The sequence below is a fragment of the Nonlabens ulvanivorans genome, assembly GCF_032922765.1.
GTDB lineage: Bacteria > Bacteroidota > Bacteroidia > Flavobacteriales > Flavobacteriaceae > Nonlabens > Nonlabens ulvanivorans.
Genome location: NZ_CP136694.1, coordinates 634,388 through 1,095,760 on the forward strand (window position 1 = coordinate 634,388; position 461,373 = coordinate 1,095,760).

General features: G+C 34.6%; 424 protein-coding genes and 1 tRNA gene (2 of these 425 only partly in view). 172 read left to right on the forward strand and 253 right to left on the reverse strand.

Annotated elements, in window-relative coordinates; all coding sequences use genetic code 11:
- Positions 1-337, forward strand: partial view of a hypothetical protein gene (locus R1T42_RS02910; protein WP_317291231.1) — the 3' portion only. 182 nt of this gene lie to the left of the window's left edge; only the last 337 of its 519 coding nucleotides appear in the window; the start codon falls outside the window, past its left edge; it ends in the stop codon at positions 335-337.
- 4 nt (positions 338-341) lie between these two features.
- On the opposite strand, the gene R1T42_RS02915 is transcribed toward R1T42_RS02910, so the two are convergent.
- Positions 342-1,403: a DUF3810 domain-containing protein gene (locus R1T42_RS02915; protein WP_317291232.1), complete on the reverse strand. Its 1,062-nt coding sequence runs from the start codon at positions 1,401-1,403 to the stop codon at positions 342-344.
- Between the two features lie 135 nt (positions 1,404-1,538).
- Here R1T42_RS02915 and R1T42_RS02920 point away from each other — a divergent pair, with 135 nt between their 5' ends.
- On the forward strand, positions 1,539-2,708 hold the full coding sequence (locus R1T42_RS02920) for a GlmU family protein (protein ID WP_317291233.1): 1,170 nt from the start codon (positions 1,539-1,541) through the stop codon (positions 2,706-2,708).
- Here the strand turns inward: R1T42_RS02920 and R1T42_RS02925 are convergent.
- Positions 2,705-3,109, reverse strand: a complete 405-nt coding sequence (locus tag R1T42_RS02925; protein WP_317291234.1) for a lipocalin family protein — start codon at positions 3,107-3,109, stop codon at positions 2,705-2,707. The genes R1T42_RS02920 and R1T42_RS02925 overlap by 4 nt on opposite strands.
- A gap of 98 nt (positions 3,110-3,207) precedes the next feature.
- Between R1T42_RS02925 and R1T42_RS02930 the strand changes: the two genes are divergently transcribed.
- Positions 3,208-5,589 (forward strand): zinc-dependent metalloprotease, encoded by a 2,382-nt coding sequence (locus R1T42_RS02930; protein ID WP_317291235.1) that lies wholly within the window; start codon positions 3,208-3,210, stop codon positions 5,587-5,589.
- 29 nt (positions 5,590-5,618) lie between these two features.
- On the opposite strand, the gene R1T42_RS02935 is transcribed toward R1T42_RS02930, so the two are convergent.
- Genes R1T42_RS02935 through R1T42_RS02945 form a run of 3 tightly spaced genes read right to left on the reverse strand, consistent with a single transcriptional unit; the run spans position 5,619 to position 8,588 of the window.
- Positions 5,619-6,134 (reverse strand): hypothetical protein, encoded by a 516-nt coding sequence (locus R1T42_RS02935; protein WP_317291236.1) that lies wholly within the window; start codon positions 6,132-6,134, stop codon positions 5,619-5,621.
- Between the two features lie 4 nt (positions 6,135-6,138).
- Positions 6,139-7,734, reverse strand: coding sequence for an ABC transporter substrate-binding protein (locus R1T42_RS02940; protein WP_317291237.1), 1,596 nt, complete (start codon positions 7,732-7,734; stop codon positions 6,139-6,141).
- A gap of 32 nt (positions 7,735-7,766) precedes the next feature.
- Entirely contained in the window at positions 7,767-8,588 is an 822-nt protein-coding gene (locus R1T42_RS02945) for a UDP-2,3-diacylglucosamine diphosphatase (RefSeq protein ID WP_317291238.1), read from the reverse strand.
- Positions 8,589-8,761: 173 nt separating this feature from the next.
- Here R1T42_RS02945 and mtaB point away from each other — a divergent pair, with 173 nt between their 5' ends.
- The 3 genes from mtaB (at position 8,762) to R1T42_RS02960 (ending at position 11,211) form a co-directional block, all read left to right on the forward strand.
- Positions 8,762-10,081: a tRNA (N(6)-L-threonylcarbamoyladenosine(37)-C(2))-methylthiotransferase MtaB gene (gene mtaB / locus R1T42_RS02950; RefSeq protein ID WP_036580723.1), complete on the forward strand. Its 1,320-nt coding sequence runs from the start codon at positions 8,762-8,764 to the stop codon at positions 10,079-10,081.
- A 90-nt stretch (positions 10,082-10,171) separates the two neighbouring features.
- Positions 10,172-10,510 carry a PadR family transcriptional regulator gene (locus R1T42_RS02955; protein WP_042272165.1) on the forward strand — a complete coding sequence of 113 codons (339 nt, stop codon included), beginning with the start codon at positions 10,172-10,174 and terminating at the stop codon, positions 10,508-10,510.
- Positions 10,507-11,211 (forward strand): hypothetical protein, encoded by a 705-nt coding sequence (locus R1T42_RS02960; protein ID WP_317291239.1) that lies wholly within the window; start codon positions 10,507-10,509, stop codon positions 11,209-11,211. Before R1T42_RS02955 ends, R1T42_RS02960 begins: the two co-directional genes overlap by 4 nt.
- A gap of 77 nt (positions 11,212-11,288) precedes the next feature.
- On the opposite strand, the gene R1T42_RS02965 is transcribed toward R1T42_RS02960, so the two are convergent.
- The 3 genes from R1T42_RS02965 to R1T42_RS02975 form a co-directional block, all read right to left on the reverse strand.
- Positions 11,289-12,074 (reverse strand): chorismate synthase, encoded by a 786-nt coding sequence (locus tag R1T42_RS02965; protein WP_317291240.1) that lies wholly within the window; start codon positions 12,072-12,074, stop codon positions 11,289-11,291.
- Between the two features lie 3 nt (positions 12,075-12,077).
- Positions 12,078-12,536 (reverse strand): TonB C-terminal domain-containing protein, encoded by a 459-nt coding sequence (locus R1T42_RS02970; protein WP_317291241.1) that lies wholly within the window; start codon positions 12,534-12,536, stop codon positions 12,078-12,080.
- Positions 12,537-12,653: 117 nt separating this feature from the next.
- Positions 12,654-13,433: a hypothetical protein gene (locus R1T42_RS02975; RefSeq protein WP_317291242.1), complete on the reverse strand. Its 780-nt coding sequence runs from the start codon at positions 13,431-13,433 to the stop codon at positions 12,654-12,656.
- 51 nt (positions 13,434-13,484) lie between these two features.
- On the opposite strand from R1T42_RS02975, the gene aroC reads away from it, so the two are divergent.
- From aroC to R1T42_RS03015, 8 genes are all read left to right on the forward strand, one after another.
- Positions 13,485-14,549: a chorismate synthase gene (gene aroC, locus R1T42_RS02980; RefSeq protein WP_317291243.1), complete on the forward strand. Its 1,065-nt coding sequence runs from the start codon at positions 13,485-13,487 to the stop codon at positions 14,547-14,549.
- Between the two features lie 31 nt (positions 14,550-14,580).
- Positions 14,581-16,032 (forward strand): dicarboxylate/amino acid:cation symporter, encoded by a 1,452-nt coding sequence (locus R1T42_RS02985; RefSeq protein WP_317291244.1) that lies wholly within the window; start codon positions 14,581-14,583, stop codon positions 16,030-16,032.
- A 103-nt stretch (positions 16,033-16,135) separates the two neighbouring features.
- Entirely contained in the window at positions 16,136-18,070 is a 1,935-nt protein-coding gene (locus R1T42_RS02990; RefSeq protein ID WP_317291245.1) for a Calx-beta domain-containing protein, read from the forward strand.
- A 4-nt stretch (positions 18,071-18,074) separates the two neighbouring features.
- The gene (locus R1T42_RS02995) at positions 18,075-18,953 is read left to right on the forward strand and encodes a hypothetical protein (RefSeq protein WP_317291246.1); all 879 of its coding nucleotides are present in this window, start codon (positions 18,075-18,077) and stop codon (positions 18,951-18,953) included.
- A gap of 119 nt (positions 18,954-19,072) precedes the next feature.
- On the forward strand, positions 19,073-20,104 hold the full coding sequence (gene gshB / locus R1T42_RS03000) for a glutathione synthase (RefSeq protein ID WP_317291247.1): 1,032 nt from the start codon (positions 19,073-19,075) through the stop codon (positions 20,102-20,104).
- Between the two features lie 16 nt (positions 20,105-20,120).
- Positions 20,121-20,933, forward strand: coding sequence for an N-formylglutamate amidohydrolase (locus R1T42_RS03005; RefSeq protein WP_317291248.1), 813 nt, complete (start codon positions 20,121-20,123; stop codon positions 20,931-20,933).
- Positions 20,908-22,089, forward strand: a complete 1,182-nt coding sequence (locus R1T42_RS03010) for a flavohemoglobin expression-modulating QEGLA motif protein (RefSeq protein ID WP_317291249.1) — start codon at positions 20,908-20,910, stop codon at positions 22,087-22,089. Before R1T42_RS03005 ends, R1T42_RS03010 begins: the two co-directional genes overlap by 26 nt.
- Positions 22,089-23,441: a hypothetical protein gene (locus R1T42_RS03015; RefSeq protein ID WP_317291250.1), complete on the forward strand. Its 1,353-nt coding sequence runs from the start codon at positions 22,089-22,091 to the stop codon at positions 23,439-23,441. The genes R1T42_RS03010 and R1T42_RS03015 overlap by 1 nt, the downstream gene beginning before the upstream one ends.
- Here the strand turns inward: R1T42_RS03015 and R1T42_RS03020 are convergent.
- The 3 genes from R1T42_RS03020 to R1T42_RS03030 all read right to left on the reverse strand — a co-directional run bounded on the left by R1T42_RS03020 (position 23,438) and on the right by R1T42_RS03030 (position 28,853).
- Positions 23,438-24,229 carry a DUF3050 domain-containing protein gene (locus tag R1T42_RS03020; RefSeq protein WP_317291251.1) on the reverse strand — a complete coding sequence of 264 codons (792 nt, stop codon included), beginning with the start codon at positions 24,227-24,229 and terminating at the stop codon, positions 23,438-23,440. The two genes, R1T42_RS03015 and R1T42_RS03020, sit on opposite strands and share 4 nt — an antisense overlap.
- Before the next feature lie 98 nt (positions 24,230-24,327).
- Positions 24,328-24,984: a putative signal transducing protein gene (locus R1T42_RS03025; protein ID WP_042248897.1), complete on the reverse strand. Its 657-nt coding sequence runs from the start codon at positions 24,982-24,984 to the stop codon at positions 24,328-24,330.
- Between the two features lie 107 nt (positions 24,985-25,091).
- A complete protein-coding gene (locus tag R1T42_RS03030) occupies positions 25,092-28,853 on the reverse strand; it encodes a tetratricopeptide repeat protein (RefSeq protein WP_317291252.1) in 3,762 nt (1,253 codons plus the stop codon).
- A gap of 142 nt (positions 28,854-28,995) precedes the next feature.
- On the opposite strand from R1T42_RS03030, the gene R1T42_RS03035 reads away from it, so the two are divergent.
- Positions 28,996-29,595, forward strand: coding sequence for a PhnA domain-containing protein (locus tag R1T42_RS03035; RefSeq protein WP_036580684.1), 600 nt, complete (start codon positions 28,996-28,998; stop codon positions 29,593-29,595).
- Positions 29,596-29,643: 48 nt separating this feature from the next.
- On the opposite strand, the gene gldG is transcribed toward R1T42_RS03035, so the two are convergent.
- The 4 genes from gldG to R1T42_RS03055 are packed head-to-tail and all read right to left on the reverse strand — an operon-like array spanning position 29,644 to position 33,174.
- Positions 29,644-31,326 carry a gliding motility-associated ABC transporter substrate-binding protein GldG gene (gldG, locus tag R1T42_RS03040; protein WP_317291253.1) on the reverse strand — a complete coding sequence of 561 codons (1,683 nt, stop codon included), beginning with the start codon at positions 31,324-31,326 and terminating at the stop codon, positions 29,644-29,646.
- Between the two features lie 2 nt (positions 31,327-31,328).
- The gene (gene gldF, locus R1T42_RS03045; RefSeq protein ID WP_317291254.1) at positions 31,329-32,054 is read right to left on the reverse strand and encodes a gliding motility-associated ABC transporter permease subunit GldF; all 726 of its coding nucleotides are present in this window, start codon (positions 32,052-32,054) and stop codon (positions 31,329-31,331) included.
- Positions 32,051-32,347 carry a putative quinol monooxygenase gene (locus tag R1T42_RS03050; protein WP_036580676.1) on the reverse strand — a complete coding sequence of 99 codons (297 nt, stop codon included), beginning with the start codon at positions 32,345-32,347 and terminating at the stop codon, positions 32,051-32,053. The genes gldF and R1T42_RS03050 overlap by 4 nt, the downstream gene beginning before the upstream one ends.
- Positions 32,344-33,174 (reverse strand): SAM hydrolase/SAM-dependent halogenase family protein, encoded by an 831-nt coding sequence (locus tag R1T42_RS03055; RefSeq protein ID WP_317291255.1) that lies wholly within the window; start codon positions 33,172-33,174, stop codon positions 32,344-32,346. The genes R1T42_RS03050 and R1T42_RS03055 overlap by 4 nt, the downstream gene beginning before the upstream one ends.
- Before the next feature lie 160 nt (positions 33,175-33,334).
- On the opposite strand from R1T42_RS03055, the gene R1T42_RS03060 reads away from it, so the two are divergent.
- Positions 33,335-34,288, forward strand: coding sequence for a PhoH family protein (locus R1T42_RS03060; RefSeq protein ID WP_036580670.1), 954 nt, complete (start codon positions 33,335-33,337; stop codon positions 34,286-34,288).
- Between the two features lie 145 nt (positions 34,289-34,433).
- Positions 34,434-35,399, forward strand: coding sequence for a phosphoribosylaminoimidazolesuccinocarboxamide synthase (locus R1T42_RS03065; protein ID WP_317291256.1), 966 nt, complete (start codon positions 34,434-34,436; stop codon positions 35,397-35,399).
- A 50-nt stretch (positions 35,400-35,449) separates the two neighbouring features.
- On the opposite strand, the gene R1T42_RS03070 is transcribed toward R1T42_RS03065, so the two are convergent.
- Together R1T42_RS03070 and R1T42_RS03075 are read right to left on the reverse strand one after the other, a co-directional pair.
- On the reverse strand, positions 35,450-36,184 hold the full coding sequence (locus R1T42_RS03070; protein WP_317291257.1) for a flavodoxin family protein: 735 nt from the start codon (positions 36,182-36,184) through the stop codon (positions 35,450-35,452).
- 176 nt (positions 36,185-36,360) lie between these two features.
- The gene (locus R1T42_RS03075; RefSeq protein WP_317291258.1) at positions 36,361-37,338 is read right to left on the reverse strand and encodes a YitT family protein; all 978 of its coding nucleotides are present in this window, start codon (positions 37,336-37,338) and stop codon (positions 36,361-36,363) included.
- 366 nt (positions 37,339-37,704) lie between these two features.
- Here R1T42_RS03075 and R1T42_RS03080 point away from each other — a divergent pair, with 366 nt between their 5' ends.
- Positions 37,705-38,748, forward strand: coding sequence for a flavin-containing monooxygenase (locus R1T42_RS03080; RefSeq protein ID WP_317291259.1), 1,044 nt, complete (start codon positions 37,705-37,707; stop codon positions 38,746-38,748).
- Positions 38,749-38,826: 78 nt separating this feature from the next.
- Here the strand turns inward: R1T42_RS03080 and R1T42_RS03085 are convergent, their stop codons facing one another.
- From R1T42_RS03085 to R1T42_RS03105, 5 genes are all read right to left on the reverse strand, one after another.
- Positions 38,827-40,671: a PLP-dependent aminotransferase family protein gene (locus R1T42_RS03085; protein WP_317291260.1), complete on the reverse strand. Its 1,845-nt coding sequence runs from the start codon at positions 40,669-40,671 to the stop codon at positions 38,827-38,829.
- A gap of 127 nt (positions 40,672-40,798) precedes the next feature.
- Positions 40,799-41,494 carry a ZIP family metal transporter gene (locus R1T42_RS03090; protein ID WP_317291261.1) on the reverse strand — a complete coding sequence of 232 codons (696 nt, stop codon included), beginning with the start codon at positions 41,492-41,494 and terminating at the stop codon, positions 40,799-40,801.
- A gap of 226 nt (positions 41,495-41,720) precedes the next feature.
- Positions 41,721-42,464 (reverse strand): hypothetical protein, encoded by a 744-nt coding sequence (locus tag R1T42_RS03095; RefSeq protein ID WP_317291262.1) that lies wholly within the window; start codon positions 42,462-42,464, stop codon positions 41,721-41,723.
- 76 nt (positions 42,465-42,540) lie between these two features.
- On the reverse strand, positions 42,541-42,975 hold the full coding sequence (locus R1T42_RS03100; protein WP_317291263.1) for a cupin domain-containing protein: 435 nt from the start codon (positions 42,973-42,975) through the stop codon (positions 42,541-42,543).
- A gap of 88 nt (positions 42,976-43,063) precedes the next feature.
- Complete coding sequence (locus tag R1T42_RS03105) at positions 43,064-44,794, reverse strand: sodium:solute symporter family protein (protein WP_317291264.1); 1,731 nt, start codon at positions 44,792-44,794, stop codon at positions 43,064-43,066.
- Between the two features lie 116 nt (positions 44,795-44,910).
- Here R1T42_RS03105 and pfkA point away from each other — a divergent pair, with 116 nt between their 5' ends.
- From pfkA to R1T42_RS03120, 3 genes are all read left to right on the forward strand, one after another.
- Positions 44,911-45,897: a 6-phosphofructokinase gene (gene pfkA / locus R1T42_RS03110; RefSeq protein ID WP_317291853.1), complete on the forward strand. Its 987-nt coding sequence runs from the start codon at positions 44,911-44,913 to the stop codon at positions 45,895-45,897.
- Positions 45,898-45,967: 70 nt separating this feature from the next.
- The gene (gene gap, locus R1T42_RS03115) at positions 45,968-46,972 is read left to right on the forward strand and encodes a type I glyceraldehyde-3-phosphate dehydrogenase (RefSeq protein ID WP_036580647.1); all 1,005 of its coding nucleotides are present in this window, start codon (positions 45,968-45,970) and stop codon (positions 46,970-46,972) included.
- A gap of 82 nt (positions 46,973-47,054) precedes the next feature.
- The gene (locus R1T42_RS03120; protein ID WP_317291265.1) at positions 47,055-47,912 is read left to right on the forward strand and encodes a BadF/BadG/BcrA/BcrD ATPase family protein; all 858 of its coding nucleotides are present in this window, start codon (positions 47,055-47,057) and stop codon (positions 47,910-47,912) included.
- Here the strand turns inward: R1T42_RS03120 and R1T42_RS03125 are convergent.
- The 10 genes from R1T42_RS03125 to R1T42_RS03170 form a co-directional block, all read right to left on the reverse strand.
- On the reverse strand, positions 47,909-48,409 hold the full coding sequence (locus tag R1T42_RS03125) for a CIA30 family protein (RefSeq protein WP_317291266.1): 501 nt from the start codon (positions 48,407-48,409) through the stop codon (positions 47,909-47,911). The genes R1T42_RS03120 and R1T42_RS03125 overlap by 4 nt on opposite strands.
- A gap of 115 nt (positions 48,410-48,524) precedes the next feature.
- Positions 48,525-49,247, reverse strand: a complete 723-nt coding sequence (locus R1T42_RS03130; protein ID WP_317291267.1) for a hypothetical protein — start codon at positions 49,245-49,247, stop codon at positions 48,525-48,527.
- A gap of 85 nt (positions 49,248-49,332) precedes the next feature.
- Entirely contained in the window at positions 49,333-51,393 is a 2,061-nt protein-coding gene (locus R1T42_RS03135; protein ID WP_317291268.1) for a DUF349 domain-containing protein, read from the reverse strand.
- A gap of 63 nt (positions 51,394-51,456) precedes the next feature.
- Entirely contained in the window at positions 51,457-52,248 is a 792-nt protein-coding gene (locus R1T42_RS03140; RefSeq protein ID WP_317291269.1) for a shikimate dehydrogenase family protein, read from the reverse strand.
- Positions 52,223-53,242, reverse strand: coding sequence for a DUF368 domain-containing protein (locus tag R1T42_RS03145; RefSeq protein ID WP_036580634.1), 1,020 nt, complete (start codon positions 53,240-53,242; stop codon positions 52,223-52,225). Before R1T42_RS03145 ends, R1T42_RS03140 begins: the two co-directional genes overlap by 26 nt.
- Positions 53,242-54,195: a DUF368 domain-containing protein gene (locus tag R1T42_RS03150; protein ID WP_036581992.1), complete on the reverse strand. Its 954-nt coding sequence runs from the start codon at positions 54,193-54,195 to the stop codon at positions 53,242-53,244. Before R1T42_RS03150 ends, R1T42_RS03145 begins: the two co-directional genes overlap by 1 nt.
- A 53-nt stretch (positions 54,196-54,248) precedes the next feature.
- Positions 54,249-55,520 carry an adenylosuccinate synthase gene (locus R1T42_RS03155; protein ID WP_317291270.1) on the reverse strand — a complete coding sequence of 424 codons (1,272 nt, stop codon included), beginning with the start codon at positions 55,518-55,520 and terminating at the stop codon, positions 54,249-54,251.
- Positions 55,520-55,987 (reverse strand): Fur family transcriptional regulator, encoded by a 468-nt coding sequence (locus R1T42_RS03160; protein ID WP_036580631.1) that lies wholly within the window; start codon positions 55,985-55,987, stop codon positions 55,520-55,522. Before R1T42_RS03160 ends, R1T42_RS03155 begins: the two co-directional genes overlap by 1 nt.
- A gap of 5 nt (positions 55,988-55,992) precedes the next feature.
- Complete coding sequence (locus R1T42_RS03165) at positions 55,993-58,194, reverse strand: RelA/SpoT family protein (RefSeq protein ID WP_036580629.1); 2,202 nt, start codon at positions 58,192-58,194, stop codon at positions 55,993-55,995.
- Between the two features lie 114 nt (positions 58,195-58,308).
- Positions 58,309-59,034 carry a phosphodiester glycosidase family protein gene (locus R1T42_RS03170; RefSeq protein ID WP_317291271.1) on the reverse strand — a complete coding sequence of 242 codons (726 nt, stop codon included), beginning with the start codon at positions 59,032-59,034 and terminating at the stop codon, positions 58,309-58,311.
- A gap of 147 nt (positions 59,035-59,181) precedes the next feature.
- Between R1T42_RS03170 and R1T42_RS03175 the strand changes: the two genes are divergently transcribed.
- Positions 59,182-61,620: a zinc-dependent metalloprotease gene (locus R1T42_RS03175; RefSeq protein ID WP_317291272.1), complete on the forward strand. Its 2,439-nt coding sequence runs from the start codon at positions 59,182-59,184 to the stop codon at positions 61,618-61,620.
- A gap of 78 nt (positions 61,621-61,698) precedes the next feature.
- Here R1T42_RS03175 and R1T42_RS03180 read toward each other — a convergent pair whose 3' ends face one another.
- Positions 61,699-63,006: an MFS transporter gene (locus R1T42_RS03180; protein WP_317291854.1), complete on the reverse strand. Its 1,308-nt coding sequence runs from the start codon at positions 63,004-63,006 to the stop codon at positions 61,699-61,701.
- A 76-nt stretch (positions 63,007-63,082) separates the two neighbouring features.
- Positions 63,083-63,643: a DUF3244 domain-containing protein gene (locus tag R1T42_RS03185; RefSeq protein ID WP_317291273.1), complete on the reverse strand. Its 561-nt coding sequence runs from the start codon at positions 63,641-63,643 to the stop codon at positions 63,083-63,085.
- Positions 63,644-63,836: 193 nt separating this feature from the next.
- Between R1T42_RS03185 and R1T42_RS03190 the strand changes: the two genes are divergently transcribed.
- Both R1T42_RS03190 and R1T42_RS03195 read left to right on the forward strand, forming a co-directional pair.
- Positions 63,837-64,706, forward strand: a complete 870-nt coding sequence (locus tag R1T42_RS03190) for a helix-turn-helix domain-containing protein (RefSeq protein WP_042292188.1) — start codon at positions 63,837-63,839, stop codon at positions 64,704-64,706.
- Positions 64,707-64,880: 174 nt separating this feature from the next.
- Positions 64,881-66,257, forward strand: coding sequence for an NAD-dependent succinate-semialdehyde dehydrogenase (locus tag R1T42_RS03195; protein ID WP_317291274.1), 1,377 nt, complete (start codon positions 64,881-64,883; stop codon positions 66,255-66,257).
- Between the two features lie 258 nt (positions 66,258-66,515).
- Here R1T42_RS03195 and R1T42_RS03200 read toward each other — a convergent pair whose 3' ends face one another.
- The 7 genes from R1T42_RS03200 to R1T42_RS03230 form a co-directional block, all read right to left on the reverse strand.
- The gene (locus tag R1T42_RS03200) at positions 66,516-67,529 is read right to left on the reverse strand and encodes an NAD-dependent epimerase/dehydratase family protein (protein WP_317291275.1); all 1,014 of its coding nucleotides are present in this window, start codon (positions 67,527-67,529) and stop codon (positions 66,516-66,518) included.
- A 60-nt stretch (positions 67,530-67,589) separates the two neighbouring features.
- Positions 67,590-68,159 (reverse strand): Crp/Fnr family transcriptional regulator, encoded by a 570-nt coding sequence (locus R1T42_RS03205; protein ID WP_317291276.1) that lies wholly within the window; start codon positions 68,157-68,159, stop codon positions 67,590-67,592.
- Between the two features lie 278 nt (positions 68,160-68,437).
- Positions 68,438-69,445 (reverse strand): energy transducer TonB, encoded by a 1,008-nt coding sequence (locus R1T42_RS03210; RefSeq protein ID WP_317291277.1) that lies wholly within the window; start codon positions 69,443-69,445, stop codon positions 68,438-68,440.
- A 396-nt stretch (positions 69,446-69,841) separates the two neighbouring features.
- Positions 69,842-70,438 (reverse strand): hypothetical protein, encoded by a 597-nt coding sequence (locus R1T42_RS03215; RefSeq protein ID WP_042270549.1) that lies wholly within the window; start codon positions 70,436-70,438, stop codon positions 69,842-69,844.
- A 186-nt stretch (positions 70,439-70,624) separates the two neighbouring features.
- On the reverse strand, positions 70,625-74,266 hold the full coding sequence (gene purL / locus R1T42_RS03220; protein WP_317291278.1) for a phosphoribosylformylglycinamidine synthase: 3,642 nt from the start codon (positions 74,264-74,266) through the stop codon (positions 70,625-70,627).
- 232 nt (positions 74,267-74,498) lie between these two features.
- On the reverse strand, positions 74,499-76,517 hold the full coding sequence (locus R1T42_RS03225; protein WP_317291279.1) for an endonuclease: 2,019 nt from the start codon (positions 76,515-76,517) through the stop codon (positions 74,499-74,501).
- A gap of 52 nt (positions 76,518-76,569) precedes the next feature.
- Positions 76,570-77,778, reverse strand: coding sequence for an RsmB/NOP family class I SAM-dependent RNA methyltransferase (locus tag R1T42_RS03230; protein ID WP_317291280.1), 1,209 nt, complete (start codon positions 77,776-77,778; stop codon positions 76,570-76,572).
- A 141-nt stretch (positions 77,779-77,919) separates the two neighbouring features.
- Here R1T42_RS03230 and R1T42_RS03235 point away from each other — a divergent pair, with 141 nt between their 5' ends.
- Positions 77,920-78,996 (forward strand): WD40/YVTN/BNR-like repeat-containing protein, encoded by a 1,077-nt coding sequence (locus R1T42_RS03235; RefSeq protein ID WP_317291281.1) that lies wholly within the window; start codon positions 77,920-77,922, stop codon positions 78,994-78,996.
- A 277-nt stretch (positions 78,997-79,273) separates the two neighbouring features.
- Here R1T42_RS03235 and R1T42_RS03240 read toward each other — a convergent pair whose 3' ends face one another.
- The 8 genes from R1T42_RS03240 to R1T42_RS03275 form a co-directional block, all read right to left on the reverse strand.
- On the reverse strand, positions 79,274-80,707 hold the full coding sequence (locus R1T42_RS03240; RefSeq protein WP_317291282.1) for a DUF6794 domain-containing protein: 1,434 nt from the start codon (positions 80,705-80,707) through the stop codon (positions 79,274-79,276).
- Between the two features lie 70 nt (positions 80,708-80,777).
- Positions 80,778-82,973: a B12-binding domain-containing radical SAM protein gene (locus R1T42_RS03245; RefSeq protein WP_317291283.1), complete on the reverse strand. Its 2,196-nt coding sequence runs from the start codon at positions 82,971-82,973 to the stop codon at positions 80,778-80,780.
- 58 nt (positions 82,974-83,031) lie between these two features.
- Positions 83,032-83,982: a tRNA dihydrouridine synthase gene (locus R1T42_RS03250; RefSeq protein WP_317291284.1), complete on the reverse strand. Its 951-nt coding sequence runs from the start codon at positions 83,980-83,982 to the stop codon at positions 83,032-83,034.
- 339 nt (positions 83,983-84,321) lie between these two features.
- Positions 84,322-86,007, reverse strand: a complete 1,686-nt coding sequence (locus tag R1T42_RS03255; RefSeq protein WP_317291285.1) for an RluA family pseudouridine synthase — start codon at positions 86,005-86,007, stop codon at positions 84,322-84,324.
- Between the two features lie 87 nt (positions 86,008-86,094).
- The gene (locus tag R1T42_RS03260) at positions 86,095-87,915 is read right to left on the reverse strand and encodes an ABC transporter ATP-binding protein (protein WP_317291286.1); all 1,821 of its coding nucleotides are present in this window, start codon (positions 87,913-87,915) and stop codon (positions 86,095-86,097) included.
- Between the two features lie 3 nt (positions 87,916-87,918).
- Complete coding sequence (locus R1T42_RS03265; protein WP_317291287.1) at positions 87,919-89,631, reverse strand: phospho-sugar mutase; 1,713 nt, start codon at positions 89,629-89,631, stop codon at positions 87,919-87,921.
- A 145-nt stretch (positions 89,632-89,776) separates the two neighbouring features.
- Positions 89,777-90,727: a glycosyltransferase family 2 protein gene (locus R1T42_RS03270; RefSeq protein WP_036580582.1), complete on the reverse strand. Its 951-nt coding sequence runs from the start codon at positions 90,725-90,727 to the stop codon at positions 89,777-89,779.
- Between the two features lie 27 nt (positions 90,728-90,754).
- The gene (locus R1T42_RS03275) at positions 90,755-91,252 is read right to left on the reverse strand and encodes a DUF4199 domain-containing protein (protein WP_160165383.1); all 498 of its coding nucleotides are present in this window, start codon (positions 91,250-91,252) and stop codon (positions 90,755-90,757) included.
- 145 nt (positions 91,253-91,397) lie between these two features.
- On the opposite strand from R1T42_RS03275, the gene R1T42_RS03280 reads away from it, so the two are divergent.
- Positions 91,398-91,649: a type B 50S ribosomal protein L31 gene (locus R1T42_RS03280; protein ID WP_036580578.1), complete on the forward strand. Its 252-nt coding sequence runs from the start codon at positions 91,398-91,400 to the stop codon at positions 91,647-91,649.
- A 260-nt stretch (positions 91,650-91,909) separates the two neighbouring features.
- Positions 91,910-92,986, forward strand: coding sequence for a methyltransferase (locus tag R1T42_RS03285; protein WP_317291288.1), 1,077 nt, complete (start codon positions 91,910-91,912; stop codon positions 92,984-92,986).
- A 133-nt stretch (positions 92,987-93,119) separates the two neighbouring features.
- Here R1T42_RS03285 and ald read toward each other — a convergent pair whose 3' ends face one another.
- From ald to lysA, 22 genes are all read right to left on the reverse strand, one after another.
- Positions 93,120-94,214, reverse strand: a complete 1,095-nt coding sequence (gene ald, locus R1T42_RS03290; protein WP_036580572.1) for an alanine dehydrogenase — start codon at positions 94,212-94,214, stop codon at positions 93,120-93,122.
- Between the two features lie 489 nt (positions 94,215-94,703).
- Complete coding sequence (locus R1T42_RS03295) at positions 94,704-96,704, reverse strand: ATP-binding protein (protein WP_317291289.1); 2,001 nt, start codon at positions 96,702-96,704, stop codon at positions 94,704-94,706.
- A gap of 195 nt (positions 96,705-96,899) precedes the next feature.
- Positions 96,900-98,192, reverse strand: coding sequence for a hypothetical protein (locus R1T42_RS03300; protein WP_317291290.1), 1,293 nt, complete (start codon positions 98,190-98,192; stop codon positions 96,900-96,902).
- Positions 98,193-98,725: 533 nt separating this feature from the next.
- Positions 98,726-99,511 carry a hypothetical protein gene (locus tag R1T42_RS03305; RefSeq protein ID WP_317291291.1) on the reverse strand — a complete coding sequence of 262 codons (786 nt, stop codon included), beginning with the start codon at positions 99,509-99,511 and terminating at the stop codon, positions 98,726-98,728.
- A 219-nt stretch (positions 99,512-99,730) separates the two neighbouring features.
- A complete protein-coding gene (locus R1T42_RS03310; protein WP_317291292.1) occupies positions 99,731-100,162 on the reverse strand; it encodes a hypothetical protein in 432 nt (143 codons plus the stop codon).
- Positions 100,163-100,659: 497 nt separating this feature from the next.
- Positions 100,660-101,013: a hypothetical protein gene (locus R1T42_RS03315; RefSeq protein WP_317291293.1), complete on the reverse strand. Its 354-nt coding sequence runs from the start codon at positions 101,011-101,013 to the stop codon at positions 100,660-100,662.
- Between the two features lie 142 nt (positions 101,014-101,155).
- Positions 101,156-101,572, reverse strand: a complete 417-nt coding sequence (locus R1T42_RS03320) for a DUF4288 domain-containing protein (RefSeq protein ID WP_317291294.1) — start codon at positions 101,570-101,572, stop codon at positions 101,156-101,158.
- Positions 101,572-102,123, reverse strand: coding sequence for a hypothetical protein (locus tag R1T42_RS03325; RefSeq protein ID WP_317291295.1), 552 nt, complete (start codon positions 102,121-102,123; stop codon positions 101,572-101,574). The genes R1T42_RS03320 and R1T42_RS03325 overlap by 1 nt, the downstream gene beginning before the upstream one ends.
- 225 nt (positions 102,124-102,348) lie before the next feature.
- Entirely contained in the window at positions 102,349-103,167 is an 819-nt protein-coding gene (locus tag R1T42_RS03330; protein WP_317291296.1) for a hypothetical protein, read from the reverse strand.
- Complete coding sequence (locus tag R1T42_RS03335) at positions 103,164-103,655, reverse strand: glycine-rich domain-containing protein (protein WP_317291297.1); 492 nt, start codon at positions 103,653-103,655, stop codon at positions 103,164-103,166. Before R1T42_RS03335 ends, R1T42_RS03330 begins: the two co-directional genes overlap by 4 nt.
- A gap of 152 nt (positions 103,656-103,807) precedes the next feature.
- Positions 103,808-104,197, reverse strand: coding sequence for a hypothetical protein (locus R1T42_RS03340; protein ID WP_317291298.1), 390 nt, complete (start codon positions 104,195-104,197; stop codon positions 103,808-103,810).
- Entirely contained in the window at positions 104,190-104,417 is a 228-nt protein-coding gene (locus R1T42_RS03345) for a DUF7660 family protein (protein ID WP_317291299.1), read from the reverse strand. The genes R1T42_RS03340 and R1T42_RS03345 overlap by 8 nt, the downstream gene beginning before the upstream one ends.
- Positions 104,418-104,632: 215 nt before the next feature.
- Positions 104,633-104,980: a hypothetical protein gene (locus R1T42_RS03350; RefSeq protein WP_317291300.1), complete on the reverse strand. Its 348-nt coding sequence runs from the start codon at positions 104,978-104,980 to the stop codon at positions 104,633-104,635.
- A 13-nt stretch (positions 104,981-104,993) separates the two neighbouring features.
- Positions 104,994-105,581, reverse strand: a complete 588-nt coding sequence (locus tag R1T42_RS03355; RefSeq protein WP_317291301.1) for a hypothetical protein — start codon at positions 105,579-105,581, stop codon at positions 104,994-104,996.
- Between the two features lie 570 nt (positions 105,582-106,151).
- Positions 106,152-106,496, reverse strand: coding sequence for a hypothetical protein (locus R1T42_RS03360; RefSeq protein WP_317291302.1), 345 nt, complete (start codon positions 106,494-106,496; stop codon positions 106,152-106,154).
- Entirely contained in the window at positions 106,493-106,792 is a 300-nt protein-coding gene (locus R1T42_RS03365; protein ID WP_185099606.1) for a hypothetical protein, read from the reverse strand. Before R1T42_RS03365 ends, R1T42_RS03360 begins: the two co-directional genes overlap by 4 nt.
- Positions 106,793-107,327: 535 nt before the next feature.
- Entirely contained in the window at positions 107,328-107,849 is a 522-nt protein-coding gene (locus tag R1T42_RS03370; RefSeq protein ID WP_317291303.1) for a hypothetical protein, read from the reverse strand.
- A gap of 184 nt (positions 107,850-108,033) precedes the next feature.
- Positions 108,034-108,618, reverse strand: a complete 585-nt coding sequence (locus tag R1T42_RS03375) for a CHAP domain-containing protein (protein WP_317291304.1) — start codon at positions 108,616-108,618, stop codon at positions 108,034-108,036.
- Between the two features lie 615 nt (positions 108,619-109,233).
- Positions 109,234-110,886, reverse strand: coding sequence for an ATP-dependent nuclease (locus tag R1T42_RS03380; RefSeq protein WP_317291305.1), 1,653 nt, complete (start codon positions 110,884-110,886; stop codon positions 109,234-109,236).
- Between the two features lie 157 nt (positions 110,887-111,043).
- Positions 111,044-111,667, reverse strand: a complete 624-nt coding sequence (locus tag R1T42_RS03385) for a hypothetical protein (protein WP_317291306.1) — start codon at positions 111,665-111,667, stop codon at positions 111,044-111,046.
- Positions 111,668-112,261: 594 nt separating this feature from the next.
- Entirely contained in the window at positions 112,262-112,960 is a 699-nt protein-coding gene (locus tag R1T42_RS03390; protein WP_317291307.1) for a YARHG domain-containing protein, read from the reverse strand.
- Between the two features lie 789 nt (positions 112,961-113,749).
- The gene (gene lysA, locus R1T42_RS03395; protein WP_317291308.1) at positions 113,750-114,973 is read right to left on the reverse strand and encodes a diaminopimelate decarboxylase; all 1,224 of its coding nucleotides are present in this window, start codon (positions 114,971-114,973) and stop codon (positions 113,750-113,752) included.
- Between the two features lie 402 nt (positions 114,974-115,375).
- On the opposite strand from lysA, the gene sucC reads away from it, so the two are divergent.
- A complete protein-coding gene (sucC, locus tag R1T42_RS03400; protein ID WP_317291309.1) occupies positions 115,376-116,569 on the forward strand; it encodes an ADP-forming succinate--CoA ligase subunit beta in 1,194 nt (397 codons plus the stop codon).
- A 131-nt stretch (positions 116,570-116,700) separates the two neighbouring features.
- Positions 116,701-117,477: a T9SS type A sorting domain-containing protein gene (locus R1T42_RS03405; RefSeq protein ID WP_317291310.1), complete on the forward strand. Its 777-nt coding sequence runs from the start codon at positions 116,701-116,703 to the stop codon at positions 117,475-117,477.
- Between the two features lie 60 nt (positions 117,478-117,537).
- Here the strand turns inward: R1T42_RS03405 and R1T42_RS03410 are convergent, their stop codons facing one another.
- Both R1T42_RS03410 and aroB read right to left on the reverse strand, forming a co-directional pair.
- Positions 117,538-117,855, reverse strand: a complete 318-nt coding sequence (locus tag R1T42_RS03410; protein ID WP_317291311.1) for a hypothetical protein — start codon at positions 117,853-117,855, stop codon at positions 117,538-117,540.
- A gap of 71 nt (positions 117,856-117,926) precedes the next feature.
- Positions 117,927-118,994 carry a 3-dehydroquinate synthase gene (gene aroB / locus R1T42_RS03415; protein ID WP_317291312.1) on the reverse strand — a complete coding sequence of 356 codons (1,068 nt, stop codon included), beginning with the start codon at positions 118,992-118,994 and terminating at the stop codon, positions 117,927-117,929.
- A gap of 86 nt (positions 118,995-119,080) precedes the next feature.
- On the opposite strand from aroB, the gene R1T42_RS03420 reads away from it, so the two are divergent.
- Complete coding sequence (locus R1T42_RS03420) at positions 119,081-120,247, forward strand: proline dehydrogenase family protein (protein ID WP_317291313.1); 1,167 nt, start codon at positions 119,081-119,083, stop codon at positions 120,245-120,247.
- Here R1T42_RS03420 and R1T42_RS03425 read toward each other — a convergent pair.
- The 6 genes from R1T42_RS03425 to porX all read right to left on the reverse strand — a co-directional run bounded on the left by R1T42_RS03425 (position 120,244) and on the right by porX (position 124,751).
- Positions 120,244-120,624, reverse strand: a complete 381-nt coding sequence (locus R1T42_RS03425) for a hypothetical protein (RefSeq protein ID WP_036578995.1) — start codon at positions 120,622-120,624, stop codon at positions 120,244-120,246. The two genes, R1T42_RS03420 and R1T42_RS03425, sit on opposite strands and share 4 nt — an antisense overlap.
- A 9-nt stretch (positions 120,625-120,633) precedes the next feature.
- Entirely contained in the window at positions 120,634-121,833 is a 1,200-nt protein-coding gene (locus R1T42_RS03430) for an alanine dehydrogenase (protein ID WP_036578996.1), read from the reverse strand.
- A gap of 32 nt (positions 121,834-121,865) precedes the next feature.
- Positions 121,866-122,342 carry a hypothetical protein gene (locus R1T42_RS03435; protein WP_317291314.1) on the reverse strand — a complete coding sequence of 159 codons (477 nt, stop codon included), beginning with the start codon at positions 122,340-122,342 and terminating at the stop codon, positions 121,866-121,868.
- A 120-nt stretch (positions 122,343-122,462) separates the two neighbouring features.
- Positions 122,463-122,627 carry a hypothetical protein gene (locus tag R1T42_RS03440; RefSeq protein ID WP_317291315.1) on the reverse strand — a complete coding sequence of 55 codons (165 nt, stop codon included), beginning with the start codon at positions 122,625-122,627 and terminating at the stop codon, positions 122,463-122,465.
- 171 nt (positions 122,628-122,798) lie between these two features.
- Complete coding sequence (tsaE, locus tag R1T42_RS03445; RefSeq protein WP_317291316.1) at positions 122,799-123,200, reverse strand: tRNA (adenosine(37)-N6)-threonylcarbamoyltransferase complex ATPase subunit type 1 TsaE; 402 nt, start codon at positions 123,198-123,200, stop codon at positions 122,799-122,801.
- The gene (gene porX / locus R1T42_RS03450; protein ID WP_317291317.1) at positions 123,201-124,751 is read right to left on the reverse strand and encodes a T9SS response regulator signal transducer PorX; all 1,551 of its coding nucleotides are present in this window, start codon (positions 124,749-124,751) and stop codon (positions 123,201-123,203) included.
- 33 nt (positions 124,752-124,784) lie between these two features.
- Between porX and R1T42_RS03455 the strand changes: the two genes are divergently transcribed.
- The 11 genes from R1T42_RS03455 (at position 124,785) to R1T42_RS03505 (ending at position 135,806) form a co-directional block, all read left to right on the forward strand.
- The gene (locus R1T42_RS03455) at positions 124,785-126,011 is read left to right on the forward strand and encodes an HD domain-containing protein (RefSeq protein ID WP_317291318.1); all 1,227 of its coding nucleotides are present in this window, start codon (positions 124,785-124,787) and stop codon (positions 126,009-126,011) included.
- A 23-nt stretch (positions 126,012-126,034) separates the two neighbouring features.
- Positions 126,035-127,054 (forward strand): UDP-3-O-(3-hydroxymyristoyl)glucosamine N-acyltransferase, encoded by a 1,020-nt coding sequence (lpxD, locus tag R1T42_RS03460; RefSeq protein ID WP_317291319.1) that lies wholly within the window; start codon positions 126,035-126,037, stop codon positions 127,052-127,054.
- Positions 127,055-128,455 carry a bifunctional UDP-3-O-[3-hydroxymyristoyl] N-acetylglucosamine deacetylase/3-hydroxyacyl-ACP dehydratase gene (locus R1T42_RS03465; protein WP_036579001.1) on the forward strand — a complete coding sequence of 467 codons (1,401 nt, stop codon included), beginning with the start codon at positions 127,055-127,057 and terminating at the stop codon, positions 128,453-128,455. It begins immediately after the preceding gene.
- Positions 128,455-129,240 (forward strand): acyl-ACP--UDP-N-acetylglucosamine O-acyltransferase, encoded by a 786-nt coding sequence (gene lpxA / locus R1T42_RS03470; protein WP_036579003.1) that lies wholly within the window; start codon positions 128,455-128,457, stop codon positions 129,238-129,240. Before R1T42_RS03465 ends, lpxA begins: the two co-directional genes overlap by 1 nt.
- Before the next feature lie 6 nt (positions 129,241-129,246).
- Entirely contained in the window at positions 129,247-129,810 is a 564-nt protein-coding gene (efp, locus tag R1T42_RS03475; RefSeq protein ID WP_006794937.1) for an elongation factor P, read from the forward strand.
- Between the two features lie 3 nt (positions 129,811-129,813).
- Positions 129,814-130,740: a UDP-3-O-(3-hydroxymyristoyl)glucosamine N-acyltransferase gene (locus R1T42_RS03480; protein ID WP_317291320.1), complete on the forward strand. Its 927-nt coding sequence runs from the start codon at positions 129,814-129,816 to the stop codon at positions 130,738-130,740.
- Positions 130,741-131,115 (forward strand): nuclear transport factor 2 family protein, encoded by a 375-nt coding sequence (locus tag R1T42_RS03485; RefSeq protein ID WP_042249003.1) that lies wholly within the window; start codon positions 130,741-130,743, stop codon positions 131,113-131,115. It abuts the gene before it with no gap.
- Positions 131,116-131,146: 31 nt separating this feature from the next.
- The gene (gene sucD, locus R1T42_RS03490; RefSeq protein WP_036579009.1) at positions 131,147-132,019 is read left to right on the forward strand and encodes a succinate--CoA ligase subunit alpha; all 873 of its coding nucleotides are present in this window, start codon (positions 131,147-131,149) and stop codon (positions 132,017-132,019) included.
- 69 nt (positions 132,020-132,088) lie between these two features.
- On the forward strand, positions 132,089-132,835 hold the full coding sequence (gene fabG, locus R1T42_RS03495) for a 3-oxoacyl-[acyl-carrier-protein] reductase (RefSeq protein ID WP_036579010.1): 747 nt from the start codon (positions 132,089-132,091) through the stop codon (positions 132,833-132,835).
- A gap of 16 nt (positions 132,836-132,851) precedes the next feature.
- The gene (locus tag R1T42_RS03500) at positions 132,852-134,873 is read left to right on the forward strand and encodes a vWA domain-containing protein (protein WP_317291321.1); all 2,022 of its coding nucleotides are present in this window, start codon (positions 132,852-132,854) and stop codon (positions 134,871-134,873) included.
- A 117-nt stretch (positions 134,874-134,990) separates the two neighbouring features.
- Positions 134,991-135,806, forward strand: coding sequence for a prohibitin family protein (locus R1T42_RS03505; RefSeq protein ID WP_317291322.1), 816 nt, complete (start codon positions 134,991-134,993; stop codon positions 135,804-135,806).
- A gap of 68 nt (positions 135,807-135,874) precedes the next feature.
- Here the strand turns inward: R1T42_RS03505 and R1T42_RS03510 are convergent, their stop codons facing one another.
- Genes R1T42_RS03510 through R1T42_RS03525 form a run of 4 tightly spaced genes read right to left on the reverse strand, consistent with a single transcriptional unit; the run spans position 135,875 to position 140,191 of the window.
- A complete protein-coding gene (locus tag R1T42_RS03510; RefSeq protein ID WP_317291323.1) occupies positions 135,875-136,426 on the reverse strand; it encodes a hypothetical protein in 552 nt (183 codons plus the stop codon).
- A 4-nt stretch (positions 136,427-136,430) separates the two neighbouring features.
- A complete protein-coding gene (locus R1T42_RS03515) occupies positions 136,431-137,558 on the reverse strand; it encodes an OmpA family protein (RefSeq protein WP_317291324.1) in 1,128 nt (375 codons plus the stop codon).
- Between the two features lie 60 nt (positions 137,559-137,618).
- A complete protein-coding gene (locus tag R1T42_RS03520) occupies positions 137,619-138,029 on the reverse strand; it encodes a thiol-disulfide oxidoreductase DCC family protein (protein ID WP_317291325.1) in 411 nt (136 codons plus the stop codon).
- A complete protein-coding gene (locus R1T42_RS03525) occupies positions 138,029-140,191 on the reverse strand; it encodes an endonuclease MutS2 (protein WP_317291326.1) in 2,163 nt (720 codons plus the stop codon). Before R1T42_RS03525 ends, R1T42_RS03520 begins: the two co-directional genes overlap by 1 nt.
- Positions 140,192-140,359: 168 nt before the next feature.
- Here R1T42_RS03525 and ung point away from each other — a divergent pair, with 168 nt between their 5' ends.
- Positions 140,360-141,025: a uracil-DNA glycosylase gene (gene ung / locus R1T42_RS03530; RefSeq protein ID WP_317291327.1), complete on the forward strand. Its 666-nt coding sequence runs from the start codon at positions 140,360-140,362 to the stop codon at positions 141,023-141,025.
- Positions 141,026-141,039: 14 nt separating this feature from the next.
- Here ung and R1T42_RS03535 read toward each other — a convergent pair whose 3' ends face one another.
- Positions 141,040-141,912 carry a substrate-binding domain-containing protein gene (locus tag R1T42_RS03535; RefSeq protein WP_317291328.1) on the reverse strand — a complete coding sequence of 291 codons (873 nt, stop codon included), beginning with the start codon at positions 141,910-141,912 and terminating at the stop codon, positions 141,040-141,042.
- Between the two features lie 183 nt (positions 141,913-142,095).
- On the opposite strand from R1T42_RS03535, the gene R1T42_RS03540 reads away from it, so the two are divergent.
- The gene (locus R1T42_RS03540; RefSeq protein WP_042296840.1) at positions 142,096-142,461 is read left to right on the forward strand and encodes a hypothetical protein; all 366 of its coding nucleotides are present in this window, start codon (positions 142,096-142,098) and stop codon (positions 142,459-142,461) included.
- A 21-nt stretch (positions 142,462-142,482) separates the two neighbouring features.
- On the opposite strand, the gene ppk1 is transcribed toward R1T42_RS03540, so the two are convergent.
- From ppk1 to R1T42_RS03560, 4 genes are read right to left on the reverse strand one after another with little or no spacing between them, the layout of a single operon-like run.
- The gene (gene ppk1 / locus R1T42_RS03545; protein ID WP_317291329.1) at positions 142,483-144,534 is read right to left on the reverse strand and encodes a polyphosphate kinase 1; all 2,052 of its coding nucleotides are present in this window, start codon (positions 144,532-144,534) and stop codon (positions 142,483-142,485) included.
- A gap of 46 nt (positions 144,535-144,580) precedes the next feature.
- Entirely contained in the window at positions 144,581-145,450 is an 870-nt protein-coding gene (locus tag R1T42_RS03550; RefSeq protein ID WP_317291330.1) for a nucleoside phosphorylase, read from the reverse strand.
- Between the two features lie 2 nt (positions 145,451-145,452).
- A complete protein-coding gene (locus R1T42_RS03555) occupies positions 145,453-145,848 on the reverse strand; it encodes a Rid family detoxifying hydrolase (protein WP_317291331.1) in 396 nt (131 codons plus the stop codon).
- Positions 145,849-145,886: 38 nt separating this feature from the next.
- Positions 145,887-148,610 carry a putative LPS assembly protein LptD gene (locus R1T42_RS03560; protein ID WP_317291332.1) on the reverse strand — a complete coding sequence of 908 codons (2,724 nt, stop codon included), beginning with the start codon at positions 148,608-148,610 and terminating at the stop codon, positions 145,887-145,889.
- Positions 148,611-148,762: 152 nt separating this feature from the next.
- Between R1T42_RS03560 and R1T42_RS03565 the strand changes: the two genes are divergently transcribed.
- The 11 genes from R1T42_RS03565 to R1T42_RS03615 all read left to right on the forward strand — a co-directional run bounded on the left by R1T42_RS03565 (position 148,763) and on the right by R1T42_RS03615 (position 159,518).
- Positions 148,763-149,866 (forward strand): N-acetylmuramoyl-L-alanine amidase, encoded by a 1,104-nt coding sequence (locus tag R1T42_RS03565; RefSeq protein WP_317291333.1) that lies wholly within the window; start codon positions 148,763-148,765, stop codon positions 149,864-149,866.
- A gap of 74 nt (positions 149,867-149,940) precedes the next feature.
- Positions 149,941-150,894 (forward strand): MlaD family protein, encoded by a 954-nt coding sequence (locus tag R1T42_RS03570; RefSeq protein WP_042249033.1) that lies wholly within the window; start codon positions 149,941-149,943, stop codon positions 150,892-150,894.
- Between the two features lie 9 nt (positions 150,895-150,903).
- Positions 150,904-152,247 carry a (Fe-S)-binding protein gene (locus R1T42_RS03575; protein WP_317291334.1) on the forward strand — a complete coding sequence of 448 codons (1,344 nt, stop codon included), beginning with the start codon at positions 150,904-150,906 and terminating at the stop codon, positions 152,245-152,247.
- Between the two features lies 1 nt (position 152,248).
- Positions 152,249-152,677 (forward strand): LNS2 domain-containing protein, encoded by a 429-nt coding sequence (locus R1T42_RS03580; RefSeq protein ID WP_042271600.1) that lies wholly within the window; start codon positions 152,249-152,251, stop codon positions 152,675-152,677.
- A 57-nt stretch (positions 152,678-152,734) separates the two neighbouring features.
- Entirely contained in the window at positions 152,735-153,526 is a 792-nt protein-coding gene (locus R1T42_RS03585; RefSeq protein ID WP_036579033.1) for a (Fe-S)-binding protein, read from the forward strand.
- A gap of 1 nt (position 153,527) precedes the next feature.
- Positions 153,528-153,737, forward strand: coding sequence for a hypothetical protein (locus tag R1T42_RS03590; RefSeq protein WP_036579034.1), 210 nt, complete (start codon positions 153,528-153,530; stop codon positions 153,735-153,737).
- Between the two features lie 6 nt (positions 153,738-153,743).
- Positions 153,744-154,370 (forward strand): hypothetical protein, encoded by a 627-nt coding sequence (locus R1T42_RS03595; protein ID WP_152565643.1) that lies wholly within the window; start codon positions 153,744-153,746, stop codon positions 154,368-154,370.
- Between the two features lie 2 nt (positions 154,371-154,372).
- The gene (locus R1T42_RS03600) at positions 154,373-154,855 is read left to right on the forward strand and encodes a hypothetical protein (RefSeq protein WP_036579039.1); all 483 of its coding nucleotides are present in this window, start codon (positions 154,373-154,375) and stop codon (positions 154,853-154,855) included.
- A 126-nt stretch (positions 154,856-154,981) separates the two neighbouring features.
- Entirely contained in the window at positions 154,982-157,918 is a 2,937-nt protein-coding gene (locus R1T42_RS03605) for a glycoside hydrolase family 3 N-terminal domain-containing protein (protein WP_317291335.1), read from the forward strand.
- 30 nt (positions 157,919-157,948) lie between these two features.
- Positions 157,949-159,088 carry an N-acetyl-alpha-D-glucosaminyl L-malate synthase BshA gene (gene bshA / locus R1T42_RS03610; protein ID WP_317291336.1) on the forward strand — a complete coding sequence of 380 codons (1,140 nt, stop codon included), beginning with the start codon at positions 157,949-157,951 and terminating at the stop codon, positions 159,086-159,088.
- A 34-nt stretch (positions 159,089-159,122) separates the two neighbouring features.
- Positions 159,123-159,518, forward strand: a complete 396-nt coding sequence (locus R1T42_RS03615; RefSeq protein WP_317291337.1) for a protease complex subunit PrcB family protein — start codon at positions 159,123-159,125, stop codon at positions 159,516-159,518.
- Positions 159,519-159,553: 35 nt separating this feature from the next.
- Here the strand turns inward: R1T42_RS03615 and R1T42_RS03620 are convergent, their stop codons facing one another.
- The 3 genes from R1T42_RS03620 to prfB form a co-directional block, all read right to left on the reverse strand.
- Entirely contained in the window at positions 159,554-160,051 is a 498-nt protein-coding gene (locus R1T42_RS03620) for a hypothetical protein (protein ID WP_036579044.1), read from the reverse strand.
- 92 nt (positions 160,052-160,143) lie between these two features.
- Complete coding sequence (locus R1T42_RS03625) at positions 160,144-162,588, reverse strand: TonB-dependent receptor domain-containing protein (RefSeq protein ID WP_317291338.1); 2,445 nt, start codon at positions 162,586-162,588, stop codon at positions 160,144-160,146.
- 141 nt (positions 162,589-162,729) lie between these two features.
- On the reverse strand, positions 162,730-163,836 hold the full coding sequence (gene prfB, locus R1T42_RS03630) for a peptide chain release factor 2 (protein ID WP_317291339.1): 1,107 nt from the start codon (positions 163,834-163,836) through the stop codon (positions 162,730-162,732).
- Between the two features lie 150 nt (positions 163,837-163,986).
- Here prfB and R1T42_RS03635 point away from each other — a divergent pair, with 150 nt between their 5' ends.
- Positions 163,987-164,997, forward strand: a complete 1,011-nt coding sequence (locus R1T42_RS03635) for a threonine aldolase family protein (protein ID WP_317291340.1) — start codon at positions 163,987-163,989, stop codon at positions 164,995-164,997.
- 161 nt (positions 164,998-165,158) lie between these two features.
- Positions 165,159-166,265 (forward strand): OmpA family protein, encoded by a 1,107-nt coding sequence (locus R1T42_RS03640; RefSeq protein WP_317291341.1) that lies wholly within the window; start codon positions 165,159-165,161, stop codon positions 166,263-166,265.
- 128 nt (positions 166,266-166,393) lie between these two features.
- Here R1T42_RS03640 and R1T42_RS03645 read toward each other — a convergent pair whose 3' ends face one another.
- Positions 166,394-166,717, reverse strand: a complete 324-nt coding sequence (locus tag R1T42_RS03645; protein WP_317291342.1) for a YbaB/EbfC family nucleoid-associated protein — start codon at positions 166,715-166,717, stop codon at positions 166,394-166,396.
- Between the two features lie 104 nt (positions 166,718-166,821).
- On the opposite strand from R1T42_RS03645, the gene R1T42_RS03650 reads away from it, so the two are divergent.
- The 3 genes from R1T42_RS03650 to R1T42_RS03660 all read left to right on the forward strand — a co-directional run bounded on the left by R1T42_RS03650 (position 166,822) and on the right by R1T42_RS03660 (position 171,450).
- Complete coding sequence (locus tag R1T42_RS03650; protein ID WP_317291343.1) at positions 166,822-168,879, forward strand: S9 family peptidase; 2,058 nt, start codon at positions 166,822-166,824, stop codon at positions 168,877-168,879.
- A 67-nt stretch (positions 168,880-168,946) separates the two neighbouring features.
- On the forward strand, positions 168,947-169,987 hold the full coding sequence (locus R1T42_RS03655; RefSeq protein WP_042249059.1) for a PLP-dependent cysteine synthase family protein: 1,041 nt from the start codon (positions 168,947-168,949) through the stop codon (positions 169,985-169,987).
- A gap of 206 nt (positions 169,988-170,193) precedes the next feature.
- Positions 170,194-171,450: an aminotransferase class I/II-fold pyridoxal phosphate-dependent enzyme gene (locus R1T42_RS03660; RefSeq protein ID WP_036579059.1), complete on the forward strand. Its 1,257-nt coding sequence runs from the start codon at positions 170,194-170,196 to the stop codon at positions 171,448-171,450.
- Positions 171,451-171,624: 174 nt separating this feature from the next.
- Here R1T42_RS03660 and R1T42_RS03665 read toward each other — a convergent pair whose 3' ends face one another.
- The 3 genes from R1T42_RS03665 to uvrA form a co-directional block, all read right to left on the reverse strand.
- A complete protein-coding gene (locus R1T42_RS03665) occupies positions 171,625-172,203 on the reverse strand; it encodes a hypothetical protein (protein WP_317291344.1) in 579 nt (192 codons plus the stop codon).
- A gap of 490 nt (positions 172,204-172,693) precedes the next feature.
- A complete protein-coding gene (corA, locus tag R1T42_RS03670) occupies positions 172,694-173,761 on the reverse strand; it encodes a magnesium/cobalt transporter CorA (protein ID WP_317291345.1) in 1,068 nt (355 codons plus the stop codon).
- A gap of 139 nt (positions 173,762-173,900) precedes the next feature.
- On the reverse strand, positions 173,901-176,705 hold the full coding sequence (uvrA, locus tag R1T42_RS03675; protein WP_317291346.1) for an excinuclease ABC subunit UvrA: 2,805 nt from the start codon (positions 176,703-176,705) through the stop codon (positions 173,901-173,903).
- Positions 176,706-176,911: 206 nt separating this feature from the next.
- On the opposite strand from uvrA, the gene R1T42_RS03680 reads away from it, so the two are divergent.
- Complete coding sequence (locus R1T42_RS03680) at positions 176,912-177,502, forward strand: RNA polymerase sigma factor (RefSeq protein WP_036579066.1); 591 nt, start codon at positions 176,912-176,914, stop codon at positions 177,500-177,502.
- A 364-nt stretch (positions 177,503-177,866) separates the two neighbouring features.
- Here the strand turns inward: R1T42_RS03680 and R1T42_RS03685 are convergent, their stop codons facing one another.
- Complete coding sequence (locus R1T42_RS03685) at positions 177,867-178,526, reverse strand: endonuclease III domain-containing protein (RefSeq protein ID WP_036579069.1); 660 nt, start codon at positions 178,524-178,526, stop codon at positions 177,867-177,869.
- 34 nt (positions 178,527-178,560) lie between these two features.
- Here R1T42_RS03685 and bcp point away from each other — a divergent pair, with 34 nt between their 5' ends.
- A complete protein-coding gene (gene bcp / locus R1T42_RS03690) occupies positions 178,561-179,010 on the forward strand; it encodes a thioredoxin-dependent thiol peroxidase (RefSeq protein WP_036579071.1) in 450 nt (149 codons plus the stop codon).
- A 76-nt stretch (positions 179,011-179,086) separates the two neighbouring features.
- Here bcp and R1T42_RS03695 read toward each other — a convergent pair whose 3' ends face one another.
- Entirely contained in the window at positions 179,087-180,541 is a 1,455-nt protein-coding gene (locus tag R1T42_RS03695; protein ID WP_317291347.1) for a nucleotidyl transferase family protein, read from the reverse strand.
- 88 nt (positions 180,542-180,629) lie between these two features.
- Between R1T42_RS03695 and R1T42_RS03700 the strand changes: the two genes are divergently transcribed.
- Together R1T42_RS03700 and R1T42_RS03705 are read left to right on the forward strand one after the other, a co-directional pair.
- Positions 180,630-181,391, forward strand: coding sequence for an MBL fold metallo-hydrolase (locus R1T42_RS03700; protein ID WP_317291348.1), 762 nt, complete (start codon positions 180,630-180,632; stop codon positions 181,389-181,391).
- 1 nt (position 181,392) lies between these two features.
- Positions 181,393-181,893 carry a hypothetical protein gene (locus tag R1T42_RS03705; protein ID WP_317291349.1) on the forward strand — a complete coding sequence of 167 codons (501 nt, stop codon included), beginning with the start codon at positions 181,393-181,395 and terminating at the stop codon, positions 181,891-181,893.
- On the opposite strand, the gene R1T42_RS03710 is transcribed toward R1T42_RS03705, so the two are convergent.
- The 8 genes from R1T42_RS03710 to R1T42_RS03745 are packed head-to-tail and all read right to left on the reverse strand — an operon-like array spanning position 181,894 to position 191,278.
- Positions 181,894-182,565 (reverse strand): alpha/beta hydrolase, encoded by a 672-nt coding sequence (locus R1T42_RS03710; RefSeq protein WP_317291350.1) that lies wholly within the window; start codon positions 182,563-182,565, stop codon positions 181,894-181,896.
- Positions 182,565-182,921 carry a hypothetical protein gene (locus R1T42_RS03715; RefSeq protein WP_036579080.1) on the reverse strand — a complete coding sequence of 119 codons (357 nt, stop codon included), beginning with the start codon at positions 182,919-182,921 and terminating at the stop codon, positions 182,565-182,567. The genes R1T42_RS03710 and R1T42_RS03715 overlap by 1 nt, the downstream gene beginning before the upstream one ends.
- Positions 182,914-184,164: a dihydroorotase gene (locus R1T42_RS03720; protein WP_317291351.1), complete on the reverse strand. Its 1,251-nt coding sequence runs from the start codon at positions 184,162-184,164 to the stop codon at positions 182,914-182,916. Before R1T42_RS03720 ends, R1T42_RS03715 begins: the two co-directional genes overlap by 8 nt.
- Positions 184,161-186,065, reverse strand: a complete 1,905-nt coding sequence (locus R1T42_RS03725) for a BatA domain-containing protein (protein WP_317291352.1) — start codon at positions 186,063-186,065, stop codon at positions 184,161-184,163. The genes R1T42_RS03720 and R1T42_RS03725 overlap by 4 nt, the downstream gene beginning before the upstream one ends.
- 50 nt (positions 186,066-186,115) lie before the next feature.
- Positions 186,116-187,312 carry a sensor histidine kinase gene (locus R1T42_RS03730; RefSeq protein ID WP_317291353.1) on the reverse strand — a complete coding sequence of 399 codons (1,197 nt, stop codon included), beginning with the start codon at positions 187,310-187,312 and terminating at the stop codon, positions 186,116-186,118.
- A gap of 59 nt (positions 187,313-187,371) precedes the next feature.
- A complete protein-coding gene (locus R1T42_RS03735) occupies positions 187,372-188,139 on the reverse strand; it encodes a TIGR02757 family protein (protein ID WP_317291354.1) in 768 nt (255 codons plus the stop codon).
- Positions 188,132-188,800 carry an ABC transporter ATP-binding protein gene (locus R1T42_RS03740; protein ID WP_317291355.1) on the reverse strand — a complete coding sequence of 223 codons (669 nt, stop codon included), beginning with the start codon at positions 188,798-188,800 and terminating at the stop codon, positions 188,132-188,134. Before R1T42_RS03740 ends, R1T42_RS03735 begins: the two co-directional genes overlap by 8 nt.
- A gap of 21 nt (positions 188,801-188,821) precedes the next feature.
- Positions 188,822-191,278, reverse strand: a complete 2,457-nt coding sequence (locus R1T42_RS03745; RefSeq protein ID WP_317291356.1) for a DUF5916 domain-containing protein — start codon at positions 191,276-191,278, stop codon at positions 188,822-188,824.
- Between the two features lie 111 nt (positions 191,279-191,389).
- On the opposite strand from R1T42_RS03745, the gene msrA reads away from it, so the two are divergent.
- On the forward strand, positions 191,390-191,917 hold the full coding sequence (gene msrA, locus R1T42_RS03750; protein WP_317291357.1) for a peptide-methionine (S)-S-oxide reductase MsrA: 528 nt from the start codon (positions 191,390-191,392) through the stop codon (positions 191,915-191,917).
- Here the strand turns inward: msrA and R1T42_RS03755 are convergent, their stop codons facing one another.
- Together R1T42_RS03755 and folE are read right to left on the reverse strand one after the other, a co-directional pair.
- Complete coding sequence (locus tag R1T42_RS03755) at positions 191,918-192,214, reverse strand: hypothetical protein (RefSeq protein WP_317291358.1); 297 nt, start codon at positions 192,212-192,214, stop codon at positions 191,918-191,920. It abuts the gene before it with no gap.
- 53 nt (positions 192,215-192,267) lie between these two features.
- Positions 192,268-192,864: a GTP cyclohydrolase I FolE gene (folE, locus tag R1T42_RS03760; RefSeq protein ID WP_042290437.1), complete on the reverse strand. Its 597-nt coding sequence runs from the start codon at positions 192,862-192,864 to the stop codon at positions 192,268-192,270.
- Positions 192,865-193,107: 243 nt separating this feature from the next.
- Between folE and R1T42_RS03765 the strand changes: the two genes are divergently transcribed.
- Positions 193,108-193,181: transfer RNA gene (locus R1T42_RS03765), tRNA-Arg, on the forward strand.
- A 176-nt stretch (positions 193,182-193,357) separates the two neighbouring features.
- Here R1T42_RS03765 and R1T42_RS03770 read toward each other — a convergent pair.
- From R1T42_RS03770 to R1T42_RS03825, 12 genes are all read right to left on the reverse strand, one after another.
- The gene (locus R1T42_RS03770; RefSeq protein WP_317291359.1) at positions 193,358-193,735 is read right to left on the reverse strand and encodes a nuclear transport factor 2 family protein; all 378 of its coding nucleotides are present in this window, start codon (positions 193,733-193,735) and stop codon (positions 193,358-193,360) included.
- A 4-nt stretch (positions 193,736-193,739) separates the two neighbouring features.
- Entirely contained in the window at positions 193,740-194,243 is a 504-nt protein-coding gene (locus tag R1T42_RS03775; protein WP_317291360.1) for a DUF6787 family protein, read from the reverse strand.
- Positions 194,244-194,257: 14 nt separating this feature from the next.
- Positions 194,258-194,665, reverse strand: a complete 408-nt coding sequence (locus R1T42_RS03780; RefSeq protein ID WP_052405146.1) for a DUF6146 family protein — start codon at positions 194,663-194,665, stop codon at positions 194,258-194,260.
- 95 nt (positions 194,666-194,760) lie between these two features.
- The gene (locus R1T42_RS03785) at positions 194,761-195,399 is read right to left on the reverse strand and encodes a DUF937 domain-containing protein (RefSeq protein WP_317291361.1); all 639 of its coding nucleotides are present in this window, start codon (positions 195,397-195,399) and stop codon (positions 194,761-194,763) included.
- Positions 195,400-195,548: 149 nt separating this feature from the next.
- Entirely contained in the window at positions 195,549-196,055 is a 507-nt protein-coding gene (locus tag R1T42_RS03790) for a MepB family protein (protein ID WP_317291362.1), read from the reverse strand.
- 27 nt (positions 196,056-196,082) lie between these two features.
- Complete coding sequence (locus R1T42_RS03795) at positions 196,083-196,514, reverse strand: hypothetical protein (protein ID WP_317291363.1); 432 nt, start codon at positions 196,512-196,514, stop codon at positions 196,083-196,085.
- Positions 196,511-197,074 (reverse strand): hypothetical protein, encoded by a 564-nt coding sequence (locus R1T42_RS03800; protein WP_317291364.1) that lies wholly within the window; start codon positions 197,072-197,074, stop codon positions 196,511-196,513. Before R1T42_RS03800 ends, R1T42_RS03795 begins: the two co-directional genes overlap by 4 nt.
- Before the next feature lie 291 nt (positions 197,075-197,365).
- The gene (locus R1T42_RS03805; RefSeq protein WP_152556326.1) at positions 197,366-197,554 is read right to left on the reverse strand and encodes a hypothetical protein; all 189 of its coding nucleotides are present in this window, start codon (positions 197,552-197,554) and stop codon (positions 197,366-197,368) included.
- A 5-nt stretch (positions 197,555-197,559) separates the two neighbouring features.
- Positions 197,560-198,618: a nucleoid-associated protein gene (locus R1T42_RS03810; protein WP_036579104.1), complete on the reverse strand. Its 1,059-nt coding sequence runs from the start codon at positions 198,616-198,618 to the stop codon at positions 197,560-197,562.
- A gap of 6 nt (positions 198,619-198,624) precedes the next feature.
- Positions 198,625-199,161, reverse strand: a complete 537-nt coding sequence (locus tag R1T42_RS03815; RefSeq protein WP_036579106.1) for an IS1096 element passenger TnpR family protein — start codon at positions 199,159-199,161, stop codon at positions 198,625-198,627.
- A 147-nt stretch (positions 199,162-199,308) separates the two neighbouring features.
- Positions 199,309-200,358 (reverse strand): COX15/CtaA family protein, encoded by a 1,050-nt coding sequence (locus R1T42_RS03820; protein WP_317291365.1) that lies wholly within the window; start codon positions 200,356-200,358, stop codon positions 199,309-199,311.
- Positions 200,359-200,453: 95 nt separating this feature from the next.
- The gene (locus R1T42_RS03825; RefSeq protein WP_235183303.1) at positions 200,454-201,080 is read right to left on the reverse strand and encodes a tRNA-(ms[2]io[6]A)-hydroxylase; all 627 of its coding nucleotides are present in this window, start codon (positions 201,078-201,080) and stop codon (positions 200,454-200,456) included.
- Positions 201,081-201,184: 104 nt separating this feature from the next.
- Between R1T42_RS03825 and R1T42_RS03830 the strand changes: the two genes are divergently transcribed.
- Positions 201,185-201,547: a nuclear transport factor 2 family protein gene (locus R1T42_RS03830; protein WP_036579110.1), complete on the forward strand. Its 363-nt coding sequence runs from the start codon at positions 201,185-201,187 to the stop codon at positions 201,545-201,547.
- A gap of 20 nt (positions 201,548-201,567) precedes the next feature.
- Here R1T42_RS03830 and R1T42_RS03835 read toward each other — a convergent pair whose 3' ends face one another.
- Positions 201,568-201,993, reverse strand: coding sequence for a MarR family winged helix-turn-helix transcriptional regulator (locus R1T42_RS03835; RefSeq protein ID WP_036579111.1), 426 nt, complete (start codon positions 201,991-201,993; stop codon positions 201,568-201,570).
- Between the two features lie 187 nt (positions 201,994-202,180).
- Here R1T42_RS03835 and R1T42_RS03840 point away from each other — a divergent pair, with 187 nt between their 5' ends.
- Positions 202,181-202,756, forward strand: a complete 576-nt coding sequence (locus R1T42_RS03840) for a porin family protein (RefSeq protein ID WP_317291366.1) — start codon at positions 202,181-202,183, stop codon at positions 202,754-202,756.
- 116 nt (positions 202,757-202,872) lie between these two features.
- Here the strand turns inward: R1T42_RS03840 and R1T42_RS03845 are convergent, their stop codons facing one another.
- The gene (locus R1T42_RS03845) at positions 202,873-203,775 is read right to left on the reverse strand and encodes an aldo/keto reductase (protein WP_317291367.1); all 903 of its coding nucleotides are present in this window, start codon (positions 203,773-203,775) and stop codon (positions 202,873-202,875) included.
- Positions 203,776-203,926: 151 nt separating this feature from the next.
- On the opposite strand from R1T42_RS03845, the gene R1T42_RS03850 reads away from it, so the two are divergent.
- Both R1T42_RS03850 and R1T42_RS03855 read left to right on the forward strand, forming a co-directional pair.
- On the forward strand, positions 203,927-204,571 hold the full coding sequence (locus tag R1T42_RS03850) for an SDR family oxidoreductase (protein WP_317291368.1): 645 nt from the start codon (positions 203,927-203,929) through the stop codon (positions 204,569-204,571).
- 171 nt (positions 204,572-204,742) lie between these two features.
- On the forward strand, positions 204,743-207,289 hold the full coding sequence (locus tag R1T42_RS03855) for a phosphoenolpyruvate carboxylase (protein WP_317291369.1): 2,547 nt from the start codon (positions 204,743-204,745) through the stop codon (positions 207,287-207,289).
- Positions 207,290-207,501: 212 nt separating this feature from the next.
- Here the strand turns inward: R1T42_RS03855 and R1T42_RS03860 are convergent, their stop codons facing one another.
- From R1T42_RS03860 to R1T42_RS03885, 6 genes are all read right to left on the reverse strand, one after another.
- On the reverse strand, positions 207,502-208,248 hold the full coding sequence (locus R1T42_RS03860; RefSeq protein WP_036579119.1) for a YqjF family protein: 747 nt from the start codon (positions 208,246-208,248) through the stop codon (positions 207,502-207,504).
- Positions 208,249-208,284: 36 nt separating this feature from the next.
- On the reverse strand, positions 208,285-208,818 hold the full coding sequence (locus R1T42_RS03865) for a hypothetical protein (protein WP_317291370.1): 534 nt from the start codon (positions 208,816-208,818) through the stop codon (positions 208,285-208,287).
- A gap of 471 nt (positions 208,819-209,289) precedes the next feature.
- Entirely contained in the window at positions 209,290-210,297 is a 1,008-nt protein-coding gene (locus R1T42_RS03870) for a hypothetical protein (protein ID WP_042294369.1), read from the reverse strand.
- A gap of 201 nt (positions 210,298-210,498) precedes the next feature.
- Entirely contained in the window at positions 210,499-211,206 is a 708-nt protein-coding gene (locus R1T42_RS03875; protein ID WP_317291371.1) for a hypothetical protein, read from the reverse strand.
- A gap of 574 nt (positions 211,207-211,780) precedes the next feature.
- Positions 211,781-212,215 (reverse strand): hypothetical protein, encoded by a 435-nt coding sequence (locus R1T42_RS03880; protein ID WP_317291372.1) that lies wholly within the window; start codon positions 212,213-212,215, stop codon positions 211,781-211,783.
- A 563-nt stretch (positions 212,216-212,778) separates the two neighbouring features.
- Positions 212,779-213,306 (reverse strand): hypothetical protein, encoded by a 528-nt coding sequence (locus R1T42_RS03885; RefSeq protein ID WP_317291373.1) that lies wholly within the window; start codon positions 213,304-213,306, stop codon positions 212,779-212,781.
- A 758-nt stretch (positions 213,307-214,064) separates the two neighbouring features.
- Here R1T42_RS03885 and R1T42_RS03890 point away from each other — a divergent pair.
- Positions 214,065-215,033, forward strand: coding sequence for an IS110 family RNA-guided transposase (locus R1T42_RS03890; protein ID WP_317291374.1), 969 nt, complete (start codon positions 214,065-214,067; stop codon positions 215,031-215,033).
- Between the two features lie 298 nt (positions 215,034-215,331).
- On the opposite strand, the gene R1T42_RS03895 is transcribed toward R1T42_RS03890, so the two are convergent.
- The 10 genes from R1T42_RS03895 to R1T42_RS03940 form a co-directional block, all read right to left on the reverse strand.
- Complete coding sequence (locus R1T42_RS03895) at positions 215,332-216,027, reverse strand: hypothetical protein (RefSeq protein WP_317291375.1); 696 nt, start codon at positions 216,025-216,027, stop codon at positions 215,332-215,334.
- Between the two features lie 602 nt (positions 216,028-216,629).
- Entirely contained in the window at positions 216,630-217,298 is a 669-nt protein-coding gene (locus tag R1T42_RS03900; protein ID WP_317291376.1) for a hypothetical protein, read from the reverse strand.
- A gap of 544 nt (positions 217,299-217,842) precedes the next feature.
- Positions 217,843-218,700 carry an AbiJ-NTD4 domain-containing protein gene (locus R1T42_RS03905; RefSeq protein ID WP_317291377.1) on the reverse strand — a complete coding sequence of 286 codons (858 nt, stop codon included), beginning with the start codon at positions 218,698-218,700 and terminating at the stop codon, positions 217,843-217,845.
- Between the two features lie 219 nt (positions 218,701-218,919).
- On the reverse strand, positions 218,920-219,459 hold the full coding sequence (locus tag R1T42_RS03910; protein ID WP_317291378.1) for a hypothetical protein: 540 nt from the start codon (positions 219,457-219,459) through the stop codon (positions 218,920-218,922).
- A gap of 169 nt (positions 219,460-219,628) precedes the next feature.
- Positions 219,629-219,823, reverse strand: a complete 195-nt coding sequence (locus R1T42_RS03915) for a hypothetical protein (protein WP_317291379.1) — start codon at positions 219,821-219,823, stop codon at positions 219,629-219,631.
- 8 nt (positions 219,824-219,831) lie between these two features.
- A complete protein-coding gene (locus tag R1T42_RS03920; protein ID WP_317291380.1) occupies positions 219,832-220,359 on the reverse strand; it encodes a hypothetical protein in 528 nt (175 codons plus the stop codon).
- 1,393 nt (positions 220,360-221,752) lie between these two features.
- Positions 221,753-222,409 carry a hypothetical protein gene (locus tag R1T42_RS03925; protein WP_317291381.1) on the reverse strand — a complete coding sequence of 219 codons (657 nt, stop codon included), beginning with the start codon at positions 222,407-222,409 and terminating at the stop codon, positions 221,753-221,755.
- 235 nt (positions 222,410-222,644) lie between these two features.
- On the reverse strand, positions 222,645-223,892 hold the full coding sequence (locus R1T42_RS03930) for a GTP pyrophosphokinase (RefSeq protein ID WP_317291382.1): 1,248 nt from the start codon (positions 223,890-223,892) through the stop codon (positions 222,645-222,647).
- Between the two features lie 169 nt (positions 223,893-224,061).
- Positions 224,062-224,757, reverse strand: a complete 696-nt coding sequence (locus R1T42_RS03935) for a hypothetical protein (RefSeq protein ID WP_317291383.1) — start codon at positions 224,755-224,757, stop codon at positions 224,062-224,064.
- A 225-nt stretch (positions 224,758-224,982) separates the two neighbouring features.
- The gene (locus R1T42_RS03940) at positions 224,983-225,708 is read right to left on the reverse strand and encodes an HNH endonuclease (RefSeq protein WP_317291384.1); all 726 of its coding nucleotides are present in this window, start codon (positions 225,706-225,708) and stop codon (positions 224,983-224,985) included.
- 176 nt (positions 225,709-225,884) lie between these two features.
- On the opposite strand from R1T42_RS03940, the gene R1T42_RS03945 reads away from it, so the two are divergent.
- Complete coding sequence (locus tag R1T42_RS03945; RefSeq protein ID WP_317291385.1) at positions 225,885-226,103, forward strand: hypothetical protein; 219 nt, start codon at positions 225,885-225,887, stop codon at positions 226,101-226,103.
- A gap of 123 nt (positions 226,104-226,226) precedes the next feature.
- Complete coding sequence (locus tag R1T42_RS03950) at positions 226,227-227,057, forward strand: tyrosine-type recombinase/integrase (RefSeq protein WP_317291386.1); 831 nt, start codon at positions 226,227-226,229, stop codon at positions 227,055-227,057.
- Between the two features lie 277 nt (positions 227,058-227,334).
- On the opposite strand, the gene R1T42_RS03955 is transcribed toward R1T42_RS03950, so the two are convergent.
- The 5 genes from R1T42_RS03955 to R1T42_RS03975 form a co-directional block, all read right to left on the reverse strand.
- Positions 227,335-228,288 (reverse strand): Fic family protein, encoded by a 954-nt coding sequence (locus R1T42_RS03955; protein ID WP_317291387.1) that lies wholly within the window; start codon positions 228,286-228,288, stop codon positions 227,335-227,337.
- A gap of 310 nt (positions 228,289-228,598) precedes the next feature.
- A complete protein-coding gene (locus R1T42_RS03960; protein ID WP_006795033.1) occupies positions 228,599-229,324 on the reverse strand; it encodes a head GIN domain-containing protein in 726 nt (241 codons plus the stop codon).
- A 161-nt stretch (positions 229,325-229,485) separates the two neighbouring features.
- Positions 229,486-230,574: a hypothetical protein gene (locus R1T42_RS03965; RefSeq protein WP_317291388.1), complete on the reverse strand. Its 1,089-nt coding sequence runs from the start codon at positions 230,572-230,574 to the stop codon at positions 229,486-229,488.
- Positions 230,558-231,136: a hypothetical protein gene (locus tag R1T42_RS03970; protein WP_317291389.1), complete on the reverse strand. Its 579-nt coding sequence runs from the start codon at positions 231,134-231,136 to the stop codon at positions 230,558-230,560. The genes R1T42_RS03965 and R1T42_RS03970 overlap by 17 nt, the downstream gene beginning before the upstream one ends.
- Complete coding sequence (locus tag R1T42_RS03975; protein ID WP_317291390.1) at positions 231,129-231,722, reverse strand: RNA polymerase sigma factor; 594 nt, start codon at positions 231,720-231,722, stop codon at positions 231,129-231,131. The genes R1T42_RS03970 and R1T42_RS03975 overlap by 8 nt, the downstream gene beginning before the upstream one ends.
- Before the next feature lie 239 nt (positions 231,723-231,961).
- On the opposite strand from R1T42_RS03975, the gene lon reads away from it, so the two are divergent.
- Entirely contained in the window at positions 231,962-234,418 is a 2,457-nt protein-coding gene (gene lon, locus R1T42_RS03980) for an endopeptidase La (protein ID WP_317291391.1), read from the forward strand.
- 190 nt (positions 234,419-234,608) lie between these two features.
- Here the strand turns inward: lon and R1T42_RS03985 are convergent, their stop codons facing one another.
- Positions 234,609-235,397, reverse strand: a complete 789-nt coding sequence (locus R1T42_RS03985; RefSeq protein ID WP_317291392.1) for a hypothetical protein — start codon at positions 235,395-235,397, stop codon at positions 234,609-234,611.
- A 153-nt stretch (positions 235,398-235,550) separates the two neighbouring features.
- Between R1T42_RS03985 and porQ the strand changes: the two genes are divergently transcribed.
- A complete protein-coding gene (gene porQ / locus R1T42_RS03990; RefSeq protein WP_317291393.1) occupies positions 235,551-236,582 on the forward strand; it encodes a type IX secretion system protein PorQ in 1,032 nt (343 codons plus the stop codon).
- Positions 236,582-237,271: a (d)CMP kinase gene (gene cmk, locus R1T42_RS03995; protein ID WP_317291394.1), complete on the forward strand. Its 690-nt coding sequence runs from the start codon at positions 236,582-236,584 to the stop codon at positions 237,269-237,271. Before porQ ends, cmk begins: the two co-directional genes overlap by 1 nt.
- A gap of 136 nt (positions 237,272-237,407) precedes the next feature.
- Here cmk and R1T42_RS04000 read toward each other — a convergent pair whose 3' ends face one another.
- Together R1T42_RS04000 and R1T42_RS04005 are read right to left on the reverse strand one after the other, a co-directional pair.
- Positions 237,408-237,923: a hypothetical protein gene (locus tag R1T42_RS04000; RefSeq protein WP_317291395.1), complete on the reverse strand. Its 516-nt coding sequence runs from the start codon at positions 237,921-237,923 to the stop codon at positions 237,408-237,410.
- Positions 237,924-237,926: 3 nt separating this feature from the next.
- Positions 237,927-238,385: a DUF1801 domain-containing protein gene (locus R1T42_RS04005; RefSeq protein ID WP_317291396.1), complete on the reverse strand. Its 459-nt coding sequence runs from the start codon at positions 238,383-238,385 to the stop codon at positions 237,927-237,929.
- 499 nt (positions 238,386-238,884) lie between these two features.
- On the opposite strand from R1T42_RS04005, the gene rpsA reads away from it, so the two are divergent.
- The 5 genes from rpsA (at position 238,885) to R1T42_RS04030 (ending at position 243,654) form a co-directional block, all read left to right on the forward strand.
- Positions 238,885-240,744 carry a 30S ribosomal protein S1 gene (gene rpsA, locus R1T42_RS04010; protein ID WP_006795042.1) on the forward strand — a complete coding sequence of 620 codons (1,860 nt, stop codon included), beginning with the start codon at positions 238,885-238,887 and terminating at the stop codon, positions 240,742-240,744.
- Positions 240,745-240,913: 169 nt separating this feature from the next.
- On the forward strand, positions 240,914-241,459 hold the full coding sequence (gene pyrR / locus R1T42_RS04015; RefSeq protein WP_006795043.1) for a bifunctional pyr operon transcriptional regulator/uracil phosphoribosyltransferase PyrR: 546 nt from the start codon (positions 240,914-240,916) through the stop codon (positions 241,457-241,459).
- The gene (locus R1T42_RS04020; RefSeq protein ID WP_006795044.1) at positions 241,459-242,394 is read left to right on the forward strand and encodes an aspartate carbamoyltransferase catalytic subunit; all 936 of its coding nucleotides are present in this window, start codon (positions 241,459-241,461) and stop codon (positions 242,392-242,394) included. The genes pyrR and R1T42_RS04020 overlap by 1 nt, the downstream gene beginning before the upstream one ends.
- Positions 242,387-242,719 (forward strand): hypothetical protein, encoded by a 333-nt coding sequence (locus tag R1T42_RS04025; RefSeq protein WP_042294381.1) that lies wholly within the window; start codon positions 242,387-242,389, stop codon positions 242,717-242,719. Before R1T42_RS04020 ends, R1T42_RS04025 begins: the two co-directional genes overlap by 8 nt.
- A 29-nt stretch (positions 242,720-242,748) precedes the next feature.
- A complete protein-coding gene (locus R1T42_RS04030) occupies positions 242,749-243,654 on the forward strand; it encodes a ribonuclease Z (RefSeq protein WP_317291397.1) in 906 nt (301 codons plus the stop codon).
- A 179-nt stretch (positions 243,655-243,833) separates the two neighbouring features.
- Here the strand turns inward: R1T42_RS04030 and R1T42_RS04035 are convergent, their stop codons facing one another.
- Positions 243,834-244,349 (reverse strand): tetratricopeptide repeat protein, encoded by a 516-nt coding sequence (locus R1T42_RS04035; RefSeq protein WP_006795047.1) that lies wholly within the window; start codon positions 244,347-244,349, stop codon positions 243,834-243,836.
- Between the two features lie 243 nt (positions 244,350-244,592).
- Here R1T42_RS04035 and rpmH point away from each other — a divergent pair, with 243 nt between their 5' ends.
- The 4 genes from rpmH (at position 244,593) to R1T42_RS04055 (ending at position 249,861) form a co-directional block, all read left to right on the forward strand.
- Positions 244,593-244,757 (forward strand): 50S ribosomal protein L34, encoded by a 165-nt coding sequence (gene rpmH, locus R1T42_RS04040; protein ID WP_042249657.1) that lies wholly within the window; start codon positions 244,593-244,595, stop codon positions 244,755-244,757.
- Positions 244,758-244,953: 196 nt separating this feature from the next.
- Positions 244,954-247,806 (forward strand): carbamoyl-phosphate synthase large subunit, encoded by a 2,853-nt coding sequence (carB, locus tag R1T42_RS04045; protein WP_036578944.1) that lies wholly within the window; start codon positions 244,954-244,956, stop codon positions 247,804-247,806.
- 78 nt (positions 247,807-247,884) lie between these two features.
- The gene (locus tag R1T42_RS04050) at positions 247,885-248,241 is read left to right on the forward strand and encodes a hypothetical protein (protein ID WP_317291398.1); all 357 of its coding nucleotides are present in this window, start codon (positions 247,885-247,887) and stop codon (positions 248,239-248,241) included.
- 93 nt (positions 248,242-248,334) lie between these two features.
- Positions 248,335-249,861, forward strand: a complete 1,527-nt coding sequence (locus tag R1T42_RS04055) for a serine hydrolase (RefSeq protein ID WP_317291399.1) — start codon at positions 248,335-248,337, stop codon at positions 249,859-249,861.
- Positions 249,862-249,934: 73 nt separating this feature from the next.
- On the opposite strand, the gene R1T42_RS04060 is transcribed toward R1T42_RS04055, so the two are convergent.
- Both R1T42_RS04060 and R1T42_RS04065 read right to left on the reverse strand, forming a co-directional pair.
- On the reverse strand, positions 249,935-250,492 hold the full coding sequence (locus R1T42_RS04060; RefSeq protein ID WP_317291400.1) for a YceI family protein: 558 nt from the start codon (positions 250,490-250,492) through the stop codon (positions 249,935-249,937).
- 1 nt (position 250,493) lies between these two features.
- Entirely contained in the window at positions 250,494-250,850 is a 357-nt protein-coding gene (locus R1T42_RS04065; protein ID WP_235183301.1) for a hypothetical protein, read from the reverse strand.
- Between the two features lie 75 nt (positions 250,851-250,925).
- Between R1T42_RS04065 and R1T42_RS04070 the strand changes: the two genes are divergently transcribed.
- From R1T42_RS04070 to R1T42_RS04080, 3 genes are read left to right on the forward strand one after another with little or no spacing between them, the layout of a single operon-like run.
- A complete protein-coding gene (locus R1T42_RS04070; protein WP_042249664.1) occupies positions 250,926-251,303 on the forward strand; it encodes a tetratricopeptide repeat protein in 378 nt (125 codons plus the stop codon).
- Between the two features lie 11 nt (positions 251,304-251,314).
- Positions 251,315-252,085: a choice-of-anchor V domain-containing protein gene (locus tag R1T42_RS04075; protein WP_317291401.1), complete on the forward strand. Its 771-nt coding sequence runs from the start codon at positions 251,315-251,317 to the stop codon at positions 252,083-252,085.
- A 57-nt stretch (positions 252,086-252,142) separates the two neighbouring features.
- Positions 252,143-252,985, forward strand: coding sequence for a DUF5777 family beta-barrel protein (locus tag R1T42_RS04080; RefSeq protein ID WP_042297303.1), 843 nt, complete (start codon positions 252,143-252,145; stop codon positions 252,983-252,985).
- A gap of 93 nt (positions 252,986-253,078) precedes the next feature.
- Here R1T42_RS04080 and R1T42_RS04085 read toward each other — a convergent pair whose 3' ends face one another.
- Positions 253,079-253,729, reverse strand: a complete 651-nt coding sequence (locus R1T42_RS04085; RefSeq protein ID WP_317291402.1) for a hypothetical protein — start codon at positions 253,727-253,729, stop codon at positions 253,079-253,081.
- Between the two features lie 100 nt (positions 253,730-253,829).
- Here R1T42_RS04085 and R1T42_RS04090 point away from each other — a divergent pair, with 100 nt between their 5' ends.
- Positions 253,830-255,167 carry an aspartate kinase gene (locus tag R1T42_RS04090; RefSeq protein ID WP_317291403.1) on the forward strand — a complete coding sequence of 446 codons (1,338 nt, stop codon included), beginning with the start codon at positions 253,830-253,832 and terminating at the stop codon, positions 255,165-255,167.
- 49 nt (positions 255,168-255,216) lie between these two features.
- Here the strand turns inward: R1T42_RS04090 and R1T42_RS04095 are convergent, their stop codons facing one another.
- The 6 genes from R1T42_RS04095 to R1T42_RS04120 all read right to left on the reverse strand — a co-directional run bounded on the left by R1T42_RS04095 (position 255,217) and on the right by R1T42_RS04120 (position 259,799).
- The gene (locus R1T42_RS04095; protein ID WP_036578930.1) at positions 255,217-255,762 is read right to left on the reverse strand and encodes an acyl-CoA thioesterase; all 546 of its coding nucleotides are present in this window, start codon (positions 255,760-255,762) and stop codon (positions 255,217-255,219) included.
- A gap of 51 nt (positions 255,763-255,813) precedes the next feature.
- The gene (locus R1T42_RS04100) at positions 255,814-256,179 is read right to left on the reverse strand and encodes a hypothetical protein (protein WP_036578928.1); all 366 of its coding nucleotides are present in this window, start codon (positions 256,177-256,179) and stop codon (positions 255,814-255,816) included.
- Positions 256,176-256,883, reverse strand: a complete 708-nt coding sequence (locus tag R1T42_RS04105) for a DUF3307 domain-containing protein (protein WP_042297306.1) — start codon at positions 256,881-256,883, stop codon at positions 256,176-256,178. Before R1T42_RS04105 ends, R1T42_RS04100 begins: the two co-directional genes overlap by 4 nt.
- Positions 256,867-257,487 (reverse strand): MarR family transcriptional regulator, encoded by a 621-nt coding sequence (locus tag R1T42_RS04110; protein ID WP_317291404.1) that lies wholly within the window; start codon positions 257,485-257,487, stop codon positions 256,867-256,869. The genes R1T42_RS04105 and R1T42_RS04110 overlap by 17 nt, the downstream gene beginning before the upstream one ends.
- A gap of 126 nt (positions 257,488-257,613) precedes the next feature.
- Positions 257,614-259,071 (reverse strand): DNA recombination protein RmuC, encoded by a 1,458-nt coding sequence (gene rmuC, locus R1T42_RS04115; RefSeq protein WP_317291405.1) that lies wholly within the window; start codon positions 259,069-259,071, stop codon positions 257,614-257,616.
- A gap of 128 nt (positions 259,072-259,199) precedes the next feature.
- Positions 259,200-259,799: a nitroreductase family protein gene (locus R1T42_RS04120; protein WP_042272534.1), complete on the reverse strand. Its 600-nt coding sequence runs from the start codon at positions 259,797-259,799 to the stop codon at positions 259,200-259,202.
- Positions 259,800-259,902: 103 nt separating this feature from the next.
- Here R1T42_RS04120 and R1T42_RS04125 point away from each other — a divergent pair, with 103 nt between their 5' ends.
- A complete protein-coding gene (locus R1T42_RS04125) occupies positions 259,903-260,241 on the forward strand; it encodes a winged helix-turn-helix transcriptional regulator (RefSeq protein ID WP_317291406.1) in 339 nt (112 codons plus the stop codon).
- Positions 260,242-260,264: 23 nt separating this feature from the next.
- On the opposite strand, the gene R1T42_RS04130 is transcribed toward R1T42_RS04125, so the two are convergent.
- From R1T42_RS04130 to R1T42_RS04155, 6 genes are all read right to left on the reverse strand, one after another.
- A complete protein-coding gene (locus R1T42_RS04130) occupies positions 260,265-260,753 on the reverse strand; it encodes an AAA family ATPase (RefSeq protein WP_317291407.1) in 489 nt (162 codons plus the stop codon).
- A complete protein-coding gene (locus tag R1T42_RS04135) occupies positions 260,753-261,259 on the reverse strand; it encodes a TlpA family protein disulfide reductase (RefSeq protein WP_317291408.1) in 507 nt (168 codons plus the stop codon). Before R1T42_RS04135 ends, R1T42_RS04130 begins: the two co-directional genes overlap by 1 nt.
- 103 nt (positions 261,260-261,362) lie before the next feature.
- Positions 261,363-261,629: a hypothetical protein gene (locus tag R1T42_RS04140; RefSeq protein ID WP_317291409.1), complete on the reverse strand. Its 267-nt coding sequence runs from the start codon at positions 261,627-261,629 to the stop codon at positions 261,363-261,365.
- Positions 261,626-262,207 (reverse strand): hypothetical protein, encoded by a 582-nt coding sequence (locus tag R1T42_RS04145; RefSeq protein WP_317291410.1) that lies wholly within the window; start codon positions 262,205-262,207, stop codon positions 261,626-261,628. The genes R1T42_RS04140 and R1T42_RS04145 overlap by 4 nt, the downstream gene beginning before the upstream one ends.
- Positions 262,208-262,267: 60 nt before the next feature.
- A complete protein-coding gene (locus tag R1T42_RS04150) occupies positions 262,268-262,804 on the reverse strand; it encodes a tubby C-terminal domain-like protein (protein WP_317291411.1) in 537 nt (178 codons plus the stop codon).
- A 277-nt stretch (positions 262,805-263,081) separates the two neighbouring features.
- Complete coding sequence (locus R1T42_RS04155; protein ID WP_006795068.1) at positions 263,082-263,945, reverse strand: sigma-70 family RNA polymerase sigma factor; 864 nt, start codon at positions 263,943-263,945, stop codon at positions 263,082-263,084.
- Between the two features lie 365 nt (positions 263,946-264,310).
- On the opposite strand from R1T42_RS04155, the gene R1T42_RS04160 reads away from it, so the two are divergent.
- Positions 264,311-264,961 (forward strand): DUF2490 domain-containing protein, encoded by a 651-nt coding sequence (locus R1T42_RS04160; RefSeq protein ID WP_317291412.1) that lies wholly within the window; start codon positions 264,311-264,313, stop codon positions 264,959-264,961.
- Here R1T42_RS04160 and R1T42_RS04165 read toward each other — a convergent pair.
- Positions 264,958-265,374 carry a hypothetical protein gene (locus R1T42_RS04165; RefSeq protein ID WP_317291413.1) on the reverse strand — a complete coding sequence of 139 codons (417 nt, stop codon included), beginning with the start codon at positions 265,372-265,374 and terminating at the stop codon, positions 264,958-264,960. The two genes, R1T42_RS04160 and R1T42_RS04165, sit on opposite strands and share 4 nt — an antisense overlap.
- A gap of 209 nt (positions 265,375-265,583) precedes the next feature.
- Here R1T42_RS04165 and R1T42_RS04170 point away from each other — a divergent pair, with 209 nt between their 5' ends.
- The 3 genes from R1T42_RS04170 to R1T42_RS04180 all read left to right on the forward strand — a co-directional run bounded on the left by R1T42_RS04170 (position 265,584) and on the right by R1T42_RS04180 (position 269,153).
- Entirely contained in the window at positions 265,584-267,029 is a 1,446-nt protein-coding gene (locus R1T42_RS04170; protein WP_317291414.1) for an L-serine ammonia-lyase, read from the forward strand.
- Between the two features lie 95 nt (positions 267,030-267,124).
- Positions 267,125-267,631, forward strand: coding sequence for a PH domain-containing protein (locus R1T42_RS04175; RefSeq protein ID WP_317291415.1), 507 nt, complete (start codon positions 267,125-267,127; stop codon positions 267,629-267,631).
- A 154-nt stretch (positions 267,632-267,785) separates the two neighbouring features.
- Entirely contained in the window at positions 267,786-269,153 is a 1,368-nt protein-coding gene (locus R1T42_RS04180; RefSeq protein ID WP_317291416.1) for a PH domain-containing protein, read from the forward strand.
- Between the two features lie 3 nt (positions 269,154-269,156).
- Here R1T42_RS04180 and R1T42_RS04185 read toward each other — a convergent pair whose 3' ends face one another.
- Positions 269,157-269,648 carry a nuclear transport factor 2 family protein gene (locus R1T42_RS04185; RefSeq protein ID WP_317291417.1) on the reverse strand — a complete coding sequence of 164 codons (492 nt, stop codon included), beginning with the start codon at positions 269,646-269,648 and terminating at the stop codon, positions 269,157-269,159.
- A gap of 58 nt (positions 269,649-269,706) precedes the next feature.
- Here R1T42_RS04185 and panB point away from each other — a divergent pair, with 58 nt between their 5' ends.
- The gene (gene panB, locus R1T42_RS04190; RefSeq protein ID WP_042296876.1) at positions 269,707-270,525 is read left to right on the forward strand and encodes a 3-methyl-2-oxobutanoate hydroxymethyltransferase; all 819 of its coding nucleotides are present in this window, start codon (positions 269,707-269,709) and stop codon (positions 270,523-270,525) included.
- Here panB and R1T42_RS04195 read toward each other — a convergent pair.
- Both R1T42_RS04195 and R1T42_RS04200 read right to left on the reverse strand, forming a co-directional pair.
- Entirely contained in the window at positions 270,522-271,793 is a 1,272-nt protein-coding gene (locus R1T42_RS04195; protein WP_317291418.1) for a DUF2254 domain-containing protein, read from the reverse strand. The two genes, panB and R1T42_RS04195, sit on opposite strands and share 4 nt — an antisense overlap.
- Before the next feature lie 66 nt (positions 271,794-271,859).
- On the reverse strand, positions 271,860-272,627 hold the full coding sequence (locus R1T42_RS04200) for an alpha/beta hydrolase (protein WP_317291419.1): 768 nt from the start codon (positions 272,625-272,627) through the stop codon (positions 271,860-271,862).
- An 80-nt stretch (positions 272,628-272,707) separates the two neighbouring features.
- Between R1T42_RS04200 and R1T42_RS04205 the strand changes: the two genes are divergently transcribed.
- Positions 272,708-273,118 (forward strand): hypothetical protein, encoded by a 411-nt coding sequence (locus R1T42_RS04205; protein ID WP_317291420.1) that lies wholly within the window; start codon positions 272,708-272,710, stop codon positions 273,116-273,118.
- A 110-nt stretch (positions 273,119-273,228) separates the two neighbouring features.
- On the forward strand, positions 273,229-273,660 hold the full coding sequence (locus R1T42_RS04210; protein ID WP_317291421.1) for an Hsp20/alpha crystallin family protein: 432 nt from the start codon (positions 273,229-273,231) through the stop codon (positions 273,658-273,660).
- Between the two features lie 132 nt (positions 273,661-273,792).
- Here R1T42_RS04210 and R1T42_RS04215 read toward each other — a convergent pair whose 3' ends face one another.
- From R1T42_RS04215 to clpB, 10 genes are all read right to left on the reverse strand, one after another.
- Positions 273,793-275,031 carry an autotransporter outer membrane beta-barrel domain-containing protein gene (locus tag R1T42_RS04215; RefSeq protein WP_317291422.1) on the reverse strand — a complete coding sequence of 413 codons (1,239 nt, stop codon included), beginning with the start codon at positions 275,029-275,031 and terminating at the stop codon, positions 273,793-273,795.
- Between the two features lie 179 nt (positions 275,032-275,210).
- Positions 275,211-277,211, reverse strand: coding sequence for an excinuclease ABC subunit UvrB (gene uvrB, locus R1T42_RS04220; protein ID WP_317291423.1), 2,001 nt, complete (start codon positions 277,209-277,211; stop codon positions 275,211-275,213).
- A 56-nt stretch (positions 277,212-277,267) separates the two neighbouring features.
- A complete protein-coding gene (locus R1T42_RS04225; RefSeq protein ID WP_317291424.1) occupies positions 277,268-280,231 on the reverse strand; it encodes a T9SS type B sorting domain-containing protein in 2,964 nt (987 codons plus the stop codon).
- Positions 280,232-280,351: 120 nt separating this feature from the next.
- Entirely contained in the window at positions 280,352-284,491 is a 4,140-nt protein-coding gene (locus R1T42_RS04230) for a T9SS type B sorting domain-containing protein (RefSeq protein ID WP_317291425.1), read from the reverse strand.
- A 192-nt stretch (positions 284,492-284,683) separates the two neighbouring features.
- Positions 284,684-285,400 carry an SAM-dependent methyltransferase gene (locus R1T42_RS04235; protein ID WP_036578894.1) on the reverse strand — a complete coding sequence of 239 codons (717 nt, stop codon included), beginning with the start codon at positions 285,398-285,400 and terminating at the stop codon, positions 284,684-284,686.
- A 39-nt stretch (positions 285,401-285,439) separates the two neighbouring features.
- Positions 285,440-286,801 carry an exonuclease domain-containing protein gene (locus R1T42_RS04240; protein WP_317291426.1) on the reverse strand — a complete coding sequence of 454 codons (1,362 nt, stop codon included), beginning with the start codon at positions 286,799-286,801 and terminating at the stop codon, positions 285,440-285,442.
- A 74-nt stretch (positions 286,802-286,875) separates the two neighbouring features.
- Positions 286,876-288,657: an AMP-dependent synthetase/ligase gene (locus R1T42_RS04245; RefSeq protein WP_317291427.1), complete on the reverse strand. Its 1,782-nt coding sequence runs from the start codon at positions 288,655-288,657 to the stop codon at positions 286,876-286,878.
- Between the two features lie 75 nt (positions 288,658-288,732).
- The gene (locus R1T42_RS04250) at positions 288,733-289,881 is read right to left on the reverse strand and encodes a gliding motility-associated C-terminal domain-containing protein (RefSeq protein ID WP_317291428.1); all 1,149 of its coding nucleotides are present in this window, start codon (positions 289,879-289,881) and stop codon (positions 288,733-288,735) included.
- A gap of 3 nt (positions 289,882-289,884) precedes the next feature.
- Positions 289,885-301,800 carry a beta strand repeat-containing protein gene (locus tag R1T42_RS04255; protein WP_317291429.1) on the reverse strand — a complete coding sequence of 3,972 codons (11,916 nt, stop codon included), beginning with the start codon at positions 301,798-301,800 and terminating at the stop codon, positions 289,885-289,887.
- 292 nt (positions 301,801-302,092) lie between these two features.
- A complete protein-coding gene (clpB, locus tag R1T42_RS04260; RefSeq protein ID WP_317291855.1) occupies positions 302,093-304,699 on the reverse strand; it encodes an ATP-dependent chaperone ClpB in 2,607 nt (868 codons plus the stop codon).
- A 212-nt stretch (positions 304,700-304,911) separates the two neighbouring features.
- Here clpB and ytxJ point away from each other — a divergent pair, with 212 nt between their 5' ends.
- Genes ytxJ through R1T42_RS04275 form a run of 3 tightly spaced genes read left to right on the forward strand, consistent with a single transcriptional unit; the run spans position 304,912 to position 307,536 of the window.
- Positions 304,912-305,322: a bacillithiol system redox-active protein YtxJ gene (gene ytxJ / locus R1T42_RS04265; RefSeq protein WP_042288706.1), complete on the forward strand. Its 411-nt coding sequence runs from the start codon at positions 304,912-304,914 to the stop codon at positions 305,320-305,322.
- A gap of 1 nt (position 305,323) precedes the next feature.
- Positions 305,324-306,148, forward strand: a complete 825-nt coding sequence (locus R1T42_RS04270; RefSeq protein WP_042288709.1) for a M48 family metallopeptidase — start codon at positions 305,324-305,326, stop codon at positions 306,146-306,148.
- A 50-nt stretch (positions 306,149-306,198) separates the two neighbouring features.
- Positions 306,199-307,536, forward strand: a complete 1,338-nt coding sequence (locus R1T42_RS04275; protein ID WP_317291430.1) for an MFS transporter — start codon at positions 306,199-306,201, stop codon at positions 307,534-307,536.
- A gap of 15 nt (positions 307,537-307,551) precedes the next feature.
- Here R1T42_RS04275 and R1T42_RS04280 read toward each other — a convergent pair whose 3' ends face one another.
- From R1T42_RS04280 to R1T42_RS04300, 5 genes are all read right to left on the reverse strand, one after another.
- Positions 307,552-308,076, reverse strand: coding sequence for a DUF421 domain-containing protein (locus R1T42_RS04280; RefSeq protein WP_317291431.1), 525 nt, complete (start codon positions 308,074-308,076; stop codon positions 307,552-307,554).
- A 175-nt stretch (positions 308,077-308,251) separates the two neighbouring features.
- Positions 308,252-308,788, reverse strand: coding sequence for a hypothetical protein (locus R1T42_RS04285; protein WP_317291432.1), 537 nt, complete (start codon positions 308,786-308,788; stop codon positions 308,252-308,254).
- Positions 308,789-309,364: 576 nt separating this feature from the next.
- On the reverse strand, positions 309,365-309,748 hold the full coding sequence (locus R1T42_RS04290; protein ID WP_317291433.1) for a VOC family protein: 384 nt from the start codon (positions 309,746-309,748) through the stop codon (positions 309,365-309,367).
- A gap of 38 nt (positions 309,749-309,786) precedes the next feature.
- Positions 309,787-311,004, reverse strand: a complete 1,218-nt coding sequence (locus R1T42_RS04295; protein ID WP_317291434.1) for a YHYH protein — start codon at positions 311,002-311,004, stop codon at positions 309,787-309,789.
- Positions 311,005-311,135: 131 nt separating this feature from the next.
- Positions 311,136-312,245 (reverse strand): M42 family metallopeptidase, encoded by a 1,110-nt coding sequence (locus R1T42_RS04300; RefSeq protein WP_317291435.1) that lies wholly within the window; start codon positions 312,243-312,245, stop codon positions 311,136-311,138.
- Positions 312,246-312,344: 99 nt separating this feature from the next.
- On the opposite strand from R1T42_RS04300, the gene R1T42_RS04305 reads away from it, so the two are divergent.
- Complete coding sequence (locus R1T42_RS04305; protein ID WP_317291436.1) at positions 312,345-313,172, forward strand: DUF4294 domain-containing protein; 828 nt, start codon at positions 312,345-312,347, stop codon at positions 313,170-313,172.
- 17 nt (positions 313,173-313,189) lie between these two features.
- Here the strand turns inward: R1T42_RS04305 and R1T42_RS04310 are convergent, their stop codons facing one another.
- From R1T42_RS04310 to R1T42_RS04325, 4 genes are read right to left on the reverse strand one after another with little or no spacing between them, the layout of a single operon-like run.
- Positions 313,190-313,564: a DoxX family protein gene (locus R1T42_RS04310; RefSeq protein ID WP_317291437.1), complete on the reverse strand. Its 375-nt coding sequence runs from the start codon at positions 313,562-313,564 to the stop codon at positions 313,190-313,192.
- Positions 313,561-313,944 carry an alkyl hydroperoxide reductase gene (locus R1T42_RS04315; RefSeq protein ID WP_317291438.1) on the reverse strand — a complete coding sequence of 128 codons (384 nt, stop codon included), beginning with the start codon at positions 313,942-313,944 and terminating at the stop codon, positions 313,561-313,563. The genes R1T42_RS04310 and R1T42_RS04315 overlap by 4 nt, the downstream gene beginning before the upstream one ends.
- Positions 313,945-313,995: 51 nt before the next feature.
- Positions 313,996-315,117, reverse strand: coding sequence for a GNAT family N-acetyltransferase (locus tag R1T42_RS04320; protein ID WP_317291439.1), 1,122 nt, complete (start codon positions 315,115-315,117; stop codon positions 313,996-313,998).
- A gap of 9 nt (positions 315,118-315,126) precedes the next feature.
- On the reverse strand, positions 315,127-316,095 hold the full coding sequence (locus R1T42_RS04325; RefSeq protein ID WP_317291440.1) for a transporter: 969 nt from the start codon (positions 316,093-316,095) through the stop codon (positions 315,127-315,129).
- A gap of 86 nt (positions 316,096-316,181) precedes the next feature.
- Between R1T42_RS04325 and R1T42_RS04330 the strand changes: the two genes are divergently transcribed.
- Genes R1T42_RS04330 through R1T42_RS04345 form a run of 4 tightly spaced genes read left to right on the forward strand, consistent with a single transcriptional unit; the run spans position 316,182 to position 321,685 of the window.
- Positions 316,182-316,448 (forward strand): DUF4834 family protein, encoded by a 267-nt coding sequence (locus R1T42_RS04330; RefSeq protein ID WP_036579276.1) that lies wholly within the window; start codon positions 316,182-316,184, stop codon positions 316,446-316,448.
- Between the two features lie 30 nt (positions 316,449-316,478).
- On the forward strand, positions 316,479-318,947 hold the full coding sequence (locus R1T42_RS04335) for a YfhO family protein (RefSeq protein WP_317291441.1): 2,469 nt from the start codon (positions 316,479-316,481) through the stop codon (positions 318,945-318,947).
- Positions 318,948-320,243, forward strand: a complete 1,296-nt coding sequence (locus R1T42_RS04340) for a glycosyltransferase family protein (protein WP_317291442.1) — start codon at positions 318,948-318,950, stop codon at positions 320,241-320,243.
- Positions 320,234-321,685 carry an oligosaccharide flippase family protein gene (locus tag R1T42_RS04345; RefSeq protein WP_317291443.1) on the forward strand — a complete coding sequence of 484 codons (1,452 nt, stop codon included), beginning with the start codon at positions 320,234-320,236 and terminating at the stop codon, positions 321,683-321,685. Before R1T42_RS04340 ends, R1T42_RS04345 begins: the two co-directional genes overlap by 10 nt.
- A gap of 55 nt (positions 321,686-321,740) precedes the next feature.
- Here R1T42_RS04345 and R1T42_RS04350 read toward each other — a convergent pair whose 3' ends face one another.
- Both R1T42_RS04350 and R1T42_RS04355 read right to left on the reverse strand, forming a co-directional pair.
- Positions 321,741-322,997, reverse strand: coding sequence for a hypothetical protein (locus R1T42_RS04350; RefSeq protein ID WP_317291444.1), 1,257 nt, complete (start codon positions 322,995-322,997; stop codon positions 321,741-321,743).
- Between the two features lie 179 nt (positions 322,998-323,176).
- Positions 323,177-323,881: a LytR/AlgR family response regulator transcription factor gene (locus R1T42_RS04355; protein ID WP_036579265.1), complete on the reverse strand. Its 705-nt coding sequence runs from the start codon at positions 323,879-323,881 to the stop codon at positions 323,177-323,179.
- Positions 323,882-324,085: 204 nt separating this feature from the next.
- Here R1T42_RS04355 and rpsF point away from each other — a divergent pair, with 204 nt between their 5' ends.
- The 4 genes from rpsF (at position 324,086) to R1T42_RS04375 (ending at position 325,757) form a co-directional block, all read left to right on the forward strand.
- On the forward strand, positions 324,086-324,430 hold the full coding sequence (rpsF, locus tag R1T42_RS04360; protein ID WP_036579261.1) for a 30S ribosomal protein S6: 345 nt from the start codon (positions 324,086-324,088) through the stop codon (positions 324,428-324,430).
- A gap of 3 nt (positions 324,431-324,433) precedes the next feature.
- A complete protein-coding gene (gene rpsR, locus R1T42_RS04365) occupies positions 324,434-324,730 on the forward strand; it encodes a 30S ribosomal protein S18 (RefSeq protein WP_036579259.1) in 297 nt (98 codons plus the stop codon).
- 15 nt (positions 324,731-324,745) lie between these two features.
- The gene (rplI, locus tag R1T42_RS04370) at positions 324,746-325,198 is read left to right on the forward strand and encodes a 50S ribosomal protein L9 (protein ID WP_036579256.1); all 453 of its coding nucleotides are present in this window, start codon (positions 324,746-324,748) and stop codon (positions 325,196-325,198) included.
- A 64-nt stretch (positions 325,199-325,262) separates the two neighbouring features.
- On the forward strand, positions 325,263-325,757 hold the full coding sequence (locus R1T42_RS04375) for a DUF6495 family protein (protein WP_036579254.1): 495 nt from the start codon (positions 325,263-325,265) through the stop codon (positions 325,755-325,757).
- Here R1T42_RS04375 and R1T42_RS04380 read toward each other — a convergent pair.
- Together R1T42_RS04380 and R1T42_RS04385 are read right to left on the reverse strand one after the other, a co-directional pair.
- Positions 325,754-326,284, reverse strand: coding sequence for a methylated-DNA--[protein]-cysteine S-methyltransferase (locus tag R1T42_RS04380; protein ID WP_317291445.1), 531 nt, complete (start codon positions 326,282-326,284; stop codon positions 325,754-325,756). The genes R1T42_RS04375 and R1T42_RS04380 overlap by 4 nt on opposite strands.
- Positions 326,277-327,518, reverse strand: coding sequence for an ABC transporter permease (locus R1T42_RS04385; protein ID WP_042272409.1), 1,242 nt, complete (start codon positions 327,516-327,518; stop codon positions 326,277-326,279). The genes R1T42_RS04380 and R1T42_RS04385 overlap by 8 nt, the downstream gene beginning before the upstream one ends.
- 125 nt (positions 327,519-327,643) lie before the next feature.
- Between R1T42_RS04385 and hisS the strand changes: the two genes are divergently transcribed.
- On the forward strand, positions 327,644-329,014 hold the full coding sequence (hisS, locus tag R1T42_RS04390) for a histidine--tRNA ligase (protein ID WP_317291856.1): 1,371 nt from the start codon (positions 327,644-327,646) through the stop codon (positions 329,012-329,014).
- A gap of 69 nt (positions 329,015-329,083) precedes the next feature.
- Here the strand turns inward: hisS and R1T42_RS04395 are convergent, their stop codons facing one another.
- The 3 genes from R1T42_RS04395 to R1T42_RS04405 all read right to left on the reverse strand — a co-directional run bounded on the left by R1T42_RS04395 (position 329,084) and on the right by R1T42_RS04405 (position 331,913).
- On the reverse strand, positions 329,084-330,241 hold the full coding sequence (locus tag R1T42_RS04395; protein WP_317291446.1) for a peptidylprolyl isomerase: 1,158 nt from the start codon (positions 330,239-330,241) through the stop codon (positions 329,084-329,086).
- A 117-nt stretch (positions 330,242-330,358) separates the two neighbouring features.
- Positions 330,359-330,919, reverse strand: coding sequence for a gliding motility-associated peptidyl-prolyl isomerase GldI (gene gldI / locus R1T42_RS04400; RefSeq protein ID WP_317291447.1), 561 nt, complete (start codon positions 330,917-330,919; stop codon positions 330,359-330,361).
- Positions 330,888-331,913, reverse strand: a complete 1,026-nt coding sequence (locus tag R1T42_RS04405) for a DHH family phosphoesterase (protein WP_317291448.1) — start codon at positions 331,911-331,913, stop codon at positions 330,888-330,890. Before R1T42_RS04405 ends, gldI begins: the two co-directional genes overlap by 32 nt.
- A 158-nt stretch (positions 331,914-332,071) precedes the next feature.
- Here R1T42_RS04405 and R1T42_RS04410 point away from each other — a divergent pair, with 158 nt between their 5' ends.
- Positions 332,072-332,491, forward strand: coding sequence for a nucleoside-diphosphate kinase (locus tag R1T42_RS04410; RefSeq protein ID WP_036579237.1), 420 nt, complete (start codon positions 332,072-332,074; stop codon positions 332,489-332,491).
- Positions 332,492-332,579: 88 nt separating this feature from the next.
- On the opposite strand, the gene R1T42_RS04415 is transcribed toward R1T42_RS04410, so the two are convergent.
- From R1T42_RS04415 to R1T42_RS04450, 8 genes are all read right to left on the reverse strand, one after another.
- Positions 332,580-333,422 (reverse strand): DUF6503 family protein, encoded by an 843-nt coding sequence (locus tag R1T42_RS04415; protein ID WP_317291449.1) that lies wholly within the window; start codon positions 333,420-333,422, stop codon positions 332,580-332,582.
- A 27-nt stretch (positions 333,423-333,449) separates the two neighbouring features.
- Positions 333,450-333,854 (reverse strand): DoxX family membrane protein, encoded by a 405-nt coding sequence (locus R1T42_RS04420; RefSeq protein ID WP_042272398.1) that lies wholly within the window; start codon positions 333,852-333,854, stop codon positions 333,450-333,452.
- Between the two features lie 20 nt (positions 333,855-333,874).
- Complete coding sequence (locus tag R1T42_RS04425; RefSeq protein ID WP_317291450.1) at positions 333,875-334,609, reverse strand: SDR family oxidoreductase; 735 nt, start codon at positions 334,607-334,609, stop codon at positions 333,875-333,877.
- Between the two features lie 123 nt (positions 334,610-334,732).
- Positions 334,733-334,945 carry a hypothetical protein gene (locus R1T42_RS04430; protein WP_317291451.1) on the reverse strand — a complete coding sequence of 71 codons (213 nt, stop codon included), beginning with the start codon at positions 334,943-334,945 and terminating at the stop codon, positions 334,733-334,735.
- 1 nt (position 334,946) lies between these two features.
- Positions 334,947-335,528, reverse strand: a complete 582-nt coding sequence (locus tag R1T42_RS04435) for a Maf family nucleotide pyrophosphatase (RefSeq protein ID WP_317291452.1) — start codon at positions 335,526-335,528, stop codon at positions 334,947-334,949.
- A 2-nt stretch (positions 335,529-335,530) separates the two neighbouring features.
- Positions 335,531-336,442 carry a geranylgeranylglycerol-phosphate geranylgeranyltransferase gene (locus R1T42_RS04440; RefSeq protein WP_317291453.1) on the reverse strand — a complete coding sequence of 304 codons (912 nt, stop codon included), beginning with the start codon at positions 336,440-336,442 and terminating at the stop codon, positions 335,531-335,533.
- Between the two features lie 33 nt (positions 336,443-336,475).
- Positions 336,476-337,009 carry a KdsC family phosphatase gene (locus tag R1T42_RS04445; protein ID WP_317291454.1) on the reverse strand — a complete coding sequence of 178 codons (534 nt, stop codon included), beginning with the start codon at positions 337,007-337,009 and terminating at the stop codon, positions 336,476-336,478.
- Positions 336,999-337,796 (reverse strand): Rossmann-like and DUF2520 domain-containing protein, encoded by a 798-nt coding sequence (locus R1T42_RS04450; RefSeq protein WP_317291455.1) that lies wholly within the window; start codon positions 337,794-337,796, stop codon positions 336,999-337,001. Before R1T42_RS04450 ends, R1T42_RS04445 begins: the two co-directional genes overlap by 11 nt.
- A gap of 86 nt (positions 337,797-337,882) precedes the next feature.
- Between R1T42_RS04450 and ccsA the strand changes: the two genes are divergently transcribed.
- The gene (ccsA, locus tag R1T42_RS04455) at positions 337,883-341,155 is read left to right on the forward strand and encodes a cytochrome c biogenesis protein CcsA (RefSeq protein ID WP_317291456.1); all 3,273 of its coding nucleotides are present in this window, start codon (positions 337,883-337,885) and stop codon (positions 341,153-341,155) included.
- A gap of 62 nt (positions 341,156-341,217) precedes the next feature.
- Here the strand turns inward: ccsA and R1T42_RS04460 are convergent, their stop codons facing one another.
- The 5 genes from R1T42_RS04460 to R1T42_RS04480 all read right to left on the reverse strand — a co-directional run bounded on the left by R1T42_RS04460 (position 341,218) and on the right by R1T42_RS04480 (position 346,711).
- Entirely contained in the window at positions 341,218-341,715 is a 498-nt protein-coding gene (locus tag R1T42_RS04460; protein WP_036579216.1) for a YehS family protein, read from the reverse strand.
- Positions 341,716-341,841: 126 nt separating this feature from the next.
- Entirely contained in the window at positions 341,842-343,305 is a 1,464-nt protein-coding gene (locus tag R1T42_RS04465; RefSeq protein ID WP_317291457.1) for a hypothetical protein, read from the reverse strand.
- Between the two features lie 79 nt (positions 343,306-343,384).
- A complete protein-coding gene (locus tag R1T42_RS04470) occupies positions 343,385-344,344 on the reverse strand; it encodes a D-2-hydroxyacid dehydrogenase (RefSeq protein WP_042249185.1) in 960 nt (319 codons plus the stop codon).
- A gap of 139 nt (positions 344,345-344,483) precedes the next feature.
- The gene (serC, locus tag R1T42_RS04475; RefSeq protein WP_317291458.1) at positions 344,484-345,542 is read right to left on the reverse strand and encodes a 3-phosphoserine/phosphohydroxythreonine transaminase; all 1,059 of its coding nucleotides are present in this window, start codon (positions 345,540-345,542) and stop codon (positions 344,484-344,486) included.
- A gap of 71 nt (positions 345,543-345,613) precedes the next feature.
- A complete protein-coding gene (locus R1T42_RS04480; protein ID WP_036579208.1) occupies positions 345,614-346,711 on the reverse strand; it encodes an autophagy-related protein 101 in 1,098 nt (365 codons plus the stop codon).
- Between the two features lie 37 nt (positions 346,712-346,748).
- Here R1T42_RS04480 and R1T42_RS04485 point away from each other — a divergent pair, with 37 nt between their 5' ends.
- The 4 genes from R1T42_RS04485 to R1T42_RS04500 all read left to right on the forward strand — a co-directional run bounded on the left by R1T42_RS04485 (position 346,749) and on the right by R1T42_RS04500 (position 349,629).
- Positions 346,749-347,099 carry a 4Fe-4S binding protein gene (locus R1T42_RS04485; RefSeq protein ID WP_036579206.1) on the forward strand — a complete coding sequence of 117 codons (351 nt, stop codon included), beginning with the start codon at positions 346,749-346,751 and terminating at the stop codon, positions 347,097-347,099.
- A gap of 116 nt (positions 347,100-347,215) precedes the next feature.
- Positions 347,216-347,911 (forward strand): hypothetical protein, encoded by a 696-nt coding sequence (locus R1T42_RS04490; protein WP_317291459.1) that lies wholly within the window; start codon positions 347,216-347,218, stop codon positions 347,909-347,911.
- A complete protein-coding gene (locus R1T42_RS04495) occupies positions 347,880-348,662 on the forward strand; it encodes a hypothetical protein (protein WP_317291460.1) in 783 nt (260 codons plus the stop codon). Before R1T42_RS04490 ends, R1T42_RS04495 begins: the two co-directional genes overlap by 32 nt.
- Positions 348,663-348,915: 253 nt before the next feature.
- Complete coding sequence (locus R1T42_RS04500) at positions 348,916-349,629, forward strand: DUF6503 family protein (RefSeq protein ID WP_317291461.1); 714 nt, start codon at positions 348,916-348,918, stop codon at positions 349,627-349,629.
- A gap of 163 nt (positions 349,630-349,792) precedes the next feature.
- Here the strand turns inward: R1T42_RS04500 and R1T42_RS04505 are convergent, their stop codons facing one another.
- The 7 genes from R1T42_RS04505 to R1T42_RS04535 form a co-directional block, all read right to left on the reverse strand.
- Positions 349,793-350,305: a hypothetical protein gene (locus R1T42_RS04505; protein WP_317291462.1), complete on the reverse strand. Its 513-nt coding sequence runs from the start codon at positions 350,303-350,305 to the stop codon at positions 349,793-349,795.
- A complete protein-coding gene (scpA, locus tag R1T42_RS04510; protein WP_317291463.1) occupies positions 350,298-352,424 on the reverse strand; it encodes a methylmalonyl-CoA mutase in 2,127 nt (708 codons plus the stop codon). Before scpA ends, R1T42_RS04505 begins: the two co-directional genes overlap by 8 nt.
- The gene (locus R1T42_RS04515) at positions 352,424-353,806 is read right to left on the reverse strand and encodes a methylmalonyl-CoA mutase subunit beta (RefSeq protein WP_317291464.1); all 1,383 of its coding nucleotides are present in this window, start codon (positions 353,804-353,806) and stop codon (positions 352,424-352,426) included. The genes scpA and R1T42_RS04515 overlap by 1 nt, the downstream gene beginning before the upstream one ends.
- Positions 353,799-354,134 carry an FtsB family cell division protein gene (locus tag R1T42_RS04520; protein ID WP_317291465.1) on the reverse strand — a complete coding sequence of 112 codons (336 nt, stop codon included), beginning with the start codon at positions 354,132-354,134 and terminating at the stop codon, positions 353,799-353,801. Before R1T42_RS04520 ends, R1T42_RS04515 begins: the two co-directional genes overlap by 8 nt.
- A 10-nt stretch (positions 354,135-354,144) precedes the next feature.
- Complete coding sequence (gene udk, locus R1T42_RS04525; protein WP_006795138.1) at positions 354,145-354,762, reverse strand: uridine kinase; 618 nt, start codon at positions 354,760-354,762, stop codon at positions 354,145-354,147.
- A 166-nt stretch (positions 354,763-354,928) separates the two neighbouring features.
- Positions 354,929-356,164 (reverse strand): M48 family metallopeptidase, encoded by a 1,236-nt coding sequence (locus tag R1T42_RS04530; RefSeq protein WP_317291466.1) that lies wholly within the window; start codon positions 356,162-356,164, stop codon positions 354,929-354,931.
- 43 nt (positions 356,165-356,207) lie between these two features.
- Positions 356,208-357,023: a TrmH family RNA methyltransferase gene (locus R1T42_RS04535; RefSeq protein ID WP_317291467.1), complete on the reverse strand. Its 816-nt coding sequence runs from the start codon at positions 357,021-357,023 to the stop codon at positions 356,208-356,210.
- Positions 357,024-357,195: 172 nt separating this feature from the next.
- On the opposite strand from R1T42_RS04535, the gene R1T42_RS04540 reads away from it, so the two are divergent.
- The gene (locus R1T42_RS04540) at positions 357,196-357,594 is read left to right on the forward strand and encodes an acyl-CoA thioesterase (protein ID WP_036579187.1); all 399 of its coding nucleotides are present in this window, start codon (positions 357,196-357,198) and stop codon (positions 357,592-357,594) included.
- On the opposite strand, the gene R1T42_RS04545 is transcribed toward R1T42_RS04540, so the two are convergent.
- Entirely contained in the window at positions 357,591-357,881 is a 291-nt protein-coding gene (locus R1T42_RS04545) for a DUF3817 domain-containing protein (protein WP_042249214.1), read from the reverse strand. The two genes, R1T42_RS04540 and R1T42_RS04545, sit on opposite strands and share 4 nt — an antisense overlap.
- A gap of 148 nt (positions 357,882-358,029) precedes the next feature.
- On the opposite strand from R1T42_RS04545, the gene R1T42_RS04550 reads away from it, so the two are divergent.
- On the forward strand, positions 358,030-359,274 hold the full coding sequence (locus tag R1T42_RS04550) for an FAD-dependent oxidoreductase (RefSeq protein ID WP_317291468.1): 1,245 nt from the start codon (positions 358,030-358,032) through the stop codon (positions 359,272-359,274).
- Here the strand turns inward: R1T42_RS04550 and R1T42_RS04555 are convergent, their stop codons facing one another.
- Genes R1T42_RS04555 through R1T42_RS04565 form a run of 3 tightly spaced genes read right to left on the reverse strand, consistent with a single transcriptional unit; the run spans position 359,275 to position 361,275 of the window.
- Positions 359,275-359,832, reverse strand: a complete 558-nt coding sequence (locus R1T42_RS04555) for a hypothetical protein (protein WP_317291469.1) — start codon at positions 359,830-359,832, stop codon at positions 359,275-359,277. It abuts the gene before it with no gap.
- A complete protein-coding gene (locus tag R1T42_RS04560) occupies positions 359,810-360,364 on the reverse strand; it encodes a mechanosensitive ion channel domain-containing protein (protein ID WP_036579183.1) in 555 nt (184 codons plus the stop codon). The genes R1T42_RS04555 and R1T42_RS04560 overlap by 23 nt, the downstream gene beginning before the upstream one ends.
- Positions 360,361-361,275, reverse strand: coding sequence for a septum formation inhibitor Maf (locus R1T42_RS04565; protein ID WP_202963629.1), 915 nt, complete (start codon positions 361,273-361,275; stop codon positions 360,361-360,363). The genes R1T42_RS04560 and R1T42_RS04565 overlap by 4 nt, the downstream gene beginning before the upstream one ends.
- A 152-nt stretch (positions 361,276-361,427) precedes the next feature.
- On the opposite strand from R1T42_RS04565, the gene R1T42_RS04570 reads away from it, so the two are divergent.
- The 7 genes from R1T42_RS04570 to R1T42_RS04600 all read left to right on the forward strand — a co-directional run bounded on the left by R1T42_RS04570 (position 361,428) and on the right by R1T42_RS04600 (position 368,133).
- Entirely contained in the window at positions 361,428-362,471 is a 1,044-nt protein-coding gene (locus R1T42_RS04570) for an NAD(P)-dependent alcohol dehydrogenase (protein WP_317291470.1), read from the forward strand.
- Positions 362,472-362,589: 118 nt separating this feature from the next.
- The gene (gene lpxD, locus R1T42_RS04575) at positions 362,590-363,579 is read left to right on the forward strand and encodes a UDP-3-O-(3-hydroxymyristoyl)glucosamine N-acyltransferase (protein WP_317291471.1); all 990 of its coding nucleotides are present in this window, start codon (positions 362,590-362,592) and stop codon (positions 363,577-363,579) included.
- 28 nt (positions 363,580-363,607) lie between these two features.
- Positions 363,608-364,636 carry a hypothetical protein gene (locus R1T42_RS04580; RefSeq protein WP_051788595.1) on the forward strand — a complete coding sequence of 343 codons (1,029 nt, stop codon included), beginning with the start codon at positions 363,608-363,610 and terminating at the stop codon, positions 364,634-364,636.
- A gap of 62 nt (positions 364,637-364,698) precedes the next feature.
- Entirely contained in the window at positions 364,699-365,154 is a 456-nt protein-coding gene (locus tag R1T42_RS04585; RefSeq protein ID WP_036579175.1) for a KTSC domain-containing protein, read from the forward strand.
- Positions 365,155-365,190: 36 nt separating this feature from the next.
- Positions 365,191-366,738, forward strand: a complete 1,548-nt coding sequence (locus tag R1T42_RS04590) for an SDR family oxidoreductase (protein WP_317291472.1) — start codon at positions 365,191-365,193, stop codon at positions 366,736-366,738.
- Positions 366,738-367,625, forward strand: coding sequence for an EamA family transporter (locus R1T42_RS04595; protein WP_317291473.1), 888 nt, complete (start codon positions 366,738-366,740; stop codon positions 367,623-367,625). The genes R1T42_RS04590 and R1T42_RS04595 overlap by 1 nt, the downstream gene beginning before the upstream one ends.
- Before the next feature lie 82 nt (positions 367,626-367,707).
- Positions 367,708-368,133 (forward strand): PepSY-like domain-containing protein, encoded by a 426-nt coding sequence (locus R1T42_RS04600; RefSeq protein ID WP_317291474.1) that lies wholly within the window; start codon positions 367,708-367,710, stop codon positions 368,131-368,133.
- A 49-nt stretch (positions 368,134-368,182) separates the two neighbouring features.
- Here R1T42_RS04600 and R1T42_RS04605 read toward each other — a convergent pair whose 3' ends face one another.
- On the reverse strand, positions 368,183-369,367 hold the full coding sequence (locus R1T42_RS04605) for a GAF domain-containing sensor histidine kinase (protein WP_317291475.1): 1,185 nt from the start codon (positions 369,365-369,367) through the stop codon (positions 368,183-368,185).
- A gap of 304 nt (positions 369,368-369,671) precedes the next feature.
- Here R1T42_RS04605 and R1T42_RS04610 point away from each other — a divergent pair, with 304 nt between their 5' ends.
- The 7 genes from R1T42_RS04610 to R1T42_RS04640 all read left to right on the forward strand — a co-directional run bounded on the left by R1T42_RS04610 (position 369,672) and on the right by R1T42_RS04640 (position 375,551).
- Positions 369,672-370,676 carry a glycosyltransferase family 9 protein gene (locus tag R1T42_RS04610; RefSeq protein WP_317291476.1) on the forward strand — a complete coding sequence of 335 codons (1,005 nt, stop codon included), beginning with the start codon at positions 369,672-369,674 and terminating at the stop codon, positions 370,674-370,676.
- An 18-nt stretch (positions 370,677-370,694) separates the two neighbouring features.
- Positions 370,695-371,210: a membrane protein gene (locus R1T42_RS04615; RefSeq protein WP_036579166.1), complete on the forward strand. Its 516-nt coding sequence runs from the start codon at positions 370,695-370,697 to the stop codon at positions 371,208-371,210.
- Positions 371,211-371,244: 34 nt separating this feature from the next.
- Positions 371,245-372,348 carry an MBL fold metallo-hydrolase gene (locus R1T42_RS04620; protein ID WP_317291477.1) on the forward strand — a complete coding sequence of 368 codons (1,104 nt, stop codon included), beginning with the start codon at positions 371,245-371,247 and terminating at the stop codon, positions 372,346-372,348.
- Between the two features lie 154 nt (positions 372,349-372,502).
- Positions 372,503-373,813, forward strand: a complete 1,311-nt coding sequence (locus R1T42_RS04625) for a DEAD/DEAH box helicase (RefSeq protein WP_317291478.1) — start codon at positions 372,503-372,505, stop codon at positions 373,811-373,813.
- A gap of 170 nt (positions 373,814-373,983) precedes the next feature.
- Entirely contained in the window at positions 373,984-374,175 is a 192-nt protein-coding gene (locus tag R1T42_RS04630; protein WP_036579162.1) for a cold-shock protein, read from the forward strand.
- A gap of 179 nt (positions 374,176-374,354) precedes the next feature.
- Entirely contained in the window at positions 374,355-374,546 is a 192-nt protein-coding gene (locus R1T42_RS04635; RefSeq protein ID WP_042288823.1) for a cold-shock protein, read from the forward strand.
- A gap of 177 nt (positions 374,547-374,723) precedes the next feature.
- Positions 374,724-375,551 (forward strand): heat-shock protein Hsp90, encoded by an 828-nt coding sequence (locus R1T42_RS04640; protein WP_317291479.1) that lies wholly within the window; start codon positions 374,724-374,726, stop codon positions 375,549-375,551.
- A 57-nt stretch (positions 375,552-375,608) separates the two neighbouring features.
- Here R1T42_RS04640 and R1T42_RS04645 read toward each other — a convergent pair whose 3' ends face one another.
- Complete coding sequence (locus tag R1T42_RS04645) at positions 375,609-375,914, reverse strand: hypothetical protein (RefSeq protein WP_042272322.1); 306 nt, start codon at positions 375,912-375,914, stop codon at positions 375,609-375,611.
- A 201-nt stretch (positions 375,915-376,115) separates the two neighbouring features.
- On the opposite strand from R1T42_RS04645, the gene R1T42_RS04650 reads away from it, so the two are divergent.
- Positions 376,116-376,367: a hypothetical protein gene (locus R1T42_RS04650; RefSeq protein ID WP_317291480.1), complete on the forward strand. Its 252-nt coding sequence runs from the start codon at positions 376,116-376,118 to the stop codon at positions 376,365-376,367.
- Positions 376,368-376,465: 98 nt separating this feature from the next.
- The gene (locus tag R1T42_RS04655; protein ID WP_036579155.1) at positions 376,466-376,828 is read left to right on the forward strand and encodes a DoxX family protein; all 363 of its coding nucleotides are present in this window, start codon (positions 376,466-376,468) and stop codon (positions 376,826-376,828) included.
- Between the two features lie 3 nt (positions 376,829-376,831).
- Here the strand turns inward: R1T42_RS04655 and R1T42_RS04660 are convergent, their stop codons facing one another.
- The 9 genes from R1T42_RS04660 to R1T42_RS04700 form a co-directional block, all read right to left on the reverse strand.
- Positions 376,832-377,179 carry a DoxX family protein gene (locus R1T42_RS04660; protein WP_042296360.1) on the reverse strand — a complete coding sequence of 116 codons (348 nt, stop codon included), beginning with the start codon at positions 377,177-377,179 and terminating at the stop codon, positions 376,832-376,834.
- Between the two features lie 258 nt (positions 377,180-377,437).
- A complete protein-coding gene (locus tag R1T42_RS04665) occupies positions 377,438-378,166 on the reverse strand; it encodes an acyl-CoA desaturase (RefSeq protein WP_036579152.1) in 729 nt (242 codons plus the stop codon).
- Between the two features lie 55 nt (positions 378,167-378,221).
- Positions 378,222-378,791: a Crp/Fnr family transcriptional regulator gene (locus tag R1T42_RS04670; protein ID WP_036579319.1), complete on the reverse strand. Its 570-nt coding sequence runs from the start codon at positions 378,789-378,791 to the stop codon at positions 378,222-378,224.
- Positions 378,792-378,967: 176 nt separating this feature from the next.
- Complete coding sequence (locus R1T42_RS04675; protein WP_317291481.1) at positions 378,968-379,267, reverse strand: hypothetical protein; 300 nt, start codon at positions 379,265-379,267, stop codon at positions 378,968-378,970.
- 219 nt (positions 379,268-379,486) lie between these two features.
- On the reverse strand, positions 379,487-380,737 hold the full coding sequence (locus R1T42_RS04680) for a mechanosensitive ion channel family protein (RefSeq protein ID WP_317291482.1): 1,251 nt from the start codon (positions 380,735-380,737) through the stop codon (positions 379,487-379,489).
- Between the two features lie 239 nt (positions 380,738-380,976).
- On the reverse strand, positions 380,977-381,543 hold the full coding sequence (locus R1T42_RS04685) for a DUF4494 domain-containing protein (RefSeq protein WP_036579147.1): 567 nt from the start codon (positions 381,541-381,543) through the stop codon (positions 380,977-380,979).
- Positions 381,544-381,741: 198 nt separating this feature from the next.
- Complete coding sequence (locus R1T42_RS04690) at positions 381,742-382,179, reverse strand: TlpA family protein disulfide reductase (protein ID WP_317291483.1); 438 nt, start codon at positions 382,177-382,179, stop codon at positions 381,742-381,744.
- A gap of 155 nt (positions 382,180-382,334) precedes the next feature.
- Positions 382,335-382,970: a thiamine phosphate synthase gene (locus R1T42_RS04695; protein WP_317291484.1), complete on the reverse strand. Its 636-nt coding sequence runs from the start codon at positions 382,968-382,970 to the stop codon at positions 382,335-382,337.
- 94 nt (positions 382,971-383,064) lie between these two features.
- The gene (locus R1T42_RS04700; RefSeq protein ID WP_317291485.1) at positions 383,065-383,679 is read right to left on the reverse strand and encodes a hypothetical protein; all 615 of its coding nucleotides are present in this window, start codon (positions 383,677-383,679) and stop codon (positions 383,065-383,067) included.
- A gap of 512 nt (positions 383,680-384,191) precedes the next feature.
- Between R1T42_RS04700 and dcm the strand changes: the two genes are divergently transcribed.
- The 4 genes from dcm to R1T42_RS04720 all read left to right on the forward strand — a co-directional run bounded on the left by dcm (position 384,192) and on the right by R1T42_RS04720 (position 388,150).
- Entirely contained in the window at positions 384,192-385,481 is a 1,290-nt protein-coding gene (dcm, locus tag R1T42_RS04705; protein ID WP_317291486.1) for a DNA (cytosine-5-)-methyltransferase, read from the forward strand.
- A gap of 70 nt (positions 385,482-385,551) precedes the next feature.
- Entirely contained in the window at positions 385,552-386,904 is a 1,353-nt protein-coding gene (locus R1T42_RS04710; protein WP_317291487.1) for a MutH/Sau3AI family endonuclease, read from the forward strand.
- A gap of 6 nt (positions 386,905-386,910) precedes the next feature.
- Positions 386,911-387,765, forward strand: coding sequence for a dCTP deaminase domain-containing protein (locus R1T42_RS04715; protein ID WP_317291488.1), 855 nt, complete (start codon positions 386,911-386,913; stop codon positions 387,763-387,765).
- 1 nt (position 387,766) lies between these two features.
- On the forward strand, positions 387,767-388,150 hold the full coding sequence (locus tag R1T42_RS04720) for a cytidine deaminase family protein (RefSeq protein ID WP_317291489.1): 384 nt from the start codon (positions 387,767-387,769) through the stop codon (positions 388,148-388,150).
- Between the two features lie 634 nt (positions 388,151-388,784).
- Here the strand turns inward: R1T42_RS04720 and R1T42_RS04725 are convergent.
- On the reverse strand, positions 388,785-389,351 hold the full coding sequence (locus tag R1T42_RS04725; protein WP_317291490.1) for a DUF4251 domain-containing protein: 567 nt from the start codon (positions 389,349-389,351) through the stop codon (positions 388,785-388,787).
- A gap of 321 nt (positions 389,352-389,672) precedes the next feature.
- On the opposite strand from R1T42_RS04725, the gene R1T42_RS04730 reads away from it, so the two are divergent.
- From R1T42_RS04730 to R1T42_RS04740, 3 genes are read left to right on the forward strand one after another with little or no spacing between them, the layout of a single operon-like run.
- Positions 389,673-395,417 (forward strand): gliding motility-associated C-terminal domain-containing protein, encoded by a 5,745-nt coding sequence (locus R1T42_RS04730; RefSeq protein WP_317291491.1) that lies wholly within the window; start codon positions 389,673-389,675, stop codon positions 395,415-395,417.
- Between the two features lie 20 nt (positions 395,418-395,437).
- Positions 395,438-396,388 carry a PorP/SprF family type IX secretion system membrane protein gene (locus tag R1T42_RS04735; RefSeq protein ID WP_317291492.1) on the forward strand — a complete coding sequence of 317 codons (951 nt, stop codon included), beginning with the start codon at positions 395,438-395,440 and terminating at the stop codon, positions 396,386-396,388.
- Between the two features lie 20 nt (positions 396,389-396,408).
- The gene (locus R1T42_RS04740) at positions 396,409-398,292 is read left to right on the forward strand and encodes an OmpA family protein (RefSeq protein WP_317291493.1); all 1,884 of its coding nucleotides are present in this window, start codon (positions 396,409-396,411) and stop codon (positions 398,290-398,292) included.
- Between the two features lie 120 nt (positions 398,293-398,412).
- Here R1T42_RS04740 and R1T42_RS04745 read toward each other — a convergent pair whose 3' ends face one another.
- Positions 398,413-400,281 (reverse strand): T9SS type B sorting domain-containing protein, encoded by a 1,869-nt coding sequence (locus R1T42_RS04745; RefSeq protein WP_317291494.1) that lies wholly within the window; start codon positions 400,279-400,281, stop codon positions 398,413-398,415.
- Between the two features lie 216 nt (positions 400,282-400,497).
- On the opposite strand from R1T42_RS04745, the gene R1T42_RS04750 reads away from it, so the two are divergent.
- The 4 genes from R1T42_RS04750 to R1T42_RS04765 all read left to right on the forward strand — a co-directional run bounded on the left by R1T42_RS04750 (position 400,498) and on the right by R1T42_RS04765 (position 402,651).
- Positions 400,498-400,803: an HPF/RaiA family ribosome-associated protein gene (locus R1T42_RS04750; RefSeq protein WP_036585168.1), complete on the forward strand. Its 306-nt coding sequence runs from the start codon at positions 400,498-400,500 to the stop codon at positions 400,801-400,803.
- Positions 400,804-400,807: 4 nt separating this feature from the next.
- The gene (locus R1T42_RS04755; protein ID WP_317291495.1) at positions 400,808-401,233 is read left to right on the forward strand and encodes an ArsC/Spx/MgsR family protein; all 426 of its coding nucleotides are present in this window, start codon (positions 400,808-400,810) and stop codon (positions 401,231-401,233) included.
- 81 nt (positions 401,234-401,314) lie between these two features.
- Complete coding sequence (locus R1T42_RS04760; protein WP_317291496.1) at positions 401,315-402,253, forward strand: TerC family protein; 939 nt, start codon at positions 401,315-401,317, stop codon at positions 402,251-402,253.
- A gap of 104 nt (positions 402,254-402,357) precedes the next feature.
- The gene (locus R1T42_RS04765; RefSeq protein WP_042249722.1) at positions 402,358-402,651 is read left to right on the forward strand and encodes a hypothetical protein; all 294 of its coding nucleotides are present in this window, start codon (positions 402,358-402,360) and stop codon (positions 402,649-402,651) included.
- 48 nt (positions 402,652-402,699) lie between these two features.
- On the opposite strand, the gene R1T42_RS04770 is transcribed toward R1T42_RS04765, so the two are convergent.
- The 10 genes from R1T42_RS04770 to R1T42_RS04815 form a co-directional block, all read right to left on the reverse strand.
- Positions 402,700-403,311 carry a nitroreductase family protein gene (locus R1T42_RS04770; RefSeq protein WP_317291497.1) on the reverse strand — a complete coding sequence of 204 codons (612 nt, stop codon included), beginning with the start codon at positions 403,309-403,311 and terminating at the stop codon, positions 402,700-402,702.
- A 110-nt stretch (positions 403,312-403,421) separates the two neighbouring features.
- Positions 403,422-403,673 (reverse strand): acyl carrier protein, encoded by a 252-nt coding sequence (locus tag R1T42_RS04775; RefSeq protein WP_317291498.1) that lies wholly within the window; start codon positions 403,671-403,673, stop codon positions 403,422-403,424.
- A 20-nt stretch (positions 403,674-403,693) separates the two neighbouring features.
- Complete coding sequence (locus tag R1T42_RS04780) at positions 403,694-404,992, reverse strand: beta-ketoacyl-[acyl-carrier-protein] synthase family protein (protein ID WP_317291499.1); 1,299 nt, start codon at positions 404,990-404,992, stop codon at positions 403,694-403,696.
- A complete protein-coding gene (locus tag R1T42_RS04785; protein ID WP_042271957.1) occupies positions 404,992-405,447 on the reverse strand; it encodes a 3-hydroxyacyl-ACP dehydratase FabZ family protein in 456 nt (151 codons plus the stop codon). The genes R1T42_RS04780 and R1T42_RS04785 overlap by 1 nt, the downstream gene beginning before the upstream one ends.
- A 50-nt stretch (positions 405,448-405,497) precedes the next feature.
- Positions 405,498-406,280, reverse strand: a complete 783-nt coding sequence (locus R1T42_RS04790) for an SDR family oxidoreductase (protein ID WP_317291500.1) — start codon at positions 406,278-406,280, stop codon at positions 405,498-405,500.
- Positions 406,274-407,326, reverse strand: coding sequence for a type III polyketide synthase (locus R1T42_RS04795; RefSeq protein ID WP_317291501.1), 1,053 nt, complete (start codon positions 407,324-407,326; stop codon positions 406,274-406,276). Before R1T42_RS04795 ends, R1T42_RS04790 begins: the two co-directional genes overlap by 7 nt.
- Positions 407,310-408,026 (reverse strand): methyltransferase domain-containing protein, encoded by a 717-nt coding sequence (locus R1T42_RS04800; protein ID WP_317291502.1) that lies wholly within the window; start codon positions 408,024-408,026, stop codon positions 407,310-407,312. Before R1T42_RS04800 ends, R1T42_RS04795 begins: the two co-directional genes overlap by 17 nt.
- Complete coding sequence (locus R1T42_RS04805; RefSeq protein WP_317291503.1) at positions 408,023-409,138, reverse strand: NAD(P)/FAD-dependent oxidoreductase; 1,116 nt, start codon at positions 409,136-409,138, stop codon at positions 408,023-408,025. Before R1T42_RS04805 ends, R1T42_RS04800 begins: the two co-directional genes overlap by 4 nt.
- 45 nt (positions 409,139-409,183) lie before the next feature.
- The gene (locus R1T42_RS04810; protein ID WP_317291504.1) at positions 409,184-409,414 is read right to left on the reverse strand and encodes a hypothetical protein; all 231 of its coding nucleotides are present in this window, start codon (positions 409,412-409,414) and stop codon (positions 409,184-409,186) included.
- 59 nt (positions 409,415-409,473) lie between these two features.
- Positions 409,474-411,474 carry an alpha-ketoacid dehydrogenase subunit alpha/beta gene (locus tag R1T42_RS04815; protein ID WP_317291857.1) on the reverse strand — a complete coding sequence of 667 codons (2,001 nt, stop codon included), beginning with the start codon at positions 411,472-411,474 and terminating at the stop codon, positions 409,474-409,476.
- A 107-nt stretch (positions 411,475-411,581) separates the two neighbouring features.
- On the opposite strand from R1T42_RS04815, the gene R1T42_RS04820 reads away from it, so the two are divergent.
- From R1T42_RS04820 to R1T42_RS04830, 3 genes are all read left to right on the forward strand, one after another.
- Complete coding sequence (locus R1T42_RS04820) at positions 411,582-412,532, forward strand: isopenicillin N synthase family dioxygenase (RefSeq protein ID WP_317291505.1); 951 nt, start codon at positions 411,582-411,584, stop codon at positions 412,530-412,532.
- A gap of 32 nt (positions 412,533-412,564) precedes the next feature.
- On the forward strand, positions 412,565-412,888 hold the full coding sequence (locus R1T42_RS04825) for a translation initiation factor (protein ID WP_042271948.1): 324 nt from the start codon (positions 412,565-412,567) through the stop codon (positions 412,886-412,888).
- Positions 412,889-413,063: 175 nt separating this feature from the next.
- On the forward strand, positions 413,064-415,973 hold the full coding sequence (locus R1T42_RS04830) for a M16 family metallopeptidase (protein WP_317291506.1): 2,910 nt from the start codon (positions 413,064-413,066) through the stop codon (positions 415,971-415,973).
- Between the two features lie 125 nt (positions 415,974-416,098).
- Here the strand turns inward: R1T42_RS04830 and R1T42_RS04835 are convergent, their stop codons facing one another.
- Complete coding sequence (locus R1T42_RS04835) at positions 416,099-416,281, reverse strand: hypothetical protein (protein WP_036585142.1); 183 nt, start codon at positions 416,279-416,281, stop codon at positions 416,099-416,101.
- Between the two features lie 200 nt (positions 416,282-416,481).
- Between R1T42_RS04835 and fumC the strand changes: the two genes are divergently transcribed.
- From fumC to R1T42_RS04855, 4 genes are all read left to right on the forward strand, one after another.
- Positions 416,482-417,876, forward strand: coding sequence for a class II fumarate hydratase (gene fumC / locus R1T42_RS04840; RefSeq protein WP_317291507.1), 1,395 nt, complete (start codon positions 416,482-416,484; stop codon positions 417,874-417,876).
- Positions 417,877-418,062: 186 nt separating this feature from the next.
- Positions 418,063-418,569 carry a DUF3124 domain-containing protein gene (locus R1T42_RS04845; protein ID WP_042272002.1) on the forward strand — a complete coding sequence of 169 codons (507 nt, stop codon included), beginning with the start codon at positions 418,063-418,065 and terminating at the stop codon, positions 418,567-418,569.
- Position 418,570: 1 nt separating this feature from the next.
- Complete coding sequence (locus R1T42_RS04850) at positions 418,571-419,176, forward strand: MarC family protein (RefSeq protein ID WP_317291508.1); 606 nt, start codon at positions 418,571-418,573, stop codon at positions 419,174-419,176.
- On the forward strand, positions 419,176-419,484 hold the full coding sequence (locus R1T42_RS04855) for a DUF6122 family protein (protein WP_317291509.1): 309 nt from the start codon (positions 419,176-419,178) through the stop codon (positions 419,482-419,484). Before R1T42_RS04850 ends, R1T42_RS04855 begins: the two co-directional genes overlap by 1 nt.
- 28 nt (positions 419,485-419,512) lie before the next feature.
- Here R1T42_RS04855 and R1T42_RS04860 read toward each other — a convergent pair whose 3' ends face one another.
- Complete coding sequence (locus R1T42_RS04860; protein ID WP_317291510.1) at positions 419,513-420,748, reverse strand: glycosyltransferase; 1,236 nt, start codon at positions 420,746-420,748, stop codon at positions 419,513-419,515.
- 257 nt (positions 420,749-421,005) lie between these two features.
- Here R1T42_RS04860 and R1T42_RS04865 point away from each other — a divergent pair, with 257 nt between their 5' ends.
- The 10 genes from R1T42_RS04865 (at position 421,006) to R1T42_RS04910 (ending at position 428,760) form a co-directional block, all read left to right on the forward strand.
- Positions 421,006-421,776, forward strand: coding sequence for a ParA family protein (locus R1T42_RS04865; protein ID WP_036585133.1), 771 nt, complete (start codon positions 421,006-421,008; stop codon positions 421,774-421,776).
- 2 nt (positions 421,777-421,778) lie between these two features.
- A complete protein-coding gene (locus R1T42_RS04870) occupies positions 421,779-422,678 on the forward strand; it encodes a ParB/RepB/Spo0J family partition protein (protein WP_317291511.1) in 900 nt (299 codons plus the stop codon).
- Positions 422,671-423,258: a DUF5683 domain-containing protein gene (locus R1T42_RS04875; RefSeq protein ID WP_317291512.1), complete on the forward strand. Its 588-nt coding sequence runs from the start codon at positions 422,671-422,673 to the stop codon at positions 423,256-423,258. Before R1T42_RS04870 ends, R1T42_RS04875 begins: the two co-directional genes overlap by 8 nt.
- Position 423,259: 1 nt before the next feature.
- Entirely contained in the window at positions 423,260-423,964 is a 705-nt protein-coding gene (dapB, locus tag R1T42_RS04880) for a 4-hydroxy-tetrahydrodipicolinate reductase (RefSeq protein ID WP_317291513.1), read from the forward strand.
- A gap of 33 nt (positions 423,965-423,997) precedes the next feature.
- Positions 423,998-425,578 (forward strand): signal peptidase I, encoded by a 1,581-nt coding sequence (gene lepB, locus R1T42_RS04885; RefSeq protein ID WP_317291514.1) that lies wholly within the window; start codon positions 423,998-424,000, stop codon positions 425,576-425,578.
- A 3-nt stretch (positions 425,579-425,581) separates the two neighbouring features.
- Positions 425,582-426,199, forward strand: coding sequence for a WbqC family protein (locus tag R1T42_RS04890; protein WP_317291515.1), 618 nt, complete (start codon positions 425,582-425,584; stop codon positions 426,197-426,199).
- Positions 426,200-426,203: 4 nt separating this feature from the next.
- Positions 426,204-427,067: a DUF1853 family protein gene (locus R1T42_RS04895; RefSeq protein WP_317291516.1), complete on the forward strand. Its 864-nt coding sequence runs from the start codon at positions 426,204-426,206 to the stop codon at positions 427,065-427,067.
- A 130-nt stretch (positions 427,068-427,197) separates the two neighbouring features.
- On the forward strand, positions 427,198-427,326 hold the full coding sequence (locus tag R1T42_RS04900) for a hypothetical protein (RefSeq protein WP_262496716.1): 129 nt from the start codon (positions 427,198-427,200) through the stop codon (positions 427,324-427,326).
- Complete coding sequence (locus R1T42_RS04905) at positions 427,326-427,817, forward strand: Dps family protein (RefSeq protein WP_317291517.1); 492 nt, start codon at positions 427,326-427,328, stop codon at positions 427,815-427,817. Before R1T42_RS04900 ends, R1T42_RS04905 begins: the two co-directional genes overlap by 1 nt.
- Positions 427,818-427,890: 73 nt before the next feature.
- The gene (locus R1T42_RS04910) at positions 427,891-428,760 is read left to right on the forward strand and encodes a hypothetical protein (protein ID WP_317291518.1); all 870 of its coding nucleotides are present in this window, start codon (positions 427,891-427,893) and stop codon (positions 428,758-428,760) included.
- 1 nt (position 428,761) lies between these two features.
- On the opposite strand, the gene R1T42_RS04915 is transcribed toward R1T42_RS04910, so the two are convergent.
- The gene (locus R1T42_RS04915; protein ID WP_317291519.1) at positions 428,762-428,932 is read right to left on the reverse strand and encodes a hypothetical protein; all 171 of its coding nucleotides are present in this window, start codon (positions 428,930-428,932) and stop codon (positions 428,762-428,764) included.
- Positions 428,933-428,997: 65 nt separating this feature from the next.
- Positions 428,998-432,714: a metallophosphoesterase gene (locus R1T42_RS04920; RefSeq protein ID WP_317291520.1), complete on the reverse strand. Its 3,717-nt coding sequence runs from the start codon at positions 432,712-432,714 to the stop codon at positions 428,998-429,000.
- Between the two features lie 43 nt (positions 432,715-432,757).
- Here R1T42_RS04920 and R1T42_RS04925 point away from each other — a divergent pair, with 43 nt between their 5' ends.
- Positions 432,758-433,975: a Pycsar system effector family protein gene (locus R1T42_RS04925; protein WP_317291521.1), complete on the forward strand. Its 1,218-nt coding sequence runs from the start codon at positions 432,758-432,760 to the stop codon at positions 433,973-433,975.
- On the opposite strand, the gene R1T42_RS04930 is transcribed toward R1T42_RS04925, so the two are convergent.
- Positions 433,941-436,313 (reverse strand): GAF domain-containing protein, encoded by a 2,373-nt coding sequence (locus R1T42_RS04930; RefSeq protein WP_317291522.1) that lies wholly within the window; start codon positions 436,311-436,313, stop codon positions 433,941-433,943. The genes R1T42_RS04925 and R1T42_RS04930 overlap by 35 nt on opposite strands.
- A 111-nt stretch (positions 436,314-436,424) precedes the next feature.
- Between R1T42_RS04930 and R1T42_RS04935 the strand changes: the two genes are divergently transcribed.
- Positions 436,425-437,546, forward strand: a complete 1,122-nt coding sequence (locus tag R1T42_RS04935) for a TlpA disulfide reductase family protein (RefSeq protein WP_317291523.1) — start codon at positions 436,425-436,427, stop codon at positions 437,544-437,546.
- On the opposite strand, the gene R1T42_RS04940 is transcribed toward R1T42_RS04935, so the two are convergent.
- Positions 437,541-438,179, reverse strand: a complete 639-nt coding sequence (locus R1T42_RS04940; protein WP_036585114.1) for a rhomboid family intramembrane serine protease — start codon at positions 438,177-438,179, stop codon at positions 437,541-437,543. The two genes, R1T42_RS04935 and R1T42_RS04940, sit on opposite strands and share 6 nt — an antisense overlap.
- Positions 438,180-438,229: 50 nt before the next feature.
- Between R1T42_RS04940 and R1T42_RS04945 the strand changes: the two genes are divergently transcribed.
- Positions 438,230-439,144, forward strand: a complete 915-nt coding sequence (locus R1T42_RS04945) for a lysophospholipid acyltransferase family protein (RefSeq protein WP_042296403.1) — start codon at positions 438,230-438,232, stop codon at positions 439,142-439,144.
- Here the strand turns inward: R1T42_RS04945 and glmM are convergent.
- Positions 439,104-440,498 carry a phosphoglucosamine mutase gene (glmM, locus tag R1T42_RS04950; RefSeq protein ID WP_317291524.1) on the reverse strand — a complete coding sequence of 465 codons (1,395 nt, stop codon included), beginning with the start codon at positions 440,496-440,498 and terminating at the stop codon, positions 439,104-439,106. The two genes, R1T42_RS04945 and glmM, sit on opposite strands and share 41 nt — an antisense overlap.
- A gap of 63 nt (positions 440,499-440,561) precedes the next feature.
- Between glmM and R1T42_RS04955 the strand changes: the two genes are divergently transcribed.
- Positions 440,562-441,155 (forward strand): acyl carrier protein phosphodiesterase, encoded by a 594-nt coding sequence (locus R1T42_RS04955; RefSeq protein WP_042271907.1) that lies wholly within the window; start codon positions 440,562-440,564, stop codon positions 441,153-441,155.
- Positions 441,156-441,229: 74 nt separating this feature from the next.
- Here R1T42_RS04955 and R1T42_RS04960 read toward each other — a convergent pair whose 3' ends face one another.
- From R1T42_RS04960 to R1T42_RS04990, 7 genes are all read right to left on the reverse strand, one after another.
- On the reverse strand, positions 441,230-445,450 hold the full coding sequence (locus tag R1T42_RS04960) for a PQQ-dependent sugar dehydrogenase (RefSeq protein ID WP_317291525.1): 4,221 nt from the start codon (positions 445,448-445,450) through the stop codon (positions 441,230-441,232).
- A gap of 38 nt (positions 445,451-445,488) precedes the next feature.
- Positions 445,489-451,164, reverse strand: a complete 5,676-nt coding sequence (locus tag R1T42_RS04965) for a GEVED domain-containing protein (protein ID WP_317291526.1) — start codon at positions 451,162-451,164, stop codon at positions 445,489-445,491.
- A gap of 258 nt (positions 451,165-451,422) precedes the next feature.
- Positions 451,423-451,800, reverse strand: a complete 378-nt coding sequence (locus R1T42_RS04970) for a LysM peptidoglycan-binding domain-containing protein (RefSeq protein WP_317291527.1) — start codon at positions 451,798-451,800, stop codon at positions 451,423-451,425.
- A gap of 142 nt (positions 451,801-451,942) precedes the next feature.
- The gene (locus R1T42_RS04975) at positions 451,943-452,686 is read right to left on the reverse strand and encodes a YebC/PmpR family DNA-binding transcriptional regulator (RefSeq protein WP_036585106.1); all 744 of its coding nucleotides are present in this window, start codon (positions 452,684-452,686) and stop codon (positions 451,943-451,945) included.
- A gap of 76 nt (positions 452,687-452,762) precedes the next feature.
- Positions 452,763-453,695, reverse strand: coding sequence for a hypothetical protein (locus tag R1T42_RS04980; protein ID WP_317291528.1), 933 nt, complete (start codon positions 453,693-453,695; stop codon positions 452,763-452,765).
- Between the two features lie 57 nt (positions 453,696-453,752).
- Complete coding sequence (locus R1T42_RS04985; protein WP_036585102.1) at positions 453,753-454,040, reverse strand: 4a-hydroxytetrahydrobiopterin dehydratase; 288 nt, start codon at positions 454,038-454,040, stop codon at positions 453,753-453,755.
- A 6-nt stretch (positions 454,041-454,046) separates the two neighbouring features.
- On the reverse strand, positions 454,047-454,232 hold the full coding sequence (locus R1T42_RS04990; protein ID WP_036585100.1) for a CsbD family protein: 186 nt from the start codon (positions 454,230-454,232) through the stop codon (positions 454,047-454,049).
- Positions 454,233-454,351: 119 nt separating this feature from the next.
- Here R1T42_RS04990 and R1T42_RS04995 point away from each other — a divergent pair, with 119 nt between their 5' ends.
- The 7 genes from R1T42_RS04995 to R1T42_RS05025 all read left to right on the forward strand — a co-directional run bounded on the left by R1T42_RS04995 (position 454,352) and on the right by R1T42_RS05025 (position 460,950).
- Positions 454,352-455,110, forward strand: coding sequence for an autotransporter outer membrane beta-barrel domain-containing protein (locus R1T42_RS04995; RefSeq protein ID WP_317291529.1), 759 nt, complete (start codon positions 454,352-454,354; stop codon positions 455,108-455,110).
- 132 nt (positions 455,111-455,242) lie between these two features.
- Entirely contained in the window at positions 455,243-455,761 is a 519-nt protein-coding gene (locus tag R1T42_RS05000; protein ID WP_317291530.1) for an SRPBCC family protein, read from the forward strand.
- Between the two features lies 1 nt (position 455,762).
- Positions 455,763-456,458 carry an SDR family NAD(P)-dependent oxidoreductase gene (locus R1T42_RS05005; protein ID WP_317291531.1) on the forward strand — a complete coding sequence of 232 codons (696 nt, stop codon included), beginning with the start codon at positions 455,763-455,765 and terminating at the stop codon, positions 456,456-456,458.
- A gap of 82 nt (positions 456,459-456,540) precedes the next feature.
- Positions 456,541-457,863 (forward strand): cryptochrome/photolyase family protein, encoded by a 1,323-nt coding sequence (locus R1T42_RS05010; protein WP_317291532.1) that lies wholly within the window; start codon positions 456,541-456,543, stop codon positions 457,861-457,863.
- A 57-nt stretch (positions 457,864-457,920) separates the two neighbouring features.
- Positions 457,921-459,408, forward strand: a complete 1,488-nt coding sequence (locus R1T42_RS05015) for a cryptochrome/deoxyribodipyrimidine photo-lyase family protein (RefSeq protein WP_317291533.1) — start codon at positions 457,921-457,923, stop codon at positions 459,406-459,408.
- A 71-nt stretch (positions 459,409-459,479) separates the two neighbouring features.
- Entirely contained in the window at positions 459,480-460,034 is a 555-nt protein-coding gene (locus R1T42_RS05020; RefSeq protein WP_317291534.1) for a hypothetical protein, read from the forward strand.
- Between the two features lie 34 nt (positions 460,035-460,068).
- The gene (locus R1T42_RS05025) at positions 460,069-460,950 is read left to right on the forward strand and encodes a DUF808 domain-containing protein (RefSeq protein WP_317291535.1); all 882 of its coding nucleotides are present in this window, start codon (positions 460,069-460,071) and stop codon (positions 460,948-460,950) included.
- A 9-nt stretch (positions 460,951-460,959) separates the two neighbouring features.
- On the opposite strand, the gene priA is transcribed toward R1T42_RS05025, so the two are convergent.
- Positions 460,960-461,373: the 3' end of a replication restart helicase PriA gene (priA, locus tag R1T42_RS05030; RefSeq protein WP_317291536.1), read on the reverse strand. The gene runs 2,037 nt beyond the window's last position; only the last 414 of its 2,451 coding nucleotides appear in the window; its start codon lies off the right edge, out of view; the stop codon is at positions 460,960-460,962.

The following is a 461,373-nucleotide window of genomic DNA, read 5'->3' on the forward strand; positions in this document are numbered from 1 at the left end:
AAGTATCACAGGTGGAAAGGTAAAGTTTGAAGAAGGGTATTATAATTATTACATTACATTCCCTAAAAAGACTCCAGCAGTAGCCAAAGATTTAGATGAAAAAAGATTGAAAGTATATTTTGAATCTGGTGAGGATAAATACTTGGTGTTTGGAAAATACGACGATGGAAAATATGGACTTTACGGTATTAGTGAAGATGATGGGTTCTATGTAAATTTTGAAGGCAAAAGATTTAAAGTAATTGAAGGTAAATGGGCAGAACTTATAATTAAAAAGAACATCAAGATTGATGTAGAGTCCGATAAGAGAAAAGTGAAAGGAGTAAAAGTAGGATAAACGCCTAGCCATTCACGAGCAACGATACGACATAGCTATAGGTTTTCATCCCATCGGGTTGATTGTTAGCTTTTAAATACTGATTGTAAGTAGCTTGTGATACTTGTTCAATAACATTATCATCATATGGCGCCCAGAAGACTCTCAGTTCTTGATAGTTTTTTAAAATACCTGGCCTTAGATGATTTTTTATTTTTTCAAAAGCTTCAGGGTCTTTAGTATATAAATCGTTTAATAAATACTTCAACCCAAAAATGCTTGCGCTATACTGGAAATGTAAATCTTCGTGATTCAGACCAGCTTGAATGGCTACATAGTTAGCCTCATTTTCTTTTGCAAATCCCAATTGATGAGACATCTCATGCAAAATTAACACAGGTGTTTTGTAACAATTGATCCATGCATTAGTTTGAGCTTCTCCAGTAATAGGATTCAGGTATCCGCTATATCCCATATGGGTTAACGGCATGGTGAGTAAGGATTTTTTAATGCTATTTGGTTTTAATTTTTGTTTCAATTGCGGTTGTGGTAACTTTTCAAATCCGCTGGGTGCGATTTTGAATAGTTCTTTTTGTGATCGATTAAAAACTACCAGCAAACTATCGACAGGTTGTAAGGATTCATGTAACTCGTTAGAAAAGTCAGCATATCTGGTAACTGTTTTCTTAAGTTGATCAACGGTATATTCTCGTTCAATGTTTAGTGTCACATTCAGCGGTTGTCGATAATAATTAAATCCCCATAAAACTTGAAAAGTGAATAAGATGATGTTTAATGAAAATAGGAGTTGGGTATAACGCTTCCGCGAAAGCGTAATTAAATCCATCTTACTGATCCATAACCATCTTAATATCATTACAATTCCTGCGATGTACATCAGGTCACCAAAGGATATTGGAATCCAACCTAATCCGATGCGCATGGCTTTAGAGATATATGGATATATCCCATTACTGTAATATTTTTCAATAAATGATGGGAAATTTCTAAGATTATAATACGTCAGTATTTGTAGAGCCAGAAGGCCTATCGCTATTACTACATGACGTTTTCTAGTTCCGAGCATGGTGCTAAGATACTTTTTAAACTTAAAACTAAATTTAAATCAAAACTTAAAATACTTAGTAACCCTACAACCTAAAAACCCAGTACCTAAACAAACCAAAATCTCTACCTTTGCACTCGCAAAACTTTTCGTCCCATGAACTACATTCTAGCCGACTTTAATAAACATAAAGCTCTTTTACCTTTTACATATACAAGACCGACCAGCGCCATACGTTGCGGAATTTTAACTTTAAAAGAGAAATGGGAGCAAAGGCTAAATGCTAATGTTAGTCATCTGACAGAAGATTATCTACAGACTAAATATCCACTGACTGATACTAATGATAACGTCGTTATTGCGGGAAATATCTTTGCGACAGATGAATTATGTGAAGCAATAAACGCACTGAAATTAGGACAAAAACTAATGTATAACGATACCATTGTAGCTTATCGTGCTGCAGCGGTACATACACCAACTATCGAGTTAACGCAAGTACTTTTTGAAGGTGATTGTGATGGGATTGATCATACCTGGGATATTTTCTCAAAAAATGGAAAAGCATTAGAAGCAGATTTTGAGCTGATTACAAAAGGAAGAACAAGCCAGCCTATACCAGATAATGTACAAGTCATTCATCCAGAGCGTGTATTTATAGAAGAAGGCGCCGTATTAAATTTTGCATTTCTTAATGCAAGTAGCGGTTCTATCTATATTGGTAAAAATGCTGAGGTGATGGAAGGTAGTATTATACGTGGTGGATTTGCATTATTAGAGCACAGTGCGACTAAATTAGGAACTAAAATTTATGGACCTACAACCGTTGGACCTCATTCTAAAGTTGGCGGCGAGTTAAATAACTCAGTCATCTTTGGGTATAGTAATAAAGGTCACGAAGGATTCTTAGGAAACAGTGTATTAGGCGAGTGGTGCAATATAGGTGCAGACTCTAACACGAGTAATCTTAAAAACAACTATGCTGAGGTAAAACTATGGGATTATGAAACCGGTCGTTTTGCCAAAACTGGTTTGCAGTTTTGTGGTCTTATGTTAGGCGATCATTCAAAATGTGGAATCAATACCATGTTTAATACAGGTACTGTAGTAGGCGTGAGCGCTAACATCTATGGCGCAGGATATCCTCGCAATTTTATCCCATCTTTCAATTGGGGTGGACCTCAAGGTAATATGACTTATAAGACTAACAAAGCTTATGAAGTCGCAGACGTGGTGATGAAACGTCGTGGTCTTACTCTAGAACAGGTAGATATTGATATTTTGGATGCAGTATTTGAGAAAACTGCCGCTTATAGAAAAGACTAGTTAATCTTTCTATATCTAGACTGGCAAGCCTCTATGCAAAAATAGCTGATATCCATAGTAAGATTATCGATGGTGTAGGAGATAGGCAAGTTAGTAGTGCCGCAATTAGCGTTAATTGTTTTGTCAGTAGTGTTATAAGTACCGTTAGTATTTGTACTGGTCGTTATGGACATATCGCAAACGTCTCCATTTGATGTAAATGTACCATCTGCATTAAAGGTTATAGTTTTGTTACTACTAACCGATTGAAAACTACCACTTCCATCGCCAGGATCAGACAGATTTGCCGTTAATTGCCAGGTTCCCACGATGTCACTCGTTAAAACATTTCCAGGATCGTCGCTAGAGTCGCAACTGATCAAGAGAATTATTCCTATTAGGGTGAAAAGTAATTGTTTCATGGTCTTTTATATTAAGATGCTACTATTCAAAAATAGTTGCTTTTAACTAGCAAAATACTCAAATCTCTTTTCTTAACTTACGGCTTTAATTCAAGAGCATGAAAAGAATTCTATTTATAAGTACTTTAGTTTTGTTTTATTCCGCTTTCGCGAAAGCGCAATCACAATCATCCAAACAAGAATTTAAAGGCTACTATAACTTTACTTACTCAGAAGATAAAGGTAAGATACTTCTAGAAGTCAAAGATTTAGATAAGGAGTTTCTATATGTTTATTCATTAAGTACTGGTCTAGGATCTAATGACATAGGTCTCGATAGAGGTAAGTTGGGTGATGGAGTTGTTGTTAAATGGGTGAAAAGTGGTCATAAATTACTACTCATGCAGCCCAACCTTAAATACAGAGCGAGTAGTGATAATGATAATGAGCGTGCTTCTATCAATCAAGCATTTGCACAGTCGGTTTTATACGGTTTTGAAATAAAATCACAGAAAGATGGTGTTTATACGATTGATATAACGTCGTTTTTAATGCAGGATACTTTTGGTGTAGCCGCAACACTCAAACGAAACAAAGAAGGTTCTTATAAAGTAGATAAATCTCGCAGCGCTTTGTGGATGGAAAACACAAAATCTTTCCCTGAAAATAGTGAATTTGAAGCTATGCTCACTTTTACAGGAATACCGACTGGTCGTAACCTAAGAAGCGTCGCACCAGATGCCAAAGCCATTACGGTTATACAACATCACAGTTTTGTAAAATTACCAGATGCTGGGTATGAGCCTCGAGTTTTTCATCCGCGTAGTGGATCTTTTTATGTGAGTTATATGGATTATAGTACACCAGTTTATGAACCTATTCAAAAGCGTTTTATAACCAGACATCGATTAGAGAAGAAAAATCCTGATGCGGCTATTAGTGAAGCCGTAGAGCCTATTATTTATTATCTAGATCCTGGTACACCAGAACCAGTGCGTAGTGCCTTATTAGATGGAGCTGGCTGGTGGAACACCGCTTTTGAAAGTGCAGGATATAAAAATGCATTTCAAGTAAAAATGTTACCCGATGGAGCAGATCCTATGGATTTGAGATTTAATGTCATTCAATGGGTACATCGCAGTACACGTGGATGGAGTTATGGCGCGAGTATCACAGATCCACGAACTGGCGAAATTATCAAAGGCCATGTAAGTCTAGGAAGTTTGCGTATCAGACAAGATTTTATGATCGCTCAAGGTTTACTTAAAGAGCCTTTTAAAGAAAATGATGAGAACCACGATGCTATGATGGAACTAGCACTAGCACGTATCAGGCAATTAGGAGCTCATGAGGTAGGTCACACACTAGGATTTGCCCATAATTTTGCAGCTAGTACTAGTGATAGAGCTAGTGTAATGGATTATCCACATCCTAGATTAGAATTAGTTGATGGAGAAATAAGTCTTGATGATGCTTATGATGCAGGAATGGGCGCTTGGGATGATTTAACGGTTCAATATTCTTATGGAAACCCAGATAAGACTCAATCTGAAGAGCAATATTTAAAAGGTGTTATTGATAACGCTACTGCTCAAAATTTAAGATTTATATCAGATAGTGATTCTAGAGCTGCTGGTGGCGCACATGCTCAGGCACATTTATGGGATAATGGAAGTCAACCTGGAGCAGAACTAGAGCGTATGCTAGAAATACGTCAAGTAGCGATGAATCAATTTAGTATTGATAACATCAGAACAGATGAGCCGTTAAGTGTTCTGGAAGATGTTTTTGTGCCCGTTTATTATGGCCATCGTTATCAGGTAGAAGCAACCGCAAAATGGATAGGTGGAATGGAATACAACTATGCAACAAAAGGTGACGTCGTAGAAATGAGATATCTTTCAAAACAAGAACAAATGAGTGCTTTAAAAGCTCTTTTAAAAACTCTTGAGGTAGACCAATTAATGATACCGACTGATTTACTAGAATTATTTCCGCCTCGTGCTTATGGTTACTACCGTGGTAGAGAAAGTTTTAAAAGTGAAGTAGGCGTGGCATTTGACCCATTGCATGCTGCAGCGAGTAGTGCAGACATGACTTTGAGTTTCTTACTACATCCACAGCGTGTGAATCGAGTGGTTCAAATTAAAGCTATAGAGCAAGATAATCTAGGACTAGAAGAGTTATTAGAAAACATAACCGAAGTAGTTTTTGAAAGTAAAACTGATTCAAATTATCAAAAAACCATTCAGCAGCGCGTTCAAGAACGACTGGTCATGCAATTAATAAACGCTCATGCTAACTCACGAACAAATGTAGCCGCTAAAGGTTTGATCAGAAATCAATTGTTAACCATCGACAAGAAACTTAAAAGACTTAAAAATGCCACGGCTCTAGAATTACGTTCTCAAATCGAGCAGTATTTTAAAGATCCAACTAAGTTTAAAGTGGTGAATTTACCTAGTTTACCGGATGGTAGTCCTATAGGTTGTGGTGAGTAGAGATTAAGATATTTTGTGTTATTTACAATTTATAAATCATGAGTTAAAACAATTTCAGGATTTTGGGCATTTAAAAACATTTTACTTCTTCCAAAAAGTCCAATTTTACCTTCTGTTTCAAACACATTGGCTTGACCACGAGAGTTTATTAGTACTTCATCCTTACAAAGGCCTTTCATATAATTATCCTCAATGTATTTAGAGTATCGCTCAAGTTCTTCACTAAATATTATTGTAAATGCTGGTTGAGAATATTCAACTACATAATTACCATCATCCATTTTTTTAGGGTTAAAATCTGGATGTGCCAAATAAATATCTTCTAAAATTTTTAAGGCAACAACTTCAATATCAGTCACCTTATCTGGAAAAGTAACAACAGTCCCAAATTGAAAAATTGCGAATTGCCTTTTGTTATCTGTATAGTAAATAGCTTTTTCTAATATTAACTCATAGTTGATTGGGAAATCGGGTTTCCAAGAAGGCTTAGGTGGGAAATCTTTAGGGTTATTTTTTCTGCCAAATATTTTATCAAAAATCTTCATTCTATTATACATTACTCTTCCTTACCCTACTCAAATCCAACATATTCACGGCGTTACTTTCTAAACCACTGACTTTCTTGCTGATAAAACGTACACTTTCATCATAGTAAAGAGGAACGATAGGAGCTTCACTAATAATTATAGAATCCATTTTTATATAGAGTTCTTTACGATCTGTAGCGCTAGGCAAGGTGAGTGCTTGCTCGTAGAGCTGGTCGTAAGTTTCATTTTTAAAATGTGTATAGTTAGGTCCATTAGGGGAAAAGTTTTTAGAATATCCTAGCGACAAATAATTCTCTGCATCGGGATAATCGGCAATCCAGCTCGAGCGGAAGATATCTAGGTTTCCAGCGCTACGGGCTTGGCGTAATGTAGATGGTGGCATGACTTCTACAATCGTTTTCATACCTATTTTTTCAAGTTCTTTCTGAATGAATTCACACAGATCTAGATAATTAGCACCAGTGGTAATCGTAATTTCGGGATTAATGTCACCAGTTTCGGTAATGTATTGTTGTACTAATCGTTGTGCCTCATGGATATCATATTTATAACCTTTTACCACGCCACCAGCTGGTAATCCGGCAGGAATGAGTCCGCTGGTTGCAGGAATACCTATATTGTTGCGCAAGTACTTGATCATTTTCTCTCTGTCAAATCCTTTATTAATCGCCTGTCTAAGCAGTTTGCTTTGCAGTTCTGGAGTGTCGCTGTCTAGGTATAAGCCTAGATATTCTGTGTTTAGAAATGGAGCTTTTACCAAATTTGTTGTGGAAACGTATTTAGCTTTTAAGTCTCCAGTTGTGGTCAGCAATTCATCTTTATAACTAGGATCTATGGCGTTTATAAAATCCAGATTTCCTTGAGCATATTCTAGGAATTCACTTTGTTTATCGCTTTTAAAAGTGATGGAGACCGCTTCTAGGTAAGGTAATGCTTTGCCATTGCTGTCTTTTTCGTGATAGTTGTTATTCTTGCGCAGTACCATTTTTACGTTTTCTTCCCATCGTTTTAAATAGAAAGGTCCAGTTCCTACAGGATTTGAACGGTATTCATTACCGTATTTTTCTACAGCTTCTGGTAGTACCACACTGCAAAACTTCATGGTTAGTAATCCTAAAAAGGCTGGGAATGGTTTTTTTAAAGTAATTCTTAATTGATGCTCATCAATCGTATTTATTGCAGCAACATTAGACATAACCCAAGCACCAGGAGATGCTACCGCTGGATCTGTTAATCGTTCTAGGGAATATTTAAAATCCTGTGCGGTTACTTTTCTCGCTTTCGCGAAAGCGTCAAAGTCTTGAAAATAAATATCCTCTCTAAGTTGAAAAGTATACACCAGTCCATCTTCACTAATGTACCATTCACTAGCAAGGTCGGGAACTACCTCGAGGTTTTTATCCAGTTTTACTAAACCATTATAAATTAAATTGCAAGCCCATATATTGCGCTGATCTTTTGCAAATGCAGGATCTAGTGTAGTGATGTTTGCATGTTCATTATATCTAAAAACTGTTGTTTCATCAATAGTAATACTAGTATCACTGCAATTGATGAATAGGAACGACAGTAATAGAAAACAGCAATTTTTAATCATGCTGTAAATATACTTTAACTCTTATTTTTTAATCAATTTTGAGTTACTAAATGAATGAGCGATGCGGCGTCTGGGATATGTAGACTTTCTTCTTCAGAATTTTTGGAATGTTCTTCTGGCTGGCAAGTGATGATATTCCACTGGTTATCTTGATATTCTAACGCGGTTAAATTTTCTACCCAATCACCACTATTAAGGTATAATGTGCTTCCTTTTGTATTAGTGATGACTCGTTTTTGAGGTTGATGTATGTGACCACAAATAACAGCGTCGTAACCATTTTCAATAGCTAAATCTGTAGCTGTTTCTTCAAAATTAGTGATGAATTTAACAGCACCTTTTACTGATTTTTTAATCTTTTTAGATAGTGAATATCTGTCTTTGCCCATTTTAAGTAAAAACCAATTGATCATTTGATTGATTAAAATCAGTAGGTCATAGCCCCAACCACCTAATTTTGCAAGCCACTTACTGTGTTGAATGGATGCGTCAAAAACATCGCCATGAAACACCCATATTTTTTGATGATTCAATTCAAGTACTAGTTTATCCACTAAGGTTATATTCCCTAAAATGGTAGGCGAGAACTTGCGTAACATCTCGTCATGATTACCAGTGATATAAGTGACTATAGTTCCTTTACTGGCCATGTTTATAATGGTTTTTAAAACCTTTAAATGCGACTGTGGGAAATATCTTTTTCTAAACTGCCAGATGTCAATGATATCACCATTTAGGATTAATTGCTCTGGTTTAATGGATTTTAAGTAAGCGTTAAGCTCTCTTGCATGACAACCATAGGTGCCTAGATGGACATCTGATATGACAACTATTTTAACGGGTCTTTTTTTCAAGGCTACTCTGTTTGTTCAAAGAAATTATTTCCTTAGCGATTCTGTATTAACCTAAGATTAAATGATAGTTAGCATTTAAAGATTAATTTATCGCAACAACTCAATAAGGCTAAGAGTATTAACAGATACCTAACGAATACTTCTTATCTTTGCCGGCCTATTTAATTACCTCTATGTCTACAGAAATCGCTACAAAATCTGTTGCTTTTTATACGCTAGGTTGTAAACTCAACTTTAGTGAAACCAGTACTATTGCTCGTAGTTTTGAGCAAGAAGGATTTGAGCGCGTTGATTTTGAAAAACGTGCAGATATTTATGTAATCAATACCTGTAGTGTTACAGAAAATGCAGATAAGCGTTTTAAATCTATCGTTAAGAAAGCACAACAAGTTAATGAAGATGCTTTTACTATTGCTGTAGGTTGCTATGCACAGTTAAAGCCAGAAGAATTAGCAGCTGTAGATGGTGTAGATCTCGTTCTAGGAGCTACAGAAAAATTTAAAATTACAGATTATCTTAATCAGCTCAGTAAAGAAGAGCCTACTCAGGTTCATTCTTGTGAGATTGATGAGGCAGACTTTTATGTAGGGTCTTATTCTATAGGCGATCGTACTCGTGCTTTTCTAAAAGTACAAGATGGTTGTGATTATAAATGTACTTATTGTACTATTCCATTAGCTCGTGGTATATCAAGAAGTGATACACTAGAAAACGTGATGGAAAATGCTCGGTTAATATCTGAGCAAGGTATTAAAGAAATCGTGCTTACCGGAGTGAACATAGGAGATTATGGTAAAGGCGAGTTTGGGAATAAAAGACATGAGCACACTTTTCTAGATCTGGTTCACGCACTTGACACAGTCAACGGAATCGAGCGATTGCGTATTTCTTCAATAGAACCTAATCTTTTAAAGAACGAAACCATAGAATTTGTGTCTGGAGCAAATGCTTTTGTACCACACTTTCATATACCGCTTCAAGCTGGTAATAACGAGTTGTTGGGTAAGATGAAACGTCGTTATAATCGCGAACTTTATGTAGATCGAGTTACTAAAATTAAAGAAGTCATGCCAGATTGCTGTATAGGTGTGGACGTAATTGTAGGTTTCCCTGGCGAGACAGATGATCATTTTCTAGATACCTATAACTTCTTAAGTAATTTGAATATTTCTTATTTACACGTCTTTACTTATTCTGAGCGTGATAACACTGAAGCTGCTACTATGGAAGGTGTTGTGCCTAAAAAAGTACGTGCAAAGCGTTCAAAGATGTTGCGTGGACTATCTGTAAAGAAACGTCGTGCGTTTTATGAAAGCCAGTTAGGTAAGACTAAAACGGTTCTTTGGGAAGCAGAGAATAAAGAAGGATTTATTCAAGGGTTTACAGAAAACTATGTAAAGGTAAAAACTTACTGGAACCCAGAATTAGTGAATGAACTTCAAACAGTAACGCTAGATGTTATTGATGAAGATGGACTGGTGAGAATCGTTTAGAATCTTTATGACGCTTTCGCGGAAGCGTAAAATCACAGATTTATTTGTTTACTTAAGAATCTTATGTATATTTACATAAGAACTTTAGGTATGTCTACATCACAATTGTATCGAGGAAGTCTCACCACCATAATTCTCAAGTTACTCGAGGAAAATGGAGAAATGTACGGTTATGAAATCACTCAACGAGTTAAAGAATTAACGCAAGGTGATTTAGAAATTAAAGAAGGAGCGCTGTATCCATCATTACATAAAATGGAAGCGGCAGGACATCTTACCGTTACTGCAAAGAAAGTAGATAATCGAGTACGCAAGTATTATGATATCACACCAGCAGGAAAAGAAGAGACCGTTAACAGGCTTGCAGAACTAGATGAGTTTCTAGCAAACATGCAACGTATTATTAATCCTAAACTAAGTTTTGAATGAAATTAAACGACTCTCAAATAGAAGACTTATATGCTTTTACTAGAAAGCACTATGTTGAGTATTATGATTTACAAACAGAGCTTGTGGATCATCTTGCAAATGCAATCGAAGACCAATGGGAATTAAAACCTCATTTATCCTTTGAAGATGCGTTACAAATCGAATTTAAGAAATTTGGTGTGTTTGGGTTTATGGAAGTCGTCGAAGAACGACAAAAAGTGCTATCCAAAAAATATTCTAAGTTGATTTGGAAACATCTAAAGGAGTATTTTAAGTTGCCCAAAATCATTCTACTTATAAGTTTGACCGTTGGGTTATACTACCTTATAGAACTGGCTATTGTGGACAGATCTGTATTAACAATTCTACTTGCATTATCCTTGATAGCTTATGTTGTAGATGCCATAATTCATATTAAAATAAATAAGGCCAAAAAGAATAGAGGTGAAAAGAAATGGATGTTTGAGGAGATTATACGTCAGTATGGTAGTGGATTGTGGTTGTTTTTTGTTCCTATACAAGGAATTAATATTTTGAACTTAAGTGGTGTCGATTTTGTAGAAAAGAGTCCTGTATTTATTGCGGTCTTCAGTTTTGTTTTTGTTTTATTGCTAATGACTTGCTATATCATACAATTTGAAATTCCTAAAAAGGCAGAGCAGTACCTAGAAGAAACTTATCCAGAGTACAAACTTGTATAATAAAGACTATTGTTAAAGCATAAAAAAAGTCCTTTTCATTTTTGAAAAGGACTTTTATATATGATAATAAGTTGAACTTAGTTAACTGTATAAATTGTTAAGTCTTGAGTGGTTAAAACACTTGCACTTTGTGGTACAGGTAGATTAACACCTAATGAAGAAAAATCTTCAAGCATATAGTCTAATTGATTATCAGACTTTACTAGTCCTACATCTTGTGCCCAGTAATTATCTACTACCATGACATCTTGAGCGGCTAATAAAGTAATCGTCTGTGAAATAGGACCTATAGCAATATCAGTAGTGATGTTTACATTAATAATAAGTTGTGAATGTAGTAAATCTGTAAACGTTCCTGCAGGAACTGCAATACTAGATTGATCTGCTAGTTGAACTGTAGAAACTTCATAATTAATATCTAAATCATACCCATCTACCGTTTCTGTAAACGTACCAGAAGTTGTGTAAAGCTCTTCATTATTATTAGCGTTTTGATCATATAATATACCATCTACGATATCAATAGAGAAATCACCAACACCTTGAAAATCAAAACCGATAGTTCCGTTACCGATTAATTGCCCATTTACAGCAGTTAATTCACCACTTGAAAGTACACCAGTCATTAATCCAGCAGAAACTGCAGGATTTGCAGTTAATGTATAATTTGAACCTGAAACAGAACTTACCGTCAGTTCATCACTAGAACTATTAGATCCAGTAGCAACATCATAAGTCCATGAATTATTTACTGTAAGAGGTAAGTAACTAAAGTTGTCATTACTACGACTGGAATCATCACTTTCTGTACAAGAGAGGATAGATAGACTAGCAATGCACGATAAAATAATTTTCTTTAACATCTTTTAGTTATTTTGTGTTTGTGAAGGAGCTACAAGAGTATTAGATGTTTTCTTTTTAGCTGGCTCAACATAAAGAGGTAATGTATAAGTTACTGCCTTAGATTCACCTTTCATAGTTCCTGGAGTCACTTTAGGTAATAAAGAAAAAATCCTTATAACTTCTTCTTTAATATCATTATTAAGAGCTTTAACTTTTACATCCGTAAAATCTCCATCTGCAGTAATTGTAAATTGAACAACGACTTGTTGTTTACTCGATAAACTAGAAGTAATTTTACTGTTAAAATTCTTAGTGATTTCTTCTTGTAATTTAGCTTGGAAACATTTTTTGTCGCCATTGTCGCAACCAGGATAAGTAGGTGCTTTTTCAATTACTGCATAAGATACATCTTTAGCCTCTTGGACTTGAGCTGTAAGAGCTACACTTGAGAACACAGCTATAAAGAATATTAAATTTTTCATGTTATATATTTATGGTATAAAGATATCATTTTTTGAAGGCAATCTTATAGCATCAAGCTTAAGCTTGATGCTATAAGATAAAAAGGTGCAATTTTTCGTTGAAAAACTACTTTTGTATTAATCAACAGTAAATCGTATAGGAATAGTATAAGATACAACTACTTTTTCTCCATTTGTGTATCCAGGTGTTACCTGTGGTAACTGCGCCATAACTCGATGAGCTTCTAGATTTAAAAACTTATTTTTACCAGTAGCCTTAATCTTACTAATATGTCCAGTAGTGTCAATTTCATAATTAACATATGATCTTATAAATCCAGTATTAGAAGTCACTTGGGCAATATCCACATCTATAGTACGTACGATATGTTTTGCAACACCGCGAGACATACATTTGTTCCATGTTTCTTGTGGTAAAGTTTCGCAACCAGGAAACATAGGAGGAACTTCAATTACCTTAATTGCATTTTTAAATTCAGTAGAGTCTTTTAACCGATTTATTTCTTTTAGTAAAGGTGCTTTCTTCTCATTATTAATTAACATTAATTGTCGCGCTTTATTCTTTTCACTAGCACTAGCATCAGTAGCATTAATAATACTTTGATAAATGATGTTTGCTTCTTCCTTTTCACCAGTTACTTGCAATATCATTGCTTTGTAACGCTGTGGAGTATAGTCACCATTATTGAGTTGTAATGCCGTCATATGGTCAATGTTTAGGATGGCGCTAGAGTACTTTTCTCTTCCTATTAATTCTTTGGCATTTTGAAATCGATCACGATATTCTTGATCATCAGATTTTTCTGAATTCTTACCGTTTTGACTCATTCCAGATTTTTGAGAGCCACAAGCGATTGATAATATAATCAGAGCGGTTAGCAGTATCGTTTTTTTCATTGTATGAATTTGAATTCAAAGTTATGAATATGTCTGACTATATTTGCGCATATGGCAGGAAATACATTTGGTACTTTATTTAAACTTACTACTTATGGTGAGTCACACGGTATCGCAATAGGAGGAATTATAGATGGCTGTCCAGCTGGTTTAACACTAGATATGGAAGCTATTCAACGAGATTTGGATAGACGTAAACCAGGTCAAAGCAAAATTGTAACTCAGCGCAAAGAATCTGATACCGTACAGTTTATGTCTGGTATCTTTGAAGGTGTAACCACAGGTACACCTATAGGTTTTCAAATAGTTAATGAGAATCAAAAATCTAAAGATTACTCACATATTAAGGATACGTATAGACCTAGTCATGCAGATAAAGTGTATGATGATAAATACGGTGTGCGCGATTATCGTGGAGGTGGACGCAGTAGTGCTCGAGAAACTGCTAGTAGAGTAGTGGCTGGTGCTATAGCAAAACAGTTATTGAACTCTTTTAAAATTAATGCTTTTACCAGTAGCGTTGGTGATTTATTTATTGATAAACCATACCAAGACCTTGATTTTAATGAGATTGAAAATAATGCAGTGAGATGTCCTGATTCCGCTTTCGCGAAAGCGTTTGAAGAAAAAATAATGCAAGTAAGAAAGGCAGGAGATACCATAGGAGGAACCATTACTTGTGTGATTCAAAACGTTCCCAGTGGTCTAGGAGAACCTGTGTTTGACAAACTCCATGCAGATCTCGCTAAAGCGATGTTATCTATCAATGCGGTAAAAGGATTTGAATACGGCAGTGGATTTTGTGGTGCTAAAATGAAAGGAAGTGATCATAATGATTTATATAACGAAGATGGTACGACTAAGACTAATTTAAGTGGTGGAATACAAGGTGGTATTTCTAATGGTATGGATATCTATTTTAGGGTAGCTTTTAAACCAGTAGCCACTTTAATTCAAAATCAAGAAACAATAAATAGTGCTGGCGAGAAAGTGATAATGCAAGGTAAAGGTAGACACGATCCTTGTGTGGTGCCACGAGCTGTACCTATCGTTGAAGCGATGGCCGCACTGGTTATGGCAGACCATTTTTTAAGAGCAAGAACTACAAGATTATAAAATATTATATTCGAACAGAATAAAACAATACATGAAAAAACTAGCACTACACTGGCAAATCTTAATAGGAATGATTCTGGGAATCGGTTTTGGGGTTTTAATGACTCAAATGGATTGGGGACAAGAAGAAGTTCTAGTTAAGACCATAAAGGAAACCACTACTATAGTTCATAAAGAAATTAATGGACAGTTAGTAGCTGTAAATCAGGTCACTCCAGAGAAGAAGGTGTTTATTACTCAAGCGAGACATTTCATAGGTCGCTGGATTGAGCCTTTTGGAACCATATTTGTCAATTTGTTGAAACTGATTGCGGTACCATTAATTCTTGCTTCTTTAATAAAAGGAATCTCTGATTTAAAGGATATTGCCAAGTTCCGTAATATGGGATTGCGTACGATAGTAATATATATATGTACAACCGTTATCGCAATTTCAGTAGGCCTAGGATTAGTCAATCTATTTGCACCTGGTGATGGTATCTCTAAAGAAACCATAACAAAACTAAGCTCTACCTATGAAGGTAATTCTAATATAGCAGGTAAACTAGCAACTGCTGCTCAGACTAAAGACTCTGGTCCTTTACAAGCGCTAGTAGATATGGTGCCTAGTAATGCAGTCGCAGCAATGTCTAATAATAGTTTAATGTTACAAGTCATTTTCTTTGCGATATTCTTAGGGATATCAATGCTGTTAATAGGAGAGAAGAAGGCAGAGCCTCTAAAAAACTTTTTTGATAGTTTAAATGATGTTGTCTTAAAAATGGTTGATTTGATCATGCTTTTTGCTCCATTTGCAGTATTTGCATTACTAGCAAATGTAGTTGTTAGTGCAGATGATCCAGAGGTCTTGCTAGCACTTTTATTTTATGCACTTACTGTAGTAGCTGGGTTGCTTATTATGATTGTAATTTACTGTTTGATATTTGCTCTATATGTAAAAAAATCACCTTTTTGGTTTCTACAAAAAATTGCTCCAGCTCAATTACTAGCTTTTTCAACTAGTTCTAGTGCTGCAACGTTACCAGTTACCATGGAACGTGTAGAAGAACATATGGGTGTAGAGAAAGAAGTATCCAGTTTTGTATTACCAGTTGGTGCTACTATCAACATGGATGGTACCAGTTTATACCAAGCTGTAGCAGCTGTTTTCGTTTGTCAGGCTTTAGATATAGATTTAAGCTTCAGTGCTCAATTGACTATTATTTTAACAGCGTTATTAGCTTCAATAGGTAGTGCAGCAGTTCCTGGTGCAGGAATGGTGATGCTTGTAATTGTACTGGAGTCTATTGATTTTCCTAGTGAATTATTACCAGTTGCTCTTGCCTTAATATTTGCGGTAGATAGACCTTTAGATATGTTGCGAACTACAGTTAATGTGACTGGAGATGCGACTGTAGCCTCTATTGTTGCAAAATCTCTTGGGAAATTCGGTAAACCACATGTAGAGAATTGGGATGATAACCTAGACGATGTGACTTCTTAACGTTATGTTAATAAAAATTTAGGTATTTCACCGATTTGTTAAAGCCTAAATAACACTGAAGTGAAACTAAATAGGTACTTTTAAAATACTAAAGCACCTATTTATGAAAGTTTTACGTATATTCCTATTGTGCTTATTTGCATTTAATTACGCCTATTCGCAGATAGGTATAGGTACGGAAACACCTGATCCTGCAGCAATATTAGATGTGCGTTCTGAAATCAGCCCAGGAGTTTACGGTGGATTAAAATTACCTACACTTACATTAGCACAAAGAGCAACTATTACAGCACCAATACCAGATGGTTTAATGATTTACCTGAGCGATGGGAACAATCGTTGTTTGCAGGTTTATGATGGCACACGTAGTCAATGGATGGATTGGTATTGTATGAATGAATTGCCAGAGGCATCACTTGTAGATTTTACGGGTACTTTAGAAGTAGATGAAACCTTAACCAGTAGCTATACATACACCGATGGTGAGAATGATACAGAATCTGGAACTTCTTATCAATGGTATCGTGCAGACGATGCAACTGGAACTAATGTTATGGCTATTTCAGGAGCAACCGCAGCTACTTATTTAACCACTACCGCAGATGGTAATTTTTATGTTGCAGTAGGAGTAACTCCTAGAGCAAGTAGTGGAGCTAGTCCAGGTATTGAAGTTTTAAGTCCTTATAGAGAAATAGAATTCAAACAGACAGAAATAGAGTTTGCTATAGCTTCTAGTACTATTCCAGAAGATGATGTGAGGACAATCAATATAAATGTTCTCAATCCTAGTCCGACGGTTGCCACAACTGTTGAAGTGAATATAAATGCTGCAAGTACCGTCGGTGTCTTAGGTACAGATTATGACATCGATAATAACAGTGTAGCGGTCACTGCTTTTCCTTTCACCATAACCATTCCTGCAGGAGCAACAACTGCTAGTTTTGATGTATACGCTTATGCAGATGATAATAATGCTGTAGATGAAATATTGCAATTAGATTTACAAAGCCCTAGTGGTGGAATTAACCCAATTATAGGTACGGTAGGTTCGCATTCAGTAACTTTTATAGATGATGATAGCGCTACTGAAATTGCCTTTGATTCTATAACCTATTCAGAAGTTGAAAACGGATTAGTAGGTTCTATCGATATCAATATCATTAATCCTTCTACTTTAACAGCCACCACGGTTGAGGTAGCTCTTAATGCATCATCTACAGCAACTAATGGAGTTGATTATGACACGGATGCCATAGGAACAGCACTAACTTTTCCTATCACGGTAACATTTCCTGCTAATACCAGTGCTTCACAACAAATAGATTTCTTTATTACAAATGATCTCATTTCTGAAGGTAACGAAACAATCATACTTGATTTACAAAATATTTCTGGTGGAATAAGTGCCGTTATAGGCACAAACGCATCTACTACATTTACTATAGTGGATGACGAGGTACCATTGAGTCCTGTATTGTTAGGTATTCAAGATTTTGAAATAACAGCAGCGTCACCTACATTGAATTATACGGTTAATACACCTGGTACATTCAGAACTACCAATGGGACTAGTCCTAATACTCCTACATATATTGATGCTAGAAGTTATGGTGTTATTAATGGAGATACAGACTTAGATTTTGGTCCTGTTGATAGTTCGGGATATACAGATGCAACGTTAACTTTTAGGTTAGCAGCATTTTCACTCAATTCTACTGGTAATGGATTAGATGCAGGCGATTATGTCGATATATATATTAGTGACGATAATGGGGCAACTTATTCTTATGAATTAGAAATAACGGGTAGTGGAAATAGACGTTACGATTTCTCTGCAACAGGTTCTTACAGTCTTGTATATGATGGTAATAATGCAGCAACAAGTGTGACAACACCAAATGGTTCAATGGGTTATTCTACCATTGAAATAACAGGACTGCCATCTACAGCAAATTTAGTTGTAGGCATAGTTTTATTCAATGATAATGCTAACGAGTTATGGGTAATCGATAATGTAGAAATCTATGGAAATCCATAATATCATGAAATATTTAATTCTACTCTTTCTTATACTACCTATGATGTCCGCTGCACAAGTTGGTATTAATACTGATTTACCTAATGCAGCATCTGCTCTAGATATTTATGGTCAAAATACAGTAGGATATGGTGGACTGTCGATACCTCTTGTGACAGAATCTCAGAGAGGTCTAATTACAACTACACCTCAATCTGAAGGAACCATCGTTTTTGTGTCTTATACCAGCGGCGTTAGATGTCTTGAGGTTTATGATGGTTTACAAGACGTCTGGCAAAAAATAAACTGTCTTAACTTAGATCCTATTATATTATACTCAGAGGATTTTGAAAGTTATTCTTCTGGTACTGGAATAAATGGTTCTGGAGATTCAGGAGATTATCCTGCGTCAGTTTCTAAATGGACTTTAAATGATATATACGGCTCACTAGCATCGTCAGATTATGTAGAGACACAATCAGGTGTATTAGAAATTAACGATACCAATGGTCCAATAGAATTAGATACGCAGTCTATTGATATAAGTGGTTATAGTAATATATCGTTTAGTATAGATTTAAGCGGTACAGGGCCGCTAGAATATAATCCATCACTACACACTACAGATGATACCAATACGTTAAATGACTACATGGATGTATCATATTCTATAGATGGTGGTGCATTTGTAACCATTACAGATTTCAATGGTAACGGAACAACAGATCATACATTAATTCCATATTACGTTAGTGGTGGCGCAGGAAGTGCTCCTTATTTCCCAGATGATACCATAACTCAAACAGGATTAAGTGGTTCCACTTTAGTGATTAGAGTTAAATTTCAAAACTGGTCTGGAGATGAATTTTTCTATGTTGACAATATTATCGTTACCGGTAATTAAGCTCTAGGTTTTTTTAAGCTTAGATACTGCTGTTAAAAAAGCCTTATTATTCTATTGCTACTCTGGTTACTATCAGATTTTCTTCTTAGTTTTAAACACTACCAACTAAAAATTAAAACATGAATATTTGTTTCATTATGTATCCGTGGGACGAGATACAACCAGAACACGATTCTACACTAGCAATAATTCATGAATGTGTAAAGCGTGGCCATAAAGTAGCCGTTGCCACACCTGCTAATCTTACCATTAGAGACAGTATTGCATATGCTTTTTCTAGTGTTATTAAGAAGATGGATAAGGTGCCTGCACAATTTAAGTCTTTTTATAAGCAAGTAGAGCTTAAAGAAAAGATGTTACCTCTCGCAGGCTTTGATATTATAATGATGAGAGCAAATCCACCGTTAGATCCGATAGCCTTAAACTTTTTAGACTCTGTTAAGGATGACGTGTTTATTGTTAACGATATAGAAGGACTACGAGAAGCAAATAACAAATTATATACTGCTTGCTTTGAAGATCCTAATAATGAGATTATTCCAGCAACACATGTTTCAAAAAACAAAGAGTACCTAAAAAGTGTTATAAAAGACAATCCTAAAGAACGTATGATCATGAAACCACTAAATGGTTTCGGTGGTAGTGGCGTTATTATGATTGAGAAAAATGCAATGCATAATGTGAACTCTTTGCTAGATTTTTATATAGATAATAAAGATGGCACCACTAATTATGTCATTCTTCAAGATTATATAGAAGGAGCAGATCAAGGAGATACACGTATTTTATTACTTAATGGAAAGCCTATAGGAGCTGTTAAGCGTGTGCCTGGAGATGAAGATCATCGCTCAAACATTAGCGCTGGTGGTACTTTTCAACGACATCAATTGACTAAAGCAGAAAAGAATCTATGTAATAAAATAGGCCGTAAACTTGTAAAGGATGGACTTTATTTTGTTGGTATAGATGTTATTAACGGTATGTTAGTAGAGGTAAATGTAATGTCACCAGGTGGTATTACCTATATTAATAAAGTTTCTAAAGTAAAACTTCAATGTAAAGTTGTAGACTTTTTTGAAGAAGTAGTTGGAGAAAAAATACTTGCTTCAGAGAGAAGAGATAAATTAAAAAGCTCTATACGCAATGCTTAAATTAAGTATCACTGAAATGCTCATGAAAATCGAGCGCGAAGAACGATTTCATGCTGTTGCTAGTGATTATTCTTTTTCTATCAAAATAGATAAGTATGTGCCTTTTGTATGTGCTGCAGTACATGATGGACATCACTTTCAAAAACAGTTGTGGGACGATTGTTTACATACAGAGCATGACCGATGGTATGAGGAAGATCCTTGCACTGGCGAGATGATTTCTGGGTTGCCTATTACGCTTATTGCTCATGATTCTAGGTTTGAATATGATTTAAATAGAGATCCATTAGAAGCCATTTATGAGACAGCTTGGGGCAAAGAGTTATGGAGAAAACCGCTTTCGCGAAAGCATAAAGATCAAGCTATATTAAGGCATAATAATTTTTATAGAGTGGTACTGTCTTTGATAATAAAACTAGAAGAAATGTTTGGGTCTACCGTATTTTATGATGTACACTCCTATAACTGGAAAAGATGGGATCGTAAAGTGCCTGTGTTCAACATAGGAACTAAAAATATAGATCAAGACCGGTTTGTACATGATATACAGCAGTGGAAGGAAATATTAGATAAAATAGAATTACCCATTGAGCAAGAGGTTAGTTGTGGTATCAATGATGTTTTTCAAGGCAATGGATATTTTTTAAAATACGTTACGTCTAACTCATTGAATACTTTGGTCCTAGCTACAGAGATATCTAAAGTATATTGTGATGAAGAAACAGGAGTGATATATCCAGATGTGGTTCACGCCGTAAAAGATCAATTTAAGTATTATATACAAGCGCACGCGCATAGATTTTATGAAAGACATGAACGTATCGTTTAAGGAAGAAAAGCTTAATCAAGCTGCCATCTATGATATAGATGCTAACGTTCATAGATTAGTACGTAATATAGAGCTGCTGGCCTATATTAATCCCTTAAATATCGCTCAAGAGCGTAAGAACTTCTTTAAAGAAAAATTCAATTACCAACCTGATTTTAAGTATCGTAAGGTAAAATTTAAACCTTATAAACTTCATAGACTATTCTTCTCTCAACGATTAGAACGTATTGAAAATGATCAAATTCAAAGTTTGTATAAAGATATTATATACACATATAGTGGTCTTGTACAATGTATTGAGACGATTAAAGAGCCTGGAAACAAATTTTATTTTAATAGTCTAAGATTCTTTGGAACGCCTACAGAAAAGATGGTAGATAATGCAAAGTTTATCTTGCATCATCAGGTGCCTGTTTCTGAAAAGGCCTTATTTGAAAAAACGTTATCTACTGAGGATGCGATTGAATATTTTAAGAACTTCCGAGACCAATACGGATTTGATTTTTCCATAAAAACTAGTACAGCGATGAGCGCTGCTGCTATGGTTTCTAACAACGAGCAAAGCTTATATCTCAAGAAAAATCAAAAATTTTCGCATCACGATCTTGAATTATTAGGTCATCATGAAATAGGAGTACACCTTGTCACAACATTTAATGCACTGGAACAACCACTGAAAGTGTTTAGTAACGGTTTTCCTAATAATGTAGAGACTCAAGAAGGGCTTGCGGTCATGTCAGAATATTTAAGTGGTAATCTTACCATGACTCGATTACATGAACTAGCATATCGAGTGATTGCAGTAGATTCTCTTACCAAAGGTTACTCTTTTGCAGATACTTTTGACCTTATACATAATCAATATAAGTTACATAAAGAAAAAGCTTTTAATATCACCTTACGCGTGCATCGTGGTGGTGGTTTTACTAAAGATGCCTTATACTTATCGGGTCTTAAGAAAATATATGATCTGTACAAAGATGGAAACTCACTAGATCATTTGATGATGGGAAAATGCTCACTAGAGTATGCTCCAGTAGTTAATGAGTTGTTGAATCAAGGACTAGCCATACCATCAAAATATAAGTCCCTTTCCCTGCAATTAGAGTCTGTCATTGATCCAACCATTGATTTTATTTTAAAAAATCTTAAATAATGAGATATCTCATACTGCTTTTTACATGTTTTTTCTTTTTAATAGCTCAATCTCAAAAGAAAGTTCCTGTAAACTTAACCTTTGAGTATACAGATACACTTACTGTTAACGAATTTGTCTGGGTAGGGCAACCAGGATTAGATTATGGTATCTCTCTAGAAGCTATGGAAAATGGCTATTTACCCTATGAAGGTTTTCAATATTTAAACTGGCTGAATCATAAAGTCCAGTTACATCTAGAAGAGGAAGATACTTTTACTATTGTATTAGGTCAGGATTTTGATGAGTATAGTTTCTATTATGCTGGTGAGGTAGGAGCTATTAAAAACAATTATATTTTAGATAGAGTTCGATTATTACAAGAATTAGAAACAGATGCTTCTTTTCAAAAGTCAGATAGAATACAGGCAAAGTTGTTATTAGAACAGAAGAAGGACAGTATGCTATCCATAGCAGGATCCTTAGGGCTTACAGATTCTTTTATAAAGGATGAAAAGAAATATTGGAAGTATTATATCAATTACCACTACGTTTTTCATGATGTACTACGTAATGAAGACTTAGATTTTACTTCACTAGACATATCTGATTTTCCTGAAATGGATTATGACAATCAAGAAGATCATTTTAATTATAGAGATTATTTAAAATTAAGCCTCGCTTACCATTTTCTAAAAATTAATTCGCTGCAGGATTATGATAGTATGAAAGATGCAGTAAAAGATATTGATTCACGGGTTCTTAAATTTAGTTTAATACCTATTTGGGCTGATCAGATTTATAAAAGAAATTCTCTTAGCGAGAATTACATGCGGTTAGTTAACAGGTTTTCTAATTCACCTTCTCATTACCGATCTGTAAAAGATATCTATAATAAAAGAAATAGGTTAACGCTGGGAGATCCCTTTCCTTTTCCTGAAACGACTGATTTTTATGATAAACCCATTGAGCTAGAGAAGGCTAAAGGTAAGCCAGCTTATATACTAATATATGCGCCAGAAGATGAGTATATTGATAACAACTTCCTAAAGTGGAATCAATTTTATTTACAACATCGAAATGAAGATGCCCGTTTTATTACTATCGGTCTAGGTACTGATCGAGTTAAGGCAGTTTTTAAAGATGTTTTTTTAAATTCTCAAATTGCAGGATCTCATTTAAGCACCAGTCCCAGAGAAGCTAGAAATATTTTAGAAAATCTAAGTATAGGTTATGTGCCTACCGTTATAAAGATAGATGAAAGCGGTAATATTATAGATTTTAATGTAAATGCTAACTTAAAAAAACTAAACCCTTTTCAAAGTCGTCCCATTATTTTAAGATGGCGATCTGAACTAGGAAAAAGCTTTTAGTGACTAAATGCTACTTGTGTTTTATTTAGTTTTATCTGATCGTTAATCGCATCCCATAACAGTATTCTTTTTTCTAATGCGAGCTTTGCCACAGTTAAGGTTTCTTCCCATTTAGACTTATCTGTACCGCATAATTCCTTTATCATTAATAATGATAAAGGGCCATGTTCATCACCATCTAATTCGATATGTCTTTCTAGGTAATAGCGTAGTTTATTAAATTTATTATTATTTGCATCGGCACTTTTAAGGATTTCAATAAACATATCAGGTATAACATCTTCTCTTCCAAAAGTGAAAGCAGATGCAATTAAGTGCACTTTACCAGTGTTAATAATGTCAAACGTAAATTTTACAAATTCAAATACTTTATCATCGATTTTAGCCATTTTTAAGGATGATTCTATAGATGTACCAGATTGAATAGAATCTATAAACTCTTTAATCGCGGTAGTATCTGCACCAACCTGTTTCATCGCATCTAGATACATCTCAAAATGACTTTTAGCCTCACCTAGTTCATTAATATCACTTTCTTCACCATGTACTATCTCATTAATAAATCGTGCTAGAGTAGGGTTGTGAGTAGGTGTCCAAGGCGTAGAAACATTGGTAAGTTGAACCTGTAATGATTTCAATAATGACATAAAATCCCAAACAGCAAATACATGATTCTCCATAAAAGCTCTAACATCATCCATATCAGACAGATGGTTATAGAGTTGATGTTGTTGCAGTTGATTTCTCAACTCAGAAATTTCGTTTTCGATATGTTGTATATAGTTCATTTGATCACATTGAATAATTACAAGAAAGTAGTTGTAAAAGGTGGTAGCAACTTACGTCTCGAATTATTGAAAAGTTTTAAACTTTCCTTAAAAGTGATTTAGAAATAACTCAACATTTTCATGATAAGAACTATGGGCGCTATAATGACACCTATATAGAAGATTCTCTTACCGTGTTTTTTATCTTTTAAAGAGTAGGAATCAACTTTTTGACCATTGGGCAAAGTCTTCTTTGATGTCCATAAAAAATAACCGATGATTAGACCTAAAAAGCCACCTAGAATAGAAAAAATATAACCGGCAATAATCCATGCCTGTTGATTATCGTCAGGTTTTGCTAGTTCTTCTAATCGTTGTTTTTTTAAAGAAATGAGTAACTCTTTGTCTATAGATTTCCCACGTTCTTTCAATAACTTTTGAGCTAGTGTGTAATCTAGACTGCTCCATTCGTCAGATTTTAAGAGAACGTCATATAATTCTTCATCTGTGAAACTAAATAAATAATAATCTTTATCTATTTCATCGAGCACAGCGTTTGAATGTTGTTCTAGAATATCTTCAGCCTTTTCAAAATCGGCCTCATTGATACGCAATTCTATTTTATGTTGTAGGGTACTGCCTGAAAATGTGACATCAACAGGTGGTACATTGTCATCGATTACGACGTCTATATCGTTGTTTTCTAATAATTCCTTTATTTCTAGTGCTAGTTCTAAAGTTGGAAATCTTCTAAATATGGAGTATTCTTCTTGCATTGGTTAGGTTGTTTTTAAGATACGCTTTCGCGAAAACGTAATTCTAAAAATAAAAAAAGAGGTTATGAATTCATAACCTCTTTTGTAATTAATAATTTATTGGACTATTACTTATAAGCGAGATATTGCTCTCTAGTTTCAATTACAGATTTTACAAAGTTTTTAAAGTCTGCATATTCAGAAGCTTTAATTACCTCTAAACTAGGTTTAGAAACAATTTTTACTTCTATTTTATTAGGTGCTAGTTCTTTATAAGTTATCGTATAGCTATGTTGCTTATAGCTCAATGATTTATTCTCTGGTACTTCAATAAACTTTTTACCTTCTTCTAATTCTATGGTAATAGACTCTGTATATGATGATGTGTCTTCATAATCACGATATAAAATGTCATGTTTACGTTCATCCTCAGCAATAATACTTTGTGTGTATGGAACAGAGAATAGTGGTAGTTGGAAAGTCTTCATCTGTCCTATAGATCCAGGCTTAGAGAGTAGATTGAGTTCTGTCTCTACTTCAATACCATCTGATTCGTGATCATATGTTGCACTAACGATCTTTTCTACATCAAATGTTGCTGTAGAGCGATTTTCTAAGAAAGACTTTAGATTATCTTTTTTCAACTCTTCGTTTTCCTCGTCTGCTAGACTACGTAAGTATGATGAAGTACTTGCTTTAAGGTTAGTCGTTAATTTTGCTTTAAAAGCATCTTCTTTAACGGTTATATAAGCCGTAGTGTTGTATTGACTAGGTGCTGTCGCAGCATCTTGAAGAATGAATAAATCATTAGTCATTTTGTCATTTTTATCATATGGTATTTCAAGTCCAATAGCATGATTTAATGATCCAGGAACAGATTTATACGGTAGGTACTTATCTGTAAGTTCTAAAAATTGTTCTTTTCCATCAATTTTAGTTTTAACGATACAGTGGTTAAAATCTCTAGATGGTAATTTTAAAGCGTTTTCTCCATAATCTGAAGTAAGTATTAAAACAAGGTTAGCGTCTAGATCACTCATAGATGCTAACGTTACGAATAGAGTAGAGAAGTCTTTACAATCACCTAGTTTAGACTTGATTGTTTTAGACGGTTTTTGAGGTACATAGCCACTTTGCTTAAAGCTTACATAACTATATGTGAACTCATCTGTAATGTAATCATAAATAGCTTTTGCTTTTTCGTCATCTGATTTACCATCATGTCCATTAGGGAAAATGGTGTTATATGCGGCTGTAACTTCATCTTCAATTTCTATCTGACTGCGTACTAGATCTGAATACCATTCTGAAATATCTTTCCAGTCTTTTAAAGTACTGATGTGGATGTGCTCTGTCTGGTCTACTAGGTTTTTCATATAGTCCTCTGCTAGAGTAATAGCTGCTACATCTTTAACGCTCCACTCATAAGTTTGCATTCCATCAGTCTTATATTTTTTAACTGGTATTTCACCATTAACAACTTCGTGATATAAAGGTCTATCACTTTCAGTAATAACTCTTAGGTGATACTGCTTTATAGGATGATAGCCTTTCACATTATACACGTTATCATAATCTTTATAGAATCTACCGTAAGTGTAATATTCTGTTTCATAGTCTAAGTAAACAACATCGCCTATTTCTAGGTTGTTAAAGACCATACTAGATCCACTACGTTCTGCTGGTTCTATGCTTTTATCTTTCTTTACAATTTCTGACTTTGTGATCATATAATTACCACCTAGACCAAGATTGTATTCTTTAATAGACTCAATTCCATTAAGTGTTGTTACCTCATAGATCATGGTACCATGATAACGTACACCACCACGACTATATAGCATCAGGTTGTTTTCTTCAAGTATGATGTTAAGACCATAATTGTTCTCCATACCACTATCACGGTTCTTTTCAATGTACTTGTAATGATCTTTTGTTTTAATCTTTTCCATAGGATCTGTAATTCCTTTCAGATCATAAACTTTGCGTCGTAAGGATAAATCAGATAAACTGCGGTCTAATTTTTCTTCGTACCACTTAATAGCTTCTTTTTTATTTTCTAGCTTTAAGTAGGTATCACCCATTAATGAGCGTAGTCTTAAGGCATCTGGATAGTTTTTCAATCCTTTATTGATCAACTTTAAAGACTCATCATATTTCTTATTTTCATTATACACATAAACCATTCTTTGTAAATAGTTATTGTAGAAATCATATCTCAATAGGTTGGTTTTCATGATATCTTCCCATTCTTGCTTACGATTCTCTCTACTATAAATCCCAGCAAGATTGTTTATGATATACCAAGAGTGATATTTTTTGTGAGCGTCAGTTAAGATTTGTTCATATCTCTTTTCATCATTAAGAATCGAGTTATAAAAACCAGCATAAGTGGCAAGGCCTTTAATCGTGGTTCTTTCATCTTTAACAAGCCTGTCCAGAATCTTTTCAGCTTCTTTTTCTTCTTCATTACGTAAAGCGATGAATAAATCACACATTTCATCAATGGTATTCAAGTTAGTTGCACCTTGAATAGCACTCATTTTCTTTCTGAATTCTTGTTGATCCAGATTCATCAGTTTATCCGTATCTGAAAATTCTAAAATTAAGGATTGATAATAATCTGGGTCATTCTTCATTAAATTTTCCATTACTTTAAGTGCCTCGTCTCCTTGATCACTTTCAGTATATGCATTCATTAACATGGTATTCAATAAAGAACTCTGTGGATTTTTCTTTAATTGTTCTTTTACTAAATTAATAGTTTCTTTATATCTAGCATTATGCTGTAAACTGTGGTATAAACCATAAAAGCTTAAGAAGTCATTAGGATTACTTTTCAGTTTATTTCTGAAAAAGGCCTCCATAGGATGTTCTAAAGTTTTAGCATTAACGCTTGCTGTAGATCCTTTTTTATAAGATTTATTATTAAGATCATTACCTAATTCAAGTAGGTTTCCATTAATATCCATAAACCTTGCGATGTAATAAGGAGTACCACTAGAAGCAGATTTTATAAGAAGTCTATTTGAACCTGCATTTAAGGTTACCTCAATCTGATGGGCATCGATTTCAGTACGTACATCTTCTTTATCTTCAAGAATCTCAACACCATTTAGAAAAACCTTAATAATACCACCACGTCCTAATTGTAATACAGCTCTTTGCTCTTTATCAGATTGAATAAACGTTTGAGCATAATTAATTTTATTTCCATACTCGTCATGATTGATAAAATCTTTATAAGGACTCAATGGATTGTCTGGTGCAACATACCAATTCACAATTCCGTTACCATTAGTGTCAAAACCATTTGCAGCAGTAGCTTCATTTTCTGGTGCATAAGTAATGTTTAATCCACTATCATTTAAGTTTTCAAAAGGACCTACTAGTTCCCAGTTTTCTATGTTCTTGATAGAAGCAACAAGTTGTTTTTGTTTATCAAAATCTCTTGAGACCTCTGCATGAATGCTTTGCATATATGAATAAGCATCTCTAAGACTAGCATTTTGCAGTTGTGGAGTTTTAATTTCCTGTAATCTTCTTAGTTCTAAAGGAGCAAACCCTTGAGATTCGTAATCTGAGAATAAAAAAGTCTCATGCCACGAGGCAAATAAATAAGGTTCAAAATCTGCTTTACTAAGCAAGCCTTCTAAGTAGTTATAACCATTTGCAATCTCTCCGTTTTCTTTTAGGACAATTTGTTTTAAATAGTAATTCTCTACGTTACTTTGATCTAGTTTTTCAACTAGTTTAAGGGCATCAGCACGCTCGTTGTTGAGCAATAGCTTTATTACCTTTTCTGATTTTTGAGCACTTAATTGAATTGAAAACCCTAATAGAAAGACAATCATTAAGGATTTAAGCACAGTCATGTTCTTTTTCTGCATTTGTTATCGGTTAGTTGTTATTTAAGTCGCCTACAATATAGTTCATATTCTCATTTCTCAAAAGTGGTATGAAAGAAGATTTTTACAAAATGTTATTTAAAGCGTTTAGGTTTTTTACCTTTACCGTTCTTAAAAAATAAACATGTCAGACTTACTGAAACAATTAGAAGATCGATCTGGAAACGCTTGTGAACTTTGCTCGTCAACAGATACCCTAGAACAAAAAGTGGAACTTGCTGTTTATGAGGTGCCTGAGTCGCCTAAGAATGTGAAAGATATTTCGATATTAGCTTGTAAAGTCTGTCGTGAACAATTAGAGGATCACAGTAAGATCGATGTAAATCACTGGCGAGCACTTAATGATTCTATGTGGAGTACAATACCGGCAGTACAAGTGGTTGTTTATAGAATGTTAGATCAATTGAAGGCAGAAGGCTGGCCTCAAGATTTACTAGATATGATGTATTTAGAGGATGATACTAGAAACTGGGCAGAGGAAGGAATACAACGTGGTCCACAGATTATTCATAGAGATGTTAATGGTAATATTTTGAAAAGAGGTGATAGTGTTGTGATTATTAAAGATCTTGATGTAAAGGGATCAAGTCTTATCGCAAAACGTGGCACTGCTGTGCGCAATATCTCTTTAGTTCACGATAATGCAGATCAAATTGAAGGCCGTGTAGGTCCTACACAAGTAGTGCTGTTAACCCAATATGTAAAGAAAACATCTGGAGAATAATTAAGATGTGTTTTATATTAAAATATTCATTTTAAACCTGTTGAGATTCTAAGCAGAATACTTTTTCCTTCTTAAATAATTAAATACTAAACCGAATATTACTACTGTAATTAGTGGTAATAAAACATTAATTAATTGCCATTTTGTACGTTCATCATAACTCTTTTTGAGGTTTAGAAAAGGGACAGTTATATTCTTACTACGCAATTGTATTAATCCGGTATCGTCTAATAGGTAATTAACGGTATTCATTAAAAACTCTTTATTACCGTAAAGCGCTCCTGTACGCATATCATATCCTAGCTCTTGAGCTTTTCCACTGTCGATTTGATTTTTCAAAACGTCACCATCTGCAATTAAAACGATAGCACTTTCTTTACCTTCATCTATTGAATTAGTCATTTCAAAAGGCTTTACTCTATTTTTATAGGCACTAGTAAAACTACCTTCGGCAAGAACGGCCAGAGGCTTTTCACCGACTTTGGTTGCTAGTGGATCTATCGGTTGATCTAGTTCTGCTAGAGATATAGCGGCAGGTAATATTTTAATTTGAGTATCAGGTGATGTACTTAATAGTACTGTCTTTTTGATACTATTTTTAAGAGTATCAATGGTACCGGTATATTCAAATTTTACTTCTTCTAGATTTTTAGTAATAGGGTTATCGCTATCAGATTTTGAAATAGGGTAGTATGGCCAGTCAAAGGCTTCATATTGTGTATTACGACCTTGTCCAGTGGCTAGTGCAAGACCGCCAGCACGTTCATCTTTTACGATTCCGTTATTGAGTCTTAATCCATATTTAAAAAGTAAGTTGTCTAGATTTAAATCTCGTGGCATTCCATAACCTATAGATTGTGGATTTGCAAGGCTATCATTTTCAAATATAATCGGATCTGCGGCTAGTAACATTTTTCCACCATCCATGATGTATTGGTCGATGATGTAATTCTTAGTCTCACTGAAAGCAACGGTAGGTTTAGGCTCAATGATTAAATCAAATTTATTGAGTTGATTTAAAACATCTACAGGAGTCACACTATCATTATCCTTTACAAATTCAATTCCAAAAGGTGCAACCCGATAATATTGCTGTAAGGTTTTAATAAAATCTCTAATCTGTAAATCACTCAACTCACCACTATCTCTTAAAACAGCAATTGTTTTAGATTTTTCATTAATAACTTTACTCATTCCATCGGCAAACTGATATTCCAGCTGTTGTATAGATGAGTTTACTCGTTCTTCCATCGTGGCACGAGCAACTGTTTTTAATAAAGGCACCGCAGTAGTTTTACCATTATAAACCATTATAGCCCATGGAAACACAACAACTTTTGTGCTTTTTCCTCCTTCCATAATTGTAGCCATGGCTGGTTTAATGCCATATTGAGCTAGACGCATCGTTATTTGCTCTACTGCTTCTGTGCTTTCATCCTCTGTAGGATTAACAAAATTGAATTTTATATTCTTATTAACTGCAGCATACTCTTCCAGTAATTGCTGTGTCTCTGACTGTAGTTTACGGAATTCTGGTGGTAACTCACCATCTAGAAATACATCTATAAGCATGGTGCTTTCCACACTTTCTGCCAGTTGTGTTGCCACAGGTGAAAGTGTATAACGTTGGTCTTTGGTTAGGTCAAAACGTTCGTACCATTTACTAGCGCCATAATTTATAAGAACTAGCGCAGCAACAATAACCATAAGGGAAATAACAATCTTTTTCATTCTTATTGCTTCTGGGTGATTATTTTAAGACTCAATTCGCTTAAAGCGAAAAACAATACAGCAATGCTCAAGAAGTAAATGACATCTCTAGTATCTATAACGCCTCGTGCCATACTCTCGTAATGATATTTTAAGCCTAGAAAAGCCAGTCCATCATTTTCAATAACCGTAGAGAAACCTTCAAAACCAAAATACATTATAAAGCACAAAACGGCCGAGAGCAAAAAGGCTATAATTTGATTGGAAGTAATAGAAGAACAAAATACACCTATTGCGACATAACATAAAACTAATAGCATTACACCAGCATAGCTACCGATGGTACTTCCTATATCTAGATTATTTTCCGTTTCTCCTAACTGTGCTATGGTAAATACATATAACAAAGTAGGCAGCAAGGCGATAACGATAAGAGTGACACCAGCGAGGTATTTTCCAGCTATAATGCTTCTAAATGATATAGGTCGAGTAAAAATCATTTCTAGGGTTCCTAGATTGCGTTCGATAGTAAAACTGCGCATAGTAACTGCTGGAATAAGAAAAATAAATAACCATGGTATCAGTAAAAAGAAAGGCGATAAGTCTGCAAATCCATAATTAAGGATGTTAAACTCGCCATCAAATACAAAAAGGAAAAGACTGGTTACAAGTAAAAAAATAGCAATAACTAGGTAACCCGTTATGCTAGAAAAATAGCTTCTTAATTCTTTTAAATAAATTGCTTTCATAAAAGACTATGTATCTTATTTAAAGAGTTGGCTGATGGTTTTTGATCAAAAAGTGCTTTAGTAGCTGGCCATACCTCACTGAATAACGCAGAATGTCGATAATTATTAAGTGCCTCTTCATTTTCCCAATAGCTATAGGTATAAAAGCTGCATGAATCTTCTTTATCTTGATAAAGTTCTAGTAAACTACAACCATCTTGGTCGCGTATTTGCTCTTTATGAGTGTCGAACAATTTCTCAAAAGCAGCGACAGCGTCTGGTCTAAAATGCATTCTTACGATACGTACTATCATGTCTCGTTAAATTTTATGTTGATAGGAGTGTTGTCTTTAAGTCCAAAAAGACTACTGGCACTACCTATGGTAATCGGGTTAGATTTATAAGTTGCAATTTCTATATAACCAGAACTATTAAAAATCACTATAGCTCTACCATCGATATCACGTTTATAATCTTCTTTACTAAAATCTATGAAGCCAGAATAATGGTCATAGATTTTATAATGTTTCTCACTGCGTGCAGTAAGTGTAAACTCTCGTCCCTTTCCTGTGGATTTAAACAGATCTCTGGTAATATTTGTTACTGCATTACCATAGTTATCGATATAGATAACCTGACCATTAATAGAATTATTAGCAACGGCTGGTTGCATGCCAGATATATTTTTTAATCTTTCAATAGGTTTCCCAATTACTTCTAAGGTACCACCACGAGCTATATGACAAGCAGTTTGTACAAAAGCATCCATCACCGTAAAGTTTGAAGTAATACGATCGTGGATGTTAATTTCAACAATTTTATCTGCGTTAAATTTTGCTGTGAGTAAACACATAATTCCATTATCTGCACAGACAAAGTAATGACCATCCATATAAACTGCTACATGCTTATTATTTGGTGTATGCTCAGCATCTACACCTATGATATGAATTGTCCCTTTCGGAAAAGTGTAGTAAGCGTTTTTAATGATGTATGCCGCTTCGGCAATATGAAATGGAGTAACGAGATGCGAAATATCAACAATATTAATATCTAGCAATTCATTAAAGATAGCTCCTTTAACCGCGCCTACATAGGGATCTTTTAATCCAAAATCTGTGGTCAATGTTATTATAGGCATAAAGGTGCTGGAAAGTTGTTAATTAAATAAGGATTAAATTTTTGTTACAATTGCTATTTTCCTGATTCAATTCTTTAAATTGTTACAAGTTTTGCAAGTGTTACATGCTCTAGCAAAATTATAAAATAATAAACGCAATCATTCATATAATTATACGCTTTTGAACGAACTTATCATTGACCTTTCAGAATCTAATCCTAGAGAGTTTTTTGGGGTTAGAAATAAAAATCTAGCTTTCTTAAAAAAGCACTTTCCTAAACTTAAAATAGTTGCGCGTGGCAGCACGATGAAAGTTTTTGGTGATGAAGAACAATTACAAGAATTTGATAAACGTATTCAGATGATGCTAGAGCATTACGGAAAGTATAATACGATGGATGAAAATATTATGGAACGAGTACTAACTAGCAATAGTAGAGAGGACTATGATAACGCAAAAGGCAGTGGTGATACTCTAGTACATGGCGTAAGTGGAAAGATAATTAAGGCCAAAACTCCTAATCAACGCAAACTAGTAGAACTTACTAAGAAGAATGATATGGTTTTTGCCATCGGACCTGCAGGAACAGGTAAGACATACATGGGTGTAGCAATGGCTGTAAGAGCACTTAAAGAGAAACAGGTTAAACGCATTATTATGACTAGACCGGCTGTAGAAGCTGGTGAGAATTTAGGTTTCCTACCAGGTGACCTTAAAGAAAAACTAGATCCATACATGCAGCCTATTTATGATGCCTTGCGAGATATGATTCCAGCCGAGAAGCTTTCTACTTATATAGAGAAAGGAATTATTCAAATTGCGCCGCTCGCTTTTATGAGAGGTAGAACGCTAGATGGTGCTTTTGTGATTCTTGATGAAGCTCAAAACACGACACATGCACAGATGAAAATGTTCCTAACACGTATGGGGAAAGATGCAAAATTTTTCATTACTGGCGATCCTGGACAAATTGATTTACCGCGACGTGTTATTTCTGGACTTAAGGAGGCTTTATTAATCCTTAAAGATGTTGATGGAGTAGGTATGATGTACCTAGACGATAACGATGTGGTGCGTCATAGACTTGTAAAAAAGGTTATTGCCGCTTATAAGGATATTGAGAATAGAAATTAGTTGTATTTATTTGCTTTCGCGAAAGCGTAAGCATCAACATTATATATTTTTCATATCTAGTCAATAACTTATTAAAAATATCCTGCTATTTTTCTCTAAAATTTAAGAAGAATATTTGAAATTTGTAATTCACAGCACAAGCATTATGAATTTACCAAATACTATTACAGATATAGATTTTAATTTCCCTAACCAGACTCATGTCTATAAAGGTAAAGTACGCCAGGTGTATAGCGTTAATGATGACCTATTGATCATGGTAGCTAGTGATAGGTTAAGTGCTTTTGACGTAGTAATGCCTAGAGGTATTCCTTATAAAGGTCAGATTCTTAATCAGATAGCTACACAAATGATGCAGGCTACTGAAGACATTGTTCCTAACTGGTTACTTGCAACTCCAGATCCCAATGTTGCTATAGGTTACCAGTGCGAACCATTTAAAGTAGAAATGGTAATACGTGGTTATATGAGTGGCCACGCTGCAAGAGAATACAAAGCTGGACGTAGAATGATTTGTGGAGTTGCCATGCCAGAAGGTTTAAAGGAAAACGATCCATTTCCAGAGCCTATTATTACTCCTGCTACTAAAGCAGAAATGGGTGATCATGATGAAGATATATCAAGAGAAGACATCATATCTCGTGGTATTGTAAGTGAGCACGATTATGAAATTTTAGAGAAATATACCCGTGATTTATATAAACGTGGTAGTCAACTTGCTAAAAAAAGAGGTTTAATTCTAGTCGATACTAAGTATGAATTTGGTAAAACTAAAGATGGAAAAATTGTTTTAATTGATGAGATCCATACTCCAGACTCTTCTAGATACTTTTATGCTGATGGTTATCAAGAACGTCAAGATAAGAACGAGCCTCAAAAACAATTGAGTAAAGAATTTGTGCGTCAGTGGTTAATATCTCACAATTTTCAAGGACTAGAAGGTCAAACATTACCTGTAATGGATGATGCTTATATTGAGTCTGTAAGTGAGCGCTATATAGAATTATATGAAAAAATCACCGGTAAAGAATTTGAAAAATCAGATACCAGTGATATTAAAAACCGTATTGAATCTAATGTTCAAGACTGGTTTGAAGCAAATTTCATGTAGAACAGCGATTATAGATTATTGAATTTTAAAGTCATTTTTAAATCACTCATTTATCTATACTCTGGGTTTTCAAATTCCCATCGCTTGCCGTCATCCCATTGAGCTCTAGAGTTTCCATAATTAGGATATCCTCCATTTGCTTTGAGCATTGCGGCTAGATGTAAAAGATTGTAAGTCATAAATGTAGTATTTCGGTTAGTAAAATCACTTTTAAAACCTACTGGTGGATTGATTTTTTCTCCTTGCCATTCTGTATCGCCATAACTAGGTCCAGGACCTACTTCACCTATCCATCCACAATCTGCTTGCGGTGGAATAGAGTAGCCTACATGTTGTAAAGAATAGAGTATTCCCATTGCACAATGTTTAACGCCATCTTCATTACCAGTGACCATACAGCCTCCTACTTTACCATAGAATTTATACTGTCCTTTATCATTAGTCTGACCACTCATTGCATATAATCGTTCGATAAGCTTTTGTGCTTCAGAGGATTTTTCTCCTAGCCATATAGGTGTTCCTACAATCAATATATCTGCGTCTATTATTTTTTTAAATATTGAAGGCCATTCATCCTTATCCCAGCCATGTTCTGTCATATCTGGATAAACGCCACTAGCAACATCGTGGTCGATTAACCTGATGGTTTCTACTTTTACATTTTCCTTTCTCATTATTTCTTGAGAAACATCAATTAAAGAGTCAGTATGACTATGTTGAGGAGATTTCTTTAAAGTACAGTTGACGTATACAACACTTAAGTTGCTGAAATCATGTTTTTCCATAAAACTATTTTGTGATTTAAATTTTGAACTGTTAAGCGGTAAACGCTTAAGTTATTAATAATCATTGATATATAGTCCTAATAAAAACTCAAAATATAAAATTTATTTTTATTACATGTCAGAATAATAGGGTTATAGAGATTAAAAAAAGCTATGTAGGATAAGTATTTATAGACTTAACTCTTCAATGGGCGCTTTTTTATCATGCCTCCTTTGATATCTTTAATACTGTTCATGATGATAAAAGCATTAGGTTCAATCTTTTCAATTTCAGTGTTAAGCTTGTTTAGTTCTAGACGCGTAATGACGGTATATATGATGTCCATATCTTTAGAGACACCGTTTTTTGCATATCCACCTTGTCCTTTATAGATAGTGACTCCACGACCTAGTTTGCCTATTAACATCTCCTTAATGCGATTGCTTTGTGAAGAAATAATAGTGACACCTATATACTCTTCAATTCCTTCAATTACAAAGTCTAATGTTTTAGAGGCAGCTATGTATGTGATCATTGAGTATAGGGCAATTTCTATGGATAGAAAATAAGCAGCTACAGAAAAGATGATAATATTAATAAGGATAATTATGTCACCTATGGTAGTAGAAAATTTTCTACTCAAAAAAATGGCCAGTATTTCTGTTCCATCAATGACGGCACCACCACGTATGGATAATCCAATTCCTGATCCTAAAAAGAAACCACCAAAAATAGCAACCAATAAATCATCATCAGTAACATTAGGAAAAGGAACAACGGCAACACATAAAGCTAGACCTATTATAGCTAGAGCTGTTTTAACGGCAAAGCGTTTTCCCATGATCTTATAACCCAACACTACAAAGGGTAAATTGACACCTATGATTAGAATATACAATGGGATACCAGTCACGGCTGCCACTAATAACGATATTCCAGTAGCGCCACCGTCTATAAAGTCATTGGTAAGTAAAAACCCTTTAAAACCAAACGAAGCTGAAAAAATCCCAATAACAATAAGAATAAAATTTTTAAAATTACGCTTTAAAGAGATCACAAAATCATGATACTTTTTAGCGAGTCTATATTCAGAAGGTTTCCCTTTTGGATACTTCTTTTTATCTCTGAACTTTTTTGTAGACTGAACAATAAGGTTTGCTAAAAATGGATTCATTCTTTTGTGAAAATTAAATATTAGTTAGAAAATGTCATCTTTAAAAGAACTTAAGGTGCTCGTTTCTTAAAGTTCAACATAATTTAAAGATATCAATTAGAACCTAATAAGCTAAAGCTATATTGCTAATTAAATTATAATATTACTGTCTTTCAGGAGTGTGTAATACTTACGTAATCAGTTGTTTATGTATTTAGTCTGGCAGTGAAGTTGTAGCTTTTGTAAAAGCTTGTTAGTTGTTTGTAATCTAAGCAATCATATTCATGAATTTAAAAGGTTATACATGATGAATATGGATAAAGTTCTTGAAATTAATGAACATTTTATAAGTGCTTACTTTTGCATCGAATTATAAAGAGTAACTCGATGTTGGATTATTTAGTAATTGGTGGCGCACAAGCAGGTTTGTCCATGGCATACCATTTACAAGAACAGGATAAAAAAATTTTAATAGTAGATGGAGAAGAAGAAATAGGTGCTTCTTGGTTAAATAGATGGGACTCACTCAAATTATTCACACCTACAGAATACAATCATTTGCCAGGATTAAAATTTAAAGCTCCTAAAAATCATTATCCTACAAAATTTGAAGTAGCAAATTATTTTAAATCTTATGTCAAAAAATTTGATATACCAGTACAGTTAAACACCTTAATTACGTCTGTCCGCAAAAACAAGAAGACTTTTATAATAGAGCATAAAGATGGAATTATTGAAGCTAAAAATGTCGTAATAGCTACGGGACCTTTTCATATTCCTTACACACCGCCATGTCATACTAAAGCCTCTCAAGAAATACTTCAAATTCATAGTAATTATTATAAAAATGCAGACCAGTTGCAAGAAGGAGATGCTCTAGTTGTAGGTGGTGGAGATTCCGGATATCAGATTCTGAATGAGATTTCAAAAGATTCTTCTAGAACGGTTTACTTTTCTGGTGATACTACTGTTAAGTCCTTACCACAACAGTTTTTAGGTAAAACATTATGGTGGTGGTTTACGGTGACTGGTTTTTTAAAATATAATAAGTATAGCTGGATAGGGAAGAAGATTAACTCATCTACACAACCAGTGATAGGTACAGATGTAAAAGAGATACTTTCTAGACAAAACGTAATACCGGTAGGAAGAACAAAAGATGCATCAGGTCAAAAGATGTTCTTTGAAAATAAGAAAGTGTCAACGATTAAGAATATAATTTGGGCAACAGGTTACCGGCCTAATTTTTCTTGGATAGAAGGACTAGAACTTGATGCTGATAACTACCCTAAAAATTACCGAGGTATTAGTAACATTAAAGGTTTATACTTCATGGGGTTACCATGGATGTATACTCGAGGATCTGCTACATTAGGTGGTGTATCTAAAGATGCTCATTTTCTAGCAAACCATATACATTCTAATAAGTAGTTATGTTTGAATAGTAAATAAAAATGCCGCTAAACCATAAATTTAGCGGCATTTTTAAAATTATGATATTCTTGAACTTTAGATACTATCTACAAATTCTTTAAAAACTTTTTTATGTAAATCTAGATCTAGATCTGGCGATAGAGAAGCTCGCACTATGTAATCCTTATCTCCTTCTTTAGTCGTTCCTTGTGTAGATGTGGCAGGTATGGTCCAGTAACAACCTTTCAATTGTCCATAACTCACGCAAAATTTACTCTCGTTAGGGATTTCAGTGATCATTAGATTGATGAGCTTAAGGTTTAAAGCTCTCTTATAGGTTTCTTTCTCTGATTCTGTCCTACCTTTTGTAGGTAGATCTAGAGAGAATACAGATGGAGTAAATCCTTGTTCTGCAAGTTCTTCAGATACAAAATTTATTTTTGCATTAGGCAACGATTCTTGAACAAATGTCACAAACTCACGAGTGTTTTTATAAGCATCTTTGATACGTTGATTCATTGATGGTAATTGTGCTGCAAGAATTTCGTATTGTAAAGCAGTAGCTTCATTATCGCACAATGTTAAGTGCAAATCTATCTTATCAATTAAAGCACTAGTCTTATTATTACCTACACAGTATCCCGCAGTACACTTTCCACCACTTGGGAATTTAGAACCGCTAGCATAAGAAATAGTTCTTACCGTAGATAACATCTTACCATCACCTAAAAAGTGTACATTAGGACAAAAGGTTTGGTCTAATATAAATACTGGATCTATTGCTATAGTTCCATCAGGCGTTTTGCGCTCTTTACTTAAAGCTTCTTTTAAAGCCACTAGATCAGGAACCTCAACTCTTGGGTTTGTTGGTATTTCAGCAATAATATATGGGACAGCATCTTGAGTAGCGATTTGATTTAAAACAATATCGACACTTTGTACCATATCATTATCACCATCTACCGGTAAATCAACAACTTCTACATTATTTAAGCAAGCAGCAACACGTCTAGCTTGATCATTAGTTCCGCCATAACAATTAGGTGGTACGATAAATTTAATAGCTTTACCAGGATGGTTTACTTGTGCATCGTGTATAAGTCCCATCATTATAGCATATTGTATAGATAAACCACTAGATGCGACTAAAGGCGTTAACTCTGTGCCTGTAATTTCTTTGATAGAGTTGAGTACACTTGTTTTATCTGTACTTAAATTGTTTTTTTCTAAAACGATAGGCTTTTGGTCTACTAGAGATTTTAAGGCCACTAGTGAATTAGATGGCGTCATCGCAATAGTTTCTCTTCTACGCACATGCTGTATGTCAAAAATAAAGGTTTTGTCTAGAGAGCTATTAATGACTAGAATACTACCTAAATCACCATGTAAACTAATGGAGAAGTCAATATTTGAATTTAAATCTACTGTATTTATTTCATCGTGTTCAGCTATAAAAATCGTACTACCGTTAAATGATGCTACATCAGATGGAGCGTTTACCTTTTGCAATTGAAAATGATATCCATAAACCTCTTTTAAAAGTTCTGAATTTAAAATGGCAGGTAGCTCACCAGTGTAATTAATTTGGGTATCTCTATCTTCCAATAAATTTTTTCTCAACACAGCAAGAACAGGAATTGTCTTTGATGAAAAGCTAATAACATTTTCTGCATCTAGCCCATGTAGATGAGCAATTCCCCATTCTAACACACTAGACAGTGGATGACCTAACCTTATGTAGTCATAGGCTGTGGGCAATACAGCTAGAGCTCCAGTACTAGCATTATTTTTACTATAAAGAGTTTCTAACTGGTCTAGGAATTGAGTTTTTGCAAGCTTTTCATTATAAATATCCAGTCTATGTGTCGTAAGACCTAACCAATCTGCAGGATGATTTTTAATGATATCTTCTATATAATTGAGAACTTTATTGTCTTTCATAAGTATTAAAATAATGATACAAAAATATAGATTAATTAAGGGTCTAAGGCAGGTTTAACAAGATGTTTAATATCCTATGTTCTAGCTTTATAAAACTTATGTAAAACCTTGATGATTATTTATCATATCATTCACCTAACGAATTCAAAAACAATGCTAGAATTAGTCCTGTAGTAGTGGTAATTCCAGTCCAATACTTATCTTTTTTAAATGATTTAGGAAACACTTCTAGGGCTAGTGATGCTACTACTGCGCCACCGGCAAAACTCTTGATGTAATTCAAGTATTCTTGCTTAACATCAGATAGTAAAAAATGTCCCACTAATGCCGCCATAGCAAGTATTGCTGCTGTAGCTATCCATAATAAAAGTACTTTCTTTTTAGAATGTTTTTCAGCCATTTCCTTAGCGCCGCCAGCTGCTTCGGGTAAATTAGATAATAAAATTGAACCCGATAAAGCTGCTACAGATAATGGACCAGCACCTATTAAAGCAACACCTAATGCAAGATTCTCAGGGATACCATCTAAAGTGATAGCAGCTAGTAAACCACCACCACTGTTATTACCCCATTTTTTCTTAACTAGATAATCTAAGGCTGTAAAGGTGGTAGCTCCTATAAAAACAACCGCAAGAGTGATGTAAACTGAATTGTTTTCTAAAGCTGGATTAATAAGTTCTAGTAAGGCAGACACTAATAAAGCTCCGCCAGCAAGAGCTACTAGAAATCCTTCTGTTTTTTTAGATAGGCTACCATAAATACCCCATAATGCTCCAGCAATCAACGCCGCCGAAACCACAAATACCACAATACTAGTCGTCATATTTTATCTAATTTAGATTTTATGTGAGTTTGATTTATTCGCTTTCGCGAAAGCGAGTATCACATTTATTATCGACCATAAATACTTGAACTATGGATATGAAAACATATTGATGACTATAGAAACAAGTTTTATCTTTTAAAAATACTTAATTTAAAAAGCCCAAAGAAACATCTTGAGAGCCTTTGAGCTTTGAGGAAAGAAAATGCTTTTATTTATACTATTTCTACTCTAAACCTGCATTAAACCAATAGTCGATACGTGTAGGCTCTTTTTGGGATGATGGTCTCTCACCACGATTACCTCTACCGCCACCAGATCCACCACGGCCACCGCCACGTTGATTGCCTCCTCGCATACTGACACCAGTATCTGATGGACTTTCACGATCTTTATTTTTTTCTGGCATGTTTGTAAAAATACCTATGGTAAACTTTGATAAATCAAGTTTATCATCTTGAGTAATTCTATTCTTAGGGATTTTTATTGAATATTCAAGAGTATCTTGTTCTTCTCCGGTCATTTGATAGCCCAATGAGATGTCAAAAGCGTTTAAATCTTTATGGAATTCTTGTTGATCGCCATAGAAAGCATATTCTGCTTCACCTGGAATATTGGCAATGATTTCTTGATAATCGATAGATGGCGCCTCGTCAGTGTTAGTTTGCGGTCTAGAAGATCTATTAGGGCGTTGTGGTGTGTTGTGGTATGGATACCTAACAAAAACGTTTCGCTCTTTATTACCAGTTTCATCAAAGTAAACGGTAAGTCCATGTCTAAGAATAGAGAGCGTGGTTTCTTTATGTGTAGTACTTATGTTTAAAAATATATAATTAGAATCCTGATCTATTGTATAATTGATATGATGATCTGTGATACGTGTAGCGTCTGTAGGTTCTTGTATCATTGCTAGCGCACTATTAGTGGTAAATGCCGCAATACATAACCATAAGAATCCTTTAAATCTCATAACTGTCCTTTTAAGTTGGCCATAAGACTACTGGAACTTAAAAAAGTTTAAAGAATAAAAACAACGTAAATACTAATTAGTCATTATAGATGTCAAATGATACGGCTACAGATTGCATTAAATCTTCATTTTCAAAATCTTGATCAGACATTTTAGAAAGTCGTTCTAGATACTTGTCAAACTGTCCATTTTTAAAAGTAGTAAGCATCTTGCCACCATTGTTACAACGAGCAGCATGACAGATGTTGACAGGTACGGTTATCGTGTCTCCTTTCTCAAGTATAATAGTTTGATCATCAAAAATTAACTCGACCTCACCTTCTAAGATATAAAAGACTTCGGTCATTAATTTGTGATGATGTCTCGGTAAATAAAAACCTGGTTTTAAAGTATCCTCAACAATACATAATTCTCCATTAGTTTGATCTGAGGATAGTTTTACAAAGCAGTGATCTTGTGAGTAGTTATAGTTTTGGCCTTCGCCGTTTCTTATGGTTTCTACCTTATTCATATCTTTAATTGATTTTAATTCCACCATTTCGCGCAAGCGTGTAAAGGATCATATTGATACTATAAAACCTAAGCAATGTCCTTAACCTCTAAAATAACTTTTTTCTTAAGGCGATTAACCCTAACACACATATGATAAATAGTCCCATAAGACTAGTACCCATGGCGACATCTCCATAGAGAAATTTGCCTATTGAGAATAAGAGACTATAGACACCGATGATTCCCATAAAAAAGCCTAATATTTTTATTGGAAAATTATGGAACTTTGATTCTTTACCAAAGATGACGTGATTAAAATGATCTAAAGTCTCTGCCTGTGTAGGTCTGGTAGCAAATGTGGCGATAAGCCATGCAGTGGTGGTTATTACAACATTAAAACAGATCTTTTCATATCCTGCCCAGTTTGCAAATAATTGCGTGTCTAAACGGCTGTCTGCAAAAAAGATCATGGCGATGATTAGCGAGCTAGCCATAGCCGTAATCTCACTCCATGGATTTATACGATGCCAGAACCATCGTAATATAAAGAGTAAACCAGATCCAGCACCTATTTGTATGACTAGGTCAAAAGCATCTTTAGCCTGTTCTAAAACTAGGGATAGTAAACCAGCACAAGCCATCATAATAACGATAGAAACTCTACCAACTATAATTTTTTGTTTTTCGCTAGCGTCCTTTTTTACAAACCGCGCATAGAAATCGTTCACCACATAACTAGAACCCCAATTTAAATGAGTGGATATCGTACTCATAAAGGCTGCTATTAAACTGGTAATGACTAGACCTAATAATCCCGCTGGTAAAAAGGTGAGCATCGCTGGATAACTCAAGTCATCTTTTACAAACTTAGGATCTAGATTAGGAAATGCTGTTGCCAGTGATTCTAAATTAGGATATATAATAAGAGAAGCCAGACCTATTATAATCCATGGCCATGGGCGTAGTGCATAGTGTGCTAGATTGAAAAACAATACCGCCCATGTAGCATTTTTCTCATCCTTTGCAGCAAGCATGCGTTGTGCCACATAGCCACCACCACCAGGCTCTGCACCAGGATACCAGGTACTCCACCATTGAACTGCAAGAGGTATTAGAAAGATGCCCATCATCAACTCTGTATTAGAAAAGTCAGGCAATAGGTTGATCTTACTCGCTACATTAGGATGCGTGATGAGGTTTTGCATTCCATTGATCTCAGGTAAGTCTAGAATGTACATAGTAGCCCATATAGATCCTACCATGGCTATTATAAATTGAATAAAGTCTGTAATTAAAACACCTTTTAGTCCACCTAGTAAAGAATAAAGAACGGTAACTATGGATGCAATCCACAGTGTCTCACCAGCTGTAAAGTTAAACATAACATTACCTATTTTAATAGCTGCTAGGCACACAGTAGCCATAATAATGATATTGAATATAACACCTAGATAGATCGCTCTAAAACCTCTTAAAAACGCAGCGCTTTTACCTTGATATCTTAATTCATAGAATTCTAAATCTGTAGTTACTCCACTACGTCGCCACAATCGAGCATAGAAAAAGACAGTTAGCATACCAGTAAGTAGAAAAGCCCACCATTCCCAATTTCCTGCAACACCAGTGTCTCGCACAATTCCTGCGACTAGATTAGGCGTGTCTGCCGCAAAAGTTGTTGCGACCATAGAAACTCCTAAAAGCCACCACGGCATATTGCGCCCTGATAAGTAAAATGAAGAAGCATTCTTAGAACTTTTCTTTGAGACAGCAATTCCTACAAAAAGGGAGACCAAAAAGAACGATATGATGATTAGGAAGTCAATGAGTTCTAGTGCCATAGGTAAAAGTTATTAACGATAACGTTTGAATTATTAGAATTGGTTAAATATAGAATAAAACATGAGTTTCATTAAGGATTCTTTGCTAGATTAGCATGGATTATATGAAAAACGCAATGAATCAAACGATTAAGAAAATAGGTGTAATGACCTCTGGAGGCGATTCTCCAGGGATGAATGCTGCTTTAAGATCTGTAGTACGTACCTGTGCATTTCATGGTGTAGAGTGTTTAGGTATTTATCGTGGTTATCAAGGACTGATAGAAGGAGACTTTAAAGAAATGACGGCACGTAGTGTCAATAACATTATTAATAAAGGAGGAACGATTCTTAAAAGCGCACGCTCACAAGAATTTCGCACGGTAGAAGGAAGGAAGAAAGCATATGAGCATGTAAAGGCATCAGGTATGGATGCTCTTGTAGTCATAGGTGGTGATGGTAGTTTTACCGGTGGAATGGTTTTTAATGAAGAATTTAATTTTCCTGTAATGGGAATACCAGGTACTATAGATAATGATATTTATGGGACCAGTTCAACGCTAGGTTTTGATACAGCATTAAATACAGTAGTAGAATGTATCGATAAGATTAGAGATACCGCTAGTTCACATAATAGATTATTCTTTGTAGAAGTTATGGGACGCGATGTAGGGCATATAGCTCTTAATGCTGGAGTAGGTGCTGGAGCAGAAGAAATCTTAATCCCTGAAGAAGATATGGGAAAAGATCGTCTGGTAGAGAGCTTAAAGCGTAGTCGTGAATCTGGTAAATCTTCTAGTATCGTTGTCGTAGCAGAAGGTGATAAAACCGGCGATAATGTATTTGAACTAAAAGATTATGTAGAGACGAACATGCCAGAGTATGAGGTGCGTGTATCTGTGCTGGGTCACATGCAACGCGGTGGATCACCATCATGTTGGGATCGTGTTCTTGCGAGTCGCATGGGTGTTAAAGCTGTTGAAAGCCTTCTAGAAGGTAAGACTAATTACATGGTCGGTATTAATAATAATAAGATAGAGTTATGTCCATTGGATATGGCTGTTAAAGGAAAAACTGAAATTGACACAGAGCTTTTAAGAGTATCTGATATCATGACGGTTTAATAGAATTTTTTAAATACGCTTTCGCGAAAGCTTGCAAACAACAATTAACAAGAACTAACAATTAAATAATATGAGTAAAAAACTGAAATTAGCAATCAATGGATTTGGTCGCATAGGTCGTATCGTATTTAGAGCAACTCTAGAACGTGCCAACGTAGAAGTAGTAGCTATAAATGATTTAGTAGATGTGGAGCAATTAGCATATTTATTAGAATACGATTCTGTACATGGACGTTATGGTGGATCTATCGAAATCAAAGATGGAAACTTAATCATCGATGGTGTACAGGTACGTGTCACTGCAGAGCGTGACCCAAAGAACTTAAAATGGGATGAAGTAGGAGTAGACGTTGTTGCAGACTGTACAGGGATTTTCACTGATTTAGATAGTGCTCAAGCACATATCGATGCAGGAGCAAAGAAAGTTGTAATATCTGCACCATCTAAAACAGCGCCTATGTTTGTTATGGGTGTGAATGACAATGAATTAACAGCAGATCATAAAATTGTATCTAACGCTTCATGTACTACAAACTGTCTAGCGCCTATGGCAAAGATTCTTGATGATAACTTTGGTATAGCAGAGGCTTTAATGACTACGGTACATGCTGCAACGGCAACACAAGCAACTGTGGATGGTCCTAGCAAGAAGAACTATCGTTTAGGTCGTAGTGCCATGAATAATATTATACCTGCAACTACTGGTGCTGCTGTAGCAGTAACTAAGGTAATTCCATCGTTAAAAGGTAAATTAACGGGTATGGCTTTCCGTGTGCCGACTGTTGATGTATCTGTAGTGGATTTAACGGTTAAGTTAAGTAAAGAGACTTCTCTAGAAGAAATTAACAAAGCGTTTAAAGATGCGTCTACAGGAGCTATGGCTGGTGTAGTAGGATATACTGATGAAGCTGTTGTATCTCAGGATTTTGTAAGTGATGCTAGAACTAGTATCTATGATGCAGGTGCTGCTATTGAATTGAACTCCACATTCTTTAAATTAGTAAGCTGGTATGATAACGAGTTTGGATATTCAAATAAGTTAGTTGACCTAGCAGAGAAAGTACACTCGCTATAATTTTAAAAAGGCTATTGATTCTACATCGATAGCCTTCTTTTTTCTATCCAGCTCAAGGATAGACTTTATTAAATAACTTTTTATGATTTTAATTACAGATAGTGGCTCTACTAAGTGCGACTGGATTGCACTTGATAATAATGGAGAGCAATTGTTTAAAGTAAAAACTGGTGGTATGAATCCTGCGATTCTTACTATCGAAGAATTACCATTGCGCATTCTAGAAAGTGAAGAATTAGTAGCTCACAAAGATCAAGTAGAGCAACTATTTTTCTATGGTGCTGGTTGTGGTACTGAAATGCCTAGACTAGCTCTGGAAAATTTATTGAAAAACTATTTTTCAAACGCGCAAGTAACTGTTAAGGAAGACACAGCTGCAGCAGTATATGCCGCAGTAGGTGATGAGCCCGGTATCGTTTGTATACTAGGAACTGGTTCTAACTGTTGTTTCAGTGACGGTGATACTATTGAGCAACGTGTAGTTTCTCTAGGATATACACTTATGGATGAAGCTAGTGGTAACTGGTATGGAAAGAATCTATTGAGAGATTATGGGTTTAGAAATATGCCATCAGATTTAATGAAAAAATTTGAAGAGGCTTACAATTTGGATCCCGATTACTTAAAATTTCATCTATATAAGCAACCTAATCCTAATGCTTTTCTTGCTCATCATGCAGAGTTTATTTTTCAAAACCTTGAAGAACGTTACATTAAAAAGTTGCTAAGAAAGGGATTGCGTAAATTTTCACGTAATATGATTTTACAATTTAGAGAAGAAATAAAATCATACGAAGTACACTTTGTAGGTAGTATTGCTCACTTTGCCCAAGCTAGAATAAAGCAAGTCGCGGCAGAATTTGGCTATGAGGTTGGTAATATTGTTCGTAGACCGATAGAAGGTCTTGTCGATTACCATAGAAATAAATTGAAAGCCTAAATAAATTTGATGTAATCTATTTGTAATTCAAACGGACCTTCTTTTTTATCTAATAATATTATTCCCAATCGCAAGACATCGTCTAGTTGTGATTGGGATATTTTTTTTCCAGTTTGTTGACCTACCTTATATTCTTTAAATTCAGTTAGTGGTAATTGAACGGTTATCCATTCATTATTATTACTAGAAAATTGATGTTTGTAATTAGGATTCCACCAAGAGCGATATGCGTCTAATTGAAAATAAAAGGTGCGTCCAGTACTTTTAAACTTAATTTCAACGGCTTTATAATCTTTAAGATTATAATTCCCGTAGGGACTGCGATAACTGGCAAATCCTCCATTATTTTTTAACGATGTGGTACCCGAGAATAAAACGTAATTATCATAGGAAACAGCAGTACTTTGTGATAAACCACCCATGACACCATCGTTTACAATAACCCAATCCATAGTATTCCCATCTTTACCAAAATTGATAATATCTGAAGTATACATGCTGCTTATGGGGATTAATAATAAAATGAGAAGACGTATCATAATAGATAAGTCGGTTGATGAGGTAAAGCTTTCTGATGATTAGAAATATTTAACTTATCGCGTTCTTCAATAGCTATTGCCTTTGTATAAATTGTTGAATTTCTTTTCCATCTGTGAAATAATAATGCACAACGGTATGGTTAAGGTCTTCTATTTGAAATAAGAACGTTAATTCTTTTATTTTTCTGAAATCTATATCATTAATCGTCCATTGTGGATAGCCATTTATTTGTTGTGTTATCTTTTTATCACAAAGAATTTTTTTAGCCCTTTTGTATAGTGTCCAAGGATGATTAGGCGCCAGTTTAACTATTAATTTATGAATTTCAGGATAACGATGAATAATTTCTTCCCAGATAGGAAGAGAATTGATGTTAGACTGCTTATAGCGTTGATCAGAAACCAGATTTAGATCAGTAGGTGATAATTCCTCTAATTCATGCCATTGATTTTTTTTGAAATAGAAGTATTGCAGATTGGTATGATCTTTTTTTAAGCCATCTTCATGTTGAAATATTACAACCTTAAATTCATTTGAAGAAATAGTGCCTTGATAATGTAAAGGTTTATCTTTTTTATTGGTAGGCCATATGCTGCCCGCGGGCAATTGTGGTAATTTATCATTTTCTACGACTGATTGCTCAATTATCATAGCAGGTAATAAGATAGGTCTCAAAGCTTCGACTATTGTATTGATGGTCGTTTGAGATAGGTGTACCTCTGGATCGCGACTATCCATTAAGGATCCATAGTCACCTGATGGTGTTTCAAAAAGACGTTTTAAAAATTTAAACATAAACAACTAGTTTAGTGAACAACAAAAATAAAAAAGCACCAGAATAGACTGGTGCTTTAAAGTTATGGTAATAAAAAGAATTGAACTATTCTGTAGCCTCTGAAGATTCATCATCTGTTGATGCTTCTTCCTCTGCTTTTTTCATCTGACGTTCTAGAATATTAAGTTGCTTTTGCTTCTCTTTTATTAAGTCTAATTCTTTATCTAAAGCCGCAGTGTTCTTTTTCAATTGTATTACAAAAGGGTTTTTATCATCCTTAGTATTGATAAACTGCATGTTGTTCTCTAGCTGCCTTTTTTCATCCTGAATCTCATCACGACGTTTTCTCAAGTAAAAACGTTCGTTAGTAAAATCACGAGCATCTCCAGATTCTAAACTAGAAAGTTTAGATTGATATTTAAGCATTTCTGCATCTACAGCGCTCATTCCAGCTGCTTTTAATTTAGCCTGTAATAGTTTGTCAAACTTATCTTGGATATGACGTTTTGAATAAGGAACGCGACCTATTGCTGCCCAATCTGCCATGTGTTTTTCAACATCAGCTTTCATAGCCTCTTGATCATCTTGTGGCAACATTTCTTTTAACGCATCATAGACTTTCATCTTTGCTTCAAAGTTTGCTGCTTCCTCAGCGTTTTCTTCTTTCTTTTGTGCATTTTTCTTATCAAAGAAGCCATTACAAGCTGCCTGGAAACGCTTCCATATTTTATCACTTACCTTTCTAGGTACATGACCGATCTCTTTCCATTCGCTCTGAATACGCTTCATCACAGGTAAAGAACCGTTAAAATCATCACCAGCCAGATGTTGCTCTGCAATCTCAATAAGTTTCATTTTCTTATCCAGATTATCTTGTTGATCTTTTTTAAGATCTTTATAGAACGCGTTTTTGGCATGGTTAAACTCACGTCCGACAACTCTGAACTGTTCCCATAAGTGGTTGTTTAAAGCCTTTGTAGCTGGTCCAGTTTGTGTAAATAATTCTTTAAGGGCATTAACTTCCTCTAAACGATCTTGCCATCCTTTATGATTCTTTGCTCCAGCTGCAGTTATCTTCTTGATTTCAGCGATTATATTTTGTTTAATCGTCTGGTTTTTCTCGGCTAGTTTATCACGTTCTTCATAATAAGCTTGTCTCTTATCATGTATCACTTTAGTAGCTGCGCTAAATTTATCCCAGATAGGATCTCTATGTTCTTTGGCAACTGGTCCAGCATCTTCTTTCCACATGCGATGTAACTCTTGTAATTCACGCAATGCTTTATGGATGTCTGGTTCATTACCCAGCTCTTCGGCACGAGTAATAATTTTATTATGAAAATCTAAATTGCGTTCAAAATCTTTATCACGTAATTCTTTACTAAGGTCTATATAGTCATAGAAGTTTTGAGTGTGCAGGCGGTAATCATTCCATACAATGTTATAAGCATCATGAGGTATTTTACCAGTATCTTTCCACGCTTGCTGTAAAGCATTAAACTTTTTAAAAGTAGTCCCTATATTTTCTTCTTCATCAATTAAGTTCTTAATAGACTCAATGATGTTTTTTCTCTTTTCAAGATTGTCTTCTTGTTCCTTGCGCTGCTGGCGTTGAAACTCACCTCGTTGCTTGCGATATAAGCTATGTAAATCGTTAAATTCTTTACTTATAGGATTATCGTATTCAAATTCTGGTGCAGGTGCTTCTTCTGTAGCAGGATTTGCTTTTACGAATTCTTCACGAGCTTCTTTTTCAGCATCTTGATCTTTTGATTCAAAAGCTTTTTTAATATCGTCTACGTGAGTTTTAATCGTGTTGATAGGAAAGTCCTGTATCAATTGTCTTAGAGATGCTACTAGAGCTGGCATTTCTAATGTATTATAGTCTGTATCAGGTAAAGTTTGAGCATCTACATCTTCAGCATGATCATCACTTTCGTCATCATTATCACTAGAGCTTTCTTCTTCTTTTACAGCGACAACAGGTGTTTCTGTAGTTTCTTCACCAGTAACAATCTCTTGAGGTGTAACTTTGGTTTCCTCTACAGCAGTTGAAGGTTCTGTATTCATGTCCTTTTCTGGCATGTCTTGTGTGTTCTGGTCAGTGTTATTCACGTTTTCTAAATTTCCGTCTGCATCGTTGTGCAGGTTGTCATTCGTATCCATATAATAGATTTAAAGGAGTGCAAGATAAAGAGAATCACTAGATATGGCAATCATTCTACAGGATTAGTCATTCCACAATTCCCAAGACTTCTCTGCTTGGTGAACCAGCATCTGGTAACCATTAGTTACTCGAGCACCTTTTACCTTTCCCATTTTCATGAACATAGTGTTACTAGGATTGTAGACGAGATCATATAAAATATAATTTTTGTTCAAATGGTCGTATGGTAAATTAGGCTTGTCTTCCACATCGGGAAATGTTCCAACAGGCGTAGAGTTTATAATTAGTGAGATAATTTTAAGAACATCACCATCGATCTTTTCATAGGGAATACTATACTCACCTTGTGGATTGCGAGAGACAAATAAATGCGGAACTTTAAGAGCATCTAATGTATAAGAAATCGCCTTTGATGCACCACCTGTGCCTAGGATTAAAGCATTTTGTGTAATAGGTAAAAACGGTTCTAGACTTTTTGCAAATCCATAGACATCAGTATTATGGCCTATCCATTTATTATCTTCTATTACAACGGTATTTACAGCGCCTATAGCTTGAGCTTCAGGTGTCAGTTGATCGCAGATTTTAAGCATCGACTCCTTGTATGGAATTGTGACATTAAGTCCGCGTATAATCTCGTTTTTACCGTTGGTGGTTTTAGTGATAGGGTTGTAGGTCACGCTTTCGCGAAAGCGTAATAAATCAGCCTCAGTTGCAATCTCAAAATTGCGGTATTCATGATCTTCTAATCCCAGTTTCTCAAATTTTTCTGTAAAATAAGCTTTTGAAAAACTGTAGTCCAATCTCTGGCCTATAAGGCCAAAAACGCTATGCGGGATTTGCTTGTTGTCCATATTTATCAATAAGATATACGATTAAGAAACCAGCAAATATAAGCCCTATTGCTAACCATGTATGTAATGCTGTTAAGTCTGGCCAGTAACGACTGTAATTTTCTAATATAGGATTTCCACTCGCGTCTGTCATATAATTTCCAGCGATGTCTGTGGTATAAATTTCTTTTTTCCATGGCCATACCACGCCTAAAGATCCCGTTATAAAACCAATAATCATCGCATTAGTCTCGTTGCGATAATGTTTAAAGGTCCAGCCTAATAGGTGTGATAAGCTAATAAGCCCTACAAAAGATCCTAATAGAAAAACGCCTAATATGGCTAGTAAATCCATGTGAATGGGATCATTCCACCACGAGAAATCCCATTGAACAACAGCGACCATGGTATCAAAGAAAGCATTTATACTATCTACTAATAGTAATACATAATTGCCTAACAGGATAAGTATAAAGCTGCCACTCAGACCTGGTAAGGTCATCCCTGAAATACTTACCATACCACAGAAAAAGACAAAGAATAAGTTAGTATTATCTGTTGCGGGATCTAGTAATGAGGTTCCAACACCTATGGCGGTACCTATGGCTAGAATCATAATATTCTTGCGTGTCCAGGCATCGTAACCTCTCGAAATGTAATATACAGAGCCTAAAATCATCCCGAAAAATGCAGACCAGACCAGTATGGGATAATTCTTAATAAGTACATCAAATCCTTTACTTACGGTAAAGTAGCTGAGGACTTCTCCTAGAATAATTAAAGATAAAAAACGACCGTTAATATATTCATAGAACGTTTTAAACCTACCGTTAAATAATAGTTTAAGTGCCTTAAGGTTGAGTTTTTGAAAAGAATATATGAACTCTTCATAAAATCCAGCTACATATGCCACAACGCCACCGCTTACGCCAGGAACCTTATTTGCGGTTCCCATAGCTATACCTTTTAAAACTAAGTAGAATTTATCGCTGAAACTGCGGGTAGGTTGTCGCACTAGTCGGTTTTTTTATGAGCTACTTTTTCTAATATAAGTATAAGCAAAAATCCTATAACCATTAGTATTGCAGCATATAAAATAAGAGCGTCACCAGAAAAATTTTGTGGTAAAATACTTTTTTCTAGAAATGGAACTTCCTCGCCGTGTGAATTGATTCTAGTTTTCAGAATCATTTTCCATGGCCATAATTTATTGAGAGAACCTATCATAAATCCTGTAAGCAATGCCAGAGTTAAGTTTTTATGATTTTCAAACAGCCAGGTCAGCGCTCTAGAAAATAGTTTAATCCCTAAGATTGCGCCTATCGCTACCATTAATAAGTTAGTAAAGTAATCCCATGCAACACTCCAATTGCCGGCAAGTATTGCTTCTGTAAATCCTGTGATAGAACTTAAAACCGTTTCATAACTACCCAGTAGGAGTAATAAAAAAGCACCGGAAACTCCTGGCAGAATCATAGCAATAATGGCGATAAAGCCAGAAAATAATAAATACCACCAGCTTTCTGGAGACGCAACAGGCTCAGCAACGGTGATCCAGTAGGATAGGGCAGCACCTATTACCATTATGGTAATGGCTGTGACATTCCAATGAGTAATTTGTTTTGCTATATATAAAATACTAGCAAGTACTAATCCAAAGAAAAAGGACCAAACTAGAATAGGATGTGCTCCTAATAAATAAGTAATTAACTTAGATAAACTTAAAATACTGATTGCGATTCCAGTAATCAATGATAGTAAGAAACCTAGGTTATAATTTTTAAAAGTAGCAGCTATACCTATTTTAAAAAATGATTTTAAAACACCTATATCTAATCCATCAATAGTTTTTATGAGTTCTTCATAAATACCAGTGATAAAAGCGATAGTACCACCAGAAACACCTGGCACAACATCTGCTGCACCCATAAGGATTCCTTTAATTGCTGTAGCGATATATTTTTTCAAAGCTTGATTTTTTAATGGTATCAAAAAAAAGCCTCAAAGAGGCTTTTTAAAAATTATCTATGGATAGTTTGTGTTCTATCTGGACCTACACTTACCACTTTGATGGGAATTTCTAATTCTTTTTCAAGGAAGTCGATGTATTTATTTAATTCTGCAGGGAATTGAGAAGGATCAGTCATTTTCGTTAAATCCTCTTTCCAACAAGGAAATTCAGTATAGATAGGAGTTACATTTTCGGCCTCGATATTATATGGTAAATGATGGATGGTTTCTCCTTTATATTCATAACCAGTACAAACCTGTAAACTATCAAATCCAGACAGTACATCGCCTTTCATCATCATTAATTGTGTAACGCCATTGATCTGACAAGTGTACTTAAGAGCAATAAGGTCTAGCCATCCACAACGACGTGGTCTACCTGTAACGGCACCAAATTCATGACCTACTTTAGCCATTTCGGCACCTACCTCATCAAACAACTCAGTAGGGAATGGTCCACTACCTACACGAGTAGTGTAAGCTTTAAAAATCCCATAAACTTCACCTATTTGGTTAGGTGCAACACCTAGTCCAGTACAGGCACCAGCAGCTGTGGTATTAGAAGAAGTTACAAATGGATATGTACCAAAGTCAATATCTAACAAAGAACCTTGAGCACCTTCTGCAAGTATTGTTTTTCCATTGCGTTGTGCGTTTTGGAAATATTCTTCTGAGTCGATGAATGTTAATTCTTTTAATCGCTCTACTGCTGTAAAGAATTCCTTCTCTAACTCGGCAAGGTCGTATTGAATTTGAACATCATGAAAACCTATTAATGCTTCATGCTTATTTGCTAGATTACGATACTTTTCCTTCCAGTTATCCTGTTCTAGATCACCTATACGCAAACCATTACGGCCTGTTTTATCCATATAAGTAGGTCCTATACCTTTAAGAGTCGAGCCTATTTTTGCTTTACCTTTAGATGTTTCAGATGCAGCGTCTAGTAAACGATGTGTCGGTAAAATGATATGAGCTTTTCTTGAAATGATCAATTTACTCTTATAATCTATTTTAAATTGTTCTAGTCCATCTAGTTCTTGAACAAAAACTACAGGATCGATAACAACTCCATTACCTATAACATTGATAGCTTTGTCATGAAAAATCCCAGAAGGAATTGTTCTTAAAACATGTTTAATACCATCAAATTCTAGAGTGTGTCCTGCGTTAGGTCCACCTTGAAATCTCGCGATGATATCATAGTCTGCAGTTAATACATCTACTATTTTTCCTTTTCCCTCATCGCCCCATTGAAGGCCGAGCAATAAATCTACTGCCATTAGTCTTGTTTTTCAGTTGTGTTTTTAAGGCCGTAAAAATATAAAGAATGATTGGTAATTGTAACATTAAAAATCTCTTCAATAGTCTTTTTTATTGACTCTATTCTCGGGTCACAAAATTCGATAACTTCACCGGTATCTGTAAGGATTACATGATCATGTTGTTTATCAAAAAATGACTTTTCATAATGTGATTGATTTTGACCAAATTGATGTCTTCTTACCAGACCGCTGGCTAATAATAATTCTATAGTATTATAAAGCGTGGCGCGACTTACACGATAGTTTTGATTCTTCATTTTTATGTATAATGACTCCACATCAAAATGGTCTTCACTAGCATAAATTTCATTCAAAATGGCATAACGTTCAGGTGTCTTGCGATGCTTATTATCGGTAAGAAATTGAGTGAATACATTCTTCACTATTTCCTGTTCGTTCTCTAGACTGTTAATAATTTTACTCATATTTTTTATACTCTCGTGACTTTATCAATCCCGTTAAGCTTATTTAAATTTTCCATTAATCTTATGAGCATATTTTTATGGGGAACCACTACAGTGATTTCTCCTTTAAAAATACCATCATTACTTGTAAAACTAATGTTTCTAATATTTACATGCATGTTCTCAGAAATAACTCTGGTCACTTCTTGAACTAATCCCATGCGATCAATTCCTGTGAGTATTACGTCTGCACGATACTCTTGTTGACTAGAATCGATCCATTTTGCGCTCATAATACGATATGCAAATTTACTTTGCATACTAATAGCATTAGGACAATTATTTTTATGAACCTTAATTCCGTCTGTGACAGTTATGAATCCAAAGACAGAATCGCCTGGTAATGGATTACAACACTTTGAAAAAGAGTAATCTAGTTTTTGTTGATCTTTCCCAAAAACTAACTGGTCATAATTTTCTGTAACCTCTTCTTTATGAATATCAGGATTCTCCTTAGGCTTTCTTATTTTATTTTTGATAAAAGAATACAATGCATTACTGCGACTGTTAGCATATTCTTTAATCATCTTATTATCTATGGTACCTAAACCTACACGATAAAATAAATCATGACTCGTTTTTAACTTAAAGAAGTTAACCATTTGATTAATAGACTTCTCGTCTAATGGAATCTTTAGTGATCGCAATTTTCTATTAAGAACTGCTTTACCTTCTAGAGCGATGTCTTTTTGATCATCCTTTAGAGCAGATTTAATTTTTTGCCTCGCTCGAGCAGTAGTGGCATAATCCAGCCAGTTTTTAGTCGGTTTTTGATTCTCTGATGTAATAATATCGACTTGATCACCACTATTTAATTCATGTGATAATGGTACTAATTTACCATTTACTCTCGCACCACGAGTTTTAAGTCCGACCTCTGTATGTATACTAAAAGCAAAATCTAATGGTGTAGCACCTTTAGGTAAAGATTTTAATTCACCCTTTGGAGTAAAAACAAAAATCTCTTTGCTATATAAATTAAGTTTAAATTCTTCTACAAAATCAATCGCACTAGAATCTGCATTTTCTAGAGCGTCTTGCAATCTATTCAACCAGACATCTAATCCATCTTCTTGATTACCTTGTTTATATTTATAATGCGCGGCATACCCTTTTTCGGCAATTTCGTGCATACGTTCACTACGTATTTGTACCTCAACCCAGCGTCCATCTGGTCCCATCACTGTAATGTGTAATGCTTCATAACCAGTAGACTTAGGACTACTGATCCAGTCTCGCAATCGCACAGGATTAGGCCTAAAATGATCTGTCACTATAGAATAAATCTTCCAGGCGAGAAACTTCTCATTTGCTCTATCGCTACGGAAAACAATACGCACAGCAAATTTATCATAGACTTCATCAAAAGATACGTTTTGCTTTAACATCTTGCGACGTATAGAGAAAACAGATTTAGGTCTACCTTTAATGGTATATTCTAGTCCTTCCTTTTCTAAAGAGTCGTCTATAATAGCAGCAAAGTCTTCAATAAACTGATCTTGCTCTTCTTTTGATTCCTTTATAGATTTCTGTATGTCATTAAAAACATCAGGTTCTGTATATTTTAATCCTAGATCTTCTAGTTCTGTCTTAATATTATAAAGTCCTAATCTGTGAGCGATAGGAGCATAGATATACAAGGTTTCACTTGCAATTTTCACCTGTTTATAATCAGGCATACTGTCCATAGTTTGCATATTGTGCAAGCGGTCAGCTATTTTAATAATAATAACCCTAATGTCTTCATTAAGAGTTAGTAACATTTTACGGAAATTCTCTGCTTGTTGAGAGATGTCTGCATCTTTTTTAAGGTGTGCAATCTTTGTTAGGCCATCTACTATTTTTGCGATGGTAATACCGAATAGTCTTTCAATATCATCTAGCGTGTACTCTGTATCTTCCACCACATCGTGTAAAAGGGCAGCGGCTATTGCACTGGCGTCTAGACCTATTTGTTTTGCCACAATTTTTGCCACTGCAATAGGATGAAAAATATAAGCTTCTCCAGATTTGCGACGTTGTGGTGCATGCGCTTCAACAGCAATGTCAAAAGCCTTTCTAATCAGCTTTTTATCTTCGTCTGTAAGCGTTTGATAACTTATTTTAAGTAAGTCTTTATAGCCTTGCGCGATGCGTTTATTCTCTTCTAGAATTTCTAGTTCTGTCATATAGTAAAGTTACACTTCTCTTTTTAAAAGACAATGGTTTTAAGAGCAGATTGTTAGGTTTTTTGACGCTTTCGCGAAAGCGTAACCGAAATACTTTTCATTACTTTAAAAACATTAATTTTTCACACCTATCATTACCCCAAATCTTCCATCCATTTGCTCAATACCGTTTGCAGGATCATAAATACGAGATACAAAGCCATCCAGATATAAGGCATTATTACAGCCATGCTGTAAGTAAAAAGTAGCTAAATCATAGAAGTTTATCTTTTCTCGAGAAATGACTAGCAATAAACGTCCATCTGGTAAAATGCCCACGGCATTGCGTATATGAACGTTCTTAGAACCTTTATTAAAAGCGGGATGAATCATTCCATCTATAACTAGCATGGGACCAGATTGTGTCGCATATTTAATATTACTCAAGGCGGTAAGATCTTGTGTTGATGTCACCTTTGCTGTTCCGTCTTTAGTTAGGTAAAAAATGCCATTGGGCTGCAAGTAGAAATTCCCAAATCCAGTAGTGGTAGTATCTATTTGTTTATGAATAATTCCATTTTCTATATAAAGGCCTTGCGGTGAGTGGTCTTTAAGATACATCCCAGCATTCATGGCATAGATAAGGCTATCTCCATTCTGGTCGAGATGATTTTTAAGATTATTAAAGGTTTCAATCTTTTCCCCTTTATTATTTAACCAGTATAACTCTAGATTTTGTTTATTAAGGTCAATCACCTTGATATGAAAACGCTCATCTTCTATCGTTAAATCTTGAGCATTATGGCAAGAAGAGATGAAAAGTGTAGGTAATAATATGAAAAAGAAGTGTCTATAATTCATAGATGATAGATTTGAGTTTTAAAGGTATGAGATTGTAATAACAGATTTTTGAATTTGTTAATGTTTGTTAACGTTTTCATAGCATTTATGATAAGAACAGTAAGATGATATATTTTGTAGTCCTAAATTTTACTTTATCATAATCACATGAAAAAATCAGGCTTATTCTTAGCAATGATGTTCCTTTTTGCGTTCTCTACATCTTGTAAGACAGCACAAAAGGCAGTTGCTGCAAAAACTGAATCAGAAAAAACCAGCAAGAAAAAACCAAAATTCAAATCCTACAGCAAGGTCATTACTACTGATGCGATAACCGATGATGGATTGTTTAAAACACATCAAGTAGAAGACGATTTTTTCTATGAGATCCCTAACGACATGCTTGAAAAAGATATGTTATGGGTGACACGTATCGCGCAAATACCATCTAATCTAGGTGGTGGATATATGAATGCAGGTAGTAAAACAAATCAACAAGTAGTTGCATGGGAACGTTTTCAAAATAAAATCTTACTTAAGGTAAAGTCCTATAGTGAGGTAGCATTGGATTCTACAGCAGCGATAGGAAATTCTGTAAAGGTTAACAATTATGAGCCTATCATGTATGCGTTTGATATAGAAACTTTCAGTGCAGATTCTACTGCCGTAGTGATTAATGTGACTAAATTTTTAAGTACTGATGTTCCTTCCATAAGTGGATTAAGTTCTCGATTAAGAAAGCAGTATAAGGTGAGAAGCTTAGATAAGAATCGCAGCTTTATCAATTCTGTAAAGTCATTTCCAGAGAATATAGAAGTAAAACAAGATTTTACTTTTACAGCGTCAGAGCCACCATCTAACAGTTCTGTAGGTTCTATAAGTATGCAGGTAAATCAGTCGATGATTCTGTTACCAGAAGTCCCTATGCAACCTAGATTATTTGATCCTAGAGTAGGATTTTTTACGGTAGATCAAATTGACTATTCTAGTAAAGCGTTAAAAGCAGATGAGAAAACCTATATACGTCGATGGAGATTAGAGCCTAAAGATCCAGAAGCTTATGCGAGAGGAGAATTAGTAGAACCTATAAAGCCGATTATCTATTATCTAGATCCAGGTACACCAGAAAACCTAAAAGAATATATAAAGCAAGGTATTGAGGACTGGCAAAAGCCTTTTGAAACCGCAGGATTTAAAAATGCGATAATCGCGAGAGATGCGCCTACACCAGAGGAAGATCCAGAGTTTAGCCCAGAAGATATTAGATACTCTGTAGTGAGATATGTAGCTAGTACAACACGTAACGCCGTAGGACCATCTGTAAGTGATCCGCGTAGTGGAGAGATTATTGAAAGTGATATCATCTGGTATCACAATCACTTAAGATCTTATAGAAACAGATATCTATTAGAAACTGGAGCAGCTAATCCTAGTGCTCGTACTTTAGATACTGATACAGAAGAAATGGGTGAAATGATGCGCCAGGTAATCGCTCATGAAGTAGGACACGCATTAGGTTTTCCTCACAATATGGCTGCTAGTTATGCATATGATGTAGAGGATTATAGAAACGGCGCCTTTACTCAAGAAAACGGTATCGCGGCTAGTTTAATGGATTATGCTCGTTATAACTATATCGCACAACCTGGTGATGAGAATATCAGGTTTGTACGTCAGATGGGACCTTATGATCATTATGCAACTAATTGGGGTTATCGTGTGATTCCTGATGCTGCATCTCCAGAAGATGAAGTGGCTACTTTAAATAGTTGGATCATGGAAAAAGCTGGTGATCCTACATATAAGTTTGGTCGTCAGAGCAGCCGTTTTGATCCACAATCTCAAACAGAAGCGATAGGTAACGATCCTATTAAAGCGAGTACTTATGGAATGAAAAACTTGAAATACGTAGCGCAAAATTTACCTTCATGGACGTCTAATCAAACAGATAATTATGACGATTTACAAGAATTGTATGGTGAGTTACTAGGCGTGTATTCTAGATATGCTGGTCATGTAGTGACTAATGTCGGTGGCGTTAATGAAGATCTTAAAAAACCATCACAGTCTGGAACTGTTTATAGTACGGTAGATAAAAAGACCCAAAAAGAATCTGTTCAATGGGTTGTAGATAATGTCTTTGATACACCTAGCTGGCTAGTTGATAAAAATATCGTTCAAAATATAGCGCCTCAAGGTTACTTTGAAAGGTTAAGATCGATACAAGCTCGTCAATTAAATAGTTTATTGAGCTTTGATCGCATCGGTAGATTAATTAATTCTGAAACTGTAGATACTAATTATTACACGGCACTAGAAATGCTTCAAGATGTTAGAAAAGGAATCTTTTCAAAATCTACTACAGATATCTATAAGAGAAATCTACAAAGAGTTTATATCGATCGACTAGCTTACCTTATGACAGAAAACTCTACTCGTAGTTCTTATAATATCCCACAAAGTGATGTAAGAGCATTAGTAAGAGGTGAGTTAAACACCTTACAATCTACCCTACGCAGTAAGAGAAATTCAGCTTCTAATCAGGTCAATAAATACCATTATGAAGATTTGTTAGCTCGAGTTGATTTAATATTGAATCCTAGATAAAGAAAGTTGATTTCATATTTCAAAAAGCAGTCTGAGAAGGCTGCTTTTTTTGTTTACGCTTTCGCGAAAGCGGAATCATTACAGATTTTGCGGTAGTTGCTTAGTATTTAAACGATGAAAAAGATATGAGGCTATTAATCCTACTAAAGCAAATATAGCAAGCATTAGAAACACCTTTTGAAAACCTAGTGCGCCAGGTGAATCGTCTAATAGTATTCCCATTGCCGGACCCATAAATATATCTGGCGTATAGCCTACTAATGATATAAGTCCTACCGCAGTACCGGTAACGGCCATAGGTATTTTCCCTTCTTGTATGGCAGAGAAGTACAGCGTTCTAAAAGCATATACTCCTGTGGCAACTGTTATTATTGTAAAACCAAAAAGAATCGTGGTATGAGCCTCTATAAAGCCTAATGCAAATATTAACGCTCCTATGATGGTAATTGCAAAGCTGATGATCATCATTAATGAAGATCGAGTTTTGTCTGCTAGCAGTCCTATGATGATACCTATGATGATACGTATGCCCAGTAAATTACTACCTATAGCGGCAGCATCTGTTTCATTATATCCCATGACTTCATTAGCATATTGAGAATAAATATCTGTGATTTTATAACCAGTATAAGCACATAGTATAATAATCATCAATAACCAAACTGATGGTAATTGAAGTACTTTAAGATAATTGTTGAAGACCTGACGGGTAGATATTATTCTTGGACTACTAGTTTGCTGATTGGGATTATCTTTTAATACGATGATCAATAGTACGCCTATTAAAGTGATGATGATAGAACAAATAAGAACGACGTATCGATATGCTTCTTTACGTTCTAGTAAGCTAGAAACTTCGATCTCATTTACTAATAGTATTGAAAAAATAAGAATACCTAACCATCCAAAGGCAAACGAAACTAAACCACGACCACCATCCAGTAGTCCAAAGGCGATACCTTGTCGGTGTTGTCCACCCCAAACTCTGGTCGCTTTAATCATTGCTGCCCAGAAGAGGAAAATAGTCGTAAAACCCCAGTAACCATAAAGAATGCTTAGTCCTAAATATGACGGATATGTAGACATGTATATTCCACCTAACGCGGTTAGAAATAAAGAGAAAGCCATTAAGTAGCGTGGTTGAAACTTATCTGCCAGGCTACCGCCCAATAGGTATGAGATAAAAGCCACGATGCCATAAACTGAAAAACAAGCTCCTAATTCTAAATTACTAAGTTCAAATAGGTCTAGTACCGTAGGTCTAAAGATGCGAGCTAGTACAAAGGGTAGAATAAAATTAGCTTCTCCAGCAAGAATGAGGAGAATGATATTGAATGATTTTTGTCTTTTACTTAAAATGCTATTACGATTTGAAGTAAATGTAATAAATAGATATCACAGAATATAGGCCATAAAAAAAGGCTGCCTATTAAAGCAGCCCTTTCATAAATTATGAAACGATTTAAATCGTGATAGACTTGTAAAAGGTCTTCCCAGCAGATTTCATTACAATGAAGTATTCACCTTTTTTATCAGAAGATAATTGGTAAATTCTATTCAACACCGCAGCGTCTGATATCTCATCTTCATGGATTAAACTATCATTATAGTAAATCTGTACATCTAATACTTCATCGCTAGAAGCTAATTGTGATATTAGAATTTGATTATCTTTTTGCACTGCAATAGGCTTATAGAACACATTCTCTGTTGAGAAAGTTACAATACCATTGTTAACATTAAATTGTTGACTTAATACCTGGCTGTCTTTATCTAGCTCAATTCTATAAGTTCCATTTTCTAGAGAGGTTAAATCAAACTGCTGTTTATAATTACCGTTTAATTGTATCGTCTCGCTATAAAGAGTTGCCTCTGTCGCATCTTTAATAGTCAGTAAATGACCTTTCTTCACATTGTTAAACTGTACAGTAGTTACATTTGTTTCAGGTACAGTGTTTGTCAATTTCGTCGCATAGCTTGTTAACGTCGTTAACATAAGGGCTATAATTAATAAATTTTTCATTGTTTTCATCTTTTTATATTTTAATGATGATTTACATGACAAATTTAAAGTGCTATGCACGCTTAGAAAACAACAGATTTGACTATGTTGTATGCTATATTAACTCTTTAAACCAAACTATAACGTTTTCGTATTAAAATAACATATAATTAAGAAATTTAGCCCGACCTTTGAGATGTTAAATAGAAGTCATATGTTACTTAAAAAGCCCACTTTAAAGAAAGTTAATCCAGATTTTGGGAATTCTATTTTTGTTCAAAAAAGTACAACAGAACGTAGTGAACTAAAACCTTTCTGGCATTTTCATCCCGAGATTGAATTAGTATACGTTAATGAAGGTCAAGGAAAACGCCATATAGGAAACCACATGTCCTATTATAATGACAGTCAATTGTTATTGATAGGTTCTATGTTACCACATATAGGATATACAGACAGACCTAACCATGGATCTGAATTACTCGTGCAGTTCTTGCCTAATTTTTTAGGCGATGGCTTTTTTAATGTTCCAGAGATGGAACCGATTAAGCACCTATTTGAAAGAGCAAAGAACGGTTTGCTTTTTAAACAACAAACTCAAGAGCAGTTAGGAGAACAAATCCATAAGTTACACGAGTTGAAAGGATTTGCTAGAACATTATTATTGCTAGATATATTAAATGAACTGGCCATTACTGATGATTATGAAATCTTAAATGCAGAGAGTTTTACGTTTGAGACTGAATTGCAAGACAATTCTAAAACCGAAATCATTTATAAGTACATCAATCAAAATTTTCAAAACCACATACCATTAGAGGAAATTGCTAGTCAGGTGAGTATGACCGTGCCGGCTTTTTGTCGCTATTTTAAAAAGACATCTGGTAAAACGTTTACTAAAATTGTAAATGAGTATAGGGTAGTGCATGCTACAAAGTTATTGTCAGAGACACAACTTAGTATAACAGATATCTGTTTTGATTGTGGATTTAACAACTTCTCACACTTCAATAAAATATTTAAAGAGTTCACTGGTAAAAGTGCTAGTAAATATCGACAAGAGCTCAAGCAAATACTTCAATAACATGTGATATCGATTTTAGTGATTCTATATTTAAATGATTTTAATTTTAACGATTAATAGGTTCAGTTGTTAATAGACCTATAATAGCTCGTTAATTTATCGCTCTTATAGTGACTATTCTCATTTATTTAACGGGAAAGCTTATCGTGCAGCTCTATATTTAAATAAAAAACAATGAGCGATAAAATCACAACCATAAACCCAGCAACCGGAAAAGATATCAAGTCATATGACTTAATGACTGAAGAGCAAACCTTGCAAGCTGTAGAGAATTGCCATAAAGCTTTTAAAAACTGGAAAGCGACACCTATTGAAGAAAGAGGTAAGATTATAAAGAAAATAGGAGAAAAGTTTAAGGAACATCAAGAAGAGTTTGCGCAATTGATGACAGAAGAAATGGGGAAACTCTTTAAACATGGTAAGCAAGAATTAGATCTGTGTGCCGGTATTTGTGAATATACTGCTGCAACTGGAGCAAAAGAATTGGCAAATGAAGAAAAGGAGTTGCAAAATGGCGGAAAAGGAATTGTCTCTTATGACCCGATAGGTGTCATTTATGGTATACAACCATGGAATTACCCAGCATATCAAGTCGTTCGATATTCGATTGTAAACCTGATGGCCGGTAATGGTATTTTATTAAAGCATGCTGGAAACGTAACGGGTAGTGCCTTAAAACTAAAAGAGATTTATGAAGAAGCTGGATTACCTAAAGATCTATTCACGGTATTGATTATCGATCATGATGTCAGTGAGAAAGTAATAGAGCACGATTTAGTACGTGGTGTCACTTTTACAGGTAGTTCAAGTGGTGGAAGCAAGATCGGTGAGCAAGCAGGTAAAAATATTAAAAAGACCGTACTAGAACTAGGTAGTAATGATGCTTATATCGTCCTTGAAGATGCAGATATTGAACTAGCTGTAAAAACTTGTACACGTGGTCGTATCTATAATAATGGTGAGACCTGTATCGCTGCAAAAAGATTTATAGTTGTCGATGCTGTTTATGAAGAATTCAAAAAAGGCTTTGTAGAGCGCATGAGTAATATCAAACATGGAGATCCTATGGATGAAAATTCACAATTAGGACCTATGGCTAGAAAAGACTTGAGAGAAAAAATTCATAATCAAGTTAAAGAAAGTATAGAAAATGGTGCTGAGGTATTGTGTGGTGGAGAAATACCAGATGGTGATGGTTATTATTATCCATCTACCGTATTAGGCAATGTAACGCCAGGACAACCGGCTTATGATGACGAGCTATTTGGACCAGTTGCGTCTTTAATAAAAGCAAAGGATCAAGATGATGCCATGCGTATTGCAAATGACAGTCGTTTTGGACTAGGTGGCGGAATCTTCTCTAAAGATGAAAATAAAGCCGTTGAATTAGCACAAAATCATTTTGATACAGGAATGGTATTCATCAACTCCTTTGGTCTAGCTCAGGTAGATATGCCATTTGGTGGAGTAAAAGATTCTGGTTTTGGTAGAGAACATGGCGGCTTTGGTATTAAAGAATTTGTAAACGTAAAAGGAATCAGTATTTTATAATATTGATATAACATCAGATATAGAAAAAACCACTGTGAGAGCAGTGGTTTTTTTGTTTTATTTATTTCGCTTTCGCGAAAGCGTAATCACAGTTACTTCTTTGCAGTGACTTAGTAAAGTGCTAGCATAACAACAATGCTGAGGTCTTAAAATTCACGTAAAGAAAGACGAAGCAATCAACCTATCTATACTAGAAACCCAGAATAGTAATGGTTGTTATTAAGGAAGATATAGCGTTGTTTTTAACTCATTTGTTTGCTATAGTCTGTTTTCTTTTTTCCAATCGGTTTTTAAATACTTCAAAGCATCTTCCAAAGCTTTTCTTGATGATTTTGGGTTGTAACCTAATTCTTTTCTAGATTTACTAATATCATAATCTTGATTTAAACCATAAAACATATCTAAATAATGTCTCTGTAATAAAGGTTCTTTACCTGAAAGTTTACTGCTAAATTCCATTAAACCAGCAACAGAGTACAATAAACATTTTGGTACTTTTTTAGGCATTTTTAATTTTAATTCAGGATATAATTCCGATGCTATTTTCACTGTTTCTTGTAACGTAGTGTGTTGCTCGTTTGATAAGATATAGCGTTCTCTATTTCTACCTTTTTGCATTGCTTGATAAGCACCAAAAGCAACGTCTTTTACATCCACCCAATTTAATGTCATGTTTGTATCCACAGGAATCTCTCCATTTAAAGCTTGGAGTACTAAATTATTACTATAACTTAATTTATGAGCTTCACTTCCTATCATAGCAGAAGGCAAAATTACAACGGTTCTGATTCCGTATTTTTCACTCAATTCTAATGCTAGTTTATCTGAATCATTTTTAGAGTTGTAATACCAGTTTCTTCTGTCTTTGTTATATCCATTGTCCACATTTGCTGGTAATTTTGTAAAATCTAAGCTAGCTACTGAACTTACATAAACAATGTTTTTAACACCACATTCTTTTGCCATATCAAACACGTTTTGTGTTCCTTGCATGTTGTTGTCATAAATTTCCTCTTTTGGGTTTTTAGCCCACATACTGAAGTTTGCGGCAACTGCATATAAGTTGGTAACTCCTTGAAATGCTTTTTTAAGTGATGTCCTATCCATAAGATCTGCCTGTACCACTTCACAGTCTAAACCTTTAAAAGGGTCAGTGTTATTGATGTTTCTTACAGTAGTTCTTACTTTTTGGTTGTTGGAAAGTAAAAGTCTAATTAGGTTGTTTCCTAAATGTCCATTACCACCAGTTACTAATGAAATTTCTTCGCTCATAATCTTAAATTTTGTTTGAGCAAATTTCAATACCTCTTATCAGATTAAAAATAACATTTGTTAGAAAGTGATTTGTTTTCTGATCCGACTTAAAGATTGTGGTTCCATTCCTAGAAAAGAAGCGATATTATCAATAGATACATTCAAAGCTAATTTTGGATACTGATTTACAAATTTTAGATAACGTTCTTTACCAGTTAAGGTTTGAAAATCTTTAACACGTTCTAATTTGCAACTTAAATGTTCGTTGGTTACTTCTTTGACAAAGATTGCCCAAAAATTTGTTTCCTTTTGTAAAATGTCGAAATCAAGCTTCGATATTTTTATAACTCTGGACTCTGTGATTGTTTCATAATAATCTAATGATGGTGTTTCTGTCATAAAACTATCTAAAGAAGTGAAAAAATCTTGTTCTGCTACAAGATGCTGCACAACTAGCTTTCCATCAATATTTTGATATCCTTTTACAATTCCGGTGTCTAAGAAATAAATATACCGTTCCACTTTTCCTGCCTCTAATAGATTAGTTTTAGCTGAGACTTCTTCTGAAACAAAATATTTTTTGATTAGATCAATATCTTTTTGAGTTAAAAGAACTCTGGATTGTATGTAATTAATTAGATTTTCCATTTTGTTTTGTAATGGTATTTAACGGCAATATCACTAGATGAGTGAGTCGTTTTAGCCGGTACACGTAGACCTTTTGGGTAGTTCTTTTAAGAAGTAAAGTTACAGAAATTACCATACATATAAGTAGCGCTATAATTTCAAATTTATCGATACTAGAAAATTAAAAAAAGCTCTAAAATCAATGAATTAATCTTAAAGCCTAGGGTAATAATATCTAAAATTATAAAAGGAAAGAACAGTTTTTCACTTCAGTTTTTAGTTAGTATTTATCATTATTATTAGTTGCTAACTCTTGTCGGAATCTTAAACGTTATATTTTCAAATTCACCATTTATAGTTCCAGGACTCCATTTTGGCATTTTGTTAAATACATCTAAGTATGCTTTATCAAATTCTGGATGTAAGCTTTGAATTATTTTCGGATTAATAACATTTCCCTCTTTATCGATTGTTATTTCGGCAATTATAACACCACTTACACCTGATATATCAGGATAGTCAAAATATTTTTGAATAAATCTCATAATATTATTATTCCCACCAGGAAATTGTGGTTGAGAATTACCTAAACCGTCATTTATGATTTTGCCAGCATTGAATGTTACACTTTCGATTAGTTCACCATTTGTATTATACGCTTTCCATTCACCATTTTGTAATCCGTTTTTGTAATTCCCTTTAACTTTGATTTTACCATTAGGATGATAAAATTCCCAAACACCAACCCTAACGTTTTCACCAGTATTTTCAATCCATTTTGTCTCACCTTTGTAAATTAATTCATTAGATATAAAATTATAATGTTTCCAAACTCCACTACGTATAGGGAAATCGTAACTTACTTTATTATTATAATTTATATCTAGATATTTAGAATTTTGCAATTCAGTTGCATCTATATATTTTGATCCAATAAAGGTTTCTCCGATGGCTATAGATTTTATTTCATTTTGATTGTCATCATCATATATATATAATTTAGACTTTTGGAACGTGTGTATATTATCATCGTCTAAATAATTAACCGTTAATTGCAATCTTCCACTCAAGTCATAATATTTCCATTCTCCAGCGCGGTCACTATATTTATTATATCTACCTTCTTGGGCTAATTTTCCATTATTATGGAATTGTTTAAACATTCCATTTTTGAATATTTTATTTCTTACATCATATGATTGAAATAATGTTCCGTCTTTGTAAAATATTTTCACATCTTGGGAGTAGCAATTAAGACTCAAAAAAAGCAAGAAGTTTATAGCAGTAATTTTAATTATGTTTTTCATTATCTTTTTTCCTATTAGTTACTAACGTTATTGTAAATAGGTAGTTACATATTTAAGCATGTAATTTAATAAATAAAAACGAATCTAAAATCTATAAGGATCACCTAAGTAGTCTATAACCAATGGATTAATTACAACACCTTAATCCTTTTCTCAAAAAGTTCACATACCAACTAGAAAGAATTAAAGTAAGCATTCATCTATTGCTATAGCTTTATTGGCTTATCCATATATAGAAATACAGGTTTCTATTTTACTTTAATTAATTATAAAAAAGCAAATAAAAAAAGGCTCTTGAATCAATGATTAGATTCTATGAGCCTAGGGTAAGATTGTATCAAATTGGCGAAGTGGTAGTAATAGTTTCACCTCAGTTTTTTGAGGGGTCTATAGTTTTTATATAATCGTCAATTTTTTTTCTTTGACTATTTCGTAAGCGATCGTCATAGAATCTATTCCTTCATTCCATGTTGGAAATTGATTGTTAAAATGTTTTACCATATTAATAAACCTTCTTCCTTGATGTAATTTATTTGTTTCGTCTTTATTTAAGTTTTTGAATTTAGTCAATTTATTAATCACTTCATTTAAGTTTTCTCTCGGTTCAATCAGGTTATGATTGTTAGCGTGCATTCTGAGGCTTATTTCAAACAATGCGGCAATTCCGTATATCGAATCCGGAATATCAGTATCAGTTATTTTTCCGTACTCTTTGTAGCAATCTATATAAAATTTTTGGAGAGATGGATTAGCATTAAATAATCCCAAAAAATCAAAGTCATTATTTCTTGCGATGTTGTCGGATATAATTTTCCCTTTATTATAAACTACTGAATGAGGTATTTCTCCTTTTACAGAATTGATAAATTCAAAATAATTTCCGTGTCTAATCATTTTAAATTCAGGGTTAAACTTGTCAATTTTCACGTTAGATTTTAAGACTTTCAGCATATAACCAACTGCAGTGGCAAAGGGTATAATTAATTCTTTCATTCTGATTGGATTCGAAAATTACAAGTCATTAACTAATAATAAGGTCTCTATGCTTGTTCTTTGTTGTTCATTCATAAATGTTCGCTAACTTTTTATATCAAATTAGATATACTCTTTATCTAAAAGGATAAACGGATAAGCCCTTACTTAAAAGCGACTTAACCGTTTCTCAAAAAGTATAAAAGACTACTTGCGTTCTAACCAAACACGAGCATTTACAAATGCTTCTAGCCATGGCGTTACTTCGTCATTCTTGCGGTCTGTAGGGTAGTGCGCCCAGTTCCATGAGAATGTAGATCGTTCTAGGTGTGGCATCATCACTAGGTGACGTCCATCTTCACTATTCAACATCGCAGCGTTATAGTCAGATCCATTAGGGTTTGCAGGATAACTGTCATAACCATAAGTCGCTGGGATTTGATAAGCACTGCGGTCTTTAGGTAAATGGAATTTTCCTTCTCCGTGTGCTGCCCATATTCCTAGTTTGCTGCCGGCAAGTGACTCAAGCATAATAGAATTGTTTTTGGCAATTTCTACACTAGTGAAATTACACTCAAACTTACCACTCGCGTTGTGCAACATCTTCGGCTTTTCGTCATAATCTGGATTAATTAATCCTAGCTCTACAAAGAGTTGGCAACCGTTACAAACACCTATACTCATGGTGTCTGGTCTTGCAAAGAAATTCTTTAAAGCTGTATTCGCTTTCTCATTGTATAAGAAGGCACCAGCCCAACCTTTGGCACTTCCCAATACATCACTGTTTGAGAATCCACCTACTGCGGCTATAAACTGTACATCTTCTAGTGTCTCACGTCCAGCAATTAAGTCGGTCATGTGTACATCGATTACTTCAAATCCTGCGAGGTACATGGCGCGTGCCATTTCTCTTTCAGAATTACTTCCTTTTTCACGTATTACCGCTGCTTTGATGCGTTTTTGAGGCAATTCAGGCAGTTTTCCTGTAAAATGCGCTGGAAAATTGAATTCTAGTGGTTGCTCTACATAGTTCACCGCACGCTCATCGGCCATGCCGTTAAACGATTGTTGTTGATCTAGTAGTCGTGAGGTTTCATACCACACATCACGCATGTCATCTACATCAATGATATGATCGTTAATGTCTAGTACAGCCTCATCAATCGCGTGACCTATTTTATAGAACGGTACTTCGGCTTTTAATAGCTCGCTTTCCACACTTTCATCGGTTACTTGTATTACGATCCCTGCGTTTTCTGCAAAAAGGACTTTTACCATATCATGGCCTACACCGCTCAGGTCCAGATCCATTCCTACACCTAGTGATGGGAAACACATCTCTAGTAATGTGGTGATCAATCCACCACTAGCAACATCGTGTCCTGCGAGCACTTTGCCTTGTTTTATTAAATTTTGTATTGCGGTAAACGCTTTCGCGAAAGCGTCACTATTCACAATCGTCGGGCATTCATCACCTATTGTGTTGCGCGTTTGTGCAAAACTAGATCCACCTAATTTGTGGTCATCGCCACTCATGTTGATGTAGTAAATAGGTGCGTTTTCATCACGTTGTAGTACAGGCTCAACGACTTTAGAAATATCATCACAAGACCCAACGGTACTGATAATCACCGTTCCTGGAGCAAGCACATCCATATCTGGATATTTTTGCTTCATAGAAAGACTGTCTTTACCAGTAGGAATGTTGATTCCTAGTTCAATGGCAAAATCACTAACGGCTTTTACAGCGCTGTATAAACGGGCATCTTCACCAGGATTGTTACATGGCCACATCCAGTTAGCACTTAGACTCACGCCTTTAAGGCCTTTTTCTAATGGTGCAAATACCAGATTGGTAAGCGACTCTGCAATGGCATTGCGAGAACCTGCAGCTGGATCGATTAATGCGGCAACTGGTGCGTGACCTATGGTGGTCGCCACTCCATTTTTACCATTATAATCCATCGCCATAACACCGACGTTATTTAATGGTAGTTGTAGTTCTCCACAAGTTTGTTGTTTGGCCACACGACCAGTCACACAGCGATCTACTTTATTAGTCAACCAGTCTTTACAGGCAACCGCTTCTAGTTGTAAAACCTGATAGAGGTAAAGGTTAAAGTCTTTACCTTCATAAGTTACCGGTGCATACGTACGTTTGATGGTTTTATCATCCATAATGGTTTTAGGACTAGACCCGAACATGTCTTCTAGCGCCAGATCCATAGGACTGCGACCATCTTTTTCACTAAAGGTGAATTTATTATCTCCTGTAACTTTACCTACTTTATATAATGGTGCACGCTCGCGAGCAGCAATTTCTTCTAGTACAGGTGTGTCTTTTGTATCCATCACTAATCCCATACGTTCTTGAGACTCGTTACCGATTAACTCTTTGCGAGATAGTGTAGGATCACCTACCGGTAAGGCATCTACATCGATGACACCACCAGTTTCTTCTACCAGTTCTGACAGACAGTTTAAGTGTCCACCAGCACCATGATCGTGAATCGATTTTATAGGATTGTTATCACTTTCTACCAGTCCACGTATCGCGTTTGCAGCACGTTTTTGCATTTCTGGATTAGAACGTTGTACGGCATTTAATTCTAGACCTGAGTCTAGTGCGCCAGTGTCTGCACTACTTACGGCAGCACCACCCATTCCTATTCTATAATTATCTCCACCCATAACGATGATGTCATCGCCTGCGTCTGGAGTTTTCTTTAAGGCTTGTTCTTTCTTTCCATAACCTATACCACCAGCTTGCATGATGACCTTATCAAAACCTAAGTTTTGATCACCTTCTTGATGTTCAAATGTCAATACAGAACCTGTGATTAACGGTTGGCCAAATTTGTTACCAAAATCACTAGCACCATTAGATGCTTTGATTAAGATATCCATAGGTGTTTGATATAACCACTTGCGTGCTTCAAAACCGTTTTCCCATGGTCGTTCTTCATTTAATCTCGAGTAACTGGTCATATAAACCGCTGTTCCTGCAAGTGGTAAAGAACCTTGTCCACCAGCAAGACGATCACGTATTTCTCCACCAGAACCGGTTGCAGCACCATTGAAAGGCTCTACAGTAGTAGGGAAGTTGTGTGTTTCTGCTTTTAATGATATTACCGAATCAAAAAGACTGGTCTGATACACGTCTGGTTTATTTGCTGTTTTAGGAGCAAACTGTTCTGCCTGTGGTCCTTCTACAAAGGCTACGTTATCAGAGTAAGCACTCACGATACCATTAGGCCAGCGTTTTGAAGTCTCTTTAATCAATTTGAATAGGGAAGTAGGCATCTCTTCTCCATCAATAATAAAAGTACCATTGAAGATTTTATGACGACAGTGTTCACTATTTACTTGAGAGAAGCCAAAAACTTCACTGTCTGTAAGCTTACGGTCTAGTTTTTCAGAAAGCTGGATCAGATAATCGATCTCATCATCGCTTAGCGACAATCCTTCTTGCATGTTATAAGCAGCGATATCGTCTATCTCTAAAACACCATCTGCAGTTACATTAATATCAAATTGTGACTGGTTAAGACCGTCAAATTTTTGCAATAACATTTTATCATACGGTGAGCTTTCCTCACAAGTATGGAATTGTTCTATTCTTAGAATTCCTTTAATTTCCATGTTTTGGGTGATTTCTACAGCATTTGTAGACCATGGAGTAATGGTGGTTGCACGTGGTCCCGTAAAGAATCCCGATAATGCATCGGCTTCTAGTTTTGGAGCATCGGCAAAAAGCCATTGTAATTTTTGATCATCCTCTGCAGAGATCGGTGCTTGGGTTTGTACTGCGTAAACTGACTTGGACGGATTTCCGTAAAAATGAATCATTATGAGCGCTTTTATGGGCTTTTGCAAAGATACTTTTTTAGGACTTTATTTTTAGGGTTTCCGCTTTCGCGAAAGCGGAATTATTAACGACTTGTTTACAATACAGTAATCTGTTTTATTTAAATATCTTTGACCGCTATGAGGCTACTGAAACTGTGCAATATTTTTGGTTTATCAATAAAAAAAGAGCCTTGAAAAAAGGCTCTTTTTTTATGAGGTATGTGAATTGCAATTACCTTACGATAACTTTAAAGGTTTTGCTTTGTCCTTGAGACATTACGTTCACAAAATAGATACCTGTATGATTGATAATTAAACCATCGTTATTGGAATAATTGCTTTTAATTCTTCTTCCTGAAACGTCATAAACGGTTACATCTTCTATCAACTCATCATTATTAAAACGAAAGACACCAGATGATGGATTAGGATATATAGTTAAGTTGATGAATGTATTATCGTCAATACTAGCAGTACTTCCATAGGTGTGAGTACCTAAATCGCTAGAAGTATCTTGTGTGAAAACATCCCATTCGCCTACTTTATCAAATACGGTATTAGGACCAGTCACACTAGCTTTGCGCACTAAAGTTTGGTCTTTTTCAGAGTCGGCGCTGCTATTAGGATCTCCAACTACATCTAGTAATACTCCAGCTCTAAACAATCCTACGGCATCGTTACCATTAAAGTTCATAGGAGCGCTACTTACAGCTTCATCAGATTGAGCTATAATGTTAGAGTCACTAGCTTGGCTATTTGTTACAACATAAACATCTTGATCAGCCAGTGTGCCCATTAATGCTCTAGGACTAGCCCAGCTACCACTACCATTAGTGCTTATTTGCAAGGTGTAATTAGATAAATCTACAGACGCACCTGTAAAGTTTGCGATTTCAATAGCTTTATTGTTACCACTACCTTCTATATATTCTGATATGAACAAGTCACCAGCAACACCAGAACCACCATTAGGGTAGGTCACGATGGTAAAATCATCTGGTAGATTATCACCGTCAGAATCGTTATTCGTAAAGTTATTAGGATCATCACTAGCTACATTCAAAGTACCATTAGTGCCCGTGGCGTTATAATCTGCGGCAAGTAATAATTGATTAGTGATACAACCACAGCTATTGGTAGCATCTGCAGCCGTTAAAATATAGGTAAATGTACCAAATGGATTACTTAAGGACTGTCCAGCAGCAAGACTAGCCACCTGATTACCAGGATTAAATGTTCCTAGCGGCGACGTAGCTCTTAAATTATAAAGTGTTGTTGTACCAATGTTTGCGATATCATAAGTATACTGAATTTCATCACCAGCATCAACAATAGAATTTCCATTGATGTCCACATAAGTACCAGATAGAGTAGGGAATAAAGTTCCGCTACCAGAACCACCAGTTCCACTCCATATCATTGCTACATATTGTGGATTATCTATATAAGGATTTCTATTACCTTGAAAATTATAAATCTCATTATTACGTTCCACCTCACGTGGACTAACAGGATCTTGTGCGTGCCAGATCAACATTTGATCGATAAACCATTGTTCGTACCAGCGATTTTGTGACCCATCACGCGGATCATAGTTCGAGGCATTAGGATTATCCCATGAAGAATCATTGTAGTTATCTTCATAACGAGTGGCAAAGTATAACATCATACGAGCCACATCGCCTTTAAATTCATCAATAGGTTCAAAAACTCGATCGGTATAACCTGGTGATATGGAATTTCCCCATTTACTACCGTTGGCATAAGTAGTTTGAGCTGTTCCTACTTCTCCAAAAGGGTAATTAGCACGTCCATTATTTACAAACCCGTCTGTAGGAATCACATGGTGCGCATCATGACGTGGAGTAGGATTTGCAGAGCTATTAAAAAATCCTTGCGGAAAAATATGTTCTCTGTTATAACATAATCCTTCTTGTGTAATACTAACACCGCTACAGTCCTGTGTCAATCCAAAGTTATAAGAATCTGCACCTGCAGGATTTTCGGAATAAATATCTAGAATGGTATTGGTTTGCGTTCCGTTATCATAGTAATCGTCATTATCTGATGTTGCATATAAAGTATATAGTGCATCATAACTTTGAGGATTATGACCGGCAGTGATAATATTTTTTAATTCTGTCTTAAGCGGATAACCGGTTAACCCATTTGCAGTGTTATAATAGCCAGTAGGAATCTGTCCTAAAGCCGTAAAACTTATAAATAGGATAAAGAAAACAAAGTTTTTCATATCATAGGGATTATAGTAGCGTTGTGACGATACTTTATAATTGTCGTAATTATTATTTTTTCTTCATCAATGCCATGTAGAAACCGTCAAAGCCATCTCTATGAGCTAGTAATGATTGCTCTTCTACTAATTCAAACGTTGCACCAGCTTCAGATTTTAAAAATTCTTGAACTTGATTTTCATTTTCTGATGCAAGAATAGAACAAGTGGCATATACCATCATACCATCTGGCTTAACCACTGTACTGTATCGTTGTAAGATGTCTTGTTGTGTTGCTCTTATCTCATCTATAAACTCAGGTTGTAATTTCCATTTTGCATCCGGATTACGACGTAAAACACCGAGACCACTACATGGTGCGTCGATAAGCAAACGATCCATTTTACCGGCTAGTTTCTTAATGACTTTAGTAGAATCTATCAGACGAGTTTCTATATTATGTGCACCTGCACGACGTGCGCGACGCTTCAGCTCGTTTAATTTGCTTTTGTAAATATCTGTCGCAATGATCTGGCCTTTATTTTCCATTAATGCTGCGAGATGCAATGCTTTCCCACCAGCACCAGCACAGGCATCCATGACGCGCATTCCAGGTTCTACTTGTAAAAATGGGGCGATAGTTTGTGATCCAGCATCTTGCACTTCAAAAAGTCCATCTTTAAAAGCCTGCGTCATAAAAACGTTTGCTCTTTCCTTAAGGATTAACGCTTCTGGAAAGCGGTCTTGCTGACTTACAGCAATTTCTTCAGACTGAAGTTTTTCTTTAAGCTCTGCTGGCGTTGTCCTTAAGCTATTAGCTCTTAAGACCACATCGGCCTGTTTATTTAATGCACTAGCTTCTTTTTCCCAGATACCACCCAATTCTTTAAGGGCTAGCTCATCCATCCAGTCTGGTAAAGACTCTCTGAAAACACGATTTTTACTTAACTCATCAAATCGACCTTTAATACGTCGTTCAGGAGTATTGTAATATTCTTCCCATGCAGGCACAGCATGACCTTTAAGAACAATCCATACGGCAGTCATGCGCCATAGGTCGACAGGTTTAAAAGGTTCGTGTACATTGGCAATCTCTGCATACAACCTTTTATATCTTACGATATCATAGGTGGTTTCTGCAATAAAACCTCTGTCACGAGAACCCCAACGAGTATCACGTTTTAATATTTTTTGAATCGCTTGATCTGCATATTTACCATCGTTAAAAATGTTATGCAATGCGTCTACGGTAGCCTGAACTAAATTATGATGAAATCTCATTTTGCAAAAATACGTTTATTGCTGCTCATCTTTAAAAAATGAGAGCTCCTTTTTTAGTAGATGGAGCTGTTTTGGGATACGCTTTCGCGAAAGCGTGTAATTAAATCGTCAAATCTTTAAAAAGGTCATTATTTTTGTAACATGAAAAAAATAATTTATATCCTTGCTGCTATAGCGGTATTATCGTGTAAAGAGTCTGAAAATAAGGCTCTTGAAAAAGAGGTGGTTCAAGTTGTAGCTCAAGATGCTACTATTGAGATCACACCAATATTAACTGATTCTATAAGTGTTAGAGCGCTAGATTATGGTAATGGAAATTACTGGTATGCAGGTAGTAAAGGTAGTTATGGTAGTATCGATGTGACTACTGGATCACCTACACGTGGGCTTATTAAACTTAATGAAGATGAGGATGTTGAGTTTAGATCTATAGCGACTACTTCTAATTACACTTATATATTAACGGCTGGTAATCCTGCGCTTATTTATAAAATAGCGCACAAGGATGGCGCTGTAGAACATGTTTATACAGAAGTAGAAGAACGTGTCTTTTATGATTCTATGAAATTTTGGAACGATGATGAAGGAATTGCAATGGGTGATCCCATGGGTGGATGTTTCTCTATTATCAAAACTTATGATGGTGGTAAAACATGGGGGAAACTTCAATGTACAGAATTACCAGATTTTGTTCCAGGTGAGGCGGCGTTTGCGGCGAGTAATTCCAATATTAAAATCTTAGGTGATCAGGTGTGGTTAGTGACCGGTGGTGCGATGGCACGCGTTATTTATAGCGATAATAGAGGTTCTAACTGGCAAATATTTAATACTCCTATTATTGCTGGTGGAGAAATGACTGGAATTTATGCTGTAGATTTTTATGATAAGGATCTAGGTGTTATCATAGGTGGCGATTGGAATAAGAAAAAAGATAATAAGTATAACAAAGCAATAACTCGCAATGGAGGTAAATCATGGAATCTCCTTTCTAATGATGCAGGACCAGGATATTGCAGTGATATCATCTTTATTCCAGATACCAATGGCCAGGAATTACTTGCAGTAGGTTCTCCAGGGATATGGTGGAGTGGTAATCAAGGTAAGGATTGGAAACAATTATCTGATAAAGGATTTTATACGGTTAAAATGATAGATTCGATGAACGGCTATCTTGCAGGTAATAATCGTATCTCAAGTTTTAAAATCGATAGAAAGTAAGGATGAAAGTCGTTAATCTATGTTAAATTGCAGAGTATTAATCGATGAAATGCATTTTTGTTATTTTAATAACACGCTGTGAGTCAGTGAACTAGATTTTCATCGATATTTTTATCGTTAAAAAACATGGTTTAAATACAGAATACTTAAACACAGCTGTATATTTGACACGGTTTAAGTAAATAAGCAAAGTCTTTGAAATACAAACGTTGTTTATTAAAATAAAGCGGTGGAGATCGCTTAGAAAGAGAGGAGGAGTCCTCTCTTTTTTTTTGCTCTAAATTCTAGGATGGGTTCTTTCCCAGTTTCTTGCGACCTGAGATTCGTTTTTTAAGTATTTGATATATTGTGCTACGATAATAGCTGAGATCTTTTTAGGATCGAATAAATTACGTTCATTGAAGTAAGTCTGTAATCTAGATCCATCAATGATTCCCCAATTGGTTCTGATCCATATACCCAATCCGCCTGTGTCAGAATTATACTTATCAGGTTGATTTTCTAGAGATACAAGAATTTTGCGTTCTTTTTCAGGCATGATTTTATCTAATTGAAGAAAAGATTCTTCTAGAGATCTAGGAATGAAAAAGCCGTTGATAGTGTCTAATCGTTCTCTTCTTATTCTTTCTTGTTTTAAAGCTTTATCATGAGCTATCTTTTCATCTCGAGCCACATTATCGTTAGGATTGCGATAACTCATTGCATAATAATTGAAGTACTGCTTAGGTAATACATTATCAATAGTGGCTGGATCAAAATTGATGTCATCTATGTATTTTACAAGATCTTCCTTGTTAAATTTTGCGTCTATATTCAAAGAAGTGAGTTCCAAAAAGCCAAAACGAGTCATGTATCCAGACATGGAAATGTTATAGAGTTGAAACTCTTTTGCCGCGTTTTTATCATTTTTAGAAACAGACTTTAAATTGTATCTTTTTTCTAAAAGGCGATTTAATGTTTCACCAGATTTTTTTTCAGTGAATTGATCGATGGTCATTCTTGTTTTAGGCACATTAAGAATGACTGTTTTTGGAATAGGAAAGTCTTTAATAAAGGGAAAGAGTTTCTCAAAATCTACATTCTTTTCTAATACTAAATCATCTGTATGGAATACACTTATCTTTTTCTGACCACTAACGGTATAAATGATGTTGTCTTTGATAACAAGCATTTTGTTATGAAGCCATTCTTCACCTTCATCCATACTGCGCAAGACTTTTTTATAGTCTGCTTTACCATAATCGCTTCTCTTGTAGTCTATAACAGCATCATAGTTATTATATAATACCGTACAATCATTTTCTTTGCTACTACAGGCTGCATATTGATCTGTGGTAAAACTACCGAAGAGTAAACCTTCTTTATAAACTACCACATTGTCAAATTCTTTCTCGGGTCTATATTTTTTGTTGTGGTAATAAACAACAATTTTCCCATCATTAGACAGCACGATACGTGTACTGTTGTCTAATAACATGTCAAAAGATCTCGGTATTTGATACATCAATTGATCACCATCATACACATAGGAAACACCATCTATATTTCCAGGTGTATTATCAAATGCAATAGATTTTATTTTATAAGAACCGTTTTCAGAAAAGGTCTCAGATACTGGTATGCTATTGAGTCCATCTTGCGCGGTAGCTATTGATGTCCCTAACAACAACAGCATAAGTACGATGTACTTATAATTAAATGCTCTTTTCATGTTCACAAAGTAAGCATAAAACTACTTTGATGTCAATATTTTATAGGGTCAAAACTTTGAAGTGAGTGTTTTATAAGATTAAAAACCCATTTGCTTTAAGTTCTTCCATAGGTTCTGAAAACCAAAACGTTTCAAATTGTTCCCATTGAGACTCATAACTGTTCTTCATACTACCATAAGTCGTTATTGCGCTGGCTTCTGGTGTAGACTTCTCTAATTGCTCTATCAACCAATCAGCCTTAGATTCTTCTAGCTCAATTTCAAACCAATCAGTTGCTTGGTGAAATTGAAGTTTTAAAGAGCTGATTTCTTTACCCTTTTTATGAATTGTAGAAGTAGCAACAAGTGGAGCATGACCCAGCCATACCATTTTATGATTAGATTTAGGAGCTTTATAGGTCTCTTGATTTAGGCAGTCTTCTATATAATGAGGATCAATTTGACTTTGAGGAACTTTAAAGTCAAACCAGTCTTGTAAATCAAGCTCAAAACCTATTCCGTGCATATAATTGAATAAAGATTTCTTCAATCCATAACTAAACTGCTCGTGATCTACTCCAGTAGGATCATCAAACTGTACATCATTATTTGCAAATGATATAGGATTCAACTTCGGTGTAATACCAAATTCCTCAGGATTCAGACCTACAGGACTATGTGCTGTAAGCGCAAATTGATGCCAGAATCCACTTTGTATTATTCCTAATTCAAATAGTTGTCGCACCATTTCCAGACTGTCCACGGTTTCTTGAACCGTTTGAGTAGGATAACCGTACATTAAGTAAGCGTGTACCATGATACCAGACTCGGTTAAGTTTCTGGTGACTTGGGCTACTTGAGCAACGGTAACTCCTTTGTCAATTAATTTCAGTAAACGATCTGATGCTACTTCTAGTCCACCAGAAACGGCTATACATCCACTCGCTTTTAGTAAGTGACATAAATCTTGAGTAAAGTTCTTTTCAAACCTGATATTGGTCCACCACGTGACGGATAGTTTTCTTTTTAAAATCTCTAGTGCTACAGCGCGCATTAATGCTGGTGGCGCCGCCTCATCTACAAAATGAAAACCGCTTTCTCCAGTTTGAGCAATGAGCTCTTGCATACGGTCTACTAAAATACCGGCAGCAACTGGTTCATAGAGCTTGATATAATCTAGTGAGACATCACAAAAAGTACATTTTCCCCAATAGCAGCCATGAGCCATAGTCAGTTTATTCCAGCGTCCATGGCTCCATAAACTATGCATAGGATTTGCAATTTCTATGACAGATATATACTCATCCAGTAGTAAATCACTATAATCTGGTGTGCCAACTTGACTTTGTTTGTAATCGCTAGCCGTGCTGTTGTTTTTATAAACCACCTTATTGTTTTCTAAAATAAAGGTGCGTTTAAAAACGCGTTGTTTTTCACAATTTAAAACATCGTTTACTATTAATTCTAATGGCAATTCTCCATCATCGAGTGCGATGTAATCTATGAAATCAAACACGCGCACATCAGTAACAGAGCGCAATTCGGTATTAGCAAATCCACCGCCAAAAGCAATTTTAATCTTCGGATAATGCTTCTTGATAAACTGACCACATCTCAGAGAACTATATAAATTACCAGGAAATGGTACGGATAAACAAACCAGTTTTGGTTGTACTTCTTGAATTCTTTTTTCTAGAATATCTAAAGTGATTTGATCAATTGGAGTAAGGTCGCTCTCGAGATGTTCATAGATCTCGTCAAAGCTATTGGCACTCATTCCTAAACGTTCTGCATAGCGGCTGAAACCAAAATTTTCATCCACACATTCTTTGATGAAATCTGATAGGTCTTCTAAATATAAAGTAGCGAGATGCTTGGCTTTATCCTGCATTCCCATATTCCCAAAAGCCCATTCCATATCATCCAGTTGCTCAAATCGAGATGCTCTGGGTAGGTAGTTATGGGTGCAAATTTGTCTTGCAAGTGTTTCATTATGACCTTGTAAAAAGGAAATTACAGGTTCCAGAACTTGTAAATACTGATCTTGTAAGGTATAAATACGCTGGCTATTTTGAGATGTAATACGTCCATTATCAAATGCTTTTTCAAACATGGACTCCATACCATTTTTAGAAAATAACCCTAGAATTACTTCTATACCTAAATCCATCTGGAATGCACTCACCTCTTTGGTATTCAAGAAACCTTTGATATAAGCCGTCGCTGGATACGGTGTATTCAGTTGGGTAAATGGCGGCGTTATCAGTAGTAAATCTCTTTGTTCCATAAAGCAGGTTACAAAAGTAAGTTTTTATGATTTCGCTTTCGCGAAAGCGTGAAACAAACTATCTATTTACCGTTTTTAAATTATCATTCACCGCCTGATTATAAGCTCTAGGATTATTAGCTTTTTTAATCGCCTTAAAAGCTTTTTGCGGATTAGGAAATGTCTGCGACCAGTATTCCCAGAATCCTTGCATTTTCATTTTGATAGGTGTAGGACCTTGTAGAAAAGCATCATACTCCTGATAAATGGTATCGTGAAATTCACGGAAGATTTCCCAGCGATTCTCTGGATAAATCTCTGTATCTGCTTTAATCATACTGGGTAAAAAAGGATCTGCTATGAGACCGCGACCGAGCATCCAGTGGTCAATGGTAGGGAATTGTTCCTGCATTTTTCTAAAACCGGCAACCGTAGTGATGTCCCCATTATAATAAAGCTTGGTTTTAGAAGTATCCAGACAACGCTGGAAAGATTCTAAATCTACGCCACCTTTATATAATTGCTTACCTATGCGCGCATGAATGGCTATACTTTTAATAGGATATTTTTCTAGTATAGGGAATGTATCCAGTATCTCTGTAGGTTCTAGATAGCCCATTCTCATTTTCATAGAAACAATCACATCAGTCTCGGCATGCACTCGATCTAGTATTTCATCTATTTTAGATGGTTCACAAATCAAACCACTTCCCATACCTTTTTTAGTCACCATAGGATAAGGGCAACCTAGATTCCAGTTGAGTTCTTTGTAACCTAATGACCTGATGTACTTCACAGCGGTAATAAAATCGTCAGCACTATTAGTCATTACTTGCGGTATCAAATCTGGAACATGGTTGTTCTCTAATTGTAGATCACGCTGGTATTTGCTGCTTATCTCAGGTTTATTATTAAACCTAATGTATGGTGCATAAAAGGTATCGATACCACCAAAATATTTATGAACCGCATTCCTAAAACGGAATTCTGTAAAGCCTTGCAGTGGCGATGAGAGTAGGGTAAAAGACATGAGGTAATTTGATAGTCAAATTTAGTATACTTAAAAGACTTCATGCTATCAATTTTTCAATCATTTTAGATTATAGAAAGTTTATTGATTTTGACTTCATTTTCATTTTTTGCTTGATCAAAAAACGAAACAAAAAAATCAAGGCTTAAGAACCTAAAACTAAAAATTTTGTTAGCTGCGGCGCAAAAAGAAGGTTAGTCGATATCAACTACCATAGCGCTGAAAAATAGATTTATCTCATTACATTTCATTTCATTTCAAATGATTTTTGCTGAACCCTACGCTTCACTTCATTTTTTACGTATTATGTTCTTAGGCCGTTAAGAACAATCTGATTAATTAAAAAGGAGCTGGTGCTTTAAAAGAAACCGCTTTATGCGTTATAGGATGAATGAATTTAATAAACTCGGCATGTAAATGTAATCGATTCGTTGCCGTTCCATAAAGATCATCGCCCACAATAGGTGCATTTAATCCACTAGCATGTGCCGCGTGAACTCTCAATTGGTGCGTGCGACCAGTAATCGGGTAGAAGTGAACCAGTGTTTCTTTTTCTCTACGTTCTAACACTTGATATTTAGTTCGAGCAGATTTACCGTATTCATAACATACCAGTTGAGTAGGTCTGTTATCTAGATCTACGCGCAATGGTAATTCAATCATTCCTTCGTTATTCTCTAAAACTCCACTGAGTAATGCAACATATCTTTTTGAAATCGTACGATTGATAAACTGTTCTTGAATAAAGTGATAGTATTCTAGATTCTTAGTAGCTACTAAAATTCCAGATGTAGACATATCTAATCTATGAACTAGAATCGGTCCAGTCGCATCTGGATATAACTCCTTAAGCCTACTATAAACACAGTCTTTTATGGTTTTCCCAGGAACTGATAAAAACTCTTCTGGCTTGTTCACAATGATGATGGCCTCATCTTCATAGATCACTTCCATCGTTTTATTTAATCCTGGATTGATCAGTAGTGGATTGTCCTCTACATCTAGTCCTTGCAACATGTGTCCTAATATGGGTTCACATTTACTACGGCAAGCAGGATAAAATTGTTTGTGCTTTCTGATTTGCGATTTAGACGATTTTCCCCACCAGAATTCGGCTAGAGCAATGGGTTTTAATGCTTTTGCAAAAGCGTATTGCAATAACTTAGGAGCAGCACAATCACCAGTAGAAGCAGGTGGAGCACCTAGATTTAACTCATTAAAAATCTCTAAAACATTTTTGCGCTCTCCATTTGCATTTAGAAGGTCATACTGTTTAAAAATCCAATCTTGTAAATCTAGGGATTGTTGCCTGCGTTGTGTGGTGAGCGCTTCCATTTGCGATTGATATTGATCAACGATAACTTGAAATGGTTGCTGTTTTTCTAATAAATAAATCTCGTATTCACGATAGAGAAACTTCTGATTGAGATGTTGCTGGTGTTGTAAAGCTTGAAGCTGTTTAAGTTCTTGCTCGTCTAGAGTTTTAGAGCTTTGTCTAAGTTGTGCTTTAAGTTCTCGAGATTGCAGCTTATGTTTTTTGCGTTGCGTTTCCAGTAAAATTAACGCATCTTCTTTGAGTTTTTGAAGATGATTTAACGCGGCAATGTATTCTGGAGTTTGCTCTAGAGTGGTAACTTGAAGGCTCAGTTTTGTAAATTCTTTAAACTGTCCATCACAATAATTTTTATCAAAATCCTCAACATAAGCAGCTGGTACAAAGGGATCAATATCCATGGTTCCATCGATCTGACCACTAAAAGCAGATAGATATCCTAGTTCACCTTTCTCGTTTTGTACCACTAGCACACCAAACATTTTTCCTGCGGCTTCTCCAGCGCCTGTTTTCTCATTCCAAAAGTTATGCTGCCAGTTTTGCGGTTGTTCTAAATATTCTTGCAATTCTCGGGTTGCTATTAAGGACAATTCATGTGGATCATAGAAAATCGGAAACGTAAACTTCTCTGGAATAGAAATTCCAGAAATGTCTGTTTTAAAAGGAGTAAAGCAATTTTCTAATGAAGGCATTAAAGCTAGTTATTATTTAAAAACCTCACAGGTTTTCAATACCAGTGAGGTTATATGTTTATAATCAGGTATTAGTGTCTAAAAATTTTACAAACTCTGCATGCCTACTAGCCCGTTATACAAGCCTTTCATTTCAATCAACTCGGCATGTGTTCCTTGCTCTGCAATTTCACCTTTATTCATAACTACAATGTTGTCGGCATTTTGAATGGTAGAAAGTCTGTGCGCAATCACAATAGAGGTTCTGTTTTTCATTACTTTTTCAAGAGCATCTTGCACCAAACGTTCACTTTCTGTATCCAGTGCGCTTGTCGCTTCATCAAGTACTAGGATAGGAGCGTTTTTAAGCACTGCTCTAGCGATTGAAAGTCTTTGCTTTTGTCCACCACTTAGTTTTCCACCACTATCGCCTATGTTAGTATGGATCCCATCAGGAAGGTCTTTTACAAATTCCCAAGCGTTTGCAATTTTAAGAGCGTTAATGATTTCTTCATCACTAGCGTTTTTATTGGCTAGAGCAACGTTAACAGCAATCGTATCATTAAATAAGATAGAATCTTGTGTTACCAGTGCCATTTGATCACGTAAGCTTTTAAGACTTAAATCCTTTATATCGTGACCATCCATAGAAATGGTACCGTCTTGCACGTCATAGAATCGAGTAAGTAGATTTGCGATAGTACTTTTACCAGAACCACTTTGACCTACTAAGGCAACACTCTTTCCTTTGGGTATATGAAGAGAGAAGTTCTTTAATACGTTTTCGTCTTCATAAGCAAAGGTGACATTATTGATGTTAATGCCTTGCTTAAAACGATCAATAATTATTGGGTTAGTTGGGTCAACGATGGTGTTTTCAGTATGTAAAATTTGAAGAACACGTTCTGCTGCAGCGTTACCTTTTTTTACACCATAACTAGCTTTAGAAAGTGCTTTTGCTGGTGTAAGAATGGCATATGCTAATCCCATAAAAGTAATAAAGGTAGATCCAGCGATAGTGCCATCTACTAAAACCATGCGTCCACCAAACCATAATAAAACACCTATGACGGCAATACCTAAAACTTCACTTACTGGGCTGGCAAAACTTTTACGTTTATCAAGACTGTTGGTAAACCTACGGAATCTGCTTGTGGTTTTCTCAAAGCTATCTTGCATGCGTTCTTCTGCATTAAAACCTTTAATGACTTTAAGTCCACCTAGAGTTTCTTCTAGTTGAGAAAGAACAGCACCTTGTTCCTTTTGTACACGTTCTGATTTACTTTTTAATCGTTTACCTATAAGCGATATGATATAACCGCTAATGGGAATAAACACTAATACAAATAAAGTCAGTTTAACGCTAAACATCAACATAGCGGCAAGTGCAAAAATAATATTGAGCGGTTCTTTAACGATTAACTCCAGTATGGATAGAAAACTACTTTGAATCTCAATCACATCTGTGGTGGCGCGAGAAATCACATCACCTTTACGTTTTTCAGAAAAATAAGAAACAGGAAGATTTACTATTTTCTTATATAAATCATCACGTAAATCCTTCATAATTCCAGTCCTGAAAAATGTCAAGAAATACATTCCTAAATAACCAAATACATTCTTTAAAAAGAACAAACTGATTACTAAGACAATCATTAAGATTAACGCTTGTTCTTGATCATTTTTTGCAACTTCAGATACGTAGTAATTGACATAGCCTTCTACAAACTCTTTTGTTTTTGTAAAATCAGTCCAGACAGGTTTGTTATAAACTTCTTCAGTTTCTTGAAATAGCACCTGTAATACAGGCATTAGGGAAACAAATGATAACGTACTAAAAAATGCAAAGAGTACATTACTTATGATATTGAGTACCGCCCATTTTTTATAAGGCTTTGCATACCCAAGAATCTCATTGAAATAATTCATTAATTAAATATCAAAATCGGCTAGAATGCCGTTAATTTTTTTGTTAAGTTGTTCTTGTACTGCAGGATAATTAGCAACATCATCTAGCGGTGCTTTCACACTGATATAGAACTTAATTTTAGGTTCAGTTCCACTAGGTCTCGCTGCAATCTTTGAGCCATCTGCTAGATAAAAGATTAAAACGTTAGATTTAGGAACTTCTAGTGTTTCTGTTTTATTTAAATCCTTGTTTACTCTAGTACTCGCAGCATAGTCTTCTACAATAATGACATCTTGTCCAGCAATTTGTTTTGGTGTGTTTTCTCGCAGGTCGATCATCATTTGTTTGATTTCTTGAGCACCCGAGATTCCTTTTTTAACTAGAGACACGAGTCTTTCTTGATAACAGCCGTGTTTTACGTAAAGTTTTAATAGTTCTTGATAGGTTGTGGATGAGTTCGCTTTCGCGTAAGCGTACATCTCACAAGCTAACAATGCCGCAGTCACCGCATCTTTATCACGTACAAAGTCACCAACCATGTAGCCAAAACTTTCTTCACCACCACCGATAAAGTCTTGTTGTGGATGGTCTTTAATCATCTTTGCGATCCACTTAAATCCGGTCAATCCTTCTTTGCATTCCACCTGATAAGCCATCGCTAGATCATGCATCATAGGTGTTGATACAATGGTAGAGCCTATGAATGGTTGCGTCGCGTTTTTTAAATCTGATTGTTGTAAAAGAAAGTCTGTCATGGCAATCATGGTTTGATTACCATTAAGCAATACCATTTTACCATCATTATCTCGTACAGCAACACCTAGACGATCACTGTCTGGATCTGTACCTATGACGATGTCTGCATGGATTTTATCTGCCAGTTCTACAGCCATTTTAAGAGCTTCTGGTTCTTCTGGATTAGGAGATGCTACCGTTGGGAAATTACCATCAGGAATCGCTTGTTCTTTAACGACGTGCAAGTCTGTAAAACCAGCTCTTTTTAAGGTCTCTGGAATTAATGTAATACTCGTACCGTGTAAACTCGTAAAAATTATTTTTAATCGAGAGCGATCTACATCGCCAGCAATTTTACCAGCCTTAATACTGTCCACGATGAATGCATTATCATCCTCAGGCGTTAATAATTCAATGAGATCTGGATTACCATTAAAATTAATATCTTCAAAATGGAGAGAAGCGATAAGGTCTAGTATTGCTTTATCTTGTGGTGGTACTAACTGTCCGCCATCTTGCCAGTATACTTTGTAACCATTATACTCTGGCGGATTATGACTGGCAGTAAGCACAATACCAGCATGGCAATCTTTGGCTTTTACGGTATAGGATAGTAATGGAGTAGGGCGCAGGTCTTCAAAGAGGTAAACATGTATACCATTTGCGCTAAAAACGTCTGCCACTACTTGTGCTAGTTCTTTAGAATTATGACGACAATCAAAGGCGATAGCTACTTTAATTTGTTCATCTTTAAAGGTGTCTTTTAAATATTGAGAAAGACCTTGTGTGTTTTTACCTAAAGTATATTTATTGATACGATTAGTCCCAACACCCATAATACCACGCATACCACCAGTTCCAAATTCTAAATCTTTATAGAAAGATTCTTGAAAATCTGCGTTATTTGCGCTTATTAAAGCAAGGGTTTTTGTAATTGTATCGGTATCAAATGGCGCTTGTGTCCATGATTGAGCATTTTTAAGAATAGCTTCTTTATCCATTTTTATGACGTATGAATGAAGTACAAAGATAACAGAAAATAGTAGGTCGTAGGCAGGTCTGATTTGTGTGTACCGCAATACCGTGCAGTCCAATTTATCTGTTCTTGAAAAGTGTAGGTAACTTAATGGAGTTACTTCCTAAATTTTAAACTTCTTTTTCAATGCGGTAACGGTTCACTTGGTTCCCATTTCTAAGAATTAATTCTCCTAGAAAACCAGCAATAAAGAATAAAACGCCCAATAGCATAGTGGTGAGTGCAATAAAGAACCACGGATTATCGGTTACTAATCCATAAGGAATATCATTGGCCATTTTATAAAGTTTTGAAAACCCTACATAACCAGCGGTTATAAAACCTAGCATAAACATAATAACACCTAGTGCGCCGAAAAGGTGCATAGGTCGTTTACCGTATTTTGATATAAAAGCAATGGTAATCAAATCCAAAAACCCATTAATGAAACGTTCATAACCAAATTTAGTCGTTCCATATTTTCTAGCTTGATGGATCACTTCTTTTTGAGCGATGTCGCTAAAACCAGCATTTTTGGCCAGCACAGGTATATAGCGATGCATCTCGCCATGAACATCTATATTTTTAATAACCGTTGCTTTATATGCTTTTAAACCACAGTTAAAATCATTTAATTGTACGCCGCTGGTTTTACGTGCTGCCCAGTTGAATAGTTTACTAGGTAAATTTTTTGCAATAACGCTATCATACCTTTTTTTCTTCCAGCCGCTTACTAGGTCATGATGTTGATCAGCAATCATGTGGTATAATTCCGGAATCTCATCTGGACTGTCTTGCAAGTCTGCATCCATAGTAATTACGACTTCGCCTTGTGCCTTATGAAAACCGGCATGCAAGGCTTGTGATTTCCCATAATTACTCAAAAACTTTATGGTATGTGTGGTTTCATGCTTACGCGAAAGCGTATCCAAAACATCCCAACTGCCATCTGTACTACCATCATCTATAAAAATGATCTCATAGCTGATGTCCATGGTCTCCATAACGCGTAGGATCCAAGCGTGTAATTCTGGAAGAGATTCTTCCTCATTTAACAGCGGTATGACAATGGATAAATTCATGCAAGATATTCTATATAAATATGACAACTAAGCCTGTTGTGGCGCTTCTTTTCTGAAAATTAAAGCTGATAAGATTCCAAAAATAGTGTAAAACAATAGTTTAGAAATAAAGCCAGTAAAGTAGCTGCCTAGACTATAAACAGGTTTTTTAAAAACATCTTGATTTGCGAGAGCATTTTCATTTTTCTGAGCAAACTCTTCCGTAGCTTTTTCGGCTATGGCTTGTGCACCTGGATCTATTTGTACATAAATAAGGTAGTTTGCGATAAAATCTACCAGAAAAATAACAAGCATACACAAGAAAAAAGCGAGGACACCTTGCTTTAAGGATAGATAACTGTTGAGGCTGGACTTGCTCCACCATTGTGCGGCAATTCCAAAGGGAATAGGTAATATCATCATGGCAATACCTAAGCCTACACTGCTAAATGCTTGAATTTGCCATATATAAATGACTAAAGCTAGATTTGCCACCGCACCGATAAGGCCTACTATGAAAGCGTTTTTCTTTACTATTTGATCCAAAATGTTCTTTTTTTTAAGAAATACAAATATAATGGTTTGCATTACGCCCGAAAGCTATAAATTGCACAGATATATTTAAGCAATCTATTTGTAGATTTAATTATAATGATTAAATTTGCAGCCGCAAAAGAATAAGATTAAGATCATGCAAAAAGGAATTCACCCAGAAGATTATAGACTAGTAGCTTTTAAAGACATGTCTAACGAACAAATATTTTTAACTAAATCGACAGCTCCTACTAAGGAAACGATTGAGTTTGAAGGTAACGAGTATCCACTTATTAAATTGGAAATCTCTCGTACTTCTCATCCTTTTTATACTGGTGAGACTAAACTTTTAGATACGGCTGGTCGTATTGACAAGTTCAAAACTAAATATGCAAAATTCAAGAAGTAATCTTCTTAGAATTTTAACGATATTAAAAAGCTTCGCCTTGTGCGAGGCTTTTTTTGTTTTTTAAAAAGTACCTTTACTTTATAATTATTTATTCATTAATACAATCCTATTGTAGTGCCACATACGGTCACGATAGTCTAATGAACTCTAGCAAACACTTAATGCCTGATTGCTGGTAAGTAACTATACTTACAGTGTTATATAATCACGCGCTTTGCTCTTCTCATTAATTTGCAACTCGTTCTTCACAACGCAAATTGATGAATACAGAAATCAATGCCCATAAGCCTGCACCATTTGTAACAGGTAAACGATTAGAGGTTTTTAATCTTTCTACAGAAATTAAGAAAACCATTCAAGCGCTAGAAGCTGGTAAACCAGTTCTTATTGCAGATTATTATAGCAATGGAGTTCTACTACTTAAAGAACTACAGCAGTATCTTAAAAGTAAGATGCCCCATAAAACATTTCAAGAACAACGTGAGTATCGTGCTGCTTATCACAAGCTGTCTAACCTCATACTTCTAGAAATCATCAATTATAAAATCGATGTAAAAAAAGCACCTGCTATAGGCTGGCTTGAAAAACTGTATACCGGTAACACTAATTTTTTACTTACGTTTCCACAAGTTCAAGGATTAAATAGTTCCTGGCAGTGGTATCAAAATGGAATATCGGTACCTACCTTAAGAAATAAGATACATCCTTACTATGGTGTTTATTTCCCGACTAGATTTGATCATTTAACCGTTTTTGATAACTGGTTAAAGCGCTATAAAGGTTCTAAAAAAACAGCTATTGACGTAGGTGTTGGTAGTGGTGCGCTTTCATTTCAGTTAGTAGGTCATGGTTTTCAGAAAGTATATGGGACAGATATCAATCCTAATGCTATTATAGGTCTTACAGAATTTATGGGCGATACAAAGCTTTCTAGAAAGATAGAGCTGGATCATGCACCATTATTTGGTAAATGGGATAAACAGACAGAATTAATAGTATTTAATCCACCGTGGTTACCCATTTCTTCAGAAAACGATAGGACCGATAAGGCGATGTATTACCCAGAAGAGTTATTCTCAGAATTTTTTGCTGCTGCAAAAGAACGACTGGCTGTAGAAGGAAAACTACTAATCTTATTTTCTAACCTTGCACAAATAACTGATGTCACTAATGATCATCCTATTGAAAGCGAGATCGCACATCACGACAGGTTTCAATTAGAACGATGTTATAAAAAAAGGGTTAAAGCTGCTTCAGATAAAACTACTAGAGAACAAAACTGGCGTGCTAGTGAAGAAGTAGAACTATGGGTTTTGGTTCATAAAAACAGTGATTAATACATCTGTATCCACTTATAGCGGTAACAGTAATTTCTGATTTTGATCTCTATGATATCATTTAGTTATCATGGATTTTTTAATCACGCTTTCGCGAAAGCGTGATATTTATCATCTTATAGAACGCAAAACACTATTTTGATGACCAACCAAAGGCCTCATTTATCTCGTTGTAGACCACTTTACCAGATATGATATTAAGTCCTTTTTCTAGGCTTGGATTCTGACTGCAAGCTTTTTCCCAACCATGACGAGCTAGTTGAAGCGCATAAGGTAAGGTCACATTAGTAAGTGCCACGGTAGAAGTATAAGGTACTGCACCAGGCATATTTGCAACGGTATAATGTACGACGTCATCGATGATGTAAATAGGATCTTCATGTGTGGTAGGTCTAGTAGTTTCAACACAACCACCTTGATCAACAGCGACATCTACAATCACAGTACCTGGACGCATTTCTTTAAGCATATCGCGTGTGATAAGGTTAGGAGCTTTGGCACCTTTTAAAAGTACACCACCTATAATTAGGTCGTGCGTCTTGATATGTTTCCTGATGTTGAATTCATTAGAGAATTCTGTCACGACGTGCGGTGGCATTACATCATTTACATAGCGCAATCGTTTCATATTAATATCCATGATGGTGACGTGTGCGCCAAGACCTGCGGCCATTTTTGCGGCCTGAATTCCTACCACGCCAGCTCCTAGAACTAAAACCTTACCAGGAGCAACACCTGGAACACCACCTAATAGAACGCCTCTTCCTTTTACGGGCTTTTCTAAATATTTTGCGCCTTGCTGTATGGCGAGTCTACCAGCTACCTCAGACATAGGTGTTAGTAGTGGTAAGGTGCCTTCTTGATCTTCTACGGTTTCATAAGCGATGCAAATGGCTTTGGCTTTTATCATAGCGGCCGTAAGAGGCTCGCTAGAAGCAAAGTGAAAATAGGTAAACAGCACTTGTCCTTCTCTCACTAGATCATATTCTAGCTCGATAGGTTCTTTTACTTTTACGATTAATTCTGCTATGGTATATACTTCTTCAATGGTGTTAACTATGATCGCACCGGCTTTTTTATAGTCGTTGTCAAAAAAGCCGCTTCCTTCACCAGCGGTGGATTGCACATAAACGGTGTGGTTGTTTTTTACCATTTCATAAACTCCGGCAGGTGTCATACTTACTCTACTTTCGTTATTTTTAATCTCTTTTGGGATTCCAACAATCATTTTTAAGCCATTTATATTAAAAAACCGAAGTTGTGACTTTTTATTGACTTATAAAAGTATAAATCATTAATTATATAGGGTATACTGATTTAAAAGTGTATTTTTAAATATTTGATCCCTATTTTTTATGGGGTATATTGATTTTAATTAAGATTAAGTCTATAGTGAATTATTCGTTTTTAGTTAGTTTTTCTAAACGAATTAGACAATTCATTGAGTGAAGTTTATCCTAATTATATGAAATCAAAAATTCAAATATATTTTGATAGAATTGGTCAGTTTCTGAAATCATGTATTGCTATTGCAAAATAGGGCAGACGATATGATGAAATACAGATTTTCATCTAGCCTCGATAAATCAAGAAAAAGAACTTAAAAAAAGGCTTATAAAAATCAATTTATTGATTTTTATAAGCCCTGAATAATAATGTCTTAAATTAACGAAGAAAAGAGGTGTTTGTTACCTCAGTTCTTTGTTGCCCACAGTTTTTATTCCAATTGTAATTTTTTAAAGAATATTCTATTTCGTAATGTAGCATCTTTTAATAATTTCCTAAAACTAATAATTTCAATATACATTTTGTAACCTCTATGAAATCCAAAATATCCTTCTTTGTCAGGACTTTCGGTTAATTGATTGTGTAAAGCAAATTCTTTTATTTTGGGTGTAATATCTGCAATTACATAACCATAAATTGGTGTGCAATCATTTACTTTAATTTGTTCAACACCATTAGGCATTTCATACTTTCCAGAACGGATTTTATTTAAATATCTTCCTATTTGTAGAATTGGGTCGTCTTTTTCTCTGTAATTAGTTCTTTTTGGTCTTTTAAATTCAAATATGGTTAATGGATTACTAAATTCATTGTCTCCATTTCTGAAAGATTTTTTTTGGTCAAAAACAACTAAATCTGGCTCGTCAAGTGCTTTATTTGCTTTCTTTGAAGATATTTTTTCGTCAGATGAAATAAATTCAGAAAAAACCAACCTTTCATCAAGTAGCCAAAGATTATGTTCTTCATATGTTGTGTTTTCTGAATTTCTCCTCATTGGGTAGATGATGTTATGGATTTCTTCTTCTAAAAATCCATCTCCATTTTCATTTCTTTTTAGTAATTCCCCAAACGCTTCTAAAATACATTTACGATTATAAACGTAATGAGCTAAATCGCTTTTTCCTATTTCAGAAATCTCAGAAATCATTTCATTTAGATTTCCATTTTTTAAGTTTTCTGGGTCTTCAAAGAATTCATTAAATCTACTTCTTGTATTAATTTCTTTTTTATGCTTGACTTTGTGAAGTTCCATTTCTATTTCATTATCAGATAGATTATATCCGATTTTTGAAAAGTCTAAATCATTAACATATGATTTATGCCAAGGTGCATTTTCAGTAACGTATTTTTTTATTTTATCAACTTTTTTTTCTGACCTTGTTGAAATGTCGTTATTAAATATCTCTTTTGTTTGAAGTGCTGATTCTCTCTCAATATCTGCTTGTGAAAAAGGATAATATACTTCTCCTTTTTCTTTGCCAAAATCAAATGTTTCTCTTTCTAAAGAAACGTTTTTGTCAAGATATTCCCCAAGTATATATGTTTTAATAATGTAATTTTTACGACTTTGAGTTGAAGGATTTATATCATAAAAATCATCTTCAAATTCTGGAACATATTTGTGTAAATTGGTTTCTGTAACTTCTCTATTGTGTCCAGTTAGGCTAATTTTACTTTTTTGATTACCAGCGTAATATATTTTAAATACTTTACCAGTAAAATGTTCAGTTACATTTTTATCTGTAGTTAGTTTAAAAGCAAAATTTTCTATCTCTTGTATTTCATTTTTTCCAGTTATGTAATCGTTCAGAATTATTGAATGACTATCATCTGCTTCTTTTACAATAATTGTTGGACAGCTAAAAGAATCGTTAATAAAATAAACTAGAAGTTTTTCAAGTAATTTCCTTGAAATAGTTTCTATATACTTGTCGAAAGAATGAGTTTCAATAAGATTATTTAAATTTAGTACGGAATAAGTATCAATTGCTTGAGTCTCTTCAATTGTTTCATCTACAATTATTTCAAATTGTCTACCAAACCTAAACTCTCTTGATTTTAAATCACCATTTTCATTCCTAAAAACGCTAGAAACATTTACATCTCCAAAGTACTTTACAAACATAAATCGTCCAAAACCTTTTCCTCCAATCTCTTTTTTATGTTGACTATAAAATGTGTCAAAAGAATCTCTGTTTTTTTGATTAAATCCTGTTCCATTATCTCTAATAGAAATTGATTTAATATTCGGTATTTGGTTTTCAAATTCAAGAACTTTTTCTCGGTGTAAAATAATTTCTATTTTTCCGTTATTCTCGTCTTTATTTGAAATTGATTGAATGGAATTAACAATAGATTCAATAACTGGTGTATACACATTAGATTTACTTTTAATGTTGTCAATTGTACCTTGTATGTTAATTCTACTCATATTCTCTTAAATTGTGGGCAACGTTAAGTATAAGAAACGTGGGGCAGGTGATAAGCACTATCGTTTCGGTTTATTACTTAGCTAAATATAAATATTTTGCTTTTATCTTTTCTACTATAAACGCCAAATTTTATATTTAGCGGACTTTATTATAACTCACAGACTTTTCGGTTTAGCACAAATGCCCTATGTTTTTTATACAGTGTTAGGCACAGTTTTTATTTTCTTCAAGTAACCTTTTGCAACTGATAATCTTTTTCTATCGATAGTTGTTTTGAAGACTCTTTCAATATCTTTTATCTGTTTATCAATTGTTGGTGAATTTTCAAGCAAAGACCATAAATTCACTACACCTTTGAATTTATTTAAAATGCGTTTTTCTTTAATCTTATCCCAAGCTAAAAACCCTGCTTTTCCAGCAACCTTGCCAAGATTTAAATCTTTGAAAATATCATCTGCTGATTGAGTGTCAATCAAATTATCAACAGAATTTTCATAATTTGATTCTTTAGCGACATCTAAAAATCTAAACATAAGTCTAGTTGATTCATCACTATATTTTTTCACTAATACGGACCAAAACTTTTTATACTCTTTAACTGCGTCAATTTGCTCTTTTATTGTACTTGCGTCATTTAAAGTTTTCTCAAATTTTTCACAGCAATTTCTGAAGTCAGTAAAGTCCTCTCTTATTTCGTTAAGAACTTCTGGTATTCGTTCAATAGATTTTGTTTTGGAGAGTACTATGCTTACTAATGGCGGAATTGCTTGTAGTTCAGTACCGAAATGATTTTCAGCATCTTGAATTTTTTGACCTTGCAGCTCACTTAATTTGGAATATATCTCCTTTGAAATCGCTTTTTTGCCTAACTCTTTTAATTGCTCTTGATAAGTAAATACTGGCAATGCAGCTTGAACATTATGGTTTGTAATTGTATTGAAAAATGATTTAACGATTTCTAATGGCTGATTTGTTGTTTCTCCAATTAACACCTGACTTTTACTCCCAAATTCAGGTTGGTCTTTTCCAGCAAACCCTAAAGAGTAAGTTTTAACGCTGGCAATTGGCTTAGTAAAATCAGATAATATAAAGTTGCTTTTAATTCTTTCAGAATCTCTTTGTCTAAAGGTTTCTATTGCTTTTTGAGCAGTTTCGGCATCATTTTTTTCAACCTTATCTACATACACGCATTGTGTGATATTATTACCAAATCCGCCTACAGCAGATATGTTATTTGATTTAGACAACATATCTAAAATTGGTCTTCCATTCGGAAAGAGCACTTTTTTAGTGATTTCAATATGCTCTAATTCTCGCTGAGTTAAGATAAAATGACTTGAAAGTAAATATGATTCAACAAACGCATTGAAATTGAATATAAACTCAATAGTTGGTTTCCCATAGCCACCAATTACATAATCTAATTCATCTAATAGGTTAGAAGAAACTATGCAACTGTTATGTTCTATTGTAAGTTCGTTGTTCATTTTTTTTAATTGTGCCTAATGGCAAAGGTATAAGGTGAGTGAGGCGTTTTAGCCGGTACGCGTAGACCTTTTGGTTGTTGGTTAATGGTTGTGAAGTTACTGATTTTTGGAATAATCACAGCCTAGCTATAAGCCTTTAAAACGTCTCAATCGCCATTATACAACGTTCTTGTTTGTTTCCTAGCGGCTGGCGTGAATTGGGTAAGTACAAGCTGACTATTGCTCAAGAGGTTTTACAGCTTTGCCATTATTGTCTCCGACGAGCACAGCGAGAGGAAGACAGTTGAGTAGGTTGGGAGACTTGTGATTTATAATTACTAAAGCTGGTTGATCTTTTGCAGCGTTATTACAGCATGATAGTTTCTAATCCCAATAGCGTAATTATAAATTACAAAAGCGAAAACCTACGGCCGCAGGCAATGGACTAGAACGGTCTCGGCTATGAGTAGTTGCGTGTTTTAGCGATTAAATTTACAATTACACACCAAACTGAAAATCCGCGAGGATTTTCAGAAGTAGGTGAGAACAAGCAATTACTTATAGCCATTGTTAGCTACAGTCTTTATCTCATTCAAGTTCAAAGTACTTATTTTATAGCCACCATAAACTTGTTCATTAATCGTTTTATTTATTATTATTTTCGACAATGAATCTCTTTTCAATCGAGCAGTTTCGATTGTAGTAGATTCTAAAGTTGATATAATCTGATTTTTGGTTTTTAAATGAATGTAATTTATTGCTTTCTCTTCATTTCCAAATCGTTTAGCAGTTGTTAAAACAAGAGAATCAATTAAAGATAGATTTATGCTATATCTAACTTCAGCCATTTCTCCATCTTGAAATACTATTGAAATTGGTTGTGCAATATTTTTCTCCTGCAAACTATTCTCAGTCTTTGGATTAAGATAATTTTTAATGTAAATCATAGCTATACCTGCAATAATTATAATTAATACTCCAATGACAATTCGTTTAACTATTGACTCTGGTTTATTTGTATTGCCTTCAGGGTTGTTTTCGTTACTTTGATTATTATTGTTAACATTTATATTTTTTGCATTGTAGGTTTGTTCTAACTTTTGATTTTTATCCGTTTTGTTTTGAGCAAGCCACTCGTCAAAACCACCAAGTTCAACCGCTTCATAACCACTTTGAGTTAACCTCCAAGAATATTTTCCTTGTCGTTCAATTAAGCCAAAAGCCCTTAACTTATCTTTTGCTTTAAATATTTTTTTTGGAGAATCTTTAGAAAGAGAAATCCATCGATTTTTATCGATGTCTCTTAGTAATTCGTTCATATCTTTAGTTAATTCACTCATCTTCATTCAGATTGTAGCTAACGGATTTGTGTATGGAACGTAGCGTGTAAAAAGACACTAACTTTTCGGATTAACACAGAGCCGAATTTTTATATTTTGTTTTTAATTTTTCTCTATTTAAAAGCCAAATTAAAAATTTGGCGGTCTTTGCAGATAAGCAAAAACCCTTCGATCTAGCCTTTATTAGCTATGTTTTATACACCGTGTTGTAGCTCGTTTTTATTCTTTTATTTTAGTTTCACCTTTCCAAAAGCAAGCTATATCAAAATCTTTATATGGATTTTTACCACTCTTATTGATACACCATTGCCAGTCTACAATGTCGGTATCGGTCAACACTTTTAATTCCGAACCATTCTTGAAATCAATTGTCAAGTTTTTCATTTCATCCAAATCAATACGAGTTATCGCCTTTCTTAGATTAGCTGCTATAATTGTCGATTTAGAAACATCTTCTTTATCAACGCTAAAATTGAATTCATTATAGTTTTCCTTAAGAAATTCTGTTATTTTTCTTTCTTCTTTGAATTCAATAGTATGTGCTGAAAGCCAATAGTCTCCAATAAGCAAATCCCAAGTATCTCCAACACTAAATCGTGAGATAAATTGACCTAAGAGTTTATTGTTCAATATTTCTATTTCGTTTTCCATCTAATGAGCTACAATGGCAAAGGTATAAAGCGAGTGAGGCGTTTTAGCCGGTACGCGTAGACCTTTTGGTTGTTGGTTATTAGTTGTGAAGTTACAGAATTTTGGAATAATCACCGCCTCGCTATAAGCCTTTAAAACGTCTCAATCGCCATTATACAACGTTCTTGTTTGTTTCCTAGCGGCTGGCGTGTATTGGGTAAGTACAAGCTGACTATTGCTCAAGAGGTTTTACAGCTTTGCCATTCTAGTCCATTGAGTAGGTTGGGAGACTTGTGATTTATAATTACTAAAGCTGGTTGATCTTTTGCAGCGTTATTGCAGTTCTATAGTTTCTAATCCCAAGAGCGTAATTATAAATTACAAAAGCGAAAACCTACGGCCGCAGGCAATGGACTAGAACGTGTTTGTGTATGATTTCGTTGCGTGGTTAAGTAACGCCAAAGCAATTAATTATACACGTTGTTAGGCACTGGTTTTATTTCGATTAATTTTTTTATTCAGAGATAATCTGGTAAATCATTCCACTTATCAAGCATTTTGGCATAGAATCGAGCAGAATGGGTTGTTTCGTAATTCAGTCCGAGATTTCCAACTTCCAAATCTCCAAACATAGAAACTATCATTTCAATTTGGTCAGAGTTTAAGTCAATCAGATAAAAGTCAGTTTCCGCACTATTCGGCTTTTCGTGCAATTCAGGTTTTTGAATTTTGTTTTCCGATATTATTCGGTCAATTTCAGATTCAAGTTCCGTCAACTTATTAATTCCGAGTTGCTTTTTAGTTTCTTTTAGCGTTCCAAAATCAAGTACGTTTCCTTCTTTCGTTATTCTATTATATTCTTCTGTTCGCATTTTTGGTCAACTTGTGCCTAACGTGTTTGTGTATGATTTCGTTGCGTGTTTTAAGCACTAAAGTTAGCAAACAAATCACAGATAGAAAGTCCGCGAGGACTTTCGTAAGTAGGCTATAACTAGCAATGAATTATACACATTGTTAGCTACAGTTATTTTTAGTTTGCTGTTTAGGTTTTATTGATTTCATAAGCTCTTTCTTTTTGTAAGGCATTCTCATTGTTCTTCGATTACTAATAAACCCGTAATCATTCCACATCAATTCTGCACCATCTTCAATGTCTTCGTAAATCGGCAACAATTCTCCAATTCCAACAAAAATCCATTCCATTTCTATTTTGTCAGAATTCGTGAATTTATATTCTGCTTCTTTTCCAAGCTTCACAGCTTTATCAAATGCTTTTTCTGGTGAATCGGCTTTAATTAAATGATGATTTCCCCAAGTTGTAACTCTTCGCAAATCTTGCTTTTCATTTCGTTCAACAGGTTCACATTTTTCAATAATTTCGACTATGTACCAATTCCCATTTTTATTTGAAATTTTTTCTGCGTTTTCCATTATTCTCTTAAATATTTAGAAAATACATTTGCATAACGGTCGTCAAAACTCAATTTTGTTATATCCTCAAAATTGTGCTTTGTGTTTTTCTTATCCAAAATACCTTGAGCATTAAAATATCTTATCGAAATGGATTTTTTATTAATTCGCTTTAACTGTCCAATGCAAAAAAAGTTTTGTTTAGGATGTTCGCATTCTGATATAATTGTCAATTCAGTTGCTTTAATATCTTTCACGATTGAATTCCAATCCGTTAAATCAACTTTATATTTAGCTTTAATTTGACTTATTAATCCTTCTTCTTTTAATATCCGATGGATTGTTTTGTCGTTCTTATTATATCTAACGTGTTTGATTGTTTGAATCGGAATAACTTGATAGCCTAAAACTCTGAATTCGTCTGTTTCTTGAAGTAATATAAAATCAGGCGACTTATCGAGAATAAATCCAGTAGAGATTCCCTCAAAACTACCTTTTTTCCTTGTCAGCCTAACGTATAGTTTTTCAGAACAATGTTTGTTTAATTTTTCTATTACTTTCTCTTTTTTCAAGGTTCTGTTTTAATTGTGGCTAACGGTCGAGTATATGAAAAGTAGCGCTGAAAAAGCAGGCAAACCATTCGGTTATACTCAAGCCGAATTTTTTAATTTTGTTATTTATCTTTTCTCGTTTTAAATATACCAAATTTAAAAATTTGGCGACTCGGCAAATACACACAGACCTTTCGATTAAGCACTTTTTGCCCTATTTTTTTTATACATTGTTGGCACCAGTTTTTATCCGCATCCACCACAACCTCCGCATCCGCCACAGCCTCCACAACCTCCATCTGAACCACAACCGCTATCGCCTGAAGAATCATCAAATCCATTTACAGATTCTATAATCGGCATAAAGTCTGAATCATTTATAGCCATCAAATCAAATTGATTTTTCGTTGTATTATAATAGTATAAACTTGAATAACCATAATCTACCCAAATAGAGTCTGAATTTTCTTTTCTGAAATTTAATTTCTTTTTTTCAATTTGCTCGAAAATTTCGATTGGTATTTTAGGGATTAGTACAATGTTTCCATTAAGTGCAAGTAGCGTTTCTACAATTTTCGTATTCTTTTTAGTTGTATTTGTTTTAATTCGTCTTAATTCCCTTTTTATTTCTTTTTGAATTTTGATTCCATTTTCTGAAATCACTTTAATACCAAGTAGTTTCTGAATAAAATTTGATTTGAAATATTGTTTCATCCGTTTATCAGAATAGACGTATTTCAATTTATATTCTTCACTGCTCTTAACTTTTTCAAAAGCTGTTTTTAGCAGATTTGAGAGTTTTATTTTTAGTTCATTATCTCTTGTAAATACAGAAAGAAATATAGACTCGTGTTTGAGCGATTCATAACTAGAAAATGCTTTTCCAGTAATAATAGTTGGATTTTTCTTTTCTTTGTTTTTGGCTTTAGGGTCGACTTCTATTTTAAGAACTTCTTTTAGAATTAAATCAAAAAAAGTAACTCTTGCTAGCTTATCAACTTTCACTTCTGGATTGTCAATCAGCAAGATTTCGGCTGGTGATAAATTAGTTAATTCTTTAATCATACTTTTCGCAATTTTGGAATTACCCAATTTCTGTGAAGATTAACTCTTTTGAAATTCAACTCTCCAAATCTTACTTTCGAAGAAGGCCATATGTCTGCTGGCGGTTGTTTTTTAAAAATATTTGAATACAATTCTTTTGTTTTAGAATACCAATCTCCAAACTTCGCTTTTTCATTTTTTCCACCTTTCGTTGGTCCGTGATGAATTTCCCTAGATAATGTGTGTCGACAAAACTCTGTCCAATATGACCTAGTATAAAGAAGGTGTAAATGCCAAACTTGGTCAACTTGGTCAGAAGGTGTTAGCGGATGATCGGAAATGCAAATTAGAAAAATGAACTTTTTATATTCATTAATAACTCGAACACTATATTCATATTTCCATCCATTTTCTCTACATAACCTGTCAGTAAAAGTAAATGTAGATTCAAAATCATCCAATTGGAATTCTTCTATTTTATTCCATAATGTTTTTTGTTCTACTGTCATTTTTCAAATTGGTGCCAACGGTTTAGGCTATGAGTAGTTGCGTGTTTTAGCACTTAACTTTGCAAGTACACACCAAACTGAAAATCCGCGAGGATTTTCAGAAGTAGGCGAGAACAAGCAATTACTTATAGCCATTGTTGTGCGTTCGTTTTTTATTCTTTATTAAACATATTTTCATACTCTTTTACGTGGTGAGGAAATTCCTCTTCGTAAAATGGATATGGAATTCCGAATATTGATATTTCATATTCTTCATTATCCATTCCTGTTATTTGATTTCCAACTCCTTTAATTTCAATTCCATTGTCGCTCGTGATTTTGAGTTTTGGAATACTCATTGTAGAAATCATTTTGTCTTCTGGATAATCAGAGGCGATTTCGATTTGATTATTCAAACAGTATTCTTTGAAGAATTCGTAAGGCGATTCGATTCCATTAAATTCAATAAGTCCAAATACAACTCCCATAGACGCATCAGCTTTTTCCAATTCAGAAGTTCCGATTAGAGTTCCGTTCAAAGTTATGTTGTATAATTTACTCATAAATTGAAGCACCTTTTAAGATATGACTGAAATTTTCCCAAGTCGGATTATCCGCATTTATTTTCATTCTCATATTGTCATAGAAACCTTGAATATCTTCCGTATAAGCAATCATACTTTCTAAAAAATCAGAAAGATTGACGTTTTCCCAATTTTCTTTGTTTTGGTCAAAATCAGTTTTAAACTCCTTTAAAAACTCAATAAATTTTATTCTTGTCATTGTTTTTTGGGTTTGTCTTAAATGACGCACAACGTCTCTGTATATGGCTCGTAGCGTGCAAATTATGAAATTATTTTCGGATGAAGCACGAGCCGAATTTTTTAATTTTCTTATTACTTTTTTTTCTCAATAAGCCAAATTAAAAAATTTGGCGGACTGGTAAATATGCCTTAATTTCGATTAAGCAACTGATTAGCTATGAGCTATATACGTTGTTACCCAACGTTTTTTATTCCGATTTTGTTTTCAATCCAATCGTGAAAGTAAATCACAATTCCAATTACGAAATGAAAACCAATTAATACTTGACCTAATAATTCTGCTGAACCTTTTGAATACAATCCAAAAAGTCCAGAAACAATATGATATGCAGTTAACAAAAATAAGCCTGTATTAGATTTAGCACTCAAAATCCAAAAGATTAAGATTAGTTGAACAGCCAATCGTATAATTTGAGAAGGTAGCCTTTCTCCACCAACTTTATTATAAACCAAAATCATTAATATCAACTCAACATTTATAGTCAGAATTATTGCTAAAATTAAAACAGGTCTTTCTTTCATTTGTTAAATGCTATTATTTCCAAATTTGCCACCACTTTTTTTGAACTATACTTTCTTTAAATTCATTTTGCTCGTTTGTTCCTCTAAAATACCTATTAATAAATTCTTTATACGACTTTTCACTTTCATAGTCAGGATTTGTTTTTAAACTATAAAGAGTATTCAATAATTCAGTTTTCTTTTTAGAATCGTCTTTTTCCACAAATTCAATAACTTCATCAATTTTATGGCTCATATATAGCATTGACCTATCTAAAGTCGCACCAACATCCATATTTTTGGCCTCAAATTTTGCAGTATAAATTCGATAAACATCTCCTAAATTACCAAGATTGTACAAATAGAAACTTAATTGATATAAATTATCGTGTCTTCGTGTTTCTAATTCGCATTTTAACTCCTCGTCAAATAATAATCGGATAAGTTCAATGTCAGCATTTGAGAAATCAATCAGTAAGGCATCAACAATTTCAGTCCGCAATTCAAGGTTTTCATCAGCAATTCCTAAATCCGAACTTTTATTAAATCCGAAATGTTCGGTTAAGGTAGTTGCTGAAAATCCATTTACTCGACTTTTTTCTATTATTTCGCTGGCTGTCATCAAATGTTGGGTAATGGCAAAGGTATAAGGCGAGTTAGGCGTTTTAGCCGGTACGCGTAGACCTTTTGTATGTTGGTTATTGGTTGGTGAAGTTACTGAATTTATGAATAATCACAGCCTCGCTATAAGCCTTTAAAACGTCTCAATCGCCATTATACAACGTTCTTGTTTGTTTCCTAGCGGCTGGCGTGTATTGGGTGAGTACAAGCTGACTCTTGCTCAAGAGGTTTTACAGCTTTGCCATTATTGTCTCCGACGAGCGCAGCGAGAGGAAGACAGTTGAGTAGGTTGGGAGACTTGTGATTTATAATTACTAAAGCTGGTTGATCTTTTGCAGCGTTATTGCAGCATGATAGTTTCTAATCCCAAGAGAGTAATTATAAATTACAAAAGCGAAAACCTACGGCCGCAGGCAATGGACTAGAACGTGTTTGTATATGGTTTGTTGCGTGGTTTAGCACGTAATTTAGCAAATAAAAACCGAATAGAAAATCCGCGAGGATTTTCGTAAGTAGGCTAGAACTAGCAATAAATTATATACGGTGTTACCACACGTTTTTATTATTCATTTCAGAAAATCAGTCTTTCGATTTGACTTCTGATTGAGAAAAGAAAAATCAAAATCAAAAGTGTAATTAAATTTGTCTTGAAATTCACGTATTCCTGTTTTCTATATTCTTTTAATATTCTATAAACTAAAAATCCGCCAACAAGTATAATCGGTAGATAGTTTAAAATTAAATCAACATACCATAATTCCGAAATCCGACTTGCAGTTGCTCCTTCTCCATAAATTCCCCAAAAAGCAAATATCTCAATCAAAATCAGAAGTAACAGAATTCCGAAAAATAGAACTGACCTAATTCCGATTCCGATAAAATTGGTTTTAATTTTTAAAAATTCAGACATATTCATCCAGAAAAAGTTTCAGTTGTTAAATTCAAACAGATGATTGCAGAAATTATATGAATTCCGATTAAGTAAAATTTCCATTTCGGTTTTTTAGTCAGAATTAGAGCGTAGATTGGAATTTGAATAATAGCAATTATTGTCGGTAAGATTCCAATTCCGTTTTTTGTCAAAATAGCAATTAACATTGTAAATGGATAAACAACTTTCGCTGGTAAATAAGTTCCGTGTCCTCCACCCATCGCAAATACTACAATGACTAATAAAATAAATGTTATTAAAATGGTAGTTCCAATTTTCATTTCAAATGTGTGGCAATGGCAAAGGTATAAGGCGAGTGAGGCGTTTTAGCCGGTACGCGTAGACCATTTGTTTGTTGGTTATTGTTTGTGAAGTTACAGATTTTATGAATAATCACAGCCTCGCTATAAGCCTTTAAAACGTCTCAATCGCCATTATACAACGTTCTTGTTTGTTTCCTAGCGGCTGGCGAGTATTGTGTAAGTACAAGCTGACTATTGCTCAAGAGGTTTTACAGCTTTGCCATTCTAGTCCATTGAGTAGGTTGGGAGACTTGTGATTTATAATTACTAAAGCTGGTTGATCTTTTGCAGCGTTATTGCAGTTCAATAGTTTCTAATCCCAAGTGAGTAATTATAAATTACAAAAGCGAAAACCTACGGCCGCAGGCAATGGACTAGAACGGTTTTGTGTATGATTTCGTTGCGTGGTTTAAGCACTAAAGTTAGCAAATAAATCACAGATAGAAAGTCCGCGAGGACTTTCGTAAGTAGGCTATAACTAGCAATAAATTTTATACGGTGTTAGCTGTAGGTTTTACCAATCAGGAGTATCACTTAGTAAAATGTCTATATTTTCACCAATTAACGTGTCTTGGGTCATTCCAGCTTTTTTAAATTCAATTAGTTTATAGTTATCAATTTTATATTTTTTAATCACTCGAAATCGTGCTGTATTAAAATTCCCAGTTGGTGTTTCTAATTTTAAGATTCCTTTTTCAACAATATAATATCCAATATGACTTGCTTTGTTTAAATTTCTTATCTCTAACTCCTCTTTTTTCCCATGGAAAATTGCGTATTGACCATTTGGGAACAATCTTAAAAATTCATGGTAAAACCAATTAATAGATTTGTCTTCATAATAGTTATAGTAGACTTTTTTTATGTCTATTTGATTCAGCATTTGAGTATCGAATTTAGTCTGATACTTCTTTTTAACTAACTCTTTCCGTCCATAATTATTTATTAAAACATACTTTTCATATCCATTAATCATTTCAAATAATCCGCAAGAATTCAATGTAAAAAAAAGTCCAATTAAAATAATTTTCTTCATTAGATTGTTGAATTGAAGTGGTTTGAGTTTCTACTTACAGGTAACGTTGTTGTGTATGATTTCGTTGCGTGTTTCAGCAACTAATTTAGCAAATAAATCACAGATAGAAAGTCCGTGAGGACTTTCGTAAGTAGGCTAGAACTAGCAATGAATTATACACGGTGTTGTAAATAGTACTTTTCCGCTATTTTCTTAACCAACCTAAAATTCGGTCATTATTTATTTTCCATTTTCCGTTTTCATTTATCAAGTTATATTTTTCTCTTGAATTTCCAAAAGGTCCTGGGTTTTGTTGAATAATCTCAACTTCGTTTTCGGTTACTTTAGAAACAATTGAAACGTGTCCATATTTATTCAGCGTTGTGGCAGAATAAATGACTAAATCATTTACTTTCGGTTTGGATTTACTTGAATTCTTATACTGCTTTAAATTCCGCTGTTTGTTTATTTGTCCGTCCTTAATTTGTGAGTTGAAAAAGTCTTTTGCGTGTCCATAACTGTCAGGCATTTTATGATTCAGTTCTTCGTAATAATATCGTTTTACGAATTCCACGCATTGATATTTCAGTCCAAGATTATAACCATCTTTCGATAAAGCTCTTCCGTCCACATTTCCAACTCCTCCATTATAATAAACTGCAACTCCGTTCAGGCTATCAATTTTTTGTCCGACTTCATAATTCGGATTCAGATTGATTTTTTTAGAAATGAAAAACCCAATAACAAGTAAAATCAGAATACCAAGTAAGAGTAAAAGTTGTTTTTTCAATTCGTTCGTGATGTTTTTGGGTATTATTTACAATGGCAAAGGTATAAGGCGAGTGAGGCGTTTTAGCCGGTACGCTTTGACCTTTTGGTTGTTGGTTATTGGTTGTGAAGTTACAGATTTTTGGAATAATCACAGCCTCGCTATAAGCCTTTAAAACGTCTCAATCGCCATTATACAACGTTCTTGTTTGTTTCCTAGCGGCTGGCGTTTATTGTGTAAGTACAAGACGCCAATTGCTCAAGAGGTTTTACAGCTTTGCCATTCTAGTCCATTGAGTAGGTTGGGAGACTTGTGATTTATAATTACTAAAGCTGGTTGATCTTTTGCAGCGTTATTGCAGTTCAATAGTTTCTAATCCCAAGAGAGTAATTATAAATTACAAAAGCGAAAACCTACGGCCGCAGGCAATGGACTAGAACGGTTCGTATAAACAACGTAGGGCAGGTGATAAGCACTAGCGTTTGGGTTTATAACTTAGCTAAATATAAAACTTTTGCTTTTAATATTCACCTAAATGCCAAATTTTATATTTGGCGGACTTTGTTAATATTCGCAGACCTTTCGGTTTAGCACAAATGCCCTATGTTTTTTATACATTGTTACCTGCTGGCTTTTTTAGTATGACAATTCCCAACATTTTTCAAGAGCTTGAAAACAAATACCTAATTCATTTTCAAATTGTGCTTGTGATATATTAAGACCAACGTGTTTTGCTAATTTCTTCTTTTTTGAACCTGTTATTATTTTTTTTCCATTTTCATTTACAGCATCAAGTTCTTCTTGTGTTTTTCTCCAGTTTCCATATACAGGACATTCTTGATTTGGATATGATTGTTCAAGGTCTCTTCCTACTAATTGAAAAAATTGTCCGTTTTGATTTAGTGACTTATAGTTTTGGTGAAATTGATTTACTCCTCCTATTGTTTGTTCACTTGGTTCATCTATTAAAATAATAGTTTTTGCACCATAGATACTTGAGTTTAATGGAATAAAAGCTTTTTCAATTGCATTAATTGTTCTTTCGACTTGGTCAATATCTCCATTAGCTTTAATTATTTGAATCCTAGGTTTGTTTGAGTAAAATCTCTTAATGACCCTTGTTAATAATTCAAACTCTGATTGTCCCTCTACAATCATAAAGTTTTTGGGTAAAAGCAAATCGCTAGGACTACCTCCTAAAAGTTCAAATACAACATATGGTTTATCTAAATCAGTAGTTAATTCAAACTCTGTTTGACCTTCTAGCTTTTCTACTTTTAAAATTGATTGATTTTCAAAGTTATCTGCAACAAAAACTGAGGAATGTGTATTTATAAAAACTTGGTCATTGTTATTTGACAATGTATGTAACACATCCTTTAGTTTTCTTTGTGCTGTAGGATGTAAATGAAGTTCAGCTTCGTCAATAAAGAATAAAAAAGATTTACCTAAATCATCATTAGATTTTCTAAAATCTGCATAAGCTTGGATTATGGCTAGCATTAATGCTCTTTGCATTCCATCTCCTTTTTCTTCCGCTGTTGTTTCAACACCATCATCTATGGTTGTTTCGAAATTTTTGAGTAAGTCATCAAAAACAGGAGCAGTAACTTCGAATTTTACTTTTGTACAATCAGGAAATTGTTTTTCTAAATAGACTTGGACTTTGTTTCCAACATTATCAAATTCTGTTTTTATTTCTGATGTATCATCTTCAAATAATTCTCTAAATTTAGTTTGAAATTCCTGATACTGAACATTTTCTTGTAAGATTGCAGAAAGAACACCTGATAACATAATTCCCATTGGTGTAGTTTTTCCATATTTAGCTACTGCATCATAATATTGTTTAGTTGTAACATATTCAAATTTAGGTAAGAAGTCATTTAAAGCTTTGTCAAAACCTGTCCCTGGATTAACTTCTTCACCGTTTACTACAAATTTTCTTTTTTTAGCATCAATTGAGCTTCTAGAAACAACTACTGTATCATTTTCGGATAATGCATTTAATATCTTAGTTTTATTAGCTTGATTTTGCATATTTTCAGCACCTTGTTGAGCTCCTGAAAATTCTAATTCAACAAAAATTTCATTTGTAGATTGTCTTTTATATTTTAATTCAGTAATGTTTTGTCCTCTTCCTAATCCATTATAGAAAAATTGAATTGCCTCAAAAAAATTAGTCTTTCCACAATTATTCTGTCCAACAGCAATATTAAAATCTGAGGTGTTAAATTCAGTATTCTTTATTGAACGAAAGTTTTCAATTTTAATTCTGGTTATTTTCATTTGTTTTTTTGCTTGCAGGTAACGTGTTTGTGTATGAATAGTTGCGGTTTTGTGTGCGAGGAATTTCCGAAGGAAATTCAGACGTAACAAAAATGCAACAACCTTTGTTTTAGCCTAAAATAAGCAATTTTTTATACACGTTGTTACCTGTAGTTATTTATTCAAATTCTCTTTTCAGTAACTCAATCAGTTCGTTAGATTCCGCAATATTTTTTTCAAATAAACGCAGAGCTTCTCTTACTTTTGGATATTCATCTACAAATTCAATTCCGTCAACTTCTTTCAAATTAAAACTGTCCATTATTTTCAGAAATGACTCTTGGTCAACTCCCCAAAATTTAATGTATTTAGATTCGGGAACAAATATTTCAATCAGTTCAGATTCCGAGTGAAAAATCATTCCAAAATCAATAAACGTGTCTGATGTGATTTCCGTTTTGTATTTATTCAGAAATTCAAGAGTATTAGTTTTTTCAGAGTATTTTCCGTAATTCGGTTCAGAATCCACGTGATTAAAAATCAATGAAATTTCATTTGGTAATTCGTTACTCAATTCAAGTATTAAATTCCAAAGTTTTGAATTGTCAATATTGATTTCCGCATAAAAATTGAAGGCTAAATTTGAGTGTTCAGGATTATCATCTTTCGGCAAAATTTTATAGCCTTCCACAATTTTTGCAGTTTTCCGTAATTCAAGTCTTTCCTTAACTGAAGAGTTCATAGGTACTTCATCCATTTCTGGTGGACGAAGTGTTTTAGGAAGTTCTAAAGTTGGTTTCATAATTACAGGTAATGGCAAAGGTATAAGGCGAGTGAGGCGTTTTAGCCGGTACGCTTTGTCCTTTTGGTTGTTGATTAATGGTTGTGAAGTTACTGATTTTTGGAATAATCACAGCCTCGCTATAAGCCTTTAAAACGTCTCAATCGCCATTATACAACGTTCTTGTTTGTTTCCTAGCGGCTGGCGTGTATTGTGTAAGTACAAGACGCCAATTGCTCAAGAGGTTTTACAGCTTTGCCATTCTAGTCCATTGAGTAGGTTGGGAGACTTGTGATTTATAATTACTAAAGCTGGTTGATCTTTTGCAGCGTTATTGCAGTTCTATAGTTTCTAATCCCAAGAGTGTAATTATAAATTACAAAAGCGAAAACCTACGGCCGCAGGCAATGGACTAGAACGTTAAGTATAAGAAACGTAGGGCAGGTGATAAGCACTATCGTTTCGGTTTATTACTTAGCTAAATATAAATATTTTGCTTTTATTTTTTCTTCTATAAATGCCATATTTTATATTTAGCGGACTTTGTTAATAAGCACAGAACTTTCGGTTTAGCACAAAAGCCCTATGTTTTTTATACCGTGTTGTAAGCCGTTTTTATTCAATTTTTTTAATCAGTTCGATATTATACAGTTCAATTTCTGTCAAATACTGTTCAACCTTTTCGTGTTGAGCTCTATACCATTCTTGCTTTCTAAAATACTTGTCCATTTCTCCTCCTTTTTTAAAAGTATAACCATACCGAGCAAAAATTTCATTTCGCATTAATTTTAAATCTTCCGAACTCATTTGTTTTAACTCTTCTGGATTTAATTTTCTAGAAGATGCTTCAATAAATTTTCCATAATAGATGTTCTCAAATTTGAGTTGCGTTCTTGTTCCAATTTCAAATTCACTATTCTCAATCCAACTCGTCCAAGGATTGTCAATTCTAAGTCCTTTTACTAAATCACCAGATTCCGTTTTATATCTTATGAATTGTCCAGAATGTTGGTCACTCGTGAACTTTCCTTTTTTATCTATCAATATGTTCATTAATGTTATGTAATTACTTTTCCAAATTCCAGTATTTTCTTCCCAATATCCATTTTGAACTTGTCCAATGATACAGTCTCCTGAGAAAAATAAATGAAAATCAGATTCACTTTCACTTTCCCCAAAATGATATGTTCCAGCATATTCAATTTCAAATTTTGGAATCCAATTTGTTAAATCAGATTCATTAATTTCTTGTCCGCCCCAATATTGAGCAAAAGTGAAATTTGAAGTAAATAATAACATTATTAATATTCTCATATGTTTTTCTCAAATGGCTTACAATGGCAAAGGTATAAGGCGAGTGAGGCGTTTTAGCCGGTACGCGTAGACCATTTGTTTGTTGGTTATTGTTTGTGAAGTTACAGATTTTATGAATAATCACAGCCTCGCTATAAGCCTTTAAAACGTCTCAATCGCCATTATACAACGTTCTTGTTTGTTTCCTAGCGGCTGGCGAGTATTGTGTAAGTACAAGCTGACTATTGCTCAAGAGGTTTTACAGCTTTGCCATTCTAGTCCATTGAGTAGGTTGGGAGACTTGTGATTTATAATTACTAAAGCTGGTTGATCTTTTGCAGCGTTATTGCAGTTCAATAGTTTCTAATCCCAAGTGAGTAATTATAAATTACAAAAGCGAAAACCTACGGCCGCAGGCAATGGACTAGAACGTTAGTAAATACAAACCTAAGCAAAATCTTACAACATTATGGTACTCTATGTGACTTAAAGCAAACCTTTTAGCAGTGTCGATCATAACTCAAAAAAGGTAGTAAATGCAAACCTTTTCGTTTTAAACGTTTAATATCGGCTTTTTCAACACTCTAAAATTTCACGGTTCGTTTTGGTATAAAGTCATAAGTTGATTAGTGCAATAGGATGATGCTTTTTACACTTTCGCGCAAGCGGTATTAAAAAATATAATGTAGTGAGATGCTGCAGTGTGTGCGTAGATTTATTTTCTATAGCTCATTTTTATCGCATAAAAAAAAGCCCAACCTTGCGGTTGGACTTCTCTATGATATAACTGCAATGGCAATATTCCCGATTTTAAACCAGTTCTTCTAGTGCTAGTTCTACAGGTACCTGATGTTTTAAAATGTCTTCCATGGTCTCGCGTTCTCTTATTAAATGCGCTTCGCCGTTGTACCACAGCACCTCTGCCGGACGGTATCTACTGTTATAGTTACTGGTCATAGAGTAGCAGTAGGCACCAGCGTTTGCAAATGCGAGTATGTCGCCTTCTGTGATCTCGCTGATCTGGCGGTTTTGTGCAAAGGTATCGGTCTCACAGATATAACCTACCACGCTGTAAAAACGATTGCGACCAGTCTCATTAGAGATATTTTTAATGCCGTGGTACGATCCATATAACATAGGACGTATCAGGTGATTAAATCCACTATCGATACCTGCAAAAACGGTAGACGTGGTTTGTTTTACGACATTCACTTGGGCAAGAAAATATCCTGCCTCGCTTACTAGAAACTTTCCAGGTTCAAAGGCTAGTGTAATATCACGTCCATAATCTTTACAAAATTTATTGAAACGCTCGCTTAACTGCTCACCTAGATCCTCGATGTCTGTAGAAACGTCTCCTTCTTTATAAGGTACTTTAAATCCACTACCAAAATCGATAAACTCCAGGTCCTTAAACTTTGCTGCGGTCTCAAACAGGATTTCTGTCGCATATAAGAACACGCCTATGTCTAGAATGTCACTACCAGTATGCATGTGCACACCGTTAACGGTCATGTTAGTATTTTCTACAATGCGCAGTAAATGCGGTATCTGGTGAATAGAGATCCCAAATTTTGAATCGATGTGTCCTACAGATATGTTTGCATTACCACCAGCCATAACGTGTGGATTAATACGCACACATACCGGTATGGTAGGATGCTTAGAGCCAAATTGTTCAAGGATCGATAAATTATCAATATTGATTTGCACGCCCATGGCAGCGACTTGTTCAATCTCTTCTAGCGACACACCATTAGGCGTGTAAATGATCTTGTGCGGCTCTACACCAGCAGCAAGACCCAACTGTACTTCTTGTAGACTCACGGTATCGAGTCCAGCGCCTAACTGTTTAAACAGCTTCAAGATGGATAAGTTTGATAATGCTTTAACGGCATAATGTATTCTCAGTGATTTCGCTTGCGCGAAAGCCGAGGTCAAACGTTCATACTGCGACACGATACGATGCGCGTCGTACACATAGACAGGACTACCGTGTTCCTGTGCAATGTTCAATAAATCTTGTGATTGCATGCTTAAAAATTAAGCCTACAAAATTACTAGGTTAGGACTAATAATTATTAAATAAATGATAAATCTTTCTTATGAGCTGCTATAATGATGGCTCAATCGGTTTATGGGCAGCATTCATGGATAGAAATAGTGATAGCAATAACCTTTCTATATTATAGAAAAGGCATGCCTGTAATGCAGCGATAGTTATCTGGCTGTGGCTTATAAACACAACGGTTGTTATAGAATGATGTTCATAAGTTCAATTCTGATTCTATAGAAGTGGGAACTATAAATTCATCACTTCAAGTCTTAATTTTTGGCTTACTCATAACCTGTTCTTAAAAAATATATTTTTATTTCAAATTCAAGGTTCACTTTCTTATTTTTGCTGTACTTAAAATTGAACCTTAAAGAACATTTATGAATCTTCACGAATATCAAGGAAAAGAAATATTAGCTAGTTATGGTGTAACTATACAGCGAGGTAAAATAGCAACTACTGCTGCAGAAGCTGTAGCGGCTGCAAAAGAATTAACTGAAGAAACTGGTACTGGATGGCATGTTATAAAAGCCCAAGTACACGCCGGTGGACGTGGTAAAGGTGGTGGAGTAAAACTTGCCAAAAATCTTGAACAAGTTGAAGAAATAGCTGGACAGATCATAGGTATGGACCTAGTAACACCACAGACTAGTGCTGAGGGAAAACGTGTTCACCAAGTTCTAGTGGCCGAGGATGTATATGAGCCAGGTGAAGTAGAGGTAGAAGAATTCTACATGTCTGTACTTCTAGACCGTGCACAAGGAAAAAACATGATCATGTATTCTACAGAAGGTGGAATGGATATCGAGACTGTTGCCGAGGAGACTCCGCATTTAATCTTTACAGAGACGATAGACGCATCACATGGTCTTCAAGGATTTCAAGCAAGACGTATCGCGTTTAACTTAGGTTTAAGCGGTAAGGCATTTAAAGAAATGACAAAGTTTGTTGCTGCTTTATACAATGCATATGTAGGATCTGATTCTGCTTTATTTGAAATCAATCCAGTATTAAAAGCTAGTGATAACCGTATCATCGCAGTAGATTGTAAAATCACACTAGATGAAAACGCATTATTCCGTCACAAAGATCTTGAAGCAATGAGAGATACTCGTGAGGAAAACGCTACTGAGGTAGAAGCAAAAGCGGTAGGATTAAACTATGTAGATCTAGATGGTAATGTAGGTTGTATGGTAAACGGTGCAGGACTTGCTATGGCAACGATGGACCTTATCAAGCAAGCTGGTGGAGAACCTGCTAACTTCCTAGATGTAGGTGGTACTGCAGATGCAAAACGTGTTGAAGAAGCTTTTAAAATTATCCTTAAAGATAAAGGCGTGAAAGCAATTCTTGTAAACATCTTTGGTGGTATCGTACGTTGTGATCGTGTAGCACAAGGTATTATAGATGCTAAGAAAAGTATGGGTGATGCGATGAATGTACCATTGATTGTAAGACTACAAGGAACTAATGCAGAGATTGCAAAGGATCTTATCGATAACTCTGGAATGGATGTTCAAAGTGCTACAGAATTTCAAGAAGCTGCAGATAAAGTACAAGCGGTAATCGCTTAATACTGATCTAGAGAATAAATTCTCGATTAAATATATAAAACCACGTTGAAGTTTATCAACGTGGTTTTTTTATGTGTTGAAAGTTTCTATATCAAATCAGTTCATTAAATTTGAGTATAAACCATCTCATTATGAAACACTTATACTCTTTTTTAATTGTAACCTTGTTTACTATAACCGCACAAGCTCAATATATCGAGTTTGATTTTGATAACGCGACCATTAATGGGAATACGGTGACACAAGATGTAACTGTCAATGGGATAGGTTATCGTTTAACAGCGGTACATGGCTCTAATAGTACAGCAGCGTTATTTGATGATGGAACAGGTGATCTGTCTTTAAGAGGTACCGGTGGCTCTAGACCAGAACAAAACTGGACTATATCGTTAATTAAAGCTGGATCAGCAGAGAATTTTGATTTTGTAAGTGTGGACTATTTTAATAATAGTGGTTCATCACATACCTTTATTGTAGGTGATAGTAATAATAATGCCATATCTGCACAGACTAACATTCCGCCTAGCGATGTAGGAACGATACTAGTAGCCACACCAGCAAATGCGACTAACTTACCATCGTGTTTGATATTTGGTTTGACATTTTTTGCGACTACAGACACTTATTTTGATAACTTACGTATCAGACCGGTTTCTTTATTATCTAATGAAGATGAAACACTAGAAAGTGTGCGGTATTTTCAAAACAGTCAACAAAACTTAGTTTTATCACATCGCGAGTTAGAAGGAGCAACGATAGAAATTATGAATCTTAACGGACAGCTGTTAACCAGTACAATGGCAGATGCGATGGATTATGTAGTGGATGTTGCAAATCTAGCGAGTGGATTATATATCGCACGAGTTACCTTAGGCCATCAAGTAGAAACGATTAAGTTCATGAAATAATAATCTAGCATTACAAAAAAAAGCCTCTTTTAAAGAGGCTTTTTTTATTTGACATTATCGTTAATCTTCAGTAGCGTTTTCAGACACTTCATCTTTAGGTTGTTCTAGATCCATATCTGGTAAAGCATCTGGATCATTCATTTCCTTCTCGTCATAGTCGTCTTCATCAAAGGCTTCCATTTGCATCGACAGGCGTTTAGATATTTTAACCAGATACTTAGTATCTTCTGTTTTTACCTCTACAGCTTCAATTAATTCATTCTTATGGTTTTTAAATGATATGATATCATCATCGCCATAACCATCTGGATATCTTTCTACTAGAAGAGATAACACATCTGGTGTAAGTTTCTTATAATCTACAATTACATTTTTCATAATAACATTAAGAGATAAACTAAAGTATATAAAAAACTGAAATCACCGAATGGGTTTGTGTAAACTGTAGATTATTTTTTTAGCTCTTGAAAAGCTGTTATAATGTCTTCATTAGCAACGACTTGATTGGTCACAAAAGAGCCTATGCTTTCTAGTAAGACAAATTTAATCTCGCCATTAGTATTCTTTTTATCGTATTTCATAAGATCAATCATCTCCATCACTTCATCATCAGTAAACGAAAATGTGAAATTTAAAGAAGTGTACCAGTCTTTAATCTCTTGGTAAGCATCCATAGATAAACTAGCATATTGAACACTTAAGAAAGATTCAACCACTATCCCAGCAGCAATAGCCTCACCGTGTAGAACCGCTTCTCGTTCCTCATGATCCATTAAAAAAGATTCTATAGCGTGACCTGCGGTATGTCCATAGTTAAGAGCCTTGCGTGCTCCTTTCTCAAATGGGTCCATGGTAACAATATCACTTTTAATAATCGCACTTTGATAGATTAGGGAATTAAAGGTTTCATTTAAATAGTCAGTAACCTTAAGCATGTCTTTCCAGTACACACGATCACTAATTAAACCATGTTTAAACATTTCAATACTACCATTAACTAAATGTTGCTGTGGTAATGTTTTTAAAAATGCAGGATCTATAATGGTCATGATAGGTGGATTGATCACACCTATTTGATTTTTAAGATGGCCTAGGTCTACACCATTTTTACCACCTATAGCAGCATCTACCATACCTAATAAACTAGTAGGAATGTGTATAAACGGGATACCTCTTTTAATAGTAGAAGCTACAAAACCACCTAGATCAGTAATCACGCCACCACCTAGATTAATCATTAAGCTGTTGCGGTCGCATCCCAGTTCAACTAGTGCACTCCATACACCAGCACAGGTATCGATATTTTTGAATTCCTCGCCATGATCGATTTCTATCACTTCTATAATTGCCGTTGTTTCAATCTTTGGCATTAAGTAAGGATAGCAGTTTTCCATCGTCTTATCGTCTACAAGAATAAAAATAGTAGATGGTTGGTTTTCTCTGATCCATTGGTTGATTGCCTCAAAGCCTTGGTTTTCAAAGTAAATGGTAAAGTCTTTAATAGTAATAGGGTTCATGTTTTGTAAGCTTTCGCGGAAGCGTTAAAAGTACAATCTATGTAGCTATTATTTAACTCCTTTGCTACTATATTTGCGACATGAATATGGGAAATCCTTTTAACAACACAGAGATTGCTTTTTCATTAAAGAGTAATCGCGAGCTGCGCAAAGCTCATTTTCTATTTAAGATGATGGGTTACCCATCATTGATCAATTTTGGGTCTGCTGTGATGATGAAATCGTTGCAGTGGAGACTGCCAGTTAAAGGGTTGATTAAACACACCGTTTTTGAACATTTTTGCGGTGGTACCACAGAAGAAGAGTGCAAGTCTGTAGTGGATAGTATGTATTTAAAAGGTGTGAGTAGTATCCTAGATTACTCTGTAGAAGGAAAAGAAGATGAGGCAGATTTTAATGTTGTGGTGGATAAGAAATTGAAACTTATTAAACATGCTGCACATTCTGATGCCTTATCATTTGAAGTAGTTAAACCTACTGGTATTGGTAGATTTTATATCTGGCAAAAAGTTACCGAGAAAAAAGAACTGACTGCTGCAGAACAAGCAGAATGGCAACGTATTAAAGATAGAGTATTGCTACTATCGCAAACGGCATATGATAATGATATCGCTTTACTCTTTGATGGTGAAGAAAGCTGGATGCAGGATGCGGCAGATGAATTGATACGTGACATGATGTTACAATTCAATAAAGAAAAAGCCATTATTTATAACACATTGCAATGTTATAGACATGACAGACTGGATTACATTAAAGAGCTTTATAATGACGCTATAGAAAATAACTTTATAGTAGGAGTAAAGATTGTGCGCGGTGCATATATGGAAAAAGAGCGCGCTCGTGCTGAAGAGATGAATTATGAGTCACCTATCTGTGCTAATAAAATGGCGACGGATGAGATGTTTAATAGTGCCATGTATTTTATTCTAGATCATCTAGACGTCATTAAGTTATGTATAGGAACGCATAATGAGTCTAGTACATTACACGCAATGGAAATTCTTACAAAGAAAGGTATTGCTGCAAATAATAAAGATGTATGGTTTGGGCAGCTATATGGTATGAGTGATAATCTTACTTTTAACCTAGCGCAAATGAATTATAATACGTTTAAGATTTTGCCCTTTGGTCCTATAAGAGATGTGATGCCTTATTTAATACGTAGAGCTCAAGAAAACACCTCTGTCGCTGGACAAACTGGACGTGAATTGATATTGATCAGGCAGGAAATGAAAAGGCGTGGTCTTTAATCGTTATCGTTATAAATGATTTTTTCTACCGTTGCATAGCGTTCACAATTCTTTACCCATAAAGTAGTATTAGCTAATTCTTCACGACCAGAAATGTGATAAAACTTACATGGTGTTGCGTCTCGATCTGATTTTGAAAAATTGACATCTCCATACTTTAAAATCAGTTGAATACTTAAGGTATCGATATCATTTTGAGCTAGATTTTCTCTTAATTCTGGAGAAAGTCTAATGGATTTCTTACCGATGTCTGCAAGTACTCTAGATTCTGGAAACCAGGTACATTGTGTTCTTTTACCAGTAAGAAAGAAAACTAAAAATATTAAACCTATGGAAACACCACCTAGGTAAAAACTCAATCGTTGAATAAATTTCATTGCTGCTCTTTAAAAGATGAGCAAATTTACGTCGCTATAAGGTAAGTTATACCATGATCCAACAGATTTGTTTGTGATGATACCATGATACATATAGATACCACACTTAAGACCTTTATCCATTCTTATAGCATGTTCAATTCCGCCATCTTCAGCAATGTTTAATAGATAAGGCGTAAAAATGTTACTTAAAGAAATAGATGCGGTTTTTGAGTAACGCGACGGTATGTTAGGAACACAATAGTGAGTAACTCCATATTTTTCAAAAGTAGGTTTGTCATGCGTAGTGACTTCACTCGTTTCAAAACAACCACCCATATCGATACTTATGTCCATAATTACAGATCCTTGCTTCATATTTTCTACCATCGTTTTAGTCACTACTACAGGAGCTCTATTGCTTCCAGATAAAGCACCTACCACAACATCACATCTTCTTAATGCTTTAAGTAGATATTTGGGTTGTAGGGTAGAGGTATATAACTGCTGACTTACCTTATCTTGAAGGTTGCGCAATTTTGTAATAGAGTTGTCAAAGACTTTCACATTTGCACCTAATCCTAAGGCCGTACGAGCCGCAAATTCACCTACAACTCCAGCACCCATAATGACAACATCGACAGGTGGAACGCCAGTGATGTTACCAAACAATTGTCCGGTACGATTTGCGCCACTGCTTAATAATTCACTTGCAATAAGAATGGAAGCAATTCCTGAAATTTCGCTTAATGCGCTGACTGCAGGATAATTACCACTGTCATCTTGAATGAATTCAAAAGCAAGTGCGGTTACTTTTTTTGCAGCTAATTTTTCAAAATAAATTTTGTTCCTTGTTTTTATCTGTAGTGCAGATATTAAAACGCTTTGTGGTTTAATAAGCTCTATCTCTTCTAATGATGGTGGAGCAACTTTTAATATAGTAGGACAAGAGAATACTTTACTGCGGTCGGAAGTAAGTTCTGCTCCAGCCTCATTATATTGTGAGTCTGTAAAGTTAGATCCGTTTCCAGCTCCTTTCTCCATTAAGATACGATGGCCATGTGCTGTAAGTGCAGCCACAGCATCTGGAGTTAAAACAATACGTTTTTCTTGATGTTGTGTTTCTTTAGGAATCCCTAAAAGTAATTCTTGCTTAGAGCGTTGTATCTCTAGGCGTTCCTCTTGTGGTAAGAGTTGATCTTTAGTAAATGGAGATAATTGTTGACTCATAAGAACTAGTATAATCCCTAAAATTAGTCAATTTAACTGAAGAATCGATCACTAGGTTTTTTAATACCATCTTCAATTTCAGAGATGTCTATTCCGTGAATTTTATCAAATACTTTAATTCGAGCTAGATAACTAGCAGAAAGCGACCCGATAACTACTGGAATAATAAAATAGATTTCATTATGATCTATATATTCGACATCGGGAAGAAAAACAGACACGAGTTGAAAGAAGTACATCGAGAAAGGAATGATAATGACATGATACCACCAATGTTTACAGGTTAAAAACCAGATAAAAAACAATAAAGCGGGAACAAGTTTAAGGGTGATCAACCATGTTGTGATATAAGCATCACCACCTAAGCTTTCGTTGACGGATTTTAAGAAACTGATTTCCCATAGGCTTTCCGGGACGGCTTCATAGCTGTAAAATAAATATGGAATAACTGCAAGTATGACGGCAACTACAGTACCATATATTAAGGTACTCGAACTATTGTTTGGCATATTTTATTTTAAACTAATCCCTAATAAAAAAAATCTCCGTGTACACGAAGATTTTTTAAAGATAACAAAAAAAAATCTTCACTTGCATGAAGATTTTTAAAAGATATGCAAAAGAATTATTTACAATAATCCATTTGCCTTAGCTACTGCTAATTTCTTAGCAAGAGTTTTCTTTTCAACTTTCTTCGATGTTGGCGCTTGTGGCGCAAATTGTACTGCAGCTCCTGCTATCGATACACTGAATATCGCTAACAAAGCCATCGCTTTGAGGGACTTGTTGTTCATAATAATTTGGTTTAAGTAAATAAGTGATACTAATTTATAGTGTTTATTCCTGTAAACCAATAAAAAAATAAAGAAAAAGATTAAGGAATTCGATAATCGGACAAAACGTCAGTTATGTTAAAATGATTAAGAATGTATTTAACAACTGTTAAAATTACATTTATTTAGCAATTATGGAAGTACTACTTTTCTTTGATTAACACTTAAATTCTCAATCGTTATTGTTGTAAAGCTCTCTAAATAAGGTGTTAACAGTTCTGGCCATTCTACAAATAAATAAGCTTCAGAATCAAGATATTCTTCTATTCCGATGTTTAAAAGCTCTTCTTTATCTTGTATTCTATAAAGATCAAAGTGATAAATGGTTACTTTATCGGATTTATACTCGTTAACTATAGAAAAAGTAGGAGAAGAGGTTACTTCATTTATTCCCAATTGTTTACACATCGCATTTATAAGCGTTGTTTTGCCAGCACCCATAGGTGCATTGAATAAAATCACCTTCTCCGTGGTATGTGCTAATATTTGACACGCTACTTGTTCAATATCGTCTATATGATATGTAATATTCATCTATCTAGGATTAAAAACAGCAAATGGTATGAGCATTTCTTCTAGGGAAACACCTCCATGTTGATAGGTGTTTCTGTAATAGCTTACATAATGGTTGTAGTTATTAGGATAAGCAAAAAATAAATCTCCTTTTGCAAATATGAAGCTACTGCTCATATTGATTTTAGGTAGTTTTATAGTGCTTGGGTCTTTGGCCGCTAAAACATCTTTATCTTCATAACTTAAACTACGACCTGTTTTGTATCTTAAATTAAGGCTAGTATCTCTATCGCCTACAACTTTACTAGGGTTGGTCACGTTAATGGTTCCGTGATCAGTGGTTAATATTAATTTGAAACCTAAATCTTGTGCTCGTTGAATAATCTCTAATAAAGGAGAATTTTTAAACCAGCTCAACGTTAATGAACGATAGGATTTATCATTACTCGCCAGATCTTTGATGACCTTCATTTCAGTTTTGGAATGAGAAAGCATATCCACAAAATTGTAAACGACAACGGTTAAATCATTATCCTTTTGAGATTTAAAATTTTCTGCAAGTTTTTTTCCTTGTTGTTCACTTGTTATTTTATGATATTGATGTGTTAATCCTAAGCCCAATCTTTTAAGTTGTACAGTAAGAAAAGCATCTTCATGCATATTTTTTCCTCCTTCATCTGTGTCATTTAACCATAAGTCAGGATGCCTTTTAGCCATATCTTCTGGCATCAGACCAGAGAACAATGCATTTCTAGCATACTGTGTTGCTGTTGGCAGAATAGAGCAGTACGTTTCTTCGGTTTCTTTTTTATAATGACCATTTATAATGTTTTCAAACACTTTAAATTGGTCATAACGCAAATTGTCTACAACCACTAATAGAACAGGTTTGTCTTTCTTTAAATGTGGTGCAATCCTTTTTTTAAACAAATTATGAGACATAATAGGTGCCTCGTCATCGTCGTCAAACCACTCAGGATAGTTGCGATCTATAAATTTGCAAAACTGATTATTGGCTTCATTTTTTTGAGTCGTTAAAATTTCAAGCATTCCGCTATCATCTATATCTTCTAGCTCTAATTCCCAATAAATCAACTTTTGATATAATTGAACCCATTCTTCATATGAATTAATCATCGATAAGTCCATAGAGATTTTTCTAAATTCTCTTTGATAGTCAGAAGTAGTTTTATTAGATACTAATCTCGAGTGATCTAGATTCTTTTTTAAAGAAAGTAAAATCTGATTAGGGTTCACAGGTTTAATTAAGTAATCAGCGATTTTAGAACCTATCGCTTCTTCCATAATATACTCTTCTTCACTCTTAGTAATCATGATTACAGGTAGTTGAGCCTGTTTTTCTTTAATTTCATGTAATGTTTCTAGACCCGTAAGGCCAGGCATATTTTCATCTAGTAATACGATATCATAATTGACTTCTTCAATGGCTTCTAATGCTTCAGTACCACTTACTCGAGTATCGATACTGTACCCTTTATTTTCTAAAAATATAATGTGTGGCTTTAATAAATCCACTTCATCATCTACCCAAAGGATTTTTATGTCTGTCATATCAGTATCTTTGTAATTAAATCGCTGTTCCTTTTGAATCAACAGAACAAACTTAAAATATTAAACGATCCCATTTATGGTTTTATTACCATTCCTAATGAGGACTTATTTACAATAATAGAACATCCTTTTTTTCAAAGGTTGCGTCGCATCACTCAAATGGGATTGAGCTACCTGGTTTATCCAGGTGCACATCACACTCGATTTCATCATGCATTAGGTTGCTTGCACTTAATGCAAAAAGCTGTCCAAGTGCTTCGTTCTAAAGATGTTGAAATATCTATAGAAGAAGAAGATGCTCTTTATAAGGCAATATTATTACATGATATTGGACATGGTCCATTCTCACATGCTATGGAACACAGCTTTGTAAATAATGTTAGTCACGAAGATATTTCTATCCTTTTTATGGAGGCTCTTAATAAAGAGTTTAACGGTAGTTTAACGCTAGCCATTAAAATATTTAAGGGAGAATATCATCGTCCCTTTATGATGCAGCTTATATCTAGCCAGCTTGACATGGATCGATTAGACTATTTAAAGAGAGATAGTTTTTACACCGGTGTCGCAGAAGGTAATATTAATAGTCAGCGTTTAATTGCGATGCTTAATGTAAAAGAAGATGAATTAGTTGTTGAACAAAAAGGGATATATTCTGTCGAGCATTTTTTAAGCAGTCGTAGATTGATGTACTGGCAGGTCTACCTTCATAAAACAGGAATAGGAGCAGAGCATTTATTACAATCCGTTTTTGTACGTATTAAAGAGTTGATTAAATCTGGTGAAACAATGGAAATCCCAGCAGATTTATTCTTTTTTCTTAAAAATGAGATCTCTTTAAGTGATTTTGATCTCGATACTTTAAGTAGATTCTCAAGATTAGATGATACCGACTTGATAAGCACCTTGAAATTTGGTTCTCAACACAACGATTTTGTGCTTAAAGAATTATGTCAAATGATTCTTAACCGACAATTGCTTAAAATCAAGTTTACAAAACAGCCTGTTACCGCTTCAAAACTTGATAAGAAAATCAAAACTTTAAAGACCGTATATGACCTTTCTGACCACGAGGCAAGATATTTTGTATTCTCAGGTGCTGTTCATAATCTCGCTTACGCGAAAGCAAAACCTATAAAAATCCTTTTCAAAAATGGGAAATTAGTAGAGCTCATAAAGGCTGGCGAGGAAGCAAGCTTTAAAGCACTCACTAAACAAGTGACTAAATATTACTATTGCTATCCTAAGATTCAGGATTAACTAAAATTACTATTTTTGCGATAATGAAATTTACCGTACAACAAATTGCAGATATACTAGAAGGAACTATTGTAGGTGACTCTGAAACACAAGTTTCTAAGCTCTCTAAAATAGAAGAAGGTGAGGCTGGTAGTATCAGCTTTTTATCAAATACTAAGTATACTCCATTTATATATACCACAAAGGCAAGCGCAGTCATCGTAAACGCTGATTTTGTTCCAGATCAAAGTGTATCTACAACGTTAATTCAAGTAGAAGACTCTTATAGCGCCTTTACTAAATTGCTTGAATACTATCAAATGATCAAGCTTAATAAAAGTGGCATAGAACAACCTAGTTTTATACATGAATCAGTGATTAAAGGCGACGGTTTTTATCTAGCCGCATTTGCATATGTTTCTCAAAATGTCAAACTAGGTGATAACGTGAAAATATTTTCACAAGTTCATATTTCAGATAATGTTACCATAGGAGATAACTGTGTCATACATGCTGGCGCAAAAATTATGTCGGACACGATAATAGGTAATAATGTAACTATTCATGCAGGAGCTGTTGTAGGAGCAGATGGGTTTGGTTTTTCACCTAATCCGGATGGGACGTATAATAAAATCCCTCAAACAGGTATCGTTATTATAGAAGACAATGTAGACATAGGAGCGTTAACCACTATAGATAGAGCAACCTTGGGTGCTACCATTATTAAAAAAGGAGCTAAACTTGATAATCAGATACAAATCGGGCATAATGTAGAAATAGGTGAAAACACCGTTATTGCTGCTCAAACAGGTGTTGCTGGTTCATCAAAAGTAGGCAGAAACTGTCGTATAGGTGGTCAAGTAGGTATCGCAGGACATATAACTATAGGTGATAATGTTGGAATACAAGCACAAAGTGGTGTAGGTAAAAACATTAAAAATGATATGGTGATACAAGGTTCTCCAGCATTTGATTATGGTGATTGGAGCCGATCTTATGTATATTTCAAAAATTTAAAAAAGCTAGACAGCAGGATTGCTGATCTTGAGAAAAAGAATTTATAGATGACAACTACAGATTTTAAACAAACGACTATATCTAAAGATATTTCCTTAACAGGTGTAGGATTGCACACAGGAAATAATGTTACTTTAGTCTTTAAACCGGCACCAGCAAATCATGGCTATAAATTTCAGCGTGTTGATTTAGAAGGTCAACCAGTAATTGAAGCAGATGCTAACTATGTAACAGATACCAAACGCGGTACCACGTTAGATAAAAATGGTGTTCACATTAATACTTGTGAGCATGTCCTAGCAGCCCTAGTAGGTTTAGAAATAGATAATTGTCTTATTGAAATAGATAATAGTGAACCACCTATCATGGATGGGTCATCAAAATTCTTTATCGAGGCTTTAGAGAAAGCAGGTATTGATGATTTAGATGCAAATCGTAAAGAATATGTCGTTAAAGACGTTATATCTTATCGTGATGAAGAGACTGGTAGTGAAATTATTCTTATGCCTTCAGACTCTTACCAAGTAACAACGATGGTAGATTTTGGAACTAAGGTTTTAGGAACTCAAAATGCTACCTTAGAAAAATTATCTGACTTTAAATCGGAAATATCAGATTCTAGAACTTTTAGTTTCTTACATGAAATTGAAATGTTATTAGAACATGGGTTAATAAAAGGTGGAGATTTAAATAACGCTATAGTTTATGTAGATAAAGAGTTGTCTACTAAAACGATGGAAAACCTTAAGAAGGCTTTTAATAAAGATAATGTCTCTGTAAAGCCTAATGGGATTCTAGATAATCTAACATTACACTATCCTAATGAAGCTGCACGTCACAAATTATTAGATGTAATAGGTGATCTAGCCTTAGTCGGCACTAGAATCAGAGGTAAAGTTATTGCAAATAAGCCTGGGCACTATGTAAATACTCAATTTGCAAAAAAACTATCTAAACTTATCAAGTTAGAAGCTCGTAATAATGTGCCTAAAGTAGATTTTAATAAAGAGCCTTTAATGGATGTGGTGAAAATTATGGAAGTTCTACCGCACAGGCCACCATTTCTTTTAATTGATAAGATTTTTGAACTATCAGATAGTCATGTCATAGGGTTAAAAAATGTGACGATGAATGAGCAGTTCTTCAATGGTCACTTTCCAGGTGCTCCTGTGATGCCTGGTGTTCTTATCGTAGAAGCAATGGCGCAAACTGGTGGTATACTAGTATTAAGTACGGTACCAGATCCAGAAAATTATTTAACATTCTTCATGAAGATGGATAATGTAAAGTTCAAGCGTAAAGTTTCTCCAGGAGACACGCTTATATTTAAATGTGATTTAATAACTCCTATTAGAAGAGGTATATGTCACATGCAAGCTTATGCTTATGCAAACGGTGTACTATGTGCCGAGGCTGAGTTAATGGCACAAATCTCAAAAGTAAAATAATGAATCAACCATTAGCATACGTACATCCAGGAGCAAAAATAGCCAAGAATGTAGTTATAGAACCCTTTACAACAATTCACAATGACGTCATTATAGGTGAAGGGACATGGATAGGATCAAATGTTACTATCATGGAAGGTGCTCGTATCGGTAAGAACGTAAGTATTTTTCCAGGAGCGGTAATAAGCGCCATTCCACAAGATAAAAAGTTTGAGGATGAAGACACAACCACAGTAATAGGTGATAACACAACGATTAGAGAATGTGTAACTATCAATCGAGGAACGTCTGATCGAATGAAAACCGTAATCGGTAAGAATTGCTGGATTATGGCTTACTGTCATATCGCACACGATTGTGTAGTTGGAGACAACTGTATTTTTTCAAATAACAGTACTCTTGCAGGACACATAACCGTAGGAGATCACGTTGTACTAGCTGGTATGGCTGCTGTTCAACAATTCTGTCAGATAGGTAGTCATGCGTTTGTAACTGGTGGATCATTGGTAAGAAAAGATGTGCCACCATTTGTAAAAGCAGGACGTGAACCATTAAGTTATGTAGGTATCAATTCTGTAGGTTTAAGAAGAAGAGGTTTTGAATTAGAGAAAATCAGAGAAATTCAAGATATTTACCGCATTCTTTATCAAAAAAATTATAACGTATCTCAAGCTGTTCAAATAATAGAAGCAGAAATGAGTGCGACTAATGAAAGAGATGAAATAATAGAATTTATAAAAAACTCAAAGCGAGGTATCATGAGAGGATACGTAGCTAGTAATTAATAAGATATGGCAAGTACAAGCGACATTAGAAAAGGATTGTGTATCAGATACAATCACGATATTTATAAAATAGTTGAATTTTTACACGTTAAACCAGGTAAAGGTCCAGCATTTGTAAGAACAAAATTAAAAAGTGTTACTAATGGTAAAGTGATTGATAATACTTTTTCTGCAGGACATAAAATTGAAGATATTAGAGTAGAAACTCAATCATTTCAATTTTTATATCAAGATCCTGAAGGTTATCATTTCATGAATACCGATACTTATGAGCAAATTCAATTACAAGAATCAGTATTAGATGCTCCAGGTCTATTAAAAGAAGGTGAAGTAGTAAAAATTCAAATTAATACTGAAGATGATTCTCCACTTTCTGTAGATATGCCACAATATGTAGTTTTAGAAGTTACAGCAACAGAACCTGGTCTTAAAGGGAACACGGCTACAAACGCTACTAAGCCAGCAACAGTAGAAACAGGTGCAGAGGTTAATGTACCTCTTTTCATCAATGAAGGAGATAAAATACGTATTGATACAGATAAAGGCGCTTATCACGAGCGCATGAAGTAATACATGAAGTTCTCACAAACACATCGTTTAAAGGATATCGCGGCACTCATAGATTGTGAGTATGTAGGTGATGATCAATTTCCGGTTACTGGTATGAATGAGATTCATGTAGTGACACCAGGAGATATTGTGTTTGTGGACCATCCCAAATATTATGATAAGGCCTTGCAAAGTGATGCGACTATTGTTTTAATTAATAAAAAAGTAGAAGCACCTTCTGGTAAAGCTCTTTTAATATCAGATGATCCTTTCAGAGACTTTAATAAACTAACACAACAATTTGCTCCTTTTCACGCTTTCGCGGAAGCGAATACCAAAGCGCCTATAGTAGGTGAAGGATCCATAATACAACCGAATGTCTTTTTAGGTAATGATGTTGTCATCGGAACAAATTGTGTCATACACAGTAATGTTTCAATTAATGATCGATGTATCGTTGGTGATAATGTCACTATTCATTCTGGAACTGTGTTAGGGGCAGACGCTTTCTACTACAAACGTAGACCAGAAGGTTATGATAAATTACTAAGTAATGGACGCGTTGTCATTGATAACGATGTAGAGATTGGTAGTTTATGTACGATTGATCGTGGTGTGAGTGGTGATACAACAATAGGTAGCGGTAGTAAATTAGATAATCAAGTCCATATAGGACATGACACAGTAATTGGTCAACATGTTCTTATCGCTAGTCAAACTGGTATTTCAGGTTGTGTAATCATTGAAGATGAGGTGAAGATTTGGGGTCAAGTAGGGATACGCAGTGATATACGATTAGGAAAAGGATGTGAAATAATGGCACAAAGTGGTGTCTCAAAAGATGTTAAACCAGGTGATGTATTATTCGGTTCACCAGCTTCAAATGCTAAAGAAAAGTTTAGAGAGCTGGCAGCTATAAGAATGTTACCTAACTTTATCAAAAATAAATAAATGTCAGCAGCAGCTAAAAAAATTATAAGATCATTCTTAGAATCAGATATGTTTATCAATCCTGATCTATTTAAAGATTTCATACATCCAGATTTTAGAACACACTGGCATGCTAGTTCTGGTTATAGAGAATACGATTATAATGAATATTATAGACTGACTGAGTCAACAGCGTCGTCATATGAAAGTATGAGAACAGAAATCACGCACATGATCAGTGAAAAAGATGAAGTAGCAGCACGATTTACTGTGTTTGTAAAAACCGTAGAAAATCCTCGAGAAGAAATTCCTATAGGGTATTTTATTTCTATCTTTAAAGTCTCAGAAAATAAAATCATAGAGATTCATCAAACGAGTCACCCAAGCGAAAAGTAAAAAAAATAAAACTCAACTTAAATATATATAAATGAGCGTTTTAGTAAACAAAGATTCTAATATTATAGTACAAGGTTTCACTGGTAGTGAAGGAACATTCCACGCTGGCCAGATGATTGAATATGGTACAAACGTAGTAGGTGGAGTAACACCAGGTAAAGGTGGACAGACTCACTTAGATAAGCCTGTTTTCAACACTGTTTCTGAAGCGGTTGAGAAAGTTGGAGCAAACGTAACTATCATTTTTGTGCCACCAGCATTTGCTGCAGATGCAATTATGGAAGCTGCAGACGCAGGAATTGAAGTAATTATCACAATTACTGAAGGGATTCCAGTAGCTGATATGGTAAAGGCTGCAGACTATATTAAAGATAAAAACTGTCGATTAGTAGGTCCTAACTGTCCAGGTGTTATCACTCCAGGAGAAGCAAAAGTAGGTATCATGCCAGGTTTTGTATTCAAAAAAGGAAAAGTAGGTATTGTTTCAAAATCAGGAACACTTACTTATGAAGCATCTGACCAAGTTGTAAAACAAGGTTATGGAATATCAACAGCTATCGGAATAGGTGGAGATCCTATCATAGGAACTACAACAAAAGAAGCTGTAGAATTATTTATGAACGATCCAGAAACTGAAGCTATCGTTATGATAGGAGAGATAGGTGGACAATTAGAGGCTGATGCAGCACAATGGATTAAGGCAACTGGTAATAAGAAACCGGTCATAGGCTTTATAGCAGGAGAAACTGCTCCAGCTGGTCGTACTATGGGGCACGCAGGTGCTATTGTAGGTGGATCTGAAGATACTGCACAAGCTAAAAAAGCGATCATGAGAGAATGTGGAATTCACGTTGTAGATTCTCCAGCAGAAATAGGTAAAAAAGTAGCTGAAGTAATAGGCTAATTTTTAAATCATATGGTCTAGACTTTTCTTTTATGAAGAGAAGTCTAGACTTTTTTAATTGAACCAACTATGAAATTACTTGAAGGTAAAACGGCTCTTATTACAGGAGCTAGTAGAGGTATAGGTAAAGGAATTGCACAAGTCTATGCACAGCACGGAGCAAATGTTGCATTTACATACAGCAGCTCTGAAGCACCTGCCTTAGAATTAGAAAAAGAACTCATCGCACTAGGCGTTAAAGCCAAAGCTTATAAAAGTAATGCTGCTAGTTTTCAAGAATCACAAGACCTAGTTGTACAGGTTGTTGAAGATTTTGGGACTGTTGATATATTAATCAATAATGCAGGTATTACAAAGGATAATCTTTTAATGCGTATTAGTGAAGAAGACTTTGATCAGGTAATAGAAGTGAATCTAAAGTCTGTGTTTAATATGACTAAAGCTGTTCAACGTACGATGTTGAAAAAACGCTCAGGTAGTATTATAAACATGAGTAGTGTCGTAGGTGTGAAAGGTAATGCTGGACAGACTAACTATGCCGCTAGTAAAGCAGGAATCATAGGTTTCTCAAAATCTGTAGCGTTAGAACTAGGATCTAGAAATATTAGATGTAACTCTATTGCTCCAGGATTTATTGAGACAGAAATGACTGGTAAATTAAATGAAGATGTCGTTCAAGGATGGAGAGATGCTATTCCATTAAAACGTGGTGGCTCTCCAGTAGATGTTGCAAATGCATGTGTATTTTTAGGTAGTGATCTTTCAACTTATGTGACTGGTCAGACTCTTAACGTGGATGGTGGTATGCTTACCTAGTAAATAGATTGATTATATGACTATATTTTGGATTATTCTTGCGGCTATTGTTGCAGCCCTTGTAGCCTTATTCCAGTATGGTTATATATTTTCTAATAAAAAAAATAGTAAAAGAAAACCGTGGTTTGCCTTATTAAGGTTTCTCACGGTTTTTACTATTTTAATACTTTTTTTAGACCTTAAGTTTGATAAAACAACTTATCAAACTATTAAACCATTATTATTATTAGAACTTGATAATTCTAGTTCTATAGTCCAATTAAAAGCTGATGAAGAATTAAAAGCAGATTACAATTCTTTAATCAATCATCCATCTATAAAGGAAAATTTTGAAGTTCAAGAATTTTTATTTTCTGATGTTATCAAACCATTAGATAGTTTAAAATTCGCTGGTGTTGAAACTAATATCTTTAACGCTATTGAACAGCCACAAAAATTATTCAAGGATCGTAATAAAGCCATTATAGTCCTTACCGACGGTAATCAAACTAGTGGTAATAGTTATAGCTATGCTTCTATTGATGCAAAATCTGCTGTTTTCCCTGTGATTTATGGGGATACTATAAATTATCCTGATCTTAAGATCACTCAGCTCAATGTTAATCGGTACTCTTATTTAAATAATGAATTTCCTGTAGAAATTTTTACAACTTATAGTGGATCAGAGGCCATCACTACTCAGTTTAAAATAACGAGTGGAAATACGACTTTGCATCAAGAACAAATACGTTTCTCTAAAGACAACCCTTCTCAGATTGTTAACCTTAATCTAACGAGTAAAAAAGTAGGTACCCAATCTTTAAGGGCATCGCTCACACCACTAACTTTAGAAAAAAACATAAGCAATAATAATCGCAATTTTGCTGTAGAAGTAATTGATCAACAGACTAAAGTATTGATTTTAAGTAATGTCATACATCCAGATATTGCAGCCCTCAAAAAAGCGATAGCTTCAAACCAGCAGCGTGACGTTAGTATTCAAAATACAGACGATAATCCAGACCTCAATGATTATAACATGGTTATTTTCTACAGTCCTGATAACGCTTTCGCGAAAGCGTATAACCAAGCCAAACAGCTTAATAAGAATACATGGACTATTACAGGACCTAGTACGGATTATGAATTTTTAAATAGTCAGATGACCGCTTATAGTATTGAAGTGGATGAAGAAGTCGATGAGGTACAACCTATTTTAAATACATCGTACACAACATTTAATTTAGAAGACTACAGTTATGACGATTATCCGCCGGTACAAGTTCCCTTTGGAGCAGTAAAGATGAATACAGCGCCTGATGTTTTAATTTACAAATCTATAGGTGATGTAGAGACACAACAGCCGTTGTGGTTTACTTATGAAGAAAATGAGACAAGACACGCAGTGTTTCTTGCTGAAGGATTCTGGAGATGGCGAGCACAAAGCTATCTGGACGAAAAAGATTTTAAAAATTGGGATGAGTTAGTAGGTAGTCAGATACAATACCTTGCTTCAAATAAAAGGCGTAATCGATTAGAATTTGATTACAAGACTTTTTATTATCAAAACCAAAAAATCATTATTAATGCTCAATACTTAGATAAGAATTATGAGTTTGAAGATAATGGTATACTCAATATAACATTAATTCATAAAAAATCTAACAATCGTACGGTAAGACCTTTTATTTTAGATGGGAATAGCTATACAGTGGATTTAAGTGGATTAGAAGCTGGTGATTATAAATTCACCGTTAAGGTAGAAAATGATCAATTGAGTCAAAGCGGTGCGTTAAGTATTTTAGAATTTGACGTAGAAAAACAATTTATCAGTGCACATGATCAAGGAATGAAACAATTAGTGGGCATTGATGGAGTTTATTATCAAGGTCAGATAGATGAAGTTATTACTCAATTATTAAAAAATCCTCTTTTAAAACCTGTGGAACGTTCTAGTACGAGCTATGCTAGTTTAGTAGATTGGCAGTATTTACTAGGTTTCATTCTTTTGTTATTAGGTCTAGAATGGTTCTTAAGAAAATACAGTGGTCTTATATAAAAAGGTATTAAACACCTACAATTTTAGATTTTAGTTCTACAGCTTTTTAACTAGACATTGCCATCAATTCATTTGTTGTGTTGTATTTTAACACCTCAAAACTAAATTTAGATTATAATGGAAAAATTACCCAAGGCAGGATTAGTTGCCATCATAGCAGTTGTTTTATTAATCATTGTTATTCTTAAAAGTTCTGTGGTAATAGGAGCAGGACAAGCAGGTGTTTTATTTAAGACTTTAGGAAATGGTGTAGATCTTGAAAATACATATGGAGAAGGTTTTCACATCATCGCTCCGTGGAATGATATGATTATATACCCAACTAGACAACAATCAGTTTCTGATCAAATGCAAGTGCTTTCAGTTAATGGATTAGAAGTTAAGGTTGATGCAACGGTATGGTACATGCCAGAATATGACAAGTTACCTTTCTTACATCAAGAAAAAGGTATTGATTATAAATCTCAGATTCTTGCACCAGCGATAAGTGCTGCAGCACGTAGTGTAGTAGGTCGTTATACTCCTGAGCAATTATATTCTAGTAAAAGAGATGTCATCCAACAAGAAATTCTTGAAGAAGTGCAAAAAGAACTTGCTACCCAATACATCATTGTAAATAGAGTCCTAGTAAAGGATGTTACTTTGCCTATTAAAATTAAAGAAGCTATCGAGCGTAAGTTAAAGCAAGAGCAAGAATCATTAGAATATGAATTCCGTTTAACTAAGGCAACTAAGGAAGCAGAACGTCAAAAAATTGATGCCGAAGGTAAAGCGGTTGCAAACCGTATTTTAAGTGCCTCACTTACAGATAAGATTTTAACTGAAAAAGGTATAGAGGCAACATTGATGCTTTCTCAATCTCCTAATTCAAAAGTTATCGTAATAGGTGGTAGCGAAAGCGGTGGTTTACCTATTATACTGGGAAATCAATAAGTAAATAAGCAAGTAAAATTAAAAAAGCGCAAATCCTACGATATTTTATGACTTTTAAAGTTTGAGAATTATTTCTCTTTATTTTTAAGTTTTAATAGTGCAGCAGCTTGACCTTTCCAATCATCTCTATGTATACGTCCTGGAAAAAACTCAATAAGCATGGTTATTGCTTCGGTATCCTGATCGCGTAGTTTTGAGAGTTGTTCATAACTGTTTATCCCTATACTTTTAAGTTTTTCTTCTACGAAAGGACCGATTCCAACAATCTTTTGGAAATCATCGGGACGTGAAGGATTGCCTTTACCTATGAATTCTAGGTCTAGAACACTTTCAACAATCTCAGTTTTAGCATCATCAGACAATTTACCAGTTCGATCTCTAGTCTTCATAGCACGCACTTGACCAGGTTCACTTAAATCTGATATTTCGACACGTTTTTCTACACGGTCTAACTTGCGTTCTACTTCTCGCACTTGTGCAACAACCTGTTTAACTTTGTCATTAACAACTTGTTTTTCATCCTTTTGATTACCAAAAAGATATCCAATTAAAAAAGCACCTAGTAACATCAAAAAGAGAACTAAGTATATACCCCATTGGGAATTTAAAAATGACTCCATATCTCTATTTTACGATAACTACTATACTGCGATTATTGCCAGTGGCACCAGAAGATTCTTCTCCTTTTGATATAGAAACAATACGATTAGACACAATTCCATTTTGTATCATTAGACGTCTTGCTGTGTTAACATTATCCTTTCCTATGTTAAAGTTGTCTGTTGCATTACCTACAGTATCCGTATATGCATATACATAAACTTTTTTACTAGGGTTTTCACTTAGATAGTTCTCTATATCTTTTATATAAGCTGTAAAAGCTCTATTACCATAAAAGAAATCACCTTGATATCCTTTAGTAAATCTCTGATAAGCATATGGTCCTGATCCTGCGGTAACAGATCGTTTTGCTGCCGTTACTATAGTAGATTTTGTAGAATTACTGATTGAAGAATTCTCATTTATGTTTAATACTTGAATATCTATTCCACCTTGTGCAATTCCTGATTTAAATGGAATATCTTTTATGGCACTTTTAAGTGTAATTTGATTGTCGTTCACACCTATGTTAGTTAATAGTCTCTTTACATATTGTGCTCTTCTCATTCCCATATCTGCATCTTCTGTAGATGAGGCATAACCATTGATTATAATTTGAGCTTTAGGATTAGTATTGATAATTTCCTTCAATTCATTACCATATGCTCTACAAGGATATGGTATTTTGACTTTAGGGTTGTTTTTATAAATAGTGGTAAAGGTGGTACAATTAGTTAATTGATTTCCATGTTGATCGGTGATTATAAAAGTATTGGCTTCATAAACTGTTGTTTCTTTATTGTTTAAAGCCATGTTTGATTCATCATTCAAATCATGCTGTACCGTATCTGTATCTATAATATTGTTATCGATTGGGATAAGAGAATCTTCACTGGTCAAAATAGAATTAGTCAAGGCTTTTGCAGCAGCTATTGAATCTAATTGTTGATCTAGGGTAGTATTGGTTGAAGGAGTGGAATCGATTTCAATTGCGATTAATTCATCGATAATCGGTTCTTCTTCAATAATATTATTGTCTACTAAGTTCGTATCATCAACAGATAGTCGACCTATAAAAAAATAGCCGAAAACAGCTAAGCATAAGCCTGCGTAGACTATAAAGGCTAATGTGCCTGTAAAAAAGTTCTTCACTAAATTAAATTTAACGCTAAATATAAGAAACCTAGACCTTTGATAAACAAATGATTCATTCTACTTATGTAGGAATTTATCACGTAACTCTTCCGTAGGGATCATACAGCTCTCTTGCTTTCCAAACCATTTATATCTATTTGTGGCTATATAATCATATATCGCATTAGAGATAAACTTTGGAATTATGATTAAAATATAAAGTAGAGGCCACAATCCACTCAATTTCTGAGCAATGCGCAAGGCAGCACTTGCTTTAACATAAGCACGTTCACCACGTATTAAAACTATACTATCAACCTCTTCAGGATTGATATTATGTTTTTTTAAATATAGGACACCTATATCGCTTTCTAAAGCAGCAAACCTGAAATGATTTTTACGGTCTCTTTTAATAATAAAAGTTACGGCGCCATTGCATAAGTTGCAAACACCATCAAAGAGAATCACATCATTTTGCTTATTCTTCATTATACCTTTTCTAATTGTTCTACAGAAACAATGGTAGTAAACATGCCATAATTAACTGTAGCCTTTCCTTTTTCAATCTGATCTATTGTTCCTACAGATTTTGAGTCCATTAAGCGTACGCGATCATTCTTTTTAAGTATTACCTTAGGTTTAGGGGCAACAACAGGCTTTGGGTTTTTCTTTTTCTGTTCCCTGATTTTAGCAACCTTTTGGATAACCTCATTTTCTAGTTGCTTCTTTTTACCTTGTTCTTGCTTGTGCTTTTTTGCCTCAGTTTTTTTAGGTGCTGGCTGGCGTTTTACGTTTTCAGTGATGACCATCTTCATAAGCTCATCAACTAATAATTTTTTCTTTTTGTTATTTGAAAAATCCTTAGCCAGTCCATCAAATTTCTTCCCTAACTGTATATAGCGTTGATAGCTATCATACATTTCTTGAAAGTCCAGTAATTTTTGCTGCACACGATCTTGAGTATCGTCTAACTTATTAACTTTTTGAGTGGCTTTAATCTCACGTTCCCTTAGAGCCTCGTTGTTTTTACGCAAATTAGAGCGCTCTTTTTGTAATGCAGCGATAGATTTATCAAATCTTATTTTGCCACGCTCTACTTTCTTTTTTGCTTTATTGATAAGCGAGTAGGGTATACCATTCTTTTGCGCTACTTCAAATGTAAATGAACTACCAGCTTCCCCTAGTTGTAATTTATAAATAGGCTCTAGTGATTGCGCATCAAAAAGCATATTTGCATTAGTCATCTCTGGCAATTCGTTTGCCAGCATCTTTAAATTCGTATAATGTGTGGTGATGATACCAAAACTTTTACGGCTATAGAGTTCTTCTAGCATACTTTCTGCCAGTGCGCCACCTAGTTCTGGATCTGATCCTGTACCAAATTCGTCAATAAGAAACAGCGTTTTATCATCGGCCTTTTTAAGAAAACCTCGCATATTTTTCAAACGATAGCTATAAGTACTCAAGTGATTATCGATACTTTGATTATCACCTATATCAGTAAGAACATGCTTAAATATGCTCATTCTACTTTTCTCATGAACTGGAATTAAAAATCCAGTTTGTATCATCAATTGTAATAAACCTATTGTTTTAAGAGTAATTGATTTTCCACCAGCATTAGGTCCTGATATCACAATGATGCGATTGTCTGCTTTAAGACCTATGGTTTGTGGATAGGTTTTTTCATTTCGCGCTCTATTAGATACTAGCAATAACGGGTGATAAGCATCAACTAATTCTAGTTCTCGATGTTCTACCATAATAGGTAAAAGAGCATCGATGGATTGCGCATATCGAGACTTTGCCGCGATAATGTCTGTGTGCGTTAAATAATCTCTGTAAATCTTAAATTCTTCCAGAAACGGACGTAAAGTCTCTGTTAGAGCTTTAAGAATACGGTGGATTTCTTCTGCCTCTTCAACTTCTAGTTCAGCAAGCTTTCGCGAAAGCGTTAACACACGTTCTGGTTCGATATAAGAAATGCTTCCCGTTTTAGAACTTCCCATTACCTTACCTTTTACTTTACGGCGGTACATGGCTTTAACTGCTAAAACGCGACGGTTTTCAATCACCGTTTCACGGATTTCATCAAGATAATCCATTTGAGAGTAATGACTGAGTGCTGCGCCAAAGCTACCATTGAGCTGGCCTTTAACACTATTCATTTCTCTTCTTAAGTTTTTAAGATCTGGTGATGCGTCATCTTTAACCTCACCAAAACGATCTAGAACAGCGTCTACTGCTTGTGGGACATATTCATTCTTTTCTATCTTCTCCAGTCTAGAAAATAGTTTAGGAAATAAAAGCTGCTGCTTTTTAAAGAAGGTAAGGTGTTCATTTACAGTACGTGGCAGTACTGCTAGTTTACGAATACTGTCTTTTTCTAACGTCGAATTTTCTATACCTAGTAATTGCAATTCCTTCTCTATAGGGTCAAACCCATGATTAGGTATGCGGTACTCACTAGCATACGATTGTAAATACTCATTTGTATGTTGTAAAGAGTCTTTAACCGCATTGCGATAGGTAAGTGGCTCAAGTAAAAGCATGTTTTTCTTACCATCTGTTGTGGTACAAAAAGAAGATGCCTGATCCAACACTACGTTGAATTCTAAATCTTGAATGGTTTTATTGGAAATTTTACTCATAATTGTTATACAAAAATACACTAGCACAGTGTAGTAGTCGCAGGTTTTAGAATTAATTATAAGTAAGTTTTATAATTATAACTTAAGGATCTATTTTGATCTGCGATTTACAAATTGTTTTGTGATGTATGCCTTTATTACAACAGCTATTTTTTTAAATTTGAAACTATGGAAGTATCAATAGAAAGCAGCTGGCAAAAAGTACTACAAGATGAATTTAATAGTGATTACTTTAAAGAATTATCTGAGTTTGTAAAAGCAGAGTATTCAAATCAAATCGTTTATCCACCAGCTAGTAAAATCTTTGCGTCTTTTGATGCGGCACCTTTAGATCAAGTTAAAGTGGTCATCATAGGTCAGGATCCTTATCATGGTGACGGACAGGCAAACGGTTTGTGTTTTTCAGTTACTGATGGAATCGCACATCCTCCATCACTAAAGAATATTTTTAAAGAGATAGAATCTGATCTTTCCTTACCTATTCCTGAAAGCGGAAATCTAGAACGATGGGCAAAACAAGGTGTACTATTATTAAACGCAGTTCTTACAGTACGACAATCTGATGCTGGATCTCATGCAAAAAAAGGTTGGGAACGTTTTACAGATGCCGTTATTAAAACTATTTCTCAAGAAAGAGAAGATGTTATATTTCTTCTTTGGGGTGGATTTGCAAAAGGAAAAGCAAAGCTTATCGATAAGAAAAAACATCACATCCTTACTAGCGGTCATCCATCACCATTAAGTGCAAATCGTGGATACTGGTTTGGGAATAAACATTTTTCTCAGGTGAATGAGATACTCCTAAAAATGGGTAAAGAGGCTATACAATGGTAAATGAAGTCATTTAATTATTCTTCTTCATCCGTTTTGGGAATATCATAGATCAGCTCATCTAAAGCGACTTTTCTATCGATAATACCTACAGCACTAAATTCCTCATTAATTTTATCGACTGTAGAGTTCCATAATTGGTCATCACTAAATTCTGTGCGTAACAACCATTGTTGTACATCACCAACCTGTAAATCATAATGCGATGCTATCGTGCGGTCTATGGAAGGTATTTGCTTAAAATCTGCTGTATAACGATTTATGATTTCTAGCATTTTTCCTAGGGCTTCTTCTTTTTCTGAAATACAATCTTGCGTTGCAGCAATAACAAAACTAGGCCATGGTGTAGCGATGGTCTCTAACCTTTTAAATATACCTTGATCGACTATAGGTTGTGTCATGTAACGTTCCCATAAGAAAAGTTGTGCTTTGTTTTGAGAGAGAGCATCAACAGCACCATCTAATGTGTTTACTAATTCAAAGCTTAGGTCTTCAATATCCCAACCATGTCTTTTGGCCAATAAATAGCTCATCAAATGAGAACCACTGCCATATCTACTAATTGCAAACTTACCGTCTTCTAGTTGTTGTGTCTTTTCGGCTTCAATAGTTCCTGGTGCATGAACGCCCCATAATAGAGGAGATGCTACATACACTTGTAAAATACGAGTTGGGTTTCCTGCAATAATATCTTTAACAATTCCGTCTGTAAGAATACACGCTACATCCAGTTCTTGAGTGCGCAGTAATTTACTCATGCGTCCAGTACCTTCTGGAACATCTTGCCACTGTAAATCAATTCCTTCTTTTTCAAAGGCACCATCTTCTATAGCAAAATGCCATGGTAGATTAAAATGCTCTGGTACGCCGCCTATCTTTATTGTAGTCATAATGAGTAAAAGTCTAACAAAGATAGATTACTTCATCCTAATGTTTACTTAATAATTTGTTGGTACTTGTATTAAATAATCACATAATGTGAATAAATAGGTTCCTTGTTCTGTTCGTGTTTCGGTAAGTATGGTATGTTTGTTGAAGGTAATTACTTATAAATACTTTGAAAAATTAATCTTATGAAATCAATATTTATACTACTGACCATATGTTTTATCACTATTTCATGCACACCAGACGATAATTTTGAAACCTTAAGTGGAGAAGTTAATGTCACATTAAATATAGATGAGGAGTTTAAAACCTTACTTAATGGAGCTGCTTACCATGAGATATATGAAATTACACGACAAGCAAATATTTATAATACGAGTGAAATAACACTTGATAATAGTACAGGAACAGACCTATATTTTTATACGTTTAAACCAGCGATGTCGTATGAAGGATCACAGTCGGTGATTATCGTAACAAAGGAATTATCAGAAAACTCATCCAACGTGAGAAGAGTTTTAACGACCACCTATAATTTTACGATCCGATAACCATCAGCTTGTCGATCCTATCTAATGATGTTTTTTTAAAAGATAAGAGTATATTTCAAATTGTGATCTAATCTCTTTTTCTTGATTATGAACCATTGTATTATCCTCATTTATAGTATGAACACGCGCTTTTACGTTGTCTGATAATTGAATGTTTAAAATATCGTCTAGTTCATTAAAGATATCTTCATCATAAATAGGTGTCAGAACTTCAATTCTTCTATCTAGGTTGCGCGTCATCCAGTCTGCACTACCTGTATACATAACTGGAGCTCCATTGTTATGAAATTTATAAATACGACCATGTTCTAAAAATTGGTCTACAATACTGGTCATGTATATGTGTTCGCTTATTTTATTTAGACCTGGGATAAGTCTGGAAAATCCTCTAACAATCAACCTTATAGGTACGCCAGATTGACTTGCTTTATAGAGTAGTTTGATCATCTTCTCATCTTCAAGCTGATTCATTTTTGCGGTGATACCACACGGTTTTCTTGCAATGGCAGCATCTATTTCATTTCTTATAAGTTCTTCAAAGGTAGAGCGAGTGGTAAAAGGTGATATCAATAGATTTTTTGCTCTAGGAATAATCATATCTCCTTGTAGCACTTTAAAAACTCTATGTAACTCTTTGGTAATTTTATTGTGAGCTGTAAATAGTCCATGATCACAGTAAAACTTTGAAGTCTGTGCATTAAAATTACCAGTACCTATATATGCATATCGTTGTACTTTACCCTTCTCTTCTCGCAGGATTAGTAACACCTTACTATGTACCTTGATTTTAGGATAACTATAAATGACGTGAGCACCTTTTTCTTCAAAGATGCGTCCCCATTTAATATTGTTCTCTTCGTCAAATCTAGCTTTAGCCTCAATAAAAACAGTTAGTTTTTTACCATTTTCTAGTGCCAGAAGTAGAGCATCTGTTAAAGCAGAATGATCTGCAACACGATATAAGGATATCTTAATTTCTAAAACATCTTGATCTGTTGCAGCCTGGTTGATTAAATTTTGCACATAGTCAAAGGACATATATGGAAAATGTACTAGTTGATCTTTTTCTTTAATAACTTTAAAATAATCCTTAGTTCCATGTAAAGACCTATGCTCAATAGGATCCAGTTTTTTAGCTTTCAAGGATTTGTTATTTGTTAAATCCGGAAACTTAATGAAATCATCAAAGTTGTGATAATTACCACCGGCAACCATGTCTATTTTTCCTAAACCAAGACTTTTCCTTAAGTTTTTACGAACTTCTTTAGGAAGAGTACTGTCATATAGTAACCTAGTAGGTTGACCATTTAATCGCTGACTTAACGACTCATAAATTTGATCTGCTAGTGTTTGATCTACATCCACCTCTTGTTCTAGATACAACTCTGCATCGCGTGATAATTTAATTGCATAAGCTCTTAAAACATCTTGTTTTTGAAACAATGTTTGTAACTGAGATTTTACAATATCATCTATAAAAGCAATCACATGCGTGCCGTCTTTTACCTTTAATGGGATAAATCTTTTTAACTTATCTGACGGTATATTTACGATGCCATAGTGATGTTCTGACATAAAAGTGACTAGAAAATACAGCTCGCTATTTTCAAGAAACACGCCTGAATCGGTAGTAGCTTTAATCGTTATTGGTTCTATTAACTCTTCTATGTGGTCTTTAAAATAACTCTGTGCTTCTTCATTATAATTCTCTATGAGCTCTTCATAAGATAGCAATTGAATACCATTTTCCTTTAATTCAGGTACAATAGACTCATAAAAGATAGCGCCCAATTCTTCTTGCTGTTCATTTACTTTTAATAATATTTCTTTGAGAATTTTATTGGGTCTTAGGGCAAGCTTCTTTCGCAGTTTCTTTTTTACCTTTTTAATCTGGCGCAACTGAGAAACACGCACTCTAAAAAACTCATCAAGATTTGAAGAAAATATACTGATAAATTTTAATCGCTCGTATAGTGGATTTGAAGAATCTTTTGCTTCTTGAAGTACACGGTCGTTAAAGCTTAACCAGTTAAGGTCTCTATGTCTTATGGGATATTTAGTTTGTTTTTTCACATTTGAAAAATACAAACTCTGTTAAAGGATTTGCGTAAAAGCCTTGTTAATTATCAACGATTTGTTGTAAGGTAAATGTTATCAATTTTTCAACGATTGACTTAGGATTTTTAGAGAACTCTCCAGTCGCTCTATTAGCTAATATGGCATTTAAAGAAACGGCACGATGTCCTAACAGACTAGACATAGCATAGATTCCCGCAGTTTCCATCTCGAGATTTGTTAATTTTTCTCCATCATAGTTAAATGATTCAATACTCGAATTTAAATGAAGATGAGCTGGTTTTAATCGCAACTGTCTACTTTGCGGACCATAAAATCCTACGTTAGTAATTGTATTTCCTATTAATACTTCATCGCTTTTAAAAATTTCAGCAAGTTGTAGGTCGCAATTCACAGTATAAGGTCTTGCTGCTAGTTCTGATAGATGTAATTGTTCTGCCACCGCTTTCGCGAAAGCGGAATCACCACCATCATTGTCATACCAGTGAAATAAAGTATCAAAACCAATTCCTCGCTGTGATAATAGGAAAGAATCCACTGGAATATCAGATTGTACAGCTCCAGAAGTTCCAACTCGAATAATATCTAATTGTGTCAATTGTGATTTAATGGTGCGTGTTTCAAAATCAATATTAACTAACGCGTCTAGTTCATTAAGCACAATATCTATGTTATCAGTACCAATACCAGTGGATACGACACTAATACGTTTACCTTTTAAAGTACCCGTGTGCGTGTGAAACTCGCGTTTCCCTATACGGTGCTCAATGGTGTCAAAGTGCTTTGAAACTTCACCTACACGATCAGGATCACCTACCGTTATAATGGTGTGTGCTAGTTGATGTGGCTGTAAGTTGAGATGATAGATGCTTCCATCATCGTTTAATATAAGTTCTGATGCTTCTAGAGACATAATTAAAAAGTCATTGCGATTACTGAAATCTCTACGTTAACGTACTTAGGTAAATGGGCCACTTCTACGGTTTCTCTGGCAGGTGCAGTAGCTTCATTAAAATAACTGCCGTATACTTCATTAACTACCGCAAAATTGCTCATATCACTCAAAAAAATGGATGTCTTTATCACATTTTCAAAGGTCATATCAACTTGTTTTAATAAACTTTCTAGGTGTTTCATCACTAGATGAGTTTCTTCTTTAAGGTCATCTATTTTTAATTCTCCAGTTGCTGGGTCGATAGCAATCTGTCCACTAGTATATAAAGTTTTTTGATGTGGTGTGTCTACGAGTACAGCTTGATTATAAGGTCCTATAGGGCTAGGAACAAGGTCTGTGTATATGATTTTTTTCATTAGATAAATATAGTTAAAAATAGGAGTAGAGGCGCGTTCTAGAACTGCGGATCTGGTTGCTTACGTTGATCCCACTTAATGTCACTTAATGCACCAGATTTAATACCGATAAAGAAGAACCAGCTGTTTTGCGGTCCTATAGGAGTCCAGTTAAAACTTAATCTCCAGCTTTCTAGATCACGATTAAATCGTAAGGTAGTGAAAGAAACTCCTTTATTTGCAAAATCATAACCTGTGTTACCACCGACACTCCATCGTGGAGATAATTCGACATCACCTGATACCATTAAGGATTGATTATTGATTTCATTTTGTCTTTGCGCATTATTATAAGTCATAGTATAGGCAAAGTTTAAATTCCATGGAATTTTAAAACGATATCTAGTCTTGTCTATATCAACGTTTTCTTTTTCAGGTTCTCGTTGATCATATGTAGTACCGTCGGCATAGTCTATGGATGCTCCAAAGAGATCATCTTCACGACCACCATTTTGTAAATTTCTATTTTGTAAAGGATCGTCTGGTTTGTCATCCTTTTTATCGGTCTGTTTTTCAAAGTCCGTATTACTCAATCTAAAATTAAATCGAGCACCGGCACGCGTTAAACGGAATAAACTACCACCATTATTGATGTTGAATCGATCGATGCGTTGATTTGTATTATCTAATGCATATGGATCTAAATTTGCATCCAGATTTAAATCTATATTTTTATAAATAGGGATAACACCTCTCAATTGTAAAGGATTCCAGTTTAAAGAATCTCCTGCGAGATTGTAGGATGTGTTAACGTTAAATGATTTGATTAAAGATATCTTTTTGAGTTCGGTTTTAGTAGAATCTCTGTCTCTTACCTTTGCCTCAAGTGTATTTTGAAGACCTATACCTAAACTACTAGAATATACCCTACCAGGCGCATTATAAAGCGTACCTTCAAAACGACTATAAAAACGTTCTTCTTCAGACACTTCTAGCCCTTGCTCATCCAATAATCGATCATAATACTGTTCAAAACTAGGATTTGCACTATAGGTTACACTAGGCCTCATCACGTGTCTTATGGCCTGTATCTTAGACTCTTTATCAGTCGATTTCCAGTTACCATAAACTGTAGTTCCTATACTAGCACCATAGTTATAAGTGCGATATGCGTCAAAACCGTTTACCGTATCACGCACTGTATTAAACCCACCAGATCCGTTGTCTTCGAGAAACTGTCTATAGGTTTCAAAAACCCATGATTCATCATAACTCGCATTTAAACCAACAGAGAAGTAATTTGCTATTTTAAAATTTGTAGAAATAGGAATCGTGTGACGTAAACCACTTATGGCACCATCAAACATTTTACTGGTTAAAAAATCATCATCAGTAGTAGCAATACGATTTTCTCCTCTCAAATTGTATTGAAGGTTAATGTTATGCATTAACCCTTTTTTTGCACCTTCCTTAGGTGCAAATGGGAAAACTCTAGACACACTAGCCTGTAAAGTTGGTAAGGTCAGGTTGACCACATCTGTATTGGTGTTCTGGTTATGAGAAACCGTGGTGGTAACGTTTACTTGAGGTTCACCAGGAAAAGTTTTTGAATATGAAATAGAGGAACTCAAGTTGTTTACCAGTGTGGCACTTTGATTAACTTGATTAAATGATTGTCTAAAAAATTGACTACTTCCTAGGTTTACACTAGCGCTGAAACGGCTATTAGGATTACTTTTTGCGTCCTGACTGTGTTGCCAGTTGATGTTATAACGATTGGTTTGCTGGAAGTCAGAAAAGCCTCGTTCACTTTGAATTTGATTTTCATATAAAAAACGGAAACTACCATTAAATGCATACCGTTTTCTATAGCTACTCTCGATTCTAGAACCCCAACTACCATTTGTAAAATAATCACCTAATACAGTAAGGTCAACATAATCATTGATGGCAAAATAATATCCACCATTTTGTAAAAAGTATCCTTGATTATTGTTGTTACCAAAAGAAGGAATAATTACACCACTTTTACGATCTGTAGTCATCGGGAAATATGCAAAAGGTAACCCTATAGGTGTTGGAACATCTGCTATATACATATTAACCAGTCCAGTAACGATCTTCTCTCCTGGAACAAATTTTATTTTACGGGCAAGAAAGTAATAATCAGGATTATTCGGGTCCTTAGAAGTCGTGAAAATGGCTCTTTTCATATAGTAAACAGAGTCATTCACTCGCTTTGTTACTTCGGCTTTAACATTAAACTCGCCTTGTGCCGTAATAGAGTTATAAGTAAGAGCCTTGCGTGTGTCTTTATTAAAGATAATAGAGTCTGGTTTAACGACATTTTGTCCTTGAGTAAATATCGGTTTTTGAACATAAACACCTGCTGTGTCAATTACACCGTAGGCAAAAATATCACCGGTATTCATATTCATAATAATCTTACCAGCCTCTAGAGTAATGTCACCGTATATAATTTTTGCCTCATTATAGAGCGTGATGGTATTGTTAATACGGTCAATTTCTTTATAATCTGTTGCACTAGAGATAAGCTTGTGCTCTAGGATAGGTTTACGCTTAGTAGAATCTTTAGGTTTATTAAGTTGTAAAGTGTCTGAATCTATTTCTATAGTTTCTGCAACAGGTTGTTGTGGTTTTTTATCCTCATTCTCAACCGGTTTTTCAGCAGGAATTGGGGTACTGTTATTAGGCAGCTCTTGAGCATGACAGATCAGGCTCGCTGTTAAAAAAACTATTGATAAAATAATGTACCTCTTCAAATAATGCAATCTTCAGTAAACTATATTCGTTAATAGAAATGGTCTGGTTTTTGAAACCTCAAAACTACGTATAATTTTTATGCGTTTTATTGTAATTACGCTTTCGCGAAAGCGTAATTATCAAAAGCACCTTAACACCTATGAACACTATAATGAAAACGTATATACTTTTAATTATTGCATTAATCACTTTTCCTGTTGTAATTCAGGCAAATACGCCTTTAGATTCTACCATTGTAAGTAGTAAAAAGTTCACTATAGTACTAGATGCTGGTCATGGTGGAAATGATCCAGGAAAGAAAGTAGGAAGCGTAAATGAAAAGGATATCGCTCTCAAAGTGGTTAAGAAAATAGGCGCTTTACTAAATAAAAACCCTGATATTAAAGTTGTTTATACACGTACTACAGATAAGTTTTTAGAATTACATGAACGTGCATCTATTGCAAATAAGGCAAAAGCCGATCTTTTTGTATCTGTACATTGTAATGCTGCTGCAAATAAAAGTGCCAAAGGAAACGAAACATGGGTGCTAGGCCTACATCGCAGTGATGATAATCTAGAAGTAGTTCAAAGAGAGAACTCTGTAATTCTATTAGAAGATAATTATGAAGAGAAGTATGCAGGATTTGATCCTAATGACCCTTCGTCATTTGCAGCAAGCCTTTTGACACAAGAAGATTTTTTAGATAATAGTATAGAAATGGCTGCGAATGTGCAGACCAAATTTGAAGAAGCTTTAAAAAGAAAAAATCGTGGTGTAAAACAAGCTGGATTTGCGGTGTTACGATTATCCTACATGCCTAGTGTTTTAATCGAAACTGGGTTTATAACAAATACAGAAGAGCGTAATTTCTTAAATAGTAATACGGGACAAGATAAAGTAGCACAGTCTATTTTTAAGGCTATTCTTAATTATCAAAAAAATAGGGATATCAATAACTTTGAGGTAGAACCTGTTGATATTGAAGAAGGTAACGGGTCTCAAATTATTGCTCCTAAGGAAAGCGTTGAAAAGGCATCTATCGTTTACATGGTTCAAATTGCTGCAAGTTCTAATGAAGTAGCTGCAAAATCTTATAATTTTAAAAAGCTTCCTGAAATCTCTAGAGAGAAATTAGGCGGTATTTATCGATATTTCACCGGTAAATTAAGCAATCTTGAAGCTGCAGTCGAGCTTAAAAAACGCGCCAATAATGCAGGATATGATGGCGCTTTTATAGTCGTTGTAGAGAATGGTGTGACTAGACGTTTATAATGTATTGCTAAATATGTTGAGAATAGGCTACAAAATAGGTAGCTTTATTTAAATTTGTCAAAAACACCGTATCTGTGAAATTATCCAAAGAAGTTAAAGTAGGTATTCTTACCGTAGTAGCGATAGCGCTGTTTATTTTTGGTTACTCGTATTTGAAAGGTAGTAATCTTTTAGAGGATAATAGAGTCTATTATGCTGTCTACGATAATGTTGAAGGACTTACTAAGTCTGCTCCTGTAACTATTAATGGTTTAAGAGTAGGTAATATAGACGATATTAAATTTTTAGATGATAGTGGTAGGCTTATTGTAAAATTTCATGTGAATGGAGAATTCTCTTTTTCATCTGAAAGTACAGCTAGTGTTTACAGTACTAGTCTTATAGGAGGGAAAGCTCTGGCTATCGTTCCTAATTTTGAATCTACCGCCATTGCCGCAAAATCTGGAGACACCTTAAAGTCTAAACTAGATAAAGGTTTACAAGGTGAAGTAATGGATCAATTTATTCCTTTAAAAGATAAGATTGAACATATGGTAGTAAGTGCAGATAGTGTGCTAGTTGCGGTTAATAAAACTCTTAATCCTGATGCTAGAGCTGCGATTACTTCCTCATTAGAAGAGCTTAATAAGACACTTGTAGAATTTAAGGCTTTATCTCGCAATGCAAATACATTGTTAGCAGATAATAAAGAAAGTCTAGGGAGAACTATTAAGAACCTAGATGTCACAACAGAGAATTTTGCTAAAATATCTGATACTCTTGCACAAGTAGAAATAGCTGGTACAGTAAAACAGTTAGAGGAAACGATAGGTAAATTTAATACTGTACTTGATAAAGTAAGTAATGGAGAAGGCTCGTTAGGGAAGTTAATGACCGACGACAAACTTTATACAAATTTGGAAAGAGCAACAGAACAAGCAGCAGACTTGTTGCAGGATATGAAGCTTAATCCTAAACGTTATGTCCATTTCTCTGTCTTTGGAAAGAGACCAGGACCATACGAAGAACCAGAAGACCCAACTAAATAATTTTTATACATGGAATACATTCCACAAATCATTTTTGCCCTTTTATTAATCGCTGGTGTAGGTTACTTTACAAGTAACATTCGCAAGATGATACGCAATATCAAGCTAGGTAGAGAAGTTGATCGCTCAGATAACAAAAAAGAACGATGGGCCCAAATGGCACGTATCGCTTTAGGGCAATCCAAAATGGTACGCAGGCCTATTGCTGGTTTCTTACATGTTGTTGTATATGTAGGTTTTGTGATTATCAATATAGAAGTCCTAGAAATTATTATTGATGGGCTTTTCGGTACACACCGCATATTTGCACCTTACCTAGGTGGTGTTTATGATTTTCTGATCGGTACGTTTGAAATACTAGCTTTATTAGTATTAGTAACTGTTGTCGTTTTTTGGATAAGAAGAAATGCAATGAACATCAAACGATTCACTATGGGTGAGTTAAAAGGATGGCCTAAAAATGATGCCAACTACATTCTATATTTTGAAGTTGTATTAATGAGTTTATTTTTAATAATGAACGCAACAGATTTTATCCTTCAAACTAGAGGCGTGGAAGGTTATGCTCATGCAGGTGAGATATTTGGATCGTTTCCAGTTTCTCAATTTGTAGCAGTGTTTTTTGAAAATATGGCTGATACTACTCTTATCATTATAGAAAGAGCGGCATGGTGGATTCACATCGTTGGAATTCTTATTTTCTTAAACTATTTATATTGGTCTAAGCATTTACACATCATGCTTGCTTTCCCTAATGTTTATTTTGCAAAATTAACTCCTAAAGGACAGTTTACAAATATGGAAGCTGTGACTGCCGAGGTGAAACTGATGATGGATCCAGATGCTGATCCATTTGCTGCACCAGATCCTGCTGCGATGGATGAAGATCCAGCCTCATTAGGAGCTAGCGATATTTTTGACCTTGATCAAGTCCAGCTATTAAACTCATACACTTGTACAGAATGTGGTCGTTGTACCTCAGAATGTCCGGCAAATATTACTGGTAAAAAATTAAGTCCACGTGCCATAATGATGAAGACACGTGATCGACTAGAGGAAGTAGGATCTGTTATTAATAAAGAAGGTGAATGGAAAGATGATGGGAAAAAGCTATTAAATGATCATATCACAACAGAAGAGTTATGGGCATGTACTACATGTAATGCTTGTGTTGAAGCTTGTCCTATTGGTATTGATCCATTAAGTATCATCATGGATATGAGAAGATATCTAGTACTAGAAAATAGTGCCGCACCTACAGATTTAAATAATGCTTTAACAAATATTGAAAACAACGGTGCACCATGGCCATATAACCAGATGGATCGATTAAACTGGGCAGACGAATTATAGTATGAAAGAAAAAAACGAATACCTAGAAGCAAAAAATGATGATGGTTCTTTAGCGAGTCCTATATTACCAGAAGGCGTTAAGAATTATTTAATCGATATTGATGGAACTATTACTGATGATGTGCCTAATGAAGAACCTGAGCGCATGGCAACTTGCGCTCCTTTTCCAGACGCATTAAAAACGCTTAATGAGTGGTTTGATGCAGGTCACGTGATTTGTTTTTTCACCTCTAGAACAGAAGAACATAGAGAGGTAACAGAAGTGTGGTTAAAAAAGCATGGTTTTAAATATCATAGTTTATTGATGGGTAAACCTAGAGGTGGTAACTATCATTGGATCGATAATCATATGGTACGTGCGACTAGATATAAAGGCAAATTTACGCATCTAGTAGAGCAAGAAGTAACAATAGAAGTGTTTAAAAAATAGAAAGATGATGATTTTGCTTTTGCGAAAGCATAGTAAAGATATCTCAACATAACAATTATGAGTGAATTGATAAAAGTACCTACAGCAGCAGAGTTTATAGCTCAAGGAAAAACTCCAGAAGTTTTATTTTGGGTAGGATGTAGTGGAAGTTTTGATGACCGTTCAAAGAAGATTACAAAAGCATTTGTAAAGTTATTGAATAAAGCTGGTGTTGAATTTGCCGTTTTAGGAGCAGAAGAAAGCTGTACAGGTGATCCAGCAAAAAGAGCTGGAAATGAATTCCTATTTCAAATGCAGGCCATGATGAACATAGAGGTTCTTAATGGTTATGAAATTAAAAAGATAGTGACGGCATGTCCTCACTGCTTTAATACACTTAAAAATGAATATCCTGAATTAGGTGGTAATTATGAAGTTATCCACCATACCTCATTCTTAAAAGATCTTATAGCAAACGGTAAATTAACTATATCTGGTGGGAAATTTAAAGGCAAAAAAATCACTTATCACGATCCTTGTTATTTAGGACGTGCAAACGAGATTTATGAAGCACCAAGAGAACTTATAGAAAAATTAGACGCAGCACTAGTAGAAATGAAGCGCAGTAAGCGCAACGGTTTGTGTTGTGGAGCTGGTGGAGCCCAAATGTTTAAAGAACCAGAACCAGGTAATAAAGATATTAATATTGAGCGCACAGATGAAGCACTAGATACAGGTGCAGATATTATTGCAGCAGCCTGCCCTTTCTGTAACACAATGATGAGCGATGGAATCAAAGCGGCAGAGAAAGAAGGTAATGTGGAGGTTTTAGACATTGCAGAGATGATCGCAAGTGCTGAAGATCTTTAAAATGAACAATAACGAGCCCGATAAAATTCCATGGAAAAATCGAATAGTGCTAGGCTTATTTTCTGGTTTAGTCTATGCAGGAATCATGGCGGCATTTGATTATGCCAGTGATTTACCTTTTCATGAAGTAAAGTTCGTTTTTAGCACATTAATTTTTGGAACATTTATGGCCATTGCTACTCGGTGGATGGTGAAAAAAAAGAAAAAGTAAAACCTGATGAAATTTAAAATTACACTCTTACTATTGTTGGTTACTTTAGTTTCTAATGCACAAAAGTTAGAAGAAGAAGTACTAGATAAATTATCTAACAGTATATGTTCACATCTAAAAGAAGAAGGTGATATAGATAACTTAACCAGTGTTGAAGCCTTGAAGGTCTTCACAGAGAGTATGTTTAAAGCATATGCTACTGATCCAGAGTATTATAAAGAAAATGGATTGGACTTTACTGCTGGTGATGAGGTGCTCGAGGCATATGGAGAACAATTAGGGATGCATATGGTAGTTAATTGCCCGTCATCTATATCATTATTCCTGTCCATGGCAGGTGATGAAGATTTTGAAGAAATGGGTTATACATCAGAAAGTGTACCAATGACTTTTACCTTGACAGGTAAGGTTGTAGATTTTTCTAATGAACAATTTTATACCATTAGTATAAAAGATGAGACCGGAAGAGTACGTAAGTTCCTCTGGTTAGAATATGTAGAAAATGATCACTTGTTAGAAATAGCAATGAAAAAAAAGAAGAAGTACACCTTTACTTATGTAGAAAAAAACATGTATGATCTTAGGATACAGGAATATAGAAACATGTTAGTACTCACTAAAATAGAAGAATAACTATGCACGCAAATTTTAAAGATTTACCAGAAGAAGCTAGAGTGTGGATCTATCAAGCAAATAGACCATTTACAACAGATGAGCTTAATGAATTAAAGCCTCAAATGGATAACTTTTTACAGCAATGGACAGCTCATGGTAAGGATTTAAAAGCTGGTGTGGAGTATCCATATAATAGGTTTATTGTAATAGGATTAGATCAAACTACAGCTGGAGCAACTGGTTGTTCTATAGATGCTAGTGTACGTTTTATACAATCGATAGAAAAATCTTTTAGGATTGATCTTATGGATAAAATGAATGTCACTTTTAAAAATGGTCAATATGTGGCGCATAAAGAATTAAGCGACTTTAAAAAAATGGCCAAAGCAAAGTCTGTTTCTCCTAACACAATCGTTTTTAATAACCTTGTGACTAATGTAGGTGAGTACCGTGAGCATTGGGAAGTTCCTGCAAGTGAGAGCTGGCACTCACGCTTTTTCTAGTTGATAAACTAGTTTAAAAGTCCGCTATTATTTTCTCTTTATTAACTTAAGATGAAGCGTTAAGTCTTTATCTTGTTGCTTTAGGAACGGTTCTTGAAACCTTTTCCTTAAATGCTATTGTACATTATGAATAGGACACTTTTACAATGTTTGATTTTGATATTCGCTTTCGCGAAAGCGTATACCTCACAAGCTCAATTCTCTTCTCATGACCCTTTAATTACCAATGATTCTATTGCCCAAATAAAATGGGTTGATAGTGTTTATAACAGTTTGAATCAACGTGAAAAAGTTGGTCAATTGTTTATGGTTGATCTTTTTTCAAATAAAGGAAAAACCCATGTTGCTGCGGTTAGAAAATTAGTTGAGGAACAAAAAATAGGAGGAATTATTTTTTCTAAAGGTGGACCTCTTCAACAAGCTCATTTAACAAATGAGCTACAAGCCAAGTCTAAAACACCAATGCTTATTGCAATGGATGCAGAATGGGGCTTGAGTATGCGATTAGACAGTACATATGCTTTTCCGTGGAATATGACACTAGGAGCAACACCTAGCACACGATCTAGCTATGATGTAGGTAGACGTATAGGGCAACATTGCAAGAGATTAGGAGTACATATCAATTTTGCACCGGATGTTGATATTAATACAAATCCAGATAACCCGATTATAGGTAATCGTAGCTTTGGTGAGGATATGTATAATGTGACAGATAAATCACAAGCATTTATGAAAGGTATGCAGAGTACAGGAACTTTAGCCTGTGCTAAGCATTTTCCTGGACATGGAGATACAGATCAAGATAGCCATAAAACATTGCCTACTGTGGATTTCAGTGCAGAGCGTATCGATAGTGTAGAGCTGTATCCATATCGTAAACTTTTTAAAGAAGGAATGGCCAGCGTTATGGTTGCGCATTTAAATATACCTAGTTTAGAACCTAGACCAGGTTACCCAACCAGTATAAGTGAGAAAGTAGTTACAGATTTATTAAAAAATAGAATGGGCTTTAAAGGTCTCATTTTTACAGATGCTTTAAATATGAAAGGAGCGTCTAATTTTAGTGAGCCTGGACAGATAGATTTACAAGCTTTTAAGGCAGGTAATGATGTGCTGCTTATTTCTGAAAATGTCCCTAAGGCAATTGATAAAATTATTGCATCATGGAATAGTGGAGAAATTACTGATGAGCGCATAGAGCATTCAGTTAAAAAGATTTTAAAGGCTAAATATGCATCAGGTTTACACAAATATCGTCCTATAAGTACTTTTAATCTTATTAATGATTTAAATACAGAGAGTGATGACGTAGTGTATGAACGAGCTATTTCTGAAGCGGTAACTGTCTTGCGTAATAAAGATTCCATTTTACCACTAAAAAATCTAGAACTTAAAAAAATTGCATATGTTGAATTAGGTGATGATAGTGGAGCTATTTTTCTTAAGGAATTAAATAAATACTCAAAAGTTACACAGGTAAAAGCAACTCAACTAGATGAGTTACTTAGAAAACTAGAATCTTATAATACAGTCATTGTTGGTTTGCATCGCAGCAATGAAAGCCCTTGGAAAGGTTATCAATTGAAATCCACACAACTGACATGGTTGTATGAAATAGCAAGAACGCATGAAGTTATTTTTGATGCATTTGTTAGACCTTATATGCTTGCACAGCTCAATACCATTGAAAATTTTGAGGGTATCTTAATGAGTTATCAAAACAGTGAGTGGAGTCAGAAGGTTAGTGCTCAAATTATCTTTGGAGCAAGACCAGCGGTAGGAAGATTGCCTGTGACCGCAGGTAGCCAGTTTCAAGTAGGTGATGGTGTTGATACACCTTACCTGCGTCGTTTAGCCTATGGCAATACGCCTAGCAGTGTAGGTTTAGATACTTATAAACTTTCTAAGATTGATAGTATTGCAAACTATACCGTTAATAGTTTAGGTGCTCCAGGCATGCAGATATTAGTTGCCCGTCGTGGTAAAGTTGTTTATCAGAAAAATTTTGGATATCACACTTATTCCAAAGAGCTTGCTGTTAAGGATGAAGATGTTTATGATATTGCCTCGTTAACTAAAATTATGGGGACCTTACCACTAGTCATGGAGCTTGAAGAAAATGGTGTTATAGATTTAGAAGATTCAATTGGTACTTTAATTCCTGCGCTATCTACTACAAATAAAAAGGACATTACAATTAAATCTATGCTGTCACATTATGCAAGATTACAGGCATGGATTCCTTTTTATAGATATACTTTAGATAGTATAACATCTAGACCGATGTCACAATATTATAGTAGTTCAAAATCATCAGTTTATAATGTAGAGGTAGCACAGAATTTATTTACAAATAGAATTATACAGGATACCATATTCAATAGAATTGCAAATAGTGAACTGAGAAGCCGTCAGGAGTATAAATATAGTGACCTGCCATACTACTTGCTTAAAAAATATATGGAGGATAGGTCTAAAAAAACTTTACATGAATTAACTACTAATCATTTCTATAAAAGAATGGGAATGAATTATATGGGTTATTTACCATTACAACGTTTTTCTAAAGATGAAATAGTGCCTACTGAAAATGATATGGCATATCGAGGTCAGTTAATACATGGTTTTGTACATGACCAAGGCGCAGCAATGCAAGGTGGGATAGGTGGTCACGCTGGATTATTCTCTAATGCAAATGATGTTGCAAAAATGATGCAAATGTATTTGCAAAATGGTAGCTATGGAGATGTTACTTATTTTAAACCAGAAACAATATCTAAATTTAATACCTGCTATTACTGTGATCAAGAAGTGAGACGTGGTGTAGGGTTTGATAAACCACAATTAGATGAAGTAGGTCCTACCTGTGGTTGTGTTAGTATGACTAGCTTTGGTCATAGTGGTTTTACAGGAGCCTATACTTGGGCAGATCCAGACTCGGAAATAGTATATGTGTTTCTGTCAAATCGTATTTTCCCTAGTGCAGAGAATAGATTTCTTCTATCTGAGAATATAAGAACTAATATCCAGCAAATCATTTATGATGCAATAATTGATTAGTTTTAGTAACCAATTATAAAATAAATTTAAATGAAAATTGCAATAGTATGTTATCCTACCTATGGTGGTAGTGGAGTAGTGGCAACCATGTTAGGTACTGCTCTTGCTCAACGAGGACATGAGATTCATTTTGTGACTTATAAACAACCAGTAAGACTAGAACTACTTGCAAAAAATATTTTCTTTCATGAAGTTAATGTAGAAGAATATCCATTATTCCATTATCAACCGTACGATCTTGCTTTATCTAGTAAACTCGTTAATGTCGTACAAGAATATGATATAGAGTTATTACACGTGCATTATGCCATTCCACATGCATATGCCGGTTACATGGCGCAACAAATGTTGAAGGATTTAGGTATAAAATTACCTATGGTGACTACCTTGCATGGAACAGATATAACATTAGTAGGTAACCATCCTGTCTATAAACCTAGTGTAACCTTTAGTATCAACAACAGTGATGTGGTCACGTCAGTTTCTGACAGTCTTAAAAGAGATACTTTAGATTTATTTGACATAACAAAGCATATTGATGTAGTACCTAACTTCATTGATATGTCTAATTATAAAACAGAGTTTACAGATTGCGACCGAACAGTGATGGCTTTTCCAGAAGAGCGTATTATAACTCATGTAAGTAATATGAGACCTGTAAAACGTATCATGGATGTGGTAAAGATCTTTGAGAAGATTCAAGAAAAAATTCCTGCTATTTTAATTATGGTAGGAGATGGACCAGAACGTTTTGAAGCAGAGGAATATGCTAAATCTAAGAAGTTGCAATTGCAAATTAAATGGGTAGGAAATAGTACTGAGATAGATCGTATTTTATGTTTTACAGATTTATTTTTACTGCCATCTGAGAAAGAAAGTTTTGGGCTAGCGGCTCTAGAAGCAATGGCAAATAAAACTCCTGTTATATCATCAAACACTGGTGGTTTACCAGAGGTTAACGAAGATGGAGTCACAGGTTTTACGAGCAATGTAGGTGATATTGATGAAATGGCACAAAAGGCTATTCATATTTTAGAAGATGATGCGAGACTATTAAAATTTAAAAACAACGCTTTCGCGAAAGCAAAAGAATTTGACATTCAGTTAATAATACCACAATATGAAAAATTATATAAAAACGTTCTCTCTGCTGTTTCTAGCAATAAGTAGTTTAACTTTAACTACAGGCTGTGGAGGCAAAAAAATGGATACACCAGAAAAAACATTTGGGCTTACTTCTTACTACGATGTCATGCTAGAAGGCAACAATAGTAATCATGAAAATCAAGAGGTTATTATAGTAGAATCTGAAGAAGCCATGCAAGAGATGATGGCGCAAATCAATAGTACTCGCAAACCAGGTTTAAAAATACCTAGCGTTAATTTTAAAAAAGAGGCCTTAATCTTTGCTTATGGAGGTCAGAAATCGACAGGTGGATTCTCTGTCGAAGTTACTGAGGTGCGCAATGAGAAGAGTTTATTACATTTTAACTTTGAGCTCATTAAAGCAGATGGAGACATGGCCACTATGAGTATAACAACACCGTTCAAGATTATAAAGGTGGAACGTGATGATAAAAAAATAACGGCTTCTTTTTAAGAAGCCGTTATCGGTTATTGTTGTTTAGATATTTCTTAGAACTGATATCTCAAACCTAATGCGATGTCTAGATCATTACCATCTCTAAAGTCTCCAAAATAAAATTCTGGCCTTACATCGAGCGATATCAATAAAGGAATATCAAAATTGTATTCTATCCCAACTTGCGCTGCTCCAAAAAGAAATGTTTCAGAATCATCGTCAAAATTACCTCTTCCTGGAAAATCGTCATCTAGACTTACTGTTCCTAAACCACCACCAGCACCTGCGTACCAGTTAAAGCCACCTTCAATATTCCAAATCCACTGGTATAAACCTGTTGCTTTAAATCCGTCAAAGTTGTCTCCATCTTCATAACCTAGATCGATTTCAAGTCTATTGTTATCACTTAAGGCTCTTTGGTAAGATATTTCAGTACCAAAACCATCACCATCACCAGCTCTTATACCTATTGCGTTTTCAGATACTGTTTGAGCATTTGTCATAAATGCTGTGCTAAATGCAATTCCTAGAATCAAAAGTGTTTTTTTCATAATTATTATTTTTGATTCAAATTTACAATGGTTACTTTGTTGAATGTTTTATATTTTGTTAATTATTGTGAGAATACCTTAAAATTTTAAGATTACCCTTCGAATTCAAAATCATCACCATCACCACCACCATTACTACGACTGTTTTTCTTCTTTTGATTAAATCTATATACAAAACTTAAGTTCACTTGTCTTTCTCTCCATTGAAACTCGCTATCTGTTATAAAATCGTCGGTGATTGTAGTACTTTGTCTCTTACGACTATTAAATAAATCGCTAACGTTTAAGGATATAGTCGCATCATCACCCATGATATCTTTACTAGCTGCAAGATTCATAGTGAAAATTCCGTCATTAGTACTTTGTGCGTTCTCTGATGCGCCTCGATAATTTAATCTAGTTTGTAAATCGATACCAGAAGGAATACTAAATTTTTGATTTAATCTAGCAAAGTAAGAAGTATTCTCATTATCAAAATTAGTCCCGTTAAAATCACCATCTGTAGTTGCATGGAATAAATTGAAGTCAGTATTTATAGTCCACCATTTAAAAGGTCTATAGGTAAGTGTTAGTTCATACCCTATACGTTCTTGCGTAGATAGGTTTACTGGTGTACGTCTGATGATAGGGTCTCCATTATCTGTTATCTCACCTGTATCTTCTTGTATAAATTCCCAGTTATCATCACTACGGTTGTAATATATAGATGTGCTTAAGGTTACTTTTTTCCATCTTCTTAAATATCCTAAATCTAAAGAGTTTGTAAAAGTAGGATCTAAATCTACATTACCTTGAAACACATTAGATTCACTAGATCTACTAGGGAATGGGTTTAAGAAACGACCACGTGGTCTTCTTACACGTCTATTGTATCCTAAAGTAATATTTTCACCATCTTGGATTTCATAACCTAAGTTAAGAGTAGGGAAAAGGCTGCTATAATTTTTCTTCTCTTCAGTATCAACTGTTTCTTGTCTTATGGTTACATTGGTTTGCTCAAACCTTAAACCAGCAAGGAATGAGAATTTACCATATTCTTTACCGTATTGACCATAAACAGCATTTACTAATTCTTCATAATCAAAGGTGTTATTAAGACCAGCATCTGGCACAAGAGGACCAGTAGGGAAAGTTAATTGTTCTTCTAAGTAAAAGGAGTTACTAATATCGCGGTAATTACCTCTATAACCAGCCTCAAATTGAGTATCTTCTCCTATAGGTAATACATAGTCAAATTGTGCCGTGGCATTTTGCTCATCTTCCTCACTTAGTGTTCTCTCCACATCATTAATCGTATTTGTGGTTGTTTCAGTCTCTAAGATATTTGCATTTTGATCTTCTACTGATGTTGAGTATTGAATACTAGCTGTAATCTTCTGGCCGTTATCATCAAGATCATTTTTGTAATCTAATGAATACTGTATTCGCGTATCATCTTCTGATTCTGCTTCAGTACGAGAGGTAGCTTCATTTAGGTTACCATTTGCGTCTAAACGGTCAATAATGTTAGTGTTTAAATCATCGTCATTACCTAAACGATAAACAATGTTTGCTACAATACTAGATTGATCATTAATAAAATACTCTGCACCTAAACTGGTAAAAAAGTTTCGACCTAATCGATCAAATACGCGCTCTTCATTCACAAAACTGTTTTGAGCTGTAGGTGATAAATATTCTGTGCTTGTGGTACTATTACCTGGTGTTTCTCTGTATCTAAAACCTGTATTTGTAAATAAGTTCCATTTCTCACTACGTAAATTGCCATTAAATGATAATCCTAACTGTGGATTATAACCGGTGTCTAATTGCATAGAACCATTAAAGCCTAAAAGCTTATTTTTTCTAAGAATAATATTTAATATTCCTGCTGTACCTTCGGCGTCATAACGTGCGCTTGGAGAAGTAATTACCTCTATCTTCTCAATTGCGTCAGATGGAATTTGTCTTAAAGCTTCGGCTCCATTAAAACCAACGAGCGCACTAGGTCTTCCGTCGATTAAAATAGTTACATTGTCATTTCCTCTTAGGGCTACATTACCTTCTACGTCTACAGATACTGATGGTACATTGTCTAATACGTCACTGGCGCTACCACCGCGTACAGTTAAATCTTTACCTATATTATATATTTTTTTATCTAATCGAATATCAACAGTTGTTTTCTCTGCAATAACAATTGCTGCATCTAATTCTGCAACATCAATTTCAAGTTCTATTGTACCATAATCCTTATCGGCAGTTAGAACTTCTGCTTTTTTAATTAAGGTCTTAAATGTGATGTATTCCCACTTCACATCATAAGTTCCAGGAGTTACTTGAATATTGTATTTTCCATCGATGTCAGTTATTCCACCTTGAGGAGTTGATCCTGGTTCAGTGCTTAGTAAGGATACGGTTGCAAATTCTAGAGGGCTTTTAGTAGACTGATCCACTAGAGTACCAGAAATGGTTATCATACCATCGGAATCTGGTTTTTGTGCTATCGCAAGAATAGGAAGGATTAAAATTGCGAGAAATAAGTATTGTAGTTTCATTGTAGTTAATTTAGTTTCTACTAGGACTACAAATCTATCAGACGGTTTAAGCCGTCATTACTAAAGTTAAGTTAACTTAATGTTGGTTTTTTTTCACAAATTTAAATTAACTATTGACACTTAACTACCATGTGACTAGGCTTATAACTCATCGGACGGTTTTTCTTGACCACTTTCCATTAAGAAGGCTTTAAGAAACGCATCGATATCACCGTTCATAACGGCATCAACATTACCGGTTTCGTGACCAGTTCTCACATCTTTAACTAACTTATAAGGATGCATTACATAATTACGTATTTGCGAGCCCCATTCTATCTTCATCTTTCCAGATTCTATTTCATCTCTCGCGGCATTACGTTTTTGTAGCTCAATTTCAAAAAGTTGAGATTTCAACATTTGCATTGCTTTTTCACGATTTTCTAATTGAGATCTGGTTTCCGAATTATGAATAACGATACCAGATGGATGGTGCGTCAGTATTGCTTTAGTCTCTACTTTGTTAACGTTTTGTCCACCAGCACCACTTGATCTTGCAAAATCCCATTTAATATCTGCTGGATTAATATCTATTTCTATAGTATCATCTGCAAGAGGATAAACGTAAACAGAGGCAAATGAAGTGTGACGTTTTGCATTAGAATCAAATGGAGATATACGTACTAATCGATGTACACCGTTTTCTCCTTTTAACCACCCAAAACTATAATCGCCCTCAATTTCTAAGGTTACCGTTTTAATACCGGCAACATCACCAGCTTGAAAATTGAGCTCTTTTACTTTATAATTATTTTTTTGCGCCCACATCATGTACATTCTCATCAACATCTCTGCCCAGTCGCAGGATTCTGTTCCACCAGCACCAGCAGTTATTTGTAAAACAGCACTCAAGTCATCACCTTCATTAGAAAGCATATTTTTAAACTCTAACTTTTCTGTGATGTCAATCGCGGCATTATATTTAACCATGACTTCTTCTTCAGTTGCGTCACCTTCTTTAAAGAACTCATAAAGAACTTCTGCATCTTCGGCTAGAGTTGTGGCAGTGTCATAATCTGTAGTCCATTGTTTCTTATTACGCAATTCTTTCATGATCAGTTCTGCGGCCTTTGCGTCATTCCAGAAGTCAGGAGAAAAAGTCTTCTCTTCAAGATTAGTAATCTCGATTTCCTTAGCATCTATTTGTAGATAATCTTTTAAAGCGATAACACGTTCTTGTAACGTTTTGAGCTGATCTGTTGTGATCATATATGGACTATGTTTAATTACAAAAATAGGATTATTATCTGTCTTCTCAGCTATAGCAATAGGTCTATAATATATGAGAACTTACTAGGATGATATGTATGGCAGTTGTTATTTTTATCTCGCTTTCGCGGAAGCGTAATTAATACAGACATGAAAATAGATTTAAGGAGTGATACAGTAACAAAACCTACTGCTGCCATGATGCAGGCTATATTAAATGCTAATGTGGGCGATGACGTTTATAAGGAAGATCCAACAGTGAACCTGCTAGAGCAACGTATTGCAGAAATGTTTGGCATGGAAACAGCTTTATACTTTCCTACAGGTAGTATGGCAAATCAGGCAGCTATAAAGCTACATACGCAACCTGGTGAGCAATTGATATGTGATAAGTATGCTCATGTTTATAATTATGAAGGTGGTGGTGTTTCATTTAATAGCGGTGTTTCTTGTAAGTTGGTTGATGGTCATCGCGGTATGATTACCGCCCAACAGGTAGAGGAACATATTAATCCGCCAGATTTTTATCATAGTCCTTTAACGACATTAGTATGTTTAGAAAACACTACAAATAAAGGTGGTGGCGCTTGTTATTCCCTAGATACTTTTAGAGAGATAAAAGCAGTAACAGATAAACATCAACTGGGGCTACATCTAGATGGTGCACGTTTATGGAATGCACTGGTTGCCACCAATCAAGATCCTAAGTCGTATGGTGAGATCTTTGACACGATATCTGTATGCTTATCTAAAGGAATGGGAGCACCTATGGGAACTGTTTTAATAGGGAAAAATGAAATCATGAAAAAAGCCATAAGAGTACGTAAGGTTCTAGGTGGTGGAATGAGACAAGTAGGGTTTATGGCAGCAGCAGGATTATATGCATTAGATCATCATTTCCCACTATTAAAAGAAGATCATAATAGGGCAAAGCAGCTAGCAATAGTTTTATCTGAAATGAGTGCTGTTACCAAGGTGGAACCTGTAGAAACCAACATTGTTATTTTTAATGTGAATAATGAAGATGCCTTCACAAAATACCTTGATAAGCATCAAATTATTTATAGTGATATGGGGCATGGAAAATTAAGATTAGTAACCCATTATGATTACACTGCAGAAATGCATGAACAAATGTTGGTGGTTTTAAGAAAATTTTAATATATTTATAGTTGTAGAGTCCTGTTTTTGTGTAGTTGGTCGATGATAGTGGTCATTTTAACAAACTGTTGTCATTTAACGATGAAAATATTCTAGTAAAACTTCTTATTGATGGACCTTTGCAACTTAAATTAATTAATAAACAAATTAACACCTCAAAAATGAAAAGACTAATACTTTCTTTAGTAGCTGTAGCTACTGCGACTGTAAGTTTTGCACAAGACTTACCTTCTAATCCAGAGCCAGGAAAATGTTACGTTCGTTGTACTACACCAGATGTGTATGAAAATGAAACTGTATCAATACAATCTACACCTTCTTATAAGAAGTTAAGTGTTGTACCTGCAACTTATGAAACTGTAACTGAAAGAGTTCTTGTAAAAGAAGCTTCTAAGCAATTACGTGTTATACCTGCAACTTATAAGACTGAAACTCGTACTTATGTAAAGAAACAAGCAGGATCTACTATTACTATTTCTCCAGCTTCTTTTGGTAAGTCTACTGAAACTATTGAAATTAAGCCAGCTTATGCACAATGGGAAATGAGTTCTGTACCACCAGCAGAGTGTACTTCTTCTAACCCAGATGACTGTCGTTACTGGTGTTATAAAGGTTACCCAGCTGAGTATACTACAGTTTCTGTAACTACTCTTGCAAATGACGCTAGCTTTAACAGAGTGCCTGTAGCTGAGCAGTCAGGTACTTATACTGTACGTGTAGTTGATCAACCAGCTCGTGTTGAAGAAATCGCTATCCCAGAAGAATATGCTAACATTACTCGTACAATCCTTAAGTCTGATGCTGCTACTACAGAGTCTGTAGTTCCTTCAACTCAACAAACTATTACTCGTGAGAAGTTAGTTTCTAAAGGTGGTCTTACTGTATGGTCTGAGGTTGATTGTGCTCTTGTTGAAGAGAACAACCTTCAAATCAACTGGGCAACTGGAAGTTCTACATTAACTTCAGCTGATAAAGCTGAGATCGATGCAAAATTACTTTCTGTTCTTAACAACACTCCAGGTTCTAAAGTAGAAGTTGCATCACATACAGATTCTAGAGGTTCTAAGACTTCTAACCAAGCTTTATCTGAAAGACGTGCACAGTCTGTTGCTAATTACTTAATCTCTAAAGGTATCAACAACTCTCGTATCGTTGCAAATGGTTATGGTGAAAACCGTCTTAAAAACCGTTGTGCTGATGGAGTTTCTTGTACTGAGCGTGAGCACAAAGCAAACCGTCGTACTACATTCCGTTTAATCAACAACTAATCATTGATTAGTAGTCGATAGACTATCAAGTATAAAAAAATCCCGTCTAGTTTACTAGACGGGATTTTTGCTTTTACAATGTTTTATAATTTCGCAGCGATGTAACATCGTTTATATTGTAATTAATATTATTTAAACATGTCCATACCAGGGATATTAGGCATTCCGTCCTTTGCAACCGCTGCTACTTCATTTTCATAAATGCCTTCTGCTTTATTTAAAGCTTTATTAAGTACTAAAATCAGATAATCTTCTAACTGTTCTTTATCTTCTAATAACGCATCATCAATATGAATACTTTTAATGATACGACTTGCTGTAACGGTTACATTTAATAAATCATCAGATGATTTTTCATCGACAAGAACGGTATCCATTCTTTTCTTTGTCTCTTCAACTTTTTGCTGGGTTTCTTTAAGTTTCCCCATCATACCCATCATATCTCCAAACATAATTTATAAGTTTTAATTGTTTGCAACAAAATTATAACATCCGTTAAACCTCACCTAAATAAGAGGTCTGTTTTATATATTGCAATGTTTTTTAATAAGCACGAATGAAAGAGCATCAAGCACCGATTGCAAAAAAAATACCTCACGTACACGAGGCTCATGGACATCAACGAATCGATAATTATCACTGGATGACACAACGAGATGCTCCAGAAGTAATTAACTATCTTAATCAAGAGAACGATTATTATGAAAAGATGACAGCTCATACTAAACAGCTGAAGGTTGATCTATTTGAAGAAATTAAAAGTCGCATTAATGAGGATGATGAATCAGTTCCTTATTTCTGGAATGGTTACTGGTATTACACTAAAATGAAAAAAGGAGAAAGTTATCCTTTTTACTATCGTAAAAAAGAATCTCTTTCTAATAAAGAAGAGCTGCTTTTTAATGTAAACGAGATGGCAATCGGTCATGAGTTTTTTCAATTAACTGGTATGAGTGTATCGCCAGATAATACAATGGTTTCTTACGGAGTAGATACTATAGGAAGACGTCAATACACCATTTTTATTAAAGACCTGCAAACTCATAAAGTTATGCCTCAGGCATTAGAGTTAACCACGGGTGGTGCTGTTTGGGATGCAAATAATAACACTCTATTTTTTGTTAGAAAAGATGAACAAACTCTAAGAGCAAATCAGATTTTTAAATATAAATTGGGTGCTCATCCAGATACAGCCACTATTGTCTATCAAGAGGATGATGAGATTTACAATTGTTATGTGTATAAATCAAAGTCTAGAGAATACATCATGATTAAATCATCATCAACATTAACTGATGAAGTAAGATTTATAAAAGCAAATCAACCTGATAGTGAATTTAAAGTAGTGCAACCTCGTACAGACCAAATTGAATATAGTGTACTACATTACGGTGATCAGTTTTATATAATGACTAATAAAGATGATGCGACCAACTTTAAAATAATGAAGACTGAGGTTACTAAACCTGAAATGGAAAATTGGGTAGATGTAATTCCTCATCAGTCAGATGTACTTCTAGAAGATTTTGAAATTTTTAAAAAATACCTTGTAATATCTGATCGTTTTAATGGTCTCAATAGAATCCGTATTAAATCGTGGGATGATACCGTAGATTACTTTCTGCCTTTTGATAATGAAACTTATACCGCATTCACTGGAGGTAATTATGATTTTGATACTGTAAAATTAAGATACCAATATAATTCATTAACCACGCCACCTTCTGTTATTGAATTTGACATGGATAGTAGGGAAGAAGAAGTACTTAAAATTCAAAAGGTACAAGACCCTAAGTTTACACCTGATGATTACACATCAGAACGAGTTTGGGCAACGGCCGCCGATGGTGTTAAAGTTCCAATAAGCCTTGTCTATAAAAAAAGTCTAAAGAGGAGTTCTGGTAACCCTTTACTATTATATGGTTATGGTAGTTATGGATCGACAATAGATCCTTACTTTTCAATCTCTAGATTAAGTTTATTAGATCGTGGTTTTATATATGCTATTGCACACATACGTGGAAGTGAGTATTTAGGTAGGCCATGGTATGAAGACGGTAAAATGTTTGCAAAACGCAATACTTTTACTGATTTTATTGCGTGTAGTGAACACCTTATTAATAACAACTACACATCGCCATCACATTTATACGCAAGTGGTGGTTCTGCAGGTGGTTTATTAATGGGTGCCATTATGAATATGGCTCCACAATTATATAACGGTATTCTAAGCGCTGTTCCATTTGTAGATGTGGTCACCACAATGCTTGATGACTCCATTCCATTAACTACTGGAGAATATGATGAATGGGGAAATCCCAACCATAAAGATAGCTATGAATACATGTTGAGTTACTCACCATATGATCAAGTGGCTAAACATGATTACCCTAACGTACTTATCACAACCGGTTATCACGATTCACAAGTTCAGTATTGGGAACCTGCAAAATGGGTTGCAAGGTTAAGAGAACTTAAAACAGATAACAATTTATTGTTATTTAAAACAGACATGACTAGCGGTCATAGCGGTGCTTCCGGAAGATATGATGCTTTAAAAGAGGTGGCGATAGACTATGCATTTTTGCTAGATTTAGAACAAATAGAAAGCTAGCAAAATTTTATGTAAATTTGCCAAGTTTTTGGAATGTTCTGAACGTTCAAAAAATTAAACCCTATTTATGAATAAAGACATAAAAGCTTACGATAGTGTGTTAGATCTTATAGGTGATACTCCACTTATTAAACTATCAACTACAACAGCTCATTATACTGGAGAATTTTTTGCAAAAGTAGAAGCATTCAATCCAGGTCACTCCTCAAAGGATCGAATAGCTCTTCATATCATTGAAGAAGCAGAACGTAAAGGAATATTAAAACCAGGCGATACTATAATTGAAACTACCTCTGGTAATACAGGTTTTAGTATAGCCATGGTAAGTCGCATTAAAGGATATGATTGTATTCTTGCTGTAAGTTCTAAATCAAGTGCAGATAAAATTGACATGCTCAAATCAATGGGAGCAAAAGTTTATGTATGTCCTGCACATGTTAGTGCAGATGATCCTCGCAGTTATTACGAGGTCGCTAAGCGTCTACATGAAGAGATTAAAAATAGCATATACATCAATCAATATTTCAATGAACTTAATATAGAAGCTCATTATAGAAGTACAGGTCCTGAAATTTGGGAACAAACTGGCGGACAGATTACGCACCTAGTAGCCTGTAGTGGTACTGGTGGTACGATATCTGGTACCGCACGTTTTCTTAAAGAGCAAAACCCTGATATCGAGATCTTAGGAGTTGATGCTTATGGTAGTGTTCTTAAAAAATACCACGAAACTAAAGAATTTGACTCAGAAGAGATTTATCCATATCGTATAGAAGGCCTAGGTAAAAATTTAATTCCTACTGCAACAGATTTTGACAGCATCGATTACTTTGTAAAAGTTAAAGATGAAGATGCAGCACATATGGCTCGTAAAATATCTCAAACCGAAGGCCTTTTTGTTGGGTATACTAGTGGTGCAGCAATGCAGGCAGTAAAACTTCTCAATGACGAAGGGCGATTTGATGAGAACTCTAAAGTAGTCATCATTTTTCCTGATCATGGCTCACGTTACATGAGTAAAATTTATAATGATCAGTGGATGCAGGATCAAGGCTTTTTTGACTCTAAATCGACGGCTACAGAGCAGCATATAGAGTACATTAAGTAATCTTAATATTTTTTTCACATAACATAAGCCACTGTCTTTTAATAAGATAGTGGCTTTTTTTTATGCTTCTGCGAAAGCGTAAAAACTAACACATGTTAACTATCTATTTATCAACAGTTTATTGTTATAAACTTATTTCCTATGCATGCATAATGAATGGTCAATTTGCGTTTAGAATTGTATCTTTGCATGTTTAAAATATTCTTATGAAGGATTTATTTGATAAAATATACAAGGATAAAGGACCATTGGGTAAATGGGCTTCTGTGGCCGAAGGTTATTTTGTGTTTCCAAAGCTAGAAGGTCCGATTGCAAATCGTATGCAGTTCAAAGGTAGAGAAGTAATTACCTGGAGTGTTAACGATTACCTAGGGTTAGCAAATCATCCTGAAGTACGTAAAGTAGATGCAGAGGCTGGTGCTCAATTTGGTAGTGCTTATCCTATGGGTGCTCGTATGATGAGTGGTCATACAGATTTACATGAACAATTACAAAATGAGCTAGCTGCATTTGTACAAAAAGAAGCAGCTTATTTATTGAACTTTGGTTACCAAGGTATGGTGTCTACGGTAGATGCATTAGTGTCTAAAGATGATGTTATTGTATATGACGTGGATGCACATGCTTGTATCATAGATGGTGTTAGATTACACCATGGTAAGCGTTTTACCTATAAGCACAATGATATTGAAAGTATAGAAAAGAATTTACAACGTGCTACTAAAATTGCAGAACAAACTGGTGGTGGAATTCTTGTGATTTCTGAAGGTGTATTCGGTATGCGAGGTGAGCAAGGTCGCTTAAAAGAAATTGTTGCCCTTAAGAAAAAGTATAATTTCCGTTTATTTGTTGACGATGCACATGGTTTTGGTACCTTAGGTAAAACTGGTGCTGGAGCAGGAGAAGAGCAAGGAGTACAAGATGAAATTGATGTTTATTTTGCAACTTTTGCAAAGTCTCTAGCGAGTACGGGTGCTTTTATAGCAGCGGACAAAGAAATCATTGATTACTTAAAGTATAATTTAAGATCTCAGATGTTTGCAAAATCATTACAATCACAATTGGTTGTAGGTGCTTTAAAGCGTCTAGATATGTTACGTACCATGCCAGAACTTAAAGAAAAGTTATGGGTAAATGTTAACGCACTACAAAACGGATTAAAAGAAAGAGGTTTTGACATAGGGACAACACAATCTTGTGTGACTCCAGTTTATCTTAAAGGTAGTATTCCAGAGGCTATGGCACTGGTTAAGGATTTAAGGGAAAACTTTGGTGTTTTCTGTTCCATAGTGGTGTATCCTGTAATACCTAAAGGATTGATCTTATTAAGACTGATACCTACGGCATCGCATACGTTAGAAGATGTTAATGAAACACTAGATGCATTCTCTGCTATACGTGATCGATTAGAAGGTGGTATTTATAAAAGGTTAAGTGCTTCAGTAGCTGCTGCATTTGAATAAATAAATAATTTTACGCTTGCGTGAAAAAGGATTATAAAAAAAGCTCTAGGAAACTAGAGCTTTTTTTGTTGTTTAAAATGACATTACTTTGATATACATTTTTAATTCATGAATATCAGAAAGGTTTGTAGATAATCTTAAACTGCAAAAATTTTTAAGATGTGATTCAACTTACTACTCTTTAAACAATACAGCCTTTTGCATTACAGAAAGAGGATAGTTTTTTACAATGGCACTTTCTTCATTACCTGTCATAGACGTATCTTGAACACGAGCCATGGTAATCATAAATTCCATATAATCATCGTGAAATACTTCTGTACAGTTTAATAGGTTGCCCATTACCTCATAGGTGCTGAACAAAGTTTGATCTGCATATGCCGTTTCTAAAACAATTCCATTATTCTCATCAACTAGGTATAGATTAGGATTATGTGTCTTTTTTAAATTATAAGCTCTTTCAGATCGCTCTTCACCATAGAAGATTTTATATTGATAGTTCAAACTGTCAGTCGTTTCTAATAAGTGAAACTCCATAGGTATGGATTCCTTACCTCTACTAGTGGTAATGTTGAGTTTACCTTTATAAGCACCTAGAAAATCTTGCGGAAATATTTTGTCGGTAGATAATATGTTTTTATTGGCGGTTAATTGCGATTCTACATTATCGTTATAGACAGTGGTGCTAGATTCTTGCGCCTCTTTACAGCCAACGCTAGAAATTAAAAGTAGTAAAAGGAGTAGTTGTTTCATACCATAAAAATAGGTATAAATGAGGAAATCCCGAGTTGTCGCAATGACTTCTCAGGATTTCCTACTAACCAACCAAAAAACTTTATGAATGTAAATTACTCTAATAATTACCTTCATCTATTAATATTCAAATTGCGTGCCAAACTATTATGCATGCATAATTAATTTATATACTGACAAGTCTATAAAAGAAGAATTCTCAAGAGCATAATGCACCTTGAGAATTCTCACTAACCAACCAAAAACTTTATGAAAGAAACTACTCTTACATTTTCTCTTTCAATTATAACAATTCAATTTGTGTGCCATAAATGGTAAAACTGAATTTACATTTTATAATATGTTAGTCTATGACGAGAGCGGTACCTTACAGTATATATAAGAATTTGAGTAGGTGAGATAAATTACATAATAAACTATTATCCATTACATCATCTTGCTAAAACTTGATATTAGATGTTGGATATCTGATAATATATAATAATAAAAATTACAGCCATTTTTTCCATTTAAAGAAAGTAAGAAGCACTATAAAGATACCACCGCTCATAATCCAGAAATACTGATAACCGTCTTCCCAACTTAATTCTGGTATATGTTCAAAATTCATCCCATAAATACCAGCTAGAAATGTCAGAGGTATAAAAATAGAAGACATGATGGTTAACACCTGCATGATTTGGTTCATCTTATGGCTTACACTAGATAAATACATGTCTTTAAGTCCAGTATTGATTTCCCTATAGGATTCTATTGTCTCTGTGATTTGTATACAATGATCATAAGCATCATGAAAATAAGTCACAATTTTAGGGTCTATTAAATGACTTTGTTCTTTTAGCAATTTACTAATCGATTCTCTTAAAGGATATATAGCACGTCTTAAGGCTAGTAACAATCGTTTATTGCGTTGTACCTTATTAAGAGACTCTTTATCAGGTTCTTCAAAAATTTCGTCTTCTAGGTCATTTAAATATTCACCTATTTGTTCTACAGCAATAAAATAGTGGTCAATTATACTATCAATTAATGCATAAAAGAGATAATCATTTTTGCTAGACCTTATTCTACCACGGCTAGTTTCTATACGTTCCCTAATGTTTTCAAATACATCACCCGTTTTTTCTTGAAAGGTGATTACCGAATTATTTTTTAGAACAATAGATACTTGTTCTTCATTAAGTTCATGCTGCTTAGCATCGTAAGATATCATTTTAATACATTGATAGATACAGTTGTCAAAAAATTCGGTCTTAGGACGTTGAGTCGTATTTGCAATGTCTTCTACTAGTAAATGATGTAGGTCAAAGTCTTTACCTAACTGTTCTAGTAGTTCAATATCGTGCACACCTTCTATATTAAACCAGTTAACCTGTTCACTTTCATCACTTACTAGATGAATGTTCTCGTACTTTTGATAAAAAGTTTCATCATAACATATGGTTTCAGTAGCTACATTTCCCTCTCTTTCTAGTCCTACATAGGATATAGTACCAGGTGGTTGAAATACAGAGTTTCTAGATTTGGGTGTAGCTTTACGTTTACGTCTGCGCGCCATGGTTAAAGGAATGATGAATAGTAAACTTACTAAAAGTTAATGGGATTATATGATTTAATAATCATGTTTAGAACTATATAAATGTCATGGATACGCTTTCGCGAAAGCGTATCTATCACATCACATAAACTTTCAAAAGTTAAGCGATTTTTTCTGCAATATGCGGTGCCGTAATGCTCTTTTTAATTTTTGCAACTTCTTCTGGCGTACCCGTTGCCGTTAAATAACCACCATTCATACCACCATCTGGACCTAAATCAATAACATAATCGGCACATTTTACTAAATCCATATTATGTTCTATCACAATAACAGAATGTCCTTTCTCAATCAGTGCATTAAAACTATCAAGGAGCTTGTTTACATCGTGAAAATGCAGACCTGTTGTAGGTTCATCAAATATAAATAGTGTTTTATCTGCTGTTGTTCCTTTTACTAAAAAGCTAGCCAGTTTAATACGTTGTGCCTCGCCACCAGATAGGGTAGAAGAGCTTTGTCCCAAGGTGACATATCCTAATCCTACATCTTGTAAAGGCTTTAATTTTCTGATGATTTTAGAAATTTCAGCTTCTTCAAAAAAGCTGATCGCATCATCAATAGTCATATTTAAAAGATCATCGATATTCTTATCTTTAAACTGAACCTCTAGAACGTCTTTTTTAAATCTTTTACCATTACAAGTCTCACAGGTTAAGGTCACGTCTGCCATAAACTGCATCTCAATAGTAACTTCGCCATCACCTTTACAAGTTTCACATCTTCCTCCTTCAACATTGAAAGAGAAGTGTTTAGGTTTGTAGTTTCTTATTTTAGCAACTTTTTGATCTGCATATAGGTTACGGATGTCGTCATATGCTTTTATATAAGTTACAGGATTAGATCTAGAGCTGCGTCCGATAGGGTTTTGATCAACAAATTCGACCGTTTTTATGTTTTCAAATTTCCCGTCTATACTGGTGAATTGTCCCGCTTTTTTACCGTAGCCGCCTAGTTTTTTGAGAATTGCTGGATATAAAATTTGTTTAACAAGTGTACTTTTTCCACTACCAGAAACTCCAGTAATCATAGTTAGTACACCTAAAGGGAAACGTACATCAATATTTTTAAGATTGTTTTGTCTCGCACCTTTAATGTCTATATAATGTTTGAACTTTCTTCTTTTCTTAGGTAATGGTATTTCTAGATTACCATTTAAATAGCGCGCTGTGAGGCTAGATGATTTTAAAATTTCTTTTAAAGTTCCTGCAGCAACTACCTCACCGCCATGAGTACCAGCCTCTGGACCTATATCTATAATCATGTCGGCTGCCTGCATGATTTCCTCATCATGTTCCACAACGATAACTGTGTTACCCAAATCACGCAAATTTTTAAGAACTTTAATTAATCTCGCAGTATCTCTAGGATGCAATCCTATGCTGGGTTCATCTAGTATATACATACTACCGACTAAACTACTACCTAAAGAGGTAGCGAGATTGATACGTTGCGACTCTCCGCCAGATAATGAATTAGACTTTCTGTTAAGTGTAAGATAATTTAATCCAACATCTGATAAGAAATTGAGTCTACTTTGAATTTCTGCAAGTAGTCTTTTTGCTATATCTAGTTCGTTTTGAGATAATTCAACTTTTTCAAAGAATTCCTTGAGGTCTTTAATAGGTTGATTTACTAAATCTGATATAGAAACACCTGCAACTTTTACATAACTGGCTTCTACACGCAATCTTTTTCCTTTACAAACGCTACACTTCGTTTTTCCTCTATAACGAGAAAGCATAACGCGGTTTTGAATTTTATATGCTTTTGCTTCAAGCTCTGCAAAGAAGTCATTGATACCTTCAAAATGCTTATTTCCTGACCATACAAGATCCTTTTGTGCGTCTGATAATTCAAACCAAGGTCTATGAATAGGGAAGTCAAATTTACTTGCGTTTTTAATAAGTTGGTCTTTATACCAGCTCATATTATCACCACGCCATGGGAAAACAGCGTTTTCATAGATAGAAAGAGCTGTGTTAGGAATTACTAACTCTTCATCAATACCTATTACATCTCCATAACCTTCACAGTTAGGGCAGGCACCATATGGATTATTGAAACTAAACAAATGAGGATTAGGCTCTAAGAATTCCATGCAGTCCAACTCAAACTTATTACTGAACTCTCGGTGAGTGCTGCCGTCCATATGTTCTATCATACAAACTCCTTTGCCTTCAAAGAAAGCCGTGTCAATGGCATCTGCAAGTCGATTAAAAAAATCTTCATCATCTCGTTTAATGATACGATCTATAACAATAGAGACTTTATCTGACTTTTTAAAAGAATATTCTAATCCTTCAATACGTTCTACGGTATCATTAATTTTAATACGTGTGAAACCTTGTTGTAATAAAACGTCCAGTTGATCCTTTACCTCACGTTTACCTTTTACTATGAGTCTAGTAAGCAGTAAAAGTTTAGTTCCTTCATCTTGTGTTTTTACATAATTAACGACGTCTGTAACGGTATGCTTTTTCACTTCATTACCTGAAATAGGTGAATAGGTGCGACCTACACGAGCAAAAAATAGTTTTAAGTAATCATAAATTTCTGTAGTCGTTCCTACTGTACTACGCGGATTTGTAGAATTTACTTTTTGTTCAATAGCGATTGCAGGAGCAATCCCTTTGATATATTCCACCTTAGGCTTATTAAGACGGCCTAAAAATTGTCTAGCATATGAAGAAAGACTTTCTACATAGCGTCGTTGACCTTCTGCATATAGTGTATCAAAAGCAAGGGATGACTTACCACTACCAGATAGTCCTGTTATTACAACAAGCTTATTGCGTGGTATTACAGCGTTTAAATCTTTTAAGTTATGAAGTCCAGCTCCTTTAATAAGTATATTGTCTTTAGGGCTAAGCTCGTCAATGTTTGCAAATAAGGTATCGTGCGTCATATGCACAAAGATAAAACGCTCAACGACCAATAAAAACAATGTATTTCATATAATATGTTAAATTGTTGGGTAGTATTTTGTTGGTTTGGAACAAATGTTGTTATATTTAACCCGTTACTAATTCTAAACAGACTGCGTATAGCTATATAATTACTTTAAATCAGAGATCTTGAACCTTAATTAAGGTCTTAAAGTTTGTTATAGTTATGAAGTTAGAAAACACTACCACAGATGCGGTTCTAGTAACCCAGTACCTTAAAGGTGATGAAAGCGGCCTTGAGGTGCTTATCACAAGACACAAGCAAAGAATTTACAGTTTTATCTATTCCAAAGTATTGGATCGCGATGTGACTGAAGATATTTTTCAAGATACCTTCATAAAAGTAATTCGTACTTTAAAAAGAGGTAAGTATAATGAAGAAGGTAAGTTTCTTCCATGGGTCATGCGTATCGCACATAACCTAGTTATAGACCATTTCCGTAGAAATAAGCGTATGCCTAAGTTTTCTTCTAGTAATAGCGACTTTGACATTTTTGACGTGATTAGTAATGGTCAAGAAAGTACAGAGAATGAGATGATATCTTTACAGGTGCAGCAGGACGTTAAGAAACTTATTGAAGAATTACCTGATGATCAAAAAGAGGTCTTGATTATGCGCATGTATAAGGACATGTCATTTAAAGAAATAGCAGAATGTACTGATGTAAGTATCAATACCGCGTTAGGTAGAATGCGTTATGCATTGATCAACTTGCGTAAAGTGATTGATAAACACAATATCATATTAACAAATTAAAGGCTTGATTTTATAATAAAGTTTAAAATGCCTCGTTTATATTGAAAATAAACGCAACACATGGCAAAACTTTACAATGAATCAATTCCTGAAAGAGTGACTCCACTGGGACCAAAAGATGACACGGTGAAATTCCTGCTCAACTTCTCAAAAGCATTGAGTGTTATGAAGATAAAGAACATGACGTTTGAGACACTTAACAATTAATTTTTGTTTTCAGCTATAAAAACCCATTGAAACTTTAAGGTTTTAATGGGTTTTTTGATTTAAATGAAGAAATTACAATAGGTAGAGGAATTTAGGTCATAACCGATATTATGAAATTATAACCTATACGTTTCTTCTGATAAGTTCTGTTTAGCGTCTACTTTTTCAACTTCTTATAGTATTCATCTAACACCGTTTTTCTTCCCACAGTTTTAGTAATGATATCCTTTTCTAGATCCCAACCACGCGCAGGACTATATTCACGACCGTACCAAATAATCTGAAGATGTAAATCATTCCATTTTTCTTCTGGGAAAAGGCGTTTTGCATCTTTCTCTGTTTGAACCACGTTTTTACCGTTGGTCAGATTCCAGCGGTACATTAATCTGTGAATGTGAGTGTCCACGGGAAATGCAGGTATGCCAAAGGCTTGTGACAACACCACCGCAGCGGTTTTATGTCCTACAGCTGGCATAGCTTCAAGTTCTTCATAAGTCTGTGGCACTTTACCATCATGCAAATCAATAATCATGTGTGACAGTCCATGAATTCCTTTTGCTTTCATAGGTGATAAGCCTACAGGTTTTATTATTTCTCTGATTTCATCTATTGACATTCTAATCATGTCATATGGATTATCGGCACGTTCAAAAAGTAAAGGTGTAATTTGATTAACGCGCACGTCCGTACTTTGAGCACTCATTAAAACGGCAATCAATAAAGTATAAGGATCTTTATGATCTAGAGGTATCGGAATTTGTGGGTAAAATTCTTCCAATTTATTTATGATAAAATTGACCTTTTCCTCTTTATTCATTTTTTAAATTTATGCTTTCAACAAAAATACAACTATGACGACATTAAAAGCAGGAGATAAAGCTCCAGATTTTTCAGTACTTAATCAAGATGGTAATACCGTTTCATTATCTGATTTCCAAGGTAAAAAGTTAGTGTTGTTCTTTTATCCTAAAGCGAGTACACCTGGTTGTACTGCCGAAGCTTGTAATCTGAGAGATAATGTATTACGCTTTCGCGAAAGCGGATATGAAATCCTAGGTGCCAGTGCAGATAGTCCTAAAAGGCAATTGAATTTTAAAAATAAATATGAACTTCCTTATGACCTTCTAGCAGATGAGGACCATTCCTTATTGAATGCTTTTCAAGTTTGGGGTCCTAAAAAGTTTATGGGTAAAGAATATGACGGAATTCATAGAACCACATTTGTGATTGATGAAAATGGTATTATTGAAGATGTTATTACTAAGGTGAAAACCAAAGATCACGCAGCTCAAATTCTGTAGTTGAGTAGATTTACAACTTCATAAAAAAAGACCGCTATTAAAGCGGTCTTTTTTATTATTATAATCATATGGTTTGTTATGATGTACCTAATAAATCAACGGTATTACATCCAAATAGATTTTGCTCATCAATAAGGTCAGCGATTCCAGGAGGTAACATTTCTCTCCATCCTTCTTCACCATCTGCAATCATGCGCAATACTTCTCTAGAGAATATATGCATGACTTCTTTATTATAGTCTTCTATATCAATAACGCGACCGTTATATTTAAAGAACTTATAAAGCTCTTTCATACGTGGATGAACTTTTATGTTATCGCTGGTCGTTAATTCACCAGTTTCTGCATCAATCATTGGGTATAGATAGACTCTTAAGTCTTTAAAGAATAATTTACCAAAGGCTTCTAATATCCCACCACTTAAATGTGTATAGTATTTTGTGTCAAAAATATCTACTAGATTGTTGACACCCATAACTAGTCCGATACGCTCTTTGGTATAGTTATTAAAGTACTCAACGAGTCTATAGTATTCTTTAAAATTAGATATCATAACTGTCTGCCCTAAAGAACACAGTAGTTCTGCACGGTGCATGAAATCTTCTTCATCAATCTCTCCTTGAGCCTTTAGATTAGAAAGTGTTATCTCAAAGATCGTCTCGAGCTTATCTTCTTTAACTTTACCAGACTTTATGAACATGGCCTTTGCAGTTTCATACATATCCATATTCACTTTTGTAACTGGTCTAAAGCTACCTCTTAATGCTAGGACATTCTTCTTATATAGAATGCGTGCGCTTAATATATTTTTACCGTCTGGACCGAACATGACAGCCTCAGTCATGTCATTACGTAATAACTGTAGGGACATCAGGCGATTGTCCACTTGTTTAAAACGTGGTCCATCAAAGTTGATCATATCTATTTCAATCTTATCCTTATCGATATGATCATATAGATATTTCAATAATTTTTTAGGTTGATCATGTTTATAGAAAGCACCATAAATTAGATTAACACCTAATATTCCTAAAGTAATTTGCTGCAATCGAGCATCAGTTTCTTTAAAACGAACATGTAAAATAATTTCAGAGTATTCTTCTAAAGGAGCTGCTTGAAATTTAATTCCTACCCAACCATGACCTTTATACTTTTTTGCAAAATCAATAGTAGCTACGGTATTTGCATAAGTAAAAAACATCTTTTCTGGATGTTTATCACGTGCAATACGTTCTTCAATAAGGTTAGATTCGTGTTGAAGCATGCGTTTAAGACGTGCTTCAGTCACATAACGGCCATCATCTTGCACGCCATAAACAGCATCAGAGAAGTCTTTGTCATAGGCACTCATGGCTTTGGCAATAGTTCCAGATGCACCACCAGCCCTGAAAAAATGACGTACCGTTTCTTGTCCAGCACCTATCTCAGCAAATGTTCCGTAAATATTACGATTCAAATTGATTCTAAGCGACTTGTTTTTTATTGATGGAACTGATTCAAAATCATTATCTCCAGGTAAGGTAACTCCCATTATGGTGTTGTTATATCGTTTACACAAAGGTAGCAAACCACAACGTAGAACAAAAAAATATAGCTATTTTTAACCTAAAATAGTTCAAGTGAAAATCACCATTTTAGGAACAGGAACTTCACAAGGAATTCCTGTCATAGGAAGTGACCATCCCGTTTGTAAAAGTACTGACTCTAAAGATAAAAGATTGCGAGTAAGTGCTATGATAGAATATAAAGATAAAAGACTCGTAATTGATTGTGGACCAGATTTTAGACAGCAAATGTTGCGACATGATGTAAGCCATTTAGATGGCGTTCTTTTTACACATGAGCATGCAGATCATACCGCTGGACTCGATGATTTAAGACCTTTCTTTTTTAGACAAGGAGAGATTAATTGTCATATGACATCTCGTGTTCACAAAGCGTTGCAGGAACGTTTCAGTTATATGTTTGCTACCGTTAATAAATATCCAGGTGTGGCAGACCTAACGGTTCACGAATTTGAGAATGATTCTTTTATGGCCTCTGGCATTAAAATCATACCAGTACTAGCAGATCATGGATTTATACCTGTACACGGTTTTAGGATCGAGGATTTTGCTTATATGACAGACGTGAAAACCATTAGTACTAGCGAAAAGCAAAAACTGAAAAATCTAGATGTGCTAGTACTTAATATGTTGCGAGAACAAGAGCATCATACACATCTTAATTTAGAAGAAGCTCTTGAATTAGTAAGGGAATTACAACCACAGCGTACTTACTTTACACACATCAGTCATCATCTAGGATTCCATGAAGAAGTAGAGAAAAACTTACCAGAAGGAGTCTATTTAGCCTATGATAATTTAGAAATCAATTTATAATATGAAACGTAACCTTTATTTATACCTATTTATTTTTGCCTCTTTAATAGCATTAATTCTATATGTAAATGGTAGAAATATACAAGAGTCACAAGACCGCGCTTATCGAACATTAGAAGAAAAACTAGAAAACACACAAAAGCAACTAGACGCAGCTCAAGCAGCAAAAGCAGATGCTACTGTGTTTTCACTAGATAATAATGAAGAAGCCTATAATTACTTTGAGTCATCAGGTCTAGATCGTAATAAAATAGAAACCGTGTTACAGGATTACCTACTAGAACAAAACCTTACAGATGGTGGCAATCCGCTTGTTGATTACATAGGTGAAGGACGTGGATATCAAATTAATGATTTACAGGTTTTAAATCACAAATGGTTAATTGCAAATTTTACTGATAATACTAATTGGGGTGAAGTATTGATACAATACAACTTTGACGAGAACAATAATTTATCGATGCAGACTTTAAAATCGGTACTTTATAATAAGTATCGATAATTAAAGATCTCTTTCTAACCATTCTTTCATGTCGTAAAAATTATCTCTAGCCACGCCGTGTCCTATAGGATAATCTTTAAACACATGGTCAATGTTTAATTTCTTCAAAAAATCTGGAGCCAGTTTTGCCCATGCATAAGGAACGACCTGATCAACTGTTCCGTGAGAGATAAAGTAAGATGGTTGATTTTCGCTTTCGCGAAAGCGAGATTCAAGATCTTCTGGCTGTTCAATCATTTCTTCATTTAAATAACCACTCATACAAACCACTTTATTGAATAATGCTGGATGAGAAAGGGATAGACCATATGAAAGAATAGCGCCCTGACTAAAACCAAGAATATTGATTTTATCTTTTGAAATAGGGTAGTGAGCTTTTAATTCTTTTATGAATTTAAGTAATAAGGCCATACTTTCTTTTGCCTGATTCACATCGCTAAACTTACCGCCGGTTGCGTCAAAGTTAATAGCATACCAAGCTGCACCTTGAGGTACCATATTATATGGAGCTCGTGCAGATACTATAAAAAAGTCTTGAGAAATCTCTGGTGCAAAAGAAAATAAATCTTCTTCATTACTACCATATCCATGCAGGAGTAGCAGTAGAGGTGCATTTTCTTTATTTGCAGGTCTTATGACATGCTTAAGGGATAAATCTGTGAAAGTCTTCATTACTTGATAAAATTAAACCATTTCTGGAATAGTGGACCGACTATAGGTAATTCGTCTTTTTGATTTCGTAAAGCACTAACAAGTCCTAAAACGGCTAAAAGAACAAAGAAGCATATCATTAAAAGAGGTATAATACCCGTAGGGATAATGCTAGAAAAAGTACTTACAATAACTGCAGCAGCTATAATTCCAAACATTTGTCTTAAATGGAAAGCAGCAAATGGTTGATTTTTTCCATTGTTTAATATTATGGCTACACCAAAAATGGCAATACAAACGATTAAATGAAAAAATAGAAATAGCGCACTTGCATATGCTATGATTGCAATTGATTTACCTGCAGGTTCTTTAACCATTCCAAACTATTTTTTTGTTATTAATAATACCAAGAGCTTTACCTTTTAGTTTATTACCTATAATAGCACTGTTTTTAGAAATTGATAAAATATCTTTTTTCTCAAAGGTGTATTTTACGTCTGGTATAAAAAGACTCAAGTTAGCTAGTTCATCTACTTTAATTTGTGGTCTTTGTAATCCAAAAATTAGGTAACCAGATGTTAAGGCCTTAATCGCTGATTCTGTATCAAGCAATGATTGTAATATACCATAACTACTTTCTAATCCAGTACTACCGTAACTTGCTTGATCAAATTCAACTGCTTTGTGTTCTACGTTCAAAGGTATGTGGTCTGACGTTACTGTGTCGATAACACCGCTCTTTAAACCATTTATTAAAGCGTTTTTTTGTTTCTCATCACGTAATGGTGGTTGGATTTTGAAATGCGTATTAAAGTCTGATAGATTTTTAGTATCTAACAGTAAATGATTAGTAGATACACTACAGGAGATATTAGAATATTTCTTTTTTGCTTCCTTTATTAGTTGTACGCTTGTGGCAGTTGTTATGGTAGGTATATGCAACCTAGCACCCGTATATGCGGCCACTTGAATATCACGCGCGATTTGAACTTCTTCTGCAATTGCAGGTTTTGTTTTAATCCCTAAATGAATGGTCCTTTCATCTTCATTTACCATTCCCTTACCGGCAAGATAATTGTCTTGTGGAAAGGACTGAATGATGCCACCAAAGGATTTTACATATTGCAAACCTACTTTTAGTAAGTTAGTATTCTGTATGGATTGCTTGAAGTCATAGAAAGATATCGCACCAGCTTGTTGCATGTCATACAACTCTGCAAGGTGTTCTCCTTTTTGTTGCAAAGTGAAACTTCCAACAGGTAAAACGGTAACAGCTTCTCCAGATGTTTTCCCTTTTAAATAATTAATACCCGACTCATCTTGTGGATTAGGTTGATTATTTGGGTTTAACATCACTGTAGTAAAACCACTTTTTGCAGCAGTATCTAATCCATTTTTTATAGTTTGTCGTTCTTCAAAACCAGGTTCTCCAAAACATACACTACTATCGAACCAACCTATAGAAATGTGAAGATTTTCTTTTTCAATGATTCGAGCTTCCTCGCTTTCAATACGTGTCCCTATTTGAGAAATCTTTCCATTCTTAATTAAAAGATCTCTTTTCTTAAGATGTAGATCACTACCAGCATCAACTATAGTAACGTTCTTTAATAATATCATTTCAAAAACTTTAAAATCAATAATTCACATATTAAAAAGAAGAGAGCACCGATAACAAAATACCTCCATAGACTTAATACTCCATCTTCTTCATTCAATTTGTATACTAAATCCTCTACGGAATATGCAATATTATTACTGCCTAATTCTGATGCGGTAAAGTAATTAAGCTTATTTTCTTGACGACTGCTATTAAAGCTCAGTGTAGTAATACTTTCATTGTCTTTTATGACTTTATAGTTTCCTGAGTTATTTAATTCATCCTCAATCTCTATTAATACAAAAGATTCAAATGCACGTTGTTTTGGAATTAACGCATTACTTTCGTTTCTTAATTCCAAGATTTCATCACGGATTATCTTTTCTGGTATTGCAATAGAGTTTTTATCTCCTATGTGATAATATAATTGTTGCACTGGTAAACTATTGCGCCCCATATTATATAAAATAGGAACTATTAAAGGAGAATTCTTAAAATTAGAATTTTGATTATTTAATGGAGCTGTAAAGTTAAATACATTGCCTTTTTGAAATAAAAAGCTACTACCATCTTCAAATTTAAGAATCGGATTTAAAGCACTTATAGTGTTTGTTGTTGCGTTAACTTTAGGGTATTGAAAGTTTGAAATTTGTTTATTAAATACACCTTTTAATAAAGGATGATTATAATTAATTTCAGTGATACGCTTTTCCTTTTCACTAATGTTATCTGTACCTTGAATATTGTTAATAGAGCTATAACCCGATTGATCTAAAGCCGGTATCATTACTAGATAGCCACCATTTCTCAGATAGGTATTTATTTCTTTAGCGAGATTAACTGATATACTATTTAATTCGTTAAGAATTATTAAGTTTTGTTCCTTTAAAAGGTTGAAGTTTAGATCTCTAGATCTAACCGCTGTAAAGTCAAACTCGTCTTCGGTATAAATCCTTTTTAAAAAATCACCATCAACAGTATTTATAGCTAGTACTTTAATCTTACGATCTATATTGTTACTGATAAAAAGTTCATTGTCAAATGAAAGACTATTGTCTTCAAGGTAAATGCGACCTTGTAAGGGTTGACTAGTTTCAAAATTAAAAACACCTGTATCTTTCAAATTAGTGAGGTCAACACTAGTCTTAGCAACTAGAACATCGTTGTTTTCTAAACTCAACGTCACTGGATTATTAATGGCTTTATCACTAGTTACTGAAACACTAATATCTATTGAGTTTGTTTCTCTTCTACTAATGTATGCGGTATCAATGGATATATTATTAGAGCCTTCGGCTTCAAGAAATACTAATTCTCTTTTTAAACCTTTAATGGTATCGGGAAAAGTTTCATCAATTTTTTGAAAATCTGAAATAATGATTAATTCCTTTCTCTTCTTATTATCGTTTAATAAGGCATTAGCTTTAAGCTGTATTTGCTCATAACTTAAAGGTTTGGATTGATATTCAGAATTTAATAAATCGTTAGCGATCTCTTTTTTAGTGGTGTTGGTGTAGGTATTACTGTTTGTAAAAAGAGTGAATTTTTGATCATTAGGCAATCGTTCTAATAAATCTGTGACAGCTGTCTTAAAAAGCTCTCCTTTTGATCCACTAGATTGCATAGAGTAGGAGTTGTCTAAGTATATGGCGGTTTCTTTTTCTTGGGTAGCGACATTACTACCTGGTATAAATGGTTGAGCAAATGCTATTACAATACAAGCAATCACAGCCATACGTGCTAGTAATGTCAGCCATTTTTTAAGTTGTCTACTCTTGCGTGTTTGAGTAATGAGAGGTTTTAAAAAAGCAACATTTGTAAAAGGTACTTTTGTAAATCGCCTTAATTGAAATAAATGAACAATAATAGGGACGATAAGAAATAGAAGTCCGTATAGTATTGAAGGGTTTTTAAATATCATTTAAATCTAGGATTATTCAAAGATAATATCTTATCTCAGATTCACCTACTTTATTTTGATAGAGTAATGACGAATTCTGTTCCCAATCCAAGTTCAGAATTAACGGTAATCATACCGTTTAATTTTTTGACTAACTTTTGAACTGTGCTCAAGCCTATTCCATTACCACGTTTACCATTACGATCTGGCTGATTAAGAGTTTGAAACATTTTAAAAATCTCATCCTTTTTGTCGTCTGCGATACCTATACCATTGTCTGAAACTTTAATAATATAGTACTCTTCCTTATCAATAATATCTGTTTTAACTTCAATGGTCTTCTTATCATTATACTTTAATGCATTACCAATTAGGTTAATTAAAATTTGCTCCAGAGCACTTTTATTGATTTGTAATTCAATATTGTCCTCTGGTAAAATATAATCGATATCATCTGGTATAGCAAGAATCTCGTGTATATGCTCTAATAATGTATAAGCATCAAACGTTTCTTTTTCTTCCACGAGTAACGACTCACTTTCATAGTGTGCTAGTATTTGAGTTACATAATCAGATAAACCAAAGGCAGCATCTTTTATATAATTCAAATAATTTTTCCCAGCCTCATCTATATTACTGCCATATTTTTTTGCAACGATGTCAGTCGTTAATACCATATTTGCGAGTGGCATTTTCATATCATGAGATACAGTATGGGCAAAACTCTTCAACATCTCATTATTCTCTTCAAGAATAGCGGTCTGTTTTAATAATTCAGTATTTTTTTTATGTAATTCTAATTGTCTTTTTGCTAGATCTGCTACCATTAATAGAGAAGCTCTTTCTTCTTCAGTTAATTTATGAGGTTTATTATCTAAAACACAGAGAGTACCCAGTGGTAGGCCTTGTTCACTTTCTAGTTTAACACCTGCATAAAAAATTAAAGGATCTGGCGCGTTCACAAAAGGATGATCTTTAAACTCTTCTAACTTACGAGCATCTTCAATTAAGTAAATATCCTCTTCAGAATTAATTGCATGACTACAAAATGATAATTCTCGAGTGCTAGATTTAAGTTCTAAACCTCTTTGGGACTTAAACCATACCTCATCTTTATCAACAATACTTATTAGAGATCTAGGAATTGAAGTAAGACGACATACTAATTCTGTCAAATCATCAAATACTTTTTCTCGCTCCTTAGAAATACCGTAGTCTTTCAAGACCTTAAGTCGTTGATTTTCATTTTGGTGTGCTATCGCGTTCATTCATTTCTTGGTTAACGACGGCAAAGGTAAACGAAACGTTTACTGTTTATACTATATTCCTACAAATCATTAAAGACTCCTACACCAAATAATGCAAAATCATACTTAACAGGATCGTTAGGATCTAGTTTGCGCAGGTAATTATCTAATTCAGCAACGGCTTTACCGTCATTTTGCTTTCTTTTAAGCATTTTCAATTTGCGAGCAATATTACCGGTATGAACATCTAGCGGTAGAGAAAGTGCACTCATTGGGATTTGATCCCATATTCCAAAATCTACACCGGCATTATCCTGACGTACCATCCATCTTAAAAACATATTTATACGCTTTGCACTGCTATTTTTCAAAGGATCACTAACATGTTTCTGTGTCCGTGGTAAGTGTTCAATTTCAAAGAATATTTCTTTAAATTTAGTGATAGCATGTTGAAGATGATTTTTTTCTAAATACGCTTTCGCGAAAGCGTTTTCTAAACCATCATATTCTAGTTCTATATTTCTTAATGATCGTATAAAAGTCTTACAGTCCTCACTATTAAAGGTGCGATGCACAAACCCATCAAACCGATTTAAGTCATCAGGTTCATGATTTATTATAAAATCTGCAGGAGCGTGATCCATTAATTCCATCAATTTATTGGAATTATTAATAATAGACTTGCGATTTCCCCACGAGATTGTTGCAACTAGAAAACCTGCAATTTCAATGTCTTTTTTACTTGTAAAAAGATGTGGTATTTGAATAGGATCGTGTGGTATAAAGTCTGGAACATTGTACTGTTCCACTTTTGCATCTAGATATTCTTTGAGCTGTGCTCTATTCATTTGTTAAAAATCTACCATCCTGCATGACTAACTTTCTATCTGCAAGGTTTGCTAGTTCATCGTTATGCGTTACGATAACAAAAGTTTGGTTCAACTCTGATCGCAGTTTAAATATTAATTCGTGTAAATCATTTGCTGTATTACTGTCTAGATTTCCTGTAGGCTCATCTGCATAAATAACTTTAGGATTATTAATTAAGGCTCTAGCAACAGCTACTCTTTGTTGTTCACCACCACTTAAAGTGCCCGGTTTATGGTCGAAACGATCAGAGAGTTTTAAGTAATCTAGTAATTCTTTGGCCCTTTTAATGGCTGCATCTTTAGGTGTTTTCTTAATAAAGGCTGGCAGACACACATTTTCTAAAGCACTGAATTCAGGTAATAACTGATGAAATTGAAATATAAATCCCAAAGATTCATTACGGAAACGACTCAACATTTTTGAATTTAACCTGGTAACATCTGTACCGTCTATTGTTAACGAGGTATTTGTATGAAGATCTGGACGTTCTAAAGTGCCTAGTATGTGCAATAATGTTGTTTTACCTGCACCAGAACTACCTACAACGCTAACAATCTCGCCGGTGTTAATTGTAAGATCTACATCTTTAAGTACTTGTAAATCACCAAAGCTTTTATATATATGTCGTGCTTGTATCATGTAAGACAAATGTAGCGAGTTTTAAGCTTTAAACCACTTTCTTGCAGCATTCACATCTAAAAAATAGGTGATGCGCAAGGACAGATTGTGTCGTACTGGTTCCATAAAAAGATTGTCCAGACTTTCTTCAAATTGGATTGCTCCTTGATTATCAAAATTAGAAATAGAATTACGATACAATAAAGAAGCTTCACTACCTGGTGCAAAACGCCATCTATATGATAAATCTAGATTCCACACATTAAAATTAGCATCTGGATTAAAATCCTCTTCAAGCTCATAATCACTATTTTCCAAAGAACCGTCTGATAGCAGTTCTTTAAAATCACGGCTAAAGGTGGCTCGAGACCAAAAGTTTCTAAATGAAATACTTAAGGCCTGTCGATTATTAAAATTATATGTCCCAGTTAATCTATTCTCAACACTATGAGTGTCTCGTTCACTGAGTATAGAAGTGGTATCATCATCAGTTAAAGTGACATAGCTCATTCTGTCATTATTCTTATCCCAGTTTAAACTATAGATAAGTAAGAATTGATCAGAAAAACGATAGCGTGGTGCGATTCTAAAATCATAATTATGCTCTTTCTCATTGAGTCTTTTAAATCGACCAGCTCTTATGTCAATTGCAAATTTTTTGCGATAATCACTAGAGATAAAACCGCCTGTAAAAATTCCTTGTCCATATTTAACGACTAAGTCTTCTATTCTAGATTCAAACTGATCCTTGCGGTCTGTGTAATAATTAAAATCTGCTCCAAACGCAAAACGTTCTTTAGTAATAAAAAACGGATTTAAATTTATTTCAGAACCCGTATGAAATCCAGGCGATGCTGCACGTCTATGTCTAGTGCGTAGACTAATTTCATATCTATTAAAAATACCTTTTTGAGTTAACTGCACATAATCCAAATCTGCTGCAAACGTGTGAAAATTAGTTTGAAAGTTTCTTCCTAGATCATTTGGGTTATAATTGCGATCTCTAAAGAAGTGTCCTAATCGAGGACGCCATTTACCGCTGGTTTTTCTCCAATTTGCTTCAGTGGCAAAACCTGTTTCTGTCCCGTCTGGTGTAAAGCGATTGGTCATTTTAACCTCTGCACTTATATTATCAGTCGCGGCCTTATTGTTATGATTAAGAACAATGGCATTTGAATTTGCATCTGTAAAAGAGCCATTGCGCAAGGTACTAGCATTAACTAGGGCGATAGAAGAGTTGTTTCCATATTGCTGGTCTAGTACTAACATATTATAATTAGTTAGCGGTTCTGTCTCTACCTCGCGTCTTGTGCCGTCGACTCTATTTTGTATGGTTGCATTTGTCTTTTCTGTAATAGCATTAAGAATTCCTATTCCTAGACCTTTCTCTGTACGACCTGTAACTTTAATAGCGTTTAATAATTGAGCGTTTCTAGGATTATTGATGATATCTTCATCATCGAGAACTTCTAGATTTCTAGATCCGCTAGGTCGTTGTCCTATACGTCTAGAGAAAAACAAATCACCTTTTCTAAAAAGGTCTGTTCCTTCAGTAAAGAAGGCTCTATTCTCATTAAAAGTTTGTTCAAATGGGCCCAGATTAAGTACTACCTGATCAAAAGCCACCTGTCCAAAGTCTGGAATTAAGGTGGCATCTAATGTAAAGGCATCACTAATACCGTATTTTAAATCCATACCAGCATTAAAGCTAGTAGATTCTATATCGTCAAAACGATCATGTATGACAGATACATATGGATATAGATTTAATCGCAGTGGCGGATCTATATTTTCTATTCCCGTTAATAAGGCATCATATTGTGTATCAGTACCGGTAGTAACATCTATATAATTATAAGTATATTCTTCATTAAGTGATTTAATAACACGCAATATTTGAAAACTCCAGTCTTGCACATCTTGTTCTGGAAAACGTAAGGTTCTATATGGAATCTTCATTTCAACATACCAGCCGCGTTCATCAAAGGAGACCTCAGATAAGAAAACTACATTATAACTAAAATCTTGACTATTACCTTCGGCTATGGCATCTCCTAGAGCATTTGCACTAGTGGCATAAAAACGAGTTTGATTAATCTGGTTGTTATAAGTATTAATAAAAAAGCCAAATAGATCTGCTTGCTCAAATACTTGATCACGTTGAGAGAACTGCCTTAAAACAGATTCAGGATTTTCGTCATACATATAACCGGCTACATAAATAGCGGCATCATCATAGGCTACTTTGAATTCTGTTCTGTGTGTGTCCCTTTCGGCGTCACCATTATTAGGTTGCGCCATTATAAAATTACCACCAGTAGTAACTCGATCCCATATTTTATCAAAAGGTTTACCGTCTATTTTGGGTGGTGTGGATATACGAGTAGCTCGGTAAACTTTTCTCGCGATATTGGTTGTGTCTTGTAATGTTGTAGTCGTATTCGCTTTCGCGAAAGCGTAACTAAAAAATAACAATGTGAAAACAATAATTCTGAGCATGACTTTTTATGAATTTCCAAAGCTAAAAGCTAAAAACTATAGATTCATTAAACCCATGTTAATTTAACATATGATTTACAATCTGTAAATTAACTTGCTTAAAAAGCAATCATGGATATAGCAATTCTAGCAGGTGGATGTTTCTGGTGTACAGAAGCCGTATTTCAAAGAGTTAAAGGAGTAGAGCAAGTAAAGTCTGGTTTCTGCGGTGGACATATTAAAAACCCAGCTTATAGAGAAGTCGTAACCCAACGTACCGGTCATGCCGAAGCTGTTAAAATAACCTATGATCCTGAAATTATCAGTTATAAAGAGCTATTGATGGTGTTTATGGCAACTCATGATCCTACCACGCTTAATAGACAAGGACACGATGTAGGAACACATTATCGTAGTGCCATTTTATACTTGAGCGATTTACAGCATGAAATCGCAGTGGATTATATTAATGAACTCACTGATCAAGGTGTTTTTGAAAATGCGATTGTTACAGAAGTAGCACCAGCGACGCCTTTTTATGATGCAGACGATATACATGACGACTACTATAATAACAATCGTTTACAAGGTTACTGCCAGTATGTAATAGATCCTAAAGTGCGTAAATTAATGACGCAGTTTGCAGATCTTGCCAAGTAATTAAGACTCTACATCAATCACTTGTTTAGGGTCTTCTTTTTTAATGACATACGTATATATCCACGTAATTGTAAACGTAGGGATGATGTCTAGTCCTGGGACTAATTCTTCAATAGTTGTAATGATACCAGCTGTCACACCCGTTTTACCTGGATAAAGCTTTGTCATTAAATAACCAGCAACTGGTGCCCAACCTATATCGGTAAACTCTCCTATACCAGGAATGATATAGGAAGCCATACCGACTAAGTCAAAGATGATTCCGAAAATAAGTTTAGAGCGTTTTGATTCAAACATGTAATTATAATTTAACTACTTAAAGGTAGTCAAATAACGTTCCAAAAATAAATCTAGTGTAGTTTTGATGTGATCAGTTTTAAGAACTCGTTGCGAGTTTCTACTTTTTCAAACTGTCCACGGAAACCGCTGGTTGTAGTTACGCTATTTTGTTTCTGCACGCCACGCATCATCATACACATATGTGACGCTTCAATTACAACCGCGACACCTTGAGGTTGTAAGGTGTTATGAATGCATTCTAATATATCGTGTGTAAGTCGTTCTTGTACTTGCAGTCTGCGTGCAAATACATCTACGATACGAGGAATTTTAGAGAGACCTACGATATGACCGTTAGGGATATAAGCGATATGCGCTTTTCCAAAGAAAGGTAACATATGGTGTTCACATAAAGAATAAAGTTCTATGTCTTTTATGATTACCATGTCATTGTAATCTTCAGCAAACATGGCACCTTTTAAAATCTCTGCTGGATCTTTATCATAACCAGATGTTAAGAATTGCATAGCTTTTGCTGCACGTTCTGGAGTTTTAATTAAACCTTCACGTTCAACGTCTTCACCTATGTTTTGTATTACTCCTTTATATTGATTTTTAATATCTTCAGTTACTTCGATATTGTACTCTTCAAAAACTCTGTAGGGCATTATTTAATATTTTTAGTAAAGTTACGTCATATTTGTTTAAGTAAATCAATATTTTGTTAAACATTACATTTGATATCTTCATTTTTTTGAGCTCATTAATAGAACGAAAAACATTGAAATATAGGGTAGTGGAGTAGCGTCTGTAAAAAGTGATAAAAAAGCTTTTAATTTTTTAAATAAAATAGATACAGAGGTTGTAAATTATATATATATTTGCAACCGCTTAGAAATTAAGCGGGATTAGGTCGCGTAGCTCAGCTGGATAGAGCATCTGCCTTCTAAGCAGACGGTCACAGGTTCGAATCCTGTCGCGATCACAAGTTCACAAAGGTATTGTGAGAATATTTTGAAAATCCTGATCAATTTATTGATCAGGATTTTTTAGTTTCAATAGGTCTTTGTGAAATTAAATTATAGTATATAATAGTTCAACTAAAATAGCCTTAATAGTATGATAATTATACTGTTAAGGCTATTTTGTTGTTTATGTGTTCTAATACATGGTATTAGGATTTGCAGCGGTTTTAGGAACTTGTTGAATAGCGTCCCAGTGTTCACATATTTTACCTTCCTTATCAAATCTAAAAAAGTCCATAGTTACATACTGATCATTGTCGGGCCAGACTTGATGCGTGTGTAGGGCTACTAAATCATCTTGGGCAATGGCTCTTACAAACTCAATAGATTTTTCTGGATATTCTATTTTCATTCTTTCAAAATAATCAATAAATCCTGCTGTGCCGTCTGCTACATCTGGATTGTGCTGTATATACTCCTTACCGACATACCTTGCGATAGCTTCTTTAGGATTTCCTTCATAAGCCATTTTATAAAAAGCGATAGCATTATTTTTATTAAGTTCTAACGACATTATATTACAATTTAAGTCCAAATCTAGCTAACATTTTCTTTTCAAAAGCCCAAAAGAAATCAAATTGACCAAATAGCCATCCCATTACTACGAGTAGTATTTGATAGATAGGAAAGATGATAATAAGCCTTAATGGCCAGAAAAACCATCCAGACATAGATTCTCGATCAATACCTATGAGGTCTAGCAATGGAGCAGATAATCGAGCCGATGCTGATCCTGTAATTGCAAAAACAATAAAGATTGCAATCATTTCCCATCGATTTATGATATTCCATTTTTTAATAAGTTTTGGGAAAACCCACATACAAAACCTATAGAAGGCATAGGCTAATACTAGAGTGATACCATAAATAAACAAATATTCATAAATCACGTCTTCAAAAGTGGAAGGCATGATGCGAGAAGCTACAAAATAGCCACAAGCTAATAATCCTATGATACCTAAAATTGGAAAAATGAGTTGCCAGTTACGGGTAATATCCCAGTTATCTTTGAGTGTTTGCATAGTGCAAAAATACACTACCGCAACTTCTGTCCATATCGTTTTTCAAAGAAAAGAAAATAATTATACAGTAGATAATTGACTTCATAACCATAATCTACATTTCGATCATAGTCGATGCGCCAAACATATAGATCAGGATTATAGTTAATAGGATTGTTAACTCTTAAGTTGTATTCCCTAACTGAGAAGTTGTTGCGCAATTCAAGCGTACTTTGTGAATAGAAACCTCGTGGTGGTTGTGTGACCAGCCATGAATTAAATCCAGGTTCTATGATAATAATCTCATACTCTAGACTATCATTTGCGATACGCAAAGTGTCAGTTACTGATCCGGTAGCATTATTATTGTTCACAGCAGGCTGGTATGAGTTGCAGCTGATAATAATTGTGAGCAATGCTATAAATAAAAAGGTTGTTTTCATGTGGTAAAAGTACCTACACAAAAACAACCTTGCACGCCATAACTCGTCTATACTATATATGGATGAGTCTATGACCTGTTTCATTTAGTTAAGAATTATTTTCCAAATAAACCTCCTAGAAGTCCACCTAGTCCACCTTTTTTCTTGTCTCCACCTAGTACCATTCCCGCTACATCATCGATGATGCTACCATCACCATCTGCATCTAGAATTTGCTCGATGAAAGATTGATCATGCGTTCCAGATTGTCCAAGAACAGAACCTAGTAAATCACCGATACCATTTTGGTCTACGTTTGAAGTTTGTTTTTGCTTTCCTAAAACACCCATAAGGATAGGAGCAGCTATTTTGATAATTTGACTTACAGAATCCATATCCATACCACTAGACTTAGAAAGAGCACTCTCTACTTGTGGTTGCTTTGTACCAAGAACATGTCCTAAGATACCAGCACCATCATTTAAAAGATCATCTGGACTACCAGCACCATCACCAAAAAGACCACCTAGCATATCTAAAACACCACCGCTGTGACGTTGATCGCTCAATGCATTATTTAAAGAACTAGCACCTTCTGGTGTAGAAGCATTGCGTTGCATTGCACCTAATATTAAAGGCATTGCCTGAGAAAGTACGTTTGCAGTTTTATCTGCAGGTTGTCCTGTTTTCTGTGCAGCACCATTAATAAGAGTTTGTCCTATGTCTGATTGTAATAAGTCTAATATTGAAGCCATTGTTGTTTAATTAATTTAGGTTAATAATAGGTAAATTACGATATAATAAAATCTTTATACCTTTTTGGTAGGTCTATTTGATTTCGCTTTCGCGAAAGCGTAATTAAAAGCCGATGAAAAGTAAGTTTTTTATCGATAAAATGCTGAAATCATAATATTTTGATATTTGGTTTTAGTAAAGCGCTTATCGTATTCAAATCCAATTCTTTCGAATATTTAAAGAAATAGTTGAGTTGCCATTTTTGAGTTTTAATGGCTTGTGTGTTGGTGGTCTTATCCCAACTAGGATATACTCTGAAACCTCTTTTTCCATCTTTATAATCTGTTGAAAAGATTCCTTTTGCAATCAACACCGATTTAGGAAAAATAAATTGTCCATGTTGTTGATCTATTTTAACATGAACAATTAGATAGTCTATGATATCATCTTGATGATACGGTTCAATAGGACCCAACTCACTACGTTTCCATATGGTAACAAATTGGCCTGTTTTTGTTGGAGTAATTTTGGCCGTTCTAAAGGCAATATGCAGATCGTTTAATTTAAAGATACAAGCCTCATATTTTATGCTTTCACTATCAATTTGAAATGAGCTTAAATTAAAGCCTAGTTGGGTGTAAATTTTATCGTTGATATAAGCTAGATTAGTATTCATGTAATTTATAGATAAGCTTAAAAAGTTCTAATCACTGGTTTTATTAGGTTTTGAAAAAAGGTTTTTAATCATTGATACATTGGAAAATAGTGCGAAAAACCCAAAACTGGTTAGTAAGGCAATGCCTGCTATTGTGCCTAATGCTCCACCGTATCCACTAAAAACATCACCTTTATGAAGATATATCAAACTAAATAAGCATCCTGCTAGTATGAGTTGAAAATAATTCACGTTAGTTTTAGCAGATACCATACCTATAAAAGAAGTTCCTATAAAAACGAACGGTATATGTATCGTGAGATAGCTGTTTAAGATATTAGGGAAGAAGTAAAAAAATACGGCCACAATGAGAGATAATAATGCAGATGCTCTTACTGCGCCTTGCTTTAATGGTGTGCTTATAAAATACGTGAGTACACTACCTATAATTCCTGTCAATACTATAATTAAGTCATTCATGCTACCATCCAATTTAAAAAAGTGATGAATACGACACTTGCAAACGCTATGGTTCCTAATTTTCCGCCTATTCCTAAAAAGAGGTTTTTAGATAACATTAGAAATAGAGCCGCAAATATACCTGCACTAATAACATAGCCTAATGAAGGTATAACAAAAACACTAGACATGCCCACAAATGTACCACAGTAGATAGGTACAGGCAATTGCTTTAAATAATTCGACTTGCTATTGATTGTAGGTAAATAAGATACCGCTGTACCAATAAAACCAGCTGCAATGACCGGTCCTAACTTTAAATGAATACTAATAAGATAACATAACACAGCGCCTATGGGCACCCATATCACAACGATTAGTTTCTCGTATTCATAATCTTCATGATGTAAGTCTAGATATCGATAGCCAAAAAGTAGGAGTAAAGAAATACTAATGATACCAACTAACGCGATGAAATTACTGATTTCATATTTCTCTTTTATAATCCATGCTAGAAATAGGAGCTGCAATAGCATCACCATCATAATCATAAAAAATCTAATCGCTTTATGTCTCTTCATTAAAGAATTTTAATAATTCGACAAATATAAAGCGATTAGTAATAGATAAACACTTTAGCTAATAGTTAGAATAAAAGCCTGATGAATAAGTCAATTAACCAAGAAAAAATTATCATTGGAGTCGATCCTAAATAAAATAGATATATGGAATAATGAGAGTTTGGTTTCTTAATTCCTTTAAGGTGATGTGAATAATATCATATGTTTCACATTATAAAAAAAGAACATCTCATCAAAAAGGGTTAAAGCTATCCAGATGCGGTAATTTATAAACTTCGGTAATCGGGAAGCTTATATTTTTGGCTCGCCTTTAATCAATCTTACTGTAACTAGTACTCCTATTAATACAGCGATAATAAGACCAGTATAAGGACTTTGATTTGCTTCCCAGCTTAGATCATTAAAGTTCATTCGAGAGACATGAACGCCTATCAGAACAACCACTACGACTAGCAATACATATGCAAAATTCTTTTTCATGATCTTTATTTTTTCTCTTCTCGATTGAAGTATACTAGATAATAATACATCTGTTTTTCTTCATCCCAACCTTTTTCAAGATATTTTTCTGCACTTTCTGGATTGGTAAAGTCCATTTTAATCTGTACTTGAGTATCTAGATTAATAACACTTTTAATTCCTTTACGAGCAGCACTTACAGCGGTATTTGAAATAGGAAAATTAGATACATCTTCAATACTGTATTTAGGTCCTTTCTCAACCTTATAATTCTTAAACTCTGGTATCAATTCTGGATTGTCCAGTGTTTCATTTAAAAAAGTACTTTCTTCAAAATCATCATTCTTTGCAAAATAGTTCATAGAACGATTCATAAACATGACTTCTTCCTTTTTATCTTCGGCAGGTAGAACGACTTCTTTTGCAAAATCCTGGCAGAATTTTAAGTACTTCTTAGTAAAAAAGTTTTCATCTTCAAAGACATCCACACCTAGAAAACTTTCTAACCAGTATTTTGCATCATAGCGATTAGAATCTACAGATAGGATTTTATAACCGGTCTCTTCTTCAGTATTAAAGATAATAGCGCCTTTATCGAGTTTGTTTAAGTTAACACCTTGTTGCAATAGGATTCTTAAATCATCTTCGCCTTCTTCAAACTGCAAGAAATCTTGTTTCAACTCACTTTTAAAGATACCTATAGCGTCTACTTTATTATTGTCTAGCATGACGTTATCAAGATAACAAACGTATAACTCACCACTTCTTATATGTGGATGCACACTTTGCTCATATAACTGTTTTGCAATCTTTTTAGAATTATCTAATAGGGAAGCAGGCGTGTTAAAAATGGACTTTGCAAACGCATACAACTCGTGGAACTCTAGATCTTGCTCGTGCGTGAAGCTGTAATAGGTTTCTTCTTTTGAGCGAAAAGGCTTTAAGAAAAATTCTTTCAATAGGGCATGTAGCTCATCATCTAGTGGAGTGGTCGCAGCAGATGTTAAAAGTAACTCGCCTTTATTTTTATTACCTACACGGTGCAGTGCTAGTTGTTCAATACGTGTGTTGAAAAGGTTGATCATAGTATTTTAGTATAGGTCGTAATCGTCAAAAGTTTGTTCATCATAAAAATCGTCATCACCATCATCAATATCGCCGCGATATTCTTCATCACCATCAGTTTCATCTGCAAATCTTGGATCTGCTTCAAATTCTTTATCTGGCGCACTATCTGGCAGCTCTCCTATAGAGAATATTACCTGTGGATAAACGACGGCATCTTGCGGTCCAGCAACTTCGGCTAGCTCAATTAAGAAAGTCCACATGCTTAAAAAATCGTAGATGTAAACTAGTTGAGGTTGTGACTTGCTTACCACTTCTTCTATAGTAGTAGTTGCCATAGTACGAGAAGCACTACTGCCTTCACTCATGTCAAAAAGGCTGAACTCTTCATTCTGATTCCATTCCTCGTCACTGGCATAAAAACTAGCCATCTCATCTCCTGGTAATTGAAAACTCTGAGTAAGCACATTGTGAAAGTCTTCTAAACTAGCGCTACCTTCAATTTCTATATCACGGAAAACGTCTTGTGTCGCATCTAGAATAGCTCTAAATCTATAAATCATTTTTTACTTTTTAAGGTGGGCAAAGATACGTTTATCCTACTGTATGAGGAAAATGATGTATGGTAAATATAGATGTTTTTTATACGCTTTCGCGAAAGCGAATCCAACAATATTAATCTGTTTCATTCAAAACAAATCATCTATAATTTATGATTTTACAGCATTTTTTAAACGCATCATTAAATAAAACTGAAGTCCTAAAATTATCGAAGCTAGTACTAAGTGCGCTGCTTGAGAACCAAATGGGAAATCAACATAATTCATTAATATACCAGTAAAAACAGTAATAAGTAACAAGGCTATCAACCATGCATAATAGGGTTGTGGATGCCCTAACACTTTTACAGCTTTGTAGACAAACCAAGCATGTATCGCTAGTAACAAAATAGAAAAAGACCTATGAATTAAAAATACTACTGGCGCGCTTTCTTCTAGCCATATCGATAGAAATGGATATCCCATTTCATCAATCATATGATCTAGATATTGTCTTACTTGGGTACCTAGGGCAACTTGCACCAGCGTTAAGATAATAAGCAGTATAGATATTTTATAGAATGATTTGCTGGATTGATATCTATGATCTGTAGGTTGTACTTCATGTAGTAAATAAATCAAAAGACCTACTATCAGCAAGGCAACAATCATATGAATGGTAATCAATACCGGTGATAATAAAGTGTCTACTACGATTTTACCTATTACCGCTTGAATTAACATGGCTAGTAATGCTACGATACTTAATATGGTTATCTTCTTGCGGTTTTTCCAGTATTTTAGTGAAAAAACGCACATGATAAGAACGACTAATCCACCTAAAGCGCCTATCAGTCTGTTGACATATTCTGTCCAGGTATGATAGACATTAAAAACGGCATAGTTATGTTTAGTATACGGTTTCCAGTCTGCTGGGTTATAAGTGCTTTGTGCCATAAAATCTGTCACAGCAACTCTTAATTCTTCTTCATGTATAATCACCATACCTTTTTTATATGGTGTATCTGGTGAGAACTCTAGTTGGCTTTCCTCAGTAGGTGGAATGTAATAGCCAAAACACTTAGGCCAGTCGGGACATCCCATTCCAGATCCAGTCATGCGTACCACAGCACCAGCAATGATAATAAGATATATAACGGCGATACTCCATCGCAATGCGACGCGGTAATTTCTATCTGAAAAAAAGGTGGTTGTACTCAATTTTATAATATTCTATTATTGTGGTCGCACGGTATTTAAAACCTTGCGTTTTTGTAACTCGATTAAGATGTGCGGTATATGGTGACTATTGAATATTAATGCAGTCGATCACCACGTACTTCTAGGTCACCTATAAAGCTCGCTTCATAATCCAGCCAGTAGTTCCATCGTTCCATGACATCATCTTCTGGGAAGTGTGTTTTAGCAAGTTGTAGAAATAGTTTGTAGTGTGAAGCCTCTGCCACCATAAATTTATAATAGAACTCTTGTAGTTCTTCATCATCTAGATTTTGCCATAAGGTTTTAAAACGTTCACAGCTGCGCGCTTCTATCATCGCACAAATAAGGAGTTGATCTAGAAAGTAACCATCACGGCTTTGACCTTTTTTCTTTCCTTTCACGAGTTTTTTTACATATTCATCCTGACGCTGCAAGCCTAGTTCAAGACCACGTTTTTTAAGCATCGCAATAACCATTCTAAAATGTCCCCATTCTTCAGTCACTACAGGAGATAGGTGTTCTACAATCCCTTCACGTTCAGAATATTGCTGGATTAAAGAAATAATATTACTGGTTGCCTTTTGTTCACAAAAAGCATGATCGGTAAGTATATCTTGTAAGCTGATGGTAGAAATGTCTGCCCATCGTGGATCAGTAGGTAGTTTAAGACCTAAAGTAAATTTCTTTTCGGCTGTCATTTTCATATCACAAAGGTCGTTCATGCGTTCTAGATGAGCAAGAATCCTTTAATGATTTCATAACCTACACGATAGAATTTATTTCATGAAATTTTATAACTTTAAGGAATCAACCAAATAATTAAATTATGACTACAGAGCAAGTTGCAAATCAACTGGTGGCCTATTGCCGCAATAACGAAGAATCTAAGGCTTATCAAGAATTATACAGCCCAGAAATTACCAGTATCGAGATGGTAGAGCCTATGAAAGAAGTTCAAGGTTTTGAAGGTCTGGCAAAAAAAGGTGAGTGGTGGAAAGAGAACTTTGAGGTACACGCAAATAAGGTATCAGAACCACTTATTGCAGATAATCACTTTACGGTTCGTTTCTGGATGGATACGACACATAAACCTAGCGGACAACGCACTCAAATGAATGAGTTAGCCGTTTATGAGGTGAAGGATGGTAAAATATGGAGAGAACAGTTTTTCTATAACACTGGAGAATAAATACAGTATCATATAAAGTTCTAGAGTTTTGAAAGAAATTCTAGAACTTGTTTTACTTGATCTTCATCTAAATTGTTGATTAAAGATAGCTCTCTTGCATCTATATCGGCATCTAGATTCTCCAGAACTTGTAAACCTTTTTTAGTGATTTTAAGCTCAATCTGTCTGCGGTCAGATGGACATTGCTTGCGTTCTACATAATCCTTACTAATCAACTTATCGATAACTCTAGTAGTATTACTGTTGGAGTGAATCATCTTGCGGCTTACATCCTGTAGATTTGCCGCTTTCCCTTTGCGACCTCTTAAAATACGTAAAACATTAAACTGCTGTATAGTAAGACCTTCTTTCTTTACGATCTCACTTACAGATTCTGTCATTTCTGTACCTTTTTTTATTAATGTGGTTACTAAACGTCTTGCAATCGGCATCTCAGAATCTTTCATACACGTACAATATTAATATAGGGAATAATTGTCTTAACAAATTTAAGGTTGTAGGACATAAAATTGTGTTAAGGTCTTACAAAAAAGTACACTTTTGTTAACCTTAACTTCAACTGTAACAATGAAGAGAATAAAGTATCTTTATTATGCGTTTTAATAAAAGAGTATGAACTTAAAAAGAGGAATTATGAAAAAGGTATTTATTGCAATTATGTTTTTAACAGTAGCTATGGTACAGGCTCAAGAAGATGGTGGTTTTGGTATTAAGGCAGGATTAAACTATGGTTCTAATGGTGATTTATCTCAAAACGGTCAGACGATCATTGATAATCCAGATGAGAATTTTGGGTATCACTTTGGTGTTTTCGGTAAAATAGACTTAGGACCTATTTATTTAAGACCAGAGTTATCTTATACGGTACTTAATAGTGATTATGACAGTAGTGCGCTAGAGGTTAAAAAACTAGATGCACCAGTACTCGTTGGTTTTCAAGTGATAGGACCGTTGCATGTGTTTGCTGGTCCATCATTTCAATATATTCTAGACACAGAATTAGAAGATGTCGATTTACAAGACGTGCAAGAAGAATTTAGTATCGGATTGCAAATAGGTGTTGGTGTTAATATTGGTAATTTAGGTATCGATGTGCGTTATGAAAGAGGCCTTTCTGAAAATGAAGCCGAATTTTCTAATCTAGGTCAATTGGGGACTTTAGACACAAGACCACAGCAAATTATTGTAGGCCTGAGTTTAAATTTATAGATAAAATTGATGTTTCATTACGCTTTCGCGAAAGCGTAATGACAATCATTCATTGAGCCAGAATAACTTTACAGGTTCATTAAAATATCTTGTTAGATGCTTTTTGAGAAGTAACTTTAAGCAACCTCTGTACCTAAAGATGCGGTATAAATATCAAACCATTGCTCTAGACTCAACGTAGTATCTAAAGCGTCAACAGCTGTTTTTAAACGCTCAATCTTACCAGTTCCTAAAACAGGAATAATATGTGATGGATGCATTAAGGTCCATGCATAGATAACTTTAGATAAATCGGTTTCTTCTATCTGTACAGCAACTCGTGCTATAGCATCATGTGTTTTCAGTGATTTTTCATCTTGCGGATTCAATAAGGATCCACCACCTAGCGGCGACCATGCCATAGGTGAAACTCGTTTTTCTATTAAATAATCTAGATTGCCATTTTCAAAATGCTCCAGTTGTCCAGGTGAGATTTCGATCTGGTTGGTGACTAGTGGTTCCTTAATATAAGATTGTAAAGACTCAAATTGTACCGGTGTAAAATTTGAAACGCCTAAGTGATTTAACTTACCGCTTGTTTTTAATTCATCAAAAGCGGCAGCAACTTCGTTAGGATTAAAAATTGGTGATGGTCTATGCAGTAAAAGAACATCTATGTAATCTGTGTTTAAATTTTTGAGAGATTGTTCTACTTGTTGTATGATATACTTCTTACTATAGTCATAGTATTTAACACTACGATCTGGGAATTTTGAGCTTTTCAACTTGATACCACACTTAGTAATCAATTGCATCTGGGAACGCAAAGAAGGTTCTAATTGCAACGCTTTCCCAAAACCAGCCTCACATTCATAATCTCCATAAATATCTGCATGATCAAAGGTGGTCACGCCAGCTTCTATAGATTGTTTTAAGTAAGTCAGCAATTGCTGGTCTGTCATATTCCAATCCAACAATCTCCAGATTCCTAAAACGATTCTAGAAATTTCTAACTGAGGTGCTATTTTAACGGTATTCATCAATGATATTTTTTAAGACTTACAAAGATAAGAAGTAGTTCCTGTAGGCTACGTAGGATAAGGTCTTATAAAGCCTTGTTAATTACTACTAAACTAGAGTTAAACGAGCTTAAAAGCTTTGTATAGGCCTAAAACAGTAGTAAATTGAAGCATGGAAAATATATTAATAGCAGGTGCACATGGTACCACAGGAAAAAAAATAGTAAACCTTTTGAATCAATCTTCTCAATACAATCCTATCGCAATGGTAAGGAAACAAGAGCAAGTGGATTATTTTAAATCGCAAGGTATTGATACGGTATTAGTAGATTTAGAGAAGGACGTTTCTCCAGCTTTTGATAATTCGATAGATAAAGTATTATTTGCCGCAGGATCTGGCGGAAAAAAAGTTGTTGAAGTAGATCAAGAAGGTGCAAAGAAACTAGTTGACGCTTCAAAAAATAATGGAGTCAAGAAATTTGTCATGCTTAGTTCGCTAGGAGCAGAAAATCCAGAAGAAGCGACAGAACTAAAAGAATATTTAAAAGCAAAACATAATGCAGATGAGTATTTGAAGAGTAGTGGTCTTAACTACACCATTGTAAGACCAGGATCATTGACCAACGACTCATTAACAAATCACATTACATTAGAAAAAAGTCTAAGTAAGAGAGGCGAAATAAGTCGTAATGATGTTGCAATGACATTAACCACTTGTTTAACAGATCATCTAGCCAGCAATCAGACTTTTGAGATTATCAATGGTGATACACTCATTAATGAAGCTCTAGATAATATATCTGAGACACACGCATAGTAAGTCTAGTCTATAAATTATTGAAATCCAGTTGTTGATTAAACAGCTGGATTTTTTTATGCTCTATTTTTGTACAATCTGCCGCCTTTTAAAATTGAAAATCTAGCTTAAATCATCGATATTTACATAAGATAAAACGCATAGTAGCGTCTATCGATAAAGTGAGAAATTATGCAAGATCAAGATAGAATAGCCGAGTTTAAAAAATCTGTTCAAAACAAGTTCAATATCTATAACAGCCTGTTTTTAAACTTGCCTTATAGCAATATAGAAAATGTAGGGATGTTAATTCCATTACTGATGGAACAATCTCAAAAAGGCCTGAAAGAAGGACTAAATCCTAAAGAGATTATAGAAGCATTCTTTAATGGATTTGCAGACTTGCATACAGAGCAAGACCGCATCGATTTTATGTTTAGAATCATTCAGTATGTAGAACGTCAGGTGGTTTTATATGATAGTGTAGAAGATGCCGCTTTTCCTAAATTACAACAACACAGCAGTTCTTTATCTCTTAAGGACTATTTTCAACTGGTTGAAAAAAATAACTCTTGGGACGCGATAGAAAAGCAGCTCAATAACTTTAGTGCACGTATTGTATTAACCGCACATCCTACACAATTTTATACACCAGCGGTTTTAGATATCATCACCAATCTTAGAACGCTTATCAATGATAATAATATAGATGAGATTGATGTCGCATTACAACAGCTAGGACTTACATCTTTAGTCAATTCTAAAAAGCCAACACCACTAGATGAGGCAAAAAATATCATTCACACCTTAAGACATGTTTATTATGATGCGATAGGTGAGATGTATACCCATATAAAATCTAGTGTTGGAAATGCACAATTTGATAACCACGACATTGTAAAACTAGGTTTCTGGCCAGGTGGTGATCGTGATGGAAACCCATTTGTCACCGCATCGATTACAAAAGAGGTCATGAATGAGCTGCGCGTGACACTTATGAAATGCTATTATAACGAGCTTAAAGAATTACAACGCAAGCTCAGTTTTAAAGAAATACTAGACCCTATAAGCAATTTAAGAAACACGCTCTATGAAGCCATGTTTGATGCAACCGTGCATGTGGCTTATCAAGATATAATAGAACCGTTAATACATATCAGAGAACTATTAGTTTCAAATTATCACGCGCTTTATTTAAAAGATCTAGACCTGTTTATAGATAAAGTAAAGATTTTTAAAACCCATTTTGCAACCATAGACATACGTCAGGATCACAGTATGCATACGGTAGTGATGCAAGCCGTACTTAAAAAGTATGGATACATTAAAGAATCTATAGAAGAACTTACCCAGCAACAGTTGATTGATATATTACTGCAAGAATCAATTTCACTAGAGCCTAATGATTTTGATGAAGACATCGTAAAAGATACCATTGTCAATATCTCGCAGCTGGCCACCATTCAAGAAAATAATGGAGAACAAGGCTGTAATCGCTATATCATCAGTAATTCTGAAGATGTGTATAGCGTTCTATATGTATTTGCACTTTTCAGATGGTGTGGATGGGAAAATAGAGACATCACTTTTGACATTATTCCATTATTTGAGACCATGAAAGGAATGGACGACTCTCGAGCAACCATGGAGCAGTTATTTGAACTAGAAGCCTATAGAAAACATGTTGCTTTTAGAAATCATAAACAAACCATCATGTTAGGATTCTCTGATGGTACAAAAGATGGTGGCTATTTAAAAGCAAACTGGTCTATTTTAAAAACTAAAGAAACCCTATCAGAAGTATGCAGTCAACATGATGTAGCAGCGATATTCTTTGATGGTAGAGGTGGACCACCAGCACGTGGTGGTGGTAAAACACATCGCTTCTATGCCGCACAAACCAGTAAGGTGGCAAATAACGAGATACAGCTTACCATTCAAGGGCAAACGATCACCAGTACTTATGGAACAAAAGAGCAATTTAAACACAACAGCGAGCAACTATTAACCGCAGGATTGTCTAATTCTATACTCGATAAAGAGATCACCATATCACCGGATTCTAGATCATTAATAGAAGAGCTATCAGATTTGAGTTTTAAAAAATACGATGCCCTTAAACACCACGATAAGTTCATGCCATATCTAGAAAATATGAGCACGCTTAAATATTATACAAAGGCAAACATAGGCAGTCGACCTGGTAAACGTGGTCATAAGGCAAAACTAGAATTAACAGACCTCAGAGCCATATCATTTGTAGGATCGTGGAGCCAGTTAAAGCAGAATGTGCCAGGCTATTTCGGTATCGGTACGGCACTACAAAACATGCAACAGCAAGGTCGTTTTGATGAGGTAAAACAACTCTATAATGACGTGCCATTCTTTAAAGCACTGATGTTAAATAGTATGATGAGTTTATCAAAATGCTATTTTGAACTAACCAGTTACATGAAAGAAAATGAAGAATATGGTGCATTCTGGCAAATTCTAGAAGATGAATATCTACTGTCTAAACGCATGTTGCTAGAACTATCTGGTATGGAAATCCTTATGGAAAAAGAGACCATTTCTAGAGAGTCCATTAAAATAAGAGAAAATATTGTCTTGCCACTATTGGTCATTCAACAGTATGCATTACAGATGATTGCACAGCACAACGAGCATCAACCGCAATATGAAAAAATTGTAACACGTTCTCTTTATGGTAATATCAACGCGAGTAGAAACTCTGCTTAAAAGGGTAGGATAGATGGTTATGCATACGCTTTCGCGAAAGCGTAATTTAAAAAACAAGATTGCTCATCATGGAGTAAGTGGTAGATACTATTTAAAAACTATTTGCAAATGCCTGCTAACATGATGAGGTTAAGAACGGTCGAGAATTTAAAAATCAATTCTAGGAGCCTAGAATAATGAGGCCTCAATTTAACCTACAAACGAGTTGTTTTTTACTTCAGTTCTTTGTTGTAACACGTTTTTTCTTTTTTATTCTTTCCCCAGGCAATAACTTTTACTCCTTTTGAATATTGAATTTTGTTTGGTTCGTTTTTAATTAGTTTTTCAAATCTTGGATAAATAATATCTAAATTTTTCAAATCGATTTCATTAATTGCCCATTCCAAATGATGAATTTCAAATTCGTTAATAGACTTTTCTGTATCTTGAAAAAGAGCATATCTTTCAGTTAGCCATTTATCCAATTCTGTTTTCTCCGTAATTTCTTTTCCAATCGTAAACTCAATATTTAATTTATCATTAAATTCCAAGTTATTAGATTCGTATTGGTTTTCAGTCCGTTTGATTTTTGAAAATCTATATGGTAGTTCAGACATTCCTTTAGCAACTTTACAAGACAAATTTTTCCCACCTTCAATGCTCAAAAAATAGACTCCAGTTTTATTATTTGACTTTATATAAGTTCTAATATTAATTTCGTCAAAATCCGAAATTGGTGAAAAAGAAGGAAGATTTTTCGGTCTAATCTTTTCCATCGTAAATGCAACAACAGAAATCCAAGGTTTTCCTTCAAAAAGGTCAATTTCTAATTCTTTCGGTACAAACTTTTTCAGTTCGCTTAATTCCACTTGCCAATGAAGAAAAATTGCGTTATTCCACTCTTGATAAAATTTCCAACTTTCGGTTGGGATTTTCCAAGGTCTGTGTTCAGTTCTATTTAATATTTCTCGGATTTTCATTTTGATCGTAAGTTAGAACTGTTGATTATATAACTATTAAATACTTTTATCAATCTGTTTTTCGTAAACTATACCTTTACATTCATCTCCATCTCCAATTGTTATTAGTATGCCATATTTTCCATCTTTTATAGTAAATGGAACAACTCGTTCTTCCATATCGATAACACAATTATAAGATTCATTATAACTAATTCTCCAAGTACCAGTTTTTACTGTTACATCTCCATTTTTATAATTTAAAATCCCGTCTTTGTCTAATTCGAGCATTGTTGTCCATCCACTAAGTTCCATATTCAAGTATTCTTTTGATTTTTCAGAAAGTTTGTAAAGTCCAAGTGTACTTTGAAAATCGGGTTGAGATTCCATTTGAGTATAACCTAATTCCCAAGAGCAAAATAAGGGTTTACAGCTTACTAAAAATAAAATAAGAATAAGGAAAGTTAAATGTTTCATCAAATTGGCTACAATGGCAAAGGTATAAGGCGAGTGAGGCGTTTTAGCCGGTACGCGTAGACCTTTTGTATGTTGGTTATTGGTTGTGAAGTTACTGATTTTTGGAATAATCACAGCCTCGCTATAAGCCTTTAAAACGTCTCAATCGCCATTATACGACGTTCTTGTTTGTTTCCTAGCGGCTGGCGTGTATTGGGTAAGTACAAGCTGACTATTGCTCAAGAGGTTTTACAGCTTTGCCATTCTAGTCCATTGAGTAGGTTGGGAGACTTGTGATTTTATAATTACTAAAGCTGGTTGATCTTTTGCAGCGTTATTGCAATTCTATAGTTTCTAATCCCAAGAGCGTAATTATAAATTACAAAAGCGAAAACCTACGGCCGCAGGCAATGGACTAGAACGTTAAGTATAAGAAACGTAGGGCAGGTAATAAGCACTATCGTTTCGATTTATTACTTAGCTAAATATAAATATTTTGCTTTTATCTTTTTTACAATAAACGCCAAATTTTATATTTAGCGGACTTTCTTAATATTAACTGACCTTTCTGTTTAGCACAAACGCCCTATGTTTTCTTATACATTGTTACCCAACGTACTTTTTGCTCCAAGCTTTGAATTTTTCTTTAAAATTATCTATAAATATATCCAAATCAAAAGTTTGTCTTTCGTTTAGATTGTTAACAGAAAAAGAAACTCCGTCCGCAAATAGGTTTTCTATTCCCTTTATTTTAGAATTATATAGGTCATCGGAAACAACCCAAGTTTCACATTGAAAAAGCATAAGGTTGGTTAATTTCCGATGGACTCTTTTAAGACTTTCTTTAAAATATGTATAAAAGTATCCTTTTACTTTATCCTCATCCATTTTATGATATCCCATTAACAGAATAGTTTCGTTATTATAAGGAAAAATGTTAATGAATAATTCAGAGACTCTTTCCATATCTTTCCCAAATTTCATTCTATAATTATTCATTTCTTCTGTGGTATCATAATTAAAAAAAGAAGACATACAGATATCTATATTCGTTATTTTGCGACTTTCAAACACAAATGATTCTGTTTTGTTATTCAAGTCATTCCATATTTCAGATTCTGTGAATTGTAAATCAGTCAAGCCGAGTTTTTCTTGTTCAATATGTTGAAGAAAAAATGGGTTTTTGAATTTATCAGGACGTTTTTCTATTAAGCATTCATACATTTTTAGGTTAACTTCTTTTCTCCAAATTTCATTATAAACCGTTCTTAATGCAAAAAGTAGACAAGATTCATAATCATTAAAGTCAATTTCTTGGGTTTCAATTTTTTGAAATAATTCAGTATCGTGATTGTTGCAGAAACAATTAAAGGAATATATGCGATTTATTCCTGTCCTTTTAAATTGAAATCGTGGCTTTTTAAAATTATTAATTTCTAATTCCCATAAATGTTTGTCAGGCGCTATTGCGGATAGAATTCCGTTTTTTTGAAGTATATGAGAGTTTATTGATTTTTCATTGCAATTTGGGTGATAACAAGTATTAATTCCAGATATTGCTCCGCTTTTACAGTCAGTAAAAAGTTTAGCAAATTCAATCTCTTCTTTCGTCATATGCTATGTTGGGTAACGTTGAGTATAAAACACGTAGGGCAGACGATAAGAACTACACTTCGGGTTTAACACTTAGCAAAATATAATATTTTGTATTTATCTTATATGTTGAAAATGCCAAATTTTATACTTGGCGGACTTTGTAAATAAACACAGAACTTTGGAGTTAGCCTAAAACCGCCCTATGTTTTTTATACATTGTTACCTACCGTTTTTATTTGCAAATTCTATTATTGGAAACATAGGTTGCCAAACTTTATTTAGTTGTTCTATTCTATTTGCAAATCCTATGTCCTTTATTTCTGCTTTTTCCATTCTACTTTTAAACCTTTCTGAAACATACTCACCTGAAGAGTATAAAGGAATTTTAAAAAAATCGATTTCAAAGTCAAAGTTCTCTCCAAAAACTATTTTTTTGACCTCAAACGAAAAACTTTGATTAGAGTCTGATTTATTTTCAGCGATTAGTTCAAGTTTATGCTGATGAGACAGAATTTTTATTATTTCCTCATTTTTATTATTAATTGCAGATATTTCACTTTTCTCAAAGTCAATCCAATCATAACATTCAGATTCGTGATTTTTTAAAATGTTCAAATGGTAATATTCGTAAGATTTATACTTTTTTATAAATCCAAATAGTTTTTCTTTTCTTAATACTACAGCCTTTGTTAAATCATATTTTAATGTTTTACTCTCTTTAAAAATATTTAGAGCTTTTTCGTTTAATATATAATCGTCAAGAGAATGTAAGATGTCATTGAGTTTATTAAAATCATTGTCATCATATATTTTACAAATCGGAATAGTTTGTCCATTAACTTTTTTATAATCAATATCCTCGATAGCTCCTGAGTCGTCAATATGAAATGTATAATATATCATTTTTTCAATGGTAGGTAATGGCAAAGGTATAAGGCGAGTGAGGCGTTTTAGCCGGTACGCGTAGACCTTTTGGTTGTTGGTTAATGGTTGTGAAGTTAGTAAATTTTGGAATGATCACAGCCTCGCTATAAGCCTTTAAAACGTCTCAATCGCCATTATACAACGTTCTTGTTTGTTTCCTAGCGGCTGGCGAGTATTGGGTAAGTACAAGCTGACTATAGCTCAAGAGGTTTTACAGCTTTGCCATTCTAGTCCATTGAGTAGGTTGGGAGACTTGTGATTTATAATTACTAAAGCTGGTTGATCTTTTGCAGCGTTATTGCAGTTCTATAGTTTCTAATCCCAAGAGTGTAATTATAAATTACAAAAGCGAAAACCTACGGCCGCAGGCAATGGACTAGAACGGTCCAGTGTATGAAATGTAGCGTGTAAAAAGATACTACATTTTGGGTTTAGCACTGAGCCAAATTTTTATATTTTGATTTAACTTCTCAGTTTTAAAGCCAAATTAAAAACTTGGCGGTCTCAACAAATTAAACACAAAATTTTGGATTAAACACTTAATTAGCTATGTTTTATACACCGTGTTAGCAAATGTTTATTCTTTATTCATTTCTATTTCTCCTTCCCAAAAACAAGTCAATAAAGATTTCTCAGAGTAAGGGTCAGCACCTGATTTATTTATACACCATTGCCAGTCAACTATATCTTCATTAGTTGGAATCAATAAATTACTTCCAAGCTCAAATTTCAATGTCAAGTTATATTTAATATCTAATTCAATATCAATAATCTCTTTTCTCATATTTGATGATACAATAGCACTTTTACTAATATATTCTTTATCGACAGTGTGTTTTGCTAATTCAAAAGAGTCATTAATTGCTTTCTCTATTACTTTTTCGTCATCAGATATAATATTCTGAGCAACTAAATAAAACTCACCAATATATAAAGTCCAACTATCGCTAACAGAAAAAAAGGTTATAGACTCTCCTAATAGATTATTTTTTAGAATTTCAATTGGAGTCATATTTTGTAATATTTGCTAATGGCAAAGGTATAAGGCGAGTGAGGCGTTTTAGCCGGTACGCGTGGACCTTTTGTATGTTGGTTATTGGATGTGAAGTTACTGATTTTTGGAATAATCACAGCCTCGCTATAAGCCTTTAAAACGTCTCAATCGCCATTATACAACGTTCTTGTTTGTTTCCTAGCGGCTGGCGATAATTGTGTAAGTACAAGACGCCAATTGCTCAAGAGGTTTTACAGCTTTGCCATTATTGTCTCCGACGAGCACAGCGAGAGGAAGACAATTGAGTAGGTTGGGAGACTTGTGATTTATAATTACTATGGCTGGTTGATCTTTTGCAGCGTTATTGCAGTTCTATAGTTTCTAATCCCAAGTGAGTAATTATAAATTACAAAAGCGAAAACCTACGGCCGCAGGCAATGGACTAGAACGTGTTTGTGTATGATTTCGTTGCGTGTTTAAGAACTAAAGTTAGCAAATAAATCACAGATAGAAAGTCCGCGAGGATTTTCGTAAGTAGGCGAGAACTAGCCATTAATTATACACGTTGTTCTACACCGTTTTTATTCCGTTGTAATAATTTTCCATTCATTATTTAATTTACTGAATTCGTATATTTTACTTTGATACTCAGTTCCTCCATTTTCAGCCCTTATTAGTTTAATTTCGATTCTTGCTTTATCATTCTTAAAATATAAGTCATCAAGATAAAGATATTGAAATGAACTATGTTTTTTTGCGAGTCGCTTTTCTTTTCTGTCAGAAATCAAACTAAATTCAGTTTTTGTATACTTTTTCGGTAATTCGTTTTTAGCTAAAGTTATAGGTATTGTTTTTTGTGGAATTCCAATATCAAACATTACCGAAGCTAATCCCATTTTCTTAAATACATAAATCTTATCAATTCTAAAGTTCTCTTGGAATTCAAAAAATTCAATGTTGTTTTTTAGATACTCGTTAGTAGCTATTAATATTATTTCTGCTTTCTGTTGCTTGTATTCAGTTCTTATAGTTTTGTTCTTAACAGTGCCACAACTATTAGTAACTAGAACTAATAAAAATAATATTGAATATTTGATTCGTGATTGCATTATTGAACTTTGATTAAAGTAAATGTAGCTTTGTAATATTCAGCATCTTCTTGTACATTGTTAACTATTTGCAAAGTGTCTTTCTTTATTGTAAATCCAATATTTTCAAAGTGTTTTTTTTTCGATTTATTTTTTGGAAACCGACTTTCTGTTATTGACTTTATTGAGTTTAAATAAATAGTATCATTTCTTTTATTCCATTTTCCATAATCTTTAACTGAAACCTGATTGTGTGTCCACCTGTCAAAATAATATGTCGAATCAGGATAGATTTTTAAAGTTAGATAGTCATAACCAAATCTTCCTCCTTTAAATTCCGTAAAATCATCTTTTTCAGAATATGGGTTTTTAAAGGATTTGCAAGAAACAAATGTGATTAATCCTAAAATTGCAAGTATGTACTGTCTTTTTTTTAAATGGTGTAGAATGGCAAAGGTATAAGGCGAGTGAGGTGTTTAAGAACTAAAGTTAGCAAATAAATCACAGATAGAAAGTCCGCGAGGATTTTCGTAAGTAGGCGAGAAGCCAGCAATAAATTATATACGGCTTAAGTTTGAATCTCAATAAATTTAGAAACTAATTAGAAAGAACAAAAATGAGAATTAAGGTTATGATACACGGTGAAGCTCCAGACTTCGACAACATTGATAATCCTCTCTCTTTTACTACTTCAATCACGTTCAGTTCTGTGAGACGTTAAGATCTCGTTTTTAAGTTGTTGTGAGTAAAGTAGCTAGTTCTTTCCTTAAATAAATGATATGAATAAATATAAAGAAACTTTTGGAGTAGACATCAGTAAAGATGTCTTTGATGTACATGGTAGTAAATCTGGTCATGCTCAATATAAAAATGATGAGTCAGGATTTATCGCTTTCGCGAAAGCGATACCCATTAATGCCATAGTGGCCATGGAGGCTACCGGTTATTACCACTACAGACTCGCACAGTTTCTTTACAAAAAAGGAATAACGGTATCGGTCATAAATCCGCTATCAATCAAGCGCTTTATCCAGATGAAATTATCCAAGGTAAAGACCGATAAGAGCGATTCAAAATCCATATGTGAATATGCCTTGATCAATGAAGTACCGCTTTACAATGCCCTAACAGATGTACAAAGTGAGTGTTTACAGCTATTTAGATTACTGGATACTTATCTGAAACAACGTACAGCGACTAAGAATAAGATGCATGGCGAAGAAGTATTAGGACTTCCTTCAAAGTTTGTTTATCGATCGCTGAAACGAAATAAGAAGCAATTAGATAAAGAAATTGAAGGTATTGAGGCAAGAATACTATTGCTGGTAAAAGAAGATCAACAACACCAGTTAACTTTATTGACATCTATACCAGGAATAGGACTGAAGACGGCCTTATTTCTAATAGTAGTTACCGACGGTTTTTCAAAGTTTGAAAACGCTAGTCAATTATGCAGTTATGTAGGTATTACACCGACCATACGTGAGTCAGGTAGTAGTGTGAGAGGACGAGCAAGAATAAGTAAAGTGGGAAATAGAAAATTACGGAATCTGTTATTTTTATGTTCGTTTAACGCCTGTAAACACAATAAAGCATCTAGAGAACTCTACGAGCGAATCGTCAACAAAGGAAAGAGTAAAAAACTAGCCTTAATAGCAGTAGCAAACAAGCTGTTGAAACAGTGTTTTGCTATCGCAAAATCAGGTAGGCCATATGATGAAACTCACGTTTCAGTGTTGCCTCGATAAATAGAAGATTATAATAATAAAAAAAGGCTCCAGAATCAACTGATTGATTCTATGAGCCCAGAACAATAATGTCTCAAATTAACGAAGAAAAGTGTTGTTTTTTACCTCAGTTCTTCTTAATTGATTAAATTTAACTTTCATTTTTGGTCAAATGTTGTACAACGTGTTTGTGTATGGTTAGTTGCGTGGTTAAGCAACTAAATTAGTAAACTTTTACGAACCTGTGAATATTCCGCAGGAATATTCGCAAGTAGAGAAGAACACAGCAATTAATTATACACGGTGTTGGCAGTAGTTTTTAATTTTCCACATTGAATAGATTGTTGTAAAGCCTTCCATAACCATACCATTTGCAACTGCCATCTTCTATTTTAAGAACTTCATCATTATATTCCAATGAATAATAGTCGGTTGATGTACAACAACAAGAATTCATATTGACTAATTCTAATTCAAATTGTCTGACATATTCAATTTCTGGGGATGTTAATTCCTTTTTATTCTCATTAGTTTCTGCAATTATTTTGTTTTGGGTTTTGCTAATTTTCATAGTTGCACCTCCTAAAGAAAAACACCCTTGATTATAAACATCTATTAGATAATTCTCATTTTCCTTGAGTCTATCAATAAATGGTATATGGTCGATTGAGCTATAATCAATTTTATCGAGACATATTATTAAAGTGTCAATGCTCTTATTATTTAGAATAATATTTTGCGATTCCGTTCTTTTAAACATTGAAGTATATACAATATTATAATTTCCAGATTTTAAGCTATCAATATTATAATAATTCGTCATTATTTCCGTCTTGTGAGTACTAATCAAAGAATCGTTTCTTCTTAATTCAAATTCTGGTAAAAATATAATTCCTTCATTTTCAATAACGCAATATTCTTTTTTAATAACTAATGTGTGAAGCTGTTCAGGTTTTTCCTTTTCGCAACTAGAAAAAAGTGTAATAAAGAATATAAAAAGAAGTATGTTTTTCAAATTTAGGTTTTCGTTAAATTACTGCCAATGGCAAAGGTATAAGGCGAGTGAGGCGTTTTAGCCGGTACGCGTAGACCTTTTGGTTGTTGGTTAATGGTTGTGAAGTTAGTAAATTTTGGAATGATCACAGCCTCGCTATAAGCCTTTAAAACGTCTCAATCGCCATTATACAACGTTCTTGTTTGTTTCCTAGCGGCTGGCGAGTATTGGGTAAGTACAAGCTGACTATAGCTCAAGAGGTTTTACAGCTTTGCCATTCTAGTCCATTGAGTAGGTTGGGAGACTTGTGATTTATAATTACTAAAGCTGGTTGATCTTTTGCAGCGTTATTGCAGTTCTATAGTTTCTAATCCCAAGAGTGTAATTATAAATTACAAAAGCGAAAACCTACGGCCGCAGGCAATGGACTAGAACGTTTCGTGTATGGTTAGTGCGGAAATAGAAAGTCAGAGACTTTTAGTTTAGCACTTAGCCAAAACTTTTTATTTTGTTTTATCTTTTTAATTCTAAAGCCAAATCAAAAGGTTTGGCGGACTTAGTAAAAATACACTTTTCCTTGAATTAAACACTAAACTCCGCATTAATTATACACATTGTTGGCATTAGTTTTTCTTTTTGTCACCCGAAACAGCAACACTTAAAATCAAGAAAAATGTATGTATTAAGAAATTCAAAATATAATTTAAATATGGTCTATTATAAATCAAAGGTATTTGATATGAAATCCAAGTTATTAGAGATGTTATTCCACCAAGCATTACTAACGCAGTTACCCAACCAGCAATTCCATTTCCGCTTCTTGAACTCTTATCATACAAAGGTAATAATATCACAAAAGGAATTATTATTAACAATAAATAATTTGATGAAAAAGTCATCCAAAATAAATTTCTTATGGGGTTAGTTGTAATTGTTGTTTCTGTATTGATTTGGGGAATATTTTGGTCTTTTGTTTTTATGTTAAAAGAAATCTCTGAAAAAATACGAGGTAAAAACTCAGAGTAATGTTCTTTGTTAAAAATTATACTTTCTATTTTCTCTATTTCTGTGATTTTTATAGAATCTGATTCATATGATTTTTTTAAAGAAGATATAGTCTCAAGTTGAGATAGTTTATTTGAAGTATGTAAATTGTAAGTAAAGTTAAATGAGAAGTCAATAATCAACAACAAGACGAGTAAACTAATAAGTTTAGTGATTAGTTTTCCCCAAGAAGTATTACTGTCAAATATTAGCTCTTTTATTTCTTTTATAAATTCTAAAGGGTTCATCTTGAATTTGATTGTTAATTAATGCCAATGGCAAAGGTATAAGGCGAGTGAGGCGTTTTAGCCGGTACGCGTAGACCTTTTGGTTGTTGGTTAATGGTTGTGAAGTTAGTAAATTTTGGAATGATCACAGCCTCGCTATAAGCCTTTAAAACGTCTCAATCGCCATTATACAACGTTCTTGTTTGTTTCCTAGCGGCTGGCGAGTATTGGGTAAGTACAAGCTGACTATAGCTCAAGAGGTTTTACAGCTTTGCCATTCTAGTCCATTGAGTAGGTTGGGAGACTTGTGATTTATAATTACTAAAGCTGGTTGATCTTTTGCAGCGTTATTGCAGTTCTATAGTTTCTAATCCCAAGAGTGTAATTATAAATTACAAAAGCGAAAACCTACGGCCGCAGGCAATGGACTAGAACGGTTGGGCTATGAGTAGTTGCGTGTTTTAGCACTTAACTTTGCAACTATGCACCAAACTGAAAATCCTCGAGGATTTTCAGAAGTAGGCGAGAACGAGCAATTACTTATAGCCATTGTTGTACACAGTTTTTATTCAAATTTTATTCCGATTTTTTCTGCTTTTGTAATCAAATAATTTATAAAAGAACTACAAGAGATTAGCATATACTTTGCGTCAGCGAAATCAGGTTCAATTGGTGCTGTAACAATAGCGTGTCTTATTCCATTATCTTTATCATTGGTGTATGCATAAATTTTATCGAACCCTGATTTTAATTGATTGTTGAGATTTAAACCTTTTGATTCAAGTTTATTTAATGCTTTTCCTAATGTATTCTCTCCTGTTATTATTCGGCAAGTTGATTCTACTGCAGATATAGACTCTTTAACAGAATTTCTATAATTTGGATTTTTTTTGTCTGATATTAAATCAATAGCATTAGTTAGATGAATATTTGCTCCTTCTAAAGCTGTTAAAAATTTTGTTTTATCTAATGCAAAAGAAACTTCTTCAAATTCTAATTGATTTGAAATTGGTGCAACTTTTTCGTTTATAATTCTGTATCCTGCGAATTCACGTTCCAAAATTCCATTGACAGAATTAATGAATTTGTTCTTTTCTCCTTGATTATTTTGGATTTCGATAATGAATTCTAAAAAATCATAGATTTCATACCAGTAAAAATTGAAAAATCTTTCTCTAATATATTTTTCGACTGATGATTTATATTCTGGAATTGTGTCTATTGGCATTTTGTAGAAATTATGCCATAGTATTTCAGAAAACTTATCAAAATCGGATTTTCCATAATCAGCATATTTTGCCAATTTATCAATGAACAGCATTTTTACTAGATTCCAAAGTCCATTGGTCAATTCTTCATCAACATATTCAAGTTGAATCTCTTTATTTACTGGTGTTTGACCTATTCTTTGTGAAAATCTCATATTTTATTCAAATTGTGTACAACGGTATTGTATATGGCTCGTAGCGTGTAAATTAGCGATAAATTTTCGGTTAATCACAAGCCATATTTTTAAATTTTACTATTTATCTTTTTTATTGGAAATCGTCAAATTTAAAAATTTGGCGACTTTCCAAAAATGCCTTAACTTTGATTAAGCAACTACCTAGCTATGAGCTATATGCGTTGTTGTAACCAGTTTTTATTCGCTAATTTCTTTAACGTTATAAACTTCTTTTCCTAAAGTTAAATAACTAATTCTGTCGAGTTTTCCACTTTCATTATATTCAAATCTTTTGTAGAAAAAATCATTATAAGATTCATTTTTTCCTTTCATTATTTTCAAATCAGGTTCGATTCGGTTATTTACTTTATTTAAATTCAGAGTATAGTCAAATGTGTACCAATTATTTGTTGAAAAGTGTCCAAATTCATATAGTTTTTTGTCTTTATAATACAATTCAAATAATCGATGTCCATAATCATTATCAATTCCTGTTCGGTTTTTTCCATCCGCAAAAATTGTCGTTCCGCTATTTTGATTCACAACTTTAAAATCAGATAGCTTTAGATTTGAGTCCACTTTTAATTCAAACGTATTAAAGTCAAAAAGTTTTGAAGAAATACTGGTAGCAATACTATGTTCGTTTTTTACTTTTTCAGCGTAATTTTTAAAACCATAGAAACATAAAATTCCGACTATTAGAATTAATAATAATTTCCGATTTTTATTCAGTTTCATTTGGTTTCTCAAATTGGTTACAACGTGTTTGTGTATGGTTAGTTGCGTGTTTAAGCAACTAAATTAGCAAACTTTTACGAACCTGTGAATATTCCGCAGGAATATTCGCAAGTAGGGAAGAACCTAGCAATTAAATATACACGGTGTTGTAAAACGTTTTTTTATTTATTCATAAACCTCTTAATATCATTAAAATTCCACCTAATATTAAAATCAGAATTCCAATATATTGACTTGGTTGTGTTGCTAATTGACTATAAGATTCATTTTTTTTATATTTTCCTGTTTTATCGATTTGATAATTTAGCCAAAGTATTCCAAGTGTCATTAAACAAGTTCCGGTAAGAATATCTATCCAATTCATAGTTCTGGTCAAAAACTTGTTTTCTCATCTCGAACGTCTATCCATAATGAATATGCGCCAAGTAAAATTCCAAATGGAATACAAATTGCAAACAATCCATAGTATTCATTATACGTTATGGCGTCATATACAAAGATATAAGTCAAAAAAATCGAAGCGATAAAACCGAATATCGCAAACATTCCAATCATTATTCCTCCAATGCTATTATTGAAATCGTTATGGCTCCGCATTCGTTTAGTTCCCTTATAAATTCCAGCAAAAAAATAATAGACCATATGATAACCAACATTGATTGTTAATACAGCAAAGAGTCTTTCGGTCAATTCACTTTCTCTTGAAAAAATTAAGTAGAGTAAACTTAAAATCAAATTTAAGTATCCAATTAGTTTGTGATATTTTTTAATGTCAGATTTCGTCATCAAATGTTTTACAATGGCAAAGGTATAAGGCGAGTGAGGCGTTTTAGCCGGTACGCGTAGACCTTTTGGTTGTTGGTTAATGGTTGTGAAGTTAGTAAATTTTGGAATGATCACAGCCTCGCTATAAGCCTTTAAAACGTCTCAATCGCCATTATACAACGTTCTTGTTTGTTTCCTAGCGGCTGGCGAGTATTGGGTAAGTACAAGCTGACTATAGCTCAAGAGGTTTTACAGCTTTGCCATTCTAGTCCATTGAGTAGGTTGGGAGACTTGTGATTTATAATTACTAAAGCTGGTTGATCTTTTGCAGCGTTATTGCAGTTCTATAGTTTCTAATCCCAAGAGTGTAATTATAAATTACAAAAGCGAAAACCTACGGCCGCAGGCAATGGACTAGAACGGTGAAATGTATGAACAGTGCGGAACAGAAATTCACGGAACTTCAAATTAAGCACAAGTAAATACTTTTGTTTAATTTTTAAATTTAGTGAAATTGAAATTAATAGAAAAGTATTTGCGACCTCAAAAGCAACAATAACTTTCGGAATAAACACCAAGCCCGCATTGTTTATACATAGTGTTAGCGAGTGTGGTTTTTACCAATTGCGTTGCTCATTTTTATAATCAAACGTATAAAACCTGACAGGCAGCATTTCACATCAGAATGTAGCATTTGAATCATCAAAATTATCATTTGTTGTCAAGCATATAAAATCTGACCAAGTGTGTTGCTCGTCAAAATGCTAGATTTAAACACGAATTTCCGAAATAATCAACTGCTTATAATCTGAAATATTTAGAGAATCAATTTACGTTATTTTTACTTTTGAGACTTTTGGGGATGAACACGCAAAAGCGAACCACGATAAAAAATAACACTTAAGAAGCCTTTATCCTTTTAGAGCTTTTGCATTTTTGGAATCGACACAGACCTTAATAAATAAACCCGAAATTTAGTGTGTAAAAACGATACTCGCTAATGGCAAAGGTATAAGGCGAGTGAGGCGTTTTAGCCGGTACGCGTTGCCCTTTTGGTTGTTGGTTAATGGTTGTGAAGTTAGTAAATTTTGGAATGATCACAGCCTCGCTATAAGCCTTTAAAACGTCTCAATCGCCATTATACAACGTTCTTGTTTGTTTCCTAGCGGCTGGCGTTTATTGTGTAAGTACAAGACGCCAATTGCTCAAGAGGTTTTACAGCTTTGCCATTCTAGTCCATTGAGTAGGTTGGGAGACTTGTGATTTATAATTACTAAAGCTGGTTGATCTTTTGCAGCGTTATTGCAGTTCAATAGTTTTTAATCCCAAGAGAGTAATTATAAATTACAAAAGCGAAAACCTACGGCCGCAGGCAATGGACTAGAACGTGTTTGTGTATGGTTAGTTGCGTGGTTAGGCAACTAAGTTAACAAACATTTACGAACCCGTGAAAATTCCGCAGGAATTTTCGCAAGTAGGCTAGAACCTAGCAATTAATTATACACGGTGTTGGCAAATCGTTTTTTCTTTAAGGTATTAATATCATACGTTGTTTTAGCTTTTCGTTTCCAAAAACCCAAACAATTAAATATGCACCAGCTCCATCACTATTCCATTGATGAACGATATAATCGTCTTTGTTTTTATTAATTGTAAACTTATTGTCACATTCAAAAATATCTTCATAAAGCATATTCGGAATGTCAATAGTTTTTCCATTAAGAGTAGCGTTAATTCCACTAACTTCAGTTTTCGGAATATTGCCATCAGTTCCGTAAATCCGACGACCATTTATTTTAGTCAGCCATTTTCCATCATAGTCACAGATTTTGTTTTCAAGACTGAATTTTTTTAATTCATAATTGAATGAAAATTCAGTTCCATTATAAACTTCCCAATTATCAATTGGACATAAACGACTTTTATGAATATATCCGGTAAAATAATAGTCTTCGTCGCATTCTAATTGATATTTGTTTTTAGAGATATAAATAGTTATCCAATCAGATTTAGTTTCTAAATAGCCAAAAATTTCGGAATCTTTTAGTTTGTATATAATTTCAGAATCAGATTTCGGCAGTTTTCTAACGTTGGTGAATCCATCGCTATCTTTTATAACTGCAATTTGTCCGTAATTCAGATTGCTAAAAAATAGTAATGTAGTGATTATAAAAAAGTTCTTCATTTTCTTAATATGCAGTTTCTCTAAATGTTTGCCAACGGTCTTGTGTATGAAACGTAGCGTGTAAAAAAAGCTAACTTTTCGGATTAACACAGAGCCGAATTTTTATATTTTGTTTTTAACTTATCAATTTTAAAAGCCAAATTTAAAAATTTGGCGGTCTTTGTAAATAAACACAAACCTCTCGTAAAGCCTTTATTAGCTATGTTTTATACACGTCTTTGTTGTGGTTAGTACTTTACTTCAGTTCGTCATTTAATTCCTCTCTAGCATTATCATCTTGAATTGCTAAAATGCATTTTTGAACAATTGCTTTTAGGTCTTTATAATATTTTTCAAGTTGTTCATTTGAAAACGATTCATAACCGTGAAGCATTTGATTTCTTATTTTTCTTAACTGATGAATTCTGTTTCTTTCTTTTTGGGTTAAATTCGATACTTCACTAACGATATCTAAATTCGGAATAAAGTTTTTACGATTTTTGTTTCCGTTCTCTTGATTTAATTGTGCAATAACTTTCTCAAAAACAATCCAAGTCTTTGTGAAGAGCTCAAATCCAGAAACTTTCTTTTTGTCTGTTGTTATCTGACTAAAGTACTTTTTCAAATTATCGTTATTCTTATTTATAGCAATAATGTTTTGTAAGAGTTGGTCAGAAAAAGTTTCATTAATTTTTGGATTAATTTTACTTATCGCCTCTGTTATTTGACTCGTGTCAATTTTATCAATTGCTTTTAGATAATTGTTTAGGTATTCTGTATTACCAAAGTTGATTTTTTTGAAATTGGTTTTGTAATTTGAGAATACTAGATTAGTTAAATCATACTTGTCAGTTATCTCTTCTTGTTTTTTTGTACGTTCCGTTATTGCCTTTTGAAGTCTTTCCAATGCAATTTCTCCAGTCAATACTAACCCATTAATTTCATCTAGAATTGCTAGTTCCTCTTTTGTAAGATTTCCAGAGAATGGCTTGTAGACTAAATCGTGTTCAACTTCTGACCAAGCGTGCATTAACACACTAGCAACTTGTATTTCAAAAACTGTAGTCGTGAATCTTTTTTCCACTTCATCAGATTTCTTGAGTTTAACTCGATAGTGGGTTGCCCAATAACCAGAAAATCTTTTATTGTGTTTTGGTTTGTGAGGATTTTCGGGAAATGTTTTTGTTTCCTCAATATCAAATAATTCTTGAATAACTTGACCAACAACTTCTCTGTCAGATGGGAAATAAAGAGCGACTCGTATTCCAGCCAAATCCACAATGTCTTTTTCAATCGCTCTTTTTGATTTGTAATTTTTCTTTTGGTTGCGTTGTACTACTTTTTCTTTGAGTCTGTCAATCCGTTTGGCTCGATTAGAAATAATAGCTTTCAATCCTCTATTAATAATTTCTGTTTCCAATACATCGTGACCTAAACGTGCTAGTTGTCTATAGAAGTCATATTCCTTTTCGTATTGTTTTATGAAATTATCAATTATACTCATTAAGTTTCTTCTGTATTAACCACAACGGTTTTGTGTATGAGTAGTAGCGGATTTCTACTCACGAACTTTTCAGTTTTGCACTGACCATTATTTTACGTTTATACTTTTGTTTTATCACTTTAACCGCTATTACTTATACACCGTGTTATGGGCTGGGTTTTCTTACTTTTCAATTCCCCCATTCGACTTTATTTGGATACATTTTTGAATATTTAAATTCATCATAATCTTTATAAAACGTTGTTATTGGATATCCCTCTTTTTCCTTCTTTCCTGTCCAAGTTAAGTGGACTAATGCAAATCTTTTGTCAAGATTAGCATTCTTAATTTCAAACAATACATCATCATTTCTTTGGTCGTGACAAAAAGCTGAGATTTCTGCACCTGAAAGTTGGTGTTTTTTTCGTTTATTGAATATGTCAAAAAAGTTGTGACCTTTTGTTCCGATTTCTTTATGTAATTCATCTTCAAAAGCAATTTTCTGCTCTATTTGAAGTTCGTTCCAAGGTTCTTCTACAAATGGGCGAGTTGGTTGGGTTAGGAAGAAGTCGTTTATTACTTCCCAAGCAACTCCTGCAATGTCTATTCTTTTTGGTTCGTTTGGGAATTCTTCTAAATCATCAATTGTGTAACCGCCTTCAGGATAAAGAAAAACGCCATTTTCCAACTGAGCATTAAACCTCAATGAGTGCCATTTCTCATAATCGGGCTTATTGGTTTCCCAAAACTCCCAAACAGATTTTTGAATGTTGTCAAAATAAAATTCGGTTGGAATGAATTCGCCATATAATACTCCCATACCTGCATGCCCTTGTATTTCAGTCGTTCCGATTAGTTGTTTATGTGAAAATATTTTCGCTTTCATTTCATTCGTAGCTTACCTTGCCCATAACGGCTCAGTGTATGAAACGTAGCGTGTAAAAAGATACTACATTTTGGGTTTAGCACAGAGCCAATTTTTATATTTTGATTTAACTTCTCAGTTTTAAAGCCAAATTAAAAATTTGGCGGTCTCAGCAAATAAAACACAAACCTTTCGGTTAAGCACTTATTAGCTATGTTTTATACACCGTGTTACCTACCGTGTTACCTACCGTTTTATTTTCTTTTTTAATTCAGCAACACTCAATGTGTCAATTGCTTTATGTAGCATTTTATGGCAATTCGGGCATACAAGAGCTAAGTCTTTTAATTTTGTTATTGTTTCTCCATCTATTTCAGATAGTGGAACTCTATGATGAGCTTCAATAAACCCTTTACCTATATCTCCATAAGTTTCATAAAAATCAAATCCACACACCTCACAATCAAGTTTTCCATTGCGTTCAAAATATAGGTCTTTCTTTTTTTTATTGATTTTATTATCACGTTCTCTCAGTTTATGAAGTTTATAAATCACTTTTCCTTCCTTAACAGAGTGAATTTCGTCATCTTCTTCATCTGGAATTCGATAAAGTTTTTGATTTACTTTTTGATTAGAGATTGTTTTTTTTATTTGGTTAGCAATAGATTTAAGTTCATCATTTTTTCCATCAAACTCAAAGAATACTTCTTTATCTCTTTTGCTATAACTCGACATTCCTTTCCCATCAAATTCAGGGTCGATTGCTTTGAAATTGCTAAGTTTTAATCCTACTCCATTTGGGTTTCTGAATTTTTGGTTTTCCATCCTTTCTTTATGGATTGGAAGCTTATTTAAAAGTTCAGATAATTCAATTACTTTAGGGTTCTTATTGTCCATTTCCTTTGGCTCAATATTACGATATAAATCTAAAGCAAGTATAATTTCATCTCTATGCCATCTTGGAGGTCTCATATTTTTTTAATGGTAGGTAACGTATTGTATAAGATTTCGTTGCGTATAAATAAGCAGAAATATTGAATAAAAATAGAACAAAATAAATATTAACAAGCCTTTGATTAAACAGTAAATAGCAATGAATTTTATACGTTGTTAGTTGCTTTTAAAACGGGCAAATAAACACAAACATTATGAGTAATATAGACCTTTTAGAAAAAGATAAAGTAAAAGAATTAAGCACTTGGGATTTACCTGATACAGTAAGTAAGCCTGATGGTTATGATATAAAAACGTTACCAGAAGCAACCTCTGATAATATGCTTATTTATATGGAAAAAATAAATGAGTTGGTAAAAGAAGTGAATAGATTGAAAAGGCTTAATTCTGGGTTGATGGATGTGCTAAAGTAGTTTTAATTGCTACTAACAGTAGTAAATACAAACCTAAGCAAAATCTTACTACATTACAATACCATATATGGACCTAATGCAAACCTTTTACTACTTTTGTACATAACTCAAAAATGGCAGTAAATGCAAACCTTTTATGATTTTAAGAAATTATTGACCATTAAAAGGTATGCTCATAATACCATAGAATCTTATGCAGGACATCTTATTGCTTTTCAAAAATTCTTAGGGATGGACAGACCATTAGATGGTCTAGATAACTATCAGGTTAATGATGCGATTAGTAAAGTAGTACCTCACAAAAACCTTGCTTTAGGGACTCAAAAACAATTGATAGGTGCTATTAAATTATATTTTAAAGAAATGCACAATCGAGAATATGATTTCTCAAAAGTATACCCACGTTCAACACCGCAACCATTGCCCACTGTTTTATCTACAGTAGAGGTAAAAGCTATACTAAACAGTTGTATGAATAAAAAGCATAAAGCAATGCTTACTTTTATTTATGGATTAGGTTTGCGCAGTGGTGAGTTAATCGCTCTTAAAATTACAGATATAGATAAGCAAAGACAACAAGTCCATATCAAAAATTCCAAAAATGGTAAAGATAGAATACTGCCTTTACCAGCATCACTTAAGCCAGTCTTGAAAGCTTATTATCTAGAATACAAACCCAAAGAGTATTTATTTGAAGGGCAAAATAAACCACAGTACAGTCCTCAAAGTTTGCGTAAAGTTTTTCATATCGCATGCAAGAAAGCCAAAATTAAAAAGTACGTTACTCTACATAGTTTAAGACATGCTTATGCAACGCATTTAATGGATTCTGGTACAGACGTGCGCATTATTAAAGAACTACTAGGTCACACTAATCTTAAAACCACATTAATTTACACACATGTAACTACTCGCACCATGCAAAACGTGGCGTCACCTTTAGATTTTCTGTAATTACTAAAACTGGTTGATCTTTACAGAGAGCTATTACAGTTCTATAGTTTCTAATCCCAAGAGCGTAATTATAAATTACAAAAGCGAAAACCTACGGCCGCAGGCAATGGACTAGAATGGCAAAGGTATAAGGCGAGCGAGGCGTTTTAGCCGGTACGCGTTGACCTTTTTTTGTTGGTTATTGGTTAGTGAAGTTACTGAATTTATGAATGATCACAGCCTCGCTATAAGCCTTTAAAACGTCTCAATCGCCATTATACAACGTTCTGAGATTCGTTTATTTTAATCGATACTTGGTTTTGTTTTTCTCTCCTGTTTTTTGAAAAAAACCTAGTTCAGCGCCTTTTTTTAAATCTCTACTTGCCGTCGCAGTAGAGATATCTTTAAAAACATTCATATAATCTTTCCTTGTAAACTCATGAATCTTTAAGGAAACAAAATAAGATAATCGCTCTTTTTCAGTTAACGTTCGATTATTAAAATCTAATAATTCACTCATTGAAATGTCAATTACCTCTAGCATGTATTCAATAAACTTAGTTGATTTCCCTGATTTATCAGATTCGGCCAAAGCTTGATAATACTTCTCTTGATCTCTACTAATTAATGTTTCAAAGGGTAAAAACTCAAAGATTGGATATTTTTCCATTAAAATTAAAGTTTGCCATAACCTTCCCATTCTGCCATTGCCATCCATAAATGGATGTATGAACTCCATTTCATAATGAAAAACACAACTTTTAATTAATTCAATTTCATCAGACTTTTTTAAATATTCAAAAAGGTCTTTCATTAAATAAGGCACATTTTTAAAAGGTGGAGCGAGATGCTCGACTTTTGAGTCTTTTACAATCCCGACACTTTGAATTCTATATTTTCCAGAATTTTCAATTAATCCTTGCATTAAATGTTGGTGCGCTTTTAAAAAGGATTTTTCATCAGTCGGTTTGTATTCTTCTGTATTCTCATAGATTTTAATGGCATTTAAAACTTCAAGAACATCTTTTTGAGGACCTATAACTCTCTTATTTTCTACAAGCGCTGTTATCTGTTCTTCTGTAAGTGTATTACCTTCTATTTGTAACGAGGAATGAATAGTTTTAATTCTATTCTGCTTTCTTAATTGAGGTGAAGGTTTATTTAATAAATAAGCATTTACTTCTCCTATTTTTTCTGAAATCGAGGTAATTAACGTTAAAATAGAAGATGTTATTTCGTAAGGTGGTTTCATTTATGATACTATCATTTGATATTATCAAATATACTATTGTTTATTTTAATGTATAGGTTCTAAATGCATTCACTCATCGTGCAATTTGGCATAAGGGTAGTGTGATGTTCTAGTCCTTATGCTTGGTTTCATAGGCTGTTGATTTATAGAGATAAAGTGATTAGTTATGGATAAACGCACCATGTAAAACGTCTCATAACTCTTAGACTTTCTATTAGTGTAAGATTGGTCGTGTATTCGCTTTCGCGGAAGCGTATAAAAAAAGCCCTGATACATATCAAGGCTTGTTCTTTTAAAATAGAGTAGGTGTTTACATTTTATCAATGTCGCCGCTACCGGTTACTTTTTTATCTACATTTCTAGTCGTTCCCTTATAACGTATGTCGCCGCTACCGGTTACACGTGCTTTAAGATCACCACCGTTAATATAAACGGCTAGATCGCCACTACCAGTTACTGACGCTTCTACATGGTTAGCCTTTAATTTATAAGTATTTAAATCACCACTACCGGTAACGCTTACGTCTAGATTTTCGGCACGACCAGCGATGTTCATATCGCCGCTACCAGTAACGGACGCTTTTAGATTTTCGGCCTCGATGGTTAAATTCATATCTCCAGATCCAGATACTTTTAAACGCATGTTGCGTGCTTTAAGTGTCATGTCGCTTTTAATCTCACCACTACCAGACACACTAGCATAGTCTATGGACTTTACAGGTACGGTCACAGTTATAGGTTTTCTAGGGTTGATGTTGGTATTATTTTTAGTACCTATGATTAGTTTACCACCACTTACTTCAACCTTAAGATGTTCCATGATGTTAGATTCTGCTTCAACTTTTATCTTACCTTCAGTTCCTGGGACTAAGACCACATCCATAGAGCCTGCAACTGCAACACCATCATAGTCGCTGGTGTTAAAAGTCTTTGTAGTTAAATCACCGTTACCTTTTACAGATTTATTGCCAAACCATTGTGCTGTGGCCATTTGTGTGCTGCATATCACAATGCATAATAGAAGTATCTTTTTCATAATTTTTGTTTTAGCTTGTTCGTTGATGGTTCAAATATGACCGATTATTGATTTTTATAAAATATAGTGTGACTGAGTTGTCGTTTTCTATGATTCAGTTGTTTGTAATTAATACTGTTTTTAGCGTCTTAGATGACTACAACAATGATCTTGTTGATTGTTTAATCTATTGCTCTCAACTTTACACCACCATAAGAGGTGCGTATGTTGATGGTATTACCACTGTTTTCTGTACCGTTATATCCAGACTTTAATTTATCAGTATAATCACTGTCTGATCTGGTAACAGTAGCCGCATCACTTATAGAGATGCCTGCAAACTCTGTGTCTATGGTAAAGTCAAAACGGGCACTAGCGTCATACTTAAGGTTCACTCCTGTAAAATCACTACGTATCGTGACTTCTTTAAATCCTGCCTGTAGACGTGCGACACTTATAGATCCATAATCCGTGTTTAAATCTAGCATATGGGTAATGGTACCTATTTTAAAGCTTACATAATCACCACGACCTACAAAGTCTGCCGCTTCACCTATGGTAATGCTACCATAATCTGTATTGATATTAAGATCTGTAACTTTCTTAAACTCGCTGTGTGTATAGTCTGCTTTTAACTCAATCTTTTCAGATTCGCCCAGTGTAAAGCTGCTGTAATCTGCATTGATACTGGCAGATTTTACATAGTTTATGGTAGACTTATTAGTATAATCCATTTTAATGTAGTTATCTGCATGCCATAATTCACCGATATCCATTCTACCATAATCGCAATTCAATCGTGCGTGACCTAGTAGTTTATCTAGGGATAGTGTACCATAATCATTACGAGCATCGAGGTCGTTAGTCACGGGCATTTTAACCACATAGTTAATTTCTACACTCACGTTATTACTAGAGCCAAACCAGCTGCTCCAGCTCCAGTTTTTGCGTCTAGCATCTACCATCGTTTTTGCACTCACACGACTAGCGCTAGATTCAAAGTTAACGTCGATCTCACGCAGTTTTTCTTCTACATCTTCTTGATCATCACCAGTAACCTCTACATAAACCTCAATGGATACCGTAGGTTGATCCCATGTGGTAATGGTCATGCTACCATATTTATTATCTAGTAAAAGCATGGCGTCTTTATTTACCGTGTAGGACTTTTTGAGACTTTTCTTTTTAGTGTATTTACCTTTTACAGGACCAGCGACTACTGCCAGTGGCAATAAAAAAGCTAGTAATAGTATTTTATAATATGGTTGCATCTGTATTCAGTTTAAGTTGTTTAAGAGATTCTATATGTTCTAGTGCTGCTTCCAGCAATGCTATTCTGTTTTGAAAATTCTGTATCATCGCTGCGATTACCTTGCGACTGTTACCGCTATTATCTAGGTCTAGTTTTAATTGTTGGTAATCATTTTCTAGTTCTAGTAACTGTACTTTAGTATCAGCAATTAATCGTTCCGTCTCTGGACTGCTTTCAGACTCTAGTTGTTTCAACTCTTCGGCAATAGTGCTCGAGAAAAAGTCTTGTGCATTAGCCATTTCTGGTGACACGCTAGCCAGGTCTGTATCATTACTAGATCCCAGGTTAAAACCAGCCAGTCCCATTAAAAGCGCTAGTCCTGCGACCAGTGACCATTTAAACCATGGGTTTTTCCTTGCATCTGCATGACCTTCGGCCTTACCATCTCGATCTATAGAGACGACTTTTTCATCTTCTTGAGCCGCTTGTAAACGTTCTAGAAATCTATTGCGGTGACCGCTAGGTAACTCTGTGGTATTAAAGTCTTGCTCTTTAAACCAGTCTTCCATTGATTTACTCATGAGCTTTAATTTTAGTTCTTAAACTTTCCTTGGCACGTGAGATCGTCGTGCGACACATCACATTTGATATCTTCATGATCTCACATATTTCTTCATTATCCATACCTTCTATAAGATGCAGCGTTAAAATCTGCTTGTAATTATCTTTTAATTTGTTCATGACCAGCAGTACTTTTTTTGCCGTCATTCCAGCATTTTCCATATCGATTTGTTGGTCATCTGCTTGCGATTCTAGATGATATGCTACATCATCATAGGATACGGTTTCCATTTTTTTAGTCTTGCGCAATCGCGATAGACTGTTATTAATCACAATGCGTTTTAACCAGCTGCCAAAGGTTGCTTCTCTATTCCACTGGCTCATTTTATGAAAAGCCGCAATCATGCTTTCTTGCATGACGTCTTCTGCCTCGCCACTGTCTTTAAGGATGCGCAATGCCACGTGATACATGCCACGTGAGTAGCTGTCATACACTTTCATTTGTGCCCTTTGATCGCCTTGCTCGCACAAGTCGTATACGGATATTTCAGTTTCTGTTAATGTCACTTGGTTAGTGTTACGTCTTAAAGATGCAGCTTTTTTCAACTTGTTACAGTGGACTGGCACTGAATTTGAAAAACTAATGATAGCAATATACTTTGTTTAAAGTAGACCAGTACAATAGCCTTGTGTTGTAAGATGTTTAAGATATTGATTTAAAGTGTTTTAATGCTGGTTATTCCGCTTTCGCGAAAGCGTAACAACAACCATCTATTGCTATAAAATAAAAATAAAATAATTGAAAAGCTGCTGTGTTTTGTGACATAGTGGCGAGAAGAAAGCATATGTTCAATCCAAAGAAGATTAAAATAGACAACTTGTCACTAGGTGATCTAGATCACGAGGCAGAGTTGATTCCATTATTAAGTACCGAAGATGAGGAAGAGATGAATAATGAGTCTGTTCCTGAAGAGTTGCCCATATTACCATTGCGCAACATGGTACTTTTCCCAGGTGTGGTTATTCCTATCACTGCTGGTAGAGATCGCTCTATTAAATTATTACAAGAGGCAAATGCAGCCAATAAGGTCATAGGTATCGTCGCTCAAAAAGATGAATCTATTGAAGAGCCTGGTGCAGACGACTTGCACAAAATAGGAGTGGTAGCTCGCATCTTACGTATTTTAAAAATGCCTGATGGAAATACGACAGTGATTATACAAGGTAAGAAGCGTTTCCAGATGGGCGAAATCCTGACAGAGCAGCCTTATATCACCGCTAAAACCACAGACATACCAGAGGCAAGACCACTGCCAGATAATACAGAGTTTAATGCCATCATTGATAGTATTAAAGAACTGTCTCTAGAGATTATAAAGCAAAGTCCTAATATTCCAAGTGAGGCGAGTTTTGCGATTAAAAATATAGAGTCCAATTCTTTCTTAGTAAACTTTGTGTCGTCTAACATGAACCTTAAGGTGTCAGAAAAGCAACAGTTGCTAGAAATGAATGACCTTAAAGATCGCGCATTAGAGACCTTGCGTTTTATGAATATCGAGCAACAAAAACTGGAGCTTAAAAATGATATTCAGTCTAAGGTGCACTCAGACATTAATAAGCAGCAGCGTGAGTATTTCTTGCACCAGCAAATGAAAACCATTCAGGATGAACTAGGTGGTGGCGTGTCTTCTCATCAAGAGCTGGATGAAATGCGCACACGTGCCAAGTCTAAGAAATGGGATGATAAGGTAAAAGAGCACTTTGAGAAAGAGCTTGCCAAGATGCAACGCATGAATCCGCAAGTGGCAGAGTATTCTATACAACGCAACTATCTAGACTTATTCCTAGATCTACCGTGGAATGTGTTTTCAAAAGATAACTTTGACCTGAAACGTGCTAAAAAGATTTTAGATCGTGATCACTACGGTCTAGATGAAGTTAAGAAACGTATTATAGAATATCTAGCGGTTTTAAAACTGCGTAATGATATGAAATCACCTATTCTGTGTCTTTATGGACCACCAGGAGTAGGGAAGACCTCTCTAGGAAAATCTATGGCCGAGGCGCTAGGACGTGAATATGTACGTATCTCGCTAGGTGGATTGCGTGATGAGGCAGAGATTCGTGGACATCGTAAAACCTATATAGGTGCGATGCCAGGTCGTATTATACAAAGTATTAAAAAGGCAAAAACGTCTAATCCGGTTTTTGTACTGGATGAGATTGATAAGCTTAGTTCATCCCATAACGGTGATCCATCCAGTGCGATGCTAGAAGTACTGGATCCAGAGCAGAATAATGCGTTCTATGATAACTTTGTAGAAATGGGCTTTGACTTAAGTAAAGTCATGTTTGTCGCGACCTGTAACTCTTTAAATACGATTCAGCCAGCATTGCGTGATCGTATGGAGATTATTAATGTGACCGGTTACACGATAGAAGAAAAAGTAGAGATAGGGAAACAACATTTGTTGCCTAAGCAGTTGAAAGAACATGGACTTACTAAAGAGCATTTAAAAATAGCTAAGCCACAGATCGAAAAAATAGTAGAAGGTTATACTCGCGAGAGTGGTGTGCGTTCGCTAGATAAGCAAATGGCAAAAATGGTGCGTTATGCAGCAAAAAGTATAGCTATGGAAGAGCCTTATGATCTTAAGGTGACTAATGAAACGGTTGTAGAAGTTTTAGGCGCACCACGTATGGAACGTGATAAGTATGAGAATAATGATGTGGCTGGTGTAGTAACCGGACTAGCATGGACTCGTGTAGGTGGTGATATTCTTTTTATAGAATCTATTCTTTCTAAAGGAAAAGGGAACTTAACCATCACAGGTAACCTAGGTAAAGTGATGAAAGAAAGTGCTACTATAGCCATGCAGTACATTAAGGCAAATGCAGAAGAGTTAGGTATATCTACAGATATATTTGATCAATATAACGTACACATTCACGTGCCAGAAGGAGCAACACCTAAAGATGGTCCTAGTGCTGGTATCACCATGTTAACATCGTTAGTTTCTTTATTTACACAACGCAAAGTGAAGAAAAGCATCGCTATGACTGGAGAAATTACCCTACGTGGTAAAGTACTACCTGTAGGCGGAATCAAAGAAAAGATTCTTGCGGCTAAGCGTGCACGTATTAAGGAAATTTTACTGTGTGAGCAAAACAGACGTGATATCGAAGAGATCAAACCAGAATATTTAAAAGGTCTGACATTCCATTACGTTAGTGATATGAGTGACGTGCTAGAACTAGCGCTTACTAAGCAAAAAGTAAAGAATGCTAAGAAGTTGAGTTAATTTGTTTTAGTATTTTAAATTTAAAAATCCTCAGTTTGCGCTGGGGATTTTTTGTTTTGAACTTATAACAACTACGTTCAGATTCCTGATAATTTGCTTTTGTAAATTTCTGGGAAAGGAAAGGTGTGCAAAGCGAGTGACAGCGATCTTTGGTCGAATGGGTTGAAAACACTACCTCATTTAAAAGACCTTATCTAATAAACAACAATAGATTTTGAGAATGTGCAGGAATATTGGCATCAATTATGGCGCTTAGGATTTTTTTATCCTTATCATAAATAAGGACGTCAGGTATCTGAGAATTGATTTTACGCGTCGGTAGCTTGTTAAGCTTTATATCCACATGAATAGGAGTTTTTAGTTCTTTTTCAGGTTCATTGAATTTAAAATGAAAGTAGTTTTCTCTCTTATTTTGTACAGTTGGACCTAATTCTAGTTCATAAGTGAGTTCAAAAGTTGAGGTTGCAGTATTAGTATTACTAAATTCATTTTTGATTTTCAAAATGTACCATGGGTAAAGACCGCTTAGGACTTTATTATCAAACTCCTCGGATAATTCAAGTTGATTGAATTCTTCTAATTGCTTTCTGTCTACTCTCGAACTACTATTTAGATTTTGTAAAGAATCAATCTTTAAATATTTGTTTCTAAGATTTACAAGACTATCGTGAACGGTAAATTCATATTGAGAAGTTAACTCACGACCATTAATCTTCCAACTAAATTGCTCAAAATCATTGCTGCGGTAACGAGTCCATCCATCATTACTATATGCACCTTTTTTCATACCATTGTTAAAAGCGATATGTGGAATGTGTATTTCAATATATTCTTGACCTTCAGTTAGTTTAATCTCTATTGTATTATAAACAACAGCAGTTGATTTACTGAGATCAATTTCTAGATTATATTGTTTTAGACAACTTTCTGCTTTAGGAACAGATAGTAAGCTTCCATAAACTTCTTGTTCTAGAATCATGCCTTGGAGCATTATCAAAGGCATAAATACGGTAAAGAGAAAATTTAAGTTCATAATTTAATGTTAGCCAACTTACGAAATGTACCAAATTCCTTATTCAATAACTAGTAACACGCTTAAAAATAAATTAAACTTGCAGTCGTTAGAATAGAAGTGAAAAGATCTCAATCCCATATATCGTTGTTATTGGTGCTGATTTTATCTGCTGCTTTCGCGCAAGCGCAAATAGGAGGAAGAACTACGTACCAATTTCTCAACCTTCCAGCAGGAACAAAACAGGCCGCTTTAGGTGGTCGTGTACTCACTGGTGTGGATTATGATCCTACCTCTGGAATATTTAATCCTGCGACAATTAATCCTAAAATGGATAATCAGTTACAAGTAAATTATGCTAACTATCTAGGTGATGTTAATTATGGTACTGCGGCATATGCTTACACATGGGATCGACATGTACAGACTTTTCATGTAGGTGTAACTTATTTAGATTATGGAACCTTTGATGGCTACAACGAGCAAGGAGTTTCTACAGGTGAATTTGGCGGTAATGAAGTAGCGATATCTGCTGGATATGCTTATAATATTCCGTTTTCAGATATTTATCTAGGTGCAAATGTAAAAGTCATCTCTTCAAAGCTAGAGCAATATACCTCATTAGGTGGCGCGATTGACTTTGGTGCACTTTACTATAATGAAGATAAAGATATCAGAGTAGCTTTAGTCGTGCGCAACATCGGTACGCAGTTTACACCTTATAATGAGGTTTATGAAAAACTACCATTAGAGGTTGCTTTAGGATTTTCAAATAACATGAGAAACCTACCACTACGTCTACACGTGACTTTAGAAAATTTACAGCAATGGAATATTGCTTTCTCAAATGATGCCAATGCTCAAACAGATCTAGACGGTAATATCATTGAAGATAAGCCTGGATTTTTCAATAATGCACTGCGTCATACAGTATTTGGAGTCGAAATTTTTCCAGAACAAGCCTTTCAGGTGCGACTTGGGTATAATTTTCGCAGGGCACAAGAATTGAGTATTCAAGACACCAGAGCATTTTCTGGTGTAAGTGCAGGATTCTCTTTAAAAATTAATAAAATGCGATTCAGTTATACACATGCACGATATACACTGGCGTCACATACCAGCCTTTTTGGGGTTAATATAAATTTACAATAATGAGTGATAAGATTACGATAGCGATAGATGGACATTCCAGTACCGGTAAGAGTACTGCTGCAAAACAACTTGCGCAGCGATTAAAGTACATTTATGTAGATACAGGTGCCATGTATAGAGCTATTTCTTATTACGCTTTAAGCGAAAACATCTACCGAGATAATCAACTGTATGCACAAGAACTTATCGATTCCTTGGATAAAATTAAGGTATCATTCCAACGTAATGAAGAAACAGATCGCGCAGATGTTTATTTAAATGGTATAAACATTGAAAAGCAAATACGCACACTCGAGGTAAGCAGTATTGTAAGTCTAGTGGCCGAGGTATCTGCAGTTAGAGCAAAGCTTGTGGCACAACAACAAGAAATGGGAAAAGAAAAAGGTGTGGTCATGGATGGTCGTGATATAGGAACCGTTGTTTTCCCAGATGCAGAATTAAAAGTATTTATGACCGCAGCACCAGAAGTGCGTGCGCAGCGACGTTATGATGAACTTATAGGTCGTGGTGATGAGGTTGTTTATGAAGAAGTTCTTAAGAATGTCATAGATCGTGATCATATCGATTCTACAAGAGAAGATAGTCCGCTAACACAAACAGCAGACGCAAAATTACTGGACACTAGCGAGATGACCAGAGAACAGCAGTTTGAACAACTGGTTCAATGGGCTGAAGAGGCGATGAGGTAGTTTAAAATATGTCATCCGTTTTCTGAACATCATTCCGAGAGCAAAGAAGGAATCTACTTTGTTTAACCGATTAGATTATTAAAATCTTGTCATTCCGCACTCGATGCGGAATCTGCATATGAATCCTCAATAATATTTAATTCAACTTTATAAAAGTGCCAGTAGAAATAGTTATATGTAAATTTACCATGTTTTCAAATTTATAATAGTTTCCATTACAAGTTGTAATTCTATAGAAATTGTCTTTGCTATAGTTGTGTAATGTTTTTTGAAAATCTGTTAGAGAATCTTGATTGATTTCTGGATATTCGATGCTAAAAGTACCATACTCAGAACGCTCTATTTTATAACGTTGCTCTTCAGTAAACAAACTATCATCAGTTATTTCAAAGATAAATTCAGGATAATCAGAAAATTGTTTATCATAAATGGTTTTATAGGTCCCATTAAGTATTTCGCATGAAATTACTTCATTATTGATGTTTTTATGAATTAATGCGGTCGCATTAGAGTTGTATTTATCATCTAATTCAATCATGTATTTAACAAAAAGTAAAAGCCCAACTATAAATGCGATACAGCCGCATACAATAATGAAGTTATTAATAACAAGTAATGGTTTAGGAATTTTATCTTCTTTCCCTTTTTTCATTATTTACTTCTTGATGTTCTCTTCATAAATCCCAATCCATTGATCAACACTCATTTTAGTACACAACTCTGCAATCAACTCTAGCGGAATATCATTCACCTTTTTAAAACGGATACAGCTTTTTCCCATATCTAGTTTATACTTAGAGTGTTTTGGGTATTGCTCTTTGAACCATTCCATTAGAGGTGGATGAGCATAAATTCCAGAGTGATACAGTGCTATAAAATTCTTTTGTGAAGCAACATTAATAAATGGTAATGGTGAATAGTCTTTACCTACATGATATCCTGGTTCATAAACCGATTGAGGTACATAATAACCTAACATACCATATAACATACCTTCTTCTAATTCTGCCGGCATATTTTTAAGAATAACACTTCTCAAGTCAGAAACAGGCTTTTTACGGTCTTCAGGTAGCTGATCGATATATTCTTGTGGAGTAGTGGCTTTTGAGGTCATAATCAGTATCAATGGTTTTATCAATAATACGATTATTTAAGAGTATTAAAAAAACCTCGCAGATAATGAAAAGTACTTTTGGCTTATAAGTCTTCTCATGGTCCAATCTGCGAGGTTACTGAGCATCTGTCGTTAAATTTTCATTTAATAACACGATGATTTATATTTTTCAATATTTGGGTGGGCGAATGTAAGGTTGAATTTCTGTAAATTCAAATAGGAATGAGTAAAAGATACTATTGATTGAGTCTATAATAGGTAACTGTCTAGACTACAGATATACATTACGCTTTCGCGAAAGCGAGAACAACAAGCATCACACACAGATAATTAGATCTAAAAAGGGCTATGATTTTATTAAAAAGTATTGTACTTTTGCAAACCCAAATCGAGAATAAGGAAACCGATTGGGAATCAAAACTTTATAAATAATTCTTCTAAAAAAGTTCTATTAGTTTCCACGCCTTTTTAGAATACAAATTTTAATCAGCAAACAAACATGGCTGAAGACAACAAAAAAGTAGCAGAAGTTTCTACTGAAGAAACACAGGCGCACACTGCACCAACCGCTACAGCACAACAAACTAACCCAACTGAATTTTTAGACACTTTTGATTGGGAACGTTACAGCGAAGGAATCGAAAAAGTTGATGAAGATCAATTGAAAGCTTTTGAAAAGCTTGTAGAAGATAACTTTGTAGACACAATCGATAATGATGTAATGACTGGTGTTGTTATCAAGATCACAGATCGCGATGCAATTATCGACATTAACGCAAAGTCTGAAGGTGTTATCTCTTTAAATGAGTTCCGTTACAACCCAAACCTTAAAGAAGGTGATAAAGTTGAGGTTCTTGTAGATGTTCGTGAAGATGCGACAGGACAATTAGTTCTTTCTCACCGTAAGGCACGTCTTATCAAGGCTTGGGAACGCGTTAACAATGCACACGATACAGGAGAAATCGTTAACGGTTACGTAAAATGTCGTACTAAAGGTGGTATGATTGTAGACGTATTCGGTATTGAGGCATTCTTACCAGGTTCACAAATTGATGTGAAGCCTATCCGTGATTATGACGCTTATGTTGATAAGACTATGGAATTTAAGGTTGTAAAAATCAACCACGAATTTAAAAACGTAGTAGTATCTCACAAAGCTCTTATTGAAGCAGATATTGAAGAGCAGAAAAAAGAAATTATCTCTCGTCTAGAAAAAGGACAAGTACTAGAAGGTGTTGTGAAAAACATTACTTCTTATGGTGTATTTGTAGATCTAGGTGGTGTAGATGGATTAGTTCACATTACAGACCTTTCTTGGTCACGTATCAACCACCCTAATGAGGTTGTAGAACTAGATCAAACACTTAACGTAGTAATCCTAGACTTTGATGAAGATAAGTCTCGTATCCAGTTAGGTCTTAAGCAATTAGAGCCACACCCATGGGAAGCTCTATCTGACAAGATCAAGCCAGGTGACAACGTAAAAGGTAAAGTAGTCGTTATTGCTGACTATGGTGCTTTTGTTGAAATCGAAGAAGGTGTTGAAGGATTAATCCACGTTTCTGAAATGTCATGGTCTACACACTTAAGAAGTGCTGGTGACTTTGTAAAAGTAGGAGATACGGTTGATGCACAAGTTCTTACTATTGATAGAGAAGATCGTAAGATGTCTCTAGGTATGAAGCAACTTCACCCAGATCCATGGACAGATATTACTACTAAGTATCCTGTAGGTTCTCGTCACACTGGTGTGGTAAGAAACTTCACAAACTTTGGTGTATTTGTTGAGTTAGAAGAAGGAGTAGATGGATTAATCTACATCTCTGACTTATCATGGACTAAGAAGATCAAGCATCCAAGCGAATTCTGCGCAGTTGGAGATAAACTAGATATAGTTGTTCTTGAATTAGATGTAGAAGGACGTAAATTATCACTAGGTCACAAACAAACTATGGATAACCCATGGGATAAGTATGAGGCTGAATTTGGAATAGGAACAACTCACGACGTTACTATTACTGATATGGTTGATAAAGGTGCAGTAGTTGAATTTAATGAAGACATCACTGCTTTCATTCCAACTCGTCACTTAGAAAAAGAAGATGGTACTAAATTGAAGAAAGGTGAGTCTGCTCAAATCCAGATCATCGAATTCAATAAAGAATTTAAGAGAGTAGTTGCTTCTCACATGGTTATCCATAAAGAAGAAGAAGCTAAGATTGTTAAGCAGGCAGCTGCAAAATCTCAAGAGTCAACTGATAAGCCTACATTAGGTGATGCAAACTCTAAGCTTCAAGCTCTTAAAGATCGTATGGAAGGTAAAGTAGCAGCTCCAGCAGCGTCTACTGAAGAAGAGTAATCTTTTACTTCTAGTATATTTATTAAATCCCTTGTCTGTTAGACAAGGGATTTTTTTATGCTCAAGATGCGAGGATAGGAATCTGTTTTCAGGATACAATCAATAGGACCATTTTATGTTCCTAGTTTTTCTTTTTAAGTGTATCTTTGCTTTTAAGCAGCAGCAATTAATGAGTCAAAAATTACTTCTCAACGCGCAAGAACTGGATATTATTCTTCACAGACTGGCTTGCCAATTAATTGAAAATCATAATCGTTTTGAAAATACAGCACTTATAGGTCTACAACCTAGAGGTAGATTTTTATTAAATAGATTATCCGTTATGCTACAAGAGCATTATGGTATTAAGGAGTTAAACACAGGTTTACTAGATATTACGTTCTATAGAGATGATTTCCGTCGTGGTGAAGAGCCACTCAAGGCAAATTCTACAGATATACAATTTTTAGTAGAAGGTAAAAAGGTCGTTATAGTAGATGATGTACTTTATACTGGTCGCAGTATAAGAGCTGCACTTACTGCATTACAGTCCTTTGGTAGACCAGCTTCTATTGAGTTATTAACTCTTATCGATCGCAGGTTCTCAAGGCATTTACCTATTCAACCAGATTATAATGGTAGACAAGTAGATGCGATAGGTGATCAAAAGGTAAAAGTAATGTGGACAGAAAATGCTGGTGAAGATGCCGTTTACCTATTAAAAAATGAAAACTAATGAGTGAATTAAGTGTGGACCATTTATTAGGAATAAAAGACCTCACTAAAGAGGATATCCAACTTATTCATACCACTGCAGATCAGTTTAAAGAAGTGATTAATAGGCCTATTAAAAAGGTACCGTCACTTAGAGACATCACAATTGCTAATTTGTTTTTTGAAAACTCTACCAGAACTAAACTATCCTTTGAACTTGCAGAAAAACGTCTCAGTGCTGATGTCATCAACTTTAGCGCAGCGCAAAGCTCTGTAAAAAAAGGAGAAACGCTGGTCGACACTGTTAATAATATTCTAGCCATGAAGGTGGATATCGTGGTAATGCGTCATCCTAATCCTGGTGCAGGTGTGTTTTTATCTAAACATGTAGATGCACGTATAGTAAACGCTGGTGATGGTGCCCATGAGCATCCTACACAGGCTTTACTCGATTCTTATAGTATAAGAGAAAAACTAGGCACGCTAGAAGGTAAGAAGGTTGTAATCGTAGGTGATATTTTACACAGTCGTGTCGCACTTTCAAATATTTACTGTCTTCAAAAATTAGGTGCCGAAGTCATGGTATGTGGTCCGGCCACTTTAATCCCTACGCATATAGCCTCGCTAGGTGTTAAGGTAGAGTATAATCTACGCAAGGCACTAGAATGGTGTGATGTGGCAAACATGTTACGTGTTCAAAATGAGCGTATGGATATATCTTATTTCCCTAGTGTACGTGAGTATGTACAACAATATGGAGTGAATAAAGAGTTGCTGGATAGTCTTAAAAAGAAGATAGTCATCATGCATCCAGGTCCTATAAATAGAGGTGTAGAGATTACCAGTGATGTAGCAGATTCTGACCAGGCTATAATATTAAATCAAGTAGAAAATGGTGTAGCCGTGCGTATGGCTGTACTGTACTTAATTGCTTCAAAAATTCAACGCAATGATTAGTGAAACGCACGATAATTATATATTACTGAGAGATGAGTATGATGACATCAGTGGATTTGCTCAATTTTTACCTACTATATTTGATCAGTTTGAAGGTAAAAATGTAATCGTAGATTTGATACAATATACGGACGCTACTTTAGCAGACTTATTACAATTTCTTGCTTTAAGTAATCAACATAGATCTACAAAACAATCGTTTGTGATGGTGAATGCCGCGTTATCAATCGACGAGATTCCTGAAGAATTAATGGTTGTGCCTACTTTGCAAGAAGCCCAAGACGTGATTGAGATGGAAGAAATTGAACGCGATTTAGGATTTTAAGCATCTAAGTCTATAAATAACCTTATCTATTGAAGTTAACCATTCTAGGTTGTCATAGTGCAACACCTACCGCATCAACCCGACCTACATCTCAAGTGCTTGAGATAAGAGGTAATCTATTCTTAATAGATTGTGGTGAAGGTACTCAAATGGCGATGCGCACTAGTCGGGTAAAGTTTTCACGCATTAAAAACATCTTTATATCACACCTTCATGGTGATCATTTCTTTGGATTGATTGGTATGATATCCACTTTTTGTTTGCTAGGTAGAGATACGCCATTGACCATTTATGGTCCTAAAGGAATTAGAGAAATTATTCTGTTACAACTTAAGCTTACTAAGAGCTATACTACTTTTGATTTACGCTTTCGCGAAAGCGAGTCCAAAGAATCTCAACTCATCTATGAAGACGATAAGGTAACGGTGACCACCATACCGCTGGATCATCGTGTATATACCAATGGTTATCTGTTTGAAGAGAAACCGCTAGATCGTAAATTAGATGTTGTAGCATGTGAAGAATATGGTGTGGATCAAGCCTATTATCGCAAGGTTAAACAAGGTCACGATATTGAATTAGCGAGTGGTGAGGTAATATCTAACGATCTATTAACTTTTAATCCTGTAGCGGCAAAGAGTTATGCTTTTTGTAGTGATACGATGTACAAGCCAAATATTGTACCGATTATTAAAAATGCGACAGTGTTATATCACGAGTCTACTTTTTTAAAATCACATGAGAACCTTTGTGAACGTACTAAACACAGTACAGCAGCACAAGCAGCAGATATAGCAAAACAAGCAAACGTAGGAACACTTATACTAGGTCACTATTCTACACGCTATGGCGACTATGAGTTGTTTAGAAAAGAAGCGCAAGAAATTTTCCCAACTGTAGAACTGGCAGCAGATGGTAAGATATTTGAGTTCTAAATGCTTATGAATAATAGTCATTCCGAATTTATTTCGGAATCTGATCATTATGAAATTCTATCATTGTTAGATAAGAAGAAGCTGAAATAAATTGATGTTGATTGCATTGTCATTAATTTGACCAAGCAACAAAGCCTAATCGCGAGATTAGGCTTTGTTATAAATTTAAGGTTATAAACTTAAATTTTCTTCATTTGCTGTTTCATCATTTTGATTTGATCACCCAGCATGTTGTGCTTATCTAATTTTTTAGCCTCAGTAAGTAGGGTAGTAGCTTCACGTTTTCTACGCTTGGTCATAGCGATACCTGCCAGATTAAGTTTTGCTACAGCAAGATCTTGATCCATACTAAGTCCTAGACTTATAGCTTTCTTAAAATACTTCTCTGCTTTGGTCATGTTTGTTTGTGAGATCATTAAGCCTTGCAAATAGTTATAGTAACCTTGTTGCTTAGTAACTAATGCAGCCTCAGGATCTTTAATCTTCTCTAGCCATTTCATAGCGCCAGGAAAATCTTGTTTTCTAAGCTTTAAAAAAGCGAGTAATATCATCTCATTTTTAAAATATAAGAAGATGAATATTCCAGCAAGTAGTATCAAGAAGATACCATTCATGATTTCGTTTAAAGTAAATTGATATACGGCAAACGCTACGATCAATACAGCGATGACGATTTTGATGTTTTTGTTAAACATGGTCGTTTTTAATTTGAGATTGCAAAGATATAGATTTAAAGAGCAATTGGGGAATCTGAAGATTGGAGATTTTGATAATTCCTTAGGTATAGTGAAAGGTAAAATCATGAATTTTATTTTCAAAAATTTTTCAAAAAAAATCACATCACCTATTGTCCGAGTAAAAAGACTTCTTATATTTGCACCCGATTAAAAATGGAGGTTAAAACCTCATTACTATATAGAGCATACAGAATATAAGCTATGGCACAAAAAAGAACATACCAACCGTCAAAGAGAAAAAGAAGAAACAAACATGGTTTCAGAGAGCGTATGGCTTCTGCAAACGGTCGTAAGGTTCTTGCGCGTCGTAGAGCTAAAGGGCGTAAGAAACTATCTGTATCTACTGAATTAAGACACAAGAGATAATGATTCTCTAATTAATATATATAAGGCGTTACTTTTTATAGAAGTAACGCCTTTTTTTATGTCTCGTCGGGAAATGAGTAACATCTTAGTAATTAGTATAAAACCTGTTTATTACTTCTCATATCTTACAGCATAACCATAAGTAAAACTGATTTTTATCAACGATATTTAAGCCACCTAAAAAAGCACCTTTATCATGCCTAAAAGAACCGATCTCAAATCCATACTTATCATAGGAAGTGGACCTATTGTTATAGGTCAAGCCTGTGAGTTTGATTATTCTGGAACACAAGCCCTACGTTCCTTAAGAGAAGACGGAATAGAAACTATTTTGATCAATTCAAATCCAGCTACGATCATGACAGATCCTAGCATGGCAGATCATGTTTATCTATTACCATTAAACACTAATTCCATACGCAAGATTTTAAAAGAACATCCACAAATAGACGCGGTATTACCTACTATGGGTGGTCAGACCGCTCTTAACTTGTGTATTGAAGCTCAAGAAAAAGGAATCTGGGAAGATCATAATGTAGATTTAATAGGTGTTAATATAGACGCTATTAATGTTACAGAAGATCGTGAACAATTTAGAAACCTGATGGGTAAGATAGGCGTAGGGATGGCTCCACAAGCTACTGCTACTTCATTCTTAAAAGGTAAAGAGATTGCACAAGAGTTCGGTTTCCCATTATGTATACGTTCTTCATTTACATTAGGTGGTGCTGGTGCAGCCATCGTTTATAAAGAAGAAGATTATGATGAGTTATTAACTCGTGGTTTAGAAGCTTCTCCTATCCATGAAGTAATGATTGATAAAGCATTACTAGGTTGGAAAGAATATGAACTAGAGTTATTACGTGATGATAATGATAATGTCGTTATTATTTGTAGTATAGAAAATATGGATCCTATGGGAATCCATACTGGTGATTCTATTACAGTAGCACCAGCCATGACACTATCAGACCGCACGTATCAAAAAATGCGTGATATGGCTATTCATATGATGCGCAGTATCGGTGCGTTTGCTGGTGGATGTAACGTGCAATTTGCGGTTAGTCCAGATGAAAAAGAAGAAATCATCGCTATTGAGATCAATCCGCGTGTAAGCCGTTCTAGTGCACTAGCATCAAAAGCAACAGGTTATCCTATTGCAAAAATTGCAGCAAAACTAGCGATAGGTTATACACTAGATGAACTAGATAACCAGATTACAAAATCTACTAGCGCTCTTTTTGAGCCTACATTAGATTATGTCATTGTAAAAATACCACGATGGAATTTTGACAAATTTGAAGGCTCTGACCGCACTTTAGGCTTACAAATGAAGTCTGTAGGAGAAGTGATGGGAATAGGACGTTCTTTTCAAGAAGCATTGCACAAAGCAACACAATCGCTTGAAATTAAGCGTAATGGTCTAGGAGCAGATGGTAAAGGTTATAAAGATTACAACCAGGTAATTGACAAACTAACACACGCTAGCTGGGATAGAGTATTTGCTCTATACGATGCCATTGCGATGGGAATTTCTTTAGAGCGCATTCATGAGATCACAAAAATCGATATGTGGTACCTCAAGCAGTTTGAAGAATTACACTCACTAGAAATTGAAATCTCTAAGTTTGATATCAACACGCTTTCACGAAAGCTACTTCTAGAAGCAAAACAAAAAGGATTTGCAGATCGTCAGATAGCACACATGCTGGGCTGTTTAGAAAGTGAAGTATACACTAAGCGTGACGAATTAAACATCAACCGTGTTTATAAACTAGTTGATACCTGTGCGGCAGAGTTTCCTGCGCAAACACCATATTATTACTCGACTTTTGAGGCAGAAATGGAAACCGCAGATGGAAAACGATATGCAGAAAATGAAAGTATCGTATCAGATAAGAAAAAAGTAATCGTACTAGGTTCAGGACCTAACCGTATAGGGCAAGGTATTGAGTTTGACTACTGTTGTGTGCATGGTGTTTATGCCGCACAAGAATGTGGTTATGAAACCATCATGATTAACTGTAATCCTGAGACGGTTTCTACAGATTTTGACACAGCAGATAAGTTGTATTTTGAACCAGTATTCTGGGAGCATATTTATGATATTATACGTCATGAAAAGCCTGAAGGTGTTATTGTTCAATTAGGTGGTCAGACAGCCTTAAAGCTTGCAGAAAAGTTAGAACGATACGGCATTAAAATTATGGGAACGAGTTATAAAGCACTGGATCTAGCAGAGGATCGTGGTCTGTTCTCAAAAATGTTACAAGAAAACGATATTCCTTATCCAGAGTTTGCAACGGCGACGACACCTGCTGAAGCACTTCAAGCTGCAGAGCAATTAGACTTTCCTATATTAGTAAGACCGTCCTATGTATTAGGTGGTCAAGGAATGAAAATCGTTATTAATAAAGAAGAACTAGAAGAGCACGTCGTGGACATTCTACGCAAGATTCCTAATAACGTATTATTACTAGATCACTATCTAGATGGTGCCATAGAGGCAGAGGCTGATGCGATTTGTGATGGTGAGAATGTTTACATCATAGGTATCATGGAGCATATAGAACCTTGTGGAGTGCATTCTGGAGATTCAAATGCATTGCTACCACCATTTACTCTAGGTGATTTAGTCATGCAACAAATTAAAGATCATACTAAGAAGATTGCACTAGCACTGGACACTGTAGGTTTAATCAATATACAGTTTGCTATTAAAGATGATAAAGTTTACATCATTGAGGCTAATCCACGTGCTTCACGTACGGTTCCTTTTATCGCAAAAGCTTATGGTGAGCCTTATGTAAATTATGCTACTAAGGTCATGTTAGGGCACAATAAAGTAACAGATTTTGATTTCAATCCTCAACTAGATGGATATGCAATTAAACAACCTGTTTTCTCTTTTAATAAGTTCCCTAATGTTGATAAACGTTTAGGACCAGAGATGAAGTCTACCGGTGAAAGTATCTTATTTATAGACAGTTTAAAGGATGATGACTTTTATGAACTGTATGCTCGTAGAAGAATGTACTTGAGTAAATAAATACTAGATTCTTAAACAATTTTAAAAACCTTGCTTCATGAAGCAAGGTTTTTTATTTTAGAATAATTGTTAGAGATTATGGAAAAAGAATATATATATAAAGTTTTAAAGCACGCTAGAAACCTGAGAATTTTAATTGTTCTTTACAGTTTAGTGTACTTGGTGTTTGCCGTTTGGGACATATATTTAAAAGACTTTTTTTCTACTAATTTCGAATTGAAAATTTATCATATATTGGTTTTAGGCCTACCTATTAAAGCATATGCCATATGGTATGTCCTCAATATGGCGCCCAACAGAGAACAAAACAAAACAAATAATGTATTAGGATTATTATTTTTTGGCGTTATCGGTATGTGGATGACTTATCCTCGTAAAAAGAGACTCATCAATAGACTTAAAGCTAATAACTCTATGTTTAGTTTAAAATCTTAACATGTGGCTTTCTATATTTAGGAGGCTTTTTTAGGTTACGCTTTCGCGAAAGCATAACAACCACTATCTTTCTATCACATTAAATTTATTGAAATGAAAAAACTATTCATTCTACTGTTTTTATTGACAGTATCCACGTCTATTGCGCAAGATGTAGACTTACAAGAACTTGATACCTACATATCAAAAACAGTTAAAGATTGGGGAATTCCTGGTGTGAGCGTAGGTATTGTCAAAGATGGTGAGATTGTTTTTGAGAAAGGATATGGAGTCATGGAAGTAGGCAAGCGCAAATCACCGGACGAGCATACCTTATATGCTATAGCTAGTAATACAAAAGCATTTACAGCGGCTATCATCGCTCAATTAGTAGAAGAAGGAAAGTTGAATTGGGATGATAAAGTGCAGCGTCATTTACCATATTTTGAAGTTTATGATCCTACTATAAGTAGTATGATAACAGTTGAAGATTTATTAAGTCATAACGTTGGATTGGGAACTTTTTCTGGTGATGGAATATGGTATAAGTCTGAGCTAAGTACAGAAGAAGTGGTACGTCGTATTAAGTTTGTACCACAGGCTTATGAATTCAGAGACGGATATGGTTATTCCAATTTAATGTTTATCACTGCCGGTGATTTAATAGAAAAAATTACTGGAAAGTCTTTTAAAGAAAATGTGACCGAACGCTTATTGAATCCTGTAGGTATGGATGATACGGTGGTTAGTGTTCAAGATTTTGGTAATAATAAAAACGTTGCTAGTCCACACGCAATGAATGATAAAAATGAGAATTATGTCATTCCATGGGTAGCGTGGGACAATGTTCAATCTACTGGTGGAATTATTTCTAGTGTTCACGACATGAGTAAATGGATGATTACTAATATGAATCATGGCGTCACTGCGTCAAACGATACTTTATTTAGTGTTCAAAACAGAAATAATATGTGGAACTTGCATAACAGTTTTGGTGTTAATCAGGTTAAGAGAAACAGTACTGGTTCTCAGTATGCAGGATATGGTCTGGGATGGTTTTTGGGAGATTATCATGGTCACTTCAGAGTACGACATGGTGGTGGATATGATGGAATGATTTCTACAGTACAAATGTTGCCTGATGAAAAGCTAGGAGTAGTAGTATTAACTAATGGTCCTAAAGCGCCTACTAATGCTATTGCATATGCTGTTTTTGATCGTTTTTTAAGTAGAGATAAGAAAGACTGGAGTACTGAGATGCTAGAAGGTTATGACAACTGGAAAAAATCAGATACTCGAATTGCAGATCGTAAAGAAAAACAAATAAAAGGAACGCAGCCTATTTTAGAAAGATCTGAAATAGTAGGAACTTATCATGCTGATATTTATGGAAACTTTTATGTAAAGCAAGAAGGACAAGATCTTGTATTAGAATGGGAACACACGCCGCTATTGAATAGCCGTCTAACTCATTTTAATTATGATTCTTATGAAATCAATTGGGACGAGCCGCAAGCTTGGTATTCTTTTGGAACTGTAACCTTTGAGAAGGACGCCTATGGTACCGTTACAGGAATTTCATTTGATGTACCTAACGATGACTTTTTCTTTTATGAAATGAATGCTAAAAAAGTAGAGTAATCATCATTAAATTAGAATTTAAAAAGGACTTGCCATCAAATGTTTGCTAGTCCTTTTTTTAAACCGATAGTATTTACTTTTTGTTTAAAATCGCCTTTACTGATATCTGAACCTCTTGTGCTATTTTATTAGAAACCACAGATGGGATTTCAATATTGAAATCAGCTGGTTTCAAATTAAAATTAGATTCTAACTGTATGTTTTCACCAGATTGACTTAGAAGAACGGGAATAGAAATCATTTTTTTCTGTCCATGTAATTCAAGAGTTCCGTTAAGAATAAATGTTGTTGAAGTGTTTTGTAAAAATCCATTAGCGTCAAAGTTTGAAAGAGTTCCTTTAAGAACGGCTTTAGGGTAATCATCACTTTCTATATAGTTTTCATTAAAGTGTTCTTGCATTAAGGCAATAGGAAATCTAAATCCTTTTACTAGAGCAAGTGCAGCGATATTACCCGTTTTCATATCTAATACGACTGTGGTACTCTTATTTACTGCTCGTATAGGCTCAAATGTAGGTACAGATGCTTCAAAGCTTATGGATCCAGTTCTAGTTTGATATCGATCTGTTTGTGTTGAGCTTATAGATGATATACTAACTAAGGCTAAAAAAGCAAGACATATAATTTTCATATTAATTTTCTAAATAACCATCAGTTTGCCACTGTGTGATCAGGTTTATACTGGTAGGTGGTAACTGACCATTCTGAGGCATGATCAATGGATCACCTATGTTTCTTGTAATTCTATCAATTAATGAGCCAGTCTCTGTACTCATACGTACATCGTCATAGTTTTCTAATACTAATCCACCAGAAGGACTTGTTGTATTATGGCACTGAGTACATTGATTTTGTATGATAGGTGCTATATCCATATTGTAGGTTACTAGTTCTGTAATAGGCTCATTATCTGTAAGATCATCTGTGCTTGTATTTGTACAAGAAATAAGGATAAAAGCGGGAATAATGTATAACAGATTGTATTTCATGCAGTTAAATTTTGAGCTAAATATATACTCTTGTGATTTAATTGTTATAAATTTAAACAATATTTGTTTCAATAAATGATTAAAAAATTACTTTTTGGGTTTTTATTAATTGGTTTTATCGCCATTATCGGATATAATTATTTGTATCAAGATCATGTTGATGTTGAGCAAAGTAAATCATCAGCCTCTTTTACATCTCAAGTATTAATAGAGTTATTTACAGATCAAGATTTACAAAATGATCAAAGAGCTTTAGATCAAATTATAGAAGTAAAAGGTAAAGTAACTAATGTAGAAAAGAATACTATTATACTAGATGAGCAAATTTTTATTGAAATGGTTGCTGATCAAAAACTAAAAGAAAACCAATTAATAATAATTAAAGGTAGATGCTTAGGTTATGATGAACTTCTTGAAGAAGTAAAAATCGATCAAGCAATACTGACGAACTAAATTAAAAAGCTATGAAAAAAAAATACTCTTTTTACAGTCTATTAACTGCACTACCAATAGCGCTGCTGGTTTTAGTAGGATTCACAAGTGGTCAAGGTGGTAACTTTTCTGGATCACCAGGAGATTCAAACGCAAACTGTACCTCTTGTCATGCACCAGGCGCAAACCATGGTGGAACACCTGTATTAACTGGTGTGCCCACGAGTTATACTGCAGGTACTACCTATAATTTAACCTTAGCTATAAATGGATCATCCGTTAATAAATTTGGTTTTAATATCACCGCCGAAGATCAAAATGGTGTGAAAGTAGGGAACTGGACTGCTGGTACAGGTAGTCAATTGCGTAATGGTGGTACTACAGATGGATTAACCCATTCAGCCACCAATAGTTCTACATGGACTTTTTCATGGAGAGCACCTAATATGAGCGTTGGACCAGTAACTTTTCATTATGCTACCATACAAGCTAATAATGCTTCTGGAAATAGTGGAGATCAAATGGTTTCAGGTAATTCTATGCAAGTTCTTTCTAATGATATAGATTTATCGATTACTAGTTTTAACATGTATCCTACCGAAGCTGATGAAGTCTTAAATATCGATCTTAACCAATTAGACCAAGGTCAGTTAGAAATATATAATATGAATGGTTCACTTATTAAGCATGTGAATTTAATTCAAGAAAATCAGCTGGATGTTTCTAATTTAAAATCTGGTATTTATCTAGCAAATGTTACTGTAAATGGCGCTGTTACAACAGAGCGATTTATAAAAAAATAATTCTTTCCCTTTAATCCGAGCCGCTTTTTAGTTGATAAAAAGCGGCTTTTTACAGTTATGAAAAACCTAACCTACCTTTTCTATTTACTTCCTATTCTTTTCTATGCTCAAGATGATTTACTAGATGGACTTGAGCCAGATCAAAGTACTACCGTCACATCTACCTGGAAATCTCTTAAAGTGGTCAATTTTGAAACGACAAAACTAGTTGCAAAAAATGAATTTCAATTAATCATTTCACATCGTTTTGGTAGTGTAGAGAATGGTTTTGATGATCTATTTGGATTGGACCAAGCAGTGACTCGTTTTCAATTTGTATATGGCTTAACAGACTGGATGCATATAGAAGCCAGCCGTAGTTCTTTTAATAAAACATATCAATTAGCCAGTAAATTTAAACTCAAAGAACAAGAAACAACGGGTTTTCCTTTCAGTATATCTGCTTTTACAGCTGTTGATATTAATACGGGATTAGATAAAGAAGTGTTGCCTAAAATTGAATTTGAAAATAGACTGGGCTATACAGCGCAAGTGATTATTGCTCGTAAGATATCTAAGAAATTATCTGCTCAAATTAGCCCAACACTTTTTCATGAAAATTTTGTGAGTTATGATCCTCAAGACAATACGCAATATGCTCTAGGGTTAGGTGCACGCTATAAATTGACTAATCGATGGTCTATTAATGCAGACTATGGATATCATTTAAATAGGGCAGATGGTAGTCCTTTTGTTAACCCATTGAGTATTGGGTTTGATCTAGAGACTGGTGGCCATGTTTTCCAATTACATTTTACAAATTCTCAACCTATGTTAACTAATGGCTTTTTAAGTCAGGGAACTGGAGATTGGACTGATGGTAGGTTTTTCTTTGGCTTTAATCTCGTACGTGTATTTTAAAAAAAGTAATTATTGTTGTTTTTCACTTTTCCCAAAGCTTAATAGTCAACAAAATACTATAACATGGTGACTTATTTTAATATGATTAAATCATTAATGTCCTAACTTTTTAATTGCCGAAAAAGCCTTATCTACCGTATCGTTTTCTACAAGTACACTGAACTCGTTTGTGGTAGAAATAACCTCATGCAACGAGATGCCTTCCCAAGCAAAACGTTTAAATATTTGATAATATAATCCTGGGACTTGGGTATTGTTTTCTGGTAATGCGATACTTATGGCGCTTAAATTGTCTTGTGTGCTGGTCATAATTTCATTGGCAAATTGAGTTTGTATTTTTTCTTTCTCACTCATGGATATAACTAGGTTACTTTCATGAATCCCTTTAGAAAATCCATAAAAAATAGTTGTGTTTATTGATTCTAAAATCTTACTATGACTTAAGAATAAAGTGCTCGAATTTTTAAAAGTAAAATCCACAAGATTAGATCGTACCGTTATATCACCTAGATTTTTTAAAATAGACTTTAAGTTATTAGAATGCCTCAAATCTTTGGGCGGATTGTAACGTCTCAATGCCATCATAATGGCACCAGTTTTTACTGGTTTTCTATGCATAACACTTATAGGTTCTTGTAACTCTTCTGCTAGGGCAGAGAAATTAATGATGCGTCTAGATAATGCTTCTTCTAGAAATGGTTGAGTGACTAAAATTTCTTCTACACAATCTGCTACAGTTTTCATATTGTTAATTATTTAACAGCTTGTGTAAAATTAAACTAATTTTGTTATATTTTTTATATTAGGTTAGGACTAGATGTATTTTTGCCTAAAATTAAATAAAATGCTAGTTCTAAAATTTGGTGGTACTTCAGTAGGTTCTGTAGAGAACATGACTCATGTGAAAAATATCATTAATGATGGTACTAAGAAAGTGGTGGTGCTATCTGCCATGTCTGGTACTACAAATGCTTTGGTTGAAATATCTGAACAAATACGTTTAAAAGAAAGGGATTCTGCATTTGTACTTATAAAACGACTGGCTAGTAGTTATCAAAATACTATAGAGCAATTGTTAAACGATAGTGCGCTTATTAACGAATCTCAAGAATACGTCAATAAGGTTTTTACAGGCTTAATAGAGCTTGTAGATTTAGATCATACCACATTGATTTATAATCAAATTGTTGCTCAAGGAGAACTATTGTCTACCTTTCTATTCAGTAGATTTTTAAAGCAAGAAGGTATAAACGCTGCATTATTACCTGCCTTAGATTTTATGCGCATCGATAATAATGACGAGCCAGATACTTTTTACATAAAACAAAACCTGAATAGAATTTTAAATGAAAATAGTGAGGCAGATATTTATATTACTCAAGGTTTTATATGTCTAGATGTTCAGGGAAATGTATCTAACCTACAACGTGGTGGTAGTGATTATACAGCTTCTATAGTGGGAGCAGCCATAGAGGCAGACGAAGTGCAAATATGGACAGACATTGATGGCTTTCATAATAATGATCCTCGTTTTGTAGAAAACACGACCGCTATTTCAAATATATCTTTTGATGAAGCGGCAGAGCTTGCTTATTTCGGTGCTAAAATTTTACATCCTCAAACGGTTATACCTGTAAAAGATCTCAATATTCCTGTACGTTTAAAAAATACCATGTCTCCAGATTCTTATGGTACTTTAATAACACATCATGTCCATGGAGAAGGAATCAAGGCTATCGCGGCAAAAGACGGTATTTATGCTATTAAGATAAAATCTGCAAGAATGTTACAGGCGCATGGATTTCTTAAAAAAGTATTTGAAATTTTTGAGAAATACGAGACTTCTATCGATATGATCACCACTTCAGAAATAGCTGTTTCTCTTACCATAGATAACCCATTACATCTAGATGCTATAGTAGAAGAACTAGAGAAGGTAGCTAGTGTAGATGTAGATCAAGGTATGAGTATCGTATGTCTGGTAGGTAATAATATTATTTATCATCAAGACACTCCACATTTATTTCAAGTATTACAAGATGTACCTGTGCGCATGATCTCTTATGGAGGTAGTAATAATAATATATCATTATTGATCAATACAGATCAAAAATTAAATACTTTACAAAAATTACAGGGCTATGTGTTTGAATTACAACAGGAAAAAGCTGTTGCTTATTAATTACTTAAAAGAAGAATACTTGAAAAATAGTAATTAAGTAGCTATTCTTTTAAAGAGATATTTGAACATTATAATTCTTTAATTCTTCCTTATAACTAGCGTCTGAGAAATTTGCCTGTGCAATTTCAAGGGCGCTTTTCTTTTTAATTTGCTTTCTTTTAATCGCTCTTGCAAATCGACGTACATGAGTTTCATTACTTATTTTAAGACCAGGAACGGCGACTGTATTCCCTTCTTCATCTTTTGCAACCATAGTTAGAAATGAAGAATTACAATGTTTAGATTCACCAGTTTGAATATTTTCTGCATCTACTCGTATCCCTACGACCATAGATGATTTACCTACATAATTTACTGACGCTTTCAACGTCACCATTTCTCCTACTTCTATAGGCGCCTTAAAGTCCACCACATCCACACTAGCTGTTACACAATATACACCACTGTGTTTAGAGGCACATGCAAACGCAATCTGGTCAATTAATGATAGGACATAACCACCGTGAATCTTTCCTGAAAAGTTGGCATGCGATGGTAACATCAATAAGGAAAGCATCACTCTAGATTGCTCAGGCGATTTGAAAAGGTCTTTCATAGTGGATATGTTTATGGTTCACGCTTTCGCGAAAGCGGAATCTAAAAAGTTTTATTTATTAAAATGAGGAGAGTTTTCTAAAGTAGCCTCAGTGATAAAGTACTTAGTATCACCCCAAAAGAAAAAGGTTCCGAATTTCTCTTCGTATTTTAATTTCACATATTTACCTTGATACTCTTGTAATTTTTCAATCACTTCAGGTTCACTGTCCATTACAGAAAACGAAAAGATTTGAGCACCGCTGATACCTTGAGAAATTTCGCCTTCCCAAGTTTTAACGAGATAACCTTTACTGGAAAATTTAATTAATTCGCCAGACCTGTACCCATCAGAATAACTAGCAAAATATAGAAAGCTGTACCATAAAACGGCCATTATAAGAATGGTTGCGAGTATTACACCTAAAATCTTTTTCATATCATTAAACTATTAAAGAGCAAACCTACGAGGATTGCGATACCAAAACTAAGCAATGTGCCTATTAAAACGTACTCTGTTAGCTTCATATTTTTTGCTTTACTTAAATCACCAAATCTAAATACGGATTTTGCAGTTAGTAAAAAGCCTACCGCGCTAAAATTGCCCGAGATGATAAATATAAATACTAGTAGTCTTTCAATCATTCCTATCCATTTCCCAGCATTTTTTAAAGAGTCAATACCAGTATCTTTCTCATCTAGTTTCCATCTTGTAAAAAACACTTTGAGCATGATCCCTACAGGACTAGTAAGGAATATGGAACATAATATAAATAACCAAGTGTGCTCTGATAGTTGAAACGTGTTTATTAGGTCAACCTGTTCTATTAATAAGTAAAGTCCAATAATGACTAGGATGTGTAATAACTGATCGATAAGAAATAACGATCTACTATTCTTTTTTGTAGTTAGCTTCAACTTACCAGCATCAATGATAAGATGTGTAATAGTTATGATTAATGCAGCCCACCACAATTCTATTTCATTTAAAAACAGTAGTGCTAATAGCCCATGTATGATGGCATGAATGTATAAATGTGGAGATTTGAGTTGATGTTTTTCTTTTTTCTTAGTAAAGGAATTGGTCTGTAATATAAAATCACCTAGAAAATGAGCAATAAGTAGTTTAATGAGTAGTAGCATCGTGGACGTCTTTATAGTATTGATGAAATAGGTGTAGTAGTTCTTGAGTTTCTTTCCAGTGTGCTCGATCTAGTCTTCTACTGGCTGTAGCTTGCTTAATACCTAATTGCTGGCCTAGCTCTTCTTGTGTGATGTTAGGTTTGCTCATGATTAAGTTAATCACTGAGGCTCCGTTTGCGGTCCAATGGTTTAATGATAAAAGTGCCATTTTTAAGGCGGTATTCATATAGAAATCTAATGGATTACCACTGTTGACCATTAAGTTTTGATCTTTATCTTTTAAGGAATCTAGCAGTTCTCCAGATCGGGTTAATGCACTACCTGTAGATAATGCTATGTTTTGCTCTATAAGATTGATATGACCTAAACCTATGGCAATACGTACGTCTAGTGTTTCTTTTACTTTAAGCGCCGCTTTTATTTGTAGGCTAGCATATAGGGCTAGTTCTGGTGTATTAATCCATCCTTGAAAACTATCACCTCTATATATTTGATACATACCTTCTTTACAATAATGCTTAAGAATAGGTTCTATAACGCTGAGATAATCATCTGGGATATTTTTCTTTGATCCTATAATATCACCTGCAATTACTACTTCCATATCGTTTCATTAAAATTATTACCTGATGATGTAATAATTCAAATATATTACATTATTGTGTAATATTATTAATTATTACGTAAAAGTGTAATAATGTAGTAGTATTACATAAATGAGTAATAAAAATTAATTTAAGCGAGGCTCTTCATCACTGCCTTCTAAAAAGTCAGGATCATTATCGATAGCGCGATTTAGTAATTTTTCATTTAGGCTTTTATTTGCTTTTGCTCCTAACTTTTTTAAACGTTCTACACGACCTATCAAATTACCAGAACCTTCTGTTAGTTTATTCATACTTGAAGAATAACTTTTCTTAACGGTATCTAATTGACTACCTACTTTAATAAGGTCTTCTGTAAGAAGTACAAATTTATCATACAATCCACCTGCTGCGTTTGCAATGTCTAATGCGTTCTTTTGTTGTTTTTCATTTTGCCACATTGTATCAATGGTACGTAATGTGGCCAGTAGAGTAGTAGGTGTTACAATAACGATATTCTTATCAAATGCCTCGCTATATAAATTACTATCTGCGTTGAGCGCCATGGCAAATGCTGGTTCTATAGGTACAAAGAGTAATACAAAGTCTGGACTTTCAATCTGATATAACTCGTGATAATTTTTACCAGATAGATCATTTACGTGTTTTTTAAGAGCGTTAACATGTTCTTTTAAATGACGATCTTGAATTTCTTCATTTTCTTCATTTACAAAACGTTCATAAGCATTTAGTGATACTTTTGAATCTATAATCATTTTTTTACTACCAGGAAGGTTAATAACCACATCTGGGAAAACAGTCTTTCCTTCTTCTGTTTTAAAACTTTGCTGCACTTCATATTCAGAACCTTTTTCAAGTCCAGATTTCTCAAGAACTCTTTCTAATACCAGCTCACCCCAATTACCTCGCATTTTAGCATCTCCTTTTAAGGCTTTAGTAAGGTTAGTTGTTTCCTTACTCATTTGTTTATTAAGCTCTTTAAGTCCTATGATTTGTTGTTTAAGAATACTTTGTCTTTCAATCGTGTCTTTATGAGTGTCTTCAACTCGTTTTTCAAACATTAATATTTTCTCTTGTAAAGGATTTAATATTTGCTCGATGTTTTTCTTATTCTGATCAGTGAACTTTGAACTTTTTTCATCTAAAATTTTATTAGCTAAATTTTCAAATTCTTTGGTGAATTTTTCATTCAGCTTTTCGATTTCTTGTTGCGCTTCGGCGTGTTTCTCATTTGCTTTTTCAAACGACGTACGCTGTTCAGCAAGAAGTATTTCTAGGTTGTTTTTTTCACGATTAACTTCTATATATTGTTTTTCAAGCTTATCAAGCCTTTGATTCAAGTCTTGCTGTGTTTCAAGCTTAGAAGCGATTTGAGCTTTAAGATTACTAGATTCTAACCTTAATTGGTCACGTTCAATAAGAGCTTCTTTTTGATGTTGAAGCTGAGACGTTAACTGAGATTTTTCAGATTCAAGAAGATTTAAAGAACCCGAGAAACGCGTTTTCATAAATAACCAGGTAACTACAGCACCTAAGATGACACCTAGCAAAACAAATAACAAAACAGAAAGCTCTGAAGACATAAATAATGAATTTATGTAAAGGTAAAAAGGAAGTCTAGAGCTTAAAAATGAAAGAAGAAGAAGTTATTAAAAAGCCCAAACTATCTATACAAATAATTTGGGCTATCATTTAAACTTATTGAATAATCTTAAATACTCTCGATAACTTGATCTAGAGCAATTCTAGATTTAGGATTTTTACTAGGTTGATTGAAATCATCTTGATCTCTATAACCTATAGCAACAGCAACTAAAGTTGCGTAGTCACTTTGTCCTAAAATCTTATCATAATTTTTAGGTTCAAGCCCTTCCATAGGTGTAGCGTCTATTCCCATGTCTGCACAAGCACTAAGAAAAACACCTAACGCCAGATATACTTGCTTATCAAACCAAGCCTTAGTTTGTTCTACCGGTTGCGGCTTTACGTTTTCTTTATAGTAATCAACAGCACCTTTAGGCAGTTCTGATTCGATTTGCTTTTCGAATAGATCTAGATTATCAATTCTACTAAAAATGACAAGCGTATCACAATCAACAACTTTGCTAGTATTGATCCAGGATACTTTAGATAGTTGTTCCTTAGTATCTTGATCAGAAACAAATGTGAATTTCCATGGTTGACTATTAATAGAAGACGGACTTAATCTTAAAATTTCTTTTAACTGATTTACTGTATCTCCATCTATTTTTTTTGAACTATCATACTGCTTGGTCGTATAACGTTCTTGCATTGCATTTATAAAACTCATTATGCTATTTTTAAACTATAATTATTATAGCTACAAAAGTATGTATAGTATTATATCTTTGCAATGATGATGAAACAAGATTGTTTAATTTTTAGAAAAGTTTATGTATTCATTTAAAGGGAAAGAATATCCATGTTGTGCTAGCCTTACAATGGGGATTATAGGAGGAAAATGGAAAACTGTTATTATATATCATCTTATTGAAGGTCCATTGCGATATAATGAATTAAGAAAAGAAATGCCTACGGTAACCGAGAGAACACTAAGTCTGCAGCTTAAAACTCTTGAAGAAGATGGTATCGTAGAACGTAAAGTTTATACTACTAAACCACCATTAAAGGTGGAGTATTCGATAACCGAATTTGGTAAAACTCTTATACCTTTAATTAAATCTATCGCAGATTGGGGAAATACTGTTTCGCAAGGTTATTCTGAATTGTAATTGGTATTGATAATTAGTAAAAGCTATTGCTTAATCAGTATTCCATCTGACATTTCAATCGTACTGGGCGCTTCAAACCATTCTTCCATAAATTCAAAGTTATCTTTAGTAACTTCAAATTCATAGGTATTTCCTTTTTCGATATTTCGTTTAGACACTCGAGACCATCGGATTTCCTTAGGTATATCTAAAAAATGTATTTTAATTTCATAACCTTGAGATAAGGCAAAATCTCTAAATTTATTACGATGTTCTAATTTTGATAATCCTAAATCCAATATAGAATCAACGTTACATGATTCTAATTGCTCAATAAAATCCAGGATAATTACTTCGGATCTATCGATTCGTTCGAGAAACCAATCTAGTCCATCCTGAGGTTTTTTATCTGCTAGGTATAATTCTTTATTCCATTTATCAATTGAAAATATAATCGCTTTATGTTTCTTTTTTAATTGATAGGAATAAGTCGTTTTACCAGATCCAGTATTGCCTACAATAAGATGTATCATTAATTCTTTTTCTTCTTTTTATAACTGGCTATATGCCTTGCGATAACCTCAGAGGTAAGCTCGTTTCCTGCTAATAATGGATAACCTTCCCATACTACTATACCATCTGGGTCAATCAATATAGCATGAGGGATCGCTTTTACTTCTAGAGCTGTTTTCATGCGTTGTTGAGAATCGAGTGCGCTGTAGTATTCTATTTTAGGGTTGCGCTGTCTCAGTACTTTTTCTTTTGATTCATCACTAATGCCAATAACTACCAAGTCATCCTTAAATTCTGTTTGAAATTCATTTAAACTTGGTATCGCTCTTTTACATGGTGCACACCAAGTAGCCCAAAAATCAACTAATATAAATTTACCTTTAGTATCTGGCTGGTTAGAAACCCATTCTTCAACTACCAATTGCGGAGCAGGTTTATGAAGAAAAGATTTTGCCCACATCTTTTTCTTCTGACCATGACATGTAATGCTTAATAGGGTAAATACTATGATTATAAGATGTTTCATAATGTAAAGGCTTTAGTTGCATAGAATATTTAAAGATACAAAAATGAGTAGTGTAAGAGCTTGATTAATTATTTGAGATGATTAGATTATAATCATTAAACTATTAACTAACGTTTAAATATGTAAAAGTATAAGAACCTATAATTAGCCCAAAAGATATCGTTAATAGTAAATTAATGAGTTTAGGCTCTGGATGATTGTTTGAGCTAGAACCAAAATCATAAAACAGTTCCATTACGACATTAGGATTATGGAAATGATAATAGCACGGATTTGGAATGAGGACATTGTGTAGCCAGCTGTAATTGAGAACAAACATCAAAACAGCACCTAAAAACATAAAGCTATATTTTAATACAAGCTTTTTCATTTCCAAAATCTCCACCACTTTTTTTCTGCTTTTTCAGTATGATTCTTTTTGGTTTCTGATGAAGCTCTATGGTCAATAAATTTTAAATCATTAAAGTAATTCTTGCCACCTAAAAGGATAACATTTTCATTTAATAACCATTGTTCCACTTCATTAACAGCTTCTAATATGGAAGGATAAAATTCATTAATAAGTTGATTTTGCTTAAACGTAGTTAATTCGTTAAAATCATAGGTTCCGTATTTCCCAAATGGATAGTTCATATAAAAAGAGTAATCATAAGCAAGTTTGCTCATAAACGTATATCCATAATAATCTAGATTATAAAAGTTTTCAATGAATTTATAATAATCGCCTCGTCGCTGCTTTACACAATCTAATTGATGTAATAATGACCAAGTTTCAAGCTGACTTATCGATATTTCTTTAGAAATGAGACTTTTTAAATCATGATTAGCTGTTTCACTTTTATAATTCAAGTCTAAAAAATCAAAATAAGCATCTGCAGATAAATACTCCTTTAGTTCCTCGGATTGATAAACCCATTGTTCAAATTCTGCTATAAACGATTCATTCATCCAAACTTTGAATAGGCGTTCTTCGATATTATTTGTGGTTATCGGCTTAGATTTTAAACACTAAGCAATCCATTCATTATCTATTGGTTGTGTTTTACCAATTTGCCCAAAATCAAAAGTTAAGCCAGTTTCCTTATCATCACCTATTTTTAAGCTAAAGATCATAAAAAATATAATCTCAATATCCTCGGGACTATTGGTTTCAATTTTAATTTTATCTCTGTAAATATGTTCAACTAGGGCTTCATCAATTACTGCTATTTGAAGGCCATTTTTAAAAATGGATTTCTTTCTTCTTTTATGAATCTTAAGATTGTATTTAACACCATGATAATAAAGTTCGTATAAATTATGCCATCCATTTTTACTCTCTAAGAATAAAGTTAACCCAATATTTTTTTTAATGCTAGCTTTAAATCTCCATTTCCAAATAGAAAAATGCGTTTTAATAGTGTATAAAATTGAACCTTCTAAGTCTTTAACTACACCTCTACAACTACCTAATAATGTGTCCCAACGAGCACTTAGAATTTGTTCACCACTTTCTTCTTCATATAAATTAAATGAATGCCCTATGTGCGTTATAATGTAAATCATTTTTTAGTAAAAGTTTTATCTAAACAATTAAGTCAGTATATCTAAAAGATGGACTTTGATAGGAAGGAAAAAAATCAAAAATAATCGTAGCAATTATAAATAGAGTAAGGAGTATTTTAAAATCTGTTTTTTTCACAACATAAATCTACAACATAATTCTGTTTCTCACACTTGCTTTAAAAGATGCGCAGGTATAGATAAATTGGATTTATATTTAAAAAACACCCGATAAAAAAAGCGCCCAAGAGGCGCTTTTAGTAAATGATGTAGGGACTGACTACCCTAAATATGACTTAAGGATTTTACTTCTTGAGTTTTGACGCAATCTTTTGATTCCTTTTTCTTTAATCTGGCGCACGCGCTCACGAGTTAAATCAAAAGTCTCACCGATTTCTTCTAAGCTCATAGGCTGCTGATTTCCTATACCGAAGTATAGAGAAATAACATCTGCCTCTTTTTGCGATAGTGTCTCTAGTGCGCGAGTAATCTCAAGTGTAAGAGATTCATGCATCAACTCTCTATCAGGATTAGGCGACTCACCACTACGTACTACGTCGTAAAGGTTAGAAGTTTCTCCTTCTTTAAGAGGTGCATCCATCGATACGTGACGACCTGCGTTTTTAAGAGACTGCTTTACGTCACTTACCGTCATGTCTAGCTCTTTTGCTAGTTCTTCTGGTGAAGGTGGACGCTCGTGCAATTGCTCAAGATGTGAAAATGCCTTATTAATCTTGTTTATAGATCCAATTTTGTTCAAAGGTAAACGCACGATACGTGACTGCTCTGCTAGTGCCTGAAGAATCGACTGACGGATCCACCATACTGCGTATGAGATGAATTTAAATCCACGAGTTTCATCAAATCTTTTGGCAGCCTTTACAAGACCTGCATTACCTTCATTAATAAGATCTGGAAGTTTAAGCCCTTGATTTTGATACTGCTTAGCCACAGAAACCACAAAACGTAAGTTTGCTGTAGTTAATTTCTCAAGAGCTCTCTGATCACCTTTTTTAATAAGCTGTGCAAGTTCCACTTCTTCCTCTGCTGTGATTAGATCAATTTTAGAGATGTCTTGTAGGTACTTATCTAGCGATTTAGACTCACGGTTAGTAACCTGCTTGGTGATTTTGAGTTGTCTCATTTAATGTATAAAGATTAAAAAGTTAATAGTCGCATGACAGCTTTTGTCATACAAAAGCATAGTAGCAATAATCATACCAAAACAACTTTCTCTGACACTTATTCAGACCAGTAATAGTGCGAGATACGCTACAATTCATTAGTCGTAATAACGCAGTTTTTGTTACATATATTGTTTGATAATTCTGCTTTCGCGAAAGCGTATACATCAACAGCGCTAGTAATACAAAGACTTTACAATTGATAAATAATTTTTATTTTATTGTTAGAATTGGGTTAAGAATACCTTAGTTGTGATTTCAGAGTACTTTATTTGTTAGTTATTTTTAAATTATGAGACAGGTTACACTCCTTATTATATTGTTAATGTCATGTTTAATTCTGTCAGGGCAAGAGTCTATAGACAAAACAGGTCTGTGGACTCAATACTTTGTAAATAGCAATATAGGTGCTCGATTAAAAGTGGCTGTTGATTTTCAATATCGAACTTATGAAATTCCTGATGATTTTCAACAATTTATAGGTCGTGTATCTATAGGCTATCAACCTAAAAGAACTCAAATTAAATTATATACTGGATATGGCTATTTTAATAGCGGTTCTTTTGGTAGTAGTGACGCTACTAGTTACGAGCACCGTTTACATCAAGACATTTGGTGGGATAGTGAGGTATCGGATTTTTTTGAAATCAAGCATCGTATAAGAATTGAAGAAAGATTTGTAGAGAATCAAGATTTCCGTACCCGTTATAGATACATGCTTTTTGTAAATGTGCCTTTTAATAATAAACAAATTGTCGACGATACCTATTATCTTGCTCTGTGGAATGAGACCTTTATTAACGGTCAGACTAGCACAGGTTTAGGAAGTGTACAGTATTTTGATAGAAACTGGACTTTTGCAGGAATAGGTTATAAGCTTAATGACGACTTTAAGTTTCAGGCAGGCTATATGCATGAATTATCTCCATCGATTAAAAAAGGTCAATTAGTGTTCAGTGTATTTCAAAATATTTAATACAACAAGAATAGATCAAGAACTAAAATAGCATTCCATAATAGTACACGCATCCAGTTCCAGTTTGTTAACTTATTCAATAGTTTTAAATCGGTTGCGTTTTTATCTATATTGGAGTGCATTGGGATAAAAAATATCATAGTTGTTAGCCATGTTAAAGACACTAAAATGGTAAATAGGATATTTTGGGCATGCATCGCTGGATAATATATCCAGAAATACACCATTATAGCTAGCTGTATTACCATCATAGGAGCTACAATAAATGTCATATTACGGGTATAAATGCGATGCCAGCTGGATAGTCCTTTACTGCCAAAATATTTAAAACCGGGATATATTAATAGTTGTACCATCCAAATTAGTACAACCAAACCAAAATCTATTGCAAGCCTTATTATTTCAATTCTCATAACACAAATCTATATAATATAATTCTAGAAAGGAAGTCGTTATGGTGGTTAGAAAATTACCATTTGTGAAATAAAATAAGCATGTCTTTTAAAACTGATAATTAGATGAATTTCTTAATCAAATTCATCATTCTTTATCATATAATATCTTCTATATTTGATGCCTGAAATAACGTTGTAGTACTAATAAAATAGCAATGTTTTAAGATATGATAGAGACCGCTAAAAAGATAGAATCCATAAGTGTATTTGACATGCTCAAAATAGGTGTAGGACCTTCGAGTTCTCATACTTTAGGACCATGGCGTGCTGCAAGACGTTTTATTAAAAAATTGCAAGACACTAATAAAATTGCAATTGTTAAAGGTATTGAGGTTGATTTATATGGATCTCTATCGTTAACAGGTATAGGTCATGCTACAGACATTGCAGTTATCATGGGATTATTAGATGCAGATCCAGAGACCTGTGAGATTGATCAAATTCCTGTAGAAGTTGATTATCTGAAAGAGCATAAGAAACTACAAATAGATGGTGTTCATCTTGTTGATTTTGATCCCAATACTCATATCCATTTTCACAAGAAGTTTTTACCTTATCATCCTAACGGTATGCGTTTTAGAGCGTTTTTAGAAAATGGAAAAATTGTATCAGAAAAATATTATTCTATAGGTGGTGGTTTTGTCGTTCAAGAAGAACGTAAAAGAGCAAAGCAAAAAAGACTGGATTTTGAATGTTTTCCAAGACCTATAGAGAAAGCAAAAGATCTACAAGATTATTGTGATCGAGAAGGTCGTCGTGTATCTGATATCGTTTTAGAGAATGAACTATATCTTCATACTGAAGAGGAAATAGATAAGCGTTTTAAAGAAATATGGGACGTAATGCTAGATTCTATGTACATAGGATGTCATAGTGAAGGTACCCTGCCAGGAGGATTAAATGTAAGACGTCGTGCTTTTGATACACATTTTAAACTCAAAAAAGGAGCTGAATACTCTGATAAATATGAATGGATCGATGCCATCAGAGCTACTGAAGTAAAATTTAGAGAAATTTTAAAATGGGTATCTTGTTTTGCGCTAGCCGTAAATGAGGTAAATGCTTCTTTAGGTCGTGTAGTGACCGCACCTACTAATGGTAGCGCAGGAGTTATTCCTGCAGTTATGATGTACTATATGGTAATAGAAAATCATGATGCAGATTTTGAGGATATAAAAAAATATTTACTAGTTGCCGGTGCGATAGGTTCTTTATTTAAAAAAGGAGCAACCATTAGTGCAGCAATGGGTGGTTGCCAGGCAGAAATAGGAGTGAGTAGTGCTATGGCTGCTGGTGCTCTTACTGAATTAATGGGAGGAACACCAGCTCAAGTTCTTATGGCTAGTGAGATAGCGATGGAACACCATCTAGGTATGACATGTGATCCTATAGGTGGACTTGTACAAGTACCATGTATAGAACGTAATGCTATGGGAGCGATAAAGGCTATTAATGCTTGTGAAATGGCACTAGATGCAGACGCTGCAAATGCTAAAGTGCCTCTAGATAAAGTGATCGAGACGATGTGGCAAACTGCACAAGACATGAATACAAAATATAAAGAAACTAGTGAAGGCGGACTTGCTGTTAATGTTGCATTATCTGATTGTTAGAATTGTTTTTCTTTGATATTAATGAATGCGTTATTTTTATGAAGATAAATGCGATTATGTAACATTTCTTAATCTTATTAGACTCATGAATTAATATGACTAATGAACAATTATTATCTCATCAACTTCCTGTAGTAGAACTTAGCAATTTTGAAAAACATCCTAGACGTTTTTTAAATAAAAAGTTAGTAGCAAAATTATTCTTTTTTATTCCTGTACTTGCTGGAGTAATTATTCTATTCTTTATGGTAGAGGAATATCCTTGGATTTGGAAAGCTGCAGGTGTTGCTTGGTTCGTATTTTTAATACTCAGTGTTTTTATTTCTTATAAGGAATTCTTTGTTCGTGGATACGTACTACGTGAACATGATATTACTTACAGGCATGGATGGTTATTCCATCATCAGATAACGATACCGTTTAATCGCATTCAACATACAGAGATTAATCACGGACCTATCGATAGATATTTTAAATTATGTGAATTAGATATTTATACGGCAGGTGGATCTAGTAGTGATCTTAGCATATCAGGATTAGATCCAGATAAAGCGGTTGCTATAAAAGAATACATTTCTGAAAAGACGGCACAGCATGCTTGATATTTCAAAGCCAACTAGACAAAGTAAACTTTCCATATTATTTTATCTTTTTAAAGGTATAAAAGGTCTGATTGCATTCATTTTTTTTGCTGCATTTTCTATGCGTTCATGGAATAGTTTTATGGGGATAGCGGCAGTCTCTTTACTAGTTATAATGGCAACTTTAGTGGGGCCAATTGTACAGTATTGGTTTTTTAAATTTCATGTTGAAAACGATGAGCTAATTATCCAAAAAGGATGGATTTTTAAAAAGCGTAAAGCAATTCCTGTAGAGCGTATACAATCCATTAATATCACACAAAATATTGCGCAGCGCGTTCTAGGTCTGGTTGCTGTAGAAATTGATACAGCAGGATCTAAAGCAAAAGAATTAGAAATACCTGCGCTAGATCGACATTTTGCTGAGCAGCTTAAGGCATTATTAGGACGAGAAAAACAAAAGAAAGCTGTAGAAGCTAGTCCTATCACTTATGTCGAAACGTCTGATACAGAAGACATCCCTTCTGTAAAAAATGATTCCAAAATTATTTTGCAATTGAGTTTTATAGACCTATTAAAAGTTGGTATAACTCAAAATCATTTGCGCAGTGGTGGACTTGCTATAGGAGTGGTTGTAGGTTTTTGGTATAAAATTAAAGATGTTGTAGAGAATTTTTTTGGTGATATTTTTGAATCTGTAGATGTTGATATTGAACAAGCCGTAAAACAACCAGAAGCTTTCGGTTCATCAATTTTATTAATAGGAATAGGAGCTATTATTATATTTATAATAGCCTCAGTAGTGGTGAGTTTAGTAATGTCGATTAATAAGTTTTATGATTATAAAATGGAATTAAAAGATGATTATCTAGAAGTAAGAATGGGCTTACTGAGTAAAAAAGAAATTAAGATTCCATTATCTAAGATTCAACTTTTAGAATTTCATTCCAACCCATTACGCAAGCTTCTTGATTTTAAAACTGCTCGCATTTATCAAGCGCAATCGCAAAACAATCAAATATCTAGTGTAGAAGTCCCGGCATGTCAATCAGTTTTACAATCTCAATTACAACACCTCATTTTTGAAGATACATTAGAACAGCCAAAGAAAGAATTGTTAGCAAACCCATGGTCTCATGCGAGATTAGATATGTACATCGCTAGTATTTTTGGTTTACCGTTGATTGGTATAGCTATATTTTTTGAGTTTTACTGGGCTATTTTTATACCAGTTGTATTTGTTGGTATAGTAGGAGTCATGGCTTACCAGTACGGTAAGTATAGTAAACTTACCAGAGATGATGATTTTATAGTTTTTTATAAAGGATGGTTATTTAATTCCATCATAATCTCACCAGTTTATAAAACACAAGCGGTTGAGAAATGGCGCAGTATTTTTATTAAACGTAGAGGAGAAGCTCATCTTAAAGTACATACTGCTGGTGGCTCTAGAAAACTTAAATATCTGAAAGATGAAGATATTAACGCGATGCAAAACGATATTAATAATCAAGTCATCCAATCTAACAAAAGCTGGATGTAGTCCTTATGGGTACTGTCTAGTGTCTGTAATACCAGCAACCATCCATTTATCATCTATGTAAATTAATGTAAAAACGTTAGTCCCGTTATGTGTGAATCCTTTATTCATATAAAACTCATAACTAGTACTTACCGTGGCAATATCAACACTATTTGTGGTTTTTATTTGAATTAACCGTTCTTCAAAACTTACACTGTCAGGAATTTGAGCAATACCTTTAAGAAAATCATCGACAGTAGTATCTATCACTCTTCTTCCATTACTCTCAGATATGATCAGTGAATTAATTGTTACCTTATCGGCCATCATTTCTCTCATTGCCAGTGTATCTTTTTGATGAAAATATTCAAAAAATTTTATAACAGCATCTGCAGGTTTAACCTTTTCTACTATGCTTACTGTAGTAGTAACGCTGTCTGTAACAGTAGGTTGTTGAGCAAACGCTTTCGCGAAAGCGAGTATCATAAAACCTATCAATAATAAAGAGCTTCTCATGTTGTCTTATTTAGTGTGGTAATATTAGTATTTTTACTAAATATATATTGCCAAAATTATGTCAACTGCAAAAAAAGAGTACAAAAGAATCACAGTAAAATCCCTTACTGAGATGAAACGTAATAATGAGAAAATATCGATGCTTACCGCTTACGATTATACAATGGCGCGCATTATAGATAATGCTGGTGTAGACGTTATTCTTGTAGGCGATAGTGCTAGTAATGTAATGGCAGGTCATGAGACGACTTTACCTATAACGCTAGATCAAATGATTTATCATGCAAGTAGTGTGGTGAGAGCTGTAGAGCGATCGCTGGTTGTTGTCGATTTACCTTTTGGTAGTTATCAGAGTGATCCCAAAGAGGCGTTGCGTAGTGCTATTAGAATCATGAAAGAAAGTGGTGGGCATTCTGTAAAACTAGAAGGTGGTAGTGAGGTTAAAGACTCCATTAAGCGCATATTGCATGCAGGTATACCAGTGATGGGACACTTAGGCTTGACACCGCAATCGATTTATAAATTTGGAACCTATACTGTCAGAGCAAAAGAAAAAGCAGAGGCAGAAAAGCTTAAAGAAGATGCTCTGGCATTGCAACGTTGGGGTTGTTTTGCCATTGTTCTGGAAAAAGTTCCCGCTGCATTAGCACAAGAGGTAGCAGACAGTCTTACCATTCCTGTGATAGGAATAGGAGCTGGTAGTGGTGTGGATGGTCAGGTGCTGGTTTCTCATGATATGTTTGGTATGACTCATGAGTTTAATCCTCGCTTTTTAAGACGTTATTTAAATCTTTATGAAGAAATGGGTAATGCTGTAGGTCAATATGTAAAAGATGTGAAGGATGTTGATTTCCCTAACGATAAAGAGCAATATTAACTATCAATAGTGCTTTTTAAAACCTTTAAGTCTGCTGGATTTTTAATTCCATTTTCTGCATCATGCATCATCAATTTTAATTGATGGTCTAATGTAGCTTTGTTATTATTACTAAGGTTTTTACATTTTTTCAAACGATTCATCATTTGAATTAACGACATCATTACCGTGAAATCATGGCTGCAGTAATTTCTATATGGCGCAACGATATTATGCATGAAATGATCAAATGGAATAATAGATAGTTTTAAAATGGGTTTGTTATCATTCATGATAATGGAATGATCAGATTTTTTTAATCGTACAGCAAATAGATCAGTAAGAAAGTTAATGGTATTAATAGCGGTTCCAGGATCATTAATTCCCGGAGACATTGCTTTAATACCTATTTCTGTAATTTGTTTAAAGCCTAATACATAGTTGTCTTTTACAATTTCTGATTCTTGATATAAAAAGTTTTTAAGTATTTCGTCAATTTCCTCTTTGTCCAGGTCTTTATTGCATTTAAATAAAGGACTATCCATGATAAGGTATTCACCTTTATGAAATAATACTTCTAGTTGGATATCATTATCGGCACAATAACTTTTTAAACTTGTAGAGCTTATGTTTTGAATAGTTCCGGACTGTATAGAGTTGTAAGTTTTCCAGTTTTTACTATCAGGAAATTCCTTTTTACCATTATCATGTTCAATCTCAGTTTCTAATTGACTTTTTGAGTTTTGGTATATATTATTAAGAATATTATTGATTTGTATGCTGGTAGAAATACTATGTATAAAGTAAACAAATGCTGCTAGTGCAATTAATGCTGTTATGATACCGATGAGTACTGAAAAACCAGGTATCTGATAATCTTTTCCAGATGGTTCTATACCTATAATGGTTATGATATTGTATATTATACTAGATAAAAATGCCCCTAAAATTACCTGATGAGTTTTGTTAGAAATCAGACTAGGTAGAACTCTGGGAGAATAATTTGTTGCGGCTTGACTCAATAAAAGCATTACCATTGAAAATGAAAAAACTAATATACTAATGCCACCAGCGATAAGCGTGGTTAATATATTTCTTGCCGTTTCAATATCATTAACTACTAATGGGGAAAATGAATTTTGTAAATATCTCGATATACCGATGGATTCTAACCATTTCATAAGAAATGCAAATCCTAATGCTAGAACAGCATATAAAGTAGGGTAGAAGGCAATACTTCCCGTAATAGAATTAAAAAATGATTTTATTCTTAGATAAATGAATTTCATTACCTCAATTTAAGGCTAGATAATATAATAGCTGGTTAAAATAATCACAACTATCCTAATTTGAAATTATAGGTCATTAATCCATACGTGATAAAATGTAAGAAAGGTGGCTCGCCATTGAGTCTCATTGTGTTGTGCTCCTTTTTCTTCAAGATAAGTAACTGTGGCGCCTTTGCGAAGTGTCAAATCATGCATACTCTTCATGTCTATTAACATATCTTTTCCTTCTTCTGTTCCTGCTGCAAAAAAATAATGTTGATTTTTTATTCCTTCAATTTGGTCTATGAGTTGAAAGGATTTTTTGCTCCACCAAAATGATGGAGAAAATATACCTGCTGATTGAAAAAAATTAGGATGTTGAATCGCTGCATAATATGCAAATAAACCTCCTAAAGAACTACCAGCTATGGCAATTTTATTCCTATTGATCTTTAATTCAAATTTTGCTATGGTCTCTGGAAGCGCCTTTTCCATAATCCATAGCAGAAAGTTTTCTGCATCGCCACCACCATATTTTTCATTTTCAAAAGGAGTTAATTCTTCCATACGCAACTCGTTGCCATGATCTATGGCAATCACAATAGATTGCTTATTCTCTGGAAAAGAAGCAATACTTTCGTCTACATTCCACTCACCAGAATAGCTCGTCTGTTCATCAAACAGGTTTTGCCCATCTAACATTACTAATAGCGGTAGTTCATTTGTTTGATAATTATCAGGAAGATATAATCTAACCTTACGATAGTCTTCTTTATACTGGACAGAATCAATGATTATTTGCTGAGCAGATATAATATGAGACATAAGCAAGCAAAGAATGTATAGAAATTTCATAGACTAATCAGATTAATTATAGACAGTTACAAATATAGACTCAAATAAATCTATTAAATTGCTTACTGAAAATCAAAAGAATGACTTATACTCTAGAAGAAAAGAAAGCCATATTGAGTGAACTTATTATTATGGCACATGCTGACCAGCACATTAAAAAAGAGGAAATAGCTTTTATTCATGCAATAGGTAAACGACTAGAGTTGGATGAGAAGGAGTTATCACACATGTTGGAACATCCTGAGGAGTTAGAAACTATGATACCCAAACAATTTGTAAAAAGAGTAGTGCATTTTCATAGACTTATGTTGATGATGCACATCGATGGCCATGTAGATGCTGCTGAATTACAGTTATTATATCAAACTGCTTTAAGATATGGGATTCGTAAATCAACTGTAGATACCTTACTCAATACCATGGAAAAGTATCCACATGGGGAGATTCCACCTTCTGAATTGATGTCCATTCATCAACGAAATCATAATTAATTGACATAACGTCATGATTTAATTGAAAAACCACGACATTATGACGTGGTTTTTGTGTTGGTATTAGTTTTGTCTAATAGAAAGCAAGTTCAACTTTAAAAATAATAATTATGAAACTTGCACATAGAACAACAACAAACAACTGGTTACCATCATTAATTGATGAAATGTTTACTAATGACTATATGGGTGGTACTGCGCCGATTAAATCATGGAATCCTGCGGTTAATATATCTGAGGCAGATGACAAATTTGAATTAGATATGATCATTCCAGGTTTTAAAAAAGAAAATATTTCTATCGAGGTTGATCAAGATGTATTAACCATCTCTTCTGAAGTAATTAACGATAAAGAAGAGAAAACAGAGCAATTTACACGTAAGGAGTTTACGTTAAAATCTTTCAGTCGTAGCTTCAATTTGCCAGATACGGTAAATAAAGAAGATATAGCAGCAGATTATAATGATGGTATCTTAAATGTTGTACTTCCTAAAAAGGAGGAAGCATTACCACAGCCTAAGCGTATGATTACATTGAAGTAATAACGGATAGAGATTGTGAAGTTACAAATGCTGCACAATTGAAAGTTAAGAGGTTTTTTTGGTTAGTTACAAGTCCTTCTACTTAACGTAAGGCAAAAAAAATCCCAGCCGATAGGCTGGGATTTTTTTATTTTAATTTCTTAGCAAATCAATAATATACCAGTTGGTTCCATCACTCTGAATGGTAATTGTTCTTACTCCACCTCCAGAATCATTCAGTCCGAACGTACCGAAAGTTCCTGATCCTCCTGGATATAGAAAGTCATTTCCAGAGGCTGTTACTACTAAATTATTGGATCCATCGGCCAAAACTATTATATACATTTGACCAGCATTGCTGGTAACAGCATCTGGTATACTAATATCTCCAGAAATTATTAAAGTATGATCTGTTGATAGTGCGGTTCCAGTATTTATTGCTCTAATATTAGTTTTGAAACCGGCAGAATTTGCATCACTCCAACTTGCTGTTCCAGATCCGTCTGTGGTTAAAACTTGACCGGCATTTCCAGAAGTAGTAGGCATGTCATATCCGTCGGTAGCATCCTGATTTCTTATGGCAAAACTTCTACCTTGAAACCAACCCGAGTATGAATTTTGTGAACCATCATTAATAACTGTACTATGTACGCCATATCTTATTCCTGAACTGTTTGTATTTCCTGTTACAGATTTAATTCCATAGGTAGTTCCTACTGCTGTAGAGTTTCCATCAACGATATTATGTATTCCGTAATTTTCTACGACACTACTATTATTTATTAAAACAGTATTTTCGATACCTACATGACTACCTGTTCCCGTGTTACTGATACTTAATAGAGCGCCAGCTTTCTGTCCGCCTGGTGTACTAGAATTATTACCATTTAATAAAGATGTGTTAGTGCCCATTGCTGTACTCGAATTTCTGTTTTCAAGATCTAATAACCTTTTATCTCCTCCAGCAGGTGTTTCATTTTCTATACTTACAATTGCAGCATTGGATGAGTCTTGCCCAAAAGCTGTGCGTCCGATTCTATAAGAATCAGAAGATATATCAACAGTAACATCTGTTATGGTACCTCGATCATAAAATGCACCATTACCACTAGCACTCAATATATCAGTTACATTTTGAAAAGAGCTTCCATTACTAAAATAGAATCCTGCATTTATGCCACCTTCGAGATATAATATAGTACCCGATGGAGCTATAGTAGCAGGTAACGTGGTTACTTTCGGAATTATGATTCCATTATGTTCACCTGCAGATAAACCAGTTCTGGCCATAATTTCTAAATCAGCAGTTGGAGCAACGGTTCCGATACCGACTTGTGAAAATCCTATAAAGGAAAGTAAAAGTGCAATTAATAGTATATTTGGTTTGAGCATGATGAGTGTTTTAAAGTATTTCAATATACTTGAAAACTATGGGTTTACATAGGCTCAATAGTCTTGCTTCTAAGGTTCTAAGTTCTTAATCGTGATTTATATCGATATATCGAATTAAAACGTTAAAAACCGATTAAAATCGTTGAAAAAGATGATTTTTTTTAATGAATAAGTAAGTATTAAGCTTCTTTTACTTTTTCTTGTAGCATTTTAATCTGATCTCGCAGTCTCGCAGCCTCCATAAAATCTAATTCCTTTGCTGCTTTTTCCATTTGCTTGCGTGTATCCCTTATTTTTTGTTCTAGTTTATCCTTACTTAAATAAGTAGCTTCTTCTTCAGCAGCAGCTAGATTAAGAGATTTTTCGATGGTATATGTTGCTTCACGCTTTTTAGTAAGAGCTGTTTCTAAACTTTTCTTGATCGCCATAGGTTTTAAACCATGAGCTTTATTGTAAGCAATTTGTTTGGATCTTCTATATTCAGTCTGGTCTATGGTCTGTTGCATGCTGTTTGTAATCTTATCTGCATAAAGAATTGCTAGTCCATTGACATTACGTGCGGCACGTCCTATAGTTTGTGTTAAAGATCTATTATTTCTTAAAAAACCTTCTTTATCTGCATCTAAGATTGCTACTAATGACACCTCTGGTAGATCTAATCCTTCTCTCAATAAATTAACTCCGATTAGTACGTCAAAAATACCACTACGTAAGTCGTGCATTATAGCAACACGTTCTAAAGTGTCTACGTCACTATGGATATATCGACATCTTATAGAAATACGCGACATGTATTTCGTTAATTCTTCAGCCATTCTTTTAGTAAGTGTAGTTACTAAAACACGTTCATTAAGATCAACACGCTTTTGAATTTCTTCTACTAGATCATCAATTTGATTTTGACTAGGTCTCACTTCAATAATCGGGTCTAACAGTCCTGTAGGTCTTATAATTTGCTCCGTATATACACCTTCAGTTTTTGCAAGCTCATAATCTGCTGGTGTTGCACTCACATATAAGACTTGGTTTTGCAGCATCTCAAATTCTTCAAATTTTAAAGGTCTGTTATCCATTGCTGCAGGCAAACGGAAACCATAATCGACTAAATTTTCTTTCCGAGAGCGATCACCACCGTACATAGCACTTACCTGAGGTACGGTAACATGACTCTCATCAATAACCATTAAAAAATCTTCAGGGAAATAATCAAGAAGACAAAAAGGTCGTGTGCCTGGCAATCGTCCATCTAAATAGCGACTATAGTTTTCAATACCAGAACAGTAACCCAATTCTCTTATCATTTCTAAATCAAATTCTGTACGTTCCTGAAGTCGTTTAGCCTCAAGCGGTTTTCCTATTTCTTTAAAATAATCAACCTGCTTTATCAGGTCTTCTTGTATGCTGTGTATAGCATTTTGCAATACATCTGGTGATGTAACAAACATATTTGCAGGATATATGGTGATTTCTTGCCATTGTTCCATCAATCGTCCATCGACAGGATTAAAAGTTTCTATTAACTCAATTTCATCGCCAAAAAAATGAATTTTAAAGGCATAATCTGCATAACTCGGAAACACGTCAATCGTATCACCATTGATTCTAAAATTACCTCGATTAAAATCTGCAGTGGTTCTAGAATAAAGGCTTTGAACTAGTTTATGTAATAATTGTGTGCGAGCTATAACTTCATCGCGCTTTAGTCTAATAACGTTTTTCTGAAACTCAACAGGATTCCCTATACCATATAAACAAGATACAGAAGCCACTACAATAACATCACGACGACCTGATAATAGGGCAGATGTAGTGCTCAATCGCATCTTTTCAATATCCTCGTTTATAGAGAGATCTTTCTCAATATAAGTACCACTACTAGGTATAAATGCTTCTGGCTGGTAATAATCATAATAAGACACAAAATATTCTACAGCATTTTCTGGAAAGAAAGCTTTCATTTCAGAATAGAGTTGTGCGGCTAGTGTTTTATTATGTGAGAGGATTAATGTAGGACGCTGTGTTTGTTGGATCACATTTGCCGCAGTAAATGTTTTACCACTACCTGTAACACCTAAAAGTGTTTGATATTGATCTCCATTATTGATTCCTTCGACTAATGATTTAATCGCTTTAGGTTGATCACCTGTGGGCTTAAATTCTGACTGTATCTTAAATTTCATGTGTTGTAAAAATAAGATTTTTTGAATTCCGCTTTCGCGAAAGCGAAGTTAAAAACTTACCTCTTTAAACTAAAATGTCCTCTAAAAGATTGACCATCATTTAGCACCACCTTAAACCAATAATCGGTACTAGGCATCGGGTTTCCATTGTATGTACCATCCCAACCGATACCAGTAGGAGAGAGCTGTTTTAATAATTTACCAAATCTATCAAATATAAATATTTGTGCATCGGGTTCGGTTTCTATGGCAATTACTTGCCAGTAATCGTGAAATCCATCTTGATTAGGTGTAAAGAAGTTAGGTGCTGCAATTATTGTTGCTGGAGCAATTACTTGATCACAGCCATTTAAAGAACGTACATAAACATCATAATAACCTGGTAATAAATTAGCGAAAACTGGTGACGATTGATAAAAGAAGTTATCGATGCTATATTCCCATGGGCCACTACCGGTAACACTCACTTCTATTCGATTGTCTCTTAAAGTAAATTGTCTTACCTCAATATTGGTAATGACTGTAGTTTCATAATTTGAGACTGTGATGGTTTCTGTATCTGTACATCCATTATCATCTGTAACGGTTACCGTATAATTGCCTGCCGCTTGAACATTTATACTGCGCGTTGTTTCTCCACTATCCCAACTATACTGGTTAAATCCAGGAGTTGCTGCTATAGTGACCACATCATCTACACATTTAGTTATATCTTCAGGTAAATCAACCACAGGATGCGGAAAAACAGTAATTTGTAATGGTTCAATTGTGTAACAAACTTGCTGTTGATTATTTTCTAATCGTGCCCATATCATGGTTGTCCCAGAATCAATATTATTAGGTAGTGCATTGATATTTTGTTCTGCCTCCATCATACTATTGTGATAGCTAATAACAAATGTTGATGGTTGATTGCCTAACACTTGAGCATCGATGGTTGATAAATCAAAATTTTCGATTCCGTCGTTACTCTCATCATCACACAATTCATAATCATTTAAAAGATTAATTTCTGGCTGTTGTATTAGGTTAATGGTAAAGTTATCTATGGCATAGCAGTTCGTATTATTTACATTTTCAATTCTTAACCATATTGATTCATTGATCGTATTGTTATCATAAAATGTGTTAATCGAATTTGAATTACTCATTGCGTCGCCCATACTATTGTGATATGAAATATCAAATACTATAGGGTCTTGAGTTCCTAGAGCTTGTAAACCGGCAATATTAAGATCAAAATTTTCTACATTATCATTATCTATATCGCACAAGTACAAATCATCTATATTATTAATTATAGGTAGAGGATTGATAATAATATCGAATGCTGTAGTAGCATAGCAACCGTTTGAGACACTACTATCTATTCTGGCATAATATGTATCACTTATAGCATCATAACTATCTGGTAAAGCATTAAAATCATTTTGTGCATCTGTAAGTGTTTCATGTATGGTCACTTGAAAATCTGTACTGGATTGAGAGCCTAAAACAGTAGATCTAATTGGCACTAAATCTAATGTTGCTATTCCATCGTTGCTCATATCATCGCAAATTATAATATCACTGACTGTATTTGTTACAGGTTGTGGTACTATAGTGATTTCTTTACTGGTCGTATAATTGCCTCTAATTGTATCAATACTCAGTGTCACATTAAAAGTACCAGCACTATTGTAAATATGTGTTGGGTCTGGTAATGTTGATGTGTTATTTAAACCGCTAGAAGGATCTCCAAAATCCCAAATAACACTGCTGCCAGGACAGTTTGCAATATCATCTGCAAAAAACTGACTAGCGTCTGTTTCACAAGCTTCTATAAAGGAGAAAGACGGATTAAAAAAGGCATTATAGAATGGAGGCAATCCTTCATTCACTTGTGTTCCTGTAGCGACTTGTACACCATCAAACATAAAATTACTAGCAGCGCCTATCTGATTAGGGGTATTAATAACACTTAACCATTGTGTAGATTTACGGGAATAGTAAATTTTATTATCTGGGCCTATTTGTAAAGCGCCGCGTGCAACATCATCTGTAAAATCTGTAGGATCTGTACTATAAATTGTTAAAGGACTGTCTTCAAAATTAGAAGCGTCCAAATTGTATTGTAGTAAAATACGATCTCCATCATTTCCATTGCTTTGAGTATTGATATCCACATAAATTTTTCTAGAGTCAGGAGAAAATTCAGCACCGTAAGCTTGATGTGTTAAGGGGAAATTGAGTCTTACTGAATTACTAACCAATCCAGTACTATTGTCAAAGTCAAATAACCAAGCACCACGACCAGTCTGTCCTACTATTCCTGGAGTTACCGGTAATTGAGTCATGATTGCTATTTTTGATCCATCTGGTGAGATTCTTAAATAACCTCGACGATCGTCTGCTTGAACATTATTGAATGTAGAGGTAACGGTAGCACTTAAATCCATACCGCTAGATGTTAATTTAAAAGCGTAAAAGGTATCAAATAAGCCAGAACCTATAACATCTTCTGCATAAGTAACAATCCAAGCATCGCCATTATCTGTAACTGCTGCAGCTACTTTTTCAGTGCTATCTGCAATCAAATTAATGTTTTTTTGAGAAGGAATTATATCACCTAGTCCACCGTTAAGGGTCATATCCACCACACTATAATTAAGTCCATTTCTAGGGTTAAAATCACCTACCGTAAAGATGTAATACAAATCTGGTGTATCTGGCTGTGGTATTATTAATGCAGATTGTGAACTAGATGGATCTCCTAATAAGTTCATACCATTAGGCATGACCATATGATTTTGATTCCATACGGTAATACCATCGGTATAAAAGAGTAGGGAACCACAAGCATCTGCAATGGATGCACAACCTTCATTGGTGCTCAATTGCCCTAGATTATTGGGAATAGGTGTACCGGTATTAAAGTCTAATCCTGCATTATTCCCAAAAAACCACCAGTTTGCTTGATTCTGACTATACGAAAATAACGATAGTAGAAGGAAGCATGTATAGAATAGGTTCTTTTTCACAACTATAAAAATATGGAATTGTTAGTTAAGATTATTTCCACTTTCGCGAAAGCGTGTTTAAAACTTAGATTCATAAAAAAAAGCGAGCCTAAGCTCGCTTTTTTTATATAGATTATTGGGTTATCTCTTCAGGGCAAAGTGTCCTTTAAAGCTACGTCCATCGCTTAGTTCTACTAAATACCAGTAGTCACTAGATGGCATTGGGTTACCATTATATGTTCCATCCCAACCGATTCCTTGTGCATCGATTTGCTTGATGAGTTTTCCATAACGGTCAAAGATGTAAATATTTGCATCTGGAACGGTTTCTATGGCAATTACTTGCCATGTGTCGTGGTAACCATCTTGGTTAGGAGTAAAGTATGGTGGTCCACCTATTATTACAGCATCCATAGATACGGTTCCACAACCGTTTTTATCTTTAACATAAATCGTGTAGTATCCAGGATACAGATTGTTGAATCTAGGACTGTCTTGGTATACAAAATCGTCTAGTGAATATTCATAATCACCGCTACCTGTTACGATAGCTGTAAGTTGATTTGTATTTACTTCAAACTGTCCGATGTCGATACGTTCTATCACGGCTACATCAGATTCGATTACCGTGATCGTTGCTGTAGAATCACAACCGTCTGCATTGAAAACAGTCACGTCATAATCACCACCTTGATTAACGGTTATGGTTTGTGTCATTTCTCCTGTAGACCATAAGTAGCTGCTGTATCCTGCACCTGCATCTAGCACTTCATCAATTCCTGCACATATAGTGATAGGTCCTTGATTTGCGATGACTGGTCTAGCAAATACTTCAATTCCAAAAGTAGAAGTATCATAACAATCGGTATTCACATTGTTCTCAATTCTTGCATAAATAGTTTGCGATTGAGATACATTAGTGTATGGGAAAGTAAGTGCATTTGCACCACTGTCTGCATTTGCTTGAGAGGTGTGATAAGTAACTGTAAAGTCTGCCGCAGACTGTCCATTTAAAATATCTACATCTACATTACTGAAATCAAATTCCTCAATTCCGTCATTGCTTACATCATCACAACCACGTTGATCTAATGCTACTCCAGCGGTAGGTTGCTCACTTACTGTAAGAGTAAAGCTAGTGGTATCATAACATTGCGTATTAGTATTACTTTCTATTCTTACATAAACAGTTTCTGGTGTCGTCGTACTACTTGGGTAAGAAGCAGGTAGTGCTGCTGTATTAGCATCAGCATCTGCTTGAGATGGGTGATAAGTAATATTAAAGCTAGCAGCATTTTGTCCGTTAAGTACTTGAGCATCTGCATTGGATAGGTCAAAAATTTCTGAACCATCGTTACCAGCATCATCACAGGCAATCATGTTTTGAACAGCATTTGCTGTAGGTGTAGGACTTACCACAAACTGGAATGTTGTTGTGGTATAACAATCGTTATTATCTCCATTATCTATTCTTGCAAACAGGTTAGGTGTCGTTGTACTCACTGTGAATGGACTTGCTAGTGGCGAAGCGTCATTATCAGCATCTGCTTGTGATGCGTGATAAGAAACAACAAAACTAGGATTAGTCTGTCCATTTAGAATTTCAGCATCAAATTGTGAAAGGTTTACATCTTCCACACCATCATTTGATGGATCATCACAAACTACCACATCTGCTGGAGTACCTGCAATAGGTAAGTCATCTACAAAGATGTCAAAGCTTGTGGTGTTATAACAGTCTGCATTTGCAATAGTTTCAATTCTTACAAAGATGGTATTGTCTCCACTGTTGTAAGGAATAGCTAATGGTGTCGCACCACCTACAGAACCTAAGTCAGCATCTGCTTGAGAGGTGAAGTATTCTATATTAAAGTTAGCTGCTGTTTGAGCTCCTAGAACTTCTACATCTTTAGTAGAAAGATCAAAGTCTTCTAATCCATCATTTGAAGCGTCATCACAAATTCTATATTCAGTTACTGTATTTGCAATTGCTTGTTCATTCAAGATTATATCAAAGGACACTACTGATGCACAAGTCTCATTGTCTGAGTTGTCAATACGAGCATAAACGGTTGTAGTACCTAAGCTTACTTGATAAACACCTGGTAGTGGACTCGCGTCGTTATCAGCATCTGCTTGAGAAGCGTGATAGCTTATTACAAAAGTAGTTTGTGTCTGACCATTTAACACATCTGCATCAAATTGAGATAAGGTGATATCTTCTATTCCGTCATTGGTAGTATCGTCACACAGGACTAAAGTCATCGGTGCTGCGGCAACAGGAATATCATCTACTACTAAATCAAAAGAAGTTGTGTCGTAACAATCTGGAGAAGTTGCATTTTCAATACGCACATACATCGTTTGTCCACCACTGCTGTAGTTAAAAGCAACTGGAGTAGCTCCACCTATGGACCCCAAATCAGCACCTGCTTGAGAGACGAAATATTCAATGGAAAAGTTTGCAGCGGTTTGAGCACCTAGAACTTCTGGATTTCTAGAAGCTAGGTCAAATACTTCAGAGCCATTGTTTGAAACATCATCACATAAACGATATTCCATTACTGGATTTGCTACTGGAGCAGGATCTAGAGTTACTGTAAATGAAGTTGTTTCAAAACAAGCGCGTGAAGCAGCATTTAGATCATTAGTTATACGAGCATAAATGGTCGTTATATTTGCCGTAAATGAATATGGCATTGCTATCGGGTTTGAATTATTATCAGCAGCGTTCTGAGTTAAAAAGTAAGTCACTACAAAAGAAGGATTAGTTTGGGTTCCTAGAATTTGTGGCGTTTCTAAAATTGTTAAATCATAATCCTCGGTATTGTCATTATTCACATCACAAATAACAACATTAGTTACAGGATTAGCCACTGGGATCTCATAGATACTGATAACATCAACAGCTGTATTAGAATAGAATCCACTTGTTACAGTAAGTGTTACCGTATAATCACCAGGAGCTGGGAATGTGTGAACTGGATTAAAGGTATTATCTGTAGTACCATCACCAAAATCCCAATTTACCGTCGCTGTAGTACAAAGACCACTACCACTAGAGTCAAACTGAATAGGAGTACCATCACAAAAATCTGTTTCCGGATTATTGTTTCCACCACCAGATCCCATGTTAGCATCCGTAGCTAAAAAAGAAGGTTCAAAGAAGGAAGTAATAAATGGAGGTAAACCTTCTCTACATCTCATACCTGCAGGTAGAACGACGCCGTTATGAACATAGTTTGCTCCAGTACCAATAGCGTCAGGATCTCTTACCACTCCTAAACTTTGAGTATATGTTCTAGCGTGATAAATTTTACCATCAATACCTAATTGTAAAGCACCACGACCTTCGCCTACATCAGTACTTAAAATAACAGGCGCATTTTGCCAACCAGCAGCTCCTTGAGTATCGTATTGAAGTAATTGCTTGGAATTATTTGTAATATTTCCGTTACCACCGTTATTTGAATTAGCGTTAACGTATAACATTCTACTATTTGGCGAAAATTCAGCACCATAATATTCATCAGAAGTACTACCTGGATTAGTCAAAGTAATTGGATTAGAAACAACACCATTAGTATTATTAAAATCACAAACCAATAAAGGATCACCTACACTAGTATTAACAATTTTAGTAGCATCTGGTGATAACCTTAAATATCCTCTACTATCATTTAGACCATTAGAGGCCGCGATAGGAGAGGTTATTACTCGTGCAGGATTAGTATCTACTAGACCACCACCAGCCTGCCATGCTGTATAAGTTCCGTTATCAAATCCAACTATCCAATATCGATCACCGTTATCATTAAGAGTTGCAGTTACCTTTTCTTGAGTACTTGTTAGAAGTGATATGTTTTTTCTACCTGGTACAACATCTCCTAAACCACCATTTAAATTCATATTTACAATACTATATTCTAGAACTTGAAATACAGTAATTACAAAATATACATTCGAATTAGTCAAATCAGGTATAATAATGGCCGATTGAGCACTAGTTCCATTTCCAGATAATCCAAATCCATTTGGCATCTGTGTTCCATTTCTATCCCATACTTGACTTCCATCACTATAGAATAATAAGTTACCACATTCATCAGATATAGTAGAACATCCTTCAGTAGTAAATAGAGAGCCATTAGGACCTGGTAGTGGTACGCCTGTAGAAAAATCTAATGATGCGTTTTCACCAAAAAACCACCAAGAGGCTTCACCTTGGGCATTTGATAAAAGCGGTAGAATAAATAAAAAAGCGAGTAAAATCTTTTTCATAAGAGTAAGTTTTGAGGTTGGGAAATTAAGTTAATTTTATGAGTTCTATGAACCTATAAATTCATCGTTTAAAGGTATTGTCACTACCTTATTAACATTTTTAATTATCCCGTTTTTAATCAGTTAGTTAGTATATTATTTGATAGATAGATGTATTAATTGTTAAAAGGTTGCGTCATCGATCTTATTTTTTTAGTTCTTTTTATGAATCATAAAGATAGTAGGCCTTTTGTGCAAATCAGGCACTTGTTTTTTCCATAAATTAACAGACATAGTTTTAATGAATTCTGTAGGTAAAGTAATGTCACAAGCGATACAAACCTCAGTACTAGGATGAAGCTGTAATAGTAATTCTTCCATCATTTTATTATTTCGGTATGGCGTTTCTATAAACAATTGTGATTGTTGTTCATTAAAAGAACGACTTTCTAGTTCTTTTATTCTTTTACGTCGCTCCATATTATCTATGGGTAAGTAACCGCAAAATGCAAAATTCTGGCCATTTAGTCCACTAGCCATCACTGCCATTAATATGGAACTAGGACCTACTAGTGGTACGACCTGAATCCCTTTTTGATGTGCTATTTTTATTACATCAGCTCCAGGATCTGCGACTCCTGGTACGCCAGCTTCACTCATCACGCCCATATCATGGCCTTGTAAACATGGTTCTAAAAAACTTGGGATTTCTGATGGGTCCGTATATTTGTTTATAGAAAATAGAACGAGTTCTGGCTGTGGTTTTGATGGTACGACACTTTTTATAAATCGACGTGCTGTTTTTTCATTTTCTACCACGTAATGGTTGATGTTTTCTACCACTTTTTTAATAGAAAGAGGTAGTACTTCAAAAGGATTGATATCTCCTAATGTGACAGGAATAAGGTATAATTTTCCTTTATGATCCATGATGATATTTTTCATATACGCTTTCGCGAAAGCGTAATATTAATACTCTATAATTCTTTTAACTTTCTTATGTCTTAAATAACTTTGTACTATATGCCTCGAATCGAGATTATTTGAAAGTGGAGTGATAACTTTTTTAAGAACTTGTGGATGTGTTACTTGAAATTGTAAGTCAACAAAGCCATAGCCTAAAACGATTCCATCTTCTATCATAATTGCACTGCGCTCTGTAGCCTCGCGACCATTGTCAACGATAATAATATTCTTATTTACAAAACTGTTTTGATCAATAATTTCTTGAACTCTGTTGTTATAAGATTCTTTGTCTTCTTTTCTTATACAAGCACCTAAGCATTTTTCAATAGGATAATTTTCACAACTTGAATCAGTTTTTTCAAGTCCCACCAGTTTCTTGCATAGTTGATGTTCAGAAGCCATTTTTTCTAGAAAGTTCTTACCAGATTTCAAAGAGCTGAAGCTGGTAATGTAGCCCATATCTTTTCCTATATTTTTTACTGTCAGATTTATATAGCCATGATCATCGATAAAAGAATATAGGCCGTGAGAAAAGTTCTTTCTTTTTAATGGTTTATTAAACTTAGGCTTGTTCTTTTTAATTTCAACATTCTCTTTAAGTAATGCGATAAGTTCGTTACCAGTTTTTTCAAATGAGATATCGGTAACAAGTTTCTTGATCTTTTTCTGTTTGGGTTGCGAGCTGGTAAAAAGTTGCGTGATTCTTTTCTTAATATTTTTACTTTTGCCTAAATATATTAATTCATTATCCTGATTATAAAAGTAATAGACACCTGTTGTTGATTCAGATTTCTCTATTAATTTTTTAAGGTTAGGCTCTACTTTTTTACGAGTTTCTGACTTAAGGCTTGTAGAGATAATTGTTTTATCAGTATCCTTTGCCATTAACATTTTAAATAACTTAACTGTAGCAAGTGCGTCACCAGTAGCTCTATGTCTGTCTGTTATAGGTATGCCTAGAGAGCGCGTTAATTTACCGAGACTATAGCTGTCTTCCTCGGGCATTAATTTTTGTGCTAGTTCTACCGTACATAACGTTTGTGTTTGAAATTCATAACCTAGTCGTTCAAACTCTATGCGTAGCATACGGTAGTCAAAGTTTGCATTGTGTGCGACTAACACGGCTCCATCCATTATTTCAATCACACGTTTTGCAACTTCATAAAATTTAGGAGCACGTACTAACATTTTGTTATTAATACCTGTTAGCTTAACAACAAAAGGTTGAATTTCTTTTTCTGGATTTACTAGACTAGCAAATTGATCTACAATTTCATGTCCGTCAAATTTATAGATGGCAATTTCTGTAATGCCTTCTTCATTAAATTTTCCTCCTGTAGTTTCTACATCTACTATTGCGTACAAATGGATATAATGTTTGTGAATTGAAAATAAAAGAGCCGCGCACGTGGCGCAGCTCTATAGTTTATATTAAGTAATTAGATTTTTGAATTACCATATATAAGGTCATAAAGATCTTTATAACGTGCCTTTATGATACGTCTTTTAAGTTTTAAAGTAGGAGTGAGGTGTCCTTCTTCAATAGTCCATTCTTCTGGAGTCAGTTCAAATTTCTTTATACGTTCCCAGTTTCCAAACTTAGCGTTATAGATATCGATTTCTTTTTGGTATCTATTGATAATACGTTCTTGTGAACATAAGTCTTTCCAATCGTCATAGACTATTCCTTTACGTTGTGCCCAATCTGCAAGAAATTCAAAGTTGGGTTGTATAAAGGCAGCTGGCATCTTTTCACCTTCACCTATAACCATAATTTGTTCTATAAAACGACTTTGCTTCATAGTGTTTTCTATTAATTGTGGAGCGATATATTTACCACCAGATGTTTTGAACATCTCTTTCTTACGATCTGTAATTTTAAGGAATCCTTCGCTGTCTATTTCGCCTATGTCTCCAGTATGAAAGTATCCATTTTCATCAATGGCCTCGGCAGTTTTTTCAGGATCTTTATAGTATCCCATCATGCGCTGTGGTCCGTTAATAATAATCTCACCATCTTCAGCAATTTGAACATCAGTATTCGGTAATATTTTACCAACGGTACCTATTTTGAATCCACCGTTTCGTAAATCATTTACCGATATTACCGGAGAGGTTTCTGTAAGACCATAACCTTCCATTACAGGAACACCAGCGGCATTAAACACTCTTGCCAGTCGTGGCTGTAAAGCGGCGCTACCACTAGCTATAGCTTTAAGATTACCACCTAAGGCTTCTTGCCATTTTGAAAAGATTAGTTTTTTAGCTAGACCTAACTTTTTCTCATACCACCAACCGTTTGCTCCATAAGGTTCCCATTCTAGACCCAACTCTACAGCCCAAAAGAATAATTTCTTTTTCACACCAGTTAGGTCAGCTCCTTTTGCAATGATTTTATCGTAAACTTTTTCAAGTAATCGAGGCACAGCACTCATTACTTCTGGTTGTATTTCTTTTAAATTATCAGAAATCGTTTCAATAGACTCTGCAAAGTAAATTCCTGTGCCAGTATAAGTGTACATATATTGTAGCATGCGCTCATAGATATGACATACCGGTAAAAAGCTTAATGCCTTTGATCTACCTAAATCGATAGGTAATCTAGAAGCACTAGTAATCGCATTGCTAGATATGTTTTTATGAGATAACATTACACCTTTAGGTCTTCCTGTGGTACCAGAGGTGTATATTAGAGTGGCTAAATCGTCTTCTGTGATTGCTGCCATTCTTTTCTCTAGTTCTGCTTGATGATCTTGAGAAGCACCCAATTGTTTTACTTCGTCCCAGTTTTTACAACCTGAGATACTATCAAAACTATAAACTTCAATTAGAGAAGGTACTTGATCTTTAATGCTTAACACTTTGTTTCTTACTTCATCGTCAGAAACAAATACATACTTAGATTCACTGTGATTAAGCACATATTGATAATCTTCTTCAGAAATGGTAGGGTAAACTGGTACATCTTGTGCGCCAGTTTGCATGATACCTATATCTACAATATTCCATTCACTTCTATTAACAGAAGAGATAATAGCAACTTTATCATTAAGTTGTACACCTAGTTCAATTAAACCTCTCGATATCTCGTTTGCTTGATCTATAAAAGATTGGGTGGATGTTTTTTTCCATTCACCGTTATATTTTGTTACCAGCGAATCTTCTCTAGGAAAATTTTTAAGCTGATATAAGGGAAAGTCAAATAATCTTTTTACCTGCATGTTGTCCATTTATATTTAATCTGGCTAAATATAAGGAATAGGGCGGTTATTAAAATGACAATTTTTAAAATTAAATTAACGATTAATGTAAAAATATCCTGCCAAATCTTCTTGTTCTGGTAATTTTAGAACGTAATAATATGTTCCAGCGGCCAATTCTTTATCACTTTTAATGGTTGCATTTGCATTTGCAATACCACCAAAAGAATTGTCATAGTTATCTTTTTGGTATACTAATCGTCCCCATCGATTATATATATAAAGTTGATTTCCAGGTAGGGCTTCAATACCTCGTATAATTAAAGTATCATTTAAACCATCACCATCTGGTGTCATACCGTTATACACTACGATTTCATTTCCTGCTTTAAGGATAGACGCTATAGTATATATTTTATAATCATTGGTATTAGGTATTCTTGAGGTAATAGTTCCATTGTTTAAATTTCCCGTGGTGGTGGTATTTCCCAGATTTACCCAAATTTTTTGAATATCATCCCATCCCGCAATTCTTAAATCAGTTAAATTGTTTGCCGTCAGGGAAACGTTACTAGAATTAGTCCATGTAAGTGTTAGATCTAGGTCTTTAAAACCATCAAAGTACCAAAACTCTACTGTAGATATTACATCTAAACTAGGTTGAAAGCTACTGGTGTCAAAAGAGTTTGTAAATGTCGTAGGTACATTAGGGTCTTCTTTAAAATAAGCAGCAGCATAGGTAATAGAATTATTGTAATTGTCAATGATAAGCGGTTTTATTTCAAAATCATCGCCGATAGGGAAGCTAAATTCAAAATCACCATTAAATTGAGCATATCCATCCACATGTTCATTATTACCTTCATCATTATAAATATTATCGTCAAGAAATTTGAATTTAACATCAGGATTGATTCTAGGAGTATTAATCCTTCCATTTGTAAAAAATACTTCTTCGTTGACACCTATAGAAGTAAATAGATTGAGATCATCTTGAACATCAACTTCAAAGTTTTCAAAATTCATTTGATTCAACCCACTAAAGCTGAGAGGATTATTTTGATTATAAAAACCAGCAAAGCCTTCATTTTCTACTGAATCACCATCATTAATGACATCGATATGAAAACCTATCTGACCATTATTATGGACTTTTAAATTTCCATAATTTGTAAGTGCTGTTTGTGCTTTCGCGAAAGCGAAAATTAAAAACATACTTATAAAAATGATAGTTCTCTTTTTCATAATCTATTTGTAAGCTGTGAATATTATTAAAAGAGCCTCAGCATTAACATCAGTAGGCTGTACGTTTATTAAAGGGTTAGCATTGTTATCTGTGACAACACCATTAGTGTAATTTATAGTTATGTTAAACCCATCTGGAGTGAAAGAGCCAAAAGCTCCTTCAATCTTACCTAAACTAGATCCATCTTGATTTCCATATCGTACACCGATACAATTGCTACTACTAGCATATCTTGAGTTATCGTTTATGGAGTTTGCATGTCCACCAGAATACATTGCTTGTTGTACTAGCGTTCCATCTGTATTTCTTGCAAAGCCATTCATAGTTCCAAATGAATTGTCGATACCTCTATCGTTGTTACCGACACCATTATCTGAATCGATATTTAAGCTTTCAACGTTTGCATTTGCTATAAATGTAACTTGTGATGGTTGAAAAGGAATACCTGTTATGGTTACTACACCTTCTGCAGAGATTATAAATGTACCGGTATAAACTGTTGGTCCTAGATAGGCACCACCATTAGATCCAACTTCAATTTGATTATCGGCTTCGGTACTTACGATTTGAGCGGTGAAAGGAGTTCCTTCTTCATCAGTATAAGTAATTTCTCCTGTTGCGCTAGTGTCATCTTGTACAAATGTCGTAAGCGTCTCAGCGGCATTGGTATCAATCGTAACTGGCGTTCCAGCTTCGTTGGTATACGTAAAGGTACCATCGGTGTTATCCACTAGCGTAGTGATCGTTTCTAAGTTTTGAACTAGAGCTGTAAAATCTAGCTGAGTTGTCACACCATCTTCATCCGTATAATCCAAATTCGTATCATCCGCATTTAACACTAAAGTCGTAAGCGTCTCAGCAGCATTCGTATCAATCGTAACTGGCGTTCCAGCTTCGTTAGTATACGTAAAGGTACCATCGGTGTTATCCACTAGCGTAGTGATCGTTTCTAAGTTTTGAACCAGAGCTGTAAAATCTAATTGATTCGTTACACCATCTTCATCGGTATAATCCAGATTCGTATCATCTGCATTCAGCACTAAAGTCGTAAGCGTCTCAGCGGCATTCGTATCAATCGTAACTGGCGTTCCAGCTTCGTTAGTATACGTAAAGGTACCATCGGTGTTATCGACTAGGGTAGTGATGGTTTCTAAGTTTTGAACTAGAGCTGTAAAATCTAGCTGAGTTGTCACACCATCTTCATCCGTATAATCCAAATTCGTATCATCTGCATTCAGCACTAAAGTCGTTAACGTCTCAGCGGCATTCGTATCAATCGTAACTGGCGTTCCAGCTTCGTTGGTATAGGTAAACGTACCATCGGTGTTATCGACTAGGGTAGTGATCGTTTCTAGGTTCTGAACTAAAGCTGTAAAATCTAGCTGAGTCGTTACACCATCTTCATCCGTATAATCCAAATTCGTATCATCCGCATTTAACACTAAAGTCGTAAGCGTCTCAGTAGCATTGGTATCAATCGTAACTGGCGTTCCAGCTTCGTTGGTATACGTAAAGGTACCATCGGTGTTATCCACTAGCGTAGTGATCGTTTCTAAGTTTTGAACCAGAGCTGTAAAATCTAATTGATTCGTTACACTATCTTCATCGGTATAATCCAGATTCGTATCATCTGCATTCAGCACTAAAGTCGTAAGCGTCTCAGCGGCATTCGTATCAATCGTAACTGGCGTTCCAGCTTCGTTGGTATAGGTAAACGTACCATCGGTGTTATCCACTAGCGTAGTGATCGTTTCTAAGTTTTGAACTAGAGCTGTAAAATCTAGCTGAGTCGTTACACCATCTTCATCGGTATAATCAAGATTGGTATCATCTGCATTCAGCACTAAAGTCGTTAACGTCTCAGCAGCATTCGTATCAATCGTAACTGGCGTTCCAGCTTCGTTGGTATACGTAAAGGTACCATCGGTGTTATCCACTAGCGTAGTGATCGTTTCTAAGTTTTGAACCAGAGCTGTAAAATCTAATTGATTCGTTACACCATCTTCATCGGTATAATCCAGATTCGTATCATCTGCATTCAGCACTAAAGTCGTAAGCGTCTCAGCGGCATTGGTATCAATCGTAACTGGCGTTCCAGCTTCGTTAGTATACGTAAAGGTACCATCGGTGTTATCGACTAGGGTAGTGATGGTTTCTAAGTTTTGAACTAGAGCTGTAAAATCTAGCTGAGTTGTCACACCATCTTCATCCGTATAATCCAAATTCGTATCATCTGCATTCAGCACTAAAGTCGTTAACGTCTCAGCGGCATTCGTATCAATCGTAACTGGCGTTCCAGCTTCGTTGGTATACGTAAAGGTACCATCGGTGTTATCCACTAGCGTAGTGATCGTTTCTAAGTTTTGAACCAGAGCTGTAAAATCTAATTGATTCGTTACACCATCTTCATCGGTATAATCCAGATTGGTATCATCTGCATTCAGCACTAAAGTCGTTAACGTCTCAGCGGCATTCGTATCAATCGTAACTGGCGTTCCAGCTTCGTTGGTATAGGTAAACGTACCATCGGTGTTATCGACTAGGGTAGTGATGGTTTCTAAGTTTTGAACCAGAGCTGTAAAATCTAATTGAGTTGTCACACCATCTTCATCGGTATAATCAAGATTGGTATCATCTGCATTCAGCACTAAAGTCGTAAGCGTCTCAGCGGCATTGGTATCAATCGTAACTGGCGTTCCAGCTTCGTTGGTATACGTAAAGGTACCATCGGTGTTATCCACTAGCGTAGTGATCGTTTCTAAGTTTTGAACCAGAGCTGTAAAATCTAATTGATTCGTTACACCATCTTCATCGGTATAATCCAGATTCGTATCATCTGCATTCAGCACTAAAGTCGTAAGCGTCTCAGCGGCATTCGTATCAATCGTAACTGGCGTTCCAGCTTCGTTAGTATACGTAAAGGTACCATCGGTGTTATCGACTAGGGTAGTGATGGTTTCTAAGTTTTGAACTAGAGCTGTAAAATCTAGCTGAGTTGTCACACCATCTTCATCCGTATAATCCAAATTCGTATCATCTGCATTCAGCACTAAAGTCGTTAACGTCTCAGCGGCATTCGTATCAATCGTAACTGGCGTTCCAGCTTCGTTGGTATAGGTAAACGTACCATCGGTGTTATCCACTAGCGTAGTGATCGTTTCTAAGTTTTGAACTAGAGCTGTAAAATCTAGCTGAGTCGTTACACCATCTTCATCGGTATAATCAAGATTGGTATCATCTGCATTCAGCACTAAAGTCGTTAACGTCTCAGCAGCATTCGTATCAATCGTAACTGGCGTTCCAGCTTCGTTGGTATACGTAAAGGTACCATCGGTGTTATCCACTAGCGTAGTGATCGTTTCTAAGTTTTGAACCAGAGCTGTAAAATCTAATTGATTCGTTACACCATCTTCATCGGTATAATCCAGATTCGTATCATCTGCATTCAGCACTAAAGTCGTAAGCGTCTCAGCGGCATTGGTATCAATCGTAACTGGCGTTCCAGCTTCGTTGGTATACGTAAAGGTACCATCGGTGTTATCCACTAGCGTAGTGATCGTTTCTAAGTTTTGAACTAGAGCTGTAAAATCTAATTGATTCGTTACACCATCTTCATCGGTATAATCCAGATTGGTATCATCTGCATTCAGCACTAAAGTCGTTAACGTCTCAGCGGCATTCGTATCAATCGTAACTGGCGTTCCAGCTTCGTTGGTATAGGTAAACGTACCATCGGTGTTATCGACTAGGGTAGTGATGGTTTCTAAGTTTTGAACCAGAGCTGTAAAATCTAATTGAGTTGTCACACCATCTTCATCGGTATAATCAAGATTGGTATCATCTGCATTCAGCACTAAAGTCGTAAGCGTCTCAGCGGCATTGGTATCAATCGTAACTGGCGTTCCAGCTTCGTTGGTATACGTAAAGGTACCATCGGTGTTATCCACTAGCGTAGTGATCGTTTCTAAGTTTTGAACCAGAGCTGTAAAATCTAATTGATTCGTTACACCATCTTCATCGGTATAATCCAGATTCGTATCATCTGCATTCAGCACTAAAGTCGTAAGCGTCTCAGCGGCATTCGTATCAATCGTAACTGGCGTTCCAGCTTCGTTAGTATACGTAAAGGTACCATCGGTGTTATCCACTAGCGTAGTGATCGTTTCTAAGTTTTGAACCAGAGCTGTAAAATCTAATTGATTCGTTACACCATCTTCATCGGTATAATCCAGATTCGTATCATCTGCATTCAGCACTAAAGTCGTAAGCGTCTCAGCGGCATTCGTATCAATCGTAACTGGCGTTCCAGCTTCGTTAGTATACGTAAAGGTACCATCGGTGTTATCGACTAGGGTAGTGATGGTTTCTAAGTTTTGAACTAGAGCTGTAAAATCTAGCTGAGTTGTCACACCATCTTCATCCGTATAATCCAAATTCGTATCATCTGCATTCAGCACTAAAGTCGTTAACGTCTCAGCGGCATTCGTATCAATCGTAACTGGCGTTCCAGCTTCGTTGGTATAGGTAAACGTACCATCGGTGTTATCCACTAGCGTAGTGATCGTTTCTAAGTTTTGAACTAGAGCTGTAAAATCTAGCTGAGTCGTTACACCATCTTCATCGGTATAATCAAGATTGGTATCATCTGCATTCAGCACTAAAGTCGTTAACGTCTCAGCAGCATTCGTATCAATCGTAACTGGCGTTCCAGCTTCGTTGGTATACGTAAAGGTACCATCGGTGTTATCCACTAGCGTAGTGATCGTTTCTAAGTTTTGAACCAGAGCTGTAAAATCTAATTGATTCGTTACACCATCTTCATCGGTATAATCCAGATTCGTATCATCTGCATTCAGCACTAAAGTCGTAAGCGTCTCAGCGGCATTGGTATCAATCGTAACTGGCGTTCCAGCTTCGTTGGTATACGTAAAGGTACCATCGGTGTTATCCACTAGCGTAGTGATCGTTTCTAAGTTTTGAACTAGAGCTGTAAAATCTAATTGATTCGTTACACCATCTTCATCGGTATAATCCAGATTGGTATCATCTGCATTCAGCACTAAAGTCGTTAACGTCTCAGCGGCATTCGTATCAATCGTAACTGGCGTTCCAGCTTCGTTGGTATAGGTAAACGTACCATCGGTGTTATCGACTAGGGTAGTGATGGTTTCTAAGTTTTGAACCAGAGCTGTAAAATCTAATTGAGTTGTCACACCATCTTCATCGGTATAATCAAGATTGGTATCATCTGCATTCAGCACTAAAGTCGTAAGCGTCTCAGCGGCATTGGTATCAATCGTAACTGGCGTTCCAGCTTCGTTGGTATACGTAAAGGTACCATCGGTGTTATCCACTAGCGTAGTGATCGTTTCTAAGTTTTGAACCAGAGCTGTAAAATCTAATTGATTCGTTACACCATCTTCATCGGTATAATCCAGATTCGTATCATCTGCATTCAGCACTAAAGTCGTAAGCGTCTCAGCGGCATTCGTATCAATCGTAACTGGCGTTCCAGCTTCGTTAGTATACGTAAAGGTACCATCGGTGTTATCCACTAGCGTAGTGATCGTTTCTAAGTTTTGAACCAGAGCTGTAAAATCTAATTGATTCGTTACACCATCTTCATCGGTATAATCCAGATTCGTATCATCTGCATTCAGCACTAAAGTCGTAAGCGTCTCAGCGGCATTCGTATCAATCGTAACTGGCGTTCCAGCTTCGTTAGTATACGTAAAGGTACCATCGGTGTTATCGACTAGGGTAGTGATGGTTTCTAAGTTTTGAACTAGAGCTGTAAAATCTAGCTGAGTTGTCACACCATCTTCATCCGTATAATCCAAATTCGTATCATCTGCATTCAGCACTAAAGTCGTTAACGTCTCAGCGGCATTCGTATCAATCGTAACTGGCGTTCCAGCTTCGTTGGTATAGGTAAACGTACCATCGGTGTTATCCACTAGCGTAGTGATCGTTTCTAAGTTTTGAACTAGAGCTGTAAAATCTAGCTGAGTCGTTACACCATCTTCATCGGTATAATCAAGATTGGTATCATCTGCATTCAGCACTAAAGTCGTTAACGTCTCAGCGGCATTCGTATCAATCGTAACTGGCGTTCCAGCTTCGTTGGTATAGGTAAACGTACCATCGGTGTTATCGACTAGGGTAGTGATGGTTTCTAAGTTTTGAACCAGAGCTGTAAAATCTAATTGAGTTGTCACACCATCTTCATCGGTATAATCAAGATTGGTATCATCTGCATTCAGCACTAAAGTCGTAAGCGTCTCAGCGGCATTGGTATCAATCGTAACTGGCGTTCCAGCTTCGTTGGTATACGTAAAGGTACCATCGGTGTTATCCACTAGCGTAGTGATCGTTTCTAAGTTTTGAACCAGAGCTGTAAAATCTAATTGATTCGTTACACCATCTTCATCGGTATAATCCAGATTCGTATCATCTGCATTCAGCACTAAAGTCGTAAGCGTCTCAGCGGCATTGGTATCAATCGTAACTGGCGTTCCAGCTTCGTTAGTATACGTAAAGGTACCATCGGTGTTATCGACTAGGGTAGTGATGGTTTCTAAGTTTTGAACTAGAGCTGTAAAATCTAGCTGAGTTGTCACACCATCTTCATCCGTATAATCCAAATTCGTATCATCTGCATTCAGCACTAAAGTCGTTAACGTCTCAGCGGCATTCGTATCAATCGTAACTGGCGTTCCAGCTTCGTTGGTATAGGTAAACGTACCATCGGTGTTATCCACTAGCGTAGTGATCGTTTCTAAGTTTTGAACTAGAGCTGTAAAATCTAGCTGAGTCGTTACACCATCTTCATCGGTATAATCAAGATTGGTATCATCTGCATTCAGCACTAAAGTCGTTAACGTCTCAGCAGCATTCGTATCAATCGTAACTGGCGTTCCAGCTTCGTTGGTATACGTAAAGGTACCATCGGTGTTATCCACTAGCGTAGTGATCGTTTCTAAGTTTTGAACCAGAGCTGTAAAATCTAATTGATTCGTTACACCATCTTCATCGGTATAATCCAGATTCGTATCATCTGCATTCAGCACTAAAGTCGTAAGCGTCTCAGCGGCATTGGTATCAATCGTAACTGGCGTTCCAGCTTCGTTGGTATACGTAAAGGTACCATCGGTGTTATCCACTAGCGTAGTGATCGTTTCTAAGTTTTGAACCAGAGCTGTAAAATCTAATTGAGTTGTCACACCATCTTCATCGGTATAATCCAGATTCGTATCATCTGCATTCAGCACTAAAGTCGTAAGCGTCTCAGCGGCATTGGTATCAATCGTAACTGGCGTTCCAGCTTCGTTGGTATAGGTAAACGTACCATCGGTGTTATCCACTAGCGTAGTGATCGTTTCTAAGTTTTGAACCAGAGCTGTAAAATCTAATTGAGTTGTCACACCATCTTCATCGGTATAATCCAGATTCGTATCATCTGCATTCAGCACTAAAGTCGTAAGCGTCTCAGCGGCATTGGTATCAATCGTAACTGGCGTTCCAGCTTCGTTGGTATAGGTAAACGTACCATCGGTGTTATCCACTAGCGTAGTGATCGTTTCTAAGTTTTGAACTAGAGCTGTAAAATCTAGCTGAGTTGTCACACCATCTTCATCGGTATAATCCAGATTCGTATCATCTGCATTCAGCACTAAAGTCGTAAGCGTCTCAGCGGCATTCGTATCAATCGTAACTGGCGTTCCAGCTTCGTTAGTATACGTAAAGGTACCATCGGTGTTATCGACTAGGGTAGTGATGGTTTCTAAGTTTTGAACTAGAGCTGTAAAATCTAGCTGAGTTGTCACACCATCTTCATCCGTATAATCCAAATTCGTATCATCTGCATTCAGCACTAAAGTCGTTAACGTCTCAGCGGCATTCGTATCAATCGTAACTGGCGTTCCAGCTTCGTTGGTATAGGTAAACGTACCATCGGTGTTATCCACTAGCGTAGTGATCGTTTCTAAGTTTTGAACTAGAGCTGTAAAATCTAGCTGAGTCGTTACACCATCTTCATCGGTATAATCAAGATTGGTATCATCTGCATTCAGCACTAAAGTCGTTAACGTCTCAGCAGCATTCGTATCAATCGTAACTGGCGTTCCAGCTTCGTTGGTATACGTAAAGGTACCATCGGTGTTATCGACTAGGGTAGTGATGGTTTCTAAGTTTTGAACTAGAGCTGTAAAATCTAGCTGAGTTGTCACACCATCTTCATCCGTATAATCCAAATTCGTATCATCTGCATTCAGCACTAAAGTCGTTAACGTCTCAGCGGCATTCGTATCAATCGTAACTGGCGTTCCAGCTTCGTTGGTATACGTAAAGGTACCATCGGTGTTATCCACTAGCGTAGTGATCGTTTCTAAGTTTTGAACTAGAGCTGTAAAATCTAATTGATTCGTTACACCATCTTCATCGGTATAATCCAGATTGGTATCATCTGCATTCAGCACTAAAGTCGTTAACGTCTCAGCGGCATTCGTATCAATCGTAACTGGCGTTCCAGCTTCGTTGGTATAGGTAAACGTACCATCGGTGTTATCGACTAGGGTAGTGATGGTTTCTAAGTTTTGAACCAGAGCTGTAAAATCTAATTGAGTTGTCACACCATCTTCATCGGTATAATCAAGATTGGTATCATCTGCATTCAGCACTAAAGTCGTTAACGTCTCAGCGGCATTCGTATCAATCGTAACTGGCGTTCCAGCTTCGTTGGTATAGGTAAACGTACCATCGGTGTTATCGACTAGGGTAGTGATGGTTTCTAAGTTTTGAACCAGAGCTGTAAAATCTAATTGAGTTGTCACACCATCTTCATCGGTATAATCAAGATTGGTATCATCTGCATTCAGCACTAAAGTCGTAAGCGTCTCAGCGGCATTCGTATCAATCGTAACTGGCGTTCCAGCTTCGTTAGTATACGTAAAGGTACCATCGGTGTTATCCACTAGCGTAGTGATCGTTTCTAAGTTTTGAACCAGAGCTGTAAAATCTAATTGATTCGTTACACCATCTTCATCGGTATAATCCAGATTCGTATCATCTGCATTCAGCACTAAAGTCGTAAGCGTCTCAGCGGCATTGGTATCAATCGTAACTGGCGTTCCAGCTTCGTTAGTATACGTAAAGGTACCATCGGTGTTATCGACTAGGGTAGTGATGGTTTCTAAGTTTTGAACTAGAGCTGTAAAATCTAGCTGAGTTGTCACACCATCTTCATCCGTATAATCCAAATTCGTATCATCTGCATTCAGCACTAAAGTCGTTAACGTCTCAGCGGCATTCGTATCAATCGTAACTGGCGTTCCAGCTTCGTTGGTATAGGTAAACGTACCATCGGTGTTATCCACTAGCGTAGTGATCGTTTCTAAGTTTTGAACTAGAGCTGTAAAATCTAGCTGAGTCGTTACACCATCTTCATCGGTATAATCAAGATTGGTATCATCTGCATTCAGCACTAAAGTCGTTAACGTCTCAGCGGCATTCGTATCAATCGTAACTGGCGTTCCAGCTTCGTTGGTATAGGTAAACGTACCATCGGTGTTATCGACTAGGGTAGTGATGGTTTCTAAGTTTTGAACCAGAGCTGTAAAATCTAATTGAGTTGTCACACCATCTTCATCGGTATAATCAAGATTGGTATCATCTGCATTCAGCACTAAAGTCGTAAGCGTCTCAGCGGCATTGGTATCAATCGTAACTGGCGTTCCAGCTTCGTTGGTATACGTAAAGGTACCATCGGTGTTATCCACTAGCGTAGTGATCGTTTCTAAGTTTTGAACCAGAGCTGTAAAATCTAATTGATTCGTTACACCATCTTCATCGGTATAATCCAGATTCGTATCATCTGCATTCAGCACTAAAGTCGTAAGCGTCTCAGCGGCATTGGTATCAATCGTAACTGGCGTTCCAGCTTCGTTAGTATACGTAAAGGTACCATCGGTGTTATCGACTAGGGTAGTGATGGTTTCTAAGTTTTGAACTAGAGCTGTAAAATCTAGCTGAGTTGTCACACCATCTTCATCCGTATAATCCAAATTCGTATCATCTGCATTCAGCACTAAAGTCGTTAACGTCTCAGCGGCATTCGTATCAATCGTAACTGGCGTTCCAGCTTCGTTGGTATAGGTAAACGTACCATCGGTGTTATCCACTAGCGTAGTGATCGTTTCTAAGTTTTGAACTAGAGCTGTAAAATCTAGCTGAGTCGTTACACCATCTTCATCGGTATAATCAAGATTGGTATCATCTGCATTCAGCACTAAAGTCGTTAACGTCTCAGCAGCATTCGTATCAATCGTAACTGGCGTTCCAGCTTCGTTGGTATACGTAAAGGTACCATCGGTGTTATCCACTAGCGTAGTGATCGTTTCTAAGTTTTGAACCAGAGCTGTAAAATCTAATTGATTCGTTACACCATCTTCATCGGTATAATCCAGATTCGTATCATCTGCATTCAGCACTAAAGTCGTAAGCGTCTCAGCGGCATTGGTATCAATCGTAACTGGCGTTCCAGCTTCGTTGGTATACGTAAAGGTACCATCGGTGTTATCCACTAGCGTAGTGATCGTTTCTAAGTTTTGAACCAGAGCTGTAAAATCTAATTGAGTTGTCACACCATCTTCATCGGTATAATCAAGATTGGTATCATCTGCATTCAGCACTAAAGTCGTAAGCGTCTCAGCGGCATTGGTATCAATCGTAACTGGCGTTCCAGCTTCGTTGGTATAGGTAAACGTACCATCGGTGTTATCCACTAGCGTAGTGATCGTTTCTAAGTTTTGAACCAGAGCTGTAAAATCTAATTGAGTTGTCACACCATCTTCATCGGTATAATCCAGATTCGTATCATCTGCATTCAGCACTAAAGTCGTAAGCGTCTCAGCGGCATTGGTATCAATCGTAACTGGCGTTCCAGCTTCGTTGGTATAGGTAAACGTACCATCGGTGTTATCCACTAGCGTAGTGATCGTTTCTAAGTTTTGAACTAGAGCTGTAAAATCTAGCTGAGTTGTCACACCATCTTCATCCGTATAATCCAAATTCGTATCATCCGCATTTAACACTAAAGTCGTAAGCGTCTCAGCAGCATTCGTATCAATCGTAACTGGCGTTCCAGCTTCGTTAGTATACGTAAAGGTACCATCGGTGTTATCCACTAGCGTAGTGATCGTTTCTAGGTTCTGAACTAAAGCTGTTAAATCTAAAATTGTTGTTACACCATCTTCATCGGTATATTCTAGTGCTGTTTGTGAGGCATTTAAGCCTAGTGAGGTAAGTGACTCTATAAAAGATGTATTGATTATTGTCTGGTTACCTAATTCGTCGGTATAAGTGTAAGTCCCATCATTGTTATCTATTAATGTAGATATACTTGTATCTGCTATAGTAACTGTATTACCAGCGGCATCTGTAAATGTATATGTACCGTCTGTATTATCGATTAAAGAGACATTAAATGCGAGTCCACTTAGTTCATCGATAGCATCTTGAACGTTCATTGCGGCTAAACCTGATGTTGCATTGTTATATGGGTTAGCAATGGCGTTTGTATCAATAAAAACAATACCACCGTTATCATTAGTAAAAGTGTATGTTCCATCATTGTTATTTATTAGAATACCACCGTTACAAAGACTTTCCCAGTTGTTATTTCGGTATTGAAATAAACAGTTTTGCGAGGTATTGTAAATAATCGCACCATTAAGTGGTAAAATGGCAGCCATCTCTGCATCAGTAATACGAGTAACGACTAATACAGTTTCAGAACTTTCTAATTCTAAAATAGAGAAAGGATCAATCGTATTAGGATTGTTTCCTATCTTAACTTGTGCGGTAGTAATTGCACCCATTAAGAGAAATAAAACACACAATAAATTCAATAATAATTTCATAATAGAAAATTAACTTCAAACAAAAATCACATATACTTTTCTCAACACGCAATGCGTTAAATCGATTTACAAATAACTGGGTGAAATACTAATTTTAACGTCGTAATACGTTAAATTGTTCATTATTGAATGTTTCTTGAAAATATTATTGGTAAGTCAATTTGGTTATTAAGTATTGATATTAGATTTTTATTTTCACTTTCGCGAAAGCGTTATGAAATGGAATTACATAAAAAAAACAGCATATTCTTACATAAAGAATATGCTGTTTTATCAATTTGCACCTATTAAGTTATACTTCTACAGTGTCTGTTTCATTCCTAAAAACTATTTGACTTTCAAAAGCATCGATAAGGACGATACTTTCGGTAGAAATTTTTCCAGAAAGAATCTGTTTTGAAAGTTCGTTGAGCACATTTTTCTGTATGACTCTTTTAACTGGTCTAGCACCATATTGTGGATCATAGCCTTGTATAGCAAGTAGTTCAATCGCAGCTGGTGTAGCATCAATAGTAATACCTTGAAGGGCTAACATTTTAGTAACACCTTTTAACTGTAAACCGACTATTTGCTGAATCTCCTTTTTTGTGAGTGGTGTAAACATCACAATATCATCAATACGGTTGATAAACTCCGGTCTAACTAGTTGTTTTAAAGCTACTAAAACTTCTTTTTTAGTTTCTTCAAGCAATTCATCGGTTACTGAGTTTGCCTTTTCAAAGCGATCTTGAATTAAATCTGCTCCCATGTTAGAGGTCATAATGATAATCGTGTTTTTAAAATCAGCAACACGTCCTTTATTATCCGTTAATCTTCCTTCATCAAGCACCTGTAGTAAAATATTAAACGTATCTGGATGTGCTTTTTCAATTTCATCTAATAAGACCACGCTATAAGGTTTTCTTCTCACGGCTTCGGTAAGTTGTCCTCCTTCATCATACCCAACATATCCTGGAGGTGCACCTACAAGTCTACTTACGCTATGACGTTCTTGATATTCGCTCATATCTATTCTAGTCATAGAGTTTTCATCGTTAAATAGATAATCTGCTAGGGCTTTTGCAAGTTCTGTTTTACCGACTCCAGTAGTTCCTAAGAAGAGAAAAGAACCGACGGGCTTTTTTTGATCTTGCAAACCAGCACGACTGCGTCGCACAGCATCACTAACAGCGATAATCGCTTCTTGTTGACCTACAACACGTTTATGTAATTCATCTTCTAACTTCAATAATTTGTCACGTTCACTTTGAAGCATTTTAGTTACCGGTATGCCGGTCCATTTTGCAACCACCTCTGCAATGTCATCATAGGTAACTTCTTCTTGTATTAAGGAATTACCCGTGTCGTTAAGCGCAACTTCTTTTTGTAATTTATCAAGTTCTTCTTGAGCTTCTTTAATTTTCCCATAACGCAATTCTGCTACTTGCCCATAATCTCCATCACGCTCTGCACGTTCTGCTTGTTGTTTATAGTTTTCTATGTCACTTTTTGCATTTTGTATGGCATCTACAATATCTTTTTCGTTAACCCATTGTGCGTTAATCTCGTTACGAGATTCTTTAAAATTAGCAAGCTCACTATGTAATGCTTTTAACTTTGATTCATCTTTCTCACGTTTAATCGCCTCGATTTCAATTTCTAATTGCATAATCTTACGATCTAGCACATCTAATTCTTCGGGCTTTGAATTGATTTCCATACGTAACTTTGCAGCAGCTTCATCCATTAAGTCAATGGCTTTGTCTGGTAAGAAGCGATTTGTTATATAACGTTGCGATAATTCTACTGCACCTATAATAGCCTCATCCATGATGCGTACTTTATGATGCGTCTCGTATTTATCTTTTATACCTCGTAAAATGGATATAGCACTTTCGGTATCTGGTTCGTCTACCAGTACACGTTGAAATCTTCTTTCGAGCGCTTTATCTTTTTCAAAATATTTTTGGTATTCATCTAGGGTAGTGGCTCCTATGGCGCGCAATTCTCCACGTGCTAGCGCAGGTTTTAAAATATTGGCTGCGTCCATGGCACCTTGTCCACCACCAGCACCTACTAGTGTATGTATCTCATCGATGAATAAAACGATATCACCAGAACTTTCTGTTACCTCTTTAATAACAGCTTTTAAACGTTCTTCAAATTCACCTTTATATTTTGCACCAGCGATTAATGCACCCATATCTAGAGAGAATATTTGTTTATTCTTAAGATTATCTGGGACATCACCAGCAACAATTCTATGTGCAAGCCCTTCTGCAATGGCAGTTTTACCTACACCTGGTTCTCCTACTAACATAGGATTGTTTTTAGTACGTCTTGAGAGAATCTGTAAAATACGTCTGATTTCTTCATCTCTTCCTATAACAGGATCTAGTTTTCCCTGGTCAGCAAGTTGGTTAAGGTTTTTAGCATATTTATTAAGACTATTATAAGTCTCTTCTGCACTGGCGCTGGTTACACGACTGCCTTGTCTCAATTCCTCAATGGCTTTTTCTAACTGACTTTTTGTGATACCTTGATCTTTAAGAATACGTGCTGCTGTAGATTTTCCATCAAATAGTGAGAGTAGTAAATGTTCTAAACTTACGTATTCATCTTCCATTTTTGTAGCGATGCTCATAGCATTGTTCACGGTTTTTGAAGCATCTCTAGATAGTTGTATTTCACCACCATCTACCTTAGGTAAAGCCGTTAGACTACTGTCTAAAAGTTGAATAATTAATGCAAGGTTTACATTTAATTTTTTAAAGATAAATGGAAGTACATTCTCATCTATCTGTATCATACCCTTTAAAAGGTGCAGGTTTTCTATAAATTGATGACCTGATTCTTGTGCAAGTTGTTGCGCTGCCTGGAGCGCTTCTTGGGATTTTATGGTAAGTTGATTCATGTTCATGACTGTTTTATTTATTTCTTTTAAAGCTTCAAATGTCGTACCTATTACAAATATTGCCAAAAAGTCATATAAAACGCAAATAAATACGACAAACTGTCTGTTAGTAAATCATTAGCGCGATTTAATTGTTACATCCCTTATCTTTGTAATTTAGTAGTGGAATGTATTAGATTCCGCTTTCGCGAAAGCGAGATAATTAATAAATATACAACATGGGATTGTTAGATAAGTTGTTTAAATCACAACGAGATATTGCAAAAGATGAAATTCAAGAAGGATTGCCATGGCAAATGCTTGAGTCTGAAGATCAGTTGAATAACTTGATCGCAAATTCAAAAAGAATTCCTAAGGTAATTTTTAAACACAGCACAAGATGCGGGATTTCTAGAATGGTACTCAAAAATTTTGAAGCTGGTTATTCTTTAAAAGAAGAAGAAGCTAGTTTTTACTTATTAGATTTATTGAATAATAGAGAACTAAGTAATACCATCGCTAGTAAATTAAATGTGATGCATCAATCGCCGCAAATCATTATTATTGATAACGAGGAGATTATACATACAGATTCCCATCACGGAATCGATATTAAAAGAGTAGAACAATTAATAAAAAAAGATAATTAATATGAGGTTTAATAAATTACTGATTCTTACTATCGCGGTAACCTTGTTTTCTTGTAAAACAAATGTTTTTACCGGTAAGAAGACACTTAATTTTATGTCTAATAGTCAGTTGTTTCCAATGGCTTTTAGTCAGTATGGAGAATTTCTTAATACTAATAAGGTAGTTACTGGTACGGCAGACTCTGAAATGATCAATCGTGTCGGTAGTAAGATAAAAGTCGCTTCTCAACGCTGGTTGAATGCGTTAGGTGAAGAGCAATATTTAAATGATTATGCATGGGAATATAACCTAGTCGATGATCCTACGGTTAATGCATGGTGTATGCCCGGTGGAAAGATTGTATTCTATACAGGTATTTTACCTATTTGTCAAGATGAAACAGGTGTTGCTATAGTAATGGGACACGAGGTAGCACACGCACTAGCAGATCATGGAGCACAACGTATGAGTGCTGGACAAGTTCAAGCGCTAGGAGCTGTAGGTGTTGCCGTCGGTGGACAGTTAGGTGGTCTAAATGAAGGAACTCAACAAATTTTAAATCAAGCTTATGGTATAGGTTCACAAGTTGGTGGTATGTTACCATTCTCAAGATCTCATGAAACTGAGGCAGATAAAATAGGTTTATACCTTGCAGCAATTGCCGGTTATAATCCAGATGCAGGTTCTGAATTATGGGAAAGAATGAAAGCTAATAGTGGTGGAGAAGCACCACCTGAGTTTATGAGTACGCATCCATCTAATGATAGTCGTATTGCTTTCTTAAAAGAGTTAGCACCACAAGCAAAAGCTGAAGCTCGTAAATATGGTGTGACAAGTTTCAAATAAACGCTCGTTTTTACATACATTTAAAGGGTTCTTAATAGAACCCTTTTTTTATGAAAAATACTTTACCTAGAGGTCACAAAAAATTACTACACGCTTGGGCATTTTATGATTGGGCAAATTCTGTTTATTCCCTGGTAATCACCAGTGCTATATTCCCCATATTCTATTCGGCAGTTAGTAAAAAAGCTTATGAAGAAGGTAATGTGCCCTCATTTCTTAAAGAAGTTAATAATGAGAATATCATATTTGTAACTACTGCAATTGCATTTTTAGTTGTCAGTATATTGTCTCCCATCTTATCTGGTATTGCAGATTATTCTGGGCAAAAAAAACGATTCATGCAGTTCTTTTGCTACTTAGGTGCGTCTTGCTGTATCGGATTGGCCTTTTTTAGTTTTGATTATTTGTGGTTTAGTCTCGTTATGTATTTTCTCGCTTTGATAGGCTTTTGGGGAAGTCTCGTTTTTTATAATAGTTATTTACCTGATATTGCTTTACCAGATCAACAAGATATTACTAGTGCTAGAGGTTTTTCATTAGGCTATATAGGTAGTGTCATTTTGTTAGTGTTTTGTTTAGCTATAAATGAATTCGGTCTTTATCCTGAAAGTGGCTATTTATTTGGACTTGATGCCGTACAAATGTCATTTATTCTAGTAGGAGTCTGGTGGATGGGATTTGCTCAATATACATATGCTTATTTACCTTTAGGAAATAAAAAGGACACCAGTGAGGTTAAAAACATTTTTACAAATGGTTTTAAAGAGCTACATAAAATCTGGGATCAACTAGGTGATAATATACAAATGAAACGTTATCTAGCAGCATTTTTTGTCTACAGTATGGCTGTACAAACAGTCATGCTCGTTGCGACCTATTTTGGTACAGAGGAAGTACAATGGGAAGAAGGTGGCGCAACAATGGGATTAATTGTATCTATATTACTCATTCAAATAGTTGCTATTGCTGGAGCTTTTATAGCAAGCAAATTATCTAACTATTATGGTAATATAAAAGTGCTTATAGGTATCAATATGATATGGGTAGCTATATGCATTTATGGATATTTTGTGTATTCACCAATGGAATTCTATTTAACAGCCGCGGCAGTGGGATTTGTCATGGGGTCCATTCAATCGCTTTCGCGAAGTACATTTTCTAAAATGATACCAGAAGGTAATCCAGATACTGCTTCTTACTTCAGTTTTTATGATGTTGCCGAGAAAATAGGAATTGTAATCGGTATGACCATTTTTACCTTAGTTACACAATGGAGCGGTTCTATGCGTGGTAGTATTTTATTTTTAGTAGTATTTTTTGCAATAGGAGTAGTGCTTTTATTAAGAGTGCCTAAGATTAAAACAGCAATCTTAGATCATAAAGTTTAGGATGTTATTAATAGGTTAAGGAGTTTTACGCACTCCTTCTAATAAATCTTGGTGTAGTGAATCTTCACCTTCTGTGCGGTGTAAAACTGAAATATCACCAGTAGATTCTAATACAACAGCTTCTACTTGATCAAAACTCATAACATTAGCCTCTCTTAATTTTGCAATAATCTGTTCTTTTTCAATTCGAGCGTGTTTTAAATTTTCATTTAAAATTTGATTACCATTCATTAATAATAATGGTTTATTAGACGTTAGTTTTTTAATACTAGGAAGTACTCTTTGTAAATACGAAAATATAAACGTTAAAAACAGAAGAGCAGCAATCGCGGTAACTCCATGAACTACTGTTGTGCTTGAAGTAAGCGTCGCAGATATGATACTACCTATGGCTATGGTAAAAGCAAAATCATATGCAGTAAATTTAGCAAAAGACCTCAAACCTACGAGACGTGTGATAATGATAATGGCAAAGAATATTAAAAAGCTTCCTGCTATTGTGATTAAAATTGGGTCGTCCGATTGATAAATCCAGTTCATATTATTATTTTATGTAAATAGTTGATGGTTATATCTTAAAAATAAAGGTGTTTAACAATTATTAAGTGAGTATTATGTTAAATCATTATTGATAATTGATTTTATTTAAATTGAAACTAAAGGGTTGACTTAATGTCAACCCTTTAGTAATAATGATTTTGGTCAATCTGTAGGATTACACAAAAATATTATTAGACTCTAATGTAGTCATTGTTGTAGGCCTCGTATCTGATGTATATAGGATCTCATCTAATTTCTGTTTCCAGCTATGAGCCAGTGCTATTTCACCATCGAGTTGTGAGTTATCTTCATCGTTATAAAGTTCAAATTGTTCTTCTTCACTGTTTTTTGAGTTGTAAAATACTAATTTAACTCGTTCGATTAATTCATAATTCGACTTACCATTTTTGATACGCTTTGTAACTTTCACAACCTGACAGGTAGAAATTTGAGTTAGTTTGATCTTTTTAAATTGTTCCATCTCGCTCTTTTTAATATAAAAATAAATGAGGCTGTTATTGCTGTCTATTCCGATAGCAAAACTATTATGAACTTCGTAATCCCCTAAAATCTTATTGTCCTTTTGAATTTTAGTTTCGAGAGTTGATTTAATTAATTGAGCTCTCTTTTTGGCTTTACCATTTATGATTAAAAAAGGTAAGACGCATATAATTATAAGTGTGATTGAAATAATCACCTTTGATGTTTCCATAATTTGAAATAATTTGATTATATAAATAGTTAGCAACCATTCATTATACTAATAATGATGGATGCTATAATCGAAGTAAGGTCAACTATGAGATTACCAAAATGTATGAAAAGGAAATATTAAAGCTTTTTTATAAGAGTTCTGAAAGGATAAGTGAGCATATAATAAAAGACGATTTATACTCAGGGAAGTTAATAACTGACTTCTTTTTAAAAGACCTTTTATCGTAATAGTGAAGTAATCTAATGAATAAGAATAACCATCAGTAGTGGACGTATTTACCACTAATTCTGTTTGAGAATCAATAACAAACAGTTTTGTGATGCTTGATTTCTGTTGAACAGTAGATTCTACATTAATTGATGTGACTATGGAGGATTCAGTTAATAAAGGTCCATGAGCACTTACTTTTCCTAGAAAAAGATGGGCTAATGCTATAAAAATAAATATGTTGTGAATCGCTCTCACTATAATTTGAATCCTTAGGTTATATAAAACTTGTAAGTTTTGAACTCTTAAATCACATAACAAATGAAAAGTAAATAAATTAGTTCTATTATAATTTTACGTTATTATTTAGATGTCATTATTAACTTCTATCCAATAGGCATCGGGATCCTGAAAGTAAATTTGTTGAATTCCATCTTTTCGTATATAATCTTTGAGAGCTGTTCCTAGCCAGTCCGAATATTCAATATTTATTTTTTTTAACCTTAAAACAAAATTTTCAAATTCAGAAGTAGTTAAGGCAAAATGAACTGCTTTATTTGTGCTAATACTGGCTTCTGGACGCGGTATTAGATGTAGTTGTTTGCCATCGCCTAAAGACAGCCATCGTGTTTTTGAATTTGAAGCAGTGTTCTTAATCTCGTTAAGATCAAATAATTTTTGATAAAACAATATAGATTTGTCTACATCCTTAACAGATAATGCGATATGATTGATAAAGAATTTTGACATGAATAATATTATTCTTTTAAAGCTAATTGATTTTTTTATTACTCTTTAACCTCTGTGTATCCTGCTAATCCGTGTAGACACTTTATGATCTGGTTACTACCAGGTTCACCTGCGTGATAATGATATCCTCTATGGTCATCGGTATGTCCGCCGCACTCATCTAAATCTGTAGGTTGATGACCGTGTTCATCAAGCATAGAATAAATGCCAAATCCATCAATAGCATACCCAATAATAGCCGAATGTAAATCTGACTGAGAAACTTCTTTTGTAGATCCTGTAGCGGCATGATAATGATAACCGCCATGTGGATTTACATGTCCACCGTGATCATCTAATGGAGCTATCGTATGTGCAGCAAGAATGGCATCGGTAGGTGCAGGTGGATCATAATTAACTCCATTAAAAGCAACTCCTATAGCACCTCTTCCAAAGCTTTGAGAGGTATTAACGTATACTGGTGTTACAGGTATAACATACGTGGTGATTTGATCCTTGAAATATTCTGGTAAGCATTCTACACAATAATTTTGATAGGCTTCTTCAACATCTGGCTTTGCAGCTGCTAAACAACCTTCTTTGGTATCTGTATATTTCACCGTTCCATCTTCACGATAAAGTTTCCATTTATCATCATTATAGAAATCATCTAAACTAGCAATAAAATGACCAGAAACGTCATAAACCTTACCACCATCAAACCATATTCCAGCTTTTTCATCGGTATCAGTGATTAATTCTGGGCACCATGGACCCATTTGATGTTCCGTAGCTTGTGAGTTGGTATTGAAAACATAACAAAGGGTTTCTATTCCATTTAAATTAATCAATTGTTCTTGAATGCCTTCAATCATATTTTCTGAAATAAAATAATCTGTATTTACAGGAACAACCTTGATATCATGATTAACCTCTTTTGATAAATCCTTATTGTTGTTAGATGGTCTAGAAGGTCTATTACCTGGATTTGTCTCTGCAGTATTTAATTCTTTTAAGGTTAAAAAGCCATCTTGATCTGTATCTATATTTTTAAAATCACTAGATATTGGTCCATGAGCCTCTTCTTTAGATAATCGACCATCGTTATTACGGTCCATTTCTGTAATCAATTGCGCTGCTGATGGTTTGTTGTCTTTGGATAAGTTAAAACTGCCTTGTTCTTGATTTGATTTACAAGAAAGTAAAACAAATAACAGGAAAAATAAGTAGATATAAGACTTCATAAGGTTGATGATATTTATTTGAGACTTAGCCATATTGAATTAGTTTAAAATTACTAAACTATTATGGAGTAACTATCATTTAAAAAAACAAAACCCTACCAACACATGTCAGTAGGGTTTTAAATTCTTTAAAATAAATAATATGCTAGAGTAGTGGACTACTACTAGAATAAACCTTCATTCTTATTGTTGAAGTAATTAAAATCATGATTGTTTTCAATCTTTAATAAAGACTGATAGATCATTTTAATCACATTTTCTACATCATCTCTATGTACCATTTCAACCGTAGTGTGCATATAACGCAATGGCAATGATATCAACGCACTAGGGACACCACCATTAGAATAAGCAAACGCATCAGTATCTGTACCGGTAGAACGTGATGTTGCACGACGCTGGTATGGAATCTCATTTGCATCTGCAGCATCCATAATTAGGTTGCGCAGGTTATTTTGTATAGCTGGCGCATAAGCTAGTACAGGACCTTTACCTATAGCAGCCTCACCATTTGATTTTTTATCAATCATAGGTGTAGTCGTATCATGCGTTACGTCAGTTACGATAGCTACATTAGGCTTGATAGTTTGTGTAATCATTTCTGCACCACGCAATCCTATTTCTTCTTGAACAGAGTTGGTTACATAAAGGCCAAAGTCTAATTCTTGTTTATTTTCTTTCAATAGACGTGCTACCTCTGCAATCATAAAACCACCCATACGGTTATCTAATGCACGACATACAAATTTGTTTTTATTCAATACAAAAAACTCATCTGGATAAGTGATTACGCAACCTACATCTACACCTAGTGCAAGAACTTCATCCTTTGTCTCACAACCAGTATCTATAAAAATGTTATCTGGTTTAGGCGGTTGTTCTTTTGCACGTGAACGTGTATGAATTGCTGGCCAGCCAAAAACGCCAGTCACAATTCCTTTCTTAGTATGAATATTTACTTTTTTAGAAGGCGCAATCTGGTGATCTGATCCACCATTGCGCACCACATAAATCAGTCCATCGTCTGTGATGTAATTCACATACCACGATATCTCGTCTGCGTGCCCTTCTATAACCACCTTAAATTTTGCATCAGGATTAATTACACCTACCGCAGTACCATAATTATCTGTAATGAACTCATCGACATATGGTTTAAGATAATCCATCCACACTTTCTGACCATTCCATTCATATCCTGTAGGTGACGCAGTGTTTAGGTATTTTTCTAGAAAATCTAGAGATTTTTTATTTAAAATGCTTTCTTGAGCCATGTGATAAAATTTAGTTTGTGAAGATAATAAACACCTACATAAATCGCTATTAATAGACAGCTTTCTTATTTTTGGAATGCTTTTGGTAATTACCATTTTATGATCAATAAGATAATTATTATAATACTAGTATCGTTGGTTTCCGCTTTCGCGAAAGCGCAAACAATACCTACCACATTGCCAGTAAAAACAGATACGGTACAAACGCCGCAATACTTCTTTATAGATGGTGATTCTTTAAGTGCCATAGAACTGGATCGTGTGATGTTATTACAATCCTTAAAATTTGATAGTAGATACGAGAACATACGCTATCAAATCATTAAACGTAAGGTTAAAAAAGTATGGCCTTATGCAAAACTAGCGGCAGAACGATTAACCGAGCTAGATCGTAGGCTTGCATCGCTAGAGTATGAAAGCGATAAAAAGAAGTACACAAAAATAGTCCAACGCTATGTAGAAGAAGAGTTTACAGCCGAGCTTAAAAAATTAACAACAACAGAAGGTCAGATATTAATTAAGCTATTGCATCGTCAAACTGGTATGACCACTTTTGAACTTTTAAAACAATTGCGTAGTGGCTGGAGTGCTTTTTGGTTCAAAAATGCGGCAAGTCTCTTTGATATTGATTTAAAAGCAGAGTATAGCCCAGAAACTAATATCGAAGATTTTTATATAGAAGATGTCTTGCTCAATGAGTTCAAAAAAGAAACCCTTGAAGAACAAGCACCTGCAATAGATTATGATTATTTTAAAGGTCGTACTGCATGGAATAAATATGAAGATAATCTACCCAAAGACTATGATTCTATACAATTGGCAGAGCGTGCCAGAATACGTAAAGAGTATCTTGAAAAAAAGGCTAAAGAAAACGAGAAGAAACGCAGAAAACTAGAGCGCAAAAGACGTCGTGCTAGTAAATTATAACTAAATCTGTGTCGGGATTAATAGGATATCTTTCTAATAGACCATGCCCACCATATAAGTAATGGGTGGATAATTAACAGTCTCACCCATGCAATCCATGGTGCAATGCAAAAAGTACCTGCACAACTACCTTGTTGTATAAAATAAACATGTGATATAGTAAAGGCTAGTAACATGGCAATTGTAATGTAAACGGCAACTATACGAGTATTTTTAGAGTAAGCAAGTATGGCAACCAGCAGTTCCATAGCACCAGCGAGGTAATTAATGATTACTTTATTACCCAGCCATTCAGGTATGACTTCTAGATATAAATCTGGTTGAACAAAATGTAAAATACCAGCGATGCCATATAAAAAGATAAAAGAATAGAGTAGTAGTTTATGGATCATGTTAGTCTCCATTTATAGTCCGTATGGACTTTTTTCAAAATTAAGAAGAATGGTATCCACCAGATAAAATCATTAGTTATTAGAGTATAACTAAATTCAAATGGTACTACATCTTGCAAATAATTAAAGATAAAACCTAATGGGCCAAATATTTTTCCTAAAAAACCTACTGCAACTATAGGCCAGTGGCGCATCGGATTATAACTAGCCCACCAATATCCCAATCCATAAACACCTATAACCATTCCCATACCTTGCCACACCATGGGATGGTTTAAAGGTTCCATATCTACAAGTTCAAAAAAATGATTGGGCATAAGGACTACCCATGCGCCCCAAATAAGGTTATAGATTGCCGCTAATTGTAAGGTAAGTTTCATAATCTTTTTTGTGTAAGTCCGATAGTAAGACGAATCATTACACAATTAGAATTATGAAATATCTTTTCTATAAGTACGCCTGCGTTTGTGCAGTATAGGGTCATAATTTTTCCAAGATGCTTGTACTGCAAGATTATCCTCTAGTTCTGGATTGGTCTCACATAAGGTGATACCGTAGTCTATGAAATTTTGTGTAACATTTCTAAACATCATAGCAGTAACGCCTTTACCTTGGTACTCTGGATCGATACCTATCAAATAAAAAGCTGCTCTGTCATTTTTCTTTTTGGCTTTCAATAAATGTAAAAAGCCTAATGGAAATAGTTTACCATTTGCTTTTTGTAAGGCTTTAGAAAAAGAAGGCATTGTGATTGCAAACCCGATTAGTTTTCCTTTTTCATCTACCACTAACTCTAGGAAATCAGGATTAATAAATGGTAGGTATTTTTCTTTATAAAGATCAATCTGATATTGTTGTATAGGTACAAAAGTAACCAGTTGACTATAAGTCTTGTTTAGTAAATCAAACATGTCATCTACATAAGGCAGAATCTCTTTAGTAGATTTAAATTTAAGGGTTTTTAACTTATAACGTCTACCTATGATGTCAGCAAACTTGTTGATTTTTTCTGGTATAGGATTTGGCGGTTTAAATTTAAACTCTACCCATTCTGCGGCTTTTTCATAACCTAACTGCTCTAAATGCTCTTTGTAGTAAGGAGCATTGTACCAAGTGATCATGGTGCTTAATTCTTCAAATCCTTTTATTAGCAAGCCAGCTTTATCCATGTTAGAAAATCCTACCGGACCTTCTACAAATTCAAGCTCTTTTTCTTTTCCTATTTGGTGTACTTTATCGAGTAGGGCTTTTGTAACGTCTATATCATCAATCATGTCCAGCCATCCAAAACGCATCTTAGATTTTTTCTGTTCATTGATTTCTATATAGTTAATAATAGCGGCAATACGTCCTACAATCTTTTTACCTTTATATGCTAGAAAAAGCCAGCAGTCTGCATTTTTAAATACTTGATTCTTTTCAGGATCAAAGTTGGACATTTCGTCATTGACGATAGGCGGTACATAATAAGTATTGTCTTGATACAGCTCTTGCTGGAATTTGACAAATTTTTTGATATCAGCTTTTGCTGTAATTCTCTTGATTTCAATCATAATAGATTCCTAGAAATCGATTTTTTTCTTTTTTTCTTTTTTGGCTTTTCTACCGCTATCGTCACCAGTACCTTTCAAATTCTTTTTCTGGCTTATTGTTTCATCATCTTTATGAAAATCAAAACGATAAGACATTCCTACATTTGCTTGAAATACTGAAGGTGTGTCTTTAAAATTAAAAGTAGCACTAGCGTCAACTTGCCAGTCTTTAGTGATTAAATAAGCTAATCCACCACGGCCTAAATCATCACTATAAAAGTCTGATTTAAATCCTTGATATTCTCCAAAAACAGCCCATCGTCCGTTAATACTATGTGTCATCGTTAGTATCCATTCATAAGAAGGATAGTCTGTGGTAATCCGATCTACAATAAAATTAGTCACAAATACCCATTGTCCCCAATTGTTTTGAGTTATTAATTCAAAGCGCGGTGAGAATGTTGGATCATTAGGCGGCGTTAATAAATTATTATCTGATAAATCAATATTTGCACCAGCATAGACAGATATCGCTGGTACAAAATCTCTCCAGTTCAATCTATTGTTTGCTTTCCAACTCATGATATTTACTTTTTTCTCTCCAAAGAATTTTAAAGGATCAAATACTAAATATTTTGCTCCTATTGTACTTCTAGAAAAATTAGAAAAGCTGCTCTCGATATTACCAAAACCTCTGTTATCCATTTGATTTACAGAAGCAAAGCTACCTATAAAAGAAAATTCTAGTCGTTCCATAAACGCACCATAACGTAGTTGCATACTTAATCCGGTATAATCTCTTTCATATCGTTGCAAATCATGTTGTTCTGTTCGATAGAATAGATTTCCCTCAATTTGAGCAACTCCTTTACCTACTGCAAATGCGCCTTGAGATAAACCAGGATTGTTAGTATTAATAGTTTCTGTGTATTGCGCCGTTGCCATCACACTTAATAGGCATAGGGATACAAATAATAGTTTTTGCGTAAAAGCAGTCATAAAATGATTCCTTAAAAGTTCAAATTTAAGATATATTAAAGAGTAATAATAAAATGACTTTTTAATTTTACTTAAAATTACTTCTATTGAAACTTCTTCAAGTCATACTTATTGTTTTAGTGATCTATGTATCTGTGCGATTAATACTTAAATATTATGGCGCTAGTATTATAAAGTGGTTAGGTAAAAAGGCAATGCAGCGCATGTCTCGCAGCTTTGAAAAACGCAGTGGCATGTCTACAGATGACTTATTTAATCAACAACAAGGCTCTAATACAAATCAGAAAAAAGTTAATAATCCTAAGGAAAAGAAAACCGTTGGTGAGTATGTGGACTTTGAGGAAATTGATTAATTTTCAACTTTCATCCACCTAGACGACTTCATGACTTTTAATTTTAAGAAATTAGTACCACATCTGGCTGTTCTAGCCGTATTTGTTATTGCTGCATTAGCTTATTTTAATCCAGTGTTAAGCGGTAAAAAACTATACCAAAATGATATTGTTCAATATAAAGGTAACGCCAGACAACTTATAGAGCATCGCGCTGCTACTGGTGAGGAATTGTATTGGACAGATTCCGTCTTTGGAGGAATGCCTACATATCAGTTAGGAGCAAGATATCCTTATGATTTTATAGATGGATTAGATCGTGCTTTAAGATTTTTACCTCGTCCGGCAGATTACCTATTTCTGTATTTCTTTTCTTTTTATATGCTCATGCTTGTCATGCGTGTGAATTGGAAGATAGGATTATTAGGTGCATTGGCCTTTGGCTTTTCAACTTATCTCATAATTATCTTAGGTGTAGGGCACAATGCCAAAGCTCATGCCATTGCTTATTTCCCACTTGTACTCAGTGGAATTATATTAGTCTTTCAGAAACGATATTTATTAGGGTTTATCGTGACTGCACTAGCTATGGCACTAGAACTACAGGCTAATCATCCACAGATGACTTACTATTTATTATTAGCTGTTTTGATTTTAGGTATCGCATATCTAATCGATGCAATTCGTAAAAATATGGTGCCACATTATTTTAAGTCTATAGGTATCATGGTGGCTGCTGTCCTATTAGCTTTAGGAACTAATGCTGGAAACCTTATGGCAACTAGCGAGTATTCAAAAGAAAGTACTCGTGGTAAATCTGATCTTTCCATCAATGCTCAAGGCGAAGAAGTAATTCCACAATCTGGTCTAGATTATGATTATATCACGCAATACAGCTATGGACTTAGCGAGAGCTTAAATTTATTAGTCCCTAGATTTGCTGGTGGTGGTAGTAGTGCAAGACCAGATGAGGATTCTAATACGGTAAAGTATCTCACAGATCAAGGTTTACCTAAAGCAGACGTGGTGCGTTTTGTAAACGACAATGTACCTTTATATTGGGGTGATCAAATAATTGTTGAAGCACCACCTTACTTAGGGATAGGTGTAGTATTTCTTGCAGTGCTAGGATTGTTTTTAATTAAGGGTAGATTAAGATGGTGGACTAGTTCTGTGATTATTCTTGCCTTGCTATTATCTTATGGTAAAAACGCAGATTGGATTACTAGTTTTTTCATTGACGTTGTACCGTTGTATAATAAATTCCGTGCCGTTACATCCATCCAAGTTTTAATTGAATTGTGCGTTCCCATATTGGCTGTAATAGGACTTTGGCAGTATTTCAATGAAAAACACACCGACGAGACAAAAGCAAAAGCCCTAAAATATGCTGGTATAATTGTCGGTGGTTTTCTATTAATTTTAATCACTTTAGGTGGTCAATTATTTGATTTTGCTAGTGCTATGGATCAGTATTATATGGATAGTGATCAATTAGGAATCGGTTTTGTAGATGCGTTACGAGATGATCGATTTGAAGTTATGCGAGCAGATGCATTACGATCTTTGTTAATTGTAGGTGTAATCGCTGGTGCTTTATTCTTATTGCTTCAAAAGAAACTATCAGAAAATCTAGTTTTAGTAATTGCTGGAGTCGTTATTCTATTTGACTTAGTGAGCTTTGATATGAACTATGTCAACAGTGATGATTATGTAACAGCAAGTGAATATGACAATGCACATCGCAAAACTCCTGCAGATGATATCGCTATGAAAGACGCACAAGCTGGTGACCATTATCGTGTTTACGACTTGTTGCTTAATCCGTTTAACTCAGGTAGAGCACCTTATTTTCATAAATCTATAGGTGGTTATCATGGAGCAAAGCCTAGACGTATTCAAGAATTATCTGAATTTTATCTTTTTGATGATAATGGAATAGCTCCTATAGGTCGTGAGAATATTGAAATTTTAAGTATGTTCAACGTGCGTTATGTCATCGATACAGAAGAAACAGGCTATGTTGCTAAAGAAAATCCTATGGCGATGGGTAATGCTTGGTTCGTCGATTCCTTAAAAACGGTATCTAGCGATAATGAAGAGATAACAGGACTTTCTGAACTTAATGGAAATCAACTTGCGGTTATACAGCAAGATCAAAAAGAATTACTGGATCTTACGACCACACATGCAGATTCTACAGCCAGCATACAATTAGTAGATTATGATACGCAACGATTGGTCTATAGAAGTAGTAATACTCAAGAAGCATTAGCTGTTTTTAGTGAGATGTTTTATCCTTATGGCTGGAAAGCAACTATTGATGGGTCGGAAACACCTATTGCTAGAGTTAATTATACCCTACGTGGTATTAAAGTACCTGCGGGATCACATGAAATTGTTATGAGTTTTGAGCCTCAGGTTGTTAAAACAGGAAGCAATATCATGCTAGGAAGTAATATTATGTTGTTGCTTATCATTTTAGGTGGGTTATTCTATACGTTTAAGAAAAATTCTTAAATGAAAAATCCTGTTCTTATTATAGCTTATTACTGGCCACCAGCTGGTGGTCCTGGTGTTCAACGTTGGTTAAAATTTGCTACATACCTAGGTCGACATAATTTTGATGTAACGGTAGTCGTACCGGATAATGCAGATTATCCAGTGGTTGATGAATCACTAATAGCAGAAGTACCTGATCATATTAGTATCATTAAAGTTCCTATTAATGAGCCTAGTCGTCTGGCGAGTTCGCTTTCGCGAAAGCGAACTAAAAATCTACAAAAAGGTATACTACCTAAGAATGCTGGACCTCTACAACGCGCAATGATATGGATGAGAGGTAATTTATTTGTGCCAGATGCTCGAGTAGGATGGAAGTCTAGAGTTCTTAAAGGGATACATCCTTACCTGTTAGCACATAAAAATCCAACAATTATTACGACTGGTCCTCCACATTCAATTCATTTAGTAGGATTAGAACTTAAGAAAAAATATACAGGTTTTAAATGGCTGGCAGACTTTAGGGATCCATGGACAACAATAGGCTATCATAAACATTTAAAAATAGGAGCGAGAGCTCAAAAAAAACATGAAAGATTAGAGCAAGAGGTTTTAGATAGTGCGGATATGATAATTGTTACCAGTCCACATACTGGAAGAGAATTTGCGTCTAAATCTAGTACACCTATCCAGGTAATTACTAATGGGTTTGATATAACAACAGCTTCAACGACACGTCAACCTGATGGTGCTTTTACACTATCACATGTAGGTACATTATTATCAGACCGTAATCCTTTAGTTTTATGGGAAGTTCTTGCAGATTTGTGTAATGATGATGCTAGTTTTAAGGCTGTTTTTCAATTGCAATTAGCTGGTAATGTAAGTGATGAGATTATAGATTCCATTAAGGAATATGGTCTAGGCACGAATTTAAAACAGTTAGGTTACCTTTCTCATCAAGAGGCTGTAGAGATCATGTTCAACTCACAATGTTTATTGTTAATTGAAATTGATAGCCATGATACTAAAGCGATTATACCAGGTAAGATTTTTGAGTATTTTGCCAGTGCAAGACCTATTATAGCGATAGGACCAAAAGATGCCGATATTGAAAACCTTATTCAACACACGCACTCTGGTCAATATTTTAATTATCTTGAAAAGCAAAATCTTAAAAATTATATTCTTGAAAAATATAAGTTATATAAGAATGGTAATAATGAAGGTCAATTGAATGATAACATTACCAGCTATAAAAGAGAAAACCTTACAAAGACACTAGCTAAAACGATCGCCTATACATGGGAATAGTTATTAAACAATCTGGATGGAATCTTGCTATTACTGCGGCTGGGTTTGTATTAGGTGCGCTTAATGTATTGCTACTAGCAACGACTTATCTAGATGATGAATATTATGGGTTATGGGGTTATATATTATCGACAGCTTTTTTATTATTTCCTTTAATGTCTTTTGGTATTCATAACACTATTGTGAAATTCTATTCTAGATATGATGATAAGAAAGAACGTGATTCTTTTTTAACCCAAATGTTATTATGGCCACTTATTGTTATTATTCCAGTATTTATCCTCATCTATATTTTTTACGATCCTATCCGATTGTATATCGCAAATCGCAATCAAATAACGAGTGATTATGTGTGGTCTATTGCTATCATAGCAGTTTTTCAAGCCTATTTTGAAATATTTTATGCTTGGACTAAGGTTCACATGAAAACCATAGGCGGGAATTTTTTAAAGGAAGTCTTTTATCGGTTTGGTGCTACTATAATGTTAATATTACTAGCACTGGACAGTATTACGCAGGTACAATTTATATATAGTCTCGTTTTAATATATGGATTAAGGGCTTTTATAATGAAAATGGTTGCTTTGAAAACATACACACCGCAATGGCAGTTGGGTACAATTAAAGCTAGTAAGGATTTAGTTAATTATTCATTATTAATGATTGTCGCAGGTTCTGTAGGTACAGCACTGCTAGATCTAGATAAATTTATGATTAATGATTATCTTATAATAGATAATATATCCTGGTACAATGTCGCTGTTTTTATCGCTACTGTAATTGCTGTCCCTGCGCGTGGTATGGCTCAAATTATGCATCCTTTAACGGCTGGCCACTTTAATCGAGGTGAGATGGTAGAGGTAGAGCATCTTTACAAGCGCAGCTCACTTAACCTAAGTATTATAGCTGGATTTTTAGTAATTATTATTGTGTGTAATGTTAATGAATTTTACGAGTTGATGCGCCCGGAATATCGCGTGGGAATACCAGTAGTAATGTTGATTGCTGTTGTTAAATTTTCAGAAAGTCTTTTAGGTAGCAATAATGCCATACTATATAATTCTGATTTATATCGTGTGACTTTATGGTTAGGTTTATTGCTAGCGGTTTTGGCTATAGTACTTAATATGTGGTTGATCCCACTTTATGGGTTGATGGGAGCAGCTATTTCGACATGCATAGCTTATGTTTCCTACGCTTTCGCGAAAGCGTTATATGTATATCATAAATTAAATATACATCCTTGGACTGCTAGAACTAGCCATTCGATTTTATTAATCTTAATATTTATCGGGATATTTTATTTCTGGGATTTTAATTGGCATCCTGTGGCTAATATATTTTTAAAGAGCGTTCTACTTACCATATCTTATATTTTAATTGTCAGGAAACTAAAATTATCTGATGAAATAAATGGATTGCTTACCAAATATCTACCATAAAAAAAGCCAACTCAGTTAAGAATCGGCTTTTAGGGCTTATTTAATACAATCTATTTTAACTTCTTCCAGATCTTCTAGTTGAAGTCGAGCGTGAATTCGTTGTTGCCGTTTTACGGCTGTTAGAATTAATAGCTCTTGTATTTGTTCTCGCTGAACTGTTTCTAGAAGTAGCGTTACTAGACCTTGAACTTCTTGAAGAACTAGATACGTTGTTGGTGCTTCTGCTAGTTCTAGTAGACGTGCTAACTGCAGGTGTTGCTCTTCTACTTGTTCTAGGATTAGAGATTGCAGGTGTCGATCTACTAGCACGATTAGAAATTGCTGGTGTGCTCGTTCTATTACTGCGAGTTGTTGTTGCGGTAGACGCTCTTCTCGATGTTCTATCTGTAGTAGCTGTCTGCGGTGCTCTAGCAGTTGTGTTAGTTGCTCTTGAGCCACTATTAGTTCTGTTTGAAGCAACACTATTATCGCTACGTCTAGTGGATCTAGCTTGAGAACTACGACTATTACTAGTTAAACGATTATCACTTCTGGTAATAGTTCTACGTCCTCTAGTAATTGCCTCACGATCTCTTCTAGCGTTTGTAGTAGCTATCGCACGACCATTGTTATCTCTACGACCTCTTTCAAAACTACGATAGGTTACTCTATCATTAGGTCTATAAAATGTGCGTCTTACATTAACTCTTGTAAAACGACCGTTATAATAGTTAGGTCTATTCCAGTTTGTACGGTGATAGCTCCATCCATATCTATAAGGATTATAGTATAGACGATAAGGATTATTCCATACGATACAATTGTTAACTAATGGAATACCGTAGTATCCATGCCAAGGTTGATATACATAATGTCTGTTAAAATTATTGATGTATCCACTTGTTCTTAAAATAATTCCAGGTCTATTGTAATAAACACGTAGGTTTCCAACACGGTTTACATAACCGTTGTGGTAATTTATAAATACGTCTCCAGCTTGAATAATGCGACCATAACTATCGTAATAGATAGGAGTGTTTTCTATTTGAATAACAGCTCCATATGTGTCATATTGTACATAAGCATCATAGTCATATCCTGTATTAAATGATATACTTACGTTAGGAGTATTGATAACGGCTCCAAATTGAGGACCATCATTAAGATAATTAAAGTCAAATTGACCATCAGGAAAAACTGCAAATTCAATTCCACCTTCATTGAATATAAAACTGTTATCATATCCTTGATAACGATCATCTTCAATTGTGGTTGCATAGCTTATCCCGATTCCCATCAAGAATACTAATAGTAGGGTAGATAGCTTTTTCATAATTACTGGGTATTATAAGTAGACTTCAATGTCGTACTTGATTATGTAATTACAATCAGCGTGCCAAAAACCGAAATCGTTATAGTTACTCCTTTAAATATGAAGTAATAATTATAAATAAAAAAGGTCACTATTTCTAGTGACCTTACTTAATTAGGGGATATTAGGGTTCTATTATTTTAAAATTGAGATAAGGCATCGATTAATTCTGATTTACGATTTCTACTTAATGGTAACACTTCACTTCCCAATTCAACTGCTTTAGAATTAAACTTTTCTATTTTACGTAAATTAACAATGTATGACTTATGAATACGTAAGAACTCATCTGAGGGAAGTTCGTTTTCAAAACTTTTCATTGTAGATAAAACAACTAGGCTATCATCTTCGGTTATTAGTTTTACATAATCACCTAACGCTTGAATATATTTTAATTCTTTAAGGTAGACTTTACGTTTCTTGAGATTACTTTTAACAAAAATAAATTCTCCACGATCTTCAATCATTTCTGTACGTAACTTGTGCGCAAGTAATGCTCTTTCTACAGCATAAAGAAAACGATCTTTCTTAATAGGCTTTTGTAAATAATCTATCGCGGCATAGTCAAAAGCTTTAAAAGCATATTTTGTCTGACCGGTTACAAAAATAACGCCTGGTTTCTCTGTAATATCATCTAATAAATCAAAACCAGTAAGGATAGGCATCTCTACATCTAAGAAGATAAGATCTACTTTTTGATCCTTAATAGCCGCTTTAGTTTCAATAGCATTACTAAATTCACCAATTAGTTTTAAATTAGGATGATTCTCAATCATCTTCACTATAGCAAGGCGTTGAATACTTGAGTCATCAACTACATAACAGTTTAAAATAGTGTTGTTCATCGTTTAAGTGTTATATTAACGTGACAATGTTAACACTTTAACTGATGTAATGCAAATAAATCTGTTGTTTAAACGATTTTATTTTGTTTTTCATCGAATTTATATGCAAATATGTTGTGCTGAATTATTTTATCTCTATGGTTTAAAAGTGTTGCGAGAACAAAAGAAAAGGAGTATTTTTGCAACCGTTTTAAACAATATATTATGAATCAATACGAAACTGTTTTCATTTTGAATCCCGTTTTATCTGATGATCAGGTAAAGGAAGCAGTAAAGAAGTTTGAAAATTTCCTTACTACACGTGGTGCAAAAATGGTAGCCAAAGAAGATTGGGGCTTGAAAAAACTAGCTTACACAATCGAAAACAAGAAGAGTGGTTTTTACACACTTTTCCAATTTGAAGTACCAGGTGAGGTAATCAACGACTTTGAAGTTGAATTCCGTCGTGATGAACGTGTAATGCGTTATCTTACTGTAAAACTTGATAAGTATGCTATCGAGTGGGCTGGTAAAAGAAGAGATAGAATGTCTAACAAAGCTAAAGCGTAACCGATGGCAACTTTACAACAACAAGCTAAAGGAAAAAAAGATGGTGACATCCGTTACTTATCTCCTTTAAAAATTGAAACTCAACAAAGAAAAAAATACTGTCGTTTTAAGCGTAGCGGTATTAAATACATAGACTATAAAGATCCTGATTTCTTAATGGGCTTTGTTAATGAACAAGGTAAATTGTTACCACGTCGTTTAACAGGTACTTCATTAAAATATCAACGTAAAGTGGCTGTAGCTGTTAAGCGTGCGCGTCACATCGCTATCATGCCTTACGTAGGTGATTTATTAAAATAAAACCAGATTAACGATATGGAACTTATATTAAAGAAAGACGTAGAACATTTAGGTTTTACTGACGATGTAGTAACTGTTAAGCCTGGATATGGTCGTAACTTCTTAATTCCTAACGGTATGGCTATTATGGCTACACCAGGTGCTAAGAAACAACTAGCTGAAACTATCAAGCAACGTGCTCATAAAGAAGCAAACAATATTAAACTTGCTCAAGAGCAGTCTGATAAGTTAAACGGTCTTGATGTTAAAATCGCTGCCAAAACTGGTGACGGTGACAAGCTTTTTGGATCTGTAACTACACAAGATCTTGCAGATGCACTTGCTAAGCAAGGTGTTGAATTAGATAAGAAATTTATTACTGTAGCTGGTGGAAACATCAAGCGTCTAGGTCAATATGAAGCAACTTTACGTTTCCACAGAGAGGTAACAACTGCTTTTAGTTTTGACGTAGTTGGTGCTAAGAACTAGTCATTTCAATTTAGAATAATAACTAAGCCGTTCCTTTACTGGAGCGGCTTTTTTACATCATATTATGAAGTATAGAAGGTTAACAAAAGAACAATTAGAAGAATTACATCCAGAATTCATCAATTTTCTAGCGACACAAACCATCACAGCTGGAGAATGGGATGAAATAAAAAATAACAAACCAGAAGTTGCAGAGCAAGAACTCGATGTCTTCTCTGATTTGGTATGGGAAGGAGTACTTACTAAAGCTCAGTATTTGGAACATATCTCACCTCAAACCATGAATTTATTTCATTTACAAGAAAAAGAAATTTCTTTAATATCTGTAATGGTAGGTGATGAGTTGATCGATATAACTACCAAGGAAGGTTATGCCTGGTTACAAAAGAATTTGATGGACGACACTGTAAAGTTATTCACAGCAGTAAAAAAATATAGTGATGATCCTAACGGCGATAAATTTAAGTTGATTGAACAAGGAGCGGTAATCACAAAAGGTGATCTTTTCAACTACTTTGATGATTTAATGGAACTAGGAAAAGAAAAAAACGGATTCTAGAATAAATTTAATTGTCCTCTATTTAAAGCTCCTTCAATTTGTAGGAGCTTTTTCTTTACAGTTAATCCACCTGCATAACCTTTTAATTCACCATTAGACGCAATCACTCGATGGCATGGTATGAGTATAGATAAGGCATTTGCACCATTTGCACTAGCTACTGCTCTAATAGCTTTTTCATGGTTTAGCTTTCGCGAAAGCGTTAAATATGAAATTGTGTGCCCATATGGAATTTTCATTAACTCATTCCAGACTGTTTGTTGAAATGCGCTTCCGGTTAATAGTAGAGGAATTTCAAATTGTTTACGTTTTTTACAAAAGTATTCTTGTAGTTGCTCGATAACCTTTTGATGAAGTGGATGATCTTCAAAAATATAAGAAGCATCTAAATACTTGGTAATTCGGTGGTCAATAGCGACGCGTTGTTTGCGATATTGCCAGTCTAATAAGCAAAGTTGATGATCATAAACACCTATTAATACATTACCTAGATGAGATTGGTAAGGCTTTATAAATATTTTATTCATGTCTTAAAGCCTCAATAGGATCTAATCGAGCAGCTTTAATTGCAGGGATAACACCAGAGAAAATGGCTATAATAATAGAAATAATTGTGGCCCAAATCACTGGCGTCCATGGCATCATAAATTCAACTTCCAGATAATTTGAAACGGCATATCCTATGAGGATACCAAATAATATACCCAAAATACTTCCATACTGACTGATGAGCATGGTTTCTATAAAAAATTGCCACGATATGGTAGAACGCTTTGCACCCAAAGCTTTTCGTACACCTATTTCTCGGGTACGTTCTGTAACGGATACAAGCATGATATTCATCAACGCTATAGAGCTTCCAAAGATTGTAATGATACTAATAATAAATCCTGCCGCATAAAGGGCTACTTTTATCTCATTTGCGGCACCTAGTAATTGATCACTTTGAATCACACCAAAGTTGTTCTCCTCTACTGGTGCAAGACCTCTAATATTACGGAAAAGGACAACAGCACGATCTTTAGCTCCTTCCATAAATTGATCATCTTTAACTTTCACACTTAAATCATAATTGATATTAGGACTAGTGTATATACTACGTGCAACATCTATGGGAATTAATACTCTCAAATCTATATTGTTTCCAAACGTGGAACCTTTTTCCTCAAGTAAACCTACAACGGTAAACTTATTACCTCTTATACTTAAAACCTGTCCTATAGGATTAAGACCTTGAAAGAGTTCATCTTCCATATCACTTCCTATAACACAAACACGGGCATTATTCTTTATGTCAAAACTTGAAAATCCACGACCTTCATTAATTGTTAATCCCGCATTCTCAACATAGTTTGCATTAACACCAGAGATGATAACCTTAGGTTTTGTTTTGCGATCTTCACTTTTAACTTCGGCTTGTGACGTGGCCTGAAAAGATACTCCTACTTGAGAAAATGGGTAGTCCCATTGATTTTCAAAATCTTTCACCTCGCGGTAACTAATGATTGGATTTACTTTTACACGTTCACCACCACCACGACGCTGCATGGTGAAGGGATAGCGTTGCATGCTAAAGGTATTAGCACCTATACCAGAAAAGCCACCACCGATAGTGCTTTCTAAAGCACGTACCGAGCTTAAAATACCAACTAGTGCCGTAATTCCTATAGCTATAATTATAACTGTAAGAGCAGTTCTCAAGAATTGTCCCTTAATACTTTGCTGTGCAATATTGATATTTTGCCTTAATAATCCTGCCATACGTTGTTAGACTCATTTTTCTACACAATGTTACAAGTTCTAGAAAGTAAATCCCATTACTTTAAAATATAATTATGAAGTCTAGCCTGATTGATGTGTTTATATTTGCATCTTTAAATAAAGTTATGGCACAAAAACCTTCTATACCTAAAGGAACTAGAGATTTCAGTCCTGTTGAAGTACAGCGACGTCAATATGTTATGAATACCATTAAGCATCATTTTGAGCATTATGGTTTTATGCCTATTGAAACACCTAGTTTTGAGAATAGTGATACTCTACTAGGTAAATATGGTGAAGAAGGTGATCGTCTCATTTTTAAAATTTTGAATAATGGTCAGTACTTGAGTAAAGTTAATGATCAAGACCTACAATCTAAAAATGAATATAAAGTTTCACCACAAATTAGTAAACGTGCTTTACGTTATGATTTAACGGTACCATTTGCTAGATATGTCGTACAACATCAAAATGATATTGCTTTCCCATTTAAGCGTTATCAAATCCAACCGGTATGGCGAGCAGATCGACCACAGCATGGTCGTTTTCAGGAATTTTATCAATGTGATGCAGATGTGGTAGGAAGCGATTCTTTATTGCAAGAAGTTGAGCTTGTCAAATTATATGACGCTGTATTTTCAGATTTAAAATTAGATGGCTGCACTATAAAGATTAATAATAGAAAAATACTGGCAGGTATTGCTCAAATGATAGGTGCAGAAGATCAACTGATCGATTTTACCGTAGCACTGGATAAACTAGATAAAATAGGGGCAGATAAGGTTAAAGAAGAAATGGTACAAAAAGGTATTTCTGAAACAGCCATTGAAAAGCTTAATCCTGTTTTTAGTCTTCAAGGTGACTTTGCGACAAAACTTCAGGTAATGAGATCTCTATTATCAGAATCTGAAATAGGATTAAATGGTATTGAAGAGCTTGAATTTATTAATCATAAAGTCGTAAAATTAGGCTTAAAATCGGCAACCTTAGATCTAGATATCACTCTTGCTCGTGGACTTAATTATTATACAGGTTGTATTTTTGAAGTAGCTGCTCCAGAAGGTGTGAAGATGGGTAGTATAGGTGGTGGTGGTCGATATGATGATCTTACTAGTATGTTTGGCTTAAAGAATGTGAGCGGTGTTGGGATTAGTTTTGGATTAGATCGTATTTATCTAGTGATTGAAGAGTTAGGGTTATTCCCAGATTCTGTAAGAGCTGGAGTTGACGTGTTATTCATAAATTTTGGAGATAAAGAAGCAGCACATGCTATGGATTTAGTATTCCGTTTCCGTGATAACGGTATCAAAACAGAGTTATATCCTGAAGCTACCAAAACTAATAAACAAATGAAGTATGCTGATCGTAACCAGATTCCTTATGTCATATTACTAGGAGAAGATGAAATGGCTGCAGGCGCTTTACTTTTAAAAAATATGGAAACTGGTGAGCAAGAATTGTTACAACCAGAAGCCGTTATTGAAAAGTTTAAATAATTTAAAAATAAACGTATAAAAAAAGCGCCCATCGGGCGCTTTTTTTATACGTTTATTTAACTTTGGAAATTAATCTTGTGGTAAGATTTCCATTTCAAAAATAAGCTCAGTATTAGGTGGAATTACATTTCCAGCACCACGCTCACCATATCCTAGATCAGATGGTACAAAAGCCACAATCTTATCACCATAGTTCATCGTTAAATAAGCATATTTAAAACCTACAGCACCCATAGGTGTTGCAGGATCATATTTAACAGGTATTTCTTGATAAGCTCCAGCTTGATCTTTACGCTCATTATAGTTTCCATAAGTCTGAGCAATTTCTACATCACTAGTGTCAAAAAGTTTACCATCCATAAAGAAGCCGCTATAATCTATGAAAACTTCAGATCCCATCGCAGGTTGAACGCCACTACCTTCAGAAATTTTATAAACTAACACATCACTATCTTTAAGTTTAGTTGCTTTAGCCTTCCATTCTTTTAATTGTGCAGCTTTTTTAGCTTGCATCTCTGGCGCTTGTGCCATTCTTTTTTGTAAAAGTTCTGCGGCCTCTTGTGCAGCCATAGCTTTGTCTTCTTGAACTGTTTTGAAAACTTCAACAGCATCCCATTTTTTTGCAGCTTTACCTTTTCTAATAATGCGAATAGTTTGCATTTTAACATCGTCAATAGGTCTGTTATTTACTTGAGCATTCACTGGTACTGCAGCAATAGAATCGATAACAGCAAGGCCTTCTACCACTTTTCCAAAAACATTATACTTACCGTTTAAGAATGGAGTTTCCTTATGCATGATAAAGAATTGAGTTCCATTAGTATTGGGACCAGCATTTGCCATAGAAAGAATACCTTTTGCATTATGGTTTAAGGTGTCAACAATTTCTTGATCAAATTTATAACCTACGTTCCCTGATCCAGTGCCTGTATAATCACCACCTTGAATCATAAAATCTTTCATTACCCTATGAAACAATAATCCATCATAATAAGGTTTTCCTTTAAGGCTATCCACACCTAATTGTGGATGGTTTCCTTCTGCAAGGGCTACATAATTTGCAACAGTTAACGGTGCAGCCTCATAATATAATTCAGCAAGCATAGTTCCTTTATCGGTAACTATTTCGGCATAAATTCCATCTGGAGCATCTGCATATTTATCCTCGCAAGATGCTGCTGTAAGAATGACAGCTAGTAATAAAAGTAATCCGTGTACTTTTTTCATTATTCTAATTTTTAATAATTGGGTTGTTATTTTAAATTCTAGTTTGAAACTTGTTTTGTTACTGATAATTACGCTTTCGCGAAAGCGAATATCATATACCAATCGCAATGATAAGAATTATTCTTCTATATTAATACCTAGTAATTTGACATCACTTTTAAAAGGTACATTAGTTCCTATACGGTCTTGATCACCATAATATCCGTAACCTGTGTATGATGGAAAATAAAAGGTAGCTTCTTCACCGGTTTGCATCAATTTTAAAGCATCACGCATACCGCGGAAGATCCCATATTCTTGCTCCATACTTTTAGTAATAGGTGAAAGTTCATCTTTACTATAAATCGTATCACCATTAAGCGCTATAACATTGTATTCAAAAGTAACACGATCACCAAAAGCAGGAGTTTTTCCTTTTAGACTATCCTTTTGAGTAAAGGAGTAATAGAATCCATAAGTTGAGCGCTCAAACTTTTGATCTAATCCTGCAATAACTTTTTCAATGGCGGCTTCTTCGGCAGCATATATTTGTTTATTGTTTTCGATAGATAATTCTGTAGTAGAACTGGTAGTACGACTTATAGGTTTACGAGGTTCTGGTGTTTTACAACTATAGGTAACTAGTACAAATAGTAATAGTATAGCTTTAAATAATGGTATCGCTAAGTGCTTTTTCATAAGAAGGCAATATACTAATTAATTTTTGCTCTGTAGCTTTCATATCTAGGTCTGAACGCCCACCAGCTGCATTTTTATGACCACCACCGTGAAAGTGTTCTCTTGCTAATAGATTAACGTCAAAATCACCTTTAGATCGTAAAGAAATTTTTATAATTCCGTCGTCTTTATTCTCTATAAAAATAAGAGCAAACACGATACCTTTTAAACTTAATCCATAGTTTACAAAACCTTCTGTGTCACCTTTTTTAAAATTATTATCGTTAAGCTCTTGCTGTGTTAGAGTGATGTAGGCTGTTTTAAACTCTGGTAATATCTGTAAATTATTAAGCGCTACACCTAGTAATTTCATACGCGATGGCGTATTTACATCATATATATTACGATTAATCGCCTCGCTGTCTGCACCTTTATCTTTTAAATGAGCTGCGACTCTTAATGTTGCACTGGTAGTGGATCGGTATTTAAAATTACCAGTATCTGTGATAATACCGGTGTACATTGAAGAAGCCATGTCTGCCGTAATGAGGTCTGTATGTCCCATCATATCTATGAAATGATAAATCATCTCACAAGTAGAACTCATAGATGTGTCGCTATACATATATGTTGCAAAATCATCTGGTTGCTGGTGATGATCAATCATTACATAAGTCGTATCAGTGGCAGTAAGTATGGTTTCCATATCACCAGCTCTATGAAAAGCATTTTGATCTAGTATAAAAATAAAGTCTGCGTCCTGAATTAATGAATCGGCTACAGTCTTTTGTTTTTCATAAACCATAATCTCATCTGTAAATGGCATCCATTTTAAAAAGTCTGGATAATCGTTAGGTGAGATAATAGTACAATTGTGGCCTAATTGCTTCAAGTAACCATATAAAGCAGTGGTAGATCCTATGGCGTCACCGTCTGGATTACGATGTGGTACGATTACAATTTTTTGAGGTGTGCTCAAGTGATTTTTGAGCTCTTGAATTTGTGCTGTGTTCATAATTACAAAAGTAATCCATAGTCATTGAAATAGGAGTGTAGCTGGCTGGAAATACAATGGATTGTAGTTTAAGCAAGCAGTCCTTAAAAAACTAAAGGCTATTGTATTGCCACTGCGACTTTTAATAGTATTTTTGCAGCCTATTTAAAAAAATAAAGATGGCAACTAATAGAACATTTACAATGATTAAGCCTGATGGCGTTGAAAACGGACACATCGGTGCTATACTTGAAAAAATCACAGCAAGCGGTTTTAGAATCGTAGCGTTGAAGAAAACTCAAATGACTAAGGCAGATGCTGAGTCTTTTTATGCTGTGCATAACGAGCGTCCGTTCTTTGGTGAGTTAGTTGAATTTATGACTCGCGGACCTATCGTTGCTGCTATTCTTGAAAAAGAAAACGCAGTTGCAGATTTCCGTACGCTTATAGGTGCTACTAACCCAGCAGATGCTGCAGAAGGTACAATCCGTCAGTTATATGCAACTAGTATGGGAGAAAATGCTGTTCACGGTAGTGATAGCGATGAGAATGCTGCTATAGAAGGCGCGTTCCATTTCTCTGGTCGTGAGATGTTTTAATTAGAAAGCATTTATCATATTATCTAGGGCTGGTCTCTAGAAAAAAAATCCACCGATAGGTGGATTTTTTTGTATGTAAAGAATTGAACTAGATGGCTTTGTTCTGAAAGTCTTGGTTGTTTATATCATTATTGAATTTTATATCTGTCCAATTAACATAAATCCAAGGAGCATCTGTTACCGTTGCTTGCCAGTCGGATGCTTTATATTTTCGTTTTGTAGGTATTAATAATCCATCAATATTTTCATATTCCATTTGCATTAATGAAGGTTCCATTTTATTGAAGTCTGCAACGGTAAACAAAAATTGGTCAACTAATTTTGTATCGCGATTGATATACAATTGATAAATATCCTTAGGTGAATTATCTGTTGATTCAAATGATACTTTTATGATATCATAGGTATTATCATCTATAGACTCTTCCTTTATATAATCATAATTTACACCAGGATCTAATAATTTAGGCATCATGGTGAACCAGTAATAATTTGTAGGCCTATTAAAAGCAACTCTTTTTAATCTTTGTTCATCTAGAATGTTATGGTTGTTATGATTGAGCCAGTAGTTGGTTCCATCATATCCTTGTACAATAGTTCCAGTTAAATCTGGGAAAGTACGTTCATGTTTTTGATAGGCACCATAAGAAAGCTCGCCTTGAAATTGATACATTTCTGTTGACTGGTCTGTCTTACCATCAGGCGTTTGGTAAGTATAAGTGTAAATAACGTTTTGTTTTTCTAACAGTTGATTATAGTTGCCCACATTTTGCACCATATCATAAACTAATTGATGAGCTTGATTTACAAATTGAACATCTGTTTCTAAGTCAGGTTTTTGATCGTTTGTAGAAACATTGGTTTCCATCGGTTCTTTGCAGCTGCTAGTTATCAAACTAGCGATAAAAGCTATGGCTAATAGTTTTTTCATTTTATTCTTAATATGAGTTAGAGAAGTTTACTTTTTATTTTTAATTATGGTGTCTAGCGACCAATTATTATAATTGATGTGCCATAAAAGAAATGCAAAAACGGCTGCATGAATAAGTTGTGAGTTAATCACAGACCAGTTTTCAACCATCGTGCTTCCTAGGACTAATAACGTCATTGTAATGATGCTACCGATTAGTGCTTGTCTTGTAAACAATCCAAGCACTAATAAAACACCTAGTAAAAATTCTGCTATTGTCAGAACATAACCAAAGGGTTCTACTAAAAAGGATGGGATCATAGATTCACTGAATTTTGCCACCATACCGTTGCTAAATGCTACAATCTTAGGTAAACGTACTAATCCATGACCCAGCATACTTATACCTATAATAAGACGCATTAATAGATAGGTAAGGTTTTTATCTTTCATAATTATAATTTTATTGATTATTAAACGACAGCTCCGTTTGCTAGTATGACCTGACCAGATATCCATTTTGAATCATCACTAGCGAGAAATAATACCACCTTTGCGATGTCTATAGGGTCTGCGATTCTGTCAAATGCAGACATACCTTTTAGTTTTTCTATAAATTCTTCTGATTTTCCCTCTAAAAAAAGTTCTGTTTCTGTAGGACCTGGCGCAATGGAGTTTACTGAGATTTCACGACCTATTTCTTTTGAAAACACTCTAGTTAGTTGCTCTACAGCTGCTTTAGAGGCAGAGTATAACCCATAAGTAGGCAACATCATTTTTACAGTGCTCGAAGAGAAATTAATGATGTTTCCGTGATCTGCTAACTTTTCATCAGCTTCTTGTAGACCGTTAAAAACACCTTTAAGGTTGACATTTATAATAGCTTGAAAATCATCTTCTGTATAATCTTTAACATGCTTGTTAATCATAATACCAGCATTATTAATAAGAACGTCTACTTTACCATAAGCCTTTAACGCAGTGTCAAATAATCTAGTAAAATCTTCTTTAACACTTACATCTGCTTGAACAGTAATGGCTTTACCACCTAAGTTAAGGATTTCTTTAACTGTCCGATCTGCGGCATCCTTATTTGAATGATAGTTCACGACTAATTCTGCACCGTTTTGAGCGAGTAGAAGAGCAATTTCCTTACCTATTCCTTTGGAGGAACCTGTTACAATTATGGATTTGTTTTTTAGTTTCATAATTCTTGTATTTATGAACTATAAAACTAAACAATCGTTTAGTAATCGTATAGCATTTTAACTTTTTAGAAAGTTTAAGTTTGCTTTCGCGAAAGCGTAATTACATCAAGTTTGTGTAATTAATTATTGACTTTCATCTTTTTTCCGGCTCCATCGTTTGCCATGCCTTAATGAGATAAAGCCACTAATAGCTACTACTACTACTAGAAAAAATAATACCTCACTGGCCCATAATTTTAATTTAAAGGCATCTATTTGAAAGGAAATACGTGAGAAGTAAAAAAGTGTGCCCAACGCAATGGATAGAATGATGATTAATAGAATGACTTTTTTCATTTTATAAACTCTTCAAAAACCCATACACCTTAGGCAATGGTAATCCCATTACATTGTAATAGCAGCCTTCAAGCCTGGTGACCGCTGCATAGCCTAACCAGTCCTGAATACCGTATGCACCGGCTTTATCCATTGGTCGGTATGTTTTTACGTAATATTCAATCTCTGCAGCAGTTAAATTTGCAAAATGTACTTTAGTACAATCGTTAATGACGGCTTGTTGAGTAGTAGAAGTAAAACAAACTGAGGTAAAAACTTCATGAACTTGACCACTCATTGAAGTAATCATGTCGATAGCATGCTGATCATTTTTAGGTTTTTCCAGCGGTGCATCATTGAACCAAACGATAGTATCACTTGTAATTAATAGTTGATCATCCTTTAAATCATTTATGAAGGCATCAGCTTTAAGAACTGATAGGTAATCAGTGATTTGTGCACCTTTTAAATCATTAGAATATACTTCATTTACTGGTCTGGTCTCAATCTTGAAATTGATGTCTAGTCCTTTTAAAAGCTCTTGTCTTCTAGGTGATTGCGACGCTAGAATGATTTCGGTATTCTTAAATTTTTCTTGAAGCATAGTTATACAGTTAGGGAGATGACTGCCATAGAGCATATTCCGGCAAATAATACGATTTTAAGAATCATACTCAACAATGTGAATTGAGCTGTTTTTTCAGAACTCCATAGTCTTAACATCACATACATAAGTGGTGCAATAATGATAAATACAAAGTAGAATAGTGCTATTTGATTTTGATAAAGGTAATTGTAGATGTACCACACAAATAAGGCTATCACGCCTAATAGAAAAATACTTACAACTCGTGCAGCTCTTATTCTGCCTATGGCAATCGCTAGCGTATTTCTACCACCAGAATGATCTCCATTAATATCCTCGCAATCTTTTACCCATTCACGAGCTAGGTTAATAAGAAATGCACCTATAGCAAAATCAAATAAAATTTTCAACATGACTTGTTGAGCACCTTGATTTACCGGTGTTATCACAGGATACAATTCAAAAACACCAGTAATCATAATCACTAGCCCTACTAATATTGAAATCAACAGGTTGCCTAACAATAATATACTTTTTAAGGTAGTTGCATAGATGTAAAGTACAAAGGCTATAAAAACAAAAACAGTGGCCATGATAGGTTTATCAAGACTATTTGATAAGACAAATCCAGCAATGACCGCTATTACAGTAAGTACGGCATAAATTGTAAACGCATTATTCTCACTAATTACTTTGCCTACTAGAACTTTTTCAGGTTTATTGACTTTATCGATTTCTACATCTTGTATATCATTAATAACATTACCACCAGCGGTTAATAATGCGGTCGATAGAATAAGTAATGTAAGTTGCCACCAGTCTAAAGCGAGATCAACACCAGACGGATTTAAAATTGCATAAACGATGACCAATTGTGTAAGTATGGTCATCACAACATTAGGCCAGCGAATTAATTTAAGAAATGTAAACATTGTCATTATTATAGTAGAAAGTGTATAATCTATTTAAGATGATTGAATATTCTTTCCACCAGCCACATGCCATTTTCCTTGTACTTTGAGAACCTGCTCTATGACATCACGCACACAACCATCACCACCATGTTTGTGTGATATATAACCGCTTACAGCTTTAACTTCGGCTATGGCATCTTGTGGGCAAGTTCCTAGGCCTACAAACTCGATAGCCTCGACATCTGGCATATCATCACCCATGTAAAGCATTTGTTCGGGTTTTAAATCATGTGCAGCAGCATATTGATGAAGGTATTTCATTTTATCATGCGCATCTAGAAATACATCTTTAACGCCTAGACCTTCTAACCTAGACTTTACTCCATTATTACGGCCACCAGTAATAATACAAACATTAAAACCTTGCTGTAGCGCAGTTTTAATAGCATAACCATCTTTGGCATTCATCGTTCTTAATAACTCGCCACTTTCTGATATTAACATTCTACCATCGGTAAGTACGCCATCTACATCAAAGAAGAAGGTTGTAATCTCGCGTAATAATTCTTTATAACTAATTGCCATAGGTGTTTTTAATTGATTGTGTAATCGCGTCATACATATTGCGATCATTAGATTTTAAAGCCTCGAGATGTCTCGCAATGGTTTGCACATCGTTACGCCTTGCAGGACCTGTTTGCGCCTCATATGGGCTTATTTCTTGCGCTTTTGCAAGCGTTTCATTCATTAAAGGATATAGTAAAGAAGCATCAATATTAGCTTCATTTAAAATTTCATCGGTTTTTGTATAACAGTGGTTGACAAAGTTATTCATATAAACGGCAGCGATGTGTAAACGTCCACGTTGTTGTGAATTAAGATATGTAAGCTTGCTAGACAACTGATTGCCTAATTTCTCCAATCCTTCTTGAGCAATGCTGTTATTAAACTCGACACAGATAGGTAATTCTTCAAAGTTCATTTCTCTGGACTTACTAAAGCTTTGTGGTATATAAAAAACACCGTGATTAGCATGGTTGGATACGGCTTGCATTGCAACGCTGCCACTGGTGTGAGCAATAATTGCCTTTGTCTTAATAGCCATACTAACACTAGCTATGTAATCATCTGGTGTTGCAATAATAATTAAATCTGCTTCAGGAAGTGCGGTAATAGATTGGAGTAGTGGTGCTTGTAAACTATCTATAGTTGTAGAACTTGTGTTGTAGTAGCCTACTAATTTTAGGGTATTTTTAACGTTCTTATTTTCCGCTTTCGCGAAAGCGGAATTATTACCAACATATTGATTTTCAATAGTCTTACACAGATTTAAACCTAGGTTACCAGTACCGATTACAATTATCTCCATCATGTTGTAAAAATACAAACTGTGGAACGACCTACAAGCTAGGTGAAACCGGTTTTGTAAAGTATCTTTGCAAACTGTAAAACAGCGCTATGAAAGACCATTGGATTGTCAAGTTACTCTTCTCTACTAGAACCATGACTTTTTTATTATTTGCATTTGCGTTGAGCATGGCGGTAGGTACATGGATAGAACATATTTATGACACACCTACTTCAAAAAAGTGGATTTATAACGCATGGTGGTTTAGTGCAATGATGTTCTTATTGGTGCTCAATTTTATAGGGAATATAAAGCGTTATCAATTATTACAGTGGAAAAAGTGGGCGACGCTAACTTTACATTTATCATGGATACTTATCATTATAGGAGCTGGTATTACTCGTTATATTTCTTTTGAAGGAATGATGTTGATACGTGAAGGAAAGACAGAAGAGGCTTTTTATTCTGACGAGACCTATATGAGTGTGATCATGCAAGGAATGAGTCCAGATGGACAGGAAATGCAGCGAGAGGTCAAGGATAAGATGTTAATCACACCGTACGATTATGATTATTCTCTAAATGAAGAGTTCTATGATAAAGACATTTCCATAACAATTGACTCATTAATTTTTGACGCAGTTGAAGGTTTAATACCTAGTGAAGATGGAAAAGAACGTTACCTCAAAATAGTAGAAGCCGGACAAGGAACACGTCATGATCACTTATTGAAAGATGGTGAAAAGGCTTTAATACACAATACACTTTTTGGAGTTAATTTAGATCCAGAACTAGCAGCAGCAGAGGACATTGTCAATATTGTAGAAAACTGGAATGGTTATACTATTCAAACACCTTTTGAAGGTCAGTTCATGCGTATGGCAGATCAGATGCAAGGCGAAGTTTTTAAAGATAGTATTCAGACTTTAAATTTAAGATCTCTATATACTTTAGGGAGTATGCAATTTGTGATTCCAGAACCTATAACAGCTGGTAATGTAGGTATTATTAAATCACCTGAACCTACTGCAGCAAAGTCATATGGAATTAAAGCAACAGTAACATCAGGCAATGATAGTCAGAAGATAGAAATGCTAGGTGGAAAAGGTATAGTGTCTGATTATGTAGATGTTGAAGTTAATGGAGTCAATCTTTACATTAAGTACGGTTCTATTATGCGAGAACTTCCATTTTCTATCACTCTTGAGGATTTTATAGCAGATAAGCATCCTGGTACCGAGAAGGCGTATGCCGCTTATGAGAGTAAAGTTTTAGTTAACGACGATAATGGGAGTACCTCAGAACGTATTTATATGAACAACGTTTTAGATAAAGAAGGATATCGATTTTTTCAAGCAGGATTTGATCCTGACGAACTAGGAACTCACTTATCTGTTAATTATGATTTTTGGGGTAAGACCGTGACTTATGCTGGTTATTATCTTTTATATCTAGGATTACTAGCCCTATTATTTGATCCTAATACTCGATTTGGTGAATTAGGACGATTGATAAAACGTGTTAATAAAAGAAAAGCCAAATTGAATATCACCGCTGTTCTCATCTTATTGATGTCTACTTTTAGCTTTGCCCAAGATGGACATGAAGGTCACGATCACGATCCTGGAGAACATCAAGAGGTAACGGCTACAAACACTAAATTAAGACAAACGCCAGTATCTAGGTTGGATAGCATCATTGTTGCTAATATGATACCGCAAGAACAGGCAGATAAATTTGGTGAAGTGATTATACAGGATAATGGTCGTATGAAGCCTATTAGTACTCTAGCTTCTGAATTATTGCGTAAGATATCAGAGCGTGATTATTATGAAGCAACGGTAGGAGATAGTGTTGTGCGTTTATCACCTGAACAAACTTTATTGAGTATGATGCAGTTTGGTAACCTATGGTATGAGGTTCCATTGATTAGATTAAAAAGAGGAAATGATTCTATCAGAGATATTTTAGGTATAGATCGTTCTAGAAAATATGCTGCTGGGATGGACTTTTTTAGATCTCCAGACGGTGAGTTTATAGCTTTCAAACTTGCACCATATCTAGATGAAGCAAATCAGTCGGATCGCAAAAATGCTTTTCAAAAAGATTTTATTGATGTTAACTCAAACCTAGGAATACTAGATCAGGTGGTTTCTAGTTCTATGATTAGAATATTTCCTAAACCTAATGATCCTATCAATAAATGGTATTCTTATCCAGAATTGAATGATGCAGGATTTAAATCTACTGACTCTGTACTAACTAAACAGTTTATACCAGCATATCTTCAAACATTGAGATATGGAAAGGTAAAAGGAGATTATACCGAGGCCGATCAAGTATTAGCAAGTCTTAATCGTTTTCAAAAAGCATATGGAGGCGAGGTGATGCCTAGCGAGAATAAAATTAAAGCTGAAATCCTCTATAACAAATATGATGTTTTTAGAAACCTTTACATGTGGTATGCATGGTTTGGTGTTTTCTTAATCATTCTACTGGTTTCTGAAATTTTAATGAAGAAACCGTTGAAAGAATTACGATACGCTATTCAATTTCATAAAGTAGTGATTATTGGATTGTTTGTCGTTCACATGGCAGGTTTAATTACTAGATGGTATATCAGTGGTCACGCACCATGGTCTGATGCATATGAGTCTTTGCTGTATGTAGCTTGGGCAATCATGCTATTCGGTTTGCTATTAGGTCGTAAGAGCGAATTAACGATGGCGGCGGCAGCTTTTGTGGTAGCTATAGTATTATGGGTTGCACATTTAAACTGGTTAGATCCAGATGTGGCAAACATACAACCAGTCCTAGATAGTTATTGGTTGATGATACATGTTGCTGTTATTGTGGCTAGTTATGGACCATTTGCTTTAGGAATGATTTTAGGAATTATCACTTTTATACTTATGATTTTTTCAAATGATAAGAATAAAAAGCGCATGGATTTAAATATTAAGCAACTTACTTATATCAATGAAGCAGCCATTACCATAGGATTAATAATGCTCACCATAGGTAACTTTTTAGGTGGTATGTGGGCAAATGAAAGTTGGGGACGTTACTGGGGCTGGGATCCTAAAGAGACCTGGGCGCTTATTAGCATCTTTGTTTATGCCATTGTACTCCACTTAAGATTAGTACCAGGACTAAAAAGTAGGTGGACATTTAATTTGTGGTCTATCCTTGCTTTTCTATCGATTTTAATGACTTATTTCGGTGTGAATTTCTACTTATCTGGCTTACATAGTTATGCTAGTGGAGATCAAGTCTTGTCTTTAAAATATGTTGGATACTTCTTAATATTTGTTGCTGCCATCGGTATACCAGCTTATATAAAAGAAAAGAAAGTCTTTAAAAAGAAGGATCGAGAAGAATAATCCTTTAATGAAACTATGCATAAAAAAAGCCTCATCATTAACGATGAGGCTTTTTTTATATATTACTTTTTGTAAGAGTTCCGTTTCTCCTCTTTTTCACGTTGTGTTTTACGCTGAATTTGAAAGCCTTTTAAAAACTTACGTAAGTATTGATCATTTAAGTATTTATACTTAGCATGTGTTTTTTTTCTAAAGAAAGCACTTAATTCTGTTTCACTTATTTCGACATCTGCCTTTTTCCAGATATAAATTAATTCATCAGACTTAAAGTTAAAAGCAATTTTAAGTTTACGCAGAATCGTATTGTTATCCAGAACCATTTCTGCTTCAGGAGTAACGCCATCTTTTTTACCACGATAATTAACAATCACACCATTGAGAAAGGTCGCTAAATTAACGTCTACAACTTCTTTAAAATCTACATCTTCTTCCTTTTTAAGCCAGTCACTTACTTCAGCACGTGTAACTGGTGCGCCACCTTTTGCATAAGTATCAATCATTGCATCATCACTCAAATTGAGTATAAATCGCAAGCGTCTTAAAATGTCATTATTGTCCATAAAATATTATTGGATTGCAAAGGTAAGGATAGTGTTGTGTTGTTACGCTTTCGCGAAAGCGTATTTATCTAGCATAAAAAAACCGAGAAAAATATCTCGGTTTCAATAATTATTTTAATACTTTAATTAAAAACTATAGTCGTGGAAACCTTTGATATTAATACCACCAGTGAAATTAGCATCAAAAAAGAAAAATATTTCTGTACTGTCTAATATATGTTTGGTGATATGTATAGTCCCACTTTCCAATTGTGCCTTGTTTCCAGAGGCATCTATATAATAACCGCTAAAATCTCCAAGACCTGAGGAAAGATCATAAGAACCAGTTCTAACATTCAGAGGAACTCTTATAACCAATAAGTAATCACCATTATTGTTAAAAGCAATGGCTTCATAGATATCAACGTCTGTTTCGCGTAAGATAACTTCACTATCTAAACGTTTATCAAAATTAGGAGTATTATTAATGATAATCTCATCGTTTGTAAGTCCCAAACTACTACTAACTTCATCAAAATCAAATACATTATTAAAGGAACCATTAGAAACAATCGCTGTATTAATTATAGGATTACCACTACTGTCTGTATCTATACCACCATTTGCATCCAGTTGCTCTCTGCTCAAGGTTCCACTAAACGTACCACTATAAGTTAAATTTGTAGGGTCTTGTGATATATTTAATACACCAATATCACTGCTTGCAACTCCAATTATGTAACGATCTTGAACTGGAAAGTCATCATCAAAAAATCGCATAGTTTGTTCTCCATTAGGTAACGTTATTGGAAAATTAAAAGCACCTGGTGTGAAATCATCTATATTAAATATTACACTTTGATCATCAGCAATAAAATCATTTATCTCTAAACTTAAACTAGGTGAACTGGCTCCTTGTACCCTTAAATCTATAGAAACAGGAGTTGCAGGAATCCCATCAGCATCAAAATTAAAATTAGTATTGAGAGCGTTATAAGTTTGACCTGTTTTTAAAGGGTCAACCATTAGATATGGTAAACAAAATTCGCCCATGGTGATTGCAATTACATTATTAGAATCATCATCATCAATAACGTTTGCTTCAAAAGTACCACTCGCTGATCTAGATGACAAATCCACATTAATATCTAATACTCCTGACTCACCTGATTCAGGAATTAATCCATTAAGTGATATTGAATCATGTGTCCTATCATCTGCCTCGAAATATCTAATTTCGACTATCCTTAATGCACCACTTGTACCGACTGTGTAAGTTCCAGAAGTAGGAGTATTTGTAGTAATCGCAAGTTGTCTTCCTGTCAAAGGATCTCTACCGACTAATGTGTTAATGGCAATAAAATTATTGAATTCTTCCAAATAAAATTCTGTTGCTTCAAAAAGTTGGCCATTAATCTCTGCTCTAAAGAAATAATTACCACAAGCACCTGCTCCTCCATTTCCGTTTCCGTTTCCGTTTCCATTTCCGTTTCCAGAACCATTTCCGTTTCCAGAACCATTGGGATTGAGACCTGGGTCGATGGGTTCAATGTTATCAGAACAGGAAATAACTAGAGTAATTGCAAATAAGGCTACTAATAATTTTTTCATTATAATAATTTTAGAAGTGTAAATATAGGGGTAAAGTAAGTAAAAAACTACATCAAATTAAATCCCAGCATTCATCTATTTATCCTAATATCTCAATAATCTGATCTGCAAGTTCAGTTCCTATACGGTCTTGAGCTTCATTAGTCGCAGCACCGATGTGCGGACTTAAAGATAGATTAGAATTCATAAGTAAGACCATTTCTGGTTGTGGTTCTTTTTCAAAAGTATCTAGAGCGGCAAATGATATATGCTCAGATTCCAATGCGTTTACAAGTGCCACCTCATCTATAACACCACCACGAGCTGCATTTATAATAGCAGCGCCTTTTTTCATTTGATTAAATTCTAGCTCGCTAATTACATAATCTTTTTGAGCAGGAACATGTAAAGTGACAAAGTCTGATTGTGCTAACAATTCTTCTTTACTAACTAATGGAATCTCTACAGAAACGGTTTGTCCGTCAAATAAATCCCATGAAACGGTAGGAGCAGTGTCTGCATAAGAATCATGAGCCACAACTTTCATTCCTACACCAGCAGCAATTTTAGCAACTTCCTGACCTATACGACCTATTCCTATAATACCGAGAGTTCTACCACGTAGTTCAGAACCTTTTGCATATTGTTTTTTCAATCCTTTAAAATTCGTATCTCCTTCTAGAGGCATATTGCGGTTACTGTCGTAAAGAAAACGGACACCACCATAAAGGTGAGCAAAAACTAACTCAGCCACACTGGCGCTACTTGCAGCTGGTGTATTGATAACCTTTAAGCCTTTCTCACGTGCATATTCTACATCGATGTTATCCATTCCTACACCGCCACGACCTATAATCTTAAGGCTAGGGCAGTTATCTATAAGTTCTTTGCGAGCTGTCGTTGCTGATCGCACTAACAATACTGCAATTTCATGTTTATTGATATAACTTTCTAGTTGATCTTGTGCTACGTTAGTAGTAATCACCTCATAACCAGCTGCTGTTAACTTGTCTATTCCGCTTTGTGAAACTCCATCGTTTGCTAATACTTTTTTGCTCATCTTAATTGTATTGTCTATTGTCAGTTAATCAATAACTGTAGTTTTTAATTAGGTTTTATACTACTCTTTATTTCTATGAGATTCGTGATAAAATTTCATCAGTAAATCTCCCTTTACGCATCTATAAAATCTGTACTGCTTATGCCTTTTTTTCTAATTCTTTCATTACATCTACTAACACTTCAACACTTTCCAAAGGTAATGCATTGTACATACTCGCTCTATAACCGCCTACAGATCTATGACCGTTAAGGCCGCTTATGTTTGCTGCATTCCATAAGTTATCAAAAGCTTCTTTATGAGCTTCATCTTTTAGAGAGAAAGTAGCATTCATATTAGAACGATCTTCTACAGCTGCAAATCCTTGGAACAGTTCATTACGATCTATTTCACCATAAATTAATGCTGCTTTTTCATTGTTAGTTTTTTCTATGGCATCAATTCCTCCATTATTTTTCAACCATTCTAAGGTTAACATGCTTACATATATAGGAAATACAGGTGGCGTGTTAAACATAGAATCTTTACTGATATGTGTTTGATAGTTTAACATAGAAGGAATGTGACGTGTCACTTTTCCTAAAAGACCCTCTTTAACTACTACTAATGTAGCACCAGCTGGTCCCATATTCTTTTGAGCTCCTGCATAAATCAAATCAAATTTCGTAAAATCCAACTGACGAGAGAAGATGTCACTACTCATATCACAAACTAGCGGAATATTAACTTGAGGAACTGTTTTTAATTGTGTGCCAAAGATGGTATTATTGCTAGTGATATGAAAATAATCTGCATCAGTTGGCACCTGATAATCCTTAGGTATAAAATTATAATTAGCATCTTTAGAAGAAGCTACTTCTATAATATCACCAAAAGCTTTAGCTTCTTTAATAGCTTTATCTGACCAAGTTCCTGTATTTAAATAAGCTGCCTTTTTCTCTAATAAGTTATAAGCAGTCATTAAAAACTGCATACTTGCTCCACCACCTAAAAAGAGTGCTTTATAGCCTTTATTACTAAGGCCTAAGTGCTCTAATGCCAGTGATTGAGCCTTTTCCATAACAGCAACAAAGTCTTTACTACGATGCGATATCTCAAGAATACTAAGGCCGTTAAAGTCTAAAACCGCTTTTGAAGCTTGTTGAAATACGTCTTGTGGTAGAATACATGGTCCTGCCGAAAAATTATGGATTTTCATAATTGAGAGTTTACGATATTTACAAAAATGCAAATTATCAACCCAAAGCACGTTAGAAAATCAATAAATGATTAAGATAATGTCAACAAGAAATCAACCGTATCCACACCATCTGCATAATCGTTTAACATAGGACATTGTGTTGTGCCAAAATCTACCACAGCTGGAGCAGTTAAATTTCCAAGATTTGCTTTAATTGTTTGTGCAGCTTTTCCTTGAGCAACTACACATTGTAGCTTATCAGCGTCGTTTTTGATTTGGTCTGCCACATCACTGATATCATCATAAAAACTGTACCCTAAAGAAGCTATTGGTGAACTATAACTCTCATTTTCTTCCTTAATTAATAAGAATTCATTGTCCAATAAATCAAATTCACTCATTAGATAAACAGCTTTGTTATAGTCATAGTTGTTGACATACTTTTCGTTCTTTATCAAGTGTTGCTGTTTAAACATACCGTTAAAGAATAAATCAAAGTTGTATCCACGTGGCACCATTAAATGACTAACGCTACGACATCCTAAACCAAAGTAATTGAACACATCTTCACTTAAAGCCTCCATGTGATTAATAGTTTCAGAACCGGTAAGCACAGCAATACTATTTCTGTTTTTACGTATAATATTAGGTTTAGAACCAAAATAATACTCAAAATAACGAGCCGTATTGTCGCTTCCAGTAGCAATTACAGCATCATAGCCCGTAAGTCGACCATCATTATAGCTGTAAGATTGTGATAATTCTGGTAAATGATCTGTCGCAAGTTGCAATAACATAGGAGTTAACACATCATCATTACTACTATTTTTAATCATGGCATGGTGACCTGTAATAATTACAGATAACACATCATGAAATCCTACTAATGGTAAATTACCTGCTGTGATAATGGCAACCGTTCTCGGTGAAATATTTTTAAGATGGTATGGTGCAGTCCATATTTTAAGAGCATCTTCAGTGAGAGCTAGAGACCATTGCTCAAAGGCATGATTTAGATTTTCATCTGTAAACCATGAGTTTTTAGCCTGTGCTTTATAAAAAGCAGCTTCAATTGTAGTCGTTGCGTCTGTAGGCTCCTTTTTTAAATAGGAGGTAAGTAGAGATCCCGCTTTCGCGAAAGCGGAAATTCTATCATTTAACGTGGTATTAATTGCCAGTGAGTTCAATGGGCATTATTTTTGCACAAAAGTAAATAAAACAGCTATGGCAATCATCATAACAGACGAATGTATTAACTGCGGTGCTTGTGAACCTGAGTGTCCTAATACCGCAATCTATGAAGCAGCAGACGACTGGCGCTATGCAGATGGTACAGATCTAGATGGAAATGTAGTTCTTCCTAATGGAAAAGAAGTAGATTCTAATCAGACTCAGGAACCTGTAAGTGACGAGTTTTATTATATCGTACCAGATAAATGTACAGAGTGTGTAGGTTTTCATGAGGAGCCACAATGTGCGGCAGTATGTCCCGTAGATTGTTGTGTGCCAGATGATAACCATGTGGAAGATGAAACAACTCTTAGAGCAAAACAGGCGTTTATGCACAAAGAATAAATTTATTATTTGATATAATTAAGGCCACAAGTTCTATAAACTAGAATTTGTGGCCTTTTTTTATAGCTGTTACGCAACTATTATAATTACTTTGCATCTATTGTAAAATAGGAAACATGAAATATTTAATATGCTTAAGCCTTATAGTATTATTAATTTCTTGCGAGGCCAGAATTGATAATAATAAAAGAGCATTATTTTCTACAACTGTTGTAGATGGAGCTAATAATCCTGTTGAGAATGTAGAAGTCGTTGTGTATAGCGGATTTTATTCTTATGATTTTCAATCCAGCGGCTTTACTAAATTCAGTCCTGCAGATGAGGATTTTATTCTAGGTTCTGGTATTACTGATTCTAATGGTGATGTTTCTTTTTTAATGCTTGTTAATACAGATGAGCAAACCAGTTTTAGTCTTACATCTACAGATTATCCTAGACGTAACATAAGGATTAGTAATGGAAATTATGCCGGTACGTTAGATTATAATATTCCAACTCAGACATTGAAACAGTCGGCCGTGGTTAACTTAAGTTTTACAAACACAACTGCTGTGACAGAGTTTTTTAATGCTTCAATATATTTTGAATCATTAAACTGTTCCCAGTTTACAGAAGAAGGAATTACAACTGAGGTTGTATGTGAAGATCGAGAGTTTTTACCTTTTAATCAGTCGTCTAGCGATACGTTTATCGATATTGAAACGGTTTATCCTTCTATAATGACGGTTGAATATGAAGATGCTACAGGTGCTTTAATTACAGAGCAATTTATGGTTACTAATGCAACAGAGAATTATGTCGTTCAATTTTAGATTCTTAATTATTGCAATAACTCTATTGCTTTCTAATAGCATGTTTGCACAAACAGATTCAATATCTGATCCAGAAAGTAGTCGGTTAAGAAGAAATGTGACTGATCTTTTTATACAGCGAGGTACGCCTATGGGTGATAATTATATAGGCAATGGATTAAGCGGTGGTTTAGGCTTTGGTATTCGTACACAGGCATATCTTTATAAAGGTCTTTATATCGGTGCAGCATTATCTAATGATTTTATGAAAGTTAACGATGTGAATATCGTTGGTAATTATGATAGAGCTACAAAATTTAACGCATACCTGTTTGCAGGATATGATTACCGTTTTACAGATTTATGGCATGTTACTGGAGACATAGGGATAGGATACAGCCAGAATAAGAATCGTCAAACAACAGCTCAAGGCGGCGCAAAATTTAGAGATAGTGGAACTCTATTCAGGTTTACAACGAGTATTGAATATGAGTTTACTCCAGCGATATCTGTATTTGCTAGTCCTAGCTTTGAAATGGTAGATTATAAAATAGCGACAGCACCAGCTTTAAGTAATACTTTTAATAGCGGTAATTACTTTAATGTTGCTATAGGAATAAGAATTAGTGATAATATAGCAAGTATCGACCGATTAAAAAGAGATATCGATAGGATAGAAGCAATACCCGAGGATCAACGTGGTGGAGTACAGCGTATCCGTTTAAAGATTTATAAAAAACGTCTCGCTAGAAGATTAGCGAGAAAAAATTAAATCACGGTAAAGTAATATGCTATTAGTATCATGAACAAATATCCCGATGCTAGATAATAGCAAATGGTAGAAAGATTTTTGTTTGATTCACGCTTTAAATAACCAAAGGTAAAGAGAGTTATAGCAGGTACTAAAATGATGATACTAGCAATTATAATAGCTAGTGGACCAACGGGTGAATGAATGAGTAGCATATTTTAATATCTGAATAGAATTAATATTCTAATTTAGGCTTTCTAAAATTATTCAGACTATGCGATTTTTTTACTTATTTCTTTTTCTAAACACGTTTATCTTACAAGCTCAAGAATTAACAGGACAACAACTGCTAGATAAGGCGATTCAACATCATGATCCTGATGGGAACTGGCAAACGTTTCAAGATTATTTTCAAGTAACTATGACTACTACTGGGAATCCTGATCGTGTAAGTAATATTGATATAAACCTACCAGCTGAGCGATTTGCATTAGTGGTCAACCGTGATAGTATTACAACCTCATATGTAGTAGAAAAAGGTGATGCTACCGTACTCAAGATAGATGAGAAGAAACCGATGGCTCAACTAGAAACCACTTTTAAAGATGAAGAACGAGCGTTATTTATGCAAAACTATTACACTTATCTCTACGGCTTACCTATGAAGCTAGAAGATCCAGGAACTTTTATAACAGATCAAGTGGAACGTAAAAGCTTTAAAGGTAAAGAATACCTAGTCCTTGAGGTGATGTATGATGAAAATGTAGGTAGCGACGTGTGGTACTTTTATTTTGACCCTACGACCTATAAAATGGAAATATATCAGTTTTTCAAGCGTGATCAAAAAGGTGATATCGATAGAACTAGTGGTGAATACATTATTCTAACTGAAAATTATGAAACCAGTGGAATCAATATGCCTAAAGTGCGCCAATGGTATTATAATAAAGATGATAAGTTCTTGGGGACTGATGTGATAACGAATTAGTTTATTCAGTTGTTTTAAATTCTATCTCGTTATATTGGATTTAAAGTTGTTTGATAGATTAATGTTGATTAACGGACTTATCGTTTTAGTGTTTAGTATTTCAAATTGAATTACTAGCGTAATTATAATCCATTAACAATGTGTAAAGCTTTATAAATACGAACTAATGGGTAAACATCACTCCAAAAATAAAAAGCAAACCTCCTAATAAAGAGAAAACAAAATCAATTAATCTAATTTTTCTTCCATCACGTTCACCTCCTAAGCTATCACCGCGACCAGTTATAATTAAATCATCCCCATATATCAATTTATTGAGGTAATTCAAGCAATAAAAAGTGATTAACATCGCGGGCAAATACAATAAATTACTTAAATAGCTTCCACCGATATTATTGCATAATGAAGGTACATCTTTAAATATTATAAACAGCAATACTTGGATTACACCAATAGTAGAAAAAATTAAGATGATTTTGGATTGTCGTAAACTTTTATAGTAGAAGGAATATAACAGGATTGGCCACATTATACCAAAACCTATAGATAATTTTTTAATCACTGAGATCGAGACCATATTAAAATAAAACATGAGAAACAATGCAAAGCCAGACAGCACATAAGAACCAATAACAATCTGATCAGTCTTTAACTTGATGTGATTAAAACTACTCATCCATCAACAACCCTAAAATATCAATTGCTGCATCACTGATTTTAGTACCAGGACCAAATACTGCAGCCACTCCAGCGTCAAATAAATACTGGTAATCTTTGCGTGGAATCACACCACCAACGACAATCATTATGTCTTCACGCCCATATTTTTTGAGCTCTTCCATTACTTGAGGAACAAGGGTTTTATGTCCTGCAGCTAAAGAGCTTACGCCTAACACATGCACATCGTTTTCTACAGCCTGTTTTGCAGCTTCGGCTGGTGTTTGAAACAGTGGACCTATGTCTACATCAAACCCTACATCAGCATAACCAGTAGCGACTACTTTTGCTCCACGATCATGTCCATCTTGTCCCATTTTGGCAATCATGATTCTAGGGCGGCGACCTTCTTTTTGAGCAAATTGGTCGGCTAGTTGTTGCGCTTTCGCGAAAGCAGGATCATTCATAATCTCTTTTTTATAAACACCTTGGACACTTTTAATTTGTGCACGATATCTTCCATAAACGCTCTCCAAAGCATCTGATATTTCACCGAGAGTAGCACGTTCTTGAGCAGCTATAACAGCGAGTTCTAGTAAGTTGCCATTCTTGCTTCTTGCACAATCTGTAAGATTTTCAAGCGCTTTCTGAACCTTTTCGGTATTTCGAGAAGCTCTTATCTCTTTTAAACGATTGACTTGTTCAATGCGCACGGCAGCATTATCAACTTCTAGCGTATCAATCAGATCTTCATCTGGACTTGGGTACTTATTAACGCCTACGATGGTATCTATACCGCTATCTATGCGCGCTTGCTTCTTGGCAGCAGCTTCTTCAATACGCATTTTAGGAATTCCGGCTTCAATCGCTTTGGTCATTCCGCCTAGTTCTTCTACCTCTTCTATAAGTTCCCAGGCTTTATGAGCAATATCGTCAGTTAGAGACTCGACGTAATAAGAACCAGCCCAAGGATCTACTGTTTTAGTAATTCCAGTTTCTTCTTGTAAGAACAACTGCGTATTTCGAGCTATGCGTGCGCTGAAGTCTGTAGGCAAAGCAATAGCTTCATCAAGTGCGTTGGTATGTAGACTTTGTGTACCACCAAAGGCGGCCGCAGCAGCTTCAATAGTCGTACGCGCCACGTTATTAAAAGGATCTTGTTCTGTAAGCGACCAACCAGATGTCTGGCAATGTGTTCTTAAAGCTAGAGACTTCGCGTTTTTAGGATTAAACTGTTGAATCATTTTAGCCCATAACATGCGTGCAGCACGCATTTTGGCTATTTCCATAAAGTGATTCATTCCTATGGCCCAGAAAAACGATAGTCTAGGAGCAAAGGTGTCAATGTCCATTCCGGCGGCAAGACCTTTACGAACGTATTCCAATCCATCTGCTAGCGTGTAGGCAAGTTCTATATCACTAGTCGCACCAGCTTCATACATGTGATAACCCGATATAGAAATCGAGTTGAATTTAGGCATGTTTTTGCTCGTGTATTCAAAGATGTCAGATATAATCTGCATACTAGGCGACGGCGGATAGATATAGGTGTTGCGCACCATAAATTCCTTTAAGATATCGTTTTGTATTGTACCACTTAATAAAGCAGGATCCACGCCTTGCTCCATAGCAGCAACGATGTAAAATGCCATGATAGGTAACACAGCACCATTCATGGTCATAGAAACAGACATTTTATCTAATGGTATTCCATCAAAAAGAACTTTCATGTCTTCAACACTATCGATTGCAACACCAGCCTTTCCTACATCACCAACGACACGATCATGGTCAGAATCATAACCTCTGTGAGTTGCTAGATCAAAGGCAACAGAAAGTCCTTTCTGCCCAGCAGCAAGATTACGTCTATAGAACGCATTAGACTCTGTAGCACTTGAGAAACCAGCATATTGGCGAACGGTCCATGGACGACGCACGTACATTGTAGAATAAGGACCACGTAAATTAGGCGCAAGTCCAGCTACAAAATTTAAATGTTCTAAATGTTCAGTATCTTCTTTAGAATAGTACTTTTTGATATCAATTCCTTCAGATGTTTCATAAACTGGTAAATCAGCTTTTTGAGAAGAAGCAAAATTAAAATCGGCTTTTACTTGAGATATATCTTTTCTTTTCATTACAACTGTGCTTTTTCAATAGACTCGGCTAGTCGAGTAGGAACAATAGGAGCTATAAGAGTCTTACGAGGATTTGCTTTTACAAATGGGTATAATTCATACTCCTTTTGTAGTAGTAAATCTGCATTTGGATATTTATTGACACCAACGAGAATTTTTTTACCATTGCCTAAGTCACTTAATTCTTGTGCCGCACTTTCTTTTATTTTGCGTTGTATCGTGCCATCAAATAACGATTGTACAAAACCACCGCCATTTTCTATCATTTTAAAAAGCTCTAAGGCTTTTTCTGTAAGCTGTTTTGTTAGTGTATCGATATAGTAAGAACCATCTGCTGCATTATTTATTTTTTCTAAATAAGCTTCATCTTTTAAGATGCGTAGTTGGTTGCGAGCTATACGATCTCCAAACTCATTTTCTTTATTAAAGAAGGCGTCATAAGATAAATTATATACGGTATCTGCGCCTCCTAAGACGGCACTCATACATTCTGTCGTGGTGCGTAATAAGTTGACATTATAGTCAAGTAAAGATTTATTTCGAAGGCTTGGACTTGCTGTGATATAGCATTTTAAGTCTATACTATAGAGGTTGCCTATAGCTTTGGTTATTAACCGATATGCTCTATATTTTGCAATTTCCATAAAGTAATTATTACCTATGGTAGTGTCTATGTTGATTCTTTTTTCTGCTTTCGCGAAAGCGTCATAAACACCTGCATCATGCTCTTTATTGGTATCGCAGTAGTGATTTAAATACTCGTTTAAATGTGCTGCATAATAGCCTAATTCTTGAGTGGTAGTAGCTCCAGCATTTTGATATAAACTCGTGTTTACTGTAAACTGAGAAAAGTATCCTGAGAACGATTTAATGAACTCAACATAGTTGTAATGATCCTTTTTTGAATCATTAAACCAATTTCCATCACTTGCTAATTGATTGATAATATCAATATGTACGTAAGCTTTAGGATTGATATCATGTACCTGTTTTATGTAATCCAAGTCCATAAATTGTGGATGGATTTGAATTCCATATTCCGGTAATCCTTTAAGTAAAACCGTTGGGTCAATTTCTTTATTAGGGATAACAAAAAGTACACCTTCACTACCACGATTTAATACGTCTTTTGCTTTCTTGTTTGCTGCCGTAGAATTACCAGCATAGATTCTTTGAGAAATAAACCAGTTATCTGTGGCACGAGCAGGAATATTTAATTGTGGAGCACTGTCACTGTGATATATCGGTTTAATATCGATTCCAGTATTTGTTTTAGTGACTAGTGTCTCGTTATAATCTGCACCTTTAAGGTCCATCTGGATTTTTTGTTTCCAGGCCGTTTCTGAGACAGGTTCAAAACCTTCAAACAATCGATTACTCATTTGTGTCTTTTTTTAGGGAATCTGCGTGTTGTATGATAAACACTTCTTCATTTTCTCTTTTCATTAAATAGCGTTCACGAGCAAATTTTTCAATGCCAGCGCTATCTTTTAATATCTTAATTCTATTTTGATCCTTCTGGATACCTCGTTTATAGAAATCAACATTTTGTTCTTTTTCTACGATTTGTTGGTCCAGTTCTCTATGGGAAGTAAGCCAAGCGTTTGCATCTAAGAACAAAATCCATATCACAAATATGATACTGATAAGTACGTACTTATTAGTAAAAACTTTCCAATATTTATTCTGTTTTAACTGATTCCACTTCATTATGTGAAATTTAAGAAAATTCAGCCAATCGTTGGTCGATTATACCTCTTAAGATTTGAACACCTACTGTATTAAATCGATTAGTAGGTATAATCACATCTGCATAGGCCTTAGTAGGCTCAATAAATTGCTGATGCATCGGTTTTAATGTGTTTTGGTAACGTTCTAGAACTTCTGTGAGATCACGACCGCGATCTGCGATATCTCTTTTCAACCTGCGTATCAATCGTTCATCACTATCACAATCTATGTAGACTTTAATATCAAATAGATCTCTAATGCGTGGTTGGGTAAGTATTAAAATCCCTTCAACGATTACCACTTTAGAAGGTGCTGTTTTAACCACTTCACCAGTACGGTTGTGCTCGACAAAAGAATAAACTGGTTGATCAATTGTTTTACCTTCTTTAAGTTCGAGCAGATGTTTCTCTAATAATTCAAAGTCGATACTTCCTGGATGATCAAAGTTGATTTTCACACGTTCTTCATAACTCAAATGGGAAGTGTCTTTATAATAGGAGTCTTGAGAGATTACATTTACTTCATGATCTGGATAGGTATGGACCATTTGGTCCACGACTGTGGTTTTTCCACTTCCAGTTCCACCAGCTATTCCTAGTATAAGCATTTGATTTTTTTATTTGTGCAAAAATAGGGATTTGAACTTGAATTTGAACTCGAACTAATAGGCTAACTTTAATTTGAAATTAATGGTTATTTCAAATTAATTTTCTGATTGAAATGAAATTTTTCATCTTAGCAATTGATTGAATTTCATTGATGGATACAATTGTCTAATTTTCTCTCATCGCCATCATTCTTTGATATAGTGTAGGATGCGAGTAGTTGAAAAAGACATAAGCTGGATGCGGTGTAAGATTGCTTAAACTGGTTTTATTCAATTTTTTAAGTGCATCGATGAGCGGTTCTCCTTTATAAGTATCTTTTGCAAAAGCATCGGCTTCATATTCAAATTTTCGCGAAAGCGAACTCATCACTATTCCAGTAATCGTAGAAATAGGCGAGTAGAGCAGTCCAAATGCCACTAAACCGACATGGAAAGAAGGTATGGCCACACCTAGAGCTTCTGAAAGTGTAGCGCTATCGACAAATAATGAAAACAACCAAAGTGTAAAACCTGTCGTAATAGTACTTGCTATCAAGTTATAAATGATATGTTTGCGTTTATAATGCCCAACCTCGTGAGCTAGTACGGCAACTATTTCTTCTTCAGTTAATTTAGAAATTAATGTGTCATAAAGTGTTACACGTTTCTCACTTCCAAAACCACTGAAGTACGCATTAGCCTTAGTAGATCTTTTACTACCATCTATCACAAAAATCTTATCGAGTTGAAAACCTACACCTTGTGCATAATTTCCAATAGACGTTTTTAAAGTTCCTTCTTCTAGAGGTGTTTGTTTATTAAAAAGTGGTACAAACCAGCGCGCATAGAACATATTCATCAATAGAGAGATCTCAAAAATCAAAATCCATACGTACCACCAGAAATTAGCTCCAGCCCAATCATAACATATAATAACGAGAGACAATATTCCACCGCCTAGAATTGCGGTAAGCAACCAACCTTTGATTTTATCGATGATGAAAGTCTTTATCGTTGTTTTATTAAAACCAAATTTTTCTTCAATCACAAAAGTAGAGTAGTAGGAGAAAGGTAGTGAGATGATTTCACCAGCGGCCGCAATGACAGTAAAAAATAATAAGCCAACTAGTGTATCGTGATTTACTAAAGTACGTGCCCATGTGTCGATAAGAGCAAATCCATCATAAAATAAAAAAATCAGAATTGCAATAAAGGAAATACTGCTGCTTAATAGACTGAATCGATAATTGGTCTTTTTATACTCTTGTGATTTAGCATACTCATCGGCATCATAGACGTCATTCAATTCTTGGGGAACATTTTTAGAATACCATGTATAATTAAGATAACCTAATAATTGATCTAATAAAAAATCAAAAACAAGTATTCCTATAATTAGATAGAACAATGAAATAGCGTCCATAGGTTAATTTTTCACAAATGTAATGGTAAATAAGAAGCTTTGATTATTTAAAATCTCGTTGTCTTTTTGCCTCAAATATTAATATTGCTGCACTTACTGAAAGATTCATAGAATCTATAGCGCCACTCATGGGGATAATTATGTTTTTCAAGGCAGCGTCTCGCATTTCTTGAGATAATCCGGTTGCCTCAGTTCCTAGTGCAATGGCGCTTCCGGTAGTATAATCCATGACATCATAGCGTTCACTAGATTGTAATGTAGCTGCATATAAGTTGATGTTTTTGGACTTTAAGAAATCCACTACTTCGCTAGTTGTGCCTGTTGCAGTAGGAACGGTAAACACACAACCTACGCTAGATCGTACTACGTTAGGATTAAAAAGATCTGCTACTGGATTTGCGATGATAACGGCATCTACTTTTGCAGCATCTGCAGTTCTTAAAATAGCACCTAAATTCCCAGGTTTTTCAGGTGATTCTGCTATAAGGATTAAAGGATTCTTAGATAATTTTAAATCTTGTAGTTGTTGAGATTTTGCTTTTGCGAAAGCGATAACACCTTCTGTTCCTGTCCTGTATGCAAGTTTCTCATACACTTCTTGAGTAACTGATATAACTTCTGGATTACTATTGATATTTATTTTGTGGTAGACATCACTAGCTTCAAAATCTTCTGTATTTAAAAGAATAGATCCACAAACTAATAGTTGTTGTAACTCAAAACCACCTTGATTACACAGCATCACCTCGCGTTGTCCTTCTACAAGAAAGAGACCTTCTTTTTTACGTGCTTTACTCTTGCGTTGCAATAATTCTGCATGACGGATGATGGCGTTGTGTGGACTGGTAATGTGTTTCATTAAAGCAAAGGTAAGTGGAAATTGAGTGATATTTAAAATGATGATACAATCTTTTAAATAGATAATAGATTGCGTTTATAGTCAGTTTTTCTTATTTAATTATTGATTTTGAGTATCTACTTTTACTCGGCCGCAACCATGATTCTATTATCTTTATATTAAAATAAAATTTATGAATTTTCACACTAGAAAATGGATCAAACCCGAAGATTTAAATCCTAATGGCACCTTGTTTGGTGGCCGATTGCTAGAATGGATTGATGAGGAAGCAGCGCTTTATGCTATAATCCAAATAGAGAATCAAAAGGTGGTAACTAAATACATGAGTGAGATCAACTTTAGAGCCAGTGCAAAACCTGGAGATATTGTTGAAATAGGACTAGAGGTTAACAAATTCGGTAGATCATCTATAGATCTTAAATGCGAGGTGCGTAATAAGATGACTTATGAAACAATCATTACTATTGAAAACATCATCTTAGTAAATCTTGATGAAGATGGTAAACCTCTCGCACATGGAAAGACCGAAGTTGAATATCAATCTGATCGAATGAAAAAGAAAGGCTTTTAAGCTTTTACTTGATCATCGTTCAAGTATTTTTCTTCCATCCAGAAAGTTCCAAATGGTACAACAGACATCGCTAAAACAATAAGTAAAGTTTTAAAGCTCCATTTATTTAATTGAGCTACTAATATCGCTACGACTATGTAAGAAAGAAAAAGGACACCATGAGCCATTCCTATAATCTTGTTAGGCATAGGCATTGCTGCTAGATACTTCAACGGCATGGTTACAAAAAGGATTAATAAAAAAGAATAACCTTCTGTAATGGCTAGATATTTGAAAAACTTGTTCATAGCAATGAATTATAAATGCAAAGATAAGCTCTAGCGATTTTTTTACTGCTTATCATGATTGTAAAAGCATGTAATTGTTGGTAAAATATTTGTTAAAATGGAAGTAGATGATGTCGCGCTATTATCTTTGTAATCTTAATAAATATTGATGGCTCATAAAGACGTAAAGATTCATATAATAGGTGCTGGTGTAAGTGGACTAGCTGCGGCTCTTACATTAAAAAAAGCTGGTTATAATGCTCAAGTATTAGAACAGGCTGCTACAATTGGTGGTCGAGTAAACACAACTATCAATGGCGCAATGAAGCTTGATCATGGTTTTCAGGTATTATTAGATCATTATCCAGCAGCGCAAGAGTTCCTTAATTTAGATGCTTTAGACTTAGTAAAGTTTAGTCCTGCGTCTGTCATTTATATCGATTGTAAAAAGCACGTAATAGGTGATGCGCAACGTGATATGAAATATGCGTGGAAAACGATTGTTGCTGGAGTAGGTAGTGTCAGTGATAAATGGAAGGTATACACGCTTTCGCGAAAGCTAAAACAGAAGAATCTAATAGATATTTTTAAAAGCCCAGAAAAAACTACTCTTCAATATCTTCAAGATTATGGTTTTTCTGAAAAGATGATCAAAAGCTTTTTTAAGCCTTTTTATACCGGTATTTTTCTAGAAACTCAACTGCAAACGAGTAGTCGTATGTTTGAGTTTGTCTTTAAAATGTTCAGTGAAGGAAACGCAACTATTCCTGCTGCTGGAATCAAAGCAATACCTGAACAAATGGCTCATCAATTAGATGGACAAATCCAATTAAACACCACCGTTAAAGAAGTTGTTGCAGATACAATTCAACTAGTTAACGGCGACAATCTTAAGAGTGATTATACTATTATAGCTACTCCTGCAGATGTTTTAGTGCCCAATTTACCTAAGTCAAATAAGCCATGGCACAGTGTTCAGACTTTATATTTTGATACAGATGATCATGGTTTTGACCAGCCTATCATCGGTTTAATTGCTGGTGATGATTGTTTAAGTAATAACTTTCATTTTCTAAATGACGTTTTCGAAAATCATCCAAAGGTGATTAGTGTAAGCGTTGTGGCAAAACATGATCTCACTAAAGATCAACTAGAAGAACGTGTGCGTAAAGAACTTATAGAGCAGGCTCATATTAAAGCTGGCGATTTGATTCAAATGATGGAAATTAAAAAGGCATTGCCAACCTTTGATAGCATTCAATATGCTATGAGCCCTACTGAAACTCAACTTACTCAAAACATCTTCTTAGCTGGTGATCAATTAAGCAATGGATCATTAAATGCGGCAATGCTGAATGGTAAGGCTGCAGCGCAAGCGGTAATTAGTAATATCGAAAATGGAATTTTTGTATAACTAAAAGTGCGTGATTTCTATAATTTTAGATGTAGAAAAATCAATATGATATACTTTTTCCATGATTCTGAATAGTTCTTCAATTATTTCGACGGTTGTAATTTGATTTCGATCGTATTCCTTAGAGTAGTTAGATTTATATTCTAGCTCTTTAGAGAAACCGTTTTTTAATAATAGAGAATAATTGGGTTCTATAGTTCTGATAACTGTTTTATTAAAATCACCACTTGAAGCCTCGCAATAAATAGGACGTGATTTGATATCCCTTCTTGAATAGATGGCATATTGTACATAATCATTATCAAAAGCTATTACAGCACTTCTGTTTTTATTACTGTCTTCATAGAACAGATTAGTAAGGTATTGTTGTAATTCTTTTCTTTGTGTTAATAAATCAAATGTAATTATAGTTTCGTTTGAAATCCATTGATTTTTAGAACGATCCTTAAAGAAATTGCTATATATGATATAAAATAAAGCACTAGCAATTGCTAAAGTACCTGCAATGTTGAAAACATAATCTATCACAGTCCGTTTATCTTGCTGTAGGATCAGCATCTACATGGTTAATATCAAAAACAGACTCTTTTTTATTTCCTAGAATGCTAACACCTTTTTGCATTAGTAGGTTATTAGGGTAGGTGATGGTCTCGCCATCATTAGTTTTAAGTACGGTATAAAAGCCTTTAATGTCTTCTATTACAGCAGTTACCGGTAAATCTTTATCATGTATTCTAATACGATCACCTATTTTAAATGGAAAGGCAAAATATAGTATAAAACTAGAGGTTAGGTTGCTTAAAATACTCCAGTTTGCAAACAACGCAACACCTATTACTGCAAACGTAGATGCCAGTGCTGTCCAGAAACCGTCTTTAGAAATTCCCCAAACAAAAATAATTGCAATGGTTGATAACGTCCATAGTAAGTAACCTACATATCTATTGATATACTGACGTCTTAATTTTGATCGATTAAGATCTTTTGAAAGTTTTGCAGCACTCCATGTCACAAATCGGTGTACACCAATTGTTAGTATTAGGATAACAATTGTGAATATGACTTCAGTCCTGGTTAAGAAATCGATCATAATTGTAAACTATCTCTTAAAACTTGATACTCACTACCTTTTTGTGACCAGTAAGGTGTATTTAATGTTTTAATTAACGTACCTGTAGAAACGGCAGGTTGACCATTATCATTATAACGCTCCATCCAAGAAAGGATTTTATAAGGAGCCTCTTTTTGAGTTTTAAAAGCAATAATACGATCTAAGTCTTTGTACCTAACACTGTATAAATAACCATCCTCAATCTCTCTAAAACTTGCAGTTGCTTCATAAGGTTTAGTCTCGACATGCTTTAATCTTAAATACTCAAGACTAGGAATTAATTTTAAATCGCCTGTAGGCATTGAAGTCGGGTCTATCCTTAATTGCACAGGAATTTGATTTTCAGTCATGACATGCTCGACTTCAAAATAATCTTCTTGTTCAGACTGGAAATAAGAAAACAAACTTACATCATACACCTTATCGTATTGATTTAATTGCATGTATGTATGTCCACACCATTCTTGAATACTAGAAGATATTTTAATCGCATTATCCTTCTTATCTAATGGTAAAAAGGTGCTACTCATAATAGAATAAGGATAGATACCTGTATTAAAATCTCTAGTTACATTTAGTTTCATAACAGGACGATTATCATCTGATGGATTATCAGCCTTAACTTCATCTACTGTATTGAATGGTTCAGTAACAAAAATCATCACAGATTTTCCATCACGCATTTCTCCATATCTAGATTGTGAGAGTTCATAACTAGAAATTTCTGCCTTACCACTGTACCAATAGTCTTTAAAGTCTTGTGTTAAGGTAAGATCTTCTAGTGATTCTAGACGATTGTTATCAGTACTATGATCTGTATTGGTGCTTGATGTTTTAGAATTACAAGAAGTTATAATTAAAGCAATAGCGATGTAGAGAAATTTATTCATGGTTTTTAATCTTATAGTAAAGATACTGTTTGTCATTTCAATACTAATTTAAAATGGCGTTAAGTATTTCTTTTTAAAATTAAACACTTTATGATTTCTCTAGTACCATCAATCAATAATTTTTATAAATTTTGTATCTACAATTAATAACTATGAAAGAAGTAAAAGCATATGCAGCATCTGCAAACGATGCGCCTTTAAAAGAAGTTAATATTAACCGCCGTGATTTATTAGATAACGATGTTTCCATAGACATCATGTATTGTGGTGTATGTCATAGTGATATACACGCAAAGCTTAACGATTGGGGAAATGCAAAATATCCTATCGTACCAGGACATGAGATAATAGGTAAAGTGACAGCTGTGGGAAGCCATGTTTCTAATCATAAAGTAGGAGACTTAGTAGGAGTAGGCTGTATGGTTGACTCTTGTCAGGAATGTAGTGCTTGTAAGGAAGATCAAGAAATGTGGTGTGAGAATGGTTCTACCAGTACTTATAATAGTAAAGATCCACATTTAGGAGGTCATACACTAGGAGGATATTCTAAGCTTATAGTGGTAAGAGAGGAATTTGTTCTTAAAGTACCGACTAACCTTGATACTAAAGCAGTTGCACCACTTTTATGCGCTGGTATTACAACCTATTCACCATTAAAACACTGGAATGTTAAAAAAGGTGATAAAGTAGGTATTATTGGCCTTGGTGGTCTAGGTCACATGGGAATCAAATTTGCTGCTGCAATGGGAGCAGAAACAGTGATGATTACCACTAGTGAAGAAAAAGCAAAGGATGCTAAAAGACTAGGAGCAGATCAAGTAATTATTTCAAAAGATGAAAGTCAAATGAAAGAACACAATGATTCTTTTGATTTTATTCTTAACACGATACCGGTAGGCCATGACGTTAATCCTTATCTAGCCTTGCTTAAAAGAGATTGTACCATGTGTTTAGTAGGAGCTATTGAACCTTTAGAGAATGTGCACGGTGCAAATCTTATTTTAAGAAGAAAAAAATTAGCTGGATCATTAATAGGTGGTATTAAAGAAACGCAAGAGATGTTAGATTTCTGTGGTGAACATAATATCACATCAGATATTGAAATGATTGACATGCAAGATATTAATAATGCCTTTGAACGCGTTCAGAAAAACGATGTTAAGTATCGTTTTGTAATTGATATGGAGACGTTGTAGTATCTCGCTTTCGCGAAAGCGTATTCATTAAAGCTATTAAAAACTCAGCATCTATGGTGCTGAGTTTTTTTTTATGCCTGTTAAGAGTTAGTTTTACCATTCATCTTTATATATTTTAATGAATTCATTTACTGCCCAACAAATTTGTGACGTTTTAGAAGGTACCCTTATAGGATCTACCACTCAAGAAATCACAGGAATAGAAGAAATAAGAAAAGCTACAAAATCTGACTTAACCTTTATAGGAAATAAGAAGTATGCAAAATTCTGGGCAGATTCTAAGGCATCAATTGCTATAATTAGTGAAAATATTGAACTAGCGCCAGGTGATAATCGCGTTTTAATAAAAGTAAAAAACGCAGATCTAGCTATGGCTAACATGTTAGAAGCTTTTTTACCACCTACACCTGTTTTTGAAACAGATATTCATCCTACAGCAGTGGTACACGAAACGGCAACTATAGGAAAAGGTGTCCAAATAGGTGCGCATTGCTATGTAGGTAAAAATGTAACCTTGGGCGATGGAGTGAAATTATATCATAATGTAAGCGTGTTTGATGACTCTACTATTGGACCACAAACAGTTGCCTGGTCTGGAACGGTGATTAGAGAACGTTCTCAAATAGGTGCTCAATGTATATTTCATAATAACGTGAGTATAGGAGCAGATGGTTTTGGATATCGTCCATCAGATGATGGTCGTAGACTTATTAAAATACCTCACATAGGAAATGTTGTAATAGGTAATGGCGTGGAGATAGGTGCTAATTCTTGTGTCGATAGAGCTAAGTTTAATTCAACTATAATAGGTGATGGTTGTAAAATTGATAATCTAGTACAAATTGCACATAATTGTATATTAGGAAGATGTTGTATCATGGCAGGTCATAGTGGTCTTGCTGGGTCTGTAACCTTAGGTGATGGAGTAATTATAGGTGGTAGTGCATCTATAAAAGATCATACAACTATTGAGTCAGGAGCAACGGTAGGTGCTGGTAGTGGCGTTATGAATAATGTAGCTGCTGGTAAAACAGTACTGGGCTATCCAGCAACGGACTCTCGAGAGATGCTTAAGCAATGGGTTGCACTGCGCAAGCTTGCTAAATAAAGATGTTTTTTATTATTACTATTTGATCATGAATCAGTTTGTGAAGTTATTATCATTACTATTATTTGTGAGTGTTTCAAACGCGCAAACAGATCAATTAAAAGGATTTAAAGATTATTATCCAATATCAGTAAGACCAGAAGCGTCTATAGGATTAGGTAATAATCCATATGAACAAATTCTTTTAGAGGCAACTCCTGTGGTTTACTATGGTTTCTATAACGATATGCGTCGTTCTTTAAATCAAGATACAATTACTAGCGGTGATGCAGTTTACTTATCTTTTCAGCCTCATTTTAGAATCTATAATGAAGAATCTAAGCCAGTTAAAACACCTAGTTATAAAGTTCTTATAGGATGGCAACGTATTATTAAAACTGATGATGATAACTTCCTAACGGCAGCTATAGAGTCAGGTCATTTTAGTAATGGGCAAGCAGGCAGTGCTTTCAGTACTGAGTTTGAAGATAATTCTGAAGAAAGTATTGCAATTTACGATCGTATTACTGATGATACTGATCTTGCAGCACTACTTAATAGGAGTACAGGTAATTTCTCCACTAACTTGACTCGTTTTAGTTTTAACTATAGATTAAATACGTTTAACGAAGACAATATTCCCCAAAAAATACATTCTATGACGGCTACCTATCAATTGTATCATGATAAATTTATGGGCTTAATTGATTTTGGTGGTTATAATCCACAGGATATTGACATTTACGGTAGACATAAGTTTGAGCTAGGATATGAGTTTACTTCCCATCTTAAAAAAATGCGTTTTACATTAAGTCAGCAGTTTGATTATACCATAGGTTCTCATCCTTCCAGTGTCCCGTATCGATCAGTTACTACTGGAATTTTATATCCATGGGATAATGATTTAGGCTTTTTTACAAAATTCTCTTTTGGAAGAGATAACTATAATTACCGTTTTGTAGATAATTTTCCTCGCTTTACAGTTGGTGTGACATGGGATTGGTTTACGCCATTTGTGATTAAACCTAAAAAATTACAGTTAGATCCTAACGAACTTGAAAATAAAAATCAAGGCTAGCATATTTAACGTAATTATCGTTAAAGAATAGACTACTTTTGCGCGCTATAAAAAAGTAGAAAATGAAGCGTATTAATCAGTACAAGAAGATGTTCAGTGTTGAAAAGAATATTGATCTTAAAGAACTTAAGAAGAGTTATCGCAATCTTGTAAAAGAATGGCATCCAGATAAATTTCAGGATGGTGATGATAAGAAGGAAGAAGCAGAGGTTATGAGTCGTCAGATTATTGATGGTTATCATTTTCTAGTAAGTATTGCTCCAGAAACTAAGGAAGCAAACCTAGAGGCTTATACAGAAACAATAACTAACACAGGTATTGAAGACTTTGATCATAAAGGTCAAGTATTAGAGGTAACCTTTACTGATGGATCAACTTATGAATATTTTGGTGTTCAAAAGCCTGTTTTCCGTAAGTTAGTAAACGCAGACAACCGTTATAGATTTGGTAAACGTAATATCTTTAGTAATTACCTTTATCGCAAGTCTAAAAAAGATCAAGACCAAGATCAAGCATAATTATATCCTTGTATTTTTGTTTTAATAGTTAGGGCCATGGCAGAATTTAAATCATCTCAACAATCTTTATCTCCAGAAGAGATACAACAGTGTATTGATATTCTTAATAGATTGAATACAGATACTGATGAGATATTTGAAATTCCTATGGAGACGCGTATAGAGCTTATTAAACAAGCTGGAATGCTCTCTAGACCTAGTCGTGACGAATATAAAAGAAGAAAAAAGGATGCTGTAAAAGCTGCAAAACGCAAAAGAGCAACTAGAGATAAACACGCTCGTAAAGAAACTGGAATACGCAGTGCTCGTGAAGCTAGTGTCTTTGTTGCTCCACAAATCTTACTGCAACAACAGCTTGAACAACAGGAACCAGGAGAATTAAGTACTCCTAGAAACTGTTATGTCTGTAAAACGATGTTCACAAAGTTGCATCATTTTTATGACCAGATGTGTACAGATTGTGGTGATTTCAATTACGCAAAGCGCTTTCAAACTGCAAACGTTAAAGGTCAGGTAGCTCTAATTACAGGTTCAAGATTGAAAATAGGATATCATATATCCTTAATGTTACTACGTGGTGGCGCTACCGTAATTGCTACAACACGTTTCCCTGCAGATAGTGCTATACGTTTTTCAAAAGAACCCGATTATAATGATTGGGCACATAATTTGAAAATTCATGGTTTAGATTTAAGACATATTCCTAGTGTAGAAATCTTTTGTAATTTCATAGAACAACGCTATGAAAAGCTAGATATTCTCATTAATAATGCAGCACAAACAGTACGTAGGCCATCCGGTTTTTATGCGCATTTAATGCCAAATGAAAACTTAGACTACAGTGAGTTACCACCTTATGCTCAAGAGTTACTTAAGGATCATCAAGATTGCCTTGCAGAGATTAAAGCACTTTCACCAGCAGCTTCATCAAATAAGAACATGCCTGTAACATGGCATGGTCCAGAACCTGGCATAGGATTAAGAGCTAGTGCTCAACTTTCTCAAATTCCTTATAGTTTTGACAAAGCCCTTAGTGCTCCAGAAGTTTTTCCCGAAGGTGAACTGGATGCAGATTTACAACAGGTAGATTTGAGGAAAACAAACAGCTGGAGACTAAAATTAGGGGAAATTGAAACAACTGAGATGATTGAGGTACAGTTAGTAAATTCTGTGGCTCCATTTGTACTTTGTAATCGTCTTGCTGAGTTGATGAAAAAAGAAAATACGGGTAAAAAACATATTATCAATGTTAGCGCCATGGAAGGTAAGTTTCATACCTTTTTTAAAGAAGATCGTCATCCACATACTAATATGGCAAAAGCAGCCCTTAATATGCTTACCCATACTGCTGCGGGAACACTAGCTAAGGATGGAATATACATGAATGCTGTTGATACCGGATGGGTGACAGATGAAGATCCGGCCGAGCTTTCAAAACGAAAACAAGAATTACACGATTTTCAGCCACCATTAGATATTGTAGATGGTGCCGCACGAGTTTTAGATCCTTTATTTGACGGTATCAATACTGGAAAGCATTGGTGTGGTAAGTTTTTAAAAGATTACAGACCTATAAGCTGGTAATGGAAAAGAAACCAGTATTAATCATCCTTTCTTTTTTTGCGGTTTACGTTTTTTGGGGTTCTACATATTTATGGAATAAAATGGCGGTAACAGAACTGCCACCATTTATGCTTGCTTCCATAAGATTTAGCACAGCAAGTGCTATTATATTTGTTATTGCAGTTTTGTCGGGTAAAAAACTTACCATCACAAAAAAACAACTTCTCAATACTGTCTTAGCTGGGTTTTTATTTCTAGCCTATGGAAATGGTGTTTTTGTATGGGCGTTAAAATATGTTGATAGTGGTTTTGCTTCTTTATTAGCTTCATTACAACCGTTAGTCTTGTTATTAATGATGCGATTTGTACAACGCAAATCTCTAAAAATCAAGTCCATCATAGGAGTTGCATTAGGTCTCTTTGGGATGTACTTATTAGTAAGTCAGAAAGGACTACAAATGCAAGAAGATAGTTGGATAGGTATTTTAATGATCATGAGTTGTATTATAAGTTGGAGTGCCGGTAGCTTGTTCATAGCAAAGGCAGATACACCATCAAACTTTTTTATAGCTACTGGATATCAAATGTTAAGTGCTGGAGTTATTCTAGCTATAAGTAGTTGGGCTTTTGATGAAAAGTGGATAGCACCTATTGATTGGCAATTTGAAACACGCATTTCTCTTGTTTGTTTGATACTATTCGGTAGTATTGCTGCCTTTACAGCTTTTAACTATCTACTTAAAGTTGTGAGTACAGAAAAGGTAGCCACATCATCCTATGTTAATCCAATTATCGCTTTGTTACTGGGTTGGTATTTCCTAAATGAAACCATTACAGTTCAATCCATGATTGCGGCAGCTATAATGCTTACAGGTGTATATTTTATAAACAGCCGCAAAGTGCGTTGATTTAACAATCCCTAACAGTAATTATTATAGTCTTAAGACATGTATAACTTTAAGTATAGTACATTGTTAGAAAATTAAGAACATGAAAATTACCATACTATCACTTTTAATTTTATTTATTTCAACTACCGCAAGTTGTCAAGAGAAATCTGATAAGGTGCCGCAAGAAGTCATAAATGCATTTCAAACTAAATATCCCGGAGAAAATGATCCAGATTTTGAGCTTGATGATCATGGCTATTGGGAAGCACATTTTAAAAAAGATGGTGAGAAATACAGGGCAGATTTTCATGCCGATGGCACATGGAGAGAAACTGAAAATTCTATTAAGGACTCAGAAATTCCTAAGGCTATTCAAGAAGCGATAGAAAGAGAGTTCCCAGATAAAAAAATTACTGAGGCCGAGCACGTCATTAGCGCAACTCAAGGTGAATTCTATGATATTGAATTTGAACAGAAAGGAAAAAACATGGACGTCATGTACCGAAAAGATGGAACTAAAGTTTAAGCTTATAATCTTTAATTTAAAAACGTCGAAATTTTATTTCGACGTTTTTTTATACCTCTTTTTTCGGAAGAAAAATTTTAAATTCAGTCCATTTTTCTAATTCTGAGCTTACTTCAATTCTACCATTCATGTGTTCTAAAAGTCTAGCGACGGTAGCCAGACCAATTCCTGTTCCTGGTTTACCATTCTTATCCTCTTGAGTGGCTATATAGAATAACTTAAAAATTGATTCTATTCTATCTGGCGCAATACCCATTCCGTTATCTTTAATATGTAATTCATATTCATTAGAATGATTTATCAGAACAACGTCTATAGCTGTTTTTGATTTATCGCTATATTTTACAGCATTAGTAAATAAATTAATTAGAATTTGTTGAAGTGCTATTTCATTAGTTACCAGCGTTGTGTCTGTTTCTGGTATATAAATAACCTCTACACTATCATCCATTACAGTCATAGAAATAACATCTTCAATTAAATCCACGTAACTTACATTATCATAGTTCTCAGTAACCAATTCTTCACTGCGATAAAATTGCAACATGCCGTCTATATAACGGCTCATACTTTTAGTACTATCTTTAAGAATACCTAGATACTCTATCGATTGTGAGGATAGGCTAGTTGAATCTTCTTTAAGTAAATCTGATATCATAAGGATATTAGACAACGGTGCTTTTAAGTCGTGTGACACAATACCTGCAAAATCTTTTAACTCATCATTTCGCTCCTTTAATATGTTGCCTAATCTATCTAATTCAAAGGTTTTAAATCGTTCTTCAAAGAGAGACATCACCTGTTTAGCCATTGCTTTAAGAGCACTAATTTGATGACCAGTTAATACTCGTGGCTTATGATCATAAACGCATAAAGTCCCTAATTTATAACCGTTTACATCTACAAGAGGTACACCTGCATAAAATATAGCCTTTAAACCTTCTACTAATGGATTGTCTTTAAATCGTTCATCTTCTCTAGCGTCGGGAACAATCATTATATCTTCCTTACTTACAATAGCATGCCCACAAAAAGAAATATCTCGTGGTGATTCACTTAAATCAACACCTTGTCTTGATTTTAAAAAATTCCTGTCTTTATCCACTAGAGTAATCAATGAAATAGGAGCCTCACAAATACTAGAAATAGTAGAAGTGATGTTATCATAGTTTTCCTCGGGCATGGTATCTAGTAATTTATACTTTTCTACAGCAGCCTGTCTTTTGAATCTCATCTTTAGGAATAGGTGCAGCTATCATTGTTGTCAAATTATAACTGTAAATTAAGAGTATTATCATTGATATATACTCTGAAAATCACTTTTTTAAAGACTATATGTTATTGCTTATCATTATTATAGTTAATGCTATATAGATCATGATAATTGCGCTTTCGCGAAAGCGAGATCGTTAAAAACCTCACAGATTAAAATAAATTATTTAATTAAACACTTTGGTTGCTGTTGCTTACTTTTGCCATTCGTTTGAAATAAAACAATGGCGTCTTTTAAAAAAGTCAATAATTATCGCAGGAAAATCATGAAATCTCTAACGAGAAAGTTAGGGAGCAATCATGAACCGATGCTTGACGATTTAAAAGATCTTAAAGAAGTAAAAAGAGTGTTAATCGTGCGCACTAATCATAGATTGGGCAATCTTATTTTAATAACACCTTTAGTACAAGAAGTCATACGTACTTTTCCTAATGCAAAAATTGACCTAATTGTTCAAGGGTTTCTAGGGCCTATAATCTTTGAAAATTATGAAGCAGTTGATCATATCACTAGACTTCCTAAGAAACCATTTAAGAATCTTAAATATTATATTAAAGGAGCAACATCAGTTCGCAAATACAAATATGATTTTGCTATTAACGCTGTGATAGGCTCTTCTTCTGGTCGATTATATACACAAATGGCCAGAGCTAAGTATAAAGTCTTTGGAGAAGAAGGACAAGACTTTACTCAACAGTTTGAGGATGGACGTCATATCGCAAAAGAACAAGTCTATGCCTTCAGAGCTTATATGAGAAGATTAGGTTTTATTAGTGATAATTTACCAGTACCTAACCTAAGTTTAAAACTTAGTAATAAGGAATTACAAAGTGGACTAAAAAGACTACGAGAAATAGTTGATGATTCAAAGAAGGTCATTTCAATTTTCACATTTGCTACTGGAGATAAATGTTATCAACCAGAGTGGTGGATACCGTTTTATAAAAGATTACAATTAGAGTATCCAGATTATCACATTGTAGAGGTGTTGCCTTATGAAAATGTTTCACAAATCAATTTTACAGCGCCATCTTATTACAGTAAGGATATAAGAGAAATTGCAGCTTTCATTTCTCATACTGATGTGTGGATAGGTGCCGATTGTGGAATCATGCATCTTGCAAGCGCATCTGGAGCACCTGTTGTAGGATTGTTTTCAAGAACTAATCGTCACGTATACGAACCTTTTAACGGAAAGAGTTTTTCCTTATTTACAGGAGACTTAACCTATGATGAAATAATTAAAGCCGTAGATGGCGTTATTAAATAAATTTAAACTTTATATATTATGGCAAGACCAAGTGCTACATCGCTTAAAATGAGAATATTTCACCGCTATTTAGGGTTTTTCCTTGCAGGAATAATGGCTATTTATGCAATAAGTGGTATTGTTTTAATTTTCCGTGATAGTGATGTAATGAAACGCGAGGTTTCCTATACAAAAACAATTAATGCACAACTCAATGAGAAAGCTTTAGGACAGGCTATAGGTGATAAGCGATTAAAGATAGAAAAAGTGAATGGCGATGTATTGACCTTTAAAAATGGAGATTATAACAAAGCAACTGGTGCTGTAAATTATACAAAAATGGAATTACCATATGTTTTGGATAAAATGACTCACTTACACAAAGCAAAATCTAGCCAACCTTTATTCTTTTTAAATATCACATTTGGTCTAGGATTATTATTCTTTGTATTATCCAGTTTCTGGATGTTTATGCCTGGTACTTCTATATTCAAAAAAGGAATGTATTATACGGCAGCTGGTATAGTGCTAGCCTTAGTTTTGTTATTTATTTAAAGAATTGAAGACATTTAAAAAAATACTACGACGCATGATTTGGACCATCCTTAGCATCATTATTTTACTTGTTGTAGTATATTTTGTATTTGTCAATTTCTATCCCACTTTTGGAGGTGATGTAAATGAAGATAGACAACGTTTATATCAATCATCATCAAACTTTTCTGATCATAAGTTTAGAAACATTGATGCTAGTGTACCACCTGATTTAGGGTTAAGTAAAACTTTAGGTGTCGCTTATAAGTTCTTTACTACTAAGGTTCCTAATGGATCACCATCACATGATCTTCAGGTACAAAAAGTCAATAAAAAGATATTAAAAGAACAGGATTCTACACAATTGATATGGTTTGGTCATTCTGCTTTTTATTTAAAAATGAATGATAAAAGCATTCTCATAGATCCTATGTTTGGTAATGTGGCAGCTCCACATCCATGGTTAGGTGCAAATCGTTTTAATAGTGAATTACCTATTGAAATTGAAGATTTACCGTCTATTGATGCCGTTATTATATCTCACGATCATTACGATCACCTAGATTATGATTCTATTATAGCTTTAAAAGATAAAGTTTCTCATTATTATGTCCCATTAGGTGTAGGCGTTCATTTAGAAGCATGGGGAATAGAGTCCAGTGCTATTACAGAACTAGACTGGTGGCAAGAGGTGACACTAGGTGATATACAACTAGCGTGTACGCCAGCACAACATTTTTCTGGTAGAAAGATAGGAGCAGAGCAAAGTACTTTATGGAGTAGTTGGGTGATACAAAATGAGACTGAAAAGTTATTCTTTAGTGGTGATAGTGGCTATAGCGATCATTTTAAAGCTATTGGGAATCAATATGGTCCATTTGATCTAGCTTTAATGGAATGCGGTCAGTACAACGAGTTGTGGTCTGATATTCACATGATGCCAGAGGAAACAGCTCAAGCTGGTAAGGATCTTAATGCTCGCGTAATAATGCCTATTCACTGGGCAGGATTCAAACTAGCTTTACATGATTGGCGAGATCCAGTGAATCGTGTTACTACTGCTGGTGAATTATTAAATCTACCTGTTATCACACCTCAAATTGGTGATGTGATACATCTCGATGATACTGCATCAGCTTATGGGCAGTGGTGGAAGTAGAGGTTCGATTTATTGAACATTACATTGCATAATATCCGTCTTTAACCTCGCTTTCGCGAAAGCGGAATACCTATTTACTGAGCAAGTATATCATCAAACTCACTTATGATCATTCTTAAGGCATCACCTTATAAGAAACGACTACTTTTGCACTATGTCAACAACTATAAAGAATCAAGAACAAATACTTGCAAAATTAGGAATCACAACACTGAATCCTATGCAAGAACAGGCCTTACTAACCATACCTGCCTATCCTAATACTATTTTACTGTCACCTACAGGTACCGGAAAAACGCTCGCTTTTCTATTACCCGTCATTGATTTATTAAAACCACAAATTAAAGAGGTACAGCTTCTTATCATAGTTCCATCGAGAGAACTAGCTATTCAAATTGAGCAAGTGATACGTGATATGGGAACTGGTTTTAAGGCAAACGCAGTATATGGTGGACGTCCTATATCAAAAGATAAAATAGAACTTGCCCATACACCAACTATATTAATAGGTACTCCAGGTCGTGTGCTAGATCATCTAGATCGTGAAAGTTTCTCAATTGATGATCTTACAACAATTGTACTTGATGAGTTTGATAAGTCTCTAGAAATAGGGTTTGAACGTGAAATGAGTGATATCATGAGTACCCTAGTCAATGTTAAAAAGCGAATTCTAACTAGTGCTACTCAAAACATACGTATACCAGATTTTGCAAGAGTTAAAAATCCTAAGGTAATAGATTATACCGCGACAGGTGTTAAAGAGTTGGCTATTAAAAAAGTGAGCTCTCCAGATAAGGATAAATTAAAAACGTTAGTAGAATTATTACACCATATAGGAAACCAGCCAGGTATCATATTTTGTAATTTTAAGGACACGATCAATTTTGTTAGCGAATACTTAAGTACTCACGATATTGAACATGGACTTTTCTATGGTGGTATGGAGCAACAAGAGCGTGAACGTGCGCTGATAAAATTTAGAAACGGTACTCATCAAATTATCATTGCAACAGATCTTGCAGCACGTGGATTAGATATTCCAGAATTGAAATATATCATACACTATCAATTGCCTCTAAAGGCAGAAGAGTTTACGCATAGAAATGGTAGAACGGCACGTATGAATGCCGCTGGAACTGCATATGTATTGCAGTGGAATAAAGAAACCGTGCCGGAATTTATAACAACAGAAGACGTTCTGGTACCAGATGCTATTAAAAGTTCTTTACAAACAGAATGGGCTACCGTATTTATTTCTGGTGGTCGTAAGGATAAAATTTCTAAAGGTGATATCGCTGGGTTGTTCTTTAAACAAGGTGGATTAAATAAAAATGAGTTAGGAGTTATAGAGTTGAAACAGGATTGTGCTTTTGTAGCTGTACCTAAGAAAAAACTTTATGATGTGATTGAAAAGACTAATAATACGCGGCTTAAAAAGAAAAAGGTGCGCATTTATGAACTTTAGTTAATCTAATTGCTTGAAAAAGAATGCCTTTTAGTCGTTATATATTAGTTTTATAAGCTTGAAAGGCTTGTTAAGCCTCAATAAATGAAGATATATCAAAAAATAAAGCCGATTAGCAGTTTAATGGCTCTATCTTTGCAACTTACATTATATAATTTAATTACATTAAGATGAGTAAAGGAACAGTAAAATTTTTCAACGAGACTAAAGGATTTGGTTTTATCACTGAAGAAGGAGTAGACAAAGATCACTTCGTACACATTTCAGGATTAATCGACGAGATCCGTGAAGGTGACGAGGTTGAATTTGACCTTAAAGAAGGTAACAAAGGATTAAATGCAGTGAACGTAAAAGTTCTTTAAGACATATATTCAAAGTTTAAGAAAAAGCCCATCCATGTGATGGGTTTTTTTATGCGCTATTTTTTGTGAATTGATGATGAGTGGTATTAACAAGAGTAGAGATTTGAATATAATAGTTGGTTTAAAAGATGGCACGTGCTTTGCTAACTAAACAGTATAATAAATTTAATTACATTACAATGAGTAAAGGAACAGTAAAATTTTTCAACGACACCAAAGGATTTGGATTCATCACTGAAGAAGGAGTAGACAAAGATCATTTTGTACACATTTCAGGATTAATCGATGAGATTCGTGAAGGTGACGAAGTAGAATTTGATCTTAAAGAAGGAAACAAAGGATTAAATGCCGTGAACGTTAAAGTTCTATAGGACATATATTTTTAAAGTTTTAGAAAAAGCCCATCCATAGTGATGGGCTTTTTTATGATCTATTTTCTAGAATCATCAATAATTAGAGATAAAGCTTGAGATAAGTTTAACAGCACATCACAACTCAAATGATAATTAATATGGAAATTTGTATTTCCAAAAAAATAAAATATAATTATGAAAAAAATCTTACTGATATGGGGCTTAGCCATAGCTATTACGAGTTGTAAGGAAGCACAAAAAGAAATTGAGATAACAAAAGAAACGACCAAAGTTACTGATATAGTTGATTTAGAGCCTATTAGTGAGTTTACAGCAGCGATTGAAATGGCACACAAAAAAGATGCTTTTTTAGATAAGGATGCAGTACAATATGACTTTAGTGTAGCATTTGGTGGTAATACAATCTTTGAAGGTGTAATTACTCAGGAAACAGATGGTTCAATGATGCATATGGTGAAAAACGATGGTAGTGTAATTGTTTTTGATGGTGATAAAGTATTCGCTAGTAATGAAGCTGATTTAACTAACCCAATGACTAGATTTCACATCTTCACTTGGCCATATTTCTTTTCTATGCCATATAAATTAAACGATGGCGGTACGATTTGGCAAGATGAAAAAGCAATGACATGGGGCGATACAACTTTTCCGACAGCTCGATTATCTTTTGAAAATGGAGTAGGTGATACCTCTGAGGACTGGTACGAGGTTTACAAAAACCCAGAAACTAATGTTCTTGCAGGAGTTGCTTACATCGTTAGTTATGGTAAAGGAGTTGAGGCTGCAGAAAAAGAACCACATGCTGCAAAATATAACGAGTTAACTATGGTTGACGGTGTGCCGTTTGCTACTAATTGGTCTTTTCATAATTGGAATCCTCAAGATGGTTATACCAATCAAATAGGTCTGGCTACTATAAAAAATATCCAGTTTGTTAATAAAGAAGATTCTTTCTATGCACAACCTGATGGTGCTGGAGAGGTTGCTATGCCTGGTGAGTAAAACTTATCTGATATAAAAAAAGCCTGTCATGAGACAGGCTTTTTTTATATCAAAATTTTAACCTTGTAGAGATACGCTCGCATTACATGCTGCACAAGTCATAGCTTTTCCTGCAGTCAAATCCTTTGTTTTAAAGCTTATTATCGTGCCGCAGTCAGGACATGGAATTGTTGTTTCATTAACTTTTTTACTTTTAGTAAATAGTTTCAATTCTTTAAGTTTTTGAGCATCGACATCAGTAGGCTCATTTATTCCTAGAATAGTGTCACATTTTGAACAAGTAAATGTTTGACCTTTTAAATAGAGCTCTGTATCTACAGCGATAGGTGTGTCACATTTTATGCATGGTATATCATTAATCATATTCAATAGGATTTTAAGTATGCAAAATTATTCTTTAAACTTATCATATACTATTAAGTGCTATGATATAAATGAGATTTACATAATTTAGTAATTCATAAAAGTTATTACACTATCGCGCTTCAATATTTATTCATATGTTCTGCAAATAAGGATCGATCAAAAACGGCCGAAGACTTTTTCAGTTCTCAATATAGACAAATGTCCTTTGAATCTGCAGGCACAAATGATGTGACTTGTAAAAAGTTAGGGACGAACCTAGTTACAAAAGATATGATGGAAAAATCCCATAAAGTATATGTTATGGAGACCAAACATCAGATCTCTTTACAAAAGAAATTTGGGAATCAATTCTTTAATAAGATTACAATTCTACATATTCCCGACATCTATAAATATGGATCTTCAGAATTAATAGATATTCTTAAAAAAAGAGTTTGTTTTGATTATTAGATTGACTTTAACATAAATTCATACATGTTCCTTTAAATTTATTAAAAATATAAAGAAAGTATTTAAATCTGCTTTCGCGAAAGCATAATAAAAAAAACATGGAATATTTTATCATCGCCCTTAAGGCTGTAGTAGCAATTAGTTTATTAAATGTATGGTTATTACAATTTAATAAAGCCACCAAATGGCGCGGTGGAAATGCACAAAATATGATTGAAGAATTTAGGGTTTATGGTTTACCAGCATGGATGTGCTATGCTGTTGGCTTTTTTAAAGTAACTCTATCGTTACTCTTAATAGCTTCTATATGGTATCCTAACTTAGAAAATATTGCTGCAATAGGTCTTGCTTTATTGTTATCGGGTTCTATATCTATGCATATTAGAATTAAGGATCCAATGTTTAAATCTATTCCTGCAGCTATATTTTTAGCAATGTGTTTAATCATTGCTATTATATAAAGGTTAAAGCATAAGGAAAAAGCGGTAAGCCAAATAAGCATTTAATAAACCAAACAGAAATGCTGGTGCAGATAGCACAAAACTATCCTTAATTTTTAAACGTACTCCAAATCCTAAAAACATCAGTAAGGATAAGCCTAGAGCACCCATAAACCCAAGTATCGATATGGTATAAAGCCCTAGTATGATACTTAAACCACCTAATATTTGAAGTATACCAGTCAAATTGCGATATTGCGGAATACCAAATCGCTCAAACTCTAATACCATACGGTTAGAAAGTAGACAACTGAAACCGTAAAAAAGGAAACATGCGCCAGAGAATAAGGCTATTACTGTAAAGGAAGTCATATATTATTAATGAGTTAGTAATTTACTCTTATTGAATTTATATCACAAGCTTTTACAGAAAGATTAGGATTGTACTCTTCATTTAATTTACGTGAGATATTTAATAACATAATTAGCTCAGCTTCTCATAAAGCGGTAACAAAAAAGGTTCCTAAGAATTACTTAGGAACCTTTTTTTAAACCATTAAACTTCATGAATACCATGAAGGATAGAGGATACGTTTTAGCTCTAAAAATGGAGTTGCTTATACAATAAAATTAAGCTCTTTTTAATTTAATAACACCTATTGAATTCAATACTTTAATGACTAAGTAGGTCATGTCTATTTCATACCATTTCACACCAAAATTTGCTCTACTAGCATGTTTATGATGATTATTATGATAACCTTCTCCCATCATTAAAAAATCAAATCGGAATAAGTTTTTACTCGTGTTTTTCATTTTAAAGTTTACATAGCCATATATATGACCGAACCAGTTGATGATCACACCATGAACAGGTGCCATCAAAAAAGTAAGTGGTAATAATAACCATTGCCACCAGGCTGTTGCAAATAGGGCAAAGAATAATACGTAACCAGTAATCCATAAAAGTCTAGAGAATCTAGAACTAGCAAATTGATCAAAGCCTTTCCATTGTGGCACGTCTTTAGTAAAACGTTGATCTACCTCAATACGTTGTTTATTGATATCTTGATATATGGTTTTAGTCTTCCACATCATGGCAAATAAATTTGCGTCATGTGATGGAGAATGAGGATCTTTTTCAGTGTCTGTATAGGCATGGTGCATGCGGTGCATGATCCCATAGCCATAAGCACTTAAATAACTAGCGCCTTGAAATATCCAAGTAAGGATAAAAGTAATGCGCTCCATCGTCTTAGACATCGTAAATACTTGATGAGCAGCATATCGATGCAGGAAAAACGATTGAAAAAACAAACCGCCATACCACAGCACCAAAACAAAAATTATAATAGTCATGTTTTTTTTACAAAGGTAAATTCACGCACCTAGCTAAACAATGAACCTAAATCAATTAAATGCGCTTTCTAATCCTACTTAAGGCTTGTGCGGTAACACCTATATAAGAACTGATATACTTTAACGGTATATCTTTTAAAAGCTCTGGACGCTCTTTAAATAGCTTGATGTAACGTTCTTCAGCAGTAAGATTAAGAAGATTTTGTTCTCTCTTTGATTTGATTAAAAATAGACGCTCTGCAGTAAGTCGACCTATAAGGTTACCTATTTGAGTGGTTTGATAAACCGACTGTAAATCTGCATAGGTAATGCTTAAAATTGTGGTGTCTGTTAAAGCTTGTAATTGATATGCTGACGGAGATTGTGTTAAGAAAGAATCATAAGCACTTATAAATTGATCCTTAAAACTAAAACCAAAAGTGATTTCTTTCTCGGTATCTTCTTTAGGTATGTATAAACGTACCACACCAGATTCTATAAATGAAATATGATTCTCTATTTGATTTATTTTTAAGAACACCTCTTTTTTGGCAACAAAACGGCGCTGTAATTTGGACATAAAAAACTCCCAATCTTCATTAGATATGGAGGCAATTTGCTCGAGATATGCTTTAATCTGCTTCACTAGAATAGGGACTTTAATAGAATTCGAAGATAGTAATTCATTAGATTTATAATCTATGACGATTATCATTTAAGCCTATGTAATTATAGTTTATATCAAGTAATGCATTAAGGCTAGTCCATTAAAAAAGCTCTCCTAATGCAGAGAGCTTTGAATGAATTATATTTTTGTGACCATTATCGGGCAGCATCGTTACGTTCAAGGTTGTTTTTGCGTTCAGATCCCTGACTATGCAATTTATTTTCCTCATCATTGAGTCCATTAGGGCCATGATTTTTTTGTGCACTTGTGCGTCCTGGTATATCAAGATCTTTTCCAGTAAAATCGACCTTTTCTTCTCGATTGATTAATTGCTGATCTGATTGATCATCAGAATGAATGTTAGCATTATCATTACGTAAGGTTTGTAAATCTTCCTGAGTCACGTCTGGATTATAAGGTAAGTTTTCTTTGTTTTTTGATTCTTCAGTCTTCATAATTTTTCCTTTTACTTAAAGATAAAGAACCCATAGAAGAACCAGGTCTCAATTAACAATACCACAACAATGATTAACAATAGATTGTAATTTATATATCACTTCTGTTAAAGTAGTTAAGAAAAAACAACAATTTACTAATAGAGTCAGATAATAGCTCGGTATAATGCTGTGTGATGATATAATTACGCTTTCGCGAAAGCGTAATTCATAGTCCAGTTATGCCTTAATATCCTTAAAACTTGAATTACTAGGATACTCAAAAATCTCAAGATTGAAATAAGGAACAGCTGCAATCGTGTGGTCAAATATATCTGCCATTATATATTCATAATTTTTCCATCTCTTATCACTACTAAAGGCATAGATTTCTATAGGAATTCCGTGAGCAGTAGGAGCGAGCTGTCGTACCATGATCATCATGTCTTTATTTACACCACTGTGTTGTTCAATATAGGTTTCAAGGTACTTTCTAAATACACCGATATTAGTCAGGTTGCGGCCATTTAACAAGATGTCTTTATTGGTATTTTGCTCACTATTATAACTGTCTATGTCTGATTGTCGAGTCTCTAGATAACTCGATATCAAGCTTATATTTTTTAAGGTATCTACTTCATCTTTAGTTAAATAACTAACGCTATCTAATTTAATGTTTAAGGCTCTTTTAATACGTCTACCATCAGACACTTCCATACCACGCCAGTTTTTAAAAGAGTCTGATATTAACGCATAAGTAGGTATCGTGGTAATAGTTTTATCAAAGTTTTGAACCTTCACCGTAGATAAGTTAATTTCTATCACGTCACCATCTGCACCATATTTTTCAAAGGTGATCCAGTCACCTATACGCACCATATCGTTAATAGAGACTTGTATACTGGCCACAAACCCCAAAATAGTATCTCTAAAGACTAAAATAATAATAGCAGATGCAGCACCTAGAGTGGTAAAGAATTTAATAAACTCAACACTGGTTATAATAGCAAACGCAGATAATAATCCCAGTGCCCAAGCAAAGATCATAAACACCTGTATATAGCTGTCTATGGGCTTATCTCTTAATCGAGGTAAGGTTTTAAAATAATCCTTAAGCGCGTTTAATAAACTGCGTACAATCCATAATGTCAATATGATAGCAAAAACTTTAAAGCCTTTTTCTACCATGTTTTCAAAATAAGGAAAGTCCTGAAAAACAATAGGAATAAACTCAAGTCCAAAAATAAGCGGAATGATATGCGCTATGTTTTGAGGTACTTTATTAGAGACTAAAAAATTGTCAAAATTAGTCTTGGTCTTTACCGTAAACTGTGTGAACAGCTTTATAAAAATCTTTTTAATGATATAATCCACTAAAAATGCAATGACCAGTAAAGCTACAAGAAGAATGAGCATATTTAAATACTTAGCATACACTGCAGTCATACCAGTCTCTACTAGATAATCATATATAAAGTGTTTCATACTCATAGTTGTACTGTTTTAATCTTGTACTGTGTGTCAATGATTTGATCAAGCTAACAGGTTGTAAAATTAACCATCAATAAATCAATTAAGGTCTGTTTAACAATCTTTATGAAATCTAGTGGATTATGGAATCTTTAAGCGCTCCATTACCTTAGAAAAAGAGTAGGAGCTATGGTTAGAAAAATTAAAAGGCCCAACAATCATCAATGATAGTCGGGCCTTTTATAAAACTATAGAAAATGTTATTCCTCTTCGTCTGCAGTAGCGAGAACATCTGCCATTTCTAGATCTTCATCCATGGCGTGGTTTGCCGGTACAGAATCTTTAAGAGCTACAAAAGCTTTTAAACGTTCCATATCTTCATCTTCACCCGTAAAATATGGAAATACATCCATAATAGGTGATTCTGTAATGGCAGGTATGGTATATTCTCCCATGGTATCCTTCATGGTACTCACGGTATTATCATAAGCTTCTTTTACATCGTTTGCCTGTACTAATAGATACAGGTTGGTCTTACGTTCTTTACCACTTTCTTCATCAAACGCGATTAGGGAAACACGCGATTTAAACCATCGATCAGTATTCTCAAACGGATGGATTTCGGCAAAATTTGCCACTTTTATATTAGTGATTTTAATCTCCTCACTTTCTGGCAAGTAAGCTGCCATTTCTTGAGTGATTCTACTTTCTGCCTCTGTATAAGAAATCGCATCTACTAGAAATGGTTCTGTTTTAATTTTTTGTGTGCCTGACGCTTCATCAAATTTTCTATATTTCACTTTACATTCGTACCAGGTTGCGCTCATCTTTTTTGTTTTTAGGGTGCCAAATATACCCTAGCACAACAACTCAAATCCTCAAAAAACCGAATAGATATTCACAATTTGAAGTGGTCGTTTTTAGGTGGTTTAATCCTAGAGGTTTAGGAGATTTATTTTTTTTTTAAAATAATGGATAGTAATAATCTCGCTTATGCGAAAAGGGAATCATAAAAAACATTGGAACTATGCATTTACTAAACTTTCTAGCGCATAAAACAATCGATTCTTAGCATTATCTTGAGAACCGAAGATAGAACGGTAAAGCTCACCTGTTGCGGTGATGAGTAACCATTGTGGTGTACCTTCTGCTTTAAACTGGTCATATACCTGATGATGCTGGTCGATGTAAATAGGAAATGGGATCTCACCACTGGTAAAAATACTTTTAATGTTCTGTTTTGTGCCTTCGCGATTTGTAAAGTCACTGTGTATCGCTGCGACTTTAATATCTGGATATTGTAATTGGAATTCATAGGCGAGTGGTATGGCACGACCAGTACAGCCTAGACAGTCATTATTATAAATAAGTAATAGTTGCACTTTACCAGAATGCTGTTGTATCAAGTCTACATTCTTTAAATCGAGATCTTTAACGACTATGGATGCGATAGGTGAATTCATATTTGTGATTTAAAATGCTGTTTTTGTGTTTGTTTTGATCACTTATCTGGTATGCGTTAAGGATTGTAACGGCATCCTTTTGCGATGGAGCAAAAGATATAGTGAAAAGCCTGACCCGATAGGGAAACGCCCTAATGATTGCTCATCAAATCGATTTATTTAAAACTATGACGCATCTCGCCAGTTGATGAGGCACCTAATAGTTCATTAAAGGTCTTAATACTATTGAAATCATTATCTATAGCTAGTGATACAGCTAGTCCTGAGATGCCTGTTTTTAATAGACTATCTACATCATCTGTAGTGATATCGCCATAAGCGAGGACTGGCGTTTCTGTATCAAGCGATTCCATAAGAATCTTGTATACTGTAAGGTCTAATGGTTTTACAGAATCAATTGTTGTCGTTTTAAATGGTCCTAACGCGATATAGTCAACGTCATTACTCAATAAGTCCTCACAGTCTTGCAGGTGATGTGCTGCAGCACCTATGGATTGCCAGCTATATAATTGCTCGCGCACGTGAGTAGGGCTGGAGTCAGTAGGTAAGAGGTAGACGCCATCTAACTTAAGTTCAATTGCGATTTTATAATGGGACCTGATGATTAATCTAGTTTGAAAATGAGAGGTGATTTTAAGAACCTCTGTGGCTAGTGTCAATCGTTCATTTTCTAAAATGTGTTCGAGATCTAGTTGTATTAATTCGGCTCCAGAACTACAAGCTTTTTGAATATGATCTAGGTGAGTGGTTGCTGTTGTAGCTTGTGATAGGTAATGTAGCTTAGGAATCATTGCGGTGCGACTTTGATAATGTTGAATAAATCATTTAAAGAATGATATTGTGATGTGACCGTAGTTTTAAAATATCACATCAAGCATTGTTTATCTATGATTTATTTTTAAAAAGAATTGTTATTTCTTTAAGTAAACGTTCTTTAATTTGATCTAAAGATTTAACGTTAGACGCTGTAACTGTTGTTGTTGCTATAGGTTTATCTTCTTTGGTTTTATCAATATCATATACGGCAGCTTCTATAATATAGGTGGTAACTTCTTCTGTATCGTATTCAATGTTTTTCTGGTCTGGACCATCAATATTTAATGGTTGTAAACTATTCATGTAATTGTGTAAAGACTTTGTGGCAACCGTGTCGATAGAGACAGATTTTTGAGAGGCAAAAAGTATCTTACTGATATTTTTCTCTTGGCAATCTTTAATAAATGTATTAATCTCTTGCTGTGTTCTAACTTCCTTATAGGTAACGTCTGGAAAGACCTCATGCATTTTATAGCTAGTGATACCTTTTTGTGTGAGCATATCTGCTGTTTCATTCTCAAAATCTTTTTGAAGATCTTGGTCTTCAGTATTTGCATAAATCAACATGATATCTATACTTTCATTTTTAAAATCGTCAGACATCCATTGTGATGCCGTAATGTTTGAAGAAGAACAACTTATAGATAATATGATAATGGTTACGAAAAGCGTAATTTTTTTCATGGAGTTGGTTTTTATGCAAGTTACTTAATTTGATAAAACCACTGTAGAACTACTTGTAAATATTGAGCTTGTTTTAATTTACTCATTTATAAATTTAATGGTTTAAGTAAAAAATATGGGATTTCTCATTGTGATAGATCTCTGGCTATATTAAACCATTACCTGGAATACTTTCATTATAACTATAAACTGAACAAATCGTGGATTATGGCCTAATTAAAAACAAGCCTTTATTGTTCTATAATGTGCTGTGTTATGTAACTTGAGCTTTGGATAAAAGCGAAAGTATTTCTACAGTTTCTTCAAAAAAAATTATTCTCAAAAGTTTCTTCTACAATGTTAATGGAACACTTTTTATGCGACGACGTAGGAGAGAAGTGGAATGTGTGTGGAATGGGTTTTAAACTTGAATGTTGAAAAATACTTGATTAATTTACTAATATGACTATAATAATTAAGATTAAAAGTGATATAATTATTTTTTAAAAATAACATTAAATAATTATTTATATATGCCGATTAGAGTTGTTGAACTTTTTGCTGGAGTAGGTGGATTTAGAATAGGATTAGAAGGATATCCAAAAAGAAATGACGCTAATTATGATGTAGTATGGAGTAACCAATGGGAACCAAGTACTAAAGCACAACATGCAAATATGGTTTATGAGAATCGTTGGCCAAATGCTAATCATTGTGGAGAAAACATTGAAGAAGTAATAGAAAACAAATTTGATGAGATACCAAATCATGACTTATTAGTTGGTGGATTTCCTTGTCAAGATTATTCGGTAGCAACAACTTTAAAAAATTCTAAAGGTTTAATTGGAAAAAAAGGAGTTTTATGGTGGAGTATTGAAGCTATTCTACGAAGAAAAGCTGAAAACAGACCAAGATATCTTATGCTTGAAAATGTTGATAGATTGTTAAAATCTCCATCAAAACAAAGAGGTAGAGATTTTGCAGTTATGTTAGCTTCATTAAATAATCTTGGTTATGCTGTTGAATGGAGAGTAATTAATGCTGCTGAATATGGAATGCCACAGAGAAGAAGAAGAGTTTTCTTTTTAGCTTATCGTAATGATACTAATATATACAATAGAATTTTAGAAACGCAAGACAAAGAAGATTGGCTTGATTCTGATGGAATAATAGCAACTGCTTTTCCAGTTCGAGAGATAAATGAAAAAATAAAAAGAGGTAACATTGAGGGAGATTTAATCAATATTTCTGAAGAATTTAATAAAGGTGAAAAAAATAGTCCATTTGAAAATTGTGGAGTGATGATTAATGGAGAGTATACAACAGTTAAAGTAAAACCAGATTATCAAGGACTAAAACAAACTCTAGGAAGTAAATTAATTGATATTGAAGAAGTACCAAATGAGTTTTTCATATCTCAAGAAGATATAAATAAACAAAAAGGTTGGAAGTATCTTAAAGGCTCTAAAAGTGAAGTAAGACAGACTAAAGAAGGCTTTAAATATAATTATAGTGAAGGAAGTATGATTTTTCCAGATGCATTAGATAATGCTTCTAGAACAATTATAACTGGAGAAGGAGGGAAGTCGCCATCAAGATTTAAGCATGTAGTAGAACAAAATGGGAGATTAAGAAGATTAACTCCCAAAGAACTTGAACGCTTAAATATGTTTCCTGACAACCATACAGAATTAGATGGAATATCAGACACCAAAAGAGCATTTTTTATGGGAAATGCTTTAGTTGTTGGTATAGTTAAAAAATTAGGAGAAGAGCTAAGTGAAAGAGTAGACGCTATTATAAACCAAGAACAATTTGCATAAACAATTGCCATACGATAAAAAAGATTCAATCTCAATTGAGAATTATTCTAAAGGTCTAATTAATAAATCCATGAGAGATTTATATGGTAAAGATTTAGAAAATGCTTATTCTGGAAAAGGTAAATTAGGACAGTTAGTAGAATTCTTATATTTTGGATATAAACCAAATTCAAACCCTGAACCAGATTTTCCAGAAGCTGGTGTTGAATTAAAAACAACTCCTATAAAAAAAAACTCAAAAGGTTTAGTTTCTAAAGAACGATTGGTTTTTAATATCATAGACTTCGAAGAAGAATATAAATATTCTTTTAAAGAAAGTAGTTTTTGGAAAAAAAATAGTCTTTTACTTTTATTATTTTATTTATATGAGAAAGATAAAATAGATATAGATTATCTATTTAAAATAGCTAGACTATGGCGTTTTCCATTAACTGATTTAAAGATAATTAAAGACGATTGGAATACAATTGTAAATAAAATTAAGTCTGGAAAAGCTCATGAAATTTCTGAAGGAGACACATTATATCTTGGTGCTTGCACAAAAGGGTCTACTGCTTTAAAATCAAGAAGAACACAACCATTTTCTAATGAAAAAGCACAACAAAGAGCATTTTCATTAAAATCAAAATACTTGAACTTCATCATTGAGAAAAGTTTAAAAGGAGATTATGCTTTAACAAAACTTGATGATGAATATTTACAGTTTTTAGAGGATGATATTAATACTTTTAATGAACCTGAATCTGGATATGGGAATTTATTTGATACTCAAGAAGCAATAATTAAAGATGTTAATGATTATAAAAAGGGGCAAACCTTTGAAGATCTAATTATAGAAAAGTTTTCAAAGTATTATGGATATTCTGAACAAGAGCTAAAAGATAAGTTCAACCTAAATGTTAATTTGAGAGCAAAAAATAAAAGCTATGTTTTTGCAAAAGCTATATTAGGTATTAGCAAAGATAAAATTGAAGAATTTGAAAAAGCTGAAATAGAATTAAAAACTATTAAGCTTGAGGCAACAGATACTTTAAAGGAAAGCATGTCTTTCGCACAAATAAAGTATAAAGAAATTATAAATGAAGAATGGGAAGAATCATATTTATTTAACAAATTAACCAAACGCTTTTTATTTGTAATCTTTCAAAAAGATGAGAATAAGGTTGCGAGATTAAAGAAAGTAATGTTTTGGACTATGCCAACTAATGATCTAATTATTGCAGAAAAATTTTGGAGGCACACTAAAAAAAATATCCAAAAAGGTGATTATAAAGATTTCTGGAAATTAAAAGATCATAAGATTTGCCATGTAAGACCAAAAGGATTCAATTCAAAAGATTTGATGGAAACACCTCAAGGAACATTAGAGAAAAAGAAATCTTATTGGCTAAATAGCAGATATATATTAAATCAAATAAATTAATATTTTATGGCAATTTTAAATATAGAATCATTAAAAAAATTAGCAAAAGAAGATAAATTACTTGGTGACGACTATTTAGATGAAAACTTTGAACCAGCCAGTTATGACTTAAGGATTGGAACTATATATAAAGATGGAGAAATTATTAGTAGTGATCATCCTAAATCTCCTCACTACTTTACAAAGATAAAGCCAAGTGAAATAGTAACATTTCATACATTAGAAAAAGTCAAAATACCTAATGATTGTTGTGGAACCGTATTTGCTTTAAATAGTTATAGTAGTGCAGGTTTATTAATTTTAAACCCAGGTCATATTGACCCAGGTTTTGAAGGATACATTTCAGTCTGTGCCATAAACTTATCAGAACAAGAATTTGATGTAGATTTAGGAAATAAAATTTTCACATTAATACTAGAAAAGTTAGATGACGATGTTCCAAAAAAATATAGGTATAAGAACATTGAGAACCTAACTAGAAAGGAATTTGAAGAACTTCAATATAAAAATAGATTTCAAAAATTATCAAGTAGCTTCTTTGATTTAATACTTTCATACGATAAAAGTAATAAGCTTTTAAAAGACTTAAAATTATATGAAAAATTTAAAGTATGGTTTAAAAACATACTTTCGATATTAGTTACTGCAGCTTCAATTTTAGGAGGACTATATTTAATTTTTCCAGATTCAAGTATTTTTAATAAAGAGTCTAAAAACAAAAAAATTATTAAGCAGTATATGGATTCTTTAGATGTTTCTAAAAAAACGAATACAAAATTATTGAAAACAAATGACAGTATCAGTAAAGCTTTTGAATATTCTACAAAGAAAAAGAATGATACAATAATTAAGAAAAAATAAAATGAAAAGTGGATTAGATATTTTAGCAAAACGAGCTTGGGAAATTAGAGAAAATGCAAGTATTTTAGGTGATACAAAAGTAGGTGCTGCACTTTTAAGCAAATCTGGAAAGATATATGCTGGCTGTAATATTGAACAACTATATAGGAATAAAGATATACATGCAGAAGTAAGTGCAATAAATAATATGGTTTCTGATGGAGAAATAAAATTTTCATCAATTATTATAGTAGCGAAAAGAGAAAAATTCACTCCATGTGGAACATGTATGGACTGGATATTTCAATTTGGTGGACCTAATACAATCGTGGCTTATCAAAATGAAATTGATGGAAAAATTCATGAATTTACTGCGAAAGAATTAATGCCACATTATCCTTTTTGACTTCATAAAATTTTGGTCTAAACAAAAGGGGAAATGAGCGTCCATATTTTAGGGATTTATTAATACAGTTTCTTAAGATTTTGATTTATTCAAGGGATTTCAAAGCAATGTTATTGAGTTTCAATGTTTCCTAAAATATAGCGAATCAGCCGTAAATTGTTTCCAAAATTATATACAGCCTTGATACTTCGGCAAGCTCAGCACAGGTTTTTTGTTTCTTTTGCTTTAAGTCAAAAGATAATGAAACTTGAAAAAGAAGTTTAATTCAAGTTCCACTAATAAAAAGTGTATAGAATTTTATTTTTCTTAAAATTAATGATCTTGTGACAATCCACGAGAATCGTCTAAAATTTTTTATCACGTACATTTTATCGAATACGCGATTTATAATTAAAGTAGTAATGAATCCCAAGTTCCAAGTATTATTATAAAAAGTATACTTCAGGAATACTTTTCATAATAATACATTATAGCTTACAAATGGATAAAGCACTATTATAAAGAAAACAATACATTTGTACTATAATTTATATTATGTCAAATAGAATATTTGTAAATGATACTACTCTTTTAAAAAAGCTTCCAAATCTTTTATATGATTATGAATATTAAATTCAAACTATATAGTATCATTCTATAATGGTAATTCTTTAATCTGCTCCATTACACCGGTATATCTGATATTAGAACGATGTGAACTGCTCACATTTATATTTGCCTTGCGGTTTGTAAATATTTCAATGGTAATATCAAATGATTCTGCCTGATTGATGATTTGATATTCAACTCGTACTAAGCCTTTTTTATAATCGATAAATTGTGTATAGTTGGTTGGTATGCCATTAAATTCGATTCCGGTGTCTTGATTTCCATAACCTGATGATATGCGTCGTTCTCCATAATATGATAATTCGCCTTTTACAGATTTGTTTCCTAACTCGATATAATCATCTCGATCAGATAAATCAATACGGTTTGCACTATCGCCGTTAGGGATTAAAATACCGTTAAGAACATTAGTCACAGCATTAGTTGCTAGTGGATACGCAGTATTCATCACAATTTGAAAATCGTCTTGTTTTATCTTAACCGCTATCTGTTCAAGCTGTTGGTTTTGTAGTGCAACCTCTGCACTATTAAGGTTTGACTTACAACCTATTAATGTTAATACTACAAGAATCGCTATTGTTATATGTTTCATTTAAAATTAGTTGATGTAAAACAGTACGCTCAAAAAGATAATTGCAATCAAGGACCTTATAATTACGCTTTCGCGAAAGCGTATATAAAATTTACCATATAAAAATACAGTATCAGAATTAAATACAATCTTTTCTTTAAGGAAATCACCTTATTTATTCAGAAGAATGACGACCAAATGAATAGCTATTATACAAATTAACCGATAATCAAGTGATTTGACGAATGTTAATGGATGTTTATTAACTATAAACACCACTTACTCATAAAAGGCTTATAGACAAGTTATTTTTGTAAATTGAATATTAGATGACTATTTTTTATGAAAAAAAACTTACTCACTAGCTGGACCAAAAGAAAATTGCTGTTTATAGCACTTCTAGGTTTACCTCTTTTAAGCATACATGCACAATGTCCCACGATACCTGTCTCACCACAGGTCATTTGTGATGCGTCTCAATTGACATTTAATGATTTAAATGCATTTGTAACACCAGGACCTAATACTGTAAGATGGTTTTTAAACCCTACTGGTGGTAGTGCAATACCACAAACACAACTAGTTCGAGAAGGAACATATTATGCTGGTGATACTACAGGAACTTGTGGTACCAGATCACCACTCGTAGTAGATTTTACAGTAAATCCTAGTGGACAAAGTCTAGATGCTATTTTTTGTTCTAATGAAATGCCTACCGTACAAAGTTATATTGACACAGCTCTTGCGGTTAATATACCAGCTGGTGGTAGCGTTGAAGTTTATTCAGACTTTGCATTGACAATGATGCTTAGTCCATCGAGCAATTTAACTGGAAATGCAAATTATTTTATTGTTTTTGTAGATGGAGTTGGATGTAAAGGACAGATTGAATCTGGTAGTACCGCTGTATTTCCATCTCCTAATGCTCCTACTCCACCTTCAACACAAGAATTTTGTAGTGATACCAATCCTACTGTTGCCGATTTGAATCCTGGAACTACAGATAATTTTAATTGGTATAGTGATGTTGATGTTGCAAATAATCCTATTCCGCCAGCATTACTACTTACTACTCCTTTAATAGATGGTGAAACATATTATATACAAGCAGATAATTTCTTTTGTGAAAGTGATGTCGTTGCGGTAACGGTTCAAATTGATGACCCTGCAAATCCTGGTATTGGAGACACGATAGAGTATTGTGTTGATAGTTTACCAGCTTCAGATTTTGATTTATTTCCTTTATTAACGGGTATTCCAGATACAACAGGTACTTGGACTGGACCTACAGCTATTGCAAATGGAAATCTAGGAACAATTAATATAAGTACACTGATAGCAGGTTCTTACAATTATGTTTATACCGTACCAGGACCAGGCGCCTGTCCAGATGAAAGCGCAACGATAGTCATTACTATAAATGATGTTCTTTCCTCAGGAATGGCTTCTTCACTTGTACCACTTACTTTTTGTGAATCACAAGCTCCTACTGCTTATGATTTATTTTTATTATTAGATAATGAAGATGCAGGTGGTACATGGACACAAGGTTCTACAAGTGCTTCTCCTGTAGTTACTTCTCCTTTTGACTTAACTGGATTAATGCCAGGTATTTATGACTTTACTTACAGTCAAAACCTAAGCCCTAATCCATGTCCAGAAGAATCTACAACGGTTCAAGTTACTGTACTTCAAGATCCCAATGCAGGAACAGCAATCGCAACTGAGTTTTGTGAGAATGATTTAGTAACGAATTCACCTTATGATTTATTTGGTTCACTAGATGGAACACAAGATAATAACCTAGGAACATGGACTGACACTGCAAACGTAGTGGTAACTAATCCTATTGATCTTTCTGGTTTTACAGTAGCAGGAAGTCCTTATAGCTTTACGTATACAATTGACAACGGTTCTTGTATAGATACTGAAACAATTGTTATTACTATTTTACCAGCTCCAGAGTCTGGTGATTATATAGGAACACCATTTGAGGTGTGCGAAGATCAAGTAGTGGCTAACTCACCATATGATTTATTCAATCTTCTTGATGGAACACAAGATACTAACGGAACATGGTATGCTGGAAATTCCTCAACAGGAACAGCTGTTACCAATCCAATAGACTTAACCACTTTAGGAAACGGAACTTTTAATTTCACTTATAATGTTCCCGCGATAGGAACTTGTACTGATGTAGATGTAACGGTAACGGTTATCATTAACCCATTACCGGATACAGGTGTTCCTACTCCACTTTTAGTATGTGTCAATGATCTAGCAGCTAATTCTCCTGTTGATTTATTTAATCAACTGACAGGTCAAGACGCTGGAGGAACATGGTCTGATGATGATGCAACTGGTGCTTTAACAGGTAGTACTGTCGATATCACTGGATTTGCTGTAGGTACTTATAACTTTTCTTATTCAATTACAGATATCAATGGATGTATGAATAGCGCAACGGTAGCCATTACCATTGAGCCAGCACCAGAATCGGGTAATTATATAGGAACACCATTTGAGATTTGTGAAGATCAAGTAGCGGCTAACTCGCCATATGATTTATTCAATTTACTAGATGGAACTCAAGATACAAACGGTACATGGTACGCTGGAAATTCCTCAACAGGAACAGCTGTTACCAATCCAATAGACTTAACAACATTAGGAAATGGAACCTTTAATTTCACTTATAATGTTCCCGCGATAGGAACTTGTACTGATGTTGATGTAACGGTAACGGTTATTATTAATCCACTACCAGATACAGGAGTTCCTACTCCACTTGCTGTATGTGTCAATGATCTAGCAGCTAATTCTCCTGTTGATTTATTTAATCAACTGACAGGTCAAGACGCTGGAGGAACATGGTCTGATGATGATGCAACTGGTGCTTTAACAGGTAGTACTGTCGATATCACTGGATTTGCTGTAGGTACTTATAACTTTTCTTATTCAATTACAGATATCAATGGATGTATGAATAGCTCAACGGTAGCCATTACTATTGAGCCAGCACCAGAATCGGGTAATTATATAGGAACGCCATTTGATATTTGTGAAGATCAAGTAGCGGCTAACTCGCCATATGATTTATTCAATTTACTAGATGGAACTCAAGATACAAACGGTACATGGTATGCTGGAAATTCCTCAACAGGAACAGCTGTTACCAATCCAATAGACTTAACAACATTAGGAAGTGGAACCTTTAATTTCACTTATAATGTTCCCGCGATAGGAACTTGTACTGATGTTGATGTAACGGTAACGGTTATTATTAATCCACTACCAGATACAGGAGTTCCTACTCCACTTGCTGTATGTGTCAATGATCTAGCAGCTAATTCTCCTGTTGATTTATTTAATCAATTAACAGGTCAGGACGCTGGAGGAACATGGTCTGATGATGATGCAACTGGTTCCTTAACAGGTAGTACTGTCGATATCACTGGATTTGCTGTAGGTACTTATAACTTTTCTTATTCAATTACAGATATCAATGGATGTATGAATAGCTCAACGGTCGTTATAATTGTAGAACCAGCACCAGAATCGGGTAATTATATAGGAACGCCATTTGAGATTTGTGAAGATCAAGTAGCGGCTAACTCGCCATATGATTTATTCAATCTACTTGATGGTACTCAAGATACAAACGGTACATGGTACGCTGGAAATTCCTCAACAGGAACAGCTGTTACCAATCCAATAGACTTAACAACATTAGGAAATGGAAGCTTTAATTTCACTTATAATGTTCCTGCAATAGGAACTTGTACTGATGTTGATGTGACGGTAACGGTTGTAATTTATGAGCTGGCAAACTCAGGCACAGTGACACCTTTTCTTGTTTGTGAGACCGATCTGACTGCAAACTCTCCATTAGACTTGTTTGGTCAGTTGACAGGTGAAGATACAGGTGGTACTTGGAATGATGATAACGCAACAGGTGCTTTAACTACAAGCAATGTGGATTTAACAGTGCTAAACGTAGGAACTTATAACTTTAGTTACACTGTAGTCAATGGTAATTGTAGCTCTACATCAATAGTTCCTGTGACTGTAGAGATAGCTCCTGAAGCTGGAACAGCAACTAATTTTGATATTTGTATCAGTGACTTAACTTCAGGACAAACTTTAGACTTGTTTAATCAACTAACGGGTAATGATGCTGGTGGTACATGGAATGACGATGATACTACTGGATTTTTATCAGGTTCAAATGTGGATCTGACACTTTTGTCAACTGGATCTTATGATTTTACATATACTGTTCCTGCCTTAGGAACTTGTGCAAGTGATTCTGTTACTGTTACTGTTACTATAAATGACATAGCAGCACCTACTGTTACGATGAATCAAGATTTTTGCGACAATGCTACAATAGCAGATTTAGTTGCGACTGGAAATAACGTTCAATGGTATGAGGATGCGGCACTAACGATGTTATCAAATTCTACGGATGCACTTATTGATGGAGAAGACTATTATGCGACTCAAATAGATGGACTTACTAATTGTGAATCCTCGGTTGCGGTAGCTGTAGTTGTTACTATTTTTAATACACCTAATACTGGAATTGATATACCATTAACCGTATGTAGTGATGTGACAGCAGTAGATTTATTCTCAGCGCTGGATGGTTCACAAGATAATGGTGGAATTTGGTTAGATACAGATGGAACCGGTGCTTTAACTGGTAATTTGTTTAATGCTTCTATGGTTGCTGATGGAAGTTATGATTTTGAATATGCAATTACTGGAAATGCTCCGTGTGTAGATAGTTCTACTGTCGTAACTATTGTTGTACAATCACCAGTAACAGCAGGTACTAGTACATCTATAGATTTGTGTAATGATAATGGAACGATTGACTTATTTACTTTACTTGGAAGTGCTGATATAGGAGGTACTTGGACACCTATGTTAAATAGTACTACAGGTGTTTTTGATCCTTTAGTAGATAGCGCAGGTTCCTATCAATATACAGTGATGAATGATTGCAATACAGATACAGCTACAATTACTGTTAATCTGACTACAGCGCCTAACGCTGGTTTAGATAGTACATTAGATATCTGTGTGATTGATGCGCCCATTGATTTATTAACGCAATTAGGTGGTACTCCTGATTCAACTGGAACATGGTTACCTATGTTAAATGGTGGTGGAAATATTTTTGATCCGTCGGTAGATACGGCAGGTGTATATGTTTACACTGTTGCTGCTACAACACCATGTTCAAATGATGCTACATCGCAAATCGTAATACAAGTAGATGATAGTGCTGCTCCAACGGTTGTAAATTCTACCCTAGAATTTTGTGCCACTGACGATGCCATGGTAATGGATTTAGATGCTGCTGTGAATGGTTCAATGATTACTTGGTATGATTCTGTAGATGGAACAACTCCATTATCAGATGCAGATATATTAGTGGATGGAACTACATATTTTGCAACACAAACGAATGCAACAGGATGTGAATCTAGTGTAAGAGCTCAAGTTTCAGTAGTAGTTGGTGATGCACCTACTCCTACTCTTTCTTCAGATGGGAACTTATTTTGTATCAATGATAGTCCAACATTAGAAAACTTGATTGTTAACATTAATGAATACGATATGATTAGTTCTAATGTGGTCTGGTATGATGCTGTTGATAGTTCTACGGCACTTTCTTTATCAACGATTTTAGTTAATGGAATTACGTATTATGCAGCTCTTATTGATTCTGTTACCGGATGTGAGAGTAATGTAAGATTAGCCGTGACTACAGATTTAACGGCATGTGGTAAAGTAATAGTCCCTGATGGTTTTTCACCCAATAATGATGGTGTAAACGACACTTTTGATGTCGAAAACCTCGGCTTTTTATATCCAAACTTTAAAATGGAAATCTATAACCGATATGGAAATCTAGTTTATGAAGGAACCAACAGTACTTCACGATTTAATGGTTTTGCAAATCAGAAAGCCCTTTTAAGTGATGGTGAACTACCAGTAGGAGTTTATTTCTACATTTTAAACTTTAATGACGGAAGCACTAAGCCTGAGCAAGGAAGACTTTACCTAAGCCGATAGTGGTTAGAAAGAAAACAAACATGAAAAACATTTATACAATATATATTTTCCTAGCAGTAGCATTATGCGCTGCGTGGAAGAGTACTGCACAACAAGATCCACAGTTCACGCAGTATATGTACAATCAAAACATTATCAATCCAGCTTATGCAACTGGTAATAAGTCCGAATTGAATATTGGAGCTTTATACCGTACTCAATGGGTTGGATTAGAAGGAGCACCTAAAACGGCATCCTTATTTGTTCATTATCCGGTAAGTGAACGCGTTGAATTAGGCCTTTCATTTACAAATGATGATATCGGTAATGTTGTTACTGAAAATAACATTTATGCAGATTTTGCGTACATTTTACCAGTTTCAGAAGAGGCAAAATTATCTTTAGGGATTAAAGCTGGTGTTACATTATTTGATGCCAACTTTAATGGGTTTAATTTACAGTCTGGTGGTGTAGATACAGACGTAGCATTCAATGAAAACGTAACTCAAACCTTTCCTAATGTAGGTCTTGGTGCCTTTTACTTTACTGATAAATATTACGTCGGTCTATCTGCTCCTAATTTATTGACAACAACTCATCTAGAGAATGAAAATGGAATCCAATCCACAGGTGTTCAAGACATTCATTTCTTTTTAACTGGTGGTTATGTCTTTGACATTAATAATGATTTGAAGTTTAAACCGGCATTTATGGTGAAAGGTGTTAAAGGGTCTCCTCTTAGTTTAGACCTGACAGCAAATGTTTTATTTAATGAGAAATTTGAAGCTGGTCTAGCATATCGCTTTGGAGATGCTTTAAGTGGATTAGTCAATTATAGAGTAGCACCTAATTTGAGAATTGGTTATGCTTATGATTATACCGTTAATAATTTAGGTAACTACAACACAGGTTCGCATGAAATCATGTTACTCTTCAATGTAAAATCAAAATTCTGGAAAAGTGGTTATGACCGCTCACCTAGATTCTTTTAAAAAATACTATATCTACTATTATGAGATTAATCATAACCACTATACTGATAATTTTATGCTCTACAAGCTTTGTTGGAGCACAAAATTTGAGCTTAAAAAAGACCAATAGGCTTTTCAAAAATCAAGCTTATAAAGAAGCAATTGAAAACTATAAAAACCTCAAACAAACGGAAGAAGTTCTTAAGAAATTAGGTGATTGTTATTACTACACTGGTGATATGGCAAAGGCTGCTTTCACCTACTCTTCTATCGAAGATAATAATGGACAAATAACAGATAACAAAAGAATCTATCGATATGCACAATCCCTTTTAGCGCTTAAGGACTACGATAAAGCAGATAGTTATCTATTTTATTACCAAGGAAAAGATTGGGATACAAAAGAGTTTTTAAAAGAATTAGAGAAAAGTACACCGCATAATTTTACTGTAGCTCCTATACGAAATGAAGGGTCTAACAGTGATTTTGGTATGAGTTTCTTAAACGATACTGAAGTGGTTTTTGCCTCTTCACGTAATATGGAAAGACCTGTATATGCATGGAATGGATTACGATATCTAGATTTATATAAAGCCACTTTAGAAAGAGATGGAGCCCTTAAATCTATTGTACCATTCTCCAGTATCAATACAGACTTACATGAGAGCAATGCCGTTTTTACTGAAAATGGTACTGTAATGTACTTCAATAGAAATAACGCCGAGCGTGTTAAAATTAATAACATACCAGTTTCTAATATGAAAATCTATAAGGCTGAATTAGTAGATGGTATTTGGACCAATGTACAAGCTCTATCCTTTAATGATGATATGTATAGTGTTCAACATCCAGCAATTAGTAAAGACGGTTCTACTTTATATTTTTCAAGTGATATGCCTGGTGGATATGGAGAATTTGACTTATACAAAGTTAGCGTCAATAGTGATGGAACATACGGTGAACCAGTAAACTTAGGAAAGGAAATTAATACACAACATCTTGATCAATTTCCTTATATCAGTGATATTAATACCTTATATTATTCTACTAATGGTAAACAAGGTGTTGGTGGATTAGATATACATAGAAGTGATATGGTAAACGGTGAATTTACCACACCTATCAATTTAGGAACTACTATTAATAGTTCGAGAGATGATTTTGCATTTATCATAAATGAAAACCTTAATAAAGCATATTTCTCGTCTAACAGAACTGGTATTGATAAACTATACAGAACAACGAGAGAAGAAAATGTTCTTACTAAATATGCGGTAAAAGGTATCGTTAAAGACAGTATTTCTAATAAATTATTGCCAGGATCACTGGTATCATTGCTTGACGAACGTGAAATTCTAATCGATGATATGATTGTAGGTGATGACGCTACCTACTTCTTTAAATTAGAGCCTAATAGAAAATATACCATAAGAGGAACACGTAAATTATACATACCTCAAGATGTTCAATTTTCAACAGATAGAAATGGCCGCATAAGCCATGATATTTTCTTAACACTACTTTCTTATCAAGATGCTGAGGCTACAATTAAACCAGATCGTAAAGGTGATGTGCAGGTAGAACTAGATCAGATATTCTTTGATTTTGATGAGGCTATTATCAAGCCTGAAGCGGCACATACTCTTGATGAGTTAGTAGATATCATGAAGAAATATCCAGCGATGTATATCGAAGTATCTGCGCACACCGATGTACGTGGACCTAGTGCATACAATCTTGAATTATCTAAGAAACGTGCTGCGTCAACGCTTGAGTACTTGGTAAGCAAAGGTGTAGAAAGACGTAGACTTAGAAGTATAGGTTATGGAGAAATGCAACCACTTAATAATTGCATCCAAGAAGGTATTTGTACTGATAAAGAATATGAGATCAATAGACGATGTGAGTTTAAAATTGTTCAGTAATCATCTTTATGATTACTGATAAAAATCCCAATAGGCCTTTGCTTATTGGGTTTTTTTATATCATAAAATTTAGATTATTCCGCTTTCGCGAAAGCGGAATACCTACCAACCACTAACCCATTATCTCTTTAAAGTAACATGTCCCGTTAGCACCTGATTGTTATAATGTAGTTTATACCAGTAATCACTGCTAGGTAACGGTTGATTATCATACATCCCATCCCAACCTACTACAAGATTGTTAATTTGCTTAAGTAGTTTTCCATGTCGATCAAAAATCTCTAGTCGTGCACCTGGAAAAGCATCGATATTATAAATATCCCATGTATCATGATAACCATCATTATTAGGTGTGAAAAATCGAGGGATTCTTATGCGATTATAAGTAAAGAAAGTGACCTCACAACCAGTTCGATCTTTTACTCTTACTATGACCTGTAATAAATCATTAATATTAAAAACAGGACTATTATAATAATCTAAACCATTGATACTATATTGAAAATCACCCGTGTTTTCTGTGATAATATTTAGCTCATCATTATTAACTTCAACACCAGTTATTATAGGTGTTTCAATATATTCTACTTGAAATATGGCGGTGCTAGTGCATCCTTCTAGGTTAGTTACCTCACACGTATAAATGCCAGCAACATCTACACTAATACGATCTGTAGTTTCCCCACTACTCCATCTATAAAAACCATTTGGAAATTGAGTGTTTAGTAAAGCTATTTCTTCAGGACATAGTAAAAAGTCTTCGCTATTTACAATGGGTGAAGATCGATTTATAAAATTAACAGGTACTCTAGAATTACTGATACAACCGGAAACAATATCTTCTGTTTCAACCCAGTAAGTGCCATCGATTTGCGTGGTGTAGTCTATAGAATCATCATGTATAGAATTACCACCAGTTGCGTTCTCATACCAGTATGCCGTTGTACCAGGAGAAACATCTACTATTAAATCGACCAGTTCGCCATCACAAGATATATATGGACTTTGTCTAGGAACTGCTAGTGGAACTACGACATTTCTAAATTCAAAAATTTGTGAAAAAGAATAACAACTAGAATTAGTAAGGTTTGCAGGTGCGCCTGCTATTTTAACTCTATAATAAGTTGTAGAATTTAATGGTGGTGTGGTCAACGTAAAGCTGTTCTCACCTACTATATCTGTAAAGTTACTTCCATCAGCACTTTGTTGCCATTGATATGCTGTTAAAGATGGAGCGCCGTTTTGAACAGTTGCATTAAGTTGTATACTTTGTGCAGGATCATTTTCACATTTTGTTACTACAGTTTCGCCAACAATCGTTGTTACTAGAACATCATCACCGCATACATTAAAACTTATATCATCAATGGCGAGATCATTACCACAGCCGCCAGCACCTACATTAATCATTTTAAGAACAACACCATTCTGTCCAGTGCTTGTGGTAAATGTTAAACCATATTTAATCCATGTAGGACGTTGATCTGCAAATTTAGGACTCATGGTACCATTTGATAATAAAATTGTGTCTGTAGCATCCCATATTTCAAAACGCACTTGTATCGGTATTTCTGTAGAACCACACACATTTTGTACGCCATCGAGTACATTCATAATCCATGCACTAAATTCATAAGGTGTGTTTTCACACAATCCATTTATAGGCGTTCTATAAAACTGACCAGCATTAAAACCAGCATTAACAATAAGCATTTTACCATTATTATTACCTGTATGATCAGGAAAAGAAAACCAACTACCCAATTGACCAGAGTCACTAGAAATAGTGTATTCACCATCTTGCGGTGCTGCATTTACATATTGATATGAAGTTACTGCATTAGAAAGTGATGGACCATTATTTGTGCCTGACCCAAAATCTTCTGTAAATATGGCTGGACCTAATATTCCATCACAGAATTGTAATTGCGCTTTCGCGAAAGCGTAACTCAATAAAGCCAGTAAGGTTAGAGTAATCCTATTTATCATACTGAAAATATACGGTAGAATTTTATATGATTGCCCAACATGTTCATAGATTAATTATAGAAAACAGAATAACAAAACAGTACATCTTTAATAGAATTGGTATAAATTTATGAATACGTCTATAAATCTCATAATTTCTTACTAATAACACGTTAAAGCTTTATGAAAGCACATGTAATAATCAGATATTGAATGTAACTTCAATAAAAAAATAATATGCAAATCCAATTCAATTATCAGCATGTCTCTGGAAGTACAGAGCTAGAAAATTTTACTAAAGAAAAATTGCAAGTTATTGCAGATCGATATAGCTGGGTAACCAGAGCAGATGTTTTTTACAGAGTAGAAAATACGGAAAGTAAAGAATCTGGAATGATTGCAGAAATAAGGCTAAGCGCACCAGGTCCTAGATTATTTGCAGAAGAATCACAATCTAATTTTAACGATGCTGTTTCTAAAGTAGTGAATCAATTAAAAACGCAGTGCGAGAAACGTAAATCAGAACTTATAGACCATGCCTAATCAGATGTCAGTACTCAATACTAAAGAAAACTTATTAATACTTTTTTATAATTCTGAGATAAAGAATCACAAAGAAATCTATGCTTATACTAAAAGTGCAGAAAAGGATTGTCATACCGTGGACATTAGCAAAACAAAAGTAACAGGTACCGTATGGGCAGAAGTAGCTGAAAAACTTTCTATAACCGTACATGGACTGATTGATACAAATCATTCTGCCTTTGAGAATCGATATGGAAAGGAAAAAGAACTTAGTGCAGACGATACTATAAAAATTTTACAAAACGATCCCCAGATGCTCATCTTCCCTATTATGGTGAAAGATGATACCGCTAAAATCATTAAGAATTACAGCGAAGTAACTAGGTTTCATGATCCTGACAGCATAGGAATTGATAAAACAGAAATAGGAAAAGAAAACGATTATTAATTAATATTCATAATTTTAAAAAAGGCTTTGATTTGCATAAATCAAAGCCTTTTTACATGTAACTGTATTAACTTTGATATTATGACAATTTGGATATCCTTTATAATATTTGTGACCATTCTGCTAGCATTAGACCTGTTAGTCTTCAATAGGAATGCACATGTAATATCAACAAAAGAAGCAACGAAATATACTATACTATGGGTTTCTATAGCACTAGCGTTTACAGGTGTTATTTATTTGATCTATAACGGATCTTACATAGCAAATCCTGAAGATTTATCTGCTAATAAGGCTTCTATAAAATATATTACAGGTTATCTAATTGAACTATCATTAAGTATTGATAACATCTTTGTGATAGCTATAATATTTAAGTCATTTGCGATCGAACAACGGTATCAACATCGTGTTTTATTTTGGGGTATCGTTGGAGCTTTAATTTTTAGAGCTGCTATGATCTTTTTTGGTGTAGCGTTGATAAGGGAAATAGACTGGATGACTTACATTTTTGGTGCTTTTCTATTATATACAGCCTTTAAAATGCTAGTTAGTAAAGATGATGATTTCAATCCAAAGGAATCTATAATCTATAAACTTGCACGTCGCTGGTTTCCTGTTACTGATCGTATTGAAGGACAAGACTTATTTATTAGAAAAATGGGAAAATTAATAGCGACTCCTCTTTTTTTAGCCTTAATCGTAATTGAATTAACAGATGTACTATTTGCTTTAGATTCTATTCCTGCAATCCTAGCCATTACCTCTGATCCATTTTTGGTCTTCTCTAGTAACATTATGGCTATAATCGGATTACGTAGTATGTACTTCTTCTTATCTAATCTATTAGATAAATTTCAATACATCCATTATAGTCTTATAGCTATTCTAACTTTTGTAGGTCTTAAAATGATATTAGTACACTACATTCATTTCCCTGAATGGGTATCCTTAACTTTTATCTTTACTGCTTTACTGGTAGGCGCACTTACCTCAAAATTTCTACCTCATGAAAGCTAATAACGATTGATTAAAATAAATACGGATTATTAAGCTCTCTATTTTTAACATTTTTTTCAAAACCATATGGTGACATTCTAGCGTATATCTATAAAATATGCTCGATGATTACGTACACTTATAAACATACACAACAAAAACAACGACTTGAAAATTTATTTCAACAAGAATTATTGCCGTTATTTGAATCCAATGCCATAGAGCATGTTCAGGTTGATTTTCAACTTGTTATAGATCATAATGGACGAACAAAAGAATCTGCCTCCATATACTTGAGATATAATAATCGTTTAATATCCTTTAAAGCTATTAAAGGACGATTTAAAAAATCTGCAAGTATCATTATTGAGGATGTTAAAAGCTATTTTGATCAAACAGATCGATTTTTATCTGCATAAAAAAAGGCTCCTAATTGAATTAGGAGCCTTTTTAAGTTTGTAATCATTTTATAAAGATTCTCTTTCTATAAAATCACCGTTAAAGAGAAATTCATCTTGTTTTTTACGTTTTCTAGGAGCGCTTTCTTCTTTTTGTAAGTCTTTATTTAAATCATCATCATTTCCCCCATAATAACCAGCGGTTATTGCTGTAGCAACATGATATTCTTCAGGAAATCCAAAATCTTCTTTTGCAGACTCAAAATCCACACCGGCCATTTGGTGTATAGCTATTCCCATACTGTGTGCTTGAATAGCCATATTTGCTGTAAATTGACCTAGATCATGTAAGGCGTGATAATTTTCTTTACCATCAGGAGTTTTAGTATTTATTACTCCTAGCATTAGTACTGGCGCATTAGTTGCCCACGACTGGTTAAATTCCAAAAGATGATTCATAATACGATCATATGTTTCACTTCCTTTAATTCCCCACACGATATTCCATGGCTGAAAGTTATTGCTGCTAGCAGCCCATCTTCCAGCTTCAAACATTGATTGTAAATCTGTTTGAGAAACTGGCATATCTGCAAACACCCTTGGACTCCATCTATTTTTAATATTGTCAATTATTGGATGGTCATTGGGTGTTTCTTTAAGAGCTGTATTTTCTTTATTCATCTTTTTATTTACAAGATAAAACCATAGGATTTAGATATCACTACCTTTTAAATAGTATTATTATAATATTAATAGATATTTATGAAAATACAATCTAATAGTTTAAAAGTTTAAGGTTTTAGTTTTCTTTGAACAATCTGGACAGAATCTGATACGGTCTGCATTGCTTCCATATCGCTTTCATCTAAGGTGATATCAAAAGCATCTTCAACATCTAAAGCAATATCTACTAGGTGAGCACTATTTATTCCTAGATGTTGCATTAGATGGCTATCAGCCTGAATGTCATCAGCATTTACATCTTGTGGTAAGTATACTTTAACGATATCATGTAATTGATTTTCTATTTCTTCTTTTTTCATTTATAATTATATTCTAGACCTTAGTGATTATTTGATTCATCTTTCCATCGTTTCAATACTACAGCGGCGTTCACATCACCAAAACCAAAACTTGCTTTAATTAAAATGTCTATATCTGTTTGAACCACTTTAGTCGGTATTTTCTCAGCTGGATAAATAGCATTAATATCAGAGTGTAATTTTGTTATATTTTGATTAGGAAATATCTCCTGATGCCTTAATTGTAATATAGCACCTACTAATTCAATACTACCAGCTGCAGCAAGACAATGCCCTACTGTTGATTTAAAGCTATTTAAATAAGGGAATTGATTAGTCAATTGCAATCCTTCAACCCAGTTACTTACTTCATAACCATCTTTACCAGTTGCTGTTATATGACCGTTGATGGCGTCTATATCCTTATTAGAAACACCTGATTGCTCGACTGCTTGCTGAATACCTTGTTGCACAGCATCACCATTAGGAGCAGTCATACTACCATTACCGCGATGGCCACCAGAATTTAGTGAACCACCTAAGACCTCTCCATATATAGTCGCTCCACGTTTTAAAGCACTGTCCAATTCTTCAAGAACCATTGCTCCAGCGCCACTACCAGGCACAAAACCTGCTGCATCATCAGAAAATGGTCGACTAGCTTGTTCTGGATGATTATTATAACCTGTAGGCAATATGCGCATAGCATCAAAACCACCCCAAATATATGGACCAGAATCACTTGTAGAGCCTACAAGCATTTGGGTAGCTTTTCCATAAGCTATGCGTTCATATCCCATTATAAAAGCCTCTGTACCCGTACAACAAGCGCTAGAATTGCTTGTGACCATATTCCCAGCTCCTAGTTCACCTGACAACCATGCACTTACACCACTAGTCATGGTTTGGATAACACTGGTACTTCCTAACCTGCGCACACGACCATCATCTATCAGGTGAATTGCTTCTCTGAATTTTTCACCACCACTTTGGCCAGTTCCCATTATGATTCCAAAATCAGACAATGCACAACCTTTATCAGCTACGGTTAATCCAGCGTCCTTAAAAGCGTCTTTTCCTGCGATAACACCATATACTAATCCGCTTGCCTTTAAACCTCTAAGCTGTAACGGTGTAAAATATTTTGCAATATGTTCTACAGTTAAATGCGGTGTACCAGATACCCGACATCCAAAACTTAAATCTGCTAACTGCTGGTCATATGTTAAGCCACTTTTGCCAATTTTCAATGCTTTGTAAAAATCGGAAACATTAATAGCATTAGGAGCTACCACGCCCATACCGGTTATTACAACTCGTTTAAGGATTTGCTTACTCATCATTTTACAGTTTCATCAGACTTTATAATCATACCACTCACCCAACCTTCTGCAATTTTCTTCTCGTTTTCATCCATCATCTTTACTAGACATTTTAATTTTCCAAATCTGAAATATTCCTTTCTAGCACTAACTATAACTGCGGTTCCTGGCTTAACGATTGAATTAAACACTACATGACTTTCATTAAAAACAAAATCTAAAGATTGTGTGTTATTTTTATTTAAATAAGTACCTAGACAAGCTAGTCCGATTTGTGCCATGCATTCAATAAGAATAACTCCTGGAGTTACTGGATTTTGTAAAAAATGATGCTTGTAGAAATATTCGCTTTCGCGAAAGCGGTAAACACCTATCACATGGTTATCATCCATTTCTAAGATGTGGTCCACAAATTTAAATCCGTCACCATAGGGTAAATTTGCTACTATTTTTTCAAAGGGATCTAAAATCAATATGTAAAGTATTAGTTAATGTGATTCAATATAATATACTTAAAATCAAACTACTGTAAAGACTCGCCGCCATCAACTTTAATTACATTTCCTGTAATCCATTGGGATTCTTTAAGAGCTAATAAATAAACGACGTTTGCGACATCTTCTGGCTGTGTAAGCCTGTGATTAGGATTACGCTTTAGACTCATCTTTTTAAGAGCTTCATACATAGGTATGCGTTTAAGACTATCTGTATCTGTAACACCAGCCTGTATACAATTACAGGTGATTTGTGATGTAGCAAATTCTATAGCCATACTTCTATTAATCGCCTCAAGAGTTGCCTTTGCGGCACTTACCGCAGCATAGCCTTCCATGGGCTTTAAACTGCCTTCACTAGTGAAACTAATTACTCTAGCAGGAGTTGCAAACATAGATTGTGAATGTAAATTAGAAACCCAACTGTAGATACTTATTCCCATGGATTGCACCGTTTGTTGAAAATCACCACTAGACAATCTATTCTCACCAGTCATAGGCTTTAAATTGCCTTTAGAAATACTATGAAGTAAAACACTTAGTTTGTTCTCGTTTAAAAATGGTTTGATTTGAGATAGCGCTTCGATAATTTTATCCTCGCGAGCGGCATCCATATTAAGAGTTAATAATTGATTCCCAAAACTTTTTATCTTTTGAAAATCTGCTTCAATTTTTGAAGTTTGTAATCGAGAGGCTCTATATAAAATGATAAGATTCATGCCATGCTGTGCTAGTTTTAGAGCGCTTGCATACCCTAGACCGCTACTACCGCCTAGAATTATTCCATACTGACCTTCAAATTCTTTTACCATTCTAATAAAATGCGTTGTGCTGTGAAACCTGGACCAAAACTAAGCATCAATCCTCGCTCACCAGTTTGTAGATTTTGAGTCATAAATCGTTCTAATACAAATAGAACGGTCGCACTACTCATATTACCATAAAGTCTCAAAACCTCTTTAGTATCATTAATATCTTTACCTAGTCCTGCAAATAACTCCTCTACGGTTTGTACAATCTTTTTTCCTCCAGGATGAAATATTAAATGATCAATATCTTCAATAGACAATCCTTGTTTTTCAAGAAACGGATGAATTATCGCAGGAAAATGACTGGCTATCGTCTCTGGTACAGCTTTATCGAGCACCATTTGTAATCCACTATTTACTAAGTCAAAACCCATCATATGCGTTGCATGAGGGAAGTGATACATCTCGTGTGCTTTCATTACAGGTCCATTATCATCATCATGTGATGATAAAAGTACACATGCGCATCCATCACCAAATATGGCTGCACTTACCATATTTGCCATAGAATAATCCTCTAATTGAAATGTAGCTGTTGGTGCTTCTATCGCTACAACAGCAGCTTTTTTGCCAGGATTTGCTGTTAAAAATTGTTGTGCATAAATTAAACCAGATACGCCAGCAACACAGCCCATTTCAGTAACCGGTAGTCGATAAATATCAGGCCTCATTCCCATGCTATTAATTAAATATGCATCGATAGAAGGAATCATTATACCCGTACAACTTACCGATATGATATAATCTAAATCAGTTGCTTGCCAGCAGGCTTTATCTAATGCTTTTTGAACAGCCTTCTCGGCTAGTGGTACTACTTCTCTTTTATAGATGGCGTTACGATCCTCAAATGATGTTTTTGTAAAAACCTCAATAGGATCCATTATAGAGTACCTTTTATCAACTCCAGCACCCTCAAATATCTTAATCGTTTTACGTCTCAATCTATCATCTTGATCTGCAAGCCAGGTTTCAACAAAAGGTAAAATCTCTTTAGTTTCTTTATAATACTTAGGTAGTTGCGTTGCAACCGCTTTAATTTTTACGCTCATAGATAGGTATTAACCATATAAATCGGAATGACCACTTCCATTGTATTAAGTCATTTTTAAAAGGTACCAATTTTGCATATCGTTTAAGATCTGCACGCTTGAAACCACTTGCGATAGAAATTAAGCCATCGTGTTTTGAAATTTCATTTCTTATAAAAATAAGACATACTAGTTGAAATAGTATAAAAGCCGTTCTGCTTCTATGTAAATCATTAATAATTATAGAGTAAGTCGTTATTTCCTTAAATTTCTTTAAAAAATCAATGATTTCTATATCATCAAAATGATGCATGGTTAAAGTACTTATAAGTATATCACATTCAATTTCTGTCGAATCGATTTGTAAAATATCGCTTTTGCGAAAGCGAATATCCTTAAAACCTTCACTCTTTAAATATCCTTTCTTGATTGAATTTGCACTAAAATCTAATCCCAAGAACTGAACTCTAGAATCGTTAATATTAGTGGAAAGATAACGTAACATCTCACCATCACCGCAACCAGCGTCAACAATCGTTATGGTACTCTTATTTATTTTTTTAAGTTCTTTTTGAACAGCTTTTAATGTAAATTTAAAGCCACCTAGCCATTTATTAACTCTATTAATATCATCAACAGCATTTTGTAAAGTTTGCTCATCAAGATTAGGATCATCCATCCACTCTGGATCAGAGTTTCTTTTATGGTCTACGTAAATCATGGTTGTATCTCTTTACCGTGTGTTTTTTTAATGATTATAGGAAGTAGAAACGGTAAACACTCTAAGAACCAATAAGATAATGTTGTTAGTTTTTTATGTAATAAAACCTTTTGCAGCCACCTTCCATAAAGCAATCTAGATGAAAATGTTTTTCTCCAGCTTTTAGAGTAGTTAATTAACATTTGATCTCTGGTTATTTCATCTTGTAAATACTGAGTCACATACTTAGACGCAATCTGCGCACTGTGAATAGCCATTGCCATACCATTACCGCATAAAGGATGAATTAATCCTGCGGTATCACCTATCATCAATAATTTACCTTCTACAGGTTGTTTTTGTTCAAATGAAACCTGAGAGATAGTGATCGGCTTTTCCCATATTGGAACAGCCACTTTAAAGAATTCTTTCAAAGCTATATTTTGTGTTAACACCTCTTTGTTAAAGGCATTAATATCTTTATACTCTTTAAAAGATTCATAATTTACTAAATAGCTTAAATTCACATTACCGTTTTCTATCTTAGACAACCCTGCATATCCACCTTTAAAAGCATGTAATTCCACTATATCATTAGGCATTTTAAACTTATAATGCATTTTAACGGCGAGCCATGGAGATTTTTTCTGAATAAAAGGTCTTGCTAACTTTTTGTCAAGTAATGATCTTTTACCTGTAGCGATGATGACTTGTCTAGATGTTAATGTTTGATCAGTAGTAATTACCTCATAATGATTGTGATTTAAAGTTATATCTGAAACACGATCGAGAAGAAAATCCGTCTTTTCTTTAGCTTTATTATATAATTCTAAATCTAAAGAATATCTAGATACACCTATGCCTCCTAAAGGTAACGTGGCCGTTTTAATAGATTGCGATCCACGTGTAAATCTAAAATTATTAATAGTAACTTGAGAAAGATCATTAATATGAATACCTAACGATTTTAAGTATGAATCAACCTCCATACTTAAATACTCTCCACACATCTTGTGACGTGGATACGTATCTGGATCAATAACCAGTACTTTAAAATGTTGAGATAGGTGTATAGCGGTCGTTAGTCCGGCAAGACCACCACCAGCAATAATGACATCATAGTTCTTCTTCACCTGTTAAAGGTAAGAACTTCCATATCATTTAAGAATTAAATATAATTAATTGGAATTAGACTTTTCTATTTCTTTTCTCTTGTTGCGCTTATAGTTGTATTTTAATAATAAATACAATCCTAGAAGTGATGCAAAAAGACATAGTAATATTTTGCCTGTAATACCTAATGAACCATCGTTAGGACCAAAAGTTACCAAGAAGGTGAATAAAACAGTAAGAATCCACAACGCATAACGGAAGTTGTGTAACTCATTAAGAATACCTAATAATTTCATTTTTGCTTTTATATAGTTATTCAGGGGAAACAAATTTATTAATTCCTAGAAATAAAAGCTTAATAATCTAACAATTCTTTTACACAAATTTTAAGTCTACTTGTTGGTAAGTAGTTATTTTCCAATCCTTTTTCAAAAGGTATAGGCGTATCTAAGCTTCCCACTCTTCTTATGGGAGCGTCTAAATACTCAAAACATTCTTCACCTATAAAACCTGCAATATCAGCTGCTACACTACCGGTAAGATTATCTTCGGTTAAGATAATCACCTTACCTGTTTTACGTACAGATGCTTTAATAGACTCTGTATCGAGAGGTGCTAATGTTCTTAAATCTATAAGATCGATATCAAAATGCATTTCATCGATTAATTGCTTTGCCCAGTGAACACCAGCACCATAAGTAATTATAGATAGGTCATTTCCATGATTAATTGTAGCTGCTTTCCCTAAGGGTAGATTATAATATCCATGAGGAACATCTCCATAAACACTACGATATAAAGCCTTATGCTCAAAGAATAATACTGGATTAGGATTTTCTATCGAAGCTGTTAGGAGTCCTTTTGCATCGGCAGGAAAAGCAGGATAAACTATCTTAAGACCAGGAATGGTATAAAACCAAGCTTCATTAGTTTGTGAGTGAAACGGTCCTGCTCCTACACCAGCACCGCAGGGCATTCTTACTACAATATCGGCTTTTTGATTCCATCTATAATATGATTTTGCTAGATAATTAACTATTGGATTAAAGCCACTACTTACAAAATCAGCAAACTGCATTTCAACAACGGTTTTCATACCAGCGATACTTAATCCCATCGCAGCTTCTACAATAGCACTCTCACAAATTGGTGTATTACGAACTCGTTCACGACCAAATTTTTCTACAAAACCGTCAGTAATTTTAAAAACACCACCATATTCGGCGATATCTTGTCCCATAATTACTAAATTATCATAACGATTCATAGATTCTTCAAGTCCATCTTTAATAGCGTCTACTAATCTTATGTTGGTGTTTTCACCACTAGGCTCAACTGGAACATATTCATGTGGCGCAAAGACGTCTGCTAGTTCTTGTTGTGGTGTGGATTGAGGTAACGCTTTCGCGAAAGCGGTTTCTAAACCTGCATTAATATCATTTTTAATCTCATTTCTCCAATCTTCAATCTGATCGCTTGTAATAGTGTTTTCATCTATAAGATACTGCTCAAAACGAGTTAATGGATCGCGCTGTTCCCAGTATTGCAACAGTTCATCAGGAACATACTTGGTTCCACTTGCCTCTTCGTGTCCTCGACGTCTAAAGGTTTTGAACTCCACAAGCACTGGTTTTGGATTTTCTCTAATATCATTTAAGATTGATGATATTTTTGTATAAACTTCAACAATATTATTACCATCAATAATATGTGATTCCATACCATAACCTATTGCACGGTCTGCAAGATTCTCGCAATTGTATTGTTCACTTGTGGGCGTGCTTAATCCATAACCATTGTTTTCAATACAAAATAAAACAGGCAAACTCCATACACTAGCAACGTTAAGAGCTTCGTGAAAATCGCCCTCACTGGTACCACCTTCACCCGTAAATACAGCCGTTGCAAGCCCAGTATTTTTTAATTTTTGAGCAAGTGCAATCCCATCTGCGACACCTAATTGTGGTCCCAGATGAGAAATCATACCGACAATATTATAATCTTGGGTACCAAAGTGAAAACTGCGATCTCTTCCTTTAGTAAAACCATCTTCTTTACCTTGCCATTGTGCAAACAACTTCCATAATGGAATATCACGAGTTGTAAAAACTCCTAGATTGCGATGCATGGGTAAAATGTACTCGCTCTTTTGCATAGCCATGGTTACACCTATCGCGATAGCTTCTTGTCCTATTCCCGAAAACCATTTTGAAATTCTTCCCTGACGCAATAGAATAAGCATCTTTTCCTCAATTAATCGAGGTAACAACATTCTCTTGTACAAATTTATTAATGTATCTGTATCAAGATTATTCTTATATAATTCTGTAAGTTTAAGAGGACTAGTTTCTATCATGACGTTTTGCTGTATCCCAAATGTAGTATAATCAACGATTATACCTAGAAAAGCTATTAAAATGTGTGAGGCATTTACTAACTTTGTTATCAACACAATTTTTTATCATGAATAATATTCCAAGCGTTGATCTAGCAGACTTCCTGAGCGATGACCCTAGTAGAAAACAAAAATTTATAAATGAAATAGGTAAAGCTTATGAAGATATAGGTTTTGTAGCTCTCAAGAATCACTTTTTATCTGATCAATTAGTTGAGAATCTATATAATGAAGTTGAGAATTTTTTTAAACTTCCCGTAGAAACCAAAAAAGGATATGAACGTCCAGAAATAGGCGGACAACGTGGTTACGTATCTTTTGGTAAAGAACATGCAAAAGGCAAAAAAGAAGGTGATTTAAAGGAGTTTTGGCATTTTGGCCAAGAGGTTGCGCCGGATGCTAATATTGAAGAAGACTATCCTGAAAATGTAATCGTTAAGGAATTACCTGATTTTAATAAAACAGGTATGGAAGCGTATCGAATGTTAGAAAAAACAGGGATTTACGTTTTAAGAGCTCTTGCTTTACATATTGGTATTGATGAGCACTACTTTGATCATTGGGCTAGTAATGGTAATTCTATTTTGAGACCTATACATTATCCACCTATCACTAGTGAACCGGATAACGCTGTGCGCGCTGGTGCTCATGGTGATATTAACTTAATTACGTTACTAATGGGTGCAAGCGCCCCAGGTTTACAAGTTCAGAATCGTCAAGGCGAATGGCTAGACGCTATCGCGCAAGAAGATGAACTCGTTATTAATGTAGGTGATATGTTGCAACGTCATACTAACAATAAATTGAAATCAACAATTCATAGAGTCGTAAATCCGCCACGTGAATTATGGCACACTAGCCGCTACTCTATTCCGTTCTTTTTACATCCTCGTAGTGATATGAAATTGGATTGTCTAGAAGAATGTGTTGATGAGAATAATCCAAAACAACATGATGATATTACTGCTGGAGATTTCTTACATCAACGATTAGTTGAAATAGGATTAATAAAGAAGTAAACTGTTTAAATTATCAGATAAAAAATAAAATTTTGGACTTAAGCGATCAATTAAAAAATTTATTCCCTGAACATCAATTTAAGGAAGAAGTACAACCTGAAAAAAGTAATGTGTGGTTACAAGAGGATCCTTTACAATGTAAGTTTGAAAAACGTAAAGGAAAAGTAAACACGATTATAGCTGGTTATACGGGTGCTACTTCGGATTTTAAAATTCTAGCTAAAGAGATTAAAACCATGCTAGGTGTAGGTGGTAGTTTTAAAAATGACGAAATCATCATTCAAGGTGATTATCGAGATCGTATTATGGATTTCTTAAAAGAGAAAGGTTTTAAGGTCAAACGCGTCGGTGGTTAAACCATAAAACCCTACTTATAATAAAAAAGCGCTCTTATTTTAACATAAGAGCGCTTTTTTATGTGAATTATTCATTAAATACTATTCCTACAAAATATTCGTTGTGTAAATTCATAACCTGAAACTTAACTATTCAGATTATTAACCAAACTATTGAGTAACTAAATCAATCATTATGAAAAAACACTATCTAAGTCTGTTAGGAATAGCAGCTTTATTAGTTGTGGCATGCGGTGGTCATAAATCAACTACAGCAAATAAAACCACTACTACAACCACAACAAGTACTGCTACCAGTACCACGACTAGTGCAGCTGAAGCTGCATTGACTGCAGTTGGTATTGACTTAAATGCAAAAATACCGTTAGACCCTACCGTAAAAACAGGAGTACTTTCAAATGGTCTTACATACTATATCCAAAATAATGGTAAACCAGAAGATAAAGTAGAACTACGACTTGCGATCAACGCAGGTTCTATTCTTGAAGATGACGACCAGCAAGGTCTTGCTCATATGATGGAACATATGAATTTTAATGGAACGACTAACTTCCAGAAGAATGAGCTAGTAGATTATCTTCAAGGAATAGGTGTCAAATTTGGTGCAGATTTAAATGCATACACCAGTTTTGATGAGACTGTATACATTCTTCCTATACCTAGTGATGATCCAGAAAAATTAGACAATGGCTTTACAATTCTTTCTGATTGGGCAGGTGGAGCGTTGTTAGAAACTGACGCTATTAATGACGAACGTGGAGTAATTTTAGAAGAATCTAGAACTGGTAAAGGTGCCAATGATAGAATGAATAAAGTTACTTTTCCAGTCATCTTTGCGAATTCTAAATATGCAGAGCGTCTTCCTATAGGAAAAGATGAAATCATAGCAAATTTTGATCCTGACGCAATCAGACGGTTCCAAAAAGACTGGTACAGACCAGACTTAATGGCTGTTATTGCTGTTGGTGATTTAGACGTTGCAACACTTGAAGCTAAAATTAAAGAACATTTTGGGGATATTCCAGCAGCTGAAAACCCAAGAAAACGAGAAGAATTTGGGTTACCTAATCATGAAGAAACTCTTATCGCAATAGCACAAGATCCTGAGGCAAGTTTTGCTCAGGTAAGAATTCAATATAAGGATTCAAAGAAGGCTGAACCTACCACAACGGTTTCAGATTTAAGAGATGATTTAGTAAATGGATTATTCTCTCAAATGATGAATAACCGTTTGCAAGAACTGACCACAAAGCCTAATCCGCCATTTATATTTGGATCTTCTAGTTATGGTGGCACTGGTATACGAGGTAAGAATTCCTATTCTTCTTTTGCAGGAACATCACCAGATGGTCAATTAACCGCTTTGAAGACTTTATTAGAAGAAAATCAAAGAGTAAAGTTATATGGTTTTCAGGCTAGTGAATTTGAGAGAGCTAAAACTAGTTATAAGTCATTTTATGAAACATTCTATAAGGATAGAGACAAAAGAGAAAGTGGTCGTATTGTAGGAGCTTATGTAAATCATTTCTTAGTCGGTGATATGGTACCAAGCGTTGAGTATAGTTATGAAATGGCTATGAAATTAATGCCTACTATTACTATAGAAGAGATTAATGCAAAAATGGCAGACTATATTCATGATGACAATCGTAGTATTGTTTTTACGGGACCAGAAACAGAAAACAAGCCAACAGAAGCTGATATCTTAAAAATTCTGAATGATGTAGCAAATAGTAAGATCGATAATTATCAAGATACTGAGGTACGTGAAAATTTAATTGAAAAATTACCTACAGCAGGTGCTATTGCCAAAACCACAAAAAATGATAAGCTAGGTACAACAACTTATACATTAAGTAATGGAGCAACAATAACAACTAAAAAAACAGACTTTAAGAACGACGAGATTCTAATGACTGCTTATTCTTATGGTGGGACTAGTTTGTTCTCTGATGCAGAATATAAAGCGGTGAGTCAAGCAATGGGCGGTGTTACTCAAGGTGGAGTTGCTGGAATGAATCAAACAGATATGGGTAAATATATGTCTGGGAAATTAGTCAGAGTAAGCCCACGAGTAGGATCGATAAGCGAGAATTTTAATGGTAGCTCAACACCAGACGATCTTGAAACAATGTTTCAGTTGATTCACCTTTATTTTACAGATATTAATAAAGATGATGAAGCTTATCAATCATACATTGATAAACAAAAATCCTTTTTGGGTAGTTATTTATCAAGACCTGAAAGCTACTTCAGTAATGAGGTAAATAAATATAGATTCGAGTCTAGTCCTAGATATACAGGCTTCCCTACTCCAGAGATGATGGATGCTGCAGATTATGATAAGGCATATGAACTTTTTAAAGAACGTTTTTCAGATGCTGGAGATTTTAATTTCTACCTAGTTGGTAATATAGATGATGCACAAATTCAAGAATTTGCAAAAACCTATATTGCTAGTCTTCCAAGTTCTGGTAAAAAAGAAATGTATAAGATGAACGAATGGAGAGAAGATACTTCTAAACCACGTAAGAAGATTGTAAAGAAAGGACTTGAGGAAAAAAGTACTGTGCAAATTGTGTGGACTGGTGAAGCAAATTCTTATAGCGCTAAAGAAAACATGGCTTTAGATGCTCTAGGAGAAATTGCTACAATTAAAATCATCGAGACGCTACGTGAGCAAGAAGGTGGTATCTACGGTGGTGGCGCTAGAGGTTCTTTAAGTAAGATTACATATCCACGTTATAACTTCAGCATTTCTTTTCCTTGTGGACCAGATAACGTAGATAAACTAGTTGCTGCGGCTCTTAATGAACTAGAGATGATTAAGAATGATGGCCCTACAGATAAGGATATGAATAAAGTGAAAGAAGCCTATTTATTAGAGTATAAAGAAAATCTTGAAAGTAATAGATTCTGGTTAAACTCTTTATACAGCGCTGACTATGAGCAAAAAGATCCAAATAAAATACTTGAGTTTGAAGCATCAGTTGCTAAGTTAACAAAGGCAGATGTTCAAGCCGCTGCTAAAAAGTATATAGATGAAAATTATCTACTAGCGGTACTTTTACCTGAAGACAAATAATAAATAGTATTACAACTAAATTAAAAAGGTGCTATAACAATAGCACCTTTTTTTATTCTATTTAATCCACAAAAAAACCGTCCAGATATACTCTAGACGGTTTTTACTATATGATAATCAGGTAATTATGCGTTACCTGTTTCCTGCGCATTTTTCTTAGCTTCTCTTTTCATTTTCATTTTTTCCATTAGTGAGCCTGTAATCCAGTACGGAATTACAAATGCTGTTAAGAAAATCATTAACCAGAATCCTATGGTTAATATTCCTAAAAATGCTAAAAATCCTAAGTATTGATCAAATTCAAACATCGTAATTGTATTTGCTGCAAAGATAAAAGCTTTCCGTAAAAAAATGAAACGATTTCTATGATTTATTAACAGGTTATTGTTAGTAAGGTGTTGATGGCATTACGCTTTCGCGAAAGCGTTAAAAAAAACAAGCCTAAAGCCTTCTAAAATTGATTCATTATAAGAATTACACCTATTATATTTGTGAAAAATATGAAATCATGGCATATCGTATAGAAAAAGATACAATGGGACCTGTTGAGGTTCCTGCAGATAAATTATGGGGCGCGCAAACACAGCGTTCTAGAGACAACTTTAAAATAGGTGCCGCTGGTAGCATGCCGCTAGAAATCGTTTATGGATTTGCTTATCTTAAAAAAGCAGCAGCCTACACCAACAGCGAACTAGGTGTTCTTGCTGAAGAAAAAAGGGATCTTATCGCACAGGTTTGTGATGAAATTCTTGCTGGAAAGCATGATGACCAATTTCCTCTTGTAATATGGCAAACGGGATCTGGTACACAATCTAATATGAATGTGAATGAGGTCATTGCAAACCGTGCGCACCAAATCGCTGGCAAAACAATAGGTGAAGGCGAGAAAACAATACAACCTAATGATGATGTAAACAAGTCTCAGTCCTCAAATGACACCTTCCCTACTGGAATGCACATTGCTTGTTATAAAAAGATTGTAGAAAACACCATTCCTGGAGTAGAACAATTGCGCAATACGCTGCATGCTAAAGCGGTTGCTTTTAAAGATATCGTTAAAATAGGTCGTACTCATTTAATGGATGCTACACCTTTAACTATAGGACAAGAGTTTTCTGGTTATGTATCGCAACTAGATCATGGAATAATTGCTCTTAAAAATACACTAGCTCATTTAAGTGAACTTGCATTAGGTGGAACAGCTGTAGGTACCGGTTTAAATACTCCTGCAGGATATGATGTAAAGGTTGCTGAGTACATCGCACAGTTTACCGGTTTACCTTTTATCACTGCTGGTAATAAATTTGAAGCTCTTGCTGCACATGATGCCCTAGTAGAAACACACGGTGCATTAAAGCAAATAGCAGTATCTCTTAATAAAATTGCACACGACATAAGAATGCTGGCTAGTGGTCCACGTTCTGGAATAGGAGAATTAATTATTCCAGCAAATGAGCCTGGTAGTTCTATCATGCCAGGAAAAGTAAACCCTACACAAGCCGAAGCTATTACAATGGTTTGTGCACGTGTTATGGGTAACGATACTACTGTAACTGTAGGTGGTATGCAAGGTCATTTTGAACTTAATGTTTTTAAACCAGTAATGGCGGCAGCAGTTCTAGAAAGCGCACAGTTAATAGGAGATTCTTGTAGAAGTTTTGAAGAGAATTGTGCCGCAGGAATAGAACCTAATCATGATAAGATTAAATCATTATTGGACAATTCATTAATGCTTGTAACGGCTTTAAATACGAAAATAGGATATTATAAAGCTGCGGAAATTGCCAACAAAGCACATGAAGAAGGTTCTACATTAAAAGAAGCTGCGCTTGCATTAGGCTATGTAACTTCTGAAGAATTTGATGCTTGGGTTAAACCAGAAGATATGGTAGGACATAAATAAAGTTCTCATAATCATAACATTAAAAAGCCACTTTTCAACAGTGGCTTTTTTTTATAAAACATATTTTCTTAGCTTTTATTTAAAAGAATTCTCAATAAAAAATGGGTTCTTTGTTTAACCATAACGTGATTATAAAAAACACTGATAAACAAATTGTTATATTAGTATCAATCAGTAAATGAAATGATGAAGAGATATTTTTCCATTGTATTAGTGATTCTACTTTTTAGCTGTGAAGAGAAAGTGGAAATGAGTTCTATTAATCCAGAAAACTGGAAGAAAAGAAGTGTAGCCATAGAACAAAAAGACTCTTTAGAGTATGGGAAATCATATCTATCTATTTACTCTCAGATTTATAGTATATCAGAAAGCCGTACACAAAATCTAACCGGAATGGTAAGCTTGAGAAATACAAGTGATTTAGATACCATTTATTTATTAAAAGCAGAGTATTATGATACACACGGTAAGTCTGTTAGAACATACTTTGACTACCCTATTTATTTAGCTCCACTAGAAACTACTGAGATTATTATTGATGAAAAAGACATATCTGGTGGTACTGGTTCTAATTTCATATTTGAATGGCAAAAGCCTCACGACTCTCCTGAACCTATATTTGAAGCAGTAATGACTTCTATTCTAGGTCAACAAGGTTTATCCTTTACAACTCAATCCAAAAGAATTAAGTAACATGGCAGAAATTTTAACCGCTATATTTTTCTTATTTGCAGTAATAGATCCTATAGGTACTGTACCTGTATATCTAGAAGCTACTAAAGAATTTGACAAACTTCATAAACGCAAAGTGGCCATAAGAGCGTCTTTTGTAGCATTTTTGATATTGTTATTTTTTATAGTAATAGGTCAAATCATTCTAGAAGGAATGGAAATAACGCTAGATGCTTTTCAAATATCTGGTGGTGTTATTTTATTTTTATTTGCACTTACGATGATATTTGGTGGTGGAAAACCTGAAGATGAAAAAAGTCATATCTCTGACTATAAACATGTTACTATTTTTCCGGTTGCGATTCCATCCATTGCCTCACCAGGTGCAATTCTAGCAGTTGTACTTCTTACTGATAATCATATCTATTCTATAGAGCAACAAGCGTTTACTACACTATTGGTACTTTTAGTAATAGGTATAACGTGCGTCACTTTATTACTTGCAAATAATATTCAAAAAGCAATAGGTAGTTATGGGATTACCGTAATTAGTAAAGTTATGGGATTAATACTAGCTGCTTATGCAGTACAAAGTATATTATCTGGTATTGCAGACTATTTTAAGTAATGCAAACATTTATACATTACTTTTTACATTTTGTAGCACCATTAGGGATAGCCCTATTATTCTTTAATAAAGATTGGAAAACTGCGTATATATTATTTCTGTTGACTATGCTAGTAGATTTAGATCATCTACTCGCCTCTCCTATTTTTCAAGTTAACCGTTGTAGTATCAATTATCACCCATTACATACTTACTATGCAATGATTGTTTATGTAGTGATGTTATTCTTTAAAAAACCAATTCGTATCTTAGGAATTGGTTTGTTATTTCACATGTTGACTGACTATGTAGATTGTTTGATGATGTAGATAGATTACCACAATAATTAATACTAATTTATCTCTTATTCTTCTCCTCGATCCACTGACTGAAATATTTAGTGCTATTAAATGCTTGTTGTTGTAGCAATTGTCCCATAAAATTTTGCAAACGATGTTGTTCTAGATTATTCATCACATCATTAATTCTAGAGATAAATCTATCCTTTAAGTATTGCATTCCAAACCTTTTGCGAAGTGTTTGAAAACCTAGCACTTGTTGTTGCTTCCATAGGTTTTCATGAGAATATAACTCTATGGCTTGTAGAGCAAAATCTGCTGGAGTTTGATTTAAGCTTGACGTTGTAGTTGAATAGATACCTTCCATAGCTATAGGTGTTCCCACAAATGGAGTTCCGGTTTCCATGGCTGTGAAAAGTTTTCCTTTCAATCCTGCACCGAACCTGATAGGAGCCAGTACTACTCTACTGTTCTCTATTACCTCGTTTGCTTCTATCGCTCTACCTTTAATGTAAAATCCTTGTTTCTCATTATGTAGTTGAGAAACTTTTGGACTCTCATAAGCACCGTAAACATACATTTCTGCTTTCGGAAGTTCCTTTCTAATTAAGGGCCATATTTTGGTCTTTAAGTAAAGAACAGCATCATAATTAGGCTTATGAATAAAATTACCAATGGTAGAAAAATGACTGCGCTCTTGAAAGCTTTTAAAATTGGTTGATTTTAAGTTTTTTAGTGTTCCCGAACCAACTAAGAATGGTAAATAATGTAATAACTCTCTAGGTATACGGAATTGATTTTGAAGTAATTCCATTTCATATTCAGAAATAATCAAACTTACATCACAACGATACATACTAGCTATCTCACGCATAGCCTGCTCGCTATGCAAGTGTTTTAAACTTACCTCTTCGTTATTTTTAAGAGCTACTTCCCTAGCCTTTCTTAAAAAATGTAAATCCTCTGTATCAAGGATATTGATACTGTTAGGACAGCTTTCGCGGAAGCGCCATCCAAACTGCTCCTCTATCATAAAACGATCATACATGACCGCATTGAATTGTTCTTCTTTAACCCAATCATTAAAGCTATGATTGTTTAATAAAATAGCCTTTTCTTCAACTTCAATACTGGCAAGTTGAAAGCTATAATCACTACGTGATGCTGCACTGGCAAAGGTTATTGCAAAACCAGCATCTTTAAACAATTCAATTAATTGCAACATGCGCGTTCCCGCAGCTGTGCTTTGAGGTTCTGGCCAAGTATGACCTATAATTAAGAGTTTATTTTTCACCAGTCAAAGGTAAGAAAATGAAGAAAGCTTTTATTTTTCAAAATGATTTCACCTACTTAAAGGCCTAAAATTAAGAGCTTAAATAAGTTGAGTAATTCTAAGAATAAAGTTTCATATAAGTCATTTTTTAAGAACTACCATTCTCATGTTCAATATGATGAAATACAACTCATGGATATCGTTAATAAAGTATATGGTAAAGCACTTTTTTTAAGTTGTAAATTTTTACCTTAGCAGCTTAAATTGATTCGTTTTAAATGGGTAAAATAATAGCAATTGCTAACCAAAAAGGTGGTGTAGGTAAAACAACTACAGCGGTAAATCTAGCGGCATCACTAGGTGTACTAGAGAAAAAAGTACTTCTTATTGATGCAGATCCGCAAGCAAACGCTACATCGGGTCTAGGTATTGATGTTGAAACTGTAGAGAATGGTACTTATCAATTGCTAGAACATACTGTTCCTGCTCTAGAATTAGTTATTAAGACCGATTCTCCTAACTTAGATATTATCCCTGCTCATATAGATTTAGTAGCCATTGAGATAGAGCTAGTTGATAAGGATCAACGTGAGTATATGATGCGCGAGGCTGTAGTGCCTCTGAAAGAAGTTTATGATTATATTATTATCGACTGTGCTCCATCATTGGGCCTTTTAACTCTTAATGCACTTACTGCTAGTGATTCTGTATTAATACCTATACAATGTGAGTACTTTGCACTTGAAGGTTTAGGTAAGTTATTGAATACGGTAAAGAGTATTCAAAAAATTCATAATGATCAATTAGATATTGAAGGTTTATTACTTACGATGTATGATAGTCGTTTAAGACTTTCTAATCAAGTTGTAGAAGAAGTTAATAAGCACTTTAAAGCCTTAACGTTTAAGACAATTATACAACGCAATGTGCGTTTAAGTGAAGCACCATCATATGGTGAAAGCATTATCAATTATGATGCTGCTAGTAAAGGTTCTGAAAATTACCTGAGTCTAGCTAATGAATTGATTCAAAAAAATGCCTCTAATTAATTATGGCCAAAGCAACTAAAAAACAAGCATTAGGTCGTGGTCTTTCTGCATTATTGAAAGATCCATCTAACGATATCACTAATGCAAACGATAAGAACGCAGACAAAATCGTAGGTAATGTAGTAGATCTCAATCTAGCAGATATTGAGATGAACCCTTTTCAACCACGTACTAGTTTTAATGAAGAAAACTTACGTGAATTAGCCTCTTCTATAAAAGAACTAGGTGTTATACAGCCCATCACTGTGCGTAAAATGGGCTTTAATAAGTATGAATTAGTAAGTGGTGAGCGTCGCTGTCGTGCCTCTAAACTATTAGGACTAGATACGATTCCGGCTTATGTGCGTATTGCAAATGACCAGGAATCATTAGAAATGGCACTGGTTGAGAATATACAACGTCAGGATTTAGATCCAATAGAAATTGCTCTATCCTACCAACGTTTAATAGAAGAAATAGATCTTACACAAGAGCAAATGAGCGATCGTGTAGGTAAAAGTCGTAGTGCAATTACTAACTATTTAAGGTTATTAAAACTGGACCCTATTATTCAAACAGGAATGCGTGACGGGTTTATTTCCATGGGTCATGGACGTGCCTTAATCGCGGTTGATAGTTTAGATAAACAACTAGATATCTATCAACAAATATTAGCAAACGGTCTTTCTGTAAGAGACACAGAGGCAATTGTTAAAGCAGAAAAAGGTGGTGATACGCTTCCGCGAAAGCAAGCTAAAACAAATAAACTGCCAACTGAAATAGTTGATGCTACTAAAGAATTATCAGAAGCCATAGGTGCTAAGGTAAATGCTACAGTAGATGCAAAAGGGAAAGGTAAATTAACTATTTCCTTTAAATCTCAAAAAGAATTAGAACGTATTATCAAACAATTGAATGCGTAATTATTTATTTTACATATTCATTATTTTAGGAGCTTTAATGGCTGGTGCGCAAGATGATGCATCTCTACCACCTGGTGAATTTAAGGTTATAGCAGCCGACTCAGTAAATACGGCAATAGATGCTAATAGACCTGCAAGAGCGGCATTTTATAGTGCCATTTTACCAGGATTAGGGCAAGCATATAATGGTCGTTACTGGAAGGTACCACTAGTCTATGGAGCTCTAGGTACTAGTGTTGCTGTATATCTTTATAATGAAAATCAATATCAAGAATTAAGAGACGCTTTCAGAATAAGACTAGCCGGTGGGACCAATGATGCATTCTCTGATGCAGATGGAAATCCTATTATCTCTGATGCAGGATTAGAACGTGCACAACGCACAGCACAACGTAATAAAGAATTAACCCTATTGATAACGGCTGGTATTTATATATTACAAATAATAGACGCTAACGTAGATGGCCACTTAGATGATTTTAATGTAGATCGTAATTTAAGTCTTACTCCTACAATTATCAACATTGAACATGTACCATCAGGTGCAAATGTTGGTCTATCACTTATTTATAACTTTTGATATGAAAATAGCTTTACTGGGTTATGGAAAAATGGGGCAAACAATAGAACGTGTTGCCTTAGAACGTGGTCATGATGTTGTGACTCGTATAGGTAGAAATGATTCTATTGAAGACATTCAAAAAGCCGACGTGGTTATCGAATTTACAGCTCCAGATAGTGCTGTAAGTAATATTAAATTTTGTGCAGACATGGGTTTGCCTGTGGTTTGTGGTACAACTGGATGGAATGAAGAATTACAAGAGGTCACAGATTATATTAATTCCAAAAATGGAACTTTAGTTCATGCCTCAAATTTTAGTCTAGGCGTTAATTTATTCTTTGAACTCAATCGCAAACTCGCTGCAATGATGGCGCCATATGAAGAATATAGAATTAGTATGGAGGAGATACATCATACAGAAAAAAAAGATGCTCCTAGTGGTACAGCTGTTACTCTTGCTCAAGGAATTTCCGAATTTACTAGATTGAATAAGTGGCACTTAGGTACAGACAGCGAAATTGATTCTTTACCTATTGACGCACAGCGTATTGAAGATGTTAAAGGAACTCATAGCATACATTACAGTAGTATAATAGATGACATTGAAATAAAGCACACGGCTCACAGTCGTGATGGTTTTGCCATAGGCGCCGTTATTGCTGCTGAATGGATTACAAAACATAAAGGAATATTTACTATGAAAGACGTTTTGAACTTATCATAGTAGCTATCATTAAAAATATTAAAGAGTAAACAGATGAGTTGGACAGGATGGTTAATTTTTTTCTTAGTACTTCAAGTAGTACATGCATTAGGTACTTGGAAAATGTACGTCGCCGCTGGTAGAAAAGCATGGGAAGCATTTGTGCCTGTGTACAATGCTGTGATCTTCATGAAGATATTAAATAGACCATGGTGGTATGTTTTCTTACTGTTCTTACCTGTTGTAAACTTAATCATGTTTATAGTCGTCTGGGTAGAAGCCTTACGTTCATTTGGTTATAACAAAGCAAAAGATACAGTCTTAGTTATTGTGACATTAGGACTTTATTTATATTTCATAAACTATACACAACCATTAAATTATATTGAAAATCGTAGTCTTCATCCACGCACAAGTGCTGGTGAATGGACTAGTTCTATATTATTTGCGGTAATTGCAGCGACAATAGTACATACCTATGTGATGCAACCTTTCATAATTCCATCGCCATCCTTAGAAAAAACCTTATTAACTGGTGATTTTTTATTTGTGAGTAAAATGCACTATGGACCTCGTATCCCTATGACACCAGTGGCTTTACCAATGGTACATGATACTATACCAGTCTTACATGTTAAAAGTTATCTAGAAACACCACAAATACCATACACTCGTATTCCTGGTTTTTCAAAAATAAAAAGAAATGACATTGTTGTTTTCAATTGGCCTGCAGATACCTTATACGGATTTCCTTCTATAGATAATTTGCATCACGATAAGCCTATTGATAAAAAATCTAATTACGTTAAGCGATGTGTGGCTATTGCTGGTGATCTATTTTCAATAGTAGATGGTAAAGTACATATCGATGGTCAACCTACTGTTTTACCAGAAAGAGCGAGATTACAACACACCTATAAGTCAGTTACAACACCACAACCTATAGATCCTGCCATGCTCAAAAAAGAGTATGATATTACAGATGCAGTTGGACATTATTACGATACAGAAAATGATAATGCTCCTACTCTAGCAGTAAGTGCTGCAACTGTAGAAGCCGCAGCTGCTTTACAGGCTAATCCTAATATTCTAGACCTTAATAAAAGAATAGACAAGAAAGGAAAATGGGATCCAGCAATATTCCCGTATGATTCTAAAATTGCTAATAACAATGATAATTTTGGACCTGTACTAATCCCTCAAAAAGATGCTACTGTAGAAATCAACTATAACAACATCGGTTATTACAAAAGAATCATTGAGGTATATGAAGGTAGTGAGATGAATATCATTAACACTATTGCAGTTAATGGTAAATCGGTTTTACTCAATGGTAAGCCATTAAATGCATATACTTTTAAACAAAATTACTATTGGCTAATGGGTGATAACCGCCATAACAGTTACGATAGTCGTGGTTGGGGTTTTGTACCAGAAAATCACGTTGTTGGTAAACCTGTTTTTGTGTGGATGAGTATGGACTGGAGCGGTAGTTTCCCTTCATTGAGATTTGACCGTATGTTTACGACTGTAAATGGTTCAGGACAACCTACATCATATTTATGGATATTGATAGTTGGACTATTAGGATATTTTGGTTACAAGAAATTTATCAAAAAGAAAAGTAATAAGTAAGATATGGAGCAGATACTACATCCTAGCTATTTTATAGATGTAGTGAGTTTAGTGCACCTGTATCATTGCAACCAGTTGATGCTGGAGACTCATGATAACTACGTAAAACAGACTTATCGTAATCGTTGCTACATCGCAGCTGCAAATGGTAAACTGGCTCTAAACATACCTATAGTTCATCAAAAATCAGGTCACTCTGTACCTTACAATAGTATTGAAATCAACCAGACAGATGATTGGGCTACACAACATTTAAAAAGTATAAAAAGTGCTTACAACAGTAGTCCTTTTTATGAATATTATGAGGCTGATTTACATGATTTATTTAGTGATATTCCACAGCTATTAATAGACTGGAATATTAAAACACTGAAATGGACGCTTCATCTACTACATATTACAAAATCAATTATATCATCAGAAGAATACCTGGATGATATAAGAGCTAGACAACTAATTACTGCAAAGCAAAATCCTATTCTATCAACTGATTCTTACATTCAAGTATTTCAAGAGAAACATGGATTTTTAAATGGATTAAGTGCTTTAGACCTATTATTTAATTTAGGTCCTAGTGCTGGCGTTTATTTGAAAGAACAGCAATATTTAATAAAAGAATAAATAAATGGCTCAAAACGATATTCAACGGTTTAGAGCCTTTTTAAAAACAGCAAGCCTATGGAATGGTAAGCTTGCAGGTGTACAACAGTTTCCTCTAAATAAATTAGACCTATCTCATTTAAAAGATGATGATATCCTTACAGGTTTTCCTGAGATTCCTGTAAATACGGTTTTAGGTAAACGAGCAGAATATTACTATGAGTATTGCATAAAGCAAAGTTCGAATTATGAATTAATTGATTCTAATATTCAAATCAATGTAGCAAAAATCACAAAAGGCGAATTAGATTACCTGATCAGAGAAGTCAACACCAATAAAATATACCACGTAGAATTAGTTTATAAATTCTATTGTTATGATCCTGATGTTTCAGAAAAATCGAACTATTTAAATGAAGATCATGCAACCGAATTATCTAAATATGTGGGACCTAATAAACGTGATAATTTCGTTTTCAAATTTGATCGATTAGTAGATCATCAATTACCTCTACTCTACAAGCCAGCTACTTATCAAGCATTATCTTCTTTAAATCTAGCTATTGATTCTATAGAACAACGTGTTTGCTATCTAGCACATGTGTATATACCTCGGGATTTATGGAAACATAATTTTAAGTATATCAATAAACGATGTATTGCTGGTTATTATATGAATTATGACGCTTTCGCGAAAGCGAATACCAACAACCGATACTACTTACCTAAAAAGCATTTATGGATTGGTAACTGTCACGCCTTAAAAGATTCTTATAATTATGAAGAAACGTTACTAATAGTAAAGGATAGTCTGGCGCGAGGCTTTGCTCCCATGGTCTGGATGCAATTAGAATCTGAAGAATTTGAGTCCTTTTTCATTATTGCATAATTCACAATAAATTCTACATATCATTAAATAATCTATGCTTATTTAAGATAACATAAACATGTTTTAACCTTTTATTCTCAATGCTTAGGTCATATCATTATTACCTTTATATCAAACAATAATAAACGCCATGCAAACTAAATTTAAAAGAAAAAGTCAAGATCGTCCTTTAGGAAATCTGGGCAAAGTGAATAAAAATAAAGACTTTGATATGAAGTCAGAAACATTAACTGAAAAGAACCAACAAAAGACTAAATAATGAATTACCTAAATCTAGATAAAGATAAAACTGAAAAAACAGTTCAAGAATTAAATGTATTACTATCAGACTATCATGTTTACTATCAAAAATTAAGAAATTTTCACTGGAATGTAGTGGGGAAAAACTTTTTTGATTTGCATATTAAGTTCGAGGAAATGTATGATGATGCAAAATTAAAAGTAGATGAGATAGCAGAACGTATTCTTACGTTGCGATACCAGCCTACTTCTAATTTATCTGACTACCTGAAGAAGTCTAACCTAAAAGAATCTAAATCAGAACATACAGATGTTGAAATGGTGAATACCTTGCTAGAAGACCACGGTACGTTAATTCAACAAATGCGTAAAGTGGTAGAACGTGCAGATAAAGCTGGTGATGAAGGTACTATAGATTTAATAGGTGCATATATCAGAGAGTTAGAAAAAACAAGCTGGATGTTAGATGCGTGGAGAATGAATACAAGTGACAATCATCAATCCGTATAATTAAATTTATAAATTAATAAAACACCGTCTAAGTTATTTATTTACTTAGACGGTGTTTTCGTTTGACTATAATATGAAAGTATTTCAATTACTATTATTTACAATTCTATTTCAAAATGCTAGTTGCCAGGACTATGGTAAACTTACGTATTTAGAACATCTACCAGAAGACCTTGAAGAAATAAGTGGAATGGAGTCTATCGAAGGCTCTGATTTATTATATGCGGTTAATGATTCTGGAAATGAACCAGTACTTTACTTATATGATCAAGAATTAGGTTATTATGAGCTTACAGCTCCCATCTTAAAAAATAATGACTGGGAAGATTTAAGTAGTTATACTAATACCGTTACTGGCAAAACCTATTTGTATATAGCTGATTTAGGAAACAACAAAAATAAACGTAAAGACTTAGCTATTTATGAAGTTGATATTACTGATCTAGAACCTAAAGACCAAGAACTAGTTAACATTCGCGAGATTTCTGTATTCTATTCCAATCAAAAAGACTTTCCTCCTAAAAAGAAAGAACGCTTCTATGACTGTGAGGCTTTTGTGCGCGTTGAGGATTATTTCTATTTCTTCAGTAAGAATAGAAGTAGTGATTTTAATGGTAAAACTCAAGTATACCGATTGAAAGCTGACGGAACTTCAAATAATGCTCAATTTCTTGTAGAAATTGAAATTTGTAACGATTCAAAAGATTGTTTAATTACCAGCGCAGATGTGAATAGTCATGGAGAAATTGCTCTACTTACCAGTGACAAAGTATTTATACTCTCTAACTATGACGAAGATTTCACTAATTATGATATTGAAAGACATGATCTCAATCACTACTCTCAAAAAGAGTCTATTATTTATAAAACTGACAACATTTTATGGATAAGTGATGAACAGACTAAAAAAACTGGTGGAAACCTTTATCAATTGAAATTATAAACTAGCATTTCCTATTTTTCCAGAAAATATAAGCACCAGCAAGTTCTACCGCTATACCTAGTAAAATCATACCAGTTGCTCCTATAATCTCCATTAAATAGAGCACTATTCCTATAAACACTATTGCACTACCTAGCGCAATAAGCATGACACCACTTTTCTTATCATTCATTTGTTAAAAATACAAAAGGCTCGCAATAACTGCGAGCCTTTATTATAATAAAACAGGTATTAATTTTAGAAACTGAACCCAACTTGAAAACTAAATCTTAAACCATCATCACCATGAAAGAAATTAAAATTAGCTCCTATAGCTTCAGCTGAGTTTACCCAAAAACCACCACCAAAATCATTGTGCCATTGATCACTAAACTCTCCATCTACCCAAACACGACCTACGTCTGCACCGGCAAATAACCCCATCTGTAAAGGAATTAAACCAGTTTTAAATTCGTTAAAGCTATATCTCAAATCACCACTTGCAGCAAATGATCGCTGACCAGAGAATCGTTGTGTACGATAACCTCTTAGTCCGTTATTCTGTCCCAACTCAGCTAATTGAAAAAATTGATAATTGTTACCTACATTAATCTGACCTAGAATAGTAGATTTTATAACCCATTTGCGATTTCTAGAAATGGCGTTATAGAAACCTAATTTTGGTTTAAAGTATAATAGACTTTGATCTACATCTTCTGTAGCAATGGTACCACCTATGGTGGTTTCAAATATCATACCTCTAGTAGGATTAAGTTTGTTATCATAACTTTCGTAATTATAGGTTGCTTTTGTGTCTACGTACCATTTGCGTTCGTAAAAATCAGGATTAGTTTCAGGATCGATTAAATCAGTAATAAAACGCTCATTACCTTCCTCTACCTCTATTCCCTGTAAATTTGATAATATGGTTAAGTTAGATCCATATTCACCGTTATACTTAATCCCTAGACCAAAGGTAGCCTCACTAATACGAACTCTATTGTAGTCAAAATCAAAATCGTCTTGTAAATTTTCAGAATCATTTCCTATCCCAAAAAAGTTCTCAGTAAAAGTAGGTCCTGCAAATCGCCCATTTACAAGTAAGTTTACACCATTAAAAACACCAGCAAATTCACCTGTGTAATTAATGTCATAACCATTAGTAGCAAAATAATAACCTGCTGTTATTTTATGAACTCTTGTATGTGGATTGCGATTAAAACCATTTACCGTATAAACATTTTGAATTCCTAATTTAAAACCATCATCTGGATTAAAACCTATTGCTGGTGTTAGTGCATTACTGGTCAATATGTTTTTACGTGGATTGTATAAATTAGTATCATAATTATCAGATAGCCTTACACGAGCTCCATTTTTAGCTTTAAAAGTGTTATCCTTTGATTTGTGATCATAAATCGATATTGCCTTTCCTTCTTCAAGATCATAAATATCATTATTCTGTCCACCGATAACACGTACTTTTATTTTATTTTTTCCAGTTCCCATAGCTCTGATGATATCATCATCATCTAATGCATAGATCCAGATCTCATTTGTATCCTTACTATCAAAAACTCTTTGTGCTACAATATCTGCCTTCTCACCATTTTTATTACGGTAGATAGTAACCTCTGTTTTACCATCTTCTATACGATTGATTTCTATAATATCATCCTTATCGGTTCCAGTCATGATAGCTAGACTAGCTAGATAATCATAATAATCATTGACAGTATCTAATAGATTATCACGACGCTTCTTCATATTCTCAACAATCACTTGCGTTGATTCATGAGGATAGATCTCGACTGGTAAATTTTTAAAAGCGTTTTCTATTTGCTCATCAGTTAAGTTTTCTTGTATATATCTGGCTTGTGATTCCCATACAAAACGATTACTGTTTTGAGCAAGTGCTCTATCTAAGTAATTTGCAGCAGTATTAAACCACTTTACATCAGTAAGTTGTTCATCATAAGTAGAAAATTGATTTGTAATACCGATCATGGTGCGTAATGTCGCAAAAAGAGCTCCATCAAAGTTTGAATAAACTTGATCACGATCTCTAGGAATAGCACGGAAAAGGTGTGTTCCATCTTCTAATTCAAACTCTGACCAGCGCCATTGATCCTGGTGTCTATCCCAATCACCTATAAGCATATCAAAAATTCTTGCTTTAATATAATGAGGCTCGTCGATTTTATACTTTTCATCTTTACGTAGGCGTTCAAAAACATCTGCAGTACTTTCAATATCATCTGGCTTACCAAAGCTTAGTAATTCCTTATGATTCTCTTCAGGACGTTCTACTAATAGATATAATTCATCACCATAGTCATTATTATATTTACCTAAGGCTTGTTGTTTAGGCAAGTAAAATACCTCAGGATTAGTATGATATACACCTACAGCATCTGCAAGATCTGGAATTGTTAATGCTGCATAAGGATGTGCTGCTGTATAAAAATCAAATAATAGGTCTTCAGTAGTAGTATTTTCAAATCCTTCAACAACCTGATTCTCTTTGAAAACCGTAGTTTGTAAGAACTGTACCGCACTTTTCTTTAAGGCTCTGATATTATATTCCTTACCATCTTTATCTTTCAATCTTAACGCTCTTGTCTGGTGACCACCACCAGCTCTTACAACTTCTAGTCCACCATATAATGTATCCAACAATGCGACTTTAGCATTAACTTCAATCCCATATAAATCTCGATATTTGTTACCCCAAACAGATTCATAAAAACCAGACACGTCCGTGCGCTCTTTTTCATAGATACTCGCTTTCGCGAAAGCGGGATAACTACTAGGTAATTGCTCCATATCAAATTCTTTAGGCTTCTTAATAGCCTCAACCGTGTAAATCAACTCAACTTTACCGTTGCGCAAGGTGTAATATCTTACCCATCCACTACCATCTTTAAGAATATCAAATCTTGCAAAACCTTTACCGCCATAAGCAAAAAGACCATCATTACTTAAGGTGGCATAGCTTTGCTTAGATCCACTACCAGAAACTATCTGACGTATTCCTTCATTCTCAATATATTGTAAAGTATGCTCGTGTCCACTTGCAAAAATAATACGTGCTGCTTGTGATGATCTTGCAAGAGTAGTGACACGATTAACCATTTCTTGATAGCGCTCATTTTGTTTATCTTGAGAACTAATACCACCACTAGTGCGCACTTGATTTACTAAGGATGCAATTAACGGAAGTGGTATATCTCTTTGAGTAGGAAATAAGTGCTTTGTTGCAGCATATTGACCACCATGCACACCATTTGTAAATAATGGATGGTGCATCGCTACTAGAATAACTTTATCCTGATTTTTTTTAAACTCACCTTCAATTTCTAGAAATAATTGTTCTCTAGTCTTAATTTGGTCACAATCATCATTAATTGTTGGGTGCTTATCCCATTGAGCTAGATACCACTGACTGTCTAAAATGATAAGCTGTATTTCATCAGAAATTTCTATACTTTCTAACGGACATCCTACTTTAGGCTCCCAAATATTTTTATCGTTAAGTGCTTTTTCAATATAATTTTTCTCCCTTTCGACATTTTTTAAACCTTGATCATACCAGTCATGATTACCAGGTATAAAGATAGTCTTACCATCAAATGCCTGTGCAACGGCTATTTGAGCATTTAAATGATTCTCTGCCAGTGGTCTGAAAGAGTCATCTTTATCTGGCATACCAACTGGATATATATTATCCCCTAAAAATATTAAGTGTGCCTTTTTAGTGTCTTGATTTTCAATATGCTGCTCTAGCGCAAGTAAACCTTCACTTTTACCATTCATGGGCGATTTCCCTGCGTCACCTATCAGGTAAAATGACTTTATAATCTCTGCATTATCGGGAAATGCATTCTGTGTTTCTTCCCTATATTGTTCCTTATAAGAGGCACATCCTACTAGGATGAAAACAGCAACAAAAAAAAGAGTAATATTTTTAATCATAAATTAAGAGGTTTTTATTTCATTTTGAGGTATCATTGAGACTATGAGAGATAACATTTTTCAAAAAGCAGACGATTTTGTTCTTGAGTTGTTTAAAACACAACTTGATGAAACTTATGTATATCATAATTACATGCATACCGCAAGAGTTGTTAAAAGTACTAAAGAGATAATTGAAAACACGGAAATCGATGTTAAAGAAGAACAAGCGTTAATAATTGCGGCATGGTTGCACGATACCGGCTATATAGATGGAGCAGAAGGTCATGAAGAACGCAGTGCTACTATCGCTGAGGATTTTTTAAATGACAATGGTGCAGATCAATCTATGATTAAACTGGTCAAAAAGTTAATTCTTGCCACAAAGTTTAATGGAACACCACAAACTGCTCTTGAAGAAATATTAAGAGATGCAGACGCCTCACATTTTGCAAAAGATTATTATGATGAAACCAGTGAGTTACTTAAAAAGGAACTAGAACTGCGTGGAATCGCCACGTATACTAATAAAGAATGGCGACAAGAAAACATAAGAGTATTCACTGAAAAACATCGTTATTACTCTGACTATGCTATTAAAAACTGGAATAAGGACAAGAATGAGAACCTTATGAAGTTATTGAAGAAGAAGAAAAAGAATAAGCAAAAACTTAAAAAAGAGAAACTTAAGGTCGATCTTAAAAATCAAAGTCCTGAACGCGCGATACAAACTCTATTTAGAACAGCACTACGTAATCATATTAAATTGAGTGATATAGCAGACACTAAAGCAAACATACTTCTATCTGTAAACGCGATTATTATCTCACTAGCACTAGCTAATTTGATACCTAAATTAGAACAGGTAAGTAATAGACACTTGCTATGGCCTACTCTTATTTTAGTTTTGTTTTCAGTAGCAAGTATTGTACTCTCTATAATGTCTACGAGACCTAATATAACATCTGGCGAGTTTACAGACGATGAAGTCCGAGAACGTAAGGTAAATTTACTTTTTTTTGGTAATTTTCATAAAATGCCATTGAATAAGTACAAGGACTCAGTAATGGATTTACTTGAAGAAAAAGAGGAAGTTTATGAATCTCTTATCAAGGATTTATACTACCTAGGTGTTGTACTTGCAAGAAAATACAAATTATTAAGGCTTACTTATACCATCTTTATGATAGGAATTATAGGATCAGTACTTGCGTTTGTTATTGCCTTTGCCCTACTCGATCTAGACTCTATTGTTGATGTAATTCCTGCAACAAATCCTTAAAGGTAAGACGTTTTTTATCTTCAGATTTTTTGTTGTAAAGCACGCCTACTCGTATCGCTTTAAGACCTATAACACCTTGTACGTCTTCTAGTTCTAGTAGTTCGATTTTATCGTTGAGATATTTTTGATCTTGAAGAAATGAAATGTATCTTAAGTACTCCAGTTCGCTCTCATGATTTGTATAGATGATTGAAATTTTACCTTTTTGGGTAATTCTTTCTTGAGTTCCTTTGATATTTGCTTTATCAATTCTCTTTTTAATCACCTCATACCTTGCGTTATAAGCTCCGTCGACATCAAAACGTTTCTCATCAATACGGTATCGAATACTTAACGTATTACCAAAGACTAAAATCATAGACGCTGCCTCTATTTGAACAGGAAGACTCTCTTGATACTGATAAAATTTATTTTCCATCTGTATCATGGTCTGTAACTGCCATAATCTAAGGTTATATAAATAGACCGGATTATAAGATTGACCTCTTACAATACTTGACCCTACATATATGTTGTGCTCTACACCGTCAGTTTTATAGCGTTCAAAGAAATGAGGATAAATTTCCTGAGCTTCCTTTTGCTTACGGTCTAAGAAACGAGCTAGTCTTTCATTAACAACCTGAACTGTTGTGTCGTAATTATCTCTATTAGTGAAGACAACGCCAGAGTCATGATTTAAAGTATTTTCATAATCTGTAACAAGCTGTTTTAATTTCTTAGATAAATCCTTAATATGAACCATAAAAGGATTTACTTCACTTTCAAGAATACTAATTATCTCACGTTCGGTATTTGCATTAATGCTTTTCAACTCAAGTTCGACTTGGAATTTGTGGATCCTATGAATAATTTGATCATAAATAGGTAATGGTTCATTCGCTTTCGCGAAAGCGAAAATCTCACTGACCAATTCGAGTTGTGATATTAAGTCGGTTTTAATCGCTTCATTACGTGCATCACTACTACCTACCACGTCAATTTGCCCATATAAGGGACTGACATCTTCAAATACTAAATCATTAAAATTGTCATCAGAAGACTCTGCTCGCGATCTAATCAGCCTACGAGCTTCTTGTTCAAATTTCCACTGCACACTAGGATGAATAGATGTACATTCTGTTTGTATAAGCGCTTTAATAGTAGTCTCATATTCTTGCTCTGAACGGATTAAAGCCATTTTAAGATAGTCTGAAATACCTTCTAATTTCTGTGCATTAAACGTGTTTAACAAATATGGTGTATAGCTGGCTAGTTCTAATATACCTAGTAATCTACCTTCGTGAGATATAGGATAAAATATAGCACTATTAAAACCAGCCTCAATTAAATTATCAGGTAGAAAAGTGTTTTCAATATTATCGCGATAATTTTTAACATCCGTTATAACTAGCGGTGTAAAATCTCTTAAAAGATGAGCATATGAATCTGCACAAAGGGCATTATTACAATTTTTTTCGTGACTAGAGCCTAGTAAAAAACTGCTTGAATCACTATAAACCATATTTTCAAAAAGCATGTCTACATTATTATAAATAGTAAACCCAACATGCAAATCCTCCATATTGAACATTTGCTTGAATATCTTTTCTACTTTTTCTGTCTCATGATTTGACTTTTCACCTAAATTACCAAGTAAAACTGTTTTTAAATCTGAAATAGCGTTATCCATAGTTACATCAGTAAGACTGATGATACCGAACCCTTTAAATGTGTAACTATTCTTAGGAAACTTAGATTTCCATAATTTTTTGTTTTCCGGATTGCGCAATAACTCTTTAATATCAACATCTGTCAGTCTGTACTTTTCATCCTTAAGGGCTACTTCAACAAAATCTGCATTGTAAGTGATGCGATAAGTTTTTAAATTACCATTTCCATCAGGTATTTGACAATGTAAAGGTTTACTTAAATCGATTTGAGCATTGTATACATCCTTAAGTATAACACCGCTTGCCATAGTGAAATAGTCAAAGTCTGTGTTAGAAAGAAGTGAAAATTTCTCATCTTTAATATGAGATAATAAATTTTCAAAGCGTTCTGATTTATTGAATAAGAAATCAGAAAATGGTACCGTTGCTGCTTTTATTTCGTTAAGTGTTAAAGCTCTTGGAAAAAGATCTGATAATAAAGTATTTATGACTTCTTTCTCTTGCTCAATCTCTTCAACCTGTAATCCTTCTTCTAATCGTGGATGGTTGCTTACATAATCTAACGTAGCAGTAAGAAATGCAATTGCAATAGGATTGGTCTCGGTCTTGAGACGTTCCCTATAATGATCTATTACCTTATGAAAACTTAAGGTAACTTCCATCATAAAATCTTCAGGTAACATATTCATAAGTACAAAGGTAAAACTATTGCGTCTAGGATAGCTATAGGTCCTATAGTTTTAGAAAGTTTTAACCTGTTCTATAGCTGTAAAACCACTATTTTTGAAAAAATAATTAGCATGAGATTTCTACTTCCTATTGTCGCACTTTTATTAATAATTTCTTGTAAAACAGAAACTAGTAATGATAACACTCACTTTATTGAAGGTACAGCGCCTGGTGTTTATAATGGAATGAGAGTATACATGAATAAATTGAACAGTACTAATAAACCTTTGATTATTGATACTGCGGTAGTTATGAATGAGAAGTTTTATTTTGAACAAGGAGAAAAGAAAGATTTTGCCGAGGTACGTTTCTTATCTATGGAGACTGGTAATGATCGTATGATTTTTATTGAAGGAGATGAACCTTTAAAAATCACATTAAACCAAGACTCGTTATGGGCTAGTTCTGTTACAGGAAGTGAAGAAAATAGAATTCTTTATGACTTTAGAGCTGACCAAGCTACTTATCAAAAAAGAACAAACGAATTTAAAACTGCACGCGGTAATGCTTACCGATCAGGTGATCAGCAAAAAGGCGATGATGTTACAAAAACATGGATGGACGCTGAAGAAGCTTATAAAAACGAGGTGTTTAACATCGTAAAGTCTAATCCTAATAAGTTAGTAAGCAGTATGATAATAGGCGATTTAGTGAATTCTAAATTAATTGATACCGACAAGGCTTTGGAATTATTTAATGTGTTAGAAGGTGACGTAAAGGAAACAGCTATCACTAAGAGTCTAGAGAGTTACCTGACTAAATTTACTACTACAGCCATAGGTGCAAAAGCACCATTATTTGAAGGTAAAACACCAGATGGTGATGTTTTAAAATTAGAAAATGTTTTAGGAAAAGTGACACTTATTGATTTCTGGGCTTCATGGTGTGGACCATGTAGACGTGAAAACCCTAATGTGGTTAGAGCTTATAAAGAATATCACGATAAAGGATTTAATATCATAAGTGTATCTCTAGATCGACAAAATGCTGAAGCAGCATGGAAAGCCGCTATCGAAAAAGATGAAATGGACTGGTACCATATTTCTAGATTAATGCACTGGCAGGACCCTATTGCCAAGCTATATAATGTAAGCAGCATACCTGCTACATTTTTACTAGATGAAAATGGAGTTATTATAGCAAAAGATTTACGAGGTCAAGCTTTACATAACAAACTAGCAGAGCTACTATAATTTGCCCATTTTTTTGAGTATAAATAAGGCTACTATCGGCAATAGCATTAAAACCACGGTAAGCGTTTGTTCAAATATGATATGGTAATCATATAGAATAGTCACAACATAACCGGCTACTGCTCCACCAAAATGGGCATCATGTCCAATATTATCTGATTTATTTTTCATACCATAAATAGAATAAGCTAAATATCCTATTGCAAAAACAAATCCTGGTATTATACCATATATATATATGCCAGGCTCTAACAATATTGCTGAATATATAATTCCCATTACTGCACCACTCGCTCCTATGGCACTATAGTGATATTCATCTTGATGAAAAAGATAACTGAGAACACCACCACCCAATAAGCTGGCAAAATAAACTACTAGAAAACCTATATCACCTAAATCTACAACTACGTAATGTGCAAAGAAATACAAGGTTAACATATTAAATATGAGGTGCTGTAGATCTGCATGTAAAAAACCGCTGGTTAAAAACCTTAACTGTTCACCACGCTGAATTCCTGCAATATTAAATTTGTATTTATCGAAGAAAAAACGGTCTTGAAACCCTTTAAAACTTACTAATGCACATGCTACTATAATCACTATAGTTACTATATCTAATCCTTGATTCATATCATTCTTTTACTACGCAACAAGATAGTATATTTGTCCAAATTTTATTTATGCAAGCGATTGCTTTTTATTTGTTTTATCCACTACTCTGGATCATTTCTAGACTTCCAGCACGATTAACGTATTTATTAAGTGATTTTGCATTTCTGATTGTTTACTATGTGATTGGATACCGTAAAAAAGTAATTATTAATAACTTAAAAATTGCTTTTCCTGAAAAATCAGAAATTGAGTTAAAAGAACTATGCCGGAAAACAACGCAGCATTTTTGCGATAGTTTTATTGAGGTTATCATGTCTATGTCTATGAGTCATGATGAGATGTTGAGTAGATTTGAATATACAAATCTTGAATTAATACATCAATTTAGAGATCAAAAAAGGCCGATTATAGTCATGTTTGGGCATCAAGCTAGTTATGAGTGGACAATGTGTATAGATGGTCTAGTCGATTATAAAATCATTGCTGTATACAAACCACTAGCCAATAAGTATTTTAATAAACTAATTGTTGATATAAGACAAAAGTTCAATTCTACTATGATAACTATGCGTGAAGCTAGTAATAATATCTCTCAAAGTATAAGTAATGGTGATATGGCAATGTATGGCTTAATAGCTGACCAATCACCAGCTAAGTATAGAGCACAACATTTCACAACTTTTTTCGGTAAAACAAGCGCCGTCTTTATGGGTAGCGAAAAGCTTGCTAAGGCTCATGATACAGCTGTAGTATATCTAGCTGTAGAGAAAATTAAAAGAGGTCACTATAAAGCTAATTTCCAAACCATAACAGAACATGCTGCGCAAACTAAAGATTGGGAAATAACAGATACTTTTTTAGACTTATTAGAAAAACAAATCAGAAAGCAACCAGAGTATTATCTCTGGTCGCATAAAAGATGGAAGGCAACACCAGAAAACATTAAGCGTAAGCCTGTGCTATCGCCTCGAGTTCAGCAATAAAACGATTTGCTAGATCATCAGCTTTAGTTTGAGTTGGTGCTTCTGTATATATTCTTATAATAGGTTCCGTATTTGATTTACGCATGTGAACCCATTCTGTTGGGAAATCTATTTTAACACCATCTATGGTGGTTAACTCTTCATTTACATATTGAGTAGCAATATCTTTCATGATATCATCTACAGGCATGCCTTTAGTTAATTGCACTTTATTCTTACTCATATAATACTCAGGATAACTTGCTCTTAAGGCACTTACTTTCATTTTCTTTTCAGTAAGTAATGATAAGAACATCGCTATACCTACTAAAGCATCACGACCATAATGAGAGTCTGGATAGATAATTCCACCATTACCTTCACCACCGATAACAGCGTTCATTTCCTTCATTTTAGTTACAACATTCACTTCTCCTACTGCTGCAGCATAATATGTACCACCATGTGCTTCAGTAATGTCTCTCAGTGCACGAGAAGATGATAAATTAGAAACTGTATTTCCTTTATGATGACCTAAGATATAATCTGCACAAGCGACAAGTGTATATTCCTCACCAAACATTTCTCCTTCTTCAGTCATAAAAGCAAGTCTATCCACATCTGGATCTACAGTTATTCCAAAATCTGCCTTATGCTCTACTACTGCAGCAGCAAGATCACCTAAATGCTCTTTTAAGGGCTCTGGATTATGTGGAAAATGACCTGTAGGATCACAATATAACTCAACTACTTCTACTCCTAATTTCTTTAATAATGCCGGCACAGCAATTCCTCCAGTAGAATTCACACCATCAACAACAACTTTTAAGTTCATTGCTTTTATGGCATCTACCTTAGTTACAGGCATATCTAAAACTAAATCAACATGCCTATCTATATAGTCCGTAACCACTTTTACAGTTCCTAGATCATCAACTTCTACATAATTAAAATCTTCTGCAGCCGCAGTATCTAGAATTTTCTGTCCTTCTACACCATTTAAAAATTCTCCTTTATTGTTTAAGAGTTTAAGGGCATTCCATTGTTTAGGATTATGACTGGCCGTTAAAATAATTCCTCCATCTGCATTTTCTATAGGCACTGCTACTTCTACCGTTGGTGTAGTACTCAAACCTAAATCTATGATGTGGCAGCCCATACCAACTAAAGTATTTTGAACTAAAGCTTGAATCATCGCACCGCTTAAACGAGCGTCTCTTCCTATTACCACTGTTGGATCACTTTTCCCAGAGGCTTCTTTAATCCATTTTGCATAAGCAGATGCAAATTTTACTGCATCTAATGGTGTTAAATTATCACCTGGCTCACCACCAATGGTTCCGCGAATTCCAGAAATAGATTTTATAAGTGTCATAGAAAAAATACTTTACATTTACCACAAAAGTAAGAGTACTCAACGCCATCTACAACTGCAACCATGAATTATCTCGCACATATTTATCTTTCTGGAAATGATACTGAATTACGTATTGGAAACTTTATCGCAGATTCTGTGCGTGGTAAAGATTTTACTATGTTTCCAGAACGTGTTGCTCAAGGTATTATTTTACATAGACATATTGATACGTTTACAGACTCACACCCTATAGTTAAGTTAAGTAAAGACCTAATACGCAGTGAGTACGGACATTGGAGCAGCGTCATCGTTGATTTATATTATGATCACTTTCTTGCTGCAAACTGGGCTGATTTCCATAAGGAACCGCTTGATATATATGTTGAACAATTCTATTCTGATTTAAAAGAGAATTATAACATACTTCCAGAAAAGGTTCAGAAATTTTTACCTTACATGGTAGATCAAAATTGGATTAGCAGCTATGCAACTGTAGATGGGATTTCACGCATCTTTCATCAAATGAATCATCGTACAAAAAACCGCAGTAAAATGAACTTTGCGCCTATAGAGCTTGTTAAATACTATAATGAAATGGAACGTCACTTTAGAGAGTTTTTTGAGGATCTAGAGTTTCATGTGAAGAAGCAGTTAGTTTACATTGATAATGGATAATACGCTTTCGCGAAAGCGTAAAAAAAAGCCTTTGTTGTAAAACAGAGGCTTTTTTAATAGGATATTTTTTTTATTTAATCCAGTATAATCTTATGCGATGAAAGTCGATTTGCATCCATAATATTCATAATGTAAGTTCCTTTCTTTAAAGTAATAGGTAAATTGATTTTTAACGTATTACCAATAGAGCTAATCGATTGAGGATCAATTTTAATTTCCTGACCAAGCATATTTGATAATTTAAAGTTTGCATCACTCTTTAAACCAGAAATATGAATAGTATGATCATTTGTAGGGTTAGGATATACACTAATTTCATTAACTAAATTGAAGTTATCATTTGATAAAGTTACATTAGAAAATTTAATTTGAAAACGATTTTCATTTACACTTTCAGGTATAGATGAATCTATAGTAAAACTATAAGTTGTGGAACCGTTTGAGGATAAAGCAGTATATGAATTTAAAAATGAATCATATAAATATGCTGGAGTAATAATTCCTTCGATTAAAATATTCAAATCATATTGAGACGATCTATAATTAGTTGCAATTAAATTGATATTATCACCATCTTGTATAGATTGTCTGTTTTCAATACTTAATAATTGACCACCATTTTTAATAGATATGTTCTCATCAATGTTAGTGAATTTTAAAGCATCTCGTGAATTAACTAGATTACTAGAAGTGGCATTAACATTAAGGACCACGGCATCTCTTTCTCTAGATCCTTGTGCAAATTCGGTAGATTCAAATAACTGAATTTTTAAACGAGAATTATTGATAGGAACTGAAAAGATATTTAATACTTGCTGATTCACCTCTTTATTATTTTCTTCAAAAGTCAAGCTTGTTGAACCATTATTTAAAGTGGTTACAAAAAACGCAGAATTAGGTTGAAGATAATTATTAAAACCACTACTAACATTTGAAGTATTATTACTAATATCAACAGTGACATAAGATCCTCTTGTATTAATAGTAGGATCCCAGAAATAAACAAAATTTGAATTAAGGTTAGTAGAGGCTCCTAGAACCTGACTTAAATCAACTGGTGCTTGATATGGATTACCAACAAAATTAAATTCACCTGCAATTGAACTTAAATTTGTGACAGTTTCAGTTCCTGTTTTTAAACTTCCCGTCGCTCTTAATACAGTGTTAGTTGCAACCGCAGTATTGATGGATAGGTCTGTAGTACGGTCACCTCTGACAAATAATCGATAAGGTGATCCCGCAACAAGAGTCGTTACATCTGTATTTTGAGGAGTTGTCCAAGACTGATTTATATTATCATATCCAAATAAAGATGGACTACCTGTAGCAGTAATGTCGAAACCATTTGCGCCAGTTATTGAACCTGTAATATGAGTTCCAAATGATCCTAAAGTAGATCCGTTTTCTTGCCAATTTTCATAGATACTTCCAGTAGAATTTACAGAAGAAGATATAAATCTGAATGCTCTCTTTGCAGGTATGAAACGCTCTGTTGTGAATAATCCATTTACTACACCAGTTACTTCATCAACAAAGGCTGTTCCATTAATATCACTTTTTAAAGTAACTACATTTAATGGGTTTACAGTCATATCATCAAAAATTGTTAGTAAATTATTAATACTTAAGTCTGAATTAATCATAGTTTCATTAAAAATACTCAAACTATTAACCTCAAAATCATTACCATTAATTTGCTGTGGTGTACCTCCTGCCATAGTAAGACTACCATTATTTGCTGTAAGATCTCCATTGATTTCTAAATTTTCATTTACAGTCAGACTATAAGAATCTATGTCTAATGTTGACCCGACATCAATAGTTAAATTTTTAAATTGAGTATTATCTGTAAAAGATGCATCACCGTTTTGAACTGTAACATCTCTATCACTAAGATTTATTCCACTAGGATCGTAAGGAAGCCATTCATTATCATAAACAAATGACACTATTCCCTCATCAACTCCTGGAGTAGGTGTTGCATATGTAGAAGCGTTATCAAAAATAACCCATTCTGTTGCGTCCCATATAGTTTCACCACTTACTACACCTATTTTTCTTACTGCTCTAGAGTTAGTATATTCCCATACTTCTCCTGTGCCGTCCTGTCCTATTAATCCATAAACATCCAAAACGGTAGTTGATGTTTCAATTACGTAAGTATCATTACCATCTCCAGATGCAGCATTAGCATATATATCAGGATTTTGACCATAAACAGAATTAGGTGATATAAGAAAGAATTCACCTGGCTGTATAGTACCATACAAATTTGTACTAGTTATAGTTGATGTCCCTCCATCTTCTTTTCTTAAAAACACTTGAGGGCTATTTAAATTAATAGCAACTGTTGTAGGGTTATGAATTTCTAAATAAGTACCTGTCCCACCATCTGCATTGTGTACCACTTCAGTAATAAAAAGTCCTGTCATTTCTGTAGTTGTAGTATTATTCACAGGTCCCGCAGGAGATGTTAAATAATCGATATCATCTGCAACATTAGAATAAGCTGTTATTTGAAAATAATAAGTTACTCCTTCATCAAGATTATTCCACATATACAATTCTTCACCGTTATTTACAGTTATTAAACCACTACCATCAGTAACGTCATTATCAATAACTGGTACAATTCCATCTGTAAAAGAAGGAAAATTACCTGGTGTAGTGCTTATCGCTATAGCATAACCGTCTGCTAGATTAAGGCCTACAACATCATCCCAAGTTAATTGAACAGATCCCGCACCAGGCGTTGCTGCGAAATTTGTTACTTGTGCAGATGGTTCTGGGAAAACTTGATATTCAAATTTAAATACTGCGCCTGGGTTTTGAATCGTTAAAAACGAACTACCAGATGGTCCAGAAGTAGATCCACCACTATCAGTCACCGCATAAATAGTATTACCATCAGGTGAAATTGCGATATCTCTATATCTATCTATTGAAGAATGAAATTCTATTAAATCTGTATTTACAGTATTAGTTGCATCAACACCATATCTATATATAGCTCCTTTTTTCAAGGTTGGCACAAAGATATTTTTTGAAAAAGGAAAGTTTCCGTTATCTTCATAAATATCAATACTAGAAGGTGCAACAGTTGGCCATGATAAAAAACCTCCTTGAGGAACACTAGATACAGTACTACCATATGTCGCAATAGGTCCTTGAAAATCTACTGGTAAGGTAAAATCTGTTTCCTTATGAGTTACAGAACCTGCCGGACACTCGTTATCATTAGTATTACATCCAGGTGCAGAAGCTTTAATACATTGCTCATATCCCTGATCATCCTGCTCACCTACAATTAGTGGCCATCCATAATTTTTACCTGGTACTATAATATTCACTTCATCATCCACACGATCACCATGTTCTGATTGAAATAATGTTCCGTTGCTGTCAAAAATAATACCTTGAGCATTTCTATGACCGTAAGTATAGATATGACTTCTTACTTTATCTGAGTCTGGACGATTAGTATCTGCATTATCAGGAAAGGGAGAATTTGAGAATGGATTTGCCACAGAGCCATCAGGGACTTCAAATGGATAAAACTTTGGATTATCAGAAGGTATAGATCCATCTAAATTGATTCTGAGTAACTTTCCTTGATAACTACTCCAATCTTGACTGTTAACCTGAGATTGTGTTGGTAAAGCTTGCGCCTGTACAAGTTTACATTTGTTTGCAAATTGATTATGACCTTGATCACCTACAGTATAATAGATTTTTAAGTCAGGACCAATTTTCATTCTTCCAGAATTATGATCATTACTAGCATTTATTCCTTCAATAAGTACAAATCTTGAAGCTGGAATTAAAGTTGAAGTTGCATTATCATATTCAAAACGAGTTATTCTTAATCTACGTGGTTGTCCTGTCGTATCTGAATTATCATAATATGTATAAGCTAGATATACATAATTATTAACTGTAGTAGTAACATCTGAAAATAAATCCGGATGAATAGCCATTCCCATTAATCCATCTTGGCCTGCATCGCTATACACCTCATTATGAAGATCTAACATTATAGTTTTTACACCTGTAGTGGGATTTACTCTTACGACTCTTTCTCCGTATAACGTGCCATCATCATTATTATCATTTGTAGCTCTCTCTGTTATCCAAAGCCAAGCATCAGGTCCATAAGAGATTTCATTTGGGTATGATACTAACTGATTTGTATTAGCTAATTTGGTCACTGTCCAATTCCTACTATTTGTTTCTGGGTTTTGTGCAAACAAAATGGTAGTACAGCATAGTACTATTAAAAAAATAGATTTTTTCATTATTTATAAATAAATTGATTGATTGATTAGTAAAATAATTATTGAACAGCTAGTTTTACTGTTTTATTGGAGTCATTAGTGCTAAGATTTACCAAATAAATACCCGTTGAGATTTGAGGTACTTTAATACCTGATTGCTCGTTAATTAATTCGCTTTCGCGAAAGCTTGAAATTAATTTTCCTGATAGGTCATAAATGTCTAAACCAGTCAGTGCTTGATTTAATCCTTGAATTGAGATTATCGAAATATCATTATCATAGTACACTAATAAATCATCAATCTCTTGAGATGAATTAGATAAAGTCGTTGGGTTATAGAATACAATATCAAATCTATCTTCATCAATACCATCAGTACTAAAAGAAAAATGATAATCTGATGCTCTAATATCATGGTATACATTTAACTCATTGTCCCTTAACCACACCTCTTGAGCTAAATCTATATTAGTAAAGTCAGTTGATGTAATCTTATATAAATTACTCGTAATTCCTTTAACTGCCAGATCTACTACTTTATCATCAGTTATATCATTAAATGATTTTATAACAAATTGGTGGCCTTGAGACGGTACAAAGAAATCAGTTTCATTCAATGTTCCCGTTAAATAAGCATCATAACCATAATCATAGCCATCAGAAAGTCCACTATCAAAACCAATTGCTATTTGACGACTAGCACCAGTATCTGAAATTAACTCAAGACGAATTAATTTAATATTCAAGTCTTGATAACTAGACCTATCAGCAGTAGCCTGACTAGAACCAGGTGCGGCTAAAAATATACTTTCATTTAATGCCTCTTGTTTAAACACCCTTTGAGAATTATTAAATTCAATAGATCCATTATTCGTGATGGTTACAAAAAATGCCTGAGAAACTGGTAAAAAGAATGTAGGTAATATAGCTGGACCCGCACCACCGTTAAGATATCCTAAACCATCGTATTGCGCAGCTTTAACCGTTGCCATCTTAGTAATTGTAGCATATCCACCTTCATAGTAGGCCAATTGATGATTTGTGCCTCTAAATTGATCCCATAAATAAACAGCTCCATCTATCACACCTGCATTATCATCAATAAATTCTCTTGCATCAAATGCAGATGGGTAAGGATTACCTAATAAAGAAGATGTTATATTTCCACTTATATGAGGTATTGCAGGAATACTAATCAAACCATTATTAGGTTTACCTTTAAATACATATTCCTGATATCCTAAAGCATTTCCAGTTCCTTTTTGTGACCATCCATGTCCGGCTGCAATTTGAGTAACTGATGGGTCGATTCTACTCCAGTCAGAATATGTAGCACCATTTAGGAAAGTATGTAACCATCTTCCACTAATAGTAACAGGAGATGTTACTGGTGGTGTTCCTACATTGATTCCAGTAAATTGCACAGGTCCTACGACATCTTCTAAATTAGATAATTGAAATGAATTATTATTAGTTGTTGAGTTAATCTCACCCACAGGAGAACTCCAATAATTATAGGAATAAACATTTGCTTCTCCTTGCTGCTTTCTAGTAATAAAACCATTACTCGTTACGTCTAAATCACTACTAATAGTTTGGACTAATTGAGCATCACCTTCTAAATCTATATTCCCTTCTAGTAAAACATACCAAGAATTCTCTATATAATTACCATCATTAACATCAATAGACCCTGAAGTTTCAAGCACAATACCAATAGTTGAAATACTATTGTCTAATACGGTTTCATGATTAATTCTTAAAATGGTGTAATCATAATTAAAAAGATCACTAGCTTCCCATACTGTATTTTGAACAAACGTATTATTTGATGATAACAGTCCATCTTGAATGGTTACATAAGGAATAGGTGCTGTTTGAAGTACAATCTCCTTTACATTATACATTTTGATGTCCATATTATTGGTAACATCGTAAACAATATCACCTTCAATACGAGTGAAATCATAATAAATTGCTAATTCATTCCACAATATGCTAGTATCCTTAGGTAACACTACTCCTGTCACATAAGAACCATTTGCCTCAATCTCTTGATACATAATTCTTCTCAAGTCATTGATATCTTGTGCACTATTAAAAACACGTATTTCATCCAGATATCCTCGATAGTAATTAGAACTACCTGCTATAGAAGAATTTCCAACCGTAAATGAGTTACCAGATAAGGATGATAATGGTAAACCTGATGTACCTATTACTCCTTCTTCTACTCCATTGATATAGAGTGTCATATTTACTGAATCATAACTTGCCGCTATATGCATCCATTTAATGTCTGAAATATTATTAGTTGATGTGATAGAGAAATTATTTCCTCCACTATCTACTGCGCTTAATATAACATTTCCAGAAGGGTTTAATACAATGTTAAAGTTGTCCTCTCCCATTATGACAGCATCAGAAGCTGTATGATCTGCCAAAACCCAAACCATCATTGAAGAACTATTCAATCCAGCTGTTACGGGTACAGCTGTTTGTAAGTAATCGTTACGACCGTCAAAATATATAGATAAGTCATCATCAAGATCTATAGGTGCTCCATAGATTCCTGTATCAAAATCATTGTTACCATCGTTAATACCATCCCTATCTACATCACCTGTATCATCAACTCTTCCATCATTATCCAAATCATGATCAGCATAGTAAGAATTATCTATATCGCTTCCATTAGATAAATCATTTGAAGCATCATTGCTATCAATATCTATATAATCAGGCACACCATCACCATCCGTATCTAAAGGAAGTGTATAACCACTCGTACCGTGATCATCAAAACCAGGATCATCATCATTTTCATCCAGCAATGCTAATAATCCATCACCATCAAATTCATCCGTATCTAACACTGTAGAAGCATCAGTGCCATCACCTTTACCATCGCCATTAATGTCTAAATCTCCAAACCCATCATATTCTAAAACATCGAAAACACCATCATTGTCACTGTCTAAATCTAAATAATCTGGAACTCCATCGCTATCACTATCTATTGGTGTATAGGATTCATAGGCATCATGCAAACCATTTTCATTAACATCCACCCAAACAGCATCTAAGGTTGTTCCATCTAAATCACTATCAATAATTGCTAACCCAGCAGGTCTTCCTATTTCATAAACATTAGGAATACCATCGTTATCATTGTCTAAATCAATAACATCAGCTACACCATCTCCATCCAAATCACATAAAGATTGAGTAATTTTAATATCATCCAATGCTACATCATTACCTAATCCTCCAGGAGAATTATTCACTAATTGAATGATGAAATCACTGTCCGTTAATATAACAGTTGTACTAAATTGTATCCATTCAGACAACGATCCACAACCATTATGACTTCCATCAGCACAACGAGTTACATCACCAGGATTATAAACTGCTAAAAGAGCTGATTTATCACTGTTGAAGAAGTTAACTGAAACATTTGGAAGAATCCTAGGTAGTTCACCAGCTGTAAAATCAGAATCCTGTCGATCTATATTTAAAGCCCAAAATTCATAAAATATCGGGGCTCCCGGAACAGTTCCAACAATTTCAGTTTCATAAAAAACTCCTGGATCTACATCGGCATTAAATATAGCCATCCTACCATTAACATCTCCCACGGTGTGGTCTTCTCCATAATACCATACTCTTTCAGACCAATCAGACACATCGGGATTAGCTGTACCTATGTCCGTAAAACCGTTATTGTCACTTATAGAATAATGAACTGTATAATCTCCATCATTAAGACTAGCATCAGCATCACATTCATTGGAACCTTGAACAATAGTACCATCTTCATAACAATAAGTAGTTGTAACACCTGGATTAGCACCATCGATAGTCACCCTATTTAAACCAGCACCAAACGTTTCGTTCAAAAAAACAACATCTGCAATGGCACTAAGAGGACTTATTAAACAAGAATTTTGCTCTTCTATATCTCTTATCCCATCATTATCATCGTCAACATCAACATTATCAGGGACACCATCACCATCTGTATCTGGATAAATTTGTGCTCCTTCACCTTGAATCGCAAAAATAAATGGATTCTCATCAGGGTCATTTGTATATATTTCAACACTACCATTATGCACACCTGTAGTACGAGGTGTAAACTGAATTTGAAAAGTTAAAGCGGCACCTGGAGTTAAAATTGTACCAGTCATAGGTCCATTAACTATTACAAATGAACTTGCTGTTCCTAATCCTAAGGTTACAGGTATAGCTCCAAAAATTAAATCACTTGAACCATTATTTGATATTGTATAAGTATGAATATCAATTCCAGCATTACTATCTACAACACCAAAATTTGTTTCATTAGCTAATGAAGTTGTTAATGAATTATGCATAATATTAACATTATTACCCACTACTGATATACTAGGACCAGATGTAGGAATTACATCAATAAAATAATCTTCAAACTCTTCAGAATTACCAGACGTTGTACCACAAGATTCTACACTAGCCCAATACCTTCTACTTCCAATACGTAATATTTTTTTACCTGTGGTTACAGAATTAGGTACCGTAAAAGATTGCCCTACATAAGGATACGCCTCTGTCCCTCCAGTTCCTCCACTAGCATATATATTATCTCCCACATCATTGAAATCACCATTCCCATTATAATCTATAAAAGCTGCCCAGCCAGAACTCCCATTACCATTAAACACATCTAAATCTATGGTATAAGTACCACCTGGTAGTACATCTGAAGGCTGTACACTTAAATAATCTCCATAACCTCCATCATCTCCAGTTACATTATCAATATTTTGAGACTCTCCAGACACCTGTACTCTTGTTATATAATGAATTTCCCAAGACTCTCTAGCATCAGAATCAGAAGAAGGAATACAAACATTTGAAGCAACTGAAATATTAACAGTCCCTGTATCACAATCATTCATTGAATCACAAATAACATAATCAAAAGAATCCAACCCTATAAAATTCAAAGCAGGAACATATTCAAATATACCATCAGAGATTTCTGTAACAGTACCACCATTTGCAGTTGTTAAAGGCATTGCCCCAGTAGAAATACTAAAATCATCTAAGTCACCACCATCACTTCCTATTACATCATTCAAACTAACATCTACATTCCCTGAACTACCAAATAACAAATCTAAATCATCATTTGCCGCAATAGGATCATCCCCTGTAGGTATTGTAATTTCATAATCTTCAGTTTCACCATGATTGTAATTCGTAAAACAAGTATTTGATCCATTATAATTATAACTATCTTGTTCTAATATTAATCGCAACCTATAATCACCAGCAGCTAAAGTCCCAGGAATCGCTATGGTAAAGTTTCTTGTAGTACCATTTTGAACAGTGCTTGATGAATACAATCGTTCCGTCGCATCACTTAAAACACCATCGTCGTTAATATCAAGAAACGCAACAACATTATGATGCATCCAATTAACACTAACAGTATTAGTTACAGATAAACTCATATTTGATCCTGGTATTGCTGTTATTGAAACACCTGTATAATCTCTATAATTAATATTATTATTTACATCTCCAACAGAAGTATTAGTCACTCCATTAATGATTACTTCACTAATAAATAAATCTTGTTGATTGCCTCTATGTTCTGGAGTACAATAACTTTGACCCTTTGCTGAATTTAAAGTGACGAATATTAATACAATAATTAAGGTATACGTTTTAGTAAAAACTTTCATATTCTCATAGTTTAGCTACATCTACAAAAATATCGACATAACCACGTAACCTGAGAAATTAGCTGTCAAAATTTGCTTTTTATCGATTAAATACGTTTTTACTAGTTAAAAAACGGTGGGTAATTATTTCATATTACGCATTTCATCGAAAAACATCACTTTTAATCCTGTTATTCAAATAATAAAACTATGAACAACAAAAAAGCTCTGTCAATAAACAGAGCCTTTAATGTCAAATAATTATTTTCTTACAAATTATTAAAGATTAGGAATTACTAATTCTTGTCCTGGATGTATCACATCTGGATTAGAAAGTACACCCGTATTTGCAGCAAATATTTGCTTATACTTCATTGGGTCTTTGAAATAGTGCTTTGCAATAAGGCTTAATGACTCACCGCTTTGAACTGTATGACGTGCATAAACTGATGCATCTTCAACCTTAATGTCTGCCATTAAATCGCTAGGATTATCTCCTCCTACCTTTTTAATTTCGTCCCATAATTGATCTTTATCATAAGGAGTCGCCGCTGTACCTCTTATTTCAAGACGCTCTCCATTTACTTGAACATCACCATCTTTAATTGCTAATTTCTCTCCTAAGTCAAGAACGCTTTGATATTTTGCTTTTACCATTTTAGTTGTTTTAATTAATATGTTTAAAGTTAAGAATGATTTGTGATAAAAAAGATAATCAGAAATGAAAACTTTTTCATTCGTTGAAATGTACGATTATTTCTTCAAAATACGCTTTCGCGAAAGCGTAACTTAAAATTAATTATTCTTCATCCTGCATGGTCGTGTATACATTATTCACGTCGTCGTCTTCATCCAGTTTTTCAAGAAGTTTCTCTACGTCCTCGCGCTGTTCTGCAGTGACTTCTTTTTGCATCGTCGGTATATATTCAAATCCGGAACTAAGTATCTCGTGTCCTAACTCTTCAATACCTTTCTGTAAAGCACCATAATTTTGGAATTCTGCATAAATCATTATTCCATCTACTGAGTTATCATCTTCTTCATCTTTCTCGTCTAGAAATAATTCTTCAGCACCAAAATCAATCAACTCTAACTCTAATTCTTCTAAATCCACATCACCAGCCGGGATTCTAAAATGACATTTATGATCAAACATAAATTCGACAGAACCCGACGTACTTAAATTCCCGTCACATTTAGTAAAGTAACTGCGCACATTTGCAACGGTTCTATTATTATTATCTGTAGAAGTCTCTACAAGAATCGCTATTCCATGAGGTGCATAACCTTCAAAAAGAACAGTTTCATAGTTTGCTGTGTCCTTATCTGTAGCTTTCTTAATTGCACGTTCAACATTTGCCTTAGGCATGTTAACGGCTTTTGCATTTTGTATTACCGCACGTAACTTTGCATTGGATTCTGGATCTGGTCCGCCTTCTTTTACTGCGATAACGATATCCTTACCTATTCTAGTAAATGCTTTAGACATAGCGCTCCATCTTTTCATCTTGCGCGCCTTGCGGAATTCAAATGCTCTTCCCATTTAATGTTTTGTTATTTGTTAAAGTTCAAATTTAAGATTCTGTGACTATCCTTGCAAGTACAATGATATTCTTATATTATTCTAACTCTGATAATAATATTTTTAAATATTGACTCGTACCATATGACCATATAGTATATGCTTTTTTTCTGTTTATATTAAACCAGGTTTTTGATTGATTAAATGCGTCTGTTTTTTGTAAAATATCTGTTCTATCATTATTAGCAGCTGCTGTTAGATAATCGATAATGGGTGATGTTTTCTCAAAAAAGGTATGGCTATACAATTTTGTAAAATCATTATAAACACTTTGCAAGCTAGCAATATCAATGGATTCTGATAATTCTATTGCTTTATTATTATTAACTTCAATGGTGTTTTTAAGTTCTAACAGTCTATTATTAAATTGTTGTGGTGTTAATTGGGATATATCTTGCCATAGATAGGCCTCGGCGTTTTTAATTTGCAGCACCAACATATTCATTTCATTATAATAATCATATATCTTAATGGTTGCAGCCATTTTTTGAGCTAGTTCATTATCATTTTCTGAGATAATTAAATTATGCCTTAACCCATAATTTACAACTGCTCTATCATAATCTTTACGCAACTGATACATGGCATTTCTTATCTTTCTAAATATGGTACTCTTATCTACTAATGGCTCTTTAGAACTGTCTAACTTAAGGAGTTGTACATAATCTTCCTTTACAATAGCTAGATTACCATTCAAATATTTTACAGCAGCCTGTTGAAAATCTGTATCAAATGGTCGTTCTTTTTCAATATTGCGTATGGCTCTTTTTAATACATTTTCTAAAACCTTACGTTGCCCATTGCGTTTTTGTAAATTAGGTTCTTGGGAATACCTGTACATATAGTTCCACGTTTGCTCAATAACTTGTTCGTGATTTTTATCTACAAATTCTAGATAAGTCTTCGGTGAATTGTAGCGCTGCGCTTGAACATTTATTCCTATTAATATAAAAAATATAAAATATCGCATAAAAAAATAGCTGCCCTTTAATGGGACAGCTACAATATTACAAAATGAATGCCGTAATTACTCGTCACCAACGATATGCTCTATAGCAGCAGCCAGTTTAAAGTCGTTTTCTGTTAGGCCATTTACGTCATGAGTACTTAGAGTAATCTCTAACGTATTGTAAACATTATGCCAGTCTGGATGGTGTTCCATTTTCTCGGCTATTAATGCTATGCGTGTCATTACAGAAAATGCATCCATAAAATTATCAAATTCAAAGGTTGTATGAATGGCATCATCATAATAATCCCAACCTTCAATATTTTCTAAATGCTTGTATATCTGATCTTCAGTTAATTTTTCCATTGTTTTTTATTTATCGTCAAAGGTATTTTTAATTTTTCTTTTAGCCTCACCAAGACCTTCTTTAATTTCACCTTTTACTTGATCAGTTTTACCTTCTGCTTCAGTAGATTTATCGTCAGTTAATTTCCCAAACTCCTCTTTAGCTTTTCCTTTCGCCTGATCCCATTTTCCTTCTAATTCTTTATCGCTCATAGTATTTGTTTTTTGAATGAGTTTAAATTTACTTATGATAGCTTAAAATGTGACACAATAAAATCTTAATCCTTCATTAAAGTATTCCCAATACAAGTAGGAATTCCTATATTTAACCCATGAAAAAAATCGCTCTACTCCTATCGTTAATAAGCACCATTTCTTTTTCACAAGATGACCTCAAACAGGTAAAGCCAGAAACAGCTGTACATTTAAGAGAAATTCCGAGACATAACTTATCACTCGCCTTTGGTGTCGCACAACCATCTGGAGATTTTAGTGACATTGCTAGATCAGGTCTTAATGTAGGTCTTGAGTATACTTACTACACAAATAAATATTTAGGACTTAGTGCTGGTTTAAGACATCAATACAACGAGTTTGGATATCTAGACACAGATACTAATCCTGAAAATAATATTAGCTCAAACAATTATACCACTACCAGCATTTCTATAGGACCCAGTTTTAGTTACACTAGAAATAGATTTCAACTAGATGTGATGTTAAAGGGTGGAATAGCTTTTTATAATAATCCAGATAACGTTGTATCTAATAATGAATTGCAGGATGCACCACCAACCATATTATATCAATCTGATGCCGCAAACTCAAAATCTGCAAGTGCTTATCTTGAAGGTGGATTAAGATTTAACTACTATTTCCGTAGATCGGTGCAATTATTTTTCTCGCCACAATATAATACTACATTAGGTAATCCTATAGGTTATAACTTCCTCGATGAGAATAGTACGTCCTTTATTCCAGAAGAAGTACGCACGGTTAATGCTTCTAATTTCACTTTAAATTTTGGTGTTAAAATAGCTTTGTCACCAGAATATACAAGTGGTGAAGACCGCTACGACGGTGATGAGTAGATTTTAATCTATTATTAAATTAAAGGAGCATTCCCTACTTTTTCATAGTATAAAGTAGGGAATGTATATTTTAACAAACTCTTACTAAAACACATTTGTTTAATGTTTAACTTTATAACCTAAACAAAACAAGTGAAACTATATCAATTCTCATCACAGCAAAAGTTACCAATTTCCATAGATGAGGCATGGAAATTCTTAACGGACGCAAATAACCTTAAATTATTAACACCGCCAGAACTGGAGATGAAAGTCCAGTATGGTACAGAAAGAGGCATGTATCCAGGTCAGTTAATAGAGTATTCGGTAAAACCATTACCTCTCTATCGTACAAATTGGGTGACACATATCACTCAAGTAAAAGAAAGAGAATACTTTGTAGATGAGCAAATGTATGGACCATACGCAACATGGCATCACAAACACTTCATTAGTGAAACACCTGGAGGAACTTTAATGGAAGATTTAATTCACTATCGCTTACCACTAGGTTTCATAGGCAAGATAGGTGCACCATTTGTTAAGAAGCAATTAGATGAAATATTCCGCTTTCGCGAAAGCGCACTAATCAAGCATTTTGGTGAATATAAAGAAAATGCTCACACGCAAAACGATTTACAAGAAACACAAAAACACGAAATACTAAACTAAAATGTCTAAAAATATATTACTTATCGGTGGAAGCCACGGAATAGGAAACGCTATTGTGCAACATATGCATGGTGATAATAATTTATTTGTCGCGTCTAGGGAAAATGAAAATTTACCTGATGGTGTTACTCACATAAGTTTTGATGCATTAACAGATGAATTGGATACAAGCGCTTTGCCAGAATCTTTAGACGGTTTTGTATACTGTCCTGGAAGCATTAATTTAAAACCTTTTAAGATGCTTAAACAACAGCATTTTGAAGATGATATGAATATTAATTTCTTTTCAATGCTTAAGGTAACACGAGCAGTTTTACCTTTATTAACTAAAGAAGGAACTAGTAGTATGGTCTATTTTTCAACTGTTGCGGTAGGCACAGGAATGCCATTTCATACTAGTGTTGCAGCTGCTAAAGGTGCAATTGAAGGTTTTGCAAAGGCACTTGCTGCAGAGTATGCACCAACTATACGTGTTAATGTGATCGCCCCATCATTAGTAGACACACCACTTGCTGGTAGATTGCTTAACAATGATGCCAAGAAAGAAAAAATGGGAGAAATGCATCCTTTAAAACGTGTAGGTACACCAGATGATATCGCTAGTGTTGCAGCATTCTTACTAGAGCAAAACGCAGGTTGGATTACAGGACAAATTATAGGAGTTGATGGTGGAAAAGGCACCTTGAATCTGGGATAAACATTAATAGAATTTAGCACAAAGCTATGAAGTAGTAATTTCTTTAAATCAGTTCTATCAAGCTACAAATTAACCTAACAAAATGAGTGAAAAAGTAAATATTTTTTGGTTCCGCAGGGATTTAAGATTGGATGATAATGTAGGTTTTCTAGAGGCTCTTAAAAGCGACTTACCCGTCTTACCTATTTTTATTTTTGATAAAGAGATTCTAGATCACTTACCAGAAGATGATGCTCGTGTCACTTTTATATATGAAGAATTGCAACGCATGCGTAGCAATCTTCAAGAAAATCATGATAGTTCACTAGCTATGTTTTATGGGAAACCTTTAAGTATATGGCAAGAGATTATAGATAATTATGAAGTTAATGCTGTCTTTACCAATAGAGATTATGAGCCCTATGCACAAGAAAGAGACCTAAAATTAACCTCTTTCTTTAATGACCAGAAAATAGAATTCTTTACTTTTAAGGATCAAGTTATCTATGAAAAAGATGACATCGTAAAAGGCGATGGCGATCCCTATGTGGTTTATACACCTTATAAAAATAAATGGCTAGAGAATTTCCGCAATGATTTTGGTAAAGCTGATAATCTTACCATTCATTATACTAGCGAGTATTTGGATAATTGTATTAAAAATAGTCGATTACCCAACTTAGATTTATCTGATATGGGATTTAAAAAATCAGATATCGAGATTCCTGATTATAATGTAAAGCCTACACTCATAGAGGATTATGAGAAGACAAGAAATTTCCCTGCTTTAGAAAATGGTACATCGCGTTTAGGCGTGTATTTAAGATTTGGTGTCGTTAGCATCCGTAAAATGATGAAAAAGGCAGATTTGGCAAGTGAAAAAACTTTTATGAGCGAGCTCATTTGGCGTGAGTTTTTTATGACTATACTGTATCATTTTCCTCATACAATAGATAACGCTTTTAGGTCAAAATATGATCGTATAGAGTGGAGAAATAATGAGGCCGAATTTGAGAAGTGGAAAAATGGACAAACAGGATATGCCATCGTTGATGCTGGTATGCGCCAATTAAATACTACTGGCTATATGCATAACCGAGTGCGTATGCTAGTTGCCAGTTTTTTATGCAAACATTTATTAATAGATTGGCGTTGGGGCGAGCGTTATTTTGCAGAGAAGCTTCTGGATTTTGACCTTTCTGCAAACGTTGGTAACTGGCAATGGGCTGCTGGTAGCGGTGTAGATGCAGCTCCATATTTTAGGATATTTAATCCTATCACCCAGAAAGATAAATTTGATAAGAATTATAAATATATCAAGCAATGGGTTCCAGAGTTTGATACAGATAATTATGTAGAGAAAATGGTAGATCATAAAGAAGCACGTGAACGATGCCTAAAAACCTATAAAGAAGCTGTGGCTTAAAGACTGTAGATCAGATACAATCACAGCCACTAGGCTAAACATCACTTATTTGTCAATTTGAAACAATCCATTAATATAGTTTGGTTTAAAAGAGATTTAAGAATTCTAGATCACGAGCCTTTATTAAAGGCAACGCAATCAGGATTGCCTATACTCCTACTCTATGTTTTTGAACCTATGCTGCTTAAAGATTGCCATTACAGCAAGAGACACTTTGATTTTATAAAGCAATCGTTAGAAAACATGAACGATAAGCTAGCATCTATAGATACTAAAGTACTTACTATAGAGTCTGAAGCACTGACTGCTTTCAAAATATTAGGGCAACAGTACCAAATCAAAAATGTATATTCCTATCAAGAAACAGGATTACTAAAGACCTTTAAAAGAGATCTTGCAATTGCTGGATATTTTAAGAAAGTTAGTATTCATTGGGAAGAAAGCATTTCTAATGGTGTGGTACGAGGAATAAAAAACAGAACCAACTGGAAAGAGCACTGGATTCAATTTATAAATGCAGACTTACAACATCCAGACTTTGATAAAGCGATTGTCATTAAAACCATAACTCAACTTGAAAAACACTTCAACACTACCGATTTAACCACTTCAAAAACTACTCATTTTCAACCTGGAGGAACCACCACAGGCTTAAAATACTTTGATAGTTTTCTTACGGAACGCATTACCGGATACAATCACCATTATTCAAAACCACTGACCAGTAGATTGCATAGCAGTAGGTTATCACCATACATCGCATGGGGCAATATAAGTGTGCGCATGGTTGCCCAAAGGGCTAGTGCTGCAAAGCATTATGTAAAAGATAAAAGAACACTCAATTCTTTTCTATCAAGACTAAGATGGCAAGCTCATTTTATTGAAAAATTTGAAATGGAGCATGAAATGGAATGGCAGAGCGTTCAAATGGCATATCGCGATTTAAAAAAACCTATCAATAAAGAGTTTCAGCAAGCCTGGCGTGTAGGTAGGACAGGTTATCCTCTTGTTGATGCAGCCATGCGTTGTTTAAATACTACGGGATTTATCAACTTCAGGTTACGGGCGATGCTCACTGGATTTTTCACCCATCATTTATGGCAACCATGGCAGGATGCTAGCAATCATCTAGCGTCTCAATTCTTAGATTTTGAGCCTGGTATTCATTATCCGCAATTGCAAATGCAGGCTGGTGAAACCGGAATCAATATAGTACGCGTTTATAATCCTGTAAAAAATAGTCTCGAGCATGACCCAAAAGGCATTTTTATTAAAAAATGGGTTCCAGAACTAGCTCATCTACCATTACGATTTATTCACGAGCCATGGAAAATGACAATGATGGATGAACAGTTTTCTAACTTTAAACTTGGGATTGATTATCCAGTAAGGTTGGTGGAAAATACGCTTTCGCGAAAGCGTGCTAAAGATATTCTCTATGGTATACAGAAAGATCTTAAAAGTAAAGTCGAATCAAAACGTATTATCTCAAAACATACTAATCCTAATCGTGAAATATGGCCAGGTGGTAATGAATTGAAGTAAACAATTCTCAGGTTTCAATTATACTTATTAAAATTTTTATAACTTGATAAACCTTAATACAGTAAACCTTAATGGAACAAATCAACATCATATTTTTTGCTATTCTATCTTTTTTTAACGTTGAAAATGGACGCATTGCAGCGACCAAAACAACAGTCATTGTAGATACATCTCGTAAAACGGTGCTGATTGAACAAGAAAACTTATTCTCTATTATTAAAAATGAATCGGAAGCTAATGTCGTTGTAGATCAATGGAATCACTTCATAACTTTGATGGATAAGGATATTATATGGTCTGAGCATTTGAAATCTTTTACTGATAAGAAAGTTATAATTGATACTGTTGAAGAAGGTATTCTACCTAAAATAACTTTAAGCTACAGCCACACTGATGATTTACGTGATTTGGGAATTTGGTTTAATGAATTGAAAAATGATTATTCAATTAATAATGTACCTGCTCAAAACTTAAAGACTAGCGATGGAGTATTACATGGTAATTATTGGGTATTTGAAGGTGACCAAGTGTTCTCATTTACTTTAGAACCTTTTTTAGACTTACCAGAAGGATATCAATCTTTTGTAAAACCACTAGAAGAAATATTATCAGAAGCCAAAAAGTAATTATATTTTCGTTGTTTAAAAATTAGGAATAGATATGGCTTCAGGATTTTTTGCATTACTAGATGATATTGCAGTACTTATGGATGACGTAGCAGCGATGAGTAAAATTGCTACTAAGAAAACTGCTGGTATTCTAGGAGATGATCTTGCGGTAAATGCAGAGAAAGCGTCTGGATTTGTGTCTTCACGAGAGATTCCTGTTTTATGGGCTATTACTAAAGGCTCCTTTATCAATAAACTTATCATCTTACCTCTAGCCTTTCTATTGAGTGCCTTCTTGCCTATCGCGGTCACCATTATATTAATACTAGGCGCGATATACCTTGCATATGAAGGTGCAGAAAAGATTTATGAATATGCTTTTCCACATGAACATCCCAAAGCTCATTTAGAGTCTAAAGAATATACTGAAGAAGAAATATTGACCTTTGAAAAAGAGAAAATAAAATCTGCAATTTTTACTGATTTTATATTATCTGTAGAGATTGTTATCATCGCTTTAGGAACTGTTTTAGGAGAAGATATTACAACTCAAATTATGGTTGTATCGTTTGTTGCTATTGTTGCTACCATCGGAGTTTATGGAATAGTTGCGTTAATTGTAAGAATGGATGATCTAGGTTATCGTTTAATTAAAGCTAGTAAGAGTGAAAAAAGTTTTACTAAAACAATAGGTCAACTATTAGTAAAAGCCTTACCACTTATTATTAAAGGATTAGCTATTGTGGGAACTATCGCATTGTTACTAGTGGCTGGTGGTATATTTCTTCATAACATTGAGTACTTACATGATTTATTACACGGTTTACCTTCTATAGTTGCTGAGTTTTTAGTAGGTCTAGCGGTAGGTATTGTCACTCTTCTTATTATTAAAGCCTTTAAAAAAGTATTTTTAAGCAAGAAAACAGTGTCCTAATAGAAAGTTTTAGTAACAGTCTACATCTACATTACATCTTACAGAATTGAATCCTTTAATAGATTCAAAACTGCGCTTTACTTTACGTATATAGTCTTTTATGGTATTGGGATGATGTTGTTTTCCCATTTTAACCATGACGTGTACTTGATACAAATTACGTACACGAGCTACTGCAGGAAATTCTGGTCCTAACACTTCTACTCCATGCTCGATTTGATTTAATGCGTTTACAAACCATTGTCCTGCCTGTAAGGTCGTATTATAATCACGATTTTTAAAAGTTAATCTTATCAATCGCTGATATGGAGGATATTTAAATTGATAACGATCTTCTAATTGGTCTTTAAACATTGCACCATAGTCATAAGTACTTACCTGTTGTAGGATTTGATGCTCTGGATTATAACTCTGAATCAATAC

Bases quoted from the DNA above. Each gene is read 5' to 3' on its own strand.
- R1T42_RS03520 (WP_317291325.1), bottom strand. From the start codon at position 138,029: ATGAAGAATAAGCAAAATGATGTGATTCTCTTTGATGGTGTTTGCAAC.
- R1T42_RS04035 (WP_006795047.1), bottom strand. From the start codon at position 244,349: ATGTTTAACAAAAACATCAAAATCGTCATCGCTGTATTGATCGTAGCG.
- R1T42_RS03880 (WP_317291372.1), bottom strand. From the start codon at position 212,215: ATGACTCCAATTGAAATTCTAAAAAATAATCTATTAGGAGAGTCTATA.
- R1T42_RS04985 (WP_036585102.1), bottom strand. From the start codon at position 454,040: ATGGAAAAATTAACTGAAGATCAGATATACAAGCATTTAGAAAATATT.
- R1T42_RS03355 (WP_317291301.1), bottom strand. From the start codon at position 105,581: ATGACAGCCAGCGAAATAATAGAAAAAAGTCGAGTAAATGGATTTTCA.
- R1T42_RS03905 (WP_317291377.1), bottom strand. From the start codon at position 218,700: ATGAGATTTTCACAAAGAATAGGTCAAACACCAGTAAATAAAGAGATT.
- R1T42_RS04945 (WP_042296403.1), top strand. From the start codon at position 438,230: ATGCAAGCGATTGCTTTTTATTTGTTTTATCCACTACTCTGGATCATT.
- sucD (WP_036579009.1), top strand. From the start codon at position 131,147: ATGAGCGTTTTAGTAAACAAAGATTCTAATATTATAGTACAAGGTTTC.
- R1T42_RS04735 (WP_317291492.1), top strand. From the start codon at position 395,438: ATGAAAAACATTTATACAATATATATTTTCCTAGCAGTAGCATTATGC.
- R1T42_RS03785 (WP_317291361.1), bottom strand. From the start codon at position 195,399: ATGGCTTCAATATTAGACTTATTACAATCAGACATAGGACAAACTCTT.
- R1T42_RS04165 (WP_317291413.1), bottom strand. From the start codon at position 265,374: ATGAGAATTGAAATAATAAGGCTTGCAATAGATTTTGGTTTGGTTGTA.
- R1T42_RS04745 (WP_317291494.1), bottom strand. From the start codon at position 400,281: ATGATAAATAGGATTACTCTAACCTTACTGGCTTTATTGAGTTACGCT.
- R1T42_RS03425 (WP_036578995.1), bottom strand. From the start codon at position 120,624: ATGAAATTTATTCAACGATTGAGTTTTTACCTAGGTGGTGTTTCCATA.
- R1T42_RS03725 (WP_317291352.1), bottom strand. From the start codon at position 186,065: ATGATATTTAAAAACCCTTCAATACTATACGGACTTCTATTTCTTATC.
- R1T42_RS04285 (WP_317291432.1), bottom strand. From the start codon at position 308,788: ATGGAAACATCAAAGGTGATTATTTCAATCACACTTATAATTATATGC.
- R1T42_RS02940 (WP_317291237.1), bottom strand. From the start codon at position 7,734: ATGATTAAAAATTGCTGTTTTCTATTACTGTCGTTCCTATTCATCAAT.
- R1T42_RS04445 (WP_317291454.1), bottom strand. From the start codon at position 337,009: ATGGCAATTAGTTATAAAGAATTATTACGCGAGATTACAACCTTCTTC.
- R1T42_RS04815 (WP_317291857.1), bottom strand. From the start codon at position 411,474: ATGATAGAAACTAGTCCTCTTAAACTTACAGAATTATATAAGAATAAT.
- R1T42_RS04385 (WP_042272409.1), bottom strand. From the start codon at position 327,518: ATGGCAGGATTATTAAGGCAAAATATCAATATTGCACAGCAAAGTATT.
- fumC (WP_317291507.1), top strand. From the start codon at position 416,482: ATGGCATATCGTATAGAAAAAGATACAATGGGACCTGTTGAGGTTCCT.
- R1T42_RS04150 (WP_317291411.1), bottom strand. From the start codon at position 262,804: ATGATTTACATTATAACGCACATAGGGCATTCATTTAATTTATATGAA.
- R1T42_RS04460 (WP_036579216.1), bottom strand. From the start codon at position 341,715: ATGGACAATAATGACATTTTAAGACGCTTGCGATTTATACTCAATTTG.
- R1T42_RS04620 (WP_317291477.1), top strand. From the start codon at position 371,245: ATGATTTGGACCATCCTTAGCATCATTATTTTACTTGTTGTAGTATAT.
- R1T42_RS03885 (WP_317291373.1), bottom strand. From the start codon at position 213,306: ATGCAATCACGAATCAAATATTCAATATTATTTTTATTAGTTCTAGTT.
- R1T42_RS03035 (WP_036580684.1), top strand. From the start codon at position 28,996: ATGTCAGACTTACTGAAACAATTAGAAGATCGATCTGGAAACGCTTGT.
- R1T42_RS04395 (WP_317291446.1), bottom strand. From the start codon at position 330,241: ATGAAAAAAGTACACGGATTACTTTTATTACTAGCTGTCATTCTTACA.
- R1T42_RS04710 (WP_317291487.1), top strand. From the start codon at position 385,552: ATGAGAGATTTATATGGTAAAGATTTAGAAAATGCTTATTCTGGAAAA.
- R1T42_RS03010 (WP_317291249.1), top strand. From the start codon at position 20,908: ATGAAAGACATGAACGTATCGTTTAAGGAAGAAAAGCTTAATCAAGCT.
- R1T42_RS04215 (WP_317291422.1), bottom strand. From the start codon at position 275,031: ATGCTCAAACCAAATATACTATTAATTGCACTTTTACTTTCCTTTATA.
- R1T42_RS04350 (WP_317291444.1), bottom strand. From the start codon at position 322,997: ATGAAAAAGCTATCTACCCTACTATTAGTATTCTTGATGGGAATCGGG.
- R1T42_RS04025 (WP_042294381.1), top strand. From the start codon at position 242,387: ATGATTAGTGAAACGCACGATAATTATATATTACTGAGAGATGAGTAT.
- R1T42_RS04280 (WP_317291431.1), bottom strand. From the start codon at position 308,076: ATGAACTGGATTTATCAATCGGACGACCCAATTTTAATCACAATAGCA.
- R1T42_RS04020 (WP_006795044.1), top strand. From the start codon at position 241,459: ATGAGTGAATTAAGTGTGGACCATTTATTAGGAATAAAAGACCTCACT.
- R1T42_RS04595 (WP_317291473.1), top strand. From the start codon at position 366,738: ATGGAAAAGAAACCAGTATTAATCATCCTTTCTTTTTTTGCGGTTTAC.
- R1T42_RS03210 (WP_317291277.1), bottom strand. From the start codon at position 69,445: ATGAAAAACATAATTAAAATTACTGCTATAAACTTCTTGCTTTTTTTG.
- R1T42_RS03665 (WP_317291344.1), bottom strand. From the start codon at position 172,203: ATGAAACAACTACTCCTTTTACTACTTTTAATTTCTAGCGTTGGCTGT.
- R1T42_RS04080 (WP_042297303.1), top strand. From the start codon at position 252,143: ATGAAAAACCTAACCTACCTTTTCTATTTACTTCCTATTCTTTTCTAT.
- R1T42_RS04800 (WP_317291502.1), bottom strand. From the start codon at position 408,026: ATGATTTACGTAGACCATAAAAGAAACTCTGATCCAGAGTGGATGGAT.
- R1T42_RS04290 (WP_317291433.1), bottom strand. From the start codon at position 309,748: ATGTCAAAATTCTTTATCAATCATATCGCATTATCTGTTAAGGATGTA.
- R1T42_RS03120 (WP_317291265.1), top strand. From the start codon at position 47,055: ATGATTTTAATTACAGATAGTGGCTCTACTAAGTGCGACTGGATTGCA.
- R1T42_RS02935 (WP_317291236.1), bottom strand. From the start codon at position 6,134: ATGAAGATTTTTGATAAAATATTTGGCAGAAAAAATAACCCTAAAGAT.
- R1T42_RS04740 (WP_317291493.1), top strand. From the start codon at position 396,409: ATGAGATTAATCATAACCACTATACTGATAATTTTATGCTCTACAAGC.
- R1T42_RS03720 (WP_317291351.1), bottom strand. From the start codon at position 184,164: ATGATATTATTAAAGAACGTTACTATAGTTGATGCTGGTAGTGATCTA.
- R1T42_RS03485 (WP_042249003.1), top strand. From the start codon at position 130,741: ATGTCAGCAGCAGCTAAAAAAATTATAAGATCATTCTTAGAATCAGAT.
- carB (WP_036578944.1), top strand. From the start codon at position 244,954: ATGCCTAAAAGAACCGATCTCAAATCCATACTTATCATAGGAAGTGGA.
- R1T42_RS02920 (WP_317291233.1), top strand. From the start codon at position 1,539: ATGAACTACATTCTAGCCGACTTTAATAAACATAAAGCTCTTTTACCT.
- R1T42_RS04925 (WP_317291521.1), top strand. From the start codon at position 432,758: ATGAGAGATAACATTTTTCAAAAAGCAGACGATTTTGTTCTTGAGTTG.
- R1T42_RS03810 (WP_036579104.1), bottom strand. From the start codon at position 198,618: ATGATCAACCTTTTCAACACACGTATTGAACAACTAGCACTGCACCGT.
- R1T42_RS04970 (WP_317291527.1), bottom strand. From the start codon at position 451,800: ATGGTAAAAGCAAAATATCAAAGCGTTCTTGACTTAGGAGAGAAATTA.
- R1T42_RS04345 (WP_317291443.1), top strand. From the start codon at position 320,234: ATGGGAATAGTTATTAAACAATCTGGATGGAATCTTGCTATTACTGCG.
- R1T42_RS03985 (WP_317291392.1), bottom strand. From the start codon at position 235,397: ATGATTCTAGAACAAGAAGTTTATGGAAGCTTACTATCTGTTCCTAAA.
- R1T42_RS03855 (WP_317291369.1), top strand. From the start codon at position 204,743: ATGCAAGATCAAGATAGAATAGCCGAGTTTAAAAAATCTGTTCAAAAC.
- R1T42_RS03590 (WP_036579034.1), top strand. From the start codon at position 153,528: ATGAACAATAACGAGCCCGATAAAATTCCATGGAAAAATCGAATAGTG.
- R1T42_RS04000 (WP_317291395.1), bottom strand. From the start codon at position 237,923: ATGAAAAAAGGGAAAGAAGATAAAATTCCTAAACCATTACTTGTTATT.
- R1T42_RS03320 (WP_317291294.1), bottom strand. From the start codon at position 101,572: ATGGAAAACGCAGAAAAAATTTCAAATAAAAATGGGAATTGGTACATA.
- R1T42_RS04320 (WP_317291439.1), bottom strand. From the start codon at position 315,117: ATGATTGAAATCAAGAGAATTACAGCAAAAGCTGATATCAAAAAATTT.
- R1T42_RS03245 (WP_317291283.1), bottom strand. From the start codon at position 82,973: ATGGAACAAAGAGATTTACTACTGATAACGCCGCCATTTACCCAACTG.
- cmk (WP_317291394.1), top strand. From the start codon at position 236,582: ATGAGTGATAAGATTACGATAGCGATAGATGGACATTCCAGTACCGGT.
- prfB (WP_317291339.1), bottom strand. From the start codon at position 163,836: ATGATCACAACAGATCAGCTCAAAACGTTACAAGAACGTGTTATCGCT.
- R1T42_RS04470 (WP_042249185.1), bottom strand. From the start codon at position 344,344: ATGAGCAAAAAAGTATTAGCAAACGATGGAGTTTCACAAAGCGGAATA.
- R1T42_RS04520 (WP_317291465.1), bottom strand. From the start codon at position 354,134: ATGAAGTGGAATCAGTTAAAACAGAATAAATATTGGAAAGTTTTTACT.
- R1T42_RS04680 (WP_317291482.1), bottom strand. From the start codon at position 380,737: ATGAGTATGAAACACTTTATATATGATTATCTAGTAGAGACTGGTATG.
- R1T42_RS03090 (WP_317291261.1), bottom strand. From the start codon at position 41,494: ATGACGACTAGTATTGTGGTATTTGTGGTTTCGGCGGCGTTGATTGCT.
- R1T42_RS03600 (WP_036579039.1), top strand. From the start codon at position 154,373: ATGCACGCAAATTTTAAAGATTTACCAGAAGAAGCTAGAGTGTGGATC.
- R1T42_RS04715 (WP_317291488.1), top strand. From the start codon at position 386,911: ATGGCAATTTTAAATATAGAATCATTAAAAAAATTAGCAAAAGAAGAT.
- R1T42_RS04050 (WP_317291398.1), top strand. From the start codon at position 247,885: ATGGAAAAAGAATATATATATAAAGTTTTAAAGCACGCTAGAAACCTG.
- R1T42_RS03970 (WP_317291389.1), bottom strand. From the start codon at position 231,136: ATGAGTAAATCAATGGAAGACTGGTTTAAAGAGCAAGACTTTAATACC.
- R1T42_RS04200 (WP_317291419.1), bottom strand. From the start codon at position 272,627: ATGAAATTTCTATACATTCTTTGCTTGCTTATGTCTCATATTATATCT.
- R1T42_RS03580 (WP_042271600.1), top strand. From the start codon at position 152,249: ATGAAAGAAAAAAACGAATACCTAGAAGCAAAAAATGATGATGGTTCT.
- R1T42_RS04915 (WP_317291519.1), bottom strand. From the start codon at position 428,932: ATGAATGATAAGAAAAGTGGTGTCATGCTTATTGCGCTAGGTAGTGCA.
- R1T42_RS04920 (WP_317291520.1), bottom strand. From the start codon at position 432,714: ATGATTAAAAATATTACTCTTTTTTTTGTTGCTGTTTTCATCCTAGTA.
- R1T42_RS03350 (WP_317291300.1), bottom strand. From the start codon at position 104,980: ATGAAAGAAAGACCTGTTTTAATTTTAGCAATAATTCTGACTATAAAT.
- R1T42_RS04250 (WP_317291428.1), bottom strand. From the start codon at position 289,881: ATGAAAAAGAGAACTATCATTTTTATAAGTATGTTTTTAATTTTCGCT.
- R1T42_RS03465 (WP_036579001.1), top strand. From the start codon at position 127,055: ATGACAACTACAGATTTTAAACAAACGACTATATCTAAAGATATTTCC.
- R1T42_RS04125 (WP_317291406.1), top strand. From the start codon at position 259,903: ATGTATTCATTTAAAGGGAAAGAATATCCATGTTGTGCTAGCCTTACA.
- R1T42_RS02990 (WP_317291245.1), top strand. From the start codon at position 16,136: ATGAAAGTTTTACGTATATTCCTATTGTGCTTATTTGCATTTAATTAC.
- R1T42_RS04790 (WP_317291500.1), bottom strand. From the start codon at position 406,280: ATGGTAAAAGAATTTGAAGGTCAGTATGGAATAATTCTAGGCGGTAGT.
- R1T42_RS03215 (WP_042270549.1), bottom strand. From the start codon at position 70,438: ATGAAAGAATTAATTATACCCTTTGCCACTGCAGTTGGTTATATGCTG.
- R1T42_RS04420 (WP_042272398.1), bottom strand. From the start codon at position 333,854: ATGAAAGATAAAAACCTTACCTATCTATTAATGCGTCTTATTATAGGT.
- R1T42_RS03235 (WP_317291281.1), top strand. From the start codon at position 77,920: ATGAAAAAAATAATTTATATCCTTGCTGCTATAGCGGTATTATCGTGT.
- R1T42_RS04980 (WP_317291528.1), bottom strand. From the start codon at position 453,695: ATGCGATATTTTATATTTTTTATATTAATAGGAATAAATGTTCAAGCG.
- R1T42_RS03005 (WP_317291248.1), top strand. From the start codon at position 20,121: ATGCTCATGAAAATCGAGCGCGAAGAACGATTTCATGCTGTTGCTAGT.
- gldI (WP_317291447.1), bottom strand. From the start codon at position 330,919: ATGAAAAAGCACTTAGCGATACCATTATTTAAAGCTATACTATTACTA.
- lon (WP_317291391.1), top strand. From the start codon at position 231,962: ATGTTCAATCCAAAGAAGATTAAAATAGACAACTTGTCACTAGGTGAT.
- R1T42_RS03805 (WP_152556326.1), bottom strand. From the start codon at position 197,554: ATGAAAAAGAATTTTGCATATGTATTGCTAGTCGTAGTGGTTGTTCTG.
- clpB (WP_317291855.1), bottom strand. From the start codon at position 304,699: ATGAACATGAATCAACTTACCATAAAATCCCAAGAAGCGCTCCAGGCA.
- R1T42_RS03140 (WP_317291269.1), bottom strand. From the start codon at position 52,248: ATGGACAACAAGCAAATCCCGCATAGCGTTTTTGGCCTTATAGGCCAG.
- R1T42_RS04100 (WP_036578928.1), bottom strand. From the start codon at position 256,179: ATGAAAAAGATTTTAGGTGTAATACTCGCAACCATTCTTATAATGGCC.
- corA (WP_317291345.1), bottom strand. From the start codon at position 173,761: ATGGCGCGCAGACGTAAACGTAAAGCTACACCCAAATCTAGAAACTCT.
- R1T42_RS02915 (WP_317291232.1), bottom strand. From the start codon at position 1,403: ATGCTCGGAACTAGAAAACGTCATGTAGTAATAGCGATAGGCCTTCTG.
- R1T42_RS03200 (WP_317291275.1), bottom strand. From the start codon at position 67,529: ATGAGCGAAGAAATTTCATTAGTAACTGGTGGTAATGGACATTTAGGA.
- R1T42_RS03705 (WP_317291349.1), top strand. From the start codon at position 181,393: ATGAAACGTAACCTTTATTTATACCTATTTATTTTTGCCTCTTTAATA.
- R1T42_RS03065 (WP_317291256.1), top strand. From the start codon at position 34,434: ATGAATTTACCAAATACTATTACAGATATAGATTTTAATTTCCCTAAC.
- R1T42_RS03585 (WP_036579033.1), top strand. From the start codon at position 152,735: ATGAGTGAATTGATAAAAGTACCTACAGCAGCAGAGTTTATAGCTCAA.
- R1T42_RS03775 (WP_317291360.1), bottom strand. From the start codon at position 194,243: ATGCAAACACTCAAAGATAACTGGGATATTACCCGTAACTGGCAACTC.
- R1T42_RS03825 (WP_235183303.1), bottom strand. From the start codon at position 201,080: ATGAACGACCTTTGTGATATGAAAATGACAGCCGAAAAGAAATTTACT.
- R1T42_RS03130 (WP_317291267.1), bottom strand. From the start codon at position 49,247: ATGTTTAAATTTTTAAAACGTCTTTTTGAAACACCATCAGGTGACTAT.
- R1T42_RS03925 (WP_317291381.1), bottom strand. From the start codon at position 222,409: ATGAAGAACTTTTTTATAATCACTACATTACTATTTTTTAGCAATCTG.
- dcm (WP_317291486.1), top strand. From the start codon at position 384,192: ATGCCGATTAGAGTTGTTGAACTTTTTGCTGGAGTAGGTGGATTTAGA.
- R1T42_RS03430 (WP_036578996.1), bottom strand. From the start codon at position 121,833: ATGAGTCAACAATTATCTCCATTTACTAAAGATCAACTCTTACCACAA.
- R1T42_RS03160 (WP_036580631.1), bottom strand. From the start codon at position 55,987: ATGAGTAAAATTATTAACAGTCTAGAGAACGAACAGGAAATAGTGAAG.
- ccsA (WP_317291456.1), top strand. From the start codon at position 337,883: ATGAAAGACCATTGGATTGTCAAGTTACTCTTCTCTACTAGAACCATG.
- R1T42_RS04810 (WP_317291504.1), bottom strand. From the start codon at position 409,414: ATGAAATTATTAGGTATTCTTAATGAGTTACACAACTTCCGTTATGCG.
- R1T42_RS03025 (WP_042248897.1), bottom strand. From the start codon at position 24,984: ATGCAAGAAGAATACTCCATATTTAGAAGATTTCCAACTTTAGAACTA.
- R1T42_RS04730 (WP_317291491.1), top strand. From the start codon at position 389,673: ATGAAAAAAAACTTACTCACTAGCTGGACCAAAAGAAAATTGCTGTTT.
- R1T42_RS03635 (WP_317291340.1), top strand. From the start codon at position 163,987: ATGAAAATAGATTTAAGGAGTGATACAGTAACAAAACCTACTGCTGCC.
- R1T42_RS03185 (WP_317291273.1), bottom strand. From the start codon at position 63,643: ATGAAAAATTTATTAATTATAGCCCTTATGTTAACGACGTTAACAAGC.
- R1T42_RS03850 (WP_317291368.1), top strand. From the start codon at position 203,927: ATGGAAAATATATTAATAGCAGGTGCACATGGTACCACAGGAAAAAAA.
- R1T42_RS04755 (WP_317291495.1), top strand. From the start codon at position 400,808: ATGTCAGTACTCAATACTAAAGAAAACTTATTAATACTTTTTTATAAT.
- gldG (WP_317291253.1), bottom strand. From the start codon at position 31,326: ATGAAAAAGATTGTTATTTCCCTTATGGTTATTGTTGCTGCGCTAGTT.
- R1T42_RS04845 (WP_042272002.1), top strand. From the start codon at position 418,063: ATGAAGAGATATTTTTCCATTGTATTAGTGATTCTACTTTTTAGCTGT.
- R1T42_RS04910 (WP_317291518.1), top strand. From the start codon at position 427,891: ATGAAAGTATTTCAATTACTATTATTTACAATTCTATTTCAAAATGCT.
- R1T42_RS05005 (WP_317291531.1), top strand. From the start codon at position 455,763: ATGTCTAAAAATATATTACTTATCGGTGGAAGCCACGGAATAGGAAAC.
- R1T42_RS04695 (WP_317291484.1), bottom strand. From the start codon at position 382,970: ATGATTCCTAAGCTACATTACCTATCACAAGCTACAACAGCAACCACT.
- R1T42_RS03505 (WP_317291322.1), top strand. From the start codon at position 134,991: ATGGAAAAATTACCCAAGGCAGGATTAGTTGCCATCATAGCAGTTGTT.
- R1T42_RS02970 (WP_317291241.1), bottom strand. From the start codon at position 12,536: ATGAAAAATTTAATATTCTTTATAGCTGTGTTCTCAAGTGTAGCTCTT.
- R1T42_RS03055 (WP_317291255.1), bottom strand. From the start codon at position 33,174: ATGCCTATAATAACATTGACCACAGATTTTGGATTAAAAGATCCCTAT.
- R1T42_RS04780 (WP_317291499.1), bottom strand. From the start codon at position 404,992: ATGAGTAAGCAAATCCTTAAACGAGTTGTAATAACCGGTATGGGCGTG.
- R1T42_RS04440 (WP_317291453.1), bottom strand. From the start codon at position 336,442: ATGTTTACATTTCTTAAATTAATTCGCTGGCCTAATGTTGTGATGACC.
- R1T42_RS04895 (WP_317291516.1), top strand. From the start codon at position 426,204: ATGGCTCAAAACGATATTCAACGGTTTAGAGCCTTTTTAAAAACAGCA.
- R1T42_RS02925 (WP_317291234.1), bottom strand. From the start codon at position 3,109: ATGAAACAATTACTTTTCACCCTAATAGGAATAATTCTCTTGATCAGT.
- R1T42_RS04505 (WP_317291462.1), bottom strand. From the start codon at position 350,305: ATGAGTAGTTTTAATCACATCAAGTTAAAGACTGATCAGATTGTTATT.
- dapB (WP_317291513.1), top strand. From the start codon at position 423,260: ATGAAAATAGCTTTACTGGGTTATGGAAAAATGGGGCAAACAATAGAA.
- R1T42_RS03380 (WP_317291305.1), bottom strand. From the start codon at position 110,886: ATGAAAATAACCAGAATTAAAATTGAAAACTTTCGTTCAATAAAGAAT.
- R1T42_RS03420 (WP_317291313.1), top strand. From the start codon at position 119,081: ATGGGAAATCCTTTTAACAACACAGAGATTGCTTTTTCATTAAAGAGT.
- R1T42_RS04060 (WP_317291400.1), bottom strand. From the start codon at position 250,492: ATGAAAATTATATGTCTTGCTTTTTTAGCCTTAGTTAGTATATCATCT.
- R1T42_RS03190 (WP_042292188.1), top strand. From the start codon at position 63,837: ATGTTACTTAAAAAGCCCACTTTAAAGAAAGTTAATCCAGATTTTGGG.
- R1T42_RS03230 (WP_317291280.1), bottom strand. From the start codon at position 77,778: ATGAGATTTCATCATAATTTAGTTCAGGCTACCGTAGACGCATTGCAT.
- R1T42_RS03020 (WP_317291251.1), bottom strand. From the start codon at position 24,229: ATGAACTATATACAACATATCGAAAACGAAATTTCTGAGTTGAGAAAT.
- R1T42_RS04135 (WP_317291408.1), bottom strand. From the start codon at position 261,259: ATGAAACATCTTATAATCATAGTATTTACCCTATTAAGCATTACATGT.
- R1T42_RS04085 (WP_317291402.1), bottom strand. From the start codon at position 253,729: ATGAAAACTGTAGCAGATTGTGTAGAAGAAATTTTAGTCACTCAACCA.
- R1T42_RS03830 (WP_036579110.1), top strand. From the start codon at position 201,185: ATGACTACAGAGCAAGTTGCAAATCAACTGGTGGCCTATTGCCGCAAT.
- uvrA (WP_317291346.1), bottom strand. From the start codon at position 176,705: ATGACGCACGATACCTTATTTGCAAACATTGACGAGCTTAGCCCTAAA.
- R1T42_RS04560 (WP_036579183.1), bottom strand. From the start codon at position 360,364: ATGATCGATTTCTTAACCAGGACTGAAGTCATATTCACAATTGTTATC.
- panB (WP_042296876.1), top strand. From the start codon at position 269,707: ATGTCAACTGCAAAAAAAGAGTACAAAAGAATCACAGTAAAATCCCTT.
- R1T42_RS02975 (WP_317291242.1), bottom strand. From the start codon at position 13,433: ATGAAAAAAACGATACTGCTAACCGCTCTGATTATATTATCAATCGCT.
- R1T42_RS04795 (WP_317291501.1), bottom strand. From the start codon at position 407,326: ATGAGCGTAAAAATTAAAGCGGTTGCAACGCAACTACCTAAGTATTAT.
- R1T42_RS04640 (WP_317291479.1), top strand. From the start codon at position 374,724: ATGAAAAAAATCTTACTGATATGGGGCTTAGCCATAGCTATTACGAGT.
- lepB (WP_317291514.1), top strand. From the start codon at position 423,998: ATGAGTTGGACAGGATGGTTAATTTTTTTCTTAGTACTTCAAGTAGTA.
- R1T42_RS04375 (WP_036579254.1), top strand. From the start codon at position 325,263: ATGAAGTATAGAAGGTTAACAAAAGAACAATTAGAAGAATTACATCCA.
- R1T42_RS02930 (WP_317291235.1), top strand. From the start codon at position 3,208: ATGAAAAGAATTCTATTTATAAGTACTTTAGTTTTGTTTTATTCCGCT.
- R1T42_RS03195 (WP_317291274.1), top strand. From the start codon at position 64,881: ATGAGCGATAAAATCACAACCATAAACCCAGCAACCGGAAAAGATATC.
- R1T42_RS03815 (WP_036579106.1), bottom strand. From the start codon at position 199,161: ATGATTTATAGATTTAGAGCTATTCTAGATGCGACACAAGACGTTTTC.
- R1T42_RS04550 (WP_317291468.1), top strand. From the start codon at position 358,030: ATGGCTCATAAAGACGTAAAGATTCATATAATAGGTGCTGGTGTAAGT.
- R1T42_RS04990 (WP_036585100.1), bottom strand. From the start codon at position 454,232: ATGAGCGATAAAGAATTAGAAGGAAAATGGGATCAGGCGAAAGGAAAA.
- R1T42_RS04965 (WP_317291526.1), bottom strand. From the start codon at position 451,164: ATGAAAGTTTTTACTAAAACGTATACCTTAATTATTGTATTAATATTC.
- R1T42_RS03125 (WP_317291266.1), bottom strand. From the start codon at position 48,409: ATGTATACTTCAGATATTATCAATTTTGGTAAAGATGGGAATACTATG.
- R1T42_RS04495 (WP_317291460.1), top strand. From the start codon at position 347,880: ATGCAACAGAGAATTATGTCGTTCAATTTTAGATTCTTAATTATTGCA.
- R1T42_RS04905 (WP_317291517.1), top strand. From the start codon at position 427,326: ATGAATTACCTAAATCTAGATAAAGATAAAACTGAAAAAACAGTTCAA.
- R1T42_RS04890 (WP_317291515.1), top strand. From the start codon at position 425,582: ATGGAGCAGATACTACATCCTAGCTATTTTATAGATGTAGTGAGTTTA.
- R1T42_RS03930 (WP_317291382.1), bottom strand. From the start codon at position 223,892: ATGAGTATAATTGATAATTTCATAAAACAATACGAAAAGGAATATGAC.
- R1T42_RS03330 (WP_317291296.1), bottom strand. From the start codon at position 103,167: ATGATTAAAGAATTAACTAATTTATCACCAGCCGAAATCTTGCTGATT.
- ung (WP_317291327.1), top strand. From the start codon at position 140,360: ATGGAAGTATCAATAGAAAGCAGCTGGCAAAAAGTACTACAAGATGAA.
- R1T42_RS04865 (WP_036585133.1), top strand. From the start codon at position 421,006: ATGGGTAAAATAATAGCAATTGCTAACCAAAAAGGTGGTGTAGGTAAA.
- R1T42_RS04655 (WP_036579155.1), top strand. From the start codon at position 376,466: ATGGAATATTTTATCATCGCCCTTAAGGCTGTAGTAGCAATTAGTTTA.
- R1T42_RS03050 (WP_036580676.1), bottom strand. From the start codon at position 32,347: ATGATAGTACGTATCGTAAGAATGCATTTTAGACCAGACGCTGTCGCT.
- R1T42_RS03565 (WP_317291333.1), top strand. From the start codon at position 148,763: ATGAAAACGTATATACTTTTAATTATTGCATTAATCACTTTTCCTGTT.
- R1T42_RS03685 (WP_036579069.1), bottom strand. From the start codon at position 178,526: ATGAATAAAGAGGAAAAGGTCAATTTTATCATAAATAAATTGGAAGAA.
- aroC (WP_317291243.1), top strand. From the start codon at position 13,485: ATGGCAGGAAATACATTTGGTACTTTATTTAAACTTACTACTTATGGT.
- R1T42_RS03080 (WP_317291259.1), top strand. From the start codon at position 37,705: ATGTTGGATTATTTAGTAATTGGTGGCGCACAAGCAGGTTTGTCCATG.
- R1T42_RS04535 (WP_317291467.1), bottom strand. From the start codon at position 357,023: ATGAAACACATTACCAGTCCACACAACGCCATCATCCGTCATGCAGAA.
- R1T42_RS04155 (WP_006795068.1), bottom strand. From the start codon at position 263,945: ATGAGACAACTCAAAATCACCAAGCAGGTTACTAACCGTGAGTCTAAA.
- R1T42_RS03740 (WP_317291355.1), bottom strand. From the start codon at position 188,800: ATGATACAAGCACGACATATATATAAAAGCTTTGGTGATTTACAAGTA.
- glmM (WP_317291524.1), bottom strand. From the start codon at position 440,498: ATGACACTTATAAAATCTATTTCTGGAATTCGCGGAACCATTGGTGGT.
- R1T42_RS03735 (WP_317291354.1), bottom strand. From the start codon at position 188,139: ATGAATAGAGCACAGCTCAAAGAATATCTAGATGCAAAAGTGGAACAG.
- R1T42_RS03335 (WP_317291297.1), bottom strand. From the start codon at position 103,655: ATGACAGTAGAACAAAAAACATTATGGAATAAAATAGAAGAATTCCAA.
- R1T42_RS04690 (WP_317291483.1), bottom strand. From the start codon at position 382,179: ATGAATTCACCTATCGCATCCATAGTCGTTAAAGATCTCGATTTAAAG.
- R1T42_RS03540 (WP_042296840.1), top strand. From the start codon at position 142,096: ATGAAATCAATATTTATACTACTGACCATATGTTTTATCACTATTTCA.
- R1T42_RS03535 (WP_317291328.1), bottom strand. From the start codon at position 141,912: ATGACTACAATAAAGATAGGCGGCGTACCAGAGCATTTTAATCTACCA.
- R1T42_RS03845 (WP_317291367.1), bottom strand. From the start codon at position 203,775: ATGAATACCGTTAAAATAGCACCTCAGTTAGAAATTTCTAGAATCGTT.
- R1T42_RS04570 (WP_317291470.1), top strand. From the start codon at position 361,428: ATGAAAGAAGTAAAAGCATATGCAGCATCTGCAAACGATGCGCCTTTA.
- R1T42_RS04005 (WP_317291396.1), bottom strand. From the start codon at position 238,385: ATGACCTCAAAAGCCACTACTCCACAAGAATATATCGATCAGCTACCT.
- R1T42_RS03410 (WP_317291311.1), bottom strand. From the start codon at position 117,855: ATGAAAAATGTAATTGTAGATTATAAGAAACTTACACCAGATGTGTTA.
- R1T42_RS04515 (WP_317291464.1), bottom strand. From the start codon at position 353,806: ATGAGTAATCGATTGTTTGAAGGTTTTGAACCTGTCTCAGAAACGGCC.
- R1T42_RS03270 (WP_036580582.1), bottom strand. From the start codon at position 90,727: ATGAATTTATCCATTGTCATACCGCTGTTAAATGAGGAAGAATCTCTT.
- gldF (WP_317291254.1), bottom strand. From the start codon at position 32,054: ATGAAAGCAATTTATTTAAAAGAATTAAGAAGCTATTTTTCTAGCATA.
- R1T42_RS03835 (WP_036579111.1), bottom strand. From the start codon at position 201,993: ATGAAAGATTCTGAGATGCCGATTGCAAGACGTTTAGTAACCACATTA.
- folE (WP_042290437.1), bottom strand. From the start codon at position 192,864: ATGCCCTACAGAGTTTTTGAAGAGTACAATATCGAAGTAACTGAAGAT.
- aroB (WP_317291312.1), bottom strand. From the start codon at position 118,994: ATGAACCCTATTACTATTAAAGACTTTACCATTTACTTTGAAAACCAA.
- R1T42_RS04065 (WP_235183301.1), bottom strand. From the start codon at position 250,850: ATGAAATACAATCTGTTATACATTATTCCCGCTTTTATCCTTATTTCT.
- R1T42_RS04820 (WP_317291505.1), top strand. From the start codon at position 411,582: ATGAATAATATTCCAAGCGTTGATCTAGCAGACTTCCTGAGCGATGAC.
- R1T42_RS03860 (WP_036579119.1), bottom strand. From the start codon at position 208,248: ATGAAAATCCGAGAAATATTAAATAGAACTGAACACAGACCTTGGAAA.
- R1T42_RS03640 (WP_317291341.1), top strand. From the start codon at position 165,159: ATGAAAAGACTAATACTTTCTTTAGTAGCTGTAGCTACTGCGACTGTA.
- R1T42_RS03030 (WP_317291252.1), bottom strand. From the start codon at position 28,853: ATGCAGAAAAAGAACATGACTGTGCTTAAATCCTTAATGATTGTCTTT.
- msrA (WP_317291357.1), top strand. From the start codon at position 191,390: ATGGATATAGCAATTCTAGCAGGTGGATGTTTCTGGTGTACAGAAGCC.
- R1T42_RS04875 (WP_317291512.1), top strand. From the start codon at position 422,671: ATGCGTAATTATTTATTTTACATATTCATTATTTTAGGAGCTTTAATG.
- R1T42_RS04310 (WP_317291437.1), bottom strand. From the start codon at position 313,564: ATGATCCATAAACTACTACTCTATTCTTTTATCTTTTTATATGGCATC.
- R1T42_RS04130 (WP_317291407.1), bottom strand. From the start codon at position 260,753: ATGATACATCTTATTGTAGGCAATACTGGATCTGGTAAAACGACTTAT.
- R1T42_RS04775 (WP_317291498.1), bottom strand. From the start codon at position 403,673: ATGAAAAAAGAAGAAATAGAAAATCAATTACATGATATCGTTAAAGTA.
- efp (WP_006794937.1), top strand. From the start codon at position 129,247: ATGGCAAGTACAAGCGACATTAGAAAAGGATTGTGTATCAGATACAAT.
- R1T42_RS03955 (WP_317291387.1), bottom strand. From the start codon at position 228,288: ATGAAACCACCTTACGAAATAACATCTTCTATTTTAACGTTAATTACC.
- R1T42_RS03730 (WP_317291353.1), bottom strand. From the start codon at position 187,312: ATGAACGCGATAGCACACCAAAATGAAAATCAACGACTTAAGGTCTTG.
- R1T42_RS03795 (WP_317291363.1), bottom strand. From the start codon at position 196,514: ATGAATGACTTAATTATAGTATTGACAGGAATTATAGGTAGTGTACTC.
- R1T42_RS02965 (WP_317291240.1), bottom strand. From the start codon at position 12,074: ATGTTAAAGAAAATTATTTTATCGTGCATTGCTAGTCTATCTATCCTC.
- R1T42_RS03085 (WP_317291260.1), bottom strand. From the start codon at position 40,671: ATGAAAGACAATAAAGTTCTCAATTATATAGAAGATATCATTAAAAAT.
- R1T42_RS04720 (WP_317291489.1), top strand. From the start codon at position 387,767: ATGAAAAGTGGATTAGATATTTTAGCAAAACGAGCTTGGGAAATTAGA.
- R1T42_RS04585 (WP_036579175.1), top strand. From the start codon at position 364,699: ATGAAGCGTATTAATCAGTACAAGAAGATGTTCAGTGTTGAAAAGAAT.
- R1T42_RS03780 (WP_052405146.1), bottom strand. From the start codon at position 194,665: ATGAAAACAACCTTTTTATTTATAGCATTGCTCACAATTATTATCAGC.
- R1T42_RS03595 (WP_152565643.1), top strand. From the start codon at position 153,744: ATGAAATTTAAAATTACACTCTTACTATTGTTGGTTACTTTAGTTTCT.
- R1T42_RS04490 (WP_317291459.1), top strand. From the start codon at position 347,216: ATGAAATATTTAATATGCTTAAGCCTTATAGTATTATTAATTTCTTGC.
- R1T42_RS05025 (WP_317291535.1), top strand. From the start codon at position 460,069: ATGGCTTCAGGATTTTTTGCATTACTAGATGATATTGCAGTACTTATG.
- R1T42_RS05020 (WP_317291534.1), top strand. From the start codon at position 459,480: ATGGAACAAATCAACATCATATTTTTTGCTATTCTATCTTTTTTTAAC.
- R1T42_RS03260 (WP_317291286.1), bottom strand. From the start codon at position 87,915: ATGAATTATTTCAATGAGATTCTTGGGTATGCAAAGCCTTATAAAAAA.
- R1T42_RS04530 (WP_317291466.1), bottom strand. From the start codon at position 356,164: ATGGACGCTATTTCATTGTTCTATCTAATTATAGGAATACTTGTTTTT.
- R1T42_RS04275 (WP_317291430.1), top strand. From the start codon at position 306,199: ATGAAAAATACTTTACCTAGAGGTCACAAAAAATTACTACACGCTTGG.
- R1T42_RS03075 (WP_317291258.1), bottom strand. From the start codon at position 37,338: ATGAATCCATTTTTAGCAAACCTTATTGTTCAGTCTACAAAAAAGTTC.
- R1T42_RS04995 (WP_317291529.1), top strand. From the start codon at position 454,352: ATGAAAAAAATCGCTCTACTCCTATCGTTAATAAGCACCATTTCTTTT.
- R1T42_RS04500 (WP_317291461.1), top strand. From the start codon at position 348,916: ATGCGATTTTTTTACTTATTTCTTTTTCTAAACACGTTTATCTTACAA.
- R1T42_RS03625 (WP_317291338.1), bottom strand. From the start codon at position 162,588: ATGAAACTACAATACTTATTTCTCGCAATTTTAATCCTTCCTATTCTT.
- R1T42_RS04935 (WP_317291523.1), top strand. From the start codon at position 436,425: ATGAGATTTCTACTTCCTATTGTCGCACTTTTATTAATAATTTCTTGT.
- R1T42_RS04425 (WP_317291450.1), bottom strand. From the start codon at position 334,609: ATGAAACTAAAAAACAAATCCATAATTGTAACAGGTTCCTCCAAAGGA.
- R1T42_RS04090 (WP_317291403.1), top strand. From the start codon at position 253,830: ATGCTAGTTCTAAAATTTGGTGGTACTTCAGTAGGTTCTGTAGAGAAC.
- R1T42_RS03900 (WP_317291376.1), bottom strand. From the start codon at position 217,298: ATGAACCCTTTAGAATTTATAAAAGAAATAAAAGAGCTAATATTTGAC.
- R1T42_RS02960 (WP_317291239.1), top strand. From the start codon at position 10,507: ATGAAATTAAACGACTCTCAAATAGAAGACTTATATGCTTTTACTAGA.
- rmuC (WP_317291405.1), bottom strand. From the start codon at position 259,071: ATGTCTTCAGAGCTTTCTGTTTTGTTATTTGTTTTGCTAGGTGTCATC.
- R1T42_RS04930 (WP_317291522.1), bottom strand. From the start codon at position 436,313: ATGAATATGTTACCTGAAGATTTTATGATGGAAGTTACCTTAAGTTTT.
- R1T42_RS03155 (WP_317291270.1), bottom strand. From the start codon at position 55,520: ATGGCAGTAGATTTATTGCTCGGCCTTCAATGGGGCGATGAGGGAAAA.
- R1T42_RS03100 (WP_317291263.1), bottom strand. From the start codon at position 42,975: ATGAATAAGGTAGAAACCATAAGAAACGGCGAAGGCCAAAACTATAAC.
- R1T42_RS03480 (WP_317291320.1), top strand. From the start codon at position 129,814: ATGAAGTTCTCACAAACACATCGTTTAAAGGATATCGCGGCACTCATA.
- bshA (WP_317291336.1), top strand. From the start codon at position 157,949: ATGAAAATTGCAATAGTATGTTATCCTACCTATGGTGGTAGTGGAGTA.
- R1T42_RS03620 (WP_036579044.1), bottom strand. From the start codon at position 160,051: ATGAAAAAAACACTTTTGATTCTAGGAATTGCATTTAGCACAGCATTT.
- R1T42_RS04590 (WP_317291472.1), top strand. From the start codon at position 365,191: ATGGCAGAATTTAAATCATCTCAACAATCTTTATCTCCAGAAGAGATA.
- R1T42_RS03655 (WP_042249059.1), top strand. From the start codon at position 168,947: ATGAATAAAGACATAAAAGCTTACGATAGTGTGTTAGATCTTATAGGT.
- R1T42_RS04245 (WP_317291427.1), bottom strand. From the start codon at position 288,657: ATGCAGGTAAAAAGATTATTTGACTTTCCCTTATATCAGCTTAAAAAT.
- R1T42_RS03285 (WP_317291288.1), top strand. From the start codon at position 91,910: ATGAATACAGAAATCAATGCCCATAAGCCTGCACCATTTGTAACAGGT.
- R1T42_RS04055 (WP_317291399.1), top strand. From the start codon at position 248,335: ATGAAAAAACTATTCATTCTACTGTTTTTATTGACAGTATCCACGTCT.
- R1T42_RS03965 (WP_317291388.1), bottom strand. From the start codon at position 230,574: ATGCAACCATATTATAAAATACTATTACTAGCTTTTTTATTGCCACTG.
- R1T42_RS04900 (WP_262496716.1), top strand. From the start codon at position 427,198: ATGCAAACTAAATTTAAAAGAAAAAGTCAAGATCGTCCTTTAGGAAAT.
- R1T42_RS04070 (WP_042249664.1), top strand. From the start codon at position 250,926: ATGATTAAAAAATTACTTTTTGGGTTTTTATTAATTGGTTTTATCGCC.
- R1T42_RS03605 (WP_317291335.1), top strand. From the start codon at position 154,982: ATGAATAGGACACTTTTACAATGTTTGATTTTGATATTCGCTTTCGCG.
- R1T42_RS04295 (WP_317291434.1), bottom strand. From the start codon at position 311,004: ATGGCTAAGTCTCAAATAAATATCATCAACCTTATGAAGTCTTATATC.
- R1T42_RS04120 (WP_042272534.1), bottom strand. From the start codon at position 259,799: ATGAGTTTTATAAATGCAATGCAAGAACGTTATACGACCAAGCAGTAT.
- mtaB (WP_036580723.1), top strand. From the start codon at position 8,762: ATGTCTACAGAAATCGCTACAAAATCTGTTGCTTTTTATACGCTAGGT.
- R1T42_RS03755 (WP_317291358.1), bottom strand. From the start codon at position 192,214: ATGTTTGAATCAAAACGCTCTAAACTTATTTTCGGAATCATCTTTGAC.
- R1T42_RS03910 (WP_317291378.1), bottom strand. From the start codon at position 219,459: ATGAAACTGAATAAAAATCGGAAATTATTATTAATTCTAATAGTCGGA.
- R1T42_RS04435 (WP_317291452.1), bottom strand. From the start codon at position 335,528: ATGCTTCAAGAAAAATTTAAGAATACCGAAATCATTCTAGCGTCGCAA.
- R1T42_RS04325 (WP_317291440.1), bottom strand. From the start codon at position 316,095: ATGACTGCTTTTACGCAAAAACTATTATTTGTATCCCTATGCCTATTA.
- R1T42_RS03790 (WP_317291362.1), bottom strand. From the start codon at position 196,055: ATGAATACTAATCTAGCTTATATCAACGATAAAATTTACACCCAACTA.
- gap (WP_036580647.1), top strand. From the start codon at position 45,968: ATGAGTAAAAAACTGAAATTAGCAATCAATGGATTTGGTCGCATAGGT.
- R1T42_RS04830 (WP_317291506.1), top strand. From the start codon at position 413,064: ATGAAAAAACACTATCTAAGTCTGTTAGGAATAGCAGCTTTATTAGTT.
- R1T42_RS04610 (WP_317291476.1), top strand. From the start codon at position 369,672: ATGAAATCTCTAACGAGAAAGTTAGGGAGCAATCATGAACCGATGCTT.
- R1T42_RS04465 (WP_317291457.1), bottom strand. From the start codon at position 343,305: ATGAAAAAATTATTAGTAGCCTTATTTGCAATTACTCTAGTTATTTCC.
- R1T42_RS04630 (WP_036579162.1), top strand. From the start codon at position 373,984: ATGAGTAAAGGAACAGTAAAATTTTTCAACGAGACTAAAGGATTTGGT.
- serC (WP_317291458.1), bottom strand. From the start codon at position 345,542: ATGAAAATCCATAATTTTTCGGCAGGACCATGTATTCTACCACAAGAC.
- R1T42_RS04940 (WP_036585114.1), bottom strand. From the start codon at position 438,179: ATGAATCAAGGATTAGATATAGTAACTATAGTGATTATAGTAGCATGT.
- lpxD (WP_317291471.1), top strand. From the start codon at position 362,590: ATGAATTCATTTACTGCCCAACAAATTTGTGACGTTTTAGAAGGTACC.
- rpmH (WP_042249657.1), top strand. From the start codon at position 244,593: ATGGCACAAAAAAGAACATACCAACCGTCAAAGAGAAAAAGAAGAAAC.
- lpxD (WP_317291319.1), top strand. From the start codon at position 126,035: ATGAAATTTACCGTACAACAAATTGCAGATATACTAGAAGGAACTATT.
- R1T42_RS03170 (WP_317291271.1), bottom strand. From the start codon at position 59,034: ATGAATTATAGACACTTCTTTTTCATATTATTACCTACACTTTTCATC.
- hisS (WP_317291856.1), top strand. From the start codon at position 327,644: ATGGCACAAAAACCTTCTATACCTAAAGGAACTAGAGATTTCAGTCCT.
- R1T42_RS04170 (WP_317291414.1), top strand. From the start codon at position 265,584: ATGATAGAGACCGCTAAAAAGATAGAATCCATAAGTGTATTTGACATG.
- pfkA (WP_317291853.1), top strand. From the start codon at position 44,911: ATGAATCAAACGATTAAGAAAATAGGTGTAATGACCTCTGGAGGCGAT.
- R1T42_RS04765 (WP_042249722.1), top strand. From the start codon at position 402,358: ATGATTACGTACACTTATAAACATACACAACAAAAACAACGACTTGAA.
- R1T42_RS03310 (WP_317291292.1), bottom strand. From the start codon at position 100,162: ATGGAAAACGAAATAGAAATATTGAACAATAAACTCTTAGGTCAATTT.
- R1T42_RS03305 (WP_317291291.1), bottom strand. From the start codon at position 99,511: ATGAGTGAATTAACTAAAGATATGAACGAATTACTAAGAGACATCGAT.
- porX (WP_317291317.1), bottom strand. From the start codon at position 124,751: ATGACAGACATAAAAATCCTTTGGGTAGATGATGAAGTGGATTTATTA.
- R1T42_RS03345 (WP_317291299.1), bottom strand. From the start codon at position 104,417: ATGACAAGAATAAAATTTATTGAGTTTTTAAAGGAGTTTAAAACTGAT.
- R1T42_RS04850 (WP_317291508.1), top strand. From the start codon at position 418,571: ATGGCAGAAATTTTAACCGCTATATTTTTCTTATTTGCAGTAATAGAT.
- R1T42_RS03940 (WP_317291384.1), bottom strand. From the start codon at position 225,708: ATGAGACCTCCAAGATGGCATAGAGATGAAATTATACTTGCTTTAGAT.
- R1T42_RS04605 (WP_317291475.1), bottom strand. From the start codon at position 369,367: ATGAGATTCAAAAGACAGGCTGCTGTAGAAAAGTATAAATTACTAGAT.
- R1T42_RS04140 (WP_317291409.1), bottom strand. From the start codon at position 261,629: ATGAAAAAGCTTGTATTAAAATATAGCTTTATGTTTTTAGGTGCTGTT.
- R1T42_RS03500 (WP_317291321.1), top strand. From the start codon at position 132,852: ATGACTATATTTTGGATTATTCTTGCGGCTATTGTTGCAGCCCTTGTA.
- R1T42_RS03205 (WP_317291276.1), bottom strand. From the start codon at position 68,159: ATGGAAAATCTAATTAATTACATACAATCCAGAGTTCTTTTAACTCAA.
- R1T42_RS04175 (WP_317291415.1), top strand. From the start codon at position 267,125: ATGACTAATGAACAATTATTATCTCATCAACTTCCTGTAGTAGAACTT.
- fabG (WP_036579010.1), top strand. From the start codon at position 132,089: ATGAAATTACTTGAAGGTAAAACGGCTCTTATTACAGGAGCTAGTAGA.
- R1T42_RS05010 (WP_317291532.1), top strand. From the start codon at position 456,541: ATGAGTGAAAAAGTAAATATTTTTTGGTTCCGCAGGGATTTAAGATTG.
- R1T42_RS03340 (WP_317291298.1), bottom strand. From the start codon at position 104,197: ATGAGTAAATTATACAACATAACTTTGAACGGAACTCTAATCGGAACT.
- uvrB (WP_317291423.1), bottom strand. From the start codon at position 277,211: ATGAAATTTAAGATACAGTCAGAATTTAAGCCCACAGGTGATCAACCT.
- R1T42_RS04650 (WP_317291480.1), top strand. From the start codon at position 376,116: ATGTCCTTTGAATCTGCAGGCACAAATGATGTGACTTGTAAAAAGTTA.
- R1T42_RS03680 (WP_036579066.1), top strand. From the start codon at position 176,912: ATGAAGTTAGAAAACACTACCACAGATGCGGTTCTAGTAACCCAGTAC.
- R1T42_RS04485 (WP_036579206.1), top strand. From the start codon at position 346,749: ATGGCAATCATCATAACAGACGAATGTATTAACTGCGGTGCTTGTGAA.
- R1T42_RS03165 (WP_036580629.1), bottom strand. From the start codon at position 58,194: ATGACAGAACTAGAAATTCTAGAAGAGAATAAACGCATCGCGCAAGGC.
- R1T42_RS04665 (WP_036579152.1), bottom strand. From the start codon at position 378,166: ATGACTATTATAATTTTTGTTTTGGTGCTGTGGTATGGCGGTTTGTTT.
- R1T42_RS04975 (WP_036585106.1), bottom strand. From the start codon at position 452,686: ATGGGAAGAGCATTTGAATTCCGCAAGGCGCGCAAGATGAAAAGATGG.
- R1T42_RS04645 (WP_042272322.1), bottom strand. From the start codon at position 375,914: ATGATTAATGATATACCATGCATAAAATGTGACACACCTATCGCTGTA.
- rpsF (WP_036579261.1), top strand. From the start codon at position 324,086: ATGAATCAATACGAAACTGTTTTCATTTTGAATCCCGTTTTATCTGAT.
- purL (WP_317291278.1), bottom strand. From the start codon at position 74,266: ATGATTCATTTTTACGGAAATCCGTCCAAGTCAGTTTACGCAGTACAA.
- R1T42_RS04255 (WP_317291429.1), bottom strand. From the start codon at position 301,800: ATGAAATTATTATTGAATTTATTGTGTGTTTTATTTCTCTTAATGGGT.
- R1T42_RS03960 (WP_006795033.1), bottom strand. From the start codon at position 229,324: ATGAAAAAGATACTTCTATTATGCATTGTGATATGCAGCACACAAATG.
- R1T42_RS03525 (WP_317291326.1), bottom strand. From the start codon at position 140,191: ATGAGTAAAATTTCCAATAAAACCATTCAAGATTTAGAATTCAACGTA.
- R1T42_RS04315 (WP_317291438.1), bottom strand. From the start codon at position 313,944: ATGAAACTTACCTTACAATTAGCGGCAATCTATAACCTTATTTGGGGC.
- pyrR (WP_006795043.1), top strand. From the start codon at position 240,914: ATGAGTCAAAAATTACTTCTCAACGCGCAAGAACTGGATATTATTCTT.
- R1T42_RS03225 (WP_317291279.1), bottom strand. From the start codon at position 76,517: ATGAAAAACTTTGTTTTCTTTATCCTATTTATAAGTTTTACGGCTTTA.
- R1T42_RS04770 (WP_317291497.1), bottom strand. From the start codon at position 403,311: ATGAATAAAGAAAATACAGCTCTTAAAGAAACACCCAATGACCATCCA.
- R1T42_RS04105 (WP_042297306.1), bottom strand. From the start codon at position 256,883: ATGCTACTACTCATTAAACTACTTATTGCTCATTTTCTAGGTGATTTT.
- R1T42_RS03250 (WP_317291284.1), bottom strand. From the start codon at position 83,982: ATGTCTTTTACCCTACTCTCATCGCCACTGCAAGGCTTTACAGAATTC.
- R1T42_RS03935 (WP_317291383.1), bottom strand. From the start codon at position 224,757: ATGAAAGCGAAAATATTTTCACATAAACAACTAATCGGAACGACTGAA.
- R1T42_RS03295 (WP_317291289.1), bottom strand. From the start codon at position 96,704: ATGAGTAGAATTAACATACAAGGTACAATTGACAACATTAAAAGTAAA.
- R1T42_RS03945 (WP_317291385.1), top strand. From the start codon at position 225,885: ATGAGTAATATAGACCTTTTAGAAAAAGATAAAGTAAAAGAATTAAGC.
- rpsA (WP_006795042.1), top strand. From the start codon at position 238,885: ATGGCTGAAGACAACAAAAAAGTAGCAGAAGTTTCTACTGAAGAAACA.
- R1T42_RS04855 (WP_317291509.1), top strand. From the start codon at position 419,176: ATGCAAACATTTATACATTACTTTTTACATTTTGTAGCACCATTAGGG.
- R1T42_RS03280 (WP_036580578.1), top strand. From the start codon at position 91,398: ATGCAAAAAGGAATTCACCCAGAAGATTATAGACTAGTAGCTTTTAAA.
- R1T42_RS03645 (WP_317291342.1), bottom strand. From the start codon at position 166,717: ATGTTTGGAGATATGATGGGTATGATGGGGAAACTTAAAGAAACCCAG.
- R1T42_RS04075 (WP_317291401.1), top strand. From the start codon at position 251,315: ATGAAAAAAAAATACTCTTTTTACAGTCTATTAACTGCACTACCAATA.
- ytxJ (WP_042288706.1), top strand. From the start codon at position 304,912: ATGGGATTGTTAGATAAGTTGTTTAAATCACAACGAGATATTGCAAAA.
- R1T42_RS04160 (WP_317291412.1), top strand. From the start codon at position 264,311: ATGTCATGTTTAATTCTGTCAGGGCAAGAGTCTATAGACAAAACAGGT.
- R1T42_RS03370 (WP_317291303.1), bottom strand. From the start codon at position 107,849: ATGAAGAAAATTATTTTAATTGGACTTTTTTTTACATTGAATTCTTGC.
- R1T42_RS04750 (WP_036585168.1), top strand. From the start codon at position 400,498: ATGCAAATCCAATTCAATTATCAGCATGTCTCTGGAAGTACAGAGCTA.
- R1T42_RS04380 (WP_317291445.1), bottom strand. From the start codon at position 326,284: ATGAATAAAATATTTATAAAGCCTTACCAATCTCATCTAGGTAATGTA.
- rpsR (WP_036579259.1), top strand. From the start codon at position 324,434: ATGGCAACTTTACAACAACAAGCTAAAGGAAAAAAAGATGGTGACATC.
- R1T42_RS04355 (WP_036579265.1), bottom strand. From the start codon at position 323,881: ATGAACAACACTATTTTAAACTGTTATGTAGTTGATGACTCAAGTATT.
- R1T42_RS04110 (WP_317291404.1), bottom strand. From the start codon at position 257,487: ATGGAAGTAGTAATTGCAGGTGATATTATAGGATCAAAGAAAAATATC.
- R1T42_RS04415 (WP_317291449.1), bottom strand. From the start codon at position 333,422: ATGAAAAAACTATTAGCCATAGCTTTTATCGCTAGTTTGATAACTAGC.
- R1T42_RS02955 (WP_042272165.1), top strand. From the start codon at position 10,172: ATGTCTACATCACAATTGTATCGAGGAAGTCTCACCACCATAATTCTC.
- R1T42_RS03265 (WP_317291287.1), bottom strand. From the start codon at position 89,631: ATGGATAAAGAAGCTATTCTTAAAAATGCTCAATCATGGACACAAGCG.
- R1T42_RS04205 (WP_317291420.1), top strand. From the start codon at position 272,708: ATGACTTATACTCTAGAAGAAAAGAAAGCCATATTGAGTGAACTTATT.
- R1T42_RS04675 (WP_317291481.1), bottom strand. From the start codon at position 379,267: ATGAAGACTGAAGAATCAAAAAACAAAGAAAACTTACCTTATAATCCA.
- tsaE (WP_317291316.1), bottom strand. From the start codon at position 123,200: ATGAATATTACATATCATATAGACGATATTGAACAAGTAGCGTGTCAA.
- R1T42_RS03440 (WP_317291315.1), bottom strand. From the start codon at position 122,627: ATGAACAACAAGTCCCTCAAAGCGATGGCTTTGTTAGCGATATTCAGT.
- R1T42_RS03915 (WP_317291379.1), bottom strand. From the start codon at position 219,823: ATGAATTGGATAGATATTCTTACCGGAACTTGTTTAATGACACTTGGA.
- R1T42_RS03405 (WP_317291310.1), top strand. From the start codon at position 116,701: ATGAAACACTTATACTCTTTTTTAATTGTAACCTTGTTTACTATAACC.
- R1T42_RS04955 (WP_042271907.1), top strand. From the start codon at position 440,562: ATGAATTATCTCGCACATATTTATCTTTCTGGAAATGATACTGAATTA.
- R1T42_RS04960 (WP_317291525.1), bottom strand. From the start codon at position 445,450: ATGAAAAAATCTATTTTTTTAATAGTACTATGCTGTACTACCATTTTG.
- R1T42_RS03615 (WP_317291337.1), top strand. From the start codon at position 159,123: ATGGATACACCAGAAAAAACATTTGGGCTTACTTCTTACTACGATGTC.
- R1T42_RS04870 (WP_317291511.1), top strand. From the start codon at position 421,779: ATGGCCAAAGCAACTAAAAAACAAGCATTAGGTCGTGGTCTTTCTGCA.
- R1T42_RS03710 (WP_317291350.1), bottom strand. From the start codon at position 182,565: ATGAAGACTTTCACAGATTTATCCCTTAAGCATGTCATAAGACCTGCA.
- bcp (WP_036579071.1), top strand. From the start codon at position 178,561: ATGACGACATTAAAAGCAGGAGATAAAGCTCCAGATTTTTCAGTACTT.
- R1T42_RS03255 (WP_317291285.1), bottom strand. From the start codon at position 86,007: ATGCCTTCATTAGAAAATTGCTTTACTCCTTTTAAAACAGACATTTCT.
- R1T42_RS03870 (WP_042294369.1), bottom strand. From the start codon at position 210,297: ATGACGAAAGAAGAGATTGAATTTGCTAAACTTTTTACTGACTGTAAA.
- lpxA (WP_036579003.1), top strand. From the start codon at position 128,455: ATGAATCAACCATTAGCATACGTACATCCAGGAGCAAAAATAGCCAAG.
- R1T42_RS04335 (WP_317291441.1), top strand. From the start codon at position 316,479: ATGACTTTTAATTTTAAGAAATTAGTACCACATCTGGCTGTTCTAGCC.
- R1T42_RS04300 (WP_317291435.1), bottom strand. From the start codon at position 312,245: ATGGCTCAAGAAAGCATTTTAAATAAAAAATCTCTAGATTTTCTAGAA.
- R1T42_RS03435 (WP_317291314.1), bottom strand. From the start codon at position 122,342: ATGCCAAACAATAGTTCGAGTACCTTAATATATGGTACTGTAGTTGCC.
- R1T42_RS03770 (WP_317291359.1), bottom strand. From the start codon at position 193,735: ATGTCGTTAGAACTTAATAAAAATAATGCTATCGCTTTTTATAAAATG.
- R1T42_RS04195 (WP_317291418.1), bottom strand. From the start codon at position 271,793: ATGAAATTCATTTATCTAAGAATAAAATCATTTTTTAATTCTATTACG.
- R1T42_RS04185 (WP_317291417.1), bottom strand. From the start codon at position 269,648: ATGAGAAGCTCTTTATTATTGATAGGTTTTATGATACTCGCTTTCGCG.
- R1T42_RS03745 (WP_317291356.1), bottom strand. From the start codon at position 191,278: ATGCTCAGAATTATTGTTTTCACATTGTTATTTTTTAGTTACGCTTTC.
- R1T42_RS03095 (WP_317291262.1), bottom strand. From the start codon at position 42,464: ATGAGATTTAAAGGATTCTTATGGTTATGTATTGCGGCATTTACCACT.
- sucC (WP_317291309.1), top strand. From the start codon at position 115,376: ATGAATCTTCACGAATATCAAGGAAAAGAAATATTAGCTAGTTATGGT.
- R1T42_RS03800 (WP_317291364.1), bottom strand. From the start codon at position 197,074: ATGAAGAGACATAAAGCGATTAGATTTTTTATGATTATGATGGTGATG.
- R1T42_RS04600 (WP_317291474.1), top strand. From the start codon at position 367,708: ATGAAAATTACCATACTATCACTTTTAATTTTATTTATTTCAACTACC.
- R1T42_RS04615 (WP_036579166.1), top strand. From the start codon at position 370,695: ATGGCAAGACCAAGTGCTACATCGCTTAAAATGAGAATATTTCACCGC.
- R1T42_RS04210 (WP_317291421.1), top strand. From the start codon at position 273,229: ATGAAACTTGCACATAGAACAACAACAAACAACTGGTTACCATCATTA.
- R1T42_RS03550 (WP_317291330.1), bottom strand. From the start codon at position 145,450: ATGTCTCTAGAAGCATCAGAACTTATATTAAACGATGATGGAAGCATC.
- R1T42_RS04565 (WP_202963629.1), bottom strand. From the start codon at position 361,275: ATGAATAAATTTCTCTACATCGCTATTGCTTTAATTATAACTTCTTGT.
- R1T42_RS04540 (WP_036579187.1), top strand. From the start codon at position 357,196: ATGAATTTTCACACTAGAAAATGGATCAAACCCGAAGATTTAAATCCT.
- R1T42_RS04340 (WP_317291442.1), top strand. From the start codon at position 318,948: ATGAAAAATCCTGTTCTTATTATAGCTTATTACTGGCCACCAGCTGGT.
- R1T42_RS03365 (WP_185099606.1), bottom strand. From the start codon at position 106,792: ATGAAAATTGGAACTACCATTTTAATAACATTTATTTTATTAGTCATT.
- R1T42_RS04230 (WP_317291425.1), bottom strand. From the start codon at position 284,491: ATGAAAAAGATTTTACTCGCTTTTTTATTTATTCTACCGCTTTTATCA.
- R1T42_RS04270 (WP_042288709.1), top strand. From the start codon at position 305,324: ATGAGGTTTAATAAATTACTGATTCTTACTATCGCGGTAACCTTGTTT.
- ald (WP_036580572.1), bottom strand. From the start codon at position 94,214: ATGATTGTTGGAATCCCAAAAGAGATTAAAAATAACGAAAGTAGAGTA.
- R1T42_RS03555 (WP_317291331.1), bottom strand. From the start codon at position 145,848: ATGAAAAAAATCATATACACAGACCTTGTTCCTAGCCCTATAGGACCT.
- R1T42_RS03360 (WP_317291302.1), bottom strand. From the start codon at position 106,496: ATGAATATGTCTGAATTTTTAAAAATTAAAACCAATTTTATCGGAATC.
- R1T42_RS03950 (WP_317291386.1), top strand. From the start codon at position 226,227: ATGCAAACCTTTTATGATTTTAAGAAATTATTGACCATTAAAAGGTAT.
- R1T42_RS04700 (WP_317291485.1), bottom strand. From the start codon at position 383,679: ATGAAAAAAATTACGCTTTTCGTAACCATTATCATATTATCTATAAGT.
- R1T42_RS04095 (WP_036578930.1), bottom strand. From the start codon at position 255,762: ATGAAAGACCTTTTCAAATCGCCTGAGCAATCTAGAGTGATGCTTTCC.
- R1T42_RS04145 (WP_317291410.1), bottom strand. From the start codon at position 262,207: ATGAATGAATCGTTTATAGCAGAATTTGAACAATGGGTTTATCAATCC.
- R1T42_RS02985 (WP_317291244.1), top strand. From the start codon at position 14,581: ATGAAAAAACTAGCACTACACTGGCAAATCTTAATAGGAATGATTCTG.
- R1T42_RS04405 (WP_317291448.1), bottom strand. From the start codon at position 331,913: ATGAACACAGCACAAATTCAAGAGCTCAAAAATCACTTGAGCACACCT.
- R1T42_RS03105 (WP_317291264.1), bottom strand. From the start codon at position 44,794: ATGGCACTAGAACTCATTGACTTCCTAATCATCATATCGTTCTTTTTG.
- R1T42_RS03575 (WP_317291334.1), top strand. From the start codon at position 150,904: ATGGAATACATTCCACAAATCATTTTTGCCCTTTTATTAATCGCTGGT.
- R1T42_RS03070 (WP_317291257.1), bottom strand. From the start codon at position 36,184: ATGGAAAAACATGATTTCAGCAACTTAAGTGTTGTATACGTCAACTGT.
- R1T42_RS03135 (WP_317291268.1), bottom strand. From the start codon at position 51,393: ATGGATACGAATGACAACCTGCACAACGATGCAGACGGAAATTTAGAA.
- R1T42_RS03660 (WP_036579059.1), top strand. From the start codon at position 170,194: ATGAAGGATTTATTTGATAAAATATACAAGGATAAAGGACCATTGGGT.
- R1T42_RS04555 (WP_317291469.1), bottom strand. From the start codon at position 359,832: ATGCTGATCCTACAGCAAGATAAACGGACTGTGATAGATTATGTTTTC.
- R1T42_RS03300 (WP_317291290.1), bottom strand. From the start codon at position 98,192: ATGAACAACGAACTTACAATAGAACATAACAGTTGCATAGTTTCTTCT.
- udk (WP_006795138.1), bottom strand. From the start codon at position 354,762: ATGCTTATACTAGGAATAGCTGGTGGAACTGGAAGTGGAAAAACCACA.
- R1T42_RS04430 (WP_317291451.1), bottom strand. From the start codon at position 334,945: ATGAAAAAAGTCATTCTATTAATCATCATTCTATCCATTGCGTTGGGC.
- R1T42_RS03510 (WP_317291323.1), bottom strand. From the start codon at position 136,426: ATGGAGTCATTTTTAAATTCCCAATGGGGTATATACTTAGTTCTCTTT.
- R1T42_RS04450 (WP_317291455.1), bottom strand. From the start codon at position 337,796: ATGATGGAGATAATTGTAATCGGTACTGGTAACCTAGGTTTAAATCTG.
- R1T42_RS03015 (WP_317291250.1), top strand. From the start codon at position 22,089: ATGAGATATCTCATACTGCTTTTTACATGTTTTTTCTTTTTAATAGCT.
- R1T42_RS04235 (WP_036578894.1), bottom strand. From the start codon at position 285,400: ATGGATCATAAAGGAAAATTATACCTTATTCCTGTCACATTAGGAGAT.
- R1T42_RS04410 (WP_036579237.1), top strand. From the start codon at position 332,072: ATGGCAACTAATAGAACATTTACAATGATTAAGCCTGATGGCGTTGAA.
- R1T42_RS04660 (WP_042296360.1), bottom strand. From the start codon at position 377,179: ATGACTTCCTTTACAGTAATAGCCTTATTCTCTGGCGCATGTTTCCTT.
- scpA (WP_317291463.1), bottom strand. From the start codon at position 352,424: ATGAAAAGAAAAGATATATCTCAAGTAAAAGCCGATTTTAATTTTGCT.
- R1T42_RS03385 (WP_317291306.1), bottom strand. From the start codon at position 111,667: ATGAAACCAACTTTAGAACTTCCTAAAACACTTCGTCCACCAGAAATG.
- R1T42_RS03840 (WP_317291366.1), top strand. From the start codon at position 202,181: ATGAAAAAGGTATTTATTGCAATTATGTTTTTAACAGTAGCTATGGTA.
- R1T42_RS02995 (WP_317291246.1), top strand. From the start codon at position 18,075: ATGAAATATTTAATTCTACTCTTTCTTATACTACCTATGATGTCCGCT.
- R1T42_RS03890 (WP_317291374.1), top strand. From the start codon at position 214,065: ATGAATAAATATAAAGAAACTTTTGGAGTAGACATCAGTAAAGATGTC.
- R1T42_RS03175 (WP_317291272.1), top strand. From the start codon at position 59,182: ATGAAAAAATCAGGCTTATTCTTAGCAATGATGTTCCTTTTTGCGTTC.
- R1T42_RS04835 (WP_036585142.1), bottom strand. From the start codon at position 416,281: ATGTTTGAATTTGATCAATACTTAGGATTTTTAGCATTTTTAGGAATA.
- R1T42_RS04635 (WP_042288823.1), top strand. From the start codon at position 374,355: ATGAGTAAAGGAACAGTAAAATTTTTCAACGACACCAAAGGATTTGGA.
- R1T42_RS04180 (WP_317291416.1), top strand. From the start codon at position 267,786: ATGGCAACTTTAGTGGGGCCAATTGTACAGTATTGGTTTTTTAAATTT.
- R1T42_RS03650 (WP_317291343.1), top strand. From the start codon at position 166,822: ATGAAAGAGCATCAAGCACCGATTGCAAAAAAAATACCTCACGTACAC.
- R1T42_RS03315 (WP_317291293.1), bottom strand. From the start codon at position 101,013: ATGCGAACAGAAGAATATAATAGAATAACGAAAGAAGGAAACGTACTT.
- gshB (WP_317291247.1), top strand. From the start codon at position 19,073: ATGAATATTTGTTTCATTATGTATCCGTGGGACGAGATACAACCAGAA.
- rplI (WP_036579256.1), top strand. From the start codon at position 324,746: ATGGAACTTATATTAAAGAAAGACGTAGAACATTTAGGTTTTACTGAC.
- R1T42_RS03695 (WP_317291347.1), bottom strand. From the start codon at position 180,541: ATGGGAGTTACCTTACCTGGAGATAATGATTTTGAATCAGTTCCATCA.
- R1T42_RS04545 (WP_042249214.1), bottom strand. From the start codon at position 357,881: ATGAACAAGTTTTTCAAATATCTAGCCATTACAGAAGGTTATTCTTTT.
- R1T42_RS04760 (WP_317291496.1), top strand. From the start codon at position 401,315: ATGACAATTTGGATATCCTTTATAATATTTGTGACCATTCTGCTAGCA.
- R1T42_RS03715 (WP_036579080.1), bottom strand. From the start codon at position 182,921: ATGGTTAAAGAACCTGCAGGTAAATCAATTGCAATCATAGCATATGCA.
- R1T42_RS04625 (WP_317291478.1), top strand. From the start codon at position 372,503: ATGTCAACAACTATAAAGAATCAAGAACAAATACTTGCAAAATTAGGA.
- R1T42_RS04580 (WP_051788595.1), top strand. From the start codon at position 363,608: ATGAATCAGTTTGTGAAGTTATTATCATTACTATTATTTGTGAGTGTT.
- R1T42_RS04305 (WP_317291436.1), top strand. From the start codon at position 312,345: ATGATCAATAAGATAATTATTATAATACTAGTATCGTTGGTTTCCGCT.
- lysA (WP_317291308.1), bottom strand. From the start codon at position 114,973: ATGCAATCACAAGATTTATTGAACATTGCACAGGAACACGGTAGTCCT.
- R1T42_RS04725 (WP_317291490.1), bottom strand. From the start codon at position 389,351: ATGAAACATATAACAATAGCGATTCTTGTAGTATTAACATTAATAGGT.
- R1T42_RS04685 (WP_036579147.1), bottom strand. From the start codon at position 381,543: ATGAGCGCAACCTGGTACGAATGTAAAGTGAAATATAGAAAATTTGAT.
- R1T42_RS03390 (WP_317291307.1), bottom strand. From the start codon at position 112,960: ATGAGAATATTAATAATGTTATTATTTACTTCAAATTTCACTTTTGCT.
- R1T42_RS03240 (WP_317291282.1), bottom strand. From the start codon at position 80,707: ATGAAAAGAGCATTTAATTATAAGTACATCGTACTTATGCTGTTGTTG.